Genomic DNA, 431849 nt, shown 5'->3' with positions numbered 1-431849 from the left:
TAACGCATGATCCTTCATAGACTTCGCCGACCCTACCCGCTGCCCCCCGGTTATGGGCAGGAAAAAACACGCACGACACCCGATCGGAAAAGCCCCCGCTTTGCCGAGTATGATGCGTCAACCAGTCACAAGACGACCGCCAAAAGGTGATTCGATGGCGGCCGGATTTCAAAAATAGACAGGGGTGCAGGGTGGGATCAAGGGCGCGGCCATTCAAAAAAATGAAATAAAGCCGTTGACTCAGCAAACCCGCGGAAAATGAAGGACAATGAAATTATTGTTCTTTTTCAATAATTTATATCGCTACCACTATGCTGCAATGCGTCGAATCGCCGGAAATGCGCGTGTCTGCATTATGACTGGTCCGTGACGGACGTGGCGAAACGACAAAAAGCCCGCCCCAATGATGGGGGCGGGCCTTTTTTGTACCGTTACTGACCCGGACGGGTTCAGCCGAGCGCGCTGACAGCCTTGGTCAGGCGGCCAAACTTGCGCGCGGCGGTGTTCTTGTGCAGCACGCCACGGGCAACACCACGCGCCAGTTCAGGCTGCACGGTCTGAAGCGCGGTCGCGGCCGCTTCCTTGTCACCGGTGGCAAGCGCGGCTTCCACCTTCTTCACCAGGGTGCGGATCCGGCTGATGCGGGCGCCGTTGATGGCAGCGCGACGTTCGTTGCGGCGGATGCGCTTCTTGGCTTGCGGCGTATTGGCCATTTAGAGTCCTCGGTTCTCGTCAATATATGAAAAGAGACCAGTCGGACTCGCCAACCCGCCTCATGAAGGTGCGCGCCTTACAGCGGTTCATTCCAGCCGTCAACCAGTGGGCGGCATCCTACTTCTGGCATTTCGGGCAGAAAAAGGTCGATCGCCCGCCATCCACCCGGCGCTGCACCGTGCCGCCACATGGGCATGCCTCCCCTTCGCGGCCATAGACGCGCCATTGCTTGGAAAAATAGCCCAATTCCCCGTCGGGCCGGGCATAATCGCGCAGCGTCGATCCGCCAGCGACGATGGCGGCCCCAAGCACCGCCCGAATCGCATCGACCAGCAGCGCCAGGCGCGCCCGACTGATCCTGCCCGCCGCGCGGGTCGGCGCGATGCCCGCCATGTTGAGCGCTTCGCACACATAGATATTGCCAAGCCCCGCCACGATTCGCTGGTCGAGCAGCGCGGCCTTGATCGACGTCGCCTTGCCATCGAGCGCGCGCGCCAGCGCCGCTGCGTCGAAATCCGGCCCCAGCGGCTCCGGTCCCATCCGGGTGAAGGGGCGATAGGTTTCCCAAGCATCGCTGCGCACCAGATCGACCGAACCGAAGCGGCGCGGATCGTTGAGCGCCAGCAGCCGCCCCGCCCCGGTTTCCAGAATCAGATGGTCATGGGTGCCGATTTCGCTGGGGTCCACCCGCCAGCGCCCGGACATGCCAAGGTGAAATATCATCATGTCGCCCCGGTCGGTGGCGATCAGCCCATATTTGGCGCGGCGGGTGAGCGCCGTCACCGTCGCGCCGGTCAGCCGCTGGCGCAGGTCGACGGGAATGGGAAAGCGCAGGTCCGCCCGGCGCGGCTCGACACGGGCAAGAACCGCGCCCTCCAGCACGGATCGCAGGCCTGCTAAGGTGGTTTCGACTTCGGGAAGCTCTGGCATGAAGGACATCTAGGCAAAGCCGTTGCCAATTCCCAGCTTCTTGGCTGGAACGACGCGCAATCTCTGTCTAGAGGATCATCCCATGAGCGAAACAGCATCCTTTGGCTATCGGGACGTCGATGCCGCCGAAAAACAGGGCATGGTCCGTGCGGTCTTTTCCAATGTCGCGGGCAAATATGACCTGATGAACGACGCCATGTCGATGGGCGCGCACCGGCTGTGGAAGGACCAGTTCGTCAGCCGGGTGAAGCCCCGGCCGCATGAGGCGATACTGGACATGGCCGGCGGCACTGGCGACATCGCCTTTCGCATGCATAAACATGGCGCCAACGTCACCGTGTCGGACATCAACCCCGAAATGCTGGGCGTGGGCATGGAGCGCGCGCAGAAAAAGGGGCTGGATGGCCTGATCTGGTCGGAACAGAATGCGGAGGAACTGACCTTCGCCGACCGCAGTTTCGACGCCTATACGATCGCCTTTGGCATCCGCAACGTCACCCATATCGACAAGGCGCTGGCCGAAGCCCATCGGGTACTCAAATTCGGCGGGCGGTTTTTCTGCCTGGAATTTTCCACGACGACCTGGCCGGGCTTTTCGGACGTCTATGACGTCTATTCGCACAAGCTGGTTCCGCAACTGGGCAAGCTGTTCGCCAATGACGCCGACAGCTATCGCTATCTGATCGAATCGATCCGCCGCTTCCCCCCCATGCCCAAGTTCGAGGGCATGATTCGCGATGCCGGGTTCGTGAACACGAAGGTCGAGCCGATCCTGGGCGGGCTGGTGGCGATCCATTCGGGCTGGAAGATTTGATCCCGGCATGACCGCCCACATCACCCATATCTGGCGGCTCCTGAAATGGGGCCGCACTTTGGCGCGTCATGGCGCGTTGCGCGGGATCGAGCACGATCCACTGACGCCCGCGCCCGTGAGGCGGCTGGTGCGGCTGGCGCGTTTCGGCGCGCGCGTGCCCAAACAGCCGCGCTATGCCGATGCGTTCCAGTCGATCGGCCCGGCTGCGATCAAGCTGGGCCAGACGCTGGCGACCCGCCCCGATCTGGTGGGGGAAGCCGCCGCGCTGGATCTGCTGCGCCTGCAGGACGCGCTGCCGCCGGTTCCCTTCGCCACGATCCGGGCCGAGATAGAGGCGAGTTTCGGCAAGCCGCTGGAGCAGATCTACGCTCGCTTCGATGAAGAGCCGGTCGGCGCGGCCTCCATCGCGCAGGTCCATCGCGCGCTGACCACCGACGGGCGCGACGTCGCGGTCAAGGTGATCCGGCCCGGCGTCATCGACCAGTTCAACCGCGACATACAGACCTATGAATGGGCGGCGGCTCATGTCGAACAACTGGGCGGCGAGATCGCCCGGCTGCGCCCGCGCCTGGTCATCGCCAATATGAAGCGCTGGACCGCGCGCGAACTGGACTTGCGGCGGGAAGCGGCCTCCGCCTCCGAACTGGCCGAAGCGATGGTTGCCGAACCGGGCTATCGCGTGCCCGCGATCGATTGGGACCGCACCACCGGCAAGGTCATGACGATGGCCTGGATCGACGGCATCAAGATTGCCGATCGCGAAGCGCTGATTGCGGCGGGGCATGACCTGCCCGCGCTGGCCGCGCGGCTGGTCAACGCCTTCCTGCGGCAGGCGATCGCGGAAGGATTCTTCCACGCCGACATGCATCAGGGCAATTTGTTCGTCTGTCCCGATGGCGACATCGTCGCGATCGATTTCGGCATCATGGGGCGGATCGACCGGCGCGCGCGCATGTGGCTGGCGGAGATTCTCTACGGGCTGATCACCGGCAATTACAAGCGCGTCGCGGAAATCCATTTCGAGGCGCAATATGTGCCCGCCCATCATAATATCGCCGAGTTCGCAACCGCCCTGCGCGCGGTGGGCGAACCGATGCGCGGCAAGCCGGTACGCGAATTGTCGGTCGGCGGGATGCTGGACGGCCTGTTCGCCATCACCCGCGATTTCGACATGCAGACCCAGCCGCACCTGCTGCTGCTGCAAAAGACGATGGTGATGGTCGAAGGCGTGGCAACCTCGCTCGATCCCGACATCAATCTGTGGGAAACCAGCGGCCCCTATGTGAAGAACTGGCTGCGCGACGAACTGGGGCCGGAGGCGAAGGTCGCCGACACGCTGATCGAAAATTGGCGCACGCTGCAACGCCTGCCCGGCCTCATCCGCAGGATCGAGGATGCTTTCCCGGAAAAAGGCGGCGCCCCACCCCCGCCGCCACTGACCGAAGTGAAGCTGATCCGCGTGGGCGGCGGCTGGCGCTACGCCCTGGTGGCGGTGCTGGCTGCGGCGGCTGGCGTCGGCGCGACATTGCTATTATCTTCATCGCTATGACCCGCGAGGAAGCCATTGCCCGGATCAAGCCGCATGAGGCCGAACTGCGCGCTGCGGGGATTACTTCGCTCGCCTTGTTCGGCTCCGTGGCGCGGGGCGATGCGCGCGCGGATTCAGACATTGATCTGATGTGCGAGATCGACAAGACGCGCGTTCATGACCTCCTTGATTTTATCGGCATACAGTTGCGGCTGAAAGATATTGTCGGTCAGCGGGTGGATCTGGTCCAGCAAGCGTTCATGCGCCCCCGGATAGCGCAAGATGCCGCCAAAGATCAAATTCGCGTGTTCTGATGCGGATAGCTGATCGTGATGCCAACCGGCTGGAACTCATCCTGCAATTGATCGCCGATATTGAGCGGCGGCTGGCGACGATGACGATCGAAATGTTCCTGGCCGATCGTGATGAACGCGATCTGACAGCTTATCGCCTCGCGACAATCGGTGAGGAAACAAGACAACTCTCTGACGCACTGAAGAATCGTCACGATCTGCCTTGGATTCAAATCTATGGAATGCGTAACGTCGTTTTCCATGATTATGTGAGCGTTGACCCTGATCTCATTTGGGGTGTTGCTAAAAGCCGCCTTGCAGCTCTTGAAGCCATGTGCCGCGCTGAACTGGATCAACACCCCTCATGACCCCTCGCATCCTCCTCATCATCTCCGGCGGCATCGCGGCCTATAAGTCGCTCGAACTCGTCCGCCTGCTGCGCAAGCGCGGGGTGAGCGTGCGGGCGGTGCTGACGGAGTCGGCGCAGCAATTCGTGACGCCCCTGTCGCTGGGGGTGCTGACCGAAAATCCGGTCTTTACCGACCTGTTCAACCTGAAGGACGAACAGGAAATCGGCCATATTCAATTGAGCCGACAGGCCGATCTGGTCGTGGTCGCGCCAGCAACCGCCAATATATTGGCCAAGATGGCGAACGGCATTGCCGATGACCTCGCCACCACCCTGTTGCTGGCGACTGACAAGCCGGTCCTGGCGGTGCCTGCCATGAATGTGCGGATGTGGCACCACCGCGCGACCCAGCGCAATCTGGAGCGGCTCCGGGCCGATGGCGTCCATATCATGACGCCAGACGATGGCGAGATGGCGTGCGGCGAATATGGCACCGGGCGACTGCCCGACCCTGAGCGGATCGTCGCGGAGATGGAGCGGCTGCTGGCCTTGCCCAAGCGGGACGATCCCCTGGCGGGGCAGCCGGATTTTGCGGCGGGCGCGCAGCGTGTCTCGACTGCGCTCGAAACGAATGGCGTTCATTTGGCCGGTCGCCATATCCTGATCACAGCCGGTCCCACGCACGAACCGATCGACCCGGTGCGCTACATCGCCAATCGATCGTCGGGAAAGCAGGGCTTTGCCATCGCCACAGCCGCCGCGCGGGCCGGTGCGCGCGTGACGCTGATCGCTGGCCCGGTCCATCTGCCCACGCCCGAAGGCGTCACCCGCATCGACGTGCAGACCGCGCGCGAGATGCTGAGCGCCGTCGAACAGGCGCTGCCCGCTGACGCCGCGATCATGGTCGCCGCCGTCGCCGACTGGCGCACTGCGGACGCCGCCGACCAGAAGCTGAAAAAGGATGGCTCCGGCCAGCCCACCCCGCTGGCGCTGGTCGAAAACCCGGACATTCTTGCGACGCTTGGCCGTCACGCACAGCGCCCCGTGCTGCTCATCGGCTTTGCCGCCGAAACCCAGAATATCGCGGGCCATGCGCAGGCCAAGCTGGCACGCAAGGGCGCGGACTGGATCGTCGCCAACGACGTGTCGGGCGATGTGATGGGCGGTGACGCCAACACGGTGCAGATCGTCACCACGTCCGGCATCGAAACCTGGCCTGCCCTGCCCAAGGGCGAGGTCGCAGGCAAATTAATCGCAAAGGTCGCCGATGTCCTCTCCCTTCGCTCCGATTGATATTCAGCTCAAGCGCCTGCCTCATGGCGCGGGCCTGCCGGTTCCTGCCTATGCCACCGCGCATGCGGCGGGCATGGACGTGGTGTCGGCGGAGGAACTGCTGCTGCCGCCGGGTGGGCGCCATGCCGTGGCCACGGGCTTTGCGATGGCAATTCCCGAAGGCTATGAGGTGCAGGTCCGCCCCCGCTCCGGCCTGGCGCTCAAGCATGGCATCAGCCTGCCCAACACGCCCGGCACCATCGACGCCGACTATCGCGGCGAATTGAAGATCATCCTCATCAATCTGGGCGATACCCCCTTCCCCATCCAGCGCGGCGACCGCATTGCCCAATTAGTCGTCGCCCCGGTCCAGCTTGCCAGCTTCACCGAGGTCGATATGCTGGATGACACCGCGCGGGGACAGGGCGGCTTTGGTTCGACAGGAGTGTGATACGCGATGACGATGCTGCTTTCGCTGATGCTGGCGACCACCCCGGTGGCCGATGCCCTGCCGCCAATGCCGCAGGATTTGACGAGCGTGCCCGTTATCGAGGGCTGGCTGGGGCGCAAGATTTCGCCGCGCTGGTCGGAAGATGTCGCCAAATTGTATCGGCGCGGCAAATGTCGTGGCGCGGTGCCCTATGAAGGGTCGAACCTGCTGGAGATCGACGTCCTGTTCCTGCTGTCGGAAGAGGGGAAGCCGCTGAAGATCGCGCCGGTCAACGCCAATTGCCCGGACGTCGAGAATTTCGTGAGCCGCCGCATCCTCAACACTTTGGGCAATTCCTTCCGCACAAAGGGGCAGGTCGTGACAAAGCCTGTGACGGTGGACGGTCGCACCATCGGCACGGCCCGCGAAACCGCCGATGACAATCGCCCGGCAGGCCCGGTCTGGATGCGGTCGCAGGTGCGCTTCCTCTGGTCCGACGCGCCATGACGCTCAGCGACGACCAGCTCGACCGCTATGCCCGCCATATCGTGCTTAAGGAGATTGGCGGCGCGGGACAGGCTCGGCTGCTGTCGGCGGACGTCGCGGTGATCGGCGCGGGCGGCATTGGCAGCCCGGCGATCCTCTATCTCGCCGCCGCCGGTGTCGGCACCATCCGCGTGATCGACGATGACATGGTGGCGCTGTCCAACCTGCAACGGCAGGTGATGTTCGGTACACAGGATGTCGGCGCGCCCAAGGCGGAAGTCGCGATGGCGGCGGTTGCGCGACTGAACCCGGACGTCAAGCTGATCCCGATCAACGGGCGGATCGATGCGGACAATGCGGCGCTGATGCTGCGCGATGCGGACGTTGTGCTGGATGGCAGCGACAGTTTCACGACCCGACTGGCGGTCGCCGACGCCGCGCAACGGTTGCGCATACCGCTCGTCTCCGCCGCGGTCGGCCCGTTCGAGGGGCAGATCGCCACCTATCGCGGCTGGGAAGCGGACAAACCCTGCTATCGCTGCCTGGTCGGCGAAGCGCAGGATGTGCCGGAGCGCAATTGCGCCGAAACCGGCGTCATCGGCGCGCTGACCGGGGCGATGGGCAGCCTTGCCGCGCTGGAGGTGATCCGCGCCCTCGTGCCGTTCGGCGCCGACATGGCCGGGCGGCTGCTGATCGCTGACCTGCTTTCCATGCGTTTCCGCACGCTGGACGTTCCCAAAGATCCCGCCTGCCCGGCCTGCGCCGTGCAACTATGCGTCCCTTAAGGATTATCGTCACCACCGCTGACGCTGAACGGCTGCGCGGCGCGCTGATGCTGGCCAGTGCGCAGGCGGCGCTGGGCGGAGCGGCGGCGCTGTTCCTGCAACTCGACGCCGTCGCCCTGCTCCGCACCCCGATCATCGCGCCACAGGATGCCGCGCATCTGGCGGCGGGCCTGCCCGACCTCGCCACCGTCCTGACCGAGGCGCAGGCGCTGGGCGTCACGATCAGCGCCTGCCAGAGCGGACTGGCGCTGTGCGGCATAGCGGCGGACGCGCTGCCGCCCGGCGTCGATGTCGGCGGGCCTGTCGGCTTCATGCAGGCGACGGGTGATGAGGCACGGCTGCTTATCGCCTGACGCCTCCCCTTCCCTTGACAGGCCGGACCGCCCATTTATGGGGAAGTCGCGGCATTTGTGGCCGCGCCATGCTTTGCCTTTCAAGGAAATCCTGTGTCCGCCATGCTCAAAATCACTCTGCCCGACGGTAACGTGCGCGAAGTAGCGCCCGGTACTACCCCGGCGGATATTGCAGCGGCGATCGGACCGGGGCTGGCCAAGGCGGCGATTGCGGCGCGGGTGGATGGCGAATTGCGCGACATCAACCGCCCGCTGGAGCAGGACGCGACGCTGGCGCTGGTGACGGCCAAGGATGAGGCCGACGCGCTGGAACTGGCGCGGCATGATTTTGCCCATGTCCTGGCCGAAGCGGTGCAGGCGCTGTTCCCCGGCACGCAGATCACCTTTGGCCCGTCGACCGACGATGGCTTTTATTATGATTTCGCGCCCAACCCCGACCGTGGCCCTTTCACGGACGAGGATCTGCCCGCGATCGAGGCGAAAATGCGCGAGATTATCGCCGCCAACAAGCCGTTGCGCCGCGAAGTCATCGCCCGCGACACGCTGATCGCGCAATGGCAGGCGGCGGGCGAGACGTTCAAGGCGCAATGGGCCGCCGAACTGCCGCAGGGCGAGGAACTGACCGTCTATCATAGCGGCGACTCCTGGTATGACATGTGCCGTGGCCCGCATCTTGCCTCGACCGGACGGCTCGATCCGTCCGCCTTCAAGCTGACGCGCGTGTCGGGCGCTTATTGGCGCGGCGACCAGAACAATGCGATGCTCAGCCGCATCTACGGCACTGGCTGGCTCAACAAGAAGCAGCTGGCCGAACATCTGACGCGCCTCGAAGAAGCAGCCAAGCGCGACCATCGCAAGCTTGGCGCGGAGATGGACCTGTTCCACCTGCAACAGGAAGCGCATGGCAGCGTGTTCTGGCACCCCAAGGGCTATCTGATCTGGCGTCAGCTGGAAGCCTATATGCGCCGCGCGATCGACGATGCGGGCTATCGCGAGGTCAAGACGCCGCAGGTGATGGACGCGCGCCAGTGGGAAACGTCGGGCCATTGGGGCAAATATCGCGAAAATATGTTCGTCATCCCCGACGAAGTGCCCAACGTCGACGATGAAGGCCCGCTGGTGTCGGACGATGCCGACTGGATGGCGCTCAAACCCATGAACTGCCCGGCGCATGTGCTGATCTTCCGCCAGGGGATCAAAAGCTATCGCGACCTGCCGATGCGCCTGTACGAAAATGGCTGCTGCCACCGCAACGAGCCGCATGGCGCGCTGCACGGGCTGATGCGGGTGCGGCAATTCACCCAGGATGACGCGCATATCTTCTGCCGCGAGGACCAGATTGTCGAGGAAGTCCGCGCCTTCTGCGCGCTGGCCGACCGCATCTACAAGGATTTCGGCTTCACCTACTCGATCAAGCTGGCGCTGCGCCCCGAAAAGCGGTTCGGCAGCGAAGAGATGTGGGACAAGGCGGAGAATGAACTGCGCGCAGCCGTCGCCGCCGCGGGCCTCAACACGCCGGAGTTCGGCTGGGAGGAATTGCCGGGCGAAGGCGCTTTCTATGCGCCAAAGCTGGAATGGCACCTCACTGATGCGATCGGCCGGACCTGGCAGGTCGGCACGATCCAGTCGGACCGGGTGCTGCCCGAACGGCTCGACGCCTCTTATGTCGGCGAAGATGGCGAGCGCCATCGCCCCGTCATGCTCCACCGCGCCATTTTCGGCAGCTATGAACGCTTCATCGGCATTCTGATCGAACATTATGCCGGGCGCTTCCCGGCTTGGCTCGCGCCGGTGCAGGCCGTCGTCGCGACCATCGTGTCGGACGCGGACGATTATGCGGGCGAGGTGCTGGCGAAGCTGCGCGCGGCGGGCATCAGGGCCGAAGCGGACCTGCGCAACGAGAAGATCAATTACAAGGTGCGCGAACATAGCCTGGCCAAGGTGCCCAACCTGCTGGTCGTTGGCCGGCGCGAAGCGGAGGAAGGCAAGGTCGCGCTGCGCGTGCTGGGCAGCGAGGGGCAGAGCTTCCTTTCGCTCGATGAGGCGATTTCGCGCCTTGCAAATGAGGCCCGCGCACCCGATATGCTATAGAGGCTGCAAGGCCACAGGGTTCGTGATTCCTTGATTGAGGGTCGCGGACCCCTTTGCGCTTTGCCAAAAAGCCGCTAAGAGCCACTCGTTTTTGCAACGACCATAGGAGATACTGCTATACGTCCCCCGATGATGCGCCGCCCGCTGGCGCCGCCGCCGAAGTCCGGCCCTCGCTATAATGAATTCATCACCGTGCCCAAGGTGCGCGTGATCGATGATGAAGGCGAAAATCTGGGTGTGATGTTTACGCAGGAAGCGATCGAACAGGCGGCCGATGTTGGGCTGGACCTGGTCGAAGTATCGCCCAATGCCGACCCGCCGGTCTGCAAGTTTCTGGACATCGGCAAGTTCAAATACGAAGCCCAGAAAAAGGCGAATATCGCCCGCAAGACGCAAAAGACGCAGGAACTCAAAGAGATCAAGATGCGTCCGAACATCGACGATCATGATTATGATACGAAGATGAAGAAGGTGCATGACTTCATCGGCGACGGCGACAAGGTGAAGATCACCCTGCGCTTCCGTGGCCGCGAACTCAGCCACCAGCAACTCGGCATGGCCCTGCTCCAGCGCGTCGCGGAAAATGTCGCCGAAGTCGCCAAGGTCGAAGCCTATCCCCGCATGGAAGGCCGCCAGATGCTGATGGTGCTGGCCCCGAAATAAACGCGGGCTTCCGGGTTAAGAGATAGAGGGCGGTGCCGCGAGGCGCCGCCCTTTTTCGTTGCGGCTGGCGCTGATCCGGGTGGCCGGAAATAGGAAATGCAGGGCTTAACTTCGCATATTTCCCGGTAAATCGGACATAGGATTTCCTACATTTGTAATTTTATTATGGGCAAGGTTGACGTGTGGGCTGGCGGTGGAAAGAGCCGGGGTGACTTTATCAGAGGGGTGGGTTGTAGGACAGGCGTTGGGTGGAGGGTGGTTCGATGGGAGGGGCATTACCGCCTTGCGCCAATCTCAGCCGTTCAACTGCGATTTTGCCGTGCCTAGAAGCGGACATTCAAATGTTAAGCGGTTCTGGGACGAAACTGCCGACGGTCACCGCAATTGGCAGCGACCGGTTAGCTGGGAGCCGGCCATTTCTAGATCGGCGTGCGCGGTGAAATGGAGGGTCAAATTCGAGATTCTCATCATCGATATCGACTGATTTCGACAGGCTTGATAACTCGGCTTCCATGGGGAGTTTCAAGCATTGCTGACCATTTATCTTGACGATAGCGACGCCGACACTGGCGCTGTCATGACCATCGCAGGCTATCTTGCAGAGCAGGACGATTGGGCCAGATTCGAGGCCCACGCTGAAAAAGTGTGCCACGATTTTGATGTGGACGTGATCCATTGTCGCGAATTTGAAAAGAACAAGGGCTGCTTCAAGGGATGGTCCATTCCTCGGAAGACTGCCTTCATGCTGGCGATCCGCGATGCCATGTTGGGCACCGTACTTTGCGGCATCAGCCGCTCGATGCCCAAGGACGGGACTGTCAGGAATTTCGTGTGCGGCGAGGCATAATGGGCAACAAGGAGACCCAATATGTCACGACGGAAAGAACCCTCAATACCGAACGCCATTCTCGATCAGTTGCTGGCCGGCACTGACGCGGCAGCGGCACTCAGCCAAGGCGGCCTGCTCGATTCTTTGAAGAAGGCCTTTGCCGAACGCGCCCTCAACGCGGAGATGGATCACCATCTTGGCCAGGAGGAGCAAGGGAACAACAGCCGGAACGGCTATGGCCGCAAGACGGTGACGACCGACGGTGGACGGATCGAGATCGAGGTTCCGCGTGATCGAGCGGGCAGCTTCGATCCTCAACTGATCGCCAAGTATCAGCGTCGCTTTCCCGGCTTCGATGACAAGATCATCTCGATGTATGCGCGCGGCATGAGCACCCGTGAGATCACCGGGCATCTGCGCGAACTATACGGCATAGAGGCCTCGCCCGACCTGATCAGCACGATCACCGACGCTGTGCTGGAGGAGGTTGCGGCCTGGCAGCAGCGGCCTCTGGACCCAGCCTATCCGTTGGTTTTCTTCGATGCGATCCGGGTCAAGATCCGCGACGAGGGGATGGTCCGCAATAAGGCGATCCATATTGCCCTGGGCGTCATGGCCGACGGCACCAAGGTGGTCCTTGGGCTATGGCTGGAGCAGAATGAAGGCGCCAAATTCTGGCTGCGCGTCATGAACGAACTGCGCAATCGCGGCGTCGAGGATATCATGCTGGCCGTCGTCGATGGCCTCAAGGGCTTTCCCGATGCCATCACCGCCGTCTTCCCCGAAGCGATGGTCCAGACCTGCATCGTCCATCTCCTGAGGAACTCGATGGATTTCGTGGCATGGAAGGATCGCAAGGCGCTCGGAACAGCCCTGAAGGCCATCTATCGTGCCGTCGATGCCGCAGCCGCCGAGGAGGCGCTGACCGCCTTCGAAGCCAGCTTCTGGGGCCAGCGCTATCCCGCTATCGGCCAGAGCTGGCGCCGGGCATGGCCTGAGGTCATCCCATTTTTCGCCTTCCCCGACGAGGTCAGGCGGATCGTCTATACGACCAATTCAATCGAGGCCCTCAATTCCAAGCTCCGCCGCGCTGTCCGGGCGCGGGGCCATTTCCCCAACGATGAGGCGGCGACAAAGCTGCTCTATCTGATCTTGAACCGATCGGAGAAAGAGTGGAAAATGCCACCGCGTGAGTGGAACATGGCGAAGGCGCAATTTGCCGTGCTCTTCGGCGAACGTTGTCAAACGGCGTTCAAAAGGGACCCCCGATCGGCGTCGAAGAGGGACCCCCTTTTCAGATAATATGATGCTGGTTTGTTGAAGATGGCCTTGCGCTGCGTGCGGCGGAGGGCGGGCGTAGCCCGACCGGAGGCGCGCGCAGCGCAAGATAGATTTTTGAAGGCGCCGAAGGTGGCTGTCAGCTGCGGTTTTTGAAGCGCCAGCTGTCGTTGCCCGTCTCGACGATATCGCAGTGGTGGGTGACGCGGTCGAGCAGCGCCGTGGTCATCTTGGGATCGCCGAACACGGTCGGCCATTCGCCGAAGGCGAGGTTCGTGGTGATGATGACGCTGGTCCGCTCATAAAGCTTGCTGATGAGGTGGAACAGCAACTGCCCTCCCGAGCGGGCGAACGGCAGATAACCGAGCTCGTCGAGAACGATCAGGTCGAGCCGCGACAGCTGCGCCGCCAGGGTCCCGCCTTTGCCGATCCGGGTCTCCTCTTCGAGGCGTGTCACCAGATCGACGGTGTTGAAGTAGCGGGCGCGAGCGCCCCTTCGCACGACATTGGCGGTGATCGCGATGGCGAGGTGGGTCTTGCCTGTCCCCGTGCCGCCGACCAGCACGATATTGCGGCGAGGCGGGAGGAAGGAGCCATCGTGAAGGGAGCGGATCATCTCCTCATTGATCGGTGTGCCCTCGAAGCTGAACCGCTCCAGGTCCTTCACCACGGGCAGCCTCGCAGCCGTCATCCGATAGCGGATGGAGGCTGCATCCCGGTGGGTCGCCTCAGCACGGAGCAGGTCGGTCAGTATCTCCATGGTGGTGCGCTTGCGCTGGAGGCCGGTGGTGACCGCCTCGTCGAACGCCGCCGCCATGCCCTTGAGTCCGAGGCCGCGCATCGTGTCGATCATATCATGCCGCTGCATCATAGCCTCGCAGCAGATCATAGCGGGCACAGTCGGCGAGCGGAGGATGCTGCAGCATCCGGTCTTCCGAAGTGACGATGCTGTGGGGTGTCGCCGGCTCGCGGCGCCGGGAGAGGATGTTGAGGATCAGCTCGTCGCTGGCCGTTCCGTTCGCCAACGCTTCGCGCACGGCAGCCTCTACCGGCTCCAGGCCATCGGTGAGCACCGCCGAGAGGACCCGCACGAACCTGCGATCGGCCTCGTCCCCGGTGCCGAGCCTTCGCCGTAATCGGTGCAGGGCGGGCGGCAGATCCCAGTCCTGGAACGGTGCGCCGTTACGCAGCGCGCCGGGCTTGTGCGCGAGGACCGGCAGATAATGCCAGGGATCGTATATCGTGCGGTTCCGACCGAAGTGGCGCTCATGCTCCCCGACGATCGCATCGCCGCAGCGTATGACGATGCGATCGGCATAGGAGCGCACCTGAACGGTCCGGCGTGCGGCCGTCGACATGACCGAGTAGCGGTTGCGATCGAAGCTGATGAGGCAGGTGCCGGTGACGGCATGCTCGCTCTCATGGAAGCCGTCGAACGGTGCCAGGATCGGCTGCAGGGCCGGTCGCTCCATATCCAGCGCCTCGGCGACGGTAATATCCCCGCGTTCGGGATGGGCATGATGCTCGGCCCAGCGCCGGCACTCGGCCTCCAGCCACCCGTTGAGCTCGGCCAGGCTGGCGAACCGGAGCCGCGGCTGGAAGAAGCGGCCTCGGATTGTCTGGACCTGCTGCTCGACCTGGCCCTTCTCCCATCCCGCCGCCGGCGAGCAGGCGGTCGGCTCGACCATGTAATGATCGGTCATGATCAGGAAGCGGCGGTTGAACACACGCTCCTTGCCGGTGAACACGGCCGTCACCGCCGTCTTCATATTATCGTAGATACCGCGTCGCGGCACACCGCCGAAGAACGCGAACGCCCGGGCATGGGCATCGAACAGCATCTCCTGGCCCTCGCGCGGATAGGCCCGGACATAGGGTGCGCGCGAGTCGCAGAGACGCATATGCGCCACCTTCACCCGCATCGGCTTGCCGGCGATCTCCACATCCTCGTGGCTCCAGTCGAACTGGTAGGCCTCACCCGGCTGGAAGGTCATCGGGATGAACGCCGGTGCGCCTTCGCCAGCATCCTTCCGCCGCGCAGCACGCCAGCGCGCCGCATAGCGGCGCACCGCATCATAGGATCCATCGAACCCCTCGCGCACCAGCAGGTCATGGATACGCGTCATCCGTAGCCGATCGCGGCGGCCGCGACCTTCGTTCTCCTCAAGCAGCGCATCGAGACGATCCTGATAAGGACCGATCCGCGGCAGCGGCTGGACTTTGCGCTGATAGTTGAACGCCGCCTCCGGCGACCGGATCGCTTTGCGGACGACCTTCCGCGACAAACGAAGGTCACGAGCGATCGCCTTGATCGCCTTACCCGCTGCATGCTCACGCCGAATCCGAACCACTGTCTCCACGATCAACATCCCGTTCTCGCCAACTGATCAAAACCAGTCGGCCGACTAAATCCCCGGGATGAAGGGGTCCTTTTTGCACGCCGATCACCCCACGAAGGGGGTGCCTATTGCACGCTGATCCTCAGGCGAACGTTTCATCAGGGCCATGACGGCCTGATGGTCAACCGCCTCGCCGCACACGAAATTCCTGACAGTCCCCCCAAGGACTACTACAAGGCGCGCAAAGCCCAACTGCGCCTCAACCCCCAGATCGGCGCATATGGCTTCTGCTTCGGCACCATCGTGCATACGCTCTGCCACGGTAATGAGGTTGGGCTGATGGATCAGGTTAAAGCTGAAGGCGTGGCTTACAAGGTCGAGACGGGCCACAAAAATAACCCTGAGCTAGAAGCCTATATCCAAAGCGAGGTTGAGCACGGCAATTTAACCGCCGCGACGAGCATCGAATTTGTAGAAAAGACCAGTTGCCGCGCGATCCAAATTGCTGACCTTTACGCATTTTTCTCTCGTAAGAAGGCGAACAGATGGTTCAAATCCAAGGGCAAGCTCGCCTATTTCCCAGACGTGATTGACCTGCACATCCAACCGCTCATCCCGCACTTCAACGGACTGGTGGAAGAACCATACACTAGCGCAACGAACCTCCGAACCGGTGCTGAATTTCAGATCAAAGGCTTGGTGACAAATCTTTAGGCAGGACGCGTCCGTGTCGAACCCGACCGTCAAATCAGCATCACGTCTGACAATATCATCTTAAGGCACGCGAATGTCAGCCATCCCGTTTGCCTCGCTCCAAACCGGACATTCGCCTGCCGGCCACACCGAGCCATCGCTCAAGCCGACGGCTTGTCCCGATACAGCGCCGGGAACATCGCCTTGAACGCCGCCAGCTTGGGGGCGTCCCAGCGCAATATGTAGGGATGGCGCGGGTTTTTGCGCATGAAGTCCTGATGATAGGCGTCGGCGTCCTGAAAGCCGGTGAAGCGCTCCACCTTGGTCACTACCGGGTCGCGCCACAGGCCGGCCTTGTCCAGTTGCGCCAGATAGGCGGTCGCGGCCTTGGCCTGTTCGGCGTTCAGCGGAAAGAGCGCGCTGCGATATTGGGTGCCATGGTCCGGCCCCTGATAGTTGAGCGTCGTGGGATCGGCGATGACCGAGAAGAAGATGCGCAGCAGCGTGGCGTAGCTGACCTGCTTGGGGTCGTAGGTGACGCGGACGGCTTCGGCAAAGCCGGTGTCGCCGCCGCTGACCATGGCATAATCGACGCGGCGGTTGCGCGGGCCTCCGGCAAAGCCCGACTTGACGAGCTGGACGCCCTTCACATGGGAAAAGACGCCTTCGACGCCCCAATAGCAGCCGCCTGCGAATATCGCGGTTTCCAGGCTGCGGGTGGGCGCGGCGTCGATGGTGGCGACAGGGGCAAGGACCGGGCGCTCGGCGCGCACCGGGGACGCGACGGCGATCGCCGCGAAAATGGCAAGGGCGATGCCGTCAGCGCGCCGCATGATGGGCGCTGGTCGCGGCGATCGCCGGGGAACTGAGGATCGGTTGTTCATCGGGCTGGAGCATGACCATGCCGACCGCACCGATCGCAAACCCGCCCAGAAAGCGCAGGAATAAATCGGATTTCAAAAACGTCATCATGGCCTGTGCCTTTCTTATTCTTTGGTTTCGGCTGATCAGGCCGATCGGTTACATCCCCGTGCCTTGCCCCTTGCTGAATATCGCGCCGCGCGGGTGCGGCTTTCGACAGAGGCAAGAAACAGAACGACGAACGGAGAGTCGCCTTAAATCAGTTTCGTTATGCAACGCGGATATAGAGCGTTCCGCGCTGCCTGCAAGACGGCGCGGGTGGAAAAGGACCGTTTCCCTTTTCGTCACCCTGAACTTGTTTCAGGGTCCATCGCGCCAGATCAAGCGGCGGCTGGTGGGCACAATGGATGCTGAAACACGTTCAGCATGACGGTAGAAAGAAAGCGGAAAGTCCCGTGCCGGGGAGGTTTATTTCAGCGCGGCGCAGGCTTCCTGGATGCGGGTGCAGGCCTTTTTCAGCACCTCTTCCGACGTCGCATAGCTGATGCGGAAGGCGGGCGAGAGGCCGAAGGCCGCGCCATGGACGGCGGCGACCTTGGCCTCGTCCAGGAAATAGCCGATCAGCGTTTCGTCGCTGTCGATCGTCACCCCCTTGGGCGTCACCTTGCCGATCACGCCGCTGGCGTCGGGATAGACATAGAAAGCGCCTTCGGGCGTCGGGCAATCGAGGCCCGGCGCGTCATTGAGCATCGCGACGACCATGTCGCGGCGCTTCTTGAACGCGGCGTTGCGCTCTTCCAGAAAATCCTGCGGCCCGGTGAGCGCGGCGACGGCGGCGGCCTGGCTGATCGAGCAGGGATTGCTGGTCGACTGCGATTGCAGCTTGCCCATCGCCTTGATGATCCATTCGGGGCCACCGGCAAAACCGATGCGCCAGCCGGTCATCGAGAAAGCCTTGGAACAGCCATTGACCGTCAGCGTGCGGTCATACAGTTCCGGGCAGACCTGCGCGATGGTGGCGAAGGGGGTCGTCGCGTACCAGACATGCTCATACATATCGTCGGTCATGATGAGGACATGGGGATGGCGCAGCAGCACGTCCGCCAGTTCCTTCAGCTCCGCCGCCGAATAGGCCGCGCCGGAGGGGTTGGACGGCGAATTGAGCATCACCCATTTGGTGCGCGGGGTGATCGCCGCTTCCAGCTGGGCGGCGGTGATCTTGTAGCCCTGGCTCGCCGGCCCCTCGATGAATACCGGCGTGCCGCCAGCGAAATTGACGATGTCGGGATAGCTCACCCAATAAGGCGCCGGGATGATGACTTCATCGCCCGCGTCCACGGTGGCGACCAGCGCGTTGAACAAGGTGTGCTTGCCGCCGGAATTGACCGTGATCTGGCTGCGCTTGTAGGTCAGGCCATTGTCGCGCTGAAACTTGAACATCACCGCTTCCTTGACGTCGGCGGTGCCGTCCACGTCGGTATAGCGGGTCAGGTTGTTGCGAATGGCGGCAATGCCCGCTTCCTTGACGAAATCGGGCGTGTCGAAATCCGGCTCCCCGGCCGACAGGCCAATCACGTCCACGCCCTGCGCCTTGAGCGCATTCACACGCGCGCTCATGGCGAGCGTGGCGGACGGCTGGATACGACCAAGGGCGGCGGAAGTCTGGCTCATGACAACAATCTTTCGAAAGAATCCCCAACGCCCGCAACATTAGCGGACGCGGCGGTCCTTAGTGCGCAACGGACGCAGGGGCAACCGGCCAGTTACCGCTTCCTGGCTTTACGGCAGAATGATGTGGCTAATGCGCCAGTGTCGCGGCGACCATGCCGCGCGCGGCATTGCCGATGAAGAAGCCATCGTCGAGATCTTGCGGGCGAAGATCGGCCTCCACCGCCTCGCCCATGTCGATCAGGCTCTGGCGCAGGATGCCGGGCAGCAACCCGCGCGATCGCGGCGGGGTGAGCAATTTGTCGCCCCGCTCGACAAAGATCGAGGAGAAGCAGCATTCGGTGAGATAGCCCTGCGCATCGATCAGCGCGACTTCATAGGTGCCGCCGCGTTGCAGCGCATCGCGGTAGAGCGAACGGTCGGTGGTCTTGTGCAGCAGGCGCAGGTCGTCGGCGGGCGCATGGCGCGGTACGACCTTGACCGGCACGATCGCGCCCGGCCAGGCGATCCGGTCGCGCACCTCGATCGCCACTGCCCCGCCGCGCGACACCATCAGCCGCACCCGGCTATGGTCGCGCAGGCGGAAGGTCGCGGCCTGCAATTCGTTGCGCACGCCATGGCGATCGAAGGCGAAGCCAAGCGCATCGGCGCTCGCCTTCAACCGGGCAAGGTGCAGCTCCAGCAACCTGATGCCTTCGAGCGGGTCGAAGGCCATGGTTTCGAGCAGATCATAGCGTCCATCAGCCAGTGACATTCGAGCTATTCCAAACCTTTGGCGGCCAATATGTCAAGCGCCCGCAAGAAACCGCCCCTTGGCCAGACATTCCGCCCACTCAGAGCCAGCCTCTGAATCGACCACCAGACCGGAGCCAAGCCCCAGCCGCCCGACGCCCGCGCCCTCATCGATCGTCAGCGTGCGGATCGCGACGTTGAAGGCGGCGTCGCCATCCGGGTCGATCCAGCCCATCGATCCGGTATAGACGCCGCGTGCATGGGGTTCGAGCGCGTCGAGTATCTCCATCGCCCGCACCTTGGGCGCGCCGGTGATCGATCCGCAGGGGAACAGCACCCGCAGCACATCGACCGGCGACAGGCCGGGCAGGATGCGCGCACGCACGGTCGACACGAGCTGATGGACGGTCGGATAGCTTTCCACCTTGAACAGGTCCGGCACGGTCACGCTGCCCGCGCGCGACACCCGCGACAGATCGTTGCGCAGCAGGTCGACGATCATCAGATTTTCCGCGCGCTGCTTGGCGTCGCTTTGCAGCCATTGTGCCAGCGCCGTATCCTGTTGCGGATCGGCATGGCGCGTGGCGGTGCCCTTCATTGGGCGCGCGGTCAGTTGGCCGCGCACCAGCGTGAAAAAGAGTTCGGGCGAGAAGGACAGCAACGCCTGCCCCCCGGTGCGGATCACCCCGCCATAGCCCGCCGCCGCGCGGGGCCGGACCGCGGCATAGAGCGCCATCGGATCGCCGCTCACCCTGGTTTCGCAGGGGAAGGTCAGGTTCGCCTGATAAATGTCGCCCGCGCGAATATAGTCCTGCACCGCGTCGAACGCCGCACGATATTCGGCTTCGTCGATCAGCGGGCGGGGCGGCGTCACGCTGGCCCCGGCGGGATCGGGCAGCAGGTCGGGCAGCGTTCCCGGCGCGATCAGCCGGACGCCTTCGAACAGGCCGAACCACAGCAACGGCGCGGCACCGCCCTTCACCTCTGCGCGAGCGGCGACCGGCGCGAGCCTGTCTTCCAGCGCCAGCCCCGCTTCATAGGTCATATAGCCCGCGACATGCAGGCCATTTTCCCGCGCGTCGGCCAGCCGGTCGAGCGCGGGCTGGACCTCCTCCATGCGATGGGCTGCAATGATGCCGACCGGATCGCGATAGAGCCGCGCCGGGGCTGCGCCGCGCACGCGCGCATCGTCGAACAGGGCAAAGATTTCGGACGGACCGGGGAGACGCATGGCGGCTTATTAACAGGCTTTTGCGCAGGCGAAAGGGTCAGTAAGGGAATATGCCATGTTGCGCAGCATCGCCGCAGCTACTACCTCAGCGCCCATGCCCGACCAGACACCCGAAGCCGCACCCGATCGCCCGCTCGCCGCCGCCATCGGCCTGGCGCTGCGCGGGCGCTGCCCGGCCTGTGGCGAGGGACGGATGTTTGCCCGCTTCCTCAAGCCCACATCCGCCTGCGCCCATTGCGGCCAGCGCTGGGACAGGCATCAGGCCGACGATTTCCCATCCTATATCGTCATCCTGCTGCTGGGCCATATATTGGTCCCGCTGATGATAGAGGTAAACCGCGCGCTCGACATTCCGCTGGGATGGCAGGCCGCGATCTGGCCTGGCCTGGCGCTGCTGCTGGCCGTGGCGATGATCCAGCCGGTCAAGGGCGCGGTGATCGCCTTTCAATGGTCCCGGCGGATGCACGGATTTGGGTGAATAAACCCCGCGTCACGCCGGTCGGCGGATGAAATTCAGTTCCATCGCTTCGCGCAGCGTCTCGTCAATCTCGCGTCGTCCTTCGGCCCCATGGGTGACGACGGTGGTGTCGCAGGTGGCGACGCACACGCCCTTCTGAAACCCGGCCGAACTGATCGTCCAGCTGGTGCGGCCGATATGGCCGATCGCGCAATGGACGTCGAACGGATAGGGGAAATGCGATTCCTCGATGAAATTGAGATTCACGTTCGCCACCATCCAGCGCACGCCCTGTTCCTGCGGATGGCGACCCATATGATGGTGGAAACGGATACGCGCGGTCTCGAATATGCCGGAGATCGCCACATTGTTGATGTGGCCCATCGTATCGAGATCCTGAAAGCGGGAATCGATGCTGGTCACGAAGCGATAGGCTTCGGGACTGAAACGCCAGGATTCGGGTTTGGCCATGTCCTGCTTTCCAATAAAATAGGGATGGTCATGCCATAGCCGTCATGGCCAGTGATGCAATCACGCCAGCGAAAATGGCGCGACTGCGACCTTTATGACACAATCCATATCAAGATACGCATCACAGGAATGTCATGCAGGCGACGCCAATTCGTCAAGCTCCTCTCATTGCAGTGCAACATCACGCGCCTACGGCCCCGAACCAAGCCGATTACGGTTCTTGAAGGGGAAAATTCATGCGTCCTGCCACTGCCCTGCTGCTCGCCTCCACCATGCTGGCGGCTACGCCCGCCTTTGCCCAGACGGCTGCGCCCGCCGCCGATGCTGCACCCGACGAAGCGACGATCGTCGTCTTTGGTCGCGGCGAAACCCGTCAGGTGCAGGAAATCAAGGCGCAGGAGATTGTCGTGCTGACGCCGGGCACCAATCCGCTCAAGGCGATTGAAAAGCTGCCCAGCGTCAATTTCCAGTCCGCCGACCCGTTCGGCAATTATGAATGGTCGCAGCGCGTCACCATCCGCAGCTTCAACCAGAACCAGCTTGGCTTTACCTTCGACGGCATTCCGCTGGGCGACATGAGCTATGGCAATCATAACGGCCTGCACATCACCCGCGCGATCAGCAGCGAAAATATCGGCAGCGTCCGCGTGTCGCAGGGTGCCGGTTCGCTCGGCACGCAGGCGACCGGCAATCTGGGCGGCACGGTCGAGACATTCTCGGCCGATCCGACCGGCGAGATGGGCGCACAGGGCAATCTGACCTATGGCAGCAACGACACGGTCCGCGCTTTTGCCCGCCTCAATCTGGGGACCAGGGACGGCGTACGCGGCTATGTGTCCTACGGCTATGGATCGACCGACAAATATAAGGGCCAGGGCAAGCAGGACCAGCATATGGGCAATGCCAAGGTGATCGTGCCCATAGGCGAGGCCAAGATTGACGGCTGGCTGAGCTATTCCGACCGGCGCGAGCAGGATTATCAGGACATGTCGATGGGCATGATCAATCGGCTGGGCTGGGACTGGGACAACACCTTTCCCGACTATGCCCGCGCGATCGACTATGCCAGCCGCCTGAACGACGTGGATCTGGTCAGCAACAGCGGCGGATCGCCCTTCCCCGATGGCCGTTTCGACTATAGCGGCGCGTCCGTCGCCACTGGCCAGACCTATCCGGGCAATGTGACCAGCGCCGACGACGCCTATTATGACGCGGCGGGCCTGCGCAAGGACTGGCTGGGCGCGATCGGCCTCAACACGCCGCTGGGCGAGAAGGCGACGCTGAACCTCAAGGGCTATTATCACAATAATAGCGGCATGGGCCTGTGGGCGACCCCCTATGTGCCCAGCCCCAACGGCGTCCCCATGTCGGTGCGGACCACCGAATATAAGATGGACCGCATCGGCGCGTTCGGCAGCGTCGATTTCACCATCGGCAGCCAGAATCTGAACGTCGGCGCATGGTATGAAAATAACAAGTTCAACCAGGCCCGCCGCTTCTACGCCTTCTCCAGCCGCACCGAACCGGGCCTGTCCTTCCGCGACTATCCGAAGAATCCCTTCTTCACCCAGTGGGAGTTCGATTTCACCACCGATACGTTCCAATATCATGTGCAGGACAAGATCGACCTTGGCATGGTGACGATCAATCTGGGGTGGAAGGGCTTTTCGGTCACCAACAAGGCGGAGGCGGTCGTTCAGGCCAGCTTCCCGCAGGGCAAGATCAAGGCGCAGGACTGGTTCCAGCCCACCGCCGGTTTCGTCGTGAAGGTCAGCCCCGACGCGGAAGTCTTTGGCGGCTTCAGCCAGTCGACCCGCGCCTTTGCCAGCGCCACGACCACCGGCCCCTTTTCGACCAATCAGGCCGGGTTCGACGCGATCAGGAATAATCTGAAACCCGAAGAGTCGGACACCTACGAACTCGGCCTGCGCTACAACACGCCGGTCTTCAACGGCACGCTGGGTGCCTATCTGGTCAACTTCCGCAACCGCCTGCTGGCAGTGCAGGTCGGATCGGCGATCCAGGGCAACCCCTCGGCGCTCCAGAATGTCGGCGGCGTCCGCGCCGTCGGCGTCGAAGCGGCGGGCAATCTGACGCTGGGCAGCGGCTTCAGCCTCTACGCCAGCTACAGCTACACCGACGCGACCTATCGCGACGATGTCGTGAACGGCAATGGCGATCTTGTCGCGGCGATCAAGGACAAGACCGTGGTGGACAGCCCCAAGCATATGGCGCGCGGCGAATTCAACTTCGACGATGGCCAGCGCTTCTTCCGTGTCGGCCTCAACTATATGTCGCGCCGCTACTATAGCTACACCAATGACGCTTCGGTCCCCGGCCGCCTGATCGTCGACGCCTCGCTTGGCTATCGCTTCACCGACAAGGTGGAAGTGCAGCTGAACGCCACCAATCTGTTCGACAAGCGCTATGTCGGCACGATCGGATCGGGCGGCTTTGGCAATAGCGGCGATGCCCAGACCCTGCTGGTCGGTGCGCCCCAGCAATTCTTCGCCACGCTGAAGGCCGACTTCTGATCTGAAAAAGGCCGCGCCTATCCGCGGTCATGGGCAACGCAGCGTTTCCCGGCAGGGCAATGGACTTCATGACGCGCGGGGCATAGCTTCGCCGTCAGGTCCATCCTGCCGGGGGTTTCATGCCACGCTACAGCCTTGTCGCCATCATCCTGCACTGGGCGATCGCGGCCCTGCTCGCTTTCCAGATCAGCGTCGGCTGGGCGCTGGAGGATCTGGGCGCGCGGGGCTTTGCCCTGTACCAATGGCACAAGTCGGTCGGCATCACGATATTGGGGCTGACCCTGCTGCGGATCGTGGTGCGCTACTGGAAGCCGCGCCCGGCAAAGCTGGAGGGCGGCTGGCAGGGCGCGCTGGCGTCGGGCGTGCATTTTGGTCTCTACGCCTTCATGCTGGGGGCGCCGCTGAGCGGCTGGGCGCTGGTATCGACCGCCAAGGTGAAGGTGCCGACCCTGCTGTTCGGCGTCCTGCCCCTGCCCCATCTGCCATTGCCCGCAAGCGCGCATGAACTGGCGGAGGGCGGCCATGGCCTGATCGCCTGGCTGGGCATCGCGCTGTTCCTGCTCCATGTCGCGGGGGCGCTGCGCCATCATTTCCTGATCCGCGACGGGCTGATCTGGCGGATGATACCGGGCCGGTCGACCGCGCTGCTGATCATCCTGCCCGCGCTGATGCTGCTGGGTCTGGTCGTCGGCAAGGCGATCCTGCCCGCGCCAGCGGCCAAGGTCGCCGCCCCGGTCGCAGCATCCGAGGCGTCGCAAGCCCCCGCCGCATCGGAAAACATCGCCGAACCAGCCAACATCGCCGCGCCCGCACCCGACATCGCCGCCGCCAACGTCACCGAGGCCGCCCCGGAAGCGCCCCCCGCCCCGCCGCCTGCCTGGACCGTGCAGCCGGGCGGCACGATCGGCTTTTCCGTCGGCAATGATGGCCAGACGATCAGCGGCAGCTTTGCCAAATGGACCGCCGCGATCGTCATGGACCCGGACCATCCCGAAACCGCCGACATCAAGGTGACGATCGACATGGCCAGCGCCAGCGTGGGCGATGCCTATCAGGACGGGATGCTGCCGGGGGACGAATTTTTCGCGGTGGCCGCCCACCCCATCGCAACCTTCACCGCGAAGGGCGCGGAGAAGAGCGGCGCGAACGCCTATCGCGCCACCGGCACGCTCAGCCTCAAAGGCGTCGCCAAGCCCCAGACCATCCGCTTCACCCTGTCGGGCGACGGCGCGACCCGCAAGGTCAGCGGCACCGCGACCATCGCCCGCGCCGCCTTTGGCGTGGGCAATGGCGAGAGCAGCGGCGGACTGGCCCCCCAGGTGGCGCTGACCTTCGCCTTCACGGCGAAGCGAAAGGATTGAGGCACAAATAAGCGTGCTCCCGCGCAGGCGGGAGCCCAGTCGAGGCGCTGGAACTGGGCTCCCGCCTGCGCGGGAGCACTATTATACTATTCACGACCTGTTGTTTGGAAACCCTATGCGCGCACTCCCCATCCTCATCGCGACCGCCTCGCTGGCCGCCACCTCCCCCACACCCGCCTCGGCCCAAGCCTTCATGTTCGAAAGCGGCACGTCGCTGCTCGCCAAATGCCGCAACAAGGCGCCCGAATATGCGCTGGCCTGCACCGCCTATATCGTCGGCGTGGTCGATGGCATCCGCAAGGACAGCTTCATCGGCCGTGGTCGCCCGATCTGCTGGCCTGACAAGATGAGCGCGGACGATGCCCGCCGCACCGTCGTCGCCTATCTCGAACGCTGGCCAGACCAGCGGCGCGGCCCCGCTTCCGTGCTGGTCAGCGTGGCGCTCAACGAACGCCATCCATGCCAGAAATAGCGAATCGATCAGTCTGATCGAAAGGATCATTGCGCCCGCGCGCCGGAATACTGCTATAAACTTGCCTTGGACGGCGCGGCGGCGTAGGTGCGGCCCCTGTTTTTTTTGGTTCATTTAGGAGACTCGTCGTGGCGGCGAAATGGACGCCGGATAGCTGGCGCGCGCATAAGGGCATTCAGATGCCCGCTTACCGGGACACACAGGCGCTCGCCGCCGTGGAGGCCCAGCTTGGCCAGTTTCCGCCGCTCGTCTTTGCAGGCGAGGCCCGCAACCTGAAAACGGACCTGGCCAAGGTTGCGGCCGGTGACGCCTTCCTGTTGCAGGGCGGCGATTGCGCCGAAAGCTTTGCCGAGTTCCACCCGAACAATATCCGCGACACGTTCCGCGTGCTGCTCCAGATGGCGGTCGTGCTGACCTTCGCCTCGAAGCTGCCGGTGGTGAAGGTCGGCCGCATGGCGGGCCAGTTCGCCAAGCCGCGCTCGGCCGATACCGAAGTGGTCGGCGGGGTCGAGCTGCCCAGCTATCGCGGCGACAATGTCAATGACATCGCCTTCACCGCACAGGGCCGCGAGCCGGACCCGCAGCGCATGGTGCAGGCCTATAACCAGTCGGCGGCGACGCTCAACCTGCTGCGCGCCTTCTCGACCGGCGGCTATGCCAGCCTGGATCGCGTCCATGGCTGGATGCTCGATTTCATGGGTCGCAGCCCCTGGGCCGCGAAGTTCGAGGCGATGGCCGACCAGATCGGCCAGGCGCTCGATTTCATGCGCGCCTGTGGCCTGGACGCCGAAACCGTGCCGCAGCTTGGCGGGACCAGCTTCTACACCAGCCATGAAGCGCTGCTGCTGCCGTTCGAACAGGCGCTGACCCGGCAGGACAGCCTGACCGGCGACTGGTATGACACGTCCGCCCACATGCTGTGGATCGGCGACCGCACCCGTTTCGAAGGGTCGGCCCATGTCGAATATCTGCGCGGCATCGGCAATCCGATCGGCATGAAGTGCGGTCCCAGCCTGGAGCCGGACGCGCTCATCCGCCTGCTCGACCTGCTCAACCCGTCGCGCGAAGCCGGGCGCATCACGCTCATCACCCGCTATGGCCATGACAAGATCGAGGCGGGCCTGCCCAAGCTGGTCCGCGCCGTCCTGCGCGAAGGCCATCCGGTGGTCTGGTCCTGCGACCCGATGCACGGCAATGTCATCAAGGCCGCCAATGGCTACAAGACGCGACCGTTCGAGCGCATCCTGGCCGAAGTGCGCGGCTTCTTCGCCGTCCACCGCGCCGAAGGCAGCTTTGGCGGCGGCATCCACGCGGAAATGACCGGCCAGAACGTCACCGAATGCACCGGCGGCGCCATCGCCATCACCGACGAAGGGCTGGCGGATCGCTACCACACCCATTGCGACCCGCGTTTGAACGCGGCGCAGAGCCTGGAACTGGCCTTCCTGCTGGCCGAAATGCTGAACGAAGAACTGAAAGAACGCCGCGCCGCGGCTTGAGGATTGCTTGATGCTCCCTCCCGTCCACGGGAGGGCAGCGAGACTTGGGCGCGCAGCGCCTTAGTCGCAGCGGGGTGGGCCAACCCAACCTCGCGCAAGCCCACCCCCTAACCCCCTCCCGCCTGCGGGAGGGGGGAACACGCGCTACAGAAATCCCCTATTTTTCACGGACGATCGTTTCTGGCTAAGTTGGGTGGATTTCAATCAGTCGGATTATGAAGAGATGGCCGACGATAGCTGACTTTCTGCCGTAAAAAATGAACCGGCACCAAACGCCCAAATGGCGACATTCGCCACGAAGTTGCCCGCACTCGTGGGCTGCCGTAGAGGGTTCGTTCGGGGGTAGACAACTCCTTCGCAAGAGGCATCAAAGGGGGCGGATGCCGACCGCACCCGATGCCTCGTTTGCGCTCGCTAACGTCTACATAACAGGAGCTTCGGCAATGGAAGAACCAGAATATCGAAGCGATACGAAGGAGCTTTGGAAGCGTGCCATTCCTTTAATCACCGGAGTGGTGGCGCTTCTTGCCATACCACAAGCCACCATGACGGCGCTCATGACCCCGATGTTGTTCAACGCATCTGGGTCAACCTCGAAGATCAGCCTCTATATTATGCTTGCAGTGCTACTGGCGAAGCCCGTGATGCTGTTTAGCACCGTGGTGTTATCCTTCCTCGTCTTCAAAGATTTTTCTCACCGTCGCTTTGTGGGGGTGCTCGTCGTGCCAGCACTTTGGTGGGCAATTTACTGGGTGTCTCTCGTCGCGACGGCGTAACGCAAGTTCCATGTTTACGGCGGTGCCCCCCCGGGGAACGTCTGCTCCCCATCAGGTTAGGTCTTTCAGTCTTCCACCGGACGCTGGAAGGTGTGCGTCCGGTTTCAGGAATGTGGATGATCTCGCGGAGTAACCGTGAATGGTCATTTACCGCCCCCTCACCCAACCTCGCACCATTCCCCCGGCTGCACACCTTCCAGCGTCCATTCGCCAATCGCCCAGCGCACCAACCTGAGCGTCGGATGCCCGACCGCCGCCGTCATGCGCCGCACCTGCCGGTTCTTGCCCTCCCTTATCGTCAGGCTGATCCAGCAATCGGCCACGGTCTTGCGAAAGCGCACCGGGGGGTCGCGGGGCCATAGCGCCGGGTCGTCGATCCGTTCGGCCTCGGCGGGCAAGGTCCGCCCGTCCTTCAGCGTCACCCCGCGCCGCAGCGCGTCGAGCGCCGCCTCGTCCGGCTCGCCCTCCACCTGCGCCAGATAGGTTTTGGGCATTTTGAAGCGGGGGTCGGCGATCCGCGCCTGCAGGCGGCCATCGTCGGTCAGCAGCAACAGCCCTTCGCTGTCCGTGTCCAGCCGCCCGGCGGGATAGACGCCCGGCACATCGATATAATCCTTGAGCGTCTGCCGCTCCGGCCCATTGGGTTCGGGGGTGAACTGGCACAGGACATTGAACGGTTTATTGAATAATATCAGCGCCATGGCCTAAACCTCTTCCTCAAATGCCAGGCTGCCCTGATTGACCAGCATGGTCAGCAACGCCAGCCCGGCATCGGACGGATCGACGCTCACATGATCCTGCGCGCAGAGCGTTTCGGCCAGCGCCGCCACGTCGCCGGCACAATCGAAACATTCGCCATCGACGAACAGCAGCAGCCCGTCGCCCTGCCGCACAAAGGAAAAGCGGCTGGCGGGATTGCGGCACAGCGCCGCCCCTTCCGCCAGCATCGCGGCGACATCGCCCGCTTCCATCGGCTCTTCAGGGCGCCAGTCGGTGTCGGGATATTTGGGGCTGCTGCTATATTGGCCGAACCAGCGGGCAAAGGCGGTGCGGTCGGCCAGCGCCTCCGTCACCAGCGCGTGCAGCCGGTCGATCGCGGCGGGCGCGATCTCGCCCGGATTGGCCTGCCGCGCCAGATCGGGATCGGCATAGCGATCCTCGTCCGGCATCGCGTCCACCAGCGTTTCGGACCAATGTTCGACCAGTTCGGCGCGCGAGGGCGCGCGAAAGCCGATCGAATAGGTCATGCAGTCATCCCCCACAGCGACGCCATGATGGGCGATGCGCGGCGGCACATAGAGAATGTCGCCCGGTTCCAATATCCATTCCTGTTCCGGAACGAAATCGGTCAGCAGGCGCAGATCGTCATGCGGCAACAGCGGCGTGGTGGAATCGCACAAGGCCCCCACCTGCCAGCGGCGACGCCCCAGCCCCTGCACCAGGAACACGTCATATTGGTCGAAATGCGCGCCCACCCCGCCGCCATCGGTCGCGTAGCTGACCATGACATCGTCGATCCGCCAGTTGGGGACGAAGCGGAACGGATCGATCAGCGCCGCGACCTGCGGGACATGATGGTCCACCGCCTGCACCAGCAATGTCCAGGGGAGCGCGCCCAGTTGGCCAAAGCGGGTTTCGGGCAGCGGCCCGCTCTCCATCGCCAGCCGATCATCGCCCAGCGTGATCAGCCGCGATTCCACGCCCTCCTCGCACGCCAGCCCCGCCAGCTCGTCCGGCTCCAGCGGATTGCGCCACTCCCCCCACGGGTTGCGGATGAGCAGCGGCTTTTTCTGCCAATAGTCGCGCAGGAACAGGGCGGGATCGAAATGGGAAAGCTGCATGACAATGCCCTGCCCGCTGGGCACCCGACTGTCAAAGCGCGTTTGGTTTATCCTGTTCCTCCCCTGCGAGGGGAGGATCTCCGCCCCGCTACATTTCCAGCCCGATCAGCGTGCCGCTGCCGATGCGGTCGACATGGCGCTTGCCGTCGATTTCCAGCCAGTCTGGCGTCACTTCCAGCCGCCGTCCCCGGATGGTGGTGCGCAGATGTTCCACTGCGATCCGGTTGCGCGACACGATGCGCAGCACCGCAAGGCCGTCGCCGCGCGACGCCATCATCGAATAGCGGTCGCCGCGCAGCAGGAAGTGCCAGCTGCCATCGGTCGGTAACCATTCATTGCCGTCGATCACCTGCACCGGCTCGCCATCGGGCGCGCCCAGCCGTACGCTGATCCGCGTCGCGCCATTGGTGCGGCGGGGCGGGGCAAAGATCAGGATCGGCTCGCCATCCAGCGTGATGGGGATCGGCGTGTCGCGCAACAGGCGCGATCCGCCGACGATCAGTTGCGGCAATTCGGCGGAAAAGGGCAGCCGGTCCCGCGCGAAATGGCGCTGGCGCACGACCGGATTGGCGTGAAAGCTATGCACCTGCGTCGCGGTCAGCCGCCCTTCCTCCACCAGTCCGTGGCATGTCGGGCACAGCAACGTCGCGCCATTGCTGTCGGGCAAGCTCAGATAGCGATAGATGGTCACCCCGCACCGCACACAGGCAAAGCCGCAGGCCTGCCTTATGTCCGCGCGCTGCTCGGCCGTCAGTTCCGTCAGTGACGGCATCACTCGCAAGCCCATGCAGACGACCCCTTGTCCGCGCCGCGCCACATCATGCGGCCCGGCGTTGCTCCTTCTGGCGTCCTCTGCGGCTGGGAACTCTTCCGGTCCCTCTATCTGCTATCGTTGAAATATATGCGTCAAAGTCAAGGGGTAGCGTATAAATCCCCTATCGCTGTGGCAACAGGTCCAGATTGCGCGCGGCGGCGATGGCGCGGATTCGGCCGGGCCGGGGCATATTCTTGATCGCGATTTCGGCCATATCGCCCGCGCTGAACAGCTCGACATGGCCGACGTCGAAGATGCGCTGGCCCAGCGATTGCGTGATCCGCACGCTGCGAATGCTCGACAGGGCGATCTCGGTGCGCTGCTTGGCCAGCAGCCCCCGCTCCATCAGCACCTCCCGCTCGCTCAGCGCCAGCCGCTCGCCCTTGTGCATCACCCACCACACCGCGATGGCCAGGATGCCGACGACCGACACCAGCAACAGCATGAACAGCACGGGATGCGCCCGGAACATCGCGGGATGCTCATCATATAACCAGCTCTCGCTCATGCCGCCTCCTGCGCCTGGAACGCGCCGTTTTGATCATGCCCCCGCGCCATCGTCAAGCGGCCGATCCGCTGATCCGCGCGGCGGGTTGGTTAACGAAATCTTCGGGAAAATCGGCTATCCTTATATAGGAGAGTGGAAACCGATCATGGCACATAATCTCTACGAACCGGGCGATCGCACCTTCGACCCATCGGGCGCCTGGCTGCATGACAGGCAGGACGGCCCGGCCACCATCGTCGCAGGCGGGATCATCCTCGTCGCGCTGGTGATCGCGGCGGCCGCCATCCTGCTGTTCAAGGATCTGATGCCCGCTGCCGATCATGGCGCGGTCGCTGCCCGGCCGACCATTTCCGAACAGTTCGCGCTGTGCGACGATCTGACCGGCGACGCCTGCGTCCTGTCGGCGGACAGCTATGCCTATAAGGGCCATTATTATCGCCTGGCCGACATCAGCGTCCCCAGCCAGATCGGCGCCAAATGCCCGGACGAAGCCGAACGGGCGCAGCAGGGGCGTATCGCGCTGGCAGCGATGATGAACGGCGGCGCGTTCGAGGCCCGGCGCGATCCCATAGACCCGGACCCGGCGGCCAGGGTGCTGGTGCGCGACGGCGTGTCGATCGGCCAGTTGATGATCCTCAAGGGCCATGCCCGGCCCTGGTCGCCAAAGCCGATCCACTGGTGCGCAGGCCATGCGCGCTGAGCCTCTGTCCCGACAGGCGCGCAAGAGCGCATGCCGGTTGCCGCACCGGCCCTCACCCCCACCCGACCGCCCACAGAGTGTATCCTGAATGGGAGGTCGGGTGGGGTTCAAACGAGGCACGTGACTCGTTTGAAGGCCGGTGCGGATACGCCAAATAATACTGTCCTACATGTAACCATATAGGTTATATGGCCCGCCATGACCAGCCAGTCCCTTCCGCGCGCGACGGTGCAGCCCGTCCATCTGGATTTCACCCCCATCCCCCGCCGCTATCGCCATGATGGCTGGACGCCGGAGCGTCAGCGCGCCTTCATCGCCGCGCTGGCGGAAACCGGATCGGTCAAGCACGCAGCCCAGCGCGTCGGCATGTCGACCGATGGCGCCTATCAGTTGCGACGGCAAAAGGGCGCCGACAGCTTCGCCGCCGCCTGGCTCGCCGCGCTGGATCAGGGGGTGCAGCGACTGGAGGACATCGCGCTGGAACGCGCCATCAACAGCATCGAAGTCCCGGTGTACAGCTATGGCAAGCTGGTCGGCACCCGCCGCGTCTTTAACGACCGGCTGCTCATGTTCCTGCTGCGCAACCGCGCGCATGATCGCTATCCCGAAGGCGCGATCCGCGGCGCATCCCGCCCCGTCGATATCGAAGCGCTCAAGCTGGAATGGAAGCGCGAGGAAATGCGCCCCGGCGGCGAGGCCGATCTGGCCGTCAAGGCGGTGATCAAAGAGGTCGAACAGTTGCGCGCCGAAGAGGAAGCCAACCGCCGCAACCCGCGCGGCCGCATCACCATAGAGGGCGACGAACGCGAAGCCTTCGACCGCTGGCGCGCCGCAACCCAAGGCCTCGCCCTGCCAGCCCCGGACACGGACGCGCACGCCCGACGCGACGGGCCGCAGGCGCGGACGTTTTGAGGGTGGGCGCTGGGCTGGAATTGGCCGATTTCGGAATGTCGCCTTACCGGCGGGTAAGAAGGGATAGCCGCCGGTCCTCCTTAGGGCAGGCGACACGATCATGGGCGGAAATGGCTGCCTGTCGCCCATCGGCCAAGGTGCGACTTCTGTCCCTATCGATTCGAGTATGCCAACGTCAGCCCAACGATCCAAGCGTGACCGCGCGTTCGATCCTGCTATGGCCGAGCGCGGGCAGTGTTCAATCATGGCGTGGCCCAAGTAGGAGAAGATGCATGCTTTTTCACACGATGGTGGGGTCGAACGACATCGACCGGGCGAAGCGCTTTTACGACACGGTGCTTGGCACCCTCGGAGTTGGGGAGGCGACGATCAACGTGGCCGACAGTGGCCACACACGCCTGATCTACAACAGTGGGAATGGGGCCAATTTCATTGTCACCCAGCCGATCAATGACGAACCGGCAACTGTGGCGAACGGCAGCACCATTGCTTTTTCATGCAATTCGCCAGAGCAGGTGAAGCAGTTTCATGATGTTGCAGTTGTCAATGGTGGCATGTCGATCGAGGTAGCGCCCGGTCCTCGCGAAACAGCGTCTATGGGTACGATCGTACTCGCGTACTTCCGCGATCCAGATGGAAACAAGCTATGCGGCATCCACTTCCCCAAATGACGCTGCTTGGCATCGTTTAGCCTGATTCAGCTGCCCGCCAATGATTTGGTGGGGCAGCTGGTCGCTCTCTTCCCGTTCCATTTTGGCCGGTAGCGGAATGGCCGCTTCTGCGGTGGGCATCCAAAAAACACGTCTTTCGAGACTGACCAGCGCAACACTAGTCAAGGTGAAAATTGGACACCTCGAAGAACCGCTGGATTTGCGTGTAGGGTCGACGGTGCGGATTGAGGCGGCGTGGAAGGAGTGATGTTGCAGCGTATTTGTCGGTGATTTCGATATTGCCGGTGCCGCAGTGGCCGGATTTACCGTCGGTGGCGCTTGGTTCATATCAAGCAGGCGCAGTTCGCCCTTCGAGCCAGGCCAAGCGCTGGAAGTTATAGGCCAAGTTGGCCATGCCGATCTTGATGGTAGCGCGGGCGATGCCGATGGTGCGCACGACCAGCCCCATGCGGTTCTTTTGCCCGGCGAACACATGCTCGACCTGGGCGCGGATCTTGGAACGCCGGGTATTGGCCTTGGCGATCCGCTCAGGCAACGCTCGCCGCGGTTTACGCCGCTGGTGAATGTGGCTGGTGAACATGCCACTGGCCAGGAACGCCTCGTTCTTCTTGGATCGATAGGCGGTATCAGCCCAGACGCCGGAGGCAGTGTTGTCCTTACTGATCAGAACCGGCAGCCGTGCGCCGTCATGGGCATTGGCGGCGCTGGCATCCCAGGTGCGGATCAGCCCATGGGTTTTGTCGATGCCGATATGATTCTTGTACCCGAACATCGGGATGGCCAGATCGACCGGCCTAGCCGCCTTGGGATCGGCGCCCTCTTTGATCTTGGCCTTGCTGTACTTGATCGACCAGCGCGCATCACGGTCCTTTTGCCGGGTCTTGGCCGGCTTCCAGCCCTCGGGCACGCCGCCTTCCTTGATCGCTGCTTTCTCCGCTTCGGTATTGCGCTGTTTGGGTGCCTGCACGACCGTAGCGTCGATGATTTGCCCGCCCATGGCGAGATAGCCCCGATCCTTGAGGGCAGCGTCGAAGCGAGCGAAAAGTTTGTCTATGGCCTTGGCATTTACCAGGCGTTCCCGAAACAGCCACACCGTGGTCGCATCCGGCACGGTGCCATCGAGCCCAAGGCCCAGGAACCGTTGGAATGACAACCGGTCTTTGATCTGAAACTCGGCGGCCTCGTCCGACAGCGAATAGAGCGCCTGTAGAACCAGAATCTTGAACATCAGCACCGGATCAAAGGGCGGTCGCCCACCCTTGCCGCGAACGCAGCGACGAAGCGCTGCCACCAGCGGACCACGGAAAACCTCGAAATCCACAACTGCCGCTAATCGCTCCAGCGGATCGCCCGCTGCGCTCAGCGCATCGTACCGGTCCGAAAGATCGAAGAAACCAGGCTGACTTGCCATCATCGCCTCCTACGCATCGCCGACGAAGTGAATCAAATCCGCCGATCAAACGCCAGAGTTTTTCGAGGTGTCCAATTACCAGTTCGCACTTTCGATAAGTAGGGATCGTGCTTCAGTGACTTTGCTGTATAAATGGTCTATAGCTGATACCAGCCCGATGTGATTATCGTCTTCTTTTTCATAGCAGAGCGTCTTTAGATTTCTATTTTTGCGCAAAGACCTTTTCATATCTTCTGATATTTCATCAGAAGTCAGAAAGTAATGTGGATTTATCGATCCAGGTTGTGCGCTAAAAGATTGATTTTCAAGAAGCAAATTAACGTCGGGATCTCCATAGCCGCAGCCAATGAAAAGAAACGTATGTGTCATTAGGGCGGCATCAAAAGCTGTGTAGAATAAGCTATGCTTTATACGTGCGCGTGCGTAATCTTCCTGTGTAAAAATCAGTGTGGCAGGTGATGCTAAATTGCCATGTACCTTAACGACATATCTAGCATCGTTTCGCAGGAACTCACAGACGTCGGCGTCGCTATAATTTTTGGTGAATTGCGACGCCTCATTGATCTCACGACTTTTATTTTCGTATATATCATCAAAATTTAGGGAGAAGACAACGCGTGTATCTAGAAGGGCTATCAACTCGTGTAATCGGCCCGGTGTGTATCTAGGGTCTGTGAATCGCGACCGAAGATATGCTGTCCAATCTTCGTCATAGCGGTTCTTAAGCCACTCACAGGCATGTAAGAGGTCACCATCATCGATCGCTTTATAGATATGCTCGGTCTCCGCCGCTCTAGGGAAACGCTGAACCGCATCACTGAGAAAACCTCTCCACACTGGCGGGCGCGTAACTTTGTCGGCGCCGATAGCGTGACGCGATACGCCTGATCCAATAACAAAAATTGCTCGCCGCCGAGCAATGTCTCGGACCAGTGGTTCTGGCCATTCCTCTTTAAGCATCCGTTATATCAGCCGCTTGCGAATTTCGTCTGAAACTTCGCCGAATATTTCTTTTGCCTCTTTAACTTTCGCGAAGTGAGCACCGACAATTCCATCAGCAGCTAGCAAAGAAAAAATCGGCTTCCGTCGAGATTGCGACATAGGAGCGAGGCTATGCAAGTTTGGAATTTTTCCGATTTCATAAGGCTTCGGCGGCAATAAATTACCACTAAAATGCTCGTCAATTTGACCATCGATCTGCTTTATGATTTCATCATATGATTTAACGGGCCTTCTTTCCCCGCTAGAATCGCGCTTTGCGATGTATTGCTGTGATACATAGCCTATGAAGCTTGCTCCATTTATCAATTTTGCATCAACTACTGATTGATTATGAGCATCCAACTGTGGGCTATTTACGGAGTATGTCCAATGAGCTTGCCATTTTGACATCCAGCGACTTATATTTTCGAAGGCCTTTAATGAAAATATATCTATTGACATCGGACTAATAAAATAATCCGAAGATAATAAAACAGTTCTGTTTATAGCTCCGAGTGATGGGCTCACGTCAAAGAAAACGAAATCATAATCAGTCAACGACTTCAGCATTCGGTGGAATACCATCGTGCTGGATAATCCGCGCTGCGTATTGAGGCTTGCCCATTCTTCGGCCAAGAAATCCTCCGCCATTGATAAGCCGGGACTCCCGCACACCACATCTACCCCAAAAGCTGCCGAGCGCTTCATAGGCACTCGCAAGGCGTGCCCCTCACCGGCCATAAGCCCTGTGAACAAACTTTCGATATTTTGTAGCGGGTCTTCAAATGTGCTTTCTAGAAAGTCATCGTGAAAAAGGTACTGGGAAGCGTTGCACTGCGGATCGCAGTCAACCACACAAACTCGAAAACCCGCCTGCGCGAAGTAGGCTGCCACGTTGCAAAGAAGGGTCGTTTTCCCAACACCGCCTTTGTTATTGAAAAAGGCTATAGCCTTCATTGTATTCTCCGCACTTCTTCACGCAGCGAGGGATCTCCTCGATGACTGAGACAGTCTATGAATGCCTCGTTGTCGCTTAGCAAGGTCGCCATGACGGCCCAGAGGAACCCCAAATTGAATGTCCGCTTCGTGCATACCGGCCAAGCCATCTTAATGGCAAGAAGTGGCGCATCCTCTCCCCTACCCCATCCTCCCCCGCACCGCCGCCAGCACATCCCGCGCCAGTCGCGCATAGTCGGCGCAGGCGGCCTGCATCGCCGTGCCGCTATCTCCGTCGCGCCAGCCGCCATAGCAGTGCCGGTTCTGCGCCGCGCGCATCGTGCGCAGCCGCCCGCGTTCGGCGCCTGCCAGCCCCAATTGGCCGCCAGCCCGCCGCCAGGCTTCCGCCGCGCTGAAAATGCGCCGCCCCGGATGGATGCCGGGGTCGCGCCCTGCCGCCTTGCCCAGCCGGTCGATCCGCTGCGCCTCGACAATCATGTCGGTCAGGAACAGGTCCAGTTCGCGCAGGCCATTGCCGATCAGCCGGGCGGGCATCGCGCCGCGCCGCCGTGTCGCCGCGTCGGGGCACAGGCCGCGCGACATGCCATTGGCCAGAAACGCCGCCGCCCGCTCGATCCGGTCCAGTTGGCCGGTCAGGGCGGCGTGCGCGTCGGTCAGTTCTCGTCGCCCATCCGCAGCGCGGCGATGAAGGCTTCCTGCGGAATCTGGACCGATCCATATTCGCGCATCCGCTTCTTGCCTTCCTTCTGCTTGTCGAGCAGCTTCTTCTTGCGGCTGATGTCGCCGCCATAGCATTTGGCGGTCACGTCCTTGCGCATCGCGGCGATGGTTTCGCGCGCGATCACCTTGCCACCGATCGCGGCCTGGATCGGGATTTTGAACAAATGGCGGGGGATCAGGTCTTTCAGGCGCTCGCACATGCCGCGCCCGCGCGATTCCGCCGATCCGCGATGGACGATCATGCTGAGCGCGTCGACCGGCTCTGAATTGACCATGATGCTCATCTTGACCAGATCACCCTCGCGATAGCCGATCTGGTGATAGTCGAAGCTCGCATAGCCGCGGCTGATGCTCTTCAGCCGATCGTAAAAGTCGAACACCACTTCGTTGAGCGGCAATTCATAGGTCACCTGCGCGCGGCCGCCGACATAGGTGAGGTTCTTCTGGATGCCGCGCCGGTCCTGGCACAGTTTCAGGATGGACCCCAGATATTCGTCGGGGCAATAGATGATCGCCTCGATCCACGGCTCCTCAATCTCGTCGATCTTGGTCGGGTCGGGCATGTCGGCGGGATTGTGCAACTCGATCTCGCCCGCGCCATAGGTCAGCTTGATCTTGTACACCACCGACGGCGCCGTGGTGATCAGGTCCAGATCATATTCGCGGGTCAGCCGTTCCTGGATGATTTCCAGATGGAGGAGGCCGAGGAAGCCGCAGCGGAAGCCGAAGCCCAGCGCCGCGCTGCTTTCCATTTCGAAGCTGAAGCTGGCATCGTTCAGGCGCAGCTTGCTGATGCTGTCGCGCAATTTGTCGAAATCATTGGCGTCGACCGGGAACAGGCCGCAAAACACCACCGGCTGCACTTCCTTGAAGCCCGGCAGCGGCGCGGTTGCGCCATTTTTGACCGTGGTGATGGTGTCGCCCACGCGGGTCTGGGCAATTTCCTTGATCTGCGCGGTGATGAAGCCGATTTCGCCTGCCGCCAGTTCGGGCAGCTGTTCGATCTTGGGCCGCATGCAACCGACGCGGTCAATCAGATGTTCGGTGCCGCCGATCATGAACTTGATCGCCTGCCCCTTCCTGATCACGCCATTGACGACGCGGACCAGGATGACGACGCCCAGATAGGGGTCGTACCAGCTGTCGACCAGCATCGCCTCCAGCGGCGCGTTGCGGTCGCCCTTTGGCGGCGGGATTTTCTGGACGATGGCTTCCAGAATTTCGTCGATGCCGATGCCCGATTTGGCGCTGGCCAGCACCGCTTCGGACGCATCCAGGCCGATGACATCCTCGATTTCCTTGCGCACCTTTTCCGGTTCCGCGGCGGGCAGGTCGATCTTGTTGAGCACCGGCACGATCTCATGATCATGCTCGATCGACTGGTAAACATTGGCCAAAGTCTGCGCTTCCACGCCCTGCGCCGCGTCCACGACCAGCAGCGCGCCCTCGCACGCGGCAAGGGAACGGCTGACCTCATAGGCGAAGTCGACATGGCCCGGCGTGTCCATCAGGTTCAGCTCATAGGTCTGGCCGTCTTTCGCGACATAGTCCAGGCGCACCGTCTGCGCCTTGATCGTGATCCCGCGCTCCTTCTCAATGTCCATGTTATCAAGGACTTGGGCGCTCATCTCGCGGTCAGACAGGCCGCCGGTCCGCTGGATCAGCCGGTCCGCCAGCGTGGACTTGCCATGGTCGATATGGGCGATGATCGAAAAGTTACGGATGTGGCTAAGCTCAGTCATTGCGCGCCGATAGCAGGTGTCATCGGCCCTGTCAGCAGGATCGCGAAAGCCCCGTCCGATAAGATGACAATGGCCGTCACCCCCACCCCGCTCCGCTTGGAAGCATGACGGCGCTATGATATGATGCGCGAAAATATCGGGGCGCGCACAAATTCAGATCAAGCAACAAACGGGGTTCTTGAAAATGCGTGTATTAAAGACGTTGACAGCCGCTACGGTCTGTCTGGCACTGGTCGCGCCGCAAGCCATTGCCGCTGACAAGGGGTCGTCGGGTCGTCAGGCCCAGACGAAAAAACAGATGGAAATCCCCCGCTGCACCAAGCGCCTTGGCACCGTCGCAATCGTCGAGCCGGACAATCAGTGGTGGCGCGAACTGAGCCTGGGCAGCCCGGAAGCGATCATCAAACTGTTCGTCCAGCAGTCCGGCTGCTTTGGCCTGGTCAATCGCGGCCGGTCGATGGCCAGCCGCAATCTGGAACGCGCCATGGCGGATTCGGGCGAATTGCAGGCGGGCAGCAATCTGGGCAAGGGTCAGGTCAAGGCGGCCGACTATTTCATCCAGCCCGACATCGTGACCACCAACAAGAATAGCGGCGGCAATGCCTTTGGCGGGATGCTCGGCGGGATGCTGGGCGGCCGGGTCGGCGGCGCGCTGCTGGGCGGCATATCGATCAAGAAGAGCGAAGCCAACGTCATGCTGTCGGTCGTCAATGCACGCACGACCGAAGAGGAAGTGATGGCGGAAGGCTATTTCCGCAAATCGGACCTCAGCTTTGGCGGCGGTGGCGGACTTGGCTGGATGGGCGGCCTGGCTGCGGTCGGCGGCGGCGGCTACCAGAATACCGATATCGGTCAGGTCATCGTGCTCGCCTATCTGGACGCCTATACCAAGATGGTGACGCAGATGGGCGGACTGCCCGAAAATGCGGCCGCGGCAGCACCTGTCGCACGATAGGATCAGAAAGGGCGCGGCCGGTCTGTCCGGCTGCGCCCCTTATCAGGCCGGAACGATCGCGACAGCCGGCCCCGCGCGCCGACGCTTCCACCAGCGCAATATCGTCTCCCCCGCTGGCCGTTCGACCGCGCGATTGATCGCCGTTCCCAGCAGCAGCGCTACGGCGAAGGCGGCGAAGAAGCCGACCCACGGGCTATAGCCGGCCTTGGCAACCTCCAGCATGACGATGAAGCCAACATGCTGGTGGATGAGGTAAAAGGAATAGCTGATCCCGCCCAGCCAGACGAGCGGGCGCAGGCTGAGGAAATGCAACCGTCCCGCGATCAACGCTGCGAAGGTTAGGATCAGGACACAGGCAACGATAGTCACGTCCCAGGTCTCGATCGTCGCCACGGAGGCCAGCGACAGAAGCATATAAGGCGTCTGCTGCCGCCAACTGCGCTGCCCGGACCAAACACGATAGGACAACATGCCGATGACGAAGAAAGGCAGATAGCGCAGCACCAGCAACATGATGATGCGTTCGGGCATGTCGGGCCAGGCGAAATAGAGCCAGCGTATGGCCAGCCAAGCCGCCAGCATGGGTTCAAGCCGCTTGAGGCCCGCAAAGCGCCACAGCGCGATCATGCAGACATAGAAGCCGATCTCCACGGTCAGCGTCCAATAGGCCCCGTCGACTTCGGGCATGAACGCAAAGCCCTGCAACATGGTAAAGTTGGCAAGGATCGCCACTGGACCGACCAGCAACTGGGTCGCATGCGCCAGATATTCGATGCCCAGCGTCAGCAGCATGGCGACGATATAGGCAGGGTAAAGGCGCGCAAAGCGGTTGACGACAAAATCGGCGACCGACCCGATCCGGTCGAGCGTGAAGAAGATCGCGAAGCCCGAAATGGTGAAGAACAGCAACACCCGGTAATTGCCGCCGGGGAAGCTGAAAGGGACATGGCTGGCCTGCGGAAACAGCTCGTGGAAGCGAGTGGAATAATGGAAAATCAGCACGCACAACGCCCCGATGCCGCGCAAAGCGTCCAACTCGGTCAGGCGAGTACGGGAGGAAGGCGATCCGGCCATGCCGCGCTATAGCAACATGACAGCAATAAATCCGTTAACATCGTGGTTAACTAGAGCGTCTTAACCCTCTTTTGTTGCTGATTTTTTGCCAGATCGCACCAGTCGATCGGTCAATGTGCCTCCGCCGCACGTTTCAGGCCCTGTAATTGCTCGTTCAGGACCTGATCAACCAATGGAGCAAGCGTGGCTGCACCGGCGCGCAGATAGCCGCCGACGACATAGGTGATCGTGACGCGAACACCCTTGCCCGACGGCTTGATCGTGACATCGAGCGTGCCAGCGACGCCTTCGCTCTGAAGCGGTCCCAGCGCGGCGGACAGGCGCAACTGCTTGTCGGGCACGGCATAGATGACCCGTCCATGTTCGACGCTGCCGGGCTTGCCGGACGGATTGGGCAGAGCTTCGCAAAAACAGCCACCCGCGTGCGGGTCCAGCACCATATTGGCCGAATCGCCGCTATAGGTGTGACTGTCACTCCACCAGCGACCGGGCATTGCCAGCAACGCATAGACAGCGCCCGGTTCCGCCGCGATCTCCACGCTGCTTTGCGTTGCAAAGCCTATGTCGCTGGTCGCTGTAACAGCGCTATGGGCCGGCGCGGCCATCGCCGCACCAGCCCATAGCAAAAGTCCGATGATGCGCATGATGCCCTCCCCCCGTCGCGTGCGGAGGGCAATCTAGCTCAGGCTGCGCCGCCGTCCAAGATGGCAGCGATCGCAACGCTCACATCGTTCATATCCGCCATGCCATCGACACGCGACACGATGCCGCGCGCTTCATAGATTGGCAGGATCGGCGCCGTCTTGGCACGATATTCGGCCATGCGGGTGCGGACGGTTTCTTCATTGTCGTCGGGACGACGCTTGAATTCCGTGCCGCCGCATTTGTCGCAGACGCCTTCGACCTTGGGCTTCTTGAATGTGTCGTGATAGCCTTCCCCGCAGCTGGCGCAGGTGAAGCGCCCGGTAATGCGTTCGACCAGCGCGTCTTCGTCGACTTCCAGTTCGACAACATGATCGAGCGAACGGCCGCGCTGTTCCAGGATGGTATCGAGCGAATGCGCCTGCGCCTCTGTCCGCGGATAGCCATCGAAGATGACGCCGGTGTCGGAGGAAAGCGCGTCCAGCGCCTCGCCGATAATACCTGACACGACTTCGTCAGGCACGAGTGCGCCCGATTCCATCAGCGCCTTGGCCTGCAGGCCTACGGGCGTTCCCGCCTTGACCGCAGCGCGCAGCATGTCGCCGGTCGACAGCTGGACCATACCACGGCTATCGACCAGACGGCTGGCCTGCGTCCCCTTGCCAGCACCCGGAGGGCCAAGCAGAATGATATTCATTGCGCGCATTCTCCCCTGTTGTGCGCCCTGAGCCGGTCTGCGCCAATTAGCGCATACGGCCTTTCAGCTTCGCCTTCTTGATCAGATCCCCATATTGATGGGCGAGCAGATGGCTTTGAATCTGGGTCACCGTATCGACCGTAACATTGACAACGATCAACAGGCTAGTCCCACCAAGGTAGAATGGAATTCCCGCCCGGGCGATGGCGAATTCAGGCACGAGGCAGATGAACGCCAGATAGGCCGCGCCGATCACCGTGATGCGCGTCAGCACATAGTCGAGATAGTTTTCGGTATTCTTGCCCGGACGGATGCCGGGAATGAAGCCGCCATTGCGCTTGAGATTGTCCGCCGTCTCTTCCGGATTGAACACCACGGCGGTGTAGAAGAAGCAGAAGAACACGATGCCAAGCCCGTACAGCGCCATGTAGACCGGGCTGCCATGCGACAGATACTGGTTCAGCGTTAGCACGAAGTCGCCCAGCCTGCTCTCACCCGCGACGGTTTGACCCGCAAACTGCGAGATGGTCAGCGGCATCAGCAGCAGCGAGCTGGCGAAGATCGGCGGGATCACACCGGCGGTGTTGACCTTCAAGGGCAGATGGCTGCGATCCGCCTGCATCAGCCCCTGGCGGGTCTGGCGCTTGGGATACTGGATCAGCACGCGGCGCTGGGCCCGCTCCATGAAGCAGATCAAAAGGACAAGGCCGACGGCCATCACCATGATCAGGAAGATCAGCAGGCCGGAAATCGTGCCTTCGCTGCCCGATTTGAACAGGTTGCTCAACGTCACCGGCAACTGGGCGACGATGCCCGCCATGATGATGAGCGACACGCCATTGCCGATGCCGCGCGAGGTGATCTGTTCACCCAGCCACATCAGGAACATGGTGCCGCCGATCAGCGAAACAACGGCGGTCAGGCGGAACAGCATGCCCGGTTCGATCACCGCGGCGACGCCCGATTGCGCACCGAAGCCTTCAAGCCCGACCGCAATGAAATAGCCCTGGACCGCGGTCAGGCCGACCGTGCCATAGCGGGTATATTGGTTGAGCTTCTTGCGCCCGCTCTCACCTTCCTTCTTGATCGCCGCCAGCTTGGGCGAGAGCGACGCGCCCAGCTGCACCACGATCGATGCGGTGATGTAGGGCATGACGCCGAGCGCGATCAGGCTCATGCGCGACAGGCTGCCACCGGAGAAAGTGTTGAAAATGTCGAGGATGCCGCCCTGCGTCTGGCTGTAGAGCTGCGACAAGGCGGTCGGATCGACGCCGGGCAGCGGCACGAAGCTGAGAAAACGGAACACGATCAGCGCGCCAAGCGTAAACCACAGGCGCTTCTTGAGGTCGGTCGCCTGGCTGAATTTCGCGAGGCTGAGATTGGATGCGAGCTGGTCGGCTCTCGATGCCATGGTGGCTGCCCTTCAAATCATGCGTGCCGGAGCATCAAGGCCCCGGAGCGGAATCGCTCATCCCTTAGCGGGACGGGTTAGCCGTGTCGAACAGGGAGTTGCCGCGCAAGCGACAAAATACCCCCCCAGATACGCACAGCCCCGCCAACCCATATCGGGCAGCGGGGCCATACATGCAAGTCTGGGACGGCGAATTACGCCTTCCGCGCAGCCTTGGCAGCGGCGAGCGCAGTGCCCTTCTTGGCCTTCGCCTTGTCGGCTGCGGCGACCACTTCGATCACCTCGACCTTGCCACCGGCCTTTTCGACGGCTTCCACCGCGCCCTTGGACGCGCCGGCGACCAGGAAGCTGACCTTGGCGGTCAATTCACCCTTGGCGAGCAGGCGGACGCCATCCTTGCCACCACGGGCAAGCGCGGCGCCCTTAAGCGCGGCATGGTCGATGGTTGCGTTGGCGTCCAGCTTGCCGGCATCGATCGCCTTCTGCACGGCACCCAGGTTCACGATCGCATAATCGTTCGCGAAGATGTTGTTGAAGCCGCGCTTCGGGATGCGCATGTGGAGCGGCATCTGGCCGCCTTCGAAACCGTTGATGGCAACGCCCGAACGCGCCTTGGCGCCCTTCTGGCCGCGACCGGCGGTCTTGCCCTTGCCCGAACCGATGCCGCGTCCGACGCGCATACGGCCCTTGCGGGCGCCATCATTGTCTCGGATGTCATTGAGTTTCATATCGTGCACTCGCTTTCGCTATGTTCGCGCTGTCCCCCGGTGGGGAACCAAAGAGGCCGGGCCGATAGCCGAGCCTTGGAAAAAACGAAAGAGGGGTTTCCCCCTCTTCCGCATCATATCGTCGGATCGAAGGGCTGTTAGCCCTCGACCACCTGCACCATGTGAGGCAGCTTGCGGATGGCACCGCGGACTTCCGCTGTGTCTTCCAGTTCCACCACGCGGTGCATCTTGCCCAGGCCCAGGCCGATCAGAATCTTCTTCTGGTCGGCGGGACGGCGGATCGGCGAGCCGATCTGCTTGATCTTGATCTTGGCCATATCGCTTACTCCGCAATCGCTTCGGCGTCGGCGGCAGCCAACTCGACCGAGGCGCCACCACGACGAAGCAGGTCGGCGACCTTCTTGCCGCGACGCTGCGCCACCGACTTGGGGCTGGTCTGTTCGCCCAGCGCCGCAAAGGTCGCCCGGATCATGTTATAGGGGTTCGACGTGCCGTTGGACTTGGTCACGACGTCCGCAACGCCCAGGCTTTCGAACACGGCGCGCATCGGACCACCGGCGATGATACCCGTACCGGCCGGAGCCGAACGGACGGTCACCTTGCCCGCACCGAAATGGCCAAGGCCATCATGATGCAGCGTGCGGCCTTCCTTGAGCGGAACGCGAACCATTGCCTTCTTGGCAGCGGCGGTCGCCTTGCTGATCGCTTCAGGCACTTCGCGCGCCTTGCCATGGCCGAAGCCCGCACGACCCTTGCCATCGCCAACGACGACCAGAGCCGCGAAACCGAAGCGCTTGCCGCCCTTGACGGTCTTGCTGACGCGGTTGATGTGAACCAGCTTCTCGATCAGTTCTTCGCCCTGATCTTCGTCGCGGTTGCCGCCACGACGATCGTCACGACGGCCACGGCCGCCGCGATCGCCACGGTTGCGATCACCGCCACCGCCACGGTTGCCACGACCGCCACGGCCGGGGCCGCGACCTTCGGTCGGTGCAGCGTCCGCGCCGTCGACGGGCGCAGCGACTTTAATGGTGTTTTCGTCTGCCATGCTCAGAACTCCAGCCCGGCTTCACGGGCCGCATCGGCCAGCGCCTTGACGCGGCCATGGAAAAGGAAACCGCCGCGATCGAACACGACGCGGGTGACGCCAGCCTTGGTCGCGGCTTCCGCCACGCGCTTGCCGACATCGGCAGCCGCATCAGCGGTTGCGCCGGTCTTGCCGCGCACGTCCTTGTCCAGGGTCGAAGCGGCGGCGACGGTGGTACCGGCGGCGTCGTCAATGACCTGGGCGTAGATGTGACGGCCCGAACGATGGACGCTCAGACGCGGGCGATTGCCCGACACGGCCTTAAGGGCGGTGCGAACGCGGCGACGACGCCGCGCGAAGAGGGAAAGCTTTGCCATCTTACTTCTTCTTCCCTTCCTTGCGGAAGATGAATTCGCCGTCGTACTTGATACCCTTGCCCTTATAAGGCTCAGGCTTACGCCAGCGACGGATTTCGGCCGCAACCTGTCCGACCTTCTGCTTGTCGATACCGATGATCTCGACCGTGGTGTTATCCGGGGTCTTGATCTCGATCCCTTCGGGGATCGCGTAATCGACGTCGTGGCTGTAGCCCAGCTGCAACTTCAGGTTCTTGCCCTGCGAGTTGGCGCGGTAGCCAACGCCGGTGATCAGCAGCTTCTTGGAGAAGCCTTCGGTCACACCGGTAACCAGGTTCTGGACCAGCGTACGCTGCATACCCCAGAAGGCGCGCGCCGCTTTGGTCTTGTTGGCAGGCTGCACCGAAATGCCGTCATTTTCCAACGTATAGCTGATCTCGTCGCGCAGCGGCATGGCGAGGGTGCCCTTGGGGCCCTTCACCGAGAGCTGCCCGCCCTCGATCGTCGCGGTGACCCCTGCGGGGATCGCGACCGGTTTTTTACCGATGCGGCTCATTAGAACACCTCCGCCAGCACTTCGCCGCCGACATTCTGCTCGCGCGCTTCCGCGTCGGACAGAACGCCGCGGGGCGTCGAGACAATGGTGATGCCCAGGCCGTTGCGCACTACCGGCAGTTCCTTGGAACCCGAATAGACGCGGCGGCCAGGCTTGGACACGCGAGCGACATGCTTGATGGCCGGCTGGCCTTCAAAATATTTCAGCTCGATGCGCAGGCCGGGATGGGCGCCAAGCGCTTCCTCGGAATAACCGCGGATATAGCCTTCGCGCTGAAGCACGTCGAGAACGCGGGCGCGCAGCTTGGAGGCGGGGGACATAACGCTGTCCTTCTTCGCCTGCTGCCCGTTGCGGATGCGGGTGAGCATATCACCCAGGGGATCGGTCAATGCCATGAGATGATATCCTTACCAGCTCGACTTGGTGACGCCGGGGATCAGGCCCTTATTGGCCAGATCGCGCAGCTGAATACGGCAGAGCCGGAATTTGCGGTAATAGGCGCGCGGGCGACCCGTCAGTTCGCAGCGGTTACGCACGCGAGTGGGGTTACCGTTGCGGGGAATTTCCGCCATCTTCAGACGCGCGATCAAACGATCACCGTCGTCAGCATTGGTATCATTTGCGATCGCCTTGAGCTTTGCATAACGGCCGGCATATTTCTTCACCAGCTTCTTGCGACGCTCATTCTTGTTGATCGAACTCAGTTTCGCCATGACTTAAGTTCTCTTCCTTAGCTAATGCGTTGGGAGAGAAGCCGGGCCAAAATCCCTAAGGACTTTAAGCCGCCTGCTTCTCTTCTTCCTGCGGGAAGGGGAAACCGAACAGGCGCAGCAGCTCGCGCGCCTCGTCGTCCGTCTTCGCGGTGGTGGTCACGATGATGTCCATGCCGCGCACCTTGTCGACGCGGTCATAGCTGATCTCCGGGAAAATGATCTGTTCCTTGATGCCGAAGGCATAGTTGCCACGGCCGTCAAAGCTCTTGGGGTTCAGACCACGGAAGTCGCGCACGCGGGGGAGCGCGATGTTGATCAGGCGATCCAGGAATTCATACATGCGCTCGCGGCGCAGCGTGACCTTGGCACCGATCGGCATGCCTTCACGCAGCTTGAACTGCGCGATCGACTTCCTCGCCTTGGTGATGACCGGCTTCTGGCCGGCGATCAGTTCCATTTCCTCGGCGGCCTGGGTGACCTTCTTCTTGTCCTGGGTCGCTTCGCCCACGCCCATGTTGAGCGTGATCTTTTCGATCCTGGGGACTTCCATGACGTTCTTGTAACCGAACTTGGCGGTCATCGCCTTGGCGATTTCAGCGTCATAGAGCGCCTTGGAGCGCGGAATATATTTGTCGGCCATTACAGCACCTCACCGGACTTGACGGCGACGCGAACCTTCTTGCCGTCGCGCTCCTCGAAACGAACGCGGGTCGGCTTGCCGTCCTTGTCGGCGACCGCCACGTTCGAGATGTGGAGCGGCGCAGGCTTGCGCTCGATGCCGCCCTGCGGGTTCGACTGGTCGGGCTTGCGATGCTTCGCATGCACATTGATGCCTTCGACCAGGACCTTGTCGTCCTTAGGCATCACCTGAAGGACAGCGCCAGTACGGCCCTTGTCCTTGCCAGCCAGGACGACGATCTTGTCGCCCTTCTTGATCTTAGCAGCGCTCATTACAGCACCTCAGGGGCTAGGCTGATGATCTTCATGTGCTTCTTGGCACGCAGTTCACGAACCACGGGGCCAAAGATACGGGTGCCGATCGGCTCCTCGTTCTTGTTGATCAGCACAGCGGCGTTACCGTCGAAACGGATGACCGAACCATCGGCGCGCCGAATGTCCTTGGCCGTACGCACGATGACGGCGCGATGAACGTCGCCCTTCTTGACCTTGCCGCGCGGAGCCGCTTCCTTGACGGAGACGACGATGATGTCGCCAACGCCGGCGAAGCGCCGCTTCGACCCGCCCAGCACCTTGATGCACTGGACGCGCTTGGCGCCGCTATTGTCCGCGACGTCAAGATTGGATTGCATCTGGATCATGGATCCGGTTCCTTCTTATTTGGCCTACCGGAAAAATTCCGGCGGTTCCGAATTTCGTGCCTGGACCCTGTGAGTCATACGCGAAGCGCGGGCCTGTAACCTCTTCTGAACGAAAAGGCCAGCCCCGCGTCGCAATTAGACTCAAAGAGTCGGTGACCTATCCCTCAGGCCGCCGTTTCCGGCGACTTGTGGGTGTCCACGCGCTCGATGACCTTCCAGGTCTTGAGCTTGGAAATCGGGGCGGTTTCCTCGATGCGGACCGTCTCGCCTTCCTTGTAGACATTGCCCTCGTCATGGGCATGATATTTTTTCGAACGGCGGATGATCTTGCCGTAGAGCGCATGCTTAACCTTGCGCTCCACGCGAACGACCACCGTCTTGTCGGTCTTGTCGGAAACCACAGTTCCCGTCAGCACGCGCTTGGGCATCGTGTGGTTCCTTTACTTGGCAGCGGAGCTGTTACGCTCCGTCTGTAGGGTCTTGATCTGCGCGATCGACCGGCGGACTTCCTTGACCCGGCTGGGCTTTTCCAGCTGGTTGGTGGCCGCCTGGAAACGCAGGTTGAACTGCTCGCGCTTCAGGTTGTTCAGCTCGGTCGACAGCTCGTCGTCCGTCTTGGTCTTGAGATCAGCAACTTTCGCCATGACCTTAGCCCTCCAGATGCGAGGTGTCGCCGAGGCGGGCAACAACCTTCGTCTTGATCGGCAGCTTCATCGCGGCACGCGAGAAAGCCTCAGCTGCGAGCGGACCGGGCACGCCGTCCAGTTCGAACAGGATGCGGCCGGGGGCGACGCGAGCCGCCCAATATTCGACCGAACCCTTGCCCTTGCCCTGACGGACTTCAGCCGGCTTCTTCGTCACCGGAACGTCGGGGAACACGCGGATCCACAGACGGCCCTGGCGGCGGATGTGACGGGTGATCGCACGGCGAGCCGCTTCGATCTGGCGCGCGGTGATCCGTTCCGGCTCCATGGCCTTCAGGCCGTAGGCGCCGAAGTTCAGCGCAGTGCCGCCCTTCGCATCGCCCTTGATCCGGCCCTTGAAGGTCTTGCGGAACTTCATTTTCTTCGGTTGCAGCATGACGCTATACCCTATTCAAAATCAGCGCGCCGGGCGCACGCCGGAGGTCTGAGCCTCCAGCATGAGCCGGTCGGTCGCGAACGGATCATGGCCGAGAATTTCGCCCTTGAAGATCCACACCTTGATCCCGCACACGCCATAGGCGGTGTGCGCGGTGGCTTCGGCATAGTCGACGTTCGCGCGCAGCGTGTGCAGCGGAACGCGGCCTTCGCGATACCATTCGACGCGCGCGATTTCCGCGCCGCCCAAACGGCCGCCACAGGTGATCTTGATGCCTTCAGCGCCCAGACGCAGCGCCGACTGCACCGCGCGCTTCATCGCGCGACGGAATGCAACGCGGCGTTCCAGCTGGTCGGCAATGCCCTGCGCGACGAGACGGCTGTCGACTTCCGGCTTGCGGATTTCGACGATGTTCAGCGACACGTCGGACGAGGTCAGCGCGCCCAGCTTCTTGCGAAGCTTCTCGATGTCCGCACCCTTCTTGCCGATGATGACACCCGGACGGGCGGCATAGATCGACACGCGGCACAGCTTGGCGGGACGCTCGATCACGACCTTGGAGATCGCGGCCTGCGGCAACGTCTTGAAGATGAACTGGCGGATCTTGAGATCTTCCAGCAGGAGACGACCATAGTCGGCACCTTCGGCGAACCAGCGGCTGTCCCAGGTACGGTTGATCTGGAGACGCAGACCGATCGGATTGCTCTTGTGACCCATGTGCTTAGGCCTCCGCTTCTTCGCCAGCTTCACGCACGACGATGCGCACGCGGCTGTAAGGCTTGAGGATCCGGGTCGACTTGCCGCGGCCACGGGCATGGAAGCGCTTGAGCGTGAACGCCTTGCCTACCGATGCTTCCGCGACGACCAGCGCGTCGACGTCCAGATTGTGGTTGTTTTCTGCGTTGGCGATGGCCGAAGCCAGCACCTTGCGCACGTCGACCGCCATCGCCTTCTTGGAGAAGGCGAGGATGTTCAGCGCATCTTCGACCTTGCGGCCGCGGATGAGCGTGGCGACCAGGTTCAGCTTCTGGGCCGAACCACGGATCTGCGTGCCAACGGCCAGCGCTTCATTGTCGGCGACGCGACGCGGAGCTTTTTCCTTGCTCATTAGCGCTTGCCCTTCTTGTCGGCGGCGTGGCCGGGGAAGAAGCGGGTCGGAGCGAATTCGCCCAGCTTGTGACCCACCATTTCCTCGTTCACGGAGACCGGAACATGCTTGCGGCCGTTATAGACGTTGAACGTCAGACCAACGAACTGCGGCAGGATGGTGGAACGACGCGACCAGGTCTTGATCGGCGCACGGCCACCCGCGTCCTGCGCGGCTTCCGCCTTCTTCAGAAGGCTGAGGTCCACGAACGGACCTTTCCAGACGGAACGAGCCATCTCGCTTACCTCTTCTTCTTCGCGTGGCGGCTACGGATGATCATCTTATCCGTCGCCTTGTTGTGGCGGGTGCGAGCACCCTTGGTCGGCTTGCCCCAGGGCGTGACCGGATGACGGCCGCCAGAGGTCCGGCCTTCACCACCACCATGCGGGTGATCGACCGGGTTCTTGGCAACACCGCGGGTCAGAGGACGAATGCCCTTCCAACGGTTGCGGCCTGCCTTGGCGAGGTTGGTGTTGCCATTGTCCGGGTTGCTGACGGCGCCAATGGTGCCCATGCAATCGGAACGAATGTAGCGCTGTTCACCCGACGACAGGCGAACCATGACCATGCCGCGATCGCGACCGACCAGCTGGGCGTAGGTGCCCGCCGAACGGCAGAGCTGACCGCCCTTGCCCGGCTTCATTTCGATGTTGTGGATGATCGTGCCGACCGGCATCTGACCCAGTTCCATCGCGTTGCCCGGCTTCACGTCGGTCTTTTTGCCCGCGATGACCTTGTCACCGGGCGCAAGACGCTGCGGCGCCAGGATATAGGCCTGGGTGCCATCGGGATAGTTGACCAGCGCGATGAAAGCGGTGCGGTTCGGGTCATATTCCAGACGCTCGACCGTACCTTCGACATCCCACAAGCGACGCTTGAAATCGATGATACGATAGCGCTGCTTGTGACCGCCGCCGATACCGCGCGAGGTCACATGACCCTTGTTGTTGCGGCCACCGGTCTTGCGCTTGCCTTCGGTCAGCGCCTTGACGGGCTTTCCTTTGTGCAGGCTCGACTTGTCGACCAGGATCAGGCCGCGCTGGGCGGGGCTGGTCGGGTTATAGTGCTTGAGTGCCATGGTCCGCGCCTCAGATACCGGTGGTGACGTCGATGGACTGGCCTTCGGCCAGCGTCACGATCGCCTTCTTGACGTCCGAACGCGTGTAGGGCTTGCCCTTCCAGCGCTTGGTCTTGCCCTTCTGCACCAGCGTATTGACCGCCTTGACGGTCACGCCGAACAGCGCTTCGACAGCCGCCTTGATTTCCGGCTTGGTCGCGTTGTTGGCGACCTTGAAAACCACGGCGTTGTTTTCGCTCAGGAGCGTCGACTTTTCGGTGATGTGCGGCGCGACGACGACGTCATAATGACGGTTGTCGACGGTTCCGGCTTGCTTTTTAGCCATTGAAACGGGCCTCCAGCTTTTCGACCGCAGCGCGCGTGAGCACCAGCGAGTCGGCTTTCAAAATGTCGTAGACATTGGCGCCGACGGCCGGCAGCAGGTCCACGCCGACAATGTTGGCCGATGCCTTGGCAAAGCTGATGTTCACAGCGTCGCCGTCGATGAACAGCACCTTGTTGAGGTTCAGCTTGGCGAGGCTGGCGACCAGCGCTTTGGTCTTGCCTTCGGCAACATCTAGGCTGTCGATGATCGTGAGCGTACCAGCCTTGACCTTCGACGACAGCGCCATCTTCAGACCCAGCGCGCGAACCTTCTTGTTCAGCGAGGGATTGAAGTCACGGACGCGGGCACCGTGGGCCTTACCACCGCCGATGAACACCGGCGCACGGCGATCGCCGTGACGAGCGGTGCCGCCGCCCTTCTGGCGACCGAACTTCTTGCCGGTGCGGGCGACATCGCTGCGCTCGCGCGTGGCACGGGCGGTGCCGCGGCGCTTTTCAAGCTGCCAGGTGACGACGCGATGCAGAATGTCGGCGCGGGGCTCGAGGCCGAAAACGGCATCGTTCAGCTCCAGATCGCCAGCTTCTGCTGCGTCGAGGGTCTGTACCTTGACCTTCATGGTTTAGCCCTCCTGGCCTTCGGTGACGTCGGTCGCCACGGCGTCTTCGGCCGGGGTGTTCGCAGCGTCGTTGCTATTGTCAGCCTTTTTCAGGCTGGCGGGATAGGGTGCGTCCGCCGGACGAGCGACCTTGACCGCGTCCTTGACGGTGAGCCAGGTGCCCTTGGCGCCCGGAACGCTGCCCTTGACGAACAGCAGGCCGCGCTCGACATCGGTCCGCACGATTTCCAGATTCTGCTGGGTGCGTTCACGATCGCCCATATGACCGGCCATCTTCTTGTTCTTGAAGACGCGACCCGGATCCTGGCGGTTACCCGTCGAACCATGGGCACGATGGCTGATCGACACACCGTGGGTGGCGCGCATACCGCCGAAGCCCCAACGCTTCATGGCGCCGGCAAAGCCCTTACCCTGGGTGTGACCGGCCACGTCGACCAGCTGGCCGGCGATGAAATGGTCAGCGGCGATTTCTGCGCCGACATCGAGGAGCGCGTCCTCGGCGACACGGAATTCGACCAGACGAGCCTTGGGCTCCACTTCCGCCTTCGCGAAGTGACCGCGCTGCGGCTTGGCGACATTCTTAACTTTCGCGGTGCCGGCACCCAGCTGCACGGCCACATAGCCGTCGCTGTCCACGTCCTTCCGAGCTACGACCTGGTTGCCTTCAAGGGCCAGAACCGTAACCGGAACGTGACGCCCGTCCTCCTGGAACAGGCGGGTCATCCCGACTTTCTTCGCGATCACGCCAGTGCGCATGATCCATACTCCCAATAGAGGCCCGCCTTATCAGCGGGCGTATCCAACGAAAAAACCGCTCAGGATCTCTCCTTCGCGGCCAACCCTTAGCTTTCAGATCACCCCGTCTGGGTTGGATGCCACCCCCTATTCGGGAACAGCGACGGGGGACCAGGGCCACGGCCGAAGCCGCGCGGTATCCCTTGTGTCGTTTGAGCTTCCACCCTTCCTTGCAGAAGGCGGGGTGGAATACCCGATACCCTGGCGACTTTTCCGTCAGCAGGAACTTGCTGGCTTGCCTGCCCGGCCATCGCCGGGGCTAAGGCAAACCCGCTTAAGCGAGCTTGATCTCGACATTTACGCCGGCAGCCAGGTCCAGCTTCATCAGCGCGTCGACCGTCTGCGGCGTCGGCTGCACAATGTCAAGCATACGCTTGTAGGTGCGGACCTCGAACTGTTCGCGCGACTTCTTGTCGACGTGCGGGCCACGGTTGACCGTGAACTTTTCAATGCGCGTCGGCAGAGGAATGGGGCCGCGAATGAGGGCGCCGGTGCGGCGGGCGGTGTCGGCGATGTCGCCGGTCGCCTGATCGAGCACGCGATGATCGAACGCCTTAAGGCGAATGCGGATGTTGCTGTCCATGTCCTACTACCGATGCGAAAGAGCCAAAAAACAAACCGCCCCGTTTAATCCTCTAGCGCGAAGCCGGCGAGGATCGGTCCGAGGCGGTTAAAATCCGAGCCGCGCGAATCAGATGACCCGCGCGGCTCGCTGCCTATATTACTTGGTGACTGCCGAAACAACCCCCGAACCGACGGTCCGGCCGCCTTCGCGGATCGAGAAGCGCAGACCCTGCTCCATCGCGATCGGGGCGATGAGCTTGACGCCGAGCTTCACGTTGTCGCCGGGCATGACCATTTCGGTGCCTTCCGGCAGAACGACTTCGCCGGTCACGTCGGTGGTGCGGAAGTAGAACTGCGGACGATAGTTGGCGAAGAACGGCGTGTGACGGCCACCCTCTTCCTTCGACAGCACATAGACTTCCGATTCAAACTCGGTGTGCGGCTTGATCGAGCCGGGCTTGCAGAGAACCTGACCACGCTCAACGTCTTCACGGCCAACGCCACGAACCAGCGCACCGATATTGTCGCCAGCTTCACCCTGGTCGAGCAGCTTGCGGAACATTTCGACGCCAGTGACGACGGTCTTGCGGGTGTCCTTGAGGCCGACGATCTCGACTTCTTCACCAACCTTGACGATGCCGGTTTCAACGCGGCCGGTCACAACCGTACCACGACCCGAGATCGAGAACACGTCTTCGATCGGCATCAGGAAGGGCTTGTCGACCGGACGGTCGGGCTGCGGGATCCAGCTGTCAACCGACTGCATCAGCTTCAGCACGGCGTCGTGACCGATTTCAGGGTTCGTGCCGTTCAGCGCGCAAACAGCCGAGCCAGGGATGATGGGGATGTTGTCGCCATCAAAGTCGTAGGACGACAGCAGCTCGCGGATTTCCAGTTCGACCAGTTCCAGAATTTCCGGATCGTCGACCAGGTCAACCTTGTTCATGAACACGACCATCTGCGGCACGCCGACCTGACGAGCCAGCAGGATGTGCTCGCGAGTCTGGGGCATCGGGCCGTCGGTGGCGGACACGACCAGGATCGCGCCGTCCATCTGGGCAGCACCGGTGATCATGTTCTTCACATAGTCAGCGTGACCGGGGCAGTCGACGTGCGCATAGTGGCGCAGCTCGGTTTCATATTCGACGTGGGCGGTCGAAATGGTGATGCCGCGCTCGCGCTCTTCGGGCGCCTTGTCGATGTTGTCATACGAGGTGAAGGTCGCACCGCCGGTTTCGGCCAGCACCTTCGTGATCGCTGCGGTCAGCGAGGTCTTGCCATGGTCGACGTGACCGATGGTGCCGATGTTGCAATGCGGCTTCGTCCGCTCAAACTTAGCTTTCGCCATTTTATCCTACCTTCTAATCAAATCCGATGGGTTTGACCGCTCGGCCGCGCCTTGCGAAGGCGCGTCCATAGCAGCAAATTTGCATAATGAAAGCCCTAACCGCCCCGTTCGCACAGGGCGGATCAGGATTTTCAGGCCATCTTGGCCTTCACCTCGTCAGCGACATTCTGCGGCACTTCGTCATAGTGCGAGAACGACATGGAATAGCTGGCCCGACCCTGGGTGAAAGAGCGCAGCGTATTCACATAACCGAACATGTTGGCCAGCGGGACCATGGCATCGACGGTCTGTGCGTTGCCACGGCTGTCGGTGCCCTGAATCTGGCCACGACGGCTGTTCATGTCGCCGATGACGTCGCCCAGATAATCTTCCGGGGTGACGACTTCGACCTTCATGATCGGTTCCAGCAGCTTGATGCCCGCCTTCTGAGCCGCTTCGCGCATGGCGCCGCGGGCGCAGATTTCGAACGCCAGAGCCGACGAGTCGACGTCGTGATAGGCGCCGTCATAGAGATGGACTTCAAAGTCGATGATCGGGAAGCCAATCAGCTGACCGGTCAGCGCGGTTTCACGGAAGCCCTTTTCGACCGAGGGGATATATTCCTTGGGAATATTGCCGCCCTTGATCTCGTCGAAGAACTGGTAGCCCGAACCACGCTCGCCAGGAATGACGGTCGCCTTGATGCGGCCGAACTGACCCGAACCACCCGACTGCTTCTTGTGGGTATAGTCGATGTCGACCTTCTTCGCGAGATATTCGCGATAGGCCACCTGCGGCGCGCCGACATTGGCTTCGACCTTGAACTCGCGACGCATGCGGTCGACGAGGATTTCCAGGTGAAGTTCGCCCATGCCCTTGATGATGGTCTGGCCCGATTCATGATCGGTCGACACGCGGAAGCTGGGATCTTCGGCCGACAGGCGATTGAGCGCGATGCCCATCTTTTCCTGGTCCGCCTTGGTCTTGGGCTCCACCGACAGTTCGATAACCGGTTCAGGGAATTCCATCCGCTCCAGCACGATCGGCTGACGCTCGGCGCACAGCGTGTCGCCAGTGGTGGTTTCCTTCATGCCGGCCAGCGCGATGATGTCGCCTGCAAATGCCTCTTCAACGTCCTTACGTTCGTTGGCGTGCATTTCGAGCATGCGCCCGACCTTTTCCTTCTTGTCCTTCACCGAGTTCAGGTAAGTGCCCTTGACGAGCGTACCCGAATAGATGCGGATGAAGGTGAGCGAACCCACGAACGGGTCGTTCATCACCTTGAACGCCAGCGCGCTGAAGGGCGCATCGTCGGTCGCGGGACGGCTGTCCGGCTCGTTGCTGTCCATCTTGACGCCCTGCACGTCTTCAATGTCGAGCGGGCTCGGCATATAGTCGACGACTGCGTCGAGCAGGGGCTGAACGCCCTTGTTCTTGAACGCCGAACCGCAAACGACGGGCACGAACGACTGGTTGAGCGCGCCCTTGCGGATCAGCGACTTCAGCGTCGCCGTGTCGGGCTCGGTGCCTTCGAGATAGGCTTCCATCGCCGCATCGTCCTGCTCGACGGCCAGCTCGATCAGGTCGCTGCGATATTTCGCCGCCTTGTCGGCCATGTCGGCGGGGATTTCTTCAAAGAAGAATTCGGCACCCAGCGACTCATCCTTCCAGATGATCGCGCGGTTCTCGACCAGGTCGACCAGACCCTTGAAATCGCTTTCCGAGCCGATCGGCAGATACAGAACGGCGGGACGCGCACCCAGACGATCAATGATCGACTGCACGCAATAATAGAAGTCGGCCCCGGTGCGGTCGAGCTTGTTGATGAAGCACATGCGCGGAACTTTATACTTGTCCGCCTGGCGCCACACGGTTTCAGACTGCGGCTCAACGCCGGCAACGCCGTCGAAGCAGGCAACCGCGCCGTCGAGCACGCGCAGCGAACGTTCAACTTCGATCGTGAAGTCGACGTGGCCGGGGGTATCGATGATGTTGATGCGGTGGCCGTTCCAGAAACAGGTCGTCGCAGCCGAGGTGATCGTGATCCCGCGCTCCTGCTCCTGCTCCATCCAGTCCATCGTCGCGGCGCCGTCATGGACTTCGCCGATCTTGTAGGACTTGCCGGTATAATAAAGAATACGCTCGGTCGTAGTCGTCTTGCCGGCGTCGATATGGGCCATAATGCCGATATTGCGATACAGTTTGAGCGGATGGCTGCGGGCCATGATGCTTCTCCGTTGCCGGCGCACCGGCGGTTGGGGATTCGTGTTCTTGCGTGGCCCCTAAACCAATCCGTCCGCCATGGGTAGGCCCACGACGAACGGATGGATTTTTAAGAGCGATAGGCGGGGCAGCGGCCGATTGAACGCCGCCCCGCCAATCTTTTTACCAGCGATAGTGCGAGAAGGCGCGGTTCGCTTCCGCCATGCGGTGCGTGTCTTCGCGCTTCTTGACCGCGTTGCCGCGGTTGTTGGCTGCATCCATCAGTTCACCCGACAGGCGGGCGGCCATGGTGGTTTCGCTGCGGTTACGCGCTGCGGCGATCAGCCAGCGAATGGCCAGGGCCTGCGAACGCTCAGGACGCACTTCGACGGGAACCTGATAGGTCGCACCGCCAACGCGGCGGCTGCGAACTTCGATGCCCGGCTTGATGTTGTTCAGCGCGTCATGGAACATGCCGATCGGATCCTTCTTGGCGCGGGCCTCGACGGTTTCCAGGGCGCCATAAACGATCGATTCAGCAACAGCCTTCTTGCCGTCCTGCATGATGGAGTTCATGAATTTCGACAGAACCTGATCGCCATATTTGGGATCGGGCAGGATGATGCGCTTTTCGGGGCGACGACGACGTGACATAGGTTGTTCTCCCCTTACTTAGGACGCTTGGCGCCGTACTTGGAACGGCTCTGCTTGCGATCCTTGACGCCCTGGGTATCCAGAACGCCGCGAAGAACGTGGTAACGCACGCCCGGAAGATCTCGCACACGACCGCCACGGATCAGCACGACGCTATGTTCCTGAAGGTTGTGACCTTCACCCGGAATATAGGTGATGACTTCGCGCTGGTTGACCAGGCGAACCTTGGCAACCTTGCGGAGCGCCGAGTTCGGCTTTTTCGGGGTCGTGGTATAGACGCGGGTGCAAACGCCACGCTTTTGCGGGTTCGCATCCATGGCAGGGACCTTCGATTTGGCCTTCTGCGGTTCGCGGCCCTTGCGGACCAGCTGGTTGATTGTTGGCATGAAGCCCTTCACCTTTTTCAGTTACTTTACCGCAACATCCCTGCGTTTCAGTGCGGCCGGGAAACATGTCGCTTCCAAACAGCAAAGGCCCCGGCGGGTGCAATACCCCCCTGGAGCCGCAAGAGCATCCGGTAATGTTCAGCTCTGTATTGCCCGCGTGGGATGATGCGAGGAGACGAGTCTCGACGCGGCAGACCGCTGGGCAGGCGGGCCTATAGCGATGCCGGGGCAAAGGGTCAAGCCGATCGCCGACCGCCTGGCCATCCCGTTGATCTGGCAGGGTCAAAGGACGCTGGTTAGGGAATTGCTAACCGTGCCTGCCCTATTTTAGCCCCCGGCACCAACGGGGCGCCTTAACTGGACTGGACGTGAACGGGCTTTCGACAATCAGCGGCGAATTTCGCCTGGCCGAGCGGGAGTCGGCGTTCCAGTCCGAGCGCCTGCCCGAATCGCGGCGTCATGCCCGCAATCTTTTCATTCTTTCCACGATTCTCAACACGCTGTTCCTGTTGAGCGACTGGCGCTTTGCCGGGACCGCGCATTTCTGGGTCGCCGTGCCGGCGCGATTGGCCGTGATTATCTGGTCGATCGTCAGCCTGTGGCTAACCCGTCGGATGACAAGCTTTCGGGCGGTTGAACGCATCTGCTTCGCCTGGCAGGTCGTAACCGCCATCGGCGTCGCCTTTCTGGTGAGTTCGCGCAGCGACATCGCCATCTTCGTCCTCGTCATGCTGCCGCTGGTTTTCTATCTGGTCGTCCCAACCAGTTATCGCGGCAATGTCGGCGGCGGGCTGGCCTGTGGCATCGTGCTGCTGATCGGCTATCTCGCCCCTGCCCCGCTGTCCTCCACCATGCCGGGCATGGTTCTGGCCATGCTGATACTCCATTGCGGCATGTGCATCGCGATCGCGCGCAACAACCGGCTTCAGCGGCAGGAATGGACCGCCGGGCAGGTCGCGCAGGCCGTACAGCTGGAACTGGCCAACAGCCGCGATACGTTGCAGCGCATGTTCATGGCTGTGCCGTTACCCTTGCTGGTCACACGCTATGACGGTCAAATCCTGCATCTAAACCGCGCGGCCATCGATGCCTATGGAGCGGGACATGACGTCCGGCTCGATAATGCCGAGCAAACCTATGTGGATTTGCCGGTGCGCGACGAGCTGTTCGCTACGCTACAGCGCGGCGGAGCGGTGGACAATTTCGAGTGTCGGCTGCGCCGCGCCGACGGGGCCATCCGCCATGCAATGCTGTCCGCCCGCCCGATCGTGATCGACGGCGAACCCTGCTTCATGACCAGCGTGGTCGACATTACCGAACGCAAGCAGGCCGAACGGCATCTCGAACGCCTCGCCATGACGGACGCGCTGACCGGCCTTGCCAACCGCGCGCATTTCATGGCCGCCGTGACGCAGGCGACCGCGGCATCGAACGACCGGACGCAACTCGCGGTCCTGCTGATCGATCTGGATGAATTCAAGCGTGTCAATGACACGGCGGGACATGATGCGGGCGACGCGCTGCTATGCGCCGTGGCCGGACGGTTGCGCCAAGCGCTGCGGCCGGGTGATCTGGTCGCGCGGATGGGCGGCGACGAATTTGCCGTGCTGCTGACCCGCCTGCCCGATGCCGACGCGCTTCAGTCGATCCTGACGCGCATCGCCGATCATCTGCACGCGCCGCTCGACTATCGCGGCCGACCGATCGAATCTCGCGTCAGCATCGGCGTGGCGCTGTTCCCCGACCATGGCGAGGATGTGACCGCGCTGGTCAAACATGCCGACATCGCCCTTTATCATGCCAAAAATAACGGCCGGGGCCGCGCAACCATATTCGGGCCGGACCTGCTGGAAAGCTGGGACCGGGAAACGGCGATGCTCGACCGTGCCCGGCATGTTCTGGCGCAGGAACACCCCTGCCCCTGGTATCAGCCCAAGATCGCGCTCGACACCGGCGCGATCATCGGGTTCGAAGCGCTGTTCCGCTGCCCGACCGGCAATGGAACGGTCATCATGCCGGCCGACATCGCTGCGGCGTTCGAGCATCCCGAACTGGGACCGGCGATCACCAATCAGATGATCGCCGGCATCATTGCCGACTGCGCCCGCTGGCGCGATGCCGGGCTGGACGTTGGTCATGTCGCCCTCAATGTGTCGGGCGCGGACCTTAACGATGACAATTTCACGGGTCATTTGCTGGAGCGGCTGGCGCAGGCGGGCCTGTCGCCGACGATGATCGAACTGGAGGTCACCGAGTCGGTCTTTCTGGGTCGCAATGCCGACCGTGTCGGTCAGGTGCTGCACCGCCTGAGCAAAGCGGGCGTGTCCATTGCCCTTGATGACTTCGGGACGGGCTACGCATCCCTCTCCCACCTCAAGCAATTTCCGATCGACATCATCAAGATCGACCAGCGCTTCGTCCGCGATCTGGAGACGGACCCGGACGACGCCGCCATCGTCCGCACGGTGCTGAACCTGGCCTATAGCCTGGGTATCCGTACCGTGGCCGAAGGGGTGGAGAATAGCAGTCAGGTCGATTATCTGCGCGCGGGCGGATGCCATTATGGCCAAGGTTATCATTTTGGCGCAGCCATGCCTGCGGCGACCATAACAGAGCTGCTGGCAAAACAGAAACTCGCCAGCCCAGCCCTCAAATAGATTGAAACAGCGCTGAAAATTGTTTTCGACGGCAAGGAACAAATAAAGGCCCCAATCATTTCGCCGCGCTGAGGCTTCGACTCGTCACGACTCCGCAACGACGGATTCGCCTAGTTCGCAATGCTTTGCTATCGGCCCGACTCGAATAAGAGTGCGGGGTCGCAATTGTCGCAGAACAGCAAAACGGGAGCCGCCGCTCTCCGCGCGCGGTTGAACGCGCTTTGCCCTGAGCGGGAGATTTTTCTCCGCTCCGGGGGGCAGGTGAAGTTCCTGCGAATCTCGCGCCGGGCGCAGCTTGCCGCTATTGCCATCGCCTCCACCGCGTTGATCGGCTGGGGCGGCGCAACCATCTCTATGCTCGCTGGCAAAGCCGCTGTGGCGCAGGAGCGCGCACGGCTCGCCGAACAGGGCAAGGCCGTCGCCAGCACAGCGGACAAGGTCGCGGACTATCGCAAATCGGTCGAGGATCTGGCGCAGGACTTGGAAGCGCGCCAGGATTTCATGGATGAACTCTACAAGACGCATTTCGGTGCGGAGGACGGCAATGCCGCGGGCGCCGATCTGGTCGGCCCGGCCAAGAGCGGCGAGAAGGGCAAGCTGACGGCCAAGATCAGCATGGCCCCCGAAGCCGCGCCTCTCGTCCGACTGGCCCAGCGGCAGCGTCAGTTCGCGATGATGCTGACCAGCGCGGTCGAGCGGCGCGCAGACAAGGCCGCCGCCGCGATCCGCAGCTTTGGCCTGAACCCCGACAGCCTGACCCGCAACGCCGCCCGCGCGCAGGGCGGCCCCTTCGTCCCGTGGAAGGGCGACAAGGGTGCGATGACCGGCGAGCTGGAAGAGCTGGCCAGCGCGCTCAACCGCATGGAATTGCTGGAGCGCAGCCTGCTCACCATCCCGTCGGGCAAGCCCACCACGGCACCGATGCAGACCAGTTCCTATGGCTATCGCCGCGATCCGTTTAACGGCCATGCCGCTTTCCATGCCGGAATCGACTTTCCCGGCCGCTATGGTCAACCCATTCACGCGGCCGCTGGTGGCAAGGTCAGCTTCGTGGGCCAGCGTCAGGGCTATGGCAATGTCGTCGAGGTCGAACATGGCAATGGCCTGATGACCCGTTATGCCCATCTTTCCGGCTTTGTGGGTCGCGTGGGCGAGTCGGTTTCACGCGGCGACACGATCGGCCGCATGGGATCGACTGGCCGTTCGACCGGCACCCACCTGCATTTCGAGGTCCGGCTGAATGGCCAGGCCATCAACCCGCGTCGTTTTCTGGAGGCCCGCCAAGATGTTCTCCAAGTCCAGCAAATCGCAAAAGCGCGTTTCGCCGATGTCGGCAACCGGGGCTAAAAACACCCCCTTTTCGCTGATCGGCAGTGATGTGACCATCAGCGGCAATCTGACTGCATCGGTCGACCTGCATGTCGACGGCACGGTTGAAGGCGACATCAGCTGTGCCGCGCTGGTGCAGGGTCCAGACAGCCGCATCGTCGGCCATGTCACCGCGCAGAGCGCGCGCCTGGCGGGCCTTGTCGACGGATCGATTGCCGCGCAGGAACTGGTGGTCGAGAGCACGGCCCGGATTACAGGCGACGTGCGCTATGAACGGATAACGATCGAACCGGGCAGCCGGATCGAAGGACATTTCGCGCATGAGGACCATAGCCCGGTCACGGAACTCAAACTGATCGCTGGCGACGGCGCGGCCTGATCATCCCCTCCCCCTAACCATATTTGTCACTGGTAGCAGCCGCATCGCAGCGATACCCCTCCCCCGTCATCGACATGGGGAGACGACACCATGGACACGCCCGATTATTGGCCGGATATTCGCCGCTTTCTGATCGGCTTTGCGATTGGCGGCGTCGCCATCGGCCTTTTCACGCTGATGAGCGTCCAGCCAATCCCCTGATCCGTCAGCCGGCCAGCCAAAGCACACAGGCGCCCAGCCCCACGCCCCACAGAAACAGCACAATGAACATGCCCGTGCGGCTCGATGGCCGGTCGGCACGCGCCGCCGCCTCGATCCGATAGCGCGCCATCAGCGCGGCCGGGATGCAACGGACCGCCAGCGCAATACCGAGCGGCACGATCAGCAGATCGTCCAGCAACCCCAGTACTGGAATGAAGTCCGGGATCAGGTCGATCGGGCTGAGCGCATAGGCGGCGACCAGCAGGGCGATCAGCCGTGCGGGCAATGGCGTATCGGGGCTGCGCGCGGCAATCCACAATGCCAAGACTTCCCGCTTCAGCCGCCCGGCCCAGGCTTTGAGCGCGGCGAGCATCGCTGTGTCAGTTCACCGGCGCGCGCCGGCGATAGCTGAGCGCTTCGGCGATATGCACGCGCCCGACCTTTTCCGCCCCGGCCAGATCGGCAATCGTCCGCGCGACCCGCAATACGCGGGTATAGCCGCGGGCCGACAACTTCATCGCGGCGGCGGCCTGCGCCAGCAACTGCCGGCCTGCCTCGTCCGGCCCCGCGACCTGTTCCAGCGCCTCGCCATCGACTTCGGCGTTGGTACGCACCTTGCCGTCGCCATAGCGCGCGGTCTGGACCGCGCGGGCAGCGGCGACGCGCGCGGCGACCTCAACGGAACCTTCCGCCGGCGGCGGTAGCACCAGATCGGCAGCGGTCACCGCCTGCACCTCGACATGCAGGTCGATCCGGTCGAGCAGCGGCCCGGAAACCTTGGCTTGATAATCCGCCGCACAACGCGGCGCGCGCGAACAGGCGAGCGCCGGATCGCCCAGATGCCCGCAGCGGCAGGGATTCATGGCGGCAATCAATTGCACTCTTGCCGGGAAGGTCACATGAGCATTGGCGCGTGCCACCGTCACCTCGCCCGTCTCCAGCGGCTGGCGCAGCGAATCCAGCACAGCGCGCTGAAACTCTGGCAGTTCGTCCAGAAACAACACACCCAGATGCGCCATGCTGACCTCCCCCGGTCGCACGCGCAGCCCGCCGCCGACCAATGCCGCCATCGACGCGCTGTGATGGGGGGTACGAAACGGCCTGGCGCGGCTGATCCGCCCGCCCTCCAGCGTCCCCGCGACGCTCGCCACCATCGACGTTTCGAGCGCTTCGCCCGGTGTCAGTTCGGGCAATATGCCCGGCAGGCAGCTTGCCATCAGCGATTTGCCCGCGCCCGGCGGCCCGACCATCAACAGATTATGACCGCCTGCCGCAGCAATCTCTATGGCACGCTTGGCCGTTTCCTGCCCCTTGACCTGTTTCAGGTCAGCGGTGCGAACCGGCGCTTCGACAGCGCCCGGTTGCGGCGGCGACAATGCCGAAGTGCCCTTGAAATGATTGAGCAGGCTCAGCAGATCGGGGGCAGCGACTACCTCTATCTGCCCTGCCCAGGCGGCTTCGGCCCCCTGCGCTACCGGGCAGACCAGCCCCATATCCTGTTCGCCCGCATGCAGCGCGGCCAGCAACACGCCAGGCGATGGCGCGGTGCGGCCGTCCAGACCCAGTTCGCCGACGACAACATAGCCCGACAGCGTTTCGGCATCGATCACCCCCATCGCCCCCAGCAGCGCCAGTGCGATCGGCAGGTCATAGTGCGACCCTTCCTTGGGCAGGTCGGCGGGGGAAAGGTTGACCGTGATCCGCTTGGGCGGCAGCGACAGGCCGATGGCGGCGATGGCATTGCGCACTCGCTCGCGGCTTTCGGCCACCGCCTTGTCCGGCAGGCCGACGACGATGTAATTGGGCAGGCCGGGAACCAACTGGCACTGTACCTCGACGCCCCGCGCCTCCAGACCCAGATAAGCGACCGTCGATACCGTTGCGACCAAGTGACCCCCGCTTCCTTCCGCTATGCGTCAGCCATCCGGCCCTATTCGGCGATCGGCGCGCCTGTCCGGTCCCGCGCCGGTTCATCGGGTCGCCCCTTGAACCCTTGCGCCACGACATACCATTCCACGCTGCCCTTGCGGCTGGCGGGGGGCTTGGCATGTTTGATCGTCGTGAAATTCTTCTTGAGCAGCACCAGCAGTTCGCCGTCGGTCCCGCCCGCAAAGACCTTGGCTACGAACGTGCCACCCTTGCGCAGATTTTCAACCGCGAACCAGGCCGCCGCCTCGACCAGCGCCATGGTGCGCAGATGGTCGGTCTGGGGATGGCCCACGGTGTTGGCCGCCATGTCGGAAATCACCAGATCCGGCGCGTCCCCCAGCGCATCGCGCAGAAGCTGCGGCGCCTTGTCATCCATGAAGTCCATCTCGAACAGGGTGACACCCCCGATCGGATCGACCGGCAGCAGGTCGATACCCACGACAGCCGCCTTGGGCACCAGCTTGCGCACCACCTGCGACCAGCCGCCCGGCGCGACACCAAGATCGACAACCGCGCGCGACCCTTTCAGGAAATGGAATTTCTCGTCCAGTTCGATCAGCTTGAACGCGGCGCGGCTGCGCCAGCCTTCCGCCTTGGCCTTATGGACATAGGGGTCGTTCAGATGGCGTTCCAGCCAGCGCACCGACTGCGCGGTGCGGCCCTTCGCGCTCTTGACCCGCACCTTGCCTGCGCCAGATCCTCTCATATGGCGCCCTTCACATCATTCTCCCGTCGCGGTCCATCAGCCCGCGCAAAATGCCTTCCCTGATACCCCGGTCGGCAACGCCCAGCCGCTGCGCAGGCCAGATGTCGAGGATCGATTCCAGTATCGCGCAACCCGCCACCACCAGATCGGCCCGTTCGGTGCCGATGCAGGGCAGCTTCTGCCGTTCGCCCAGCGTCATGGTCGACAGCCGCTCCGAAATGGACCGCATGGAGGTGCAGGGCACGATCAGCCCGTCAATCGCCTGCCGATCGTAGCGCGGCAGGTTGAGATGCAGGCTTGCCAGCGTCGTCACCGTGCCGGACGTGCCGAGCAGGCGGATGTCCTCCGCCGCCTGCGGCAGGCGGCGCGCGAGCGGCGCGAATGCATCGCTGACCCGCGCGCGCATCCTACCATAAGCGGCCAGCCGCGCATCGGCATCGTCATGCTCGAACGCCTCGCTCTCGGTCAACGATACGACGCCCCATGGCGCGCTTACCCAATCGACAATGCGCGGCGCGCCCGACGAGCCCTGAGCATCGACCAGCACCAATTCGGTCGATCCACCGCCAATGTCGAAGATCAGGGCCGGGCCGTTGCCCGGTTCCAGCAAGGCATGGCACCCCAGCACAGCAAGCCGCGCCTCTTCCTCCGCGCTGATGATGTCGAGCGCTATGCCGGTTTCGCGATAGACGCGCTGGATGAATTCAGCGCCGTTGCTGGCACGGCGACAGGCTTCGGTCGCTACCGATCGCGCCAGCGTGACATGGCGGCGGCGCAGCTTGTCCGCGCAGACAGACAGGGCAGCGATCGCCCGGTCTATCGCCGCGTCGCTGATCCGGCCAGTGGACGCCAGCCCCTCGCCCAGACGCACGATCCGCGAAAAAGCATCGACGACGATGAAACCGTCAGCCGACGGCTTGGCGATCAAAAGGCGGCAATTGTTGGTGCCAAGGTCGATCGCGGCATAGGATCGCCGTTCGCGCGCGCCATAAGGCGCAAAGCCCCGCTGCGTTGACGGGGGAGGAATGGCCGCAGCCCTGCTCCCATCGCCCGGACCGGAAGCGGCGCGCTTGCCCGCATAACGGCCGGTCGGGCCGGAACTCTGCGGCGATGGGCGGCTTTGCTGCACCATGCCGTAACTCGCTTCACATATCGCCAGCCCCAATGCGGAGCCAGAACTTGGGAACCATGCTTAAGCAGATACGCGACAATGCGCAAGGCGCGCGCCCTGCCCTCCATGAAATGCGGAACGGATCAAGGATGAGGCCCGCCTATCTGGCGAAAAGAGCAACGCCCCCCATACTGTCCGGCCTGTCGGGGATTTTTGGATTTCCGTGATTTGAGTGCCATCAGATGATTCCATCTGACTGAAAATCCTTCTATGGCCACAATCCTATTGCCAAGAGGAAGCCGAATTGATCCTGGACATTGCCGCTGCCGCTTCGGGCGCGATCCGCTTTGACGATCTGGGCGTCGGCCCGGTTGCGCTCGACCTCGGCTTCTTCACGCTCAAATGGTACAGTCTCGCCTATCTGGCGGGGATCTTGATCGGCTACTGGTATTTGCTCAAGCTGATCGCCCAGCCCGGATCGCCCATGGGTCGCCGCCATGCCGACGACATGATCTTCTATGCAACATTGGGGATCATCATCGGCGGACGACTAGCCTATGTGATCTTCTACCAGCCGGAAATCCTTGCGCATCCGCTCGACATCTTCAAGCTGTGGAATGGCGGCATGTCCTTCCATGGCGGCGCGGCGGGCGTGTCGCTCGGTATTCTCTACATGGCGCGCAAGGAGAAGCTCAGCTGGCTGCGCATCCATGATTATGTCGCCTGCTGCGTCCCCTTCGGCCTGTTCTTCGGGCGCCTCGCCAATTTCGTGAATGGTGAATTGTGGGGCAAGGAAACCGATGTTCCCTGGGGCATCATCTTCCCGACCGGCGGCCCCTATCCCCGCCATCCCAGCCAGTTGTACGAAGCCGCGCTGGAAGGGCTTGTCCTGTTCGCCATCCTGGCCTTCGCCTTCTGGCGCACGCGCGCGCGCTATCAGCCGGGGAAACTGGTGGGCATTTTCCTGCTGGGCTATGGCATTTTCCGGTTCGGCGTCGAATATGTGCGGGAAGCGGACGCGCAGTTGATGGAATTTGCCGCGCGTACCGGCCTGCATATGGGTCAGTGGCTCTGCCTGCCCATGATCTTGGGCGGGCTCTACCTGATCGTCACGTCGAAGGGGCGTCGCGCGCGGGTGGAGCCCATCGCCGGAAACGCGAGTGTCAGCTGAGCCGCTGACCCTGGCTGAACGGCTTTCACGCCAGATTGCCGCGGGCGGGCCGATCTCCGTCGCGCATTTCATGGCGGAGGCGAACCAGCATTATTACGCCACCCGCGACCCGTTGGGCGCGGATGGCGACTTCACCACCGCGCCGGAAATCAGCCAGATGTTCGGCGAACTGGTGGGGCTGTGCCTGGCGGACGTGTGGATGCGGTCGGGGCGCAAGCCTGGGCCGCTTTATGCCGAGCTGGGGCCGGGACGCGGCACATTGGCCGCCGACGCACTGCGCGCGATGGAGAGCGCCGCCCTCGCGCCGCGCGTTCATTTCGTCGAGACCAGCCCCACCTTGCGCGAACGGCAGCGCGCACTGCTGCCCCATGTCACCCATCATGACAGTATCGAAAGCCTGCCTGACGACGGGCCACTGCTGGTCATCGCCAACGAATTTTTCGATGCGCTGCCGGTGCGCCAGTGCATTCGCGTGGGCGAGGAATGGCGCGAGCGGGTCGTCATCCGGCGCGAAGAAGAAGGGCGCTTTGTCGCCGTTCCTGGCTATCGCCGCATCGAATCCGGCCTGCCACCAATCGCGGCGCAGGCGCAGGACGGGGCGATCATCGAAACGCCGATCGTGGGCGCGGGGATCGCCTATGCACTGGCGCAGCGGATCGCCAAGCAGGGCGGTGCGGCGATCATCATCGACTATGGCTATGCCGGGCCGTTGCTGGGCGATACGCTGCAAGCGGTGAAGGCGCATGAATTTGCCGATCCCTTCGCCGATCCTGGCGAGGTCGACCTGACCACCCATGTCGACTTCACCATCATCGGCAATATGGCGCGGCAGGCGGGATTGCGGGTGTCAGGCCCGGTCGATCAGGGGCCGTATCTGCGCGATCTAGGGATTGACGCCCGCGCCGAGCAACTGGCCCGCACACATCCTGCGCGCGCCGCTGAAATAGAGGTCGCGCGCGCCCGGCTGACCAGTGCCGATGCGATGGGCAGCCTGTTCAAGGCGATGGCCTGGGTCCATCCCGACTGGGCCGACCCGGCAGGCTTTTGACGGCGGATCGTCCTCAATCGTCCTGGTGATAGCGGCCCAGCTTGCGGATAAAGCCAATCAGGCCGGTCTGGCGGCTGCGCTTCATCCGTTCGGCATGGAGGATGGTCTGCACGCGGCTGAAGCAATCATCTGCATCGACATTGCACAGCACATAATCATAGCCGTCCCAATGCGCGATTTCGCCCGCCGCGCGGGCCATGCGACCGTCAATGACTTCGTTGCTATCCGTCGCGCGGCCGCGCAGGCGACGCTCCAGTTCCTCCATCGAGGGTGGCAGGATGAATACCCGCACCACGTCGCCCCCGGCGATCTGATGCAATTGCTGCGCGCCCTGCCAGTCAATGTCGAACAGCACGTCCTGCCCGCTTTTGAGCATGGCCTCCACCGGCGCGCGGGGGGTGCCGTAACGCTGGCCAAATACATGGGCCCATTCCAGAAATTCCTGATCCGCGGTCATCCGGCGGAATTCCGGCAGGTCGACGAAATGATAATCCTTGCCGTCGACTTCGCCCGGCCGCATCGGTCGAGTGGTTGCCGACACCGACATGGACATATCCGGTTCGGCGGCGAGCAGCTTGCGCGCAATGGTGGACTTTCCCGCGCCAGAAGGCGAGGAGAGGACAAAGAGGACGCCGCGCCGCTTGAAGTCGGGCGTTTCGATCAGGATGCTGTCGGCCATGGCCGCTAGTGCCGCTTGATGCGGGCTTTTGCAAGAGGGGGAAATGGCAGGATGCGCAACAGGCGGATGGTCCATCGCAGGGGGTTGATCGCAGCGGGGTTGATCGCCCTGCTAAGCTGCGCCCTGCTGCTGATGATGGACAGGCCGCCGATCTGCACCTGTGGCCGGATCGAATTGTGGCACGGGGCGCTGGATAGTGGCAACAGCCAGCATATCGCCGACTGGTATAGCCTGAGCCATGTCATTCACGGTCTGCTATTCTATCCCGCCACCCTCTGGCTGTTGCGCAAGCGCCCGATGGGGGTGCGGTTGGCGCTGGCCGTGGCGGTGGAGTCGGCCTGGGAGATATTGGAGAATTCGCCGGTCATCATCGACCGCTACCGCACGGCGACCATTGCGCTTGGCTATAGTGGCGATTCGGTCCTCAATTCGATGAGCGACATTGGCATGATGACGCTGGGCTTCCTGTTCGCTTCGCGCGCGCCGGTCTGGCTGTCGGTCGCGGTGGCGGTCGGGTTCGAATTGCTGGCGCTCGCGGTGATCCGCGACAATCTGACGCTCAACATATTGATGCTGACCTTTCCGCTGGACGCCGTCCGGACGTGGCAGGCCGCGCTTTAGGGCTTGGCCACCTTGCGCGCGGCATTGATCGGCACCGGTTCCTTGCTGAGGTCCGGCAGGGCCTTGATCGCGCGCTTGCGATCAACCTCTCGCTTGGCCTCATAAAGCTTGCCCGCCATATAAGCGCCGGTGACGACCAGCGCGCCGACCGGATAGCGCGTGATGATCCGCTTGGCCCCCATCCCGGCGAGCAGGCCGAACACGCCCTTCTTGCCGGTATCGGCCGCGACGCGCGTGGCCACGACGGTCGCGCCGACGCGCGCTGCCTTGCGCAGCAGGCCGGTCTTTTTGGGAGCGGTGACGGAGACGCGCGGGGCTTTGGGGGCGAGAGGCTTTTTCATACTGGGTCAATGTATCGGACGGCGCGCGGTTCCGCCATGCCGATGTCGATCATGTCATATTTTCCGGCCGCACCAGCGCGTCGAAGGTCGCCGCGTCCACCAGCCCCAGTTCAAGCCCCGCGGCTTTGAGCGTCTGGCCGGTCCTGTGCGCGTGCTTGGCGATGGCGGCGGCATTGTCATAGCCGATCGCGGGGGCGAGCGCGGTGACCAGCATCAGCGAGCGATCGACCAGTTCGGCGATGCGCGTCTCGTTCGCCTCCAGCCCCTCGACACAGCGTTCCGCAAAACTTTCCATCCCGACGGCCAGCAAATGGATCGAGCGCAGCACTGCCGCGCCGATCATCGGTTTGAACACGTTGAGTTCCAGATGGCCCTGCATCCCGCCCACGGTCACGGCCTGATGATTGCCGATGACCTGCGCCGCCACCATGGTCAGCATCTCGGACTGGGTCGGATTGACCTTGCCCGGCATGATCGAACTGCCCGGTTCGTTGGCGGGCAGATCCAGTTCGCCCAGGCCAGAGCGCGGACCGGAGCCGAGCAGGCGGATGTCGTTGGCGATCTTGGTCAGCGCGACGGCCAGCGTGGCGAGTGTCGAGGACAGGTGAACCAGCGGATCGTTGGACGCCAGCGCCTCGAACTTGTTGTCGGCGGTGCGGAACGGCAGGCCGGTGATGGTGGCGATTTCCGCCGCGACCGCGACATCGAACCCTTCGGGCGCATTGAGGCCGGTGCCGACCGCCGTGCCGCCCTGCGCCAGCGCCATCATGCCGTGCATGGCGGCGGGTTCGATCCGCTTGCGACTGCGATAGACCTGATGCGCGTAACCGGAAAATTCCTGCCCCAGCGTCAGCGGGGTCGCGTCCTGCAAATGGGTGCGACCGATCTTGACGATATGATCCCATGCCTTCGCTTTCGCGTCGAGCGCGGCATGGAGCCGGTCTAGCGCGGGAAACAAGGCTTTGGTGACGGCCAGAGCCGCCGCGATATGAAGCGCTGTAGGGAAGCTGTCGTTGGAGGATTGGCCGAGATTGACATGGTCATTCGGGTGGACCGGATGCTTGCCGCCGCGCGTGCCGGTGAGCGCTTCATTGGCGATGCCGGCAATCACTTCATTGACGTTCATGTTGGACTGGGTGCCGCTGCCGGTCTGCCAGATGACGAGGGGGAACTGATCGTCATGCTGGCCAGCCGCCACGGCGGCGGCGGCGGCTTCGATGGCGTCTGCCTGGGTGGCGACCAGCCCATGATGGCGGTTCACCCGCGCCGCAGCCTGCTTCACGATGGCCAGCGCATGGACGATGCCAATCGGCATCTGCTCCATCGAGCCGAACGGGAAATTTTCGATGCTCCGCTGCGTCTGCGCACCCCAATAGGCGTCCGCTGGCACCTCTATGGCGCCGATACTATCACTTTCGGTGCGGGTCGCGGGCATTTGGGGGCGCCTTTCAGTTAAGAGTCATTCGCAAATCTGATGCTGATTTAAGGTGAGGGGAAGGAAATCCAAGGGGTTGTCAGTAGAGCGGTGACCGGGGCGGGTTGGTTGGAGGGGATGGCGTGTGAAACTTCGCTAAGTTCGCCCATGTCGCATATGGAGAGTTAGCGCCGGGGGGCGATGTAGGACAGCGGGAATTGCACAGTGGCGACGGGGGGTGCGCCTGTGTTCATACGTCGCGTGACTAGCGGGATGATGGTTGGCTGAGTTGGGTGGTCGGCGGACTATTTGCTCTTGTCGATAGAAGCCCGATATCTTGCCATGTCGTTCGCTGCTTCAATCGCGAGCCTATTCGGCGTTTTGTTCACGAAAAGCCAACCAATCGGCACAAGCTCATTGTTCTCCTCACGCAAGTAAATCATCAATCGTGAACTGCTTTTCGGGGGCTGTTCAGGTGGACACATCATCGGCGCCGTGGGCCACGAGAGCCTAACTGATTTAAGCTGTGTGCTCCCCAGCCAAACCTTATCGACCCTGATCGTGGTGGCGTTGAAAGACCTGTTGCCTTCGCTTTCGATCCGCCCCGCTCTTCCTTCGATTATCAGATCGGAAGGCGTCTTGCTGGGGTCATGTGGAGGGCGACGGACGGCACAGGCAAATGCAGATACCGGAGCCATCAGGCTGAGCATGATTGGTAGCACGATAATGCGCATCTTTGTCATTGCGTGAAGCTACATCGTAGGTGGTAACGTCTGCAATGGTCGTTCGGCGACAGTCCGCCTTGCAAAGTCGTTAACCATTCTCATCAACCACTTTCTCACAAGTGGTTCCGGTTGTAACACTGAAAATACTCGCAAATCTGCGATTCTAGGGAGGGCCGTCATGGGTGGATTTACGACGGTCAGCTTCTGGGTAGATGACCACCGATAGCCAACATTGCCCGGATAAAAATTATTCGGCAGCAATCGCTCCAGTAGCGGACATTCCTCCTCATCCATATACTCGGGGCAGTGCCATTGATCGCGGTTGTTCGGGGGGGCGGAATGAGTGATGAGTGCAGCGCGGTTCCGAGGCGATTTCGCATCGCGCGACGTTGGCAATGGGCCGCAGCAGCCGCCTTTGTCCTCTTCGTTCTCGCCTCCTTTGTCGGTTGGCCCCTAGGTTATCTGTGGCCGTCCGCAATCGGATTTGTCGCGTTTCTTCCGAGCGTTTGGTTGTTCAGCATCAAATGCTACACCTGCCGCTGGCCAGCGTTCACGAACTATGAAGCGGAAGAGGCGCTCAGGCAGGACCAGCGGTTTTGGACGCGTTTTTGGGGCAAGGAACATGGCGGCGTGAGACTGCCGCTTCCGAACAAATGCACTAAGTGCGGTGCCTCCTTCGTTTGATGCGCGACCCGCTACAGATCGACCGCTTTCCACCATTTATTTTGCCGTTCCGGTGCTGATGGCGGCTCACGCCCCACTTGTTGCCGTGCCCGCAACTAGAGAAGCAGCCACTTAACTACGCCTGCGCCAGCAAGAAGGACCAGAGCGCACCCCCACCACGGAACGGGGATGCCGTCGTCGTATTCTCCAAGATCAACATATCGACGCACTTCGCGTCGCTGCCTCGCTCCGTAGGCGTCGTCGCGGAAGCGAATGTCGGCATCATCAAGGTAGCGATGCACCGCCTCTGGCGTGGCGTCGATTGGCAGTTCCCGTTGTAGCTGGCTCGCTAGCCGTTCCACTTCGAGCCAATCGGTAGGCTGTCGTTCCTCAACGGCCAAGATCGCCGCTAAGCGGCCGCGTAGTTCGTCGAATTCCACGGCCACAAACTACTACAGAGGGCTGTCGGTGCAATGACCGCTTTCCACTAGATTTGGTTATTCAGCGTTCGACTTGCCATCTCAATGAGCGGCGGGTTTCGGTGATACGAATGGCAATGATCGAGTGACCATTTTTGGTCGAAAGCATCACATCACTTATCGGCGTGATATCTTTGTCGGAAGCTCTCAAGCCAGTGTATGCGGCTTTCAAATTGTTTTTTCTGCTGAGTGCTGGGGGCAATGCCCAAGCGCGTTTTGCACCTTGCGATTTCGTTGTCGAGTTCGACCAAACTCAATTTGGCCAACCCCTCTTCATGATCGATGACACCGCTGCGCTTGCCCATATCGGCAGGATAACCGACCCGTTGAATGTCAGCAACCGGGCCAGCGCCATTGTGATCTCAATGGCAATAAGTGGTCGATGGGCGACAGGCAGCTATTCCCGCCCACGATCGTGTCGCGTGCCCTAAAGATGACCGGCGGCTATCCCCTCCTGCTCGTCGGTAAGGCGACATTCCGAAATCGGCCAATATCAGCCAAACCACTCAAAAAGCGGGACCCCGGATCAAGTCCGGGGTGACGAGGTTGGGAGTGCGACTTGGTCGCGCACGATCGCTCGGTCAGGCGCGGTCTAGCCGCCGCTTGCGCCTATTTCTTCTTGCCGAAGTCCACGGTCACGACGTTGGAGCCATCTTCCGCCACGACCTGCGGGCCGTCATTTTCGGCTTCGTCATGGGGTTCGGGCAGGGCGTCGCCTGCGACCTGGAACTGAAGGGCGAAGTTGACGGCGGGGTCGACGAACGCCGTGATTGCCGCGAAGGGGATGACGAGGTGGGCGGCGACCTGGTTGAAGGTCAGGCTGACTTCGAAATGATGGTCGCTGACCTTCAGGTCCCAATATTTATTCTGGAGAACGATGGTCATTTCGTCCGGGAAGCGCTCGATCAGTCGCTTGGGGATGTCGACGCCGGGGGCCTGGGTCTTGAAGGTGATGTAGAAATGGTGGCTGCCGGGCAGGCCGCCGCTGGCCTGCACCTCTCCCAGCACGCGGCCGACGACGGCGCGCAGGGCTTCCTGCACGATTTCGTCATAGGGAATCAGGCTATCGGGCAGGTCATCGCTCATGGGCCAATGTCCTAACGACGCGAAACAGGGGGTCAACCCCCCTGCCGGTTTGGATGGCCCGCATCGCACGACCAGATTGCAAGATGGGCGGCACGCGCTATAGGGCCAGCATGCGCACGGCCGAGATTCACCGCAACACGGCGGAAACCCAGATCGACGTAACCGTCAACCTCGACGGCACGGGTCTTTATACGGTGTCCACGGGCATCGGCTTTCTCGACCATATGATCGAGCAATTGTCGCGCCATTCGCTGATCGACATGAGCGTCAAGACCGTGGGCGACCTGCATGTCGACCAGCATCACACGACCGAGGACAGCGCAATCGCCATTGGCGAGGCGGTGGCCAAGGCGCTGGGCGACAAGCGCGGGATTTCGCGCTATGGCTCCGTCTATTCGCCGATGGACGAGACGCTGACGCGGGTGGCGCTCGACATTTCGGGGCGGCCATGGCTGGTGTGCAAGCTGCCCTTCACCGTGCAGAAGATCGGCGAGTGGGACGCGGAGATGGTGGAGCATTTCTTCCACAGCTTCGCGCAGGCCGCCGGCATCACGCTGCACATCGAATGTCTGTATGGCAGCAACAATCACCATATCGTCGAGAGCGCCTTCAAGGGGCTGGCCCGCGCGCTGCGGCAGGCGGTGGAGATCGACCCGCGCAAGGCGGACGCGATCCCGTCGACCAAGGGGATGTTGTGAGCGGGGTCGCCCTGATCGACTATGGCGCGGGCAATCTGCATTCGGTCTATAATGCCCTGCGCAAGGCGGGGGCGGGCGATGTCGTCATTACCGCCGATGCCGATGTGGTGGCGCGGGCCGACCGGATCGTGTTGCCGGGCGTAGGCGCGTTCCGGGCGTGCCGCGATGCGCTGGTGGCGATCCCCGGCATGGTCGAGGCGATGGGCGAGGCCGTGCATCGGCGCGGCGTGCCGTTTCTGGGCGTGTGCGTGGGCATGCAGTTGCTGGCCGACGCGGGCGAGGAATTCGGGCGGCATGAGGGGCTGGGCTGGATCGGCGGCACGGTGCGGCTGATGCAGCCGGGCGATGCCAGCATCAAGGTGCCGCATATGGGGTGGAACGATGTCGTGCTGAACGGCGCGCCGCCCCTGATCGAAGCGGGCGAGGCCTATTTCCTGCACAGCTATCATTTCGAGGCGACCGATCCGGCGCATGTCGCGGCCGTGACCGACCATGGCGGCCCGCTGGTCGCGGCGGTCGCGCGCGACACGATTATCGGTTGCCAGTTTCACCCGGAAAAGAGCCAGACCTATGGCCTTTCCTTCCTGTCGCGCTTTCTGGAGTGGAAGCCGTGATGATGCCGATCCGTGTTCCCGCGAAGGCGGGAACCCAGTTGAAACGTCGGAGCTGGGTTCCCGCCTTCGCGGGAACACGCTGCCCCAATATTGTCTGGTGAGCCCATGTCTCTGATCGTCTTTCCCGCCATTGATCTGAAAAACGGGCAGGTCGTGCGCCTGGCCGAGGGCGATATGGATCGTGCGACCGTTTATGGCGACGATCCGGCGGCGCAGGCGGCGCTGTTTGCGCAGGCGGGGGCGCAGCATCTGCATGTTGTCGATCTGGACGGGAGCTTTGCGGGCCATGCGGTGAACGCCGCGGCGGTCGAGCGGATTGTCGAGACCTTTCCGGGGCATGTCCAGCTGGGCGGCGGCATCCGCAACCGGGAGGCGGTGGAGCGCTGGTTCGACCTTGGCGTATCGCGCATCGTCATCGGCACGGCGGCGCTGAAAGATCCGGCTTTCGTCAAGCTGGCGGCGCGCGATTTTCCCGGCGGGATCGTCGTGGCGGTCGATGCGCGCGACGGGTTCGTCGCGACCGATGGCTGGGCGGAAAAATCGGACATGCCGGTGATCGACCTGGCCCGGCGGTTCGAGGATGCGGGCGTTGCCAGCCTGCTCTTTACCGATGTGGGCCGCGACGGGATGCTGAAAGGCTGCAATGTCGAGGCGACGGTCGATCTGGCGCGGGCGACCGACATTCCGGTGATCGCGAGCGGCGGCGTGGCGGGGATCGCCGACATCAGGATATTGAGCCTGCACGCCGACGACGGCATCGAGGGCGTGATTACCGGGCGGGCGCTGTATGACGGGCGGCTGGACCTGAAAACGGCGCTGGCCGTGGCGCAGGCGGCAGCGTGATCCGATGACCGTCCGCACCCGCGTCATCCCCTGCCTGGACGTCGCCAACGGGCGCGTGGTCAAGGGCGTGAACTTCGTCGATCTGCGCGACGCGGGCGATCCGGTGGAGCAGGCGAAGCTGTATGATGCGGCGGGCGCGGACGAACTGTGCTTTCTGGACATTACCGCCACGCATGAGGCGCGCGGCACTATCCTCGACGTGGTGCGGCGCACGGCCGAAGTCTGTTTCATGCCCGTCACCGTGGGCGGCGGGGTACGCACGCCCGACGATGCGCGTGCGCTGCTGCTGGCAGGCGCGGACAAGGTGGCGGTGAACAGCGCGGCGGTGGCGCGGCCCGAACTGGTGGCGGATATTGCCGATCGCTTCGGCAGCCAGTGTATCGTGGGATCTGTGGACGCGCGCAAAGTCGGTGAAGGGCGTTGGGAAATCTTCACCCATGGCGGGCGCAAGCCGACCGGGATCGACGCGCTGGAGCATGCGCTGCGACTGGCGCAGCTGGGCGCTGGCGAATTGCTGGTGACGTCGATGGACGGCGACGGGACGAAGGCGGGCTATGACCTGGCGCTGACGCGGACCATTGCCGACGCGGTATCGATCCCCGTCATCGCCAGCGGCGGCGTGGGGACGCTGGAGCATCTGGTCGAGGGCGTGACCATGGGTCATGCCAGCGCGGTGCTGGCAGCATCGATATTCCATTTCGGGCAGCACAGCATCGCCGAAGCCCATCGCGCGCTGGCGGCGGCGGGCGTGCCGGTGCGGGCGGCCTGACCCCGCAAAAGCGTCGATTTACTTTACAGTAACCATATTTCCGGAAGCGTCGTTAACCCTGAAAAATGGCGGAAATCTGCCAGATGGCACCATCCGGCATGAAGGCTGCATTAACCCTGACGGGTCGCGTTCGACCATATCGGTTCAACGGAAACAGGGTGACATTCATGAAACTCAACAAGATGCTTTTGGCGGCCGGGGCCGCTGGCCTGATCGGTGCGGCGACGCCGGCGCAGGCGACATGGTGCTGGTTCGGCAAGTGCGGCGGCGGCACCAGCAGCGGTGGCACGACCAGCAGCGGCGGCACGACGTCCAGCTCAGGCGGCAGCACCCCGACTCCGGTGCCTGAACCGGAACAGATGGGCCTGTTTGCGATGGGTGTGGCCATTGTCGGCTTCCGCCTGCTGCGCAGCGGCCGCAAGCGGAAATAATTTTCCCATTGACGGGTGGCGCGCGCGGCGCTTGATGCGCAGCCATGCGCGCCACCCTCTTTACGCTTGAACAGACGATCCGCCAGCGGCGGTCGGCTGACCCGTCCACATCCTATGTCGCCAAGCTGACGGCGCGGGGACGCGGCAAGATTGCGCAGAAGGTCGGCGAGGAAGCGGTCGAGGCGGTGATCGCCGCGATGGCGGGAAACCGTGACGAACTGGTCGGCGAAAGCGCGGACCTGTTGTTCCACCTGCTGCTGCTGCTGGCCGATTGCGACATTTCGCTGGATGCCGTGTGCGACGAGCTGGAGCGGCGCGAGGGCGTGTCGGGCATCGCCGAAAAGGCATCGCGCCCTACCGATTGACAATTACCGGATAGATTTTGCCTCCGCTGCGTTCTGGCCTAGCCTTATGGGCGGGACAGGGAGTGGAGAGCATGATGATACGGACGGTAATCGGCGGCCTGCTGGGCGGCTTTGCAATGTTTATCACAGGCTTCCTGTTCTGGGGCACGCCATTGAGCGCGCTGGCGATGAGCCGCGCGGAGGGACAGGCGAGCGCCAATTTGCAGGCGGCGCTGGCGCAGGCGCTCAACACGACTGGCACCGGCGTCTATACGGTCCCCGATCCGGCGACGGCGGAGGGCACGATCCTGTACGGCAAGGGGCCGATAGCGCAGATTTTCTACAACAGCAGCGGCTTTCCGGTGACGGACAGCGCCAGCCTGATCGGCGGGTTGATCCTGTCGCTGGTGGTGGGCGTGCTGATTGCGCTGGCGCTGCGGTTCGTGACGACCGGCTTTGCCGAGCGGGTCCGGGTAGCCCTGATCTTCGCGCTGGCCGGGGTCTTGTGGATGCATGTCGGGCAATCCGTGTTCAACCATGCGCCCTGGGGCTATATTCTCTATCTGGCGTTCAGTGACTTTGTGGCGCTGGCCGTGGCCGGGCTGATCGCAGCGAAGATCATGGACCGGGCGCAACCCACGGTCGGGACGGTGCATTAAGCCGCGATGCCGTCACTCTGACCCGTTGGAGCTTCAAACCATAGCTTCCTGCGCCATGCGGATCATGCAGGCGGCGTGGCGATGGGCGACGGCCATGCGGTCCTCTCCATAGCCGCCGCCCATGGTGCTGGCGACCGGGATGGCGCGGGCGCGGGCCTGGCGCATGACATAGCGGTCGCGCGCATCCAGCCCCGCGTCGGTCAGGGCCAGCCGCCCCAGCCGGTCGTCGCCATGGGGATCAACCCCGGCCTGATAGAGAATGAGGTCGGGCGCGAAATCATCCAGCACGCGCGGCAGCGTGTCATGGAGGATGGCAAGATAGGCGGCATCCTCCACCCCGTCGGGCAGGCCGATGTCCAGCGTAGAGCGCGCCTTGCGCACCGGGAAATTTTTTTCAGCATGGATCGACAGGGTGAAAATATCCGCCCGCCCCGCCAGCAGCGAAGCCGTGCCGTCGCCCTGATGCACGTCGAGGTCGAGGATGAGGATACGATCCGCCTCCCCTTCCGCGATCAGGCGGTTGGCGGCGATGGCAAGATCATTGAACACGCAATAACCCGCCCCGCTATCGGCCAGCGCGTGGTGGCTGCCCCCTGCGGCATTAGCGGCAAAGCCGTGGATGCGCGCCAGCCGCGCCGCCGCCCAGGTGCCGCCGGGCGACAGGGTGGAGCGGAGCATGACCCGCTGGGTCACAGGAAAGCCGATCCGCCGTTCCTTGGCCTGCGGGACGGTGAGGGTCAGCACTTCTTCCACATAGGCGGGATCATGCACCGCCTCTATCCAGGCGCGCGGCATCGCATCGGGCGTGTGGAGCGTCATGGCGGGCGCAACTTCGCGCAACGCCTCCATCACCAGCCCATATTTGTCGAAACGAAAGCGGCTGCCGGGTGTTGCGGGAGAGACATAGGCAGGATGGTGAACGACGTGCAGCATGATCTTTTCCGCTATCGTGATTTGAACGGTGGCCGCTTTGCGCTATCTGGTCCAGCATGAACCGTCCCGATATGATCCGTTTTTCGACGCTGGCCCTGCTTGGTGCCAGTGTCCTTAGTGCCAGCACCCTGCCCGCTTACGCCCAGACGCCGGTAACACAACCCCCGGCCATGGCGCCGACACTGCCCCCCGCGATGGTGCAGCCATTGCCGCCCGCGCCATTGCCTGCCCCCATTCCCCCTCTTTCGGCCACGCAGGAAGCATGGGCGAATGACTGGTTGCGCAGCGGAGCCGAACAAGGGCTGACCGCGCGGCGCAAGGCGACCGCCACGCTGACCGGCGACGCGCTGGTCAGCGCGCTGCTGGACCGGGCGAAGGCGCTGTCCACCGGACGGGTCGATGCCGCCGATTTTCTGGAGATTTGGGCGCTGCGCCCAGAACCCTATGACCCGCGCCCCGGATTGGCGAAGGCCGTGGCCGAGGACCGGCTGGCACAATGGGCGAATGCGCTGACGCCGCCCTATGCGGGCTATGAAGGGTTGCGCAAGGGGCTGGCGACCTATGAGGCGATCCGCGACAAGGGCGGCTGGCCGGTGCTGACCGCGACATCCGCGCCCATGGTGGTGCGCGCGCGCATCGCGCTGGAGGACAGGAGCGTCACGCCGACCGAAAATCTGACCGACGTGCTGCAACGCGCGCAGCGGCGCTATGGCCTCAACCCCACAGGGTTGCTCGACACGCGGACGCTGGCGGCGCTCAATGTCAGCGTGGACGACCGGATCGCCGCGATCATGGCCAATATGGAGCGGTGGCGCTGGATGCCGCGCCGCCTGCCGGTCAACCGGGTGCAGGTGAACATCGCCGCCGCCGTGCTGACCGTGTTCGAGGGCGACCAGCCGGTCACGTCGATGCGCGCCGTCACCGGCAGCCCGCAAAATGCAACGCCGATGCTGTCGTCGAACATCCATTCGATCGTGGTCAATCCGCCCTGGAACGTGCCGATGTCGATCGCCAGGCGGGAATTGTTCCCCAAGGGACGCGCGACGCTGGCCAAGCAGGGCTACAAGATCGTCAAGACACCCGAAGGCGGCGAACGGATCGTCCAGCCCGCAGGCCCGAACAGCGCGCTGGGGCGGTTGAAGTTCGATTTCGCCAACCCGTTTGCCGTCTATCTGCACGACACGCCGGCGCGCGGGAAATTTTCAAGCTATGACCGGCTGGCCAGCCATGGCTGCGTCCGGCTGGAAAAGCCGGTGTCGCTGGCCGAACTGATGGTGGCGAGCGACCCGGACCTGAACGGCCAGATCCAGACGCTGATCGATAGCGGCAAGACGCAGCGCGTATCCCTGCCGCAGGAGGTGGCGGTCTATCTGCTCTACTGGACCGCCTTTGCCAGCAGCAACGGCACGATGAGCTTCCGCGCCGACCCCTATGGCTGGGACAAGTTGCTGGCCGAAAAGATCGAGGCGTCGAGCAGCCGGGCCGACCCGACCGCCGCGCCCGCACCCACCCCAACCATCGCATCGAAGGACTGATCACCCATGCGCAAAATTGCCCTGTTCGCCCTTGCCGGTGCCCTGGCCCTGTCCGCCTGCGGCAAGAAAGAAGAAGAACCGGCAGCGACCAATAATCTAGTCGAGCCGCCGGTCGAAAATGTCATCATCGAGGAACCCGATGCGGTTCTGCCGCCGCCGTCGAACAATGCGGTCGCGACTCCCGCGCCGCCGCCGTCGGTTTCCGAACAGCAGCAGATTCAGGATGATGCCGACGCCAGCGGCATGACCGCGCGCCTGCCACAGGAAGGCGAAGAGAGCCAGCCTGCGGACGAAGCGAGCCATTCCGCGCCATAAGGCGCATCGCCCCGCTCTTGGAGCGGGGCGGCGACTTTGCTATATTCGCGCCATGGATCGCCGCAATTTCACGAAGTTCGCCATGAGCGGACTCGCTTTTTCGTTTCTATCCGACAGCATCGGCCGGGCCGCCGTGCCGGTAACAGCGCCCCTGCCCGCCGCCGCGCCATCGCCTGCCAAGCCCATCGTGCAGCCGATCGCCCCCAAACCCTATGCGTCGCTGCTGGAAAAGGCCAAGGCCGCGCTAGACCGGCATGGCGACGCCTTCACCCTGCGCGACCGCGTGGCGATCGCCGATTTTGCGGCCCCGTCGAAGGAATTGCGCTTCCATGTCGTCGACCTGATCGGCGGGCAGAGCAGCAGCTATCTGGTAGCGCATGGCCGCGGATCGGACCCGGCGCATAGCGGCTGGCTGCACAGTTTTTCCAACGAACCCAATTCGCTGGCCAGCAGTTCGGGCGCTTATGTGACCGGCGAGCAATATGTCGGCCAGCATGGCCGGGCGATGCGGCTGATCGGGCTGGACCCGCAGAACAACAATGCCGAACCGCGCGCCATCGTCGTCCATGGCGCGGATTATGTGGGCGAGGATCATATCGCCGCCTGGGGCAAATGCGGGCGGAGCGAAGGCTGTTTCGCGGTCGCGCCGCATATGCTGCCGCAACTGCTGGGGCTGCTGGGCAGCGGGCGGCTGCTCTACGCGGACAAGATCGGGGTCGAGGCGTAAGGGCACGCCCGTTCCCGCTCCGCATGCCTGCGGATCAACTTGTAAGGGTCGTGCGCCCTGAGCCTTCCCAAGGGCAGGCTCAGGGCAAACGTTGTGGCTTGTCAGCCCGCCTTGGCAGCGCCGGTCAGCGCTTCGGCCGCAGGCTTGTTGGTCGCATCAACCGTGCCATTGGCCAGCATCGTCTTGCTGAGCGTCACCGCTTCGGTCTTGAGCGCGGGGTCGCTGCTGGTCTGGCTGGAGCCGATAAGGGCCGAAAGAAGAATATTCTTTGTCACCTTGTCGTTCGCATTTTCGGACGCGGACTTGCGGGCGAGGGTCAGTGCTTCGGCGTAGAGCGGCGCGGACCCGACCTTGTCCTGGGCAGCGAGCTTCTGGTTGCCCATCTGGATCAAGATGCCCGCCAGGATATTGCGGCTGGCCGCGTCAGCAGGCTTGGCCTCCACGACCTTGCGCCAATAGGGCAATGATTCGCCGTAAAGGGCGATCACCTTGTCCATCTGGCCCAGCGCGCCATAGGCAGCGGCATCAGCATAGAGGGCGTTGGCGAGGAAATTGACATTCTCGATCTTGGACGGGTCAACCTCTACCGCGGTCCGGATGGCGGGCAGCGCCGCATCATATTTTGCAACGGCTCCGGCATTGTCGCCAGCCTGCTGGGCGGCCTGCCCGGCCGTGAAGGCCGTAACCGCGCTGTTGAAGGCGGTGATCTGTTCCGGCGTCATTTCCGCAGCAGCCGGGGTCGCGGATTGCGTGGCAGCTTCCGTGTCAGGGGTAGCAGCGGCGGGGGCGGCGGGGGCGTCCTGCGCCATTGCGGGGGTAGCCAGCGCCAGCGGCGCGGACAGGCTCATCAAAGCGATCAGGGCGGACTTTGCCAATGTTAGGGTCTCCTTGGTCGTTATTCCATAATGTCGAACGGGCGATTGCTACGCCTTTCAACATGAATAATGAACGAAGGAGCAGGCTGGTTCCCAGCCTTTCAGGGACGGCTCATCCCGCAAAAGGCTCCGGCCACGGCAAAATCGGCCGCGCGCCGTGCATTACGCGCGGCGGCCTGCGCATCTTCGCCCCATTGTTCGACCTGCCAGGCTTCGTCGATTTCCGCCGCCTGCCAGATGGCGTCAAGATCATGGCCGCCATCGACAATGGCGAGGCCGCAGATCAGCGAGCCGCTGAGATTGACGAGCGTGGACAGGCCCGCGAGCAGGAATGGATCGAAGGCTTCGACCACTGCGCCAAGACGGGTGAGGGTCAGTGCCGGCTGCGCGACTGGCAAGACACCCTGCGTGACGACGAAGGCCACGTCATAGCGGGCGCGCGCCCAGTCGAGCAGCGGATCCCACGCCGCCGCCTGCCGCTGCACCAGCGTTTGCGGCGCTTCGGCACGATAGCAAAGCAGGTCGCTTTCGCCATAGCGGGCGATCCCGGCGGCAAAGCTCTTATGGTTGGCGACGACATGGTCGATCGCAGCATTGGCGAGGCCGGTAAAGGGCATCGTCGCGGGATCGACACTCTCCCCCTGCGCGCGCCATTCGGCAGCCACCGCCTCAGCCAGGGCAGGCGTAGGCAGCGCCAGCAGCGCACGGGCGGGGGTGCGGACCGGGCGGGCGTCGAGCTGGACGGCAAAACCCTGATCGGACGCGATCACGGCGACGTCCTTGTAAAAGCGCTTCATGGCTTTGTACGCTTGAACAGGGCCAGCATCAGGCGGGGCACGATGACGAACTGGAACAGGCCGACGATGACCATGATCGCGCCGAACGCCTTGGCCTTGTCCCCCTGCACCCAGGTGAAGCGCTGCATGATGGCGAGGAAGCCGAACATGACGATCAACGCACCCGACAGGCGGAACAGGCCGATGGCGAAATGCCGCTGGCGGGCGATCTTTTCGGGATCAACGGGGGGTGGAGGCGGAAAGTCGGTCATGGCGCGCCGATATGGCGGCGCAATTCGCCGCTGTCCATGGCCACTGCCTGCGCGCCTGCCGCGATCAGTTCGTCAGGGGCATGATAGCCCCAGGCGACGCCGATGCTGCGCACGCCTGCCGCCAGCCCCATGTCGATGTCGAAACTGGTGTCGCCGATCATGACGGTCGTGTCCGGGGACGCGCCGGCTTCGGCCATGGCGGTCAGCAGCATGGAGGGGTGCGGCTTGGACGGGTGGCGATCGGCGGTCTGGAGCGTCACGAAGCGGTCGATCAGGCCATGATGGGTCAGGCAGAGCGCCAGGCCCCGATCCGACTTGCCCGTGGCGACGCCCAGCAGCCAGCCTGCGCGATCCAGATCATGCACCAGATCGGCCATGCCGGGATAGAGCGGTTCGGACACCGCATTTTCGCGCCGCAGCGCCTGAAAGGCCAGTTTGTAGCGTTCCGCGAGATGAGCGTGAAAATCCGCCTCCGCATCCGGCAGCAGCCGGGCCATGGCATGGGGCAGCGAAAGGCCGACCGCGGAGAGGATGGCCAGCCGGTCGGGCGCGACCAGACCGGCTTCCTCGAACGCGCGGGCCATGGCGGCGCAGATGCTGTGCTGGCCATCGACCAGCGTGCCGTCGCAATCGAACACGACTAACGGGTTGGCCATAGACGCTGCCCCTATCCGCCCCCGCCCCGCGAGCGCCGTTCGCCCTTGCGATCCTTGCGTATCTGCTTGGCATGCTGGCGCGCGAATTTCTTTTCATCCTCGCGCGTGGGGCTGCGGTCGATCTCGTCATCCAGCGGCATGTCGCCCAGGCTGATGTCGAAGCCGAGATCGGCAAGGCTGGAGGCGAAATGGGCAGGCAGGTCCGCCATCACGTCGACGCGGCCACCATCGGGATGATCGACACGGATGCGGCGGGCATGAAGGTGCATCTTGCGGCTGATCGTGCCGGTCAGGAAACTGTCCTTGCCGCCATATTTGCCGTCGCCGACGATGGGATGGCCGATCGCGGCGAGATGGACGCGCAACTGGTGGGTGCGGCCGGTATAGGGTTGCAGTTCGACCCAGGCGGCGCGATTGCCCGCGCGTTCGATGACGCGATAGCGGGTGCGGGCGGGCAAGCCTTCCGCTTCGTCGACATGCATTTTTTCGCCGCCGGTGCCCGGTTGCTTGGCCAGCGGCAGTTCGATCATGCCGTCCGCGATGGACGGCACGCCGATGACCAGCGCCCAATAGACCTTGCGCGCGGTGCGGCTGGAAAACGCCTTGGCGAAATGGGCGGCGGCGCGGCTGGAGCGGGCGAGCAGCAGCGCGCCCGACGTGTCCTTGTCCAGCCGGTGGACCAGCTTTGGCCGCGATTCGGCGTTGAAGATCAGGCCGTCGAGCAAGCGGTCGACATGCTCGTCCGTCTTGGTCCCGCCCTGCGTGGCGAGTCCGGGCGGCTTGTTGATGACGATAGCCTGCGCATCGCGATGGATGACCATTTCCTGCGCATAGGCGATTTCGTCAGGGGTCAGGTCTATGACCGGGACACGCCGGGCGGGGCGTTCGGACGGGGCGGCCTTCGCTTCGGCGGGCGGGACGCGGATCATCTGCCCTTCGGCGATGCGATCCCCCGGTGCGGCGCGCGCGCCGTCGACCCGCAACTGGCCGGTGCGCGACCAGCGCGACACGATGTTGAAGCCGACATCGGGCAAGTGGCGCTGGAACCAGCGGTCGAGGCGGATGCCGTCATCGTCCGCATGAACCCGATATTGGCGCACGTCGAGCGAGACGCCCTTCGCGGCCGAAGGCTTGGGCGCAGCGGCCTGAACCACTGGCGCAGCCTTGGCAGCGGCGGGTTTGGCGGCGGGCTTTTTCGGGCCGGACTTGAAGGGTGGTTTCGACGCGGGCTTGCCACCCTCCCCCTTGCGCGCGGTGGCCGCCTTTGCGCCGCCACGGGCGCGACCGGGTGCGCCGGACGGCTTGCCGAAGGATTTGCCGGGGGTTGCGGGTTTGCGACCGCGCGGCGCGTCGCCCTTGCCGGGAGGACGGCCCTTCATGCGACGATGCTCCGCATCAGCGACAGGCCCAGCGCCAGCGCGACGATCGCCCCGATCACCGATGCCAACGCATAGGTCAGCGCGACAAGAAGCTGGCCACGCTCGATCATCAACAAGGTTTCCAGGCTGAAGGCGGAGAAGGTAGTAAAACCGCCCAGCAGGCCGACGCCCAGCAACAGCCGGATCGGTTCACCCGGCATCGTGCTGCCACGCGCCAGCCAGCCTGCAAGCAGGCCCATGGCGAAACCGCCGAGCAGATTGGCGGCGAACGTGCCCCATGGCCAGGCGGCGCCGGGCACCATGGCGCCCAGGACGCGGCCCAGCTGGTAGCGCAGCGCAGCGCCCACCGCGCCCCCGCCCATAACAAGGAAAATATTGGTCATGCCGCTGCCCCTACAGGCAAATGGCGATCAGGGGAATGGGGCGGCCCGATTCGCCGCCTTTGCCCTTATTTTCCGTTGTCGGCGATGATGTCGATGTTGGTCTTGCCGCCCGGCGCATCGGTGAAGAGAATGAAATAGGCGCTGCCATCCGCCTTGCGCGTGCCGCCCAGCACATGATCGCCGCCCAATATCTTATGTTCGCCATCATAGCCCGCGCGGCGGGCGAGCGTATAATAATAGTCCATCACCCCCTGACGCGGGACAGGCGTGACGAAGCTGACGGCGCGCAGGGTGCAGCCATCACGTTCCGCGCCGGCCGCTTCGACCAGTTGCGCACCGGGATACACAGTGAAGGGATCGGGCAGGCGTTGCGCCCATTCCATCCCATAGACGAGCTGCTTGCTGCAATTGGCGTTGCCGCCGTTGCGGGACGCCTGTTCGCGCGCGACCGCGCCCAGGGTGACGGTCGATGGCATAGCATCACCCGCGCTGGGTGCTGGCGCGCTGAGCAGCTTGCCGCCCGCCTGTTGCAGCGCGGCCGCCTGCGCCTTGCCCGCATCGCCGCCAAGCAGCGGCACCGCGCCATTGGCCGGACGATCGGCCGTGCGCACGGCATTGCGGTTGGACTGGCCGACCAGTTGGGGATCAACCACGATCGGGTCGGCAAGCGCGCCTTTCAGCGCGGGGTCGACCGCATTGTTGGTGAGTTGCGCATCGAGCGCCGCGAGGCTGGCATCCTTGTCCCCCTTGCCACAGGCGGCGAGCGCCAATGTCAGCGCGATAATGGAAACGGGCCGGAAAAACGCCATGCTGCACTCCTTCGTAAACAAGGCATGAAGAGTGCGGGTTAATTTTTCGTTAGGACATTTGGTGAATCGCGCGAAATTTCCGCATCATCGGGCCAGTTTCTGGCCACTGGCCTGCACGCCCGTCTTGTGGCCATGCGGCGAAACCGCCATCTAGGCTGAATGCTGAACATATTATCCGGCTTTATCGGCCTGGTCACCCTGGTCCTGATGATTCCCGCCTTCATGCCGCTGTTGGGGGCGCTGAACTGGTTGCTGGTGCCCATGGCGCTGTTCGGCGCGGTGATCGGCGCCATTTCTTCGCGCAATGGCGGGCGCAATTTCTGCCTGATCGTCGCGGCCTTTGGCGCGCTGCGGCTGTTTCTGGGCGGGGGGATATTCTGAGCCCGGCGCAAAATTATACGCGCAATGGGCTGATCGCCGCGATCTTCGCCTATGGCTTTTGGGGGCTGCTGCCGATCTTCTTTCGGCTGCTCCATCATGTCGATCCGATCGAGATCGTCACCCAGCAGATATTATGGTCGCTATTGCTGATCGTCACACTGCTGGCGGCGCGCCGGACTTTGGGGCCATTATTGGCGACGTTGCGCGACCGTCGGCTGGTCCTGCCGCTGGCGGGGTCTGCGCTGATGATCGCGATCAACTGGCTGACCTATGTATGGGCGGTCAATGATGGCCATGTCGTCGCGGCAAGCCTTGGCTATTTCCTGAACCCGCTGGTCAATGTCGCGCTGGGCGTGATGGTTTTGAAGGAAAAGTTGCGACGACCGCAATTGATGGCGATCGGCGTGGCGGCGGTGGGCGTGGCCATATTGGCGGCGGCGGCGCTGACGACATTGTGGATCAGCCTGACGCTGGCGTTCAGCTTCGCCTTTTACGGCCTGCTGCGCAAAGTGACGCCGGTGGCGCCGATGACCGGCCTTGGCGTCGAGACGCTGCTGCTGACGCCGCCTGCAATTGCCTATCTGATCTGGGAAGCGAGCCATGGCGGGGTGAGTTTCGGACAGGACGCCGCGACCACCGCTCTGCTGGTGACATCAGGCGCGGTGACGACAGTGCCGTTGGTGCTGTTCGCCATGGCGGCGCAACGGCTGCCGATGGCGACACTGGGCATATTGCAATATCTGGCCCCGATGCTGCAATTTTTCTGTGGCATCATGCTGTTCGGCGAAAAGCTGAGCCATGGCCAGATGCTCAGCTTTGGCCTGATCTGGATCGCGCTGATCCTGTTCGCGACCGACGGGGTGCGGATGGCCCGGCGGAACCGGGCGGCGACGGTCTAGTGGATTGATTTTGACATTTGCATCCCCTGGCGGCTGGGATGGATCTGCAAATGTCAGAATCGGACCACTAGTATCAGCGTTGCGTCGTAACTGATCCTCCCCTTGCAGGGGAGGTGTCGGGCCGAAGGCCAGACGGAGGGGTGTCGCGCTATCGAGAGGGTGACACCCCTCCGTCAACGCTTTGCGTTGCCACCTCCCCTTGCAGGGGAGGATGCATGGTGGCGTGCAGCCTTGATCGAATGTGAATCAGGAAAATTCGGTCGCCTCGAAACGCACCGGCTCTCCAATCGCTTCATTGGCCAGCGCATCTTCCCACATCACGCGGTGGCCGCGGATGATGGTGCCGACCGCCTTGCCGGTCAGGTCCATCCCCTCGAACGGCGACCAGTTGCAGCGGGATGCAAGCCAGTCGCTGCCGACGGTCCAGCGCTTTTTCAGGTCTACCACGGTGAAGTCGGCGTCATAGCCGAGCGCGATCCGCCCCTTGCCGACCAGCCCGAACACGCGCTGAGGACCGGAGGAGGTCAGTTCGATGAAGCGGCGCAGCGTCAGCCGCCCTTCCGCGACATGATTGAGCAGCAGCGGCACGAGCGTCTGAACGCCGGGCATACCGCTGGGGCTGGTCGGATAGGGCTTGGCCTTTTCCTCGATCGTGTGGGGGGCGTGATCGCTACCCAGAACGTCGGGCACGCCCTGGTTGAGCCAATGCCACAGCCCGTCGCGGTGCGCGCCCGACCGGATCGGCGGGTTCATCTGGGCATAGGTGCCAAGGCGCGGATAGGCATCCTCCCCTGCCAGCGTCAGATGCTGGGGCGTCACCTCGCAGGTCGCGATATCCTTGTTCTGGCCGATATAGGCGAGTTCGGCGGGGGTCGTGATGTGCAATATATGGATGCGGCGGCGCGCGGCGCGGGCCAGGCCGATGATGCGTTTGGTGGCGATCATCGCGCTTTCATCGTCGCGCCATACCGGATGGGTGGACGGGTCACCCGCCAGCGCCAGGCTCTTGCGCGCATTCATCCGCGTTTCATCCTCGGCATGGATGGCGACGCGGCGCGTGCCGCTGGCCAGCACGCGGGCCAGCGCATTGTCATCGTCCACCAGCAGGCTGCCGGTCGACGCGCCCATGAATATCTTGACCCCGGCCGTGCCGGGGATGCGTTCAAGCTCTTTGAGCTGTTCGGCATTGTCGGCAGTCGCGCCGACATAGAAGGCATGGTCGCACCACATGCGGTGATGGGCGCGGGCAAGCTTGTCCTGGACGCGATCGGCCGTGTCGGTGTTGGGATTGGTGTTGGGCATTTCGAACACGGCGGTGACGCCGCCCAGCACCGCCGCCCGGCTGCCCGATTCGAGATCTTCCTTATGCTCCAGCCCCGGCTCACGGAAATGGACCTGGCTGTCGATGCAGCCGGGCAGCACGTCCAGCCCGGTACAGTCGATCACTTCCCCCGCGTCACCAAGCCCCGTGCCGATCGCGACGATCCTGCCGCCGCGCACGCCGATGTCGGCCCGCTCCGCGCCGCCCGGCGTATGAATGGTGCCGTTCGTAAGGATCAGGTCGAAAGTTTCGGACATGGTGGCTCACCGCTTGGATATGGAAGTCGCCTGTCCTACCTAAAGCCGATGACCGGCACCACCCTCACCGACCGCGCTATCCTCAGAATTTCAGGCGAGGAGGCGCGGCCCTTCCTGCAAGGCCTGCTGACACGCGATGTCTTGACGCTGGCACAGGGCGTGCCGCGCTGGACCGCGTTGCTGAGCGCGCAGGGCAAAGCGCTGTTCGACATGATGCTGTGGGCAGATGGCGACGATGTGCTGATCGATTGCGAGGCGGCGCAGGCCGATGCGCTGGCCAGGCGGCTGACGCTGTACCGGCTGCGGCGCAAGGTCGTGATCGCGCGGGACGAGTCGCTGGCGGTGCATTGGGCGCCGGATGCAGCGGACAGACCGCTTGATCCGCGCTTGCCTGCCCTTGGGCATCGCTGGATCGCCGCGCCAGGGGATGGCGACGCTGCGGCGGCGTTCCGCGCGCACCGGCTAAGCCAGGGCGTGTTCGAGGGCGCAGGTGAACTGGGGCAGGACCAGACGCTGTGGCTGGAAACCAATGCCGGGGAGCTGAACGGCGTCGATTATGACAAGGGCTGCTATGTGGGGCAGGAGAATACCGCCCGGATGCATTATCGCGCCAAGGTGAACCGGCGGCTGGTCGCGGTGCCGCTGGCCCAGGCGGAGGAGAAGCGCCAGCGCGCGGCGCTGCCGGACATGGACCTGTCGATCGAGTTGCGGCGGGTCGAGGATCTGGACCCGGCGCTGCTGCCCGACTGGCTGGCGGCGGCGGTTGCGGCGCAGGCAGCGGCGGAATGAAGCGGCTTCTGTTCGCGCTATTGGGCGCGCTGGCGTTCGCGACCCCCGCCCTGGCCGACACGCCCTGGACGCTGGTCAAATCCTATCCGCACGATTCCGCTGCCTTTACCGAGGGGCTCTTTTTTCATGACGGTGCGCTTTATGAAAGCACCGGGCTGGAGGGGCGGTCGGACATTCGCAAGGTGCGGCTGAAGGACGGCAAGGTCATCCAGCGGCGCGTGCTGGAGCCGCGCTATTTTGGCGAGGGGATCGTCAATTGGAACGACCGGCTGATCAGCCTGACCTGGCGCCATGGCCAGGGATTTGTCTGGAAGCTGGACGATTTCGCGCCGGTCGGCGATTTTCGCTATGTTGGCGAAGGCTGGGGCCTGACGCAGGACGGGCGGCATATCATCCAGAGCGACGGCAGCGCCCAATTGCGCTTCCTTGATCCCGACACGCTGGCCGAGCAGCGCCGCATCACCGTGACGTGGAACGGGCGCGCGGTCCAGCGGCTGAACGAGCTGGAATATGTGCGCGGCGAGATTTGGGCGAATATCTGGTATGAGACGAAGATCGCCCGGATCGATCCCGCGACCGGCGCAGTGATCGACTGGATCGACGTTACGCCGCTGGTCAAGGCAGCTGGCGTGCGGGACAGCGAAGCGGTGGCCAATGGCATCGCCTATGATGCCGCACGGGACCGGGTGTTCATCACCGGCAAATATTGGCCAAAGCTGTTCGAGATTCGGGTGGGGAAGTAAACGGGGTTGAGCGCTTACCCCCTTTCCGTTCGCCCTGAGCCTGTCGAAGGGTCGTCCTTTCTTTCAAGAAGGACAAGGCTTCGACAAGCTCAGCCCGAACGGATGTTGGGGTTCGGCGCTATCGCTTCCAGCGCGCCCAGATGGCGGTGGGGAGCAGCAGCCCGCGCGATTCTTCGCGGACGGCGAGTTCGCCCGCTTCCACCTCGCCGGGAAGGTCGGCAAAGGCCTGACGCAACAACTCACCGATCGCCAGCGCCGACATGCGAACGGCATAGACGGTCAGGAACAGGAAGCGACTGTCGGCATCGAGCAACTGGCGGCAATTGGCGATGAGCGCCGGGAGGTCTTCCTCCAGACGCCAGACTTCGCCGTCGGGGCCACGGCCATATTTGGGCGGATCGAGCAATATGCCGTCATAGCGGCGGTTGCGCCGGACTTCGCGGGCGACGAATTTGGCGGCATCCTCCACGATCCAGCGGACGGGCCTGTCCGCCATGCCCGACAGATCGGCATTGGCGCGGGCCTGGGTGACGGATTTTTTCGAGGCGTCGACATGGACCATGCGCGCGCCGCTGGCCGACATGGCCAGCGTTCCGACGCCAGTATAGCCAAACAGGTTCATCACCTCCGCGTCGGCTTTGTCGGCGGTCCGTTCGCGCATCCAGTCCCATACCGGCGCCATGTCCGGAAAGAAGCCCAGATGGCGGAAGGGAGTGCAACTGGACTGGAAGGTGACTTCCTTCCAGCCAAGCGGCCAGCCTTCGGCAGGGACGGGCTTGTCATAGAACCAGCGGCCCCCGCCCTCCTCGTCCGAACCGGGCACGAATTCGCCATCCGCCGTCCAGTTTTCGGTCGCGGGCGCCCACATCGCCTGCGGTTCGGGGCGAATGAAGCGGAAGCGGCCATAGCGCTCCAGCTTGCGGCCATGGCCCGAATCGATCAGGCCATAATCGGCCCAGGGTTCGCCGATGAGGGTTTGAAGGATCATAGCAACTCTCCGTTCGGGCTGAGCGAAGTCGAAGCCCCCGCCTGAGCGACAGCGAAGGCCTCACTATGTTCGGCCGAGCCCTTCGACAGGCTCAGGGCGAACGGACAATATCTAGGCGCGCGGCGTCGCGCGTTCGGCGACATAGGCCGTCACCGCTTCGTACGTGCCGGGCAGCTTCACATAATGTTCCTCACGCGCGAACAGATCGCCGACGCGCGCAGGGAGCGGTGGGCGGGTGCCGGTGGCGCGCTCTACCGCGTCGCGGAACTTGGCGGCGTGGGCGGTGGCCAGCGTGACGACGGGGATCGACGGGTCGAGATCGGTTGCCTGCGCTGCGGCCAGCCCGATGGCGCTGTGCGGGTCGATGATCTGGGCCGCCGCATCATAGGCCCAGCGCATCGCCATGGTCATGCCGTCGGCGTCGATCCGGGCCGAGGTGAACAGGCCTGCCGCCCCTTCCCGCTGCGCATTGGTGAGGCGCATCGCGCGGGTCGCTTCAAAGCCGCCCATCTGGGCGGCGAGCGCCAGCCCGTCCCGTCCGCCCGCGTCGAACAGCAGCCGCTCGAAATTGGAGCTGACCTGAATGTCCATGCTGGGCGTCGCGGTCGATACGACCTGACCCTGGCTGTAATCGCCCTGCGACAGCGCGCGGTGCAGAATGTCGTTGACGTTGGTGGCGACGATTAGCTTGGCGACCGGCAGGCCCATTTTCGCCGCGACATAGCCAGCGAACACATCGCCGAAATTGCCGGTGGGGACGGAAAAAGCGACCGGACGTTCGGGCGCGCCCAGGCGCACGGCGGCGTAGAAATAATAGACGACCTGCGCCATCAGCCGCGCCCAGTTGATCGAGTTGACGGCGGACAGGTTGAAGCGACGCTTGAAATCCGCGTCGTTGAACATCCGCTTCACCATCGCCTGCGCGTCGTCGAAACTGCCGTCGATCGCGATATTATGGACGTTGGGCGCGCGCACCGTGGTCATCTGACGCCGCTGAACGTCGGACACGCGGCCTTCCGGGTGGAGCATGAAGATGTCGACCTTCTCGCGCCCCGCCACCGCGTCGATCGCGGCGGACCCGGTATCGCCCGACGTCGCGCCGACAATGGTCAGATGATCGTCGCGGCGCGACAGGAAGCGTTCGAACAACTGGCCGAGCAATTGGAGCGCGACATCCTTGAACGCCAGCGTCGGGCCGTGGAAGAGTTCGAGCAGCCAGTTGCGATGGTCCAGCTGAACCAGCGGCACCACCGCCTGATGGCTGAAGCGGCCATAGGCGGCCTGGCACAATTCGCGCAGCTCAGCCTCGTCGAGCGATCCGGCGACGAAGGGCGTCATCACCCGGACGGCGGTTTCGACATAGGAGAGGCCCGACAAAGCGCGAATATCATCGGGCGAAAAGGACGGCCAGCTTTCCGGCACGTACAGCCCGCCATCGGACGCGAGGCCCGCCAGCGTGACATCCTCAAAACCGAGCGCCGGTGCGCTACCCCTGGTGCTGACATATTGCATGATGGGGAAGCGCGGTAGCGATGCGCGCGCCCATGGGCAAGCGTTTAGGGCGATTTGGGCGCGCCGCGACGGCGCAGGGCGAGAATATAGATGATCGTCGCTATGCCAGCGAAGAAGAACCACTGCACCGCATAGGCGAGATGATTGTTGGGGACATCGGCGGCGCTGGGCGGCGCGGAGGGTTTGAGGCCATCCGGCGCAGCGCGGGCGATCAGCATCGGGCGCAGCGGCATCGCCTTGCCCCCGATGCGGGTCAGCAGGGCGCGATGGTCCGGCTCCTCGCTGATCCAGCCCGCCACCTGCCCGCCGGTCCAGGCCGGTTTCGCGTCGGGCCGCTCCGTCACGCCCAGCGCGACGAGGGCGCCCGGCCCCTCCGCGCCGGTCGCGCATTGCGCGATATGGCGATAGCCGGTGGACCCATCGGCCGCGCGCCCCGCCTCCACCTGCCAGCCGATGACGCGCAGGCAGTGGACCGACGAGGGGCGGAACAGCTGTTCGGGCGACACGGGGGGTAGCTGCGGAAAGGCGACCGGGGGGCGGGTCGGATTGCTGGCGGCGAGTTGCAGCGCCTGTGCCTTTTCCCCGCGACGCTGCAATTGCCAGATGCCAAGGCCGATCATCACCAGCACCGCCACAGCGACGAGGATGGTCGGGATGAGCGGAATGCGCGCCTTGTTCATGCGTCCGGGCCTTTGTTCGCGATACGGCCTTCGCGCGCGCGGTTGCGATATTCCAGCGTCAACAACGCGCCCTTGGCAACGCGCAGGCTGGCGACCACGGCGATCGTCGTCAGCGGCGTCCAGAGCAGGATATGGACCCAGAGCGGCGGGTGGAGGTTGAGTTCCAGCACGAGCGCCAGCACGACCATCACCGTGCCGACAATGAGCGTCAGGAAGGCCGCAGGGCCATCGCCGACATTGAACTGGACATAGTCGAGCCCGCAGGCGCGGCAATGAGAGGCGAATCGGACCGGGCCGTCGAACAGGGTCGCCGCGCCGCATCGGGGGCAGGCACCCCGCGCCGCATCGACCAGAAGTGGCGCGGCGGGACGGGCGGGTTCGGTGGGCGGGTTCATGGCCATGGCATAGCGGGCGGCGGCCCAAAAGAAAACGGCCGGGGACAAGCCCGGCCGTTATTCATGATGTCAGGGGTCGACCGTCGATCAGCCGCCGTGGACCGGCGCGCCCCATCCGCCCCATACATAGATGGCGACGAAGAGGAACAGCCACACCACGTCGACGAAATGCCAGTACCAGGCAGCAGCTTCAAAGCCGAAATGCTGGCGCGGGGTGAAGTCGCCCTTATAGGCGCGGATCAGATTGACGGCCAGGAAGATCGTGCCGACCAGAACGTGGAAACCGTGGAAGCCGGTCGCCATGTAGAAAGACGAGCTGTAGGGGTTGCCGCCGAAATCGAACGGGGCATGGGCATATTCATAAGCCTGCACGCAGGAGAAGATCGCGCCCAGGATGATGGTGCACCACAGACCCTTGATCAGGCCGTCGCGGTCGCCATGGATCAGGGCATGATGCGCCCAGGTCACGGTGGTGCCGGAGCAGAGCAGGATCAGCGTGTTGAGCAGGGGCAGCTCAAAGGCGTTCATGACTTCCACGCCCTTGGACGGGAACAGGCCGTCGATCGGCGGCAGCGCGCTGGGGAACAGCGAGAAGTCGAAAAAGGCCCAGAACCAGCCGACGAAGAACATCACTTCCGACGCGATGAACAGGATCATGCCGTAGCGCAGGTGCAGCTGAACCACCGGGGTATGATCGCCCGCATGGGCTTCCGCGATGACATTGGCCCACCAGCTGTAGAAGGTGAACAGCACGCCGCCCAGACCGAGCAGGAACACCCAGCCGCCGCCGGCCGGCAGCGCATCGGGATGCATCCACATGACCCCGCCAAAGGCCATGACCAGCGCCGACATGGCGCCAAACAAGGGCCAGATGCTGGGCGGGAGAATATGATAATCGTGATTCTTGGCGCCTGCCATGACTGCTCTTCCCTGTTCGCTTGTCCGTGTTTTCAACTCGTGCCTTAGCTTGGCTTCGTTTCCTGCTCAACAGGGTAGAAGGTGTAGCTGAGGGTAATTTGCTGCGTATCCTTGTTATCCGGGTCATCGAGGATCTTGGGATCGACGAAATAGAGGACGGGCATCCGCACCTCCTGCCCCGGTTGCAAGGTCTGCTGCGTGAAGCAGAAACATTGGATCTTGGTGAAATAGGCACCCGCCTGGCTGGGGGTGACATTGAAACTGGCCGTGCCGGTGACCGGCCTGTCCGACATGTTCTTTGCGATGAAGATCGCCATGTCCTTGCGCCCCACAGTCACCGTGTCGGTGCGATGTTCGGGGTAGAATTGCCAGGGCATGCCCGGCTGGACGTTGGAATCGAAGCGGATCGACATGGTGTGGCCCACCGCTTCGCGCACCTGGACATCGGCCGATGCGCGCTTCGTCGTGCCGCCAAAGCCGGTCTGTTCGCAAAAGATGCGGTAGAGCGGCACCGATGCGAAGCCGAGCGCCAGCATCGACAGGCCCACGCCCGCCATGGCCATCATCGTCCGGCGGTTGCGCCGGTCGCGGTCGAACGGAGAAGGCGGGAGCGTCGCCATCAAATCGCGCTGCTCGCGCCGATCTTGGCCATGGTGATGGCGTAGAACAGGATCACCAGCGCCGCGAGGATCAGGCCGGTGACAAGAGCGCGCGACTTTTGCCGGGCGCGGATCAGCTTTTCTTCATCCGGGGTCATGCAAGCAACCAGCGGTCGACGACCACTGCTCCAAAGAGAAGGAAAAGATAGAGGATCGAATATTTGAACAGGCGCCGCTCCGGGCCCATCTTCGACGGATCATTTTCGCGGCGGCGATAGACCTGGAAGGCGAAGACGGCGAACAGCAATGTGCCAAGCAGCGCGACGGTACCGTAGAGCAGGCCGGTAAGGTGCAGCAGCACCGGGGCCATCGCCGCGACCGCCATGATCGCGGTGTAGAACCAGATCTGGCGACGGGTTGCGACCTCGCCCGACACGACCGGCAGCATCGGGATGCCAGCAGCGGCGTAATCGGTTTTGACGAACAGGGCGAGCGCCCAGAAATGGGGCGGCGTCCAGAAGAAGATCAGCATGAACAGCGCGATCGGCAATGCCGTGACATCGCCTGTCACCGCCGCCCAGCCGATGACCGGAGGGAAGGCCCCCGCCGCACCGCCGATAACGATATTCTGCGCCGTCCGGGGCTTGAGCCAGATGGTATAGACGAACACGTAGAAGAGGATGGAGACCGCCAGCACGGCCGCCGCCAGCCAGTTGGTCGCCATGCCCATCAGAATGACCGAGAAGAAGGACAGGCCGACACCGAAATGCAGCGCCGCTTCGCGGTCCATCCGCCCGGCGGGCAAGGGGCGGTTCGCGGTGCGCTTCATCTTCGCATCGACGTCCACCTCATACCATTGGTTGAGCGTGGCGGCTGCGCCTGCGCCCAGCGCAATGCAGAGGATGGCGGTGAAAGCGAGGACGGGATGGATATGGCCGGGTGCCGCAAGCAGGCCGCAAAGGCCGGTGAACACCACCAGCGTCATGACGCGCGGCTTGGTCAGCGCCAGAAAGTCGCGCCAGTCGGCCGTGATCGGTGCGGTGGTCAGCATAGCGGTCGTCATATCGGTTCCAGCCCCGTCAGGTCGAGGCATATAGCATAAGGGGGCGGGCTTTATCACCCGCCCCCTCGATCATGTCACTGTGTCTGGCGATCAATGATGCGCGGCATCGTCGATCACAGGCAGGGTTTCGAACTGGTGGAAGGGCGGCGGGCTGGACAGGGTCCATTCCAGCGTGGTGGCGCCTTCGCCCCAGGGATTGCCGACCGCCTTCTTGCCAGCAGCCAGCGACCAGAACACGTTGATGAAGAAGATCACCATGCCGACGGCCATGATTTCATAACCATGGGTCGCGACCGAGTTCCACTTTTCAAAGGCGGCAGGATAGTCGGGGTAACGACGCGGCATGCCCGACAGGCCCAGGAAGTGCATCGGGAAGAACAGCATGTTCACGCCGACGAAGAACACCCAGAAGTGCAGCTGGCCGAGGAATTCATTATACATGCGCCCCGACATTTTCGGGAACCAGTAATAGAAGCCCGCGAACAGCGAGAACACCGCGCCCAGCGAGAGCACATAGTGGAAGTGCGCGACGACATAGTAGGTGTCGTGCAGCACATCGTCGACGCCGCCATTGGCCAGCACGACGCCGGTGACGCCACCCACGGTGAACAGGAAGATGAAGCCCAGCGCCCAGACCATCGGCGTCTTGTAGCTGATCGAGCCACCCCAGATGGTCGCGATCCACGAGAAGATCTTGATGCCGGTCGGCACCGCGATGACCATGGTGGCGGCAGTGAAATACATCTTCACATTCACCGACATGCCGGTGGTGAACATGTGGTGCGCCCACACGACGAAGCCGACGACGCCGATCGCGACCATGGCATAGGCCATGCCGAGATAGCCGAACACGGGCTTTTTCGAGAAGGTCGAGATGATCTGGCTGACGATGCCGAAGCCGGGCAGGATCATGATGTACACTTCGGGGTGACCGAAGAACCAGAAAAGGTGCTGGTACAGTTCAGGATCGCCGCCACCCGATGCGTCATAGAAGGTGGTGCCGAAATTGCGGTCGGTCAGCAGCATGGTGATGGCAGCGGCCAGGACCGGGAGGGCCAGCAGCAGCAGGAAGGCAGTGACCAGCACCGACCAGACGAACAGCGGCATTTTGTGCAGGGTCATGCCCGGCGCACGCATGTTGAGGATGGTGGTGATGAAGTTGACCGCGCCCAGAATCGAGCCTGCGCCGGCAATGTGCAGCGACAGGATCGCCATGTCGACCGCCGGGCCAGCCGAGCCGCTGGTCGACAGCGGGGCATAGACCGTCCAGCCGGTGCCTGCACCATAGCCGGTGCCGCCGGGAACGAAGGCCGAGCCGAGCAGCAGCGCGAAGGCGGGGATGAGCAGCCAGAAGCTGATATTGTTCATGCGCGGAAAGGCCATGTCCGGCGCGCCGATCATGATCGGCACGAACCAGTTGCCAAAGCCGCCGATGATGGCGGGCATGACCATGAAGAACACCATGATCAGGCCGTGCGCGGTGATCAGCGCATTCCACAGATGATAGGCCTGATCCAGCGAGGCCGGTTCAGCGCCCAGCATCGCATGCTGGATATTGGCCCAGCCCTGAAGATACTGGATGCCCGGCTGCGCCAGTTCAGCACGCATCAGGCCGGAAATCGCCCCGCCTACGACGCCCGCGAAAATCGCGAAGATGAGGTAGAGGGTGCCGATGTCCTTATGGTTGGTGGACATGAACCAGCGCTGGAAGAAGGCTGGCTTGTGATCGGCGTCATGATGATCATGCGTATGATCGCTATGATGATCGGCGGTAATGGTGGTCATGGCGGTTCTGCCCTTACATCAAAGCTTGGCGTCAGCGACGGGCGCGGCGGCAGGCGCAGCGGCCTGGGCCGTTTCGGCGGCGGCTGGCGCTGCACCGGGCAGCTTGCCACCCTGCGAAAGCACCCACTGGTCGAATTGCGCAGGCGGCAGCGCTTCGATCGCGATCGGCATGAAGCCGTGGCGCGCGCCGCACAGTTCCGAACACTGGCCGTAATAGACGCCCGGCTTTTCGATGGTGAAGCTCTTTTCGTTCAGGCGGCCGGGAACGGCATCCATCTTCACCCAGAGCGACGGCACGGCAAAGCTGTGAATCACGTCCGCGCCGGTGATGATCAGCTTGATCGGGCGGCCCACGGGCAGGACCAGCCGGTTGTCGGCGGCCAGCTGATGCGGTTCGCCGCTGGCCTTGGCCTGTTCTTCGGTCAGCATGTTCGACACGAATTCGGGGATGCCCGCATCGGGATATTCATAGCCCCAATACCATTGATAGCCGGTGACCTTGACGGTCAGCGCATCCTTGGGCGCGGGCTTGTACTGGTCGGCCAGCAGGCCGATGGAGGGCACGGCGACGACCAGCAGGATCAGCACCGGTAGCACCGTCCACACGACTTCGATCAGCGTGTTGTGCGACGTCTTGGACGGGATCGGGTTTGCGCTCGCCCGGAACTTCCACATGGCGTAGAGCATCAGGGCAAGGACGAGGATGGAGATCGCGAAGATCAGCGGCAGCAGCATCTTGTCATGCAGCCAGCGCGCGGTGTGCCCCGTCGAGGTGAACTGTTCCTGCAACGTGACTTCGCCAGGCTTGGGCATGCCAATGCCTTCGGTCGGCTTCATGCGCGGCGGCGCGGCGACCTTGGCCACAGGCGCAGCCTCGGTGGCGTTGGCAGCCGAATCAGCCGGAGCGGCTGCATTGTCGGCAGCCGGCGCAGCAGCGGCGGCGACATTGTCCTGCGCCAGCGCCTGACCGTTCATCGCGATTGATGGCGCGAAGGCCAGCAATCCGGCGAGAACGAGCGATTTCACCTTGTTCATAGCGTGTTCTTACCCCGTAACCCCTTGGCGCCGCTGCAACGAAGACGCGCGTCTGCGCATCGCCCCCGCCCGGTCGGTTCTGCCGCGGCTTATAGGCATGGTTTTTTCATGCCTCAAGCTTCCATGACCAGATTTTCTTCGCTGTTGCAACGCCCCCTTTGGCCGCCTATTTCGCAGCAGCGCGCACAGGGGCGCGATCATGGCGCGTCTTGTGCGTCATGTTGACAGGGATTTGATGGGGGTCAGAGCGCCCGGATGGCCCGCGACAGGATTGATGAACGGCATGAACGACGAAGAGGTATTGGCGGAATTCCGGGCAGCAGGGGCATTGCTGGAAGGACATTTCATTTTGTCGTCGGGCCGCCGCAGCGCCAATTATCTGCAATGCGCCCGCGTGCTGATGAATGCAGAGCGCGCCGGCAAGCTGGCCCGCGCCATGGTGCAGAAGCTGCCGCGCGAATTGCGGCAGGAAATCGACCTGGTGGTTTCGCCAGCCATGGGCGGGCTGATCGTGGGCCATGAAGTCGGCCGTGCGCTGGGCAAGGATGCGGTCTTTCTGGAACGGCCCGAAGGGACATTCGAACTGCGCCGCGGCTTTGCCATAGCGCCGGGCCAGAAAGTGCTGATGGTCGAGGATGTCGTGACCACCGGCCTGTCGTCGCGCCAGGCGATCGAGGCGGTCGAAAAGGAAGGCGGCGTGGTCATCGCCGAAGCCGCGCTGGTCGACCGGTCGGCGGGCGAGGTGGAACTGGGCGTCCCCTTCTATCCGCTCGTGTCGATCAATTTCCCGGTCTATGAAGCCGATGCAGTGCCGCCCGAACTGGCGGCGATCCCGGCGATCAAGCCCGGCAGCCGGAAGATATAGGATATGCCGCACTCCCCCGCCCCACTGCGACTGGGCGTCAATATCGACCATGTCGCCACCATCCGCAACGCGCGCGGCGGGGATCATCCCGATCCGGTCAAGGCGGCTTTGCTGGCGGTGAAGGCGGGGGCGGACGGCATCACCGCGCATCTGCGCGAGGACCGGCGGCATATTCGCGACGAAGATGTCGCGACGCTGATGGCTGCGCTCAGCGTGCCGCTCAACCTGGAGATGGCGGCGACGGCGGAGATGCTGGACATCGCGCTGCGCTACAAGCCCCACGCCGCCTGCATCGTGCCGGAGAAGCGCGAGGAGCGCACGACCGAGGGCGGGCTGGACGCGGCGGGCCAGTTCGAGGCTCTCAAGCCGATCGTGGAGGCGCTGGGGAACGCAGGTATCCGGGTGAGCCTGTTCATCGAGGCGGACACGGCCCAGATTGACGCGGCGATCCGGCTGGGCGCGCCGGTGGTGGAATTTCATACCGGCGCCTATGCCCATCTGGGCGGCGAGGCGCGGGCGGCGGAATTGCGCAAGATTGCCGATGCGGCTGCGCTGGCGGCCAGGAACGGGATAGAGCCCCATGCCGGGCATGGCCTGACCTTCGACAATGTCGCCCCCATCGCCGCCATCCCGCAGGTCGCCGAACTCAATATCGGCCATTTCCTGATCGGCGAGGCGATCTTTGGCGGGCTGGAAGGCAGTATCAGAGAGATGCGGCGGCAGATGGATCTGGCGCGGTGATCATCGGCCTCGGCTCTGACCTCTGTAACATCGAGCGTATCCAGAATTCTCTCGACCGCTTCGGGGTGCGATTCGAACAGCGCGTATTTACAGATGTCGAGCAGGCCAAGGCCAATCGCCGCCCCTTCACCAAGGCAGGGACGCTGGCCAAGCGGTTCGCCGCCAAGGAAGCCTTTTCCAAGGCGGTCGGGACCGGGTTCAAACGCGGCGTGTTCATGAAGGACATCGGCGTCGTCAACGCGCCATCGGGCGCGCCGACGCTGGCGCTGACCGGCGGGGCGCTGGCGCGGCTGGAGAGCATGGTGCCAGCAGGTCACAAGCCGGTCATTCATCTGACGCTAACCGACGATCATCCATGGGCACAGGCCTTCGTCATCATAGAGGCGGTGCCGCTGTGAGCGCCCTGCCCCCCGATCCCAGCGAGCAGACCCCCATGACGGCAACCGACCTGCACGACGACATGCCTGCACCGGAAGCAAAAGCGCCCGCGCCCTGGGTCAATTGGTGGCAGGAGGTCAAAAGCCTGTCGCTGCTGATTCTGGCGGTGCTGGCCTTTCACAGCTTCGTCGCCAAGCCATTCTATATCCCGTCCGAATCGATGATGCCGGTGCTGCTGACCGGCGACCGGCTGGTGGTGAGCAAATTCCCCTATGGCTGGTCCTATGTCTCGCCCAGCTTCCACCCCCTCCCCTTTCTGAAAGGGCGTTTGTTCGGGCGCATGCCCCAACGCGGCGACATCGTCATCGTGTCGCCGCAGAACCGGCGGGAAGATTATATCAAGCGGGTGATCGGCCTGCCCGGCGACATTGTCGAGGTGCGCGGCGGACAGGTGGTGCTGAACGGCGTGCCGGTGAAGCAGAAGGCGCTGAAAACGCTGCGCCTGCCCGTCGATGCCAACGCGCCCTGTTCGCCGATGCAATTCCCCGGCGCGCGGGTCAGCGGCGCGGACGGCAAGGACTATTGCGAATTGCCGGTACGGCAGGAAATCCTGCCCAATGGCAAGACCTACCTCACCATCGACATGGGGCCGAGCGCGCTCGACTGGTATGGGCCGGTCAGGGTGCCCGCCAACCATGTGTTCCTGATGGGCGACAATCGCGACAATAGCGCCGACAGCCGCGCGCCGCTGGAAGAAAATGGGTTGGGTGGACCTGTGCCATGGGAAGCGATTGGCGGGCGGGCGGAATTCATCACCTTCAGCCTGGACGGCGACACGACATGGAACCCGCTGAGCTGGGTCCGGTCACTGCGTAGCGGCCGGGCCGGGAACAGCCTGCGACCAGTGAGCGTTACCGACCCGAAATAGTCAAAGACCAAAGGGGTATCGGGTTTGAGCGACACGCAACATCATGTCGAGGCGCCCGGTCCCAGCGAAGTGCGTAGCCCGCTGGTCGCGCATGAATTGCAGCGTGCGGGCGTATGGTTTGCCTTCGCCATCGTCATAGGGCTGATCGCCCTGCTGGCCCAGCCGATCCTGCTGGTGCTGGGCGCGCTGGTGCTGGCGACGATGATGGATGGCGGGGCGCGGCTGTTGAACCGCATATTGCCGATCGCGCGCGGCTGGCGCTTGACGATCGTGCTGCTGGGTGCCGTCGCCTTCATGGTCTGGACCTTCTACCTTACCGGATCGAGCCTGATGAATCAGGCGCAGGCGATGCGGACCATTGTCGAAGCGCAGGTCGCGCGCGTGGGCGGCTGGATGCAGCAGATGGGCGTGTCGACGACGCCGGAGGATCTGAAGAGCCTGGCCAGCCAGGCGATGAGTTCCATGGGCCGGGTGACGGCAGCGGTCGGCACCGCGGTCGGCGCGATCACCAGCGGGGTGATGATGCTGGTGCTGGCGATTTTCATCGCGGTCGATCCCAAACTGTACGAACGCGGGGTCGCCTGGATGCTGCCGATGGACAAGCGCAGCCATTTCTACGCCATCGCCGACAAGATGGGCTGGACGTTGCGACGGCTGATGGCCGGGCGGCTGATCGGCATGACGGTGGAAGGGGTCGGCACCTGGCTGCTGCTATGGGCAGGCGGCGTGCCGATGGCGGGGCTGCTGGGCATATTGACCGGCCTCTTCGCCTTTTTGCCCAATATCGGATCGATCATATCCGGCGTGCTGATCATCCTGGTCGGCTTTTCGGGCGGGACCAATACGGGCCTTTATGCCTTTGGCGTCTATCTGGCGGTGCAACTGGTCGATGGCTATCTGATCGTGCCGATGGTGGCGAAGAAGGCCACCGATCTGGCCCCGGCGCTGGTGCTGGCGGCGCAGATTTTGTTTGGCGCGCTGTTCGGGATCATGGGGCTGTTTCTGGCCGATCCGATCGTGGCGATGATCAAGGTCTATCTGGAGGAACGATCCAAAAGACTAGAAGAGGTGCGGGCCAGGCAGGTGAAGGACAGGCTGGCGGTTTGATGGACAGCCCGCCCTATCGAGCCTCAACCCGGCAATAGGAGACTGGCTTCCAGTCCGCCGCCCGGTCGGTTCGCCAGCCGCAATTGGCCCTGATGCTCCGCCATGATCGCGCGCACCAGCGCCAGCCCCAGCCCGGCCCCGCCGGTTTCCCGGTTGCGTGACCCTTCCAGCCGGGTGAAGGGTTCGAGCATTTCGTCCATGCGGTCCGCGGCAATGCCCGGCCCTTCGTCGGCCACGGCGATGCGGATCATCGCCCCTTCGCGGCTGACCGACACATGCGCGCGATCGCCATAGACGATGGCGTTTTCGATGAGGTTGCGGAGCGCGCGGCGAATCTGCTGCGGGCGGACGAAGGCGACGGCGCGATCGCTGTCGGTCATGGCGACCGGCGACCCCAGTTCGATGAAATCCTCCACCACCGCGTCGGCGAGGCTGGCGAGATCGACCTTCTGCGCGGCTTCGGTACTGCGCCCGGCGCGGGCGAGCGAGAGGATGTCCTCCAGCATCCGGTTCATTTCCTCGATGGTTTCGGACATGCGCGCCCGTTCGCCATCATCCTCGACCGATTCGGCGCGGACCCGCAGCGAAGCGAGCGGCGTGCGCAGGTCATGGCCGATCGCGCCCAGCATCCGGTCCTTTTCGTCCAGCATGGCGATGATGCGCGATCGCATGGCGTTGAACGCCATGGTGAGGTCGCGCACGTCACCGGGGCCGCGTTCATCGACCGGATCGGCCGCGCCGGTGCGGGCAAATTGCAGGGCGGAGCCGGTAAGTTGCTTCAACGGACGCGCCAGCCGGCTGCCAACCCACAGCAGGGGCAGCAGGACGATGACGTAGAGGATGAGCGTCTGACCGACCAGCCAGCCGCCAAAGCGTTGCGGCCGGTCACCGGTGCGCGCCTGCGTCACCACCCATTTGCCCGCTTCATATTCCGCCGCCAGCGTCAGCCGCGCGACGCGATGGTCGTGCGGACGATCGCCATTGGCGCGAATGCGGATGCGTTCCCAGCGGCGCAGGGGCATGATGGCGTCATCCTGCACCACGCGAACATTCAGGATATTGAGGCCAATATCATCGAACATCGCCATTGCGCGCCGTTCGATGTCCGGGCGCGGCTGTCCTTCGAGTGTCGGCGTGCCTTGGACGAAGCGCGCGCGCATGCGCGGCGGGGCGGGACGGTCGGGCCGGTTGTCGAGCGCATCGACGACGCGATAGACGGCAGGGGCCGTCTGGCCGGTCAGTTCCAGCCGGGTCCGTTCACGAAACAGCAGCGTGAAATTGATCGCCTGCGCGACAAACAGCGCCAGCGCGACGATCAGGATGATCTGGCCCACCAGACTTTGCGACCATAGGCGCAGCCGCCGCCACCCCTGCGCCATCACAATTTGCGGACTTCCGCCGACAGGGTGTAGCCGCCGCCCCACACGGTCTTGATCAGCGTGGGGTTTTTGGGGTCCGGCTCGATCTTCTTGCGCAGGCGGCTGATCTGATTGTCGATCGCCCGGTCGAAGGCATTGGCCTCACGCCCCTGGGTGATGTCGAGCAACTGGTCGCGGCTGAGCACGCTGTTGGGGCGCGTGGCAAAGGCCAGCATCAGATTATATTCGGCGGTCGAAAGCGGCAGCGACACGCCCTCGCTATCCACCAGCGTGCGTTCCTGCGTCTTGAGCAGCCATCCGGCGAAACTGTAATTGGCGCCATCGGGCGCGGTGACGCGCTGGCCGCCGGTGGCGACGCGGCGAAAGATCACCTTGATCCGCGCGACCAGTTCACGCGGCGAAAAGGGTTTGAGCACATAATCGTCCGCGCCCATTTCCAGCCCGACGATGCGGTCGGTCTCCTCTGCGCGGGCGGTCAGCAGGATCACCGGGATCTCGCTGGTTTCGCGGATATGGCGGCACAGCGACAGGCCATCCTCGCCTGGCATCATGATGTCGAGGATCACCAGGTCGATCGCGTTCGCATTCAGCCGGATGCGCGCTTCGGCCGCGCTGTCGACGGCGGTGACGCGGAAGCCGTTGCGCGAGAGATATTGCGCCAGCGGTTCGCGGATCGAACGCTCGTCATCGACGAGGAGGAGATGGGGTTTTTCGCTCATGCTGCCTGTCTGTCACGGCTGAACAAAGGTTGGAAGGGCGAAGGCGCAAGGGGGGACGCCTTCGCCCTTCCAGGTGTCGCGACCGGGTTCAGGGACATCAGGGGAAATGCCGGGCCGGACGCGAATGGGGAGAGGTCAGCCTGCGGGTGGCGGCGGAGCCTTGCGGTCCTTCCACGCGCCACGCATCGCCTGACGGGCTGCCTTCATTTCATCGGCGGTCACCTTGCCATCCTTGTTGGCGTCCGCCTTGTCGAACATCGCGGTCGGCGCGGCCATGAATTCCGCCTTGGTGATTGTGCCGTCCTTGTTCGCGTCGGCGCGCATGCCCATCATGCCGTGACCGCGATGATGGCCGCGACCCTGCCATTTGCGGCCTTCGCCACGCTCGGCGCGCTTGTCGGCGCGGGCTTCGTGGGCGGCGGCAAATTCCGCCTTGCTGACCTGGCCGTTCTTGTCGGCGTCCAGCATGGCAAAGCGCTTGTCGAGTCGCTGGGCGCGCATGGCGTCGCGATCGGCCTGGGTCAGCTTGCCGTCCTTGTCGACGTCCATCTTCACAAAGCGTCCTTCGAGCGCGGCGGTCATTTCCGCCTTGCTGATCGCGCCATCCTTGTTGGTGTCGGCCATTGCCATCATGCCGCCGCGACCGCCCCGATGGCCGGGGCCATCAGCGCCCGGCTGGGCAAAAGCGAGATGCGAGGCGGCGAGACCGCCGACGAAGAGCGAACCCAGCGCGACGGTGCCAAAAAATTTGCGGATCATATCCTGTTACCTTCCCAATGATTGTCATGAACGACAAGTCGCCGTCCTTGAAATCCGTTATGGGCAGGATTTGTCCCGCAACTATGTCAGTGCAACCGGCAAACTGTCGCAATTTGTAACCGCGTATTTGCGTGGCCGCGCCGAAAATCAGCCGGAAATGAAGGCGCGGGCGTCGCGCGTGGCGGCCTGCGTATCGAGCGCTAGCTTCTTAACCTCCGCCGCGACGACGGAAAAGCCGCGCCCCGCCTCCCCCGCGCGCGCCGCTTCGATCGATGCGTTGAGCGCCAGCAAATTGGTCTGGCGGGCAATGCCGTCAATCGTATCGACAATGCCGCCGACTTCGCAGAGCACCTGCTCTATGCTGGCGCGGCGGTCGCGTTCCTGGCGATTGAGGCGCCTCTCGGCGTCCTCGCGCGCGGCGATCGCTTCCTGTTCGGCGCTGATGTCGGTAGCGAATTTGATGATGCCGATCTGCACGCCCTGATCGTCGAAGATCGGGTTATAGCTGCCCCTGATCCAGATCAGCCGACCGTGCCGATCCTGCCGCCGATAGACGCCAGTGTCGAACTGTCCCGCGCGCAACCTGTCCCAGAACGCCGCATAACCGGGCGTATCGGCAAAGCCCGGTTCGCAGAACAGGCTGTGCGGGCGCAATTCTATGTCCGCGAAAGCATAGCCGAACAGGGTCAGGAAATTGTCGTTGGCGCCAATGACGCGACAATGCATGTCGAAGCTGACGATCGCCGTCGAGCGTTCGATTGCCCGACAGATTGACGATGTCTCCAACTCTATACCGTACATGCCCATGCCTCCGAAATGGAGGCATGGGCCACAATCGGTTAACGCTTGCCTAACCATGCGGCAGGCCGCGCGTGATAGCTGTCAGCGGTCCCGCCGACCCAGCAAGCGCAGCCGCAGCGCGTTCAGCTTGATGAAGCCCGCCGCGTCGCGCTGGTCGTAGGCGCCCGCATCATCCTCAAACGTCACGACCTTTTCGCTGTAGAGCGAATTAGGCGACTTGCGGCCAACGACATAGACGCCGCCCTTGTACAGCTTGAGCCGCACCGTGCCGGTGACCTTTTCCTGGCTATGGTCGATCGCTGCCTGCAACATCTCACGCTCCGGGCTGAACCAGAAGCCGTTATAGATGAGTTCGGCGTAGCGCGGGGCCAGTTCGTCCTTCAGATGCGCCGCGCCGCGATCCAGCGTCACCTGCTCGATACCGCGATGGGCGAGGTGATAGATGGTGCCGCCCGGCGTTTCATACATGCCGCGCGACTTCATGCCCACGAAGCGGTTTTCGACCAGGTCGAGACGGCCAATGCCATGTTTGCGGCCATAATCGTTGAGCGTTTCCAGCAGCGTTGCCGGGGACATGGCGACGCCGTTGATGGCCACGCCATCGCCGCGCTCAAAATCGATGGTGATATATTCGGGCGCGTCGGGCGCGTCCTCCGGGTTGACCGTCCGTGAATAGACATAGTCGGGGACTTCATCCCACGGATCTTCCAGCACCTTGCCCTCGGACGAGGTATGCAACATGTTTGCGTCGGTCGAAAAGGGGCTTTCGCCGCGCTTGTCCTTGGCGATTGGAATCTGGTTCTTTTCGGCAAATTCGATCAGGCGGGTGCGGCTGGTCAGATCCCATTCGCGCCACGGCGCGATCACCTTGATGTCCGGCGACAGGGCATAATAGCCCAGTTCGAAACGGACCTGGTCATTGCCCTTGCCCGTCGCGCCATGCGACACGGCGTCCGCGCCCACCATCTTGGCGATTTCGATCTGGCGCTTGGCGATCAGCGGCCGGGCGATCGAGGTGCCGAGCAGATAGAGACCTTCATAAAGCGCATTGCTGCGCATCATCGGGAACACATAGTCGCGCACAAATTCTTCGCGCAGATCGTCGATGAAGATATGCTCTTCCTTGACGCCCATCAGCCGGGCCTTGGCGCGCGCGGGCTCCAGTTCCTCGCCCTGCCCCAGATCGGCGGTAAAGGTCACCACCTCGCACTGGTAGGTCTGTTGTAGCCATTTCAGGATCACGCTGGTGTCGAGGCCACCGGAAAAGGCAAGGACGATGCGGTTGATCTTGTCTGACATGGCTAGCGACTCTTCTGTGCAAGGGTGGCGCGGATGATGCGCGCGGCGCGTATCAGCCAGTGTGCAAAAGTGCAACCGGACAGGCAAAAAGGGACCGAAAGCGTAGCGCCTTCGGTCCCTTTCACTCTGTCTTCAGTCCAATCAGGACGTGCGCGGCTTCAGAAGGCCCGTACGCACACCATCATTGCCGAAGCGATAGACGGTCTGGCTGCGATCGACCGCCGGAGCAGGGGCTGCAACCGGGTCAGCCGCGCGGGGCGCTGGCGGGGTTTCGATCGCCTGGCGCTCGGCCAGCAGGAACCTTGCCCGACGCAGCCGCTTGGCATGGGTGAGGAAGGGGTTTTCCGCGCTGGGCGGCGCGGCCACCATCGCCGCGATCGTGCGCTCCTCGTCCGTTGCCGAGGCAGCGGGCGTGTAAGCCGTACGCGGCGCGACAGGCGCTGGCCTGACGGGTTCCGGCGCGGCCTCAACCGGCATCGTCGCGGCAACCGGCATCGGCTGGGCCATCGGCGCAGGCGCCACCGCCTGATCGTCCACAACCGCGTCAGCGGGACGACGACGGCGCATCATTGCAGCGCCACCCAGTCCGGCAAGCAGCAGGGCGACGCCGCCCATGGCGAACAGAAGCGCATTATCGGTCCGGGCTGGCTGCTCGGCCACGACGGGCTCGGCGGGAGCCTGAGCCATCGGCTCAGGCGCAACGATTGGTGCAGCGGGGGCTGGCGTCACGGTCGGCGACGCAACAGCCGGGGTCGACTGGGCAGCAGATTGGGCCATGGCGGCAGGTGCTACCGGCGCAGCGGCCCGTTCCACACTGCGCGGCGCGGCGCGGCGCGGGGCAGGCGTGGCGGCGGCTTCCGCTTCAGCAGCGGCAATGGCTGCGGCGCGACGCTCCTCGACCGACGGGGTTGCCTGCACGACCGGCGCGCTCGGCGCGAATGTCGGCGTGGCTGGCGCAGCGGCAACGGGCGCGACCGCAGGTGCCGAAGGCGTGGCGGGAACCGTCACGGTGGGAGCAACCGGCGGCGGGGCGATTTCCTGCGCCAGCAAAGGGGTTGCACTGAGAGCCAAAACAGCGGCGATCGCGGCCCTGGCGGGGCGAATGGGGCTTGTGTGTTCAGTCATAGCGAGAGAAGAACCCGCGACATCTTCAATCGACTGCAAGGTGACTCTCGATTCCGGGACGGAAGGAGGCGGATAAGCGGCAGATTGATTGAGATGAACAATGGTTCATCTTCAAATGAACCGCAGATTTACAGAACTATACTATGTTTCGTCTGAACGGCGACTTTCCCTATATGCGCCATCCAGCAAAGCGTCCTGCCGCGCCTGATCCCTGCCCTGCGCGATCCGCTCCGCCTTCGTCCGGCCGAATTTGGCGCGATTGCTGTCTGCCACGCGCGCCTTGTCGGCCCGCGCCTTCACCTTGCGCGCCTGACGCAGATTGACGACATTGCTCATGTGCCGATGACCCTTCATGTGCGGCTCGTTCAGCATCTATCATAGGAGTCGCGATCATGACTTGCCAAGCGTGGCGTCTCCCTTCCATGACAGGCTTATGACCAGCATCCACGACGTCGCCGCTTTGGCCAAGGCATCCATCAAGACTGTGTCGCGTGTCGTGAACAACGCCCCCAATGTCAGCCCGGACCTGCGCAGGCGGGTGCAGGCGGCCATCGATCAGCTCGGCTATCGCCCCAACCAGTCGGCGCGGCGGCTCGCGGGCGGGCGCTCCTTCATGATCGCCTATCTCTACAGCAACCCCGCCCCCGGTTATATCAGCGGCATCCAGTCCGGCGCGGCGGCGCGCTGCCGCGAACTGGGCTATCATCTGGTGGTGGAGCCGATTTCGGCAGCGGGCGAGGAATGGTTCGACGTGCTGGACCGGCTGGTCGCGGCGTTGCGGCCCGACGGCGTGCTGCTGGTGCCGCCCTTGTCAGACAATGAAGCGCTGCTCGCGCGCCTGGCGGAATTGCGCCTGCCCTGCGCGCGGATCGCGGGATCGGTTGTCGCGGCCAGCTTCAACATCCACACGCCCGAACGTGCCGCCGGGCGGATGGTCGCCGACCATCTGATCGGGCATGGGCACCGGCGAATCGGCATCATCACCCCCCCGCCCTCGCACCGCGCGGCGCTGCGCCGGGTCGAGGGGTTTCGCGACGGGTTGAGCGCGGCGAGCCTGCCTGTCGACGACGCGCTGTTCGTGCAGGGCGGTTTCGATTTCACGTCGGGCATAGCGGCAGGCGAAGCGCTGCTGGCCCTGCCGCAGCCGCCCACGGCAATCTTTGCGACCAATGACGACATGGCGCTGGGCGTACTGACCCTGGCCCACCGCATGGGCCTGAACGTGGCGGACGATCTGTCGGTGGTCGGTTTCGACGATACCCCCGCGAGTCTCACAAGCTGGCCGCCGCTGACCACGGTGCGTCAGCCGCTGGAGGAAATGGGCCGATCGGTCATCGACGCGCTCGCCAACGGGCCGCTCGACGAACCGGAATTTCTGTTCACGCTGGTGGAGCGGGGCAGTTGCGGGCCAAGGCCGGGCTGATCTGCTGAGGAAGGGCTGGAGCGGGTAGCGGGGATCGAACCCGCATCACAAGCTTGGAAGGCTAGTGCTCTACCATTGAGCTATACCCGCCCGGCCGGGAAGCGCCCTGCCATCATCCTGGGGGCTTCGTCAATATCGCAATGTATGATTGCGCCAAGATCGCCCTTAACCCGGCCCGGCATTTCCTCTATCAGACGGGGATGCAAAGCCCTTCCCTGCGCCAGCTGGATATTTTCGCGCAGATGGTCGCGGCGGGCAGCGTCGCGCGCTGCGCCGATATGCTGGGCGTCACCGCCGACGAAATCGCCCGTGACATCGCGTCGCTGGAAATGCGGCTGGGCTATCGCCTGTTCGAGGATATGAGCGGCAGCGGCCGCCTGACGCCGGCCGGACGCAAGACGGCGCAGGCCATGACATTATTGTCGCAGGATGCGCCGGAGGATTGGGACGATACGGCTGCGCCCGCCGAAGCGCCGGCCCCGCCGCTCCAACCGCCCCCGCCGCAGTGCCAGACGATCATGCTGGCGGCCCCTGCCCCGATCTTCGGTCATTTTCAGGACGCGCTATCGGCGTTCGAGGCGGCGAACGAGGATATTGCCATCACGCTGGACTTGCATGTCCAGTCGGTGACGGACGCAGCGGCAGCGTTGCGGGAGGGGCGCGCGGACATCGCCTATTTCTATGCGCTGGAGGAACCGGCCGGTTTCGCGTCCCGCTATGGCTGGTCGGAACCGCTCAGCCTCTATGCCGGCGCGGCCCATCCGCTGGCGCAGGCGGACAGCGTGTCGCGCGAAGATCTGGCGGTCACGCCGATGCTGGCGCTGGAGCGGCGCAACCCCATGCGCCACATTATCGAGGATGCGCTGGCGCGCGGGCGGGTGCAGCTTGGCGCACCAGCGCTCGAATCCGATGATATGTTCGCGGTGATGACGGCGTTGCGCGCGGGCAAAGGCATTTTCGCCGCCTTCGGCGCGCTGGCGCGCGATCTGGGGCGGATGGACGGGATCGAGCGGCTTCGGCTCGACAGCCAATTGCCCGCGATCGAGGTGCGACAGGCGCTTGGAGCCCGCGCGGCTGAGACACCGGCGGTCGAGGCGCTGGCGGAATTTCTGTTTCTTTAAGGGCCGATGCCGTCGGCGCGGAAAGCCCGGCATGATGAGGTCCGATTGCGCATTGTGACAATTTCGTTACAAGGCGCACTCCATGCGCCAGATCGCCGCCCTTCCCTATACGACCCATGCCGACGGATCGATGCAGATCCTGCTGATCACGTCGCGCGACACGCGGCGGTGGGTCATTCCCAAAGGCAACCGAATCAAGGGGCTGGCCGGCCATCGCGCCGCCGAACTGGAAGCGTTCGAGGAAGCGGGCATTCACGGCATCGCCTGCCCCGCCTCGCTTGGCCGCTACAGCTATGACAAGCGCAAACGCAGCGGCGCGGCGCGCGAAGCGACCGTCGAGGTGTTTCCGCTTGCCGTGACGGGCCAGTTGTCGCAATGGCCCGAACAGGGGCAACGCGAACTGCGCTGGTTCCCTGTGGCGGAGGCCGCCTGCGCCGTCGACGAACCCGATCTTCAGGCAATCATCGCCGCCTTTCGCAAGCCGCCCCGCGATCCGGGCCGGTTCGTGCGGATGCTGCTGTGGTTCAAGGACAAGCAAAGCGAAAGGACTGGAATGCTCGCCTGGTTTCATGCGTTGATGCCAAAGCAGGGCCGCTTTTTCGAGCAATTCGAAAATCATGCGGCAACCCTGGTCGCCGGCGCGGACGCGCTGGCCCGGCTGCTCAAGGGCGGACCGGACATGGACGTCCATATCAAGGAGATTTCCGATCGCGAACATGAAGCGGACGACATCATCCGCGACGTGTTGCTGGACGTGCGGCGCATCTTCGTAACCCCGTTCGACCGCAGCGCCATCACCGGCCTGATCGGCGTGATGGACGACGCGATCGACCAGATGAACCAGACCGCCAAGGCCATCGCCCTCTACGAGGTCAAGGCATTCCCGTCCCAGATGCAGGATATGAGCGCGCTGATCGTCGAATGCGCGCGACTGGCGGCCGAAGCGATGCCGCTGCTGCGTTCGCTCAACCTCAACGCCACGCGCCTGCACGACCTGACCGAACGGCTGGTCAAGCTGGAGGGCCATGCCGACATATTGCATGAAGCGGGCCTCAAGACTCTCTATGCCGCCGCGCGCGAGGGCAATCCCATGGATTTCGTCGTCGGGCGGGAAATCTATTCCCACCTGGAAAAGGTCACCGACCGGTTCGAGGATGTCGCCAACCAGATTTCCGGCCTGGTCATCGACCACGCCTGACGATCCCGCCGGATACGCTTCATGGACCCCATTGCCCTCCCGCTGCTGATCGCGCTGATCGGCGTCGCGCTTGCCTTTGACTTTCTCAACGGCCTGCACGACGCCGCCAACTCGATCGCGACCATCGTGTCGACCCGCGTGCTAAAGCCCCAATATGCGGTCGTTTGGGCAGCCTTCTTCAACTTCATCGCCTTCCTCTTCTTTGGCCTGCATGTCGCGACCACAGTGGGCAAGGGGATCGTCGACGCCGCGATCATCGATCCGCAGGTGATTTTCGGCGCGCTGATGGGGGCGATTTCGTGGAACCTCATCACCTGGGCGCTGGGCATCCCCTCTTCCTCCAGCCATGCGCTGATCGGCGGGTTGCTGGGCGCGGGGACGGCCAAGGCCGGGCTGGGCGCGGTGATATGGTCGGGCGTGTTCAAGACGAGCGCAGCGATCGTCATGTCGCCCGCGATTGGCCTGCTGCTGGCGTTGCTGCTGGTGCTGATCATCAGCTGGATCTTCCGCCGCTTCACGCCCCATGGCGCAGACGGCGTGTTCCGCAAGCTGCAACTCGTTTCCGCATCCCTCTACTCGCTGGGGCATGGCGGCAACGACGCGCAAAAGACGATGGGGATCATCGCCGTGCTGCTCTATTCGCAGGGCATGTTGCAGGGCGAATTCCACGTACCCTTCTGGGTCGTGATCAGCTGTCAGGCGGCGATGGGGTTCGGCACGCTGTTTGGTGGGTGGAAGATCGTCCACACCATGGGGTCGAAGATCACGCGGCTTAGCCCGGCGCAGGGTTTCTGTGCGGAAACCGGCGGAGCGATCACCCTGTTCATGGCGACGCATCTGGGCATTCCGGTGTCGACGACCCATACCATCACTGGTGCGATCGTGGGTGTCGGCGCATCGCGGCGGCTGTCGGCGGTACGATGGAACATCGCATCGCGCATCATCGTCGCGTGGGTCGTGACCCTGCCCGCCGCCGCCCTGATCGGCGCGGGCTTCTACTGGATCACGCGCTTCTTTTGATAGCCATACGGCACCGGCCATGGCTGGCCGGTGCCGTGCTGCTTCAGTCAGGCTGGACGCCGATCAGGCGACGCGGCCAAGCCGGTGATAGAGATTGGCATATTTGACCGATTCCGGCTGGTCCTGAATCTCGCGCAGATAATGGACGATGGCAGTGCGGATCAGGCCGAAGTCCTCCTGCGAGAAAACCGCGCGCGACCGGGCGGGCTGGGGGTGGCCGCTGGTGTCCGTCATATCTTGCGTCATCGTGCCCGTCGTCATGATCCTGTCCTTGTCTCAGCGAGCCGTCTTGCGGCGATGAACAATGAGTTAGACATATTGACGCGCAGCGGAAGGGCGATGAGTGGCCGCGTGTCACAATAGGATTTGGTCAATCTGTCAATCTATGACATTATGACTTTATGGCAGATGCGACAGACCGCAAACTCTATCTCGGCCCCAAGCTGCGCGTCCTGCGCCGCGAACTGGGCCTCAACCAGACCCGGATGGCCGAGGAACTGGGGGTTTCTCCCAGCTATCTCAACCATCTGGAGCGCAACCAGCGACCGTTGAGCGCGCAGATGCTGCTGCGGCTGGCCAATGTCTATGACATCGACATTCGCGATTTCACCGCGCGCGCCAATGATGGCGGATCGGGCGAACTGAGCGAGATATTGTCCGACGCGCTGGTGCGCGACATCGGCATTGCGCGCGACGAAGTGCTGGAAGTGTCGGAAAATTATCCCGGCGTCAGCGAAGCCATCGCCCGATTCTATCGTGCGCTAAGCGATCTGCGCCGCCTGCCGGGCGAAGCAGCGGCGGGGGAGCGCGGCCCCGCGCCACTGGTCGCGCCGATCGACTGGCTGCGCGAGACGATCGCGCGGGCGGGCAATCATTTTGCCGAGATCGATGCGGGCGCCGAAGCCATCGCCGCGCAGCTGAGCCAGGACCCCGCGCTGTTGCAGGCCGAGTTGCGCGCGCGCCTGAAAGACCGGCACGGCATGGCCGTCCAGGTGCTGCGCGCCGATGTGCTGGCGGGGACGCTGCGCCATTATGACATGCACCGGCGGCGGTTGATGCTGAGCGAGCGGCTGGCCGCGTCCGGGCGGCTGTTCGCCATCGCCTATCATCTGTGCGCGCAGGAACTGGCCGACGCGATTGCCGCGCAGGTCGCCCGCACGGCCCCGCCGGACGAGGATAGCCGCCGCCTCGCCACCATCGCGCTCACCAACTATGCCGCGGCCGCGCTGATCATGCCCTATGACCGCATCCGCCAGGCGGCGGAGCAATGCCGCCATGACCTGCCCATGCTGCGCGACAGGTTCGGCGTGTCGAGCGAACAGCTTGCCCACCGTCTGACCAGCCTCAATCGCACCGGCGCGCGCGGCATCCCCTTCTTCATGGTCAGGATGGACCGGGCGGGCATCATATCCAAGCGCTTCGACGGCGAAGCCTGGCCCTTTGCCCGCTATGGCAGCACTTGCCCCCGCTGGGACGCGCATGGCGCTGGCGCAGTCGATCAGGTGAGCGTGCAACTGATCGAGACGCTGGACGAGCGCCGCTTCGTCACGCTCGCCATGGCGCTGCCCCTTCCGCCGGGCGCGCGTGGCCGCGCGGTCATCGCGCTGGGGTGCGAGGCGAAACATGCGTCGCGGATCGTCCACGCCGACGGGATCGACGCGGACAAGGACGATGCGGTCGAGGTCGGCCCGACCTGCCACCTGTGCGAACGCCGCGCCTGCCCCGACAGGGCGCTGCCCCCGGTAACACGGGCGCTCGATTTGCATGGCTATGAACGGACAAGCGCGCCGTTTCCGTTCAGGCGTGTGTGATCGGGAGTTGTGGCTGGCAGGCAAATGGCCGCGCTGCATTTGGGACGGGGTGTCAACGGCCATCGTCGATCATCCTCGATCGCCCAATTTGCCTGAAGCCGCGAAATCGGGTGGCCCCATCAAAAAGAGGCGACGGAGGAAAAAGCATCAGTTTTCAATGTCATTCGTCGCATAGTCCAGGAAGGTTGACGTCTTTTTAACCAGCGTGCGGGCAAGACAGGGCGTGATGCACAGCCGCCGCCCTTTCAACGGAATATTGCTGAGAAAGCCGATCGCCTTCGCGCTGGTGGGGGCGTTAGGGTATCTGATGCTTGCCAGTGGCACTATCGCGCTGACAAGCGACGGCCGTGATCACGCAACGGTGTGGCCCGCAGATGCCATCATCCTGGCGCTGCTCCTCAATTCGGGCAGACGGCATTGGCCATTGCTTCTGACGGCAGGGTGGCTGGGCAACCTTGCCGCCAACGGGCTCACCCGTGAATGGACCATCGGGATCATTCTCTATGGTGCGATCAACATGGGCCAGGTGCTGCTGGCGGCATGGTCGCTCAGACGGTCCGGCGACACCAGGAATCTGCTCTCCGATGTAAGGGCGGTCGGGCGCTTCGTCATCTGGGCAGGTCTTTTCGCCCCCTTGATGGGAGCCGCTGTCGGATCTCTGGTCGCTTCGGTGAATTACAATGTGCCGATCGGCCCGTCATTCATCCGCTGGTTTGCCAGCAATTCGCTTGGATTGCTCGTTTGTACGCCGTTCCTGAACGCCGTTTTCGATGGAAGCTACCGTCGTTGCTTTGCGGCCAAAAGTCTGTGGGAAAGAGGCGAAACATTCGCCCTGATGGCGATCCACGCCGCCGTGACAATTTTTGTGTTCGGGCAGAATCACCTGCCGATACTGTTCCTTTCCTTCACTTCGCTTCTTCTACTCTCATTCCGCATCGGGCGGCTCGGCACCTATGCTGGAGTCATGCTCGTTGCCATTATCGGCGCGGTGTCAGCCCTTCAGCATTTTGGCCCCATGGCCTTGATCAATGAGGGCGCTACTTTTCAGGCCATCTTCTTTCAGGCCTATCTGGCGACGCTATTGGTGACGACACTGCCTGTCGCAGCGATCGTTGCATCGCGCGCCGAAGCGTTGGGCAATCTGGCCGCCCGCGAGGAGACGCTGCGCCTCATCATGGCGCATTCACCCGACGTCATCCTGAGCTTCGACAATGATGGCGTGTGCCGATGGGCGGACGGTCCTGTGCGCGAATATCTGGGGCTTGGGCCGGAGGAGCTTTTTGGCAATCCCGCCGCTGCAATCGCCCTTCGCACAGGCGAAGAGCTGCTGGTGGCGTCTGGCCGCCCCACCGATGAACGGCGCACGGAGAAGGCCATCGAGTTTTCGCCGATTTTGCAACCGTCCCTCACACTGGAAGCATCGTTCCGGGATCTTACCCGTGATGGCATGATTGTTGGGCGCGTCGTGACCTTGCGCGACGCGACAGCGCGAAAGGCCCGCGAGCAGGCGATAACCATTCAGGTCGAAACCGATGATCTGACCGGGGTCAAGAACCGGGCTGGCTTTCGGCGACATGTGCGCGCCGCGCTGGCCGACACCAGCCGTCCCTGTTCGGTAGCGATTGTCGATGTCGATCATTTCAAGGTCATCAACGACCGCTACGGTCATCAGGTCGGGGATGCGGTTCTCATGGAGATCGCGCAGCGATTGACCGCCGGCATAAGACAAAGCGACATCGTAGGCCGTATCGGCGGCGACGAGTTCGCGATCCTCTTTCAATGCGACCTGGAAACAGCGAAACTGGCCTGCGAGCGTATCGCCTATTCCATTTCCCAACGCCCCATATTTTCCGATGATACCCTGTTAGTCCTCACCTCGATCAGTTGCGGAGTCGCAGGCTACATGCCGGGCATGTCGCGCGATCAACTGTTCGAGGCCGCCGACACTGCCCTGTATCAGGTCAAGCGGGATGGACGAAACGGCGTCCGTGCAGCCGGGTGACGCGGACAATATCGCGTTCACGCGCTTGCCTGCGCGAATAAGCCTTCGCGCCTGATTGCGGCAATGCCATCGTCACGCGGCATAGCCGCCCCACACCCCAACACCAAAAAAGGGGCCGCCGGGCAGGCGACCCCTTCTTTATCCTCTCCCGCGAAAGCGGAAGTGTGGCCGCTTAGTCGGCCTTGGGCTGGAGGTTGACGGCGGCATATTTGCCGCGACGGTCGACTTCCAGTTCAAAGTCCAGACGATCGCCTTCATTCAGGGCGGCCATGCCAGCGCGTTCGACGGCGCTGATGTGGACGAAGGCGTCGGGCTGGCCATCATCGCGCTGAATGAAGCCAAAGCCCTTCATCGCGTTGAAGAATTTGACCGTGCCGCTGGCGCGTTCGCCGGTCAGCTGGCGCTGCGGGCCGCCACGATCACCACCGGGGGCGCCGAAACCACCGGCGCGCGGTTCGCGCGGCGGGCCACGGTCCGTCACGGGGAGCGGTTCGCCTTCGATCTTGAGATCGGTTGCCGAAACCTTGCCGCCACGATCCACCAGGGTGAAGCCAAGCTGCTGACCTTCGGCCAGGCCAGTCAGGCCGGCCTGTTCGACAGCACTGATATGCACGAACACGTCCTCGCCGCCGTCATCGCGAACGACGAAGCCGAAGCCCTTTTGCCCATTGAAGAATTTAACGACGCCAGTGCCTTCGCCAACGACCTGCGCAGGCATGCCGCGACCACCGCCGCCGCCGCCGCCACCGAAGCCGCCGCGGTTGCCACCGCCAAAGCCGCCGCCGCCGGCGCGATCACCGCCGAAACCACCGCCGCCGCCGCCGAAGCGGTCACCGCCGAAACCACCGCCGCCGCCGCCGAAGCGGTCACCGCCACCGAAGCCGCCACCAAAACCACCGCGACCACCGCCGCCGCCAGCGCCCTGATCGTAGAAATTGTCGTCGCCGAAACCGTCGCGCTTGTCCTTGCCGCGCCCGCCGCGGCGACCTCTGTCAAAACTCATGCCCTGTTAGTCACTTTCGCTTCGCCCCAAGACCAATCGGACAAACATGTCGGGCGAATGACATGCACAATCCACCGCAAAGGCGCGGTTTGGGAATCACTATATCAACTTTTCAGGGGAGCGCGAATGTTTTTACAGGCAAGGCTTCAGGTAGGACTTCGGTTGATCCTATGGCCATGTCGCACCATCGGCAAAGCCTTTGATTGCGATATCCCCGCTTTGCCCATAGAGGGGAAGCCATGACCGTCCATTTTCATGAAGAAGACCTGCCCGCAGGCGTGCTCGCCCCCGGCCCGGTTGCCGTCGACACCGAAACCATGGGGCTGATCACCCCGCGCGACCGCCTGTGCGTGGTGCAGATCAGCGATGGCAAGGGCGATGAACATCTGGTCCGCTTTGCCGCCGGATCGGACTATGCTGCGCCCAACCTGCGCGCCGTGCTGGCGGACCCGGAACGGCTGAAACTCTACCATTTCGGGCGTTTCGACATTGCCGCGATCAAATATTATCTGGGCGTCGTGGCAGCCCCTGTCTATTGCACCAAGATCGCTTCGCGTCTGATCCGCACCTATACCGATCGCCATGGCCTGAAGGAACTGGTCCGCGAACTGCTGGGCCAGGACATCAGCAAGCAGCAGCAGTCGAGCGACTGGGGCAACCCCGTCCTGTCCGACGCACAGAAGGATTATGCCGCGTCCGACGTGCGCTTCCTCCACGCGCTGCGCACCGAATTGAACAAGCGGCTGGAGCGCGAAGGGCGGATGGAACTGGCGCAGGCCTGTTTCGATTTCCTGCCGCACCGTGCCGAACTCGACCTGGCGGGATGGCCGGAGATCGACATATTTTCCCACATGTAAGCGAATCGGATCGTCGTCACCATGTCCGTCCAGGCCGATCAGCAACGCGATGTGCGCCGCCACTGGGCGCGACCGGGGGGCAGCCATGACCGGCTGGTCGGCCTGCTCAAAAACTGGCTGCCGGTCGCGGTCGGGGTGCTGAGCGCGCTTTTGGCGACCGCGCCCTTTACCAGCGGCGACAAGGTCAGCTTCGTTCTGGACAAGAACAAGGTCGAAGTCGCCAAGGAACGCATGCGCGTGACCGAGGCGCTGTATCGCGGGCAGGACAGCAAGGGGCAGCCCTTTTCCCTGCGCGCGGGATCAGCGGTGCAGAAAAGCTCGCGCGAGCCGATCGTGGACCTGAACAGCATGTCCGCGCGCATCCTGCTGTCGGACGGCCCCGCCGTGCTGAGCGCACAAAAGGGTCGTTACGACATGGAGACCGAGCGGGTCGGGATCGAAGGACCAGTGCAGTTCGAGGCGGCGGGCGGCTATCGCCTGACCACGCGCGACGTCGGCATCGACCTAAAGACCCGGCGGATGCGCAGCGCGGGTCGGGTCGACGGACGCATCCCGATCGGCACATTCAGCGCGGACCATCTGGAAGCCGACATGAGCGCGCGCACGGTGACATTGAATGGCCGGGCCAGCTTGCGCATCGAACAAAATGGCCTCAAAGGGCGAAACTGATGAAAGCCTCTTATCTTCTGCTGTCGGTCGGCTGCGCGGGCGCCGCGGGCCTGATGTTCGTCGGCGCCATGCCATCGCTCGCGCAAGTCGTCAGCAAGCATGACAGCAACGCCCCGGTCAACTTCACCGCAGACCGGATCGAGGTGCAGGACCGCGCCGACCGCGTCGTCGTGTCCGGCAATGTCGAAGTGACGCAGGCGGGCATGACGCTCAACGCCGCGCGCATGACGGTGGCCTATCGCAACGAGCCAGGCGGCGGCGCGAGCGGGGTGGAGATCGACCGGATCGACGCATCGGGCAATGTCGTGGTGACCAAGGCGGATCAGACCGCGCGTGGCAATGTCGCCATTTACGACCTCAACAGCAAGCTCATCACCATGTTGGGCAATGTCGCGCTGACGCAGGGGTCCAACCGGCTGACCGGCGGGCGGCTGGTGATGGACCTGAACACCGGGCGATCGACCGTCGATGGTCGCGCATCGGGCGGCGGCGCTGGCGTGACAGGCAGCGCCGGGGGCCGGGTGACGGGGACATTCTCGGTCCCGCAGCGAAAAAATTAAGCGCGGACGTTGTGGAGTTTTCCTGACGCGACGAACCGTTTGAAAGCGGGTTGATCCGGGGCGTCAACCCTGTAGCAATCATGGATTGCACATTTTCATTTGTGCTGCGATAAGCTGCCTCATGACATTGGCGGCAATCGTTTTGGTGGTATTCGCCCTCGCGCTTGGTGGCGCTATTCTCAGTGCGCGCCGCTGGAACATGACCATCGGCGTCATCAGTGGCCTGGCGGTCGGGCTGGCCGGCTGGGCGATAGCCTCGATGGGCATCATGATCTGGTTTTCCAAAAGCTACTAGCAGCCTCGATCGGCGGTCCGCCACACCCCGGCAGGCAAGAGGAAGCGAGCGCGTCGCTATCGCTTCAAGGCCGCACGTCCCATCGCACCAGCGTCACCCCGCCATCCGCATCCAGCGCCAGCTCCCCGAACGCCCCCGTCCGCAATTTGAGCGATCCTAGCGGCAAACCGGCAGCCAGCAGCGCGAAGCGGGCCGCGCCATTGCTGGTGACGAACAGGTCCACCCCCTCCCCGCCCTCGGCAAAGCAGGCGCGCCATGCCGCGATCCGCGCTTCGGCGTCGACGATCCAGTCGGCCGGGGCGATGCCGCGCTCATCCCAGTCGGCGATCGCCTGCGCGCCGATGCGCGCCAGAACCTGCGCCTCGGGCCGGCCTTCGTCGGGACCATGATCGATTTCGCCCAGCCAGTCGCCCGTACCGTCTGGCATATGGCCGGTGGCTTCAGCGATCGCCTGCGCGGTTTGTCGGGCGCGCAGGAGCGGGCTGGTCAGCAGGCGGGTGATGGCGAAGTCCTGCGCGGCGAACCACGCGCCCAGCCGTTGCGCCTGGGCATGGCCACTCTCGACCAGCGGCAGGTCCGTGCGTGATCCGATGCGACAGGCCTGCGCGCTGCTGGCGAACGTGTTGCCATGACGGATGATGAAAAGACGGCGCATGGCGTCAGGGCGGCGTCGGATCGCCATGCCGGGCGATCAGCGCCTCGACGCGGCTGATGTCCGCTTCGGTATCAATGCCGCTACTGTCGAACAGCGGCGGATTGACCGGCACGGTCATGACCGGGATGCCCAGTTCCAGCAAACGCAGCTGCTCCAGCCCTTCCAGATTTTCGAGCGCCGTGGGGGGGCTGGCTTCAAAGGCGCGCAGGGCGTCCAGTGCATAGCCATAAAGGCCGACATGCCGCCAGACCGGCGAGACGGGCTGGCTGGCGCGCAGGGCATCCTCCCCCCTGATGGCGGGAATGATATTTTTGGAGAACCACAAGGCCCGGCCATCTGGCGCGCGAGCGCAGGTCGTGCCGCTGAAAGGAGAGCGGGTCTTGTGATCACGCAGGGCATCGAGCGCAGCCCAATCGAGCGCGATCACCGGAGTGGCGACCTGCGCGCCCGCCTCCAGCGCGGCTATGACCGCGCCCAGCGCACCCTGCGGCTGAAAAGGGGAATCGCCCTGGAGGTTGACGACGAAGCGCGGCGGCATGGGCTCCGCCAGCGCGGCGGCCAGCGCGCGCCCCGATCCGGTGGCAATGGCGCTGTCGGTCATCACCGCATCACACCCGACCGCGCGGGCATGATCGGCGATTTCGTCATCATCGGTAGCGACCGTCAGCGCAACGCCCGCGCGCGCGCCGATCGCGGCGCGGGCCATGGCGATGGTGCGATGGAGCAAGGTGCGCCCGGCGATCAGACGCAGCGGCTTGCGCGGCAGGCGGGATGACCCCGCCCGCGCGGGAATGACGACAAGCTGGTTCAGGCGACGCCCGCGTTCAGCAGATCGTGCATATGGACGGCGCCGATCAAACGACCATTGTCGCAAACGAACAGCAGCATGACGTTGCGTTCATGCATCAGGTGCAGTGCTTCCTGCGCCAGTTCGTCCGGCCCCACGGCCAGCGGCGTGTGCGTCATGAAGCGGCCGACCGCCTCGGTCAGATTCTGCTTGCCGGTCACGGTGCGGCGCAGGTCGCCGTCAGTGAAGGCACCGATCAGCCGCCCTTCGCGATCGACAACCGCTGTGCCGCCAAGGCGCGCGCGCGTCATTTCGATGGTCGCATCGAGCAGCGAGGCGCCTTCCCGCACGGAGGGGATGTCCGCTCCCTTGGCCATCAGTTCGCGCACCTTGATCAGTTGCGCGCCAAGACGGCCATTGGGATGGAATTTGTGGAAATCATCCGCCGAAAATCCGCGCATTTCCATCAGCGCAATCGCCATGGCGTCACCAAAGGCCATCTGCACCGTGGTCGACGTGGTGGGAGCGAGCGAATTGGGGCAGGCTTCCGGCACATCGGGCATCAGCATGCAAATGTCTGCGGCGGTGGCGACCGTGCTGTGGGCCCGCGCGGTCATGCCCAGCAAGGGAATGGCGAAGCGCTTGCAATATTGGATGATCGGGCCAAGCTCGGTCGACTCGCCCGAATGGGACAGCATCAGCACGACATCATCCGGCGTCACCATGCCCAGATCGCCATGGCCAGCATCGGCTGGATGCAGGAAGATGGCCGGCGTGCCCGTGGAGGTCAAAGTCGCCGTCATCTTGCGGGCGACAATGCCGCTCTTGCCAATGCCGGTCACGATCACGCGACCCCGGACATTCATGATGACGCCGATCAGCCGCACGAATGTAGCGGCAAAGTCACGTTCAGAAAATTGCGCTTCCAGCGCGTTGAGGCCCAATGCAGCGACCGACAGGCTGTGGCAGGCCGCCTTCACTATTCGTCCGCCCGAACCGAACGGCACAATTTTCGAAGCAAGTGTCGACACGCGTTTGCCCTTTTTCCCGCATGTCACCGCCGGATATCCGGCTGGCACACGCGGCGACGAACCACCTTATTTGGTGCGCCGTCTATCCCTCGTTCCGCGACCCCTGGCCGGTTTGACCCCCGGCACAGGGCGACTGTCTACGCCGTTTCAGGGACTTATGGCAAATCATTTTGCAACTGCGAAAAGGGATTTCGGCGTGGTTTTGCTTCACACCGTCGCGACGCCGCGCGACAGGCGGAGTTAAGTTAGCGACGAGCCGCGGAACTTTTCTCGCCTCAGTGGGTGCGTTGCAACAGGATTGTCATTTTGGCTGATGATAGTCCCGATACCATGCCACGAATCGCGGCACGCCCGATTCAATTTGCGTGGTCGGGGCAAAGCCGATGTCATGGGCGATGGCGCTGATGTCGGCAAATGTGGCGTGAACATCGCCCGGTTGCATCGGCTGGAAATCGATCTGCGCCTTCTGGCCCAGCGCATCCTCCAGCACCGCGATCAGATGCATCAGTTCTTCCGGCTTGTTATTGCCGATATTGTAGAGCCGGTGCGGCGACCGGCTGCCACCAGGCTTGGGCGCGCCGTCATCGGCGGGCGGATGGTCGAGGCAGCCGATGACCCCGGTGACGATGTCATCGATATAGGTGAAATCACGCTGCATCCGGCCATGGTTGAATACCGGAATGGGATCCCCGGCGAGAATCTTCTTGGTGAAGATCCACATCGCCATGTCTGGCCGCCCCCAAGGCCCGTAAACGGTGAAGAAGCGCAGCCCCGTCATCGGTATGCGGAACAGATGGGCGTAGGTCTCGCTCATCAGTTCGTCAGCACGCTTGGTCGCGGCATAGAGGGAAACGGGATGGTCGGCCCGGTCCTCTACGCGGAACGGCAGGCTGTCATTGCCGCCATAGACGGAGGAGGAAGAGGCATAGACAAAATGCCGCACCCGCCGCTCACGCGCGAGTTCCAGCATGTTGACATGCCCCGCCAAGTTGGAGCGCACATAGGCGTGCGGATTGATCAGCGAATAGCGCACGCCGGCCTGCGCGCCGAGATGGACGATCGATTCGATCACCTGATCGGCAAGCGCTGCTTGCAACGCATCATTGTCGGCGAAATCCAGCTCGTGAAAGGTGAACAGCTTGCCATGCGCCTGTTCCAGCGCGGCAATCCTGTCCCGCTTCAGCGACACGGGATAATAATCGTTCATATTATCGATGCCGACCACGGCATGGCCCTGCGCCATGAGCCGATCGGCGACGGTCATGCCGATAAAGCCGGCCGCGCCGGTGACCAATATCGTCATGCTCTTCATTCTCCCACGCGAAGTCGCGCCAGCGGGCGGCGCACCCTGTCAGTCACACCAAAGTGGCGGGCAAAGTAAAGGCCTTTTCGCGCCCCATTTGCCCGATAAACCATCCTGTGGCTTCGCGCCTAGCGGGCAAAGTTTAGGCTTTCCCTAATCTTTGCCATTTAAGGCGAAACCGATGGACATGGCATTGCACCCATCGCGCCCCGTCCCCCTGCCAACGGGGGCGAAGCCGCGTGCGCGCTGGGCGGCGCTAGCGAAGGAGGCGGCGGAAGCCAATGCCTTTTATGCGCCCGACATGCTGGGCGCGGCGATCGACCATCTCGCCACCGACGCGCATGTCCGGTTGATCGAAGCGCGGGTGGGCGACCATCTGATCGGGCTGTTGCCGGTCGTGGTGCAGCCGCGCCATGGCCGCATGCCGATCGGCTGCGTGTCCAACTGGATGCACGATCATTGCTTCTTTGGCGCGCCGATGATTCGCGAAGGGCAGGAAGTCGCGGCGTGGCGCAGTTTCCTGGCGCAGCTGGATGACGCCCCCTGGGCGCGTGGCTTTTTGCATATGGAGGGGCTGGACGCGGCCGGGGCGAATGCCGCCGCGCTGGAAGCGCTGTGCGTCGAACAGCGGCGCGGACGGCGCGAGATTCACCGCTACGATCGGGCGATGCTGCGGTCGGACCTGTCGGCCGACGCCTATTGGGACACCAATGTTCGCGCCAAAAAGCGCAAGGAAATCCGACGCCTGCAAAAGCGGCTTGCCGAACTTGGCACGGTCGAGACCCGGCTGCTCACCGAACGCGCCGACCTGCCGCACTGGTGCGCCGATTTTCTGGCGCTCGAAGCGTCGGGCTGGAAGGGGCAGGAGGGTACGGCGCTCGCCTGCAAGCCCGCCGACGCCACCTTTTTCCGTGCGGCCTGCGCGGCGGCATTCGAGGCCGGGCGGCTGCATATGCTGCGCATCGACCTGGATGGCCGGGCGATCGCCATGCTGGCCAATTTCCGCCATGGTGCAGGCGCCTTTTCATTCAAGATCGCCTTTGACGAAGCGCTGGGCCGCTTTTCGCCGGGCGTGCTGATCGAGATCGCCAATCTGCACGCGGTGCAGGATGATCCCGCTATCGGCTGGATGGACAGTTGCGCCGCGCCTGACCATCCGATGATCGACAGCCTGTGGGCGGAACGGCGGACGATCGTGCAATATCGCATCGCGCTGCGCGGCACCGGCCTGGCGCGGGTCCAGCGCGCCGCCGCCTTCGCCCTTGTCAACGGCCTTGAAACCCTGGCCAGCCTATTGAAAGGACAGCGATGACCGCCCATCGCCCGATCGCCGCGACTCACGAAGCGACCTTCCCCGACAGCGCGCGCACGACCTTTGCCGCCGCCTATCCCGACCAGCCGGTCGCGCTAAGCCATAATCTGGTCGGCCACTCGCTGCTCAGCCTTGATGCGCTCGCCACGCTGGCAGAGCGGATGCCTGCGTCCAGCGTCGAATATAATCTGGGCAAGCTGCCCCTGGGCGTGCGACCGGAGGATACGCCGTCGAACGGCCTGACACTGGGCGAAACGATCCGCACCATCGAAACCAACGGCAGCTGGGCCGTGCTCAAAAATGTCGAGCGCGACCCGGCCTATGCCGCCCTGCTCGATGCGGCGCTGGCCGATCTGGAGCCGATCGTGGCGGCCAGGACCGGGCCGATGCTCCACCGCGAAGCCTTCATCTTCCTGACATCGCCGGGCAGCGTCACCCCGTTTCACATGGACCCGGAACATAATATCCTGCTCCAGATCATGGGGTCCAAGGTGATGACCATCTTCCCCGCGCGCGACGAGGCGCTGGTTCCGGCGCAGAAGAGCGAGGAATTTCATGGCGGTGGCCATCGCAATCTGGTCTGGCAGGACGGGTTCAAGGCGCTGGGCGCGCCCTACCCGCTCCACCCCGGCGACGCGGTGCATGTGCCGGTCAAGGCCCCGCATTTCGTCGAAAATGGCCCTGCCGTATCGGTCAGCCTGTCGGTGACATGGCGGTCCGAACGCAGTGTGGCGGAAGGGGAGTTGCACAGTTTCAACGCGCTGCTGCGACGGCGCAAACTGCCGGTGGGCACCGTCAGTGACCGGCCTGAAAAGCAGAGCGTCCGACGGCTGGTCTATCGGGTCATGCGGAAGCTGGGCGCTTGAGGATATAGCGCAGCGCCGCTTCCGCCGCCAGCCGCGGCGAAAAACGTTCGATCACCCACCAGTCCAGACTCTCCTGACAGGTCGAGAGGCTCTGCTTGTAGCGATCCTTGCCCGCGAGCAGGGAATAAAGCGCCAGGCCGCGCGCGGCATAATGGTCGACAGCGGCGGCGTGGCAGAGCAGGCCCGGCTTGTCCTTGCCCGTGCGCGGATCGGCAAAGGCGGACTGATAGTTGAGCGCCTGCCCCCGATGGACGAAATTGACGAGCAGGCCGACGACCCCGCCCGCGTCGGTAAAGCGCAGCAGATCGACCGCGCCGCTGGCCCGTCCCTGTTCGACGATGGTGGTAACAAAGCCGCGAAAGGCGGGATCGTCCCAGGCATTGTCGGCATGACGCCCGCTGTTAAGCGCGGCCATTTCCGCCAGCCAGGGCGCAACTTCGTTAGCGCCTGCCCGCGCGACATGGGGCAGGCCGCCGCCATGATCCTTGATCGCGCGGCGGATCTGGCCGCGCGTATTGGCGCTGAGCAGCGAGAGATAGTCGCCCGCCACGCCGCGCACCCCGTCCAGATCGACCTGATAGACCGGCGAGGCGTCGACCCGGCGCTTCGTCCAGCAGGGCATGTCCAGCAGCGGCGAATCCGGCGCGATCCCGCTCAGCCGCAGCGCGCGCCAGTCACGACGGCGGCCCAGCGCGGCGATGGCGGCGGTCGCGGCCTCCGCCTCCCGCCCGCGCGCGGCAAGCAAGCCATTATATTCGACATAGGGCCGGTCGGCCTGCCCATCGCCCGACTGGTTGAGGCTCAGCGTCGCCGTGCGTCCCAGCAGGCGCGGCATCATTGCGTGACCGACCAGCGCCAGCGCGACATCTGCGCCTGACTCGTCCGTCACCGCCAGCAGTTCGGGGCGCACGTCATAGCTGGCCAGCCACGCGCCCACCCAGGTCCAGCTAAGGAAAAACGCCGCGTCCGCCTGCGCTTCGAGCGCCTTCCAGCGCGCGCCAAGCGCCGTCCGGTTCGGCAGGGGAAGAAATTGCGCGACAAGAGCCATTGCGCCCTCTTGTGGCAGAGCGCCGGGTGCGGTCAAGCAGTGGTGCTAGGCTGACACGCGCCGGTCGGGGTCCACCGTGCCATCGGGCCGCACCCCGGCACGCGCCAGATCGCGGCGGATATGCCCGGTCAAATAACGGTACCACATCACGAAATCGGCACGCAGCGACCAGAATGGATAGCGGAAGGTGGCAGGCCGGTTGCGTTCGATCAGGCCATGGCCGATCCATGCAAAACCATAGCCGACGACCGGCAGGGCCAGCGCCATCCACCAGCGCCCGGCAACGGGCGCCGCCGTCAGCAGCGCCACGACCATGCTGGTCCCGGTATAATGCAGGGCGCACGTGCCAGGACGCGCATGTTCTTGCAGATAATAGGGCCAGAAGTCGCGAAATCGGGTGATGGCGGGCACGGCAATCCTCTCTACCGCCACCCTATCCGCAGAGTTGATCGATGTTAAGGGCTGTGCGTCAGACCGTGCCTCTATCAGGCGCGAACAGAAAATAGTCATAACTTGCCCGCGCGGCTTCCGCCATGATGCGGTCGCGCGTCGCATGCCCCTTATGATCCTGCATCACGAATACGGTGATCGCGAACAGCCGTCCATCGGGCAGGCTGATGACGCCGGTATCATTGCCGGTGCCGTTGAGCGACCCGGTCTTGTGCGCGACCAGCGTACCGGGCGGCAACATGCCGGGCAGCCGCGCCTTGCCGGTGCGGCACCGTTCCATGATCGACAGCAAAGCCACCGTGCTGCGCCCCGACAGGGCTTTGCCGGTGCGAATCGCGGCGACCAGATCGGTCATCGCGGTCGGCGTGGCGGTATCGCGCGGGTCGCGGGCGAAGGCGATGTTGGGAATGTCATGTGCATCGCGTTCGCGCAACGCCGGGTCGGCCGCCATCGCAGCGGCGACATTGCGGTGGAAATTGCCCGGCTGGGGGGCAAGGCCCATGGCGCGATACAGAAGGTCGGCGGTGTTGCTGTCCACCCGCAGACCCCGGATGCCCAGCCCCGCGACCCATTGATGCACCGCCGTCGGGCCGCCTGCCCGCGCGACGAGCAGGTCGGTCGCGTCATTGTCGCTGCGGGTCAGCATCAGGTCCAGCAGCGTGGCAACCGAAACCGGACCCGCCGGGCTGGCCAGTTGCTCTTCCAGCGTCAGCGCGCCCGCGTCGATCATCGCAAAGATCCGCCCCGCCACCGCGACCTTGTAGGCGCTGGCCATCGGGAAGAGCGTATCGCCATTGAGCGAGAGCGTTTCCCCGGTGCCAAGGTCGCGCACGACGATGCCGACCGTGCCGTCGGTCAGGCTGGCAAAGCGCTGGAACTGGGCGATCAGGCGCGTTTCGGCGGTTTGCTGCACCGCTGTCTTGGTAGGGCCAAAGGCGTCGGCGTCGGGCAGTGGCGCGAGGAACAGGCCAAGGGCGGCGAGCATGGCGATGGGACGAAACGGAACCATGCGTCCCATGTCGCCAAAGCGCAGGCCAAGCGCAAGAGAGTTTGCCGCGATTCGCGCGTTGACAGGCCTTTGCCGGGCGGGCCATCACCCGCGCCATGAGTAGCGCGATCAAGTTGCACGAAAGCTGGCTGACCCCGCTGGCCGACCAGTTCACCACCCCGCATATGCAGGGACTGAAAGCCTTTCTGGCGGCGGAAAAGGCGGCGGGCAAACGCATCTTCCCCAAGGGGCGCGACTATTTCCGCGCGCTCGACCTCACCCCGCTGGACCAGGTCAAGGTCGTGATATTGGGGCAAGATCCCTATCATGGCGAAGGGCAGGCGCATGGCCTGTGCTTTTCGGTCCAGCCGGGCGTGCGCACCCCGCCATCCCTGGTCAACATCTACAAGGAGATGGAGGCGGACCTGGGCATCCCGCGTGTATCCCATGGATTTCTGGAACATTGGGCCAGGCAGGGCGTGCTGCTGCTCAACAGCGTGCTGACCGTCGAAATGGCGCGCGCCGCATCGCATCAGGGCAAGGGGTGGGAATTGTTCACCGATGCCGTCGTGCGACTGGTGGCGGAGCAGGAAAAGCCCACCGTATTCCTGTTGTGGGGCGCTTATGCCCAGCGCAAGGCGGCGTTTGTCGATCAAAGCCGGCATCTGGTGCTGAAGTCCGCCCACCCTTCCCCGCTATCTGCCCATAACGGCTTTCACGGATCGCGACCCTTTTCGCAGGCCAACGCCTTTCTGGAAGCGCATGGGCGCGGGCCGATCGACTGGGCCTTGCCGCCGCTGTGACTGATCTGTGAAAAGCACCCGCCTGCGCATCTGTGCCGCCAAGCGCCGCTATCCGACGCAGGAGCAGGCGCAGGCAGCGGTTGAGCAGGCGACCATCATCCTCCGCCCCTATCGCTGCGACCGCTGCGGGCAATTTCACCTCACCAGCCGGACCAAAGGCAAGCGCATCGCGCGGCCTGCGGGGTGAGCGCGCGCTTCTCCCTGAAGGGAGAGGGAATAGCCGCCGCCAATAAGTGAGGCCCGGTCCTGCTTGCGCAGGCCGGGCCTCTTCCCTCTCCAAACTCAATCCCGTGGATCAGCCGTCGTAATCGCCGCCGATATTCTGGTTGCGCGGCGGCGCAGCGGCGGTCAGGCGCAGGGCTTCGGCCGACTGCGCGATCGAGCCGATTTCGTCCGGCGTATCGTCATCGTCAATCTGCACCTTCTGAAGCGAGGCGACAACCGAATCATGCAGTTCGGCGGGCAGCACCGTTTCTTCAGCGATTTCGCGCAGGGCGACGACGGGATTCTTGTCCCGGTCGCGGTCCACGGTCAGCTCTGCGCCGCCCGAAATTTCCCGCGCGCGCTGGGCGGCGAGCAGAACGAGGTCAAAACGGTTGGTAACCTTGTCGACGCAATCTTCGACGGTAACGCGGGCCAAACGGGCCTCCTGCAACAAATGGAATAATCAGTTGGCCGGTTAGCAGCGCCCCTGTTACAAGTCAATGAAAAGGCCATAAAGCCATGGCGCGCGCTGCCAAAAGGCGGCATGAGGGCGCGATGGCGACCCACAGGCCAGCAGGCGCGCAAGCCGACGTGCCCGACATCGCCGTCACGCTGGACGGCAATCACCTGCGCCTGATCGTCGACGGCGCAGCCCTGCTGGATGCGCTGATCGCACTGATTGCAGGGGCGCGGACGTCGCTCAAACTCTATTATTATATCTTTTCCGGTGATGACTGCGGTATGGCGGTGCGTGATGCCCTGGTCGCGGCGCGGGCGCGCGGCGTGGTGGTGACGCTGATGGTCGACGGCTTTGGATCGGCGCGCACGCCCGACAGCTTCTTTGCCCCTCTGGTGGAGGCAGGCGCCCATTTCGGCCGTTTCGGCACGCGCCGGTCCACCCGCTACCTGATCCGCAACCATCAGAAGATGGCGATTGCCGATGACACGCAGGTGCTGATCGGCGGCTTCAATGTCGAAAACGGCTATTTCGGCATCCCGCCGCGCGATAGCTGGGCGGACATGGGCCTATGGATAGAGGGTCCGCAGGTCGAGGCGATGACCCGCTGGTATGGGCAGCTATGGCGCTGGGTCTCGACCAAAAAGCAGCGGTTCCGCACGCTGCGGCGCATGGTGCGCCACTGGCACCCTTCGCTCCATCATGACCCGGCCGATCCGTTCCGCTGGCTGATCGGCGGGCCGACCCGGCGGCTCAGCCCCTGGGCGCAGGTGGTCAAGCATGATCTGGAGCATGCGCAGCGCGTCGACATGGTCGCGGCCTATTTTTCGCCGGGACGCGGGATGCTCAAGCGAATCGCCCGCGCCGCAGGTCGCAAGGGCGCGCGGATCATCCTGCCCGCCAAATCGGACAATCGCACGACGATAGAGGCGGCGCGGCTGCTCTATGGCCCACTGCTCAAGCGTGGCGTAAAGATCGCCGAATATAGCCCGCGCAAATTGCATATGAAGCTGATCGTCATCGACGATGCCGTGTTTATCGGATCGGCCAATTTCGACATGCGCAGCCTGTTCATCAATCTGGAGGTCATGCTGCGGATCGACGATGCCGGGTTCGCGACGTCGGTGCGCGGGCTGATCGATCGGTTGGCGCGGGACAGCCAGTTGGTAACGATGGAAAGCCACCGCGCCACCCGCACGATGGTGACGCTGGTCAAGCAATGGATCAGCTATCTGCTGGTCGGCGTGCTCGACTATACCGTCACGCGGCGGCTGAATTTCCGCGATCCCGACGCCGACTGAGGGACGGGGAAAGGGCAGTCCCCTCCCCCGTCGCCTCTTCACCGGCCATTATCGCTCAACACGCGCACCTGCCCGACCGGATAGCCTTTTTCGGCCATTTCCTTGGCATAGTCGCCGCGGGCGTCGGCCAGTTCGGCGCGATATTCTTCCCAGGCGTCCCGATTATCCTCCGCATCGGACGAGCGGCGCAGATCCTTGGTCAATTCCTTGCGCGCTTCGGCCAGGTCGGTCTGATAATTGAACCAATAATCATTCTCGACCCCGGCGATCGGCGACTGATAGGTCAACTGGTTTTCCACCTGCGCCAATTGCTCTTCATAGCTGATCGGGCCTTCACCCTGCGCGAAAGCCGTGGTGGAGGTCAGGGTGAACAGGGCAGCAGCGGCCAGAAAGGACGAACGCTTCATCGGGTTTCTCCTCATTCCTCATGAAACATGGAGGACACAACGCCCCGACCCCGGCCTTTTTCGCCTGAATGAACTGACAGAATGGATGAAGCGCGCCCGCGCAGCGACGAACCGAGCGGCGGTCAGCGCATGATCAGATAGAATCCCGCAGGCGTCGATCCGCCATTTTCTATCACAATATCATAGCGTTCGGTAAAGACCGGCAGCCAGGCGCAGTCCGCCTGCGGCCCGCCGACCGCTTTCGCGCACAGGGTCGCGCCGTCGCTCCCCTGTACCCGGATCGACAGGCCAGCGCCGCCAGCCCCACTCGCCGGGGCAATGGAAATCTGCGCGCGCTGCCCGGCCAGGAATAATTGCCGCATGGTGAAGCTGCCGCCCGCCTCCAGCAAGCCGCGCCGGTAGGCCGGACCCAGAGCCCGCCCGCGAAAGGCCAGGGTGGATCGGGTCACGCCGCGCGTCTGCGCCTCCTGCGTCCAGAGCGCGGCGAGGTCATCCTGTCCCTCGGCGGGCGTCGCGCCCAAGGCCTTGAGAATCTGCGCCACGTCCATAAGCTGCGCCGCATTGCCGCCAGCCAGTGCGGCGTCCCCCTCCATCAACGTGCGCAGCACCGGGTCGGCGGGCAGCATGTCCGCGGCGGGCGCAGCGGGCGGCGCGACAAGCAGCAATGCGGGCAGCAACAGCCTAATCATCCCGACCCTCCAGCCGCCAGATCCTCCAACTGGACGACGAACCGCGCACCGGGCGCGGCATCCTCCACATGCAGCGACAGTTCATGCCGCTGCGCAATCGCTCTGGCAAGCGCCAGTCCCAGCCCATGCCCGCCGCCTGACCCGACATCAAGCCGAACATAGCGTTCGAAAATGCGCGTGCGGTCGGCGGCGGGGATGCCGGGGCCGTCATCCTGCACGATGATGCGCGGGCCGGGCGACAGGATCAGCGCCACCGACCCGCCGCTCGGCACATATTTGAACGCATTGTCGAGCAGGTTGGACATCAGCCGCATCATCTGCATCGGGTCCGCGCGCAGCATGACGCCGGGCGTGATCCGGGCATGAAAGCCGATGCCCAATTCTTCGGCGCTTGCGCCATAAAGGTCCGCCAGCGTCTCGGCTATGTCGCTCAAATCGACTTCCGCCAGCCCGCGCAGGTCACCGCGCAGCGCCTGCGTGCCCGCTATGTCGAGCAGCGAATCGAGCAATCGCACGACCCCGCGAATCTCGCCGCGCGACTGGTCGAGCGTGCGCAGCAGCGTGCTGTCCTGCGTCCCTTCCATCGCCTTCAATATGCGGGTGTCGAGGTGCATCAGCGGCGTGCGGATCTCATGCGCGGTCTGGTCCGACACGGCGCGCTGCGCCTCTATCAGCCGTTCGACCTGATCCAGCATCGCATTGGTGTTGGCGGCCAGTTCGGCCAGTTCGTCACTGGTCCCGGCGCCCGGCGCCCGTGCCGCAATCCGCCCGGCCCGAACCGCCGCGAAGGTGGCGTTGACCGCCTCCACCCGAACGCGCAGGCGGCGCGCGGCAAAATGACCCGCCAGCAGGCTGAACAACGCGATCAGCGCGCCCGCGACGGCAAAGGCCATCGCCAGCCGGGCAAGCAGCGCCTGCCCGCGCACATCGCTGCGCCCGACCAGCAATTGCGCCGACGGGCCAAGCCGGGTCGCCCGCGCGAACATGCGCTGCCCATCGGGCAGGGTGACGAATCGCGCTTCGGAAACATGGGCGGACAATTTGGGCCAGCGGTCGAGATTGCCTGCGATGCGCCGTCCCTGCGCGTCGGCCAGCAGATACCAGCCCTGTTCGCCATCCTGCTGTTCGACCGACAGCCGGTCGGCGATGCGCGCGCGCAATTCCGCGTCGCCGCCGCTGACATAAATATCCGCCAGCCCGGCCAGATCGGTATCGACCTCCCGCGCCAGCCTCGCCCGGCCATCATCGACGACAATCTTTTCCACCACCAGGAACAGCGCCAGCGTCGACAACAGGCTGACCAGCAGCGCCGACAGGGTGACCCGGCCAAAGACCGAGTGGAACAGATTGATCCTAGCCACCGGCCGGTCCGCTGGTCGATCCGCCGGCAGGCCCGGCCCCGACCGCGATCAGCCGGTACCCGGTGCCCCACACCGTTTCCAGCACGGGGCTGTCAAACCCCTCCTCCAGCTTGCGGCGCAGGCGGCCGACATTGACGTCGACGACATTGGTCTGCGGATCGAAATTCAGCTTCCACACATGGCGAAGCAGCATTTCGCGCGTCACCACCTCACCCGCATGGTCCATCAGGTAGCGGAACAGTTCAAATTCCTTGGGCGACAGCGCCAGATGCCGACCCTGTCGATAGGCGGTGCGCGCCTTGGCATGACATTCCAGATCGCCAAACAGCAAAACCGGATCATGGCTGCGGCGACTGGCGCGCCGCCACAAGGCCCGGACGCGGGCGACCAGTTCGTCCGGCTCGAACGGCTTGGCGAGATAGTCGTCGACCCCGCTTTCCAGTCCTTCGACCCGATGTTCGCTGCGCCCCAGCGCGGACAGCATCAGGACCGGCGCCCCTACCCCTGCGCCGCGCAGCCGGGTGACGATGTCGATGCCCGAATAGCCAGGCAGCATCCGGTCCAGGATCAGCACGTCATGGCTGCCGCTGCCCGCGCGCGTCAGGCCGGTCGCGCCATCTTCGGCCTGTTCCACGCTGATGCCCGCGCTGCTGAGGATCGCGGCGATATTGGCGCGCGCTGCCGCGTCATCCTCCACCAACAGCACGGAAATCTGGTCACTATGCCCCATAACGCCCCCCGCTACACGAATGAAGGGAAAGGCCGCCAGTGACAATGGCTGTTAGTGACGCCCCACGCCGTCAGATTTTCAGGGCGTTGCGGAACATGACGAAGGCGATGACGACCAGATAGACGCCAAAAATCTTCTTGAGCGGCTTGGCGGGCAGCGCATGGGCGACTGCGACGCCGAGCGGCGCGGTCAGCACCGACATGGAGGCAATCGCCAGCGTCGCGGGCACATTGACATAGCCCAGCGACCCCCAGGGCAGGCCGGTTTCCTTAAGGCCGATCAGCGCAAAGCCGATCGCGCTGGGAATGGCGATCAGCGTGCCGACGCCGGACGCAGTGGCAATCGCGCGGTGGATCGAGCGACCGCACAAGGTCATCACCATGATCGCGATCGTCCCGCCGCCGATCCCCAGCAGCGCGGAAAATGTGCCCAGCCCCCCGGCAATGCCGACCCGCGCGATCCCCGACGGCATGTCCTGGCTGATCACCTTGTCGCCGACCTTGGGCAGCAGGAAGTTGAGCGACATCAGGAATACGCCCCCGGCGAAGATCATGGTCAGGATGCGCCCGTCGACATGGCCTGCCAACAACACGCCCATGCCATCGCCCAGGATGATCCACGGCGCCCAGGTCTTGAGTATCTCAAACTCCACCGCCCCGCGCTTGGCATGGGACAGGAGCGAGCGAATGGAGGTGACGATGATCGTCGCCGCCGACGTGCCGATCGCGACATGGGCGATGGCATCGTGCGTGCCGCCCAGCAGGGGCAGCACGACGAACAAGGCAGGCACGACGACGAAGCCGCCGCCAATACCGAAAATGCCCGCGGCAAAGCCGGCGAACAGCCCCGCCGCCAGCATGGAAACCAGCGGCACCAGCCAGGTCATGACATCACCGTGCATCACCGCGCCCCCTGTTCCCGTGCCTGACCCTTGATCAAGCTGTTGCTAACGCCCTTGCAGGTCAAGGGGGCGAATGTCGGGGAATCGATCATCACGGGAAACCATGCCTCTCTTCGGCGAAACCGGATAAGGGACACGGAACAGCGCCCCTTGTCTGGCTAGACGAACAGGCGAGGCTAACCCGCAACAGGAACAGGCAAAAGTTGGACGGTGGCTTATCTAGGCGACCGCCTGTGCCGCCGAAACATGATCCAGACCCAGCGCGTCCGCGACCGCGCCATAGGTGATCTTGCCGTCCCACACATTGAGGCCCGCCAGCAAATGCGGGTCGCTGCGCAACGCATCCTTCCATCCCAGATCGGCGATCCGCAACGCATGGGGCAGCGTCACATTGTTGAGCGCATAGGTGCTGGTGCGGGCCACAGCGCCCGGCATGTTGGCGACGCAATAATGGACGATGCCATCGACGATATAGGTCGGGTCGGCATGGGTGGTGGCATGGCTGGTTTCGAAACAGCCGCCCTGGTCGATCGCGACATCGACCAGCACCGCGCCCTTCTTCATGCTTTTGAGCATGTCCGCGCTGACCAGCTTGGGCGCGGCCGCGCCGGGGATCAGCACCGCGCCGATCACCAGATCAGCGTCCGCCACGCAATCGGCCAGATTGGCGCGGTTGGAAAAGCGCGTCTTGGCCCGCGCTTCGAAATACATGCCCAGCCGCTCCAGCACTTGCGGGCTGCGGTCCAGAATCGTCACGTCCGCGCCCAGCCCCGCCGCCATCTGCGCCGCGTTGAAGCCGACCACGCCGCCGCCGATCACCGCCACCTTGGCAGGCAGCACGCCCGGCACCCCGCCCAGCAGCACGCCACGCCCGCCATGCGCCTTTTCCAGCGCCGTCGCGCCCGCCTGGATCGACATGCGACCAGCCACCTGGCTCATGGGTTTGAGCAGCGGCAGGCCACCCTGATCGTCCGTCACCGTTTCATAGGCGATGCAGACGGCCCCGCTGGCGATCAGATCGCGGGTCTGGTCGGGATCGGGGGCCAGATGCAGATAGGTGTAGAGGATCTGCCCGGCGCGCAGCATGGCGCGTTCGCCCGGTTGCGGCTCCTTGACCTTCACGATCATTTCGGCGCTGGCGAATATCTCCGCAGCGGTGGCTACGATCCTGGCGCTCGCCTTCTCATACAGCGCATCATGCGCGCCGATCCCGTCGCCCGCGCCCGTTTCCACCAGCACCTCATGACCATGCGCGGTCAGTTCATGGACGCTTTCGGGAGTCAGCCCGACGCGATATTCGTGATTCTTGATTTCCTTGACGGTGCCTACGATCATCCGCTCTCTCCCGCTATCATGCTGCGGCTATAGCGCGAATGGGGCGGCGAATGTTCCTTTATGGCGCGGCGCGCACCGGCACCGGCGCATTGCACAGATCGACGCCGCCAGCAGGGCGATCGTAAAAATCATCCTTCCGGTTGGCGCGCAGCCGCAAATAGGCGGCAAAGCTGGGCGAAGCGACGTCCATCACCTGAAAATGCGGCCGTTCGGCTTCAGGCAATTCGCTCGCCAGTCGCACCGACAGGATCGGCACTGTCTTTTCGTCGGCCGTGTAGAAACCCAGTTCGCCCGATCCGCGCGGCAGACTGGACAGATGCGCCATGCCCTCGACCACCCGGCCGACCACGGCGATATTGCGATCAAGCTGGCGCGGGGCCTGCCCGTTCACGGCGTAAAGCTCCGCCCCCGTTCCCGCATCGGGCGAGACATTGCGGCCGACGCCGATAAAGCCATAGCAATGCGGCAGCCACGCGCTATCGCCGTCCATCGCCATCGGCCAGCCATCGACATAGCCCGTCTTGGGCGCATAGGCGTCCGCCGAGGGCGAGGGGGTGATCGCCAGCCGCACATTGGCGATCGATCGGACATAATCGGCCGGACTGGTGGGCGACAGGCCAGGCGGCAACGGCTTCTTCTCGGTCGCATCGCCCCATTGCACGACATAATTGTCCTGCACCCGGTTGATGCTGGTCCCGTCCCACCAGTGCGCCTTTGCCAGCGCGCGGATATTGGCGACATGGCGCGGCGCAAAGGCCGGCGCGACCTCTATCACCACGCGCTTGCCCCCCTCGATCGTCATCACCAGCAGATTTTCCGCCGCAATCGCGCGCCAGGCGCTGGCCGGGGCGGCGGCCACCACGGCAGCGGGCGTTGCGGGCGGATCAGCGGCGATGGCGGCAGAAGCGGGTATAAAAGCGAGCAGCGCGGGCGCGAAAAATCGGATCATGTCCCGATCAGAGCGTCACCGCGCAGGAAAGTAAAGCATCCCCTTGCCTAGCCGCCTTCGCCGCGATAGGGAGCGCCACTTCCAGAGCAATGCGGAGCGGTGGCCGAGTGGTCGAAGGCGCTCGCCTGGAAAGTGAGTATACGCCAAAAGCGTATCCAGGGTTCGAATCCCTGCCGCTCCGCCACCACATCTCTGCTTTCAAATAATTCTCTAAAATCCGGCTGGTGCGGATCTATGGTTGCCGCCCTGTTGTGATCGCGGTTTGGCATGCCGCCTGCTCGCCTCTGTGCCGCAACTACGCGCCGCAACAAGGCATGCTGAGGGCCGCTGTCACGATCATGGCGACAGGTCCAGACGGGCCGTTTCGGCGCCATTAGGAACCGGTATTGTATGACAATATAATATCGTAACTTTCACGACATTGTCATGTCCCGGCAGTCGACGAGTCACATCCTTCCGGCAACGGCGTCCTCATCCATAAAGGGGGTTCGCACCATGACACGCCGTATGAAAATTTTTGCCGTCCTGCTCGCCAGCAGCACAGCCTTCCCCGCCATCGCCCAGACCGCTGCGCCTGACGCGGAAGTGGCCGGTGGCGAACAGATCATCGTTACCGCCCAGAAGATCGAACAGCGCGCGATGGATGTGCCAATCACCATCTCGGCCGTCAGCGGCAAGCGGATGGAGCAAATCGGCGTTTCGGACCTCGACGAACTGTCCAACTATATCCCCGGCCTCAACATCCAGGAACAGAGCGCCAATAATCCCGGCATCGTCATTCGCGGCATCACGTCCGACAGCGGGTCGGCGCAACAGGCGCCGCGCGTCACCCTCTATTATAATGGCATCGATATTTCGCGCTCGCGCGGCTCCTATCAGGATATTTACGATATGGAGCGGATCGAGGTCATCAAGGGACCGCAGGCGACATTGTTCGGCACAGCGTCGGCGGTGGGCGCGATCAGCATGATCTCCGCCCGGCCCAAGCCCGGCTTTTCCGCCGAACTGACTGCGGGCTACGGCAATTATGATTCCAAGCTGCTGAGCGGCTTCGTCAATGGCGGGTCGGACAAGGTCGCCGGACGCATCGCCTTTGCCTGGAAAAAGCGCGACGGCTATGTGAAGAATCTGTCCGCGACGCAGGATGATCTCTATGCCCGCGACCAGCTGGGCGTGCGCGGCTCGCTGCGCCTCAAGCCAACCGACAGCTTCACCGCCGACCTTATCCTGACCTATGACCGCCAGCGCAATTCCGGCACGCCCTTCATATCCCGCGCGCTGCCGACATCGGAAGGGCCGGGCAACCCGTTCGGCGCGGCCAATCTGAGCGGTTCGCCGCTGTCGTCGACCGTGCTGGGCGGCGACAAGCTTGGCCTGCACCGCGACGTCTATGACGCGAACCTGACCTTCAGCTGGGATTTCGCCGACGACTGGACGCTGACGATGGTCAATGGCTATCGCAAGTTCGACAGCAACGAAGTCTTTGACGCCGACGGGTCGGCCGCCTGGTATCTGGAATTTGCCGAGGAGGCGAAGGGCTGGCAAGCCAGCCACGAAACCCGCTTCGCCTATGCCGGCGATCATTTCCGCGGCGCGTTCGGCTGGAACCTGTTTCGCGAGGATAACCACCAGCGCGTGCCCTTTTCGACCGAAGAAGGCACCTATCTCCAGTGCGCCGCGCGCCTGATCCCCGGCCTCCCCTGCGTCGCGGCCAACGGCACCGTCGCCGCGTCGCAGGCGACCGCGATCCTCACCAACGGCGCGGCCACCGTCATTCCCTACAGCTCGGTCTTTGAAAATCAGGGCAAGAATGACAGCTATTCGATGTTCGCCGACGGCACCTGGCTCGCCAGCCCGTCGCTGGAACTGACGGCTGGCATCCGCGCGCTGATCGAAGAACGCCGGTCGGGCTATGTGACCAATGTGCCCAATTCCGTGCTGACCCACGCGCCCCTCATTCCGGGTCAGGTCAACACCAATGGTCGCGTCCTGCGGACCCAGAGCAGCTTCGCGGCCTTCCTGCCGCGTTTCAACATCCTCTATCGCTTCTCGCCCGCCCTGAACGGTTTTGCCACCGTGTCGAAGGGCCGCCGCTCGCCGACCGTCAATCTGGACGCTGCCGCCGGGGGCGTCGCCCGCATCAACCGGATCGCGGAAGAAAATGTCTGGAACTATGAAGTCGGGCTGAAGGGCAATAGCGGCATCTTCTCCGGCTCGCTGGGCGTCTACTATCAGACCTATGATAATTTCCAGGTGAGCGTGACCGGCAGCGACGGCGTGACCCGCACGGTCAGCGCTGGCACGGCCAGCAACCTTGGCGTTGAAGCGGAAGTCGCGATCCAGCCTACCAGCTGGCTCAACATATTCGCCAATGGCGGCTATATCGATGGCGGCATCGACGACAAGCCGGCCAATGGTCGCTTCGCCGGGGACCAGTTCCGCCTCCAGCCCAGATTTCAGGCGGCGGCTGGCTTCACGATCGATGCGCCGATGGGCAACGGCATGCGCGTCTTTGCGACGCCCAGCCTTACCTATCGCAGCAAAATCTATTTCGAAGTGCCCAACAGCGAAGCAATCAGCCAGAAGGGCGTGATGCTGGTCAACCTGCGCGCAGGCGTCAGCTTTGCCGAGGATCGCTACGAAATTTCCGCTTTCGTGCGCAACGCGACAGACAGGAATTACCTGCTCGACGCAGGCAATACCGGGGGCGCCTTTGGCATCCCGACCTTCATCCCCGCCGAACCGCGCTTCTACGGCGCGCAGCTGACCGGCCGTTTCTGAACGGCAGCAGGAAAGGAACCGCCATGAGCTTCACCATCGACCGCCGCCTGCTTATCAAAGCCAGCATCGTCGGGCTGGCCGCCCTGCCCGTCCCCGGCGTTGCGCAGATATTGAGCCTGCGCGGCTTCACCCATGGCGTCGCCAGTGGCGAGCCGGGCGCGAATAGCGTGCTGCTGTGGACCCGTTATGTCGGGTCAGGCGACAGCAAGCTGCGCGTCGAGGTCGCGACCGACCCGGCCTTTGCGAAGGTCATGTCGGGCGGCGAAGTCACGGCCCGCGCCGATGCCGATCACACCGCGAAAATAACCGTTACCGGCCTTCAGCCGGGCCAATGGTATTTCTACCGCTTCATCGCCCCCGATGGCCGGATCAGCCGGATCGGCCGCACCCGCACCCTGCCGCAGGGGGACGTATCCCGCTTCGGCATCGGTCTCTTTTCCTGCTCCAACCTGCCCTTTGGCTATTTCAACGCCTATGGCCATGCCGCCGCGCGGGACGATATCGACCTGGTCATCCATTGCGGCGACTATCTCTACGAATATGATCGCGGCCATTATCCCAGCCTGGAGGAGGCGGTGCCCGGCCGCATCATCGAACCGGCGAACGAGATGGTGACGCTGGCCGATTATCGCCTGCGCTACGCCTCTTACCGGCTCGATCCCGATCTTCAGGCGCTGCACGCCGCCTTCCCGATGATTGCCCAGTGGGACGATCATGAACTGGCGAACGACGCCTATAGGGACGGCGCGGAAAATCATCAGCCCGACAAGGAAGGCGAATGGGCCGTGCGCAAGGCGGCGGCGGAGAAGGTCTATCGCGAATGGATGCCCGTTTCCGACGCGATGTATGACAGTTTCCAGATCGGTACGCTGGCCACCATCTTCCGTCCCGAAACCCGGATCACCGGGCGCGACAAGCAGCTGGACGTGCGCGAAGCGATCGCCGGGCGCGGGGACGTCGCCAAGGCGCTCGCCGACTTCCGCGATGGCGCCTGGAGCGCGCAGGACCGTACGCTGATGGGCACGGCGCAGGAAAAATGGCTCTATGACGGGTTCGGCAAATCCAAAAAGGCAGGCACCGCCTGGCAGATCCTGGCCCAGCAAGTGATCATGGGCTATGGCCGTTTTCCGACCAACGCGGCCGATTGGGTGCCCGCCAACGCGCCGGAGATCGTGCGCAAGTCGCTGGCCGGCGCGGTCGCTGCCTCGCAGGCGGGCCTGCCCTATAATATGGACAGCTGGGACGGCTATCCGGCGGCGCGCAACCGCCTGTACGACGCGGCGCTTGGGGCCGACGCCGACCTTGTCGTCCTGTCGGGCGACAGCCACAATGCCTGGGGCTATAATCTGGGCGATCGCGGCCCCGGTCAGGGCGGCGGCAAGGACCGGGTCGGCGTGGAATTTGCCGGTCATAGCGTCACGTCGCCGGGCTTTGAAGCCTATGCCAAGGGCGTGCCGCCAGCCGACATTGCCCGCGCCCTGCGCGCGGTCAATCCGGGCATGGCCTTCTGCGACACCAGCCAGCGCGGCTATGTCTCGCTGGAGGTGACGCCGCAACAGGTCGCAGGTTCATGGCACTTCATGAAGGACATCCGCACCCGCACGACCGAACTGGCCGGTACGCACCGCATGACGGTGCAGCGCGGCGCGAAACAACTGGTGGACGCCTGATCGGAAAGACTCCCGCCTCCACGGGCTATGTCCCATGGAGGCGGGGCCGTATCGGACGGCTCATATTGTGAAAGCCTGCCCCATTCGCGCAGGATTATAGCGCGCCGACTTCAATCCTTGTCCCATCGGACCATCGCGACAGCCGATAGGGGTGGGGATCGACGCTGGGCTTGTCATTGGCGATCAGTTCCGCCGCCAGAAATCCAATGCCCGGCCCGACGCCAAAGCCATGTCCCGAACAGCCAGCGGCCAGATAATAGCCGCCAATCCCTTCGATCGGCGAAATGACCGGCACCGCGTCGGGGGTCGAATCGACATAGGCGCCCCACGCCTCATCGACTTCGATGTCCGCAAGCGCCGGGAAGCTCGCGCGGACATTGGCCAGGATCGCAGCGATGAATTTCGGATCGGGATCGGGGTCCAGCACCCGGATGTCGGAAAAGCGGTGCTCCTTGGCAGACCACCAGCTCGAAACGGATTCCGGCCCGACGAAAAAGGATTTGCCGACACCCACCTGTACGGCCCGCAGACGCTTGAGAAACATGGGCATGAACGGCTTGGCGTAACGCAGGCTCTGGGGCGTCACTTCCAACGTGGCCTTGCCGCTGATCGTCATCGTATAGCTGCCGTCCAGCCTGCGGGTGAGCGCGCAGTCGGGGGTATAGAGCACTTCGCCGACATTGGGCGCGGGGCGGGAACGAAGCGCGGTCTGGCGCACGCTGGCCTGGGGAAACCGCACGCCCAGTGTATGGCAAAATGCTGATGCCCAGGCACCGGCAGCGCACAGGACGGCATCGGCCGCGATAAACCCCTTCTCCGTGTGGACGCCGCTCACGGCCCCATTGGTTATATCGAGCGCATAGGCGGCGCATTGTTGATGGATCGTCGCGCCGTGCGCGCGCGCACCTTCGGCAAGGACAGGCGCGGCCAGCGCGGGTTCCGCCTTGCCATCGCGGGCAGCGTGGATGCCACCGCGCCATTTGCGTTTGGTTTCGGGGAAGGTTTCCGCCGCTTCGCGCGCCGACAACATGCGCGTTTCGACATCAAACAGCCGCGCGACCTCCTGCCACTTTTCCCATTCGGCCAACTGCTTGTCATCATCGCTGGCATAGAGAAGGCCGGTTCGGCGAAAGCCCAGATCCTGACCGATTTCATCGGCCAACCCGTCCCAGAGCCGCATCGACAGGACCGACAGCGGCATTTCGCGCATGTCCCGATTCTGTTGCCTGCACCATCCCCAGTTCCGGCTGGATTGTTCACAGCCGATATAGCCCTTTTCCAGCAGGGCCACCGACAGGCCGCGCCTGGCGAGATAATAAGCGGTCGCCGCGCCGACGATACCGCCCCCGATGATGACGACGTCGGCGGACCGGGGCAGACTTTCGTCGCTGGCGATCTTTTTGGTTCTGGGGGACATGATGAAGTTCCAGCCTGCGTTCAGTCAATAAGGTGGGAAAGGTTCTGGCGACAGCCCCTTCAAACGTTGGTCATGACGGGCCGTATCCCAATATCGCCTTGGTTTCGAGGCATTCTTCCAGACCGAAAACGCCATATTCGCGGCCATTGCCCGACTGTTTGTAACCGCCAAAGGCGGCATGGGCGTCCCAGGCGGGGTGATTGATATGCACCTGGCCGGATCGGATGCGGCGCGCGACCCGGCGCGCGCTTTCCAGGTCCGCCGACTGGACATGCCCGCCAAGGCCGTAGACGGTGTCGTTGGCGATGGCGATCGCGTCATCTTCCGTCGCATAGGGGATGATGCACAGTACCGGCCCGAAAATCTCCTCCTGCGCGATGCGCATGTCGGTCGTGACGTCGGAAAATATGGTGGGCCGCGTGAAATAGCCCTCGCTCAATCCTTCGGGACGACCGGGACCGCCGCAGATCAGCTTCGCCCCTTCGTCGATGCCGACGCGGATCATATGCTGAACGCGGTCGAACTGCGCCTTGTTGGCAACCGGGCCCAGAACGCTGTCCTGCGCCATCGGATCGCCAACGATCATGGTTTCCGCATGACGGCGGGCCAGTCTCTCCACCTCTTCCAGCCGGTCGACGGGGACGATCATCCGCGTCGGCGCGCTGCACGACTGGCCGACATTGCGCAGGGCTGACGCGACGCCCAACGGCACCACGCGCGCGAAATCGGCGTCGGGCAACAGGATGTTGGGCGACTTGCCGCCCAGTTCCTGCACCACGCGCTTGACCGTTACCGCCGCCGCCTGCGCCACCAATATGCCCGCACGCACCGGTCCGGTAATGGATATCATGTCGATGTCGGGATGCGACGCCATCGCAGCCCCAACCTCTTCCCCGGTGCCGTTGACCAGATTGAAGACGCCGGGGGGCGTGCCCGCATCATGCATGATCTGCGCGAACAGCAGCGCGCTCAGCGGCGACAATTCGCTGGGTTTCAGGACGGTCGTGCAGCCCGCCGCGATCGCCGGCGCAACTTTGGCGGTGATCTGGTAGAGCGGCCAGTTCCAGGGCGTAATCAGGCCGCATACGCCAATCGGCTCCCGCACGATCGCGGTCGATCCCTGATGGGTGATGAACGCATAGTCGCTCAACGCCTCCATCGCCGCCCGCACATGGGCGATGCCGAAGGGCACCTGCGCGCTGCGCGCAAAACTGATCGCCGTGCCCATTTCCGTGGTCATCGCGATCGCCAACGCTTCGGCCCGCTCCTCCATCAGCGCCAATATCCGCCCCAGCAGCGCGCGCCGTTCCTCGACCGGCGTGACGGAAAAAGTCGCGAACGCACTTCTGGCGGCGGCAACGGCATCATCGACATCGGCGTGGGTGCCCATGGCCAGCGAGCCGATGACCTTTTCGGTCACCGGACATACGAGGGCGCTCATCTTGTCGGACGATGATGTACGCCACGCGCCATCAATATAGAATTGGCGATATTCTGGGACGCTCACGCTGATCTGTCCTTATGAAGCTGTTGCCGACAGGCCCGGTATTCGGGACCGTTTCAGTGCAATATGTCCTGCAATTTATAATAGGCGCCGACGAACGGCAGGAACCATGTCGGTCCGAAATGCCCCGGAATGGCCGGCCAGGCGAAATCGCCCCACGGATTGGCAGCGGGGTTGCCGTCCATCACCTCGGCCATGATCTGGCCCATATGGGTCGACATCTGCGTGCCGTGCCCACTATAGCCCATGGAATAGAACAGACCGTCATGCTCGCCCGCGCGCGGCAGGCGATCAGCCGTCATATCGACCATGCCACCCCAGCAATAATCGATCCGGGCGTCGGACAGGCCGGGAAAAATATCGACCATCGATTTCTGGAGGATGGTCCCGCTCTTCACGTCCGACCGGGGATTGGATCTGGCAAAGCGCGCCCGCCCGCCAAAGAGCAGGCGATTGTCCGGCGTCACGCGGAAATAGCTGACGAAATTGCGCGTGTCGGTCGCGTTGCGACGATGCGGCAACAGGCTGTCCAGCCGCGCCTGCGACAGGGGTTCGGTCACGATCAGAAACGCACCGACCGGAACGATGCGGCGGCGAAAATAGGATAATGGCCCGACAGCGGAGGTGCCCGTCGCCAGCAGCACCTGCCGGGCCGTGACATCACCCGATGGCGTGGACAGGCGATGGGCGTGGCCGTTCAGCCGCTTCATGCCCGTGACCGGGCTGTCCTCATGCAGCCGAACGCCATGGCGCGCCGCTGCGCTTGCCAGACCATGAACGAATTTGCCCATATGCATCGCCGCGCTTCTGGGAAAGATCAGCCCGCCGAAATAGCGGTCGGTGCCGACTTCCGAGGGCATATCCTGACGCGACACCATATAGGCGTCCGGGTCCGCGCCCTGCGCCATCAGTTCCTGCGACCGCGCCAGCTTGTCATAATGTGCGGGCTTCGCCGCCATCTTGAGCTTGCCGACGCGCTTGAAATCGCAGTCGATCGCTTCGTCCCGGACGATCTGCTCGACCGTGTCGACCGCGCTGTTGAAGCTTTGGTAGAGGCGTTTGGCGACATCCGGGCCAAGGCGGCCGACCATGCCGGCATAATCCTGCGCAAAGCCGTTGTTGCACATCCCGCCATTGCGCCCGGATGCACATCCGCCCAGCCGCCCGGCTTCCAGCAGGATGACGCGCGCGCCCTTCTTCGCCAGCGCCAATGATGCGGAAAGGCCGGTAAAGCCACCGCCCACCACTGCCACGTCATAGTCGCCTTCGACCGGCCCTTTTTCGGTGCCAGAAAAGACGGGGGCCGTGTCGTGCCAATAGGGGATAAGTTTCATGAACTGCGCCTTCAACCGAAAGACTGGCTTGCAAGACTATAGGTCCGGCCTTCTCCCGCGACGGCAGGACGCTGTCCCCGGATCATGGTCGTGACGTGGCCGACTTCGGGCAGGCCATTTGTCGTCAGCCAGTCGCCCAGACCGCTATCGCCGCTAATGTCGATCCGCAGAAATGTGCCCGCATGTTCCGCCATGAAATGGTGGATCAGTTGCCGCGCATCGCCTGCCGTTGCCGCGACGACCGGCCCGACCGCCTGACCAAAGCCAAAGCGCCGGCACATGGCAAAGCCCGTGATCACCCCGTCCCGTTCGATGACTGCGGCGGTGCCGATGCGGCTGAACGCCTCGATCAATCGGGTCCGCGCCGCGCCGAAGGCCTGTTCGTCCAGCCTGACGATGGCGGGCAGGTCGCTTGCCTGCGCCGTTCGCACCGCGCTGTCCGGCAAGGGAGGGATGCTATCCGGCAGTCGGGCCTGATGCTGGTGAACCGTGCCGACATCGTGGAACCCGAAGCTTTCATACAGACGATGGCCCTCCACCGTCGAATTGAGCAGAAGCGCCCGGTCGCCGGTCGCGTCGAGCATCTGTTCCATCAACGTCCGGCCCAGTCCGCGTCCCTGCATGGCGGGCGACACGATGATGATGCCGCAGGTGGCAAAGGCGTCGCCATAGGGCCACCAGAGGATGGAGGCGACGATGGCGCCATCGGCTTCCGCCAGCAGGCCGTGGCCCAGTTCCAGCGCGATGCGCCAGTCATCCTTGCGATATGGCCAGCTGACCGCCTGCGATAGCGCCAGCGCACCATCGAGATCCCGGTCCGCGCCGGTCATGGGCCGCACGATGATGGAAGGATGGGTGGAAATCGCTCTATCCTCTTTCATGTCACATATCAGTTCAGCGCCATCAGTCCGCGCAGGCGGCGATGGCGTCAATTTCGACAAGATAGCCATAGTGGAGATGCGGGACGGGAACGACCGACCGGGCCGGGCGAACGTCGCCCAGCAGATCGGCGTAGATAGCATTGAAACGGGGCCAGTTTTCGATGCCGACGATATAGACCGTCACTTTCAGGAGACTTTCGGCCGAACTGCCGGCTGCCTGCGCCACCGCCAGCAGGTTGCGGATGGCCAGCCGCGCCTGATCGTCAAAATCCGCTTCGGGACGGTGCGTGCCATCAGGGTCGATCGGCAACTGGCCGGAAATATAGGCAAGACCGCCATGCTTGATGGCCTGCGCATAATGACCGCCTGCCGCGGGCGCATTGGCCGTCGTCACGGGAAGCGGGCCGTCGCCCGTCGCGTCGATGCGCGTCATCACCATCCTCCGAACCGGGGCCACACGGCCTCGATCCTGTCGCCCTGCCCGCTGACGACATGATAGCTGTCATGCTGCGCGCCCGTCGCGCAGGCATGGTTGGGCAGGATGCGCAGCCGCGTGCCGATCGGCAAGTCGGGGAGCGACGCCGTCGAACCGGGCCGAAGCGTGATGATGCCATGCTCCTGATTCGCTTCGGACAGGATCAGATCGTCCATAGGCTGGCCGTGCACATCGCAGACCAGGCCATATCCCTGATCGACCGCCTGCTTGGCGGTACCGCGATCGCGCGACATCGCCATCCATCCGGCATCGACCAATATCCAGCCCTTTTCAGGCTGGTGCCCGATCACCGTCGCCAGCACCGACACCGCAATATCGTCGATCGCGCAGACGCCGATCCCGGCCATGACCAGATCGAAAAAGACGAACACGCCCGCGCGCATTTCCGTCACGCCGTCCAGCGTTTCGGCGAAATGCGCGGTCGGCGTGGACCCAGCGCTTACGACCGGGCAATCGAAACCCGCTTCGCGCAGCAGCGTGGCGGCCTGAACCACCGCCGCGCGCTCGCCTTCGGCCGCTGCGCGGATCGCATCGTCGCCGATCGCGCCATAGCTTGCCCCGGCATGGGTGAGCACCCCGCGCAAGCTGCCGCCATCTTCCAGCGCCTGGGCGATGTCGATCAGCAGCGCGCGATCGCCGGGCAGGACGCCCGACCGATGACCGTCGCAATCAATCTCGATCAGGGCGGGTATCCTGTCGCCCGCCCGGCGCGATGCTTCCGCCACCGCGCGCGCCTGCTCGACCGTGTCCAGCGTGACCGACACGTCGACCCCCGATGCACGCAGGGCCAGCACCCGGTCGATCTTGTCGGGGGAAATGCCCACGGCATAGGTCAGGTCGGTCACGCCAGCGCGTGCGAACTGCTCCGCCTCCTTCAGTGTCGAAACCGTCGCCGGACCCGCTGGCGCGGTCATGACCCGCCGCGCGGCATCGACCGACTTCGCCGTTTTCAGATGGGGCCGCAATTGCACGCCCAGCCGCTCCATTCGCCCGCGCAGCCGCGCGACGTTGCGGTCCATCCGATCCTGATCGAGGATCAGGCAGGGGGTGCCAACGGTCCTGAGCGTTTGAACGCCCGCATCGGCGGCATATCGTGTCTTTTCATCCAACAAGGCTGGTTCCGCTTCACTCTTTAGGGGGCGTGACAGGACAACCAGTCTATGGAATTTCCCCTCGTCTTCAATTAATAGATTCGTCATTTCCAATTAAGGTCAGACTTAATGCTATCGAGTGAGGATTTCCTGTTCTTCGGGGTCATTGCCGGGTCAGCCTCGCTGGCGGACGCATCGCGTCGGCTCAACGTGTCGGCGCCAGCGGTGACCCAGCGGCTCAAGGCGCTTGAACAGCGCGTGGGCGTACGGCTGATCGACCGTTCGTCGCGCGGGCTCATGCTGACCGATGAAGGTGAGCTTCTGGCCGCCCAGGGCTCGGCGATCGTCGATGCGATCGAGCAACTGGACGAACGGCTGGGCCAACGATCGACGAGCGTCAGGGGAAAATTGAGGATCGCCGCGCCCTATGGCTTTGGCCGGGAATTCGTCGCCCCGGCGGTCAGCGAGTTCGTCCGGTTGCATCCGGAAGCCACGGTCGCGCTGGAACTGTCCGATCATCCCGCGTCGCTGTCATCGGACAGTTGGGATGTCGTCATTCATATCGGGGCGCTGCACGGGACGACCCGGCTGGTCACCACGCTCGCCCCCAATCGCCGCATCGTCTGCGCGTCGCCGGCCTATCTTCGGGATCATCCCGTCATCAAGGCACCCGTCGATCTGCAACAGTGCCGATGCCTGGCGTTGCGGGAAAATGACGAGGACGTCACGCTGTGGCGATTTTCCCGGCCCGACAGCAGCCCCGAAACGATCCGGATCAAACCTTTCATGTCGACGAATGACGGCGCGATCATGCGCGGCTGGGCGCTTGCGGGACTGGGCGTGATCATGCGGTCGGAATGGGATCTTGCCGACGACCTTGCGACCGGCAACCTGGTGCAGATCCTGCCCGACTGGCGCGCGCCCGACGTGGACGTGGTGGCCCTGCTGGGCGCGCGCCATGGCCGCAGCCGCCGCATCACGGCCTTCCTCGACATCATGCGCAGGCATCTGCATCCCGTGCCGTGGCGGGTCAGGCCATCAGGCGGCTATTCAGCCCCGCCAATGCCGTAACGCGGCCCCGGAGAGGCTTCGGGCAACATCGCCTTCAACCGCTGGACGATGTGGGCATAGCGTGGATCAGCCGCCAGATTGCGCGTCTCGCCCGGATCGCGATCCTCATCATAGAGTTCCGCGCCCAGCTTGCCCTTCTCCCACTCCGTGTAGCGCCAGCGGGCGACGCGAACGCTGCGACCGCCCTGCACCTGGCTATAGGCGGGCTGCGTCCACGCCTTCGACGCCGGATTGTCCAGCAGCGGCTTCAAACTGTCGCCTTCAAGGCCATCGGGCTTGGGCAGTCCGGCGATCTCCGCGATGGTCGGATAGAGATCGACCAGTTCGACCATCTTCCTCGACACGCGCCGATTGCCTTTCGCGCCGGGCATGTTGATGATCAGCGGCACCTTCACAGACCCTTCGAACAGCATCTGCTTTTCCCACTGGCCATGTTCGCCCAGCAGGAAGCCGTGGTCGCTGGTGAATATGATGATCGTGTTGCGATCAAGCCCCAGCGGCTTGAGCGCATCCAGCACGCGGCCGACCTGCGCGTCCATGAAAGATGTGGCGGCGTAATAGGCGCGCACGAAGCTGCGCTGCTGATCGACGGTCAGGTCCAGATTCTGGAAGCCGACCAGTCCGTAGGATGCGGGCAGCACCTTGGCCAGCGCCGCCGGGTCCTCCGGCTCGAACTTGACCTTGTCCAGCGGATACATGTCGAAATATTTTTTGGGCGCAACTTCTGGGACGTGCGGGCGATAGAAACCGGCGGCAATGAAGAAAGGGCCGTCCCGATGCTCTTTCAACATGGCGATGGTTTCGGACGCGACCTTGCCGTCGGTCTGCTCCTCATCCGTCCCTTCATCCGCCAGGAAAGCGAGCGCGCTGCCCAGCCGCCCGGACGGATGCGGGTTGAGGATGGTCATCCGGCCATCCCGCTCATTGATCTTGTCCCGCCCGGCAGGATTGACGACACGGTCCCATGATGGCGTGTCGTCAGGCCCGCTGGTCCCGATGTCGCCGGGCACGCCCTGATGATAGATTTTGCCCACGCGCCCGGTGAAATAGCCATTCTGACGGAAATATTGCGGCAGGGTCACGACGCCGGGCAAATTGTCCCGAAACTTGGTTTTCAAATCCCAGACGCCGGTGGTGTCGGGCCGTCGCCCGGTCAGGAAGGAGGCGCGGCTCGGCCCGCACCAGGGATATTGCGAATAGGCGTTGGCAAAGTTCACGGATCGTTTCGCCAGCCTGTCCAGATTGGGGGTCTGGACCGGCTTGAAGCCGGTCGCGCTGGTCCGGGTGTTCAGATCGTCGGCGATCAGGAAAAGGACGTTCATGCGCTGCTGCTGCGGGGCGGCCTGTTCCGGCGCGCTGGTCCTGGCAACAACGGGCTGCGACATGGCGCAGGGGGCCAGCGCCAGCATTGCCGCCTGCACCCACAAACTCGCCCTCTGCCTGCGCTGCCTGCTCATCATGCTTCCCTGATCCCTTCTGCCGCAGGACGAACGCACGCCCTGCAATAAAACTACAAACGAATGTCGGCGGAGAACGCCCATGTGAAACTCTGTCCCGGCGGCAGCAGCACGACGCCGCCATCGGACAGCGCATTCTGCCGCCCATACCATGGCTCTGGACTGAAAAAGCCCTTGTCGACATTGCCCCAGAGATTGAAGGCGACGACATCGCGCTCCGCCGGACGCCGCGACTGTTGCATGATCATGATCGATCCCACGCCAGGCTGCGTCAGCGTGACGGCGGGGCGACGCCGAAAACCCGACCAGAGCAGAGGAACCGCAGTTTCAGTGCCAAGCGAGGAGAGCGGCGCGACTTTAAGGGGGCCGACCGCGCCTGTGCCTGCGGGCCGTCCATAGGCGTCCAGCAAAAGCCGCGCTCGCCCGTCGGTACTGATCCTTGCGTCGGCAGCGTCGCCCTGCCCGCCAAGCGGCAAGGCGAAGGTGATGTGATTGCCGATCGAAAAGGGCATCGCCACGTCGCCCAGGTTCGTGACCTGATGGGTGACGCTGATCCGCTCGCCACGCAGCGCGTAGGTGATCGACAGGCGAAACGGGAATGGGAACAGCGCGCGGCTTTCGGGCGTGTCGCGCAACGCGATCGTGACGCTCTCTCCGCTCGCCCCCTTTGGCGGGGTAACGACCGACCATGCGCCATTTTTGGCAAAGCCATGGATCGGCATCGGCCACAGCTTCCCCTGCCATTGCCAGCCGGCGGCCTTGTCAGCCTTGCCCTGCGAAGGATCGGCAGCGAAGGTGCGTCCCGTTGCAGGCCACATCACCATCGCCTTGCCCGCAAAGCCGGGCTGCGGGCAGAAATCCATGCCGCGATAGAGAAGCTCATGGCTCTTGCCCGCCCGGCGCAGCTGCAACCCGACCAGCTGTCCACCCAGCGTCGGGGCGATCACGGCCGTCAGGCGCGACCTTTTGGGCTGGAGGCGGATCAGCGTCGCCGACAGGCGCTGGTCCAGGCATCCCGGTCCGTCCTGGGCCGCCATGGCAGGCGCGGCTGCAAGCAGCGCCGCCGCCGCCATGGCCAGCCCCGCCCGGCGCGGCGGGCACGTCACCGGCGGCACATCAGGCGTCCGTGCCGTCAATCCTTGATTCCCGCATTTGCATTCGCTTCCGGCGAACCAAGCACCGGGAAGCGCACGAACGCCTTGCCTTCATCATTCGCGCGCTGCTTGGCGACGCTGTCGGGCAGGACATTGTCCTTCCTGTCCACGCGATTGGGTTCCACCAGCCAGCTGTCCGGGAAAGGCGCAGCGCCGGTTCCCGCGCGGTTGCGCCGTACGCTGCCGATGGCGTTGCGTTCGCCATAGGGAATGGCGTGGCGACCGTCGCGATTGGCCAGTTGCTGGTACAACGCCTTGCGCAGATCGACCTTGGCCTGAAGATAGGCCGGATCGTCGATCAGATTGTGCATTTCGTCAGGATCGCGCGCCAGATCATAGAGTTCGTCGGTGTCGTAGACGCCGTAATATTGGATATATTTCAGGTTATCGCGCTGAATGGCGAATGTACCCGGCGTCATGGGATAGGCCCATTCCCAATAATATTCATAGGTGAAGTCGGGCGCCTTCCAGTCCTTGTCCGCGACCTTGCCGGTAATGAGCGGCCATGCGCTGACCCCTTCGAACTGCGCTGGCTTCTCCACCCCGGCCAGGTCCAGGAAGGTCGGCGCATAGTCGAGATTGCGTATCCGCCCAGTGTTGACCACACCGGCCGGCACCGTCCCCGGCTCATACATGACCATCGGCACGCGCACCGACGCCTGATAGGCGGTCCGCTTGTCGATCAGGCCATGATCACCGATCTGAAACCCGTTGTCGGCGGTAAAGACGACCAGCGTATCCTTTTCCAGCCCGTTCGCCTTCAGATAGTCGGCAATACGGCCAACACTGTCATCGACCGCGGCAAGCGCGCCATAATAATAGCGCAGATATTCGGTCATCTTCATATCGGTGTTGAAGAAGAAATCGATGCCGTGCCATGTGTTTCGCTGGTTATAGACCCACATCGGCTTGCCCTTGTAATTTTCGGGCGTGTTGGCGGCGCTGGCCGGAATCTTGAAATCGGTCCGATCGTACAGATGGCGGTAGCGCGGCGGCGGCAGAGGGTCCGAATGGACTGCCTTGTGGCTCAGATACAGGAAGAACGGCTTGCTCTTGTCGCGTTCCTTTTCCAGCCAGTTCATGGCGTAGTCGGTCAGTTCATCGGTAATATAGCCTTGCTGCGCGACCTTCTTGCCATCGACGTTCCACATCGTCGTTTCGCCGCCCTGCACGGCTGCATCGGGATCGCCGCTCGCAGGATAATAGCTCCCCTGCCCCCGGAAACTGACCCATTTGTTAAAGCCCGGACGCGGCGTGTCGACATCATTGCCCATATGCCATTTGCCGATGAAGGCGGTCTGGTAACCGGCCTTCTGCAGATAGGACGGGAAGAAGGTCAGCCCGGCTTCCGACGAATTCGCATTGTCGACAATGCCATGGTTGCGCGCGGTTTCGCCCGTCAAGATGGTGGCGCGGCTGGGGCTGCACAGCGACGACGTGACCACCGTATTGGGGAAATAGGTGCCGCCCCGCGCCAGCCGGTCGATATTGGGGGTTCTGAGTTCCGGCTGCAAAAAGCCCATGCCGTCATAGCGCAGGTCATCCAGCAGGATGAAGACGACGTTCCGCGGCTTGCGCGCCGGTTCGGCCTTGGCGGGACTGGCCGCCTTTTGCGCGGGGCGCGCGGACAGCAGGGTCGCGGGGCATGTCGCCAACACCATACCCGCCGCCAGCAACCCGTATAGACGCAGCCTCTTCATGACCCCTCCAATCTGTTTAGAGCGGTAATATCGCAATTGGCAGCGCTGTCAATGTCGCGCCTTACATGTCCTCGCCATGCACCTCGGCAGCCGCTCCCGGTTGCGTGGACCCACGGATGACGAGTTCGGGCACCAGTTCCTCCAGCGCGTCGGCATGGCCCAGAAGGACGGAAATGGCATTGCGCGCCATGCCCGGAATCGGCTGCCTCACTGTCGTGAGCGGCGGGTACATGGTGCGACTGCCCGGCGAATCGTCGAAGCCCGCAATCGCTATGTCGCGGGGTATGTCCAGGCCGATCTGCCGCGCCGCCGCCATCGCGCCCAGCGCCATCGCGTCGTTGGTGGCGAAAATGGCGTCGGGGGGTTCGGGCAAGGCCAAAAGCTGCTCGGCGGCGGCCTTGCCGGACGCGAAAGTGAAATCCCCCTTCACGACATAGTCGGCACGATAGGGCAGGCGCGCATCGGCAAGGGCGGACCGATAGCCCGTTACCCGTTCGCTGGCGGCGGCCTTGTCGAACGGCGGCGCGATGAGGGCGATGCGCGACTTTCCCGTCGCAGCGATATGCGCCACCATTTTGTGGCTGACGTCCGTGTCCCTGACAGGAACGATGTCGCCATAGCCCGACAGGGTGGACGCGACCCTGACCAGCCGGGTTCCCTTGCTCTCGATCGCCCTGACAATCGCGGCGTCGTTGCTGAGCGGCGGGACCAGCATGATGCCGTCCGGGCGCAGATTGGCCGTCACCCGCTCGACCAGCCTCTCCGCAGTCTCGTCCTGATCCCTCACCTCGACCACGAGATGATAATTGCGCAGACGACATTCGGTCGATGCGGCCACCAGCATGCTCGTCTGATAGCTGCTGAAAACGTCGCTCAATATGAAGGTGATCAGGAAGGATCGGCTGGCCGCCAATTGCCGCGCCGCCAGATTGGGGCGATAGCCAAGTTCATCGATAGCCTTCATGACCCGGTCCTTCATGGCCGGGCGGACATGGGCTTCGTTGTTGAGAACTCTGGAGACGGTTTTCATGCCGACGCCGGCCTTGGCCGCCACATCATAGATCGTGACCAAAAATCTCACCTCATTACGGACTGTCGCTGGGCGAACGGCCTATGGCAGCAGTTGGGCAGATGCAAATGTCATGATGTAGCGCAACCACGCAGTGCGACTCCATCAAGGCGGCACGGGTTTCATGGCCGCTATAGTTAGCGTTAAAGCGGGGCAGGCACGCCACGCTTGCGCATCGGGATGACGATTACCCCGTACCCGCCATCCGGGGCCATGCCCGGCAGGCTCAAAAGAAAAGGCCGCCCCGATCGAAATCGCGGCGGCCCATTATCCGGCACTGGTCCGATCAGTAGGCCATCCGCACGCCGACGCGGAAGGTGCGACCCAGCACGTCGTAAAGATTGGCGTTGGTGCCGATATTGTTGGCCGGCGCCACCGGCGGGTTGGTGTTGAACGCATTCTTGATCGCGCCAAACACTTCCACCATGCGCGGGCCATTGTCGATGATGCGATAGCTCGCATTCACGTCGACATAGGTGACCGCCTTGACGCGATTGTCGTTGATGCTGTTCGGCAGGGTCGGGCTATAGCCGTCATCCTGCGGCCCGACATAGGTGGTGCCGAACTTGCCCTTGGGAATATAGCGCGACTGCATGCCCAAAGTCAGCGGCCCGCTGGTGAAGGTGGCCCGCGTGTTGATCTGATAGCAGGACATGCTGGGATAGGCCTGCTGCGTGACGGTGCCGTTCTGGCATTTGCCGTCCAGTGGCGATCCCGCGTTGACATAGGTCAGCTTCGTATAGGCCGTGCCCAGGATGCGCAGGTCCAGCGTACCGATATTCTCGATCTGCTTGCGATAGCCCAGTTCGACGTCGAAGCCCTTGACCTGCAACTCGTTCGCGTTGGCGGAGATGTTGCGGATGAAGGTCAGAACGCCATTGGCGTCGCGGGTGACGAAGGCGCATGCATCCTGCGCGCCCTGGAAGCACTGGGTGACCAGGGTGGGGCCGCCCACGGCCGCGATATAGCCGGTGACCTTGATGTCATAATAGTCAACCGACAGCTGGAGATTGGGTATCGCCGCAGGCTGGATCGTGACGCCGAAAGTCTTGGTATGCGAAATTTCCGGGCGCAGATTCGGGTTGCCGCCGGACTGGGTGGCGACCTGCGTGCTGGTATTGGTCGCCGGGTCCAGGATCGCGCTGTTCTGGACGTTGGGCAGGATATATTGCTCGTTCATGTTCGGCGCACGGAAGTCGCGCGAAATGGTGCCGCGCATCCGCAGCCAGTCTACCGGCTTGTAGACCAGGCCGAGCTTCCAGGTGACCGCGTTGAAGCTGGAATCCGCAGGGCCAACGGCGCCGCCCGCCAGGGGCGCTTCGGGGCTGGAGAATTTATAATGGGCGTGCCGCACCGCGCCATTGACTTCCAGCGTCTCGGCAAGGGGAACGTTGGACAGCAGCGGCACATTGGCCTCGGCATAGACTTCGAACACCTTGCTGCGTCCGTGCAGGGCGCTGTAATTCTGAACGAAGCCACCAGCGGCCGATACCGGGTCGACGTCCGCCGCGATGCTTTCGGTGCGATATTCCGCGCCCGCCGCGACTGAAACCGGCCCGCCCCAGGCGTCGAAAGGCTGCCCCTGGACGTTCGCGCTGACATCGTCCAGCGTGATCCTGGACCGCTGAACGGCCGTGCCCAAGGCATATTGCAGCGCGGCGTCGCTGGCTGTGCCGACGCCGAACAGGTTGAGCGGCTGGCAAGCGGCGTCCGTCGTCACCGACTGGTTGACCGCGCAGACGATCCTGCCGGCATTGGCGCCCGTGCCGCTGACGGCCTGAACCGCGCGCGAGAAATTATTCTGATTGATGATGTTGCGCGCGACATTGTCCAGCTTGCTGACGCCCCGGACATAGCTGGCGTCCCAGGTCCAGCCGCCCAGATCGCCCTTCAGGCCGGTGGCGACCCGATAGCTTTCGACATGATAGTCGACGATCGGAACCAGCAGACCATCGCCCGCCTTGCCGATGTTGACGTTCGCCAGGCCGATCTGCTGCATCTGGCTGCGCAGCTGGGCGGGAAGGAAGGGATTGTTGACCGACAGCGTGATCGCGCCGGTGTTGAGCGGCCCCGCCCGCAATGTGCCTGCGGCGTTCTGGTTACCCGAACGCAGCTGCGCGAACGTGCCCTGATTGTCCGTCTGACCGTAGGAGCTGTCCACCCACGCCTTCAGATTGTCGCTCAGTTCCGCTTCCGCCCGGAAGAGGGCGGCCAAGCGCTTTTGCGGCCCCTGAAGATCGAAGGCGCTGCTGGCAGGATTGATGCCGCGGCGCGACCCGCCGATCATCTGGTTGTTATTGGGCGCGTAGAGCTGGCCGAAGGTGAAGGGCAGCAGCGTCGTGCCATCGTCCGACACCTGTTGCCCGCCAAATGCATTGGTCAGCCTGGAACTGACGATCAGACCAGCGGGCGTATTCTGGGACCAACGCACGTCGGGCGAGATGATCAGGGCCGGCAGGCCGTTCTGCGCGGAATTGGCGTTCGACATGACGCCATATTCCTGGGCGCACCAGCTGCGCGAATAGCAGTTGCCCGTCCTTTTCCGGTCCTGATAATCAAGCCCGGCGATGATGTGCAGACGGCCATCCAGGAATTTCTGGCCCACGCCGAACGAGTATTTCTGCTCATCCCCATCGCCAGCGTCCGTCACGCCATATTGCGCCGAAGCGCGAACGCCCTCCAGCTTGTTGTTGAGGATGATGTTGACGACACCGGCCACAGCGTCCGAACCATAGGCCGCCGACGCGCCGCCGGTGACGATGTCCAGCCGCGACACCAGCGAGCTTGGAATGAGATCGGTGTTGAACAGGCCCGTGAAGGTCGTCGCGGGAAAGCGCAGCCCGTCCACCAGCACGAGGGTGCGAACCGCGCCCAGACCGCGCAGGTTGATCAGGTTGTTGCCGGGGCCGTTGCCGCCACCGCCGACGAACGCCGTCGTCGAACTGGTATCGGTGCGCACGACGGGCAGGTCGTTGATGACCTGCGACAGCTGCGTCGCGCCGGTCTGCGCAATCAGGTCCGCGCCTACCACCGTGACAGGCGTGGGCATGTCCGCGCCGTTACGAACCACGCGCGAACCGGTAACGATGATGGCTTCGCTTGCGCCATCCGCTTCCCCCGCCTGCTCCTGCGCCATTGCAGCGCCGCAGCATGCCATCGCGGCCCCCGCGAGCAAGAATCCCAGATAATGACGATGACGCTGTGAAGCCACGATACCCTCCCCTGTTGCGGCGGCCTGTCAGAATTGGCCTGCCTGATTATGTGCCCCGACATCGATTCAGACGTTTGAGGGCTCACCCGTTGATGTAGCGGTAATTTTATATGGCAGCGCTGTCAATCGCATCGTTGCACGCTTGCCCACGATTGCCTGGCGAGCGATACAGTTTTGCAACAGTGCCTTGCGCGCCAGACACTGGCCTATACCGACCCGGATACTGCCAAATCATTTCAGACACAGGCCCGCACCCCTGGGGAACAGCGCCTCCTCGTCGTCCGACAGGTCCGCGCGCTGGCGTTCGACCGCGGCCATGGATGCCGGAAGCGCGAAAGGCAGGTGACCGCAGGCCGGACTGCGCCCCGACACTATGTCGAACAGGGCCACGTCGCTGGTGCCGAAATTGACGAGCACGGCCTTGGCATGCGGCATGAGGGCGGTAAGCACCGCGGGGCGATCCATTTCCACCGCGGCAATGACGGGCACATGTGCCGCCGCCCGCTTGAGCGCCACCAGCGCCGGATCATCGGCCCTGAAGTCGAGCCGCCCTTCATGCTGCCGCGACCCGAAAAAATGAAAAGGGTGCAGCTTTTCGAACGGCGTGGCGGCGCGCACCAGCGCTATGTCGGCCTCGGACGGGTCTTTGACGACGACATAGCCCGCCGAAGCCGCAACAGCCTCATCCACGCCATAAAGCCAGATTTTCTTGCGCCCCTTCAGCGGCAATAATCCGCCCTCGTTGCGCAGCAGGATCTGGCTTTGCCGCTGCGCCTTGTCCGCCTCGCTCTGCCAGGCGGCATTGCCGACCAGCCTGGCAGCGGCCTGTTCGTCGACATAGGGATTGTCGAACAGACCCTGCCGGAACTTGAGCGCCAATATGCGCCGCGCCGAATCGTCGATTCGCTCGACCGAAATTGCGCCGCTGCGCACGCCTTCCAATATCGGGGCGGCATCATCCACGCCGCCGAACTGGTCGATGCCTGCGTCCACGCCCTTGGCGAATCGATCGGCGACGCTCAGCGATTCCACGCCCCATGGCATGCCGATCGCCTGCGGCGCCTGGGGATGATTCGCATCCGGCGATACGCAGGTCTCCGGGCAGTCGCGCGTGATCGACCAGTCCGAAATGATCAGGCCCCGATATGCCTTTTCGCCACGCAGCAGGTCGGTCAGCACCTGTTTGCTGAACCCTGCGCCGACCGGCTCGACCGGCTTGCCGCCAATCGAGGGGCCATGCAGCGCGACATAGGTGGGCATCACGCCCTCGCTCGCTGCCGCCAACGGGCCATCGAACGCACGGACATGATCGGCAAATGACGCATCGGTCAGATGGACGTTGCGGCCATAATGATTGTGCCCGTCAAACCCTTCCGGCTCTGCGCCATAGCCGACCCAATGCTTGACCACGGTCGCGACGCCCATTGGCGTCACGCCGGTCGCGCCGCCCTGGAACCCTTCCACATAGGCGCCCGCCAGGCGGGAGATGGTTGCGGGATCGGAACCGAATGTCGCGGAAAAGCGGGACCAGCGCGGCTCGCTGCCCACATCGGCCTGGGGCGACAACGCCATATGGATGCCGACGGCGCGATATTCCTGCGGCGCAATATCCCCAAACCGGCGGACGAGATCGGCGTCGTCCAGCGCCGCAAATCCCAGCGTATCGGGCCACAGGGTAAAGCCACCGCCCGTCGTGCTCGCGCCGATCGTGGCCTGAAAATGGTGGCGCGGATCAGTGCTGATCGTTGCCGGAATGCCCAGCCTTGTGCCTTCCGCGATTTTCTGCACCATATTGTTCTGGCGCGCGAATTCCGCCGGCTTCACCACGATCCGGGTGATGAAGCTGTTGATCTTCCCGTCCTCGATCATGGCGCGCACCCGCGCCATGTCATAGCCGGTCGATGACACGCCGATCGCCGATCCATGCCCCGGCAGACTCGCATGCACCATCAGGCCGACTTTTTCCTCGATGGTCATGCGCGCCATCAGGTCATCGACCCGCTCCTGCACCGACAGGTGCGAATCCTCGTAGCGGTCTAGCTGGTTGTTGCGGTTCAGATCCCGCCACTGCGGCACATCAGGCGCGGCGGCGACCAGCGGCGTGGCCAGGGCAAAAAGCCCGGCGACGCAGGCCGGAGCCAGCAATACGCCCCGATACCGCTCTTTCAAGGCCATGCCCCCTCCTGTCCCGCAATGTCAGTTTAATTTAGCGCTATATTGATTATATCGCAGAAGTGGGCAAGACTGCATTTGCACAAGGCAGCATATCAAGTGACGGACCGGCCGGCCCCGCAGGGTGACGCGACGGTGGCCGCAAGGGAGGATGGGATGATCAACCAACGCAAGCGCAGGTTTTTGCAGGCCAGCGCAGCCGCCGCCATCATGGCCGCGTTTCCCCGCTATGCCCAGGCGGTCGACTATGTGAAGCGTGATCCGCGCAAGCGCCACAATCTGCTGCTCATCACATCGGATGATGTGGACTGGTCGGCGCTCGGCTTCATGAACGGACGGCGCGGCCTCACCCCCAATCTCGACAGCCTCGCCGCGCAAAGCCATGTCTTTGAGCAAGTGCGTACCGTAGCGCCGATCTGCATGCCCTCGCGCCAGGCGTTCATGAGCGGCCTGTTGCCGCACAAAAATGGCGGCAACGGCTTCTTCCCGATGCGGGAGGGTACGCCGACGCTATGCACCACCCTGGCTGCCGAAGGCTATTATTGCGCCGCCAGCCACAAGATCGGCCATATGCAGCCCGCCTCCTCCTTCCCCTGGGACTTAAAGCAGGAAGGCAAGGACCGTCATCCCATGGTGCATGCCGACATGCTCCGCCTCGCCGTCACGGAAGCGCAGGCCCAGTACAAACCCTTCTTCATCAACTGCAACATCAACGATCCGCACCGGCCATTTTATGGCGCGGAGGATGCGCAGGAAATCGATCACGAGCAGACCGGCCCCTACCGCATCCCCCGGCCGCTCAAGGCGGGCCAGGTTCCGATCCCCGCCAATCTCGAAGACTTGCCCGATATTCGGGAGGAGATGGCGCAATATTGGAATTCGGTGCAACGCCTCGACATCGCCGTGGGCAATATTCTGAAGGCTCTCAAGGATAGCGGCACTTGGGACGACACGATTGTCCTGTTCGTGGCGGATCATGGCATGCCGATGCCCTTTGCCAAGGCCAGCGTCTATGACCATGGCATCCGCACGCCCGTGCTGCTGCGCTACCCCGGCATGGGAAAGCCGCGCCGCTTCGATACGCTCACGACCAACCTCGACATATTGCCGACGCTGATCGAGCTGTTGCAGGCCAAGCCGATCGCGGAGCTGGACGGGCAATCCTGGGTTCCGATGCTGAAGGGCGGCGCGGCGCAGGACAAGCCGTTCGTCATGTCCTATGTCGACTATGTGTCGAGCGGGATGCTCTACCCTTCCCGCACCTTGCAGGACAAACGCCACGCCTTCCATTACACCGCCTGGGCGAACGGCAAGACCGAACTCAAGATCGAAAGCATGTGGGGCCTCACCTTCCCCGCCATGGCGAAGGCTGCGGAAACCGATGCGCGCATCGCCGCGCGCGTGAAGCAATATGTGATGGGCTATCCCATGGCGCTCTATGATCTGGAGGCTGATCCGGGCCAGCGGAACAATCTGATCGCCGATCCCGCCTACAAGGCCAAGGTCGATGAGATGAAGCGGCTGATGCTGGCCGAGATGGAGCGGACGGGCGATCCCCAGCTGGAAAATTTCCGCGTCTCGCTGGCCGGTGGCACCCCGGTCCTGAAGCAGGAGCCGGCCAAGTTCCGCATCCGTGGCGGTGACTGATTGGCCGAACCAGCCCGGCCAATGGGCCTGGTCGTCAGAGTGTGGATTGTTTGCCAATCCCCGCTTATGACGATGTCCTTCGCCAACCGACCAGGGATGACATGACGAGCCCGGACACTACCCGTAAACGCCGGAGAGGCGCGAAAGGCCCCACGATCACGGCAGTCGCGCGGGAGGCTGGCGTATCGGCCATGACGGTCTCCAACGTCATCAACAACAAGAGCTTCGTCAACCCGGTCGCGCGCGAAGCCGTTTTGAAGGCGGTGAAGGCGCTCAACTACACGCCCAATTCCGCCGCCCGCAGCCTGGCGGCGGCCAAGACGCTGCGGATCGGCCTGCTCCACCGCGACATTGACAGCGCGCTGTTGAGCGCCATGCTGGTCGGCAGCCTGCGCGCCACGTCCCGCCTTGGCGTGCAGCTGGTGCTGGAAATATACGACTTCTCCGATCCTGTCGGCAGCATCGAAAGGATGATCCGAAGCGGCATTGACGGCCTGTTGCTGCCGCCGCCGATCTGCGAGATCGCCAGCGCTGCTGGTCTGCCCGAAAGGCATGACGTGCCGATGATCGGCCTGGCGCCCGGCGGCGACCTGCGCAACATGGATTGCGTGCGCATCGACGATGAACAGGCGTCCTATGAAATGACGCGCATGCTGCTTGGCAAGGGGCACCGCCGGATCGCCATCGTCACGCTGCCGACCTCGCTGGTGGCGGCCTCCCGTCTGAAGGGCTACCTGCGCGCGCTGGGCGACGAAGGGGTCGTCGCCGATATGAAGCTGGTCTGGGAAGCGCCCCCGACGTTCGAGGCGGGCCTGGCGCTGGCGGAGCGCGTACTGACCACGCAGCGGGATTTCACCGCCGTCATCGCGGGCAATGACGACATGGCGGCGGCGTTCGTGAATGTGGCGCTGCGCAACAAGATTTCGGTGCCGGACGACCTGTCGATCACGGGTTTCGACGATACGCCGATCGCCGTCAAAATCTGGCCGGAACTGACCACCATCCGGCAGCCGCTGGCCCTGATCGCCGAACGGGCGGCGGAACGGCTCGTCGCAACGCTGCGCGGCGAGCCGCCGGAAACCCAGCCGCTGGCGATCTACGTCGATTACAAGATGATCGAACGGCAATCGACCGGACCGGCACGGGCCTGATCGTCTCCCGCTAACGACATTGCTACTCGGCGTCTGGCTGGCGATCGGGCCGCGCGGCGGCAAAGGCGGGCAAGGCGTTGCAGGCCGCTTCCACAGCCTCGATCCGGGGAAAATCCGTGCGCGCGCCAAAGCGACGGGCATTGCCCAGTTGCGGGATCAGGACGATGTCGGCCAGCGTCACCTGATCGCCGAAACAATATGGCCCTTCCCGATCGGCAATCAGCCGCGAACAGGCTTCAAGCCCGGTCTCGATCACCTCGCGCGCCCAGCCCTGCACGGCGTCCTCATCCAGTCCGCGCGCTGCCAGCATGCGCAGAATCTTGAGGTTCTGGACCGGGTGAATATCGCATGCAACGGCCTGTGCGAACCCCCGCACGGTCGCCCGCATCAGCGGGTCGGCGGGCAATAGCGGCGGATCGGGATAGCATTCGTCCAGATATTCGCAGATGGCCATGCTTTGCGTCAGCACCGTGCCGTCCACTTCCAGCGCTGGCACCAGCCCCTGCGGGTTGATCGCCATATAGGCGTCGGACCGCTGCTCGCCCGCACGCAAGCGATAGGTGCGATCCGACCATGTCAGGCCCTTCAGTCCCATGGCGATCCGCACGCGCCAGGACGCGGAGGATCGCCAGAAGCCGTGCAGGATCATGTCAGTCATGGGCGACCGGCGTGATCATGACCCTGGTATCGGTAAGGCCGTCGATCGACACGATGATTTCATCGCCCGGCACGACCGCGCCGACGCCAGCGGGCGTCCCTGTGTAGATGAGGTCGCCCGGCTCCAGCCGATAGGCGCGCGAGAGGAAGGCGATGAGTTCGGACACCGGATGGATCAGGTCGGCAAGGTCGGCCTGCTGCTTCACCTCGCCATTGACGGTCAGGCGAATGGCGCCGGTTGACAATTCCCCGGTCTCGCTGATCGGGTGGAGCGTGCCGAGCGGGGAGGATTGCTCGACATTCTTGCCCGCGTCCCACGGACGCCCCTTGGCGCGCGCGTCGAGCTGAAGGTCGCGGCGGGTCATGTCGAGGCCGGTGGCATAGCCGTAGATATGGTCGACCGCCTTGTCGGCGGGAATGTCGCGACCGCCCTTGCCGATGGCGACGACCAGTTCGGCTTCATAATGATAGTTGCCGGTCATCGTCGGGTAGGCGATCGGCCCGCTGGGCACGACCGTTTCGGCCCATTTGGTGAAGTAGAAGGGCGCTTCGCGATCCACCTCGACGCCCATTTCCTTGGCATGATCGGCATAGTTGCGGCCGATGCAGAAAATGCGGCGGACGGGGAAATCATGGCCGTCGCTCGTCGGGGCCAGAACGGGCGACTGAGGGTCGAACAAGAGGGTCAATGGTTGCACTCCCGGTAGAGGTCGAGCTTCATCTGTGAAGCCTTGTCGGAATAGCCGAACAATATCGTCTGCGAATGCGCCTGGAAGCGGTAGGGAATCCAGGACGGTATGACAACCATGTCGCGCGCGCCCAGCCGGATTTCCTGATCGCCCAGTTCCAGCGTCGCTTCGCCTTCGACCAGCACGAACACCGTGCCGTCGGTCGCCTGCCGCGTCCTGGTTTCAAACCCTGCGGGCAACAGGCGGACATGCGCGGAAATGGTCGAAAGGATGGGGCCGCCATCGGCGGGGTTCAGAAATTCCAGCGCATGGCCGAAATGCGGATCGATCTCGGCGCTCGACGCCATCGCGTCCAGCGCGGGCCGCCAGTCGGCATAGCGATAATGGAACAACGGGCGCGCGCTGGGCCTACGGTCCGCCAGGCTCCCGCGCAACGGACGCATATTGTGGCCATATCGGGTCAGCGTGTCGCCGGCGGGCACCGTTTCGGGATGGGCAGCGACATCCAGCCGCTCGGCGAAGCTGGCGTCGAACAGGCGGACGGTGGGAATGTCCAGCCCGTCGAGCCAGATCATCGGCTGGTCGGTCTGGTTACCATGGTCGTGCCACTGGCCCGCAGGCGTCAGCACCAGGTCGAAAGGCTGCATGACCGCCTTTTCCCCGTCCAGCGCGGTGAAGGCCCCGCTGCCTTCCATGACGAAGCGCAGCGCATTCTGGGAATGCCGGTGGCACGGTGCGACCTCGCCCGGCAGGATCAGCTGCAATCCGGCGTACAGGCTGGGGGTTATGGCGGACAGGCCGCCAAGCCCCGGATTTTCCAGAATGAGTACGCGGCGCTCCGCCTGTTCGGCGCTGATGATGTCGCCTGCGCGCATCAGATGGTCGCGCACCTCGTCATAGCTCCACCGCCAGGGCTTGGCCGGGGACTGCGGCTCGGCCAGGACCAGCGCATGCAGGCTTTCCCACAGCGGCAGCAGCCCTTTGGGGGCCATGGCGGCATATAGCGCCTCCAACTGGGCGCGCTGATCGTTGGCGCCGTGACCCTGGGACATGACCGTCATATCGCTCTCCTTACCAACGCAACTGTTCCTGCCCGCAAAATGGATCAACGGGACTGACGCCGGTGAAGGGCGCTTCGCCGGTCAGCCGACGCACTGTTTCGCGCAGCACCGGCTCGATCGCGCTGTAGGCGTTGACGCATGTTTTCATATGCGGGGCATCATATAGATAATAGGGCTGCCCGAACGACAGCAGTGCGGTCGGGATTTCCTGCGCGAACTGGCTCATCGCCTTGCGATTGGACCCGTGCAGCTTCACCAGATCCAGAAAGATGTGCGCCGCGCTGGGCGTTGCTTCCTGCCCGACCAGATAGAGGACAAGGTCGGTGTCCTCGCGCGTCGGCCACTGGTCCACGTCCAGCATCCGCGGCTCGAAGCCGCGGGCGCGCAATTCGTCGAGAACCGGGCCATAGCCGCGCGACAAGGCGCCGTCCCAGAAGCTGAACCCTTCTTCCGCGACGATGACGACGCGGCGGTGGGTCGCGGGCGCCAGCGGCAACAGCGATTGCGTATCCTTGACCAGCGTGATGCTCTGCCCGGCGGCCTGCAACGCGGCGACACGATGGTCGGGCGTCTGCAAGGCGTCCCGCATCGCCTCGATCGGCATCATCCGCTCGGCCGGATCGATCCGGTGCAGCCCCAGCCGCGCCTTCAGCGTCAGAATGCGGGTCACCGCCTCATACAGGCGGCCTTCGGACAACCGGCCATTGCGCAGGCCATCGAGCATGAAGCCATAATCTCTCTGCGGCGCGCGGCTGAACAGGAACATGTCGCAGCCATTCTCGATCACCGCCGGCACCGTTTCGGATCGCTCCATCCAGCCGGTCAGCCCGCCCATGCCGGTCGCGTCCGACACGATCAGGCCTTTAAAGCCCAGTTCCTCGCGCAGCAGGCGCTGGTTCAGCAGGTGCGACACGGTCGCGGGCTGGAACGCCTCGCGCCCCGCGTCCGGCAAATGCGCGCGGATATAGGCGGGAAAGGCGATATGGGCGGACATGACCGTCATCACCCCTTGCCCGATCAGCTGGCCGTAGATGCGGCCGAACAAGCCGTGCCATTCCTCAACCGACAGCGGATTGACGCTGGTGACCAGATGCTGGTCCCGGTCGTCGAAACCATCGCCCGGCCAGTGTTTGAGGCAGGCGGCAACGCCTTCTTCCTGCAAGGCGCGGATATAGACGCTGGCCTGCGCCAGCACATTTTCCGGGCGCGAGCCGAACGATCGCGTGCCCACGATCGCGCTGCGGAACGCATGGTTGATGTCGACCACCGGGCCAAAGGACCAGTCATAGCCCAGCACCCGGCTTTCCCGCGCGACCAGCCGGGCGATGGCTTCTGTCGTCGCCAGATCGTCGCACGCCGCAATGCCCATGATGTTGGGAACGGTCGTGGCGAAGGGATAGCTGATCGTGCCCCCTTCTATATCGCCGGTAAAGACCGGCGGCACCACCGCCTGCTCGATCGCGTGGACGGACGCGGAGCGGAACGCGGAGAGGTCGTTCCGGGGAAAACGGTTGATGCCGCCGGGCTTGAGCGCCAGGAGCGGGCCTAGCTCCTCGGCGCTGTCTTGTGACGTTGAAAAGATGAAGAGTTGCCCGATCATCTCCTCGATGCTCATGGCGTCACGCGTGCGCTCCACCCATGCGCGTGCTTCCTCGTCGATGGAGAGCGGTTCTGTCGGGGGCGGCGTGAGACTGTCCAGGAGCATGCTGTACCCTAACAAAGGAGTGGAGGAGCCGGACGCGCATCGCCCGGCTCCCGGCCCGATCAGAAGCGCGCGCTAAAGGTTGCCCCGAAGTAGCGGCTGCTGTCCTTGTTATAGGTGCCCACCAGATCCAGCGGATTTGCCACGGTCGACATGATGGAGTTGTGACCGATGTTCGTCAGGTAATTTTCGTCGAACAGGTTTTTCACGAACAGCGTCACGCCATAGCGGTGGTCGGACGTGGTGACGCCCACCGTCGCGTCGACCAGCGTGTAGGCCGGCTGGATCGTGAGCGGATCGAGTTCCGACGAGAAGAACTGCGCGCTGGTGAAGTTGGCGCTGACCTGCGCGAAGGCGTTGAAATTGTCGCCTTCATAGTCATAGCGCGGCGTCACGCCGATGCGCCAGTCGGGGCTTGCCTGCAACGGACGGTTGCGCAGATTCTGCTGCGGCGTGGCGCCGGGCGCGGTGCGATAGCAGATGTTGGTCGGCGTGCCGCTCAGCACCGGCGCTGCCGCCTGAAGCTGCAATGCGCAGTTGAGGCCGTCAATGTTGATGCGCGACTGCGCGTAGGTCACGGCGGCATTGACCGAGAAGGAGTCGGACGGACGCAGCGTGGCTTCGACTTCGAAACCGCGGCTGCGCGACGAACCGGCGTTGGTGGTCACGAACTGGATGATACCGGTGGTCGGATCGGACCGGTTGGCCTGCACCTGAAGGTTGGAATAGTCGGCCTGGAACAGGGCGGCCGAGATGCTCAGCGTACGGTCGGCCGTGCTGCCCTTGAAGCCGATTTCATAGGCGTTCACATGCTCAGGCTGAATGGCCTTCTGGTTGGCCAGATCGCCGCCAATCTCCATTTCATAGCCCAGCCCCTTATAGCCGCGCGTGTAGCTGGCATAGACCTGTGCATTGCGGTTGAATTCATATTGCAGGCCCGCCTTGCCGGTGACGGCGGTGTCGTTGGCGGAGAAGGTGCCGCTGCGGGGCGGATTGCCGGGGAAGATCGCGTCACCCGCGACGATCGGCGCAATGCGATAGCCGCTGTTGGTGCCCTTTTCATACTGCACGCGGATGCCGCCGATGGCGCGCAGCCCGCCGACGATGCGATAGTCCGCCTGGCCGAACGCGGCGATGCTGTCCTGCTTCAGCCGGATGCGGCTGGCCGACGACTGCCAGACGATGTTGGCGGGCGCGCAGGGCTGGCCCACGACACCGGCGGTGCAACGCGCGCGGCGACGGTCGAAGGGACGCAGGATGTCGCTGTGCATGTAGAAGATGCCCGCGACATAGTTAAGGTCGGAATTGCCGTTGTTGGCGATGCGCAGTTCCTGCGACCAGCCCTTCAGGTCGACCGTGCCGTGGTTCTGGTTCCAGAAGGTGTAGGGCGCGAAGGCAGCCGTCCCCAGAAAGATGGGCGAGGTCGCGGGAATGCGGTCGATCGGCTGGTTCACATCCAGATCATATTTCTGGAACGCGCTGATCGACGTGATCGTGGCGCTGCCAAGATCCCAGTCAGCCTGCAACGAATAGGTCTGCGCCTTGCTGTTCGCATAGGTTTCGGCGTCGTCGTTGATCTCGCGATTCTCGCGCGATGCGTTGATCGGCCCGACGATCGACTGGAGCACAGGGTTGCGGATCTGGATCAGCGTGGAGGCGCAGCAATCGGCGTCCGTCTTGCGATATTCGCCGGCCAGCAGCAGGGTCAGGCTGTCGGTTGCGTCCCATTCCAGCTTGCCGCGCACGCCCCAGCTCTTCGACCCGTTCGTCCACTTGTTGGTGGCCAGGTTGCGGGTGATGCCCTGGACGTCGCTGTAGAAGCCGGAAACGCGGGCGCGCAGCGTGTCGGTGATCGGACCCGAAACGGTGCCGCGGGCGCGATATTCATTATGCTCGGCAATGGTGATGTCGCCCTTGCCCTCAAAGTCGCGCGACGGGCGCGCCGTCGTCACGCTGATGACGCCGGCCGACGCATTCTTGCCGAACAAGGTGCCCTGCGGGCCGCGCAGCACTTCGACCCGCTCCACATCGGCGAGTTCGGAAAAGCCCTGCGCCGAACGCACGGCGACCACGCCATCGACGACGACCGAAACCGAAGGCTCAACGCCCTGGCCAAACAGCGCGGTGCCAACGCCGCGAATACGGAAGCTGGTGTTGGTGGGGTTGGCGCCCTGCTGGAACGAGAGCGAAGGCACGGCCTGGACCAGCGAGTTGGTGTCGTTGATCTGACGCGATGCCAGCGTGTCCGCGCCCACGGCGGTGACGGCCAACGGCACGTCCTGCAGACGCTCGGCGCGCTTTTGCGCAGTGACCACGATTTCGCCCGGCTCATTCTCAGGCATTGCCTGGTCCTGCGCCACGGCAGGCATGGCCAGCATCGCCATGCCCATGGCCAGGGCGGAGGCCGCCGGAATTAACGTGCACTTATAGGTGGCCACTTCAGATCCCCTCATGTCGAGATTTTTGACGTCAACGGTTTGGCGACTTGGGAACCAGATCCGTGAGTCGCTTCGATGTACCGCTAAATGACTTTTTGAGCGGATTGTCAATCGGCTTTCGCATGTCCATCCATAGGTATGTGCCGCCTACCTAGCTTCTATATGCCCGATAACAGGGGTTAGAATGTCCGTCCGGTCACGCCGATATTGACAGCAGGGCCGATACAAGCTTTGTAGCGTTACATATTCGTGGAGAGGTTGAAATGGCGGAGTCGACGACAACAGACACGTGGCCACCAGCGCGTCAGGCGTGGTTCGCGGCGTTCATGCTTGCCGCTGCCAATACATTCGCCTTTGTCGACCGGCAGGCTCTGGCGCTTCTGGTGCAGCCCATAAAGGAAGATTTGCAGGTCAGCGACACCGCGATGAGCCTGCTTTACGGCCTCAGCTTCACCATGTTCTACGTGCTGGTCGGCATTCCGGTCGCGCGGCTGGCGGATCGGGCCAACCGCCGCAATATTGTTGCCGCCGCCATCTTCATCTGGAGCCTCGCGACCGCCCTGTGCGGCCTCGCCCGCAGCTTCGGCATGCTGTTCGTCGCCCGTATCGGCGTGGGCGCGGGCGAAGGCGGGCTCAGCCCCGCCGCCTACTCCATCCTGTCCGATTATTTCCCCAAACACCGGCTGCCCGCGGCCATGGGCGTCTATCAGATGGGCATCTATGTCGGCGGGGCGGCGGCGTTGCTGCTTGGGGGGCTGCTCGCAACGGTCGTGCCGCCATCCAGCATCGTGAACGTGCCGCTGATCGGCGAGACCAAGGGCTGGCATATCGCGTTTCTGGTGCTCGGCCTGCCAGGCCTGCTGCTCTCCGCGCTCATGCTGCTTGTCCCTGAACCCCCGCGCCGGGGCGAAGGCGTCCATGCGCCCAGCCCGCCCTTTCCGGTGCTGTTCGCGCACATCGCCCGGCACTGGCAGGCCTATGTCGGCATCAGCCTGGGCTTTGCGCTGATGATCCTGGTCGGCAATGCGACGGGCGCGTGGATTCCCGCTTTCCTTGAGCGCAAATTCGGGCTGACGACCGCGCAGATTGGCGGCCTCTATGGCACTATCACGGCGGTCTGCGGCGTGAGCGGCACGCTGATCGGCGGCTTTGCGGCCTCGGCATTGCGGCGTCGCGGGATCGCGCGCGGCAATCTCTATGCCGCCCTGTTCGGCTTCATCAGCCTGATCCCGGTGACCATATTGTTCCCCCAGATGCCGACCGCGGCCCTGTCGCTCGCGCTGATCGGCGCGATGAACTTCCTTGCAGGGTTCAATTTCGGCGGTGGTCTTGCCGCCTTGCAGGAAATCACCCCCAACCGGATGCGGGCGTCGGTATCGGCGGGCTATATGCTGATCGTCAATCTGATCGGCGCGGCTGGCGGGCCGTTCGCCATCGCACTCGTGACCGATTATTGGTACGGCGATCCGCAGGCTTTGCCCGCCGCCATCACGCTGGTCTGCGCCATCGCCTCGCCGCTGTCGGTCGCCGCCCTGCTGCTGGGCATGCGGGGCTATGGCCGCGCCATCGCCGCATCCGCCGACGCCGTCCTGCCCGCCTGACATCGCTTCGCAAGAAAGGGTCCACCCGATGGTCCAGCGCCCCCGCCGCCCTCTCGCCTCGTTGCTGCTGGCCGCCAGCGCCCTGACCTTCGGGCTGGGCGCGCCGACGACGACCGGGATCACCGCGACGCCCCAGCCGACACCTGCCACGCCGACGCCTGCCAAGGACGTGGCGGCGGCGGCACCCCCCAATGTCGTGATCATCCTGGTGGACGATCTCGACTGGGCGGACGTGTCGACCTATGGCCGTCGCGATGCGCCGACCCCCAACATAGACCGGATCGCGCAATCGGGCGTCGCCTTTTCGGACGCCTATGTCGCGGCGTCGGTATGCGCGGTCAGCCGGGCGGCCCTGTTGACCGGCCGCATGCCCCAGCGTTTTGGTTTCACCTATAATATCAATGATGAAGGCGATAAGGGCGCTGGCCTGCCTGTCGACCAGAAGACGCTGGCCGACCGCCTGCGCCCGCTTGGCTATCGCGCCGCTGCCTTTGGCAAATGGCATCTGGGATCGGACCCGCAATTCTATCCCACGCGGCGCGGCTTCGACGAATTTTTCGGTTTCCTGGCCGGGGAAACCAATTATGTCGATCCGGCCACGCCCGGCATCGTCACCACCCCGACCAAAGAGGATAAATATGAAATCGGCCCCCGCACCGGCAATCATGCCATGGTGGAAGGCCCGGACGCGCGCCCGGCGGACGATTTCTCGCGCTATCTGACCAACCAGATCACCGATCGCGCGGTCGATTTCATCACCCGCGCCACGGCGGACAAGAACAGCCCGTTTTTCGCCTATGTCGCCTACAACGCCCCGCATTGGCCGTTGCAGGTGCCGCAAAGCTATTATGACCGGTTCGCGCATATCAAGGATCCGGTACGCCGCACCTATGTCGCGATGATCGCGGCGATGGACGATGGCGTGGGCCAGATACTCGATACGCTGGAAAAACGCGGCGTGCGGGACAATACGATGGTCCTGTTCCTGTCCGATAATGGCTGCCCGCATCGCTTCGGCTTTTGCAATCCCGACCATCCCTTCGGCGCTGGCAAGTTCACCTATCTGGAAGGCGGGGTGCGGGTGCCCTTCGTATTTTCGTGGCCCGCAGGCCTCAGGACGCGCGGCATCAGCGCCAGCCCGGTGTCCTCACTCGACATTGCGGCAACGGTGCTGCGCGCCGCGGACCCGGCCCATGCCCTGCCCAGGGAACTGGAAGGGCATGATCTGGTGACGACCGCGCGCAAGCCACAGCCCGACCGCCTGCTGGTCTGGGGGCAGGAGCCGGTCTATGCCGCGCGGCAGGGCGACAAGAAAGTCTGGCTCTCGCGCGACTGGAACCAGTCGCATCTTTACGATCTGAAGGCCGATCCCGCCGAAGAGCAGGATCTGTCGGCCAGGGATCCAAAGAATGACAAGCGACTGAAAAGCGCGATCGAGCGTTACCGCACATCGCTCCCCGCCCCGTTGTGGAAGCTCCATTCCACCCGCAAAGTGACGGTGAACGGGCGGGAGACGGAGATGGTCTATTGATGGACGGGCCGTTTCAGGGCCATTCCCGGCGTCATCGGAACGCCAGCCTATTATATCCAGTTAAAGCAGATTGAGAGGACCGCGCTGTGTCGAACAACAAGAAATGGGCACCCACGCTGCGCCGCGCGCTGACAGGCGCGGCCTGCATCATCGCCTGCTCCTTCACGGCGCCCGCCTCGATCGCTGCCGCGCCCAAAAAGGCCGCGACCGCCCCTGCCCAGCAGCAGCAGCGCCCCCGCAACATCATTTTCGTGCTCGTGGATGACCTGCGCTATGACGGCATGGGCTTCCTTCAGCCGGGCCTCCTCAAGACGCCGAACATCGACCGCATGGCAAAGGAAGGCAGCTATTTTCCCAACGCCGTCGTCACCTCCTCGCTATGCAGCCCCAGCCGCGCGACCATCCTGACCGGGCAAACCGCGCGCAACCACGGCATCGTCGACAATAATGACAGTAGCGAAGCGGGCCTCACTTACTTCCCCAGCTATTTGCAGCAGACCGGCTACAACACCGCCTTCTTCGGCAAATGGCATATGGGCAGCGAAACCGACGGCCCGCGCCCCGGCTTCGACAAATGGGTCAGCTTCAAGGGGCAGGGCAATTACTGGCCCGCAAAGGCGGAAAGCGCCCATAGCTCCCCCAACCTCAATGTCGATGGCAAGGCGGTGCCGCAGCAGGGCTATATCACCGACGAACTGACCGACTATGCGATGAACTGGCTGCAGAAGGAGCGCGATCCCAAAAAGCCTTTCTTCCTCTATCTCAGCCACAAGGGCGTCCATTCCGACCCCCTGCCCCCGCCGCGTTACGCGCATCAATATGACAAGGCGCGCTTCACCCTGCCCGCCAGCGCGGCGAACACGCCCCAGAATAATGAAGGCAAGCCGGTATGGGTGCGCAACCAGCGCAACAGCTGGCACGGCATCGACTTTTTCTACAATGCCGACGTGCCGATGACCGAATATCTCAAATATTATTACGGCACGCTGTCGGCGATCGACGACAGCCTTGGCCGGATCATGGACTATCTGCGCAAGAATGGACTGGACAAGGATACGCTGGTCGTTTTCACGTCCGACAATGGCTATATGGTCGGCGAACATGGGCTGATCGACAAGCGCAACGCCTATCAGGCGTCGGTGCGCGTGCCGCTGCTGGTGTGGGAACCGGGCACGATCCCGGCGGCCACGGTCAATGAAGGCCGCATCCGCAATCTCGATTTCGCCCCGACCTTCCTCGACGTCGCGGGCGCTGCCCGCCCCGAACAGTTTGAAGGCAAGAGCGCATGGGCGCTGTGGGAAGGCAAGCAGGCCGCCAAGGACTGGAAGCCGGGCGACTTCGTCTATGAATATTATTGGGAATATAATTTCCCGATGACGCCGGGCACCTTCGCCATCGAACGCGACAATGTGAAATATATCCAATATTACGGCGTCTGGGACACGGACGAACTGTATGATCTCAACACGGACCCGGACGAGATGCACAATCTCGTCAACGATCCGGCCTGGGCCGCGAAGAAACAGGAATTGCGCGTCGCGCTCTACCAGCAGCTTGCCGACCGCAATGGCCGCCACAACATTCCCTACAGCGCGCGCCTGTCGATCGGCGCGGTGCGACGCGATATTGACGGCCCGCGCGCGGCCGATTTCCCCGCTGACTGGTATGTGAAGCCCAACCCCGTCGACCGGCTCGATCCGATCCTGCCCGACAGCCCCGCCAAGCTCAAGGCGCAGGCCGCTGGCAAGCCGCTCATCTACACCCCGCCGCTCAGCGAAGAATTGACGCGCCAGGTCCAGGGAACCGCCAAGCCATGACCCATGACATCTCCCGTCGCGCCATATTGGGGTCAGCCGCTGGCCTCGCCGCCGCTGCAGGATCGGGCGCGCTGGCAAAGCCCGCCAGGGGTGAGCGCCCCAATATCCTGTGGATCGTGAGCGAGGATAATAATCCCTATATCGGCGCCTATGGCGACCGGCTGGCCCATACGCCCACGATCGACGGGCTGGCGAAAAAGGGTCTGTTGTACCGCAACGTCTATTCCAACGCACCGGTCTGCGCGCCCTCACGCTTTGGCATCCTGACCGGCGTCTATCCCGAAAGCTGCGCGCCTGCGAACCAGATGCGCGCCGTGGCAAAGCTTCCCAAGGACTTCCGCACCTATCCCGAACTGATGCGCGCGGCTGGCTATTTCTGCACCAACAACGCCAAGACCGACTATAATTGCGATGTCGATCCCAAGGCGATCTGGGACGGAGAAGGCAATGCGGCGCACTGGCGCTCGCGCACAGACAGGACGCAGCCCTTCATGGCCGTGTTCAACTATGAAACCACCCATGAATCCCGCCTGTTCAGTCCCACCCCTGGGCGGGTGACGCCGGACATGGTGACGCTGCCGCCCTTCCTGCCCGATACGCCGGGCATCAGGCAGGATTTCGCCAGCTATTATAACCTCATCGAAAAAATGGACGGCCAGCTGGCCGAACGGCTCGCCGAACTGGCGGCCGACGGGCTGGCCGACGATACGATCGTCTTTCATTATTCCGACAATGGCGGCGTCCTCGGCCGGTCCAAACGCTATTGCTATGATGAAGGTCTGCGGTGCGAAATGGTCGTCTATGTGCCGCCCAAATGGCGGCACCTGATGCCCGCCAAGCCGGGTAGCGAAGTCGCCACCCCGGTCAGCTTCATCGACCTTGCCCCCACCGTCCTGTCGCTCGCCGGCGTGGCCCAGCCCAAGCAGATGCGCGGCAAACCGTTCCTTGGCCCCAAGGCGCGGCCACAGGCCGTCGCGTTCGGCATGCGCAACCGCATGGACGAGCGGATCGATTTCCAGCGCACCGTCACCGATGGCCGCTGGCGCTATATCCGCAACTATATGCCGCATCGTCCCTGGGGCCAGCATCAGGCGTTTGAATGGCTCGCCAAGGGCTATCAGGACTGGGAACAGGCGCATATCGAAGGCACGCTGAACGCGGTGCAGGACCGCTTCTTCCAGACCAAGCCGTTCGAGGAACTGTACGACCTGTCGTCCGACCCGCACGAGATCAAGGATCTGGCGCGTGAACCGGCGCATGCCGCCACGCTCGCCAAATTCTCGCGGCTGCTCGACGATCATATGATTGCCATCAACGACAACGGCTTCCTGCCGGAAGATATGAAGGGCGAAGGCTGGGAAGACTCGCGCAATCCCGCGCTCTACCCGCTCAAGGACGTCATGGCGCTGGCCCATTCCGCCGCTGCCGCCCGGCCCGACAATCTGCCGCAACTGCGCGCGGCGCTCGCCAGCCCGGTAGAGGTCATTCGCTATTGGGGCGCCATGGGCCTGCTGATCCATGGCGATGCGGCGCGCCCGGCCCAGGCCGACATGCTGGCCCGGCTGAAGGCCGAATCATCCCCCCATGTCCGCATCCAGCTGGCCGAAGCCTTGGCCCGGCTGGGCGAAACGGCGGACTCGGTCCCGGCGCTCATCGCCTTGTGCGCGCCCTCGCAATCCTGGCAGGTCCGGCTCCATGCGATCAACGCGCTCACATTCATCGGCGAAGCGGCCCGCCCTGCCCTCCCCATCGCAAAGGTGGCGGAAAGCGATCCCAAGCTCTATCTTGCCAATGCGGCCCGCTATTTGCGGCTGACGATGAACGGCGAATATACGCCATCGACGATCATTTTCGACCGGGAGGCGATGCGGGCGGCGGGTGGCCCTGGCTAGCCGACCATGGCCAGGCCGAACTGAGTGCAAGGACGATCGGATTGACTGACAAGAACGGAATGCGGTGGATCGAAGGCGGTGCCTTCCAGATGGGATCGGTCAATTTCTATCCAGAAGAAGCGCCGGTACGCACCGTGCGGGTGGACGGCTTCTGGATCGACGAAACCCCCGTCACCAACCGGGAATTTGCCGCTTTCGTCGATGCGACCGGCTATCGCAGCTTTGCCGAAATTCCGCCCGACCCCCGCGACTATCCGGGCATGGACCCGGCGCTGGCGGTGGCCGGATCGCTGCTGTTCCAGCGGACGGCCGGGCCAGTCGATCTGGGCGATTACAGCCAGTGGTGGACATTCAGCACCGGAACGGACTGGCGGCACCCGCATGGGCCCGACAGCAGCATCGCGGGGCTGGAGGATCATCCCGTGGTCCATGTCGCCTATCAGGATGTCGAAGCCTATGCCAAATGGGCGGGCAAGACCCTGCCCACGGAGGCGGAATGGGAATTTGCCGCGCGCGGCGGCATGGACGGGGCGGACTATGCCTGGGGCGACGAACTCGCGCCGGGCGGCGCCATGCTCGCCAATTACTGGCAGGGCGCCTTTCCCTACGGCAACACGCTGGAGGATGGCTATGAACGCACCTCGCCCGTGGGCAGCTATCCCGCCAATGGCTATGGCCTGTTCGACATGATCGGCAATGTCTGGGAATGGACGTCCGACTGGTACGGCCAGCCCAGGCTCGAACGCAAAAGCCGGGGCAGTTGCTGCGTTCCGGCCAATCCGCGCGGCGCGACGAAGCGCGAAAGCCTTGATCCCGCCGCGCCCGACATCGCGATCCCGCGCAAGGTGCTCAAGGGCGGATCGCATCTGTGCGCCGCCAATTACTGCCAGCGCTACCGCCCGGCCGCCCGCCACGCACAGGCGATCGACAGTTCGACGAGCCATATCGGCTTCCGCTGCATTTCCCGTTCGCGCTGAACGGGGCGTCCGTCGCGGTGTCAGAATCGCCAAGCAGATGACGGCCATCCCGTCGCGTCTGTCCGAAAGTTCATCTTCCGGTCACGCTCGCGACGGGACGCTGCTGCCATAAGGATCAGGCAGTCCAGAATGGACCGCTTGATAGGAGTTGAACCCATGAACACTCGCCTGATCCTGACCAGCCTGGCTTCCCTCGCCGTGGTCGCGACCCCGCTCGCCGCATCGGCTGCCACTGCCTCGGCCAAGCCTGCCCATCATGCCATGAAGCACAAGGCCGCCAAGAAGGTCTCGACGACGACCACCACCACCACGACCGCGACGAAGCCCGCCTCCAAATAAGCCGGTAACAGCCAGCCCTGCGACGGGAAGTCGGCATCGGGTGTCCCCCCTGTCGACCCGACCCGGCTCCCGTCGCCTGAACAGTGCCGTCGCGCCACCGCGCCCCTAAGCGGGGCGCCTGAGCAGCATTTCCACGGCAAATTGTTCGTCGCGACGGTCGAATCGCACGTCTCCTCCGTGCATCCTCGCAACCGCCGCGATGAGAGAGAGACCGAGGCCGGCCCCTGCTATCCCCCTGGCAGGGTCCAGACGCCCGAAGCGGCGCAACGCCTCGGCCTCTCGTTCGGGCGCAATGCCCGCCCCCTGGTCCGCCAGCCCGACGATGACATCGTCCCCCTCGACCGCCAGGTACAGCGTCATCCGTCCCGCCCCATATTTCAGCGCATTGTCGATCAGGTTGGCGATCGCCTGACCCAGCAGTTCGCGATGGACCGGCAATGTGACGGGATGCTCGATCGATATGGCCAGCGTCCGCCCCTGATCCTCGCTGACCGGCTCGTACAATTCGCCCATGTCGATCAGCATGGCCGCCAGGTCGGTCGCGACGAAACGGTCGCGCCCGATGCCCGCCTCCATCCGGCTGACCTCCAGCGCGGTCGCCAGCATCGCCAGCAACTGGTCGGCCTCCCGGCTGATCCCGTCGATCGCCTCGCGCAGGTCTGCCGGATTGTCCGACAGCATCGCCCGGTCGATCCGCGTCCGCAACCGGGTCAATGGCGATCGCAGGTCATGGGCGATGCTGTCCGTAACCGTCCGCAATTCCGCCAGCAGCGCGCCGATCTGGTCCAGCATATTGTTGATCGTGCGGCCCAGCGTGTCGAAACTGTCGCCCGATCCGTCCAGCGGCACCCGCCGGTCGATCTCGCCCGCGCCGACCCGCGCGGCGGTCGCTGCGATATGCCCGATCCGCCGGTCGATGATATGGACCACCAGCCATGCCGCGACGATGGCGAGCGGCAAAGCCATCAGCAGGGCGGTCAGCAACGTGCGTTCCACCGTCTCGCGGATCTGGTCGCTGTCGTCGGTGCTTTCGCCCACCATCAGGCGGCGGCCATCCCGCAATCGGGTGGCGACGATCGTGTAGGACAGGGCATCGGTGTCGCCGATGCGATACAGCTTCGCCTTGACCCCTTTGGTATCGGCGGGAATGACCGGCGGCCAGCCTGACAGATTGCCCGCGATCCTGCCGCCATCGGCTCGCGCGAGCAGCAGGACGGCGTCGCTTTCCTCCTGCGCCCGCGCGGTGACGGCGCTGGCCAGCGCGCGGTCCCCGTCCTGCCGCCCGATTTCCAGCAACGTGTCGCGCGTGTCGCGCGCAATGGCATTGTCCGCCGCGTCCAGGCTGGCATGGACCAGTTGCGTCACCGACAGCAGCAGCGCGCCGCCAAAGACCAGCTCCAGCAGCAGGATCAGCCCGATGAAGCGCGCATGGGACGATCGCAGCCAGCGCAGGGCGCGGGTGGCGGTCATTGGTCCAGCCTCATGCACCCGGCCTCATTCGCCCAGCCGATAGCCCGCGCCGCGCACGGTATGGATCAGGGGCTGGTCGCCATCCCCGTCGACCTTGCGGCGCAGGCGGCTGATATGCACGTCGATGACGTTGGTGCCGGGGTCGAAATGATAATCCCACACCCCTTCCAGCAACATCGTCCGGGTGACGACCTGCCCGGCATGACGCATCAGATATTCCAGCAGGCGAAACTCGCGCGGTTGCAGGTCGATGACGCGCGCATCGCGCCTGACCTCGCGCTTCAGCAGGTCCATGCGCAACGTGGCGCACATCAGGACGGTCTCGACATGCGTACCGCTCCCGCGCCGCCGCATCAGCAGTTCCAGCCGTGCCAGCAACTCGGCAAAGGCGAAGGGCTTGACCAGATAATCGTCCGATCCCGCGGTCAGCCCCGTCACCCGGTCATCGACCGATCCCAGCGCGGACAGCAGGATGACCGGCGTTTCGATTCCGGCAGCCCGCAGCGCGCCCAGCACCGCCAGCCCGTCCATGCCCGGCAGCATCCGGTCCAGAATGATCGCGTCATAGCCGCCGTCGGTCGCCATGAACAGGCCGTCGCGGCCATTGGCGGCATGGTCGCCGACATGGCCATGTTCGGCCAGCCCCTTCATAATGAAGTCGGCGGTCGTCCGGTCATCCTCTACCAGCAAAATCTTGCGACCCATGGGATTGATCCTTCTAACCGATGCTGGCTTTGCCGCACTGCCAGATTATCGCCCGATAGGGAATGCCATGCCGCGCCAGCATCAGCGGCATGGCGCAATGCCCCGGCGCGCGCACCAGTCTGCGCACCGCCTCCAGCGTCGTTGCCGGTCGCCCCGCCATGCCGGTCAGCTGGTCGCCTACCGCGATGCCATCGCGATCGGCGACGCCGCCGCTGCGCAGGCTGGTCACGACGATATGATGGCGCTCGTCCTCGCCCAGCGTCAGCCCCATGCGATCACTCACCGCCGTGGGTGCCGATGGCGCGCGCTCTAACCGGGTCGCCAGCAGCGGCGCGAAGGACGCCAGCAATATCGCGACGGCATAGAAAGGGCGGGCGGACCAGATCATGATCGTCCTTCTAGCCCATGGCTCTTGTCCCCGCGCTGTCCGGTACATGACATAGAGTTCATGCAAAGGTCACCGATGCGATGGATAAGCGGGCGCAAAAGGGCGACGATAACAGACCAGAGGCCCGACAGATGATGCGCAAGTCTAAAAAGCGATGGATAGTAGGGATCGGCGCGCTGCTGGTGGTGATCGCGCTCAAACTCGCCTGGCTCGGCTATCTGGGCGGCGACCTTTTCACGCCGATGCGCCCGGCCCATTATCAGCCGCAACCCTTAGCCCCGGTCGCGATCCTGTGGTCGGGCGACATGGGATTTCGCGTCGGCATGGGGCCAAAGGTCGCGGCCCGGCTGGTCGCGGATGGCGTGCCGGTCGTCGGCGTCAATTCGCTCAGCTATTTCAGGACGACCCGCACCGCCGCCGATGCCTACGCGCTGCTGGAATCGGCCATCGCCCAGGCCCGCAAGATCAACCCGAAGGGACGGCTGTTGCTCGTTGGCCAATCCTATGGCGCGGACATGCTGCATGTCGCGCTCAGCAAATTGCCGCGCGCCGACCGGTCGTCGATCGGACTGGTCGCGCTGGTGGTGCCGGGGGCGACGGTCCAATACAGGGCGTCCCCATCGGAAATCTTCACCTTCGCCATGGCGGAATCGGACGCATGGCCGACCGCGCGTCAAATCACCTGGACGCCGCTGCTGTGCATTCAGGGGCGCGAGGAAGCGTCCAGCCTGTGCCCGCTGCTGCATCAGCCCAACGCCCGGTCCGTCGCCTTGCCCGGCGGCCATCGGCTGAACGGCGATGTCGACGCCGTCTATGGCACGTTGCGCGCGGCGATGGTCCGCGCCCATCTTGTGGGACGGTCCTAAACCATGCCGCGCCTTGGCCATTGGCTGATCGTCGCCAGTCCCCTGATCCTGAGTGCCCTGTTCCTGCCGCGGCCCGGCCTTGCGGCGGAACCGATCGAGGGCAACTGGGTCAACCCCCATGGCAGCGTGGTCGTGACGACGGGCGCCTGCCGCGACGCGCTGTGCGGCTGGGTGCGCTGGGCCGACGGCCACGCGACCGCCGATGCGGCCGATGCCGGGGTCGCGCATCTGGTCGGCACCGCCTTGCTGCAGGATTATCATTATCGCGGGCCGGGGCGCTGGTCCGGCTATGTATTCGTGCCTGACAAGGGCCGCAGCTTTTCCTCCACGATCGAGCAACTCGATGCCGATCGATTGAAGATATCGGGTTGCCTGTTTCGCGGCTGGCTGTGCAAAAGCCAGATATGGACGCGGCAACGGGGGTGAAGAACAGCATGACCGATCGCACGATGGCGGGCCACCCGTTCCAACGGTATCGCATGGCCCTGTCGGTGGGCATCGTCATATTGCTGGCGGCGCTGGGCTTCGTGGCGCTCGACCATCTGTTGCAGGAGGTCCATCTGCATCAGGTCAGGGCGGCCTGGCACGCGCTGCCGACCACCGGCCTGCTGGCGGCGGCGGCGCTGACGGCGATCAGCTATCTGACGCTGACCCTCTATGACGTATCGGCGCTGCGGGCCATCGGCCGCCCCCTGCCCTATCGCACCGCGGCGCTGGCATCCTTCACCAGCTATACGCTCAGCCATAATCTTGGCCTGTCGCTGCTGACGGGCGGATCGGCCCGCTACCGCATCTATACCGCGGCGGGCCTGTCGCTCAGCGACATTGCGCGCGTGGTGACGATCGCCAGCGCGACTTTCTGGAGCGGGGTGTTCGTGCTGGCAGGCGCGATGCTGGTCTGGCGTCCGCAAATGATGGCGATCGGCGCGCTGGCCGGGTCGACGGACCTGCTGCGGGGGCTGGGCATCGCGCTGCTGCTCGCGATCGCCGGCCTTGCCGTCTGGGCGGGACGGCGCGGACGCACGATCCGGCTGCGCGGCTGGAGCGTTCCGGTCCCGCCAGCCACCGGCATATTGGCGCAGATCGGCATCGGCACGATGGATATTGCCGCGGCCAGCGCCGCGCTGTTCGTCCTGGTCCCCGGCATCGGCCTTGACCAATGGCCCGCCTTCTTCATCGGCTATACGCTGGCGATCATCGCCGTCCTCATCACCCATGTCCCGGGCGGCATCGGCGTGTTCGAAGCCGTGATGCTGGCCGCGCTGCCCGGCACGGGGCGGCCGGAACTGGTCGCCGCGCTGCTCGCCTATCGCCTGATCTATTATATCGCGCCCCTGCTGCTGGCCGTTGCGATCGTCCTGTTTCAGGCAGGCAGTCGCTGGCACCGGCCGATCGCGCGCACGCTGGGCGGCATGCGGGTCGTCGCCTCCGGCCTTGCGCCCATGATGATGGCCGCGCTCGTCTTTTTGGGCGGCGCAGTGCTGCTGGTGTCGGGATCGCTGCCGACCGTACCGGGCCGGGCCGCAACGCTCTCCACCCTGCTGCCCCTGCCCTTTACCGAAATATCGCATCTCGCGGGCAGCCTCGTGGGCGCGGCGCTGCTGATCCTGTCCTCTGGCCTTTATCGGCGGCTGGACGGGGCCTTCTGGCTGACGCGCCTGCTGTTGATCGCAGGCGCAGCCTTTTCGCTGCTCAAGGGGCTGGATTATGAGGAAGCGGTCGTCATGCTCCTCATCGCGGGCGCACTGCAATGGACCCGCCCGGCCTTCTATCGCCAGACGCACCTGCTGGCCGAAGCCTTTTCGCCGGGCTGGCTGGCGACCGTCGCGGTGATGGTCGGCCTGTCGATATGGATCGGCTTCTTCGCCTACAAGCATGTGGATTATCAGAACGACCTGTGGTGGCAATTTGCCCGGCGCGGGGATGCGTCGCGCTTCCTGCGGGCCAGCTTTGCCGTGGCCATCCTGCTGGCAGGCGTTGCCTTCCTGCGCCTTTTCCGCCCGGCCGCGCCTGTCCGGCAGGACATCAATGCCGCCATCGGCCCAAGCGAAGCGGCAATGGCGCTGGCCCAGCGGACCGACGCCAATCTCGCGCTGACCGGCGACAAGCGCTTCCTGCTGTCCGCCACGGGTCAGTCCTTCCTGATGTACCAGATACGCGGCCATAGCTGGATCGTGATGGGCGATCCCGTCGGCGCCGAATCGGAATGGAGCGACCTGCTCTGGACCTTTCGCGAACAGGTCGATGCCGCGCAGGGTCGCCTGCTGCTGTACCAGATCAGCGCCGCCGCCCTGCCGCTGGCGATCGAACTGGGGTTGCAGATCACCAAATATGGCGAAGAGGCGCATGTCCCGCTCGACCGTTTCACGCTGGACGGGCCTGATGCCAAGCCGCTGCGCTATGCCGAACGGCGCGCCACGCGGGAAGGCGCGACCTTCGACATCGTCCCGGCCGAAAAGCTGGCTGGCGTCATGGACGAACTGGCGGACATTTCGGCGCATTGGCTGGCGGCCAAGCGGCACCGGGAAAAGGGGTTCAGCGTTGGCCGCTTCGATCCCGCCTATATGGCCCATTTCGATTGCGCGGTCGTGCGCGTGCAGGGCAGGATCGTCGCCTTCGCCAACATCTGGAAAACGCAGGACCGATCGGAACTGTCGGTCGACCTGATGCGCCATCGCGACGACATGCCCTATGGCACGATGGATTTTCTGTTCGTCCATCTGATGCAATGGGGACAGGCGCAGGGCTATGGCTGGTTCAACCTCGGCATGGCACCCCTTTCGGGGCTGGAGGCGCGGCGGCTGGCGCCCTTATGGTCGCGGCTGGGGGCGATGCTCTACCAGCATGGCAACGCCCTGTACGGCTTTGAAGGGCTGCGCGCCTATAAGGAGAAATTCTCGCCCGAATGGGATGCGCGCTTCGTCGCCGGGCCGCAGGGGCTGACCTTCGCCCGTACCCTGATCGATCTTCAGGCGCTGGTCGGCAGCGGCGGCGGATAGGGCCATCCCCTCTATATGACGAACTTGTCATCCGCCCGTAAATGGCGGGACAGTTGCGTTGGCGCATGGTGCATCCTGGTCATTAGGGGTTACCGCTCATGCGCAAGATCATTCGCACCATGTCCAGCCTCGTCGCCGGATGCCTGCTGGTCGTCACCGGGGTCGGCGCGCCGGTCCGCGCTTCGGCCGACAGGGGCGTCAGGGAAACAGCCTACAGCCTGGCGCCCTTTGGCGGAATCCGCCTCTACCGCCCCGACGGCCAACCCCGCGCGACCGCGCTGTTCCTGTCGGGCGACGGCGGATGGAATGCGGGCACCGCCGCCATGGCGCGCGATCTGGCGAACCGCGGCTTGCTGGTGGCGGGCGTATCCACCCCCACATTGATGCGTACGCTGGAGCGGCAGCGGGATCGCTGCATCGACCCCAACTATGCCCTTGTCGCCCTGTCGCGCGATGTCCAGCATCGCGCGGGCGTCCATGCCTATATGAAGCCCATCATCATCGGCTATTCCGCTGGCGCGACGGTCGCCTATGCCAGTCTGGCGCAATGGCCCAACGGGGCGTATCGCGCTGTCCTGTCGCTGGGGTTCAGCGCCGACATCCCCGGCAAAAAGCCCTGGTGTTCAGCGCCCGGCTTTCGCGCCCATGCCATCGCAAAGCCAGCGCGCGGGTGGCTGTTTGCGCCCAACCGCCAGATCAATCTGCCCTGGATCGTGGTGCAGGGGCAGCGCGACACGGTGGTCGATTTCGCCGCCGCCCGGCGCTTCGTCGCCCAAGTCCCCCATGCCCGCCTGATCGACCTGCCCCAAGGCGACCATGATTTTGCCGATCGCGCCCGCTGGATGCCGCGCGTGATGGCGGCGCTGGCGCCGATGCTCAATCGCGTCGACGCGGCCAATGTCGACGACCTGCCGCTCAACATCGTGACGCCCGCCCCGCGCGCGACCCATGACGACAGGATGGCGGTCATCTATTCGGGCGATGGCGGCTGGGTCGGGCTGGACCGCGACATTGCCGGCCAGCTGGCGGCGAAGGGTATTCCGGTCGTCGGCATCGACAGCCTGTCCTATTTCTGGAGCCAGCGGACGCCGGCGGGCGCGGGGCAGGATCTGCGCCGAATCATCGCCGCCTACAGCGCACGCTGGGACCGGCCGCGCGTCATGCTGATTGGCTATAGTTTCGGCGCGGACGCGCTGCCCGCGATCATGGGCACGCTCGATCCGCAGACGCGCGACCAGATCGCCAGCTTGTCGCTGCTGGGGCTTGGACCAACCGCCGATTTTCAGTTCCATCTCGCCTCATGGCTGAACCTTGATTCAGCGCAGGCCCAGCCGACCGTGCCCGCGATCATACGCCTGCGCGACGTGCCCATTCGCTGCATCCGCGGCACGCTGGAGCAGGACAGCGCCTGTCCCGCCATTCCGCGCGGCCTGGCGACGCAGATCGTCGTGCCGGGCGGCCACCATTTCGACCGCAACGCCGCGCTGCTGGCCAACATCGTCCTCAACCCGGCATCACGGCAGAGGGTGTGACGCGAAAGCCTTAAGCCCCCACCGCATCCCCCCGCGCCACAAGAGCGCGCGCTTCCTCGACATGCATCGTTTCGATCATCCGCCCCTCGAACCGCTCCGCCCCGCCGGTCGCCGCCTCGATCAGCCGCCTTGCGTCGGCCAGCGCCTGCGCGTCCGGCCCGAACACTTCGTTCGCCACCGCCACCTGTGCGGGATGGATCAGCGTCTTGCCGTCAAAGCCCAGATGGTGACCGGCGATGCATTCCGCCGCCAGCCCGTCCAGATCGTCCAGCCGGTTATAGACCCCGTCGAACACCGCGATGCCCGCCGCCCGCGCCGCCAGCACCACCGTCTGCATCGCCAGGGTCAGCCCTTCGCGCCCCGCACCGGCGGGTATGCCAAGGTCGCGGCGCAAATCATTGACGCCGATGAACAGCGCCGCGCACCCTTCGCCCGCCGCGATGGACGGCGCGGCCAGCACGCCCTTTGCGCTTTCGATCATCGCGATCACCGGCTTTTGCGCCACGCTGAACACGTCGCGCACCTGCTTGGCATTCTCGACCTTGGGCAGCACCACATAGTCGGCGCTCGCCCCCTTCATCGCGACCATCTCCATGCCGTGCCAGGGCGTCCCTTCCACATTGATCCGCACGCCGGTGATGCGCCCGCCAAAGCCTTCGGCCAGCGCGGCCACCGCCCCGGCGCGCGCATCCGCCTTCGCCTCGTCCGGCACGGCATCCTCCAGGTCCAGTATCACCATGTCGCACGGCAGGCTGCGCGCCTTGGTGATGGCGCGCGCATTGGATGCGGGCAGGAACAGCAGCGAACGGGCATGACGCAGCAACATCGAAACTCTCCTTGGTTTGACTTTCCCCGTTAACGAATAAAGCGCATAGTCCAAGCCTGTTTCGGGGAGACCATGATGCTGACGACCTTCGCCCTCACACTTACAGCACTCGTGCTCTTCTACCTCGCCGTCAGCGTAAAGGTGGTGCGGCAGGGCTATCAATATACGATCGAACGCTTCGGCCGTTTCACCGAAGTCGCCAGGCCCGGCCTCAATTTCTACCCCGCCTTCTTCTACGCGGTCGGTCGCAAGATCAACATGATGGAACAGGTGGTCGACATTCCGGGCCAGGAAATCATCACCAAGGATAACGCCATGGTGTCGGTCGATGGCGTCGTGTTCTTTCAGGTGCTGGACGCGGCGAAGGCGGCCTATGAAGTGTCCGAACTCTATGTCGCGATCATGCAGCTCGCCACCACCAACCTGCGCACTGTCATGGGCTCCATGGACCTCGACGAAACCCTGTCGAAACGCGACGAGATCAACGCCCGGCTGCTGTCGGTGGTCGATCATGCGACCAACGCCTGGGGCATCAAGATCACCCGCGTGGAGCTCAAGGACATCCGCCCGCCCGCCGACATCGTCAACGCCATGGGCCGCCAGATGAAGGCCGAACGCGAAAAGCGCGCCCTGATCTTGGAATCAGAAGGGCTACGCGCATCGGAAATCCTGAAAGCCGAAGGCGCCAAACAATCGCAGATATTGGAAGCCGAAGGTCGCCGCGAAGCCGCCTTCCGCGACGCCGAAGCCCGCGAGCGCGAGGCGGAGGCCGAAGCCAAGGCGACGCAGATGGTGTCCGACGCCATTTCGGCGGGCAACCCGCAGGCGCTCAATTACTTCATCGCGCAAAAATATACCGAAGCCGTCAGCCAGTTCGCCACCAGCCCCAATGCAAAGACCATCCTCTTCCCCGTGGAGGCGACCCAGCTGATCGGCACGCTGGGCGGCATCGGCGCGCTGGCGAAGGAAGCGCTGGGCAGCGACGGCACCCCCACGCCAACCCCGCCCGCCCCCCGGCGCGGCCCCTTCGGCCAGAGCCAGGGGTAAGCGCGATGGGTGCGGCCCGACACCATCTCCGGTTCGCGACCAGTTCCCCACCTCCGTTCGTTTCGAGCGTAGTCGAGAAACGTCGCACACCGGTTTCTCGACTACGCTCGAAACGAACGGACCTTATGTCCAGCCACCAACCACCCCGTCATCCCCGCGAAGGCGGGGACCCATCTCCCAACCTCTCCACCCAACGCCACGCTTGCGAGACGGATTGGCTGACGCCGAACATCGTTCACCGCCCGCATGGGCGTGACGGAAGCAAAGAGACCCCCGCCCCATGACCATCGCTACCCTGCTCGAAGATCATTGGGCCTGGCTGGTATTCGCCGCCCTGCTGGGCATCGCCGAAGTGATGATCCCCGGCGTGTTCCTGATCTGGATCGCCATCGCCGCCGCCATCACCGGCCTGGCCGCGCTCGCCCTGCCCATCGGCCTGCCGCTGCAACTGCTGATCTTCGCGGCCCTCAGCATCGCCGCCGTCTGGGCCGGTCGCCGCTGGTACGCCGACCACCCCGTCGCCTCCACCGACCCCCTCCTCAACGACCGCACCGCCCGCCTGATCGGCCAGACTGTCACCGTCGTCGAAGCCATCGCCGGCGGCGAAGGCCGCGTCAAAGTCGGCGACAGCGTCTGGACCGCGCTAGGCCCGGACGCCGATGTCGGCGCACGAGTGCGCGTGATCGCAGCGGAGGGGACGGCGTTGCGGGTGGAGGGGGGTTAGGGGCGGACGCACCACGTCCCGCAGTGCCAGGGCGACATCGCCACAATTGCGGCTTCGGCTTTAAGCGGCGCGCAATTCGGACAGGAGTTGCTGCGTAGTATGCCCCAATGCGGTCACGCGCGTGACGATCAGGTTGGTGGCATCGGCAACTTCGGCGGTCAGTAAGCGCGTCCGCTCCGCCCGCCGCGCGGTATCGGCCACATCGTTATACAGGCTCTCGGTTCCATCGGCGGTTTCGTCGGCCGACAGCCCGATCAAGGCGGCGACGCGCTGTTGTTCGATCACCGCGGCGGTCACTGTATCGGCTATGCCCGCGACCTCATCGACATGGCCGATCACCGCAGACACGCTATCGACCGCGCTGGCGACGCGCTCCTGAATGGCTGCCACTCGTCGTGCAATATCGCCCGTTGCGCGCTGGGTTTGCCCGGCCAGGGACTTTACCTCCGACGCAACGACCGCAAATCCGCTTCCGGTCGCGCCGGCACGCGCAGCCTCGATCGCGGCATTCAGCGCCAGCAAATTGGTTTGCCGTGCAATCTCCTCGATCAACGCGACGATGTCGCCGATCCCCTGCGCATCTGCGACAAGCGCACGGAATGCCGCCTGGGTGCCCGTTGATCGGTCTGCAGCGGCCATGGCCAGCGCGACCTGCGCTTCGACCTGCGTTCCGACCTTGCCGACAGAATCGCCAAGCTGTGCTGCGGTCTCGCGCATCATCTGTCCCGCCTGTTCGATCCGGTGGGCGACCTCGGCCGTGCGACCCGCCGCATCGGCATCCGCGACGCTGATCGACGCGAGCGACATCGTTGAATGCTGCGCCGTTTCAGCGGCTGCCCCCAGCGCCGTGACCGCGTCCGCCACTGTCCGTTCAAATTGGGTGGCCAGGGCCGTCATCTCCTGCCGACGATGCTCGACGGCAAGGCTGGTCGCGCGCGCCTGAGCATCACTTTCGCTGACCATCAGCTGCAACCGCGCTGTCTCCGCCTGCAATGCCAGGCGCTCATGCTCGCGGGTCACCGCGACAAGATCGTCATGCGACCGGATTGCGTCGGACGATGCGCGCGACATCGCCAGGATGCTCCGCGCAAACAGCGCAATGAAAACCGTCAGCGCCAGCAGCACTTCTAATGGTGCTTCCGCGATCAGGAACATGTCGACCACGGACATCACCAACCATCCGGCCATAAAGCCCAGGCTCGCCTTGGGCACGGTCGCCACATTAAGGGGGCCGATACATCCAACGCCGACCAGCGTGCAGGATATCAGCAATTCCCAATCGGTTGGCGCCTCGTAGATCGCCGCACCCAGCAATATTCCCCACAGCACCCCAGTAACGAAACTGACCCAAGTCAGCCGTTTCACGCTCTGCGTGGGGTTGGGATAGTGCCAGCCTGCGCGTCGCTCACGACGCCACGCCAGAAAATTGCAGATAGAAAATGCAATCAACAATGTGGCCGCAACCACCACCTGCCATCGATGCCCGGTGTCGGGGACCGCAATGGCCAGCAGGAGCGCAACGGTGATGGTTCCGACAAATGTCGCGGCATACCCCTCACGCGCGGCCCGCAATTGCCCCTCGATCACATGATCAGGCATGGGCGCCGCCTTACGAACCCGTGAAAGGAATCGTGGCGTCCCAATAGCAAATAAGCGAAAGTTAGTTGCTGCCATGCGATATAATACTACAAATAGGCTCAAAATCTGGTTAATTTTGTAGCGGGGGCCGGAAATGGCTCATCTCTACTTATAGGAATTTTTTGCGGCGCTTCTGCGCCGAACCAGACATTTCCATTCTCGACCGCCCACGGTCTGACAATCACGCGCCCGGCATTCTGGCGTCGGGCAATGGCCAGTCCGCGACCAGCCAGTCGTGCCCCCTGTCCTACACCCCGCCTCCCATGCCATGCTCCCCGTCATGGCTGACGCTCCCAATCTTCTCCGCTTCACCCCGGTCCCGCTTCAGCGCCGTGCGCGCGGATGGACGCCTGATGCGCAGGCGGCGTTTATCGCCGCGCTGGCCCAGTGCGGCATCGTCGCGCATGCGGCGCGCAGCGTGGGCTGTTCGCCGCGCTCGGCCTATCATCTGCGTGCGCGGCCCGGCGCGGACAGTTTCGCCGCGGCGTGGGACTGGGCGATCGAAATGGGGCTGGATGCCGCGCGGGATCGCGCGATGGCGCTGATCCATGACGATGCGCCGCGACCGCTTTTCCGGGGCAGGCGGGAGGTCGGCTATCGCACCGGGCCGGACCATCGCATCATGTTCGCGGCGCTGCGGTCGCTGGCGGGCGACGTCGAAGGGCTGCGCGCGCATATGCCCCATCGTGTGCGGATCGACCAGCGCGAGCAGACGGAACAGGCACGCAGCGATTTGTTATGATCTGTCGCCAGTAGGAAATATCATGTCGCATTTGCCGGGAAATATGCGAAGTTAAGCGGCAACTATCCTATCCCGGAGCGCTTGCATGACTGCCACTCGCCGCGATTTCCTTGTCGCTGGTTCCTCCGCCTTCGCCCTGACTGCGCTGCCCGCCTGCGCTGCCGACGCCCTAGCATCCGGCCCGGACGCCCGCGCCGAAGCGACCCTTTCCGCCATGGCCGAAGCGATGCTGGTCGATGCGCCCGAAAGCGCCAGCGGCCTTGGCATCGACACTGGCCCGCGCGCCGCGCTCAAGCATCGGCTCGGCAATAAAAGCCCGGCGGGCCAGGCGCAGATCGCCGCCCATGTGACCGACCGCCTGAGCAAGCTCCGCGCCATCGACCTTGCCCCGCTCTCCCCCATCACCCGCACCAATGTGGAGGTCGCCCGCGCCGCGCACGAACTGGCGGCGGAAGGGTTCGCTTTCCCCTTTGGCGACATGGCGATCATGAACAGCAACTGGTCCTACCGCAACGCGCCCTATGCCGTTGCGCAGAATACCGGCAGCTTTGTCGAGACCCCCGATTTCCTCGACAGCAACCACGCCATCGCCAACCCCGCCGACGCCGACGCCTATCTCGACCGACTCACCGCCTATGCCGCCAATCTGGCCGGCGAAACGGAGCGTCTGCGCCATGACGCGGGCATCGGCGTCAGCGCCCCCGCCTTCCTGCTCGACAAGAGCATTGCCCAGATGGAGGCGGTGCGCGCCCTGCCGCTCGACCAGTGGGTGCCGGTCGCCTCCATCGCCCGCCGCACCGCGTCGATGCCCCGCGACTATGGGGCAAGAGCGCTTCAGATCGTGCGGGACAAGGTCGCCCCGGCGCTCGCCGCCCAGGTCGCGGAACTCAAGCGCCAGCGCGCCACCGCGACCATGGACGCGGGCGTGTGGAAGCTGCCCGAAGGGGAGGCCTATTATGCCTGGGCGCTCAAAGCCGGAACCACGACCACCATGTCGCCCGAAGAGGTGCACCAACTGGGGCTGGAACAACTGGCCACGCTGCAATCCGAAATGGACGGGCTGCTGAAAGGGCTGGGCATGACCCAAGGGACCGTCGGCGAACGCATGACCGCGATGGGCAAGGACCCGCGCTACCTCTTCCCCAATGACGATACGGGACGCGCGCAGATATTGGCCTATATCGACGGTCGCCTGACCGACATCCGCACCCGCCTGCCCCGCGCCTTCGCCACGCTGGTCCCCGCCAAACTGGTCGTCAAGCGCGTGCCGGTGGAGATCGAAGCGGGCGCGCCCGGCGCCTATGCCGGGGCCGGGTCCATCGACGGGACGACGCCGGGCAATTATTATATCAACCTGCGCGACACCAGCATCTGGCCGCGTTACGGCCTGCCGACGCTCACCTATCATGAAGGCATACCGGGCCATATCTGGCAGGGCGAATATACCTACAAACTGCCGCTGATCCGGTCGCTGCTGGCCTTTAACGCCTATAGCGAAGGCTGGGCGCTCTACGCCGAGCAACTGGGCGACGAACTGGGCGCCTATGACGGCGATGTCGCCGGGCGGCTGGGCTATCTCCAGTCGATCGCCTATCGCTGCTGCCGTCTGGTGGTGGACACTGGCCTCCACGCCAAACGCTGGACCCGCGACAGGGCGATCCACTGGTTCGCCACCACCAACGGATCGACGGTCGAGGATGTCCAGGCCGAAGTCGACCGCTACTGCGCCTGGCCGGGGCAGGCCTGCGGCTACAAGGTCGGCCATGGCGAAATCAACCGCCTGCGCAGCATGGCCAAGGCCGCGCTGGGCGACCGCTTCGACTTCCGCCTGTTCAACGACGCCGTGGTCAAGGGCGGCGGCGTGCCCATGACCGTGCTGGCCGGCCATGTCGACGCATGGGTGGCGGAGCGGAAGCGCGGTTAGGTTCAAAAAGCAACGTGCTCCCGCGCAGGCGGGAGCCCAGTCCCGCCCTTTCTACTGGGCTCCCGCCTGCGCGGGAGCACGCTGCTTCAACCCCTGACGAAAAAAAGGCCGGAGGATCGCTCCCCCGGCCCCGTGCTGTTCCGCTGCGCTCAGGCGTTACCCCACAAACGCCCGCTCGATGACGAACTGCCCCGGCGCGGCGTTGGAGCCTTCGGTAAAGCCATTCGCCTCGAACCAGGCGGCGAACTGCTTGATCATCTCCATGCTGCCGCACATCATGATCCGGTCGGTTTCGGGATCGAACGTCCCTGCGCCCGGAATCCCCTCGAACAGCGCGCCACTCTCGACCAGCTTGTCGATCCGCGCGCTGTGGCCGTCAAACGGTTCGCGGGTCACGGTCGGCACATAATGGAACTGCGCCGGCGCCTGTTCGGACACCAGCGGATCTTCCGCCCATTTGGATTCCAGCTCCTCGCGGAACGCCAGATCGCTGACCCGGCGTACCGAATGGATCACAACGACCTGCTCGTAAAATTCATACACGTCCGGGTCGCGCGACAGGCTCAGGAACGGGGCCAGGCCCGTGCCGGTCGACAGCATGAACAGCCGCTTGCCCGGCAGCAGCGCATCGGTCACCAGCGTGCCGGTCGGCTTGCGGCCCAGATAGATCTGGTCGCCCGGCTCGATCAACTGGAGCTTGCTGGTCAGCGGGCCATCCTCGACCTTGATCGACAGGAATTCCAGTTCCTCGTCCCATGACGGGCTGGCGACCGAATAGGCGCGCAGCAGCGGCTTGCCATTTTCGCCCTTCAGACCGATCATCACAAACTCGCCGGAACGGAAGCGGAAGCTTGCCGGGCGGGTGATGCGGAAGCTGAACAGATGCTCGTTCCAATGCCGCACCGACAGCACCGTTTCCACGCTCAGCGCGCCGGTGGGTTCCAATTGCGGCTTTTCGATCGTCACGTCGGTCAAGACCTTCTTCCTTGCCATCTATGCGCGCGGGCCGGGCGGGCCGCGCCAGTTGCGTATCGTTCGCAACAACTGATATCTGACGCGAATGGAGCCATCGCCCCATGAAGGCAAGGCGAAAAAAACTTGGGGGGCCGATAGCTGCCCCCCGCAGCGGTCGGGCTATTCAGCCAAACAGACCCTTGGCCAGGCCACCCAGTTCATTGAGCGGATTGCCGTCGCCATCGCGATCGAACATCCCGCCCAGCTTGCCCAATATCGCTTCGGGGCCGCCGAACTGGGCGAGCAATTCCTGCAACTTGTCCGCCGACACGCCATGTTCCGCCGCGGTTTCGGCGAGCGCCGCCACGCTGGTTTCACCGGACCCGATCTTGCCGCTGATCTCGCTCATCAGCCCCTGCATCTGTTCGGGCGTCAGGCCGATCTGCGCCGCGATCGCTTCCAGACCGCCCACCTTGCCGATTAGATCGTCGAACATGCCCATCATCGTCACTCCTGCTTCGCACCGGCAGCTACCATAGCATCGTTACGCAGGTGCAAAAAGAAAAAGGGCCGGAAGGATCGCTCCCCCGGCCCCGATTTGCGCGATTGCGTCCGATCAGGCGGCAGCGACCAGCGCCGCGCTGCGTACGCCCTCGTCCACATGATCCTCGAACTGCGCGAAATTGTCGACGAACTGCTTGACCAGCACGGCGGCGGTTTCGTCATAGGCGTTGGCGTCCGCCCACATCGCGCGCGGGTCCAGGATGGTCGAATCGACACCAGCGACCGCCACCGGCACGTCGAAGCCGAAATTGGGATCGGTGCGGAACTCGGCCTGGTTCAGGCTGCCGTCGAGCGCGGCGTTGAGCAGCGCGCGGGTCACCTTGATCGGCATCCGCTTGATACCCGGCATCGTCGCCTTGCCACCGGCCCAGCCGGTATTGACCAGCCAGCAGGTGACCCCGCCCTTGTTGATCCGTTCCTTCAGCAGATTGCCATAGACGCTGGGATGACGCGGCATGAACGGCGCGCCAAAGCAGGTGGAGAAGGTCGCGGTCGGCTCGGTCACGCCGATCTCGGTCCCCGCAACGCGCGCGGTATAGCCCGACAGGAAATGATACATCGCCTGTTCCGGGGTCAGCCGCGCGATCGGCGGCAACACGCCATAGGCGTCGGCGGTCAGGAAGATGATATTCTTGGGCACCGGACCCAGATTCTTTTCCGACGTGTTGGGGATGAAGTCGATCGGGTAGGAACCGCGGCTGTTTTCCGCCAGGCTATTGTCGTCCAGGTCGATTTCGCGAGTCTCCTCGTCAATCACGACATTTTCCAGCACCGTGCCGAAACGCTTGGTGGTGGCGAAAATCTCCGGCTCGGCCTCGGCCGACAGGTTGATCATCTTGGCATAGCAGCCGCCTTCGAAATTGAACACGGCAGTGTCCGACCAGCCATGCTCGTCATCGCCGATCAGCGTGCGGCTGGCGTCCGCCGACAGGGTGGTCTTGCCCGTGCCGGACAGGCCGAAGAACACAGCCGTGTCGCCGTTCGGGCCGATATTGGCCGAACAGTGCATCGGCATCACGCCCTTGACCGGCAGCAGATAGTTGAGGATGCCGAACACCGACTTCTTCATTTCACCGGCATAGGCGGTGCCGCCGATCAGGATCAGCTTTTCGGTGAAGTTGACGGCGACGACGGTTTCGCTGCGGCAGCCATGACGCGCCGGATCGGCCTTGAACGTGGGCAGGTCGATGATCGTATATTCGGGCGCAAAGCCCGCCAGTTCATCGGCCGTGGGACGCACCAGCAGGGTGCGGATGAACAGGTTGTGCCAGGCGCGCTCGTTGATGACGCGCACATTGACGCGATGTTCGGGCTGCGAACCGCCGAACAGGTCGGCGACATAGAGCGTGTCCTTTTCGCCCAGCGCCTTGAAGAAATCCGCCTTGAGCGCGGCGAAATGTTCCGGAGTCATGCCGCGATTGGTCTCGCCCCACCACACCGTCGATTCGGTTTCGGCATCGCGGACGATGAACTTGTCCTTGGCGCTGCGGCCGGTATGCTTGCCGGTCTTGACGACCAGCGGGCCGTCCTTCGACAATATGCCTTCGCCGTTGCGGATCGCCGCCTCGACCAGAGGCGCGGTGCCGAGATTCCAGAACTGGACGGCATTGGTCGTAATGCCCTGGTTGGCCAGGGTGATTGAGGATTTGGCCTGCACGCCTTTGCTCCTGATGTAATAATTCCGTGTCACAAACATTCTGTATATTCGCGACCGGTCCGCCCCTCAGCGCCGCTATCTTGCGGGCGGCGTCATTCCTGCAGACATTGGCGGCATACGGCTTTGCGTAGGGTGCGTCAAATCCCTGTGTTCAGGCGTTTGTCCCGAATAGCGACTGTCCTGCCGCATGATCGGCCGACCCCGCCTTCCTTGCAGCGCGCGCTGGCATCGTCTAACGCTCGTTCCGCCCCCGCCACGCATGTTTCTGACCACACATATTTCTGGGATGCCGCATGACAGCAACCATCGCCCTGGTGGATGACGACAAGAATATCCTGACGTCCGTGTCGATCGCGCTCCAGACCGAAGGCTTCATGACGCGGGTCTATTCCGACCCGGAAGGCGCGCTGAAGGCGTTGCTCGAAAATCCTGCCGATCTGGCGGTGTTCGACATCAAGATGCCGCGCATGGATGGCCTTGAACTGCTGCGCCGCCTGCGCGAAAAAAGCCCGATGCCGGTCATTTTCCTGACGTCCAAGGCGGATGAGCTGGATGAGGCGCTGGGGCTGGCGATGGGGGCGGACGACTATATCTCCAAACCCTTTTCCCAACGGCTGCTGATCGCGCGCATCCGCGCGATCCTGCGCCGCGCCGAAGTCAGCCGGACGCCCGAAACCCCCGACCAGCCGGTCGCCGACCCGATCATTCGCGGGCGGCTGGAAATGGACCCCGCCCGCCACCGGGTGAAATGGAACGGTCAGGACGTGACGCTGACCGTCACCGAATTCCTCATCCTCGAAACGCTGGCCACCCGCCCCGGCGTGGTCAAGAACCGCAACCAGTTGATGGACGCCGCCTATCAGGACGACGTCTATGTCGACGATCGCACCATCGACAGCCATATCAAGCGGCTGCGGCGCAAATTCCGCGAGGTAGATTCCGATTTCAACGCAATCGACACACTCTATGGCGCCGGATATCGCTTCTCCGAAGAGTGACGGCCTGGGTGCTGATGGCTTGCGCTGGTCCGGGCGGATCAGCCTCACGCCGCGCATCCTGGCCGTCAACGTCTTTGCGCTGGCACTGCTGGCGGGGGGATTTTTCTATCTCGACAGCTATCGCACGCGCATCGTCGACGCGCGGCTGGAACAGTCGGCGCGGGAACTGCAATTGCTGGCGATCGGGCTGGAAAGCGTGCCGCCCGAACGCCAGCGTCAGCTGATCGCCGCCTATGCCCGCCAGACCGGCGATCGGGTGCGCCGCTACGCGCCCGACGGCCATCGCCTGTCCGACAGTTTCGCCATGGACGCGCCGCGCTATCGCCTGCGCCAGCCGTCGGAAGAGGACTGGCAGCGCCATGTCGCCCGCTTCCTTGACAAGGCGATGGACCGGGTCGTGTCGGCGGACCGGCCGCCCGACTTCATCGAACCCGCCGTCGATCGCGCGGACGCCTGGCCCGAAGTGCAGATGGCGCGCAAGACGGGGCGGCCGCAGGCGGTCAACCGCTATGCCCCCGACCGGACCTTCGTGATCTCCGCCGCCGTGGCGATGCGCGATGGCACCAGCCTGTTCGCGACCGAAAATGCCCGCGACATCACCCGCACCGTCCGCGCGGAGCGGCTGCGCCTCGGCATGGTGCTGGCGGTCGCGGTGCTGGCGTCGGTCCTGCTCTCGCTGTTCCTGGCGCGCACCATCGTGCTCCCGCTCCAGCGCCTTGCCCGCGCCGCCGTGCGCGTGCGGCTGGGCCGCGCGCGGCAGGTGACCGTGCCGCGCCTGCCCGAACGGCGCGACGAAATCGGCATGCTCGCCCGCGCCCTGTCGGACATGAGCCAGGCGCTGCGCCAGCGGATCGACGCGACCGACGCCTTTGCCGCCGATGTCAGCCATGAACTGAAAAACCCCATCGCCTCGCTGCGCTCCGCCCTCGACGCGCTGGAACGGGTCGACCGGCCGGACCTGCGCGCGCAGTTGATGGCGATCGCGCAGGACGATGTCCGCCGTCTCGACCGGCTGGTCACCGACATTGCCGAAGCCTCCCGCGTCGATGCCGAACTGTCCCGCACCCGGTTCGAGCCGGTGGACCTTGGCCAGCTCATCGAAAGGATCGTCGGCGCGCATGAGGCGCGCGGCGTACCCCGCGGCGTGCGGCTTGCCTTCGCCCGCCCGCGCAAGAATGTCGCGGTGGTGCTGGGCGAGGAACAGCGGCTGGTGCGCGTGCTGGAAAATCTGATCGACAACGCCATTTCCTTCTCGCCGGACGGCGGACTGGTTCAGGTGGTCGCGACCGTCGCCGACGATCAGGTGCTGGTCAGCGTCGAGGATGAAGGACCGGGCGTCCCCGAATCGGAGCGCGAGCATGTCTTCCGCCGCTTCCACAGCGTCCGCCCCGAAGGCGAAAGTTTCGGCAAGCATTCCGGCCTCGGCCTCGCCATCGCCCGCTCGATCATCGACGGTCATCAGGGCCGCATCAGCATCGCCGACCGTCAGGACGCCCAGAGCGGCGCCTGCTTCATCCTGCACCTGCCGATGGCGGTGGCGCGCGATCCGGGGATGGTATCGGAATGATCGCGATCGCCCCGCCATGGCGGTTGGCGACAGGCCGTTAGCGGGCTAGGGTGGCGGCCCATCATGTCGACCGTCCCCATCCCCCGTCGGCGCGTCCACCGCCTCGCCCTTGCTGCGCTGCCCGGCCTGCTTGCGATGATGGGCGGCTGTTCGGCCGACAGCAACGATCCCGTCGTCGTCAGCGTCGTGGGCGATCGCGAAGATTTCGCCAAACCCTTGCAGCGTCTGCCCGATCCGGGCGCCAAGCTGTTTCTGGAAGCGACCGCGCAGGGGCTGGTCGCTTTCGACGCCAGCGGCGACATATTGCCCGCACTCGCCCAGCGCTGGATCGTGGAGGATGACGGGCGCAGCTATATTTTCCGCCTGCGCCGCGCCTTCTGGGCCAATGGCGCGCGGGTCGCCGCACCCGACGTGGCGCGGATGCTGATGGCCCGGATCGAATCGCTGCGCCGGCTCGACCCGGACGGCCCGCTCGACGCGGTGCAGGCCGTGATCCCGATGACCGGCGAAGTGATTGAAATCCGCCTTGCGACGGCCCGCCCCTATATCCTCCAGATGCTGGCCCAGCCGCAAATGGCCATCGTCTCGCGCGACGGGGGCACTGGCCCCTATCGCCGCAAGACATGGGGCAAGGCGATAATCCTGACCCCGATCGACCGGCTGAGCGACGATGACGATGCCGAAGACACGCCGGTCCCCGCCTGGCAGACGCGCGTGCTGCGCGCCGAACGCGCTGCCCTTGCCATCGTGCGCTTCCGCGAAGGGCAGGCCGCGCTGGTGCTGGGGGGGCGACTGGCCGATTTGCCGCTGCTCGTCCCCGCCGGGGTCGATCGCGATGCCGTGCGGGCCGATCCGGTGCAGGGGCTGCTGGGGCTGGCCGTGACGGGCCGGGGCAGCCTGCTCGACGATGACGGCATACGCGCGGCGATCAACATGGCGATCGACCGCAGCCAGATCCCTGCCCTGCTGCCGATCGGCGGCTGGGCCACCAGCAACCGCATCGTCCCCGACCAGCTCGATCTTGGCCGCGCGCCGACCGATCCGGACTGGGCCGCCCTGTCGCTGGAGGACCGGCGCGGCCGGGCGAGCGCTGCCGTTGCCGTCTGGCGCGACGATCATGGCGACCCGCCGCCGTTGCGCATCGCCCTGCCGCAGGGGCCGGGCGCGACTTTGCTGTTCGGGCTGCTGCGACGCGATCTGGACGCCATCGGCCTGCCGCTGCGGCGCGTCTCCATGACCAGCGACGCGGACCTGCGGCTGATCGACGAAGTCGCCGCCTATGACAGCGCGCTCTGGTATCTGGGCCGGGTTGGCTGCGCCCGCAAAATCCATTGCAGCGACGCCGCCGATGCCCAGCTTCAGGCCGCCAGCCTTGCCAGCACGCCGGAGGACCGCGCCGCCCGCATCGCGGAGGCCGAAGCGCTGATGGTCGCGCATAATGGCTATATCCCGCTTGGCACGCCGATCCGCTGGTCGCTCGTGTCCAGGCGGCTCAACGGTTTCCAGCCATCGCCCCGCGCACGCCACCCATTGAACCATCTGTTCCGACGCACCAACTAGGGCAGGCAACAGGAGACGCCTTGCCCATGCCGATTTCGCCCGACTCCGCAAATGGCGCCGCCAGCGCCATTCCGGGCCTTGGCCGCGACCCCGCCTCGGTGCGCCGCCGTATCGAAGCGATGGAGGCGGTGCTGGAGCGCCTGTTCGTCGTCCCCGGCATCAATCGCCCCGTCGGTATCGACAGCATCGTCGGGCTGGTGCCGGTCATCGGCGACCTGGCGACCGCTTCCATGGGCATGTGGATGGTCTGGGAAGCGCGCAATCTGGGCATGTCGAAATGGCAGATCACCCGCATGTCGGCCAATGTCGGGGTCGATACGCTGCTGGGCGCCATTCCCTTGGTCGGCGATCTGTTCGACTTCGCGTTCCGCTCAAACACCCGCAACCTGCGCATCATCCGCAAGCATCTGGACAAGCACCACCCCTCGACCGCGACGATCGAGGGCTAGGGACTGACGATCGAGGGCTAGCGACTATAGCGGCGCGATCCGCAGCCGGCTTGCCACCGGCGCGCCGCCCTGATGCGCCGGGCAGCGGGTAAACGCCATCGCCCGGTCCATGCACAGCCACACCTCGCTCAGCCAGTTGCCCCGCGTCGTCGTGACCCGCAGCATATCGGGCTTCAGCCCCCGGTTGGCGCGGGCAAAGGCCTGCGCAAACTGGCCGACGGTCAGGGACTTGGTCCGCGCCAGCGCCCCCATGTCGGGGTAGCGGATCGACTGGTACAACGCCCGCGACCTGTTGAAATAGCGCTCCGGCCTTGTCGTCATGCAGGTGCCATGCTTGGCCCATTCATGCTGGATCAGCTGGACCGACGGCGTCGCGCACAGATTCTGCCGGATCACTTGCCGGGGCACCAGATTGGCGGCGCGACAATATTGCGGCCATTCCTTGCCAAAGCCGTCCGGCCACAACCCATGCAGGGTGAAGCCAAAACGGCCATTCCGCCCCCCGCACTGAATCGCACTGCGCCCGCCCTTTGCGGTCGAACAATATTGCGGCGACCAGCTGAGCGCGAGCGTATAGCTGCCGATCGGCAGGATGCGCCTGGGCTCTTTGGCGGTCGGCCCCTCCAGGTCGGGCCGGGCGATCTGCGCGGGCGGGCTGCACTGGGCCGATTGCGCCAGCGCCGTCCCCGGCATCGCGATCAGCGCCACCAGGGCCAGCCCTTTAAGCATAAGCGAAATCCAGCCCGATGTCCGCCGCCGGGGCCGACTGGGTCAGCCGCCCGACGCTGATATAGGTGACGCCCGTGTCCGCCCTTGCCCGGATCGTCTCCAGCGTCACCCCGCCCGACGCCTCGGTCGGCACGCGCCTGCCGACCAGTGCCGTCGCCTGCCGCAGCGTCGCCGCATCCATATTGTCGAGCAGCAAATGCGTGGCCCCGGCGGCCAGCGCCGGTTCGATCTGGTCGATCCGGTCGACCTCGACGATGATGCTGGCGACCCCGGCATCGACCGCGCGGCGCACCGCTTCCTCGACCGATCCGGCGACCGCGACATGATTATCCTTGATCATCGCCGCGTCCCACAATCCCATGCGGTGATTGGTCGCCCCGCCCATCCGCGTCGCATATTTCTCAAGGACACGCAGCCCCGGAATGGTCTTGCGCGTATCCAGCAGCGTCGCGCCGGTTCCATCGATCGCATCGACATAGGCGCGCGTCATCGTCGCGATACCGCTCAGATGCTGGACCGTATTGAGCGCCGATCGCTCCGCCGTCAGCATCGCCCGCGCCTTCCCGCGAATCCGCATGATGTCGGTCCCCGCCGCAACCCGGTCACCATCCTGATGCAGCAGTTCTATCACCACATCAGGATCGAGCGCCCGGAAGAAAGCGGCTGCGACCGGCAGGCCCGCCAGCGTCACCGCGTCCCGCGTGTCCATCACCCCGTCGAACATCGCATCGGCGGGGATCACAGCCTCGCTGGTGACGTCCCGGCCATCCGGCCCCAGATCCTCGGCCAGCGTGGAAGCGACGAAAGCGTCAAGGTCGAAACGGGGGAGGGAGAAGGTCATGGCTTATCGCGCCCCCAAATCCCCCTGCCCCACCGTGCCGCTGGCCATTTCCAGCATCCGATCGAGGCTCTTCTTCGCGCCCAGCCGCAGCGTTTCGTCCATCTCGATGCGCGGCTGGAGGTCGCGCAGCGCGAGGTACAGCTTCTCCATCGTGTTGAGCGCCATATAGGGGCAGATATTGCAGTTGCAGTTGCCGTCCGCGCCCGGTGCGCCGATGAATGTCTTTTCCGGCACCGCCTTTTCCATCTGGTGGATGATGTGCGGTTCGGTCGCAACGATCAGCGTGTCGCCCGGCATCGTCTTGGCAAAGTCCAATATGCCGCTGGTCGACCCGACATAATCGGCATGATCGACGATATAGGGCGGACATTCGGGGTGCGCGGCGATCGGCGCGTCGGGGTGCTGGGCTTTGAGCTTCAGCAATTCGGTCTCGCTGAATGCCTCATGCACGATGCACACGCCCGGCCACAGCAGCATGTCGCGGCCCAGCTTGCGCTTCAGATAACCGCCCAGATGCTTGTCGGGGCCGAAGATGATCTTCTGATCCTTGGGGATCTGCGCCAGTATCTTTTCGGCGGACGAAGATGTCACGATGATGTCGGACAGCGCCTTCACCTCGGTCGAACAGTTGATATAGCTCAGCGCAATATGGTCGGGATGCGCTTCGCGGAACGCCTTGAACTGGGCGGGCGGGCAGCTGTCCTCCAGGCTGCAACCGGCATCCATGTCGGGCAGCACGACGATCTTGTCGGGCGACAGGATCTTGGCCGTCTCCGCCATGAAGCGCACGCCGCAGAAGGCGATGACGTCCGCGTCCGTCTCCGCCGCCTTGCGCGACAGTTCCAGCGAGTCGCCGACAAAGTCCGACAGGTCCTGAATTTCCGGGCTTTGATAATAGTGACCCAGGATCACCGCGTTGCGCTCCTTGCGCAGCCGCTCAATCTCTGCGCGCAGGTCGGTACCCTGCGGAATGCCGGTAAAAGCGTTCATGTCCCTAAAACTCCTCGGTCCTTGACGAGCGCCCTAGCGCTGCTGGCGACCATTCGCCAGTGCTTCGTTGATCGAAGCAGTCCGATCCCATTGCTCACTGTTGCGAAGCGTCCGCTCTGGGGGGAATGTCACAATGACCGTGACGTCATCATATCCAGCCGCAGCCAAGGGGAGCGAAAAGAGTTTACTCAACGCAAGAACACCCCTTTCGCGCGCGCCATCCATATTTTTTTGCGTTCTCGCACCATTTGCTGCCTGACTGGTAGCATCTACCGACACTCTCTTCACCAGTTCCTCTGCTGCTTCGCGAGAAACGAAAATTCCCGTTGTCTCAACGGCAAAGCGCCGACTCTCATCAATGTTTGGCGCTGCTGGTACAACATCTGGGGCGTCGATATATAATCTGCGCTTTTCCGGGTCCCAATACAGGTCGCTTTTACGCATCGACTTAAAGTTTACGAAATAATCTACACTGAAAGGAAATCTGGCTTTTTGCCGAGTTGTAAAGACTGTTCCTTCATACTCAGCTGTTCCCTGAACGTCGCCGGACAAATCAGCAACTTTAATGCTGGTCGTTGATTGCATCTTCGACCAAATTATTTTCGATATCGCTTCGCCATTTGGTTCACGTTCTATTTGCCGATTATCGGGCAACGCCTGATAGCCGAACCATGCAAGCGCGGCGGCGATCGCCAAAAAAGCTGCGATACGAATCGATCTCAAAGTGCCCCCCAACGATTGTCTTGTCTGTTCGCGACCAGCCCCCGCTGATGCAGGTCGATCAGATGCGCCAGCACCGATCGCCCGGCGGCCGGGTGCAGGCGCGGATCGACGCCCTTGTACATTTCGGCCACCATGTCGGGGATCAAGCTGTCGCCATTGCGCTCCAGAAAGCGCAAAATCTGGCCCTCGCGCTGCTTGCGATGGCCAATCATGCCGCGCACCAGACGCTGCGGATTGTCGATCGGTTCGCCATGGGCGGGATAATAGATAGTGTCCTGACGCTCCAGCAACCGCTGCATCGACCGCATATAATCGGCCATGTCGCCATCAGGCGGCGAAATGACGCTGGTGGACCAGCCCATCACATGATCGCCGGTAAACAGCGCCTGTTCCTCGACCAGGGCGAAACACAGATGGTTGGACGTATGCCCCGGCGTTGCCACCGCCTCCAATGTCCACCCCTCGCCGGCCAGCCGTTCGCCGTCCGCCAGTATCCGGTCGGGGCGATAGGCCGCGTCGAACGCCGCATCGGCGCGCGGCCCGTCATCGTCCAGCGTCAGCGGCGCGCAGCCGATCACCGGCGCGCCGGTCATGGCGCGCAGCGGCTGGGCAGCCGGGCTATGGTCGCGATGGGTATGGGTGCAGACGATCGCCACCAACGGCCGCCCGGCAATGGCAGCGGTGAGCGCCGTCAGATGATCCGCCTCGTCCGGGCCGGGATCGATCACCGCCACGTCGCTCGATCCGACCACATAGGTCTGGGTGCCGGTGAAGGTGAAGGGCGACGGATTGGGCGCCAGCACGCGGGCCACCATCGGCGACAGGGGCATCGCCACGCCCGTCGGCAGGTCGGCCAGATCAAAAGGGGGTGCCATGCTTCCCATGTGCCCATTTCCCGCCGGATTTCAAGGCCACGCCTGTCCTATCGCCCCGCTTGGCCCTATGCTGCCGCCACTACTCTCCCATTTCATCGAACCCGGCCCATGCCGGACCGGGCAATCCCAACCCTTCTTCCTTGCTCAAAAATTAGGCGAACATGCGCTGTACAAAGCCGACACCAGCAAATCCTCCCCTGCAAGGGGAGGGGGACCGCCGCGAAGCGATGGTGGAGAGGCGTCGCCCTATCGGAAGCGCGATCCCCCTTCCTCTGGCCTCCGGTCAACCACCACACCACTATCGGATTTGCAGCCCGCTCAGCCGTCACAAAATGTCCCAGTCTTGTTCTTTTATGTCGCATTTGCCGGGAAATATGCGAAGTTAAGCCCGCCATTTCCTATTTCCCACGCCTGCCCTAGACTGCCCTCATGCCCTCCCCCGACCTTATCGAACGCTGGCGTCATCATCTCAGCCTCGACCGGCGGCGATCAACCCATACGGTGCGCGCCTATGTCGCGACCGCCGAGCGGCTGGTCGCCTTTCTGGAGGCGCATCATGGCGAGCAAGTCACCGCTGCGCTGCTGGCGCAGATCAGCCAGGCGGACCTGCGCGCCTTCCTCACCGCGCGGCGGATGGAGGGTATCGGCAATCTGTCAGCGGCGCGGGAACTGTCCGCCGTGCGTGGTTTCCTGCGCTTCATCGGGGGTGAGGACGCCCGCGTGCCCCTATTGAAAGGCCCCCGCACCAAGCGCGGCCTGCCCCGCCCCGTCTCCCCCGATGAAGCCGTCGCGCTCGCGCAGGACATTGCCGAAGGGGCGCGTGAAGCCTGGATCGGCGCGCGTGACTGGGCAGTGCTGATGCTGCTCTATGGCGCGGGACTGCGGATCGGAGAGGCCATGGGCCTGACCGGCGCGGCGCTGCCGCTCGGCGAAACCCTGCGCGTCACGGGCAAGCGCAACAAGATGCGCGTCGTCCCGCTGCTGCCACAGGTCCGCGCGGCGATCGACGCCTATGTGGCGCTCTGCCCCTATCCCATGACCCGCGACGAGATGCTGTTTCGCGGCGCTCGTGGCGGCCCGCTCTCCCCCGCGCTCATCCGCCGCGCGGTACAGGGCGCGCGCGGACGGCTCGGCCTCTCGGACCGCACCACCCCCCATGCGCTGCGCCACAGCTTCGCCACCCATCTGCTGGGGCGCGGCGCGGACCTGCGCAGTTTGCAGGAACTGCTCGGCCATGCCAGCCTGTCCTCCACCCAGGTCTATACCCAGGTCGATGCCGCGCACCTGATGGACGTCTACCGCAACGCCCACCCGCGCGCCTAACCCTTTGGCCGCCAGGTCGCCAGCCGCCACAGATAGAGGATCACCGCGCCCACCACGCACAGGGTAGCGGCGGGGCCGATATATTTGTCGATCTGGCTGAAATTCCTGCCCAGCACGAATCCGGCATAGGCCAGGATGATGTTCCAGATCAGCGCCCCGCCCGCTGTCCACGCCAGGAATTTCACATGCCCCATGCGGAACAGTCCGGCGGGCAGCGATATCATCGTCCGCAGCGCTGGCATGAAGCGGAACACGAAGACGACGATCTGGCCATATTTGCCGAACAGTCGGTCCAGCGCCTCGACATCGCGCCATTCCAGCGTCGCCCAGCGGCCATAACGATCGACCAGCGGCTTCAACCGGCCAAAGCCCAGCACATGGCCGACCAGATACCAGAAATAATTGCCGACCGTGGTGCCGATGGTGCCGGCCAGCAGCAGCCATTCCATCGCCATCCGCCCCTGACCCACGCGAATGCCGCCAATGCCCATGATCAGTTCCGACGGGATCGGCGGAAAGACATTTTCCAGCACCATCAGGACGAAAATGCCCCAATAGCCGCCCGCGTCGATCAGGCGGAGCACCCAGTCGGTCATCGCCTCACTCTGGGTTCCCCGTGCTCCCGCGCAGGCGGGAGCCCAGTTGAAACGGCGGGACTGGACTCCCGCCTACGCGGGAGCACGGCGGGCAAAGACATCAACTACGCCGCCGCTCGTGCCGCCAGCCGCGCGTCGATCGCGTCCCAGATCATCCCGCCCGTATCGGTGCCGTCAAAGGCATCGATCGACACGATCCCGGTGGGCGATGTCACGTTGATTTCGGTCAGCCACTCGCCGCCAATCACGTCGATGCCCACGAACAGCAGGCCGCGCGCCTTGAGTTCCGGTCCCATCGCGTCGCAGATTTCCCGCTCCCTGTCGGTCAGCACGGTCTTGGCCGCCGATCCGCCAACCGCCAGGTTGGAACGGATTTCGCCCGCACCCGGAATCCGGTTGACCGCGCCAGCGACCTCGCCGTCGATCAGGACGATACGCTTGTCGCCTTGCGCGACGCCGGGGATGAAGGCCTGAACCATGAACGGCTCAACCCATGACGCCTTGAATATTTCCACCAGCGAAGACAGGTTCGCGCCATTCTTGCCGACATGGAAAACGGCGACGCCGCCATTGCCATAGAGCGGCTTGACGACGATCTCGCCATGCTGGGCCAGGAAGCTGCGCACTTCGGCCAGGTCACGGGTGATCATGGTCGGCGGCATGAAGCGGGCATAGTCCAGCACGAACAGCTTTTCGGGCGCATTGCGGACACTGGCCGGATCGTTGACCACCAATGTTTCTTCCTGCACCCGCTCCAGCAAATGGGTGGCGGTGATGTAGCTCAGGTCAAAGGGCGGGTCCTGCCGCATCAGCACGACATCGACATCGCGCCCCAGGTCCAGCATTTCCGGCTCGCCAAAAGCGAAATGGTCGCCTTCCACCTTCTGCACATTCACCGGCCGCGCCTTCGCCAGCACCCGGCCATCGCGATAGGTCAGGTCGGTCGCCAGATAATGGTAGAGCCTGTGTCCCCGCGCCTGCCCGGCCAGCATGATGTGAAAGGTCGAATCGCCCGCGATCTTGATGCCCTCCATCGGGTCCATCTGGACGGCGACGGTCAGGGGGTTCAGTTGCGTCATTCGATCATTCCTTTTCCGTTCGCCCTGAGCGAAGTCGAAGGGCTCCGCCGAGCGTTAGCGAGGTGCTTTGCCTTCGCTGGCGCTCAGGCGAGGGCTTCGACTTCGCTCAGCCCGAACGGTTTTGGGGGGAGAGGCACATCACCCCCCATGCCAGACATTGGCCAGATGGCGTGGCGCACGGCCCGGCGCAAGGAGGATGACGTCGATTCGCATGTCGTCGCCCGCTTTGGCCAGATCATGCCACAGAATTTCCGCCGCCGCCGCGACCCGGCGCAACCGCCGCTCGTCGATCGCCAGGTCCAGTTCCGCCGCCGTAGCGCGGGCCTTGACCTCCACAAAGGCGAGCATCGCGCCCTTGCGCGCGACCAGATCGACCTCCCCCGCTGGCGTCCGCATCCGCCGTCCGACAATCTGCCAGCCCTTCAGCCGCAGCCACCAGGCCGCGATCCGCTCTGCCTGACGTCCGCGTCGCTCGGCCGCTTCCCGCTTCACCCCTTTAATTCCGTCGCCCGGTCATACAAGGTGCGCCGGTCCAGCCCCAGTTTCTTCGCGACCTCGCCCGCCGCCTTCGACACCGACAGCCGGGTCAGCGCCTCCAGCAGGGCCGCGTCGGCATCCTCGGCGCTGGCCGGCGCAGCTTCGCCGGGCGGGCCGACCGTCACCACAATCTCGCCCCTGGGCGGCGCGTCGGCGTAGCGGGCGGACAGTTCGCTCAACGTGCCGCAGGCCGTTTCCTCGAAGGCCTTGCTGATTTCCCGGCTGACCGCCGCGTCCCGGTCGCCCAGATGCGCGGCCATGGCGGACAGGCTTTCCGACAGGCGCGGGCCGCTTTCATAGAATACCAGGGTCGCCCGCAGCCCCGCCACCTCGTCCAGCGCATCGCCGCGCGCCTTGGCCTTGCTGGGTAGGAAGCCCATGAACAGGAAACGGTCGGTCGGCAGGCCCGACAGCGTCAGCGCCGCGATCGCCGCGCTGGGACCGGGCAGGGTGGTGATCCGCCGTCCCGCCGCCCGCGCATCGCGCACCAGCTTGTAACCCGGATCGGAAATGAGCGGCGTTCCCGCGTCCGACAGCAGGGCGACCGATTCGCCCGCCATCCGGTCAACCAGCCTTTGCCGCACATTTTCGCCGCTATGGTCATGATAGGGGATCATCGGTCGGTCCGAACCGGCATGGCGCAACAGCCGCGCGCTCACTCGCGTATCCTCCACGGCGACGACATCGGCCAACCGCAGCACCTCCGCCGCGCGCGGGGTAAGGTCACCAAGGTTGCCGATCGGCCCAGCAACGATATAAAGCCCAGGTTCAAGACCCGATGATTGTGTTTCCATAAGGACGCCAGATGACAGAGACGGATGCCTCCCGGCAAGCGGACTTGTTCGCTTCTTTGAAACGCGGCACGCGCATTGTGCTTGCCGCGGGCACGCTGCTGCTCGCCGCCTGTCAGTCGATCGTGCCCAAGGGACCGGCCCCCGTCACCCCGACCGGCCCGACAGGACCGACCGGCCCTGATGTGACCCAGGGGCTGCCGACCGATACGCTGCGCCACCGCGTCGCGCTGCTGGTGCCGATGAGCGGCCCCAATGCCGCCGTGGGCCAGTCGATCGCCAACGCGACCACATTGGCGCTGATGGACACCCGGACCGACAAGATCCGCATCACCACCTATGACACCGCGCCCGGCGCCGCAGCCGCGGCGAACCGCGCCCTGGCCGAGGGCAACCGCCTGATCCTTGGCCCCCTGCTGGCGGAGGACGCCCGCATCGTGGGGCCGATCGCCGCGCGCACCAATGTGCCGGTGATCAGCTTTTCCAACGACGCCAGCGTCGCGGGCAATGGCGTCTACATCATGGGTTACAACCCCAACCAGTCGATCGAGCGGGTCGTGGGTTTCGCCCATGACAAGGGGCTGTCGCAGTTCGCCGCGCTCATTCCGCGCGGTACCTATGGCGAACGCGCCGGCAATGCACTGCTGCGCGCCGTCGAACAGGCGGGCGGCACCGTCGTGTCGATGCAGACGTTCGATCGTAGCCCCGGCTCGATCACCGCAGCGGTGAAGAAATTGCAGGCCTCGTCCAGCTATGACGCCTTGCTGATCGCCGACAGTGGCAAGGTCGCGATCCAGATCGCCCCGATCGTGCGCAAGAATGGCGGCGCGACCGCTCGCCTGCTCGGCACGGAATTGTGGAATACGGACGGCACGCTGGCGGCAAGCCCGGTGCTGCGCGGCGCGTGGTTCGCCAGCGTGTCGGACACGCTCTATCGCCAGCTCGCGGGCAAATATCGCGCCCGCTACGGCACGGCGCCCTTCCGCCTGTCCTCGCTCGGCTATGATTCGGTCCTGCTGACGGTGCGGATCGCGCAGGACTGGAAGCCCGGCAGCCCCTTCCCCACCACGCGCCTGCGCGATTCCGGCGGCTTTTCGGGCATTGACGGCGCATTCCGCTTTGGCCGCAACGGCGTCGCCGAACGTGCGCTGGAAGTGTCCGAAGTAGGGGCTGGGGCAGTCACGGTCATCGCGCCTGCTCCCCGCAGCTTCGCGGAATAATCAGTCCGCCGCCGGCCGGGGCACCCGCCCGGTCGGCAGGATCAAGGGCCAGCCATTGCCCGGATCGATGCAGGCGGTGATGCCATAGACATCGGCCAGCGCCTGCGTCGTCAGCACCTCCATCGGCGCGCCGTCGGCGACCAGCGCGCCGCCATCCATCAGCAGCAGCCGGTCACACCAGCGCGCGGCCATGCTCAGGTCATGCAGCACCGTCACCACCAGCGCGCCGCTGCGCGCCTCGTCGCGCAGCAGGTTCATGACGTCGATCTGATGTCCAGGGTCCAGCGCCGCCAGCGGTTCGTCGGCGATCAGCCCGCGCGCCCCGACCGCCAGCGCCCGCGCCAGCAGCACCCGCGCCCGCTCCCCACCGGACAATTCGGTCGCGATCCGTCCTTTCAGGTGCAGCACATCGGCCCGCGCCATCGCTGCCTCGACCGCTGCCTCATCTGCGTCGGACAGGCGTGACAGCGGCCCCAGATGCGGTAGCCGCCCCAGCGCCACCAGCCGATCGACGCTGAGCGGCCAGTGCAATGTCTGACCCTGCGGCAGATAGGCGATGGCGCGCGCTATCGCCCCCCGGTCGATCCGCGCCACATCCTGCCCGTCAATCAGCACCCGGCCCGCCCGCGGCTTCGCAAGGCCCAGCATCGCCCGGATCAGCGTGGACTTGCCCGCGCCATTGGGACCGATGATGCCGACCAGCTGGCCCGGCTCCAGCGTCACCGCGACATCGCGCACCGCCACATGACGGCCAAGCCGGACGGACAGCCCTTCTACCGCCAGGCTCACCATAGCCGTCGCTCCCGCATCAGGTGGATCAGGAACACCGGCACGCCCAGCATCGCGGTGACGACCCCCAGCTTCAGTTCATTGACCGACGGGATCAGCCGCACGCCAATATCCGCCAGCGTCAGCAGCACCGCGCCGCCCAGCAGCGAGGGCCATAGCACCGCCGATGGCGACCGATCGGTCAGCGGGCGGACGATATGCGGGACGATCAGGCCGACAAAGCCGATCGCGCCGGACACCGCCACCGCGCCGCCCACGCCGATCGCGACGCCCAGCATCATGCGCAACCGCGCGGCATTAAGGTTCACGCCCAGCGCCTGCGCGCCTTCCTCCCCCAATGTCAGCGCGTCCAGCGTCCGCCCGTCCGCCATCAGCAGCGCCGCGCCGATCGCGATGCAGGGCAAGGCGACCAGGACATGCACATAGCTGCGGTTTTCCAGACTGCCCATCAGCCAGGTCATGATCTCCATCGCGGCAAAGGGATTGGGCGACAGGTTAAGCGACAGGCTGATGCCCGCCCCCGCCAGCGTCGCGACCGCGATCCCCGCCAGGATCAGGGTCAGCGGGCTTTCCGATGGACCGGCCAGCAAGAACAGCCCGGCAATGGCGACAAGCGCGGTGGTGATGGCGAGCAGCGGCAGGACCAGCGGATGCAGCGCACTGAGGCCGAAATAGAGCGCGCAGACCGCGCCCAGCGCCGCTGAATTGGACGCGCCCAGCACGGACGGTTCGGCCAGCGGGTTGCGCAGATAGCCCTGCAACGCCGCGCCCGACAGGCCCAGCATCGCGCCCACCAGCAGGCCCAGCAACATGCGCGGCAGGCGCAGGTCGATGATGATCGCACGGGCGACCGCATCGCCGCCGCCGGTCAGCACCGCCCATATCCGCGCCGGGCTGATCGCGACGGCCCCCAGCATCACCGATCCCATCGCCGCGCCGACCAGCAGGATCAGCAGCGCGGGGACGAGCAAGGGGTGGCGGCGGGCCGTCATGGACGCTCCCCTTGGCGGTTGGCAAAGCGCCATGTTCCTGCGAAGGCAGGAACAGGTCCTACTACAAGACAGGCTCCATGATCCGTCCGTTGATCCTCGCCCTTGCCGCCCTGACACTCACCGGCACGGCACACGCTGCGCCGCGGCGGATCGTGTCGCTCAACGTGTGCGCCGATCAATATCTGATCGCGCTGGCCGACAAGGGCCAGATCGCGGCGCTCAGCAGCAATGCGCTCGATCCCGAATTGTCGGCGGCGGCGGACAAGGCGCGCGGCTATCGTACGCTGCGCCGCGCTTCGGAAGAGGTGCTGGCGATCCGGCCCGATTTGATCCTGGGCTATCCGATCGGGCCGAACATGGTCGCCGGAGCGCCGCCGGGCCAATGGACCACATTGGGCCTGGCCAGTGCGGACAATTATGACGCGATCGAGGATCAGATACGGCAGGTCGCGCGCGCGGTCGGCCATGTCGACCGGGGCGAAAAGCTGATTGCGCAGATGAACCGCGATCTGGCGGCACTGCCGAAAGCGAAGCGCGGCGGCGTTGCCGCCTATTATCAGCGGCGCGGCTATATGACCGGCACAGGCACGCTGGTTGATGACCTGATGCATCGGGTCGGGCTGACCAATCTGGCCGCAAAACTCGGCAAGCCCGCGCTGGCGCAAGTGCCGCTGGAGGCGATGGTCGCGGCGCGGCCCGATTGGCTGATCGTGGAAAGCGGCAGCGAAGCGGTGGTCGATCAGGGGACCGAAATGCTCCAGCACCCTGCGATCAAATCCATCCCGCGCATCAGCCTGCCGCAAAGCTGGACCGTGTGCGGCGGCCCGGCCTATGTGCAGGCGGCGCGGGCCATCGTGGCGCAACTTGGGGCGCCACGCAGCAAAAGCACGGCGCAACTTGGGGCGCCACGCAGCAAAGGCACGGCGCGTCAGAACGCGCCAAGGTGAAGGGACGAGCAGCGCGCCCGTCCCCCCTTGTGCCATATCAGAAACGGACACGCACGCCGCCAAAGGCGGAGCGGCCATAGACGCCATAGCCATAGGCCGTGGCGTAGGCTTCATCGAACAGATTGTCGATCCGGCCATAGACTTCCAGATGCTCGCCCAGCGGCAGCGAAGCCCGCAGGCCGACAAGCGCATAGCCGTCCAGACGGCGGGTGTTGGCGGCATTGTCGAAACTGTCGCCCACCATCGTCACGGTCGCCCCGGTCGACAGGCCGAACGACCAGACATAGTCGCTCGAAACGCTGATCGCGTTGGCCGCGCGGCGCGGCAGACGGTTGCCGTCCGTGATCCCGCCCGACCGGTCGCGCGCATCGACATAGCTGTAGCTGCCCGTCACGGTCAGTGCGTCCACCGGCTTCAAGGCAATGCTCGCCTCCACGCCCTTGGCGCGGGTGCGGTCCAGATTGCTGTAGCTGAAGGTCGCATTGTCATAATTGATCTGGTCGGTCGTGTCGCGACGAAACGCCGTTACCGACAGGATCGCCCGGCCACCATCCAGGCTCTGGTCAAAGCCGACATCATAGCTTTTCGACCGTTCGGGGCGCAGCGCGCTATTGCCGCTGAACATGTCGTACAGCTGATAGAGCGAGGGCGCCTTGAACCCTTCGCCATAGCTCAGGCGAAAATTGGTCGCGCCTGCATTGGGCGAATAGTTGGCATTCGCGCCGAACGTGGTCGCGCCGCCAAACTGGCTATGATCGTCATGCCGCACACCGCCCGTGACCGACAGGCCCGTAAAGGGCTTGACGATCGCCAGCGCATAGACGCTGTCGATATTGATCCTTGCCGACGACGTGCTGCCGAACCCGAAGAATTCATAGTCGGGCCGTTCATGCTCGTAGCCGAATACCAGCTTGGCCTGATCGACCGGGGCATAGACGCCTTCATATTCAAAGCGCAGGTTAGTGCCGGAATAGCCATAATCCGGGTCGGTGCCGCGCACGAAATAATAGTCGCGGTCGTTGCGCAGATAGGTGACGGCTGCGCGGTTCGTCAGCTTGCCATCCAGCAAAGCCAGGTTGAGGCCCGCATAGCCCACATATTGGTCCAGCTTGCTCACATCGCTGCTGTCGGCCGGTGCGCCAAAGAAGCTGTCATAGTCGAGATCCGCATGGATATAATAGCCACGCAGGTCGAGGCTCAACGCATCGCTGAACGCCAGTTTGAGCCGCGCGTTGGTGGCGATATTTTCATAGCCGTCCTTTTCCGTGCCGCCCGCGGCAGAGGAAATGCCATCCGTGCGGAAATAGGCCGCGCCCACGCCGCCCGACGCGATGCCGCTGGTGCCGGACACGTCCGCCTTGGCATTGACCGTATCGCTATAACCATAATCGACCGAGGCGTTCGCGCCGAAGCCGTCCACCGGCACGCCGGTCATGATGTTCACCACGCCGCCGATCGCCTGACTGCCATAGACGACCGAGTTGGAGCCGCGTAGCACTTCGATCCGCTTGATATTGCCGGTCAGCAAATGGCCGAAGTCATAACCGTCACCAATGCCGCTGGGGTCATTGACCTTCACCCCGTCGATCAGCACCAGAGTCTGCGTCGTTTCCGCGCCGCGCAGCGATACGCCGGTCACGCCGCCGGTGGACCCGTTACGGTTGAAACGAACGCCCGGCGTCGTCGCCAGCAGATCGACCACATCGATAACCTGCCGCGTCTGGATGGTCTGCGCGTCGATGACGGTGATCGCCTGCCCCACTTCGTCGCGCGACTGTTCGATGCCCGATGCGGTGACGATGATGTCATCGTCCTGCGCCAGAGCGGGCGTTGCCGCCAGCAGCGCAATGAGAGAAATCCCTGTTCTTACCATGATATATGCCCTGAGCGTCCCATGCGACTTCAAGGCCAGGGCGTCCGCGCACGCGGTCGCGCCATGATGCGGGATGACGCCAGCCCCCGCCGCACGGCACGATGCGGCCCCGGCCGCACAGCGTCGCTCGACGGAAAACCACCGTGCCATGACCAATCCCCTGGATCAGGGCAAGAGCGACCAGACGCCGGCAGGTCTCCTGGCTCACGGGTCAGGGCAATGATGCACGAACCTTCCCAGACATTGGCGTCCAGTGGCCGGGTCTTGCGACCCTTATGCATCATGCTCACCGCTTACAGTTGCAGGGACAGCTGCGGAATAGGGCGCTTTCACGCCCGCACCGCATTCCCATTTTCAGCCCCTTGCGGGACACCGGCGCGATCTAGCTGTAAGGAAAGCGAGCCCCCCTCACGCGACGCGCTCTAGGGCAAAGGCGCGGCATTGCCAAGCGGCTGTTTCGCTACGTCAGCGGTGCGTTGCCCCGGTGCAACATCGCATCGCGTCGCGCCAGCACGACCAGCGGCAGTCCCGCCGCCGCCGCGCGCTCGGCCGCCAGCCTTGTGGGGGCGGAAATCGTCACCAAAAGCGGGCATTGGCTCAGCACCGCTTTCTCCACCAGTTCATAGGAACAGCGTGACGACAGCAGCGCAAAGCCGTCGTCCCAGCCCGCGCCCGCGCGCTTCATCGCGCCGATCAGCTTGTCGAACGCATTGTGCCGCCCGACATCCTCCCGCGCCAGACGGATCGCCCCGTCCGCGTCGGCACAGGCGGCGGCATGGGCCGCGCCGGTCGCGGCATTGAGCGGTTGATGCGCCGCCAGCCCATCAAGCGCGCGAAAGATCGCGGCGCGGTCGGCGCGCGATCGCGCCGTCACTGGCGGCAGGGGCCGAATCGCCTGTTCCAGATTTTCGATCCCGCACAGGCCGCACGATGAATCGGACGCGCGGTGCCGTACCCGGTCCAGCAGCAAATCGGTCCGCGATGGCGGCAGAGTCGCGCGCGCCACGATGCCCTGATCGGTATCATGGGTATCGACGTCGAAGGGCGCATCGTCCGGCCCGATCAGCCGTTCCGCCAGCGCAAAACCCAGCACCAGATCGGTCAGATCAGTGGGCGTCGCCATCAGCACCGCATAGCCGATGCCGTTGAATTCGATCGCGACCGGCACTTCATCGGCCAGCACCCGTTCGACCGCTTCGCCCTGCCCATCGCGGGCCAGGCGGGTGAAGGTCAGCGCGTCGCCGCCCTGCTTCAAGCGCTGATCCGGCGCACGGCCTGCGCCGCGATCGGCGACAGGGCGTCGGGCTGCTCCGCCGCCAGCGCCACGATCCGCGCGCGCATAAGCGGGTCCCAGAAGCTGGCGATATGGCTGGCGGTGGACGCAACCGCCTCCGCATCGCCCTGCGCCGCCAGATTGCGCGCGATCTGGTTGGCCATGTAGATCAGCCGGTCGGCGGTGGACATGACGTCATTTTCGTCGCTCATCGGGCCGATCCTATTCCGCCGCTTCCAGTGGCGCAATGCGGCGGCTCATCCTGGCCTGATCGGCATAGTCGAGTTGCCAGTCGCTGGGGCCGTTGGATGGCATCACCTGCACCGCCGTCACCTTATATTCCGGGCAGTTGGTCGCCCAGTCGCTATAGTCGGTGGTGATGACATTGGCCTGGGTTTCGGGGTGGTGGAAGGTCGTATAGACCACGCCCGGCGCTACCCGCTCGGTCACTTGCGCACGCAGCGTGGTTTCCCCCGCCCGGCTTTTCAGGGCAACCCAGTCGCCTTCCTTGATCCCGCGATTTTCCGCATCGGACGGATGGATTTCCAGCCGGTCCTCCGGGTGCCAGGCGGTGTTCGCCGTCCGTCGCGTCTGCGCGCCGACATTATAGTGGGACAGGATGCGCCCCGTCGTCAGCAGCAGCGGGAAGCGCGGGCCGGTCTTTTCGTCCGTCGGCACATAGTCGGTGACGACGAACTTGCCCTTCCCCCGCACGAAACCGTCGATATGCATGGTCGGCGTACCGTCGGGCGCAGCGTCATTGGCGGGCCATTGCAGCGATCCTTCCGCCTCCAGCCGGTCATAATGGACGCCCGCAAAGGTCGGGGTGAGCGCGGCGATCTCATCCATGATCTGCGCGGGGTGATCATAGGTCCACTGCAGGCCCATGGCGTTGGCCACCAGTTGCACGATTTCCCAGTCGGCATAGCCATTGAGCGGGGCCATCACCTTGCGCACCCGCTGGATGCGCCGTTCGGCGTTGGTGAAGGTGCCGTCCTTTTCCAGGAAGGTCGATCCCGGCAGAAAGACATGGGCGTAATTGGCGGTTTCGTTGAGGAACAGGTCCTGCACCACGACGCACTCCATCGCTGCAAGCCCCGCCGCGACATGATGGGTGTTGGGATCGGACTGAAGAATATCCTCGCCCTGCACGAACAGCCCCTTGAACGTCCCGTCGGTCGCGGCGTCCAGCATGTTGGGGATGCGCAGCCCCGGCTCGGCGTCCAGGCTGACGCCCCATGTGCGTTCGAACAATTGCCGCGTCGCCGTGTCGGACACATGGCGATAGCCGGAAAATTCATGCGGGAAGCTGCCCATGTCGCAGGCGCCCTGCACATTATTCTGCCCCCGCAGCGGGTTCACGCCCACGCCTTCGCGCCCGACATTGCCGGTCGCCATAGCCAGGTTGGCGATGGCCATCACGGTCGATGACCCCTGGCTATGTTCGGTAACGCCCAGGCCATAATAGATCGCGCCATTGCCGCCTGTGGCATAGAGCCGGGCGGCGGCCCGCACCTCGTCCGCCTTCACGCCGGTCAGCGGTTCGATCGCTTCGGGCGAACGGGCGGGTTGGGAGACGAAATCGGCCCAGTCGGCAAACTCATCCCAGTCGCACCGTTCGCGGATGAAGGCTTCGTCATAGAGCTTCTCCGTGACGATGACATGCGCCATCGCGGTCAGCATCGCGACATTGGTGCCGGGGCGCAGGGGCAGATGATGGTCCGCCTCGATATGGGGGGATTTGACCAGATCGGTGCGGCGCGGGTCCATGACGATCAGCTTGGCCCCCTGCCGCAAGCGGCGTTTCATCCGGCTGGCGAATACGGGATGGCCGTCGGTCGGGTTCGCGCCGATGACCAGGATGACGTCCGACTGCATCACGCTGTCGAAATCCTGCGTACCCGCCGACGTCCCGAAGGTCTGGCTCAGCCCATAGCCGGTCGGCGAGTGGCAGACGCGGGCGCAGGTATCGACATTATTATTGCCAAAACCCTGGCGGATCAGCTTCTGGACAAGGAAGGTTTCCTCATTGGTGCAGCGGCTCGACGTGATGCCGCCGATGGAGCGGGTGCCATATTTCGCCTGGATGCGACGGAATTCACTGGCCGTATGGGCGATCGCCTCGTCCCACGACACTTCGCGCCATGGCTCGTCGATGCTGGCGCGGATCATCGGGTTCAGGATGCGATCCTGATGCTGGGCATAGCCCCAGGCGAAGCGACCCTTGACGCAGCTATGGCCGCGATTGGCCTTGCCGTCCTTCCACGGCACCATGCGCACCAGTTCCTCGCCCCGCATTTCCGCACGGAAGGTGCAGCCCACACCGCAATAGGCGCAGGTGGTGACGACGGCGCGGTCGGGGGTGCCGACTTCGACGACCTTCTTTTCGATCAGCGATGCGGTGGGACAGGCCTGCACGCAGGCGCCACAGGACACGCATTCGGACCCCAGAAATCCCTCGCCCTGCGACGCGGAAACCTTGGAATCGAACCCCATCCCCTCGATCGTCAACGCGAACGTCCCCTGCACTTCGTCACAGGCGCGCACGCAGCGCGAACAGACGATGCACTTGCTGGGATCGAAATCGAAATAGGGGTTAGACTGGTCCTTCGCCTGCCCCATATTGGTCGCGCCATCATAGCCATAGCGCACGTCGCGCAGGCCAACCGCGCCAGCCTGATCCTGCAATTCGCAGTCCCCGTTCGCGCCGCAGGTCAGGCAATCGAGCGGATGGTCGGAGATATACAGTTCCATCACCCCGCGCCGCAACTGCTTGAGGCGGTCGGTCTGGGTGCGCACCACCATGCCTTCGGCCACTGGCGTCGTGCAGGACGCGGGATAGCCGTTGCGGCCCTCCACCTCCACCAGGCACAGGCGGCACGAACCGAAGCTTTCGACGCTGTCAGTGGCGCAGAGTTTGGGAATGGAGCCACCCAGCAGCGACGCCGCGCGCATGATGCTGGTGCCTTCGGGCAGGGTTATCGCCTGCCCGTCGATGGTCAGCGTGACGGACTTGCCGGTCGCAATCGCAGCGGGCGTGCCATGGTCGGTTTCGCGGGTAAAGGTCATTCCGCAGCCTCCTTCAACGGCGCAGGCGCGCCGAAATCTTCTGGGAAGTAATCGAGCGCGCTCAGCACCGGATAGGGGGTGAAGCCCCCCAACGCGCAGAGCGAGCCATATTTCATCGTATCGCACAGATCGCGCAGCAGCGTGGTTTGCGCGTCGAGCGACGTATCGATACGGCTGGGGGAACGGGAGTAGAGGGCTTTGCCAAGATAGCCCCCCTTCCCGTCATGCTGACGAAAGTCATCATCCAGGGCGGCATCATCCAACCTTGCATTGCGGGACTCTGGATCCTGACTTTCGTCAGGATGACGACTGGAAATAGGCGGTCTCGCCGCCATGATCCGGTCGACAATCTCCACCCCGCGCGTCGATCCGATCCGGCAGGGCGTGCATTTGCCGCAGCTTTCCGCCGCGCAGAATTCCATCGCGAAACGGGCCATATGCGCCATGTCCACGCTGTCGTCGAACACCGTGATCCCGGCATGGCCGATCAGGCCGCCAGCCGCGGCAAAGGCTTCATAATCGAAGGGCAGATGGAACATGGATGGCGGGAAATAGGCGCCCAGCGGCCCGCCCACCTGCACCGCGCGTACGGGCCGCCCGCTGGCCGTGCCGCCGCCGACATCGTTCACCAGTTCGCCCAGCGTGATGCCAAAGCCGATCTCATACAGGCCACCATGGCGCACATTGCCCGCCAGTTGCACCGGCATCGTGCCACGCGACCTGCCAAAGCCGACGGCGGCATAGGCCTCCGCCCCTTCCGCCAGAATGAACGGCACGGCCGCCAGGCTCAGCACATTGTTGATGACCGTCGGCTGGCCGAACAGACCTTTGAGCGCAGGCAGAGGCGGCTTGGCCCGCACCTGTCCGCGCTTGCCCTCGATGCTGTCGAGCAGCGCGGTTTCCTCGCCGCAGACATAGGCGCCCGCCCCTTCGCGCACTTCCAGCGTGAAAGGCGCGATCAGATGGGCGGCATGCTCGATCGCCAGTCGCATCGTGGCAATGGCGAAGGGATATTCGGAACGGATATAGATATAGCCATGGCGCGCGCCCACGGCATGGGCCGCAATCGCCATGCCCTCGATCAGGCAATAGGGGTCGCCCTCCATCAGCATACGATCGGCAAAGGTGCCACTGTCGCCTTCGTCGGCGTTGCAGACGATATATTTGTCGCCCGCAGGCGCATCCAGCACCGTCTGCCACTTGATGCCGGTCGGGAACCCCGCCCCGCCGCGCCCGCGCAGGCCCGACGCCTTGACCGCATCGACCACGGCCTGGGGCGTCATTGCGCGCGCTGCCTCCAGCCCCTTCCATCCGTCCTGCGCCGCATATTCGGTCAGGCTGACCGGATCGATCACGCCACACCGGGCGAAGGTGAAGCGCTGCTGTCCCGCAAAGAATGGATGCTGGTCGACCGGCCCCAGCCGGTTGGCGTGGCTGCCATCCAGCACCGCCGCGACATCCCCCGGCCCGACCGGACCATAGCCGATCCGGCCTTGCGCCGTTTCCACCTCGACCAGCGGTTCGATGCTGAACAGCCCGCGCGATCCGGTGCGGATCACCTCGCACCCCGCATCGGCAAAGGCCTGCGCGACAGCGTCCGCGCCCAGCGCCACCGACGCCATGTCGCGGCTCACATAGATTTTCATGCCGCCACCTCCGCCGCGATCCGGTCCAGCGCCGCACCGTCGATCCGCGCGACCGGGCGACCATCGACCAGCGCGTTCGGCCCGACCGCGCACAGCCCCAGGCAATAAACCGGCTCCAGACTGATCGCGCCATCGCCGCGCGTCTCCCCCATCGCCACGCCCAGCCGCTGCGCCGCCGCCGCCTCGATCGCCGCGCCGCCCCGCGCCTGGCAGCTTTCGGCCCGGCACAGTTTCACGACATGGCGGCCCGCAGGCGTCCGGCGGAAATCATGGTAGAAGGTGACGACGCCATGCACGTCAGCGCGCGACAGGTTCAGCGCGCGGGCGATGACCGGCACGACAGTGTCCGCGACATAGCCAGCCTCTTCCTGCACCGCATGCAGCAGCGGCAGCAACTGGTCGCGGGTTGCGCCATGACGCGCAGTCCAGCCTTCGATAAACTCTTCCATCCCGATACCCTGACTTATGGCCCAGCCTTTGCCGCGATTGTGCGGCGGGAAGGTGCGCCGGTCAAATCGAAGGCAGCGATGCTTGATAGAGTTTATCTATCAAATGGAGCCAAAGCCGGGCGGCAGGCGCAACCCGCGCGCCACCGCCAGCACCGCCTGCGCCAATGGCCCCATCGGCGCGCTGTCCGACACGATCACGCCCACCCGGCTGCCCTCCCCCATGTCCGGCAGCGGCGCGGTGCGCGCCCAGCGCAGCCCGTCCAGCAAGGCGGCATGGCTGTCGGGGATGATCGAACAGAGCCGTCCCTGCTGCACCAGCCCCAGCAGCGCGACATAGGAATCGGCCGTGACCAGGGGCCGCAGCGCCAGCCCGCGCTCGGCCAGCCGCGCGTCCAGTATCCGCCGGTTCTGCATCCCCTGATGCAACAGGCAGAGCGGCAGGCTTGCCAGGTCCGCCCAGTCGAGGACTGCCGGGATCGGCACGCCATGCGCCGCGCTCACCAGCATAGCCCGTTCGGCATACAGCGGCACCGACAGGGCATGGGCGGGCGGCTCGAAATCCAGATAGGTGATGCCCGCATCCAGCTCGAACGCGGCCAGTTCGCGCTCGATCTGGCGCGACGTCAGCGCGCGGACGGAAATGTTCAGCCCCGGATGCCGGTCCAGCATCGCGGTTGCCAGACAACCGATCGCCGGCATGGCGGCGGGAATCGCGCCCAGCCGCAGCTCGCCCTTCAACGGCCCACGCGCAGTTTCCGCCGCCTGCCCCAGCGCTTCGGCGGCCGCCACCAACTGCCGCGCCCATGGCAATATCGCCTCGCCCTCCGGCGTCAGCCCGGCATATTTGCGGTCGCGCCGGATCAGCCGCTTGCCCAATTGCGTCTCCAGCGTGGCGATCCCCGCGGACAGCGTGGGTTGCGACACATGGCATAGCACCGCCGCCCGCCCGAAATGGCCTTCGCGCTCCAGCGCCAGGAAATATTCGACAAGGCGGGTCTGCATCTCTTTGCTATAGGGCTGATAGAGCGGCGCTATCAAGGAAGCATCATGGCGGAACGGCGGATATTGGGGGCGGTGCTGGCAGGGGGGCGCTCCAGCCGCTTTGGCAGCGACAAGGCGCTGGCGATACTGCCGGATGGGCGAACCTTGCTGGACCATGCTATCGCGGGGCTGGCCCCCCATGTCGAACAAGTGGTGATTTGCGGTCGCGCAGCCGGTCTGGCGGATCGGCCCGCGCCCGGCATGGGACCGCTCGGCGGCCTCAACGCAGCGCTGCATCACGCGCAGGCCCATGGGTTTGCCGGAATATTGACGACAGGGTGCGACATGCCGGTCTATCCTGCGGACCTGCCCGCCCTGCTGATCGGTGAACAGGCCGCGATATTGGAGGGTCAGCAACTGCTTGGCTGGTGGCCGGCATCGCTCGCCAACGCATTGGACGCGCATCTGGCGGAGGCGAATAATCGCTCCATCTACGGTTGGCTCGACCGCATCGGCGCCCGTGTGGTGACGGTGCCGGGGCTGGCACTACCCAATATCAACCGGCCGGAGGATCTGGCGGCGCTGTAAACGGGGTCAGTGCGCGGCGGACGTGTCCACATTGGGGCGGGGACGGGGCGCCAGCCAGACCATCGCCGACGCGAAGAACAGGATCAGGGCCGATATGAAGAATATATGATCCACCGAAATGGCCGTCGCTTCCTGATCGACGATGTTCGAAATCACCTGCCGCGCCTGGTCGGTCGACATGCCGATATTCGCCAGGGCCGCCTGCGTATCGGCGGGCTGGAGGGTGCCCGCCAGTTCACTGCGCGACACGCGCTGACCATTGCCCCAGCCTGTCAGCACCAGCGACGTCGCGATCGCCAGCGCCATGGTGCGCAGGAAATTCTGAAGCCCGGCAGCGGACGCCGTCTCTTCGGGCCGCACCGACCCCAATGTCAGCGTGGTCAGCGGAATCATGAAGAAGGGCATGGCAAACCCCTGAATGAACTGCGGCGCAGCCATCATCCAGAAATCGACGCTGCTGGTCCAGTGCGCGCGCCACAGCGTCATCAGGCCCAGCCACAACACGGCCCCCGAAATCATGAAGCGCGGATCGACCCCCCGGCCCATGATCCTGGCGGCGACCGGCGCACTCATCAATGCGGCCATGGCCGTGAAGGCGGTGACGATGCCCGCCCATGTCGCGGTATAGCCCCTGGCGGACTGAAGCCATTGCGGGATGATGACGATGCCGGAAAAATAGGCACCATAACACAGCGCCAGCGACAATACCCCGGTGGTGAAGCCGACATGGCGGAACACGCGCAGATCGACGATCGGATGCTCTTCCGTCAATTCCCAGATGATAAAGACCAGAAAGCCGATCAGCGAGAGAATCGCCAGGCTCAAGATCAGCGGATCAGCAAACCAGTCATGGTCCCGGCCAAGGTCCAGCATGACCTGAAGGCAGCCGATCCAGAAAACCAGCAACGCCAGCCCGATCTTGTCGATCGGCACGCGCGCCGTTTCCGTTTCGACCGGACGCAGCAGCGCCATCGCCGCAAATACGCACAGGATGGCGATCGGCAGGTTGATGAAGAAGATCCAGTGCCAGCTCCAATTATCGCTGATATAGCCGCCGATAATCGGCCCCATCGCCGGACCCAGCAGCGTCGTCATCGCCCATAGCCCCATCGCCCGCGCACGCCGTTCGGGCGGAAAGACGCGCAGCATCAGCGTTTGCGACATGGGCATGATCGGGCCACCGCACAGCCCCTGGCCAATGCGGCAGACCACGATCATGCTGAGCGACATCGACAGGCCGCACAGCACCGAAAACAGGCCAAAGCCGACCATCGCGCTGATGAACATCTTGACGACGCCAAAGCGCTGCGCCAGCCAGCCTGTCAGCGGTACGCAAATCGCTTCGGCGACCGCGTAGGATGTGATGATCCACGTCCCCTGATCGGGCGTGATGCCCAGATTGCCCGAAATATGCGGCACGGAAACATTAGCGATGGTCAGGTCCAGCACGACCATAAAATTGCTGAGCGCCAGCACCATCCCCGCCAATGTGCGCTGTCGCGCCGTCAGCCGGGAAAAAATATTTGCCTCGCCGCTCACGACCCGGCCTTTCAGTGACCGGAAAGGTCGATATCGACCTCCGTGGAAAGGCCGACACGCAACGGGTGGGCCGCCAGCTCCTTGGGGTCGAGCGAAATACGGACCGGCAGGCGCTGGACCACCTTGATCCAGTTGCCGGTCGCATTTTGCGCCGGGATCAGCGACAGCGACGATCCGGTGCCACCGGAAAAGCCCACAACCTTGCCATGATAGACGACGTCGCCGCCGTAAATGTCGGCAACGACCGTGGCGGGCATGCCGACCTTCACCTGGCGCAACTGCCGTTCCTTGAAGTTCGCGTCGACATAGACCTGCGCCAGCGGCACGATCGTCATGATCGGGCTGCCCTGCGCGACGCGCTGTCCTACCTGCACCTGCCGCTTGGTGATGACGCCGTCGATCGGCGCGCGAATGACCGTGCGGTCCAGGTCCAGCTTCGCCGCATCCAGCTTGGCCTGCGCGACCATGACGCCCGGATCGGTATCGACGCTCGACCCGCTGACCAGCGCGTCATTGGCGGCCAGCTGCCCGCTAGCCGCGCTGCGCGTCGCCTGCGCGGTGTTGACGCCGGCCTGCGCCAGTTCCAGCGCAGCGCGCGCGGCGGCATAGGCGGTGCGCGCGCTGGTCACTTCGTCGCCCGACACCGCACCGTCGCCCACCAGCGCCTCGCGCCGCTGCAGGTCGATCCGCGCCTTTTCGACATTGGCCTGCGCTGTCGCCAGCTGCGCGCGCGCCTGCACGATGTCCGCGACGCGCGCGTCGACCTGCGCCGCCAGCGCGCTGCTGGTCGCGCTGCTCTGGCGGAAGCGGCGCCGCGCTTCGGCCAGATCGGCCTGCGCCTGCGCAAGGGCGATGCGCGCATTGGTCGGGTCCAGCCGCACCAGCACGTCGCCGCGCTTCACCGCCTGGGTGTCGCTGACCAGCACCTGCGTCACCTGCGCGGAAATCAACGGCGTCACCTGCGCCATTTCGGCATTCACATAGGCATTGTCGGTGCTGACATGATTACGCCCGATCAGCAGATACCAGGCCGCCCACAACAGGCCCAGCACCACGACTGCCAGCGCAAGACGGGTCAGCCACAGCTTGCGCACAGCGGCACGATCCGCCTTTTTCGTGTCATCCGGCGCAGTGGCATCCGAAGCCTCTGAGGCAGAAAATTCAGGGGTGGCATCAGCCATGCGCAGCATCCTTGGGCAGTGTAGCGCTGTCGGCGAAACCGCCGCCCAGCGCACGGATCAGGGCAATATCGAGCGAAAAGGCGCTGGCTTCCAACGCAGAAACGGACCGGCGCGCGGCGATCAGCTGATCCTCGACATTCAGCACGTCGAGATAGGTGGACAGGCCACCATCATAGCGTTTGCGCGCCACGCCATAGGCGTCCTGCAACGCCGCCAGCGCCGCGCGCGCATCCACCAGCCGATCGTCGAGCGTGCGGCGGCTGGTCAGCGCATCGGCAACGTCGCGATAGGCGGCCAGCACCGTCTTGTCATAATTGGCCACCGCTTCATCATAACCGGCGCGCGCGCCGCGATACTGGCCCTGCAACGCGCCGCCGTGGAAAATCGGCAGGCTGATCGCCGGACCGGCATTGCCGAACAGCGAATCCTTCTCGAACAGCCTGTTGTAGAAGGGCTTGGCCGATCCATTGACGCCGGTGCCGGTAAACATCGTGTCATAGCCCAGCGCCTGAACCCCGATCAGCGCGCTCAGGCGCACCGCCGGGTAGAAATCGGCGCGTGCGACCTTGACCTGCTTGGCTGCCGCTTCCGTGCGGGCGAGCGCGGCTGCGATGTCCGGGCGACGGGCGACCAGATTGGTGGTGACGTCCGCGGGTAGCCCGACCGGCATCAACCGGCCCTTGGGCGGACGGGTGATCGCCAGCCCGCGATCCGGCCCCGCCCCGACCAGCGCCGCAATCTGATGCTGGCGCAGCGCGATCGCCACGCGCGCCCCAGCCAGTTGCGCGCGCGCCGTCGCAACCGTCGCGTCCGACTGGCGCACATTGCCGCGCGTTTCCAGCCCGTTCTGGCGGCGATCGGCAACCAGCTTCTGGCTGGCGGTCCGGATGTCCAGCGTGCGCTGTTGCAGTTCGGCTTCGTCATACAGCCGCGCCAGATCGGCATAGGCGTCGGCGATGCCCGTCGTCAGAGCCAGCCGCGCCTGTTGCGCGTCCAGTTGCGCCGCGCGGGCCTGTGACGTCGCCGCTGCCAGCGCGGCCTTGTTCCGACCCCAAAGGTCCAGGTCAAAGCCCAGATTGAGCGCCACCTGACCCGTACCGAGCCAGCCCTGCGGAATGAACTCCTTGGGTTGTCCCATATTATAGCTTTGCTTGGTCGTCCCGGCCCTGGCGTCCAGATCCGCCGACGGCAGCAATGTGGCGCCTGCCTGTTGCGCCATGCCCTGCGCCTGTGCGAATCGGGCGGCGGCGATCGCCATGTCGGGCGCGTTGGCCAGCCCTTCCTCGATCAGCGCGGTCAGTTGCGGGTCGCCATAGGCGGTCCACCAGCCTTCGCCCGGCCAGGCGGCGTCAGGCGCGTGCAGGCTGTCCTGCGCCGCCACGCTCTGCGCCGTGCGAATCGCGGGGGCGGGGCCAAGATCGGGCACGGCCGCACATGCTGACAGCAGCGACAGGGCCGCCGTCGAAATCATGATGCGTTCGGGGGAAAACAGGCGACTCACCGACATGACAAACCGTACCATCCAGTATGAAAACCGCCATTGCCGCTGTTGCCAGGCCTTGTCAACAAAATTGCCATACTCTATGGTACGGTTTAATGACAGCTGTGGTCAAATCTCCTCCTCCCACGCGAAGGGAAGCGCGCAGGCTGGACCGGCGGGACTGTATCCTGACGGTTGCGGAGCGCTATTTCCTGGAACATGGCTATGCCGGAACGACCATGTCGGGCATCGCGGCGGATTTGGGCGGGTCGAAGGGGACGCTCTGGAATCATTTTCCGTCGAAGGAAGAGTTATTTTCCGCCGTCGTCGATCGGGTCGTGACGGCCTATCGGATGCAACTCTCGCAAATCCTTGATCCCTGCGGCCTGCTGGAACCGACGCTGCTGCGCGCCTGCCGCAGTCTGCTCGACAAGGTCTGCTCCCCCCAAGCCATCGCCCTGCACCGCCTCATTTATTCCGAAGGTGGGCGATTTCCCGAACTCAGCCGGATTTTCTTCGAGCTTGCCCCCCGCCATACCCGCGCGCTCCTCGCCGACTTTCTGGAAGGCGCCATGAATCGCGGCCAGATAAGACGGGCCGATCCAACCGACGCCGCACGCATGCTGATGGCCATGACCATGGGGGGCAGTCATCAGCAATTGCTGATGGGGCAGATGCGCGAGCCACGACCGGAAGCCTTGCAGGCGGATGTCGCCCTGGCGGTCAACCTGTTCATGCGCGCCTATGCCCCTGAAAGCACGGTCGCCACCACCGGGCAGAGCGCATAGCCTTTCCCCTTGATCGTCCGCAGCAACGGCCAGTCAAAGTCCCGGTCGATCTTGGCGCGCAGACGCGACATATGCACTTCCACGCTGTTGGTGCCGGGGTCGAACTCCAGCCCCCATATCGCCCGCAACAGCGCCTCCCGACTGATCGCCTCCCCCGGCCGTCGTGCCAGGTGGAGCAGCAGCGCATATTCGCGGGCCAGCAACGGGATGGCCCGGCCCGCCCGCTCCACCTGCCGGTCGACCAGATGGATCAGCAGGTCGCCCACGCGCAGCCGGGGCTGCTCATCACGGGCAAGCCGGATGATCCGCGCCACCGCTTCGTCTTCATGCATCCAGGGGCCAACCACATCCTGTACGCCGCTCTCCAGCGCACGGGCGCGCGCGGCGGGATCGTCCACGCCCTGCCACAATATCGTCGTGTCGCTGATGCTGACGCGCGGCGGCTCACTGCCCGAACCCAACATCGCCAGGTCGAAGCCGCGCGCGCTCAGCGCCCGTGCCAGCGGGGCGAAATCACTGCCCAATCCGTGACAATCGACCCGCCTGCCCACCTGTCATCCACCCATTGCTGACCAGCCGCATCCGACCGCCGACGCAGTCCGAAAACAAGCCAATCCCTATCCATTTTGGACCATTCGGAGCGCAGCCTCGCTCGCATGCCGGATCAGCGGGCTGCTCCCCCGCGCGCCCGATTCCCAATGGTCGATCCGGGCCGCGCCGTTCATCCCGGCGCCGATCGCGTCCCAGGCGGTCCGCCGCATCGCGTCGACCGGGTGGCGGGCCGCAAAATCCCGCGCCAGGTCGATCGCATTGTCCGTGCCGCATCCGACCGCCAGTTCCAGCAGCAATTGCGCGCTGGCCACGGTCATGCATTCGGCGATCGTGCTGCGGGCGGTATCGAACCGATATTGCCGTCGCCAGCCCTGGTCGGGCGCGCTCGCCAATATATTGAGCGAGACAGAGAGGGAGTCCGGCGGCAATTGCGCATGAATGTCGCGATTGGCGCGATAGAGCAGCATCCGCCCCTGCGACAAATGGCTGCGCTCGACAAAGCGCAGCGCCACAGCCTCCCCTGCCGCGCCCGCGACATCGCCGTCATAGACATAATAGTCCGATCCATAGCCCGGCCCCAGATAGCCGATGGTCAGGAAATCAAAGCCATGATCGTGCGGCACATGGTACAGGAAGGGGGCCGGGCCACTCATCCGCATCACATGGTCGCGCTGGGCGGGCCAGAAGGCGGCGCGCAGTACATATTTGCCCCTGGGCGGGCGCAGCAGCATGACCTGCGCCGAATAGGGATTGGCCTGCCGCTGCCCCGCGCAGCGCGTCTTGAGTTCGGCGATCGCAAAATCGGCCAGGAAATGCCGGTTCCGCCCCAGCGCCCGCAGCATGGGCGCGGCAGCCGCCAGCCCGTCCTCGTCGGCGGGATCGAAGGCCGGACTTTCGCACCAGTCGATCAGGGCATCCAGGTCGATCATCCGCTCGTCTGGCGCTGGATCGATCAGGCGGGGCACGCCATGTCCCCGATCTGCGTCAGCGTCCGCGCGGCCAGCGCCCGCACTGCAACGTCGCTTTCCCGCTGCGCCATGGCGCGCAAGGCAGGCAGGGCGCTTGCCGTATCCAGCGCCAGATATTCGCGCATCACCGCCCAGCGTTGCGCGGCAAGCGGCGTATCCAGCGCCTCGCCAAATTGCGCCGCCGCGTCGGCCCGCCCCTGCGCCCGCAACAGCGACAGCAGCATCAGCGCGCGGGCATGGCCCTCATCCGCCTCCGCCCGCGCCACCAGCACCCCGGTCGCAAAATCGCATATGCGCGAACGGACCGGCCCTTGCGGCGCGACCTGTGCCCGCAACAGCATCAGCGGCGCTCCGTCCGGCAGAATGCGCAGCGTTTCGCGCCGCTCGTCCACTTCCAATATCTCGCCCATGGCGCAATGCCGCTGCCCGGTCGGCACGGCCCGGTCCGCCTCCAGCCGAAACCCCTCGGCCCGCAGCGCGCGGTTGAGCGGGCGGCACAGCATGTGACGACCGGAAAAATGCACCCGCGATCCTGTTTGCGGCACCGGGTCGATCACCGTCGCCGACAGCCATATCCGCTCCGTCCGCGCCAGCACCATATGCCGGGCCGCACCGTTGCGGCTCGCGCGAAAGCCGGGCAAATGCAGCGGATCGTCGGCCAACGCCGCGCAGCCCTGCGCCAACAGGTCGGTGAACCAGCCTATGTCATGCAGGAACGGCCGGATCAGCGCCAGCGCACGGCCAGGCGGCGCATCCTGCGCCTCGGCCACTGCCCGCCCCAGCGCCGCCCCCAACGCTGCTGGCGTCACGGCTGGTCGATGATCGCAATCACAATATCCATCAGGCTGATGTCCAGCACATCGCCATCCTGCAATCCGAACAGGCTGACCTCGCCAGGCAGGTCGGCAATATCGTCAATCGCCAGTTGAGGCACGGTCTGTGGCATCGGCATCCTCCTTCTGCGGGTCGCAGGGGCGACGCTATGGCGCGCGGGAAGGGGGGACCAATTAAATGTAATTAATCGTGGCTACCGCTCATTAACCAATTCTTTGCGCGGCCATCCTATCATGGGGATTGTAGCAAAAGGGTGGAGCCATGCCGATCTTCAAACGCGTTCGCAGCCGTCGGCCCGACGATCAGGACATGAGCGAGACTGCCCGACCGCAACGCCGCCTTCGCATATTGCTGATCGACGAAAATCCTACCGCGCGCGCCGTCGTCGCCCGCCGTCTGTCGCACCTGAACTATGACGTGGCGCTGGCGGAAAATGGCTTTGTCGCGGTCAACCTGCTCGTCACACGCCCGGCCGACATCATCCTGATAGACATGGGGCTGACCATGTTGCCCGCCATCGCGACGATGAAGAAAATCCGCGCGGCGAACCTTTCCGCCTCCGCTTGCTTCGTCATGCTGACCGGGCGGCTCGACAGCCAGTCGACGGTGGAGGCGCTGGAGGCCGGGGCCGACGATCATGTCGTCAAACCCTTTGATTTCGACGTGCTCGATGCGCGGCTGCGTCATCTGTGCCTGCGCGCCGAAACGCTCGGCACGCTCACCCGTCACAATGCCGAACTGGACGCCCGCATCGCGCGGCGCGCCGTCGAACTGGGCGAAACGCGCGAAACCTTGCGCGAACTTCAGGCCGACCGCGCCCGCCTCGTATCATCCATCCAGGCGCTGCATGACGAAGTCGAACGGTTGAGCGCGCAACAGGGCTGAGCCACGCATCGCGGTTCGTTTCGAGCGGACGAGATTTAGGCTATCCCCTCGCCCAACGTCACCCACAGCGACAAGCCTTCACCCGGATGATCAGGCGGCCCGTCCGCCACGATCCGCGCCGCATCCGCCCGCGCCCGGTCGAGGATCAAGGCAGGCACTGACGGGGGATGGTAGATCCTGTCCGCTTCCCCCAGCAACCGCGCGGCGCGCAGCGTCAGTTCATCCGGATCGTCCGACGATAGACGGATGGATACCAGCCGCGCTGCTACCGCCTGCCCCTCCGCCGCCAGCCACGCGCCAAGTGCATCCGCCGCGTCGGCCCGTAGCGGGTCGATCATCCCACCCGGCGCAAGGCCCGCGTCTATGGCCCGCCGCCGCGCGCCGGCATCTGCCCAGCGCGCCTTGATCGCCCCGCGCGCGGCCAGCAAGCCATCCGCCAATTTGCCCAACCGCGCGGGCAGCATCGCCTCCAGCCTCTGCCGCAGCGCCTTGGCCAGCCCCGCCGACGCCCCGCCCGTGCCGATCGCGATCAGCACCGGATCGCGGTCGACGATCGCGGGCAGGGTGAAATCGCACAGGTCTGGATTGTCGGTCGCATTGACCAGCACGCCGCGCGCCCGCAGCCGCTCCGCCGTCGCCGCGTCGCCATCCGACACGATGGCGATCCGCGCAGCGCTGTCCTCCTCACCCACGATTTGCGCGCCCGCCCGCTCCAGCAGGCGGCGCTTGGCGTCGGCCGCCTCGCCCGCTCCGGTCAGGATCACCGGCCTGCCCGTCAGGCGCAGAAAGACGGGCAGGCTGTGCATCAGTCGGCCAGCCAGTCCGGAATGCTATCGCCAGCGATCAGCGCCTCGATCGGCGGGCGCGCACGCACCACCGCCCATTTGTCGCCCGATACCAGCACTTCAGGGGTCAGCGGGCGGCTGTTATAGGTGCCCGCCATCGTCGCGCCATAAGCGCCCGCCGTCATGAACGCGACCAGATCGCCCGCGGCCACCACGTCCATGTCGCGGCCCATGGCGAAAGTATCGCCCGTCTCGCACACCGGCCCCACCACATTGGCGGCGGCGCGCTGCCCCGCCGGGGTCACCGCGCGAATATCATGCCAGGCGTCATACAGGCTGGGCCGCAACAGGTCGTTCATCGCCGCGTCGACGATGACGAAAGGCGCCTTCGCGCCCTGCTTCACCCGCACAACCCGCGATAGCAAGGCTCCTGCATTGCCCACGATCACCCGGCCCGGTTCGAACATCAGCCGCACCGGCCAGTCCTGCGTTACCCGGCACACCATGTCGCCATAGGCCGCCGGGCTGGGCGGCTCCGGCTGGGCGGGGTCATAGGGAACGCCCAGGCCGCCACCCAGATCGGCGGTGCGAATGTCATGGCCCGCATCGCGCAGCGCCGCGATCAGCGCGCCAACCTTGGTAAAGGCCGCCTCCAGCGGGGCGAGGTCGGTCAGCTGGCTGCCGATATGGACGGCAACGCCCTGCACATCCAGCCCCGGCAGATCGCGCGCGGCGGCATAGCTTTCCAGCGCCCTGGCATAGGGGATGCCGAACTTGTTTTCCGACTTGCCGGTCGAAATCTTGGCGTGGGTACCCGCATCCACATCCGGGTTGATCCGATAGGCCACCGGCGCGCGCTTGCCCATCGACAGCGCGACTTGCGACAGCATTTCCGCTTCCGGTTCGCTTTCCAGATTGAACTGGAAAATGCCATGGTCCAGCGCCAGCCGCATTTCCTCAGCCGTCTTGCCCACGCCCGAAAAGACGATGCGGTCTGCCGGAATGCCCGCCGCGATCGCGCGCAGCAATTCCCCGCCCGACACCACGTCCGCGCCCAGGCCCAGTTTCGCCAGCGTCGCCAGCACCGCCGCATTGGGGTTCGCCTTGACCGCAAAGGCGATCAGCGGATTGTGAAGGCTGCCCAGTGCGTCGCGGAACACGCCGACATGGCGCGTCAGGGTCGCGGTCGAATAGACATAGACCGGCGTGCCGACCGCATCGGCGATCGCCGCCATCGGCACCTGCTCCACCTGCATGGCGCCGTCCACATAGTCGAAATGGTCCAAATTCCGGTCCTCAGTCTCTTATTGGGGCTGCTTTTCGGGCGGCAGGTCAAATTCGTCCGCCTGTCGCTTTTGCGACTGGGTCAGCAATTCCACATTGCGTTGCGGCCGCGCCTGGGTCGATGGCGTCATCAACTGCGCGGCGGTCGGCGAAGTCGCCGCGCCCACCGGCACCGCTGGCAGCTCCTGGCCCGCAACGGGCTTCAACGGTTGCCGCCCGCCGCAGGAAACCAGCGCCAGCGCGGTAAAGGCCAGTCCCACGATCGTCCGAATCGTCATGATCCCAATTCCTCCTGCGCCTGCGCGATCCGCGCCCGCACCTGCATGGGCGCCGTGCCGCCATGGCTCATCCGGCTGGCGACCGACGCATCGACCGTCAGCACCGCATAGACGCGATCGTCGATCCGCGCGTCGATGCCCTGCAATGTGGCGATCGGCAGCTGGTCGAGCGGCACGCCCGCCGCTTCCGCCGCCGCCACGGCACGTCCGGTGATATGGTGCGCCTCGCGGAAAGGAATACCCCCTTCGCGCACCAGCCAGTCGGCCAGGTCCGTCGCTGTGGCAAAGCCGCTTTCGGCCAGGCCGCGCATCCGGTCGGTGCGGAACGTCACCGTTTCGATCATCCCGGTCATCGCCGCGATCGACAGGGCCAGCAGGTCGTGCGCCTCGAAAACGGGCGGCTTGTCGTCCTGCATATCCTTGGAATAGGCGAGCGGCAGCCCCTTCATCGTCACGCACAGCGCGTTCATGCAGCCCATGATCCGCCCGGCATGGCCGCGCACCAGTTCGGCGGCGTCGGGATTGCGCTTTTGCGGCATGATCGAACTGCCGGTCGAATAGGCGTCGGGCAGCTTGACGAAGCCGAAGGGCTGGCTGGCCCAGATGATGAACTCCTCCGCCAGCCGCGACAGGTGCAGCGATGCCTGCGTTGCCGCCATCAGATAATCGAGCGCGAAGTCGCGGTCGCTCACGCTGTCCAGGCTGTTGTCGGTCGGCTTGGCAAAGCCCAGGGCGGCCGCCGTCGCGTGCCGGTCGATCGGAAAGCCCGTGCCGGCCAGCGCCGCCGCGCCCAGCGGGCATTCGTCCGCCCGCGCCCGCGCATCGGCAAAGCGGCTGCGGTCGCGGCGCACCATTTCATAATAGGCCATCAAATGATGGCCCAGCGTCACCGGCTGCGCCGACTGCAAATGGGTAAAGCCCGGCATCACCGCATCGGCATTCTCGTCTGCCCGCGCCAGCAGCGCGCGTTGCAGGCCGGTCAGCCCCGCCTGCACCTCGTCGATCGCATCGCGCACCCACAGGCGGAAATCGGTCGCCACCTGATCGTTGCGGCTGCGCGCGGTGTGCAGCCGCCCGGCGGTCGGGCCGATCAGCTGCGCCAGCCGCGATTCGGTGACCATGTGGATGTCCTCAAGGTCCAGGTCCACGGGCACGCCATCGGCTTCATATTCCGCCGCGATCCGGTTCAGCCCCTCAGTAATCGCCTGCGCATCCTCGCCATCGACGATGCCCTGCTTGGCCAGCATTGCGACATGCGCCTTCGATCCTGCGATGTCCTGCTTCCACAATCGCTTGTCGAATGGGATGGAGGCATTTATCTCGCGCATGATCGAAGCGGGGCCGGCCGCGAACCGGCCACCCCACATGCTGTTGGAGCCTTCTCCCTTGGAACCCCCATTGTCCCGATCTGCTTCACGCGCGCTGATGATACTGCTCCTGACTGCCGGATTGGCGGCCTGCGATAGGCAATCGCCGCCCGCTGGGCAAGCCAATGCAAGCATGAGCGGTGAGGTTCCCGCGTCAGGCAATGCCTCGCAGGGAGACGGCGAGTTCAGCTATCGGCTGGACCGCAGCAAGGCGGGCACCCCCGCTCCCACCTTCGCCTTCCAGAATCCCGACGGGGGCGAGGCTACCTTGCAGGATTTCGCCGGACGCCCGATGCTGGTCAATCTGTGGGCGACATGGTGCACCCCCTGCGTCGCGGAAATGCCTACGCTCGACCGGATCGCGCAAAGCTATGGCCCCAAGGGGCTGGCCGTCCTCACCATTTCGCAGGACACGCAGGGAGCAAAGGCCGTCAAGCCCTTCTTCGCCAAGCATCCCCTGCCCCATCTCAAGGGCTGGGCTGACCCGGACAATCATTTCGGCTTCGACTATGCCACCGGCCTGCTCCCCACGACCGTCCTTTATGACGCAAAGGGCAAGGAAATGGTCCGCGTGATCGGCGCGATGGATTGGGAAGGGGCGGAAGCCAAGGCGCTGATAGAGGCCGCCATGGCGTCCTGACCACACGGCTCTTTGGCGCAGCCGCAAAATCGGCTTACGCGGCTGCGCCTGCCCAATAACGCCTCGTTTCCGACATAGAAACGAAGCAGAAACAATCCATAAATCTGTAATTTTTGTGCAGCGCAATAGAGGATCGGCGCTGCCCCTTCGTCATTCCCCCTGTCATCGATAAAGCTGAACAGGGGGCATGAATGACACGGTTATCGGCGCTTAAACTCTCACTGATCCTCGCATCGTCCTGGTCCGCCTGCGCCATCGCGCAAGACGCGCCGCAGGAACCACAGGTTGACGAAGGTACAGCGATCATCGTCACCGGCACGCGCGCCGTCGGCATGCAGGCCGCAGACAGCGCCGCACCGATCCAGGTGCTCAGCCAGGACGCCATCGCCCATGTCGGCCAGCCGAACCTCAACCAGGTGCTGACCCAGATCGTACCAAGCTTCACGGCTCAGACGCAGGGTACCGACCTTTCCAGCTTCTCGCTGTCGGCCCGTCTGCGCGGTCTCAGCCCCAACCACACGCTGGTATTGGTCAACGGCAAGCGCCGCCACGGCAATGGCATCCTTCAGGTGCTCGGTGCCTTCTCCGGCTCGGCCGCGCCCAGCATTGATCTTATTCCGCCAGACTCGGTCGAACGCGTCGAAGTGCTGCAGGAAGGCGCCGCCGCCGTATATGGCACGGACGCCATTGCAGGCGTCATCAACTTCATTCTGAAGGATGATCCAGAGGGCGGCTCGATCAAGCTGACCGGCGGTCAGCATTATGACAGCGAAGGCGAACTTTTCTCCGTTTCCGGCAATTATGGCGTCCGGCTTGGCGAGGACGGCTATATCAACCTGTCCCTGTTCCATCGCCGTCAGGACTATACCACGCTCGGCGAAGGCCAGGTGCAGGTGACGAAGCTGGATGGCACGCTCCAGCCCAATGCCCCTGCCCAATGGTCCAACCTTACCGGCGACGCGCTGGCCGGGATCAATGGCGGCCAGCCCAAGACCGAACTCAACCTGCTCTTCTACAATGCCGGTTATGATTTCGGCGGCGTGGAAGTCTATAGCTTCGGCAGCCTCGCCCGCCGCGAAGGCTGGGCCAAGCAGGGCTACCGCCATCCCAAGCGCATCTGCTACGAATCCGGCAATCTGGGTGGCGGCGTCACGCCCGCGGCCTACAATCCCAATATCTGCTACAGCAATACCGGCACTGTGGGCATGGTCCCGCTCCAGCATGTGATCGAGGATGAATATAGCTTCACCGTCGGCGCGCGGGGCGAAACCGCAGGCTGGAACTATGACCTGAGCACCACCTACGGCAATCAGAAGAACGACATCTGGACCGAGAGGTCCGCCCATCGCGAAGTGTGGCAGGAAAGCTATGCCGCGTCGCTATTGGGCGTCGGCGTTCCCAACACGCCTGACAAGGCCTATGACGGCGGCTTCCGCCTCAGCCAGACCACAGTGACCGCCGACATCCGCAAGGAATTCGACATAGGCATGGCCACTCCGCTGACCTTCGCGTTCGGCGGCGAATATCGCAAGGACACCTATGAAATCGTCCAGGGCGATTTCTATTCGACCTACAAGACGGGGGTTCAGTCCTTCCCCGGCTACAAGTCGACCGACGCCGGGCGTTTCAAGCGCAGTTCGCGCGCGGGCTACCTGAACTTCATCGCCAACCCGGTCGAAGGCTGGAGCGTCGATCTGGCGGGCCGTTACGAAGATTATACCGATTTCGGCGATACGCTGATCGGCAAGATCACGACCCGCTATGATCTGTCCGATGCCTTTGCGGTCCGCGCCACGGCCAGCACCGGCTTCCGCGCACCGACACTGGCCGAACAGAAATATTCGACCATCAACGTGGGGCCGACCAGCGCCGTCGCCCAGCTTCCCGCTGGCACGCCCGCTGCCGCCCTGCTCGGCTTCGATTCGCTTGGCCCGGAAAAATCGAAGAACTTCTCGGCGGGCATCGTTCTGCGCCCCGTGCCCCGGCTGGCGATCACCGTCGATGCCTATCTTATCAAGATCAAGGACCGCATCGCCGCTACCGCATCGCGCAACGCCGTCCAGGGCGGCGTGATCCAGCCCGGCGCAGCAGCGATCTTCGACGCGCTGGCGGCCGCCGGCATCGTTCTCGATACCGCGCTCCAGACCGTTGGCGTGCAAAGCTTCACCAACGGCATCAACACGGAGACCAAGGGCATCGACTTCTCCGCCAGCTATCCGGTCGCGCTTGGTTTCGGCACGCTCAACCTGTCGCTGAACGGCAATTACAACAAGACCAAGATCACCAAGAACAAGGTCGGCTATCCGCTGTTCAACGCCGCGTCGGAAAGCAATATCGAAGATACGACGCCCAAATATAAGGTCGGCTTCGGTGCCCTGCTGAAGGCTGACAAGCTGACCGTCAACCTGCGCGAAACCCTCTATGCCAAGCAGAGCGTGCTGGTCCGTCCGGGCGTTGGCAGCGGCGTGATCCCCGATGGCGGCTTCCTGATCGCCGACGGCGCGCTGATCAACGGCGTCAATGCGAACCAGCTCTATTTCAACGGCGTGGTGAAACGGGCAATCATCACCGACCTGGAAGTCGGCTATGATTTCACCGACAATGTCACCTTCTCGATCGGTGCGAACAATCTGTTCGACAAGATTCCAGAAGTGCCCAAGCTGGTGACCGGCACCGGGGTGGTCGTCAATCCCGGCGTGTCGCCCTACATCAACGGCTCCGGCTCCTATAACAGCCCCTATAACCACGGCGCCTATGGCACGTCGGGCGGCTATTATTACGCCCGCATCGACTTCAAATTCTGATAGACCGTTAAATCATGTCATAAAGGAAGGGCCGGTTCGGAAACGCACCGGCCCTTTTCCGTCCGACAGGGGTCCGTCCATGCAGCCATTCGCCCTCCTCGCCGCGCTCAGCCTGACCATCGCAGCACCCGCCATGGCGCAGCAGGCGATGCCCGCGGCTCTGCCCTTCTCCCCCGCCGTCCGCGTCGGCGACACGCTCTATCTGTCCGGCCAGATCGGGCAGGTGCCGCCGGGCATGGACCCGCACGGGCAAGGGTTTGATGCTGCGGTCAGGGCGGCGATGGATTCGGTCGCCAGGATATTGGCCGACAACGGCCTCGACTTTGGCCATGTCGTCAAATGCACGGTGATGCTGGATGACATGGCCGACTGGCCCCGCTTCAACGCGGCCTATCTCCCCTATTTCAAGGGCAAGCGCCTGCCCGCGCGCAGCGCCTTTGGCGCCGATGGCCTGGCGCTGGGCGCGCCGCTGGAAGTGGAATGTATCGCCGCTTACCCGTAACCACCTCCGTATTCGGCTCAGATCGCCACCGCCTCCCGCAGCAGCAGCACCGGCACGCCATCGCGCACCGGATAGGCCAGCCCCGTCGCGTCGGAGACCAGCGCCCCGCGCGCATCGTCCCAGCGCAGCGGCGTGCGCGTCACCGGGCAGACCAGCTTGGCCATCAGCCACGGGTCGACCGGCGCGCCAGCACCTGAACCGCTCATTGCCCCGGTCATTGCCCCATTCATTGCATCGTCGCGCCGCCATCGCGCTCGATCCGGCCGAAAATCTGCATCAGCTGGATGATCCGTTCCGACCGTTCGCCCAGCGTGTCCGCCTCCAGCAGCGTCTGCTTGGCCGCCGCGTCGAATGGCGCGATCTGGGCGATGCCATTGACCAGCGCCATATCATCGAGCCGCGACACCGCCGTCCAGTCGACGACATAGCCCAGCGCATCGGCAAAGCGGCGAGATTCCTGCTCCAGCGCCGCCCGCTCTACCGCATGCAGCACCTCATCCTCCTGCGGCGCCTGCATCACATCGGCCTCGATCTGGCGGAACTGCGTCGTTACCGGCAATTCGCGCACCACCTTGAACCGCGCCAGCCCGGTCAGGATGATGTTGAACCGCCCATCGTCCAGCGCCTCGATATGGCTGACATGGCCCAGGCACCCCATGTCGAACAGGGGCGGCACCGGCCCGTCGCCACGCGGCTGGATCATGCCGATCCGCCGGTCCCGCGCCATCGTGTCCTGAATCAGCGCGCGGTATCGCGGCTCGAAAATATGCAGCGGCAAATCCATACCGGGCAGCAGCAGCGCGCCGGACAGCGGGAATATCGAGACGCGGGCGAGAGGCACCGGCCGGGCCGTCAGGCGAACAATATCTGCGACAGCTTGCGACGCTGCGCCGATACCCAGGGATCTTCCAGCCCGACCGCCTCGAACAGGGTCAGCAATTGCGTCCGCGCCGCGCTGTCATTCCACGCCCGGTCGCGCCGCACGATCTCCAGCAGCGCCTCCGCCGCGCCGTCCCGGTCGCCATTGGCCATCAGCCCGCCCGCCAGTTCGAACCGCGCGGCATGATCGTCCGGGTCGGCTGCGACCTTCGCCTCCAGCCCCGACAGGTCGGCCACCGGCTTGGCGTCACGCGCCAGGGCAATCGCCGCGCGCGCGCGATCTACCGCCTGATCCTTCGCCGCATCGGCGGGCAGCGCGTCCAGCACCGCGTCCGCCTCGTCCAGCTGCCCCATCGCCACCAGCGCCCGCGCCTGGCCCGACGCCACATCGGCATGGCCGGGCACCATGTCGGCAATCTGGGCAAAGATCGACAGAGCACGCTCGGCATCGCCCGCCGCCAGCGTTTCCTCGGCCATGGCGATCAATGGGGCGATTTCCAGTTCCTGCGCCTTTTCCTCCGATTCGATCGGCAACTGGCCCAGCAACTGGTCGAGATATTGTTTGAGCTGCCCTTCAGTCCGCGCCTGGGACAGGTCGGCGACCGGCTGCCCCTGGAACACGGCATAGACGGTCGGGATCGACTGGACCCGGAACTGGCTGGCGATAAAGCCATTTTCGTCGACATTCACCTTGACCAGCTTGACGCCCTTGGCCGCATAGTCGGCGCACACCTTCTCGATGATCGGCGTCAGCTGCTTGCACGGACCGCACCATTCGGCCCAGAAATCCACGATCACCAACTGCGTGCGCGAAGGCTCCACCACGTCGCGGCGAAACGCCTCCACGGCCAGCTTGTCGGCCTCGCTCATTCCCAGGGTCGCCACGCTTTCATCTCCTGCCACTGCGGTACGTCGCCGCCTCCATAGCCCGCAATATGGGTAGCGTCACCCTCCCCGCAAGGCAGGAGATACGCGCGCTGCAACAAACTCGCCCGCTCCCCTGCCCGGATGCCCTACGCCAGTATTCTATGGGTGGCCGGGTGGGGGAGCGGGCCGGTGCGGCAGCACAAATGCGCTCTTTCGCGCATTTTTAAAAAAACTTCTCAGAAAGTATAGCCAACCCCGAGCGCGGCGAGAAACTGGTTCTTCGACCCGGCAATCGCCACCACGGGCGAATCGGCATAGCGGCCCAGCATCCGCGAATAGCCAATCGCGCCGACGATCACCCAGCCCTTGCGGATGTCGCCGGACAGGGAATAGCCCCCCGTCAGATTGGCGTTGACGCGCCGGAACCCGGAACTGCTGCCGCCGCGCGTATAGACCGGCAGGCCGCTTGCCAGCGCGCCCGCTGCATCGACATCGAAATAATAGCGGCCAAACTTCTTGCCGACATAATCGGCCGACAGGCCGATGCCCGCAAAGCTGCGGATCGACAGCGGCGTAAAATATTCGATCGCGGGGGTGACGATATAGCTTTCATGCGCGCCCGCGACATCCTTGGTCACCGCGACCCGCGCGCTCAGATTGTCATAGGCGCTGGTGATGATCCCGGTCTTGCCGATGCCGACATAGCCGCCGACCTCGACTGCGGTATCGCGCTTGCCCAGCGCTTCGACCGCGCTGTCCTTGATCTGCTTGCGGCTGGTCCGGTCCAGCCGGACGCCCACGGCCGGCCCCGCCTGAAAGTCGATGCCGCTATCATCCCGGTTGGGAATGGCATCGAAAAACAGCTTGGGGCCACGGGTGAAGAAGGCATGATCCTTCACCTTGCCGCGCAATTGCGGGCCAACGATCAATCGGGAATCGTCGGACCCTTCATAGCTGGGGACGGAAGCGACGCCCACGCCAATGGTCAGGCTGCTGTGATCCTCCGCCTCCTGCGCCAGCGCGGGCGCGGCGGCCATGAAAGGAAGGGTAAGGAGGAGGATGCGGGTAAGCTGGTTCATAAGGCCCCTGTTCAGCCAATGGCGGTCGGCCAGAGAATGTTTCACGCCGGTTACAGGTTCCGCCGGATATGCCTACAGGAAATATTTGACCCGGATATCCTGTTCCACCGGCGCGCCTGCGACCGCAAAACTGGCCGATCGGAAACTGGGCGCGCCAAAGCGCAGCACCGGATTGCGGGAAAAGCCGACCCCCTCGCGCGGGATGCCCGCGAACGTATCCAGCTTGCCATTGCCATTTTCGTCATGGACGATCGCGATGGCGTAATCGCCCGGCGTCACATTGCCGATCGTCACCGCGCCACCCCTGGCCGCTACAGCAAAATGCCGCTTGTCGGGATCGTCGCTGCAATCCGGGAAATAGCGCGGCACCCGCGTCACGCACACCAATATCTGTCCCTTGGTCGATCGCAGCCCCTCCAGCGCCATGATGAGCGGCTGCGGCTGCCCCAGCGGCGCCGCGCCCAGCAACAGCGGAACCAGCAACGTCAACCCACCGGCCCGCCCCTTCACGCGCGCGCCTTTGCCGTAAAATCGCCCAGCCCCCGGTCCGTGCCGCACAATCGGTCCCAGACCCGGAAATAGAGGCCGTAATTGCAGGCATAGAGGTCATGATGCCGCTGATGATGGGTGGCGGTGATCAGCCAGCCGCCCAGCGGCCCGCGCACCATCCAGCGCGGAAACATCTCCCACCCCATATGATTGCTGACCCCCATGATCGTCATGATCGTCAGCACCGCCGCCAGCGCGCCGACATGGATCGGGATGATGAACACCAGCGCCGGTATCACCACCGCCCCGGTCAGCGCTTCCCAGGGGTGAAAACTCATCGCCGCCCAGGCCGTCGGCGGGCGGCTGGCATGATGCACCGCATGGGCGATGCGAAAGGGCTTGGGCCGGTGCATCCAGCGATGCGTCCAGTAAAACCATGTGTCATGTGCGGCCAGGTAAAGCAGTACCGACACGGGGAGGTACCAGATCGGGAAGGCTGCGACATCGGTATAGATGCGCGTCCATCCGCGCGCCTGCCATCCCCATGCGACGATCCCGGCGGGGATGCCGTAAATCAGCGCGGACAGCAGCGACCAGCCGATCTCCCGACGCATCTGCCGCTCCAGCCCGCGATACAGGCCCGGCTGCCGCACTCGCGTCGCCAGCGCAAAACCGCCGCTCGCCAGCAGATAGCGAACGCCGACAATGGCGCTCATCGCCAAAGCGGACCAGAAAATAGCTGCGACCATCCAGCGCCTATAGCCCAAACAAATCCCGGCATCCCAACGAAAGCTGCAATCCCGTCTTTTTCTTCGCACAACTGTGACATCCTCCCCTTGCAGGGGAGGTGGCAGCACGACGTGCTGACGGAGGGGTGTTACCCTATCGAGACGGCGACACCCCTCCGTCTGGCCTGCGGCCCGACACCTGCCCTTGAAGGGAGGATGATCGGTTGCGCGCGCCTAAGTCCGTGGCCGCGCCTGCCGATAACTGCCCAGCATCCGCACCCATTTGGTGTGGAATTCCAGTTCCGCCAGCGCCCGGTCGACCGCCGGGTCGCCCGGCATGCCTTCAATATCGCAGAAAAACTCCGTCGCGGCGAAACTCGCGCCGCGTTGATAGCTTTCCAGCTTGGTCATGTTGACGCCGTTGGTCGCAAAGCCGCCCATCGCCTTGTAGAGCGCGGCGGGGACATTCTTCACCTCGAACAGGAAAGTCGTCATGACCGGCCCGACATTGGCGACCGGCATCCGCGGCGCGCGCGCCAGCACCAGGAAGCGCGTCACATTATCGTCGCTATCCTCGATATTCTCCGCAATCAGCCGCAGGCCGTAAATCTCCGCCGCCAGATAGGGCGCGATCGCCCCTTCGCCGGGCAGGCGCGTTTCCGCCACCAGCGCCGCTGCGCCCGCCGTATCGGCATAGGCGACCGGCTGGATGCCCCGTTCGCGCAGATAATGGCGGCATTGGCCCAGCGCCTGGGGATGGCTGATCGCGCTTTTGACCGGGCTGTTGTCCGGCGCCATCAGGCAATGGCGCACGCGCAGGAAATATTCGTCCACGATGGACAGGCCCGATTCGGGCAGCAGGAAATGCATGTCCGCCACCCGCCCGTGCAGGCTGTTTTCGATCGGGATGATCGCCCGTTCCGCCTGTCCGTTGCGCACGGCATCGATCGCATCCTCGAATGCGAAACAGGGCAAAGGCACGCAATCGGGCGCATAGCCAAGCGCCGCCAGATGCGAATTGGCCCCCGGCGCGCCCTGATAGGCAACGGCGCGGGCCGGGTCGGCGGCGGCTTTTTCAGCCAGTTGCGCGACAATCGCGCGCGCGGGGGCGGGATAGTTTTCCATGGATGGCTGCGCGCTTAGGCAGTTGCGCGGGGCCGCGCAAGCGTCGGCGGCGCAAGCGCGACGCTCCCCTGCGCATTTGTGGTGTCAAGCCGGGTTGCACGTTCGCGTGTCCGCCATTATGGCAACGGCCAAGAGGGGGCGCCAAGACAGCCGCCCGAACAGAAATGCAAGGGAAATCGAGCGAAATGGGCGATCGTTTCAATACCGTAGCGGGCTGGGCGCTGTTCGCTGGCATTATCGCGCTCGGCGGCGCGATCGTCAGTTCCAAATATTTCCATGACGAACGGCCCGAACCGATGGGCTATGCGATCGAAGGCGTCGAGGCTGAAGGCGAAGGCGCGGCTTCCGGCCCCGGCCTCAACACCCTGCTGGCCAGCGCGGACGTCGCAGCGGGCGAGAAGGTGTTTGCCAAGTGCGCCGCCTGCCACACCATCACGTCGGGCGGCGCCAACGGCATCGGTCCCAACCTGTATGCGACGGTCGGCGAGGAAATCGGCAAGGGCAAGGGCGGTTTCGCCTTCTCGGCGGCGCTGTCCGGCAAGGGCGGCAGCTGGACCTTCGAAAATCTCGATCACTGGCTTAAGAGCCCGCGTGAATTTGCGCCTGGCACCAAGATGACCTTTGCGGGCCTTGGCAATCCGGTCGATCGCGCCAACCTGATCGCCTGGATGAACACGCAGGGTTCCAACCTGCCGCTGCCAGCTGCCGACGCTGCGCCGGCCGCCGAAGGCGCGAACGCCGCCGAAGCCGAAGCGGGCAACGCTGCCAATGCGAGCGAAGCTCCGGCAGCGAACGCTGCCGAGTAAAGCCCGATCGGTACGCCGGTCGACATATGCGAATTGACGGGCGCGGCACTGGTTGCCGCGCTCGATTCGTTGGCGGACCTGCGCATCGCGGTGTTCAGGGACTTCCCCTATCTCTATGACGGGGACCGCGCCTATGAGCGCGATTATCTGGCCGCTTATGCCGACAGCCCCGGCGCGCTGGTCGTCGGCGCCTTTGCCAGGACCGATCAGGGCGACAGGCTGGTCGGCGCCGCCACCGCCGCGCCGATGGCCGATCATGCCGCCGCCTTCGCCGCCCCCTTCCGCGCGCGCGGCATGGATATTGGCCATGTCTATTATTTCGGCGAATCGGTCCTGCTGCCCGAATGGCGCGGCCATGGCATCGGCCACGCCTTTTTCGACCGGCGCGAAGCCAGGGCGCGCGACCTTGGCTTTTCCATCGCCGCCTTCTGCGCCGTCATCCGCCCGGCCGATCACCCTGCCCGCCCCGCCGGCTACAGCCCGCTCGACCCCTTCTGGCACAAGCGCGGCTTTGCGCCGGTCGATGGGCTGATCGGCCAGTTTGGCTGGAAGGACAGGGGCGACGCCGTCGAAAGCGACCACCCGATGCAATTCTGGGTGAAAAGGCTGGACTGATCGTCGCTCAGCGCTCCGGCACCCAGACCGCGCCCTTGATATGGCGGATCAGTCCGTCCGCATCGAGCAGGTAGAGGATCAGAAACTCCACATCTGCGCTGCCACCACGATTGACCGGCGTCATGCCCGGATAACCCTTTTCCGCCAGCACGGCCGGGGTCAGATCCTTCAGCCCTTCAAAGCGGATGACGACATGGGCGACGAAGCCGTCCTGGCCCGGATAAAAGCCGCGGAACAACACGGTTTCACGGATATAGTCATGGAAAAACGCATAGAATTCGCGGAACGCCGCCTTTCCCTGGACCTTGAACCCCGCATTTTCCAACGCGAAATCGTCGGCAAAAAACGTCTCCAGCGTCTTGTAGTCGCGCGCGTTGAACGCAGCGACATAGGCCAGATAATCCTGTTCGGTAAATCGCATGATCCTCTCCTTTGGGGAAGATCATAACGAATGTTAGTATTTCGGCAACCGATTGTCCCGCGCGCCTCAGCGCTCTGCGACCAGCACTTTGTCGATCTTGCGCCCGTCCATATCGACAATCTCGAAACGGAAACCCTGATCGTCGACGAAATCGCCGACTTCCGGCAGGCGCTTGAGCAGCCACAGCGCATGGCCCGCCACGGTCGCATAATCGCGGTCCTCCGACAGGCCGATGCCGATCCGCTCGGCCAGCTGGTCGATCGGCATCTGCCCGGATACCAGCAGGCTGCCATCCTCCCGTTCCACCACGTCAGGCTCGTCATAGGCGTCGCGATCGGACGCGAAATGGCCCGCAATCGCCGACAACAGGTCGGCCGGGGTCACGATCCCCTCGAAATGGCCATATTCGTCATGGACCATCACCATCGGCACGTCCGACCGGCGCAGCACTTCCAGCGCGTCCATCGCATCGACCTGGTCAGGCACCACCTCCGCCTTGCGCATCAGCGCGCCGACATTCAGCGTCTCGCCCCGGAACAGCGCGCTCATAATGTCGCGCGCCTGGACGATGCCGACAATATCCTCCACCGATCCGCGGCCCACCGGCAACCGGGTATGGGGCGTTTCCAGCAATCGCGCGCGAATCGTCGCGTCATCCGCCGCAATGTCGATCCAGTCGACGTCCATGCGCTGCGTCATCACCTCGCGCACCGGTCGGTCGGCCAGCCGCACCACGCCTGAAATGATCGCCCGTTCGCTTTCCTCGATCACGCCCGACCGGCTGGCTTCGGCAACGATCAGATGCAGCTCCTCGGCGGTCACATGCTGTTCCGATTCGCGGTTCATCCGCAACAGCTTGAAGATCAGCGCGCTCGACCCGTCGAGCACCCACACGACCGGCGCGGTCGCCTTGGACAGCCACAGCATTGGCCCGGCCATGATCACCGCAATCGGTTCGGGCGCGCGCAGCGCAAATTGCTTGGGCACCAGTTCGCCAATGATCAGCGATGCATAGGTGGTAAAACCGATGACCAGCGCAAAGCCCAGATTTTCCGCGGCATTGAACGACAGGCCTATGCCCAGATTCTGGCCCAGCGCATAGAGCCGTTCGCCGACCGGGCCGCCCAGGCTCGCGCCCGAATAGGCGCCAGCGACAATGCCGATCAGGGTGATGCCGATCTGCACGGTGGACAGGAATTTGCCCGGATCGCTCGCCAGCCGCAACGCCGTCGCCGCGCCCTTGCGCCCGGCCTTCTCCAGCCCCTGCAAGCGCGGCTTGCGCGCCGATACGATGGCAAGCTCCGACATCGCGAAAATACCGTTCAACGCCACCAGGGCGAGAATGATGAAAAGATCGGCCCAGGGAAAGGGCGTCGGATTGGGAAGGGGGATCGTGGCCATGGCGGTCAGCGACCTCCTATAACCGTTATTCTTTCAATTGCACAACATCCCCATCATCGCCCGTTCAGTTCGCTTGTGGAACAAACACATAGCTCGGTGATTTTGGGGTTATTCGGCTCATACGGGCGCCAAAACGAGATTCAGGAAAGACAAGGGATCAGGATCATGAAGATTTCTCACCGCATCATCGGCGCGGCAGGCCTGGCCGCGATGCTGGCCACCACCGCCTGCACGACCGATCCCAACACCGGTCAGCGCACCATTTCCAAGGCCGCGATCGGCGGCATCGGCGGCGCGCTGGGCGGCTATCTGCTGGGCGATCTGGTCGGCGGGCGCAATGACCGGACCGAAAAGATTCTGGGCGCTGGCATTGGCGCCATCGCGGGCGCGGGCGTCGGCGCTTATATGGACGCCCAGGAACGCAAGCTGCGCGAAGAAACCGCCGGCACGGGCGTCGACGTGATTCGCGACGGCGACAATCTGCTGCTGCGCATGCCCTCCGGCATCACCTTCGGCTATGACCGCGCCGATGTGCAGCCCCAGTTCCAGCCAACGCTCAACGACGTCGCGAGCGTGCTGGCGCAATATCCCAAAACCTATATCGACGTGCTCGGCCATACCGACAGCGACGGGTCGGACGCCTATAACCAGACCCTGTCGGAACGGCGCGCCCGCTCCGTCGCCGACTATCTGATCGGTCGCGGCGTCCAGTCCGCCCGCATCGGCACGCGCGGCTATGGCGAAACCCAGCCGATCGCGTCCAACGCGACCGAAGAGGGCAAGGCCGCCAACCGCCGCGTGGAAATCAAGATCGCCCCCGTCACCGAAGCCGACGTGCGGGGTTAAGTCCCAATAAACCCCTCCCTTTCAGGGGAGGATAGGGGGTGGGGGCGTGCCCCACCCCCTATCCTCAAAAACTCGCCTTCAACCCGTCGATCACGAACTGCGCCGCCAGCGCGGCCAGCAGCACGCCCAGCAGCCGGGTGATCACCGCCTCTATCCTGTGACCCAGCAGCGCCATCAGCGGCCCCGCCGCCAGCAACGCGCCCAGCATCAGCATCAGCGTCACGACGACAGCGCCCAGCACCACCATCCGTTCGCCCATGCCATCGGCGCGCGACATCAGCAGCATGACGGTAGCGATCGATCCCGGCCCGGCGATCATCGGCATTGCCATCGGGAATACCGACACATCCTCGACATGCCGCTCTTCGGCGCTGATCTTCTGCGCCCGGTCCTCGCGCCGCTGGGTGCGCTTTTCGAACACCATGTCCATCGCGATCATGAACAGCATGATGCCGCCAGCGATACGGAAACTGTCGAGCGCAATCCCCAGCACGCCCAGCAACTGCTTGCCCCATAGCGCGAACACCAGCAGGATCGCGGCGGCAATGCCGACCGCGCGGATCGCCATCGCCTTGCGCTGCGCCACCGTCGCGCCGCCGGTCAGGCTGGCATAGATGGGCGCGCAGCCGGGCGGGTCGATCACCACGAACAGGGTGACGAAGGCGGAAATGAACAATTCGGTCATGATGCCGCCCCTACCCTGTCGTCGATCACAATATCATAGTCGCTGCCATTCCACATCCGCACCGTGACGCGGCGGCCGCCATCGGGCGCAACCTGCGCCGACCAGAGCAGGCTCTCGTCGGGCGGGGGCAGCGGCGCGTCCTTTCCTGCGGCTGGCGGGCCATCCTGCGGCGGGCCTTCGCCGCGCGCGGGCCGCTTGCATGTCGCCACCTTGCCGCTCAGAAATTCCGGCGCCTCGCGCGCCTTGGCCAGCGTGTCGCCATGATCGGCGATCCACTTCCAGGCGCCCTTCTTGTCGCGCCGCCAGATGGTCGTGAAATAACCGACCGCGCCATCGGGCCGGGTCCAGTTGCCGGTGCTGGCGGCCAGATTGCCGTTGCAGGAGACATAGACGACGGATGGCGACCATTTGACCGACGCGGGCGGATCGGCCCGTCCCTTCAGCCACGCCTTCGCCGACACCTGCTGCGGCACGAACATCACTGCATCATCGTCGGCCGTGGCGCGAAAGGCGGTCCACTGCCCCTTCTCCTGCGCCAGCCGGCTAAAGGCGATTTCGGCGGCGATCACGGAACTGGGATCGGGCTGAAAGCGCATCGGCGGTTTCGCCGCGACCAGCACCGCCGCGCCCAAAACCAGCAGCGGTGCCAGCAGCGTCGGGCGCACCCTCACAGGCCGTCGGGCTTCGCCAGCCCGGCGCGGGCATGGGCCGCGACCAGCGTATTGCGCAGCAGCACCGCGATCGTCATCGGCCCGACGCCGCCCGGCACCGGCGTAATCGCGCGGACATGGGCCAGCGCCTCGGCCGTCGCGACATCGCCCACGATCCGGCTCTTGCCATCCTCGGTATCGGCCACCCGGTTGATGCCCACGTCGATCACCGTCGCGCCGGGCTTGATCCATTCGCCCTTGACCATTTCGGCCCGCCCCACGGCAGCGACGACAATGTCGGCGCGATGGACGATGCTCGCAATGTCGCGGGTGCGGCTATGGGCGATTGTCACGGTGCAGCTTTCCGCCAGCAGCAATTGCGCCATCGGCTTGCCGACAATGTTCGACCGGCCCACCACGACGGCTTCAAGGCCGCTCAGGTCGCCCAGTTCGTCCTTCAGCAGCATGATGCAGCCCAGCGGCGTGCAGGGGACCAGCGCCTCCTGCCCCGTCGCCAGCTTGCCGGCATTGACGACATGGAACCCGTCGACATCCTTGGCCGGGTCGATCGCGGCCAGAACGGCGCTCTCGTCGATATGATCGGGCAGCGGCAACTGGACCAATATGCCATCGACCCGCTCGTCATGGTTCAGCTCCTCGATCAGGTCGAGCAGATCGTCCGCGCCGATGCTCGCCGGGCGCTTGAACTCATAGCTTTCCATGCCGGTGGCGACCGTCATCTTGCCCTTGTTGCGCACATAGACTGCGCTGGCCGGGTCTTCGCCCACCAGCACCACGGCCAGGCCCGGCTTGCGCCCCGCCTGCGCGGCGAAAGCGCTCACGCCCTCCGCCACCTTGTCGCGCAGCCCCGCCGCAAAAGCCTTGCCGTCGATGATCTTGCCGATGGTCATGTCACGTCAACCTGTTCTTCTATGATGGCGATCAGGCGCGGCTGTGCGCCGCCCCGGATACGCAGCCGCTTTAGCCGGTTGCTGTCCCCCGATTCCAGCGAAATCGCCCCCTTGGTCCAGTCGAGATATTTGCTGAGCAGGGCGACAAGCGCGTCGTTGGCCCGCCCTTTTTCCGGCACGGCGGTCACGCGGGCGGACAGCCATTGCGCGCCCTTTTCATCCGTCCATATGCCGCCGATCGCGGCCTTCGATGCGCCGGGGGTCAGCCGGACGGCCAGGATCAGGTCGTCGCCCGTCTGGCTCCAGACCGTCACACCAGCCCGAACAGCGGCGGCAACACCGCCTGGCGGATGATCAGGATCGCCAGCAGCACGACCATCGGCGAAAGGTCCAGAGCGCCCAGATCGGGCATGACCTTGCGAATGGGATTGTAGATGGGCGCGGTCATCCGGTCGAGCGCGGTCATGACGGTCCGGACGAAATCACTGCCCATATTCACGATGTTGAACGCGATCAGCCAGCTCATGACGGCCTGAATGATGATGATCCACCACAGCACGTCGAGCAGGATGACGATGATCTGATAAAGCGCGTAGGCCATGAGGTCTCCGAAAAATATTGCCTCTCTCTACCCCGTCCGATGGCCGGGGGACAAGCATCGCCGCACGCTTTCCGAAAGCTTTTTCCTGGCTGGCATGGGCATCACAGGCACATAGGGTATCGGGCCGAACCGGCGCATGATCGCATCGGCGCAATGCTGACCGGGCGTGCGCCGCGCCGGGACATGCCGCGATCAGGCGGTCGGCATCGTTCCCGGCCGCAAATGGGGCAGCATGTGCGCGACATAGTCCGCCTTGCCCAGTTCCACCCCATTGGCCCGCAGGATCGCATAGGCCGTCATCAGGTGAAAATAAAATTGGGGCAGCGCCCAGTCGCGCGCATATTGCTCGGCGGACAGATCGAAAATCATGCCGTTGGGCAGCGCATGGGCAATCATCGTCCCGACTGCGGCATCCAGCGCGTCGGGCGCGAGCCCCTCCAGCAAGGTCAGGGTCTGCGCGATCCGGCCCTTGGCATCCGCGATCGAACCGGGATGCTCCGCCCCATTGCGCCCCTCATCGCGCAACGCGCCCAGCGAATCCGGAAAATCCTCTCCCTTCAGTCGACACATCGCTTCCTGCGCCTGCACGCAGGCGAAGCGGATCTGCGTCGACAGGGGGAACATGTCGGGCGCCAGACGCGCGGACAGCAGTGCATCGCCGGTGGAACCATCCGCCTTCTCCAGCCAGGTGGACAGACGATTGAGCATCTGCACGAAGGTCGGGACTAAAAGATTGGTCAGCGACATGGATCGGCTCTCCGGACAGGGTGCAGGCGACGGCTTATTTGCGGATCAGCGTGCCCGCGCCGCGCTTGGTGAAGATTTCCAGCAGCATGGCATGCGGCACCCGCCCGTCCAGAATGACCGCGGCGTCCACCCCGCCCTCGACCGCCTTGACGCAGGTTTCCAGCTTCGGGATCATGCCGCCGCTGATCGTGCCATCCTGTTGCAGCACCTCGATCGCGGCGGGATCAAGATCGGTCAGCAGATTCTTGTTCTTGTCCAGCACGCCCGCCACGTCGGTCAGCAGGAAGAAGCGCGACGCGCCCAGTTCCGCCGCGATCGCGCCCGCCATCGTGTCGGCGTTGACATTATAGGTATGGCCATCCGCGCCGATGCCAACCGGCGCGACGACGGGAATGATGCCGTCCTGCGTCAGCGTATCCAGGATACGCCGGTCGACCTTCACAGGATCGCCGACAAAGCCAAGGTCCACATTGCGCTCGATCCCCGAATTGGGGTCCGCCTCGCGCTTGCCCAGCACCTTTTCGCAGACGACCAGCCCGCCATCCTTGCCGGAAATGCCGACCGCCCGGCCACCAGCGCCCGCGATCCAGCCGACGATTTCCTTGTTGATGGAACCGGCCAGCACCATTTCGGCGATCTTGGCGGTTTCCGCGTCCGTTACGCGCAGCCCGCCGATAAATTCCGATTCGACGCCCAGCTTCTTGAGCATCGCGCCGATCTGCGGCCCACCGCCATGGACGACGACGACATTGATGCCGACCGCCTTCATCAGCACGACATCCTCGGCGAAATCGCGCGCCGCTTCCGGGTCGCCCATCGCATGGCCGCCATATTTCACGACGAAGGTCTTGCCCGCATAGCGCTGCATATAGGGCAGCGCCTCGACGAGGGTTTCAGCCTTGGCGAGCAGCGCCGGGACGGGATCATGCGAACTGGTCATGCGCGGGCGCATAGGGGCAAAGCGGGCGAGGAGCAAGAAGCGACGCGCGCCCGCTCGCTTCGCGCGCCAACCGGCATCATCCGACGCCGTCGAAGCTATCGAAGCCAAGCCTCCCAACACCGCGCAACGCCGCATTACAATTCGATTAGTTAGCTAACTAATTCATTTCCGCCATTATCGTGCATATGTTCGGCTTACTGTCGCACATTGTCGGGGCCGACTGCCGCCGCCCTCAGCGGTCCAGCCGCCGCCCCAGCGCCACCAGCAGATAAATGACCGGCGGCACCAGTAATGCGGACAGCACGACCTTGGCCAGCATCTGGCCCAGCAGCAGTTCGCCGATCGGAAAGACGCCATAAAAGGCGATGGTCACGAACAGCAGCGTGTCGGCGATCTGCGACAGGATGCTCGCCACCGCCGCGCGCAGCCACAGCAGGCGACCGCCCTCCCGCCCCTTGAGCATCGCGAACAGGGTCACGTTCAATGTCTGCGACACGCCATAGGCGATGATGCCGCCCGCCCAGATGCGCGGCGTGCCGCCCATCATCATGGCAAAGGCTTGGGCGCGGGCCGGGTCCATATCTCCCGCAGCGGGAGCCGCCAGGACCAGGACCGACAGCAGGATAGAGGCAATCAGCGGCAGGAAGCCGATCTGCACCAGCCGGTTGGCCACCGCGCGGCCATGAAGCTCGGCCACCGCGCTGGAAATCGTCACCAGCAGCAGGAAGGCGAAAATCCCCGCCTCCACCGCCAGCGGACCCAGCCCCAATGCTGGCCCGATCGCCGATACCGGCCCCAGCGTCACCTGCTTGTTGCCCAGCACGCCCGCAATGCAGACCATGCCGCCATAAAAGATCGAAAAGCCAAAGAGCGATCGGCTGAGCGGCGCGGGAGAAGATGTCATCGCCGGGGCTTAGCCAAGATTACGCGGCAGGGGAAGGTGGGCAGTGCGGGCATGTTGCTCGGTCCGTCATCCCCGCGTCCACTGGCATGACGAACCTGTTGAAGTCCCTACCCGTCACCCCGCACCAGCCGATATTTCACGCCCAGCGTCTGTGCCAGATGCCGCAACCGCCGTTCCACCACTTCGCCACCCAGCGCCACATCGTCGCTGTCCAGTTCCAGCAGCAACAGCCCGTCCCGCAACGTCAGCCGCGTATGGGTCAGCGGCCGCTCAACCCCGCCGGACAGGCGCTGCGCGAGTCGGATCGCCAGCCCCCACAGCATTGCGCGGCGCAGCGCCTCGGCACTGGCGAGCCGTTCCAGCCCCGGCGCGATCGCCGTGCCACCGCCAAAATGGCTGAACAGCGCCTGCCCCAGCATCGCCCGCTCCGCCGCGGTGATACCCACCCAATTGCTGTGCAGCGCAATCTCCATGCCCCGTTCGGCGCGGAAATCGGGATTGGCGCGCCAGCCGACATCGGCCAGCAGGCAGGCAGCGCGGCGGATACGGCGGGCGGCGGGCGCATCATCGGCGAACAGGGGCGCGATCCAGCGCTCGATCCGGTCGCCATGGCCGCGAAACCGCGATTGCGCCTCCCCCTCCGCTTCGGCTGCGACCAGCAGCGGATCATGCGCCCGAATTTCGGGCGGCAACCCTTCGAACAGCAATCCCTCGCGCAGGCCATAGGCGGACACGACCAGACGGCTCGACCGCAACTGGCGCACGACCACCGACAGCAAGGCCGCCGCATCGCCCAGCGTCGGCACGCGCGACCCGCTCATGCCCGGAATTTCCTTCAACCGCGCGCGATCGACATGGGACACGATACGGATCAGCTGCTCGGCGCGGGTCGCGGGCATTTCATATTGATGCACCACCGGCAGCGGAAACTGGGTCAGTTGCATGTCGAACCGCGCCAGCGCCCGCCACGACCCGCCGACCAGGTAGAATGGCAGGTCAGGCGCCTGATGCCACCCGGCATCGGCCAGCATCTTGGCCACCTGCCGTTCCAGCAACCTTGGCCCCTTGGCGCGGATTTGCGGCAGGCGCAGCACACCCAGCGGCAGGGATATGGTGTCATGCACCTGCCCATCCCTGATCCGCGCCAGTTCCAGACTGCCACCGCCCAGATCGCCGACGATGCCGTCCGCGTGCGGAATGCCCGACAGCACGCCCATCGCCGCGCCGACCGCTTCCTGCCGGCCCGACAGCAATTCCACCGTCAGCCCCATGGCGGCAGCGCGGGCGATGAATTCCGGCCCGTTGGTCGCGTCCCGCACCGCCGCGGTCGCCACGCAGCGAATATCGGCAACCTTCATCTGTCGGCACAGATGGGCAAAGCGTTCGGCCGCGCGCAGCCCGCGCTCCATCGGTTCCGGCTCGATCTGTCCGGTCCGCGCCAGCGCCGCGCCCAGCCCTGCCATCACCTTTTCGTTGAACAGGATGAACGGGATGCGGCGCGGCCCGTCATACACCACCAGACGCACACTGTTGGAACCAATGTCGATGATCGCGGTGCGACCCGTCGTCGGTTGCGCCGACATCGTCATCGTATGCGCCGCTTCGCGGACCCGGCTGAGCATGGAATTCATCAGGCTCAGGTCCGCCCGCGCAGGCGCAATGTCGGCACCGCTTCATTGTCCAGCGCCGCGCCGCGCCCCGACAGGGACGGGTTCGTCATGAAATAGCGGTGCAGGTTGAACGGCTTGTCGCCCGGATCGAGCCTGGTGTAATGCCCCGTGCTGTCGAGCGTCCAGCTTTGTTCGCTGTCGATCAGATTGGCGACCATCACCTGGTCCAAAATCTGGTCATGCACGGTCGGATTTTCGATCGGGGCCAGGAATTCGACGCGCCGGTCGAAGTTGCGCGGCATCCAGTCGGCCGAACTGATATAGACTTTGGCGCCGTTATTGGGCAGCGCCTTGCCATTGCCGAACACCGCAATGCGGCTATGCTCCAGAAAACGGCCGACCACCGACTTGACCCGGATATGCTCCGACATGCCCGGCACGCCGGGGCGCAGGCAACAGATGCCCCGCACGATCAGGTCGATCTGCACCCCGGCATTGCTGGCGGCATAGAGTTTTTCGATCAGCGCCGGGTCGACCAGGCTGTTCATCTTGGCCCAGATGGTGCCGGGGCGACCGGCGCGGACATGGTCGATCTCGGCATCCACCATCGCGCACAGATGATCGCGCAGGCTGCGCGGCGACATGACCAGCTTTTCCAGCCCCTGCGGCTCAACATAGCCGGTGATATAGTTGAACAACGCGGCGGCATCCCGGCTGAAGGCCGGATCGGCGGTGAAGAAGCTCAGATCGGTATAGATGCGGGCCGTGACCGGATGATAATTGCCGGTGCCAAAATGGCAGTAGCTGCGAAACTGGTCCCCCTCGCGCCGGATCACCATCGACACTTTGGCGTGGGTTTTCCAGTCGATGAAGCCGTAGACGACCTGCACGCCGGCCCGCTCCAGCGCGTCGGCCCACATCAGGTTCTGCTCTTCGTCGAACCGCGCCTTCAATTCGACCACGGCGGTCACGGACTTGCCCGCCTCCGCCGCGTCGATCAGCGCGCGGATGATCGCGGACTGTTTGCCCGCGCGATAGAGCGTCTGCTTGATCGCCACCACATCGGGATCGACCGCCGCCTGCTTCAGAAACGCGACGACGACGTCGAACGCCTCATAGGGATGGTGGACGACAATATCCTTCGCCCGGATCGCGGCGAAACAATCGCCGCCATATTCGCGGATGCGTTCGGGAAAGCGCGGCGCATAGGGTTCGAATTTCAGGTCGGGCCGATCCTCCTCGACGACGCCGGACAGGTCGCCGATGCCGATGAACCCCTCCACCTCGACCACTACGGCCTCATGGCCCTGAAGCATGTCCTGCAACATCTCCTCGACCGGTTCGGGGATGCGCTCTTCTATCTCCATGCGGATGACGCGGCCCCGGCGGCGGCGCTTGATCGCGCTGCGATAGTGGCGGACCAGATCCTCGGCCTCTTCCTCGATCTCGATGTCGCTGTCGCGGATGATGCGGAACACGCCGCTGTTGCGCACCATATATCCGGGGAACAGATCCACCGAAAAACGCCGCACCACCGCCTCCAGCGCCATGTAACGCGCCGGTTCGCCGGGAATGCGGACAAAGCGTGCAAGCGAGGCGGGGATCATCACCAGCTCGCGGATCGGCTGCTTGTCCGACAGGCGTTGCAGGTCGAAGACGATCGACAAGCCCTGATTGGGGATGAAGGGAAAGGGATGGGCCGGGTCCAGCGCCTGCGGCGTCAGGATCGGGAAAATCTGGTTCAGGAAATGGTCCCGCAGCCAGGCTTCGCTCAGCGGATCGATCGGACTGGTCGGGCCGACCACTTCGATCCCCACCTGCGCCAGCTCACTATGGACGACGCCCCACACCTTCTGCTGCGCCTGCATCAGGCGGTCGGTTTCCGCCGCAATGGCCGTCAATTGCTGCCCCGCGGTCAGCCCGTCGGCCGAACACATGTCCACGTCCTGCAACTGCTGGCCCTTGAGGCCCGCGACCCGGACGGAGAAGAATTCGTCCAGATTGGCGCCGGAAATCGACAGGAAGCGCAACCGCTCCAGCAGCGGATGGGCGCGGTTCATCGCCTCCTCCAGCACGCGCTGGTTGAACGCCAGCCAGGACAGCTCGCGGTTGAAATAGCGACCCATCGGCTGGGTCAGGCTGGTCGCGGGATCGGCTTCGGCCACTGGGATCACTCGCATGGATCGAGGGAAGGGTCAGGCGCTACTATAGGCAGATAGCCAGCGCCTTGCAGGCAGTCTTTTGCCATTGAGATGGAAATCTTACGGCCAGATGACAAAGCCGCCTGGTCGAGCAGCCGCGTAACCGCCGCGATTGCGCCATAGCTGCGCTCGATCCGGCGCAACAGCCAGTCGGGCAGGTCGGCGGCGAAGCGTGCCCCCGCCGCGCCCAACTGGCGCTCGATCAGCGCGCGCGCCAGCGCCTCGTCCGGTTCGGCGATCGCGACATGGGGCGCAGCGGCCAGCCGCGATCGCAGGTCGGGCAGCGCCACGGTCCAGCTGGCGGGGGGCGCATGGCCGATCATCAGCAATGGCTGGCGGCTCGTCTGCGCCTCGTTCCAGGCATGGAACAGCGCATGTTCGTCCTTTCCCTGCGCGTCGTCGATCACGCTGCCACCGCTCATCTGCGCGAAATGGCGCGCCAGCGTCGATCGGCCCGACAGGGGCGGCCCGGTCAGCACGCTCACCGACAGCGGCCAGTCGCGCCAGCGTTCCAGATGGGCGACCGCCTGGGCATTGGCGTCGCTGACCAGAAAATCTCCGCCGCTGGCCGCGCCTTGCCAGTCGAAAGGCAGGCTGATCTGGCTCATTGCTGTGATGGAGGCGTCGGCTGCGGCGCCTGCCTGCGCACGATGCGCAGGGTGGTGCCTGATACGCTGACGGTGTAGCCGCGCGCCTGCAACCCGTTGCGCAGCATATCCACCGTGCCGTCAAAGCTGACCTGCATGACCGACGTGCCGCCCAGCGCCAGGCTGCTGGTCGATGCCGACCGCACGCCGGGGATCGCCCGCACCGCCGATTCGCCCGCGCTGATCGACCCGACATCGGGCGTGTCGAACTGGATCGCGAAACTGCTGGTGCCGCTCGTGCTGGCCGCCGTCGGCAGATCGTCCGTCTCGATCACCGTATCCGTCGCATTCTCGATCGCCAGCGCGTCAGGATCGACCGGCTCCTCGATGATCAGCGACGGGTCGGGCCGCAGGCGGCCATCATTAAGCGCGCGGATATACATTTCGTCGATCCGCCGCGCGCCCTCGTCCAGCATCTGCGCGACGCCGCTGGCATTGGACGCGCGCAGCGTCACGCTGCCGATCAGGCTGTTGTCCGGGCCATAGCGCGCGGTGAAGGTGCCGGTCACCGGGCCGCCGGGATAGGCGCGGTCCAGCCGCGCGATCGGGATCACCACGTCGGCCGCGCCATATTGGTCGAGCAGCACCCGCCACCACAGGCGTCCGCGCCGCCCGGTCTGTCCGGCCGTCAGCAATATCGGGTCCGCGACCGACCCGGCCACGCGCACATAGTCGATCGCGCTGTCGCCGGTGCGATACCGCGCCCAGGCCTTCTGCCATTCGTTGGTCCGTTCATAGGACACCGCAGATCCGCCATCCCACAGAACCGGTATCACCAGCAGCGGCGGCGACCGCATGACATTGCCCGACACGCCCAGCAATTGCCCGGTACGCGCCCGGTCGAACAATATGCCCAATGTCGCGACATAACGGGTCGGTCCGGCCTGCTCGAAATCAATCTCTATGCCCGAAACCATCGCCTCGATCTGCGAATCGGACAGGGCCGGCGCGCCGCCGCCGCCATGGGTGCGCGTCCACAGCATCCGCCACGCCTGCCGCTGCGCCATCCGCCACCCGGCATAGCGGGCGCTGTCGGCATCCTTGGCCACGACATCGACCTTGACCCCGCGCACCTCGAAATCGCCGCCACTGGCGATCGGCGGGACGCCCCGCTCCCCCTCCATCTGCGCAAACAGCGCTGCGGCAATCAGGCCGATGGCGATGGCGAGGAGGATCTGGACCGGGCGCGACACGGCGCGCAGCAGCGCGCCGGGCTGGAACGGCAGGCGGTTAAGGGTCTGGCTCAGGCTCACGAGCGCCTTTTGGCGGGATTTGCCCAGGATGCCAAGCGCCAACCTTCAAGACCCCTCACCCCTACCGTTCGGGCTGAGCGAAGTCGAAGCCCTCTGCTGAACGCAGTGAAGCACCTCACTACGCTCGGTGGAACGCTTCGACGTCGCTCAGGGCGAACGGATGTGCAATGATGCCGCCAAGATCGAAGGTTCCGTTTTGCCCGCCTTTGCTCTAGGGCGCTCCCCATGAGTGAGAACGAATCCTACAGCTACGCCAAGGCTGGCGTCGACATCGCCGCGGGCAACGCCCTCGTCCGCGCCATCGCGCCGCTGGCCAAGGCGACCCGCCGCCCTGGCGCAGACGCCGAACTTGGCGGATTTGGCGGCTTTTTCGACCTGAAGGCCGCAGGTTATGACGATCCGCTGCTGGTCGCGGCCAATGACGGCGTCGGCACCAAATTGAAGCTTGCGATCGACCATAATCGCCATGATGGCGTGGGCATCGACCTGGTCGCCATGTGCGCCAACGACCTGATCGTCCAGGGGGCCGAGCCGCTTTTCTTCCTCGACTATTATGCCACCGGCAAGCTGGAGAGCGGCGTCGCCGAACGTGTCATCGCCGGGATAGCCGAGGGGTGCCGGATCGCCGGTTGCGCGCTGATTGGCGGCGAAACCGCCGAAATGCCCGGCATGTACGGGCCGGGCGACTATGATCTGGCGGGCTTCTGCGTCGGCGCGGTCGAACGGCAGAAGGCGCTGACCGGCAATCGGGTCAAGGTCGGCGACGTGCTGTTGGGCCTGGCATCCTCCGGCGTCCATTCCAACGGTTTCTCGCTGGTCCGCCGCCTTGCCGCCGACAAGGGCTGGAAGCTCGACCGCCCCGCCATTTTCGATCAGGATATTTTGCTGATCGACGCGCTGATGGCGCCCACCAAAATCTATGTGAAAAGCCTGCTGCCCCTGGTCCGCGCCGGGATGATCAATGCGCTGGCCCACATCACCGGCGGCGGACTGCTGGAAAATATCCCGCGCGTCCTGCCCGACGGCTGCCATGCGATGGTCGATGCCGACGCATGGGACCAGCCGCGCCTGATGGCCTTCCTCCAGGCGCAGGGTCATATCGAACCGGGCGAAATGGCGCGGACCTTCAACTGCGGCATCGGCATGGTGCTGAGCGTCGAAGAAGGCCATGTCGCAGGCGTCACCACCGCGCTCGAAGCCGCGGGCGAGACCGTCCATCGCATCGGCGAAGTGCAGGCGGGCGAGAAGGGCTGCACCGTCCGCGGCTCGGTCGAGACATGGAGCGGCAAGGCCGACTGGCGCGCCACGCATCTAGGCTAAAATCACCCCCTCCGTTCGTTTCGAGCGAAGTCGAGAAACGGTCGCGCCAGGGTTCTCGACTTCGCTCGAACCGAACGGATGTTGTTATGCAAAAGGCAAAAGTCGGCGTCCTGATCTCCGGTCGCGGGTCCAACATGGCGGCGCTGCTCTATGCGGCCAAGGCGGAAAGCTGCCCCTATGAGATCGTACTGGTCGCCGCCAACGATCCCGATGCCGCTGGCCTGACGCTGGCCGCTGCGGAGGGCATCCCCACCTTCGGCCAGAGCCATAAAGGCCATAAGCGCGCCGAATTCGACCGGATCATCGACGCAAAGCTGCGCGCGGCGGGCGCGCAATATGTTGCGCTGGCAGGCTATATGCGCCTGTTGTCGCCCGAATTCGTGTCGGGTTGGGAAGGCCGGATGCTCAACATCCACCCCAGCCTGCTGCCCAAATATAAGGGGCTGGACACCCACCAGCGCGCCATCGACGCGGGCGACAGCCATGCCGGTTGCTCGGTCCATATCGTCACCGCCGAACTGGACGATGGCCCGGTGCTGGGCCAGACCGCCGTGGCGATCCTGCCCGGCGACACCGCCGACAGCCTGGCCGCCCGCATCCTCATCGCCGAACATCAGCTCTATTCCCGCACGCTGGCCGATTTCGTCACCCGCGAGCGCCAGCCCGACTGGCTGCTCAACAAGGTCCGTGAAAGCGCGCTGGCCCTGCCGCAGGCGGACGAGATTGTTTCGCACGGCATGCCCTGCTTCGGCATCGTCAAGGGCAAGAAATTCGCCTATTTCACCCGCGACCATCATGGCGACGGCATCATTGCCCTGCTGGTCAAAACCACCGCGCCCGAAGAACAGGCCAGCCTGATCGAAGCCGATCCGGCCCGCTATTACCGCCCCGCCTATTTCGGCAATGAATGGGTCGGCATCCGGCTGGACCTGGGCGACACGGACTGGGACCATGTGGCGCAACGGCTGCGCGAAAGCTGGCGTCAGGTCGCCCCGCGCAAGTTGCTTGGCCTCATGGACATTGCGGACGAATTCTGACCCCTTCCCTTTGCCCGGCCGGATCACCATAGAGTGGAGCCATGACCGACACGCCCGCATCCGCCCCAGAGGCCGCCATCGAGATCCGCAATCTCACCAAAATCTACAAGGGCGGCAAGCGCGCGCTCGACGGCATGAACCTGTCGATCCCGCGCGGCCAGATTTACGGTCTGCTCGGCCCCAATGGCGCGGGCAAATCGACGACGATCAATATCCTGGCGGGCATGGTCAACAAGACGTCGGGCACCGCGCGCATCTGGGGCTTCGACACGGACGTCAATCCGCGCAACGCGAAAAACTCCATCGGCATCGTGCCGCAGGAAATCGTGTTCGACCCCTTCTTCACGCCCTTCGAGACGCTGGAAAATCAGGCCGGCTATTATGGCGTGCCCAAGGGTCAGCGCCGATCGATGGAATTGCTGCGTGCCGTTCATCTGGAGGACAAGGCGCACGCCTATGCCCGCACATTGTCGGGCGGCATGAAGCGTCGCCTGCTGGTGGCCAAGGCGATGGTCCATTCCCCCCCGATCCTGGTGCTCGATGAGCCGACCGCGGGCGTCGACGTGCAATTGCGCCAGCAACTCTGGGCCTATGTGCGCGAACTCAATGCGCTGGGCGTCACCATCGTCTTGACGACCCATTATCTGGAAGAGGCCGAGGAGCTGTGCGACCGCATCGGCATCATCAACCATGGCCGCCTGATCGCCGACAAGCCGACCCGTGAACTGGTCGACATGGCGCAGGAAAAGGTGGTGCAGGTGACCGTGGACCGCGACATTACAACCCCGCCCGACGCTCCCTGTTTCGAGAAGGTCGAACGATCGGGCGACCGCACGCTGACCATCACCTACCTCAAGGACCGCGCCAATGCGGGCCAGGTGCTCAGCGCCGTGCAGGCCAGCGGCCTGGCGATTGTCGACGTCGTGACGCGCGACCCGGATCTGGAGGATGTGTTCCTCAATCTGACGGCGGCGGCGTGAACGACGAAGCCCATCTTGTCCCCCCTCCCGCAAGCGGGAGGGGGCTAGGGGGTGGGCAAACACGACCTTTCAAGCACCGCGCCACCCTTCGCGCCAAGGCATTGCGCCATAGCGCCACCACCCCGGAGCAATTGCTTTGGCAATGCTTGAAAGGACGAAAACTTGGCCACAAATTCAGTCGCCAAATGCCGATCGGGCCTTATTTCGCTGATTTTCTCTGTCGAGAATTGAAATTCGTCATCGAACTTGACGGCACCAGTCACGATCAAAGCGTCAATCATGACATTCGGCGTGATGCTTATTGCCATTCCCTCGGTTTCCAAATCTTGCGCATTTCTAATCGCGATGTGATGACAAACCTCGAAGGCGTGGTGTCGCATATCAAAACGACCCTTGCGCAGGCCCACCCCCACCCCCTCCCGCCTGCGGGAGGGGAGTAAATAAGAAGCAGCAAGACCATATAATGCCCACAACCACCCACGACGTCATCATCATCGGCTCCGGCGCTGCGGGGCTGACGGCCGCCATCAACCTCGCGCAGGATCGCAAGGTGCTGGTGCTGGCCAAGGGCGCGCTGGACGGCGGGTCGACCAACTGGGCGCAGGGCGGCATTGCCGCCGTACTCGACGCCGGTGACAGTTTCGAGGCGCATGTCGAAGATACGATGGTCGCGGGCGCTGGCCTCAATGATCGCGCCACGGTCGAGTTCGTCGTGTCCGAAGCGCCTGCCGCGATCGAGCGCCTTGCCAAACTCGGCGTTCCGTTCAACGCAGGTGAGGATTTCGGCGATCGCTGGCACCTGACACGCGAGGGCGGGCACAGCCATCGCCGCATCGTCCATGTCGATGATGCCACCGGCCATGCGGTGCAGGTCGCCCTGCTGAAGGCCGCCCGCGCCAATCCCAACATCACCCTGATCGACGATCTGATCGCGATCGACCTCATCACCTCCCGGCATGGCGAGCGCTATTCGGGCGATGGCCATGTCTGGGGCGTCTATGCCTTCAACAAGAAGACCAAGCATGTCGATGCGCTGCTGGGCAAGGCGACGATCCTGTGCACCGGGGGCGCGGGCCGCACTTATCTTTTCTCCACTGCCCCGCGCGGCGCAACCGGCGACGGCATCGCCATGGCCTGGCGTGCGGGTTGCCGCGTGTCGAACATGGAAATGAACCAGTTCCACCCGACCTGCCTCTATAATCTGGAGGTCAAGAATTTCCTGATCACCGAAGCGGTGCGCGGCGAAGGCGGGCATCTGAAACTGCCGCCCGGCGTACCCGGCGGCGGCGAGCGCTTCATGCCGCGATTCGACCCGCGCGAGGAACTGGCCCCGCGTGACGTGGTGGCCCGCGCCATTGACCATGAAATCAAGCGGCTGGGCCTCGATTATGTCCATCTCGACATCAGCCACAAGCCGCCGGAGTTTGTGCGGCAGCATTTCCCGACCATCTATGCCCGGCTGCTGGACCTGGACATCGACATTACCAAGGAGCCGATTCCGGTCGTCCCCGCGCAACATTATACCTGCGGCGGCGTGGTGATCGACCTGGATGGCCGCACCGACCTGCCGGGTCTCTATGCCGCCGGCGAAGTGACCGAAAGCGGCCTCCATGGCGCCAATCGCCTCGCGTCCAACTCGCTGCTCGAATGTTTCGTGTTCGGCGAAGCCGCCGCCAAACATATCCGCCATCACTGGGACGAATTGCCCGCCCCCCCGCCCATCCGGCCATGGGACGAAAGCCGCGTGACCAACAGTGACGAAGAAGTCATCGTCCAGCATAACTGGAAAGAGATACGTCGTTTCATGTGGGATTATGTCGGCATCGTCCGCACCACCAAGCGGCTGGAACGCGCCCAGCACCGCGTCGCCCTGCTGGCGCAGGAGGTCGATGATTATTACGGCAATTTCCGCGTCACCCCGGACCTGATCGAATTACGCAATCTGCTGGAAGTCGCCCGGCTGGTCGTGCGCTCCGCACTTCATCGCAAGGAAAGCCGGGGATTGCATTATACCCTCGATTATCCCGACATGCTGGAAAAGGCGGTCGACACGGTGCTGACGCCGTAAAAAAAATGGCGCGGTCGCCGGGTCGGCGCCGCGCCTCAAGGTGGAGGAGGGAGACGCTGGAAGCGCATCCGATTTCCGCCCTAGCCCTGTCGCTCGCACCACGCTTTGACGCCTATCAAATATCCTTGAGGAAAGCACCGAGTGCCGCCTGAAAGCGTGCAGGCTGATCCGCCATCACCATATGACCGCTGGGGCCAATGGCGCGCAGCACGGCATCTTTCTTGGGGGCATAGGCGCTGCGGAACCGGCTGGTGATGACCGCTGCCTGCTCCCGGTCCGCGCCGACCGCATAGACTATCTCAAGCGGGATAGAGAGGCGCGCGAGTTGCGGGCCAAGATCGATATTCGCCAGATCGCGCAAGGCGTTGGCGATGACTTCGGGATCGCTGCCTCTGGCGCCGGGCGCGTGGCCCACAATCTGCGCCAGATAGCGTCGCCCCGCGACTGTCCCGGTCAGGTAGCCGCCAAGCTGGTCCGCCAGAAAGCCAAGGCCGCTGGCAGTGCCGCCGACCATCGCCGCCCCGGCTGGCAGCATGTCGACCACCATTGCCCGGCCAGCCACGCCCTTCAGCCCCACCATCATCGCCAGCGTGCCGCCCATCGAATGACCCACGATCGCCGGGCGCTTCAGGCCAGAGACCGTGATGTAGCGGGCAATTTCGTCGGCCAGCGGCTGAACCAGCGGGCCGCTGGCATTGGCATCCGCCGCCAACCCTGCAAAGCCGCGCACCTGAACCAGATGGAAGCGATAGCCCGGCATCGCGCCCAGCACCCCGTTCCAGATGCCCGGACCACTGGCAAGGCCGGGGATCAGCAGCACGTCCCGCCCCGCCCCCCGTACCGTCACCGCGATCCGGCGCGAGGTAAAGGGCGCAGCTTGCGCCGTACCGCCCCACATCAGGCCGCTCGCCGCGAGCATCCCGCCGAGCAGCGCCCGCCTGTCCATGCCATTGTCCATCATGCCGCCCTATTGCCGCTGCGCCGCTTAACCGCAACTGAGCGGAAGCGGTTTCGTACCGGTTCCCCGTTAAGCCTCCTTACATCGCATTTGTGGAATCATTCGTCGCATCGGCCTTGCCCGCCAACCTGGCGGCTGACCCTAAATGGCACTTGCAGAGTGCGGGGAATGGAATGAGATCGAATGATAGCCGGGGCGGTTCTGCGCGCCTGGTCCTGTTGATGGCGGCGCTGTTCGCTTGCGTAAGCGCCCCCGAACCGCGCCCGGCGCAGGCTGCCGCCGCCGCGCCCAAGGGCGTGCAGCCCACGACCAACACCTGGCCGATCCGCAAGGTCGCCAACCCGCCGCTGCCCTACAGGGACATCGACCAGACCGAAACGCCCTCCCCCGCGCTGGTCAGCGTCGTGCGCAATCTGGGGCAAAGTTTCCGGGGCAAGGTGGGCATCGCCGTTCGCAGGATCGGCGCGGACTGGACCGTGGCATGGAATGGCAATGCGCTGTTTCCGCAACAGAGCGTGTCCAAACTTTGGGTCGCGATGACGTTCCTGGACGCTGTCGACCGGGGCAAGCTGCGCCTGGCGGACACAACGACCATCACCCGCAACGACCTGACCCTGTTTCACCAGCCGACCGCCGCGATGGTCGGGACCAAAGGCTGGACCACCAGCTATTCCGACCTGATGCGCCGGGCCATGACGCAAAGCGACAACACCGCCAACGACACGCTGCTGCGCGCGGTCGGCGGGCCGGATGCGGTGCGCGGCTTTCTGGCGCGGCGGATGATCAAGGACATCCGCTTTGGTCCGGGCGAAAGGCTGCTGCAATCGGCGACGGCGGGGCTCGACTGGCGGCAGGATTATGCGATCGGCCGCAACTTCTACACTGCCCGCGCGCGGGTACCGATGGCGGCGCGGGTGAAGGCGCTGGACAATTACCTCGCCAGCCCGCCCGATGGGGCGGCGCCCGCCGCGATCGTCCAGGCGCTGGCAAGGCTGAAACAGGGCGATATGCTATCGTCCGCATCCTCCCGCCTGCTGCTGTCGATCATGTCGGAAGCCAAGACCGGGCCGCAGCGGATCAAGGGCGGGGTGCCGCCGGGCTGGTCCTATCTGCACAAGACCGGAACCGGCCAGGATCTGCCGCCACGCTCCACCGGATATAATGATGTCGGCATCATGACTGCGCCTGATGGCACCAGCTACGCGGTCGCCGTGATGATCGGCAGCACCACCGTCTCCATCCCGGAACGCTGGGCGCTGATGCAGGCTGTGGCAAAGGCCGTCGCGGCGAACCACGAGCCGAAATGAGATAAGGGCGCGCGCCGGTGACGCGCGGTTCGATCGATCGGGTCCGGTCGCCGAGCTTTCTGTCGACCTGACGACTGGAGGGAGGATGCGTAACCCGCTATCCCCCTTCCCCATGACCCAGAATCACCTCTATCTCGTCGATGGCAGCGGCTATATTTTTCGCGCCTATCACCAGCTCCCGCCGCTCACCAACCAGCATGGCCAGCCGGTCGGCGCTGTCTATGGCTATACGACGATGCTGTGGAAACTGGCGGAGGAACTGGGCAAGGCGGAAGGACCAACGCATATGGCGGTGATCTTGGACAAGGGGTCGCACACCTTCCGCAACGATATGTACGACCAGTATAAGGCGAACCGCCCGCCCGCGCCCGAAGATCTGGTCCCGCAATTCCCGATGATTCGGGACGCGACCCGCGCCTTCTCCCTCCCCTGTATCGAGGAGGCGGGATATGAAGCGGACGACCTGATCGCCAGCTATACCAGGGCGGCGATTGCGGCGGGATGGCATGTCACCATCGTGAGTTCGGACAAGGATCTGATGCAGCTGATCCAGCCGGGCGTCGACATGTATGATACGATGAAGAATGAACGGCGCGGGGCCGATTATGTCGTCGGCAAATTCGGCGTACAGCCAGAGCAACTTGGCGACGTGCTCGCGCTGATGGGCGACAGCGTGGACAATGTGCCGGGTGTGCCGGGCATCGGCCCCAAGACGGCGGCCAAGCTGATCGTCGAATATGGCGGGCTGGAAGCGGCGCTGGAGGCAGCGCCGGCGATGAAGAAGTCCAAAATGCAGGAAAATCTGATCGCCCATGCCGACATGGCGCGCCTGTCGCGGCGGCTGGTGGCGCTGCACGACAGTATGGATCTGCCCGAACCGTTGGAGGATCTGGCGCTCAAGGGTATTCCCAAGGAGCCGTTGCAGGATTTCCTGACGCATCACGGCTTCAAGACGCTGCTCAACCGGCTGGGCGCCGCAGCCGCCGCCGTCGCGGTGGCCGCGGTTGCCTCCGGCGTGCCGGAACCCGTCGCCACCCCGGTCGCGCCGCAGGAAACGGCGATCGACCGCAGCCTGTATGAAACCGTCGTCAGCGAAGAAGCGCTCGACCGCTGGATCGCACAGGCGACGGCGGAAGGGATCGTCGCGGTCGATACCGAAACCGACATGCTCGATTGCGTGTCCTGCCAGTTGGTTGGCGTGAGCCTGGCGACCGGCCCCAACAAGGCCTGCTATATCCCGATCGGCCATGGGGGGCGCGACATGTTTGCCGAAAAGCCGGAGCAATTGCCGCTGGCGACCGTGCTGGCGAAGCTCAAACCGCTGCTGGAGGATGATGCAGTCCTGAAAGTGGGGCAAAATCTGAAATATGACATGACCGTGCTGCGGCGGCACGACATCGCCGTCACGCCGTTCGACGACACGATCGTCATGAGCTTCGACCTGGATGCCGGTCAAAGCCTGTCGGGCCACGGCATGGATGAGGCAGCACGCACGCACCTCAATCATGAGTGTATCAGCTTCAAGGAGGTGGTCGGCACCGGCAAGAGCCAGATCAGCTTTGCAGAAGTGCCGCTGGACAAGGCGACCGCCTATGCCGCCGAGGATGCGGACGTGACGCTGCGCCTGTGGAAGCTGTTCAAGACGCGGGTAGCCAATGAAGGCGCAAACCGCGTCTATGAACTGGTCGACCGTCCGCTGGTGCCGGTGATCGCGCGGATGGAGCATCGCGGGATCAAGGTGGACCGCGAGCATCTGGCGCGGCTGTCGGGCGAATTTACCGCTGGCATCGCCGCGCTGGAGACGGAGATTCACGAACTGGCCGGGCAACCCTTCGCGATCGGATCGACCCAGCAACTGGGCGCGATCCTGTTCGACAAGATGGGCTATAAGGGCGGCAAGAAGGGCAAGTCGGGTGCCTATTCCACCGACGTCACCATCCTTGAGCAACTGGCCGCGCAAGGCGCGCCGATCGCCAGCAAAATATTGGAATGGCGTCAGCTTTCCAAACTGAAATCCACCTATACCGACGCGCTGCAAGCCCAGATCAACAAGGATACAGGCCGGGTCCACACCAGTTACTCGCTGACCGGGGCGCAGACCGGACGGCTTTCCTCGACCGATCCCAACCTGCAAAATATCCCGATCCGCACCGAAGTCGGGCGGCAGATCCGCCACGCCTTTGTCGCGGAACCAAGCAATGTCATATTGGCGGCGGACTATAGCCAGATCGAATTGCGGCTGGCCGCGCATATGGCCGACGTGCCTGCGCTGAAAGAGGCGTTCGCGGCGGGCGAGGATATTCACGCGGCGACCGCCAAGGAGCTGTTTGGCGAGGTCAACCGCGACACGCGCGGGCGGGCTAAGACGATCAACTTCGCGATCCTCTACGGCATTTCCCGCTGGGGACTGGCCGGACGGCTGGAGATCAGCGCGGACGAGGCGCAGGAGATGATCGCCAAATATTATGAGCGCTTCCCCGGCATCAGCATCTATATCAACGAAACGATCGAGAAGGCGCGGGAGCGCGGCTATACCGAGACTTTATTCGGGCGAAAAACCTGGTTCCCGCGCATCCGCGCATCGATCCAGCACGAACGGCAGGGCGCCGAACGCGCCGCGATCAACGCACCGATCCAGGGGACCAGCGCCGACATCATCAAACGGGCGATGGCGCGCATGGAACCGGCGCTGGAGGCAGCGGGGCTGCCGGGCGTCAGGATGCTGCTGCAAGTGCATGACGAACTGGTGTTCGAACTGCCGGAGGACGATGTGGACGCCGCCAGCGCGGTGATCCGCCGCGTCATGGAAAGCGCCGCCGAGCCGATCGTAAAACTGAGCGTGCCGTTGGGCGTGGAAATCGGCACGGGGCCAAGTTGGGGCGCCGCGCATTGAGGTCGGGTTTCAAAGAGTAAGTGACATTCCAGCCTTCATTGGCATGACGATCATGATTTTGTCCGTCATGCCAGCGCAGGCTGGCATCTCCCTGCCTTTTGAAGCAACTTGACTTCCATGAGGGGCGGCTGGGTATACGTCATGACAAACCGTGCATACGGCGTGCTGTATGTCGGCGTTACCTCCAGCCTGCCGCACCGTGCTATGCAGCACCGCGAAGGCATCGGGTCGGATTTCTGCAGACGCTATCGGCTCGACCGGCTGGTCTATGCTGAGCGGCACGAGACAATCATGGACGCAATCGCACGGGAAAAAGCGATGAAGGCTTGGAAGAGAGAGTGGAAAGTCGAATTGATCGAGAGCATCAATCCCAAATGGGTCGATTTGTTCGATACGTTGCATCTGGACTGACGGGCAGCGAAAAGAAGTGGGATGCCAGCGTTCGCTGGCATGACGGTGGAAGAACTAGAAAAAGGCCGGCCCAGCAGGACCGGCCTTTCCATCAATCGAACAGCTCTTCCAGAAAGCTCTTCTTGCGCTTTTTCGGGTAGCCCCGCCCGTCGTCGCGATAATCGCGGTCCGGGCGGTAGCTGGGTTGCGCGAAGGGCGCTGGCCGGGCCGACGCAGCCGTGTCGGACATGGCCCGGTCGATAATCTTGTCCAGTTCACCCCGGTCCAGCCACACGCCCCGGCATTGCGGGCAATAGTCGATTTCGACCCCCTGCCGATCCGTCATCGCCAATCCGACGTGACAGACCGGGCAGAGCATGGCCGATACGGCCGCTTGGTCCCGCATCCGCTTACTCCCGCTCGCCGGTGAGGCTGAGGAGCATCTGGAACAGGTTGACGAAGTTCAGGTACAGCGACAGCGCGCCCATGACCTGCATCTTCGCCGCGATTTCATGGCCGGCATAGGCGAAATATTCCGACTTGATCCGCTGCGTATCCCAGGCGGTCAGGCCCGTGAAGATCACCACGCCCAGGATCGAGATAACCATCGCCATCGCCGACGATCCGATGAAAAGATTGATCAGGCTGGCGACGATGATGCCAATGAGGCCCATGATCAAAAAGCTGCCCATCTTCGTCAGGTCACGCTGCGTGGTATATCCCCACAGCGACATGGCCAGGAACATGACGGCGGCCGAGAAAAAGGCCTGCGCGATGCTGCCGCCGGTAAACACCAGAAAAACGCTGGCCAGCGACACGCCCATCACGGCGGAAAAGGCCCAGAAGGCCATGCGTGCGCCTGCGGTCGTCATCTTTTCGATGCGGAAGCTGAAGAAAAACACAAAGGCCAGCGGCGCGAAGATCGCCACCCATTTGAGCGGCGTACCGAAGATGGCAGCGGCCAGCACCGGCGTATTGCCGATGAACGCCGCGACCAGCCCGGTGATCACCAGACCCAGGCCCATATTGCGGAAAACGCCCAGCATATGCGCGCGCAGCCCGGCGTCGGTCTGCGCCGTGCGGCTCGCACCATAGCCCGGCATACGAACGGGATTATTCACGTAAGGTCACTCCATCCATCAAGATATGGTTCGAGTGGCCCGGTGCGGTCTCCTGCGGCATATGAGGGGGGAATTGCCGCAAAACCTGCACCGGGCGCACCCGATGCGGTCCGACATCACGGCTGGACCAGGGGGGAGAAGTCCAGCGCGTCAGAGGGGCCCGGCCCGCACCAACCATATTGGCGGAGGAACGCGCCGGTACAAGAGCCAGAGGCCGGCGCAACATTTTATTACAAATTCTCGGTTCTTCCCCCGCGCGGCGAGGATTTCTTCTTATTGACCCATGCGCCGCTTCGCGTCATCGCTCTGCGCCATGTCCGACGACCAGCATATCGCAGCGCCCTTGCGCCTGTTCAACAGCCTGACCCGCACGATCGAGCCGTTCGCGCCGATCGAGGACAATCATGCGCGCGTCTATAGCTGCGGACCGACCGTCTATAATTATGCGCATCTGGGCAATTTGCGCGCCTATGTCTTTACCGACACTTTGCGGCGGACGCTGCTGTGGAAGGGGCTGTCGGTCACCCACATCATCAACATCACCGATGTCGGCCATCTGACCAGCGACGCGGATGCGGGCGATGACAAGATGGAGGCGGCGGCCCGCGCCAGCGCCAAGAGCATCTGGGACATTGCCGCCCACTATACGCAGGCTTTCAAGCAGAATATCGCCGACCTCAACATCATCGCGCCCAGCGAATGGACGGTCGCGACCGACTATGTGCCGCAGATGATCGCATTTGCCGAGCGGATCGCGCCAGCACATTGCTATGAACTGGACAGCGGCCTCTATTTCGACAGCGCGACCGTGCCTGATTATGGCGCGCTGGCTGGCGGGCGGGACGATGCCGCCCATGCCCGGATCGATCCGGTCGCGGGCAAGCGCAACCCGTCCGACTTTGCGATCTGGCGCAAGTCGCCGTCCGGCGAACAGCGGCAGATGGAATGGGACAGTCCGTGGGGCAAGGGCGCGCCGGGTTGGCATCTGGAATGTTCGGTGATGAGCCAGGCGCGCCTTGGCCATCCGTTCGACATCCATACCGGCGGCATCGACCATCGCGAAATCCATCATCCCAATGAAATTGCCCAGAATCAGGCCTTCCACGCCTGCTGCGGCCCGGATGTCGGCGCGGCGGAAGCGGGCTTCACCGGCGCGCGCTGGTGGATGCACAATAATTTCCTGGTCGATCGCAGCGGCAAGATGAGCAAGTCGAAGGGCGGTTTCACCACGCTCTTTTCGCTGATCGACGCAGGCGTGCATCCGCTGGCCTATCGGTTGCTGTGCCTGGGCGCGCATTATCGCAGCGAACTGGAATTCAGCGCAGAGGGTGTCGGCGCGGCACTCACCCGTCTGAAGAGGCTGGTCATGGGCGTCGAGGGTCTGAAAGCCCGCGCCGAAGGGGTGACGTGGCAATCGCCCCGGCTCGACTATCTGCGCGCCAACATGCACCCCAAACTCGCGCCCCTGCTGGAGCAGTTTGACGCGGCGATCAGCGATGACCTGATGACGCCGCGCGCGCTGCCTTTGCTGGAAGAGGCTATTGCGCTCAAGAAAGTGCCGGTGGATGAGAAACTCTGCCTGATCGCGGCCTTCGACGCGGCGCTGGGTCTTAACCTCATGACCCTGACCCGCGCGGACCTGCGCCTCCAGCCCAAGGATGCGCAGATCGCGCCGGAAGAGATTGAGGCGGAACTGGAACGCCGTGCCGCCGCGCGCGCCGACAAGGATTTCGCCCTGTCGGACGAGATACGCGACGCCCTGATCGCGCGCGGGGTCGATGTCATGGATGGCGATCCGCTGCGCTGGGACTGGCGCCTGACCCTGGCATGATCGTCCGGCCCGAACGCTTGTAACTTGACGCCAAAGCCCCCGCGCCCGCAAAGGATGCCGTAGGGGCAGAGTCAGGGGACAGGCGATGGGGCTTTTGGCAGGCAGGATAGCCGTGATGCTGGCGCTGGCGACGATGCCGGTGCTGCCGGGCGTTGCCCAGACCGTGCCGGGCTTTCGCGTCGACGATCCGCGCCACGCCCAATTGCGCGCGCTCGATGAAAAAGCGACGACCCTGTTCGAAAATGACGATTTCGCCCAGTCGATGTCGCAAAAGACGCGCGACGCCTGGGCCGCGTTGCACGACAAGGCGATGAAGGTGCGCGTGGGCAACCACCCTCATCCGCTGGCGGGCGTCGGCCTGATCAAGCTGGGGTCCATGGACCAGATCGAGGGCAAGAATCCCTCCGCCCTCGCCCATGTGGACAAGGGGCTGGCGCTGATCGCGCCGTTCCGCGACGCCTATCCCATCCCCTGGCTGGAAGGCATGTCGGTCAAGGGCTATGTCCAGTCGATCATCGGCGACGTCACCGCCGGGGCAGAGACGCTGGCGCAGGCCAGCGCCTATGCCGACGGCTATTTCGCGCGCGTCGGGCCAAAGGCGCTTTCCGAAGCGGACTATATGCTCAAGTCCAACATCGCCTTTTCCCACGCGCAGGCGCTATCGCGACTGGGGCGTTATGGCGAAGCCGTCGACGCCCAGCGCGCCAGCCTGGACGCGCGCACGACCAGCCTTGGCCCCAATCATCCCGATACGGTGGCCGCGACCTACACCTATGCGCAGATGCTCTATCGCGCGGCGCGGCTGGTTGAGGCGGAACAATATGCGCGGCTGGCGGTCAATATCGCGACCGACCATGTCGATCGCAAACATCCCAGCTATCATCGGTCGCTGGAAATGCTGGGACTGCTGCTGGCGCGCACGGGGCGACGCGCGGAGAGCCTGGATTATATGGAGCGCTCCATCGCCATCAAGCGCGAGACGGTGGGGACGAAGAGCCTCTTCTATCATTTCGGCCTCTATAACATGGCTGGCGTGCTGTTGCCGATGGAACGCTATAGTGATGCCGAGCCACTGTTTCTGGAGGCGGAGCGCGGCTTTCGGGCGATCGAGGGCGACAATAGCCCGCAAGGCGCGCGCGCGCTGGCCTTTGCCGCCGTTGCCAGTGCCGCGTCGGGACGGCCGAAGGAGGTGATCGAGCGTACGCGCACGGCGATGGACCGCGTCCGCACCCCAACCGCCAGCGATCGGGACATGGGGCAGCGTGTCTATCCGCTGCTCGTCCCCGCGCTGATCGCCACCAGCCAGCAGGACGCCGCGCGGGCCGCCGCCGCCGATTATCTGCGTGAAACCCGGCAGATCGATGATGCGCCTGCCTTCGCGCTGGCCAATGCCGCCATGATGGCCGCCTGGGCACAGGGCGACGGCGCTGTCGCGGCGGCGCGGCAAATGGCCGGGCTGCTGCGCGAAAGCCAGTCGCTCGACGATGATGGTGATCTGAATGAGGAACAGCGCGCCGCGCTCGACACTATCCTCAAGATCGCGGTGCAGGCGAACGACCCGGCGCTGGCGCTGGACGCCATGGCGATTCTGGCCGGATCGCGCATTGCCCAGGCCAACAGGCTGGTGGCAGAGCGGCTGGTGGCCGATCCAGCGCTCGCCGCGCGGGTCCGCACCTTGCAGGACAAGCTGAAGGCGCTGGCCAAGGCGGACAGCGCGTTGCTCAAGGCGCTGGCAACCGACAAGGATGTCGACGCCGCGCGCGCCGCCCGTTCCGCCGTGGAGGCCATTGCCGAGGCCGAACGGGCCGCCATCGCCCGCGACTATCCCCGCTGGATCGAAGCGCGCGGCGGCATCCGGCCCGACCTTGCGACATTGCGCGCGGGATTGGCGCAGGACGAAGCCTTGCTGGCGGTGATGCCCGCCTTTGACGGGGTGTATCTGCTGGCGGTCGATGCCGACGGCGCGACCGTGGAGCGCACGGGGTTGGGCCGCGCCGCCATGGTCGCGCTGGTCGACCGGCTGCGCGGCACGATGACACCCGGCGGGTTCGACCGGACCGCTGCGCATGATCTCTATGCCCAGATCTTCACGCCCACCATCCTCGCCCGGCTGGGCAAGGCAAAGGCGTTGCGGATCGTGCCCACCGGCGCTTTCGCCTCGCTGCCCTTCGCGATGCTGCCGCAACGGCCTGTCGTTACGATCGATCGGGATACGCCTTGGCTGATCCGCCGCTTCGCGATAGAGGTACAGCCCGGCTTTGCCACCGGCCCGGCGGCGCCACAGCGGATCGCCATGCGTAACCAGAGCTTTCTGGGCGTCGGCGCGCCTGCCCCCTTTGCCGCCGGGGCGAGGCCAGCGGCACCTGCGCTGCTCGCGGCGAACCATTATTTTCGCGGCGGCACGGCCGATGCGGCTGCCTTGTCCGAACTGCCGTCCCTGCCCGGATCGCTCGCCGAATTGCGCGCCGTGGCGGATCGCTTCGGCACGGATCGCGCCACCCTGCTGGTCGGGGCGCAGGCAAGCGAAGCGGCGCTGCGCGCGCAGGATCTCGCGCCCTATTCCGTCATCCTGTTTGCGACCCACGGACTGGTCAGCGGCCAGATGGAGGGCGTGACCGAACCGGCGCTGGTCCTGTCTCCGCCCTCCCCCGGCACCGGCGATGACGGACTGCTGACCGCTTCGGAGGTCGCGGCAATGCGGATCGGCGCGGACTGGGTGATCCTGTCGGCCTGCAACACGGCGGCGGGCGACAGCGCGCAGGCACCGGCCTATTCGGGACTGGTGCAGGCGTTCCGCTATGCAGGGGCGGGATCGCTGCTGGTATCGCACTGGCCGGTGCGCGACGATGCCAGCGCTTTCGTGACGCTCGAAACAGTGAAAGCCGCCAACCGGGGGACGCCCCGTGCCGTGGCGCTCCAGAAGGCGATGCGCAAGCTGATGCGGTCAGGGCGGGCCGATGCGGCACAGCCCTATATCTGGGCGCCGTTCATCCTGATCGGGCGCTGAAGGGGTTTCAGCCCGCTTCCAGCGCCGCGCCTGCTTCCATCCAGACTTCCTCCGCTGCTTCCAGCTTCTTTTCCACCGCGGCGCGCTTCACCATCAGTTCGCTGGTCGTCATCTTCGCTTCCGCCCCGGTGGCGGCCTTGGGATCGAACAGCACGGCGTCGATCCGCTTGCGCTCGGCGATCAGCGCCGCCATTTCCTTTTCGGCGCGGGAGACGGCGTTTTTGAGCGCCTTCTGCTTTTCGCGCCATTCGGCAGCCGCCTTCTTGTCGGCCTTGCGATCGACCTTGGGCGCGTCGCCGCTGCTGTTGCCATCGGCCTTGCGCAGGACGATGTCGGTATAATCCTCCAGACTGCCATCGAACGGCTGGGCCGTCCCGCCATCGACCAGCACCAGCCGGTCGGCCACCAGTTCGATCATGTGCCGGTCATGGCTGACGATCACCACCGCGCCATTATAATCGTTGAGCGCCTGCACCAGCGCCTCGCGGCTGTCGACGTCCAGATGGTTGGTCGGTTCGTCGAGGATCAGCAAATGCGGCGCATCACGGGTGATGAGCGCCAGCGCCAGCCGCGCCCGCTCGCCACCGGACATGCTCCCGACCTTCTGGATTGCGCGTTCGCCCGAAAAGCCGAACCGCCCCAGTTGCGCGCGCACCGCGCCGGGGGTCGCACCCTTCATCACGCGGGTCATATGTTCCAGCGGCGTGTCGGTGACGTCCAGTTCCTCCACCTGATATTGGGTGAAATAGCCAACCTGCATCTTGGACGAGCTTTGCATCTGCCCTTCCATCGGCGCGAGTTGCGCCGCGATCAGGCGGGCCAGCGTCGTCTTGCCGTTGCCGTTGCGGCCCAGCAGCGCCAGCCGGTCGTCCGGGTCGATGCGCAGATTGACCCGGCGCAGGATCGGCGTGTCGCCATAGCCGACCGCCGCCATGTCCATGGTGATCAGCGGCGGGCGCAGTTCGGGCGGGCTGGGGAAGCTGAACGCCAGCGTGGGGTCTTCGATCGCCGCCGCAATCGGCTGCATCCGCGCCAGTGCCTTGGCGCGCGACTGGGCCTGCTTCGCGGTCGATGCGCGCGCGGAGTTGCGGGCGACATAATCCTGCAATTTCTCCCGCTCGGCCTGCTGCTTGACCCGCGCCGATTCAAGCTGGGCCAGGCGTTCGGCCCGTTGTCGCTCGAATGCGTCATAGCCACCGGGATAGAGGGTGACCTTGCCGCCCTCCAGATGGAGGATATAATCGACGACATTGTTGAGCAGGTCACGCTCATGACTGATGACGACCACCGTGCCCCGATAGGCTTTCAGGAAATTTTCCAGCCACATCGTTGCTTCAAGGTCGAGATGGTTCGACGGCTCGTCGAGCAGCAGCAGGTCGGGATTGGAGAAGAGCAGCGAGGCGAGCGCCACCCGCATTTTCCAGCCGCCCGAATAGCTGTCGAGCGGACGCCCCTGCATTTCCTCGTCAAAGCCAAGGCCCACCAATATGCGCGCGGCGCGGGCGGGCGCGGTATAGGCGTCGATGCTGGTCAGCCGCTCATAGATATGGCCCAGGCGATCGGGGTCTTCGGTATGCTCGGCCTCCGCCATCAATGCGGCGCGCTCCTTGTCCGCCTCCAGCACCGTCTCGAACGGGGTCGCCGTGCCGCTGGGGGCTTCCTGCGCAATATAGCCAAGGCGTGTGTCGCGCGGCATGTCGCAACTGCCATCGTCGGGATCGAGTTGGCCGATCATGACCTTCATCAGCGTCGACTTGCCCGCGCCATTGCGACCGATCAGGCCGACCCGGCTGCGTGGGGGAAGCGCCGCGCTGGCGCGGTCGAGGATGGTGCGGCCACCAAGGCGCACGGTGATACCGTTAAGATTGAGCATGGGGGCGCTTTAGCAGGAAGCCACGCACAGGGAAGGGGCTTGCGCCCCTGTCTCCATTCTCCGCCCGCAAGCGACGCTGCTTTTGTCGGGGCCAGGTCTGCGAAAGCCGGTGCGGGTCGCCGCGCGTCAGCCATAGCCGGGATAAGCCGACAGCGAACCGAACATAGGTGGCGGAAAAATGTCCCGAACAGCCTTTGGCGCGTGCAGTTCGCCTATGGCTGTTCGGGATCGCAACGTTGTACGTCTTGGAGAAGGAATGACAACGCTGTCCAGGTGCTTTAAGCAGATTTCGGCACCCAGTTCAATCGCCTTTTATCGACCCATATGTCGATCGAACGTCAGCCAGCAAATAGATGGGTCGGCAAGCCACGCCCGCCGCAATCGACTTCGAACAAGCCGCCGTCATAGGGCGTCGCGTCCAGGCCGATCGCGGCTGAACTGACGAACATGCGATCCAGGTCGGGTCCGGCGAAGCAGATGTTGGTCACCTGCCGCGCGGGCAAGGCGATGGCGCGGTCTAGCCTGCCATCGGGCGTGAACCGGCTGATCCGCCCGCCGCCCCAATGGGCGACCCAGATATGGCCGTCGGCATCCACGGTCATGCCGTCGGGATAACCGTCCGCATCCGTGAAGGAAATGAAGGGTTGCCGATCGGCAATTCCCTCTGCCGTCCGGGCGAAGCGATACATGATCCGGCGGGCCGTATCGCTATGATAGAGCCATTTGCCGCAGGGCGAAAAGGCCGGGCCGTTGGGGACGCGATAGCCGGCATCCATCTGTTGCCAGACAAGATCGGGGGTCAGGCGATAGAGCGATCCGCTGTCGCTTTCCTCCGCCATGTCCATCGTGCCGCACCAGATCTGGCCCTGCGCATCGGCCTTGCCATCATTCATGCGATTGCCCGGCAGATCAGGTTCCGGGTCACCGATCGGCGTGATGGTCAGCGGGTCGAGGCTGATCTCCGCAAAACCGCTCTTGAACCCGCCGATAAAGCCGCCGCCCGCCCGCTCGGCCACCCAGCCCAGCGGTTCGGGCACTGCCCAGCGTTCGACGGCGCCGTCCTTCAGGGACAGTCGGTTGAGCGCGGGAGCAAGGATGTCGACCCAATAGACCGCATCATCCCGCGCCGACCATATAGTCCCTTCGCCCAGCATGTCGGCGCCATCGCGCGCGATCATCCGCCACTGCGCCATGGTTCACCGCTTGACCGAGAGGCGATAGACCATCGCGTGATGATAGGGTTTGCCGGGATCGACCCGCGCCGACACGAAATTGGGCTTGTTGGGCGCATCGGGGAATTTCTGCGGCTCCAGCGCGATGCCGTCACCCATGCGATAGAGGTGACCGCCCTTGCCCACCAGCGTACCGTCGAGAAAATTGCCCGCGTAAAATTGTACGCCCGGCTCGGTCGTCAGCACCTCAACCACCCGGCCCGATACCGGATCTTCCAGCCGGGCGGCCAGTTCGGGGGTCTTGGTCAGCCCCTTGTCCAGCGCCCAATTATGGTCATAGCCACGCCCGAACACGATCTGCGGATCGCGGCCGTCGCGAATGCCGTCGGCCACGCGGCGGGGCTGGCGGAAATCGAACACGCTGCCATCCACCGGCTTGCGTTCACCAGTCGGGATCAGCGCTTCATCGACCGGGGTATAGGCTTTGGCCGGAATGGTCAGCAGATGGCCCAGCGCCCCGTCCGGCGATCCTTCGCCGCCCAGGTTGAAAATGGCATGGTTGGTCATGTTGACGATGGTGGGCTTGTCCGTCTTGGCATCGAATAGGATACCCAGATTGCCCGCCTCATCCAGCGTGTAGGTGACGCTGCTGTCCAGCTTGCCCGGATAACCCGAATCGCCATCCGCACTGGTCAATGTCAGTACCAGCGTTGCGACCGGCCCGCTCTTGACGGAGGCGACTTTCCAGACCTGCTTGTCGAAACCCTTGCCGCCGCCATGCAGGCTGTTGGTCTTGTCGTTGAGCGGCAACTGATAGGCCTTGCCGTCGATCGAGAAGGCGCCGCCCGCGATGCGATTGGCATAGCGGCCCACGGTCACGCCGAAATAATTGGGATGGTCGACATAGTCTTTGAGGTCATCATAGCCGAGCAGCACGTCCGCAGCCTTGCCATGCTTGTCCGGCATCGACAGCGACTGGAGCGTCGCGCCATAGGTCAGTATCCGGGCCGATATGCCCTGCTTGTTGGTCAGGCTGATCACCTCGACCGCGGTTCCGTCCGCCAGGGTTCCGGCGGGCGCGCGGCTGGCTTCGGCGGCGAGCGCCGCCCCGCTTGTCAGCGCCAGCGCGACTGCGTATGACAGCGTTGTTTTGATAATAGCGACGTTGCGCATGAGGCTTCCTCTTATGACCATGACCCATTGACGGGCGGTTTCGGGGAATATACTCAGACAAAATAAGCGGATGCAACCCCTCATAGCGGCTGTGCCGCATTGGAATTTACGGAGACGGATGAATGGCAGGACCAGTTTCCTCGACCGCCGCGCCATCGATGGCGCATAATCCCGGCGTTCGCTACGGCCCGGCGCTAGGGCTGCTGGCCAGCCTGTTTTTCATGTGGGGCTTCATCACGGTCATCAACAACACGCTGCTGCCGCATCTGCGCAGCGTGTTCGACCTGAGCTACACCCAGACGACGCTGATCGAATCGGTCTGGTTCATCGCCTATTTCTTCGCCTCCATTCCATCGGCCAAGCTGATCGAACGGGTCGGCTATCAGAAGTCGATGGTCATCGGGCTGCTGATCATGGCGGCGGGCGCAGCGGGCATGACGCTGGCGGCGTCCATCCCCTCCTATGGCGTGACGCTGGTCATGCTGTTCGTCATCGCCAGCGGCATCACGCTGTTGCAGGTCGCGGCCAACCCCTATGTCGCGGTCGTCGGCAAGCCGGAAACCGCCTCCTCGCGCCTCAATCTGGTGCAGGCGATGAACTCGGCGGGCACGATGCTTGCCCCCCTGTTTGGCGCCTATCTGATCCTAGGCCGGTCAAAGGGCGGCACGTCGCAGGGCGATGTCGTCCTGACCCAGGCCGAACGGCTGGCCGACGCGCAGTCGGTGATCCTGCCCTATATCATCGTCGCGGTCATATTGGTGGTTCTGGCGGTCATCATCGCCCGCTTCCCCCTGCCCGCCATGGGCAATGCGACATCGCGTCACAGCAAGGAAGAGCGCAAGAAGCACTCGCTCTGGGTGCATCGCAATCTGGTGTTCGGCATCCCGGCCATCTTCATCTATCTGATCGCGGAAATCGGCGTCGCCAACCTGTTCGTCAATTTCGTCAGCCAGCCCGATATCGCCAACCTGACCCATGAGCAGGCGGGCAATTATCTCAGCCTGCTGTGGGGCGGGATGATGGTCGGTCGCTTCGCCGGCTCCGCGATCATGCAGAAATTCGATGCAGGCCATGTGCTGGCCGCCTTCTCGATCGGGGCGTTCATCGTCATGCTGGTGACGGTATTTACCACCGGCCCGATCGCGATGTGGTCGCTGATCCTGGTCGGCCTGTTTCACTCGATCATGTTCCCCACCATCTTCACGTTGGGGATCAAGGGGCTTGGGCCATTGACCGAGGAAGGCTCCGGCCTGCTGATCATGGCGATCGCCGGTGGTGCGCTGGTCGTGGTGCAGGGCTGGCTGGCGGACGAATATGGCCTGCAATGGTCGTTCCTGCTGACCGCGGCGTGCGAACTCTACATCCTGTTCTACGCGCTATGGGGATCGAAAGTGACCCATGCGCTGCCCGACCAGCCAGTCGCGGAATAAGCCAAAAACAGCCGAGGGTCGCACTTCGGGGCAAAAAAGAGGCCGGAGCAGGACCACCCTGCTCCGGCCTATTTCATTCCCCGTACCGGGCAGGATCATCCCCCCATCGCGCTTGCAGTATCCTCCAGCGCCAGATCGACCAGCACGCCCATCGCCTCGGCCGCCGCCGCCGCGTCTCCCGCCGCGATCGCGTCGAACACGCGGACATGGTCGGGGATCGGGTTGCGCGGCAGGGCACGGGCGCGCTGCTTATATTGGGTGGTCCAGTTGACCGCCGATCCGATGCTGGCGGACAATACCTGAAGCGCATCGTTGCGGGTCGCGTTGAGGATCGCATTGTGAAAATCGCGGTCGGCCGCGCGCCCCAGCTCGGTCGCCAGCGTATGGCGGCGCATCGCGGCCAGCGCGTCCTTCATGATCTTGATGTCATTCTTGTCGCGCCGCTGCGCCGCCAGCCGGGCGGCGGCCGGTTCGACGATGGCGCGCAGCTCGAACAGGTCGCGCACGAACTGGATGTCGGGTTCCCCAGCAAAGGCCCAGCCCAGCACTTCGGGATCAAGCAGGTTCCAGCGGGTGCGCGGCAACACCCGCGTTCCGGCCTTGGGGCGGCTTTCCACCAATCCCTTGGCGGTCAGCACCTGAATCGCTTCGCGATAGGCGCTGCGCGACACGTCCAGTTCCTCGGCAAAGGCGACCTCACCCGACAGGACATCGCCCGGCGCATATTGGCCAGACAAGATCGCCGTGCCCAGCTTGTGCGCGATCGCCCCGTGCAATCGCCTGCCAGGCCCCCGCGCCACTTTTGCCGAATCCCCGTTTTCCGCGGCATGCGCAGTTGTTGACGGCCTGTCCTTTCCCATCCCGGCTCCTCCCACCTTGCACCTATCAGGCACGGATCGATGTAGAATACAAGCATTGCCATTACCATCTTCCTGTAATATGTCGGAGTAATTGAGAGAGTCATCACGCAAGCGCTGCTGCATATTGCAGCCGCCCAGGCACATGATCGGCCATCATTCAGGATCAGCCAGCGCCGCGAATGGCGTGCGGGAGGAGAGTTTTTTCATGACATTGCGCCTGTTGCAGCATCGTGCCCCCAGCGGCGTCCGCTCCGTCATCGCGGCGCAGGGCGATGCCGCCCATATCGTGCCGGGCTATGCCAGCATCCGCGCCCTGGCGCTCGACGCGATCGCCCGTAACATCAGCCTGAGCGCCGCGGTCGATGCGGCAGGCGCGGGCGATGCGATCGACATTGCCGCGGCCTTTGCAGCGGGCGAATTGCTCGCCCCCATCGACCATGACGATGACGCGCATATCCAGTTGACCGGCACGGGCCTGACCCATCTTGGCTCCGCCGAAGGCCGCGACAAGATGCACCGCGAGGCAGCGGCGGCGGAACGCCAGACCGATTCCATGCGCATGTTCCTGGAAGGGCTGGCGGGCGGCAAGCCCGCGCCGGGCGCCGTCGGCCAGCAGCCCGAATGGTTTTACAAGGGCGACGGGTCGCAACTGGTGGGGCCGGGCGAACCGCTGACCATGCCGGCCTTTGCCAGGGATGGCGGCGAGGAGCCGGAACTGGCGGGCATCTACATCATGGGCGATGACGGCCAGCCCTATCGGCTCGGCCTGGCGCTGGCCAACGAGTTCAGCGACCATGTGACCGAGCGGCACAATTATCTGTGGCTCGCCCATTCCAAGCTGCGGCAGGCCGCGCTTGGCCCGGAATTGCTGGTCGGCACCCCGCCTGCGCATATCGAGGGTGCCAGCCGCATCCTGCGCGATGGCGTCCCGATCTGGGAAAAACCGTTCCTGTCGGGCGAAGGCAATATGTCGCACAGCTTCGCCAATCTGGAACATCATCATTTCAAATATGACCTGTTCCGCCGTCCCGGCGACGTCCATGTCCATTTCTTCGGCACGGCGACGCTGTCGTTCAGCGATGGCATCGCGACGCAGGAAGGCGATGTGTTCGAAATCGCCGCCGCGCCCTTCACCCTGCCGGTGCGCAATGCGTTGCAACGCGCCGGGCCCGTCGAAGTGGTCGTTCAGGCGCTCTGACCGCCATGGACCCGATCCGCATCGCAATCGTGGGCATGGGCAAGATCGCGCGCGACCAGCATGTCCCCGCCATCCGTGGCAATAGCGCCTTCAGCCTGGCCGCGACGGTCAGCCCGCATGATGCCGGGCTGGACGGGGTGCCGCATCTGGCCAGCCTGGACGCGCTGCTGCATGACGGCCCGGCGGTGGACGCGATAGCGCTCTGCACCCCGCCGCAGGTCCGCTATGATCTGGCGGCGCAGGCGCTGGGGCGCGGCATCCATATGTTTCTGGAAAAGCCGCCCGGCGCGACGCTGGCCGAAGTCGGCGCGTTGCAGGCGCAGGCGGACAAGGTGGGCGTTTCGCTGTTCGCGGCCTGGCACAGCCGCTTTGCCGCGGGCGTCGCTCCGGCGCGCGCCTGGCTGGCGGAGCGGAAGATCCAAAGCGTGTCGATCGTCTGGCGAGAGGATGTGCGCGTCTGGCATCCGGGGCAGGCATGGATCTGGCAACCCGGCGGCCTTGGCGTGTTTGATCCGGGGATCAACGCGCTCTCAATAGCGACCCACATCCTGCCGCGCCCCTTCTTCCTGAAGGATGCAACGCTGATCCTGCCGGACAATCGCGCCGCCCCGATCGCGGCTGATCTGCATTTTCGCGACACGGGCGGCGCGCCGATCCACATGGACCTCGACTGGCGGCAGACCGGCCCGCAAAGCTGGGACATTGCCGTCGAAACCGACGCAGGCACGCTCAAATTGTCGCAAGGGGGCGCGGTGCTGCACCTGCCCGGTTCCACCGACCATGGCGAGGATGTCGAATATCCAGGGCTCTACAGCCGCTTTGCCGCACTGATCCGGGGCGGGCTATCGGACGTCGATACCGATCCGCTGCGGCTGGTCGCCGACGCCTTCCTGCGCGGGCGGCGCGAGACCACCGACGCATTTCACGATTAAGATTACAGGAGTGGACGACATGATCAAAGCCCTGCGCCGCACGACGGCCACGCTGCTACTATGCGCTACGGCGCTTGCCACCAGCGCCCATGCCGACACGGATGGCAAGCCGACGATCGCGACGATCAACGCCGCCAGCCCCGGCCCCGTCTATGACAAGCGCATCTTCACCCAGTTTGCCGAACATCTGGGCAACGGCATTTATGGCGGCCTGTGGGTCGGCAATGACAAGACGATCCCCAATACGAACGGCTTCCGCAACGATGTGATTGCGGCGCTCAGGAACCTGTCCGTGCCTGTCGTACGCTGGCCCGGCGGCTGCTTTGCCGACGAATATCATTGGCGCGAAGGCATTGGCGGCAAATCCAAGCGCCCGGTCAAGATCAACACCCATTGGGGCGGCGTGACCGAGCCGAACACGGTCGGCACCCATGAATTTTTCGAGCTGATCCGCCAGATCGGCGCGGAGGCCTATGTCGCGGGCAATGTCGGCAATGGCACGCCGCAGGAAATGGCCGAATGGGTCGAATATATGACGTCGCCAGCGGGCACGCTGGCCGAAGAACGCGCGAAGAACGGGCACAAGGAACCATGGGCCGTCCCCTATTTCGGCGTCGGCAACGAATTGTGGGGCTGTGGCGGCAATATGCGCGCCGAATATGCCGCCGACGTCACGCGCCGCTACGCCACCTTCATCAAGGCGCCGCGCGGCACGAGGATCATGAAGATCGCGGCAGGCGCCAATTCCGACGATTATAACTGGACCGAGACGATGATGAAGATGGCGAGCGGCCAGCTCGACGCGCTGTCGCTCCATTATTACACCATCCCAGGCGCCTGGCCGCCGCGCGCTTCCTCCACTCAGTTTGACGAGACGGGCTGGGCCAACACATTGGCCGAAGCGCTGCGCATCGACGAATTGATCACCAAGCATAGCGCCATCATGGACAAATATGATCCGGCCAAGAGAATATGGCTGGCGGTCGATGAATGGGGCACCTGGTATGCCGATGACCCAGGCACCCATCCCGGTTTCCTGCGCCAGCAAAATACGCTGCGCGATGCGCTGGTCGCGTCGATCCATCTCGACATTTTTGCGCGCCATGCCGACCGGGTGAAGATGACCGCCATCGCCCAGATGGTGAATGTGTTGCAGGCCATGATTCTGACCGATGGCAGCAAGATGGCGCTGACGCCGACCTATCATGTGTTTGAAATGTACAAGCCCTGGCAGGATGCGACCGTGCTGCCGATCAGCATCGACACACCCTGGTACCATAAGGACAAATGGTCGATGCCCGCCGTCAGCGGATCGGCGGTCCGGGGCAAGGATGGCAAGGTGCATGTCGGCCTGTCCAACCTGGACCCCAACCAGCCCAATAGCGTCACGGTCAAACTGGACGGGCTGAATGCCGCGAACGTCACCGGCCGCATCCTGACCGCATCAGCGATCAACGCCCACAACACGTTCGATGCGCCCGACACCGTCAAGCCGGTCGCCTTTACCGGGGCGCAGGTCAGCGGCGGCACGCTGAGCGTGACCTTGCCGCCCAAGTCGGTCGTGGTGCTGGAGTTGCAGTAAGGCCTGAAGTGTCATGTGCCCCCGCGCAGGCGGGAGCACATGGCTTTAATTGGAGAGGTCCGCATGAGGCGACCGACGTTCATCGCTTGGCTGGCCCTCGCCCTTTTGGCGATCCCCGCCAGCGCGCAGCAGCCGTCCCCGCCGCCGCGCGACACGCTCAACAGCCGCCTGACCGGCGACCTGACGCCCACCCATGATCCGGTCATCATCCGGCAGGGCGACACCTATCACATATTCAGCACCGGCCATGGCCAGCGGCTGATCGAAACCCGCACGTCCCCTGACCTCATCCACTGGACCGCCGGCGCGCCGGTCTTTACCGCCCTGCCCGACTGGGCGAAGGAAGCGATCCCCGGCAGCGATGGCATGTGGGCGCCCGACATCAGCTATGTGAATGGCCGCTACCGCCTCTATTATTCGGTCTCCACCTTCGGGTCGAACCGATCCGCGATCGGCCTGGCGACCAGCCCGACGCTGGACCCTGACGCGCCCGATTATCATTGGCGGGACGAAGGCATGGTCGTCATGTCGGACAAGAGCGACGACTTCAACGCGATCGACCCCAATTTCATCATCGACCGCGAAGGCCGTCACTGGCTGTCGCTTGGAAGCTTCTGGACGGGCCTTAAACTGTTCGAACTGGACCCCAAAAGCGGCAAGCCCAAAAATCCCAAGGCCAGACCCGTCGCCATCGCCCGGCGTCCGGCCCCGGCGGGTGGTCCGGCCCCGGTCGAAGCGCCCTTCATCATCGACCATGGCGGCTATTATTGGCTGATGGCGTCCTACGACTATTGCTGCAAGGGCGCGGCCAGCACCTACTACACCGTCATCGGCCGGTCGAAGGCGATAACCGGCCCCTATCTGGGCAAGGATGGCAGTTCGATGCTGGAAGGGGGCGGCACCATCTTCCTGCGCGCCGACCTGCAGGAACAACAGCGCTTCCGTGGTCCTGGTCATGCGGGCTGGCTGCATGACAGGGATGGCCAGGATTATGTCGTCTACCACGCCTATGACAAGCAATCGAACGGCGCCCCGACCCTGCGGATCGCGCCGGTCCGCTGGGGCGCGGACGGCTGGCCCCAGGCCGATTATTGAATACCGACCGGAGAGAAAGACATGCATTTCACCCTGTCCCGCCGTGGCTTCATCGCCAGCAGCGCCGCCCTGTCCGCCGCGCCGATGATGGCGCGCGCCAAGGTCGCCGAAGCGCCCGTGGCCGCACCGCAAAACCCGCTCGTCCGCCAGCGCGCCGATGCGCAGATATTTCGCCATGACGATGGCCATTATTACATGACCGGGTCAGTCCCCGAATATGACCGGCTGGTGCTGCGCCGGTCAAAGACGATCGCGGGCCTGACCAGCGCAACCGAAGCCGTGCTGTGGCGGCATGAAAAGACCGGCCCCTTGTCCGGCTTCATCTGGGCCCCCGAACTGCACCGGATCGATGGACAGTGGATCATCTATTTCGCCGCCGGGCCCAGCGGCGGGGGCGAGGATGTGTTCCGCATCCGCACGTATGCCCTCGTTTGCGACGGGCCTGACCCGATGACCGGCAAATGGAGCCTGCTGGGGCAGTTTCAGGCGCCGTGGGACAGTTTCAACCTCGATTCGACCAGCTTCGTCCATAAGGGCCAGCGCCATTTCGCCTGGGCGCAGCGTGAGCCGGGGATCGAGACGAACAGTAACCTGTACATAGCCAAGCTGGAATCTCCGCTGAAGCTGGCGGGCAAGGCGACCCGCCTGACCGTGCCGACGCTCGACTGGGAAATTCGCGGCTACAAGGTCGCCGAAGCGCCTGCTGTCCTGCACCGCAATGGCCGTCTGTTCATGACCTATTCGGCCAGCGCGACCGACGCGCGCTACTGCCTGGGGATGCTGACCGCGGATGAAGATGCCGACCTGCTCGACGCGGCCAGCTGGATCAAATCGCCACAGCCGGTTTTCACGACATGCCGGGAAACCAGCGTGTTCGGCCCTGGCCATAACAGTTTCACCGTAGACGAACAGGGACGCGACATATTGGTCTATCATGGCCGGGACTATGAGGCGATCCAGGGCGATCCGCTGTTCAACCCGGACCGCCATACCCGCGTCCAGCGGCTCTATTATACCGCCGATGGCACCCCCGATTTCGGTGTGCCGGTAGGCAACGGACCACTGCCGGAGCGCTTTGCGTCAGCCACCAATGCCAAACTCCTGCTGGCGCATGACGGCCCCCGCCTGATCGCGGCCAACCCCTTGCTGGCCCAGACGCAGTTCCGCCAGACGCCCGGCCGCGCCGGTCAGCAAAGCGTCATGCTGTCGCCCATATTGATGCCCGGCCATTATCTGGTCGCGCGCAAGGACGGGTCGGTCGCGCTGGAGCCTGACAGCAACAGCGCCGATTTCGACCTGCGCAGCCAGTTCGTCCGCCTGGCCGATGCGCGGCGGGGCACCATCCGCTTTGCCGCGATCGCCGCGCCGGGCAAGGCGATCGGCGTGGCAGACGGCCAGATTCGCCTCGTGCGCAGCCGTGACGCTGCGGCACGCTGGCGTGCGGACTGACGCCAACCGATATGCTCCGACAAATAGGCAATGTCGGATCTTGCACATCGGCGGGCCGCCAACCCGTCGCCAGACCCGTTTCCGGCCGGACTATCCTTGAATATCCGGCACTTTTTGATGCAGCAATAATGTCACGCCCCGCCATCATGCGGACCCACCAGAAAATTTCGCTTGCGCTCCATTTGTCTGAGCAATAATTAGTCCGAGTAATTCAGGGCATGGCGAATGGGCCAGCCATAGGGGAGGACTTGAAATGGCACGTCTGCCGATCGCATTATGCTCCGTATCCATGTTCGCGCTGATGCTGGGCGCCACCGCCCACGCGCAAACCAGCCCCGCCCCCCAGATGGCCGCGGAGGATGACACCGCCGACATCGTGGTGACCGGCGTGCGCGCATCGATTGTCGGCGCGCTCAATGTCCGCAAGAATTCGACCCAGATCGTCGATTCGATCGTGTCGGAAGATGTCGGCAAGCTGCCCGACAATAATGTCGTCGAAGCGCTCCAGCGCGTCACCGGCATTCAGGTCACCGACCGCGCCGGGGGTGAAACCGCGGGTATCACCATCCGCGGCCTGACCGATCCGCTGACGACGCTCAACGGCCGCAACATCTTCACCGCCGCTGGCACATCCTTCGCGCTGCAGGATATTTCCGCGAACCTGGTCAGCCGGATCGACGTCTACAAGACCCGCTCGGCCGATCAGCTTGAAACCGGCCTGGCGGGCCAGATCGACGTCCAGACCCGTCGCCCGCTCGACTTTGACGGCTTCACCATTTCCGGCCTGGCGCGTGGCGTCTATTCGGAACTGGCGGACAAATATAATCCCAACGTCGCCCTGCTCGTCAGCGATCGGTGGGAAACCGGCATCGGCGACATCGGCTTGCTGGTCAATGCCAGCTATACCAGGGCGCAATATCGCAACCAGAATCTGCAGGCCGGCGCGATGGTGCCCTTTGCCACCGAAACCCCGCCCGCCGGTTCGGGCCTGACGCCGCTGCAACGCATCTTCCCCGGCGGCAGTAACGAAAATTGGACGCCCGGCCTGGACGCGGGCCTGCCGACCGCCCCCGGATCGACGCTCAACATCAATGGCGTCGCCACCCCCTATTATCTGTCGCGCGACGCCGTCATCGCGTCCGACCTGTACGGCAAGCGTGAACGACCCTCGATCAACGCGGCGCTCCAGTGGGCGCCCAATGACAGTTCGGTCTACACCGCCGAAGTCTTTTACACCGGCTTCCGGGGCGAAACCTTCAACAGCCTGCATTTCAGCTTCGCCGACTGGTGGGGCAATCTGCCCGCGGACGTCGCCAACAGCTTTGAACTCTATGAAGGCACGAACATCATCAAGTCGCGCCGGGTGGGCGCGGTCGCAGGCTTCAACAGCGGCGACATGGCAACCAACCGCACCGACAGCTATGTCTATGCGCTGAACGCCAAATGGGATGTCGGCGCCAACGGCAAGATCGTCGCCGACCTCGCCTATCAGGACAGCAAGAACGAAACCTCCTTCTCGCCATCCGCACCGATCGCGGCCCGCTCGATCTCGACATCGATTTCAACGCAGGTGGCGGCCTGCCCGCCTACAGCTTCGGCAATCAGGACGTGCTGACCGACGCCAGCAAATGGACCGTGGGCAATCTGTTCGACAGCGGCATGAAAAATACCGGCAGTGCGCTGACCATGATGCTGGACGGCGAATATAAGTGGGACGACGGCTTTCTGCGCCGGATCAAGGCGGGCTGGCGCTATGACAGCCGCAAGGCCGACAGCTATGTGCGCGATCAGGGCGCCGGTGGCCTTGGCGTCACGCTCGACGCCTTTGGCGAGGGCAGCCCCTTCACCAATAGCGGCTTCTTCGACGGGCGCGCCGACATTCCGACCAGCTGGGTGCTGGCAGATCCGCGCAGCATGAACAAGGATGCCGTGCGCCAGTTGTACCGCGCCGTCGCGCCCGGCCTGCTGCTGTCGGACCAGATGACGTTCGGCCATGTCTTTGGCATCAACGAAACGAACCTCGCCGCCTATATATTGGCCGATGGGGAGATCGAAATTTTCGGTCGTCCGCTTCAGTTGCAGGGTGGCGTGCGCTTCGTCGCGATCGACACCGAATATGACTATTTTGATCGCGGCAATGGGTTCGCCCGGACCACCGTATCGACGGGTTCGGAAAAATTCCTGCCGTCCTTCACCGCGCGCTACAATATCACCGACAATCTGCGCATCCGCTTCAACTATGGCGAAACGCTGCGTCGTCCGGCCTTTGGCGATCTCAATCCCAATCTGGCGCTGACGGGCGACCTGTCGCGTGTTGGTTTTGGCACCGGATCGTCGGGCAACCCCAATTTGCGGGCGACCCAGTCAAAGAATATGGACCTGGCGATCGAATGGTATTTCGGACGCAACAGCGCCATCTACGCCACCGCCTTCCAGCGCAAGATCGATGGCCTGGTCGTGCCGCTGACCGTGCGGGAGTTCATTCCGAACAATTATCTGCCCCGCAACGAAACCTATACCGAATTTTTCAACATCACCCGCCCGGCCAACGCATCCAACGGCACGCTCAAGGGGCTGGAACTGGGGCTGACCTATTTCCCCTCCTACCTGCCTTCGGTCCTCGACGGCCTGGGCTTTACCGGCAGCGCGACGATCCTGGATTCGGAACAGACGATCCCGGTCGTCGACAATGCCGGGCAAATCACCGGCACCGCCAAGTCGGCCTTCTTCGGCGTGTCGAAACTGTCCTACAACGCCACGCTGGCCTATGACAAAGGCCCGGTCGGCGCGCGCCTGTCCTATATCTGGCGCAAGGGGTTCCTGAACAACAATGAAGCCCGCGCCTTCGCCAACCCGATCGGCATGTGGCGCGCGCCGGAAAAGAGCCTGGACTTCCAGCTGACGCTGAACCTGAACGAAGACATCGGCATCACCTTCGACGCTGTGAACATCACCAAGGCGAAGCAGCAAAATTATTACAAGTTCGGCGATGTCGGCAACCCGACGGAGTTTAATTCCAGCACCTTGCTGATCGACCGCACCTTCGCCTTGGGCGTCCGCTTCAAATTCGACTAAGCGCCCCGTGCAACGCGGCAGTCATCGCCGCCTTGCATGTTTGGCGGTCGTTCCGGGTTTCCCCTCCAGCCCCGGAACGACCGCCATTTTTGCGATGTGCCTGTGGCGCATCCGATTGTCGGCCGTTTACGCCCGTGCGGGCAAGACCTGCGCGCGGCATTCGCCAAAGCCGATGGGCACGAACCCATCCGCCTGCGCGACCGCTTGCAATATGATTTCGTCGCCATCGGCCAGAAAGGCGCGGGTTTCGCCGGTCGGCAGGCTCACCGGCTCCTTGCCCCCGACGGACAATTCCAGCAGACTGCCAAAACCGTCCCGCGTCGGCGCGGAAATGGTGCCTGTGCCAAGCAGATCGCCGGGCATCATGTTGCAGCCATTGGACGCTTGATGGGTCACGATCTGCTGCACCGTCCAGTAGAGATTGCTGGCCGGACCCTGGCTCAGGCGCATCGGCGCCATGCCCGCATCGCGCATCGCTGCGCTGAGGAGATGGACAGACAGCATCACGCCAAGCGCGCCATGCGCCTGATCATCGGCATCGGCAAGATAGGGCAAGGGCGCCGGATCGCCATCGGGCCGCGCGGGCTGGGCAATGCGGAACGGCGCCATCGCTTCCGCGGTCACGACCCAGGGCGAAATGGTGGAATGAAAGCTTTTGGAGAGGAAGGGGCCGAGCGGCTGATACTCCCACGCCTGCAAATCGCGCGCCGACCAGTCGTTGAGCAGGCAGAAGCCGGCGATGTGATCCGCTGCGTCATGAATGGCAATGGGCGCGCCCTGCTCATTGCCCTGGCCGATCCACACCCCCATTTCCAGCTCATAATCAAGCCGCACGCTGGGACCATAGACGGGCGCGTCGGCATCGGGCGCCTTGCGCTGGCCGCAGGGACGCAGCAGCGGCTGCCCCGACGGGCGGATCGACGAAGCCCGGCCATGATAGCCGATCGGCACATATTTATAATTGGGCAGCAACGGATTGTCGGGCCGGAACTGGCGACCGACATTGGTGGCGTGGTGGATGCCGACATAGAAGTCGCTATAGTCGCCGATCTGCGCAGGCAGATGCAGCGTGCAATCGCATGCGGGGTAAAGATGCAGTTCGACCGCTCCCTGCATCGCCGGGTCGGACAGCAACATGCTGATCGCGCGGCGCAGGCTGCGACGTGCGTCGACCGGTATCGCCATCAGCGCGTTAAGCGTCGGGAGCAGCAGCCTGTCGCCCCCCTCCCCGATCAGTCCCGCGTCCGCGCAGGCCGCCAGGTCCAATATCATGTCGCCGATCGCCGTGCCGATCCGCGCCTTCCCCCCGGCTGGCGAAAAGACGCCATAGGGCAGGTTCTGGATCGGGAAATCGGCATGACCCTGTGCGCTCGCAACCCAGCTGGTCCGGGCCGGATCATGCGTTTCGTCGGTGGTCCACCAGCCGGTCATGGCAGCCGCGCCTTTGGAAAGCCCTGCCAGCAGGCGTCATAATCAGCCTGCAACAAAGGGGTTTCCATTGCCCAGCGGGTGGGGCGAAACGCCATTCTGCTCTCGATCATGAACGCCATGCTTTCCTCTATCTTGTGGGGCGAAAGGACGGCATCCACCGCCTTGCGCCAACTGTCGACGTCCGGGCCATGGCCCGACATATTATTGTGCAGGCTGCCCCCGCCGGGTGCGAAGCCACCTGCCTTGGCATCATATTGGCCGTGGATCAGCCCCATATATTCGCTCATCACATTGCGATGGAACCAGGGCGGGCGAAACGTATCCTCCGCCACCATCCAGCGCGGCGGGAAGATCACGAAATCGACATTGGCCGTGCCTAGCGTATCGCTGGGGCTGGTCAGCACCGTGAAGATCGACGGATCGGGATGGTCGTAGCTGACCGTGCCGATCGTGTTGAAGCGCGTGAGATCATAGCGACAGGGCGTCAGATTGCCGTGCCAGGCGACCACGTCGAACGGGCTATGGTCAAGCTCGCTCTCCCACAGCGTGCCGCCATATTTCTGCACGATCCGGGTTGACCGTTCGACATCCTCGAACGCTGCGACCGGCGCCTCGAAATCGCGGGCATTGGCAAGGCCGTTGGAACCGATCGGTCCCAGGTCCGGCAGCCGGAACAGCGCGCCGTGATTTTCGCAGACATAGCCGCGCGCCGCGCCATCGGGCAGTTCGACCCGAAAGCGCACCCCGCGCGGGATCAGCGCGACCTGCAACGGCGCAACCTCCAGCACGCCCATTTCGGTCACGATGCGCAGCCGCCCCTGCTGCGGCAGGATCAGCATTTCGCCATCGGCGCTGAAAAAGGCGCGATCCACCATGGACGCGCTGGCCGCATAGAGATGCACCGCGCAGCCGGTCCCCGCGCCAATATCGCCATTGGACGCGATCGTGACGAGGCCATCGACGAAATCCACCCCCGCCCCGGCGGCGGGCAGCGGATTCCAGCGCAGCCGGTTGGGCGTATCGACCTGCCCCGCTACGATCAGCGTATCGCGCCCATAGGGCCGGAACGGCGGATGCCCCGCGCTTGGCCGCATCCGATAGAGCCAACTGCGCCGGTTGTCATGGCGCGGCGCGGTGAAGGCGGTGCCGGACAATTGTTCCGCATAGAGTCCGAACGGCACAAGCTGGGGCGAATTGCGCCCCACCGGCAACGCTCCGGCCACCGCCTCGCTCGCATGATGATTGCCCCAGCCGGGGAGATAATGCATGTCGATCCTCTCCTCCCAAGCCTTGCGTCAGGCGTCGACGCTCACCACCCCGCGCCGTATCTGGTCCAATTCGATGCTTTCGAACAAGGCCTGGAAATTGCCGTTGCCAAAGCCTTCATTGCCCTTGCGCTGAATGATCTCGAAAAAGATCGGCCCGAACATCGGCTCGGTAAAGATCTGAAGCAACAGCCCCTCGGTTTCAACATCGCCATCGATCAGAATGCGGTTGCGGCGCAACCGTTCCAGATCCTCCCCATGGCCGGGGACGCGCTTGTCGACCAGTTCGTAATAGGTCTCGATCGTGTCCTGCAACCGCACGCCGCGCGCACGCAGCTTTTCGACCGTGCCGTAAATATCGTCGGTGGTCAGCGCCAGATGCTGGATACCCTCGCCATGATATTCGCGGATGAACTCCTCGATCTGGCTCTTGTCGTCCTGGCTTTCGTTCAGGGGAATGCGGATCGCCTTGTCCGGGGCGATCATCGCCTGGCTGGTGAGGCCGGTCGCCTTGCCCTTGATGTCGAAGAATTTCTGTTCCTCGAACCCGAACAGGGTGCGGTAGAATTCGCTCCACACCCGCATCTGCCCGCGCCGGACATTGTGGGTCAGATGGTCGAGCAGGTCGAGCCCGACATTGTTGCGCGCCTCCGCTTCGCGCCAGCCGGGAAATTCGGCCCAGTTGGCATAGGGATCGCCATGGTCGGGCATGAAATAGAGATAGGCGCCGCCAATCCCCATGATGACCGTGTCATCCTCCTCGGTCGGCTGCGCGCCATTGGCCAGCGCCCATTGCAGCGCGCCCTGCGGGTCGGCGACGCGAAAAGCCATGGCGCTGGCAGAGGGGCCGTGCATCCCGCGAAACGCCGCCACCCGGCCCGCATCGTCGCGGTTGAGCATCAGGTTGATCCGCCCCTGCTTGAAGCGGGTGATATTCTTGGTCGGGTGCCGGTGGGTCGCGGTAAAGCCCAGCGCCTCGAACTGCGCGGCCATCGCTTCGGGGTCGGGCGACGTGAATTCGACAAATTCAAAACCGTTAAGGCCCAGGGGGTTATCGGCGCTGGTGGTCATTTCGGCTCCTCTTGCATTTTCTTATGGGCATAGGCCTGCGTCCCGCGGGTAAAGACCCGGTCGTCTGGCAGGATGGTGTCGGTATCGAGATCGCTTTGCTGCGCCAGCGCGGCATAGAGCGGCGCGAAATCGGTCTCGACGGTCTGGCGCAACAGCTGATCGAAACTGTCGATGACGAAATAGCTCTGCTGGAAATCGTCGATTTTATAACGGGTCCGCATCAGCCGCTGAAGATCGAAGCCCAGCCGGTTGGGGGAGGCATCCTCCAGCGCGAAATGCGATTCGGCATTGGACGACACGATCCCCGCGCCATAGAGGCGCAGACCCTCGTCCGTGTCGATCAGCCCGAATTCGACGGTGTACCAGTAAAGCCGCGCCAGCTTCTCGATCGCGCCCAACCCGTCGGCGCGCAACCCGCCCTGGCCATAGGCCTGCATATAATCGGCGAACACCGGATTGGCGAGCAGGGGAACATGGCCGAACACGTCGTGAAACACGTCCGGCTCCTCCAGATAATCCTCCTGGCTTGGCGTGCGGATGAAGCGCCCGGCGGGAAAGCGGCGATTGGCCAGATGATCGAAAAACAGCCGGTCGGGCACCAGCCCCGGCACTGCCACCACCTGCCACCCGGTCGCCTGCATCAATCGGTCGGACAGCGCGTCGAAACGCGGGATGCCCGGCTGGTCCATCCGCAATATGTCCAGCCCCGCCATGAATTCCGGCACCACCCGCCCCGGCAACATGCGCGCCTGCCGCTCGAACAGCCGGTCCCACATCGCATGGTCGGCCGCGCTGTAGCGATCCCAGTCCTGCGGAACGGTCCAGTCCTCCGCGGCGTGCGCGGGACGGTCGAGCGGGGTTTCGGCGTGCGGGGTTTCAGCCATGGCCCCAGCATCGCAAATCGGGCGCGAAATTGCTTTTCAAAATGGCCGATAATCAGGGTATAACTGCAATTTCAATTCACATATCGGTGATTTCATGACGAAATTTGTTGAACTCGATGCTTTGGATCGCCGCATCGTTGCAGAGTTGCAGCGTGACGCCGCGCTCAGCAATGCCGATCTGGCCGAACGGGTCGGCAGCACCGGCCCATCCTGCTGGCGCAGGGTCAAGGCGCTGGAGGAAGCAGGCGTGCTGCGCGGCGCGGTCCGCCTGGCCGATCCACACCTGTTGGGGCAGGATGTGACCATATTCTGCCATGTGCGGATGAAGGAATTTTCGGGCGATTCGATCGCCGCGTTCGAAGCGTTCGTGCGCGACCATGATCAGGTGATGGAATGCTATTCGATGTCGGGCGAATGGGATTATCTGATGCGCGTCGTCGCCTCCAATGTCGCTGATTATGAGCATTTCCTGATGCGTACCCTGCTCAAGCACCCCTCGGTCGCGGGCGCATCATCGCAATTTGCGCTGTCGGTCACCAAATATCAGACCGCTTTGCCGGTGCGCGGCTAGGCGCGCCCGCGCCTCATCACGCCATTTTCCCCCTTGCCCCGGCGGCAATCCCATGCACAAAGAATGCCAACTGCCCCGCGGGCGGACCAATTTTTACTGGCGGTCAATCCATTGGCTGCAAGAATGGACGAACCATGCACGACGTCACCACCCAGGATCGGCCAGCCCAGGCCCACCACCCCCTTGCCCCGCAGGAACTGGGTGATGGCCTGTCGGTCATCTCGATCGCCAAAAGCTATGACAAGCGCGTCGTCCTGTCCGACGTGTCGCTGACCGTGGGCAAGGGCGAAGTGGTCGGCCTGCTTGGCCCCAATGGCGCGGGCAAGACGACCTGTTTCTATTCGGTGATGGGGCTGGTCCGCCCCGACCGCGGCCGCATCGTGCTGGATGGGCAGGATATTACCGGCCTGCCCATGTATCGCCGCGCCATATTGGGGCTGGGCTATCTGCCGCAGGAAACGTCGATCTTTCGTGGCCTGACCGTCGCGCAGAATATCAGCGCCGTACTGGAACTGGCCGAGCCGGACCGTGATGCGCGCGACGCCCGGCTGGAACAGCTGCTCGACGAATTCGGCCTGACCCGTTTGCGCGATTCGGCGGCAATGGCGCTGTCGGGGGGCGAACGCCGCCGCTGCGAAATCGCCCGCGCGCTGGCCGCCAATCCCTCGATCGTGCTGCTGGACGAACCTTTTGCGGGCATCGACCCGCTCTCCATCGCCGACATCCGCGACCTGGTCAAAGATCTGAAGAACCGGGGCATCGGCGTCCTCATCACCGACCATAATGTGCGCGAAACGCTGGAAATCGTCGATCGCGCCTGCATCATCTATGGCGGCCAGATGCTCTTTGCCGGCAGCCCGACCGAACTGGTCGCCAATGCCGACGTACGCCGCCTCTATCTGGGCGAGAATTTCTCGCTTTGACATGATGGCGGCGCGCACTCCCATTCATGACGCAGTTATGGTCTGATGGCGCTCGGTCCACGCCTCGACATCCGGCAAAGCCAGTCGCTGGTGATGACGCCGCAGCTCCAGCAGGCGATCAAGCTGCTGGCGCTTTCCAATCTGGAGATTGATGCGTTCGTCGCGGTTGAGCTGGAGAAAAATCCGCTGCTCGACAGCGGCAGCGCGCCCGACGACCTGCCCGCGCCCGATGGCATAGACCGGGATGTGGAACGCCCTGCGCTTGCCGCCGAAACCGGGTCGAGCGACGATCTGATCGGCCAGGGACTGGGCGCCAGCGATTCCCCGCTCGACGTCGATTATGGCGCCGAAACCTTTATCGACGATGGCCCCGGCGATCGCATGGCCAGCGCCCATGGCACGAGTAGCGGTTCTGGCAGCGGCATGGACGCGCTGACGGGCGGCAGCGGCGAAGCGGTAGATTTCGACAGTTTCGCCAATCCCGAACCCAGCCTTCAGGAACATCTGATGGATCAGGCCCGCGCCGCTTTGTCGGGCATGGACCTGATCGTCGCTGGCCAACTGATCGGCCAGATCGACCCGGCGGGCTATCTGGAGGCCAATCTTCTGGAAACCGCCCATGCGCTCGGCCTGCCGCTGTGCGACGTGGAACGGGTGCTGGGCGTCATCCATGGCTTCGACCCCACCGGGGTTGGCGCGCGGTCATTGTCCGAATGTCTGGCGCTGCAAGCCAAGGAGGCCGACCGTCACGATCCCTGCATGGCGCGACTGCTCGCCAATCTGGATCTGCTGGCGCGCGGCGCGCTGCCCCAGTTGCGCCGTATCTGCGGCGTGGATGAAGAGGATATGGCGGACATGATCCGCGAACTGCGCAGCTATGACCCAAAGCCCGGCCTGCGCTTTTCCAGCGATCGCGCCGCGCCCGTCACGCCGGACCTGTTCGTGCGGCCCACCGCGGACGGCTGGGCGATCGAGATTAACAGCGCGACGCTGCCCCGCGTCCTCATCAACCGTAATTATTATGTCGAACTGGCGTCGGGCAAACAGGACAAGAGCGCCAAGGCATGGCTCGCCGATTGCCTGGCCAGCGCCAACTGGCTGGTGAAGGCGCTGGACCAGCGCCAGAAAACGATCATCAAGGTCGCCAGCGAAATCGTCCGTTGTCAGGAGGATTTTTTCCGCAAGGGCGTCGCGCACCTCAAACCGCTGACGCTGCGCACCGTCGCGGATGCCATCGCGATGCACGAATCCACCGTCAGCCGGGTGACGTCGAACAAATATCTGTCCTGTCCGCGCGGCCAGTTCGAGCTCAAATATTTCTTCACCAGCGGCGTCGCCAATGCCGAAGGCGACGGTGCCGTCTCGGCTGAGGCAGTCAAAAGCCATATCAAGGCGCTGATCGCCGCCGAAGAACCCCATGCCATCCTGTCCGACGACACGCTGGTCGACCTGCTGCGCGCCAAGGGCATGGACATAGCGCGGCGCACCGTGGCGAAATATCGTGAGGCGATGGGCATAGGCTCATCGGTGCAACGGCGGCGGCAGAAGGCGTTGCAGGGCAAGGCGGCTTAATTCACCCCAACAACTCCTCCACCAGCGAAGGCCGCTTGGCGATCATCGCCAGCAGCACTTGCGCCGGGCCGGTGGGGCGGCGACGGCCCTGTTCCCAGTTGAGCAATGTGCCACGCGCGACGCCGATGCTGCGCGCGAACGCCCCTTGCGACAGGCCGGTGCTGGCCCGGATCGCCGCAACATCGACATCGCGCACCGCCACCTGATGCACCCGCGCGTCCACATCCTGTCCCTGCGCAAAGGCCAGTGCTTCGTCCAATCCCTGACGGATCGTTTCATAGGCGCTCATTGCCTGTCTCCATAAAAAGCCAGCAGAGCCTTGCCCAGCGCGACCAGTTCCGCCTGCTCGGCACGGCTCAAATTATCCTTTTCATTCTTGGCGAACAGCGTGATCAGAAAGATCGGCACATGCCCGCCGCCGAATAGATGGATAGTCCGGTATCCACCACTTTTGCCGCCGCCTGCACGGGCGACGCGAACCTTGCGCAACCCGCCGCCTAGAGAGACGCCTGCTTCCGGGTTGGCCGCGATATAGTTCACCAGCGCGGCGCGCTCCTCATCGGACAGGATCGCTTTGGCCCGTCGCAGAAATTCAGGCAATTCTACGACGGTTTGCAAACGGCTCATGGTAGCAATATATGCGCCATTGGCGCATGCGTCAATGACGCATAAAATCGGTCCGCTGTCCTACACAACCCGCCCCTGATATATTTAGACCCGGCTCCTTTACATCGTCCACCCCACCCCCTTGCCCGCACCGGCGGACGACCGACTTTGCGTCAATTTCCCATGCGCGATATGGGCGAATTTAGCGAAGTTCCGCGCCCGCCCTTCCCGCCGCAACAGCGTGATATGCGACGCCAAGCCGCTTGACCCTGCCCGCCCGACCGGCAAAAGCAGGGGCTTCATCGCCTAAGGAAATGCCCCGCTTCATGTCGATCGCCTATCTCAACGGTGCCCTTCTACCGCTTGCAGACGCGCGGATCTCACCGCTGGACCGCGGCTTCCTGTTTGCCGATGGCATTTATGAGGTCGCGGCGGTCATCGATGGCAAGCTGATCGACAGCGCCAACCATCTCGCCCGACTGCAACGTTCCGCCGCCGCGCTTGGCATCGCCCTGCCCATGAGCCTTGCCGAAATTGAGGCGGTGCAAAAGCAACTCGTCGCCTGCAACGCGCTGAATGAAGGTCTCGTCTATCTTCAGCTGACCCGTGGCGCGGACGCGACGCGCGACTTCCTGCCGTCGCCCGATACTGCGCCGACCCTGTTCCTGTTCGTGCAGGACAAACCCATTCTCCATGTCCCTGCCGTCACGACCGGCATCGCGGTTGCCACGATGCCCGACCTGCGCTGGAAACGGCGCGACATCAAAAGCACCGGCTTGCTGGCGCAGGCGATGGCCAAACAGGCCGCGCGCGACGCGAGCGCACAGGAAGCCTGGCTGGTCGAGGACGGCTTCGTGACCGAAGGCGCGTCCTCCACCGCCTTCATCGTCACCGACGAAGGCATCGTCACCCGCCCCTACAGCCAGGCGGTGCTGGCAGGCTGCACCGGCGACGCGCTGACCACGCTGGCCGTCGAAAGCGGCCTGGCCGTCATCCGCCGCCCTTTCAGCGTCGCAGAAGCGCTGGCCGCGAAAGAAGCGTTCATCACCAGCGCCTCGACCCTGTGCCAGTCGGTCGTCACCATCGATGGCCAGACCATCGGCACCGGCACCCCCGGCCCGGTCGCGATGCGACTGCGGGCACTCTACATCGCCTTCGCCCGCGCCACGGCGGTGTAATAACTGATTCCATTTTGGAGCAATCCTAACCCTTTCCTGAGGCGATAGGATATTTCCTTCATCCTCCCGCCAGATTGGCTGCAAACTGGACGGGACGAACCACCTGTCGTTCTTTTCCGATGGCCAAATGACGGCATTGCTCCAGACCCTCTCCAAAATGGCGAATATGTGGGGCTGAATTGATCTGTTCTTGCTTTAGTCTCAGGAACGAAGGTAGAACAGGATTCGGACCATGATGGAAGATTTTTCCTACGCCTCGCCTTTGACGAGCCATAGCGCACCGCTAGCGCCGCATGATGAGCGCGCGAGCCTGTTGGTCATCGCGGATCAGACGGATGCGTTAACGCTGGAGCCAGTGGTGGCGGCTGCCGGCTTCCGCCTGCTTGGGCTGACCACGCTGGACAACGCTCCGATGCGGCTCGATCTTCAGGTTCAGTGTGACGCGGTACTGGTCTTTTGCCAGTCCATGACCCCGCTTCTGGAGCGGCTGCTGGTGCAACTGGAAACCCAGGCGATCCAGACTGGCATGGCCGTGATCCTCGTTGCTGGATGGGAAACAGTGGAACTTGCTTTCGCCTGCCTGCGCAGCCCGTATACGCAATTGCTGTGTGATCCGGACCGGGTCGAACTGGCGTCTGCGCTGATCGCCGCAGGAGAGCGTCGGCCCGCGGCGGGTCAGGTCCATGAAATGGACCGCGAAAGCACCCGCCTGCAGCAATTGAGCGAAGAGGTCGGACGCCTCGCCCGCACGATCGAGGCTATGACCCAGCGCCCGCGCGGCGTCGCCGCGCCCAGTTTCGATCTTGGTCCGCGCATCGCGGACCGGGCGAGCGATTATATCGGTATGCCTGCGATCGCGCCGATCGGCAGCGAAGTCGCCAGCCCGGACGCTCCGCCGATCAGCGCCACCCAGGTCCGCGACCTGCTGCGCGCACGCCGCATTCGCGCCGATTTCCTGCCCGGCGACCTGTTTGCCGATCCGGCCTGGGACATGCTGCTCGACCTGCTGGCCGCCAGGCTGGAACATGAGCGCGTCTCCGTTTCCAGCCTGTGCATCGCCGCCGCCGTGCCGCCGACAACCGCATTACGCTGGATTCGCACGCTGACCGACAAGGGGCTGGTCGAACGGCAGGCCGATCCCCATGATGGTCGGCGCATCTTCATCGCACTGGCCAATGAGGCCGCCGAAGCGCTGACCCGCTGGTTCGGCGCCAGCCGCCGTCTGCTCACCGCCTGACTCCCGGCTTGACGCCCCGGCATTTTTCCCTAGATAGACGCTTCTCCGCAGGAGCGGGCGATTAGCTCAGTTGGTAGAGCGTCTCGTTTACACCGAGAATGTCGGCGGTTCGAGCCCGTCATCGCCCACCAGTTTTGCCCTACTGGTTTCGCGCAAGCGAGGGCACAATCAATCAAACCGCCTGCGTATCGTTCATCCTGTAGCAAGTATCGCTGCGGCACCATCGCGCCATGCCTTTCGCAGCCCTTATTGGCGGCACCATCGCGCCTGCCCTGCTGATGCTGTCCCCCTTTGCGGTGATGGTGGCGAGCGATTGCGCCGACTGGAGGCCCGCTGCCAAGGCCGTGCAGGATAGCCAAGGTCAGCCCTGCAAAAGACCCCGCCTGCCGCTGATGTAAGCGCTCACCACATATTGCAGCGCAGCGCCGCCGCTGCTAGGTCCGGGATCATGATCCAGCCGCCTGAAATCATCCGAGTCTCCAAATCCCGCGTCTCCTGCGACGGTTCAGGCGACATTCCCGCAGCGCTCGGCCATCCGCGCGTCTTTCTCGAAATCGACGAACATGGCTATGTCGATTGCGGCTATTGCGATCGGCGCTTCGTACTAATCGGCAGCATCGCTGACACTGGCGACATCGGCAGCAAGCCCGATATCGCTTCGGGCGCCAGCCTCTAACTTTTCCTTTGGGCCTGGATGCTGTCGCCCCTATATCGGGGACATGACCGATCCGACCGCCCAATTTACCGACGCCCGTGGCCTTCTCTATCGCCCCGGCCTGCTTGATCCCGATGGCGCGCGCCGCCTGACCGCCGATGCGCTCAAAAGCTGCGACGATGGCGAACTTTACCTGCAATATCGCGCGAGCGAGAGTTTCGGCTTTGACGATGGGCGGCTGAAAACCGCCGATTATTCGACCGATGCCGGGTTCGGCCTGCGCGGCGTATCGGGCGAAATGACGGGCTTTGCCCATGCCAATGACATCAGCGAAGCCGCTATCCGCAAAGCGGCCCAGACGCTGACCCTGCTCGATCCCGCAACCGCTCCTCCCGCGCCGCCGCCCCAGCGCACCAACCGCCATCTCTATACCGACGCCAATCCGCTGGAGATCGTCCCCTTTGCCGAGAAGGTGACGCTATGCGCCGCGATCGACGCGGCTGCCCGCGCGCGCGACCCGCGCGTCGCGCAGGTGTCGGTCAGTCTGGCCGGAAGCTGGTCGGTGATCGAGATCGTCCGCGCTGACGGTTTCACCGCCACCGACATCCGCCCGCTGGTGCGGCTTAACGTCTCGCTGATTCTGGAAGAGGATGGTCGCCGCGAAACCGGCAGCTTCGGCATTGGCGGGCGCTATCTCTATGATCAGGTGATGGAACCTGCCGTCTGGAATCGCGCCATCGACGAAGCTCTGGCGCAGGCGCAGGTCAATCTCCGCTCCGTCGCTGCGCCCGCTGGCGAGATGACCGTGCTGCTCGGTCCCGGCTGGCCGGGTGTCCTGGTGCATGAAGCGATCGGCCACGGGCTGGAAGGCGACTTCAACCGCAAGGGGACCAGCGCCTTTTCCGGTCGCATTGGCCAGCGCGTCGCCGCGCCCGGCGTCACCGTCGTCGATGACGGCGCGATTGCCAGCCGCCGCGGTTCGCTATCCATCGATGACGAAGGCACCCCGACGCGCGAGAATATCCTGATCGAGGATGGCATATTGCGCGGTTACATGCAGGACCGGCTCAACGCCCGATTGATGGGGGTTGAACCCACCGGCAACGGTCGCCGCGAAAGCTATGCCCATGGCCCTATGCCGCGCATGACCAACACCTTCATCAAGGGCGGCAATGACGACCCGGAAGAATTGCTGTCGCGCATGAAGTCCGGCATCTTCGCCAAAAGCTTTGGCGGCGGTCAGGTCGACATCGTGTCGGGCAAGTTCGTTTTTTCCTGCACCGAGGCGTACCGGGTCGAGAATGGCAAGCTGGGCGATCCGATCAAGGGCGCAACGCTGATCGGCGATGGCCCGACCGCGCTGACCAAGGTGGTCGGCATCGGCAACGACTGGGCGCTGGACGAAGGCATCGGCATGTGCGGCAAGGGCGGGCAGAGCGTGCCTGCCGGGGTTGGTCAGCCAACCTTGCTGTTGGAGGGGCTGACGGTCGGCGGCACGGCGACCTGACGCTTTGCCGCTACGGAAGGCGGAACCGGTCGGGAGGTTCGTGAGTATAGGCCCTATGAACATGCTGACCGACAGCCACGAAGCGGTTACTGCCGATTGGGCGGCGGCCTTGCTCGACTTCTGGTTCAACCAGGTCGGGGAAACAGGCTGGTACAGCCATGATCCTGCGCTTGATCATCAGTGCCAGGCGCGATTTCAGCCTTTATGGGCCGAAAAAAAGGCGCTGCCTGCCGACGCCTTCCTCGACCGCGCCGACGATGCGCTGGCCGCCGTGATCCTGTTCGATCAGTTGCCGCGCAACATGTTCCGCGGATCGGCGGAGGCATTTGCCACCGACGCGCTGGCGCGGGACGTGGCGCGGGGGGCGATTGCCCATGGCTATGACATCCAGATCGGCGGGGCCGGACGGCTCTTCTTCTACATGCCGTTTCAGCACAGCGAGGCGCTGGAAGATCAGGAACTGTCGTTGAGCCTGTTCGAAGGTACAGGTGACGAGCGATCGATGGATTTTGCCCGCCAGCATCATGCAATCATCGCCCGCTTCCGCCGTTTCCCCCATCGCAATGCCGCACTAGGCCGGGAAACGCGGCCGGAAGAAGCCGATGCCGCTACGGAAGGCGCGCAATGGTAGGCTGATGCTGCCTATTTTTTAAGCATCAATAGATGGCTGCCCATTTTTTTGGCGCTGCCCTTCGCATCATCGCGCCATAAGCCCGCATTAACGCGTGTTTAACAAATTGGCACGCCTCTTGCTGAGTAGTCCCCTGCACACCAGTAACAGGGGGCGACATGAAACTTGTCATGGCTATCATCAAGCCGTTCAAGCTTGACGATGTCCGCGAGGCACTCTCCTCGCTCGGCATCGCAGGTATGACGGTCAGCGAAGTAAAGGGCTTCGGCCGCCAGAAGGGGCAGACCGAAATCTATCGCGGCGCCGAATATTCCACCAACATGGTCCCGAAGATCAAGATCGAGGTCGTCTGCGACGACGACCTTGCGCCGCGCGTCGTGGAAGCGACCCAGGCGGCCGCCAATTCGGGCGCCATCGGCGATGGCAAGATCTTCGTCCTCGATGTCGGTCAGGCCGTGCGCATCCGCACCGGCGAGACCGGCGAAACCGCGCTGTAAGAAGGGGGAAATAATGACCTTTTCCAAGAAACTTTGCGGGGTTGCGGGGGCAGCCGGGCTGTTGCTCTTCACCGCTCTGCCCGCTTGGGCACAGGATGCGGCGGTACCCGCCGCGACCGTCGACAAGGGCGATACGGCCTGGATGATGATGTCGACCGTATTGGTTCTGGCGATGATCCTGCCGGGCCTGGCGCTGTTCTACGGCGGCCTCGTTCGCACGAAGAACATGCTGTCGGTCATGACGCAGATCGGCGCGGCGGCCTGCCTCGCGATGCTGATCTGGGTAATGTACGGCTATTCCATGGCATTCGGGCCGGACTATACCAGCGGCCTGTCCAACTTCATTTCGACCTTTGACAAGGCGTTCCTGAAGGGAATCACCCCGGCGTCGCAGGCCGCGACGTTCACGGCGGGTGTCGAAATCCCCGAATATGTGTTCGTCTGTTTCCAGATGACCTTTGCCGCGATCACCGTGGCGCTGGTGTTGGGTTCGGTGGTCGAGCGCATCAAATTCTCGGCCGTGATGGTCTTTGCCGCTGTCTGGCTGACGATCGTATATTTCCCGATCGCGCACATGGTCTGGGCAGCGAGCGGCTATTTTTTCAAGCTCGGCGCGCTCGACTTTGCGGGCGGCACCGTCGTCCACATCAATGCGGGCGTTTCGGCTCTGGTAGCCTGCATTATCCTCGGCAAGCGTATCGGCTTTCCCAAGGAGCCGATGGCTCCCCACTCGCTGACGCTGACTGGCGTTGGCACTGGCTTGCTGTGGGTTGGCTGGTTCGGCTTCAACGCCGGTTCGGCTCTCGAAGCCAATGGTTCGGCGGCTCTGGCCATGATCAACACCTTCGTCGCCACGGCGTCGGCTGGCCTCTTCTGGATGCTTGCTGAAAAGCTGAACGGCCACAAGGGTTCGGCTCTGGGCTTCTGTTCGGGCATCATCGCCGGCCTGGTCGCCGTTACGCCAGCCGCTGGCAACTCCGGCCCGTTCGGTGCCATCATCTTGGGCGCTGTCGCTTCGATCATCTGCTTCTATGCCGTGACCGTCATCAAGCCCAAGCTTGGCTATGACGACTCGCTGGATGCATTCGGCATCCACGGCGTTGGCGGCATGATCGGCGCCATCGGCACCGCGATCGTCTACTCGCCTGCCTTTGGTGGCCCCGGCGCGGAAGATTATGTGATCTTCGACAAGCTGCTGGTCCAGCTTTATGCGGTCGGTGTGACGATTGTCTGGGCCGCCATCGGCACCGTGGTCGCCATCTTCATCGCCAAGGCAGTCACCGGCCTGCGTGTCAGCCAGGAAGTCGAACTGGAAGGTCTCGACCTCGGCGAGCACGGCGAGCGCGCCTACAATATGTAAGACTTGGCAGGGCGGGCCGCCCGAACGCGACAAGGCCCGCCCGCCCCACACTGTTCCTCCTGCGAACATGCCTCGGGCCGATGCGAAAGCATCGGTCCTTTTTTTGGCTCGTGAGGGGCAGCGTCAGGCGGTGGGGCGGGTCCACAGGCCGGCCGGGCGCGGCGTTGTTGCGGGCCAGCGGCGCGCGCGGCCAATCACCTGCCAGCCGGACCGGGCTACCCACAGCAGCTTGTCGGATTTGGGCGTGACGACGCGATGGTCCCATGCCTGCTCGCCCCGTCTGGCGACCTCCCGCGCAATGTCGCCATAAATGCCCGCTGCTGCCAGCACAGCCCATGCCGCGCGCGGCGGCAATGCGCCGGTGCCGTGGCGCGCGCTTTGTTCATAGGCGGCGGCCATGTCGGCCATGCGCTTGCCCAACAGGGCAAGGCGCGGGCGGACCCATGGCTTCATATGCTCGCCGGGCGGAATATCCATTTCCGCGAGCCACTCCTGCGGCAGGTAGCAGCGGTCGGCGGCTTCATCCTCGCTAATGTCGCGGGCGATGTTCGCCAGTTGAAACGCCAGTCCCAGATCGCAGGCGCGGTCCAGCGTCGCCTGATCGGCCGGATCGACCCCCATCAACACCGCCATCATGCAACCGACAGCGCCCGCGACATGATAGCAGTAGCGCAGCATATCGTCCTGACTGCGCGGCCTCCAGTCACGCGCGTCGAGCGCGAACCCCTCTATCAGGTCATGGGCATAGCGGGCCGGAATGGCGCATTCGCGCATCACCACGCCAAAGCCGTCAAAGGCCGGATCGCCGGTCGCCTCACCGCGCAGCGCCATGTCGGTCATGACGCGGATGGTCGACAATCGCGCCTGCCCGTCGCTTACGCCGGTGAGCGTGCCGCCATGGTCCTGTCCGTCGGCAATGTCGTCGCACTTGCGGCACCAGGCGTAGAGCAGCCAGGCCCGTTCACGGGTTACCCGGTCGAACAGGGTAGAGGCCATGGCGAAGGATTTCGAGCCACGCGCGATGCTCGCCTGCGCATGGGCGACGAGGGCGGGACGGTCGAGATGTGGCGAACCCGTCAGAGCCGCGCCGCCTTCATCGCGAAGATCGTTTCGTGGGGCTGATAGGCGGCCATGGTATCGAGCAGGGCGTCTATGCTGTCGGCATGCAGCAGGATGCCCGCATGCTGGGCACGGATGAAGCCTGCCGCCACCATCTGCCGGTTGAAGCCGATCAGCTGGTCGTAAAAGCCGCCGACATTGAGCAGGCCGACCGGCTTTTGATGATAGCCCAGCTGCGACCAGCTGATCGCCTCCCACAATTCATCCATCGTCCCCACCCCGCCGGGCAGGGTGACGAAGCCGTCAGACAGGTCGGTGAAGAGCTGTTTGCGCTGGTGCATCGTCTGGACGACGTGCAGCTGCGTGCAGCCGCGATGGGCGACTTCCGCGCCGACAAGGGCGTCGGGAATCACGCCGATCACCTCGCCACCAGCCTCCAGCGCCGCGTCAGCCACGGCGCCCATCAGGCCGAGACGCCCACCGCCATAGACGACGCCGATTCCACGGGCGGCGAGGGTGCGTCCGACATGGCGGGCGGCTTCGATGAAGATCGGATCGGCAGGGGTGGCTGATCCGCAATATACGGCCAATCTATTCATACTCTTCCCATATTCACCATATGGCATCGTGGTAATATCGATATAATTCAGATGCTTAGCCTAAAGCAGCCAGATCCTCTATCATCAGTGCCGCTGTCGCCTTCGCGCTGCCGACGACGCCGGGGATGCCAGCGCCCGGATGCGTGCCTGCCCCTACCAGATACAGGTTGGGAATCACATCGTCGCGATTATGCGCGCGGAACCAGGCGCTCTGGGTCAGCAAGGGTTCCAGGCTGAAGGCGCTGCCCAGATGGGCGTTCAGATCGCGGCCGAAATCGGACGGCGCATAATGGAACTGGGTGACGATGCGCGACCGGATGTCGGGGATCAGGCGATGCTGGATTTCGTCCAATATCCGGTCGGCATAGGCGGGGGCGAACTGATCCCAGTCGATCGGCAGCTTGCCCATGTGCGGCACCGGGGCGAGCGCATAGAAGGTCGAATGACCGTCGGGCGCCATCGACGGATCGGTCACGGTCGGATGGTGCAGATAGAGCGAGAAATCTTCCGGCAGCACGCCATGATCGTAGATGTCCGTCAGCAATCCCTTATAGCGCGGCCCGAACAGGATCATATGATGCGGGATACCGGGCCAGCTGCCCTTGATCCCGAAATGCAGCACGAACAGGCTGGGCGACCAGCGCTTTTGCGCCAGCTTTTCCCCCTGCTTTGCACCGCGCGGATGGTGGGCCAGCAGATCGCGATAGCTGTGCATCAGGTCGGCGTTGCTGGCGACAGCGTCCGCCTCCCCGCGCCAGCCCGATGCTGTATGCACAGCGGTGATCCTGTCGCCCTGGGTTTCGATCCGGGTCACCTTGTCACCCAGCCGCAACGTGCCGCCCAGCCGCTCGAAATGGGTCGCCATGGCCTGCACCAGACGATTGGTCCCGCCCTTTGCGAACCAGACGCCGCCATCCTTTTCCAGCTTGTGGATCAGCGCATAGATGGCGCTGGTGTTCATCGGATTGCCGCCGACCAGCAGCGTATGGAAGGACAGCGCCTCGCGCAGCTTTTCATTCTTCACATAGGAAGAAACGATCGAATAGACCGACCGCCAGGCCTGATATTTGGCGAGCGCGGGTGCGGCCTTGATCATCGAGGCGAAGTCGAGAAAGGCGACCGAGCCGAGCTTGCGATACCCCTCCTCATACACCCCGGCGGCATAATCGAGGAAGCGTTCATAACCCGCGACGTCGGCGGGATCGAGCTTGGCGATCTCCGTGCGCAGCGACGCTTCGTCATTGCTGTAATCGAAATTCGTGCCGTCGCGCCAGTTGAGGCGGTAGAAGGGGCTGACCGGCATCAGCGTCACGTCCTGCGCCATGTCATGCCCCGACAGGCGCCACAGTTCCGACAGGCAATCGGGATCGGTGATGACGGTCGGCCCGGCGTCGAAGGTGAAGCCGTCCTTTTCCCACATATAGGCGCGGCCACCGGGACGGTCGCGCGCCTCCACCAAAATGGTGTCCATGCCGGCGGATTGCAGGCGGATGGCGAGCGCCAGGCCGCCAAAGCCTGCGCCGATGACGATCGCTTTTCTGGCCATCAGGCGGGCGGATTCAACAATGTTCGCATGGCATCCCTTATGGGCACGGGGGGGCGTCCGCACAAGATGCGGATGCGGTCGGTCAGGGTGGAGCGCCCGGCGTAGAAACGCTGGATCAGCGGCGCGGACAGGCGGTAGAAGCGGGCGAAGATGCGCCAGCGCTGGTCGGGCCGGGCCGCGCCGAACAGCATCTTGCCGAGCAGGCGATAATAGCCGCCAGCGCGCCAATGGGCGGCGGCGCGGGCGCGGGTGACCATGGCCAGACGATCGAGCGGCTGATCCACGAGCCAGGTCGCGAAACGGACGGCATCAGGCAGCGAATAGCCGGTCATGGGCTGAAACAGCCCCGCCCGCACACCGGCGCGGGCGACCGGATCATGCGCTGGCCAATAGCTGTAGAAATCGCCGCCATGGACAACCGGCAACACACCCTGTTCGCGATGGACGACCGTGCCGTGCCAGCCCTTTGCCTGCGCATAGGCCGCGATCCGCGTGCCGATGCTGGCGACATCCAGCGCCGGGCTGTTGCTGTAATAGGTGTCTTCGATGAAGATGGTGCGGGCGTCCCAGGGCAGCAGATAGACGAAGCGATACCCGTCAATCTGCTCCACACTCGCATCCATGATGACGGGCCGGTCGATCCCGTGCGGCGCATCGAGCCGCAGCGTATGGCCCACAAACTTCTGCCAGCCGCAGCGCAGCGCCGACAGGTCGCCCGCCCCGCGCGCATCGATCACCGCCCCTGCGGTAATTTCCAACCCGTCGGCCAGCATGACCGCATCGGGCGTCACCGACACCACATCTGCCCCGGTCAGCACGGCGTCACCCAGCACGGCGCGGATATGCGCGTCGAGCCGGGGCGAGGCGATGCTGTTATAGGGGGTGTCGAGTTGCCGATGGTGGCCGGGAAAGCGGACATCATGCCCCTGCGGCCAGCGATGGCTGATCAAGGGATCGACCAGCCAGCGGTCGCCGGGCATCACATCGCCATCGAAAAAGGACCAGATATGGTTGCCGCCAATCCCGGCGTCGCGCTCCACCAGCGCCAGCCGCACATCGGGCCGCCGGGCGGCGAAGGCAAGCGCGATCAGGCTGCCCGCCAGGCCGCCGCCAAGGATCGCCAGATCGCATTCCACCCGGTTGGTCATGCGATCCTGTTAGGGGAGGCTGTGCGGCAAGGCCATGACCCAAATGGCGCGGCGGTATGGTTTTTGGGGAAGCGGCGGGAGACGGCGGACCTGTTCAGCACAGCATGACCATAGCTTGATCCGTTGGTTTCGAGCGCAGTCGAGAAACCTGCGCGGCGTTTCTCGACTTCGCTCGAAACGAACGGGGGTTTGTGCAGGAGGCTCTGGTAAACACCCGCAAAATAGTATAGGGGGGTACCCTATGCATATCATCGCCGATCGGGACAAGTTGCTGGCGCGGGTGCGCCGTATCGCGGGACAGATTGCTGCCGTGGACCGCCAGTTGACGGGGGACGCCGACTGTTCCGAAACGCTGCAACTGGTGGCTTCGGTGCGTGGCGCGGTCGGCAGCCTGATGGAGGAACTGATCGAGCAGCATATGCGCGAGCATGTCGCCCGACCGGGCCTGACCGATGCCGAGCGCAGCGCCGCCAGCGAGGAAATGCTGGCGCTGATCCGCCGCTACGGGAAATGACGATGCACGACGGCCATGATCACCGGCATGACGATCACAGTCATGATCCCGCCCCTGCCCCAACGCTCGACGCGGCGTCCATGGAGGGCGAGGACAGCCATTATTTCGACCATATCTATCTGTCCGCCGGGCATGACGAGAATGCGAAGCGCACCCTGTGGGTCGTATGGCTGACCGCCGCGACCATGGTGGTGGAGATTGTCGCGGGATGGACCACCGGATCGATGGCGCTGCTGGCCGACGGCTTTCATATGGCGACGCATGCGGGCGCTCTGGCCGTGGCGGCGGCGGCCTATGCTTATGCCCGGCGACACGCGCGCAACCCGCGCTACACGTTCGGGACGGGCAAGGTGGGCGATCTGTCCGGCTTTGCCTCTGCCCTGCTGCTGGGCGTCATGGCGCTGTTCATCGCGATCGAATCGGGGATGCGGTTCTTCCAGCCGGTCGAGGTCGCCTTTGGCGAGGCGACGCTGGTGGCCGTCGTCGGGCTGGTCATCAACATCATCAGCGCGTTTCTGCTGGGGCATGACCATAGCCATGATCATGGCCATGGCGATCATGGGCATGATCATGCCCATGGCGCCAAACACAGCCATGCCGACAATAATCTGCGCGCCGCCTATGTGCATGTGCTGACCGATGCGCTGACGTCGGTACTGGCGATCGCGGCGCTGCTGGCCGGGCGCTATCTGGGCTGGCGGTGGATGGACCCCGCGGTCGGCCTGCTGGGCGCAGTGGTGATAGCGCGCTGGGCCTGGGGGCTGATGAAGGATACCGCCGCGATCCTGCTGGATACGGCGGAACCGGCGCTGATGGCGAGAGTGCGGACGCTGGTGGAGGCCGAGGGCGCGACTATCTGTGACCTGCATGTCTGGCGCATCGGCCCGCACGCCCATGCGTCGATCATCAGCCTGGCGCCGGGCGCGGACGTTGCGCGAGTCCGGGCGCGGGTGAAGTCGCTACCGCGGATGGAGCATGTGACGGTGGAAGGCTAATATTTCCATGCTGTAGGGGGATTGCCCTGCGCACCGGCTTTGTCCGATGATGCGCCATGGATTTCATGAAATGGATCAACTCGCTCGACGAGCTTCTCTACGAAGTCATGAGCTGGCTGCTCTTCTTTCCGCTGACGCTATGGCGTTCGATCATCCATCCCTTTGCGATGATGGACTATGCCGACGATCAGCTGGCTCTGCCCGACGACCAGCAATATGGTGCAGCGCTCAGCCCGCCGCTATTCCTGGCGATTGCGCTGCTGATGGCCCATGTGGTTTCGCTGACGCTGGGGCAGGTTGATGCGATCGTTGCCGACCAGCACGGGCTGGGCGCGCTGGTCAATGACGATGCCAGCGCGCTGGTGCTGCGGCTGGTCGTCTTTGCGTCCTTTTCCCTGTTCACCGCCACAAGGATGGTGCGCCGGCGTGGCCTGCCGATTGACCGCAATACGCTAAGGGCGCCCTTTTACGCGCAATGCTATCCCACCGGCGTATTCGCGCTGGGGCTGGGCACCGGCGTCGCCCTGGTCCGCACGGCATGGCCCGCCACCCATATAGGCGGCATCGGGCTGGTCGTCGCGAGCATCCTCTATTATGTCATCATCGAGACACGCTGGTTCGCCATGAAGCTGGGCACCGGCTATATCTCCGCGATCGGTGCGGTCGCCATCACCCTGTTTGAAGCATTTACCCTGTTCCTTATCGTCGGATTTCTGTTCACGCGCTAATGTTTGCATCTGCGCCCCTTCAGGAGGATTGGTCCATGCGTTTCCTGCCTGTGATAGCCGTCCTGCTGGCGGCATCCGCGACCCCCGCCATCGCCCAGACGCCGCCCGATGTCGCCGACCTGGTCGGTGCCAGGGCCGCCGGGGGCGAAACCCAGCTGGAGGCGCGGGGCTATCGCTTCGTCACCACCAATGTGGTGCGGGACACGAAATGGTCCTTCTGGTGGAGCGAGCGGCAGCGGCAGTGCATTTCGGTGGCGACGGCCGAGGGCCGCTACAACGCGATCGGCACGGTTCCGGCGGCCAATTGCAATGCCGGCGGCGGCGGCGCGACGTCCCGGCCGACACAGCCCTTTGAGAGGATTTCGCTGGTCTGTATCGGCACGGGCAGCGGACCTGCGGCGCAAAGCTCGTCCGGCTATCGCTACAATCGCAAGTCGCGCAAATTCGAGCCGGAATTTGGCACGACCATGGGGCGGGAAGCCTTTTCGTCCGATCTGGAGATCGAGATTGCCGATGGTGTCGGCCGGGTGCATCCGTCCGGCAAGCTGGTGTCGCCGATCCATTCGGGCGGGAATGATGGCTGGTGGCCGATCGCCGACCTGCTGGTGACGCCGGACCGGATTACGGGCAGCTATCGCATGAACGGGCTGAACAAGCCGCGCATCGACTATGATCGCCGCACGCGCATCGTCCGTGTGCGCGCAGCGACCGAATTTACCGGGCGGTGCGAGGAGCAGTGATCACTCCGCCTTCAGCGCATCCATGATCTGGCGCACCGGGGCGATGTCATAGCCTGCCGCCGCCGCCTGCGCCGCCAGCACGTCGCCATTGTCGCCTGCCCGCGCGCGGGTGAGCGCCCAGAGCAAGGTGCTGCGCGTGCCTGAGCGGCAATAGGCCAGCGTCTTGCCGGTGCCGGCCTGCTCCAGCGCTGCGGCCATGCCATCGAGTTGCCAGGGGGCAAAGCCGCCATGGGCGACCGGCACGGCGACATAGGCGATGCCCGCCGCCTTGGCCGCCGCTTCGATCTCCGCGCCGTTGACCTGACCCGGCTCCTCATTGTCGGGGCGGTTGTTGACGATCATCGTCACGCCCTGCGCTTTCGCCTCTGCCACCTGATCGATCGTGATCTGGGGGGAAACGAGGATATGGTCGGTCAGCTTGCGGAACATCTGTGGGTCTCCTTTCCCCAACCCATGCGCCGGGACAGCGCCGGTTTCAAGGATGTCGCGTTACAGAAAAGGCCGGATCGCGGCCAGGAACGCGTCGCCCCAGGCATCGAGCTTCTTTTGACCCACGCCGCTGATCATGCCCAGATCGCGCAGGCTGGTGGGGCGCTGTTCGGCCATTTCGCGCAGGGTCGAATCGTGGAAGATGACATAGGGCGGCACGCCCGCCTCCTGCGCCAGTTCGCGGCGGCAGGTGCGCAGCGCGTCGAACAGCGGATCGCCGACCGGATTGGCATCCGCGCCGTTGCGGGCGTTGCGCTTGCGCCGTTCGCGCCTGGGGGGCACGAGGATGCGCACCTCCTCCTCCCCGCGCAGGATGGGCCGGGCGTTGGGGCCGAGCATCAAGCCGCCATGTTCGGTCGTTTCCAGCGCATCGCGCACCAGCAGCGCGCGCGACACCGGGCGCAATAACGCGGTCTCATCGCCCGACACGATGCCATAGACCGAAATCCTGTCATGGCCGCGTTCGCGCAATTTGTCGGTGACGCCGCCGGTCAGCACCGCCTCTATGTGGCCGGAGCCGAAGCTTTGCCCGGTGCGATAGACGGCGGAGAGATATTTGCGCGCGGTTTCGGTAGCGTCGACGCTGGCCGGAGGGGACAGGCAATTGTCGCAATTGCCGCAGGTCGCCGGCGGGTTTTCGCCGAAATGGCGCAACAGGATGGCGCGACGGCAGGTGGCGGTCTCCACCAGCGCGCCGAGCGCGGCGATGCGGGTGCGCTCGCCCTGCTGGCGGGATGGGTCGAGTTCCATAATGCGCTGACGGGCGCGGGCGAAATCTTCCGCACCCCAGAAAAGATGCGCGACCGCCGGTTCGCCATCGCGCCCTGCACGGCCCGATTCCTGATAATAGCCCTCGATCGATTTGGGCAGTCCTGCGTGCGCCACAAAGCGGACGTCGGGCTTGTCGATGCCCATGCCGAAGGCGACGGTGGCAACCATCACCATATCTTCGCTGGCGATGAAGGCGGCCTGGTTGCGGGCGCGGACGGCGGGGTCGAGCCCGGCATGATAGGCGCGCACGGGGCGGCCACCACGGCCCAGCGTCTCGGCCATTTTCTCGGTCGCGGCGCGGGTCTGGGCATAGACGATGCCGGGGCCGGGATGGGTGGCGACCAGATCTGCGAGTTGGCTCGAAACACCGTCGCGCGGATGGACGGCGTAGCGGATATTGGGCCGGTCGAAGCCGGAGATGATGAGGCCATCGCGCGGGATGCCGAGCTGGACGAGAATATCATCGCGGGTATGCGCGTCCGCCGTGGCAGTGAGCGCCAGGCGCGGGACGTCGGGAAATTCGTCGAGCAGCGGGCGCAACAGGCGATAGTCGGGGCGGAAATCATGGCCCCATTCGGACACGCAATGGGCTTCGTCGATCGCGAACAGCGCAACCCTGGCAGAGCGGAGCAGCGAACGAAACCCCTCCTGACTGGCGCGTTCGGGGGCGACATAGAGCAGGTCGAGATCGCCATTGCGCAGGCGATCCTGCGTCTCCCGCCAGTCGGCGTCCACGCTGGTCAGGCTGGCGGCGCGCAGGCCGACCGCATTGGCCGCGCGCAACTGGTCGTGCATCAGCGCGATCAGTGGCGATACGACGACGCAGCAGCCATCAAGCGCGGCCGACGGCAACTGGTAACAGAGCGACTTGCCCGCCCCGGTCGGCATGATCGCCAGCGTCGGCAACCCCGCCATGACCCGCCCGACCACCTGTTCCTGTACCCCGCGAAAGGCGGAAAAGCCGAATATATCGTGGAGAAGGGTGGGAATGTCGCGCCGCATCGCATGGCCTGTAGCGGCTGAGGCGCAGGGGGGCCAGTGGGTGTTGCGTTATGAGGGGGGTGTTGGGCGAGGATGGGTGGGGAGCGGAATGAATTTCACCGTCACCCCAGCGAAGGCTGGGGTCTCAGGCGCAGATGCGCTACAGTTGGATATGGCGCGAGGCGGCTACACCTATGTGATGACCAATAAGCCAAGGGGCGTCCTCTATATTGGCGTCACAGCCGACATCGCTACGCGCGCCCAACACCATCGAAACGGCACCGGCTCCGCCTTTTGCAAGAAATATGGGTTGACCCGCCTTGTTCTGGTCGAGCCACATGATGATATTAGGATCGCCATCGCCCGCGAAAAGGCGCTCAAAGCCTGGAAACGCGAATGGAAAATCCGCCTTGTGGAAGAAGCCAATCCAGATTGGCGCGATATGTCAGACGTTATCTTCTGACGCCTGAGACCCCAGCCTTCGCTGGGGTGACGATGAAGGAAATGGCCGATTCCAAGTCTTGGCGCAGTGTATTCCAGAGGCAATTTCTTGGTCGCTTCCAGTCATTCCCGCCCTCCCCTTCAGGGGAGGGGTCGGGGGTGGGGCTTCGCCGCAAGACCTGACCTGAGAGGCACCGCCCCACCCCAACCCCTCCCCTGAAGGGGAGGGGCTTAAAGTCGCTTCTGATCACTGCCGGACTGTCAAAAAACGTCCGCTTCAGTCCACCGGGTCGAGCAGGCAGCCCCAGCCGGGGCGGAAGCGGGCGGTGCGGGTGGCCATGAGGGGGACGCTGGCGTCCACGGCCTTGTCGTCCGGGCGGTCGGTCAGCCGGACCAGCGCCATGCCCGGTTCCTTGTCATCGGTGCAGCTGTCCATGGCGCGCCCTTCGACATAGCGGCAGGAACAGGTCAGCCGCGCGCCGTAGGCGGCGCCCAGCCGGGCCTGATCGCGCAAGGCATTCCAGTGCCAGCCCAGCGTAACGAGCAGCGCCAGGCAGAGCGCAAGGGCAAGATAAATGATCGTCCGACGACCCGGCATATTCCCGACTCGGTTGGGGATGGCTAAGGCCGCGGCTTATGAAGAGGGAATGGAACAGCGTAAAGCGGCTTGGTCTGGGTGTCGCCGTGGCTGCGCTGGTCGGCGCGGGCGGGATGTTGAGCGTGCGCGCAGCCGATCCGCAACCGCTCTATCGCGTATCATCTGACGCCGTCGTGAGCGAAACCGCGCTGCGCGCCGCGATCGACCCGCTGTTCGATGAAGCCGATATGGGCGACACGCGCGCCTTGCTGGTGATGCGCGACGGGCAGGTCATCGCGGAACGTTATGCGCCCGGCTTTGGCCCGGACACGAAATTATTGTCCTGGTCGATCGCCAAGAGCGTCACGGCGGTACTGGTCGGGCTGATGGTGTCGGACGGGCGGCTGGCGCTGGACTCGCCGGTGCCGGTCGATGCGTGGCGCCAGCCGGGCGACCCGCGCGGGCGGATTACGCTGCGCCAGTTGCTGACGATGACGTCGGGGCTGGACCATGTGGAGGATGGCGTCCCGCTGCCCGCTGGCGACACGGTGCGGATGCTGTTTACCGATGGCGCGCAGGATATGAGCGGCTTTGCCGAGGCCAAGCCGCTGGCCCATGCGCCCGGATCGACCTTTTCCTACTCGACCGGCAGCACCATGATCCTGACCGACCTGATGACGCGGATGCTGACCAATAGCGACGATCCCGATGCGCGGCGGCGGGCGATGCAGATGTTCATCGACGGCAGGCTGAAAGCGCCGGGACGCCTGCCCAGCCTGACCCCGGAATATGACGCGGCGGGCACGATGATCGGCGGCAGCATCGTGCATATGACCGCGCGCGATTATGGCCGCTTTGGCGAATTGCTGCGTCGCCATGGCCGCAGCCCGACCGGCCACCAGATCTTGCCGGAAAAATGGATCGACATCATGACCACGCCATCGGCCCGCAACCCGGCCTATGGCGCGCATCTGTGGCTGAACCGGGAAAGCAGCGAAAGCGCGCTGATGCCGGGGCAGGCCCCCGCCAGCCTGTTCGGCTGCGTCGGCCATAATGGGCAATATATCCTCGTTTCCCCGTCACAGCGGTTGACCATCGTGCGGATCGGCATGTCGCCGCACAAGGAACAGCGGGTGGCGGTCAAGACGGCGCTGGCGCGGCTGATCGGGCTGTTTCCGGGCTAGAGCAGGAAGCGCCCCTCTATCACGGTGCGGCACCCGCCGGTCAGGACGACCCGGTCGCCCGCCAGCGTGCAGCCCAGGCGCCCGCCCCGCGCCGATGCCTGAAAGGCGCTGATGTCGGTCTTGCCCAGCCGCGCCGCCCAATAGGGGGTGAGCAGGCCATGGGCCGATCCGGTGACGGGATCTTCATCCACGCCGCCGCCGGGCACGAACACCCGGCTGATAATGTCGCTGTCATCGCCCGGCGCAGTCGCCATCAGCAGCAGGTCGCCCGCCGGGCGCAGCGCCGCGAAATCGGGCGTCAGCGCGCGGATCGCGGCGGCATCGCGATAGACGAAGAGCGCATAGCCGCCGTCCCGCCAGCGCGTTTCCAGCACATCGCCGCCCATGCCCGCCGCCAGATCAGGCAATGGCCTGACCTCCGTATCCCATGCGGGAAGCGACAGCGCATAGCCCGCCCCGGCCCGCGCGACCGTCAGCACGCCGGCATGGCGGGTGCGGAAACGGATGGCGTCCCGATCGCCGATCAGCACATGGCCGCTGGCCAGCGTCGCATGGCCGCACAGCTTGACCTCCACCGTCGGGGTGAACCAGCGCAGCGCATAATCCGCATCCGGATCGTCGGGGGCCGGAATCGTGAACGCGGTTTCGGACAGGTTGTTTTCCGCAGCGATCGCCTGAAGCGTCACATCGTCGAGCCACTGGTCGAGCGGCATGACGGCGGCCGGATTGCCGCTGAAGGGCGCGTCGGCAAAGGCGTCGACCTGGGTGAAGGGCAGGCTGGGCATGGCGGCTCCTCGTTGGACAGGGCGTTCTGATGCCGGGCGGGCCGGGGCGTGAACAGGGCCGCCCGCATGGCATTGGCCGCCTATCCCAGCACCACCAGCGCGCCGCACACCGCCAGCCCGACGACGATGTTGATCGGCACGCCGATCCGCACGAAATCGGCAAAGCGATAGTCGCCCGCGGCATAGACCAGCGCGTTGGTCTGATAACCGATCGGCGTTGCGAAACAGGCCGATGCGCCGATCATCAGGGCGATGATCAGCGGGCGCGGATCGACCCCCAATTGCTGCGCCAGCGCGATGGTGATCGGCGTCAGCAGCGCCGCCACCGCATTGTTGCTGAGCAGTTCGGACAATACGAGCGCGAAGAAATAGATGACGAACACCAGGGACCAGACCGGCACGATTTTCAACAGCGGCGTGATCCAGCCGACCATCAGCGCCACGCTGCCCGCCTGTTCGAGCGCCAGGCCGACGGCCAGCATCGCGAAGATCAGGATGAGGACGTCGCCGTCAATCGCCGCCCAGGCTTCTTCGGGGTCGATGCAGCGGGTGACGAGGATGATGCCGACCGCAATGAAGGCGGCCATGCCGATGCCGATTATGTTGAGCGCCGACAGCAGCACGACCGCCGACATGGCGACGATGGCGATCCACGCCTTGTTACGGCGAAAGGCGCGGGTGCGGCTGATGTCGACGCCGATCAGATGGGGATTGTCCTTGAGCGATCGGATCGCGTCGTCGCTGCCCGCGATCAGCAGCCGGTCCGCGCCGCGCACCCGCGCTTCCGCCAGCGCTGGACCGGGCAGATGGCGCGAACGGTGAATGCCGATGATGCGGACGCGCAGGGCGTGGAGGAAGGGAATGTCCAGCAGCCGTTCACCGATGGAGGGATGGCTGGGCGCGACCATCGCCTCTATCACCTTGCCTTCGCGCGCTGACGTAGCGGAATCGGCGGCAACGCCCAGATCAAATCCGCCCGATTCACGCAGCGTCATGATGGCGGTGCCGTCCGCCCGCACGATCAGCCGATCGCCCGACCGCAACTCCTCGTCCAGAATCTCGCGCCGCCTGATCTCGCTTCCGCGCTTGAGGCCGAGCAGCACGACGGAGGGGCCGAACAGGCCCAGCGAGCCAATCTCACGCCCGATCAACTCGCTATCGTGCGGCACCACCAGTTCGGTCAGATAGTCCTGCACCGTCCCGCCTGTTTCCCCGCTGATGGAGGGCGGATCGCTGGGCAACAGGAAGGACAGGCACAAAAGGGCGACGATCCCCGCCGCCGCGCCTGCCAGCGCGTAGGGCGTGATCTCGAAAATGCCAAATGACGCCATGCCCTGATCAGCGGCGATGCCCGCGACGATCAGGTTGGTCGATGTGCCGATCAGCGTCAGGCAACCGCCCAGCACCGCGATCGTGTTCATCGGGATCAGCAGCTTCTTGACCGGATAGCCGGTCGCCTGCGCCAGTTTGAACATGATCGGGATCAGCAACACGACCACGGGCGTATTGTTGAGGAAGGCCGACAGCACAGCCGCGCCAAGCGCCACTTCGGCAAGGGCCAGCCGGGGATGTATTTTCGCGCGCGCCATGATGAGGTCGGCCACGCGATTGATCACGCCGGTGCGAATCAGCGACCCGGACAGCACGAACATCGCCCCGACGGTCAGCGGTGCGCTGTTGGAAAAAACCGAAAAGAGCGATTTTTCGTTGAGCAGGCCCAACAGTGCGAATGCGCAGGCCCCCACGACCGCGATCACCGTGGGCGAATAGCGTTCGCGCACGAAGGACACGAACATCAGCGCCAGGATGAGCAGGCCGATTTCCGCGCGATACACGCCCATCAGCGCGATAATGAAATGCATTTGGCCCTACCCCCCGACGGCACAAGCGCCCCCGCTCGCACAACGAGGGAAACCGGACATCGTTGCACGCAAAGCTGGCGGACGGGTCCGCCGGGGGCAAGCGCGCATCCTATAATGATTGAACGAATTCACAACATCATAACCAATATGCGTCAATGTTAGCGCAATCATTAGGGACCACCAGCCTTTCCGGGATGCATATGCCGTCATCTTCTTTCATGGAATCCAAGCGATTCCGGCTGCTGCAGGATCAGCGCGGTACCGCAATCATTGAATTTGCAATCGTTGCCGCGCCCTTTATCGCCCTGCTGCTGGCGGTCATGCAGACCACGCTCACCATGTTCACGCAGCAGGTTCTCGAAACCGCGGTCGAAAAAAATGGCCGGACCATTCGCGTGGGGCAGGTTCAGGCGGACGGGATCAGCCAGTCCGCGTTCAAGACCCAATTGTGCAAGACATTGCCCAAATATGTCGACTGCGCCGACGTGATGATCGACATACGCACGGCAAACAGCATGGCGGATGTCGACAGCAGCACGCTGGCATTGACATATGACGGTTCGAACAATGTCACCAACAGCTGGAAATATCTGACCGGCGGGCCTGGTGACATCGTCATCATGCGCCTGATGTATCAGATGCCCGCGATCGGCGGACCGCTGGGCTTCACGCTCGCCAACATGAAAAATGGCCGGCGCCTGCTTGTCGCGACATCAGTATTCAAGAATGAGTCCTACTGAAATGCGCCGCCTCTTCTCATGGTGGCGCCGGTACGCCAGCGACTGCCGGGCGATCGCGGTGACGGAGTTCGCCCTGCTCGCCCCGTTCATGATCCTGCTCTATCTTGGCTGCTTCCAGCTTGCCGACGCCATTTCCGCGTCGCGCAAGGTGACCGTGACGACACGCACCCTTGCCGATCTGACATCCCAATATCGTTCGGTCACGCAAGTCACCACCGACAGCATATTGCACGCCGCCAGCCAGGTCATGGCCCCCTACAACGCAAAGGCCGGCGTCTACACGATCACGCATTTGTCGACCAATCCGTCCGACAAGCCGCGCGTGGACTGGAGCCGCCGCTTTGACGGATCGACCGTGAGCGAGGGGTACAGGCGGAACGAGAAAATCGATCTGCCGGACAGCGTTTCCGAGGAAGGGTCCAGCGTGCTGATGGCCGAGATCACCTACGAATATCAGCCGGTCGTGGCGTCCGCCATGCTGGGAAAGATCACCATGACCGACACCATCTACATGCTGCCGCGCCGGTCCGACTCCATTCCGATGAATTGAGATGATGATGCGCCAATCCCCTGTGCTTTCGATGATCCGCATCGTCCGGCGCCTGCTAAGGCAGGAGCGCGGCAATGTGATCATGATCTTCGCCTTTTCGCTCATCCCGCTGGTGTTTGGCGCTGGCATGGTCATCGACTATGCGCGGGCGGCGCGTTTGCAGACCAAGATGAACGCGATCACCGACGCGACGGCCCTCTACGCCGTCAGCGCGCCGATGCTCAAGAATGACCTGGATGAAACAAAAAAGCGCGCCAATGCCTTTTTCGACGATCAGGTCGTGGGATTGAACGGGCTGATCTATGGCAAGGACGTCAAGATCAACATCACTGAAACGCTGTCCCCCACCCTGCAACGCAATGTGACGGTGAGCTATGCCGCAGCGTCAGACAATATTTTCGGGGCCATCCTGTCCAGCGCCAGCATAGCGATTGGCGGTTCCGCCAGCGCCAAGAGCGTTACCGCGCCCAATATCGATTTTTACATGGTGCTCGACACGTCGCCGTCCATGGCCCTGCCGGCGACAAAGGCCGGGCTGACGGCGCTGACCGCTGCTACCGGCGGCTGTGCCTTTGCCTGCCATCAAACCAACACTTCATCGACCAATCCGGGCAGAACCCGCATGGTGAACGGTCAATATGTCGATTATTATTATATCGCCAAGACCGATCTCAAACTGGCGTTGCGAAGCGACCTGGTGACGTCGGCGGTCGAAAATCTGGTGGATGTGGCCAAGGAAACGGCCCAGGCCAACGGCGCGACCTACCGCATGGCGCTGGGGCATTTCGACTGGACCTATCATTCCATCGCGGACAAGCCGGTCGATCTGGATACGGCCAAGGGGCTGGTATCCCAGGCGCAGTTGCTGACCGTTTGCCAGAATAACCAGCGTGTGTGCGGCATCAACGACAGCGACATGCTGACCAACTTCACCACGAGCCTGACCAGCATCAATGCGATCATGCCCGTGCCGGGAGCGGGGACCAAGAAGGGCAGCGATTCGCCCCAGGGCGTCATGTTCCTGATCACCGACGGCATGCGGGACGAAAATGCAGGCGGTCGCAAGCTGGGCCCGATGCCGACCGCCATGTGCGATACGATCAAGGCCAAGGGAATCCGGATTGCGGTGCTCTACACGGAATATCTGTGGGAATCGGCGTCCGACGGCTGGTCGATCAGCAATGTACGCACGCCATTTCTCAATCCGCCGGAAAAGATCAGTCCGCCACTGGAAAGCTGCGCATCGCCGGGGCTCTATTACAAGGTGACGACCGACAGCGATATGTCGGCTGCGTTGGCCAGCCTGTTCCAGAAAGCCGTGCAGGCCGCACATCTGACCAAATAGCGAGCACATGAAAAGGGCCAGCCATGGTTGCATGGCTGGCCCGTATCGCGGCGGTATGGGGACATTTTGTCGTCATGTCCGCGCCATGCGTGGTGACGTTCCCCAGGCTTACGCTCTGCCGCTGGCCCTGTGGCGGGCTTGGGTCAGAGCCTATCCTAAATTTGCCGAGTCGTCTCGCCTTTTCGGCGCAGGATCGCTTCGCTTTGGCGCGTCAGTCGGTTTCAGGACGTTCGCCGCATTGGGCGCGGTGGAGCAATTTCTGGTCGGCCAGCACCAGCGCCATCATCGCTTCGACCACGGGCACGCCACGAATGCCGACGCAGGGGTCATGCCGCCCCTTGGTGATGATGTCCGATGCAGCACCATCGCGCGTGACCGTTTCGACCGGGATCAGGATGGAACTGGTGGGCTTGAACGCCACGCGCAGCTTGATCGGCTGACCGGTCGAGATACCGCCCGCAATGCCGCCTGCATGATTGGCGAGGAATATGGGTCCATCTTCGCCCGGCCGCATCGGATCGGCATTTTGTTCGCCGCGCAGGCTGGCGGCGGCAAAACCATCGCCAATCTCGACGCCCTTGACCGCATTGATGCTCATCATCGCACTCGCCAGTTCGCTGTCGAGCTTGGCATAAAGCGGCGCGCCCCAGCCGGCCGGCACGCCAGAGGCGACGCATTCGACCACGGCACCCAGCGAGGAGCCATCGAGGCGCGCCGCATCGACCAGCTTTTCCCACCGCACAGCGGCCTGCGCGTCCGGGCAGAAGAAGGGGTTTTGCCCGATCAGCGCCGGATCGAAATGCGCATAGTCTATCGCGTCGCCGCCAATGGCGCTGACATAGGCGAAAATATCCACTTCGGGGATGACCGCGCGCGCCACCGCGCCCGCCGCCACCCGGCTTGCGGTTTCCCGCGCCGACGAACGCCCGCCGCCGCGATAGTCGCGAAATCCATATTTGGCGTCATAGGCATAGTCGGCATGGCCGGGACGATAGGCCTTGGCGACGTCCGAATAATCTTTCGATCGCTGGTCGGTATTTTCGATCATCAGGCTGATCGGCGTGCCGGTCGTCCGCCCTTCAAACACGCCCGACAGGATGCGGACCTCGTCCGCCTCGCGCCGCTGGGTGGTGAATTTGGACGTGCCGGGCTTGCGCAGGTCGAGCCAGGGCTGGATGTCGGCCTCGCTCAGGTCCAGCCCCGGAGGACAGCCATCGACGACCGCGCCGATGGCAGGACCATGGCTCTCGCCCCAGGTGGTGAAGCGGAATACGCGACCGAAACTGTTGAAACTCATTCTGCGGCTTCACTATCCCAATCGGAGCCGAAACGCTGCGCCATATAGCGCGCGCTGCCGAAACGACCGGCGAGCAATCCTTCGACGGTCAGGTCGGCATCCAGTTCTTCCCAATGCAGGCCGAAACCTGCCCCGGCAATCTCAATCTTTCCGAGTTGTTCGGCGCTCGCCTGTTCCAGCCCCTGCGCCAAGGTGGCGGGGAAGGAAAAAGTGGCGCCGCTGACCAGATCGATCACGACATGGCCGCTATCCCGATCGTAGCGCGCGGCGCGGGCGCGTGGCTTGATCGCCAGATCATGCTCACCGCGCCTGACGGCTTCCTGAAACTGCGCCTGGGTCAATTCACCCATGAATATCGTTCCACTTTTCGATCAGATAATCGCGCTTTTCTCGCACGATTTGCAGGGCGCGTCGACTCTCGCGCAAATCAGCGCCGACAATCCGCACGACCTGCGCTTGTTCGCCCTGCCCCATCAACGCAATCTTTGTTTCGCCAGCGCCGAACACATGAACATGGGGCGGCGCGTGATCGTCTGTATAGATCATGATACGCAGATTGGCTTCGCGCCAGACCGTTGGCACCGCTCACCTGTCCAGCGCGATGTCCGGGGCGTCCTCCGCCTTCATGCCGATGACGTTATAGCCGGCATCGACATGGTGGATTTCGCCCGTCACGCCACTGGCCAGATCCGACAACAGATAGAGGCCCGCGCCGCCGACATCCTCGATCGTCACGTTGCGGCGCAGGGGCGAATTCAGTTCGTTCCACTTCAGAATGTAGCGGAAGTCGCCGATGCCGCTGGCGGCCAGCGTCTTGATGGGACCAGCCGAGATGGCGTTGACGCGGATATTTTCCGGCCCCAGGTCCATCGCCAGATATTTGACCGACGTTTCCAGCGCGGCCTTCGCCACGCCCATCACGTTATAATGGGGGATGACCTTTTCCGCGCCATAATAGCTCAAGGTCAGGATGCTGCCGCCATTGGGCATCAGCGCGCGGGCACGGCGGGTGACTGCCACAAAACTGTAAGCAGACACGTTCATGGTCAGCAGGAAATTGTCCAGGCTGGTGTCGACATAGAGGCCGCGCAGCTCATTCTTGTCGGAAAAGCCGATCGCATGCACCACGAAGTCCAGCCCGCCCCAGCGTGTCTCTATCTCCGCAAAGGCGGCGTCCAGCTTGTCCATGTCCGTGACGTCGCAGTCGATCAGAAAATCTGATCCGACCTGCTCCGCCAGGGGCCGCACCCGCTTGGCCAGCGCGTCGCCCTGATAGGAGAAAGCCAGTTCCGCACCCTGTTCATGCAACGCTTTTGCGATGCCCCAGGCCAGCGACTTGTCATTGGCCAGGCCCATGATGAGGCCACGCTTTCCTGCCATCAAGCCGTTCATATCGTTGTTCCATTCCCTCAGATGTCCGCCGCCGGGGCATCTTCCTCTTCGGGAAATTCCGCCAGCGCCGCATTCAGTTCCGCGCCAATTACCACGCCAAGCCCGACGAGAAAGAAAAAAATGAGCGTGATCATGACACCCGCCAGACTGCCATAGGTACGGTCATAACCGCCCAGCAGCGACAGGGTCGGCGGCAGCAGCAGGGTCGTGGCGTACCACCATAGGGCGGTGGCGACCGCACCGGGCCATTTGGGAAAGCGGCGATCCTTGTAAGCGGTCGGCGTCAGCGTGACGAACAATGACCAGAGCGCGACGCCCACAATCCCCATCGGCACCAGTTTGGCCGACGCGACCAGCGCGATCGCATCATCGGCCCAGGGCAATATCTGTTGCAGAAACTGGTCGATGCCGGTGATCACGACCTGAAGCGAGAAGGCGAACATCACCGCGACGACGCTGACCAGCGTGATGCCGACCGCGCCCAGACGGTAGCGCCAGAAGGGCTTGGTGCTTTTCGTGCCATAGGCGCGGCGCAGAATGTCGCGAATCGTTTCGATAAGGCTGCCGACGGTCCACAGGCCGACCAGCGCGCCCAGCCACAGCAAGGGGCCGGACCGGGCGGCCAGCACATCGTTGATCGGCTGGCGCACGACATCCGCCACCCCGCTGGGCACGGTGGTCAGGAAGGCGTTGACCGCCTGTACCCCGTCCTGCGTCCGGCCAAAGATGCTGGCCACTGCTGCCGCGACGATGAAGAAGGGGAACAGCGTCATCAGCGAGAGATAGGCGAGATTCCCGGCATGGATGAACCCGTCGCTATAGGTACCGACCGCGACCCGCTTGACAATTTCGAACGGGTGCGATCCGGGGCGGACGCGATTGATCTGGCGGTGGATATGCCCCGCCATACGGTGGCGACGGGATTCGGGCGACAGGGGCGAAGGCATCGGCATTCCCCCGATAACGCCCTAGACGCCCAGATGGGCGCGCACCGCCCGCCGGTCCTGCCATTTTTCCACCAGCGCCTGGATCGCGGGATCATCGGCGGGGACGTCCACCATCAGGGTGACCAGTTGGTCGCCGCGCGTGCCATCCTTGCCGGTAAAGCCCTTGCCCCGCAGCCGCAGCGTCTTGCCCGACGTGGTGCCGGCAGGCACGCCCAGCATCACCGGGCCATCGACGGTCGGCACCTTGACCTTGCCGCCCTTGACCGCTTCGTCCAGCGTGACGGGCAGGTCGAGCCGCACATTGTCGCCATCGCGGGTGAAGAAGGGGTGCGGCCGCACTTCGATCGTGACGATCGCGTCGCCCGCGCCGCCCGGCCCCTGCTGTCCCTTGCCCGACAGGCGCATCTGCGTGCCGCTTTCAACGCCAGCGGGCAGTTTCAGGTCGATCGTCTTGCCGTCCTGCAATGTGATGCGCTGCGGCGCCAATATGGCCGCGTCGGCAAATTGCACCGCCAGCCGATAGGCGACGTTGGCGCCCCTGGGTTGCGGTGCCTGACGGCCAAAGCCGCCGCCCGCGCGACGCCCCGCGCCGCCGAACAGCCCTTCGAAAATATCGCCGAAATCGGCGCCGCCGGTTTCAAAACCGCCCGGTTGGCCGCGAAAGCCGCCGCCGCCCCCGCCGCCAAAGCCGAAGGGCGCGGTCGGATTGCCATCCGCGTCAATTTCGCCCCGGTCGAAGCGGGCGCGCTTATCCTTGTCGGACAGCAGGTCATAGGCGTTGGTCGCAGCGGAAAATTTCTCGGCCGCCTTGGGATTGTCCCGATTCTTGTCGGGGTGCAGTTCCTTGGCCAGCTTGCGATAGGCGGATTTGATCTCCGCGTCGGTCGCGCCGCGCGCGACGCCCAATGTGGAATAGGGATCGGCCATCATCTTACCTGTTGCGAAAAAGCATCACTTGGCGACTATGTGGCGGAGGATGGCGCGACATTCAAGCAATGGATGCGCAACACCCCCGTCATACCCCGCTTGGGGTATGCGCCGCGCAACGCCAATTGCTAGCCGCCGCCTGTCTCGCGTGGGGAATGCGAGTGTTTTGGGGGTTACACCATGATCAAGAAATTTGCCTGGGGCGCCGTGGCGACCCTTTCGATGCTCGGCCCGATCACGACCAGCGCGCAGGCGCAGGTTGGCCCGCCACCGCCAACACCTCAGCAACTCGACCAGTTGCAGAGCCTGTTCCGCATTGGCGTGACGCTGGGCCTGCCGGGTGGCATCACCCGGACCGACAGCTATGGCCTGGACATTGCCAATGACGGTCAGGATTTCATGAATCCGCAGCGTTTGCGCGAACGCTATGGCGCGCAATATAATGACCTGTTCCCGGTCAGCGGCGTCATCGATTTTCGCGGCCTGCCCATCTATGGCTTTTATGACGCCAACAGCCCGGTTTTCCGCATCTCCATCCCCGCGCTCGATGCAGAAGGCGAAACCTACCAGAACCGCTTTAACGGGGTGACGCGCCAGGCGTCCTACGACCTGTTCAACGAATATCTGGACGAAGTCGACAGCGCGGAAGCCGAACGGCTGGTCCGCCTGTTGCTGAAGTCGCTGGCGCGCTATTCGCCGGTCGATCCGCTCGCGGGCAATCCCAATTCGGTGCAGAGCGGGCTGGTCCGCTCGAGCCTGGACCTGTCGTCGGGCGATTCGGCGATCGAACAGGCGGCCAATGGCGGCACCAACACGGCGGGCGATCCGTGGATCGTTGGCGCCAATTACAGCGGCGGTTCGTCAAATGGCGGGCGCTATGACTTCATGCGCGTCGATGGCCGGATCGCACGCAGCTTCCGCCTGACCGAAGGTGGCCGCGCCCTGCTGAAATTCGACCTGCCGATCAGCTATTCCGAAGTGAACGGCGCGCGTGCCGCGACCGCGCAATTCGGCGTCGGCGTCGAATTTCCGCTGATCGCGCAGCGCTGGTCGCTCGAACCGCGCATCGGCTATGGCATCACCGGGTCGGATCAGCTCGGCTCGCTCGGCCATATGATTTCGACGACGATCGCCAGCCGCTATGTGCTGAACGGTCTGGGCCGGGGTCGGCTGATCATCGGTAACATGGTCGGCTATACATCGACGATGAGCACCGGCTTCACCGGCTACAACGTCAATCCGGGCCTGAAGAACTGGGCGTTCCGTAACGGGGTGGCCTATGACCTGCCGCTCAAGTTCCGCGGGTTCGGGCGCAATACATCGGTGCGGGCCAGCTATGCGCTGACCAACTATACCGGCGACAAGCTCTATTATGACACGTTCCATGAAATGACCCTGTCACTGGGCATCCGGGGCCGCGAAGAATCGGCGCGCAACGCCCGCGACCTCATCCGCCTGAACTTCAACCTGATCAAGGCCAGCGATTATACCAGCTGGTCGGCGGGTCTGGGCTTCCGCTTCTGACGATAGGGGGGGGGCCTGATCGGCACCCCCTCACCTTTCGGCTCCGTTCCTTCGGCAAGCCCGTATCGACAGCGTCGCGTCCCGCCCGTAAAGACCGGGCATGACTGATCCCTTTGCCCTGTTCGACGACTGGTACGCCCAGGCGCGCGAGACCGAAATCAACGACAGCAATGCCATGGCGCTCGCCACAGCCGATGCGCGCGGTCATCCGTCGGTACGGATGGTGCTGCTGAAAGGGCATGGCCCGGACGGCTTTGTCTTTTACACCAATTTTGAGGGGCGCAAGGCGGGCGAACTGCTGGCCAATCCCCATGCCGCATTGCTGTTCCACTGGAAATCGGCGCGACGGCAGATCAGGGTGGAAGGCCCGGTCGGCCCGGTCGATGACGCCACCGCCGACGCCTATTTCGCAACCCGCAGCCGCGACAGCCAGTTGGGCGCATGGGCATCCGACCAGTCCCGCCCCCTGCCCGACCGTCAGACCTTCATGGACAGGTATGAGGCGGAACGGGCGCGGTTCGAGGGTGGCCCGGTGCCGCGCCCGCCGCACTGGTCGGGCTTTTGCGTCAGGCCGGAACGGATCGAATTCTGGCAGGATCGCGAGCATCGCCTGCATGAGCGGCGAGTCTTCACCCGCGCGGGCGCGGGCTGGAGCGAAGGGCTGCTTTACCCCTAAAGGCTTCTGATGCCGCCATTCCGGACGAAGCGAGGCGCGGAAACCGCCCGCTGGTTCGTCTATGAAGATGCGCCCCGACGCGCGCCGATTGCCGCTGGCCCATGGGCCTGTTAGGTGTCGGCCTGACACATGTAAAAGAAGTGCGGAGCCGGTGGCTCCAGCGGCCTAGAGGGACACGGATGCGTAACAGACTGACCGCCTTCATTCTCACCGGCATGGTTTTGGGGGTGATTGTCGGCTTCGCGGCCAATCTGTGGGTTGGCAGCGACAAGACGCTGGCCAAGGATGTGGCCGGCTATTTCCACCTGCTGGCCGACATATTTCTGCATTTGATCAAGATGATCATTGCGCCGCTGGTATTTTCCACGCTGGTCGCGGGCATCGCCCATATGGGCGACAGCGCGGCGCTGGGGCGGATCGGCGGGCGGGCGCTCGCCTGGTTCGTGATCGCCAGCCTGATTTCGCTGACCCTGGGGCTGATGTTCGTCAACTTCTTCGCACCGGGCGAAGGGCTGAACCTTGTCCGGTCGGGCGTGGATTCGGGCGTGAATACCGAAGCGCTCAATTTTCGCGATTTCATCCTGCACGTCTTTCCGACCTCCATGGTCGGCGCGATGGCGGAAAATTCGATCCTTCAGATCGTCGTATTCTCGCTGTTCGTCGGCGTCGCGCTGACCGCGATCGGGGAGAAGGGCAAGCCGGTCGTCACCGTCATCGAATCGATGGTCGAACTGATGTTGCAGGTGACAGGCTATGTCATGCGCGTCGCGCCCTTCGCGGTGTTCGGGGCGCTCGCGTCGGTCGTGACGACCGAGGGGCTGGGCGTGCTCGTCACCTTTGGCGAGCTGATCGGCGAATTCTATATCGCCCTGGGCGCGCTGTGGCTTCTGCTGTTCGCGGCGGGATCGATCTTCCTGGGCAAGCGGATGTTCAAGCTGATCCGCTATGTCCGCGAACCGATATTGATCGCTTTCTCCACCGCATCGTCCGAAGCCGCCTATCCCAAGATGCTGGAGCAACTGGATCGCTTCGGCGTGCCGCGCCGCATCTACAGCTTCGTGCTGCCGCTGGGCTATAGCTTCAACCTTGACGGGTCGATGATGTATTCGACCTTCGCGACCATCTTCATCGCGCAGGCCTATGGCATCGATTTGCCGATCGCGACCCAGATCACGATCCTGCTGGTGTTGATGGTGACCAGCAAGGGCATCGCCGCCGTGCCGCGCGCCAGCCTTGTGGTGGTCGCGGCCACGCTGGGCCAGTTCGACCTGCCGGTCGAGGGCGTCGCCTTCATCCTGGCGGTCGATCATTTCATGGACATGGGCCGTACCGCGACCAACGTGCTGGGCAATGCCATCGCGACGTCGGTGATCACCAAATGGGAAGGGATGCTGGAGGTCGAGGAACCGATCGACGTGCCTCACCCCAAGGCGCCGGCGCATACCGCCGCGCATGGCCGCGCCGGGCTGGAACTGGCCCCGGACATGCTGGAGGAAGAGCGTAAGGGGTAACCGACGCTATAGTGTTCCCGCGCAGGCGGGAACCCAGTCCAAACGTCGGAACTGGGTTCCCGCCTGCGCGGGAACACGGGCGCCTCTACCACAACACCCCGCGCACAGGCTTTAGCGGTTCGGGCGCGGGATCGCCGATCGACTGGAGCAGGTCGATCTCGATCGTGCGGCACATGGCGTTGAGCGGCACGTCATGGACCGTGTTGGCGAAGGGATCGACCAGATCGTCGCCGATCCGCAGCACCGCCAGGAACATGAGACCCGCGACCGTGGAGCCGAGCGGCGTCGCCAGCCCCAGCGTTTCGACCAGCCCCAGCGGCAGGAAGAGACAGAAGAGATGGGTGAAGATGGTCGGCAGATAGCGATATTGCACCGGCAGCGGGGTATTTTTGAGCCGCTCCATCCCGCCCTGCGCGTTGGCGATGTCCACCAGCACCGCCTCCATCTGCGTCTGCTGGATTGTGTCGATCCAGCCCGTGCGCCGGGCGATGTCGATGCGCCGCCCGGTGCTGTCGAGCAGTCCGTTGGCGACATTCACGCGGGCGAGCGCCAGCCCCTGATCCTTTTCCTCCAGAAAGCGGGTGACATCGTCATCAATCGGCAGTCGCCGCAACTGGCAGCGCAGCGCATTTACATAGGCGATCTGGCGCTTGACGATCTCCCGCTTCAATTCGCGCCCGTCCGGATCAGGCAGGAAGTTGCGGGTCGCGCGCGCCAGACTGCGCGATGCGTTGATCATCGCGCCCCACAGCGTGCGCCCTTCCCACCAGCGCTGATAGGCGGAATTGGACCGGAACCCCAGGAACAGCGCCAGTCCGGTGCCGAAGATGGTCAGCGGCAGTCCGGGCGCCTTGAACGGCAGCACATAGTAGGTGATCGTGACGACGCAGTCCCACACGAACAACAGGGTCAGCGGCTTCCACACCTCGGCGGCCATCCGATGCAGGCTGGGGACGGGGTCGACGATCATGCAATTCTCCAAAGGACAGGACCGCGCCAACGCAAGAGGCGCATGAAAGCTCCCTTGATGCTATAGCGAAATGACCTGTGCGTTAGAGTGCAACTCGCAGCCGGGCCGGACCGTTGGGCAGGTGCGGCAACAGGAGGACAGGCCATTGACCGGCACGAGCCAGGAACCAAGCGCTGAAACCGGCACAAGGACGGCGGCCCTGTCGCTCCAATGGCAGATGCTGGCGGGATTCGTCATAGGACTGGTGGTCGGCCTGGCCGTCTATATGGCCGCGCCCGACGCGCGCTGGGTCGATCATGTCACGACCTATGTGACCGGGCCGATCGGCCAGATCTTCCTGCGCCTGCTATTCATGCTGGTCATTCCGTTGCTGGTGTCGGCGCTGATCGTGGGGATCGCCGAAATGGGCGAGATTCGCGCGCTGCGCCGCGTGGGGCTGCGCACATTGGTCTACACGCTGATCGTGTCGGCCATTGCGGTGGCGGTCAGCCTGCTGGTGGTCGACCTGCTCCGGCCCGGTGCGGGCATCGACCCGGCCATGGCGCGGGCGATGCTGAACGACGCGGCACCGGGCGCGAAGGCGATATTGAGCCGGGGCGATGACGCGCCGCAGGGCATGGCCGCCTTCATCGCGATGATCCCCGACAATATCGTCGCAGCCATGGCGGGCAACGACATATTGGCGGTGATGGTCTTTGCCCTGTTCTTCGGCATCGGACTGATGCTGGTGCGGACGCCGCAGACGCAATTGCTGCTGAGCGCGATGGAGGGCCTGCTGGCGGTGACGATGCGGCTGATGGGGCTGGTCATCCGCCTGGCGCCGATTGCCATCGCCTGTTTCATGTTCAACCTGGCCGCCCATTTCGGCTGGGACTTGCTGATCCGCCTGTCCGCCTATGTCGGCGTGGTGCTGCTGGCGCTGGCGATCCAGATGTTCGGCATCTATTCGCTGCTGATCACCTTCATAGCCAAACGATCACCGCTTCGCTTCTTCGCCGCCGTGCAGGAGGCGACGGTGATGGCCTTTGCCACCGCCTCTTCCAACGCGACCCTGCCGACCGCCCTGCGCGTGGCCGAAGAGGAATTGCGCCTGCCCCGCCGCATCAGCCGTTTCGTCCTGACCATCGGCGCGACCGCCAACCAGAATGGCACGGCAATGTTCGAGGGGATTACGGTCATCTTCCTCGCCCAGTTTTTCAGCATCGAACTCAGCATCGCCCAGCAGATCATGGTGATGATGATGTGCATATTGGGCGGCATCGGGACAGCGGGCGTACCGGCCGGATCGCTGCCGGTGGTGGCGATGATATTGGGCATGGTCGGCATTCCGCCCGAAGGGATCGGGCTGGTGCTGGGGGTCGACCGGCTGCTCGACATGTGCCGCACCGCGCTGAACGTAACCGGCGATCTGGTCGCGGCGACGGTGATCGCGGCGGGTGAGGAGGACCAGCCATGACGGCAAGGATCGCGGCGGCGATCGTGGCGCTTGTCGCACTGGCCGGGCTGGTCGTGCAATTCGCGGCGACGCTGGACCAGACCGGGTCGGTAGCAGGCACGCTCTGGACATTGCTGCGCTACTTCACGGTGCTGACCAATCTGCTTGTCGCGCTGGCCTTTGGCTGGGTTGCGATCGGTGGCCAGCCGCATCCGCGCAGACTGGCAGGCGTCATGCTGGCGATCCTGCTGGTCGGGATTATCTATGGCCTGCTGCTGCGCGGACTGTTGACGTTGAGCGGCGGCGCGCTGCTCGCCGATACGCTTCTGCACAAGGTGACGCCGGTACTGGTCCCCTTGTGGTGGATCGCCTTTGCGGTGCGAGGCCAGTTGCGATGGCGCGATCCATGGGGATGGACGCTGTTTCCCGCGCTCTATTTGCCCTATGCCTTGCTGCGCGGCATGGCGGAGGGGCGCTATGCCTATCCGTTCATCGACGTCGCGAAGATCGGCATCGGCACGGTGCTGGTCAATGCAGTGCTGATCGCCATGGGCTTCGTCGCGGCTGGCCATGCGCTGGTCTGGATCGACCGGCGCATGGCCCGGAGCGGCTAACGCAGCTTGGCGATATTCAGCCCGTCTTCCTTGGCGCGGGCCTTGGTCGATTCCTCGGTCCGGGTCAGCGCCTTGGCAATGGCCTTGAGGCCCATGCCCTTTTTCGCCAGCAGGTGCAGCTTCTGGATCTCGTCCTGGGTCCAGGGCTGCCGGTGCCGTTCGAATTTCTCGGCCATGTGTCGTCCTTCGGAAAGATCGCAGGCTGTGCCCGCCCCCCTATACCCTTAATCCGCGAACGGATCGCGCACCAGGATGGTATCCTCGCGTTCCGGGCTGGTGGATACGAGCGTGACCGGGCAGCCGATCAGTTCCTCGATCCGGCGGATATATTTGATCGCCTGCGCCGGAAGGTCCGCCCAGCTGCGCGCGCCGGCGGTCGTGTTGTGCCAGCCTTCGATCGCTTCGTAGATCGGCTGGGCCTTGGCCTGATCCTGCGCATGGGCGGGCAGATAATCGTATGTCTGATCGCCAATCTTGTAGCCGACGCAGATGTTGAGCGTGTCGAACCCGTCCAGCACGTCAAGCTTGGTCAGCGCGATGCCGGTGACGCCCGACACGGCGATCGACTGGCGCACCAGCACCGCGTCGAACCAGCCGCAGCGGCGCTTGCGGCCGGTGACAGTGCCAAATTCATGGCCACGCTCGCCCAGCCGCTGGCCAGTGGCGTCCTCCAGCTCGGTCGGGAACGGGCCGGAGCCGACGCGGGTGGTATAGGCCTTGACGATGCCCAGCACGAAGCCCGCCGCATTGGGACCAAGGCCGGTGCCGCTGGCCGCCGTGCCCGCGACCGTGTTGGACGAGGTGACGAAGGGATAGGTGCCATGGTCGATGTCGAGCAGCGTGCCCTGCGCGCCCTCGAACAGGATGCGCTTGCCCGCCGCCTTGGCGCGGTTGAGCGTCAGCCAGACGGGCTTGACGAAGGGCAGGATGAAATCGGCAATCTCGGTCAGTTCCGCCATCAGCGCGGCACGATCGATCGGCGGTTCGCCAAAACCGGCGCGCAGCGCGTCATGATGGGCGGTCAGCCGGTCCAGCTGCGGGCCAAGATCGTCGAGATGAGCAAGGTCGCACACGCGGATGGCGCGGCGGCCGACCTTGTCCTCATAGGCCGGGCCGATGCCGCGCCGGGTGGTGCCGATCTTGCCCGCGCCGCTCGCATCCTCGCGCAGGCCATCAAGGTCGCGGTGGAAGGGCAGGATCAGCGGGCAGGTTTCGGCGATCTGAAGATTGTCGGGCGTGATCGACACGCCCTGCGCGGTCAGCTTGGCGACTTCATCGCGGAAGTGCCAGGGATCGAGCACCACGCCATTGCCGATCACCGACAGCGTGCCGCGCACGATGCCCGACGGCAGCAGCGAGAGTTTATAGACTTTCTCGCCCACCACCAGCGTGTGGCCGGCATTATGGCCACCCTGGAAACGGGCGACGACATCGGCGCGCTCCGACAGCCAGTCGACGATCTTGCCCTTGCCCTCGTCACCCCATTGGGCGCCGATCACGGTTACATTTGCCATGGATACAGATCTCCGCCCGCCGCGCGGACCGGCCATGCCCTTCGACGGGACTCGACATGCCGGTAGGATCGATTGGGCGCCCGACAGAATATGGGGCACCCGGTGCGGGCGCGGGTTAGCGGCGCGGGGCTGGCGCGTCAAGGCGGAGGGACGATTACACTTTGATACAGCGCAACGGCTTTACGTGGTGAAGCAGGCGCGCGATCCTGATTATCCGTCGTTCGTGGAGATACGCCGTGCGGATAGCCTTGATCCTTGTCCTGTGCCTGTCGCTTCTGTCCCCCGCGCATGGAGCGCCGCGGCGCGCCCCGCCCGGCGAACAAGTGGTGGCCTATGGCGGCGATCCGGCGCAGACGCTGGATTTCTGGCCGGGCCAAACCGACAGCAAGCCGAACATAGCGCGGCCATTGGTGATCTTCGTCCATGGCGGGGGATGGAAGCGCGGTAGCAAGGACAATGCCACCGGACGCCATAAATCCGTTCATTATCAACAGCTTGGATATGCTTTCGCGTCCATCGACTATCGTCTGGTGCCCGGCGCCACGGTCGAGCAGCAGGCGCAGGACGTGGCCGATGCCGTTGCCTTCCTGCGCCGCCGCGCGGCGACATTGGGGGTCGATCCGGGCCGGATCGTGCTGATGGGCCATAGCGCGGGCGCGCATCTGGTCGCGCTGGTGGGGACGGACATGCGCTATTTCGCCAAAGCAGGGCTGTCGCCCGACGCCGTGCGCGGCATCATCCCGCTGGATGGGGCGGCCTATGACGTGGCGGCGCAGATGGCGCAATCGGGCCGGTTGATGAAGGGCACCTATGAACAGGCGTTCGGCACCGATCCCGCGCGGCAACAGGCGCTGTCGCCGACTCGCCATGCCGCCCGGCCCAACGCCCCGGCCTTCCTGATCCTGCATGTCGACCGGGACGATGGCACGGCGCAGTCGCAGGCGCTGGCCGCAGCCTTGAAGCGCGCGGGTACGCCCGTGGAGATACGGGCGCTGGAAGGGCGCGGGCTGCGCGGCCATATGCAGATCAACCGGCAGATGGGCGATCCGGCCTATCCGGGCACGGCAGTGGTCGACGACTGGCTGGCGCGAGTCGTCCGTTAGAAGGCGCGCAGTTCCGCGCCATCGAGCCAATGCGAGCAGCGCAATGTCGCGCCATCCTCATCGCCGACCAGCGCGGCGACGGTGTGCCAGCCCTCGGCCCGCAATTCGGCGGCGCGGGCCGCGTCTGCGCCCAGCGGCAGGAACAGGCGTTTGGGCGCCTTGTCGCCAAAGCCAGCGTCGATCAGCGGATCGGGATAAAGGGAAAAGCCAATGGCTGGCTCCTCCTCTCCATCGGCGCGCAGGATGGCATAGCTGCCGCCCCGGCCGATTTCGCCGATAAAGCCTTCGGCAAAGATCGAGAAGCCAAACCAGTTCTGATATTCAAAACCGTGCCGTTCGGTCGGATCGAGCGTCAGCGTGATGTCCCAGCCGATCGGCTTGGCGATGGCGCGCAGGCCCGCGATGCGGCTGTCGATCGCGCCGCCAAGGCTCGCATTGAAGGCTTCGAGCCGCTCCATCGCGGCGTGGAACGGACCCGTCGCCTCGATCAACGGCAGATAGGCCGCGGCCTGCGGCCCCAGCGCAACGAGAGCACCTGCATCCTTGGCGTCCAGTTCGGTGCGGACCGCTTCCAGTTCACCCGCCGCCAGCGGCAACGGACCGGCGGCCAGCATGTCGATCAGGTCGGGCAGGGTGAAATCGATGGTAAGGCCGCCGACGCCCGCCGCCTGCAACGCCTCGATCGCGACATTGACGATCTCGACGACGGCTGTGACGCTGTCCGACCCGATCAGTTCGGCCCCGACCTGCAACTTCTCCCGCTCCGGGCGCAGCTGATTGGCTTTGAGACGGATCACCGGCCCGGCATAGGAAAGGCGCAGCGGGCGCGGCGCGGTGGCCAGGCGAGTCGCGGCGATGCGGCCGACCTGCGCCGTCATGTCCGGGCGCAGCGCCAGGCTGCGCTGCGACACGGGATCGACGGCGCGAACCAGATCCTGCGCGCGCATGGATTTGAGGCGCTGGGTCAGCGTATCCTCAAACTCCGCGAGCGGCGGCATGACCCGTTCATAGCCGTGAGTCGCAACCGTATCCAGAACGCGGCGGGCAAGCCGGGCGGAGGCTTCGGCCTGCGGCGGCAGGCGGTCGGACAGACCCTCTGGAAGGAGGCTGGGCGGGATCATGGTCATGGCTTGCGCCTTTAGCGGAAAATTGGCGCTAGGCCATCCCCATCCACCGTTCGGGCTGAGCCTGTCGAAGCCCTGTCCTTTTAAGAAGAACAGTCCTTCGACAGGCTCAGGACGAACGGGTGAGGGGGCAGCTTAGGCGAAGCGCAGCACCTTCACCTGCTTCACGCCGGTCAGGTTGCAGATTTCCCAGCGCAGCGGTTCGGTGACGGTGCCGTCGACCGACAGCAGCAGCACCGCTTCGCCGCCCTGGTTGCGACGGCCCAGGTGGAAGGTGCCGATATTGACGTCGGCTGCGCCCAGCGTCGACCCCAGGCGGCCGATGAAACCGGGCGCGTCCTGGTTGACGATGTAGAGCATGGTGCCGTCGAGATCGGCCTCCACCTTGATGCCGAACAGTTCGACCAGGCGCGGGCTGGCATGGCCGAACAAGGTGCCCGCGACCGAACGCTCGCCGCTTTCGGTGGTGACGGTGACGCGCACCAGCGTCTGATAATCGCCTTCGCGGTCATGGCGCACTTCGCGCACGTCAAGGCCGCGTTCCTTGGCCAGGAAGGGCGCGTTGACCATGTTCACCGTGTCCGAATAGACGCGCATCAGGCCCGCCAGCACGGCGGCGGTGATGGGCTTCTGGTTCAGTTCAGCGGCATGGCCTTCCACCTCTACCGCAACGCCGGTGATCTGGTCGCCTTCGAGCTGGCCGACCAGGCTGCCCAGCTTCTCGGCGATCGCCATATAGGGCTTGAGCTTGGGCGCTTCCTCCGCCGACAGGCTGGGCACGTTAAGCGCATTGGTGATGCCGCCGTCGAGCAGATAGTCGGACAGCTGTTCGGCGACCTGCAACGCCACATTGACCTGCGCTTCATCGGTCGACGCACCCAGATGCGGGGTGCAGATGAAGTTGGGCGTGCCGAACAGGGGCGATTCCTTGGCCGGTTCGGTCTGGAACACGTCCAGCGCGGCGCCCGCGACATGGCCCGAATCGAGCGCGTCCTTGAGCGCGGCTTCGTCGATCAGCCCGCCGCGCGCGCAGTTGACGATACGCACGCCCTGCTTGGTCTTGGCCAGATTTTCGCGGCTCAATATGTTGCGGGTCTGGTCGGTCAGCGGCGTGTGCAGCGTAATAAAATCGGCCTTCGCCAGCAGCGTGTCGAGATCGGCCTTTTCCACGCCCATTTCGATGGCGCGTTCCGGCGTCAGGAACGGATCGAAGGCGACGACCTTCATTTTCAGGCCCAGCGCGCGGCTGGCGACGATCGAGCCGATATTGCCCGCGCCGATCAGGCCCAGCGTCTTGCCGGTGACTTCCACGCCCATGAAGCCGTTTTTCGGCCACAGGCCCTGCTGGGTCTGGGTGTTGGCTTCGGGAATCTGGCGCGCCAGCGCGAAGATCAGCGCTATGGCATGTTCAGCGGTGGTGATCGAGTTGCCGAACGGCGTGTTCATGACGATCACGCCCTTGGCCGAGGCATAGGGGATGTCGACATTGTCGACGCCGATGCCCGCGCGGCCAATGACCTTGAGGTTGGTGGCGGCGTCGAGAATGTCCTTGGTCACCTTGGTCGAGGACCGGATGGCGAGGCCGTCATACTGGCCGATCATGGCCTTCAACTCTTCGGGGGTCTTGCCGGTGATGACGTCGACCTCGACGCCGCGCTCACGGAAAATGGCGGCGGCGCGGGGGTCCATCTGGTCGCTGATAAGTACCTTGGGCATCTGTATTTCCTTTGGAAAATAGTCCCGTCATCCCCGCGAAGGCGGGGATCCATCTCCGACCGTTGCACCTGTCGATAGGGTGGGAGATGGGTTCCCGCCTTCGCGGGAATGACGGCTTTGTTTTAGATTAAGCAGCCTTTACGGTCGCATAGGCCCAGTCGAGCCAGGGACCGAGCGCCTCGATGTCGGCAGTATCGACGGTCGCGCCACACCAGATGCGGAGCCCGGCGGGGGCATCGCGATAGCCCGCTACGTCGAACGCGGCGCCTTCCTTTTCGAGCAATGCGGCGAAGGCCTTGATAAAGGCTTCGTCGGCACCCGCGACGGTCAGGCAGACGCTGGTTTTCGAGCGCGAGGCTTCATCGACCGCGAGATGGCCGAGCCAGTCGCGCTCCGCCACGATTTTGTCCAGAGCCGCCGCATTGGCGTCGCTGCGGGCGATCAGGCCAGCGGCGCCGCCGATCGACTTGCCCCATTCCAGCGCGAAGATCGCATCCTCGACCGCCAGCATGGACGGGGTGTTGATCGTTTCGCCCTTGAACACGCCTTCGGCCAGCTTGCCCTTCGACACCAGCCGGAACACCTTGGGCAGCGGCCAGGCGGGGGTGTAGGTTTCGAGGCGCTCAACGGCGCGGGGACCAAGGATCAGCACGCCATGGCCGCCCTCGCCGCCCAGTACCTTCTGCCAGGAGAAGGTGGCGACGTCGATCTTCGCCCAGTCGATGTCATAGGCGAACACCGCGCTGGTCGCGTCGGCGAAGGTCAGCCCTTCGCGATCCGCCGGGATGAAATCGGCATTGGGGACGCGGACGCCCGACGTGGTGCCGTTCCAGGTGAACAGCACGTCGGTGCTGAAATCGACCGCCGACAGATCAGGCAGCTGGCCATAGTCGGCGCGAATGACGGTGGGGTCGAGCTTCAACTGCTTGGCGGCATCGGTCACCCAGCCTTCGCCGAAGCTTTCCCAGGCGATGGTCGTGACCGGGCGCGCGCCCAGCATCGTCCACATCGCCATTTCAAAGGCGCCGGTGTCGGAGCCGGGGACGATGCCGATGCGGTGGGTGTCGGGCAGGTTCAGCAATTCGCGCATCAGGTCGATGCAGTAAGCGAGGCGGTTCTTGCCGATCTTGCTACGGTGCGAGCGGCCCAGCGAGTCGGTGGCGAGCGCAGCGGCGCTCCAGCCCGGAGGCTTGGCACAGGGACCGGAAGAGAAAAAGGGGCGAGCCGGCAGAGTCGTCGGCTTGGCGGCAGGCGCAATACGGGCGCCGGCTTCGGTAACTTCAGTCATGTAGCTTCTCCTTACAGAGAGCAGCGCGGCGTTGGGACCGCGTGGCCCGTCGGCCGCCCTAGAGATTTCGGCGGACCTGTCAAGCCGGTTGCGAAAATGACCCAGTGCTAAAAACGGGACGAGCCGTGCCCGCCGTTAACCATCAGCAAGATTTGTCCTGCTACCATGGGTGGCTCCTGATAGAGCGGGCGATGACGATGACGATGTTTCGCGGCGCGGCGCTGGCCGTGACGATGGCGATGATGCTGAGCGCGTGCGGCGGCGATCTGGTGCCGCGCGGCCGTGTGGCGCGCGTCTCCAAGCCCGCGCGTCCGGCAGCGCCGCAGCCGATGGCGTTTCGCCAGTGTCTGGCGAAACTCAATGCGCAGGCGATCGCCTATACCCCCCTGCCCGATCGGACGTTCGGCGGCGGGTGCAGCGCGCTGAGCAGCGTCAAGCTGATCGACTTTGGCGTGCCCGCGACCAATTTGGGCGCGATGACTTGCCAGCTGGCCGCCAATTTCGCCGCCTGGGCGCGCTATGGCGTGCAGCCCGCCGCGCGCGCCATATTGGGGACGGAGATCGTGCGGATCGAAACGTTCGGCACCTATAATTGTCGGCCCATCGCAGGCCTTGGTAAATTGTCCGAACATGCCCATAGCAACGCGATCGACGTCGCCGCCTTCGTGATGGCCGACGGGCGCAAGATCAGTGTCGAACAGGGATGGAACGGCGATCGGGAGACGCGCCAGTTCCTCAAGGTCATCCACGCCAGCGCCTGTAAGCGGTTCAATACCGTCCTCAGCCCCGATTATAACGCGGCCCATCGCGACCATTTTCATTTCGACATGGGCGGCAAGGGCGGGTTTTGCCGGTAATCCGCCTTGGCAATGTCATCTGCGCCCCTTAAGTCGTGGGGATGACAAAAAAAGACATTGAAGAACGCAAATTCCGCCCCGCCAGTCAGGAGGCGGCCGACGCCCGCAAGGCGATCGATACGCCCCAGACCAGCAGCAGCGCCTACAGGCTGGCCTTTCAGGACACCGAATTTCTGCTGCGCGAGGATCTGCGCCCGGTCCGGTTCCAGCTGGAATTGCTGAAGCCGCAATTGTTGATGGACGAAGCGCGAATCGAATCGACCTTCGTTTTCTATGGTTCCGCCCGCATTCCCGAACCCGACCAGGTGCAGGCCCGGATCGACGCTGCGACCACGCCGGAACAGAAGCGCATTGCCGAAAATCTGGGCAAGAAGGCGCATTATTATGATGAAGCCCGCAAGCTGGCGAGCATCGCAGCGCAATATCCGGTGAACGCGGCGGGATGTCGCCACTTCGTCGTCTGTTCAGGCGGCGGCCCTTCCATCATGGAAGCGGCCAATCGCGGCGCGGCCGATGTCGGCCAGACCACGATCGGCATGAACATCGTCCTGCCCCACGAACAGGCGCCCAATCGCTTCGTCACGCCGGAACTGAGTTTCCAGTTCCACTATTTCGCGCTGCGCAAGATGCATTTCCTGTTGCGGGCGCGGGCGCTGGCGGTGTTCCCCGGCGGCTTTGGCACGTTCGACGAGATGTTCGAACTGCTGACCCTCATTCAGACCGGCAAGATGAAGCCCATTCCCATCCTGCTGTTCGGCAAGGAATTCTGGAACCGGGTGGTCGATTTCGAGGCGCTGGCCGACGAAGGCGTGATTGCGCCGGCTGACCTTAACCTCATCACCTGGGTCGAAAGCGCCGACGAAGCGTGGCAGGCGGTGCAGGCCTTTTATGAGGATAGCGAACCGCTGGGATGTTGAACACTCCTCTCCCCATGGGGGAGAGGGCAGCGAGAGTTGGCGGCTTTGCCGCCTGGTCGCAGCCGGAGAGGGGGTGCGTCGCACGCCATGCCCATCCCCCTCTTCCAACTTCTCCCCCACGGGGAGAAGGGTTAGTGGCTTGCCCTTCCCGGCGCACGGGACTAGGGCGCGGCCATGCTTGGCGATCTGGCCCATGTCGACACCTGGATCTTCGATCTGGACAACACGCTCTATCCGGCGAAGGCGGACCTGTTTGCGCTGATCGACGTGAAGATGGGCGAATTCATCCAGGGGTTGCTTGGCTGCGACCCGGTCATCGCGCGGCAGACGCAGAAGCGCTATTTCATGGAGCATGGCACGACCCTGTCGGGGCTGATGCACCATCATGGCATCGAGCCGCGCGACTTTCTCGACTATGTCCATGACATATCGATGGACCGGCTGGAGGTCGATGCGGAGCTGAATGCCCATATCGCCGCGCTGCCGGGCCGCCGCCTGATCTTCACCAATGGCGATGCGGACTATGCCGGCCGCGTGCTCGACAAGCTGGGCCTGTCCGGCCTGTTCGAGCAGATCCACGACATTCATGCCTGCCAATATGTGCCCAAGCCCGATCCGTCGGGCTATGCCGAATTGTGCCGCGTCCATGATGTCGACCCGACCCGCGCCGCCTTTTTCGAGGATATGGCGCGCAATTTGCGGCCCGCCAAGGCGATCGGCATGGTGACCATCTGGGTCAATAATGGCTCCGAAGCGGGCAATCATGACCATCATCCCGATTTTATCGATTTCGAGACTGATCATCTGAGGCCGTTTCTGGCCGGCATTTTTGGGGAAAGCGCATGACCGACCTGCAAAGCATAATCGACGCCGCCTGGGAGGACCGGGCCAATGTGAGCCTGACCACCACAGGGGCGGTGCGCGATGCCGTGAACGCGGCGCTTGCCCTGCTGGACAGCGGCAAGGCGCGCGTCGCCGAGCCGACCGCCGATGGCTGGCAGGTCAACCAGTGGCTCAAGAAAGCCGTGCTGCTTTCCTTCCGCCTGAATGACAATGTGTTGATCGAAAACGGTCCCGGTGGCGGTTTCTGGTGGGACAAGGTGCCGAGCAAATTTGCAGGCTGGGGCGAGGCGGAGTTCCGCGCCGCCGGTTTCCGCGCAGTGCCGGGCGCACTTGCCCGCGCGGGCGCACATATCGCCAAGAACGCGATCCTGATGCCCAGCTTCGTCAATATCGGCGCGTTCGTGGATGAAGGCACGATGGTCGACGCCTGGGTGACGGTGGGCAGCTGCGCGCAGATCGGCAAGAATGTCCATCTGTCCGGCGGCGTCGGCATTGGCGGCGTGCTGGAACCGTTGCAGGCCGACCCGGTCATCATCGAGGATGACTGCTTCATCGGCGCGCGGTCCGAAGTGGTCGAAGGCGTGCGCATCGGCAAGGGATCGGTCCTGTCGATGGGCGTGTTCATCGGCCAGTCGACCAAGATCATCGACCGCGCGACCGGCGAAGTGTTCATGGGCGAAGTGCCGCCCTATTCGGTGATCGTGCCAGGATCGCTGCCCGGCAAGCCGCTGCCCGACGGCACGCCCGGCCCCAGCCTCTATTGCGCCGTGATCGTCAAGCGGGTGGATGCGCAGACCCGGTCCAAAACCGGGATCAACGACCTGCTGCGGGATTGATCCAAATTCACCCGCCCCGTGCCGGGGAGGGTCGTTCCAGCGCCAGCAGCGCGAACGTCGCCAGCCAATGTTCCCCCATATAGTCGCCAGCGACATGGGGCAGGCTGGCGGCGATATGCCGTTCCGCCGCATCCAGCGCCGATACCGCGACCGGGTCGCCCGGTCCCAGCGCAGCGGCAATCGCGCGCCAGCACCAGCCTCGGCTGAGGTTCAGGCCATCGAGATGGGCGATCTTGCCATCGCTGCGGTCCGACACGGTCGCGGGGGTGAATAAGGTCGCTGGTTCACCCTGCGCCAGTTGCGGCAGGAAGGCGTGGAACCAGTCGGCGAAATCGGCCCGCGCCAGCAGGCGGCTCATCAACAGCGCCTCACACAGAGCGGGCGAGAGAAATTCGTCGCCGCCCGGCTCCCATGCCTGGCAGGCGCGATCATCGCCGAACCAGTGCAGCGCCCGATCGCGGATCAGCGCCACCAGCGCGGGATCGCGCCCTTCGGCCCATTCCAGCGCCAGCGTCAGGGCAAAGGCGATGTTGAAATGGGTGCCGACGCGCAGCGGATAGGTAAGCTTTGGCAGGAAGTCGTGGAAGCGCGCGGCAAAGGCGAGCGCCAATGGTTCCAACGCCGCCGCCCAGGGCGCTTCATGCCGCGCCAGTTCGCCATGCAGGGCCAGCGCCCAGGCCCAGCCATAGGGCCGTTCAAAACCCGTGGCGGTGGGCCGCGCGAGGAAGGCGAGTTCACCCGCGACCTTTTGGGGGATCAGCATTGCGTCTGCCTGCGCCCGGATCGCGCTGGCCTGCGGCATGTCCGGGTAGAGGCGCAGCAGCCGCATCACCTGCCACCAGCCATGGACGCAGCTATGCCAGTCGAAACTGCCGTGGAAGATCGGATGATGGTCAGCCGGTTCGCGCGCATCCTGCGGCCCGGCCAGCACCAGATCCATCTTGTAAGGGTAGCGCCGTCCCAGATGGGACAGGGTCAGCGTGGCAAAGCCATTGGCCATGTCGGGGGTCAGGTGCGTCATGGGAAAGCCAGACAATAAATGAGCGCGATGTTGACGGCCAGCAGCGGCAAAGCCGTGCCGACCTGTTGCCTGATGACGCCATGCTTGTCTTTAAGTTCCAGCAGGGCGGCAGGGACGAGGTTGAAATTGGCCGCCATCGGCGTCAGCAGCGTTCCGCAGAAACCCGCCAGCATCCCGATGGCGCAGACGATCGCAGGATCGCCGTGATAGGTGCGGATCAGCAGGGGTATGCCGATGGCGGCGGTCATCACCGGGAAAGCGGCAAAGGCGTTGCCCATGACGATGGTGAAGAGCGCCATGCCAAGGCCATAGGCGATCACCGCGCCGAGCAAACTGCCCTGCGGAATCGCCTGGCTCACAAGCCCGCCGACCGCGTCACCGACCCCGGCCAGCGCAAATACCGCGCCCAGGCTGGCAAGCATCTGCGGCAGGATCGCGGCCCAGCCGACCTGATCCATCAGCCGCCGCCCCTGCTGCATCGGGACGATCGGCCCGGCGCGCAGCCACAGGCAGCCAGCGATCAGGGCGATCACCACGCCCAGCGCCAGCGCAATAAGCGTCGCCTGCTTGCCATCGACCCAGGTTGGCACGCCCTTGAAGAGCAAGGTGCCGACCAAAGCGGTGGCCGGTATGACCAGCGCAATGGCGAACAGCCCGTTGCCAAAACGCCCTGCCCGTTCCTGCCGCACCCTGTCCGGCACCATGCCGCCGCCCCGGCCCAGCCCGGACGCCGCCAGCGCCACCAGCCCCAGCACCAGCACGCCATTGCCCAGATCGCCCAGCGAATCCCCGGCCCACATCGACAGCGCCAGCAGCGCCCAGAAAGCGGCCGTCCGGCGGGCGCGCGGATTGCTGGTGTCGTTGACGCCCAGCAGCGCAAAGGCGGCAAAGATCGCGCCTGCCAGCGCATAGACCCAGTGCAGCGTGATCATGGCCGTTCCGCCCGGTTCAGGCGACGGTCGAGCCGCCACAGCCTGAACCCGTGGATTAGGAAGGCGGCGATCGCGGTCGGGATGGCCCAGACCGACAGCTGGAGCGGCTCAAGGCTGATGCCATATTGTTCCAGCAGCCCCTTGATCAGCAGGATCGACCCGATCGCCAGAAATATATCCTCGCCAAAGAACAGCCCGACATTGTCGGTCGCCGCCGCCATCGCCTTGACCTGCTCCCGCTCCGCATCGTCCAGATCGCCCGACTGGCGTTCTGCGGCGGCCTCCGCGATCGGCGCGACCAGCGGGCGCACGGTCTGCGCATGGCCCGCCACCGATGTCAGCCCCACCGCCGCCAACCCCTGCCGCGCCAGCAGATAGAAGGTCAGGAAACGCCCGACCGTCGCCCCGCGCATCCGCCCGATCAATCCGCGCGCGCGTTCCTGCAACCCATGCGCCTCCAGCAGCCCGACCACCGGCAGCACGATCCAGATGATGCTGACATAGCGCGCTTCGTTGAACGCCTTGCCAAAGGCGGCGAGGATGGCGAGCGGATCGAGCCCGGCCGCGATCCCCGTCACGACCGCCGACGCCAGGATGACGAGCAGCGGGTTGAAGCGCAGCACGAAACCCGCAACGATCACCGCGATGCCGAGCAGCACCCACATCACGGGCGCCCTAATAGCCAGCCTCTATCGCCAGCCTGATCCCTTCCGCTCCGGTCCTGACGCCCAGCGCCTTGAGCATCGCGGCGCGGTGCATCTTCACCGTGCGTTCGGTCAGGCCCAGATCCCAGGCGATCTGCTTGTTGAGCTTGCCCGCCGCCATCGCGATCAGCACGTCACGCTGGCGCGACGTCAATGCAGCGATCCGCTCACGCGCGCCCGACGATCGTTCCGCGCCCGTCGCGTCCGGGCTTTCCACCGCCATTTGCGAGCCCAGAAAATAGTCCAGTTCGCCATCGACGCCAAAAATGGGCGCGACCATCACCGCGTTGCGGAACGGCGTGCCGTCCTTGCGGTAATTCAATATCTCCACCAGCACCGGCCGCCGTTCGCGCACGCCAGCGCGGATCGTCTCGCTGAGCCAGGGTTCGGTATCCGGCCCGGACAGGAAGCGGCAATTGCGCCCGACAATTTCATCCCGCGTATAGCCGGTCAGCGCAATGAAGGCTTCATTGCATTCGACAATCGGATTGTCGGGCAGGCGGGGGTTGCTGATCACGGCGGCGATCGCGCTGTTGGCGATCATTTCAGACAGAGACATGGGCACTCACAGACTGGCGGGCGATCGGCGGATGCGGTGCCCCTTTGGGCATGTTGCCCCAAATGCCCCGCCTGCCGCAAGCAGGCTGCACCAGGCCCCTGATGAACGAAAGGGAAAGGCCATGAATTTTATCCCCACTGGCCTTGGCGGCTATGCTTTCGACGATGATGGCCGCCCGATCGTGCCTGAAGCCGTGCAGGACGCGGTGCGAACGCTGATTCGCTGGGCCGGGGACGATCCGGACCGCGAAGGTTTGCGCGATACGCCGGCACGGGTCGGGCGGGCATGGCGCGATTATTGCACCGGCTATGAGGAAGATCCCGGCCGCCATTTGGCCCGCACGTTCGAGGAAGTCGGCGGCTATGACGAGATCGTCCTGCTGAAGGACATTCCGTTCCAGTCGCATTGCGAACATCATATGGCGCCGATCACCGGCAAGGCTTCGATCGCCTATCTGCCGCGCAACCGGGTGGTGGGCATATCGAAGCTTGCCCGCGTGCTGCACGGCTTTGCCCGGCGGTTACAGGTGCAGGAACGGCTGACCGCCGAAGTGGCGCAAAGCATTCAGGATCATCTCCAGCCCCATGGCGTCGCGGTGGTGATAGAGGCGCAGCATGGCTGCATGACGGGCCGGGGCGTGCGTACGCCCGGCGTCGCGATGGTCACCAGCCGCCTGCTCGGCTGCTTCCTCGACGATCGCGCCAGCCGCCGCGAACTGCTTGCGCTGATGGGCTATTGACGGTGGGCTATTGAAACAGGACATCACAGGGTGACGCTGGCAATCATAGGCGCAGGCATGGCCGGGCTGGCCTGCGCCGACCGGCTGGCGGAGGATGGCATCGCCGTGCGCCTGTTCGACAAGGGGCGCGGGCCGGGCGGCCGCATGTCGACCCGCCGGGTGGAAACCGCGATCGGCACCGCCAGTTTCGATCATGGCGCCCAATATTTTACCGTGCGCGACCCGCTGTTCCGCCTTCAGGTCGATGGCTGGGCCGCAGCCGGGGTCGCTGTTCCCTGGCCTGAAGCCGGGGCCGACGCCTGGATCGGCAACCCGGCGATGAACGCGCCGATCCGCCATATGGCGGCCGCCCATCGGGTGGATTTCCTGCATCATGTCCATGGCCTGCAACGCGACGCGGCCGGTTGGTGGGTGCGGCTGGACGCGGGCATGGAGGGACCGTTTGACGCGGCCATCGTCGCGCTGCCTTCCGAACAGGCCGCCACCATATTGGGTCTGCACGATCTGGCGATGGCGCGGGTGGCGATGACGGCGCGATCGCAACCCTGCTGGACCGCGATGATCGCCTTTACCGGACCCGTCGACCTGCCGGTCGATCATCTGACCGGCGGCGGCATCCTGTCATGGGCGGCGCGCAACAGCGCCAAGCCGGGACGCGACGGGCCGGAAGCCTGGGTCGTGCAGGCCAATGGCGCCTGGTCGGCCACCCATCTGGAGGAAAGCCCCGACACCATCGCCCCCCTGTTGCTCGATGCGCTGGGGCAGATGACCGGCGGGGCCGCGTTGCCGCCTGTGGCGTACCTTACCGCGCACCGCTGGCGCTTCGCCATGACGCGCGGCACCGACAATGGCGCGCTGTGGAACGACCATATCCGGCTGGGCGCGTGCGGCGACTGGCTACTGGGGCCGCGCGTCGAACTGGCCTGGCTGTCTGGCCGGATGCTCGGCGCGCGGGTTGCGCAGGATTTGACGCTGCCGGTTGCCCGGTCGGGCTGACGCCTTAATCCACGAAATTTCCCGGTCGGGCGAACGTCGCGATATCCTTGCGGTCGCTTGGCACCTCGCGCGCTTGCAAGGCTTCGGGCAGGGCCGACTTGTCGCCCATCCGCCCGATCGCCACCGCAGCCTCGATACGGAAACGGTCCGGCACCGCCAGTTCGGCGCGGGCGGCATCGAAATCCACGCCGCTCATCGCATGGGTGTGATAACCCAGCCGCGTCGCCTGCAGCGCCAGCAAGGCCCAGGCTGCGCCCGCATCGAAACTGTGGCTGTGCGACGGCTTTAAATCGTCCGATCCCGGCGCGGCAGTCAGCGTGTCGGACAGGATATAGACCAGCGCGCCGGCATGCTGCACCCAGCTTTGGTTGAAGGGCAACAAAAGGCCAAGGAACCGGCTCCAGTCGGCGCTGTCGCGATGGGCATAGAGAAAACGCCATGGCTGGTAATTGAACGCCGACGGCGCCCAGCGGGCCGCATCGAACAGCGTATCAAGATCCCCCTGCGGGACGGGCGACCTGTCAAAGGCGCGGGGCGACCAGCGTTCCACAAATAACGGATCGACCGCGCGGGTCACGGTACGGGGACTGGTGGCCATGGAGGTTCCTTGCGTGCAGGTGAAAGACCGCCTCCATATAGGGTGGATATTGCAGTTGCGAAGGGGTCAGCGGATCGCTTCGCAGGGCTGGCCAGGCCGATTGCCCTGATCATGCGCCCGCATGAAGGTATCGGCATCCCGCTCCAGCAAAATCACCGTGGGTTCGCGCAAGAGCGCCCGCGCCAAACGCGCCCGCAATCGGGCAAAGCGCCCGTCCTGCCCATATCGTTCGATCATGCATCCCCCTGCCGACTCACGCAGCTTATCTATCGATCCTATAGACAAAAATCGCGCAAGCAATGCTGGGCAGCGAGACAGAAATGCTTTGGGGTGGGCGGCGGCGTGGCGCGCCGGGTTCGGCACGGCAGCCGGAATCGGGTCAGGCCGGTCTGGCAGGACCGGCCACCCTGAAGATTGGGGGGCACCCTGACGCGGGTGCCTGCAACAGTGTCAGCGCTGGGCCAGCTGGACGCTCGACTTGCGGCTGATGGTCAGGCCGTTGCGGGCCCATTCGCCCTTCGACTGGCACTGGGTGACGGGGATCAGCGAACCGGTCACGGTTTCGCGGAAGCAATAGCGGTCGGTCTTGGCGTCATAGGTCACCTTGGCTTTTCCAAAGCTGCCCCGTGCCTCGGCAAAAGCGGGGGTGCTGGCGGCCGAAACGGCGAGCGTGGCGGCAACAACGGCGGCGGCGAAAGCGATGGTCTTCATGATGAATGTCTCCCTGAATGATGGTTGGCGATCCGTATTGGATCATGCCGACAACGTTGCAGGAGGCGTGCCAGTTTGAAAAAATCGCGGAAAACCGTGAATTTTTAACTCAGCTTCTGAACATGGCGTGAATTTTTTGCCATTGGTTGGCAATATTTCCGAACTGTCCGCCATTTTTTCGCGATCGATTCAGATAATAGTTTCCTTGGCCGCTACAGGCGGAAAAATCACCGGCGCGTCACCCTCGCGCCAGGGCGGGACGCGCAGCATCGCGGCGGCAAACAGGGGACTATGCAAATGGATGTCGAGCCAGCGACGCAGATGGGGCAGCGGCTGCGCTTCGAACCAGGCCGGGTCGATTGCCGCGAACTGGCGGACGAAGGGGAAGATCGCCATGTCGGCCAATCCGCGCGCCGCGCCGCATAGCTGCGCGCTTTTGTGCAATCGACGGTCGAGCACATGCAGCCAGTCCAGCGCCGCGCCGCGGTGGACCGCCGGATCGCTGCCATGGCGATCGGGATATTTGGTCCGGTCCAGATGCATCTTGAACGGGCCGTCATTGGCGGCGATCAGGCCAGCATCGTCCCGCATCAGCCATCCTTCCGGATCGGCCCGCCCCAGCGCCCAACGCATGATGTCGATACTCTGGTCGATCACCTGCCCATCGGGCAGCACCAGCACCGGCACGGTCGCCTTGGCCGATGCCTGCCGCAACGCATCCGGCTTGTCGCGCAACACCACTTCGCGCAGCGCAACCGCCTGCCCGCTCACCAGCAAAGCCAGCCGGGCGCGCATCGCATAAGGGCAGCGGCGGAAGCTGTAGAGAATGGGAAGCGACGACATGGGAAACACCGCCCTTATCGCGCAAAAGCACCACGACAGCAATGGATCGACAGAAAACTGGCGGAGAGGCAGGGATTCGAACCCTGGGTACCGTCACCGGCACGCCGCATTTCGAGTGCGGTGCATTCGACCACTCTGCCACCTCTCCGCAGAAGGCCGGGACATGCGGCTTTTCGCACAGGAAAAGCCCGTCCCAACCGGGTCGAGCGCGGCCATTAGCGAATGAATCCCGCCTTGCCAAGCAGGCTTGTCGGTATTTTTCTTGTGTGGCGGGCGAAGGCTCCTAAATTGGACATATGAGAAACACGATTCAGATTTTCGGCACGGGCGTCAGCGCGCCGCCGATTGTCCATGCCAGCTTCAGCATTGGCGACGTCGTCAAGCATCGCATGTTTGGCTTTCGCGGCGTCGTGTTCGACATTGACCCGGTGTTCGCCAATAGCGAGGAATGGTATGACGCCATCCCTGAACATGCGCGGCCAGACAAGCAGCAGCCATTCTACCATCTGCTCGCCGAAAATGGCGAATCCAGCTATGTGGCCTATGTCAGCCAGCAGAATCTGATCGCCGACGACAGTGACGAGCCGGTCGATCACCCTGCCATTACAGGTATGTTCGGTGCCTATGCGGACGGCAAATATCGCCTGCGCCACCTCCATCGCCACTAGGGCGACCGCCGCGCTGCTGCTGGCGCTCGCCGTGCCCGGCGCGGCTGGCGCGCAGGCGCAGGATCGGCCGCCCAATCCCGACCCCGCCTTTCCGTTCGCGCGGGAGATCGAGGCTTTTGCCAAGGCCAATGCCAAAAGCCCTCCGGTCGATGGCGCGACCCTGTTCCTGGGCAGTTCCAGCATCCGACTGTGGGACATAGCGGCAAGCTTTACCGACATTCCGACCGTCAATCGCGGCTTTGGCGGGGCCAGCACCCCCGACGTGTTGCGCTATTATCGTCGCCTTCTCCCGCCGATCGAACCGCGCACGATCGTCGTCTATGTCGGCGAGAATGACCTGGCTGCGGGCGCCAGCCCCGACCGGGTCACCACCGACATATTGACCCTGCTCAAGCGGCTGCGCAGCGACTATCCGCGCGCGGCGATCGCCTTCCTTTCCCTGAAACCCAGCCCGATCCGCTGGACCTTATGGTCCAAAATGGCGGCGGTGAATCAGGCGATCGCCCATCGCGCCGCGAAGGAGCGCTTCACCTTCCTAGACGTCGGCAGCCTGTTATTGGCGCGTGACGGTCTGCCCGACGCCTCGCTCTTTCGCCCGGACGGACTGCATATGAATCCGCGCGGCTACCAGCGCTGGACGCGACTGGTCGACAATTGGCTCGATCACGCCACCCAGACGCCAAATGCGACAAGAAAGGCCTCCTGAGCCACCCGATTGCACTTTCCGATTGATCCATAGCCAAGCAACATTATTACAAGTCCGGGCGACAAGCGCCGAGCCAAGGGGATAAAGGGTGACAATGGAGAAGGCACAGGCCAGCGCGATGGCCGAACTGACGCTGCGCGGGGTGATCCTCGGCGCGCTCATCACGCTCATCTTCACTGCCGCCAACGTCTATCTTGGGCTCAAGATCGGGCTGACCTTCGCCACATCGATCCCCGCCGCCGTCATCTCGATGGCGGTGCTGCGCCTGTTCGCAACCGGCACGATCCTGGAAAATAATATCGTCCAGACCATCGCGTCGGCCGCAGGCACCTTGTCCGCGATCATCTTCGTGCTGCCGGGGCTGGTCATCATCGGCTGGTGGCAGGGCTTTCCCTACTGGCTTTCAGCCTGCACCATCGCCCTGGGCGGCATATTGGGCGTCATGTATTCCGTGCCGCTGCGCCGCGCGCTCGTCACCGGATCGCCCCTCCCCTATCCCGAAGGCGTCGCCGCCGCCGAAGTGCTGAAGGTCGGCGCCGGATCGCGGCTGGGCGAGGAAGAAAACAAGCGCGGCCTGTCCGCGATCCTGCTGAGCGCGCTGGCCGCCGCTGCCTTTTCCATCGTCGCCAAGACCCGGCTGCTGGCTGAGGAAGCCGCAACCTTCTTCAAATTCGGTGCAGGTGCGACATCCATGTCGACCAGCTTTTCCATGGCGCTGATCGGCGTTGGGCATCTGGTCGGCCTGTCGGTCGGCGTTGCCATGTTCGTGGGCCTGCTGATCAGCTGGGTCGGCATCGTCCCCTACCTGACAGCGCCCTTGCCCGCCGGCGCGGACCTGGCTGATCTGGTCGGCACCACCTTCCGCATGAAGGCGCGCTTCATCGGCGCAGGGACGATCGGCGTCGCCGCGATCTGGACCCTGCTCAAAATCCTTGGCCCCATCGTCAGCGGCATCCGGTCCGCCATGGTCGCCAACGCCACGCGCAAGGCGGGCAATGCCGGCCTGCTGGAACTGACCGAGCGCGACCTGCCGATCGGCATTGTCGGCGGCACCATCATTGCGTCAATGCTGCCCATCGGCGTGCTGCTGTGGATTTTTGCCCAGGGCGGGCCGATCGCGGCCAATCCCATTCCGGTGATCGCGCTGACTTTGGCCTATGTGCTGGTCGCGGGCATCGTCATCGCATCGGTCTGCGGCTATATGGCCGGCCTGATCGGCGCGTCCAACAGCCCGATTTCGGGCGTCGGCATCCTGGCCGTGCTGGGCGCGTCGCTGATGCTGGCAGCGATCTACGGCTCCGGCGGCGATCCCGATCGCGCGCAGGCGCTGGTCGCCTATGCGCTGTTCACCACCGCGATCGTGTTCGGCATCGCTACCATTTCCAACGACAATCTGCAGGATTTGAAAACCGGCCAGCTGGTCGGCGCGACCCCGTGGAAGCAGCAGATCGCGCTGATCCTGGGCGTGCTGTTCGGCGCGCTCGTCATCCCGCCGGTGCTCGACCTGCTCAACAGCGCCTTCGGTTTCGCCGGGGCGCCGGGGGCCGGACCCAATGCCCTGCCCGCCCCGCAGGCCGCGCTCATTTCGGCCCTGGCCAAGGGCGTGCTCGGCGGCGATCTCGACTGGGGATTGATCGGCATCGGCGCGGGGATCGGTGCGGTCGTCGTGCTGGTGGATGAATTGCTGGGCAAGGCAGGCAAGCTGCGCCTGCCTCCGCTGGCGGTGGGCATGGGCATCTATCTGCCGATGGCGCTCACCCTGCTGATCCCGGTCGGCGCGGTGATCGGCCATCTCTACAATCGCTGGGCGCTGCGCCAGTCGCACCCGGAATTTGCCGAGCGGATGGGCGTGCTGATGGCCACGGGTTTCATCGTGGGCGAAAGCCTGTTCGGCGTCGCCTTCGCCGGGATCGTCGCGGCGACGGACAGCGATACGCCCCTCGCGCTGGTCGGCGAAAGCCACTTGGCCATTCCCCTGTCGATCCTGATCTTCGCATCGGTGATCGGCGGCCTGTACGCCAAGTTGAGGCGCTGGGCTTCCGCGCCCCTGGCCTGACGACATCCGTCAAGCCCTGTCCTAAAGGGAAGCGGAAACGGATCGCTATTTGTGCATTGCTGATACTTTGGGAAGACTCACTAGACGGGCGCAGCGATGATCAACGACCATAACCAGGCAGGGCCGCCGGACGTAAACCAGGTCAGTCTGGATGATGCCGAGGCGGTCGACTATTGGACCCGCCGTTTCGGCGTATCGCGCGAGGAACTGGAGGAAGCGGTCGATACAGTGGGCGAAAGCGTCGACGCCGTCGCAGCCTATCTGAACGTCGCGCCCTGACGTGGGCCGGGATTAACCGCCTCTCGCACGAAATGGGCTGCCCCAGTCGGCTTGCGCGCGCCGTAACGTCATAAATGCAGCCTTCACGAATTTGTCACGGTTCTGGAATGACCCTGTAACATCAATCTCCCAATGCGCGCCCCAACGACAGGCGGGCGGACCAATACCGCATTGCCGCGCACAACAGGGAGTCCTAACGATGAACCACCGCCTTCGCGGCGTGAGCCGCTTTGCCATCATGCTTGCGCTCGCCAGCCCCGCTGCAGCAATTGCCGGCACAATCACGGGCACCGTGTCCGACGGCACCGGCACCCGCGCCCTGCAATCGACCCAATTGCGCATTGTCGAAACCGGCCACATTGCTGAAGCCGGACGCGACGGCAGCTACCGCTTCCCCGACATGGCGCCCGGCACCTATACCATCGAAGCGCGCTATACCGGTGCCGATCCGGTCCGCACCACGGTAGTCGTGCCTGCCAGCGGCGATGTCGATGCCGACATTCGCATCGGGTCGGACATCGATTCATCCATCATCGTTGTGGGTCAGCTGGCCAACCAGGCGTCCGCCCTATCGCGCCAACGTGCAGCCGACGGCGTCGAAAGCGTCCTGACCCGCGACGCCATCGGCCAGTTTCCTGACCAGAATGTCGCTGAATCGCTGCGCCGCCTGCCTGGCGTCAACATCCTGAACGACCAGGGCGAAGGCCGCTTCGTATCGGTCCGTGGCCTTGACCCCGAACTCAACGCCGCATCGGTCAATGGCGCCCGCCTGCCCGCGCCCGAAAGCGACGTTCGATCGGTCGCGCTGGATGTCGTCCCATCCGAACTGATCGAATCGATCGAGGTCAAGAAGTCGCTGACGCCCGATATGGACGCCGACACGATAGGCGCGTCGATCGAAATCAACACCACCAGCGCCTTCGACCGGAAGAAGGATCTCTATTCTGCAAAGGTGGAGGGCAGTTACAACGATTATGCCAACACCGTCACGCCAAAGGGCAGCGTCGACTTTTCGACCCGACTGACCGATCGGTTCGGCATTTCAGGTGGCCTGAGCTATTATAAGCGCCGGTTTGAAACCGATAATATCGAGGCGGCCGACTGGACCAGCAGCGACGATGGCATCGACTATGCCGAAACGCTGGAATATCGCGACTATGACGTGGCCCGCAAGCGGATCGGCGCCACGCTCAACATGGACTGGATGCCCAGCGACACCACGAAATTGTACGCGCGCGGTATCTACAATCAGTTTGACGACCATGAATATCGCCGCCGCCTGACCTTCGTTCTGGACGAGCAGCCTGCATCAGGTGGTGCCGACAGCGCAAACTTCACCGATGAGGACGGTCGCATCGAAGTGCGCCGGGATCTTAAAGACCGGTTCGAACGGCAACGCATCAAGTCGCTGGTTTTGGGCGGCACCACGGAAACCGGGCCATGGAAGCTGATCTATTCGGGCAGCTGGTCGGAATCGAGCGAAAAGGAAGCCGGATCGATCGATCCGATCCGCTGGCGCGCCCGTTTCGACGGAGATGGCGTGGACGTGAATTTCAACTATGCCGACCCGCGCATCCCGACATTCGACGTAACCAGCGGCGCTGATCTGTTCAACGACCCGTCGGAATATGCATTCAACCGCGTCGAGCAGACAATCCTGTCCGATTCTCGCGACCGCGAATATGCGATCAAGGGCGATATTGCCCGCGCCTTCGCAACGGATAGCGGCACCTTCACCGTCCAGGCAGGCATGAAGGCGCGCTGGCGCAAGAAAAGCTATGACTTCAACATGAACTATTATGACAAATCCGATCTCGATCTGGCGGATGTATTGGGTGACCAGACCTATCGTCTGGCCAATATCGGTCCGGTCCCGGCCAAGGGCGCAGCCACCGATTATTTCTATGCTAATCAGAGCGCGTTCCGGCTGGACCCCGTCGCCAGCGAATATGAGTCCGCCGCTGCCGACTATGACGCGAAGGAAGATGTGCTGGCCACATATCTGATGGGGCGTTGGGACAGTGAGACGCTGCGTCTGATCGGCGGCGTACGCATGGAACAGACCCGCAATGTCCTGCGTGGGAATCTGGTCGATACCGATGGCGATGAAAACAGCATAACGCCCAACATCTTCACCAAACATTATACCGACTGGCTGCCCAGCCTGACTGCGCGCCTGGAACCGTCGCAGGGGCTGGTTTTCCGTGCCGCGGGCTATAAGAGCCTGGTCCGTCCGAAGCTGTCGCAACTCGCGCCGCGTTTCCTGCGGGACGAGGATGGCGCGGCCGAATTCGGCAACCCGGATCTCAAGCCATTCCGCGCTTGGAACCTGGATGCGTCGGCTGAATGGTATTTCAGCCGCAATGGTGCGCTGACCGCTGGCCTGTTCTGGAAATCGATCAAAAACTATACCGCGCAGATCCGCGACTTTGACAATGGCAGCTATAACGGCGTTGCCTATAGCGAAGCGTCCTACTTCGTGAATGGCGACACCGCCAAGGTGAAGGGCGTCGAACTGTCCTTCAGCCAGGTGTTGAACTTTCTGCCTTCGCCGCTTGACGGACTGCTGGTGAACCTCAATTACAGCTATACCGACGCCAAGGCGAAGATCACCAGCTATGATGGTGACGATAATGCCTATCTGCGCACCATCGGCCTGCCCAACGCATCGAAGCACACCGCCAACGCCGTGCTGGGCTATGAAAAGGGTCCCCTCTCGCTGCGCGCAGCCGGCACCTATCGCAGCAAATATCTGGACGAGGTCGGCGACGCGCCCGACACGGACCGGATCGTCGACAATCATTTCCAGCTCGACCTGTCAGCCAAATATAAGGTTCTGCCGGGCGTGCGCCTGCTCGCAGACTGGGTGAACGTCAACAACGCCAAATATTTCGCCTATCAAAACTTCAACGGCAACAAGCGTCTGCTGCAATTTGAAGAATATAACTGGACCGTGAAGTTCGGCATGGCGGTGAATTTCTGATGAAAGCGATCGTCTCCGCCCTGCCCTTGCTCGCCCTCGCCGCCTGCGCGACGACGGGCGAACGGGAAGTCCCGGTGTCGGTTCGCATCGCCAATGCCACGCCCGCCGTCTCCGTGACTGCGCGCGGCGAGACTGCGCCGGTCGGCACGACCAATGCGGACGCGGCGGACGATCCCGCGATCTGGCGCAATGCTGCTGATCCTGCCGCCAGCCTGATCGTGGGCACGGACAAGAAGGCGGGCCTTTATGTCTATGGTCTGGACGGCAAGGTGCGCGACTTTCTGGACGCGGGCCGGGTCAATAATGTCGATCTGAAGGATGGGGTGACGATCAACGGCGAGCGCGGCATTCTGGTCGCCGCCAGCGACCGCAGCGCTGTTGCTGATGCCAAGATCGCGCTCTTCCGACTCGATCCCGCCACCGCCAAGCTGACCGCGTTGGGCAAGGTCGATGGCGGCGCTGGCGAAGCCTATGGCATCTGTATGGGGTCCGACGCTGACGGGCTTTACGCCTTCATCGTGCTGAAGGACGGGACGATCAATCAGGTCGCGCTCGACATGTCCGGCGCAGCGCCCATGGGTCGCATCGTCCGCACGCTCAAACTGGGTACGCAATCGGAAGGCTGCGCCGTCGATGACCGCACGGCACGCCTTTATGTCGCGGAGGAAGATGTCGGCCTGTGGCGTTTCGATGCGCGCGCGACCGGCCCGGCCACGCCAGTGCTGATCGCGGCGGCGGACGGCAAGAATCTGGTCATGGATGCCGAAGGCGTCGCCATCGCGCCCATGGGTGAGAAGGACGGCTATGTCCTCGTTTCCAGCCAGGGCGACAATGCCTATGTCGCCTATCGCCTGTCCGACGACGCCTATGTCGGCCGTTTCCGCGTGGTCGATGGCGCGATTGGCGGATCGGAAGAAACCGACGGCATCGAGCTGATGCTGGGCGATTTCGGCCCGCAATTCCCCGGCGGGCTGTTCGTGGCGCAGGACGGCCACAACGCGGCGGCGGCGCAGAATTTCAAGCTCGTGGCGTGGGACGATATCGTGAAGGCGCTGGGGCTGTAATGCCCCTCCCTTCAGGGAGGGGTTAGGGGAGGGGCTGTACACGCCCTCCCCCGACCCCTCCCGCAAGCGGGAGGGGAGCGATCAACTTTTACTTTTGTCCGGCGAACCAGGCCGCCAGCGGCGCCTTCAGCCGATTGCGCGTTTCGATCCGCGTCTTGATCGCGGCGATGGACCGATCCACCACCTTGCGCGATTCGGGCGTCAGATATTGGGTCGCATAGGCGTCCAGCTTGGTCGCCATCGCCGGGTCCGCCGATCCGCCGCCGAGCCGTGCGAGGGCCTGGCTGCGCGCCGACACGTCGATCAGCGCCTCATATTGCGCCCGGTGCGCCAGCACATAATCGACCGCCAGCATCGGATGTTCAGCGCCGACCTGCGCGATGATCGCCGCGCTGGTCGTCTTGCCCGGCTCGTCGGTCAGCGCCAGATCGAGCGCCTGCTGACCCAGCTTCTCATCCTTCGCCGCACCCAGCAGCGCGAACAGGCTGCTCTTTTCCAGATCGGTCTTGGCACCCTTGGCCATTGCGCGCAGCTTGTCCCAGGTTGCCTGGTCCGCATTCTTCGCGATGATCGCCAGCCACACATTGCGCAGCGGCCCGTCGAGCGCGGCGGGATCGCTCGCCAGCGCGGCAAAGCGACGGTTGGCTTCGGCGACCACCGCCTTGTCACCCATATCGCCCAGCGTGGATACTAGTGCCGATCGCAGCACCGGCACCTGCGCGCCTTCGCCCGCCTTCGCATCATAGCCGATGGCCGTGAGCGCCGGGGTCAGCTTGGCCGACGTATAGGCCGCGACCCGACCCTGCGCCGCCTTGTCGCTTTCCAGCATGGCATAGGCACTGTCGAGATAGCCCGGCACCTCCGCCAGCACGGCGGGGCTGGCGGCCATCGGCACTGCGTCGATCAGGTCCAGCGCCAGCCCGATCGGCTGATAACCGGCCAGCCCCAGCTGGAAATTATCCGCCAGCAATCCGGTCTGGTCGATCGAGGCCAGCTTGGTGAAATCCTTGGCCAGCGCCTGCACATTGGCGGCGGGATAGAGCGAGCGATAATAGCCCGTCTGCCCCGCATTGACGACATAGGCGCCGCAACCGGGCAGCGTCATCTGTCCCTTGCCCTGCAAAATCAACCGCTGCGGCGCGCCGCCGATCGTCTGCGCCATCACCGGCACATTCCATTTCAGCGGCGCCTTGCCCTTGGCATCGCGGCTATATTCGCCCTGGCTCAGGCTCAGCACCGTCTGCCCGCCCTGGCATTGCGCGCTTTCGACCGTCACCAGCGGGATGCCCGGCTGGCTGGTGAAATCATGGGCGATCGCGACCAGACCCTTGGCGCCCGCACCTTCGACTGCCTTCCACAGGTCATCGGTCACGGTGTTGCCATAGGCGTGTGCCTTCATATAGCTGCGGATGCCATTCTTCCACACATCCTCGCCGGCAAAGCCCTCCAGCATGGTGATGACCGCCTCACCCTTCTGGTAGGTGATGGCGTCGAACGCCTGATTGACCTGATCGACCGTGGTGATTTTCTGCACAACCGGATGGGTGGTCGCGAGCGAATCGAGGCTCATCGCCGCCTCGCGCCCGTCCACGCGGGTCAGCAGCATTTCCCAGTCGGGTTGCAGCTTGTCGGTCACCTTGGTCGCCATCCAGCTGGCGAAACCCTCGTTCAGCCAGAGATCGTCCCACCAGGCCATGGTGACCAGATCGCCGAACCATTGATGCGCCATTTCATGCGCGACGGTTTCGTAGATGCGCCGCTTGGTCGCTTCGGATGTGAAGCGCGGATCGACCAGCAGCGCGCGTTCAAAGGTGAAGATGGCGCCCCAATTTTCCATCGCGCTGAAAAACTGGCTCTGGCCCGGCCCGGCAACATTGTCGAGCTTGGGCAGCGGATAGGGCACGCCGAAATAATCGTTGAAATAGGGCAGGATATTGACTGACGCGTCCAGTGCCAGCGTCGCCTTGCCACTGTTGCCCTTGCCCGTGATCACGCCCACTTCGGTCGCGCCCGACATCTTGGTCGCGCGCTCCAGTTCGCCAAGGCCGAAGAAGAGCAGGTAGGAGGACATTTTGGGGCTGGTGCCGAACGTCACCTGGGTCTTGCCGCCGCCCAGATCCTTGGTGGTTTTCACCGGCATGTTGCCGACCGCCAGTTCGCCGGTCGGAATGATCGCGCTCAGATCGAACGTCGCTTTATAGCTTGGCTCGTCCCAGCTCGGCACGAAGCGGCGGGCATCGGGCGCCTCGAACTGGGTGAACAGCGCGCGCTTCGCCTGGCCTTCATTATTGGTATAGTCGAGCGCGAACAGCCCGTTCGCCTGCGTGTTGATGACACCGGCATAGGCGATCGCCAGCTTATACTGGCCCGGCGTCAGCGGCTTGCCGAAATCCAGCGTCACGGTCTGCGCCTCGGCATCCACCTTGGCGCTGCCCTTCATCGCCTTGCCCTTTGCCGGGGTCAGCATGACGTCGCCAATGCTGAGGTCAGCGGCGTTCAGCACCAGGGTGGGCATCGCCTTGCTGACTGTGACGTCGATCATCACCTTGCCGGTGAAGGAGAGGTTCGCCTCATCGGGCGTCACTTCAATGGCATAATGGGTCGGCGCAGCGCCACGCGGCAATTGGGTGGTGATTCCGGCAGCGGGACCGGCGGCGGTACCGGCCGAAGAACCAGATTGCGCCAGCGCGGGCGTGGCAAGGGCGATGGGTGCGGCCGCGATCAGCAGCGGCAGGATTTTGGCAAGCGACATAGGATTTCAGACTCCGACACGTCAGACAGGCTTGGGTCCGATCGGACCGGCACCGTGATGAAACGCGGGATAGCCCGTTTCGCTGCATCGGTCACGCGATGACATGGCGTCGCGATGTCGCTGGTCGAACATTGTTGTGCGTTCGTCAAACAGTGGGAGGCGCATAGCGCCGCCCTCCGTTCGCCCTGAGCCTGTCGAAGGGCCGCAGAGCGACGAGGCTTCGACAGGTTCAGCCCGAACGGATTTGGTTCTTCATCCCCGCCCGCGATAGCCGGGCACATCCTGCGCGGGCAGCCATAAATCCTGCGGCGGCGCGCCCGATTGCCAGAACACATCGATGGGGATGCCCCCGCGCGGATACCAATATCCGCCGATACGCAGCCAGACCGGCTTCATCTCCGTAAACAGCCGTTCGCCGATGCCCACCGTGCAATCCTCGTGAAAGGCGGCATGATTGCGGAATGAGCCCAGAAACAGCTTGAGCGATTTGGATTCGACGATCGTGTCGCCGGGCGCATAATCGATCACCAGATGCGCGAAATCGGGCTGGCCCGTCACCGGGCAGAGCGATGTGAATTCCGGCGCGGCAAAGCGGACCAGATAATTGCGGCCGGGGCGCGGATTGGGGACATAATCCAGCACCGCCTCTTCCGGGCGGGCGGGAAGGGCGCTGGTCTGGCCCAGATGGAGCGGGGTCAAGGCAGGGTCGGTCATGGCGCTGCCCTACGCGATTGCACGGCTGGTGTCATCGGCTTCTCATTGTTCACTTGCGGTTCAGCCGCGCTTGTGCCTTGGCTCGGCCCATGGGGTATCATCGTTCGTTCCTGTTCGCCGCGCCGTTGCTGCTTGCGCTGCCTGTTCATGCCCAGCAGGCGGAGGACGCCGCGCCGGTCTTTACCCTGCCCCCCACCAGCGCGCCGCAACCGGCCAATCCCAACCGGCAGGGGCCGGAACTCGACGTGTTCCGCGCGCCCGCGACAACAGCGGCCCCGCCGCCGGTCATAGCGCCGACGATCACGCCGACGCCCGCGCCCGCCCAGCCCGCGCCACAAGTCCCCGCTCAACGGGCCGCGCCACCGCCTGCCCGCCCGTCGCGCGCTACCCCGGAACAGACGGCGCCCCGTGCGGCAGCGGAACGCGCAACGCCCGAAGCTGAAAGCAGCCCAGCCCCTACTCCAGCGCCGGAGCGAACCAAAGACCCAGCGCCGGCATCAACGCCCGCGCCACAGCCTGCCCCGACGCCCGCCGCCAGTGCGCCAGAAGAAGCACCGCCGCCACCCGCGAACGCGAACACCACGCCCTGGCCGTGGATCATCGGCGGTGCGCTCTTGCTGCTGGCGCTCGCCGCCATCCTCCTGCTGCGCCGCCGTCGCCCGATCGCACCGGATGCGGCAGAGGTGGAGATCGCGCCGCCCGCGCCTGTTCCGGCTCCCGCCCCGCCCAAAGCCGCGGCTGCGCCAAAGCCCGCGCCGACGCCCGAACCCGCACCCGAACCTACATCCGTCGCCGCGACACCCGACGCGCCCGATCGCCCATGGCTGGACATGGCGCTGGACCTCAGCCTCGCGCGCTATTCGCTGGTCGGCATGACCGTGGGCTATACGCTATTGCTTCACAATCGGGGCGATACGCCCGCGCAGGACGTGCTGGTGCGCGGCATCATCGGCAACGCAGGGGCGCAGCAACAGGCGCTGCTCCAGTCCTTCTTCGCCCAGCAAAGCGGCCTGCCGCTCCATTCCGCCATGGCGATCATGCCGGGCGAAACCCGGCGGCTGACCGGCGAGTTGCGGCTGATGCCCGACGAGATCGTGCCGGTGACGATGGGCCAGCGCAGCCTGCTGATCCCGCTCGCCGCCTTCGACGCCAGCTATCACTGGGGACCGGATGGGGGCGAGCCGCAAGGGCATGGCCGCACCGCCCGCGCCTTCATATTGGGCCAGGAGCAGGAGCCGCCCGCCGACCGGCTTGCCCCGTTCCGCCTTGATCAGGGACCACGGCAATATCGCCGCCCCGCCACCCGCGCCGCAGGGGAACTGGTCCCGTCCTGATCCCTCTTTCCAGCCCTGCCTGCGCGCCCTACTAATAGGGTGTAGCGCCACGAAATCAGGCCAAAGGGCATTGCATGGACATTCTCGTTTCGACCGACTGGCTTGCCGCAGAACTGGGCAAGCCGGACCTTTGCATCCTCGACGCCAGCCTGTTCCTGCCCGGCACGCCGCGCGACCCGCGCGCCGAGTTCGAGGCCGCCCATATCCCCGGCGCGGCCTTCATGGACCTGCCGACCCTCAACGACCCCGACGATCCGACCCCCGGCATGCTGCCGCCAGACACGCTGATGACGCAGCGCGCGCAGGCGCTGGGCATCAACACCGACAGCCGCGTCATCGTCTATGACAATAGCCCCACCCACAGCGCGGCGCGCGGCTGGTGGATGGTGCGGCTCTATGGCCTGGGCGCATCGGCCGCGATTCTGGACGGCGGCCTGCCCAAATGGGTGGCGGAGGGCCGCGCGACACAGAGCGGCCCCGTCACCCCCGCAACCGGCAACGCCATCGCCCGCCGCGCCCCCGGTCAGGTCCGCACCAAGGCCGACCTGATCGCCAATCTGGCAAGCCATGACGCGCAAGTGCTGGACGCGCGCGGCGCGGGTCGCTTCACGGGGGAAGAGGCCGAACCGCGCCCCGGCATGGCGTCTGGCCATATCCCCGGATCGCGCAACCTGCCCTCCGCCGCCTTGTTCAATCCCGACAACAGCATGAAGACGGGGGACGATCTGCGCCAGTTGTTGCACGACGCGGGAATCGACCTTGACCGCCCGGTCATCACCACCTGCGGCAGCGGCGTGACCGCGGCGATCCTGCTGGCGGGCCTTGAAATGCTGGGGAATCGCGACGTTACCCTTTATGACGGCAGCTGGTCCGAATGGGGCTATGATCCCGCCACGCCCAAGGCGACCGGCCCGGCATGAGCAAGGGGGGATCGGACAAGGACGCGCGCAAGCCGCTGACCAAGCTGGCGCAGGCGGGGCGCAAGCCCGAATGGACCGGCATGCCCGGCCAGCCCGGCGCGATCGTCAGCCCGCCGGTCTGGCGCGCATCGACCGTCCTTTATGATGATGTCGCCCATCTGCGCCGCGCGGCAGGCAGCAGCACGCATGAGCGGCTGTTCTACGGGCGAAAGGGGACGCCGACGGCCTGGAGCCTCGCCGACGCGCTCACCGAAATGGAACCGGGCGCGGCCGGCACGATGCTGTTTCCGTCGGGCGTCGCGGCGATTGCCTGCGCGCTGATGGCGGTGCTCAAGCCCGGCGACCGGCTGTTGATGGTTGACAGCGCCTATGACCCGACCCGCAACTTCTGCACGCAAATGCTTGATGGTTACGGTATCGAAACGATATTTTACGATCCGCTCGATCATGTTCAGCTTAGTGTCGCCTTAGCCGATGAGAGGGTCCGCGCCCTCTTCCTGGAAAGCCCCGGCAGCCTGACCTTCGAGGTGCAGGACGTGCCCGCCATCACCGCGCTCGCGCGCCAGCATGGCGTCACGACCCTGGCCGACAATACTTGGGCGACGCCGCTCTATTTCCCCGCCCTGTCCCATGGCGTCGACATCTCGATCCTGGCCTGCACCAAATATATTGTCGGCCACAGCGATGTCATGATGGGCAGCATCACCGCTAACGACCAATGGTTCGCCAAAGTCCGGCAGACCGCCTATCTGCTGGGACAGATGGTCAGCCCCGACGACGCCTGGCTCGCGTCGCGCGGGCTGCGGACGCTCGGCGTGCGCCTCAAACAGCATCAGGACAGCGCGCTTGCCGTTGCCCGCTGGCTGAAGGATCAGCCGGAGGTCGCCCGCGTCCTTCACCCCGCCCTGCCCGACTGCCCCGGTCACGCCCTGTGGCAGCGCGATTTCAGCGGATCGACCGGCCTGTTCAGCTTCATCCTGAACGGCGGCGACGATGCGGCCCGCGCCGCCCTGATCGACGGCCTGGCCCATTTCGGGATCGGCTATAGCTGGGGCGGCTTTGAAAGCCTGGCCCTGCCGATCGATCCCGCCCGCTACCGCAGCGCGACCGTCTGGCAGGCACAGGGACCGGCCATCCGCCTTCATATCGGCCTGGAAGATTCAGCCGACCTGATCGCCGACCTCGCCGCCGGCCTTGCCCGTTTCCGCGCCGTCCGCGACGGGGCGTAGGGCGATGCTATCGGGCATAGACTGGCTGTTGGCCCATGTCCCCGACGACAGCGGCATCATCCATCCGCTGATCGCATTGGCGTTCGCGCTGCTGCTCCACCTGGCCGCCGCCGGGTGCGCCCGCTTCATCGGCCCTCGCCTCCAGCCGCGCGCCCAGGTCATGGGACCAGCCTTCGCCCTGCGGCTCCGGGCGATGCTGCGCTACGCCATTTCCGCTTTGATGATCGGCATCGCCGCCGCCTTCTGGCCCCATGATTCGGTCGGCCACCTGGTCCTGGGCATCGGCCTTGGCCTCTCGGTCGGGCTGCTCGCCGTCTATGCGCTGCGGACCCTGGCCATTCCCCGCTGGGCGGTATTGCCGCTGGCGCTCCTGCTGTTCCTCAGCATCGTGTCGGGCACCAGTGGCGGCCTTGCCCCGGTTGGCGCGATGCTCGACACGGTCGGCATCAGCCTTGGCAAGCGGCGCATCACCCTGCTGGGGCTGCTTTCCATCGCCGCCACCTGCGTCGCGCTCTTCGCGCTCGTCCGCCTCGCCAACCGGCTGATCGGGCGATCGATCGACCATACGCAGGGCTTCGACCCGACCCAGAAGCTGCTGGCGCAAAAACTCGCGGCGATCGCGGTCATCGTCGCCGCCTTCTTCATCGGCGTCGACCTGCTGGGCATAGACCTCACGGCCTTTGCCGTCTTTTCCGGCGCGCTGGGCCTGGCCGTGGGCTTTGGCCTGCAAAAGACGTTCGGCAACCTGATCGCGGGGATCATCCTGTTGATGGATCGCTCGATCAAGCCGGGCGACGTCATCGTTGTCGGCGACAGTTTCGGCTGGGTGAACAAGATCGGCGTCCGCGCCGTCAGCGTCATCACCCGCGACGGCAAGGAACATCTGATCCCCAACGAAAATCTGATGACGCAGGAGGTAGAGAACTGGTCCTATTCCAACCGGAATGTGCGCGTCCGCATTCCCGTGGGGATCAGCTATGATTGCGATCTTGCGCTGGCGCAAAGCCTGATGCGGCAGGCCGCGCTCGATTGCCGGCGCGTGCTGCGCGAACCCGAACCCAATGTCTGGCTGATCGGCTTTGGCGACAGTCGCGTCGATCATGAGATTCTGGTGTGGATCAGCGACCCGGAAGGTGGCGTCAGCAATGTGAAGTCGGACGTCCTCAACCGGCTGTGGCACCTGTTCAAGGATAATGGCATCATCATCCCCTACCCCCAGCGCGTGATCCACGCCGCCCCGGTGCGCCCGGCCTCGCCCGGCCCCGACCTTTCGTCCACCTCGTAGCTTTACGGGTCGCGCCAGCGCGCCCGCCCGCCTATATGGATGCCATGTCGATCCTGCTGCCAGCCCTCGTCTTTCTAGCGACCGTTATTGCGATGGAGGGCTTTGCCTATGTCATGCACCGCTGGGTGATGCACGGGCCGGGCTGGTTCCTGCATGCCAGCCACCATCGCCCGCGTTTGGGAATGTGGGAGGCCAATGATCTCTATTTCGTGATCTTCGCCCTGCCCTCCATCATCCTGCTGCTGGGCGGGGTGCAATGGGGCTGGGGCAATCTGGCCACCGCCTGCGGTGCCGGGATCGCGGCCTATGGCGCGATTTACCTGGGCTTCCACGACATCATCGTCCACCAGCGGGTGAAGAACCGTTATGTCGCCCGTTCTCCCTATATGAAGCGCATCGTGCAGGCGCACCGGCTGCATCATGTGGTCGAGACCAAGGAAGGCACGGTCAGCTTCGGGTTTCTCGTAGCCCCGCGCCCGGAGGATCTGAAACGCGAACTTGCCAGCCGCAATCGGGCGGGCGTGCGGACAGCGAGTGGCGCGGCGAAAGGCGGCTAACACAACATCCGTTCGTTTCGAGCGTAGTAGAGAAACTTGCGCTGAACGTTTCTCGACTACGCTCGAAACGAACGGAACAATGTCTATTTACTCCGCCGCGTCCGGCAACGCCCGCAGCGCCTCGGCCGAAGCTGGATCACGCACCAGCGCATCGACCGGCGCCAGTTCCTCCAATTCCTTGCCGCCCGTCTCGATATTGAGGTCGCGCAGCTTGCGCCCGGTCACCAGCACCCGGCTTTCGAAGCTGCCGACAAAGGCGTTATAGTCGCCCACCGCGCCGTGCAGCCGGTTGCCGAGCTTCTTGAGCGATGCCGCCGCCGCCGCCAGCCGCTCATATAATTCCTTGCCCAACTGGCCGACCTGTCGCGCCTGATCCTGCAACTTGGCCTGCCGCCAATGCCCCGCCAGCGTCCGCGCGAGCGGCAGGAAGGTCGCAGGGCCGCAGATGATGACCCGGTTTTTCGCCGCCCGTTCCCACAGGTCCATGTCCGCCTCCAGCGCGGCGGTGACGAAATTATCGCCCGGCACATACATGATGACGAAATCGGGCGCCTTGTCGAACTGCTCCCAATAGGCCTTGCGTCCCAGCGCGTCGGCATGGGTCCGCATAGCACGGGCATGGTCGGCCATATGCGCGTCGCGAAGCGCGGGATCGACCTGATCGACGGCATTGAGATAGGCGACGAGCGAACATTTGACATCGACCACCATCTGCTGGTCGCCGGGCAGGCGGATGATGAAGTCGGGGCGCAAACGGCCATCCTCGACCGTCACCGAAACTTCCTCGCTGAAATCGACGAAGGGAGACAGGCCCGCCGTTTCGATCAGATTCTTGAACTGCTGTTCGCCCCAGCGACCCCGCGTCTTGGGCGCGGCGCGCAGCGCATTGACGAGCTTGGCGGTTTCTTCGCGGACCTGCCCCTGTCCCAGCTGCACCTGGTTTACCGCCTCGCGCAGTTCGGCATAGCTGCCGACGCGATCCTTCTCGACCCGCTGGAGGCCTTCCTCGTAGCGTTTGAGCGTCGTTTCGACCGGGGACAATAGCGTCTTGAGCTGCGCCTCGCTCTTCTCGTTCGCCTGGGCAAACCGCTGGTCGGCCCGATCGAGGAAGGTCTTTTGCGCTTCCCCCAGCAGCTTGCCGCCAATTTCGCTGAACTGGGCCGACAATTGCTCTTTGGCGTCGCGAAGCGCCACGATCTGCGCTTCGAAGGCTTCCGCCCGCGCCTGCGTATCCGACTGGAGCGCCGCCAGGTCGCGCAAGGCCGCCTCGCGCTCGGCCTGCGCGGTGTCGAGCCGCTGGGCAAGCGCGGTCTGCGCCGCTTCCAGCCGCTGCGCCGATGCCGCCGCCTGCGCCACCCGCTCCTTCTCCACCGCCAGTTCGCTGATCGCCGCGTTGCGCTGACTGACCGCCATCTCCAGTCGGCCTGCAAGGTCGGTTTTCTCCGCCATCAGCGGGCCAAGCGCCTTCCCGCGCAGCAGCCAGCCAACCGCCAACCCGATGAGCAATGCAACGACAATCAACAGGATCGGCAGGATTTCCATGAGCAGCCCTTTTGGAACGAAAAGGGAACTTAGCGCCCTTCGCCAGACCCTGCAACCACCCGTCGGCGAAAGTCGGCCAGTCGCGCAACCGCCTCATCCAGCACAGCGTCCGCCTTGGAAAAGCACAGACGGACCAGATGGGTGACGGGTTCATCGGGATAGAAGGCGGAGATCGGGATCGCCGCGACCCCGGCGTCGCGCACGATGCGCTCGCAAAATTCGCGATCGTCCATGGCGATGCCGCTGGCGGGCAGATCGACGCAGACGAACCATGTCGCCTGGCTGGGCAACAGGACGAACCCCGCCGCCCGCAGTCCCGTTACCAGCCGGTCACGCGACGCCTGATAGTCTGCGCGAATCGCGCCGAACCATTCGACCGGCTTGGCCAGCCCCTTGGCAACCGCCCATTGCAGGTTCGGCGGCGTGGTGAAGGTGAGGAATTGGTGCGCCCGCGCCAGCAGCGTGACAATCGGCGGCGCGGCGCACATCCATCCGACTTTCCAGCCGGTCAGGGAGAAAATCTTGCCCGCCGATCCGATCTTCACCGTCCGCTCGCCCATGCCCGGCTGCGCCATCAGCGGGCGGTGGCGCAAGCCGTCAAAGGTCAGATGCTCCCACACCTCGTCGCATATGGCGATCAGGTCGCGATCGACGCAGAAGCGCGCCAGCAGCGCCAACTCGCCGTCGCGCAGGACGATGCCGGTCGGATTGACCGGATTGTTCATCAACAGGAAGCGGGTGCGGGGTGACGCCGCCGCCAGCGCCGCTTGCGTGATCCGCCACTCCGGCGGGGTAAGCCGCACGACCTTCGCCACACCCCCAGCCCGCTCGATCAGGGGCAGATAGGCGTCATAAAGCGGGGCCAGCACCAGCACCTCGTCGCCCGGCTGCACCAGCGCCAGCAAGGTCGCGGCAATCGCCTCGGTCGCACCGGACGTCACGATGACGTCCTGCGGGGTCAGCGCCAGACCTTGATGCGCCGCATAATGGCTCGCCACCGCAGCGCGCAGTTCCGGCAGACCAGCCATGGGCGGATATTGGTTGGACCGGCTGAGCAGCGCGTCGGCCGCGACGTTCAGAATATCCGCCGGTCCCGGCGTGTCGGGAAAACCCTGTCCCAGATTGATCGCCCCGGTTTCACGCGCGAGCGCCGACATCTGTTCGAAAATGGTGGTCGGCATGTCCCGATAGACGGGATGGCCAAGAGCGGCGCCGGTCATGTCAGTCTCCACCGCTGCGGCAGCTTGCGCCAACGGGGTAATCGGTGCCGTCCGATTATTCCCACTCGATTGTTCGGGAGCATATCAAGATATTGAATTCATTGTGGAGAATATTTTTCCCCAAATGGTGCCGGCCTGGAGTCCTTGGCAATACTATGCTGTTGATATCGCTGAGTTACTTTCAAAGACATCCGCAAACCATCTATCGGCTACTATCGTCCGGTCCTGATCCATTCCAGCCCTGACGGTTGACCCCCGATTGCGGCGAAAAATATCGCGAGCGTTAGCGGGCGGGTGAAGCGACCCTGATATTTGTTCGCGCTTGATAGCACCATTTTGAGAGCATCTGACTAGCGGTCAGGACCCATTGATATGACTGGCTCGATCTGATTCAGGCTCTGCGAGGAGATTGAAGATGAGCGGCCTGTATTGGCTGACGGACGAGCAGATGGCTCGAATTGAGCCCCACTTTCCCGAAAGCCATGGCAAACTGCGTGTTGACGATCGCCGGGTGTTGAGCGGGATCAATTTCGTCAACCGGAATGGGTTGCGCTGGAGGGATGCACCGAAGGACGACCGGCCGCACAAGACGCTTTGCAATCGCTGGAAGCGGTGGGTTTCCTTCGGATGATGGAAGGTCTGAAAGCGCCTCGGTCTTCCGAACGCAGGACGGTGATGATCAACGCGACCTATCTCAAGCCTGTCCTGAGCATGTCGGGTTCGACATAAATACGAATCAGATACCCGACGAATGGTGGAACGGTCCCGTCATCCGGATTGGGTGGAAAGTTGAGTTGCTTAGGCCTCAAGACAAGTGCGCAGACCTGTCGAACCGGATACAATGCTCATCGAATTATGACATGCTTTGCCCATCAACACGCGACTATACAAAATGGGGTGATCGCTTCGCCAGGAAGGCGGCGACGCCTTCCTGGCCTTCGACTGCGCCGGCGGACTTAGCGATCGAGGCGGCCTCGCGATCCAGTTGGTCGCGCAAACCAGCGTTCGCCGATTCCATCAGCAGGGCGCGGCATCGGGCCAGAGCGCGGACTGGCCCCTTTGCCAGCACCGTTGCGACCGCGGACGCTTCGACATGCAGTGCATCGTCAGGGACCACGCGCGTAACAAGGCCGATGGATGCCGCTTCCTGCGCCCCGATCCTTCGATTGGTGAACAGCATCTCCTGCGCCCGCCGCATGCCGATAAGCTGTGGCAGCCACCATGATGCGCCGCCGTCCGGCGTCAGTCCAACAGCGCTGTAGGCCGAAGTGAAATGGGCAGAATCGGCAGCAAGTGCGATATCCCCCATGATGGCAAGACTTAGCCCCGCGCCGGCTGCAGGCCCATTGATCGCCGTGACCAGAGGCTTTTCCATCGTGGCAAGCCGATAGATGCCGGCGTGGAAACTCCGCGCGAGAGCGCCAACCGCCGCTTCGGCATCGTCGCCAGCTGCAGAGAAGGCGTCAATGTCGCCACCGACGCAAAAAAATTTGCCGCTTCCGGTAAGGACGACACATCGTATCGCAGGGTCTGCCGCGCATCGCTCCGCCAGTTCATGGAGTCGCAATGCGAATGCGGGATCGACCGAATTGCGCTTGTCCGGCCGCGCCAGCGTCAGCCATGCGACGCTGTCCTGGATGTCGAGCGTGATGGCCGGACTGCTCATCGGGCACCTGCTTTTTCCGCCTGCTGCCACGCAAGGCGCATAAGTTCCGGCAGCACCGCAACGCGCTCACGGGCCTGCGCGGAGGAGGCATTGCCGCGGATCACCCTGCCCTTGATGCCATGGAAAATCGCCGCGAGCCGAAAGAAATTGAACGCAATGTAAAAGTCGTACCCCGGCATGTCCGCTAGTCCCCTGCGCCGACAATAGGCGGCGAGATAGGCCTCTTCATCGGCGATGCCGAGCGAGGCCGGGTCGCGCCCGCCAAGCCCGGCGACGATATGGGGCGGCATGCGATACATCATCGCATGATAGGCAAAGTCGGCGCCCGGATGCCCCAGCGTCGAAAGCTCCCAGTCGAGCACCGCCAGCACGCGCGGCTGCGTTGGGTGGAAGATCAGATTATCGATGCGAAAGTCGCCATGGACGATGCTCGTTTCTTCACCCGACGGGATATGGAGGGGGAGCCATTCCACAAGCCGGTCCATATAGGGATCACGGCCTGCCTCTGCATCTTCGGCATATTGGCGGGACCAGCGCGCGATCTGCCGTTCGAAATAGTTGCCGGGCCGGCCATAGTCCGCCAGCCCGGCTGCGACATGGTCGACACTATGAAGATCTGCGATCGTCGCGTTCATCGCATCGAACAGGGCGGATCGTTCAGCGGTTGATACGCCCGGAACTGCTGCGTCCCAGAAGATGCGCCCTTCCACCATGTCCATGACATAGAATATGGTGCCGATAATGGCTGGATCGCTGCACAGGCCATGGACGGCGGCGACCGGGAAACCGGCGTGCGCAAGGCCGGTCAGCACGCGTGCTTCCCGATCGAGCGCATGGGCGCCCTTGAGCAAGGGGCCGGGCGGCTGCTTGCGCAAGACATAGGTCTTGCCGGGCGTGATCAGCTTGTAGGTCGGATTGGACTGGCCACCCTTGAACTGCTCTATGCCGAGCGGTCCCGCATAATCGGCAACATTGGCGCGCATCCACAGGTCCAGCGCGCCCAGGTCCAGTTCATAACCAGGGCGAACGGCGGCGGTGCCGCTATTGGCATCGACCAAAGCGCTCATCGCCCGCCCTGCTCCTGCGCAATGGCCGGCGGCAACCAATGGCCGTTGAGCATTTCCGGTTTTGGTCCATAGGCGCGAATGACGACGAAAAACGGCCCGGCCGGAGCGGGAAGCCAGTTCCCGCCGGCCGGGGCTTTGTGCTGAATCCGGATGTCGATCGATCCATCCTTCTGCACCTTCAACCCCTTGGTCCGATCGCTTACCAAATAGCGGTTCAAAGGATTGGGATAGAGAGCGAATGTCTTTGCGTCGTATAGCGTGACGGACCAGAAGCTGTTGACGGGTGGCGGTGTTTGCAGCCGGAGCGTGTAGCGGGACGACGCGCCATCCAGCACTGCGCCCTTACCATCGACAAAGGTCGTGTAGGAGGCATTTTCTTCGCGCACATTCGCGCCCAGCCCCGCGATATTGATGACCGACCGGCGGACATAGTTGAAACCATAGACGCCCTTGTTGACCTTCATCCAACCAGTACCGGTGGGTTCGCCCAATTGCGACTTGGCACGGGTAAGCATGGCCAGCGCCTCTGTATAACCGCTTTCAATCGCCGCCCGCGCCGAAGGGCTCAGCGCGTCGGGATCAAACCCCTTGTCACCCAATATGCCGATCGGCCGGAAGCGCGATACCAGCGCGTCCTCACCCGGCTGCCAGCCATCGGCCCGAAGAACATAGTCGAGGACGCGAAGATAGCCGATGGCCCCCGGCGCAGGCGGCGGCGGGGTTGGAATGCCGGATTCGTTCGCCATTCCAACGCCCTGCGGAACAATAATCCTGACCGCGTCCTGAAAGGCCCGCGCCTTCTGCACATCGCCGTCGGAGTGGGCGAAGGCGCGCATGAGTATCCAGAGCTGGGGCGTGGCCGCCCGATATATGCGCACGCCTTCGGGCGGGGTTCCACTCCAGTCACGCGGGACCAGCAGAAAACGACCGCCTTCAAATCCGATCGTCCGGTTGCTCAAATTGCTGGGATTACCGAAGATGTCGAAGATGTTGAGCGTGAAATATTTGAGCTGCGTCGCCGGAATATCGATTTCGACCGGCCCCTTGCTGAGGTCGATCCATGCGGTCGAATAGAGCGTATCGGTGTTGGGAACCTTGAACGTGGCATAGTCAGGCCCGGCAAGGTTGCGATCATGGGCGAAGCGGTTGAAGCCGGTATAGTTGTCCGAACCGCGATCGAACACCTGCCGATAAAGCTGCTCATAATGCAGATAAGCCGACATGCCATAGACGGTCGCATCGAACGCGATGGTATGAAGCAGGGCGGCGCGGTCCTTCTCGTCCCTTGGCAGCAGATCCTCGCCATAGCCGGATTGCGTGTCGGGGGCTTCGGGTGCGGCAAAATTCCCAGCCTGACCATGTAGCGACGTCGATGCCAGGAGTGGCAGGAGCAACAGCAGCGATTTCGCGGCGCGCGCATATCGTCCGGCAATCATGCCTGCCCCCCCTTCCAGTCCCGCTTTATCTTTTTGGCGAGGCTCCATTTGTGGACCTCGGTTGGACCATCATAGATACGAAAGGCACGGATTTCCCGGAACGCCTGCTCGACAATAGTGTCGCCAGACACGCCTGTTCCGCCCATCACCTGAACGCATCGGTCAGCGACACGGAACAGCGCATCCGACACGGCGACTTTGGCCATCGAGCTTTCGGCGGTGCCGAGCGATCCGGTGTCGAGCACGCCGGCGCACCAGTCGATCATCAGTTCCGCCTGCTTCAGATCAATGAGATTGTCCGCCAACATGAAGCCGACGCCTTCATGATCGACGAGCGGCTTGCCAAAGGCATGGCGACGGCAGGCATAGTCCGTCGCGATTTCGTGCGCGCGCATCGCAAGCCCAAGCCAGCGCATGCAATGAGAAAGCCTGGCGGGGCTGAGGCGGATTTGCGCATAGGCAAAGCCTTCACCGCTCGCGCCCAGCATCTGGTCCGCCGACACGCGAAGGTCGACGATGTCGACTTCCGCATGCCCGCCGGGCATTGAACTGTCGATCGTATCGATCACGCGCACTGTTCGGATGGCAGGGTCGGGCAAGTCGACCAGGAACATGCATGCGCCATCGTCGGATCGGGCCATGACGATGCCCACGCGCGCACCATCCGCGCCGGTGATGAATTTCTTGCGGCCGTTGATCACCCAGTGATTGCCATCCAGACGGCAGGTCGTCTGCATCATCGACGGGTCGGACCCCGCCCCCCCGGATTCGGCAGGCTCCGTCATGAAGAAGGCCGATCGCGCTTCGCCGCTCACCAATGGTTCGAGAAAGCGCGACTTCTGCTCCGCGCTCCCGACCTTACCCAGCAAATACATGTTGCCCTCGTCAGGCGCGGCCGTGTTGCACGCGAGCGGGCCGAGAGGCGACAGCCCCGTCTTTATGACGACGATGGCTGTCTCCCGCTGCGTCAGGTGCGACCCGTCTTCCAGGATGTGCGGCGTGAGGACGCCCGCCATGTGCGCCTTTGCGCGCAACTCCCTGACCAGTGCGTCCTCCGGGCCATGGAAGCCCAGCCGACTGTCCTTTTCATAGGGGATTACTTCATTGCGGACGAAGGCTTCCACCTTCGTCGCGATGGCCATAGCTCGATCGGTCATTGCGCGGTGCTCCCCCCATCGATCACCAGTTCGGCGCCCGTCATGTAACGGGATTCATCGCTTGCCAGGAAAAGGATCCCGTCCGCGATCTCCTCCGCCTGCCCGATCCGGCCAATCGGGACGTCCGCCAGCAGGGTCTTGGCGATCTCCGCATCGGCATAGGCCGGCGCGGTCAGGGGCGTGGCGATGTGGCCGGGATGAATGGAATTGGCGCGTACCCCATTGCCTGCCTCCGCGCATTCAATCGCAGTCGCCTTGGTGAACATACGAACGCCACCCTTCGCGGCGCTGTAGGAACCGGTGCCGGCGCCGGCCACGATACCGCGAATCGAGGACATGTTTACGATCGCGCCATGGCCGGAGGCAGCGAGCAAAGGCAGCATATATTTTGTCCCCAGGAACACGCTGTCCAGATTGACGGCCAGGATCGACCGCCACTGCGCCAAAGTCGTGTCGGCAATGGACGCGAATTTGCCGAACCCGGCGTTGTTCACCAGAATGTCTAGTTTCCCGAACCGTGCGCCGATCCTATCGGCAAGCGCCGCCCATGCCTGCTCGTCGGTTACATCCATCGTCGCCATATCATGCCCGTCACCGCACAGTGATGCGCAAGCAGTCGACAAGGCGTCACCGTTGCGGTCCGCCAACACGACTTTCGCGCCCTCCTCCGCAAAACGCCGGGCCGTAGCGAGCCCGATGCCAGAGGCGGCGCCGGTAATCAGCGCGATCCGCGAGTCCAGCCTGCTCATAATTTTTCCTTATCCAGATCAGCCTTGCCTTCGCTGAGTGAGATCAAACTGTCGAACTGGGGATTTTCCCGGTTCAAAATGGCTTGCGTCCTTTGTGCGATCGCCCCGTCGTACCGCGCTGAGGTGAAGACGTAGAACTGATCCTTGCGGATGCCGTCAAATGCCTCCGCAGCGACCTGTTCCGGAGACGGCGCGTTTTGGAACAGCTTGTCGGAAATGGACTGAAATTCGGGCGCTTCCACAGGGCGCCCAAGGGCTGATCGCAAATGGGCGGGCCGCGATCGCTCGGCCTCGTAAATGCGTGTCGCGACCAGACCAGGACATAGCATAGTGACACCAATGGGAGCATTGCGCGCACGCAGGCCAGCATAAAGGGCTTCGGTAACGCGCACGGCAGCATGTTTTGACGCGCCATAGACAGCCGAGCCTTCGCCACTCACAAACCCGGCGACGGATGCGGTATTCAAGATATGCCCCGACCGTTCCTCTGCCAGCATCCTGGGCACGAAACTGCGGATGCCGTTGATTACGCCATCCACGTTCACGCCAAAGGCCCAGCGCCAATCCTCCAGCGCATATTCCCAGACGGGCCGGTGACGCCCCCCAGGCACGACGCCGGCATTGTTGCACAGCAAGGATACCTCACCAAAACGGGACCATGCGCTGTCGGCAAGATCCTGAACCGCTTCCGGGTCGGCCACATCGGTCCTTTGGAGCATGATTGCCGAACAGTCGATGGTCGCGGCTACCGCTTCAAGGTCGGCAAGATTGATGTCGGCAAGGACCAGGTTCATGCCCTCTTGCGCGGCGACATGCGCGAGCGCCGCGCCGATGCCGCTGCCCGCGCCGGTAATGACTGCCGTCCGGCCCTTGAAGTCTTTCATCGGGAGCGTACTCCTCTCATGTCGGCCGAATTGGATCGGCCCGTTATAGGGTGCGATGTAGTCGACCGTCCGGTCGGACGTCAACCACCTATGGGACAGTTGACCCCACGCACGAAGCGGCATAGCCATGTTCAACCGACCGGACGGTCTGTATTTTATCGGAGAGACGATGTCTGATCATCTACCCACCCTCGCCAGTCTGGGCCGCCTGCGCCGCGACGCGCCGAAAACGATCGCGGGCTTCCGTCGCTGGCGCTCCATCATTGATAGCGATGGCGCCGTTCCAGCAAAGGTGAAACGATTGTTCGTGGCCTGCGCAGCCACGGTGAAGGGCTATGGGGAGCTTGCAGCGCGGGAGTTGGCGGCAGCCCAGGCGGCCGGGCTGACCGAGGCGGAAGCCGGTGCGGCGATCGCGATCCTGGCAAGCGTGCGGGGTGAGGGCGCGTCGCTGCGCTTCCATACTCTTTTTCGCGAGATATATTCCGGGGCCGCAGACCCCGACTGGCCCGACGACGACATGATCGTGGAAGAGGGCGCAGCAGAGGCCAACTTCCTTCAATATTTCGGCACGATGCCGCCATCCTTGGCCAAGCTGTTGGAGGTCAAGCCGCTGGGTGCCGACGCATATTATCTGATGCGCGAGGGCACGTTATCAGGCACCGCGCTGGGGCCGATTTACGCCGAGTTGCTGCTCGTCACCGTGCTTGTCGCCGACTATAGTTCGTGGGCGTCCGTGCACATGAAAGGCGCGCGCACCGCAGGCGCCAGCGAGGAGGCAGTAGCGGAAGCCGTGATCTGCGCTGTACCGACAGCCGGCCTCTCCGCCTGGGTGATCGGCGCGACTGCCATGGACGCCTGAAAGACGCCCCCGTTCAAAGACCGCTTACAAGATGCCCGCCATCCACGGCGATGACGGAACCTGTCATGTAATGCGACTGATCGGAACATAGCAGCAGCAGCGGCCCATCCAGATCCTGCATCTGACCCAGTCGCTTTTGCGGAATGCGCGAGATGAGTCGCTGGCCCGCTTCGGACGCGAAGAAATCCCGGTTGAGGTCAGTCTCGATATAGCCGGGCGCTAGCGCATTGACCCGGATGTCGAGCGTGGCCCATTCCAGTGCGAGCGCCTTCGTCAGCTGGATAAGGCCGGCCTTGCTGGCGGCATAGGCTGCCAGTCCCTTGGACACGCGCTCCCCAAGGATAGAGGCCACATTGACGATCGTGCCACCCCTGCTCCGCATTGCTCTCGCGGCCTGTTGGGCCACAAGGAAAGCGCCGGTCAGATTGGGCTGAAGCACCTGCGCCCATTCGGTCGCGTCAAGATCGAGCGCCGCACGGGTATGCGCGACGCCCGCATTGTTGACGACGATCGAAAGCGCGCTTGGGATGTCCCGTTCAATCTGCCCAAAGGCTGCCATGACCGCTTCCGGATCAGTCACGTCCATGGCGACAGGGATGCAATCTCCGCCCTCCTGCTCAATTTCATTGGAGAGCGCGCGAAGCGCGTCGATGCGGCGCGCCGCAGCCAAGACGGTTGCCCCCTCCCGCGCCAGCAGGCGAGCGAAATGCCGGCCCAAACCCGAACTAGCGCCGGTGACCAGCGCTGTCTTGCCTTCAAGTTGCATTGTTCGCGTCCTTATGCTTGCAATCCTGTGATCCAGCCGTCATCCCTAGAACGAACCGACCAGACGGTCGACTTACCTTTTGGAGAGGTGGGATGCATCCGCTCGGTCAACTGGGTCATCATCGATTGTGATCCGGCGACCGTTCGGGCTATCCAATGGCCAGAACGAAAGGCGTCGGCCAGGCTGACCGGCGCAGACATAGGGAACAAAGCCGACAATGGCGCGACAAGCAGCAAAGAAACGGCAGACGACTGAAGCGCATGACGAAAAACGCAATGAGATATTGAGGCATTGCGCGGCGCTGTTCGACCGGGTCGGATATCACAAGGCGTCAATGCAGATGCTCGCCGACGAGGTGGGCCTCGGCAAGCCGACCCTTTATCACTATTTCCCAAGCAAGAATGCCATTCTCTTTGCGATGCACGATGCGCACATGAGCGCGCTGCTGGCCGGACTGGATGGCGAGGGAGAATCGGACGATCCGCTCGATCGCCTGCGCGCCGCCTGTATCGACATATTGCGCCAGATAGCCGAGCATCCGGGTTATGTCCGGGCCTTCATGGATCATTATGAAGATCTCGAAGGCAAGATGCGCGACCATATCCGGACGCAACGCAACGCCTATCTTCAGCGGATGCGCGGGATTATCGAACAGGGGATCGCAAATGGCCATTTCCGGCAATGCGATCCCGGCCTTACCACGCTTGGCTTCCTGGGCATGTGCAACTGGGCCTATAAATGGTACCCTCCACTGGCGAAGCGCAGGCCGCCCGAAGATGTCGCCGACGCCATCTGCCAGCCTTTCTTCGAGGGGCTGAGCCTCAAGAACCACTGACCATGTCCGCAACCAACCATTCCTGCACGATGCCGTCCCGCGATTTGATCGACGCGGTCCGCTTTTCGGAACCTGGCGGCATAGCACCGGCGGCAGAGCGGCTGCGCGACGCCGTGACGGAGATTTGTGGGCTAAGCACGGCGGTCACGCACAATGTGGCCTCACGCGAACCGATGCGCGACGGCAATGGGGCTATCCTTGCAAGCGAGATATTCGGCTTTCGTGGCGCCGAATCGCGCTGGTGGGAGGTGCCCCAACTCGCCCTTTCCTCCCCGATCGTTCACGCATGTCGGGTGGAAGCCGAACCCTTCTGGTGTAACGCGCACGGCTTTCGAACCCGCCTGCCCAACCCGCTGCTCGACATCATCGATCTGCACGATTTCCGAATCCGGGCAATGACGGCGGCGGCGATCGTGGTTCCGATCCACCTGCCATTCGGACAGATCGGCGCGGCGAGTTTCCTGTCGCCCGATCCGGAAACCAATGACCTGTCCGATGCCTATGTCCGCGCCGCCGATGCACTTGCTGTGCTGGCCCGCGCGTTCGTGCAAAGCTATGTCAAGGTGACGGCGCGCGCGAGACCGGGTCTGGGGAGCATATCGTTGACCAAGCGCGAAGTTGAATGTCTGCGCTGGGCGGCTGCCGGAAAGACGAACGAGGAAATCGGAATCATCCTGGGCCTGCAACGCACGACGGTGCGGTTCCACATCCGTTCGGCGTCAGTAAAGCTGGACGCCGTTAACCGCGACCAGACGATGTTCAAGGCGGCGCAGCTCGGCTTTCTGGGGATGATCAACTAGCCGCTGTCGCATTGGTCAGAAGCCGACCGAACGGTCGGGCGCTATATCTTCGGAAGGAGATAAGCCGTGCCCGAAACCATGTCCATTCCGATCGCCGATGACCTGATCTGCCCCTATGGCGAGGGCATTGCCCTGCTTGCATCCCGCGATCGTGCGACCGGTCGGCTCAGCTTCCCGGCGCGGCCAGCGAATGACACGCGCTACGCCCAAGTGGTGCTGCCGCGAACCGGCCGGCTTTGGTCGTGGACGGTGCAGCGGTTTCGCCCCAAATCGCCGCCTTATGCTGGCCCGGAAGCGTTTGAGCCTTACGCTGTGGGCTATATCGAACTGGACGATGCCTTGATCGTCGAGGCCCGCCTGGTCGACGTGGCATTTGACGCTCTGGAAATCGGCATGGCAATGCGGGTCGTCCCGCTGCCGTTCATGCTGGCGGACGGTACGCCACGCACCAGCTTTGGCTTCGCTCCCGATAAGGGCGCCCAGGCATGAGCGAGGATGTCTTCATCGTGGGCGTAGGAATCCATCCCTTTGGCCGTACGCCGGGCCTCTCGGGCCTTCAGCAGGGCGTGTTCGCCGTCCGGCAGGCGCTCGACCGTGCGGGGCTCTCATGGCCCGATGTCCAGTTCGCCTTCGGTGGATCGGATGCTGCGGGGAATGCGGACACGATGGTGTCGGAACTGGGGCTGACGGGCATCCCCTTCATCAATGTTGCCAACGGATGCGCGACCGGCGGTTCGGCCATGTTCGGTGCCTACAGCACGATAAAGTCCGGCGAGTTCGACCTTGGGCTGGCCGTGGGTTTCGACAAGCATCCGCGCGGCTCCTTTTCCCCGCTGCCGGCGGATTGGGGATTGCCGGACTGGTATGGTGAGACGGGGCTTATGCTCACCACCCAGTTCTTCGCCATGAAGATCCAGCGCTATATGAGCCTGTATGGCATAACGCCGCCTATGCTGGGCGCGGTCGCCGAAAAGGCGTTTGCCAACGGGGTTCTGGCCGACCATGCCTGGCGGCGCGAAGCTGTCGACATCGACACGATCCTGAATGCGCAAATGGTCAGCGATCCGCTCACCAAATTCATGTTCTGCTCGCCGGGAGAAGGCGCTGTGGCGCTGTTGCTGGCCAGCGGCAGAAAAGCCCGCGAACTTGGCCTTCCGGCCGTGCGGCTACGCGCCGCAGCCGTTCGCACCCGGCCTCCTGGCTCGTTCGAGGTATTCTCGCCGGCGCTTGATCTGGAGCGGGGCGGATCGCCTACCAGCGTGGCGTCCCAGGCGGCCTTTGCCATGGCGGGGGTCGGGCCGGAGGATATCGATATTGCGCAGCTTCAGGACACCGAAGCGGGCGCCGAAATCATGCACATGGCCGAAAACGGCTTTTGCGCGGATGGCGATCAGGCTGCATGGATCGCAGAGGGACGCACGCGGATCGATGGCCGCTTGCCAGTCAATACTGACGGCGGGTGCCTCGCCTGCGGAGAGCCGATCGGCGCATCGGGCCTGCGCCAGGTCTATGAAAATTATGTGCAACTGACCGGACAGGCCGGCGCGCGGCAGGTGCCCGGCAAGATTCGCCTTGGCTACAGCCATGTCTATGGCGCGCCCGGTGTTTCCGCCGTTGCGATCGTGGAACGCTAAAGCGATGGATCTGGCTCTTACCGATCAGCAGTGTGCATTCCGGGACGATGTTCGCGCATTTCTGGCATCTTCCCTCTCGCCGGAGCTGCGACGCGGGGCGGCGCTGACATCGGGCGTGTTCGCTGAACCCGATATAGCGCGTGAATGGCAGGCGATCCTGGAAGCCGAGGGATGGCTCGTCTATCACTGGCCGACGGAGGCGGGCGGGCCGGGATGGACGCCAATCCAGCGCTGGATATTCGAGAAGGAATGCGCAGACGCAGGCGCGCCGGTCTTGCCCGGAATGGGCCTGAAGCTGGTGGGGCCGGTACTCTACACATTCGGCACACAGGCGCAGAAAGACCATTATCTTCCGCGCCTGCGCACAGGTGAACATATATGGGCGCAGGGTTTTTCGGAACCGGGCTCAGGCTCCGACCTTGCCAGTCTGCGGACCCGCGCTGTGCGCGACGGCGACCACTATGTCGTGTCGGGCCACAAAATCTGGACGACGCAGGCCCAATATGCAAACCGGCTGTTCGCTCTGGTCCGCACCGATACCGAGGTAAAGCCGCAGCAAGGCATCAGCTTCCTGCTGATCGACATGGCCCTGCCGGGCGTGACGGTAAAGCCGATCCTCAGCGCATCGGGCGATCATGAACTGAACGAGGTGTTCCTCGACGAAGTCCGGGTGCCGGTTTCGGAGCGCGTTGGCGAGGAAGGGCAAGGCTGGTCGATCGCCAAATTTTTGCTGGAGAACGAACGGGGCGGCTCCAGCTTCGCCCCGCTGCTTCTGGCTGATCTAGAGCGATTGCGCGCATCGGCAGGGCCGCTGACCGGCGAACTGGCCCATCGCGCCATCCGCCTTCAACTGGAGGCGGAAGCGCTCGAGATGACCGAGTTGCGGACGGCGATGGAAATCGAGCAGGGCGCAGCGCCTGACCCGCGCAGCCTGATCACCAAGCTGTTGGCGTCCGAAATCCGGCAAGGTATCGAGGCGTTGGCGGTCGACGCCTTTGGCCTGGCCGGCCTTCAACTACCCGTCCAACGCCCATTTTATGGCGAGGACGTGCCGACCCCTGTCGAGTCGGCCCAGGCTCAGATCGCGGCGGCGCGCTACCTCAACGCCCGCGCCTGGTCGATCTTTGGCGGCACCAGCGAAATTCAGCTCACACTCATCGCGAAGGCCGCGCTCGGCCTTTAGACAAAGAAGGATGCATCATGCCTGAAGCCTATATCGTTTCCGCACGCCGGACCGCCGGTGGCCGCCGCAATGGCCGCCTTGCCGGTTGTCATCCAGCCGATCTGGGCGCACTGATACTGGATGCGCTGGTGGCGGACGCGGGTGTCGATCCTGCGGCGATCGACGATGTCATCATCGGCTGCGTCAGCCAGGTGGGCGAACAGACATTCGCCTTCGGTCGCAATGTCGTGCTTGCTTCAAGCCTGCCCGACAGCGTGCCGGCCGTGACGATCGACCGGCAGTGCGGATCATCCCAGCAGGCGGTGCATTTCGCAGCGCAGGCGGTCATGTCCGGCCTTCAGGACATCGTCATTGCAGGCGGCGTCGAAAGCATGACGCGCGTGCCGATGGGATCAGCCATCACATTGGCCAAGTCTGGCGGTATCGGCGCCAATCCTTTCTCCGAAGCCATCCAGCGGCGCTATGGGGTTGCGATGTTCAGCCAGTTTGACGGTGCGCAGATGATCGCCGACAAATATGGCTTCACCCGCGACGATCATGACCGTTTCGCGCTCGAAAGCCATCAGAAGGCGACGGCGGCGATGAAGGCGGGCGCATTCGACCGGGAGATCGTGCCGGTGCCCATCGTAACTGCGGACGGCGAGCAGGCAGTGCATGATCGCGACGAAGGGGTGCGGGCCGATGCATCACTGGAGTCGATTGGCTCGGTCAAGCTGATCAGCGAGGGAGGCACGCTGTCCGCCGCCGCTGCGAGCCAGATTTGCGACGGCGCTAGCGGCGTGCTCGTCGCATCCGAAGCGGCGGTTCGGGCGCATGGCCTCAAGCCCATCGCCCGCATCGTCAATCTGGCGGTGACGGCTGGCGACCCGGTGATCATGCTGGAGGAACCGATCCCTGCAACCCGCCGCGTTCTGGATCGCGCGGGCATGACGATGAAGGACATCGACCTGTTTGAAGTGAACGAAGCCTTCGCATCCATCCCGCTGGCCTGGATGAAGGCGCTTGACGCGGACCCGTCCAAACTGAACGTCAACGGCGGCGCAATCGCGCTGGGTCATCCGCTCGGCGCGACCGGCACGAAGCTGATGGCGACGCTCATCCATGCGCTCAAGGCGCGCGGCCAACGTTACGGTCTCCAGACCATGTGCGAAGGCGGTGGTATCGCCAACGCCTCGATCATCGAGGTGCTCTGAACCATGAACCTCGCGCTCAGCGATGAGCAGGCCATGGTGCGCGACATGGTCCGCCGCTTTCTGGCGGACCGATATGACGCCACGACCATGGCGAAGGGGCCGATGCCGCTTGATGAGTGGCGCGCACTCGGCGAGCTTGGCCTGTTCGCCTTGCTGATGCCGGAACAGGCAGGTGGCCTGGGGGGCGGCGCAGCGGAAGTGATGATCGTGTCGGAGGAGATGGGACGCGCCCTCGCCATCTCCCCGCTCGCTGAATCGATCCTGCTGTGTGGCCGAGCGATCGTCGGCAGTCCGGCTGCTGAACGCTGGGGCGAACGACTCTTGCAGGGAGATGCCCTGCTGGCGTTCGCACGGGGCGGAGAATGTGCGGACGGAAAGCTCAGCGGATCGGCGGCCATCGTCCGTGACGGGATGGATGCTGACGCTTTTGTGGTGGAAGCAGCGACGGGCGGGCTATTTCTGGTCGACGCCATGGATAGCGCAGTCCGCAGAACGCCGGTTCGCCTGGTCGACGGGAGCATGGCGGCCCAAGTGCATTTCGATGCGGCGGAGGCCGTGGCGCTCACACTGCCCGCTACCCAATGGGATGAAGCGCAGGCCCTTGCCGGGCTCTCGATAGTTGCCGAACTGGTGGGTGCGATGGCGACTTTGCTGGACCTGACGGTCGATTATGTCGGGCAGCGGCGGCAGTTTGGCAAGCCGATCGCCAGCTTCCAGGTCGTCCAGCATCGCTGCGCCCGGATGTACACCTGGCTGGAGCAATCCCGCTCAATGCTTTTGAAAGCGGCGTTGGTCGAGGAGGATATGCGGGTCCGGACCGTCACGGCGGCGAAGGCCTATGTAGGGGATGCCGCCTTGAAGCTTGCGGAAGAGGCCGTGCAATTGCACGGCGGCATGGGCGTGACCGATGAACTTGCGGTCGGACGCGGACTGCGCCGTGTGCTTCTGCTATCGCGCCTGCATGGTGGCGGCGCTGCCGCGCGTGAAGCTCTGGCAGCCTGAAAGACTGGTCATGGCAGCGAAAGGCAGGGTTGAAGGCAAGGTCGTCCTTGTGACCGGAGCTGGGCACGGCCTGGGTCAGGCCGATGCCGAAGCCTTGGCGCGCGAGGGCGCGCGCGTCGTCGTCGCAGACGTCGACGAGCAGGCGGCGCGGCGGGTCGCCGATGCGCTTCCGGCGGCCATGGCCCTGCATCTGGACGTGACCTGCGAAACGCAATGGCAGGCTTCGTTGGCGAAGATCATGCAGGTCCATGGCCGTCTCGACGCCCTGGTCAATAATGCCGGCATCGCCCGCTTCGAAACCGTCGAGCAATCCTCGCTTGAGTCGTTCCGCCGCGTGACTGCGGTTTCGGCGGAAGGGACGTTCCTGGGGTGCAAGACATGCCTGCCAGCGCTCGCGGCAAGCGGGGCCGGGTCGATCGTCAACATCGCATCGGTTGCGGCCATTCGCGGCAATCCGGCAGTATTCGCCTACAGCGCGGCCAAGGGAGCCGTCCTCTCCATGACGCGCAGCCTGATCGTCCATTGCCAGCAGCAAGGCTATCCCGTTCGCGCCAACATGGTTCTGCCTGGCTCTCACGACACGGAGATGGTCCGTCAGGCTTATCATTTTGCTGCACCCGAATTGCGTGAAGCCGCCCGTCGTCATGAGGGCAAGCCGCAGCATGTCGCGGATCTGGTCCTGTTCCTGGTATCCGATGAATCGATCCGGTTGAACGGCGCGGAGATCGTCATCGACAATGGCCGGATCGTGGCCTGATGTCAGGGCGTTCCGCAGCCTTCTGAACCGGGCGTGCTGGCCATGTCGATCGGCTGGATGGCTGGTGGATGCCATTGCGCGTCCACCGCCCGATGTTGGGGTCGATAAAGGCGCATCATCAGCATGAATGGTTCGCGCGGCGCCGGAAGCCAGTTGCTCCGCTTGTCCGCGCCGGGATCTTCATTCTGGATAAGAAGGCCAAGCGAACCATCCCTTCCGTAGACAATGCCCGGCGTCCGGTCGCCTATCGAATAGCGGTTGATGGAGTTGGCCGCCAGAAATCCCTTTTCATAATAGAGCGTGATGGACCAGAAACCGTCCACTGGCGGCAGATCCTGCTTGCGAAAGCAGAGGATATATGTGTTCCGACCGTCAAGCTGTCGTCCCTGCGCATCGAGATGGGCGACCGGATACAGCGCCTCGTCCTTGTCCAGCACATAGATTTGGTCCATCGCCACGGCCGCTCGCAACAGGAAGTCATCGCCAAAGCGGGAGCCCGCATAGCTGGTCGACCATCCGCCAGACATCGTGCCCAGATGGCGTGTCTTCTCCCGAATGATCGCCAGCCCGTCGGCGACGCCATGCTCCATGGCGGCACGCACGGACGGCGACAGCTGCGCGTAGCGAAAGCCATTGTCTATCGTGAGGCCGATCGGACGTAGCGATGCAATCAGGCCAGCATCCTCTTTTGAAACGCGCCAGTCTTCAAGCACCGTGCCGAGGTCGGCGAGAAGCGCCAGTCCCTTGGGCACATCATCCGCCTCACTGGCCAGAATGCGTTGGGATGCAATGGGTGCCTGAACGAGCCGGTTCGGACCCAACCATTGCCGCAGCCTTATCTGGTCCTGCAACCGGTGGACTTTTTGCAGATCCTGCGGTCCATCAACGAGGACGCGGCCCGCCACCATCAGATAGCGCTGCGTGCTGCGAACAATCTGTGCGCCCTTTGGAACATGACCCCGATAATCCGGTCCGACGATGAAAATGGGGGGCAGCTTGCTGCCATGACTGCTCTGGCCAAAGGATGTCAGGGTCGAACTATCAGCCTCGCCGAACTGAAAGACGTAGTAACGATGCTTGAAGTTCGGCGTGTCGAGTTGGAACGGCCCATCTTTCGTGTCCAGAAAGGCGAGGCTGTACAGCGTGTCGTTATTGGGTGCGACGCCAATTCGCGTATCAGGTCCGGCAAGGTCGCGCGCCTGCCCGATCCGGTTGATCGGGGCCGTGGCGACAGTCTTGGGACGCGGCGCTAGGGGGTGGCTGGGCTGGGTTGCCTTCTCCCGCAACTGCGCCGCGCGCACCAGGGGATAGCCCCATATCGTGGCCCGAACGGCCAGCATATAGGGGGCCGTGCTCTCTCCCGCAAATAGCTGCTGCGTATTGGCCGGGCTGGACGGCTGCCCTGCGCAGACCGGCGTGACGATGATATTCATCGCGAGCGCAAGCCACACCGCGAAGGCGCGCAGGGATGGTACGGATATGCTCAAGGCTTCCGAAGATCCGCCGCGTAAAAGCGGCAGGCCCAACCAATACAACCAGCGCCCGCAAGCGAAAACAGGATGACTGTCGCCAGCGCATAACGCAGCGACGTGACCTGCATCCCGTCCGTCGCTGCCAGGTAATCGCTGAGGAATCCCGTCACCGCTGGCCCCAGGCCCAACCCGAACAGGTTGAACACGAGCAATGTCACGGCAGAGGTCAATGCCCGGATACGGGGCGGGACGATGGACTGCGGCACGCCGATGATCGGGCCATAATAGAAGAACATGAGCATCGTCGCGACGAAACCGAACGCCAAGGAAGCTGTAAGCGAGGGAATGAGAAACTGGGCCAGCGCTGCTGGCACCATCAGCAGCATCGCGACAGCGCTGACCCAGATGCGGCCAGAGGGATTGCGCGATCCCGCAGCGTCCGACAGGCGACCACCCAGATAGATGCCAACGCCGCCGCCCAGTCCGTTCATCAGGGCCAGCCAGGACGCAACATCGGCAAGCGGCATGTGATGGACACGCATGTAGAAGGGCGCGGACCAGCTCATCATCGCATATTGGGCAAAGGCGTGGAGCGTGGTGCCAATCAGCATGAAGCGATAGGTCCGCAGTCGCCACAGGAAAAGCATCGCTTCGCCCACGGGAGGCGCGCCATCCGCCTTCGCAGACGCCGCCGATCCGGTGCGCACAGGTTCCTTGACCAGCAGCAACATAAGCGGGGCCAGAGCCACACCCGCAACGCCAATCACACCGAAGGCAAGCCTCCACCCCAATGCCGAGGCGATCCAGCCGCCCGACGCATAGCCGAACATAATCCCCGCCGGAAGCGCCAGCCCCCACAGGGCTAGCGCCGTGACCCGCTTTTCGGGCGGATAATAGTCAGCGATGATGGAATGGGACGCGGGCACTGAACCCGCCTCCCCCAGCGCGACCCCGATGCGGAAGGCGACCAGAGACCCAAAGCCGGTGGCCAGGCCCGAAAGTGCTGTCATCCCGCTCCATGTTGCGAGCGAGGCGGCGATGATGTTGCGGCGATTGAATCGATCCGCCAGGCGCGCGATCGGAAGGGACAGCGTGGCGTAGAACAGCGCGAAGGCAAGGCCGGTGAGCAGTCCAAGCTGGCCGTCGCTCAGCCCAAGTTCACGCTTGATCGGTTCCTGAAGCACCGACAGCACCGTGCGGTCGATATAGTTGAACATGGACACGAGGCCCAGCATGACCAGCATCGTGCGGCGCAGCCTCGCATCGGACGTCGGCGGCGGCACGGTGAGGCCGATGGGAGGGCTGTTCATGCGACTACCTCTTGAAAGGCTTTGTGATTGAAGGGAGGCCCGCACCTGGCGCGCCTCACCGAATTATCGAACATCCCTGTCCAGTGGGCCATCAGAACTTGAAACGAACCCCCGCCGTCAGTGTGCGTCCGGCGACATTGTAGAGCGTGAACAATGTCGGGTAGAGAAGTCCCGGCGCGGCGGCGGCGGCTACCAGCGGGGGCTTGCGATCAAGCAGGTTCGTCGCCGTCACGAACAGCTCCGGCTCCCCGCGGACGTCGAATTTATAGGAAGCCGTCGCGTCGGTATAAAAGACAGGCTTGATCGCCGGCACCGCGTAGAAGGAGGTCGGATCATTCTTCAGGTTGCCGATGGTCACCTTGCCGATCATCTGCTCCTGCACGAAAAGCGTCAGACCACCATTGGTGTAATTGGCGCTGAGCGTCCCCCGGAACTTGGGATAGGCATAACCGGTCTGGCTGTTGACGCCATGGCCCGCATAATCGATCACAGGCGCAATCGAGTTGGTCTGCGTCTTGTAGCGATCCAGATAGTTGGCAAAGGCGCGCAGCGTCAGATCACCTTCGCCCAGCTTGGTGCGATACGACATGGTGATGTCGAGACCGCTGGTGCGCAGGAAACTGATATTCTGTGTAATCAGGCTCACGGAAATCGGATAGTTGGCGGCCGTCCGGTCGCTGAATGGCAGCGGCCGTTCGATCAGGGCGCAAGTGGGCGAGGTGCCGTTAGACGTTTCGCATTCATTGACCACGTCGTTCAGCCCCTGCGTGGCGATGGCGCCCTTGATCTTGAGGTCATAATAATCGACCGAAATGTCAAAGCCAGGCAGGAAACTGGGGCTGAGGACCACGCCCGCGGCGAATGTATCGCCGGTTTCCGGATCAAGGTTGGGATTGCCGCCGCTGAACTGGCGGATCGAACCCGGCGTCCCGGTGTGCGGATCGTTGAAGTTCACCGGCTGGGTCTGAACACCCGCAAACAGCTCGAACAGCGAAGGCGCGCGAATATCGCGTGAGCGCGTGACACGGAACATGATGTCGTTGATCGGCTTGTAGACAGCGCCCACCTTCCAGGTCTTGACGCTTCCGCTGGTGCTATAGTCGGTGATACGGAAGGCACCGTTGAGGCTCAGTTCCTCGGCAAAAGGCTGGCCTTTGAATACCGGAACCTGCGCTTCGGCAAATGCTTCCTTCACGTTGAGTTTGCCAAAGGCCGATCCGACATTGGTGTTGTTGAAACGGGTCTGGCGATTGGCCGGCACGCCACGCAGGCCGGTGAAATCGACAGGCACGGCGGGATCGGAATTGGACGTGAGATCAAGCTTCTGTCGGCGATATTGCGCTCCGATGGCGACCGTGACCGGCCCTGCCGGAAGCTCGAAAATATCGCCACGCGCCGAAACCACGAAATCGTCCGTGCTGTTCATGGCCCGATAGCGCGAAACGCCAAGGACCGTTTGCAGATCGGCGGCAGATGGCGTCCCCGCCCCGAACACATTGAGCGGTGTGCAATTTGGATACAGGCCGGGGTTGGTGAGCGTCACGCGGCATACGATCGAGCCGTTTGGCGCACGCACTGCGTCAAGCGCGGCTGCAAGCTTGGGAACCTCAACCTGCGTCTGTGCAAATTTGGTGACGGATTTGCCATGGGTGTAATCGGCGGTGACGTTCCATCCGCCAAGGTTCCACTCAAGCCCGCTGTTGATCAGATAGGCGTCGGTCGCTTCGCGCGTCGGGATCGGTCCCTGTTCAGCGATGAAGCGGAACATGGCGAACGAATCATTGGGGCCCATCTGGGCTTGCACCGCGGGATTGAGGAAGGCGTTGCCACTGAAGAAGCGGAAGCCGAGCACCGATTGCGCCTGCGTGTCATAGCTGGTGACGCTGCGCGAATAGCTGCCCTGGACATGGGCGGTCAGCGTATCCGTCATGTCATAGGCGATGCGGCCAAAGCCCTGCGTCGTCGTCAGGGGGGCGATCAGCTGGTTGAAGCCGGGGATATAGAGGCCATCGCCGCCGACATTGGTGCCAGGCGTGCCGGTGGGCGTGCCGCGCTGGATCGGTCGCACGGCCCCGCCAGGCAGGAAGATCGAATTCGTGAGCGAGGGGGCCGTGCTCGACGTGATGATGCCATTATTATAGTCATTTGTCGTGAAGCGCAGGTTGGGCAGGAAGGTGAACGGGTTGCCCGCCCGACCCGGCGCCACTGTCGATCCGGGAACCGACCCCACGGCTGCATAGGCGTCATCGCCATAGACGCGCGCGCTGCGATTGATGCCGTCGCTGTCAAAACGCTCGATGGAGGCAAGCACATGACCCCGGTCGCCTGCAAAACTCATGCCCCCAGCGATGCCGATGCGATAGTTGCCCAGATCTCCGCGCGTCGAAACGCCGCGCTGCGCCACGCCCTTCACGCCCGTGAATTTCTTGTCGAGAACGAAGTTGACGGCGCCGCTGACCGCGTCGGACCCATAAACGGCTGAAGCACCGCCGGTCACCACATCGACGCGCTGGATCAGCAGCTGGGGAATAGTGTTGACGTCCACCGCGCCCCGGAAGGTCGTGGGCGGCACGCGAATGCCGTCGAGCAGGATCAGCGCACGGGTCGGGCCAACGCCGCGCAGATTGAGCAGGTTGCCATGCTCGCCGCTATTGCCCTGCAACTGACTGTTGGATTGCGGGCTGACCGAATTGGCGAACTGCGGCAGCTTGTTGATGGCATCTGCCAGATTGGTGGGCGTCGCCTTCTCCAGTTCCGTGGTAGGCGCGACAGTGACGGGCGTAGGCTGGTTATAGCCGTCGCGCACCACGCGCGTTCCGGTGACGATGATGTCTTGCGCGGATGGCGCAGCGGCATCCGCCGCTGGCGTGGCGTTGGCTGCGGTCGCGGCAGATTGCGCATGCGCCGGCGCGACTATCCCGGCAAACGCGCATCCGGAAAGGAGCGCTACTCGGCCTATTTGAAACCTTTTCATCATCATCTCTCCCTCAGATTTGAGCTATTTTGTCTTGCGCCCAGATATTTCTTGTTGCCCCATCACACGGTCAGCCTGCGCCAGCCTCCTGCGCTGCCAGCCAGGCGGCCTTGGCGAGCGGCTCGATCCGCGTGACGATGTCGCTGGCATTGTTTGCGGTCTGCACGCCGTCGCGGGCACGCCCCGCAATCCCTTGCAGGATCGCCGCAACCCGGAACAGGTTGAACGCGCGGTAGAAGGGATGGGTCGGATCGCCCCGAAGACCCGTTCGCTCGCAATAGCGACGGGCATATTCGTCTGCGCTGGGGATGCCGAGCGCGGCGAGATCAGCCCCCTGCAACGTCCCGCGCACATCCACCCCCTCCGGCCTGAACCATTCCATCATATGATAGGTGAGGTCGCCGAGCGGATCGCCGAGCGTGGACAATTCCCAGTCGATGACCGCCAACACCCTGGGCTCGGTCGGATGCACCAGCAGATTATGGAAGGAATAATCTCCATGGATGATCGTGGTGCGTTCGTCGGTGTCCGGGATGGCGTCGGGCAACCATGCGAGCAGCCGGTCCATCTCTGGAATGTCGCGGGTGCGCGATGCCTCATATTGCCGCGACCAGCGGGAAATCTGCCGCGCAAAATAGTTGCCCGGCCTGCCATAGTCGGCAAGCCCAAGCGCCGCGAAATCGACGAGGTGCAGGCGGGCGAGCGTTTCATTGGCCGAATCATAAATGGCGGCGCGCTGGGCACGGTCGAGGCCGGGCATGCGCGGATCCCAGAAACTGCGCCCCGGGACATAGCGCATCACATAGAAGATGCTGCCGATGACATCCTCATCCTCACACAGCAACAGCGGCTCCGCCACCGGCAGCCCGGCTTCATGCAGGACTTTGGTTATCCGATATTCGCGATCCACGGCATGAGCCGACTTCAGCAGGATGCCGGCCGGTTTGCGGCGCAGGACATAGCTGTGATCCGGTGTCGACAGGAGGAAGGTCGGATTGGATTGCCCGCCTTCAAACTGCTGAACCCGCATCGGCCCCGAAAATCCGGCAATCCGGCCAGAAAGATAGGCGGCCAGGCGGGCCTCGTCGAAGGCGCTGTTGACGGCGACATCGACCGTCGAGCCGATCGTCGCGGCAGGCTGCGCGCCGCTCACGCCCCCTTCCCTTCGGCATATTTGGCCAGCTCCATTCGGGCAAGCTGCCGCTCGTGCACCTCGTCCGGCCCATCGGTCAGGCGCACGATGCGGGTATTGGCCCACAATTCCGCCAGACCGAAATCATCACTGACACCGCCGCCTCCATGCGCCTGAATTGCGTCGTCGACGATCTGCTGCGCCATTTTGGGCGCGGCAATCTTGATCATGGCGATCTCCGCGCGCGCGGCCTTGCTGCCGACAACATCCATCTTGTGGGCTGCCTTGAGGCAGAGAAGGCGCGCCATCTCGATCTCGCAGCGCGCTCTGGCGATCCGCTCCTCCCAGACCGAGTGTTCGGCGATCACCTTGCCAAAAGCCCTACGCGACAGGAGGCGGCGGCACATTTTTTCCAGCGCCACTTCCATCGTTGCGATGTTGCGCATCGTGTGGTGAATACGACCGGGACCAAGACGGCCCTGCGCGATTTCAAACCCGCGCCCCTCGCCCAGCAGCATATTTTCCGCCGGGACGCGAACATTGTCCAGCGCCACTTCGAAATGCCCGTGGGGCGCGTGATCATAGCCAAAAACGGGCAAATGGCGCACCAACGTCACACCGGGCGTGTGACGAGGCACGAGGATCATCGACTGCTGCCGATAAGGCGCAGCGTCAGCATCTGTCTTGCCCATGACGATGAAGAAGTCGCAACGCGGATGTCCAGCACCCGACGACCACCATTTCCGGCCATTGATGACGTAATCACTGCCATCCCGGCGAATATCGGTCTGGATATTGCGCGCGTCGGAGGAGGCGACGGCCGGCTCCGTCATCAGGAAGGCGGAGCGGGTTTCCCCATCGCGCAACGGCACCATGAAGCGCTGCTTCTGATCTGCCGTGCCGTAGCGGTGCAGCACCTCGAAATTGCCGGTATCGGGCGCCATGCAGTTGAACACTTCGCTGGCGAAGGAAATCCGCCCCATCAATTCGGCGATCGGGGCATATTCGACATTGGTGAGGCCAACACTGGTGAAAAATTCATCGTCATGCTCAGATGGCGGCATGAAGATATTCCACAGCCCCGCTTGTCGTGCCTTGCCCTTGAGTTCGTCGAAAATCGGCGGAATTTCGGTCCAGCGATCAATCGCGGCGGACTGCTGGTGATAGAGGGGAACGGCAGGAACGATGTGCTCCTCCATGAACGCTCTTACGCGCTCCATCCACTCCCTGGATTTAGGCGATTGTTCGAAATCCACGCATCCACTCCAGATATACCGCCGGATTCGAGCCGGCTCACCCCCTTCTTTAGGACTCACCCGACCGATCGGTCGAGACATAAATAGTCGACCGACTGGTCGGCTGTCAAACTGGTCAGGAGAGAAATTTTCGGTTGACGCCCGACCAGTCGGTCGATCATTTGGATGGCAGGAGAGCATGCGATGACGAATAGCCCATTGATGGATGTCGCCCTGCTGCGGGGCTATGCGCCCTACACGCTGGCTGGCTATGCCAGTTTCCGGTCGGTCATCGAGTCGGATGGCGCGGTTCCCGCGAAACTGAAAGCGCTGTTCGCGACCGTGGCTGCGGTTGATCGCCGCCACCTCACCCTTGCCCGGCAGGAAATGGAACGGGGCGTCGCACTCGGCCTGACGCCGAAGGACGCGACCGCCGGGCTGATCGTGCTCTCCAGCCTTCGCGGCGAAGCGGCGGCACTCGATTTCGCACAGATCATCAGCGACAGCTTTGACAATGTGCAGGCTCCGCAGCCGCAACCATTGCCAAAGGCAGGCCATGGAGAGGCAGAGGCGAATTTCCGCGCCTATTGGGCAGGCGCTATTCCAGCGCCATTGGGCGCCCTGATGCGGCTCGTGCCCGAAGCGGCGGACGCCTATTACCTCATGCGGCGGGGCAGCATCGACGCCAACCCATTGTCCGCCAAATATGGCGAGCTGCTTTTGCTCACCATTCTTGCGGCCGGATACAGTCCGATGGCGGCAACCCATGTGCGCGGCGCGCGCAATGCGGGCGCCAGCGACGAGGAAATTGCCGAGGCGGTGCTTTGTGCCGTCCCATCTGCGGGAATTGCTGCGTGGATGGCGGTGGGGGGGATGCTCGCCCCGCCGGAAGAGGGCGGCATAGCGCGCTGAAACAACCAGTCTTTTTTACATCTTTGCCAAGGAGAAGTTACATGGAACCGGAAAAGGACGTCATCCAATATGAAGTGGCCGATAACGGCATCTGCACGATCTGGCTCAATCGCCCCCATGTGAAGAATTGCGTGAGCCCGCAGCTTCTGCGCGACCTTGAAACGGCGGTGGACAAGGCCGCAGAGGATAATTCGGTCCTGGCCGTCGTATTCCGCGGTCGCGGCAACACCTTCTGCGCGGGTGCCGACCTCGGCCAGCTGGTCGGTCCGGTGCTGCACGAAACCAGCACGTCGCTTCAGCTCGCGATCGATTCGGCGCGCACCTACGACAAGATCTACAACATGAAGAAGCCGACCATCGCCTGCGTCGAAGGCTATGCGGTCGCCGGGGGCTTCGAGCTGTTCATCTCGTGCGATTTCGGCATCGCCGCCGACGACGCCAAGATCGGCGACTTCCACATCCGCCGCGCACTGTTCGGCGGCGCCGGCCCGATCTATCGCCTGCCGCGCTACATCGGCATGCGCAAGTCGAAGGAACTGATGCTGACGGGCAAGCTGCTTTCGGGCAAGGAATGCGTCGAATGGGGCCTGTGCAATGCGTCCGCGCCCAGCGATCAGCTTGAGCAGTTGATCCAGGATTTCTGCGCTCCGCTGATCGACAAGAGCCCCTTCTGCATGTGGATGACCAAGATGGCGGTGAACCGCGGTATGGACGCCGACACCAACTCCCTCATCACGCTGGAAACCATGACCTGCAACGTGGTGCACCATTCGGCCGATGCGAAGGAAGGCGTCGCGGCGTTCCTCGAAAAGCGCCAGCCGGTCTGGACGGGCAAATAAGCCATGGTGGTCAGCATGGTCGTCCTGGCCAGCCGGCCGCAGGACTGGACTCACGAACAGTTCACCACCTGGTGGCGTGGGCCGCACGCCGACGCCGCCAGGGTTCTGCCCGGCCTTATCGCCTATCGGCATGGAGCGGTGACAAAGGATTATGACAGTCCGGAAGCGCCGGGCTGGGACGGCCATGCCGTGCTGACCTTCGCTGACCAGGCGGCGCTGGACATCGCCTTTGCCTCGCCGGAATGGAAAGCGGCGACAGCGCAGACCAGGGGCATGGGCGGTCGGCGGATCATCCTGATCACCGACGAAATCGATCTGCTTGCCGGAGGTGATCATGACTGACTGGAAACCCGGCTTCGCCGCCGCTCAGTTCCGTCTCGACGGCAAACGTGCGCTCATAACCGGCGGACGCGGGGCGCTCGCCGAAGCGATGGCCGCGACACTGGCCGATCTGGGCTGCGCCGTCGCGCTGGCATCACGGACGGAGGCGGATTGCGCCGATCTGGCGGCAGGGATAGCGGATCGCTTCGGAGTGCCAGCCGCAGGCCTGGCTTGCAATATCGCCGACGAAGCGTCCGTCGAGGCCACAATCGCCGGAACGGTAGAGCGGTTGGGGGGGCTCGACATCCTCATCAACAATGCCGGCGCATCCTGGTGGGGTCTGCCGCAGGACATTCCGCTCAAGGGCTGGCAAAAGGTGATGGACGTCAACGTGACCGGCACCTTCCTGGCCTGCCGTCATGCTGCGCGCCACATGATCGCCCAGGGCGGCGGGGCGATCGTCAATATCGCATCGGTTGGCGCCTTCCTGTCTTATCAGCCGGACGCGGGACAGGTCGTCCCCTACACCACCAGCAAGGCGGCGATCGTTCACCTGACCAGCGACCTGGCCGCTCAATGGGCCGGGCACAATATTCGGGTGAATGCCATCGCCCCCGGATCGATCGAAACGGGCATGACGGAAACGCTGGACCCCGCCATTCAGGAAAAAACGCGGGCTGGCATATTGATGCGCCGCTTTGGCCGCCCCGACGAGGTGGCTGGCACGCTGGCGCTGCTGGCGTCCGATGCGGGCAGCTTCATCACTGGTCAAACCTTCCTCGTTGATGGAGGGCAATCCCTTGCCTGAAGAACAACGCCATCCAACGTTTCAATGGAACGCCGAGCGGCTCTGGCCGCAGTTCGCGCGCCTTGCCGACGCTGAACCGGACGCGCTCGCGCTGGCCGATTGCAACGACCGTTTATGGAGCCGGGCCGAATTGCGCGCGCAAGCGGTGGACATTGCAGCGCGGCTCAGGTCTGTGGGGGTAGAGCCGGGCGACCGCGTCCTCGTGACCGGGCACAAGAGCCCGGCGACGATTGCCACGGCGCTTGCCGTATCATCGCTGTGCGCCACATTCTGCCCGGTATCGCCAAAGCTAGGCGCGGGCGATCTTGCCGTGCTCGAACCCTTGCTCGGTCATGCTGCCAAGGTCAGCGGCGCCGACGACGCCTTGCCCGAAGTTACTGCCGGGACAGGCACACGGTCGCGTGATCCGCGCGACGCCGATGCCGCACTCATCGGCTTCACCTCCGGCAGCACCGGCGTTCCCAAGGGCGTGATGCACGGCCCGGAAGCGCTCAACTATGCGACTCGCGCCTGCGCGGCCATAGCCGGCCTTGATCCTCGCGACGCGATATTGGGCATTGTCCCGCTCGACAGCGCCCCCGGCTTCACTTTCACGGCGCATTTCGCGCTGTCATTGGGACATCCGCTCGTGCTGGTGGACCCATGGGTGCCAGCCGAAGCACTTCGGCGAGCCGAACGCTACGGATGTGGCTGGGCCATTGCCGTCCCGACCCACCTATTCACGATGGTGGAAGCAGCCCGCCTCGGCGAATGGAGCGGTCGCCTTCCCCTCCGCGCCATGGCTGTGGGGGGCAGCGCGATGACTCCGGAACTGATCGCTGACGCCGATCGGCTGCTGGGGCTCAAGGCGCTGCGCATGTTCGGCATGTCGGAATGCATGGGCCATGCCTCGACCAGCCCCACGGACCCGCTGGAGCGCCGCCAGCTTTTTGACGGCATCCCCTTTCCCGACACGCAGGAAGAGGCATTCGATCCCGACATGAAGGTGCTGCCTAGGGGCAGTCGGGGGCAGGCAGGCGTCCGCGGGCCATCCCTTTTCCTGGGCTATGCGCAGGGCTTGGGCGCCGGGCAGGAGCGTATGACGCCGGATGGCTTCTACCTGACCGGGGACGAAATCATCCGCGATGAAGAAGGCTTCGTCCGGGTGGTCGGCCGGATCAAGGACCAGATCATCCGGGGCGGCTTCAATATCGACCCTGCCGAGGTGGAGGCTGCGCTGTTGCGACACCCCGCCATTGCCGAGGTCGCGGTGGTCGCGGTGCCCGAGCGCAAGCTGGGCGAGCAGGCCTGCGCGGTCTGCCGCCTCAGGGTACAAGGCAGCGGCATGGACCTGCCTGCACTGCTGGACCATCTTTCGCAGCAAGGCCTTTCCCGCAAGAAATGGCCTGAACATCTGGTGCTGGTCGAGGAAATGGCGGTGACCGCCACCGGCAAGCTCGACAAGAAGGCAATGGCCGCCATTGCCGTGGAAGAGGTCGCCCGCCGGCGCGCCGCACCACCCGCCACACAGGACGCATGACATGAACCAGACCGCCAGCAGCGTCGTCACGGACGGCATTGCGCTCATCACGCCGGACAATCCGCCGGTGAACGCCTTGTCAGCCCCCCTGCGGCAAGCATTGCAGTCTGAACTCGATCGGGCGTTCCGCGATGATCAGGTGCATGCGATCATGCTGATATGCGCGGGGCGCACCTTCATCGCCGGCGCGGACATCACCGAATTCGGCCAACCCTGGCAGTCGCCATCCTTACCGGACCTGTGCGCCATGCTCGACGCTGCGCCCAAGCCTGTTGTTACCGCCATTCACGGCACTGCGCTGGGCGGGGGTTTTGAACTGGCGCTCGCCTGCCACTATCGCGTCGTCGCAGCAAGTGCGCGCGTAGGCCTGCCCGAAGTCAATCTTGGCCTGCTTCCCGGCGCAGGCGGAACCCAGCGCGTACCAAGGGTCGTCGGCGCTAAGGCCGCGTTGGACATCGTCACATCGGGTCGCCAGATCAAGGCGAAAGAGGCGCTGTCGCTCGGTCTGGTGGACGCGATCGCCGATGATCCATCGCTTCAATCCGAAGCGCTGGCCTTTGCCCGGCGCGTGGTGGCGGATGGCGCGGCGAAACCGCGGATCAGAGATCGGACCGATGCCATCGAAGGCGACCGGAACGCCCCGGAACTCTTCACGACTTTCGCAACGACGAACGCGCGCCGGTTCAAGGGTTTTCCCGCGCCTGGCGCGATCATAGAGGCCGTGCAGGCGGCGGTGATGCTTGATTTCGATGATGGCCTGGCAAAGGAAGCAGCCTTGTTCGAGCAGCTGGTCGCCAGCCCCGAATCCGCCGCCCAGCGCCATGTCTTCTTCGCCGAGCGTGAGGCGGCACGGGTGCCGGACATAGGGCCGGAGACGACAGCGATCGATATAGCGGCGGTTGGCGTTATCGGCGCAGGCACCATGGGCGGCGGCATCACGATGAATTTCCTGAATGCCGGCATCCCGGTGACGCTGGTCGAAACCAGCCAGGAGGCGCTGGATCGCGGGATCGCCACGATCCGCCGCAACTATGAGGCAACCGCCAGCAAGGGGCGAATGACCGGCCAGCAGGTCGAGCAGCGCATGGCGCTGATTTCGCCCAGCCTGGAGCTTGGCGCGCTTGCCCATGCCGACCTTGTCATCGAAGCCGTCTATGAGAGCATGGACGTCAAGACCGATATTTTCGCGCGGCTCGACCGGATTGCCAAACCGGGTGCGATCCTAGCGTCCAACACATCCTTCCTCAATCTTGATCGCATCGCGGCAGCGACCAGTAGGCCCGAATGGGTCGTGGGGCTCCATTTCTTCTCACCCGCCAATGTCATGCGCCTGCTGGAAGTCGTGCGCGGCGCCGCCACCGCAAAGCCCGTGGTCGCGACAGCGATGCGGCTCGCCAAGCGGATCGGCAAGGTCGCCGTTCTCAGCGGCGTGTGTGACGGCTTCATCGCAAACCGGTTGCTCGCGCCCCGCGGGACACAAGCCGAAGCGATGATGCTGGAAGGCACGCCCATTGAAGCGATCGACCGCGTGTTGGTCGATTATGGCTTCGCCATGGGGCATTTCCAGATGATGGATCTGGTGGGGCTCGATGTTATCGGCCGGAACGCGACCGAACGCACCGTCATGGGCGATCTGGTCGCCGCCGGTCGGCTGGGCCAGAAGCGCGGCGCGGGCTATTATGATTATGATGAGAAGCGGCGCCCCCATGCGTCGGACCTGACTGCAACCTTGATCAGGGACGTTGCGGCGGCAAGATCCGTTGCGCACAGTCCAACGGTGGGGGATGAGGCCATTCTGGCGCGCCTGCTCTATCCGGTCGTCAACGAGGGTGCGAGAATATTGGAAGAAGGCATCGCGCTGCGGGCATCCGACATCGATATAGCAGCGGTGCTCGGCTATAATTGGCCGGTCTATCGCGGCGGGCCGCTCTTCTGGGCCGATCAGGTCGGGCTGGGCAAGATCGTGGCGGACATGCGTCGGCTTGAGGTGCTGCATGGCGAAACCTTCCGCCCGGCTCCGCTGCTGGTGCGACTGGCGGAGGGGGACAAACGGTTCGGCGACCGGTGATGAGCCTCAATCGCTCCTGGCTATTGGCGCGCAGGCCTGAAGGTGCGGTGCAGACGGACGATTTTGCCTATCACGAGGAGGCATTTGAAGCGCCCAGGCTGGACAAGGGAGAGATTCTTGTCCGTACGCGGATCATTTCCTGCGCCCCCACGATCCGCAACTGGTTGAATCCGCCCGAACGCAGCTATCGCGGTGCGATCGGCATCGGTGAACCGATCAAGGGCATGGCAGCGGTTGAAGTGCTGGCGTCGCGTCATGCGCGGTTTGAAGCCGGACAATGGGCCACGGCCGTGGCGCCCTGGCAGGATTATGCAGTCCTGCGCCCCGATGCGGCAGTCGTCCCGGTCACGCCTATCGAGGCGTGGATGGACCCGGTCGACGCCATGACACTATATTCGCCGAACAGCCTGACCGCCTATTTCGGTCTTTTTTCGGTGGGAGAGCCAAAGCCCGGCATGACCGTCCTTGTGTCCGGTGCAGCCGGGTCGGTCGGGGCGATGGTGTGCCAGATGGCTCGCATCGCAGGCTGCCGGGTCATTGCAGTTGCCGGAGGTCCGGAGAAATGTCGCTGGCTGGAAGAGGAAGTCGGCGCAGACATCGCGATCGACTATCGCTCGACGGACTTTTCAGCGGCTTTGAAGGACGCCACGCCTGCCGGCGTAAACATCTTTTTCGATAATGTAGGCGGGGACGTGATGCATGCCGCCATCGGCAGAATGGCGCCACATGGCCGCGTCGTGCTGTGCGGACAATTGTCCGCTTATGATTCGAACAGCCCGGCTGCTGGCCCCAGGGATATGATGAAGCTGGTCTATGGACGGATCAGGATACAGGGCTTTGTCGTTGGCGACTATGCTGACGAATATGCGTCCGCGATAGCCGCCATACGCCAGTGGGAGGCAGAAGGGCGCCTACGCAATCGTTATGATATGCGGGACGGGTTCCATCATATACCCGACGCCTTCGTCGATATCTTCCAGGGACGAAATTCCGGAACACTGATCGTCCGAATCTAGGTGTTTAGACCCCTCTACAGAGCCTACAATCATTCCCACTCGATCGTGCCCGGCGGCTTCGACGTATAGTCATAGACCACGCGGTTGATGCCCTTGACCTCATTGATGATCCGGGTCGCCACGCGGCTGAGGAAAGCTGCATCGAACGGATAGATGTCCGCCGTCATGCCATCGGTCGAGGTGACGGCGCGCAGGGCGCAGACGCTGTCATAGGTGCGCAGGTCGCCCATCACGCCAACGGTGCGGACGGGCAGCAGCACGGCGAAGGCCTGCCAGATCGCGTCATAGAGCCCCGCATTGCGGATTTCCTCCAGATAGACCGCGTCCGCCTTGCGCAATATGTCGCAGCGTTCCTTGGTCACTTCGCCGGGGATGCGGATGGCAAGGCCAGGGCCGGGGAACGGATGGCGACCCACGAAAATCTCGGGCAGGCCCAGTTCCCGGCCCAGCACGCGCACTTCATCCTTGAACAGTTCGCGCAACGGCTCGACCAGCTTCATGTTCATGCGTTCGGGCAGGCCGCCGACATTATGGTGCGACTTGATCGTGACGCTGGGGCCACCGGTGAAGCTGACGCTTTCGATCACGTCGGGATAGAGCGTGCCCTGCGCCAGGAAATCCGCCCCGCCGATCTTTGCGGCCTCTTCCTCAAACACGGCGATGAATTCGCCGCCAATGAACTTGCGCTTCTTTTCAGGGTCGGTGAGGCCAGCCAGGCCGCCCAGAAAGCGATCCTCCGCATTCACATGGACCAGTTTGATGCCATAATGTTCGCGGAACAGGGTAACGACCTGCTCGGCCTCGCCCAGCCGCATCAGGCCATGGTCGACGAACACGCATGTCAGTTGGTCGCCGATCGCTTCGTGGATCAACACCGCCGCGACGGCGCTGTCGACACCGCCGGACAGGCCGCAAATCACCCGGCCAGAGCCAACCTGCGCGCGAATATCGGCGATCTTGGTCGCGCGAAACTCCGCCATGGTCCAGTCGCCCGCCAAGCCGCAGACATGACGGACGAAATTGGCGAGCAGCTTGCCGCCATCGGGGGTATGGACGACTTCGGGATGGAATTGGGTCGCATAAAAGCGCCGGGCTTCGTTGGCGGTGACGGCGAAGGGCGCACCCTCGCTGGTGGCGACGACCTCAAAGCCGTCGGCCAATTGCGTCACCTTGTCGCCATGGCTCATCCACACCTGATGCTTTTCGCCCGGCGCCCAAAGACCGTCGAACAAAGCGCAGGGCTTTTTCACCTCGATGAAGGCGCGGCCAAACTCGCCGCTCTCCCCGCCTTCGACATTGCCGCCCAGCTGCTGCATCATCGTCTGCTGACCATAGCAGATGCCCAGCACCGGAACGCCCGCGTCGAATATCGCCTGCGGTGCGCGGGGACTGTCATCCCACATGACTGAAGAAGGGCCGCCCGACAGGATGACGCCCTTGGGCTGCATCCGGGCGAAGGCTTGTTCGGCGCTGTTGAAGGGGGCGATTTCGGAATAGACCCCGGCTTCGCGCACGCGCCGAGCGATGAGCTGGGTCACCTGGCTGCCGAAGTCCACGATAAGGATGGAATCCTGAAGGGGCAGCGTCATCGAATCGCCTTTATATCGAGCGGTGGAAGGGATTCGCGCCCGGTTAGTCGCCCCGCCCCGATATGTCCAGTTTTCGCGACCTATACGGCATCGGCATCCAGCCCACGGCCCGCCGCCCAGCCCAGCAACGCCGCACTGCCCAGCACCGCCGCCGCAATCAGGAAGGCGCTGCCGATGAAGGGCAGGGTCGGATTGCCGCCAACCGACAGCGCGTAAATGCCGCCGAAGAAGAGGGGCGATACGATACCTGCAATACTGCCCACACTGTTGTTCGCGCCCTGCAACTGGCCCTGTTCGGATTCGGATACGCGCTGCGTCATCAGCGACTGGATCGTCGGCATTGCCAGCCCCCACAGCGCATTGGGCAGCATCGCGGCGACAAACAGCCAGCCGGTCGGCGCGAGCCCCATGCAGGCGATGCCGACCGCACCGAAGGCCAGGCCCGTCACCATCGTCGTCCGGTCACCCAGCCGCTTGACCACGGGACCGACCAGAAAGCCCTGCACGCCCATGTCGAGCAAACCGACCAAGGCGAGCAGGCTGCCGACCTGCCACGCGCCCCAGCCATAACGATCCCCGGCATAGAGGACGAACACGGCGGAGAAGAGATGGTGGGCGAAATAGAGCAGGAAATTGACGATCGCCAGGCTCGACAGTTCCGGGTGAGACCGCAAAAGGGTGAGCGCGCCGAATGGGTTGGCGCGGGCCCATGAAAAGGCCATCCGCTTTTCCTGCGGGAGCGATTCGGGCAGGACGACCAGACCATAAAGGAATGCCAGTCCCGACAGGCCAGCCGCCGCCCAAAAGGGCGCGCGCAGCGAAATCTCGCCCAATATGCCGCCCAGCAGTGGCCCGGCAACAAAGCCGCCGCTGAATGCCGCCCCGATCAGCCCATAGCCGCGCGCGCGATCTTCAGGTCGGGTGATGTCGGCCATATAGGCAAACACGGAGGTGAAGCTGGACGAGGTGACCCCCGCCAATATCCGCCCCAGAGCCAGCCACCATAGATTGGGCGCGACGGCCATCAGCACATAATCGAGCGCCAGACCGCACACTGATAGCAGAATCACGGGCCGCCGCCCGAAACGGTCGGACAAGGACCCGATAATCGGCGAGCAGATGAACTGCATCCCCGCCCATAGCGCTACAAACAGGCCATTCCACAGGCCGGCCGCGCTGCTGGAGCCGGACAGGGATTCGATCAGTTGCGGCAGCACCGGGATGACGATTCCCATCGACATGACATCGAGCAGCGCCGTCACCAGGATGAAGGCGATGGCCGCATTGCGGCGGGGAAGGAAAGGAGCGGGCATGGGCAACCGCCTAGAGCGGATGGACAGTCATGCCAAGCGGTCGGTGCGCGGCAACGGCCCCAGCCAGAGGCTCCACGCCAGCAACAGCAGGCACCAGCCGCAAGCCACCCACAAAGCGCCAAGGTCCATCCGCCCAAACAGCAAAGCCCCGGCCACTGCGCCTGCGACAAGACCCAGCCAGAGCAACAGATGGGGCAGCCAGCCAAACGCCGGGCCACCGGTCACGGCACTGGCCAACGCCTGTCCGAGCTTCACCAGTGCGCCGGTCATATAGGTGACGCCAATGCTCACCTCGCCATCGCGCTGGAACATATTGTTCACAGCGCCCATAGCCGCCGCCATCAGCAAGGTCAGACCATCCCCGACCGATCCGGCCAGCGATGCCGCGATGGTCAACAACGCCAGCACCAGTGCCAGTACGGCTTGCTTGCGCCACCGTCCGGCCATCCGCGCCAGGAGCGCGCCGACAAATACCCCGCCGACAAAAGCGCCGATCAGCCCGGCGGCCGTCCATGCCAGCGTCGGCTTTGTCGCGATGCCGACTGCCATTCGGGTCGAATTGCCGCTCATGAACGACACGAAGAGCCCGCCCAGTTTGAGCAGACCCAACGCATCGACCATCCCTGCAAGCGCCGCCAGGCCAAAAGCCAGGACATGGCGCGACGGAGGGTGACGACGCACGGCGGCGCCTTATCGCATCACGACATCGCGGCTCAGATAGACCTCCGCGACGCGGCCATCCTTGATCGTGCAGGTGAAGCGGCGGGTCGTGCCGGTCGGGGCGCGATAATTGGCGCGCGATTCGACTTCTCCGTCGATATTATACCCGCCTTGGGCGGCGCGCGGCTCGTCGATGCGCCGCACCTCGGCATAGCCGCCATTCTGGTCCTGCGCTTCATCGCGCGCGGCGACGGCGCAGGCGTCCGTCATCTGATCCTGATCGCCATAGGCGGCGGCGACATCGGAGAAATCATCGTCGCGCCGGACATCCGCGCCATAATCCGTACCATCGACCGGCGGGGGAGCCGCGGCGTCACTATTGCGCGCTGCCTTCTTGTCCTTCGACATGGAAGAGGCAACGATCGCCACCGCACCGATCAGCGCTGCAACCCCGACGGCATCGCCGAAGCCGAAGCCATTGCCGCGATCGCGATGGTGATGATGGCCCCAATTGCGGTCATAGCGCGGACGCGCCTGCGCCGGACCTATGCTGCCAACCAGCAGCGCCAGTCCAACCAGCGATCCTGTCATCCAGCGCGTCTTGCCCATGCCTGTGTCTCCTGCGATCAAACGGTATCTATCCGCGTCCGGCTGTCGCGCGGCTGAACGATTATTGCGGATCATCCCTGATCTGCAAACCCGTGAATGAGGCCAGAAAGGCATAGCTGTCGGCATATTCGTCGATCAGCTTGTCGATCGGCTTGCCAGCGCCATGGCCGGCGCGGCTTTCGACCCGCAGCAGTCGGGGCTTGCTGCCCACATTGGCGGCCTGCAAGGCGGCGGCATATTTGAAACTGTGGGCGGGCACGACCCGGTCGTCAGTATCGGCGGTGGTAACGAGGATCGCGGGATAATCCTTACCCGACAGGATATTGTGATAGGGCGAATAGCCGTAGAGCAGCGGAAAATCCTCCGCCCGTGCGGGCGATCCATAATCGTCCACCCAGTAACGCCCGGCGGTGAAGCGGTCAAAGCGCAGCATGTCCATCACGCCCACGGCTGGCAGGGCGGCAGCGAACAGGTCGGGACGCTGGTTGACTACCGCACCAACCAGCAGGCCGCCATTGGATCGCCCCTCGATCGCCAGTCCATCCGGCGTGGTATAGCCATTGGCCTTCAGATATTCGGCCGCAGCGATGAAATCGTCGAACACATTCTGCTTGTTGGGGCCACGGCCAGCCTCATGCCATGCCTTGCCGAATTCACCGCCGCCGCGCAGATTGGCGATGGCATAAGCCCCGCCCTGTTCCAGCCAGGCCAGCCGCGTCGCCGAATAGCCCGGCGTCAGGCTGATGTTGAAGCCGCCATAGCCATAAAGGATCGTCGGCGCCGCGATCGCCCGGTCCGCCAGCACCTTTTTGCGGATCACGGTCATGGGCACGCGGGTGCCGTCCTTTGACAGATAGCTGATCTGTTCCATCCCGAATTCATCCGGATTGAAGGGCAGGTCGGGCTGGGCGAACAACTGGCTTTGCAGGGTGGATGTGTCGAAGCGATAGATGCTGGACGGGGTGGTGAAGCCAGAAAAGCTGAAAAACGTCTCCGGGTCGCCATCGCGCCCACCAAAACCCGCCGCAGTCCCCATGCCGGGCAAGGGCACGTCGCCCACCTTGCGCCCATCCAGTTCGACCAGTTCCGCAATCGTTTCGGCCTGCGTCATATAGGCCAGGATCAGTCGGCTGCCGACCAGCGAGCCGCCCGCCAGCGTATCGGCGCGTTCGGCCACGACCTGTTGCGGCCTGCGCCGGGGCTGCGCCGCATCGAGCGTCACGACTTTCAGATGGGGCGCATGATCATCGGTGATGAAATAGAGGGTCGACCCCCGACTCCCAATCAGCCGCCAATCCTGTAGCGGCCCCTTCACCAGCCGCCGAGGCTTAACCGGCCCGCCGTCCAGCGCCGCGACATGGATTTCACGGCGCGGGTCGATCCCCTGAAACGAACTGATCACCAGCCAGCGCCCGTCGTTGGTGACCTGCGCGGTATGGCTCAGTTTCGGCCGGTCTGGCGTGGCGTAGATCAGTTGATCCTGCGCCTGCGCGGTGCCGACGCGATGATAGAAAAGCTGCTGATCTTCATTGGCGGCCCTGAAAGCCGTATCTCCCTGCGGCGCAGGGTAGCGGGAATAGAAGAAGCCCTGGCCACGTCCGTCCCAGGCCAGGGTCGAAAATTTGACCCAGTCGATCCGGTCGTCGAGCACCTTCCCCGTATCGACATCCAGCAAACGCAGGGTCCGCCAATCGCTGCCCGCTTCCTGCACCGCAAAGGCCAGAGTCCGGCCGTCCGGCGAGGGAGCCCATTCGGCCAATGCGCTCGCACCATCCTTGGCCCAATCATTGGGATCGATCAGCAACCGCTGCGGGCCGTCCAGCCCTTCACGCACGTAGAGCGGGGTCTGGTTTTGCAGCCCCTTGTTATAACCGTAGAAATAGCGCCCGCCTGCCTTGCGCGGGACGGTGTAGCGCCCGTGCGACAGCAACGCCTGCATCCGCGCTTTCAGCGCCGCCCGGCCCGGCAGGCCGTCGATATAGCGGCGGGTCAGTGCATTTTCCTGCGCCACCCAGTCGCGCACGGCCGGGTCCGCACGCAAATCATTTTCCAGCCAGCGATAGGGATCGGCGACCTTTACCCCGAAATGATCCTCGACCAGATCAAGACGCCTGGCGATGGGGTAGCGCAAGCCCTGCCCGGCCGCGTCGATGGCGACCGTCTCCGGCCCCGCAACGACCGGGCTGGCCGCCAGCAGCAGCGGCAGCAGGAACAGGCGGGCCGTTGCGCGCATCCTCTTTTTCGTCTCTTTTTAACCAGAACAGGCCGTGGCTCCTAAAGAGCCACGGCCTGTCGGTAAAGCATCCAGTCCTCCCTGGGAGGACCGCACTCAATCAGGCAGCTTCATATTCATCTTCGTCGGCGGTCTGCACCGGGCCGCTATCCTGCCCCTTGGCGCTGACGTCGCGGTCGACCAGTTCGATGATCGCAATCGGCGCGGCGTCCGACGCGCGGATGCCAGCCTTGATCACGCGGGTGTAACCGCCGTTACGATCCTTGTAGCGTTCGGCCAGAACCTCGAACAGCTTGGCCAGCTGGGCATCGTCCTTCAGGCGAGCATCGGCCAGGCGACGGTTGGACAGGCCACCCTTTTTCGCCAGCGTGATCAGCTTTTCCACATAGGGGCGCAGTTCCTTCGCCTTGGGCGTGGTGGTCAGAATCTGCTCATGCTTGATCAGCGAAGCGGCAAGGTTGCGGAGCAGCGCGACGCGGTGACCGGTAGCGCGCTGAAGACGACGTTGACCCATTCTGTGACGCATAGTTCATTCCTTCGTTCGTTAAGGGCCCGTTTCAGGTAGCCCAGACCAGGCGGTGACGTGGCCGCCATTTGTTCGTCATTCCCGCGAAGGCGGGAACCCATCTCCGACCCCATCCCCAGGCACAAGACCGGGAGATGGGTACCCGCCTTCGCGGGAATGACGGAGCTTTTTAGCCCAGCAGCTCTTGTTCGAGCTTCTTGGCCATTTCCTCGATATTTTCAGGCGGCCATCCGGGGATGTCCATGCCGAGGCGCAGACCCATGGACGACAGCACTTCCTTGATTTCGTTCAGCGACTTGCGACCGAAATTGGGCGTACGCAGCATCTCGGCTTCGGTCTTCTGGACCAGATCGCCGATATAGATGATGTTGTCGTTCTTGAGGCAGTTGGCGCTGCGGACCGACAGTTCCAGCTCGTCCACCTTCTTGAGAAGGTAGCGGTTGATCTGGTTGGTGTCGCTTTCGCCTTCCGACGCCGATGCGACCGCATGGCCACCCTGCGAAGGCGCGGCGGTGGGCAGCGCGTCCTCGAAATGGACGAACAGCTGGAGCTGGTCCTGCAGGATGCGCGCGGCAAAGGCGACCGCATCCTCCGGCGTGACGGTGCCGTCGGTTTCGACGGTCAGCGACAGCTTGTCATAGTCCAGTTCCTGGCCGACGCGGGTATTGTCCACCTTGTAGGCGACCTGACGGACCGGCGAGTAGAGCGCGTCGATTGGAATGAGGCCGATCGGCGCGTCTGCGGGACGGTTGGCGACGGCGGGGACATAGCCCTTGCCGACATCAGCGGTCAGTTCCATGTTCAGCGTCGCGCCCTGGTCGAGGTGACAGATCACCAGGTCCGGGTTCATCACTTCGATGTCGCCGACGACGCTGATGTCGCCAGCCTTGACCACGGCAGGACCGGTAGCCGACAGCTGAAGCCGCTTGGGACCATCGCCTTCCATCCGCAGGGCGACCTGCTTGATGTTGAGGACGATGTCGGTGACATCTTCACGCACGCCAGCGAGCGACGAGAATTCATGCAGGACGTTCTCGATCTTGATCGAGGTGACCGCCGCGCCCTGAAGCGAGGAAAGAAGAACCCGGCGTAGCGCGTTGCCAAGCGTCAAGCCGAAACCGCGCTCCAGCGGCTCGGCAACGAAGGTCGCCTTGCGCTTACCGTCGCTGGTTGGCTTGATTTCCAGCGCGTTGGGCTTCTTCAATTCCTGCCAGTTCTTCATGTTGACAGTCATGTACTTCCCCTGGGGATGTGGCCGAAACGCTTATGATCCTGGACCCGACAGGACGTTGCGGCCGATGCAGACGGGTAACGGGCGGCGCGTCCGCCGCCCGCCATATCGCTCAGCCGAATTTAGACGCGGCGGCGCTTGGACGGACGCACACCGTTGTGCGGGATCGGCGTTACGTCGCGGATCGAGGTGATGTGGAAACCGACGGCCTGAAGGGCGCGCAGGGCCGACTCACGACCTGAACCGGGACCCTTGACTTCGACTTCCAGCGTGCGGACGCCATGTTCGGCGGCCTTGCGACCGGCATCTTCCGCGCACACCTGAGCGGCGTAGGGGGTCGATTTGCGGCTGCCCTTGAAGCCCATCATGCCAGCCGAGGACCACGAAATCGCGTTGCCCTGGGCATCGGTGATGGTCACCATGGTGTTGTTGAAGCTGGCGTTGACATGTGCCACGCCGGCCGAGATGTTCTTGCGCTCACGGCGCTTAATGCGCTGGGGTTCGCGTGCCATTTTGCTCTATCCTACTCGAAATACTGACAAAAGAAGTCGGGAGGGCAAGGCCGCAAGGCCCGCCCTCTGGCGCTTACTTCTTCTTACCGGCGATCGCCTTGGCCTTGCCCTTGCGGGTGCGGGCATTGGTGTGCGTGCGCTGGCCGCGAACCGGCAGCCCCTTACGATGACGCAGGCCGCGATAGCAGGCCAGGTCCATCAGGCGCTTGATGTTCATCGCGGTGTTGCGGCGAAGATCGCCCTCGACGGTCAGGTCAGCGTCGATCGTTTCACGGATCTGGAGCACTTCGGCGTCCGACAGGTCCTGCACGCGACGGCTGTGGTCGATGCCCAGCTTGTCGGCGATGTCTACGGCGGTCTTACGACCGATGCCGTGAATGTAGGTGAGCGCGATGATTACGCGCTTGTTGGTCGGGATGTTAACACCCGCAATACGTGCCATGGTCAATTAATCTCCTGCTCCACGGGGCGATTGGCGTCACCCCATCTCAAAGCGTCAGGGCCGCGACCCCATGGCGTGGGACCGCAACCAATGTATAGCCCCGGACGCAAAAAAGACGGCCAGTGCGCGAAGCACTGCCGCTCACCAGCGTGTCGGGATGTGCGCGCCCTAGCGATTCGGCCGGACGGTGTCAATATCGGCGCGGCAAGCAAACGCGTCGGCCCGGCCTGCCCCCGCGGCTCTTCCGCTCATCCTTTTCCAGTTGAGCCGCCTGCGCCGGGCGGGCATGGGAGGGCGATGCGCTTTACCACCCACCTTGCCCTCGCCGCACCCTTCCTCATCCTGCTCGGCTCGTGCGTCGGCCCTGCAACGCGCCCGGCCAGTCCTGCCCCCGCGCCCGCCCCGCGACCGGCCCAGGCGTCCGCGCCGGTCCGACCCGTCGCCCCCGCCGCGCCATTGGCCAGCGACCGGCAATATCGCCCCACCGCGCCGGGGGATTGGCGCTGGCAATCCGACGCAGCCATGTCGATCGCCCGTTTCGGTCCGACCGCGGCCGACCCCCGCCTTACCATCCGCTGCGATCGGGCGGCGCGCCGAATCAGCATTATTCGCGCAGGCGCGGGGCAAGGGACGATGACGCTGCGAACCAGCTATGGTGCGACCAGCTGGCCCGCGACAGCCACCACAGCCCCCGTGCCGCAGACGATAGCGGTGCGGGCCGCTGCCGATACCGCGCTGGATCAGATGGCCTACAGCCGGGGCAAATTCGCGATCGAGGTGATGGGACTGGAACCGCTTATCGTACCGGCATGGCCGGAAGTGTCACGTGTGATCGAGGATTGCAGGGGATAGCGACGCGACGCCGGGATTGAGGACGCGAAAGTATGATTCGAAAAAAGAATAATACAAGTCTTGATCATGCCTTCCGTCTGATTCACATTCCATCCCGTGGCCGCACGAAGCGCAGTCGAAGTCGGCCATAACGGGCTTCAACATAGCGAAAGGAGGTGATCCGATGTCTCATGGTTCAGCAATGGGGTCGGTCAAGTCCATTCGGGGAACGCGCCGCTGAGCGACGCCATGCCGTCGATCTCCCTCCACATCGCGAGATAAAGCGCGCCGACATACAGGCCGTCTCCCGGTGGAGAAGATAGCGCGACCTTCGTTTCCCCTGGGCGGCACTTCCGGCCGCTGACCATGCACATGATGGGCCGTCGGGCTTTGACCCGGCGGCCCCTCTCATTTGCGTTTCTCGCCGCCGCGATTCCTTTCTTTCCTCACAATCGACTTGCCATGCTCCATATATCCATTAATCCGGATATATGGAAAACGAATCCGCCATCGCGGCTTTAGCCGCCCTCGCACAGTCCACGCGGCTCGACAGTTTCAGGTTGCTCGTCCGCCACGAGCCCGATGGCCTGCCCGCCGGGGAAATCGCCCGGCTGGTCGGGGTCCCGCAAAATACCATGTCGTCCCATCTGGCGATCCTCTCCCGCGCTGGACTGGTCCGGGCGGAGCGGCAGAGCCGGTCCATTCATTATCGCGCCGACCTGGAAGCGTTGGGCGCACTGACATTGTTCCTGCTCAAGGATTGTTGCGGCGGGAACGCGGCTTTGTGCGCCCCGATCATTGCTGAACTGACCCCTTGCTGCTGATCCAGAGGACATCCCCTTGGCCACCGACATCATCATCTATCACAACCCCGCTTGCGGCACGTCGCGCAACACGCTGGCGATGATCCGCCATGCCGGAATCGAACCGCATGTCATCGAATATCTCAAGACGCCGCCATCGCGAGCTTTGCTGGAGCAATTGATCGCCCGTTCCGGCATCGCGCCGCGCGCCCTGTTGCGGCAGAAGGGGACGCCTTTTGCCGATCTGGGGCTGGACGATCAGACGCTGCCCGACGCGGCGCTGATCGACGCGATGATGGCGCACCCCATATTGATCAACCGCCCGCTGGTCGTGTCGCCCAAAGGGGTGCGACTATGCCGCCCGTCCGAGGCGGTGCTGGAGTTGTTGCCCCATCCGCTGCCCACACCCTTCGTCAAGGAAGATGGCGACGTGGTGGGAGCCGCCTGATGTCATTGTTCGAACGCTATCTCAGCCTCTGGGTCTCGCTGTGCATCGTCCTGGGGATTGGACTGGGGCATCTGTTCCCGTCGGCCTTCGCGCTGATCGCTGGAGCCGAGATCGCCAACATCAACCTGCCGGTAGCGGCGCTGATCTGGCTGATGATCATACCCATGCTGCTGCGGATCGACTTTGCTGCGCTGGGCAGCGTAAGGCGGCACTGGCGCGGTGTCGGGGTGACGCTGTTCATCAATTGGGCGGTCAAGCCTTTCTCCATGGCGCTGCTGGGCACATTGTTCATCGGCCATCTGTTCGCGTCCTACCTGCCTGACGGACAGGGGCCGTCCTATATTGCGGGCCTGATCCTGCTGGCGGCCGCCCCCTGCACCGCAATGGTGTTCGTCTGGTCCAACCTGCTGGATGGCGATCCTGGCTATACGCTCAGTCAGGTGGCGCTCAACGACCTGATCATGCTGTTCGCCTTTGCGCCGATCGTCGGACTGCTGCTGGGCGTCGCCTCGATCAGCGTGCCATGGGATACGCTGCTGCTGTCGGTCGGCCTCTATATCGTCGTGCCCGTGGTCGTCGCCCAATGGCTGCGCCGGGCGCAGTTGCGGGCAGGCGGACAGGCGGCTCTGGAACGGCTGCTGACAAGGCTCGGGCCATTTAGCCTGCTAAGCCTGCTCGCTACGCTCGTGCTGCTCTTCGCCTTTCAGGGGGAGCAGATCGTCGCCCAGCCGCTGGTCATCGCGCTGATCGCAGTGCCGATCCTGCTTCAGGTCTATCTGAACGCAGGCCTTGCCTATTGGCTCAGCCGCAGCATGCGCGGCGACTGGTGCGTTGCGGGACCGGCTGCATTGATCGGTGCATCCAATTTCTTCGAACTGGCGGTCGCCGCAGCGATCAGCCTGTTCGGCCTCCACTCTGGCGCGGCTCTGGCCACTGTCGTCGGCGTATTGGTGGAAGTGCCGGTGATGCTCTCTATCGTCGCTCTCGTGAAGCGTTCGCGCGGCTGGTATGAAGGGCGCGCGGCCGCCTAGGCGCTACCGCTCTGCCCCCTTCGCCTTGCCCCATGCGCGCGCGGCAGTGTAGCCCAGATAACCGGTGCCAAACAAAGCGTAGAGCGGTTCAGGCAGGGCGTTGAGATAGTCGCGCATCCCCGCCGTGATCGCCGCCGCCATAGCGGGTCGCCACCCCGCGATGACGCCCATCGGCAGCGACCAGAGCAGCAGCGCATACATGACATAGAGGAAAGTGGGCCGCGCGCGCATAGCCCAGGGATCGGGATCGATAGACTCGGAAACCATGGCTTCATATCCTGATTGAAAAGACAGTTCCGGGCGTCGTTCGCGCGATAGCTTGGCGCAAAACGCACGAGTGTTCATAAGAGCTAACCGATTCGGTTGGCCAGCCAGCCGTAGAGAAACGCCTCATTGGCGGGGCGGTTTTCCGCGAGCGCGATATAGCGTTCACCCTGCATCGCTTCGATCGCCTTCAGCAGTACCGCCTCACCCGCCTTGCCCCGCAACGCACGAAAGGCGCGCAATGCCCCCAGCGTCCTTGCGCCGATCGCCCGGTCCAGCGTCAGATCCGGATAATCGCGCTGGTTGCGATTGAGCGCGTTAAGGGCGCGCTGGAGAAAGCCGGTCGCGGTTCCCACGCCCATATTGACCGCAGTATCGAACAATTCGGCCGCGACGGAGGGCGCGGTTTCCGCGACGAAGGCGTAACCGGGCTGATCCCAGTAAATCCGCCGGTAAATCGCCACCGCCGTCGCGCGCGGCAAAGCTCGCATGTCGCCGACAAACCCATTGTCCCGCGCCACCGCCTGGGTAATCCCCCAATTGGTCGGCCCGCCCCGGTCAGCCGGATGGTTGGAATAACCGCCTTCGCGGGCGATAACATCGTCAATGAGCGTAAGGATGTCCATGCTGCGCCTCTCTGTCTTGAACGAGGCGGATCATTTATCCCATATGGTTTGTTGTAGGACAGGGGAAATTCCGGCCGAAGATCGGAAACCGAACCTGTCAGCTTCCTGCGCGCAGTTTTTCCGCCAGTTGGGCGATTTCATCCGGCTCCAGCAGCCAGGTGCGCGTCCGGCGACCTTCCCGATGAACCGGCTGGGTCAGCAACACACGCGCCTGCGCCTTGGCCTCTGCCTTGAAGATCGCGAAATGCTGCGCGCATTGGCGGATCGTGCCGATCAAGGGCGCCTTGCCATCCAGATCAATCATGGTGGCTGGCTGATCCCAGTCTATGGCGGACATGGCAGCTTCCTTTCATCTCGTCATCCGGGTCCGTCCCGCGCGCCCGCGTCAGATAGGCGGTCGAACCACACCCCTGCAAGGTCCGTGCGATCAAGCGCAATTGCCCCTGCCCTTGCGGGGCGGGGACTGTCAATTCCGGCTGATCCTGAGCATCAGGCAAGTGAATGGTGCGGCCAAGAAGACTCGAACTTCCACGGGCTTTCGCCCACAACGACCTCAACGTTGCGCGTCTACCAATTCCGCCATGGCCGCACATTCAAAGGGAAACCGGCAGGACCGGCATCTGGTAGGCGCTGGCCATTAGCAAAGGCTTTTGCGCCATGCAACAACCGATCTGCATCTGCGTTATGATTGATTGTCGTGCACGATGCGGCACGCCGAAAGGCCAGTGCCCGCCAGCAAAAGGATGGAAAGCAGGACCATGCAGCATTGGATACTGTCAGGCGTGACAGTGGCCGCCGCGACGGTCATGGGACTGGGTTTGGGCGCCTATGTCACCAGTCCGCAATCCTCTGCTCCAAGAACACAGAAAGATGTCGCCTATGCCGAGCCCAGCGATAGCAGCCTGTCCGATCAGGTCGCCGATCCGGCCGGTCGCGGTCCCGACATAATCCGCTGTACCGGTTGCGGACCAACGCTGGTGGAACGGCAAATGGCTTCGGACATGGCGGGACTGGACGCAGACGGCATGATTGACGGCACCAGCGATCCGGTCGTGCGTGACTATCTGGCACAAGGAGAGGCGGCGGAAGCGGTCGATCCCGTCCCACCGCCATCACCGATTCATCAGCTGCCACCGCCAATTGCGCGCTTCGCCGCCGGAGAGACGGCCACGCCTCCACCGACTCTGCAACCTGCCCAAGGGAAAGCCCCTCCTGCCGTCATGGCGACGGCAGCAGGCAGTTCCTTCCCTTAGAACGCCTATTCGGCAGCAACGACCTCCGCCGGCGCATCGCTCAGCGGATGGGTAAGGCGGCTGATCATCTCCTTGGGGCACACTTGCCAGATATAGCGCCGCCAACGGTCCCAATCCTCCAATATGGTGCTGGACCATTTGCTGTCGGTCGCCTTGGCGTGCTGGGCGATCAGATCCTTGACCTGCGCCTCCCAATGCGCGCTTTCCAGCCGCTGCCAGACGATCCCTTCCGGGTTGGCCCGCGACGTGAAGCTGCCATCCTCGTCCAGGATGAAGGCCATCCCGCCGGTCATGCCCGCGCCGAAATTGGCGCCGGTCTTGCCCAGGATCACGGCAATGCCGCCGGTCATATATTCGCACCCATTGGCGCCGCAGCCCTCGACCACGACCTGCGCGCCCGAATTGCGGACCGCGAAGCGTTCGCCCGCCTGCCCTGCCGCGAACAGCTTGCCACTGGTCGCGCCATAAAGGACGGTGTTGCCGATGATCGTATTATCCTTCGACGACAGGGGGCTGGAGACGGTCGTGCGCACCGTGATGATGCCGCCTGACAGGCCCTTGCCGACATAGTCATTGGCGTCGCCGAAGATTTCCAGCGTGATCCCCTTGCACAGGAACGCGCCCAGCGACTGGCCCGCGGACCCGCGCAGGCGCACGGTCAGATGTCCATCGGCCAGCGCCGACATGCCGAACTTGTCAGTCACCGCCGACGACAGGCGCGTGCCGACCGCGCGGTGCGTGTTGCGCACCGTATAGGTCAGTTGCATCTTCTCGCCCCGCTCGAACACTGCCTTGGCGTCGCGCATCATCTGCGCGTCCAGGCTGTCGGGCACGTCGTTGCGCCATTGCTTCAGGCTGAAACGGCGCTGGTCGTCGGGGGCGTCCACCTTGGCCAGGATCGGGTTGAGATCCAGATCGTCCAGATGTTCAGCGCCACGATTGACCTGCTTCAACAGTTCGGTCCGCCCGATCACCTCGTCCAGGCTGCGGAAGCCCAGCCGGGCCAGCACTTCGCGAACTTCCTCGGCGATGAAGGTCATCAGGTTGATGACCTTTTCCGGGGTGCCGGTGAATTTGGCGCGCAGCTTTTCATCCTGCACGCACACGCCCACGGGGCAGGTGTTGCTGTGGCACTGACGCACCATGATGCAGCCCATGGCGACCAGCGACAATGTGCCGATGCCATATTCCTCCGCGCCCAATATCGCGGCGATCACGATGTCGCGCCCGGTTTTGAGGCCGCCATCGGTGCGCAGCTTCACCCGATGCCGCAACCCGTTGAGGGTCAGCACCTGATTGGCTTCGGACAGACCCATTTCCCATGGCGTCCCGGCATATTTGATCGAGGTTTGCGGGGATGCCCCGGTTCCGCCGACATGGCCCGCGATCAGGATGACGTCGGCATGCGCCTTCGCCACGCCCGCTGCGACCGTGCCGATGCCCGCCTGGCTCACCAGCTTGACGCAGACGCGTGCGCGCGGATTGATCTGCTTGCAGTCGTAGATGAGCTGCGCCAGATCCTCGATCGAATAGATGTCATGATGGGGCGGCGGCGAAATCAACGTCACGCCGGGCGTCGAATGGCGCAGCCTGGCGATGAATTCGGTGACCTTGAAGCCGGGCAGCTGCCCCCCCTCGCCCGGCTTGGCCCCCTGTGCGACCTTGATCTCTATCTCTTCGGCCGACGCCAGATATTCGGCATGAACGCCAAAGCGGCCCGACGCGATCTGCTTGATCACGCTATTGGCATTGTCGCCATTTTCATAGGGTTTGAAGCGCGCCGCATCCTCGCCGCCCTCGCCCGACACCGCCTTCGCGCCGATCCGGTTCATCGCGATCGCCAGCGTCTCATGCGCCTCAGGCGAGAGCGCCCCGAGCGACATGCCCGGCGTCACGAAACGCTTGCGGATTTCCGTGGTGGCCTCCACCTCGTCGATCGGCACGGCTTCGCGCGCGAAATTAAACTCCATCAGGTCGCGCAGATAGACCGGTGGCAGATCGCGCACCCCGCGCGAGAATTGCAGATAGGTCGAATAGCTGTCGGTCGCGACCGCCGTCTGCAACAGGTGCATCAGTTGCGCGGAATAGGCATGCGCCTCCCCACCGTTGCGCTGGCGATAGAAGCCGCCGATGGGCAACCGCACGACCGATGCGTCATATGCCTGCTGATGGCGCAGGATCGCGCTATAGTGGAGCGAGGCATAGCCTTCGCCCGAAATCTTCGCCGGCATGCCGGGGAACAGATCGTTGACCAGAGCGCGCGACAGGCCGACCGCTTCGAAATTATAGCCGCCGCGATAGCTGCTGATGACCGCAATGCCCATTTTGGACATGATCTTGAGCAGGCCTTCGTTGACCGCGACGCGATAGCGCTCGAAACAGGCGTCAAGGTCGAGAGACCCGAACAGCCCGCGCGCATGGCGGTCGGCGATGCTGGCTTCGGCCAGATAGGCGTTCACCGTGGTCGCGCCCACGCCGATCAGCACCGCAAAATAGTGGGTATCGAGCGCCTCGGCGCAGCGCACGTTGATGGACGCATAGGAACGAAGCCCCTTGCGCACCAGATGCGTATGCACCGCGGCCGCCGCCAGCACGCCAGCAATGGCGATGCGCGTCTCGCTGACGCCCTCGTCGGTCAGGAAGATTTCTGTCCGCCCTTCACGTACCGCCTGCTCGGCTTCCTCCCGGATGCGTGCGATTGCCGCGCGGAGCTGCTCCTGCCCGCCATTTGCCGGGAAGGTGCAGTCGATTTCCGCGACCGCCGGACCAAAATGCGCCTTCAGCCGCGCCCATTCCGCGCTGGTCAAAACCGGCGATTCCAGCACGAGTACGTGGCTGTTCTGCGCATCCTGCTCCAGGATGTTGTGCAGGTTGGAAAAGCGCGTTTTCAGGCTCATTACATGCCGTTCGCGCAACGGGTCGATCGGCGGGTTGGTGACCTGGCTGAAATTCTGGCGGAAGAAATGGCTGATCGTCCGTGGCTTGTCGGAAATGACGGCCAGCGGCGTGTCGTCGCCCATTGATCCGATGGCTTCCTTGGCATCCTCCACCATCGGCGCCAGGATCAGTTCCAGATCCTCCAGCGTCAGGTTGGCCGCCACCTGCCGCCGCGTCAGTTCCGCCTTGTCCCAGTCGGGCAGAGCGGTCGGCGCATCGGTCAGGTCGCCGATCGCCATGAAGTCCTTGATCAGGTCGCCATAGGGGCGCTCACCCGCGATCCGATTCTTGATCGCAGCATCGTCGTAGATTTCGCCCTCGGCCAGATCGATGGCGATCATCTGGCCCGGACCCATGCGCCCCTTGCGCACGATGGTGGTTTCGGGAACCACGACCATGCCGGTTTCCGACCCGACGATCAGCAGATTGTCGCCCGTCAGCGTGTAGCGCAGCGGACGCAGCGCGTTGCGATCCACCCCGGCCACGACCCAGCGCCCGTCCGTCATCGCCAGCGCGGCAGGGCCATCCCACGGCTCCATGACGGAGGCGAGATAATCATACATGTCGCGATGCGCCTTGGGCAGTTCGCCATTGTCGGCCTGCCAGGCTTCGGGCACGAGCATCAGCTTGGCGGTGGGCGCATCGCGGCCCGACCGGCAGATCGCCTCGAACACGGCGTCCAGCGCAGCGGTATCGGACGCACCCGCCGGAATGACTGGCTTGATATCCTCCGACTGCTCGCCGAATGCGAGGCTGGCCATCTTGATCTCGTGGCTTTTCATCCAGTTCTTGTTGCCGCGGATGGTGTTGATCTCACCATTATGGGCAAGCGTGCGGAACGGCTGGGCCAGCCACCATTGCGGGAAAGTGTTGGTCGAATAGCGCTGGTGGAAGATCGCCACCCGGCTCTCGAACCGCTCATCCTGCAAATCGGGATAGAATACAGACAGCGATTCGGCGAGGAACAGCCCCTTGTAGATGATGGACCGGCACGACAGGCTACAGATATAGAAATCATTGATCTGCGCCGCGATCACCTGCTTTTCGATCCGGCGACGGATCAGATAGAGGTCCTTCTCGAACTCGGCCTGATCACGCACTTCGGGCATCGGCCCGGCGATCATGATCTGCTCGATTTCGGGACGCGTGCGCTGCGCCTTTTCGCCGATGACGGACACGTCCACCGGCACCTGGCGCCAGCCATAGATGGTATAGCCTGCGTCGATGATCTCGCTCTCAACGATGGTGCGGCAGGTTTCCTGCGCACTGAGGTCCGTGCGCGGCAGGAAGATCATGCCGACAGCCAGGCGGTTGGGCAGCGGCTTGTGACCGGAGTCCGCGATCGCATCGTCAAAGAAGCGCACCGGCAGGTCGACATGGATACCCGCGCCATCGCCAGTCTTGCCATCGGCGTCGACCGCGCCCCGATGCCACACGGCCTTCAGCGCATCGATCGCGGAGGCGACGACGCGACGCGACGGGCGGCCGTCGGTCGCGGCAACGAGGCCCACGCCACAGGCGTCGCCTTCCAGGTCAGGATGATACATGCCCTCGGCGGCGATCCGCGCGCGTTCTTCGGGGCTTGCGGTGAAGGGAGTGTCTGTCATGATGATGTTCCCTTACGTTCTTGCGTCGCGAGCCATTGATCGACGACTTCCTTGATTTTCTGCTGCATGATCGGTTTCCGATCTTCTGCAACTTTTAGTCCAATCTGCGCGAGCTTCGGCAGCATCTGTGGCATCAATTGTTGCGATTTGCGCATAACCGGGTCGGCGCTGATCACGGCCAGCCTACGGAGTTCTTCCGCCGTGAAATGATCCGCGTAGATTTGTGCGGCGCCATCTAGCGCTGTTCGCTTGAGTTCGGTCATCATTGCGCCGATCTCTTCGTTCATAGCGATACGCACTTTTTGCTTAAGATCCGCCGGCATGGCCTCGCCGCGTTGCTTTTCCGCAGCAGCCACATTTTGTTCGAAAACGCTATTGGCCATGGCGATGCCGGACAATTCCATTTGTCGCTCAAACCCAACCGATAGGAGGAGATCGCGCGCCGCCGTAAGTGCGGCCAGCCGGTCTCCGCCTTGCCCGAAAGAAGGGGTGCTTGCGAGCGTTAGAAGTAGAGCAAAGACAACCGCCTTCACGCCGCAACCCTCTCGCCCGCTGCCTTGGCTTTCGCCTTCAAATAGCGGTGCATATGCTCGGTCACGTCGCGGCCGTCGCGGATCGCCCAGACGACCAGGCTTGCGCCGCGCACGATGTCGCCGGCGGCGAACACGCCGTCCATGCTGGTCATCATCGTCTTGTGATCGACGCGCAGCGTGCCCCAGCGGGTGACGGACAGGTCGTCCGCGCCGAACATTTTCGGCAATTCTTCAGGATCATAGCCAAGCGCCTTGATGACCAGATCGGCCTCCAGCGTATGTTCGCTGCCCGGATCGGGCTCGGGCGCGCGGCGACCCGATGCATCGGGCGCACCCAACCGCATCCTGGTGACTTTGACGCCGGTGACATGCTCGGTGCCTTCAAAGGCGATCGGCGCGGTCAGCCAGACGAATTCGACGCCTTCTTCCTCGGCATTGGCGACTTCGCGCTGCGATCCCGGCATATTTTCCCGGTCGCGGCGGTAGAGGCATTTGACCGATTTCGCGCCCTGGCGGATCGCGGTGCGGACGCAGTCCATGGCGGTGTCCCCGCCGCCGATGACGACGACATTCTTGCCGGTCGCGAGCAGGCTGCCGTCCGCATGTTCGGGGACGTTATCGCCAAAACCGGCCTTGTTGGAAGCGGTGAGATAATCGAGCGCCTTGACCACGCCCGGTGCGCCAACGCCCGGCGCGCGGATGTCGCGGGGCTTGTAGACGCCGGTGGCGATCAGGATCGCGTCATGCTTCTCGCGCAGCGCTTCCAATGTCGCGTCGCGGCCAACCTCGAAATTTTCGTGAAACACGATGCCGCCATCGCGCAACCGCTGGACCCGGCGCATGACCACGTCCTTTTCCAGCTTGAAGCCGGGAATGCCATAGGTCAGCAGTCCGCCAGCGCGATCATGCCGGTCATAGACATGCACATCATGCCCCGCTGCACGCAGATATTCCGCCGTGGTAAGGCCAGCCGGCCCCGCGCCGATCACGCCGATCGACTGGCCGGTGGGCTTGCCAGGGACCAGCGGTTCGACCCAGCCTTCCTTCCAGGCGGTGTCGGTGATGAATTTTTCGACACTGCCGATCGTCACGGCGCCATGGCCGGAAAATTCGATGACGCAATTGCCCTCGCACAGCCGGTCCTGCGGGCAGATGCGGCCGCAGATTTCGGGCATGGTGCTGGTCAGGTTGGACAATTCATAGGCTTCACGCAGGCGGCCTTCGGCGGTCAGGCGCAGCCAGTCGGGGATGTGATTGTGCAACGGACAGTGAGTTGAACAATATGGCACGCCACATTGCGAGCAGCGCGACGCCTGTTCTTCCGCCTTGTCGAGAATGAAGCTGCGGCTGATTTCCAGAAAGTCGTCGGCGCGGGCATCGGCATCGCGCTTGTCGGGGTAGGCTTGTCCCTTGCCTACGAATTTCAGCATTGGATTGTCGGCCATGATACGCCCCTGACTCAAGTTACAAGGGCGCGCATAGCAGAAAAACCCGCGGAGTCACGCGGATTCTGCATTTTAGGCCAATAATGCTGTCTAAATTACACCCTGTATCCACTCTAGTTGCGAAATGATCGCAGGAACTTATCGCATAAATAGACCGTTTCGGCCCTATCTCATCCCCAGCCATATCAGAGCGGCCACGCCAGCGACGATTCGGTACCAGGCAAAGGGCGCGAAGCCATGTTTGGACACAAGCCCGACGAACCAGCGAATGACCAGCAACGCGACAATGAAGGATACGACAAAGCCCAAGGCTATACTGCCCCAGCCTACCGCTGCGCTGGTGATCTGATCGCCCTTCTTGATCAATTCCAGCGCGGTCGCGCCAAGCATGGTCGGAATGGCGAGAAAGAAGCTGAACTCCGCCGCCGTGCGCCGTTCGACCCCGAGCATCAGCGCGCCCATGATCGTCGCGCCGGACCGGCTGACCCCCGGCACCATGGCCAGACACTGGATGAAACCGATCGCCAAAACGCGCACCGTCGGAATATCGGCGATGCCATGAAATCGCTGATCCTTGACCGCCCGTTCGATCAGCAGGATCGCGATGCCACCGGCAATCAAGGCCCAGGCAACCACCTGCGGCGCGCCAAGCAGAATTTCGATATAATCGTGCAGGGCAAGGCCGATAACGGCCGAGGGCATGAAGGCGATCAACAGATTGCGCAGGAACCGCCAGCTTACCGGCTCACGCCGCAAAAGCCCCATGCCGACCGCCCAGAAAGTGCGCCAGTAGAGCACAACGACCGCCAGAATGGCGCCAAGCTGGATGACGACGTTGAACATCGCCCAGGTCGATGCATCATAGCCCAGCAATTCGCTGGCCAATATGAGGTGCCCGGTCGAGGATACCGGCAGAAATTCGGTCAGCCCTTCGACAATACCCAGCAGGATGACGGTCAGATAATGCAGGTCCATGATTGGGATCGTCCTCCGATAATCATCCCGTCACCCCGAACGTCATGCTGAACATGCTTCAGCATGACGATGAGGGAGAAGATTGTCTTACAGCTGATAGCCCCGCGTCACGGCGGAGCAATGCCCTTAGGCGCTCACCCGACCGGCGAAGCGACCATGCTTGCGGTAACGGACCATCCATTTGTCCGCGACCCCCGCCATCGGCGTGGCGACGACGCCCAGGGCATCCAGCCCCTTGGCCCCCGGCGCCACGACATTGTCGCGCCCCAGCATCGTCAGTTGATCGCTGGTGATCGGCCCACCCGGCAGCATCGCTAGCAGCTTCGCGGCCGCATGTGGCACATCGACCAGCGCCTTGTCCCGGCCAGTCGCCCTGGCGATCCACTGGTTGACGTCCTTCATGCTCAGCACCTGCGGCCCGCCCAGCTCGTAGGTCTGGCCGCCATGGATACCGGGCAGCTCCGCCGCATTGGCGATAGCCTGCGCGACATCGGCGACATAGACGGGCTGGAACCTGGTCGCGCCGCCGATCACGGGGACCACTGGCAGCATGGCGACGATCTGCGCGAAGCGGTTGAGGAACTGGTCCTCCGCGCCGAAGATGATCGACGGACGGATGATGGTGGCGTGGGGGAAAGCAGCCTTTACCGCCGCTTCGCCTGCCGCCTTCGACCGGCCATAGGCAGACGGGCTATCGGCGTCGGCACCGATCGCCGACATATGGACAAGCGCGCTGACACCGGCGTCCGCCGCCGCCGTGGCGACATTGGCAGCGCCGCGATGGTGAAAGGCGTCGAAATCGCCCTTCAATATGCCCACCAGGTTGATGACGATGTCGCTGCCTGCCACGGCCCGCGCCACGCTGGCCGGGTTGCGGATGTCGGCGGCGATGAACTGTACCTGGCCCAGCCCACCCAGGGGCTTGACCCGCAGCGCAGTGGCGGGATCACGCTGGGCAATCCGCACCCGCGCGCCCCGCGCCAGCAGCACCTGCGCCACCTGACGACCGACAAAGCCGCCGCCGCCGAATATCGTAACCAGATAGTCTTTCATCACCTGACCCACGTTCGTCCGAGAGGGAATATGCTGCCCATTCCCTTGCCCCAGCCGCGCCGCGCTGACAACCGCTTTACCCGACCCAGCCGACCAAATCGGCGATCATCCACAGGCCCAGCAGCAGGAACAGCAACGCGGCGCCAACCTGCAACGCGCGCATCGGCACTTTCCTGGCCAGCGCCTCGCCAAACAGCACGGCGGGGACATTGGCGATCATCATACCGAGCGTCGTCCCCGTCGTCACCGCGATCAGATTATCGAATCGCGCGCCCAGCGCGATGGTCGCCACCTGCGTCTTGTCGCCCATTTCCACCAGGAAGAAGGCGACCAATGTGGTCAGGAACACGCCCGCCTTCGACGGCGCCTTGAGCGGCGCATCTTCGTCAATCTTGTCGGGCACCAGCGTCCATGCGGCCATGGCGATGAAGCTCAATGCCACGGCATAGCGGAACCAGTCCTGCGTCAGCACGCCCGCGATGGAGTGGCCCAGAAGGGCGGCAAGGAAATGATTGGCGATCGTCGCGATCAAAATGCCCAAGATGATCGGCACGGGCTTGCGAAAGCGCGTCGCCAGCAACATCGCCAGCAATTGCGTCTTGTCGCCCATTTCGGCAAGGGCGACGAGTGCGGTGGAGGTAAACAGAGCTTCCATCAGACAATATCCGGGGCCGGGCGGAAGTGATAGACGCAATGCCACCGTCGCCTCCCGCCCGGCCGGACAGAAAAGCGCCGATGCCATTGGTCTCGCCTTACGCAGATTGTTCCGCGTCCCCCATGCCATGACCTCTCGGCCAAATATGTTGACATAAGGCCCGCTCCATTTGCGCTGGAACGGCTGGCTACTCCCCAGATGACAGGCTAGCCTCTACGCGTCGAAGCCGGGGATGACAAGTCATGGGTAGGGACAGCAACAAGACGATCGAGACCGATAGCGACGCGGCAGCGTTTCTCGCCGCGGTCGAACCGCCCGAACGGCGGGAAGATGGGGAAAGGCTCGCCACGCTGATGCAGGCCGTGTCCGGCGAGCCGCCGCGCCTGTGGGGATCGTCGATCATCGGTTTTGGCCGTTATCATTATCGCTATGACAGCGGGCGCGAGGGGGATGCGTCGCGTATCGCCTTTTCCCCGCGCAAGG

Annotated in this window: 433 protein-coding genes, 5 tRNA genes, 2 pseudogenes and 2 riboswitches (1 of these 442 only partly in view); of the genes and pseudogenes, 184 read left to right on the top strand and 256 right to left on the bottom strand. The window is 63.9% G+C overall.

The window, feature by feature from the left end; genetic code table 11:
* Nucleotides 1-449 precede the first annotated feature (449 nt).
* Complete coding sequence (gene rpsT, locus AC07X9_RS17125) at nt 450-713, bottom strand: 30S ribosomal protein S20 (protein WP_017180993.1); 264 nt, start codon at nt 711-713, stop codon at nt 450-452.
* A 118-nt stretch (nt 714-831) separates the two neighbouring features.
* Nucleotides 832-1644 carry a bifunctional DNA-formamidopyrimidine glycosylase/DNA-(apurinic or apyrimidinic site) lyase gene (gene mutM / locus AC07X9_RS17120; protein WP_026002041.1) on the bottom strand — a complete coding sequence of 271 codons (813 nt, stop codon included), beginning with the start codon at nt 1642-1644 and terminating at the stop codon, nt 832-834.
* Nucleotides 1645-1726: 82 nt separating this feature from the next.
* Between mutM and AC07X9_RS17115 the strand changes: the two genes are divergently transcribed.
* The 13 genes from AC07X9_RS17115 (at nt 1727) to AC07X9_RS17055 (ending at nt 12839) form a co-directional block, all read left to right on the top strand.
* Nucleotides 1727-2458: a class I SAM-dependent methyltransferase gene (locus AC07X9_RS17115; RefSeq protein WP_017180991.1), complete on the top strand. Its 732-nt coding sequence runs from the start codon at nt 1727-1729 to the stop codon at nt 2456-2458.
* Between the two features lie 7 nt (nt 2459-2465).
* Complete coding sequence (gene ubiB / locus AC07X9_RS17110) at nt 2466-4007, top strand: 2-polyprenylphenol 6-hydroxylase (RefSeq protein ID WP_017180990.1); 1542 nt, start codon at nt 2466-2468, stop codon at nt 4005-4007.
* Nucleotides 4004-4300, top strand: a complete 297-nt coding sequence (locus AC07X9_RS17105; RefSeq protein WP_017180989.1) for a nucleotidyltransferase family protein — start codon at nt 4004-4006, stop codon at nt 4298-4300. The genes ubiB and AC07X9_RS17105 overlap by 4 nt, the downstream gene beginning before the upstream one ends.
* The gene (locus tag AC07X9_RS17100) at nt 4300-4647 is read left to right on the top strand and encodes a HepT-like ribonuclease domain-containing protein (protein WP_017180988.1); all 348 of its coding nucleotides are present in this window, start codon (nt 4300-4302) and stop codon (nt 4645-4647) included. Before AC07X9_RS17105 ends, AC07X9_RS17100 begins: the two co-directional genes overlap by 1 nt.
* Nucleotides 4644-5921: a bifunctional phosphopantothenoylcysteine decarboxylase/phosphopantothenate synthase gene (locus AC07X9_RS17095; protein ID WP_017180987.1), complete on the top strand. Its 1278-nt coding sequence runs from the start codon at nt 4644-4646 to the stop codon at nt 5919-5921. The genes AC07X9_RS17100 and AC07X9_RS17095 overlap by 4 nt, the downstream gene beginning before the upstream one ends.
* Nucleotides 5896-6351 (top strand): dUTP diphosphatase, encoded by a 456-nt coding sequence (gene dut, locus AC07X9_RS17090; RefSeq protein WP_017180986.1) that lies wholly within the window; start codon nt 5896-5898, stop codon nt 6349-6351. The genes AC07X9_RS17095 and dut overlap by 26 nt, the downstream gene beginning before the upstream one ends.
* 6 nt (nt 6352-6357) lie before the next feature.
* Nucleotides 6358-6837, top strand: coding sequence for a hypothetical protein (locus AC07X9_RS17085; RefSeq protein WP_019054530.1), 480 nt, complete (start codon nt 6358-6360; stop codon nt 6835-6837).
* Complete coding sequence (locus tag AC07X9_RS17080; protein ID WP_086485924.1) at nt 6834-7601, top strand: HesA/MoeB/ThiF family protein; 768 nt, start codon at nt 6834-6836, stop codon at nt 7599-7601. The genes AC07X9_RS17085 and AC07X9_RS17080 overlap by 4 nt, the downstream gene beginning before the upstream one ends.
* Complete coding sequence (locus AC07X9_RS17075) at nt 7589-7954, top strand: DsrE family protein (RefSeq protein ID WP_017184054.1); 366 nt, start codon at nt 7589-7591, stop codon at nt 7952-7954. The genes AC07X9_RS17080 and AC07X9_RS17075 overlap by 13 nt, the downstream gene beginning before the upstream one ends.
* 102 nt (nt 7955-8056) lie before the next feature.
* Nucleotides 8057-10045, top strand: a complete 1989-nt coding sequence (gene thrS, locus AC07X9_RS17070; RefSeq protein WP_017184053.1) for a threonine--tRNA ligase — start codon at nt 8057-8059, stop codon at nt 10043-10045.
* Between the two features lie 129 nt (nt 10046-10174).
* On the top strand, nt 10175-10708 hold the full coding sequence (gene infC / locus AC07X9_RS17065; RefSeq protein ID WP_019054534.1) for a translation initiation factor IF-3: 534 nt from the start codon (nt 10175-10177) through the stop codon (nt 10706-10708).
* Between the two features lie 529 nt (nt 10709-11237).
* Nucleotides 11238-11555 carry a hypothetical protein gene (locus tag AC07X9_RS17060; RefSeq protein ID WP_017184051.1) on the top strand — a complete coding sequence of 106 codons (318 nt, stop codon included), beginning with the start codon at nt 11238-11240 and terminating at the stop codon, nt 11553-11555.
* 21 nt (nt 11556-11576) lie between these two features.
* On the top strand, nt 11577-12839 hold the full coding sequence (locus AC07X9_RS17055) for an IS256 family transposase (RefSeq protein WP_254908088.1): 1263 nt from the start codon (nt 11577-11579) through the stop codon (nt 12837-12839).
* Nucleotides 12840-12954: 115 nt separating this feature from the next.
* On the opposite strand, the gene istB is transcribed toward AC07X9_RS17055, so the two are convergent.
* Together istB and istA are read right to left on the bottom strand one after the other, a co-directional pair.
* The gene (istB, locus tag AC07X9_RS17050) at nt 12955-13683 is read right to left on the bottom strand and encodes an IS21-like element helper ATPase IstB (RefSeq protein WP_031304487.1); all 729 of its coding nucleotides are present in this window, start codon (nt 13681-13683) and stop codon (nt 12955-12957) included.
* Nucleotides 13670-15184 (bottom strand): IS21 family transposase, encoded by a 1515-nt coding sequence (gene istA / locus AC07X9_RS17045; RefSeq protein WP_021238707.1) that lies wholly within the window; start codon nt 15182-15184, stop codon nt 13670-13672. Before istA ends, istB begins: the two co-directional genes overlap by 14 nt.
* A 147-nt stretch (nt 15185-15331) precedes the next feature.
* Here istA and AC07X9_RS17040 point away from each other — a divergent pair, with 147 nt between their 5' ends.
* Nucleotides 15332-15868 carry a hypothetical protein gene (locus tag AC07X9_RS17040; protein WP_037514385.1) on the top strand — a complete coding sequence of 179 codons (537 nt, stop codon included), beginning with the start codon at nt 15332-15334 and terminating at the stop codon, nt 15866-15868.
* 140 nt (nt 15869-16008) lie between these two features.
* On the opposite strand, the gene msrA is transcribed toward AC07X9_RS17040, so the two are convergent.
* From msrA to pabB, 5 genes are all read right to left on the bottom strand, one after another.
* Entirely contained in the window at nt 16009-16680 is a 672-nt protein-coding gene (gene msrA / locus AC07X9_RS17035; protein WP_017182608.1) for a peptide-methionine (S)-S-oxide reductase MsrA, read from the bottom strand.
* Nucleotides 16667-16819 (bottom strand): hypothetical protein, encoded by a 153-nt coding sequence (locus tag AC07X9_RS17030; RefSeq protein ID WP_017182607.1) that lies wholly within the window; start codon nt 16817-16819, stop codon nt 16667-16669. The genes msrA and AC07X9_RS17030 overlap by 14 nt, the downstream gene beginning before the upstream one ends.
* A gap of 357 nt (nt 16820-17176) precedes the next feature.
* A complete protein-coding gene (locus AC07X9_RS17025) occupies nt 17177-18379 on the bottom strand; it encodes a pyridoxal phosphate-dependent aminotransferase (protein WP_017182606.1) in 1203 nt (400 codons plus the stop codon).
* A gap of 127 nt (nt 18380-18506) precedes the next feature.
* Nucleotides 18507-19130, bottom strand: coding sequence for an aminotransferase class IV (locus tag AC07X9_RS17020; protein WP_017182605.1), 624 nt, complete (start codon nt 19128-19130; stop codon nt 18507-18509).
* A gap of 33 nt (nt 19131-19163) precedes the next feature.
* Entirely contained in the window at nt 19164-20339 is a 1176-nt protein-coding gene (gene pabB / locus AC07X9_RS17015; protein WP_017182604.1) for an aminodeoxychorismate synthase component I, read from the bottom strand.
* Between the two features lie 94 nt (nt 20340-20433).
* Here pabB and AC07X9_RS17010 point away from each other — a divergent pair, with 94 nt between their 5' ends.
* Nucleotides 20434-20817: a DUF983 domain-containing protein gene (locus AC07X9_RS17010; RefSeq protein WP_026002295.1), complete on the top strand. Its 384-nt coding sequence runs from the start codon at nt 20434-20436 to the stop codon at nt 20815-20817.
* Nucleotides 20818-20829: 12 nt separating this feature from the next.
* Here AC07X9_RS17010 and AC07X9_RS17005 read toward each other — a convergent pair whose 3' ends face one another.
* Complete coding sequence (locus AC07X9_RS17005) at nt 20830-21267, bottom strand: acyl-CoA thioesterase (protein WP_017182602.1); 438 nt, start codon at nt 21265-21267, stop codon at nt 20830-20832.
* A 236-nt stretch (nt 21268-21503) separates the two neighbouring features.
* On the opposite strand from AC07X9_RS17005, the gene AC07X9_RS17000 reads away from it, so the two are divergent.
* The 5 genes from AC07X9_RS17000 (at nt 21504) to AC07X9_RS16980 (ending at nt 27909) form a co-directional block, all read left to right on the top strand.
* On the top strand, nt 21504-23801 hold the full coding sequence (locus AC07X9_RS17000) for a TonB-dependent receptor (protein WP_017182601.1): 2298 nt from the start codon (nt 21504-21506) through the stop codon (nt 23799-23801).
* A 119-nt stretch (nt 23802-23920) separates the two neighbouring features.
* The gene (locus tag AC07X9_RS16995; RefSeq protein ID WP_017182600.1) at nt 23921-25162 is read left to right on the top strand and encodes a YceI family protein; all 1242 of its coding nucleotides are present in this window, start codon (nt 23921-23923) and stop codon (nt 25160-25162) included.
* 115 nt (nt 25163-25277) lie between these two features.
* The gene (locus tag AC07X9_RS16990; protein WP_017182599.1) at nt 25278-25634 is read left to right on the top strand and encodes a Rap1a/Tai family immunity protein; all 357 of its coding nucleotides are present in this window, start codon (nt 25278-25280) and stop codon (nt 25632-25634) included.
* 128 nt (nt 25635-25762) lie between these two features.
* Nucleotides 25763-27133, top strand: a complete 1371-nt coding sequence (locus tag AC07X9_RS16985) for a class II 3-deoxy-7-phosphoheptulonate synthase (protein ID WP_017182598.1) — start codon at nt 25763-25765, stop codon at nt 27131-27133.
* A 380-nt stretch (nt 27134-27513) separates the two neighbouring features.
* Nucleotides 27514-27909 carry a hypothetical protein gene (locus AC07X9_RS16980; protein ID WP_017182597.1) on the top strand — a complete coding sequence of 132 codons (396 nt, stop codon included), beginning with the start codon at nt 27514-27516 and terminating at the stop codon, nt 27907-27909.
* A 158-nt stretch (nt 27910-28067) separates the two neighbouring features.
* Here AC07X9_RS16980 and AC07X9_RS16975 read toward each other — a convergent pair whose 3' ends face one another.
* The 4 genes from AC07X9_RS16975 to AC07X9_RS16960 all read right to left on the bottom strand — a co-directional run bounded on the left by AC07X9_RS16975 (nt 28068) and on the right by AC07X9_RS16960 (nt 31072).
* Nucleotides 28068-28610 carry an rRNA large subunit pseudouridine synthase E gene (locus AC07X9_RS16975; protein WP_017182596.1) on the bottom strand — a complete coding sequence of 181 codons (543 nt, stop codon included), beginning with the start codon at nt 28608-28610 and terminating at the stop codon, nt 28068-28070.
* 3 nt (nt 28611-28613) lie between these two features.
* Nucleotides 28614-29750, bottom strand: a complete 1137-nt coding sequence (locus tag AC07X9_RS16970; RefSeq protein WP_026002294.1) for a cupin domain-containing protein — start codon at nt 29748-29750, stop codon at nt 28614-28616.
* Nucleotides 29751-29838: 88 nt separating this feature from the next.
* Complete coding sequence (locus AC07X9_RS16965; protein WP_017182594.1) at nt 29839-30522, bottom strand: hypothetical protein; 684 nt, start codon at nt 30520-30522, stop codon at nt 29839-29841.
* A gap of 163 nt (nt 30523-30685) precedes the next feature.
* Nucleotides 30686-31072 carry a PH domain-containing protein gene (locus tag AC07X9_RS16960; RefSeq protein WP_017182593.1) on the bottom strand — a complete coding sequence of 129 codons (387 nt, stop codon included), beginning with the start codon at nt 31070-31072 and terminating at the stop codon, nt 30686-30688.
* A 145-nt stretch (nt 31073-31217) separates the two neighbouring features.
* Between AC07X9_RS16960 and AC07X9_RS16955 the strand changes: the two genes are divergently transcribed.
* From AC07X9_RS16955 to AC07X9_RS16945, 3 genes are all read left to right on the top strand, one after another.
* Nucleotides 31218-31772: a hypothetical protein gene (locus AC07X9_RS16955; RefSeq protein WP_017182592.1), complete on the top strand. Its 555-nt coding sequence runs from the start codon at nt 31218-31220 to the stop codon at nt 31770-31772.
* Between the two features lie 198 nt (nt 31773-31970).
* Nucleotides 31971-32684 (top strand): hypothetical protein, encoded by a 714-nt coding sequence (locus tag AC07X9_RS16950; protein WP_017182591.1) that lies wholly within the window; start codon nt 31971-31973, stop codon nt 32682-32684.
* 272 nt (nt 32685-32956) lie between these two features.
* Nucleotides 32957-33355 (top strand): VOC family protein, encoded by a 399-nt coding sequence (locus AC07X9_RS16945; RefSeq protein ID WP_017182590.1) that lies wholly within the window; start codon nt 32957-32959, stop codon nt 33353-33355.
* Nucleotides 33356-33683: 328 nt separating this feature from the next.
* Here the strand turns inward: AC07X9_RS16945 and AC07X9_RS16940 are convergent, their stop codons facing one another.
* From AC07X9_RS16940 to lepA, 5 genes are all read right to left on the bottom strand, one after another.
* Nucleotides 33684-34766: an IS5 family transposase gene (locus tag AC07X9_RS16940; protein ID WP_031309815.1), complete on the bottom strand. Its 1083-nt coding sequence runs from the start codon at nt 34764-34766 to the stop codon at nt 33684-33686.
* Between the two features lie 75 nt (nt 34767-34841).
* Nucleotides 34842-35726 (bottom strand): SIR2 family NAD-dependent protein deacylase, encoded by an 885-nt coding sequence (locus tag AC07X9_RS16935; protein ID WP_081490956.1) that lies wholly within the window; start codon nt 35724-35726, stop codon nt 34842-34844.
* Nucleotides 35727-35729: 3 nt separating this feature from the next.
* The gene (locus AC07X9_RS16930) at nt 35730-36704 is read right to left on the bottom strand and encodes a ParA family protein (RefSeq protein WP_081490955.1); all 975 of its coding nucleotides are present in this window, start codon (nt 36702-36704) and stop codon (nt 35730-35732) included.
* A gap of 180 nt (nt 36705-36884) precedes the next feature.
* Nucleotides 36885-37286 (bottom strand): hypothetical protein, encoded by a 402-nt coding sequence (locus tag AC07X9_RS16925; RefSeq protein ID WP_017184049.1) that lies wholly within the window; start codon nt 37284-37286, stop codon nt 36885-36887.
* 71 nt (nt 37287-37357) lie between these two features.
* A complete protein-coding gene (lepA, locus tag AC07X9_RS16920) occupies nt 37358-39166 on the bottom strand; it encodes a translation elongation factor 4 (protein ID WP_017184048.1) in 1809 nt (602 codons plus the stop codon).
* Nucleotides 39167-39350: 184 nt separating this feature from the next.
* Here lepA and AC07X9_RS16915 point away from each other — a divergent pair, with 184 nt between their 5' ends.
* The gene (locus AC07X9_RS16915; RefSeq protein WP_026002559.1) at nt 39351-40121 is read left to right on the top strand and encodes a CsgG/HfaB family protein; all 771 of its coding nucleotides are present in this window, start codon (nt 39351-39353) and stop codon (nt 40119-40121) included.
* Nucleotides 40122-40163: 42 nt separating this feature from the next.
* Here the strand turns inward: AC07X9_RS16915 and AC07X9_RS16910 are convergent, their stop codons facing one another.
* The 29 genes from AC07X9_RS16910 to rpsL form a co-directional block, all read right to left on the bottom strand.
* A complete protein-coding gene (locus AC07X9_RS16910; protein ID WP_026002558.1) occupies nt 40164-41195 on the bottom strand; it encodes an acyltransferase family protein in 1032 nt (343 codons plus the stop codon).
* Between the two features lie 110 nt (nt 41196-41305).
* Complete coding sequence (locus tag AC07X9_RS16905; RefSeq protein WP_026002557.1) at nt 41306-41839, bottom strand: SRPBCC family protein; 534 nt, start codon at nt 41837-41839, stop codon at nt 41306-41308.
* 38 nt (nt 41840-41877) lie between these two features.
* The gene (locus AC07X9_RS16900; RefSeq protein WP_017184044.1) at nt 41878-42534 is read right to left on the bottom strand and encodes an adenylate kinase; all 657 of its coding nucleotides are present in this window, start codon (nt 42532-42534) and stop codon (nt 41878-41880) included.
* Between the two features lie 46 nt (nt 42535-42580).
* Nucleotides 42581-43945: a preprotein translocase subunit SecY gene (gene secY / locus AC07X9_RS16895; protein ID WP_017184043.1), complete on the bottom strand. Its 1365-nt coding sequence runs from the start codon at nt 43943-43945 to the stop codon at nt 42581-42583.
* A 194-nt stretch (nt 43946-44139) separates the two neighbouring features.
* Nucleotides 44140-44673 carry a 50S ribosomal protein L15 gene (gene rplO / locus AC07X9_RS16890; RefSeq protein ID WP_017184042.1) on the bottom strand — a complete coding sequence of 178 codons (534 nt, stop codon included), beginning with the start codon at nt 44671-44673 and terminating at the stop codon, nt 44140-44142.
* 137 nt (nt 44674-44810) lie between these two features.
* Nucleotides 44811-44990: a 50S ribosomal protein L30 gene (gene rpmD / locus AC07X9_RS16885; protein WP_006960339.1), complete on the bottom strand. Its 180-nt coding sequence runs from the start codon at nt 44988-44990 to the stop codon at nt 44811-44813.
* 5 nt (nt 44991-44995) lie between these two features.
* The gene (gene rpsE, locus AC07X9_RS16880; protein WP_086485922.1) at nt 44996-45721 is read right to left on the bottom strand and encodes a 30S ribosomal protein S5; all 726 of its coding nucleotides are present in this window, start codon (nt 45719-45721) and stop codon (nt 44996-44998) included.
* Between the two features lie 2 nt (nt 45722-45723).
* A complete protein-coding gene (gene rplR, locus AC07X9_RS16875) occupies nt 45724-46077 on the bottom strand; it encodes a 50S ribosomal protein L18 (RefSeq protein WP_017184040.1) in 354 nt (117 codons plus the stop codon).
* A 1-nt stretch (nt 46078) separates the two neighbouring features.
* Complete coding sequence (gene rplF / locus AC07X9_RS16870; RefSeq protein ID WP_017184039.1) at nt 46079-46612, bottom strand: 50S ribosomal protein L6; 534 nt, start codon at nt 46610-46612, stop codon at nt 46079-46081.
* On the bottom strand, nt 46612-47007 hold the full coding sequence (gene rpsH / locus AC07X9_RS16865; RefSeq protein WP_017184038.1) for a 30S ribosomal protein S8: 396 nt from the start codon (nt 47005-47007) through the stop codon (nt 46612-46614). The genes rplF and rpsH overlap by 1 nt, the downstream gene beginning before the upstream one ends.
* Nucleotides 47008-47019: 12 nt before the next feature.
* A complete protein-coding gene (rpsN, locus tag AC07X9_RS16860; protein WP_017184037.1) occupies nt 47020-47325 on the bottom strand; it encodes a 30S ribosomal protein S14 in 306 nt (101 codons plus the stop codon).
* Nucleotides 47326-47389: 64 nt separating this feature from the next.
* On the bottom strand, nt 47390-47965 hold the full coding sequence (rplE, locus tag AC07X9_RS16855) for a 50S ribosomal protein L5 (RefSeq protein WP_017184036.1): 576 nt from the start codon (nt 47963-47965) through the stop codon (nt 47390-47392).
* A complete protein-coding gene (gene rplX / locus AC07X9_RS16850) occupies nt 47965-48276 on the bottom strand; it encodes a 50S ribosomal protein L24 (protein WP_017184035.1) in 312 nt (103 codons plus the stop codon). The genes rplE and rplX overlap by 1 nt, the downstream gene beginning before the upstream one ends.
* The gene (gene rplN / locus AC07X9_RS16845) at nt 48276-48644 is read right to left on the bottom strand and encodes a 50S ribosomal protein L14 (protein ID WP_006960322.1); all 369 of its coding nucleotides are present in this window, start codon (nt 48642-48644) and stop codon (nt 48276-48278) included. Before rplN ends, rplX begins: the two co-directional genes overlap by 1 nt.
* 164 nt (nt 48645-48808) lie before the next feature.
* Nucleotides 48809-49072 carry a 30S ribosomal protein S17 gene (gene rpsQ / locus AC07X9_RS16840; RefSeq protein WP_006960320.1) on the bottom strand — a complete coding sequence of 88 codons (264 nt, stop codon included), beginning with the start codon at nt 49070-49072 and terminating at the stop codon, nt 48809-48811.
* A gap of 12 nt (nt 49073-49084) precedes the next feature.
* On the bottom strand, nt 49085-49288 hold the full coding sequence (gene rpmC / locus AC07X9_RS16835; protein WP_006960315.1) for a 50S ribosomal protein L29: 204 nt from the start codon (nt 49286-49288) through the stop codon (nt 49085-49087).
* Nucleotides 49289-49292: 4 nt separating this feature from the next.
* Nucleotides 49293-49724, bottom strand: coding sequence for a 50S ribosomal protein L16 (gene rplP, locus AC07X9_RS16830; protein WP_006960313.1), 432 nt, complete (start codon nt 49722-49724; stop codon nt 49293-49295).
* A gap of 21 nt (nt 49725-49745) precedes the next feature.
* Nucleotides 49746-50441 carry a 30S ribosomal protein S3 gene (gene rpsC, locus AC07X9_RS16825; protein ID WP_017184034.1) on the bottom strand — a complete coding sequence of 232 codons (696 nt, stop codon included), beginning with the start codon at nt 50439-50441 and terminating at the stop codon, nt 49746-49748.
* A gap of 4 nt (nt 50442-50445) precedes the next feature.
* Nucleotides 50446-50832, bottom strand: coding sequence for a 50S ribosomal protein L22 (gene rplV / locus AC07X9_RS16820; protein ID WP_006960310.1), 387 nt, complete (start codon nt 50830-50832; stop codon nt 50446-50448).
* Nucleotides 50832-51107, bottom strand: coding sequence for a 30S ribosomal protein S19 (gene rpsS / locus AC07X9_RS16815; protein ID WP_017184033.1), 276 nt, complete (start codon nt 51105-51107; stop codon nt 50832-50834). The genes rplV and rpsS overlap by 1 nt, the downstream gene beginning before the upstream one ends.
* A 5-nt stretch (nt 51108-51112) precedes the next feature.
* Nucleotides 51113-51949: a 50S ribosomal protein L2 gene (rplB, locus tag AC07X9_RS16810; RefSeq protein WP_017184032.1), complete on the bottom strand. Its 837-nt coding sequence runs from the start codon at nt 51947-51949 to the stop codon at nt 51113-51115.
* Nucleotides 51950-51959: 10 nt separating this feature from the next.
* Complete coding sequence (locus tag AC07X9_RS16805) at nt 51960-52274, bottom strand: 50S ribosomal protein L23 (RefSeq protein ID WP_017184031.1); 315 nt, start codon at nt 52272-52274, stop codon at nt 51960-51962.
* Complete coding sequence (gene rplD / locus AC07X9_RS16800) at nt 52267-52890, bottom strand: 50S ribosomal protein L4 (RefSeq protein WP_017184030.1); 624 nt, start codon at nt 52888-52890, stop codon at nt 52267-52269. The genes AC07X9_RS16805 and rplD overlap by 8 nt, the downstream gene beginning before the upstream one ends.
* A gap of 3 nt (nt 52891-52893) precedes the next feature.
* Nucleotides 52894-53646, bottom strand: a complete 753-nt coding sequence (gene rplC / locus AC07X9_RS16795; protein WP_017184029.1) for a 50S ribosomal protein L3 — start codon at nt 53644-53646, stop codon at nt 52894-52896.
* A 313-nt stretch (nt 53647-53959) separates the two neighbouring features.
* Nucleotides 53960-54268: a 30S ribosomal protein S10 gene (gene rpsJ / locus AC07X9_RS16790; protein ID WP_006960299.1), complete on the bottom strand. Its 309-nt coding sequence runs from the start codon at nt 54266-54268 to the stop codon at nt 53960-53962.
* Between the two features lie 138 nt (nt 54269-54406).
* Nucleotides 54407-55597 (bottom strand): elongation factor Tu, encoded by a 1191-nt coding sequence (tuf, locus tag AC07X9_RS16785; RefSeq protein WP_017184028.1) that lies wholly within the window; start codon nt 55595-55597, stop codon nt 54407-54409.
* 131 nt (nt 55598-55728) lie between these two features.
* Entirely contained in the window at nt 55729-57801 is a 2073-nt protein-coding gene (gene fusA / locus AC07X9_RS16780) for an elongation factor G (RefSeq protein WP_017184027.1), read from the bottom strand.
* A 160-nt stretch (nt 57802-57961) separates the two neighbouring features.
* Nucleotides 57962-58432, bottom strand: coding sequence for a 30S ribosomal protein S7 (gene rpsG / locus AC07X9_RS16775; RefSeq protein WP_017184026.1), 471 nt, complete (start codon nt 58430-58432; stop codon nt 57962-57964).
* Nucleotides 58433-58446: 14 nt separating this feature from the next.
* Nucleotides 58447-58818 carry a 30S ribosomal protein S12 gene (rpsL, locus tag AC07X9_RS16770; RefSeq protein ID WP_026002556.1) on the bottom strand — a complete coding sequence of 124 codons (372 nt, stop codon included), beginning with the start codon at nt 58816-58818 and terminating at the stop codon, nt 58447-58449.
* A 368-nt stretch (nt 58819-59186) separates the two neighbouring features.
* Between rpsL and AC07X9_RS16765 the strand changes: the two genes are divergently transcribed.
* The 3 genes from AC07X9_RS16765 to AC07X9_RS16755 all read left to right on the top strand — a co-directional run bounded on the left by AC07X9_RS16765 (nt 59187) and on the right by AC07X9_RS16755 (nt 63183).
* Entirely contained in the window at nt 59187-61475 is a 2289-nt protein-coding gene (locus AC07X9_RS16765) for a putative bifunctional diguanylate cyclase/phosphodiesterase (protein ID WP_026002555.1), read from the top strand.
* Between the two features lie 261 nt (nt 61476-61736).
* A complete protein-coding gene (locus AC07X9_RS16760) occupies nt 61737-62822 on the top strand; it encodes a M23 family metallopeptidase (RefSeq protein WP_017184025.1) in 1086 nt (361 codons plus the stop codon).
* Nucleotides 62803-63183, top strand: coding sequence for a bactofilin family protein (locus tag AC07X9_RS16755; protein WP_017184024.1), 381 nt, complete (start codon nt 62803-62805; stop codon nt 63181-63183). The genes AC07X9_RS16760 and AC07X9_RS16755 overlap by 20 nt, the downstream gene beginning before the upstream one ends.
* A gap of 205 nt (nt 63184-63388) precedes the next feature.
* Here the strand turns inward: AC07X9_RS16755 and AC07X9_RS16750 are convergent, their stop codons facing one another.
* From AC07X9_RS16750 to AC07X9_RS16735, 4 genes are read right to left on the bottom strand one after another with little or no spacing between them, the layout of a single operon-like run.
* Complete coding sequence (locus AC07X9_RS16750; RefSeq protein ID WP_017184022.1) at nt 63389-63757, bottom strand: YkvA family protein; 369 nt, start codon at nt 63755-63757, stop codon at nt 63389-63391.
* Between the two features lie 7 nt (nt 63758-63764).
* Nucleotides 63765-65273 carry a YifB family Mg chelatase-like AAA ATPase gene (locus AC07X9_RS16745; protein WP_086485921.1) on the bottom strand — a complete coding sequence of 503 codons (1509 nt, stop codon included), beginning with the start codon at nt 65271-65273 and terminating at the stop codon, nt 63765-63767.
* Nucleotides 65274-65314: 41 nt separating this feature from the next.
* Entirely contained in the window at nt 65315-66019 is a 705-nt protein-coding gene (locus AC07X9_RS16740; RefSeq protein WP_019052925.1) for an RlmE family RNA methyltransferase, read from the bottom strand.
* Nucleotides 66020-66029: 10 nt separating this feature from the next.
* Complete coding sequence (locus AC07X9_RS16735) at nt 66030-67151, bottom strand: Ppx/GppA phosphatase family protein (RefSeq protein ID WP_017184019.1); 1122 nt, start codon at nt 67149-67151, stop codon at nt 66030-66032.
* 283 nt (nt 67152-67434) lie between these two features.
* Here AC07X9_RS16735 and lgt point away from each other — a divergent pair, with 283 nt between their 5' ends.
* Nucleotides 67435-68301: a prolipoprotein diacylglyceryl transferase gene (gene lgt / locus AC07X9_RS16730; protein ID WP_017184018.1), complete on the top strand. Its 867-nt coding sequence runs from the start codon at nt 67435-67437 to the stop codon at nt 68299-68301.
* The gene (locus AC07X9_RS16725) at nt 68291-69349 is read left to right on the top strand and encodes a class I SAM-dependent methyltransferase (RefSeq protein ID WP_017184017.1); all 1059 of its coding nucleotides are present in this window, start codon (nt 68291-68293) and stop codon (nt 69347-69349) included. Before lgt ends, AC07X9_RS16725 begins: the two co-directional genes overlap by 11 nt.
* Nucleotides 69350-69362: 13 nt before the next feature.
* On the opposite strand, the gene gmk is transcribed toward AC07X9_RS16725, so the two are convergent.
* Entirely contained in the window at nt 69363-70028 is a 666-nt protein-coding gene (gmk, locus tag AC07X9_RS16720) for a guanylate kinase (protein ID WP_017184016.1), read from the bottom strand.
* Between the two features lie 51 nt (nt 70029-70079).
* Here gmk and AC07X9_RS16715 point away from each other — a divergent pair, with 51 nt between their 5' ends.
* The gene (locus tag AC07X9_RS16715) at nt 70080-70649 is read left to right on the top strand and encodes a DUF2585 domain-containing protein (RefSeq protein ID WP_017184015.1); all 570 of its coding nucleotides are present in this window, start codon (nt 70080-70082) and stop codon (nt 70647-70649) included.
* Here AC07X9_RS16715 and AC07X9_RS16710 read toward each other — a convergent pair.
* From AC07X9_RS16710 to AC07X9_RS16685, 6 genes are all read right to left on the bottom strand, one after another.
* A complete protein-coding gene (locus tag AC07X9_RS16710; protein ID WP_017184014.1) occupies nt 70646-70990 on the bottom strand; it encodes a hypothetical protein in 345 nt (114 codons plus the stop codon). The two genes, AC07X9_RS16715 and AC07X9_RS16710, sit on opposite strands and share 4 nt — an antisense overlap.
* A 49-nt stretch (nt 70991-71039) precedes the next feature.
* Complete coding sequence (gene fumC, locus AC07X9_RS16705; RefSeq protein WP_017184013.1) at nt 71040-72425, bottom strand: class II fumarate hydratase; 1386 nt, start codon at nt 72423-72425, stop codon at nt 71040-71042.
* Nucleotides 72426-72709: 284 nt separating this feature from the next.
* Nucleotides 72710-73138, bottom strand: a complete 429-nt coding sequence (locus AC07X9_RS16700; protein ID WP_017184012.1) for a hypothetical protein — start codon at nt 73136-73138, stop codon at nt 72710-72712.
* Nucleotides 73139-73908: 770 nt separating this feature from the next.
* The gene (locus AC07X9_RS16695) at nt 73909-74232 is read right to left on the bottom strand and encodes a hypothetical protein (RefSeq protein WP_037514946.1); all 324 of its coding nucleotides are present in this window, start codon (nt 74230-74232) and stop codon (nt 73909-73911) included.
* Between the two features lie 152 nt (nt 74233-74384).
* Nucleotides 74385-74576 carry a hypothetical protein gene (locus AC07X9_RS16690; protein ID WP_017184010.1) on the bottom strand — a complete coding sequence of 64 codons (192 nt, stop codon included), beginning with the start codon at nt 74574-74576 and terminating at the stop codon, nt 74385-74387.
* Nucleotides 74577-74880: 304 nt separating this feature from the next.
* Nucleotides 74881-75357 carry an SspB family protein gene (locus AC07X9_RS16685; protein WP_017184007.1) on the bottom strand — a complete coding sequence of 159 codons (477 nt, stop codon included), beginning with the start codon at nt 75355-75357 and terminating at the stop codon, nt 74881-74883.
* A 110-nt stretch (nt 75358-75467) separates the two neighbouring features.
* Between AC07X9_RS16685 and hisB the strand changes: the two genes are divergently transcribed.
* The 7 genes from hisB (at nt 75468) to AC07X9_RS16650 (ending at nt 79715) form a co-directional block, all read left to right on the top strand.
* Nucleotides 75468-76055, top strand: a complete 588-nt coding sequence (hisB, locus tag AC07X9_RS16680; RefSeq protein ID WP_026002551.1) for an imidazoleglycerol-phosphate dehydratase HisB — start codon at nt 75468-75470, stop codon at nt 76053-76055.
* Nucleotides 76052-76669, top strand: coding sequence for an imidazole glycerol phosphate synthase subunit HisH (gene hisH / locus AC07X9_RS16675; protein WP_017184005.1), 618 nt, complete (start codon nt 76052-76054; stop codon nt 76667-76669). Before hisB ends, hisH begins: the two co-directional genes overlap by 4 nt.
* Nucleotides 76670-76774: 105 nt before the next feature.
* Entirely contained in the window at nt 76775-77512 is a 738-nt protein-coding gene (gene hisA / locus AC07X9_RS16670; protein WP_017184004.1) for a 1-(5-phosphoribosyl)-5-[(5-phosphoribosylamino)methylideneamino]imidazole-4-carboxamide isomerase, read from the top strand.
* Nucleotides 77513-77516: 4 nt separating this feature from the next.
* Complete coding sequence (hisF, locus tag AC07X9_RS16665; protein ID WP_017184003.1) at nt 77517-78281, top strand: imidazole glycerol phosphate synthase subunit HisF; 765 nt, start codon at nt 77517-77519, stop codon at nt 78279-78281.
* Between the two features lie 167 nt (nt 78282-78448).
* Nucleotides 78449-78712, top strand: coding sequence for a PEP-CTERM sorting domain-containing protein (locus AC07X9_RS16660; RefSeq protein ID WP_017184002.1), 264 nt, complete (start codon nt 78449-78451; stop codon nt 78710-78712).
* A gap of 44 nt (nt 78713-78756) precedes the next feature.
* Complete coding sequence (locus AC07X9_RS16655) at nt 78757-79077, top strand: phosphoribosyl-ATP diphosphatase (RefSeq protein ID WP_017184001.1); 321 nt, start codon at nt 78757-78759, stop codon at nt 79075-79077.
* Nucleotides 79078-79148: 71 nt separating this feature from the next.
* On the top strand, nt 79149-79715 hold the full coding sequence (locus AC07X9_RS16650) for a hypothetical protein (RefSeq protein ID WP_017184000.1): 567 nt from the start codon (nt 79149-79151) through the stop codon (nt 79713-79715).
* A 33-nt stretch (nt 79716-79748) separates the two neighbouring features.
* Here AC07X9_RS16650 and AC07X9_RS16645 read toward each other — a convergent pair whose 3' ends face one another.
* On the bottom strand, nt 79749-80648 hold the full coding sequence (locus tag AC07X9_RS16645) for a histone deacetylase family protein (RefSeq protein ID WP_017183999.1): 900 nt from the start codon (nt 80646-80648) through the stop codon (nt 79749-79751).
* A gap of 71 nt (nt 80649-80719) precedes the next feature.
* Here AC07X9_RS16645 and AC07X9_RS16640 point away from each other — a divergent pair, with 71 nt between their 5' ends.
* Genes AC07X9_RS16640 through AC07X9_RS16630 form a run of 3 tightly spaced genes read left to right on the top strand, consistent with a single transcriptional unit; the run spans nt 80720 to nt 83225 of the window.
* The gene (locus tag AC07X9_RS16640) at nt 80720-82183 is read left to right on the top strand and encodes a L,D-transpeptidase family protein (RefSeq protein WP_026002550.1); all 1464 of its coding nucleotides are present in this window, start codon (nt 80720-80722) and stop codon (nt 82181-82183) included.
* 6 nt (nt 82184-82189) lie between these two features.
* Nucleotides 82190-82498, top strand: coding sequence for a hypothetical protein (locus AC07X9_RS16635; protein ID WP_017183997.1), 309 nt, complete (start codon nt 82190-82192; stop codon nt 82496-82498).
* 52 nt (nt 82499-82550) lie between these two features.
* A complete protein-coding gene (locus AC07X9_RS16630; protein ID WP_017183996.1) occupies nt 82551-83225 on the top strand; it encodes a murein L,D-transpeptidase catalytic domain family protein in 675 nt (224 codons plus the stop codon).
* A gap of 101 nt (nt 83226-83326) precedes the next feature.
* Here AC07X9_RS16630 and AC07X9_RS16625 read toward each other — a convergent pair whose 3' ends face one another.
* The 7 genes from AC07X9_RS16625 to AC07X9_RS16595 form a co-directional block, all read right to left on the bottom strand.
* The gene (locus tag AC07X9_RS16625) at nt 83327-84100 is read right to left on the bottom strand and encodes a hypothetical protein (RefSeq protein ID WP_017183995.1); all 774 of its coding nucleotides are present in this window, start codon (nt 84098-84100) and stop codon (nt 83327-83329) included.
* Nucleotides 84101-84201: 101 nt separating this feature from the next.
* On the bottom strand, nt 84202-84897 hold the full coding sequence (locus AC07X9_RS16620) for an ATP12 family chaperone protein (protein ID WP_017183994.1): 696 nt from the start codon (nt 84895-84897) through the stop codon (nt 84202-84204).
* Entirely contained in the window at nt 84894-85148 is a 255-nt protein-coding gene (locus AC07X9_RS16615; RefSeq protein ID WP_017183993.1) for a hypothetical protein, read from the bottom strand. The genes AC07X9_RS16620 and AC07X9_RS16615 overlap by 4 nt, the downstream gene beginning before the upstream one ends.
* The gene (locus tag AC07X9_RS16610) at nt 85145-85804 is read right to left on the bottom strand and encodes an HAD-IA family hydrolase (RefSeq protein ID WP_017183992.1); all 660 of its coding nucleotides are present in this window, start codon (nt 85802-85804) and stop codon (nt 85145-85147) included. Before AC07X9_RS16610 ends, AC07X9_RS16615 begins: the two co-directional genes overlap by 4 nt.
* 11 nt (nt 85805-85815) lie before the next feature.
* Nucleotides 85816-87183: an RluA family pseudouridine synthase gene (locus AC07X9_RS16605; protein ID WP_017183991.1), complete on the bottom strand. Its 1368-nt coding sequence runs from the start codon at nt 87181-87183 to the stop codon at nt 85816-85818.
* Nucleotides 87180-87566, bottom strand: coding sequence for a fluoride efflux transporter CrcB (gene crcB / locus AC07X9_RS16600; protein WP_017183990.1), 387 nt, complete (start codon nt 87564-87566; stop codon nt 87180-87182). The genes AC07X9_RS16605 and crcB overlap by 4 nt, the downstream gene beginning before the upstream one ends.
* Before the next feature lie 65 nt (nt 87567-87631).
* Nucleotides 87632-88375 carry a hypothetical protein gene (locus AC07X9_RS16595; RefSeq protein ID WP_017183989.1) on the bottom strand — a complete coding sequence of 248 codons (744 nt, stop codon included), beginning with the start codon at nt 88373-88375 and terminating at the stop codon, nt 87632-87634.
* A gap of 159 nt (nt 88376-88534) precedes the next feature.
* Between AC07X9_RS16595 and AC07X9_RS16590 the strand changes: the two genes are divergently transcribed.
* Nucleotides 88535-88756, top strand: a complete 222-nt coding sequence (locus AC07X9_RS16590) for a hypothetical protein (RefSeq protein ID WP_017183988.1) — start codon at nt 88535-88537, stop codon at nt 88754-88756.
* A 32-nt stretch (nt 88757-88788) separates the two neighbouring features.
* Nucleotides 88789-89655, top strand: a complete 867-nt coding sequence (rarD, locus tag AC07X9_RS16585) for an EamA family transporter RarD (RefSeq protein ID WP_411778931.1) — start codon at nt 88789-88791, stop codon at nt 89653-89655.
* 246 nt (nt 89656-89901) lie between these two features.
* Here the strand turns inward: rarD and AC07X9_RS16580 are convergent, their stop codons facing one another.
* A complete protein-coding gene (locus tag AC07X9_RS16580; protein WP_017183986.1) occupies nt 89902-91233 on the bottom strand; it encodes a dihydroorotase in 1332 nt (443 codons plus the stop codon).
* 48 nt (nt 91234-91281) lie between these two features.
* Here AC07X9_RS16580 and ygfZ point away from each other — a divergent pair, with 48 nt between their 5' ends.
* Together ygfZ and AC07X9_RS16570 are read left to right on the top strand one after the other, a co-directional pair.
* Nucleotides 91282-92022 carry a CAF17-like 4Fe-4S cluster assembly/insertion protein YgfZ gene (gene ygfZ, locus AC07X9_RS16575; protein ID WP_017183985.1) on the top strand — a complete coding sequence of 247 codons (741 nt, stop codon included), beginning with the start codon at nt 91282-91284 and terminating at the stop codon, nt 92020-92022.
* On the top strand, nt 92019-92765 hold the full coding sequence (locus AC07X9_RS16570; protein ID WP_017183984.1) for a glutaminyl-peptide cyclotransferase: 747 nt from the start codon (nt 92019-92021) through the stop codon (nt 92763-92765). The genes ygfZ and AC07X9_RS16570 overlap by 4 nt, the downstream gene beginning before the upstream one ends.
* Before the next feature lie 118 nt (nt 92766-92883).
* Here AC07X9_RS16570 and AC07X9_RS16565 read toward each other — a convergent pair whose 3' ends face one another.
* The 10 genes from AC07X9_RS16565 to coxB form a co-directional block, all read right to left on the bottom strand.
* Nucleotides 92884-93753, bottom strand: coding sequence for a class I SAM-dependent methyltransferase (locus AC07X9_RS16565; protein ID WP_017183983.1), 870 nt, complete (start codon nt 93751-93753; stop codon nt 92884-92886).
* A gap of 111 nt (nt 93754-93864) precedes the next feature.
* Nucleotides 93865-95265, bottom strand: a complete 1401-nt coding sequence (thrC, locus tag AC07X9_RS16560) for a threonine synthase (RefSeq protein WP_017183982.1) — start codon at nt 95263-95265, stop codon at nt 93865-93867.
* A gap of 44 nt (nt 95266-95309) precedes the next feature.
* Nucleotides 95310-95945, bottom strand: coding sequence for an SURF1 family protein (locus tag AC07X9_RS16555; protein ID WP_017183981.1), 636 nt, complete (start codon nt 95943-95945; stop codon nt 95310-95312).
* Nucleotides 95942-96340, bottom strand: a complete 399-nt coding sequence (locus AC07X9_RS16550) for a DUF983 domain-containing protein (protein WP_051034322.1) — start codon at nt 96338-96340, stop codon at nt 95942-95944. The genes AC07X9_RS16555 and AC07X9_RS16550 overlap by 4 nt, the downstream gene beginning before the upstream one ends.
* A gap of 87 nt (nt 96341-96427) precedes the next feature.
* Nucleotides 96428-97258, bottom strand: a complete 831-nt coding sequence (locus tag AC07X9_RS16545; protein ID WP_017183979.1) for a cytochrome c oxidase subunit 3 — start codon at nt 97256-97258, stop codon at nt 96428-96430.
* A 44-nt stretch (nt 97259-97302) separates the two neighbouring features.
* Nucleotides 97303-97878 carry a cytochrome c oxidase assembly protein gene (locus AC07X9_RS16540; RefSeq protein ID WP_017183978.1) on the bottom strand — a complete coding sequence of 192 codons (576 nt, stop codon included), beginning with the start codon at nt 97876-97878 and terminating at the stop codon, nt 97303-97305.
* The gene (locus AC07X9_RS16535; RefSeq protein ID WP_017183977.1) at nt 97878-98015 is read right to left on the bottom strand and encodes a cytochrome c oxidase system small membrane protein; all 138 of its coding nucleotides are present in this window, start codon (nt 98013-98015) and stop codon (nt 97878-97880) included. Before AC07X9_RS16535 ends, AC07X9_RS16540 begins: the two co-directional genes overlap by 1 nt.
* Nucleotides 98012-98920, bottom strand: coding sequence for a heme o synthase (locus AC07X9_RS16530; protein ID WP_019052892.1), 909 nt, complete (start codon nt 98918-98920; stop codon nt 98012-98014). The genes AC07X9_RS16535 and AC07X9_RS16530 overlap by 4 nt, the downstream gene beginning before the upstream one ends.
* A 90-nt stretch (nt 98921-99010) precedes the next feature.
* Nucleotides 99011-100705, bottom strand: coding sequence for a cytochrome c oxidase subunit I (ctaD, locus tag AC07X9_RS16525; RefSeq protein ID WP_017183975.1), 1695 nt, complete (start codon nt 100703-100705; stop codon nt 99011-99013).
* 18 nt (nt 100706-100723) lie between these two features.
* Nucleotides 100724-101740: a cytochrome c oxidase subunit II gene (gene coxB / locus AC07X9_RS16520; RefSeq protein WP_017183974.1), complete on the bottom strand. Its 1017-nt coding sequence runs from the start codon at nt 101738-101740 to the stop codon at nt 100724-100726.
* A gap of 283 nt (nt 101741-102023) precedes the next feature.
* On the opposite strand from coxB, the gene pyrE reads away from it, so the two are divergent.
* From pyrE to AC07X9_RS16495, 5 genes are read left to right on the top strand one after another with little or no spacing between them, the layout of a single operon-like run.
* Nucleotides 102024-102605: an orotate phosphoribosyltransferase gene (pyrE, locus tag AC07X9_RS16515; protein ID WP_026002547.1), complete on the top strand. Its 582-nt coding sequence runs from the start codon at nt 102024-102026 to the stop codon at nt 102603-102605.
* Between the two features lie 3 nt (nt 102606-102608).
* On the top strand, nt 102609-103346 hold the full coding sequence (locus AC07X9_RS16510; protein ID WP_017183972.1) for a pyridoxine 5'-phosphate synthase: 738 nt from the start codon (nt 102609-102611) through the stop codon (nt 103344-103346).
* Nucleotides 103343-103744, top strand: a complete 402-nt coding sequence (gene acpS, locus AC07X9_RS16505) for a holo-ACP synthase (protein ID WP_017183971.1) — start codon at nt 103343-103345, stop codon at nt 103742-103744. The genes AC07X9_RS16510 and acpS overlap by 4 nt, the downstream gene beginning before the upstream one ends.
* Nucleotides 103745-103779: 35 nt before the next feature.
* Nucleotides 103780-104652: a signal peptidase I gene (gene lepB, locus AC07X9_RS16500; RefSeq protein WP_026002546.1), complete on the top strand. Its 873-nt coding sequence runs from the start codon at nt 103780-103782 to the stop codon at nt 104650-104652.
* A gap of 24 nt (nt 104653-104676) precedes the next feature.
* On the top strand, nt 104677-105759 hold the full coding sequence (locus tag AC07X9_RS16495; RefSeq protein WP_017183969.1) for an AI-2E family transporter: 1083 nt from the start codon (nt 104677-104679) through the stop codon (nt 105757-105759).
* A gap of 23 nt (nt 105760-105782) precedes the next feature.
* On the opposite strand, the gene AC07X9_RS16490 is transcribed toward AC07X9_RS16495, so the two are convergent.
* The 7 genes from AC07X9_RS16490 to AC07X9_RS16460 all read right to left on the bottom strand — a co-directional run bounded on the left by AC07X9_RS16490 (nt 105783) and on the right by AC07X9_RS16460 (nt 112177).
* Nucleotides 105783-107138 carry a sensor histidine kinase gene (locus AC07X9_RS16490; RefSeq protein ID WP_017183968.1) on the bottom strand — a complete coding sequence of 452 codons (1356 nt, stop codon included), beginning with the start codon at nt 107136-107138 and terminating at the stop codon, nt 105783-105785.
* Nucleotides 107138-107857 carry a response regulator gene (locus tag AC07X9_RS16485; RefSeq protein ID WP_017183967.1) on the bottom strand — a complete coding sequence of 240 codons (720 nt, stop codon included), beginning with the start codon at nt 107855-107857 and terminating at the stop codon, nt 107138-107140. Before AC07X9_RS16485 ends, AC07X9_RS16490 begins: the two co-directional genes overlap by 1 nt.
* Nucleotides 107858-107992: 135 nt before the next feature.
* Complete coding sequence (locus AC07X9_RS16480) at nt 107993-108616, bottom strand: EF-hand domain-containing protein (protein ID WP_017183966.1); 624 nt, start codon at nt 108614-108616, stop codon at nt 107993-107995.
* 147 nt (nt 108617-108763) lie between these two features.
* Nucleotides 108764-109417 (bottom strand): methyl-accepting chemotaxis protein, encoded by a 654-nt coding sequence (locus tag AC07X9_RS16475; protein ID WP_276324375.1) that lies wholly within the window; start codon nt 109415-109417, stop codon nt 108764-108766.
* An 81-nt stretch (nt 109418-109498) separates the two neighbouring features.
* On the bottom strand, nt 109499-110716 hold the full coding sequence (locus AC07X9_RS16470; RefSeq protein ID WP_017183964.1) for an argininosuccinate synthase: 1218 nt from the start codon (nt 110714-110716) through the stop codon (nt 109499-109501).
* 141 nt (nt 110717-110857) lie between these two features.
* Nucleotides 110858-111841: a hypothetical protein gene (locus AC07X9_RS16465; protein ID WP_241763679.1), complete on the bottom strand. Its 984-nt coding sequence runs from the start codon at nt 111839-111841 to the stop codon at nt 110858-110860.
* A gap of 141 nt (nt 111842-111982) precedes the next feature.
* On the bottom strand, nt 111983-112177 hold the full coding sequence (locus tag AC07X9_RS16460) for a DUF4169 family protein (protein ID WP_017183962.1): 195 nt from the start codon (nt 112175-112177) through the stop codon (nt 111983-111985).
* A 97-nt stretch (nt 112178-112274) separates the two neighbouring features.
* On the opposite strand from AC07X9_RS16460, the gene AC07X9_RS16455 reads away from it, so the two are divergent.
* Nucleotides 112275-113264: a LacI family DNA-binding transcriptional regulator gene (locus AC07X9_RS16455; RefSeq protein WP_017183961.1), complete on the top strand. Its 990-nt coding sequence runs from the start codon at nt 112275-112277 to the stop codon at nt 113262-113264.
* A gap of 16 nt (nt 113265-113280) precedes the next feature.
* On the opposite strand, the gene AC07X9_RS16450 is transcribed toward AC07X9_RS16455, so the two are convergent.
* Nucleotides 113281-113354, bottom strand: a tRNA-Gly gene (locus AC07X9_RS16450).
* A gap of 110 nt (nt 113355-113464) precedes the next feature.
* Between AC07X9_RS16450 and AC07X9_RS16445 the strand changes: the two genes are divergently transcribed.
* The 3 genes from AC07X9_RS16445 to AC07X9_RS16435 all read left to right on the top strand — a co-directional run bounded on the left by AC07X9_RS16445 (nt 113465) and on the right by AC07X9_RS16435 (nt 116603).
* Complete coding sequence (locus AC07X9_RS16445; protein WP_026002545.1) at nt 113465-114385, top strand: LysR family transcriptional regulator; 921 nt, start codon at nt 113465-113467, stop codon at nt 114383-114385.
* An 82-nt stretch (nt 114386-114467) separates the two neighbouring features.
* A complete protein-coding gene (locus tag AC07X9_RS16440) occupies nt 114468-115583 on the top strand; it encodes a DUF47 family protein (protein ID WP_017183960.1) in 1116 nt (371 codons plus the stop codon).
* A 21-nt stretch (nt 115584-115604) separates the two neighbouring features.
* Nucleotides 115605-116603, top strand: coding sequence for an inorganic phosphate transporter (locus tag AC07X9_RS16435; RefSeq protein ID WP_017183959.1), 999 nt, complete (start codon nt 115605-115607; stop codon nt 116601-116603).
* 63 nt (nt 116604-116666) lie between these two features.
* On the opposite strand, the gene AC07X9_RS16430 is transcribed toward AC07X9_RS16435, so the two are convergent.
* Nucleotides 116667-116864 (bottom strand): hypothetical protein, encoded by a 198-nt coding sequence (locus tag AC07X9_RS16430; protein WP_017183958.1) that lies wholly within the window; start codon nt 116862-116864, stop codon nt 116667-116669.
* Nucleotides 116865-117004: 140 nt separating this feature from the next.
* Between AC07X9_RS16430 and AC07X9_RS16425 the strand changes: the two genes are divergently transcribed.
* Together AC07X9_RS16425 and AC07X9_RS16420 are read left to right on the top strand one after the other, a co-directional pair.
* Nucleotides 117005-118414, top strand: coding sequence for a helix-turn-helix domain-containing protein (locus AC07X9_RS16425; protein ID WP_017183957.1), 1410 nt, complete (start codon nt 117005-117007; stop codon nt 118412-118414).
* A 226-nt stretch (nt 118415-118640) separates the two neighbouring features.
* Nucleotides 118641-120416: a sensor domain-containing diguanylate cyclase gene (locus tag AC07X9_RS16420; protein WP_017183956.1), complete on the top strand. Its 1776-nt coding sequence runs from the start codon at nt 118641-118643 to the stop codon at nt 120414-120416.
* Nucleotides 120417-120588: 172 nt separating this feature from the next.
* On the opposite strand, the gene AC07X9_RS16415 is transcribed toward AC07X9_RS16420, so the two are convergent.
* Nucleotides 120589-121419 (bottom strand): cold-shock protein, encoded by an 831-nt coding sequence (locus AC07X9_RS16415; protein WP_026002543.1) that lies wholly within the window; start codon nt 121417-121419, stop codon nt 120589-120591.
* A gap of 239 nt (nt 121420-121658) precedes the next feature.
* On the opposite strand from AC07X9_RS16415, the gene AC07X9_RS16410 reads away from it, so the two are divergent.
* The 4 genes from AC07X9_RS16410 (at nt 121659) to AC07X9_RS16395 (ending at nt 123800) form a co-directional block, all read left to right on the top strand.
* Nucleotides 121659-122276 carry a ribonuclease D gene (locus tag AC07X9_RS16410; protein WP_017183955.1) on the top strand — a complete coding sequence of 206 codons (618 nt, stop codon included), beginning with the start codon at nt 121659-121661 and terminating at the stop codon, nt 122274-122276.
* 21 nt (nt 122277-122297) lie between these two features.
* Nucleotides 122298-122945, top strand: coding sequence for a hypothetical protein (locus AC07X9_RS16405; RefSeq protein ID WP_017183954.1), 648 nt, complete (start codon nt 122298-122300; stop codon nt 122943-122945).
* Nucleotides 122945-123505, top strand: coding sequence for an LptA/OstA family protein (locus tag AC07X9_RS16400; protein WP_017183953.1), 561 nt, complete (start codon nt 122945-122947; stop codon nt 123503-123505). Before AC07X9_RS16405 ends, AC07X9_RS16400 begins: the two co-directional genes overlap by 1 nt.
* A 121-nt stretch (nt 123506-123626) precedes the next feature.
* Nucleotides 123627-123800: a hypothetical protein gene (locus AC07X9_RS16395; RefSeq protein ID WP_017183952.1), complete on the top strand. Its 174-nt coding sequence runs from the start codon at nt 123627-123629 to the stop codon at nt 123798-123800.
* A 64-nt stretch (nt 123801-123864) separates the two neighbouring features.
* Here the strand turns inward: AC07X9_RS16395 and AC07X9_RS16390 are convergent, their stop codons facing one another.
* From AC07X9_RS16390 to AC07X9_RS16375, 4 genes are all read right to left on the bottom strand, one after another.
* Entirely contained in the window at nt 123865-124455 is a 591-nt protein-coding gene (locus AC07X9_RS16390; RefSeq protein WP_026002542.1) for a histidine phosphatase family protein, read from the bottom strand.
* A gap of 4 nt (nt 124456-124459) precedes the next feature.
* On the bottom strand, nt 124460-125266 hold the full coding sequence (gene kdsB / locus AC07X9_RS16385) for a 3-deoxy-manno-octulosonate cytidylyltransferase (protein ID WP_026002541.1): 807 nt from the start codon (nt 125264-125266) through the stop codon (nt 124460-124462).
* The gene (locus tag AC07X9_RS16380) at nt 125263-126222 is read right to left on the bottom strand and encodes a KpsF/GutQ family sugar-phosphate isomerase (RefSeq protein WP_017183949.1); all 960 of its coding nucleotides are present in this window, start codon (nt 126220-126222) and stop codon (nt 125263-125265) included. Before AC07X9_RS16380 ends, kdsB begins: the two co-directional genes overlap by 4 nt.
* Before the next feature lie 352 nt (nt 126223-126574).
* On the bottom strand, nt 126575-127576 hold the full coding sequence (locus AC07X9_RS16375) for an NAD-dependent epimerase/dehydratase family protein (protein WP_017183948.1): 1002 nt from the start codon (nt 127574-127576) through the stop codon (nt 126575-126577).
* 181 nt (nt 127577-127757) lie between these two features.
* On the opposite strand from AC07X9_RS16375, the gene AC07X9_RS16370 reads away from it, so the two are divergent.
* Both AC07X9_RS16370 and AC07X9_RS16365 read left to right on the top strand, forming a co-directional pair.
* Nucleotides 127758-128888, top strand: coding sequence for a GNAT family N-acetyltransferase (locus tag AC07X9_RS16370; protein WP_017183947.1), 1131 nt, complete (start codon nt 127758-127760; stop codon nt 128886-128888).
* Nucleotides 128885-129754, top strand: coding sequence for a cupin domain-containing protein (locus tag AC07X9_RS16365; RefSeq protein ID WP_017183946.1), 870 nt, complete (start codon nt 128885-128887; stop codon nt 129752-129754). The genes AC07X9_RS16370 and AC07X9_RS16365 overlap by 4 nt, the downstream gene beginning before the upstream one ends.
* Here the strand turns inward: AC07X9_RS16365 and AC07X9_RS16360 are convergent.
* The 3 genes from AC07X9_RS16360 to AC07X9_RS16350 are packed head-to-tail and all read right to left on the bottom strand — an operon-like array spanning nt 129732 to nt 132261.
* Nucleotides 129732-130802, bottom strand: a complete 1071-nt coding sequence (locus AC07X9_RS16360; protein ID WP_017183945.1) for a GNAT family N-acetyltransferase — start codon at nt 130800-130802, stop codon at nt 129732-129734. The two genes, AC07X9_RS16365 and AC07X9_RS16360, sit on opposite strands and share 23 nt — an antisense overlap.
* A 45-nt stretch (nt 130803-130847) precedes the next feature.
* The gene (locus AC07X9_RS16355; protein WP_017183944.1) at nt 130848-131213 is read right to left on the bottom strand and encodes an Mpo1-like protein; all 366 of its coding nucleotides are present in this window, start codon (nt 131211-131213) and stop codon (nt 130848-130850) included.
* A 58-nt stretch (nt 131214-131271) separates the two neighbouring features.
* Nucleotides 131272-132261: a serine hydrolase gene (locus AC07X9_RS16350; RefSeq protein WP_017183943.1), complete on the bottom strand. Its 990-nt coding sequence runs from the start codon at nt 132259-132261 to the stop codon at nt 131272-131274.
* 95 nt (nt 132262-132356) lie between these two features.
* Here AC07X9_RS16350 and ung point away from each other — a divergent pair, with 95 nt between their 5' ends.
* Together ung and AC07X9_RS16340 are read left to right on the top strand one after the other, a co-directional pair.
* Nucleotides 132357-133043 carry a uracil-DNA glycosylase gene (gene ung, locus AC07X9_RS16345; protein ID WP_017183942.1) on the top strand — a complete coding sequence of 229 codons (687 nt, stop codon included), beginning with the start codon at nt 132357-132359 and terminating at the stop codon, nt 133041-133043.
* Between the two features lie 7 nt (nt 133044-133050).
* Nucleotides 133051-133230: a hypothetical protein gene (locus tag AC07X9_RS16340; RefSeq protein ID WP_017183941.1), complete on the top strand. Its 180-nt coding sequence runs from the start codon at nt 133051-133053 to the stop codon at nt 133228-133230.
* Between the two features lie 108 nt (nt 133231-133338).
* On the opposite strand, the gene rpoZ is transcribed toward AC07X9_RS16340, so the two are convergent.
* Nucleotides 133339-133683 carry a DNA-directed RNA polymerase subunit omega gene (gene rpoZ, locus AC07X9_RS16335; protein WP_026002539.1) on the bottom strand — a complete coding sequence of 115 codons (345 nt, stop codon included), beginning with the start codon at nt 133681-133683 and terminating at the stop codon, nt 133339-133341.
* Nucleotides 133684-133766: 83 nt separating this feature from the next.
* Here rpoZ and AC07X9_RS16330 point away from each other — a divergent pair, with 83 nt between their 5' ends.
* Nucleotides 133767-135005 carry a phospholipase D-like domain-containing protein gene (locus tag AC07X9_RS16330; RefSeq protein ID WP_017183939.1) on the top strand — a complete coding sequence of 413 codons (1239 nt, stop codon included), beginning with the start codon at nt 133767-133769 and terminating at the stop codon, nt 135003-135005.
* A gap of 38 nt (nt 135006-135043) precedes the next feature.
* Here AC07X9_RS16330 and AC07X9_RS16325 read toward each other — a convergent pair whose 3' ends face one another.
* The 7 genes from AC07X9_RS16325 to AC07X9_RS16295 all read right to left on the bottom strand — a co-directional run bounded on the left by AC07X9_RS16325 (nt 135044) and on the right by AC07X9_RS16295 (nt 141377).
* Nucleotides 135044-135412 (bottom strand): hypothetical protein, encoded by a 369-nt coding sequence (locus AC07X9_RS16325; protein WP_017183938.1) that lies wholly within the window; start codon nt 135410-135412, stop codon nt 135044-135046.
* Nucleotides 135413-135534: 122 nt separating this feature from the next.
* Entirely contained in the window at nt 135535-136101 is a 567-nt protein-coding gene (locus tag AC07X9_RS16320) for a hypothetical protein (protein ID WP_017183937.1), read from the bottom strand.
* Nucleotides 136098-137462 carry a sensor histidine kinase gene (locus AC07X9_RS16315; RefSeq protein ID WP_017183936.1) on the bottom strand — a complete coding sequence of 455 codons (1365 nt, stop codon included), beginning with the start codon at nt 137460-137462 and terminating at the stop codon, nt 136098-136100. The genes AC07X9_RS16320 and AC07X9_RS16315 overlap by 4 nt, the downstream gene beginning before the upstream one ends.
* Nucleotides 137455-138192 carry a response regulator transcription factor gene (locus AC07X9_RS16310; protein ID WP_017183935.1) on the bottom strand — a complete coding sequence of 246 codons (738 nt, stop codon included), beginning with the start codon at nt 138190-138192 and terminating at the stop codon, nt 137455-137457. Before AC07X9_RS16310 ends, AC07X9_RS16315 begins: the two co-directional genes overlap by 8 nt.
* Nucleotides 138193-138262: 70 nt before the next feature.
* Nucleotides 138263-139093: a sulfite exporter TauE/SafE family protein gene (locus AC07X9_RS16305; protein ID WP_017183934.1), complete on the bottom strand. Its 831-nt coding sequence runs from the start codon at nt 139091-139093 to the stop codon at nt 138263-138265.
* A 219-nt stretch (nt 139094-139312) separates the two neighbouring features.
* Complete coding sequence (gene ald, locus AC07X9_RS16300) at nt 139313-140428, bottom strand: alanine dehydrogenase (protein ID WP_017183932.1); 1116 nt, start codon at nt 140426-140428, stop codon at nt 139313-139315.
* Between the two features lie 58 nt (nt 140429-140486).
* Entirely contained in the window at nt 140487-141377 is an 891-nt protein-coding gene (locus AC07X9_RS16295; RefSeq protein ID WP_017183931.1) for a peptidylprolyl isomerase, read from the bottom strand.
* A gap of 93 nt (nt 141378-141470) precedes the next feature.
* Here AC07X9_RS16295 and AC07X9_RS16290 point away from each other — a divergent pair.
* From AC07X9_RS16290 to AC07X9_RS16280, 3 genes are all read left to right on the top strand, one after another.
* A tRNA-Ser gene (locus AC07X9_RS16290) sits at nt 141471-141561 on the top strand.
* A 323-nt stretch (nt 141562-141884) separates the two neighbouring features.
* Nucleotides 141885-144158, top strand: coding sequence for a TonB-dependent receptor (locus AC07X9_RS16285; protein WP_086485920.1), 2274 nt, complete (start codon nt 141885-141887; stop codon nt 144156-144158).
* Nucleotides 144159-144181: 23 nt separating this feature from the next.
* The gene (locus AC07X9_RS16280) at nt 144182-145828 is read left to right on the top strand and encodes an alkaline phosphatase D family protein (protein WP_017183929.1); all 1647 of its coding nucleotides are present in this window, start codon (nt 144182-144184) and stop codon (nt 145826-145828) included.
* 94 nt (nt 145829-145922) lie between these two features.
* Here AC07X9_RS16280 and AC07X9_RS16275 read toward each other — a convergent pair whose 3' ends face one another.
* From AC07X9_RS16275 to AC07X9_RS16250, 6 genes are all read right to left on the bottom strand, one after another.
* Nucleotides 145923-147245 (bottom strand): NAD(P)/FAD-dependent oxidoreductase, encoded by a 1323-nt coding sequence (locus tag AC07X9_RS16275; RefSeq protein ID WP_017183928.1) that lies wholly within the window; start codon nt 147243-147245, stop codon nt 145923-145925.
* 70 nt (nt 147246-147315) lie between these two features.
* Entirely contained in the window at nt 147316-148722 is a 1407-nt protein-coding gene (locus tag AC07X9_RS16270; protein WP_086012015.1) for an aldehyde dehydrogenase family protein, read from the bottom strand.
* A gap of 83 nt (nt 148723-148805) precedes the next feature.
* Nucleotides 148806-150083 (bottom strand): NAD(P)/FAD-dependent oxidoreductase, encoded by a 1278-nt coding sequence (locus AC07X9_RS16265; protein WP_026002537.1) that lies wholly within the window; start codon nt 150081-150083, stop codon nt 148806-148808.
* An 11-nt stretch (nt 150084-150094) separates the two neighbouring features.
* Entirely contained in the window at nt 150095-150964 is an 870-nt protein-coding gene (locus AC07X9_RS16260; RefSeq protein WP_017183925.1) for a GNAT family N-acetyltransferase, read from the bottom strand.
* A gap of 22 nt (nt 150965-150986) precedes the next feature.
* A complete protein-coding gene (locus AC07X9_RS16255; RefSeq protein ID WP_017183924.1) occupies nt 150987-151403 on the bottom strand; it encodes a RidA family protein in 417 nt (138 codons plus the stop codon).
* Complete coding sequence (locus AC07X9_RS16250; protein ID WP_017183923.1) at nt 151397-152572, bottom strand: DSD1 family PLP-dependent enzyme; 1176 nt, start codon at nt 152570-152572, stop codon at nt 151397-151399. The genes AC07X9_RS16255 and AC07X9_RS16250 overlap by 7 nt, the downstream gene beginning before the upstream one ends.
* A gap of 108 nt (nt 152573-152680) precedes the next feature.
* Here AC07X9_RS16250 and AC07X9_RS16245 point away from each other — a divergent pair, with 108 nt between their 5' ends.
* Nucleotides 152681-153622 (top strand): LysR family transcriptional regulator, encoded by a 942-nt coding sequence (locus tag AC07X9_RS16245; protein WP_017183922.1) that lies wholly within the window; start codon nt 152681-152683, stop codon nt 153620-153622.
* On the opposite strand, the gene AC07X9_RS16240 is transcribed toward AC07X9_RS16245, so the two are convergent.
* The 6 genes from AC07X9_RS16240 to AC07X9_RS16215 form a co-directional block, all read right to left on the bottom strand.
* A complete protein-coding gene (locus AC07X9_RS16240) occupies nt 153598-155082 on the bottom strand; it encodes a sulfatase (RefSeq protein WP_244917174.1) in 1485 nt (494 codons plus the stop codon). The two genes, AC07X9_RS16245 and AC07X9_RS16240, sit on opposite strands and share 25 nt — an antisense overlap.
* Before the next feature lie 50 nt (nt 155083-155132).
* On the bottom strand, nt 155133-156215 hold the full coding sequence (locus tag AC07X9_RS16235) for an aldose 1-epimerase (RefSeq protein WP_017183920.1): 1083 nt from the start codon (nt 156213-156215) through the stop codon (nt 155133-155135).
* Complete coding sequence (locus AC07X9_RS16230; RefSeq protein WP_037514934.1) at nt 156212-157933, bottom strand: sulfatase family protein; 1722 nt, start codon at nt 157931-157933, stop codon at nt 156212-156214. The genes AC07X9_RS16235 and AC07X9_RS16230 overlap by 4 nt, the downstream gene beginning before the upstream one ends.
* 61 nt (nt 157934-157994) lie before the next feature.
* Nucleotides 157995-159014 (bottom strand): LacI family DNA-binding transcriptional regulator, encoded by a 1020-nt coding sequence (locus AC07X9_RS16225; RefSeq protein ID WP_241763677.1) that lies wholly within the window; start codon nt 159012-159014, stop codon nt 157995-157997.
* Nucleotides 159015-159288: 274 nt separating this feature from the next.
* Entirely contained in the window at nt 159289-162213 is a 2925-nt protein-coding gene (locus tag AC07X9_RS16220) for a TonB-dependent receptor domain-containing protein (RefSeq protein ID WP_495197984.1), read from the bottom strand.
* 231 nt (nt 162214-162444) lie between these two features.
* Entirely contained in the window at nt 162445-164388 is a 1944-nt protein-coding gene (locus tag AC07X9_RS16215) for a glycoside hydrolase family 3 protein (protein ID WP_254908087.1), read from the bottom strand.
* Between the two features lie 153 nt (nt 164389-164541).
* Between AC07X9_RS16215 and AC07X9_RS16210 the strand changes: the two genes are divergently transcribed.
* Both AC07X9_RS16210 and AC07X9_RS16205 read left to right on the top strand, forming a co-directional pair.
* On the top strand, nt 164542-166032 hold the full coding sequence (locus tag AC07X9_RS16210; protein ID WP_017183915.1) for a sulfatase family protein: 1491 nt from the start codon (nt 164542-164544) through the stop codon (nt 166030-166032).
* A 101-nt stretch (nt 166033-166133) separates the two neighbouring features.
* On the top strand, nt 166134-167183 hold the full coding sequence (locus AC07X9_RS16205) for a LacI family DNA-binding transcriptional regulator (protein WP_026002534.1): 1050 nt from the start codon (nt 166134-166136) through the stop codon (nt 167181-167183).
* 22 nt (nt 167184-167205) lie between these two features.
* Here the strand turns inward: AC07X9_RS16205 and maiA are convergent, their stop codons facing one another.
* Genes maiA through AC07X9_RS16180 form a run of 5 tightly spaced genes read right to left on the bottom strand, consistent with a single transcriptional unit; the run spans nt 167206 to nt 173730 of the window.
* Complete coding sequence (maiA, locus tag AC07X9_RS16200) at nt 167206-167841, bottom strand: maleylacetoacetate isomerase (RefSeq protein ID WP_017183913.1); 636 nt, start codon at nt 167839-167841, stop codon at nt 167206-167208.
* Nucleotides 167834-168529, bottom strand: a complete 696-nt coding sequence (locus tag AC07X9_RS16195; RefSeq protein ID WP_017183912.1) for a fumarylacetoacetate hydrolase family protein — start codon at nt 168527-168529, stop codon at nt 167834-167836. Before AC07X9_RS16195 ends, maiA begins: the two co-directional genes overlap by 8 nt.
* Complete coding sequence (gene gtdA, locus AC07X9_RS16190) at nt 168526-169590, bottom strand: gentisate 1,2-dioxygenase (protein ID WP_017183911.1); 1065 nt, start codon at nt 169588-169590, stop codon at nt 168526-168528. The genes AC07X9_RS16195 and gtdA overlap by 4 nt, the downstream gene beginning before the upstream one ends.
* A gap of 10 nt (nt 169591-169600) precedes the next feature.
* Nucleotides 169601-171295 carry a glycoside hydrolase family 3 protein gene (locus AC07X9_RS16185; protein WP_017183910.1) on the bottom strand — a complete coding sequence of 565 codons (1695 nt, stop codon included), beginning with the start codon at nt 171293-171295 and terminating at the stop codon, nt 169601-169603.
* Nucleotides 171296-171354: 59 nt separating this feature from the next.
* Complete coding sequence (locus AC07X9_RS16180) at nt 171355-173730, bottom strand: TonB-dependent receptor (protein ID WP_241763674.1); 2376 nt, start codon at nt 173728-173730, stop codon at nt 171355-171357.
* A gap of 263 nt (nt 173731-173993) precedes the next feature.
* On the opposite strand from AC07X9_RS16180, the gene AC07X9_RS16175 reads away from it, so the two are divergent.
* The 6 genes from AC07X9_RS16175 (at nt 173994) to AC07X9_RS16150 (ending at nt 181887) form a co-directional block, all read left to right on the top strand.
* Entirely contained in the window at nt 173994-175331 is a 1338-nt protein-coding gene (locus tag AC07X9_RS16175; protein WP_037514928.1) for a spinster family MFS transporter, read from the top strand.
* Nucleotides 175332-175359: 28 nt separating this feature from the next.
* A complete protein-coding gene (locus AC07X9_RS16170; protein WP_100215236.1) occupies nt 175360-176862 on the top strand; it encodes a sulfatase family protein in 1503 nt (500 codons plus the stop codon).
* Nucleotides 176863-176948: 86 nt separating this feature from the next.
* Nucleotides 176949-178679, top strand: coding sequence for a sulfatase family protein (locus AC07X9_RS16165; RefSeq protein ID WP_017183906.1), 1731 nt, complete (start codon nt 176949-176951; stop codon nt 178677-178679).
* Nucleotides 178676-180571 (top strand): sulfatase-like hydrolase/transferase, encoded by a 1896-nt coding sequence (locus AC07X9_RS16160; RefSeq protein WP_017183905.1) that lies wholly within the window; start codon nt 178676-178678, stop codon nt 180569-180571. Before AC07X9_RS16165 ends, AC07X9_RS16160 begins: the two co-directional genes overlap by 4 nt.
* 59 nt (nt 180572-180630) lie before the next feature.
* Complete coding sequence (locus AC07X9_RS16155) at nt 180631-181548, top strand: formylglycine-generating enzyme family protein (protein ID WP_017183904.1); 918 nt, start codon at nt 180631-180633, stop codon at nt 181546-181548.
* 156 nt (nt 181549-181704) lie between these two features.
* A complete protein-coding gene (locus tag AC07X9_RS16150; protein ID WP_017183903.1) occupies nt 181705-181887 on the top strand; it encodes a hypothetical protein in 183 nt (60 codons plus the stop codon).
* Nucleotides 181888-181992: 105 nt separating this feature from the next.
* On the opposite strand, the gene AC07X9_RS16145 is transcribed toward AC07X9_RS16150, so the two are convergent.
* From AC07X9_RS16145 to AC07X9_RS16135, 3 genes are read right to left on the bottom strand one after another with little or no spacing between them, the layout of a single operon-like run.
* Complete coding sequence (locus AC07X9_RS16145; protein ID WP_017183902.1) at nt 181993-183357, bottom strand: sensor histidine kinase; 1365 nt, start codon at nt 183355-183357, stop codon at nt 181993-181995.
* 24 nt (nt 183358-183381) lie between these two features.
* Entirely contained in the window at nt 183382-184062 is a 681-nt protein-coding gene (locus AC07X9_RS16140) for a winged helix-turn-helix domain-containing protein (protein WP_017183901.1), read from the bottom strand.
* A 13-nt stretch (nt 184063-184075) separates the two neighbouring features.
* Nucleotides 184076-184450: a PDZ domain-containing protein gene (locus AC07X9_RS16135; RefSeq protein ID WP_017183900.1), complete on the bottom strand. Its 375-nt coding sequence runs from the start codon at nt 184448-184450 to the stop codon at nt 184076-184078.
* Nucleotides 184451-184530: 80 nt separating this feature from the next.
* On the opposite strand from AC07X9_RS16135, the gene AC07X9_RS16130 reads away from it, so the two are divergent.
* The 4 genes from AC07X9_RS16130 to AC07X9_RS16115 all read left to right on the top strand — a co-directional run bounded on the left by AC07X9_RS16130 (nt 184531) and on the right by AC07X9_RS16115 (nt 189847).
* A complete protein-coding gene (locus AC07X9_RS16130) occupies nt 184531-185316 on the top strand; it encodes an AcvB/VirJ family lysyl-phosphatidylglycerol hydrolase (protein ID WP_017183899.1) in 786 nt (261 codons plus the stop codon).
* A gap of 3 nt (nt 185317-185319) precedes the next feature.
* On the top strand, nt 185320-185742 hold the full coding sequence (locus AC07X9_RS16125; RefSeq protein WP_017183898.1) for a DUF2147 domain-containing protein: 423 nt from the start codon (nt 185320-185322) through the stop codon (nt 185740-185742).
* A gap of 8 nt (nt 185743-185750) precedes the next feature.
* A complete protein-coding gene (gene mprF / locus AC07X9_RS16120; RefSeq protein ID WP_380823392.1) occupies nt 185751-188315 on the top strand; it encodes a bifunctional lysylphosphatidylglycerol flippase/synthetase MprF in 2565 nt (854 codons plus the stop codon).
* Between the two features lie 98 nt (nt 188316-188413).
* Entirely contained in the window at nt 188414-189847 is a 1434-nt protein-coding gene (locus tag AC07X9_RS16115) for an AcvB/VirJ family lysyl-phosphatidylglycerol hydrolase (protein WP_017183896.1), read from the top strand.
* Between the two features lie 10 nt (nt 189848-189857).
* Here AC07X9_RS16115 and AC07X9_RS16110 read toward each other — a convergent pair whose 3' ends face one another.
* The gene (locus AC07X9_RS16110) at nt 189858-190673 is read right to left on the bottom strand and encodes an HpcH/HpaI aldolase/citrate lyase family protein (protein ID WP_017183895.1); all 816 of its coding nucleotides are present in this window, start codon (nt 190671-190673) and stop codon (nt 189858-189860) included.
* Between the two features lie 75 nt (nt 190674-190748).
* Here AC07X9_RS16110 and AC07X9_RS16105 point away from each other — a divergent pair, with 75 nt between their 5' ends.
* Together AC07X9_RS16105 and AC07X9_RS16100 are read left to right on the top strand one after the other, a co-directional pair.
* Complete coding sequence (locus tag AC07X9_RS16105; RefSeq protein WP_026002528.1) at nt 190749-191720, top strand: SPFH domain-containing protein; 972 nt, start codon at nt 190749-190751, stop codon at nt 191718-191720.
* A gap of 280 nt (nt 191721-192000) precedes the next feature.
* Entirely contained in the window at nt 192001-192444 is a 444-nt protein-coding gene (locus AC07X9_RS16100; RefSeq protein ID WP_017183893.1) for an NfeD family protein, read from the top strand.
* A 60-nt stretch (nt 192445-192504) separates the two neighbouring features.
* On the opposite strand, the gene AC07X9_RS16095 is transcribed toward AC07X9_RS16100, so the two are convergent.
* Nucleotides 192505-194043 (bottom strand): methyl-accepting chemotaxis protein, encoded by a 1539-nt coding sequence (locus AC07X9_RS16095; RefSeq protein WP_017183892.1) that lies wholly within the window; start codon nt 194041-194043, stop codon nt 192505-192507.
* 319 nt (nt 194044-194362) lie between these two features.
* On the opposite strand from AC07X9_RS16095, the gene AC07X9_RS16090 reads away from it, so the two are divergent.
* Both AC07X9_RS16090 and AC07X9_RS16085 read left to right on the top strand, forming a co-directional pair.
* On the top strand, nt 194363-194824 hold the full coding sequence (locus tag AC07X9_RS16090; protein WP_017183891.1) for a hypothetical protein: 462 nt from the start codon (nt 194363-194365) through the stop codon (nt 194822-194824).
* A gap of 85 nt (nt 194825-194909) precedes the next feature.
* Nucleotides 194910-196748 carry a DUF885 domain-containing protein gene (locus AC07X9_RS16085; protein WP_017183890.1) on the top strand — a complete coding sequence of 613 codons (1839 nt, stop codon included), beginning with the start codon at nt 194910-194912 and terminating at the stop codon, nt 196746-196748.
* A gap of 156 nt (nt 196749-196904) precedes the next feature.
* Here AC07X9_RS16085 and AC07X9_RS16080 read toward each other — a convergent pair whose 3' ends face one another.
* The 3 genes from AC07X9_RS16080 to AC07X9_RS16070 form a co-directional block, all read right to left on the bottom strand.
* On the bottom strand, nt 196905-197723 hold the full coding sequence (locus AC07X9_RS16080; RefSeq protein ID WP_017183889.1) for a ferredoxin--NADP reductase: 819 nt from the start codon (nt 197721-197723) through the stop codon (nt 196905-196907).
* Between the two features lie 163 nt (nt 197724-197886).
* The gene (locus tag AC07X9_RS16075; RefSeq protein ID WP_026002527.1) at nt 197887-198204 is read right to left on the bottom strand and encodes a hypothetical protein; all 318 of its coding nucleotides are present in this window, start codon (nt 198202-198204) and stop codon (nt 197887-197889) included.
* A 114-nt stretch (nt 198205-198318) separates the two neighbouring features.
* A complete protein-coding gene (locus AC07X9_RS16070; protein ID WP_019053049.1) occupies nt 198319-199923 on the bottom strand; it encodes a phosphoenolpyruvate carboxykinase in 1605 nt (534 codons plus the stop codon).
* 293 nt (nt 199924-200216) lie between these two features.
* On the opposite strand from AC07X9_RS16070, the gene AC07X9_RS16065 reads away from it, so the two are divergent.
* The 4 genes from AC07X9_RS16065 to AC07X9_RS16050 all read left to right on the top strand — a co-directional run bounded on the left by AC07X9_RS16065 (nt 200217) and on the right by AC07X9_RS16050 (nt 204497).
* A complete protein-coding gene (locus tag AC07X9_RS16065; RefSeq protein WP_017183886.1) occupies nt 200217-200921 on the top strand; it encodes a response regulator transcription factor in 705 nt (234 codons plus the stop codon).
* A complete protein-coding gene (locus tag AC07X9_RS16060; RefSeq protein WP_017183885.1) occupies nt 200890-202488 on the top strand; it encodes a sensor histidine kinase in 1599 nt (532 codons plus the stop codon). The genes AC07X9_RS16065 and AC07X9_RS16060 overlap by 32 nt, the downstream gene beginning before the upstream one ends.
* Nucleotides 202489-202551: 63 nt before the next feature.
* A complete protein-coding gene (locus tag AC07X9_RS16055; protein ID WP_017183884.1) occupies nt 202552-204048 on the top strand; it encodes an ABC transporter substrate-binding protein in 1497 nt (498 codons plus the stop codon).
* Between the two features lie 26 nt (nt 204049-204074).
* Nucleotides 204075-204497, top strand: coding sequence for a DUF4112 domain-containing protein (locus AC07X9_RS16050; RefSeq protein WP_017183883.1), 423 nt, complete (start codon nt 204075-204077; stop codon nt 204495-204497).
* A gap of 24 nt (nt 204498-204521) precedes the next feature.
* Here AC07X9_RS16050 and AC07X9_RS16045 read toward each other — a convergent pair whose 3' ends face one another.
* The 5 genes from AC07X9_RS16045 to AC07X9_RS16025 are packed head-to-tail and all read right to left on the bottom strand — an operon-like array spanning nt 204522 to nt 208655.
* Entirely contained in the window at nt 204522-205226 is a 705-nt protein-coding gene (locus AC07X9_RS16045; RefSeq protein WP_017183882.1) for a ribonuclease T2 family protein, read from the bottom strand.
* Nucleotides 205219-206067 (bottom strand): carboxylating nicotinate-nucleotide diphosphorylase, encoded by an 849-nt coding sequence (gene nadC, locus AC07X9_RS16040; protein WP_017183881.1) that lies wholly within the window; start codon nt 206065-206067, stop codon nt 205219-205221. Before nadC ends, AC07X9_RS16045 begins: the two co-directional genes overlap by 8 nt.
* Before the next feature lie 3 nt (nt 206068-206070).
* Nucleotides 206071-207057, bottom strand: a complete 987-nt coding sequence (gene nadA, locus AC07X9_RS16035) for a quinolinate synthase NadA (protein ID WP_017183880.1) — start codon at nt 207055-207057, stop codon at nt 206071-206073.
* Nucleotides 207058-207090: 33 nt separating this feature from the next.
* Nucleotides 207091-207780: a DUF4230 domain-containing protein gene (locus tag AC07X9_RS16030; RefSeq protein ID WP_140159601.1), complete on the bottom strand. Its 690-nt coding sequence runs from the start codon at nt 207778-207780 to the stop codon at nt 207091-207093.
* Nucleotides 207777-208655 (bottom strand): MBL fold metallo-hydrolase, encoded by an 879-nt coding sequence (locus AC07X9_RS16025; RefSeq protein ID WP_017183879.1) that lies wholly within the window; start codon nt 208653-208655, stop codon nt 207777-207779. The genes AC07X9_RS16030 and AC07X9_RS16025 overlap by 4 nt, the downstream gene beginning before the upstream one ends.
* 429 nt (nt 208656-209084) lie before the next feature.
* On the opposite strand from AC07X9_RS16025, the gene AC07X9_RS16020 reads away from it, so the two are divergent.
* Nucleotides 209085-209978, top strand: a complete 894-nt coding sequence (locus AC07X9_RS16020; RefSeq protein WP_017183878.1) for a tyrosine recombinase XerC — start codon at nt 209085-209087, stop codon at nt 209976-209978.
* Here the strand turns inward: AC07X9_RS16020 and AC07X9_RS16015 are convergent.
* The 4 genes from AC07X9_RS16015 to rsmI form a co-directional block, all read right to left on the bottom strand.
* On the bottom strand, nt 209975-210574 hold the full coding sequence (locus AC07X9_RS16015) for a DedA family protein (protein ID WP_017183877.1): 600 nt from the start codon (nt 210572-210574) through the stop codon (nt 209975-209977). The two genes, AC07X9_RS16020 and AC07X9_RS16015, sit on opposite strands and share 4 nt — an antisense overlap.
* A gap of 104 nt (nt 210575-210678) precedes the next feature.
* Nucleotides 210679-211653: a glutathione synthase gene (gene gshB, locus AC07X9_RS16010; RefSeq protein ID WP_017183876.1), complete on the bottom strand. Its 975-nt coding sequence runs from the start codon at nt 211651-211653 to the stop codon at nt 210679-210681.
* A 138-nt stretch (nt 211654-211791) separates the two neighbouring features.
* Nucleotides 211792-212145 (bottom strand): YraN family protein, encoded by a 354-nt coding sequence (locus AC07X9_RS16005; protein WP_017183875.1) that lies wholly within the window; start codon nt 212143-212145, stop codon nt 211792-211794.
* Nucleotides 212142-212984: a 16S rRNA (cytidine(1402)-2'-O)-methyltransferase gene (gene rsmI / locus AC07X9_RS16000; protein ID WP_017183874.1), complete on the bottom strand. Its 843-nt coding sequence runs from the start codon at nt 212982-212984 to the stop codon at nt 212142-212144. The genes AC07X9_RS16005 and rsmI overlap by 4 nt, the downstream gene beginning before the upstream one ends.
* 11 nt (nt 212985-212995) lie before the next feature.
* Here rsmI and AC07X9_RS15995 point away from each other — a divergent pair, with 11 nt between their 5' ends.
* Nucleotides 212996-214201, top strand: coding sequence for a penicillin-binding protein activator (locus tag AC07X9_RS15995; RefSeq protein ID WP_017183873.1), 1206 nt, complete (start codon nt 212996-212998; stop codon nt 214199-214201).
* On the opposite strand, the gene AC07X9_RS15990 is transcribed toward AC07X9_RS15995, so the two are convergent.
* Nucleotides 214202-214993, bottom strand: coding sequence for an ABC transporter ATP-binding protein (locus tag AC07X9_RS15990; protein WP_017183872.1), 792 nt, complete (start codon nt 214991-214993; stop codon nt 214202-214204).
* Nucleotides 214987-215982 carry a FecCD family ABC transporter permease gene (locus AC07X9_RS15985; protein ID WP_017183871.1) on the bottom strand — a complete coding sequence of 332 codons (996 nt, stop codon included), beginning with the start codon at nt 215980-215982 and terminating at the stop codon, nt 214987-214989. The genes AC07X9_RS15990 and AC07X9_RS15985 overlap by 7 nt, the downstream gene beginning before the upstream one ends.
* A gap of 77 nt (nt 215983-216059) precedes the next feature.
* On the opposite strand from AC07X9_RS15985, the gene AC07X9_RS15980 reads away from it, so the two are divergent.
* The gene (locus tag AC07X9_RS15980; RefSeq protein ID WP_017183870.1) at nt 216060-216929 is read left to right on the top strand and encodes an ABC transporter substrate-binding protein; all 870 of its coding nucleotides are present in this window, start codon (nt 216060-216062) and stop codon (nt 216927-216929) included.
* Nucleotides 216930-216966: 37 nt separating this feature from the next.
* Here AC07X9_RS15980 and AC07X9_RS15975 read toward each other — a convergent pair whose 3' ends face one another.
* The 7 genes from AC07X9_RS15975 to AC07X9_RS15945 form a co-directional block, all read right to left on the bottom strand.
* A complete protein-coding gene (locus AC07X9_RS15975; protein WP_026002526.1) occupies nt 216967-218802 on the bottom strand; it encodes a TonB-dependent receptor plug domain-containing protein in 1836 nt (611 codons plus the stop codon).
* Between the two features lie 172 nt (nt 218803-218974).
* A riboswitch (cobalamin riboswitch) is annotated at nt 218975-219194 on the bottom strand.
* A gap of 68 nt (nt 219195-219262) precedes the next feature.
* A complete protein-coding gene (gene fdhD / locus AC07X9_RS15970) occupies nt 219263-220057 on the bottom strand; it encodes a formate dehydrogenase accessory sulfurtransferase FdhD (RefSeq protein WP_017183868.1) in 795 nt (264 codons plus the stop codon).
* Nucleotides 220054-220287 carry a formate dehydrogenase subunit delta gene (locus tag AC07X9_RS15965; RefSeq protein ID WP_017183867.1) on the bottom strand — a complete coding sequence of 78 codons (234 nt, stop codon included), beginning with the start codon at nt 220285-220287 and terminating at the stop codon, nt 220054-220056. The genes fdhD and AC07X9_RS15965 overlap by 4 nt, the downstream gene beginning before the upstream one ends.
* Before the next feature lie 10 nt (nt 220288-220297).
* Nucleotides 220298-223144, bottom strand: coding sequence for a formate dehydrogenase subunit alpha (gene fdhF, locus AC07X9_RS15960; protein ID WP_017183866.1), 2847 nt, complete (start codon nt 223142-223144; stop codon nt 220298-220300).
* Nucleotides 223141-224790: a formate dehydrogenase beta subunit gene (locus AC07X9_RS15955; RefSeq protein ID WP_017183865.1), complete on the bottom strand. Its 1650-nt coding sequence runs from the start codon at nt 224788-224790 to the stop codon at nt 223141-223143. The genes fdhF and AC07X9_RS15955 overlap by 4 nt, the downstream gene beginning before the upstream one ends.
* Nucleotides 224787-225239 carry a formate dehydrogenase subunit gamma gene (locus tag AC07X9_RS15950; protein ID WP_017183864.1) on the bottom strand — a complete coding sequence of 151 codons (453 nt, stop codon included), beginning with the start codon at nt 225237-225239 and terminating at the stop codon, nt 224787-224789. The genes AC07X9_RS15955 and AC07X9_RS15950 overlap by 4 nt, the downstream gene beginning before the upstream one ends.
* Nucleotides 225240-225338: 99 nt before the next feature.
* Nucleotides 225339-226241, bottom strand: a complete 903-nt coding sequence (locus tag AC07X9_RS15945) for a LysR family transcriptional regulator (RefSeq protein WP_017183863.1) — start codon at nt 226239-226241, stop codon at nt 225339-225341.
* 45 nt (nt 226242-226286) lie between these two features.
* Between AC07X9_RS15945 and mobA the strand changes: the two genes are divergently transcribed.
* Entirely contained in the window at nt 226287-226808 is a 522-nt protein-coding gene (gene mobA / locus AC07X9_RS15940; RefSeq protein ID WP_026002525.1) for a molybdenum cofactor guanylyltransferase, read from the top strand.
* 6 nt (nt 226809-226814) lie between these two features.
* Here the strand turns inward: mobA and AC07X9_RS15935 are convergent, their stop codons facing one another.
* The 3 genes from AC07X9_RS15935 to AC07X9_RS15925 are packed head-to-tail and all read right to left on the bottom strand — an operon-like array spanning nt 226815 to nt 231035.
* Nucleotides 226815-228347 (bottom strand): DHA2 family efflux MFS transporter permease subunit, encoded by a 1533-nt coding sequence (locus AC07X9_RS15935; RefSeq protein ID WP_017183861.1) that lies wholly within the window; start codon nt 228345-228347, stop codon nt 226815-226817.
* Between the two features lie 11 nt (nt 228348-228358).
* Nucleotides 228359-229528 carry an EmrA/EmrK family multidrug efflux transporter periplasmic adaptor subunit gene (locus AC07X9_RS15930; protein ID WP_026002524.1) on the bottom strand — a complete coding sequence of 390 codons (1170 nt, stop codon included), beginning with the start codon at nt 229526-229528 and terminating at the stop codon, nt 228359-228361.
* The gene (locus tag AC07X9_RS15925; protein ID WP_017183859.1) at nt 229521-231035 is read right to left on the bottom strand and encodes an efflux transporter outer membrane subunit; all 1515 of its coding nucleotides are present in this window, start codon (nt 231033-231035) and stop codon (nt 229521-229523) included. Before AC07X9_RS15925 ends, AC07X9_RS15930 begins: the two co-directional genes overlap by 8 nt.
* 89 nt (nt 231036-231124) lie before the next feature.
* Between AC07X9_RS15925 and AC07X9_RS15920 the strand changes: the two genes are divergently transcribed.
* Nucleotides 231125-231796 carry a TetR/AcrR family transcriptional regulator gene (locus AC07X9_RS15920; protein ID WP_017183858.1) on the top strand — a complete coding sequence of 224 codons (672 nt, stop codon included), beginning with the start codon at nt 231125-231127 and terminating at the stop codon, nt 231794-231796.
* Here the strand turns inward: AC07X9_RS15920 and AC07X9_RS15915 are convergent.
* The 4 genes from AC07X9_RS15915 to AC07X9_RS15900 form a co-directional block, all read right to left on the bottom strand.
* Nucleotides 231751-232347, bottom strand: a complete 597-nt coding sequence (locus AC07X9_RS15915) for a winged helix-turn-helix domain-containing protein (protein WP_241763673.1) — start codon at nt 232345-232347, stop codon at nt 231751-231753. The genes AC07X9_RS15920 and AC07X9_RS15915 overlap by 46 nt on opposite strands.
* Nucleotides 232348-232413: 66 nt before the next feature.
* The gene (locus AC07X9_RS15910; RefSeq protein ID WP_017183856.1) at nt 232414-233313 is read right to left on the bottom strand and encodes a hypothetical protein; all 900 of its coding nucleotides are present in this window, start codon (nt 233311-233313) and stop codon (nt 232414-232416) included.
* A complete protein-coding gene (locus tag AC07X9_RS15905) occupies nt 233301-234125 on the bottom strand; it encodes a hypothetical protein (protein WP_241763672.1) in 825 nt (274 codons plus the stop codon). Before AC07X9_RS15905 ends, AC07X9_RS15910 begins: the two co-directional genes overlap by 13 nt.
* Complete coding sequence (locus AC07X9_RS15900) at nt 234122-234262, bottom strand: hypothetical protein (RefSeq protein ID WP_017183854.1); 141 nt, start codon at nt 234260-234262, stop codon at nt 234122-234124. Before AC07X9_RS15900 ends, AC07X9_RS15905 begins: the two co-directional genes overlap by 4 nt.
* Nucleotides 234263-234411: 149 nt before the next feature.
* Between AC07X9_RS15900 and AC07X9_RS15895 the strand changes: the two genes are divergently transcribed.
* Nucleotides 234412-235035: a response regulator transcription factor gene (locus tag AC07X9_RS15895; protein ID WP_017183853.1), complete on the top strand. Its 624-nt coding sequence runs from the start codon at nt 234412-234414 to the stop codon at nt 235033-235035.
* 35 nt (nt 235036-235070) lie between these two features.
* Here AC07X9_RS15895 and AC07X9_RS15890 read toward each other — a convergent pair whose 3' ends face one another.
* Genes AC07X9_RS15890 through argH form a run of 4 tightly spaced genes read right to left on the bottom strand, consistent with a single transcriptional unit; the run spans nt 235071 to nt 238749 of the window.
* Complete coding sequence (locus AC07X9_RS15890) at nt 235071-235841, bottom strand: precorrin-2 dehydrogenase/sirohydrochlorin ferrochelatase family protein (protein ID WP_017183852.1); 771 nt, start codon at nt 235839-235841, stop codon at nt 235071-235073.
* The gene (gene lysA / locus AC07X9_RS15885) at nt 235841-237106 is read right to left on the bottom strand and encodes a diaminopimelate decarboxylase (protein ID WP_017183851.1); all 1266 of its coding nucleotides are present in this window, start codon (nt 237104-237106) and stop codon (nt 235841-235843) included. Before lysA ends, AC07X9_RS15890 begins: the two co-directional genes overlap by 1 nt.
* 18 nt (nt 237107-237124) lie before the next feature.
* On the bottom strand, nt 237125-237382 hold the full coding sequence (locus AC07X9_RS15880) for a hypothetical protein (protein ID WP_017183850.1): 258 nt from the start codon (nt 237380-237382) through the stop codon (nt 237125-237127).
* Nucleotides 237379-238749, bottom strand: coding sequence for an argininosuccinate lyase (gene argH / locus AC07X9_RS15875; RefSeq protein ID WP_017183849.1), 1371 nt, complete (start codon nt 238747-238749; stop codon nt 237379-237381). The genes AC07X9_RS15880 and argH overlap by 4 nt, the downstream gene beginning before the upstream one ends.
* Before the next feature lie 58 nt (nt 238750-238807).
* Here argH and AC07X9_RS15870 point away from each other — a divergent pair, with 58 nt between their 5' ends.
* The 3 genes from AC07X9_RS15870 to AC07X9_RS15860 all read left to right on the top strand — a co-directional run bounded on the left by AC07X9_RS15870 (nt 238808) and on the right by AC07X9_RS15860 (nt 242695).
* Entirely contained in the window at nt 238808-239389 is a 582-nt protein-coding gene (locus AC07X9_RS15870; protein ID WP_017183848.1) for a TlpA family protein disulfide reductase, read from the top strand.
* A gap of 191 nt (nt 239390-239580) precedes the next feature.
* Nucleotides 239581-242193 carry a TonB-dependent receptor plug domain-containing protein gene (locus AC07X9_RS15865; RefSeq protein WP_017183847.1) on the top strand — a complete coding sequence of 871 codons (2613 nt, stop codon included), beginning with the start codon at nt 239581-239583 and terminating at the stop codon, nt 242191-242193.
* A 79-nt stretch (nt 242194-242272) separates the two neighbouring features.
* A complete protein-coding gene (locus tag AC07X9_RS15860; RefSeq protein WP_017183846.1) occupies nt 242273-242695 on the top strand; it encodes a RidA family protein in 423 nt (140 codons plus the stop codon).
* Nucleotides 242696-242712: 17 nt separating this feature from the next.
* On the opposite strand, the gene AC07X9_RS15855 is transcribed toward AC07X9_RS15860, so the two are convergent.
* From AC07X9_RS15855 to AC07X9_RS15825, 7 genes are all read right to left on the bottom strand, one after another.
* A complete protein-coding gene (locus AC07X9_RS15855) occupies nt 242713-242901 on the bottom strand; it encodes a Trm112 family protein (RefSeq protein WP_017183845.1) in 189 nt (62 codons plus the stop codon).
* A gap of 20 nt (nt 242902-242921) precedes the next feature.
* Entirely contained in the window at nt 242922-243536 is a 615-nt protein-coding gene (locus AC07X9_RS15850) for an LON peptidase substrate-binding domain-containing protein (RefSeq protein WP_017183844.1), read from the bottom strand.
* Between the two features lie 11 nt (nt 243537-243547).
* Nucleotides 243548-244459 (bottom strand): tetratricopeptide repeat protein, encoded by a 912-nt coding sequence (locus tag AC07X9_RS15845; RefSeq protein WP_026002523.1) that lies wholly within the window; start codon nt 244457-244459, stop codon nt 243548-243550.
* A gap of 218 nt (nt 244460-244677) precedes the next feature.
* Nucleotides 244678-245520 carry a MipA/OmpV family protein gene (locus AC07X9_RS15840; RefSeq protein ID WP_017183842.1) on the bottom strand — a complete coding sequence of 281 codons (843 nt, stop codon included), beginning with the start codon at nt 245518-245520 and terminating at the stop codon, nt 244678-244680.
* A gap of 72 nt (nt 245521-245592) precedes the next feature.
* Nucleotides 245593-246030, bottom strand: coding sequence for a DUF2141 domain-containing protein (locus AC07X9_RS15835; protein ID WP_017183841.1), 438 nt, complete (start codon nt 246028-246030; stop codon nt 245593-245595).
* Entirely contained in the window at nt 246027-246758 is a 732-nt protein-coding gene (locus tag AC07X9_RS15830) for a sterol desaturase family protein (protein WP_017183840.1), read from the bottom strand. The genes AC07X9_RS15835 and AC07X9_RS15830 overlap by 4 nt, the downstream gene beginning before the upstream one ends.
* Nucleotides 246759-246971: 213 nt before the next feature.
* Nucleotides 246972-247862 carry a prephenate dehydratase gene (locus tag AC07X9_RS15825; RefSeq protein WP_017183839.1) on the bottom strand — a complete coding sequence of 297 codons (891 nt, stop codon included), beginning with the start codon at nt 247860-247862 and terminating at the stop codon, nt 246972-246974.
* A gap of 185 nt (nt 247863-248047) precedes the next feature.
* Between AC07X9_RS15825 and AC07X9_RS15820 the strand changes: the two genes are divergently transcribed.
* Both AC07X9_RS15820 and AC07X9_RS15815 read left to right on the top strand, forming a co-directional pair.
* On the top strand, nt 248048-248668 hold the full coding sequence (locus AC07X9_RS15820; RefSeq protein ID WP_017183838.1) for a c-type cytochrome: 621 nt from the start codon (nt 248048-248050) through the stop codon (nt 248666-248668).
* Between the two features lie 33 nt (nt 248669-248701).
* Nucleotides 248702-249283: a GNAT family N-acetyltransferase gene (locus AC07X9_RS15815; protein ID WP_017183837.1), complete on the top strand. Its 582-nt coding sequence runs from the start codon at nt 248702-248704 to the stop codon at nt 249281-249283.
* A gap of 7 nt (nt 249284-249290) precedes the next feature.
* Here AC07X9_RS15815 and AC07X9_RS15810 read toward each other — a convergent pair whose 3' ends face one another.
* Together AC07X9_RS15810 and AC07X9_RS15805 are read right to left on the bottom strand one after the other, a co-directional pair.
* A complete protein-coding gene (locus tag AC07X9_RS15810) occupies nt 249291-249704 on the bottom strand; it encodes a nuclear transport factor 2 family protein (RefSeq protein ID WP_017183836.1) in 414 nt (137 codons plus the stop codon).
* Between the two features lie 66 nt (nt 249705-249770).
* Nucleotides 249771-251105 (bottom strand): hemolysin family protein, encoded by a 1335-nt coding sequence (locus AC07X9_RS15805; RefSeq protein ID WP_017183835.1) that lies wholly within the window; start codon nt 251103-251105, stop codon nt 249771-249773.
* A 165-nt stretch (nt 251106-251270) separates the two neighbouring features.
* Between AC07X9_RS15805 and AC07X9_RS15800 the strand changes: the two genes are divergently transcribed.
* Nucleotides 251271-251951, top strand: coding sequence for a YiaD family glycine zipper/OmpA-like lipoprotein (locus AC07X9_RS15800; protein ID WP_017183834.1), 681 nt, complete (start codon nt 251271-251273; stop codon nt 251949-251951).
* A gap of 64 nt (nt 251952-252015) precedes the next feature.
* Here the strand turns inward: AC07X9_RS15800 and AC07X9_RS15795 are convergent, their stop codons facing one another.
* The 12 genes from AC07X9_RS15795 to AC07X9_RS15740 all read right to left on the bottom strand — a co-directional run bounded on the left by AC07X9_RS15795 (nt 252016) and on the right by AC07X9_RS15740 (nt 263100).
* Complete coding sequence (locus AC07X9_RS15795; protein WP_017183833.1) at nt 252016-252636, bottom strand: MarC family protein; 621 nt, start codon at nt 252634-252636, stop codon at nt 252016-252018.
* Complete coding sequence (locus AC07X9_RS15790) at nt 252633-253307, bottom strand: hypothetical protein (protein WP_017183832.1); 675 nt, start codon at nt 253305-253307, stop codon at nt 252633-252635. The genes AC07X9_RS15795 and AC07X9_RS15790 overlap by 4 nt, the downstream gene beginning before the upstream one ends.
* Entirely contained in the window at nt 253304-254197 is an 894-nt protein-coding gene (gene folD, locus AC07X9_RS15785) for a bifunctional methylenetetrahydrofolate dehydrogenase/methenyltetrahydrofolate cyclohydrolase FolD (RefSeq protein ID WP_017183831.1), read from the bottom strand. Before folD ends, AC07X9_RS15790 begins: the two co-directional genes overlap by 4 nt.
* The gene (locus tag AC07X9_RS15780) at nt 254194-254511 is read right to left on the bottom strand and encodes a DUF167 domain-containing protein (protein ID WP_017183830.1); all 318 of its coding nucleotides are present in this window, start codon (nt 254509-254511) and stop codon (nt 254194-254196) included. The genes folD and AC07X9_RS15780 overlap by 4 nt, the downstream gene beginning before the upstream one ends.
* On the bottom strand, nt 254508-254798 hold the full coding sequence (locus tag AC07X9_RS15775; protein ID WP_017183829.1) for a YggT family protein: 291 nt from the start codon (nt 254796-254798) through the stop codon (nt 254508-254510). Before AC07X9_RS15775 ends, AC07X9_RS15780 begins: the two co-directional genes overlap by 4 nt.
* Before the next feature lie 192 nt (nt 254799-254990).
* Entirely contained in the window at nt 254991-255545 is a 555-nt protein-coding gene (locus tag AC07X9_RS15770; RefSeq protein WP_017183828.1) for a DUF1993 domain-containing protein, read from the bottom strand.
* 34 nt (nt 255546-255579) lie between these two features.
* A complete protein-coding gene (argB, locus tag AC07X9_RS15765; RefSeq protein WP_019053099.1) occupies nt 255580-256497 on the bottom strand; it encodes an acetylglutamate kinase in 918 nt (305 codons plus the stop codon).
* 220 nt (nt 256498-256717) lie between these two features.
* Nucleotides 256718-257389, bottom strand: a complete 672-nt coding sequence (locus tag AC07X9_RS15760) for a queuosine precursor transporter (protein ID WP_017183826.1) — start codon at nt 257387-257389, stop codon at nt 256718-256720.
* A 107-nt stretch (nt 257390-257496) separates the two neighbouring features.
* The gene (locus AC07X9_RS15755) at nt 257497-259020 is read right to left on the bottom strand and encodes a Ppx/GppA family phosphatase (protein ID WP_017183825.1); all 1524 of its coding nucleotides are present in this window, start codon (nt 259018-259020) and stop codon (nt 257497-257499) included.
* A gap of 5 nt (nt 259021-259025) precedes the next feature.
* Nucleotides 259026-261164: an RNA degradosome polyphosphate kinase gene (locus tag AC07X9_RS15750; protein WP_017183824.1), complete on the bottom strand. Its 2139-nt coding sequence runs from the start codon at nt 261162-261164 to the stop codon at nt 259026-259028.
* A gap of 5 nt (nt 261165-261169) precedes the next feature.
* Nucleotides 261170-261808: a P-loop NTPase family protein gene (locus tag AC07X9_RS15745; RefSeq protein ID WP_017183823.1), complete on the bottom strand. Its 639-nt coding sequence runs from the start codon at nt 261806-261808 to the stop codon at nt 261170-261172.
* A complete protein-coding gene (locus AC07X9_RS15740; RefSeq protein WP_026002522.1) occupies nt 261805-263100 on the bottom strand; it encodes a hypothetical protein in 1296 nt (431 codons plus the stop codon). The genes AC07X9_RS15745 and AC07X9_RS15740 overlap by 4 nt, the downstream gene beginning before the upstream one ends.
* Nucleotides 263101-263325: 225 nt before the next feature.
* Between AC07X9_RS15740 and purM the strand changes: the two genes are divergently transcribed.
* The 5 genes from purM (at nt 263326) to nadB (ending at nt 268505) form a co-directional block, all read left to right on the top strand.
* Nucleotides 263326-264420: a phosphoribosylformylglycinamidine cyclo-ligase gene (gene purM, locus AC07X9_RS15735; protein WP_017183821.1), complete on the top strand. Its 1095-nt coding sequence runs from the start codon at nt 263326-263328 to the stop codon at nt 264418-264420.
* Nucleotides 264421-264506: 86 nt separating this feature from the next.
* On the top strand, nt 264507-265457 hold the full coding sequence (gene purN / locus AC07X9_RS15730; protein ID WP_017183820.1) for a phosphoribosylglycinamide formyltransferase: 951 nt from the start codon (nt 264507-264509) through the stop codon (nt 265455-265457).
* Nucleotides 265458-265498: 41 nt separating this feature from the next.
* Complete coding sequence (locus tag AC07X9_RS15725; RefSeq protein ID WP_017183819.1) at nt 265499-266437, top strand: ABC transporter ATP-binding protein; 939 nt, start codon at nt 265499-265501, stop codon at nt 266435-266437.
* Nucleotides 266434-266877 (top strand): endonuclease domain-containing protein, encoded by a 444-nt coding sequence (locus AC07X9_RS15720; protein WP_081490952.1) that lies wholly within the window; start codon nt 266434-266436, stop codon nt 266875-266877. The genes AC07X9_RS15725 and AC07X9_RS15720 overlap by 4 nt, the downstream gene beginning before the upstream one ends.
* Before the next feature lie 23 nt (nt 266878-266900).
* Entirely contained in the window at nt 266901-268505 is a 1605-nt protein-coding gene (gene nadB, locus AC07X9_RS15715; RefSeq protein WP_017183817.1) for an L-aspartate oxidase, read from the top strand.
* 115 nt (nt 268506-268620) lie between these two features.
* On the opposite strand, the gene AC07X9_RS15710 is transcribed toward nadB, so the two are convergent.
* Nucleotides 268621-269466 carry an alpha/beta fold hydrolase gene (locus AC07X9_RS15710; protein ID WP_017183816.1) on the bottom strand — a complete coding sequence of 282 codons (846 nt, stop codon included), beginning with the start codon at nt 269464-269466 and terminating at the stop codon, nt 268621-268623.
* Nucleotides 269467-269636: 170 nt separating this feature from the next.
* On the opposite strand from AC07X9_RS15710, the gene AC07X9_RS15705 reads away from it, so the two are divergent.
* The 3 genes from AC07X9_RS15705 to AC07X9_RS15695 all read left to right on the top strand — a co-directional run bounded on the left by AC07X9_RS15705 (nt 269637) and on the right by AC07X9_RS15695 (nt 274074).
* Entirely contained in the window at nt 269637-270770 is a 1134-nt protein-coding gene (locus tag AC07X9_RS15705) for a serine hydrolase (protein WP_017183815.1), read from the top strand.
* Nucleotides 270771-270882: 112 nt separating this feature from the next.
* Nucleotides 270883-273663, top strand: coding sequence for a DNA polymerase I (gene polA / locus AC07X9_RS15700; protein ID WP_017183814.1), 2781 nt, complete (start codon nt 270883-270885; stop codon nt 273661-273663).
* Between the two features lie 117 nt (nt 273664-273780).
* Nucleotides 273781-274074 carry a GIY-YIG nuclease family protein gene (locus AC07X9_RS15695; protein ID WP_017183813.1) on the top strand — a complete coding sequence of 98 codons (294 nt, stop codon included), beginning with the start codon at nt 273781-273783 and terminating at the stop codon, nt 274072-274074.
* 91 nt (nt 274075-274165) lie between these two features.
* On the opposite strand, the gene AC07X9_RS15690 is transcribed toward AC07X9_RS15695, so the two are convergent.
* Nucleotides 274166-274459, bottom strand: coding sequence for a TFIIB-type zinc ribbon-containing protein (locus AC07X9_RS15690; protein WP_026002520.1), 294 nt, complete (start codon nt 274457-274459; stop codon nt 274166-274168).
* A gap of 4 nt (nt 274460-274463) precedes the next feature.
* A complete protein-coding gene (locus AC07X9_RS15685; RefSeq protein ID WP_017183811.1) occupies nt 274464-275156 on the bottom strand; it encodes a Bax inhibitor-1/YccA family protein in 693 nt (230 codons plus the stop codon).
* Nucleotides 275157-275487: 331 nt separating this feature from the next.
* On the opposite strand from AC07X9_RS15685, the gene AC07X9_RS15680 reads away from it, so the two are divergent.
* On the top strand, nt 275488-277005 hold the full coding sequence (locus AC07X9_RS15680; protein WP_026002518.1) for a cysteine--tRNA ligase: 1518 nt from the start codon (nt 275488-275490) through the stop codon (nt 277003-277005).
* 115 nt (nt 277006-277120) lie between these two features.
* A complete protein-coding gene (locus AC07X9_RS15675) occupies nt 277121-280012 on the top strand; it encodes a CHAT domain-containing protein (protein ID WP_017183809.1) in 2892 nt (963 codons plus the stop codon).
* A gap of 7 nt (nt 280013-280019) precedes the next feature.
* On the opposite strand, the gene AC07X9_RS15670 is transcribed toward AC07X9_RS15675, so the two are convergent.
* The 3 genes from AC07X9_RS15670 to AC07X9_RS15660 form a co-directional block, all read right to left on the bottom strand.
* Nucleotides 280020-281885 carry an ABC-F family ATP-binding cassette domain-containing protein gene (locus AC07X9_RS15670; RefSeq protein WP_017183808.1) on the bottom strand — a complete coding sequence of 622 codons (1866 nt, stop codon included), beginning with the start codon at nt 281883-281885 and terminating at the stop codon, nt 280020-280022.
* 338 nt (nt 281886-282223) lie between these two features.
* Nucleotides 282224-283078: an SMP-30/gluconolactonase/LRE family protein gene (locus tag AC07X9_RS15665; RefSeq protein ID WP_026002517.1), complete on the bottom strand. Its 855-nt coding sequence runs from the start codon at nt 283076-283078 to the stop codon at nt 282224-282226.
* A 3-nt stretch (nt 283079-283081) separates the two neighbouring features.
* The gene (locus AC07X9_RS15660) at nt 283082-284230 is read right to left on the bottom strand and encodes an aldose epimerase family protein (RefSeq protein ID WP_017183806.1); all 1149 of its coding nucleotides are present in this window, start codon (nt 284228-284230) and stop codon (nt 283082-283084) included.
* Between the two features lie 122 nt (nt 284231-284352).
* On the opposite strand from AC07X9_RS15660, the gene AC07X9_RS15655 reads away from it, so the two are divergent.
* On the top strand, nt 284353-285660 hold the full coding sequence (locus AC07X9_RS15655) for a sugar MFS transporter (RefSeq protein WP_026002516.1): 1308 nt from the start codon (nt 284353-284355) through the stop codon (nt 285658-285660).
* 95 nt (nt 285661-285755) lie between these two features.
* Here AC07X9_RS15655 and AC07X9_RS15650 read toward each other — a convergent pair whose 3' ends face one another.
* A complete protein-coding gene (locus AC07X9_RS15650; protein ID WP_026002515.1) occupies nt 285756-286520 on the bottom strand; it encodes a FadR/GntR family transcriptional regulator in 765 nt (254 codons plus the stop codon).
* Nucleotides 286521-286725: 205 nt separating this feature from the next.
* On the opposite strand from AC07X9_RS15650, the gene araD1 reads away from it, so the two are divergent.
* The 6 genes and pseudogenes from araD1 (at nt 286726) to AC07X9_RS15620 (ending at nt 295851) form a co-directional block, all read left to right on the top strand.
* Entirely contained in the window at nt 286726-287718 is a 993-nt protein-coding gene (araD1, locus tag AC07X9_RS15645; RefSeq protein WP_026002514.1) for an AraD1 family protein, read from the top strand.
* 5 nt (nt 287719-287723) lie between these two features.
* Entirely contained in the window at nt 287724-288650 is a 927-nt protein-coding gene (locus AC07X9_RS15640; protein ID WP_017183802.1) for a Gfo/Idh/MocA family protein, read from the top strand.
* A 19-nt stretch (nt 288651-288669) separates the two neighbouring features.
* Nucleotides 288670-290232 (top strand): alpha-N-arabinofuranosidase, encoded by a 1563-nt coding sequence (locus tag AC07X9_RS15635; RefSeq protein WP_026002513.1) that lies wholly within the window; start codon nt 288670-288672, stop codon nt 290230-290232.
* Nucleotides 290233-290295: 63 nt separating this feature from the next.
* Nucleotides 290296-291327 carry an arabinan endo-1,5-alpha-L-arabinosidase gene (locus tag AC07X9_RS15630; protein ID WP_017183800.1) on the top strand — a complete coding sequence of 344 codons (1032 nt, stop codon included), beginning with the start codon at nt 290296-290298 and terminating at the stop codon, nt 291325-291327.
* Nucleotides 291328-291348: 21 nt separating this feature from the next.
* Nucleotides 291349-292776, top strand: coding sequence for a glycoside hydrolase family 43 protein (locus AC07X9_RS15625; protein WP_017183799.1), 1428 nt, complete (start codon nt 291349-291351; stop codon nt 292774-292776).
* A 253-nt stretch (nt 292777-293029) separates the two neighbouring features.
* Nucleotides 293030-295851, top strand: a pseudogene (locus AC07X9_RS15620) (TonB-dependent receptor).
* Nucleotides 295852-295977: 126 nt separating this feature from the next.
* Here AC07X9_RS15620 and fahA read toward each other — a convergent pair.
* From fahA to phhA, 4 genes are read right to left on the bottom strand one after another with little or no spacing between them, the layout of a single operon-like run.
* Nucleotides 295978-297282 (bottom strand): fumarylacetoacetase, encoded by a 1305-nt coding sequence (gene fahA / locus AC07X9_RS15615; protein ID WP_017183797.1) that lies wholly within the window; start codon nt 297280-297282, stop codon nt 295978-295980.
* Entirely contained in the window at nt 297279-298550 is a 1272-nt protein-coding gene (gene hmgA / locus AC07X9_RS15610; protein WP_017183796.1) for a homogentisate 1,2-dioxygenase, read from the bottom strand. The genes fahA and hmgA overlap by 4 nt, the downstream gene beginning before the upstream one ends.
* Before the next feature lie 27 nt (nt 298551-298577).
* Complete coding sequence (gene hppD, locus AC07X9_RS15605; RefSeq protein WP_017183795.1) at nt 298578-299618, bottom strand: 4-hydroxyphenylpyruvate dioxygenase; 1041 nt, start codon at nt 299616-299618, stop codon at nt 298578-298580.
* Complete coding sequence (gene phhA / locus AC07X9_RS15600) at nt 299615-300502, bottom strand: phenylalanine 4-monooxygenase (protein WP_017183794.1); 888 nt, start codon at nt 300500-300502, stop codon at nt 299615-299617. The genes hppD and phhA overlap by 4 nt, the downstream gene beginning before the upstream one ends.
* 94 nt (nt 300503-300596) lie before the next feature.
* Between phhA and AC07X9_RS15595 the strand changes: the two genes are divergently transcribed.
* From AC07X9_RS15595 to rpoN, 3 genes are all read left to right on the top strand, one after another.
* A complete protein-coding gene (locus tag AC07X9_RS15595; protein WP_017183793.1) occupies nt 300597-301073 on the top strand; it encodes an Lrp/AsnC family transcriptional regulator in 477 nt (158 codons plus the stop codon).
* Nucleotides 301074-301207: 134 nt separating this feature from the next.
* A complete protein-coding gene (gene lptB / locus AC07X9_RS15590; RefSeq protein ID WP_017183792.1) occupies nt 301208-301996 on the top strand; it encodes an LPS export ABC transporter ATP-binding protein in 789 nt (262 codons plus the stop codon).
* Between the two features lie 45 nt (nt 301997-302041).
* Nucleotides 302042-303568, top strand: a complete 1527-nt coding sequence (gene rpoN / locus AC07X9_RS15585) for an RNA polymerase factor sigma-54 (RefSeq protein WP_017183791.1) — start codon at nt 302042-302044, stop codon at nt 303566-303568.
* A gap of 1 nt (nt 303569) precedes the next feature.
* Here rpoN and AC07X9_RS15580 read toward each other — a convergent pair whose 3' ends face one another.
* Together AC07X9_RS15580 and AC07X9_RS15575 are read right to left on the bottom strand one after the other, a co-directional pair.
* Complete coding sequence (locus AC07X9_RS15580) at nt 303570-303857, bottom strand: helix-turn-helix domain-containing protein (protein WP_017183790.1); 288 nt, start codon at nt 303855-303857, stop codon at nt 303570-303572.
* A complete protein-coding gene (locus AC07X9_RS15575; protein WP_017183789.1) occupies nt 303854-304195 on the bottom strand; it encodes a type II toxin-antitoxin system RelE/ParE family toxin in 342 nt (113 codons plus the stop codon). The genes AC07X9_RS15580 and AC07X9_RS15575 overlap by 4 nt, the downstream gene beginning before the upstream one ends.
* Nucleotides 304196-304500: 305 nt before the next feature.
* Here AC07X9_RS15575 and AC07X9_RS15570 point away from each other — a divergent pair, with 305 nt between their 5' ends.
* The 9 genes from AC07X9_RS15570 (at nt 304501) to AC07X9_RS15530 (ending at nt 311239) form a co-directional block, all read left to right on the top strand.
* Entirely contained in the window at nt 304501-305352 is an 852-nt protein-coding gene (locus AC07X9_RS15570; protein ID WP_026002511.1) for a D-amino-acid transaminase, read from the top strand.
* A 232-nt stretch (nt 305353-305584) separates the two neighbouring features.
* A complete protein-coding gene (locus AC07X9_RS15565) occupies nt 305585-306589 on the top strand; it encodes a MarR family transcriptional regulator (protein ID WP_086485917.1) in 1005 nt (334 codons plus the stop codon).
* A gap of 55 nt (nt 306590-306644) precedes the next feature.
* Nucleotides 306645-306720 (top strand) — tRNA-Val (locus tag AC07X9_RS15560).
* 99 nt (nt 306721-306819) lie between these two features.
* Nucleotides 306820-306987 (top strand): hypothetical protein, encoded by a 168-nt coding sequence (locus AC07X9_RS15555; RefSeq protein ID WP_017183785.1) that lies wholly within the window; start codon nt 306820-306822, stop codon nt 306985-306987.
* Between the two features lie 50 nt (nt 306988-307037).
* Nucleotides 307038-307265 (top strand): zinc-finger domain-containing protein, encoded by a 228-nt coding sequence (locus AC07X9_RS15550; protein WP_017183784.1) that lies wholly within the window; start codon nt 307038-307040, stop codon nt 307263-307265.
* 43 nt (nt 307266-307308) lie between these two features.
* Nucleotides 307309-308751: a metalloprotease TldD gene (tldD, locus tag AC07X9_RS15545; protein WP_017183783.1), complete on the top strand. Its 1443-nt coding sequence runs from the start codon at nt 307309-307311 to the stop codon at nt 308749-308751.
* Between the two features lie 55 nt (nt 308752-308806).
* Entirely contained in the window at nt 308807-309382 is a 576-nt protein-coding gene (locus AC07X9_RS15540; protein ID WP_017183782.1) for a DUF924 family protein, read from the top strand.
* A 158-nt stretch (nt 309383-309540) separates the two neighbouring features.
* Complete coding sequence (locus tag AC07X9_RS15535; RefSeq protein WP_004209785.1) at nt 309541-309879, top strand: P-II family nitrogen regulator; 339 nt, start codon at nt 309541-309543, stop codon at nt 309877-309879.
* A gap of 13 nt (nt 309880-309892) precedes the next feature.
* The gene (locus AC07X9_RS15530; RefSeq protein WP_017183781.1) at nt 309893-311239 is read left to right on the top strand and encodes an ammonium transporter; all 1347 of its coding nucleotides are present in this window, start codon (nt 309893-309895) and stop codon (nt 311237-311239) included.
* Between the two features lie 123 nt (nt 311240-311362).
* Here the strand turns inward: AC07X9_RS15530 and AC07X9_RS15525 are convergent, their stop codons facing one another.
* The 4 genes from AC07X9_RS15525 to crtY are packed head-to-tail and all read right to left on the bottom strand — an operon-like array spanning nt 311363 to nt 315591.
* Complete coding sequence (locus AC07X9_RS15525) at nt 311363-312262, bottom strand: phytoene/squalene synthase family protein (protein WP_254908107.1); 900 nt, start codon at nt 312260-312262, stop codon at nt 311363-311365.
* A gap of 53 nt (nt 312263-312315) precedes the next feature.
* Nucleotides 312316-312897 (bottom strand): LOG family protein, encoded by a 582-nt coding sequence (locus AC07X9_RS15520; protein WP_017183779.1) that lies wholly within the window; start codon nt 312895-312897, stop codon nt 312316-312318.
* 55 nt (nt 312898-312952) lie between these two features.
* Entirely contained in the window at nt 312953-314443 is a 1491-nt protein-coding gene (locus tag AC07X9_RS15515) for a phytoene desaturase (RefSeq protein WP_017183778.1), read from the bottom strand.
* Entirely contained in the window at nt 314443-315591 is a 1149-nt protein-coding gene (gene crtY / locus AC07X9_RS15510; protein ID WP_086485916.1) for a lycopene beta-cyclase CrtY, read from the bottom strand. The genes AC07X9_RS15515 and crtY overlap by 1 nt, the downstream gene beginning before the upstream one ends.
* A 241-nt stretch (nt 315592-315832) precedes the next feature.
* Here crtY and AC07X9_RS15505 point away from each other — a divergent pair, with 241 nt between their 5' ends.
* Genes AC07X9_RS15505 through AC07X9_RS15490 form a run of 4 tightly spaced genes read left to right on the top strand, consistent with a single transcriptional unit; the run spans nt 315833 to nt 318568 of the window.
* Nucleotides 315833-316105 (top strand): metal/formaldehyde-sensitive transcriptional repressor, encoded by a 273-nt coding sequence (locus tag AC07X9_RS15505; protein ID WP_017183776.1) that lies wholly within the window; start codon nt 315833-315835, stop codon nt 316103-316105.
* Entirely contained in the window at nt 316102-317100 is a 999-nt protein-coding gene (gene dmeF, locus AC07X9_RS15500; RefSeq protein ID WP_017183775.1) for a CDF family Co(II)/Ni(II) efflux transporter DmeF, read from the top strand. Before AC07X9_RS15505 ends, dmeF begins: the two co-directional genes overlap by 4 nt.
* A gap of 56 nt (nt 317101-317156) precedes the next feature.
* Nucleotides 317157-317828 carry a hypothetical protein gene (locus tag AC07X9_RS15495; protein ID WP_017183774.1) on the top strand — a complete coding sequence of 224 codons (672 nt, stop codon included), beginning with the start codon at nt 317157-317159 and terminating at the stop codon, nt 317826-317828.
* Between the two features lie 35 nt (nt 317829-317863).
* Nucleotides 317864-318568, top strand: coding sequence for a hypothetical protein (locus tag AC07X9_RS15490; RefSeq protein ID WP_241763670.1), 705 nt, complete (start codon nt 317864-317866; stop codon nt 318566-318568).
* Here the strand turns inward: AC07X9_RS15490 and AC07X9_RS15485 are convergent, their stop codons facing one another.
* Both AC07X9_RS15485 and recQ read right to left on the bottom strand, forming a co-directional pair.
* The gene (locus tag AC07X9_RS15485) at nt 318569-318997 is read right to left on the bottom strand and encodes a protein tyrosine phosphatase family protein (protein ID WP_017183772.1); all 429 of its coding nucleotides are present in this window, start codon (nt 318995-318997) and stop codon (nt 318569-318571) included. It lies immediately after the preceding gene.
* A gap of 60 nt (nt 318998-319057) precedes the next feature.
* The gene (recQ, locus tag AC07X9_RS15480) at nt 319058-320830 is read right to left on the bottom strand and encodes a DNA helicase RecQ (protein ID WP_017183771.1); all 1773 of its coding nucleotides are present in this window, start codon (nt 320828-320830) and stop codon (nt 319058-319060) included.
* Nucleotides 320831-320918: 88 nt separating this feature from the next.
* On the opposite strand from recQ, the gene AC07X9_RS15475 reads away from it, so the two are divergent.
* The gene (locus AC07X9_RS15475) at nt 320919-321272 is read left to right on the top strand and encodes a GIY-YIG nuclease family protein (protein ID WP_017183770.1); all 354 of its coding nucleotides are present in this window, start codon (nt 320919-320921) and stop codon (nt 321270-321272) included.
* Nucleotides 321273-321527: 255 nt separating this feature from the next.
* Here the strand turns inward: AC07X9_RS15475 and AC07X9_RS15470 are convergent, their stop codons facing one another.
* The gene (locus tag AC07X9_RS15470; RefSeq protein WP_017183535.1) at nt 321528-321848 is read right to left on the bottom strand and encodes a hypothetical protein; all 321 of its coding nucleotides are present in this window, start codon (nt 321846-321848) and stop codon (nt 321528-321530) included.
* Between the two features lie 38 nt (nt 321849-321886).
* On the opposite strand from AC07X9_RS15470, the gene AC07X9_RS15465 reads away from it, so the two are divergent.
* A complete protein-coding gene (locus tag AC07X9_RS15465; RefSeq protein WP_086485914.1) occupies nt 321887-323011 on the top strand; it encodes a serine hydrolase domain-containing protein in 1125 nt (374 codons plus the stop codon).
* Here AC07X9_RS15465 and AC07X9_RS15460 read toward each other — a convergent pair.
* Entirely contained in the window at nt 323008-323796 is a 789-nt protein-coding gene (locus tag AC07X9_RS15460) for a PhzF family phenazine biosynthesis protein (protein ID WP_017183537.1), read from the bottom strand. The two genes, AC07X9_RS15465 and AC07X9_RS15460, sit on opposite strands and share 4 nt — an antisense overlap.
* 80 nt (nt 323797-323876) lie before the next feature.
* Entirely contained in the window at nt 323877-325658 is a 1782-nt protein-coding gene (locus tag AC07X9_RS15455) for an SLC13 family permease (protein WP_017183538.1), read from the bottom strand.
* Nucleotides 325659-325876: 218 nt separating this feature from the next.
* Here AC07X9_RS15455 and AC07X9_RS15450 point away from each other — a divergent pair, with 218 nt between their 5' ends.
* From AC07X9_RS15450 to AC07X9_RS15440, 3 genes are read left to right on the top strand one after another with little or no spacing between them, the layout of a single operon-like run.
* On the top strand, nt 325877-326398 hold the full coding sequence (locus tag AC07X9_RS15450) for a TadE/TadG family type IV pilus assembly protein (RefSeq protein WP_017183539.1): 522 nt from the start codon (nt 325877-325879) through the stop codon (nt 326396-326398).
* A 1-nt stretch (nt 326399) separates the two neighbouring features.
* Nucleotides 326400-326948, top strand: coding sequence for a TadE/TadG family type IV pilus assembly protein (locus AC07X9_RS15445; protein ID WP_017183540.1), 549 nt, complete (start codon nt 326400-326402; stop codon nt 326946-326948).
* Between the two features lies 1 nt (nt 326949).
* Nucleotides 326950-328293 carry a TadE/TadG family type IV pilus assembly protein gene (locus tag AC07X9_RS15440; protein ID WP_253204271.1) on the top strand — a complete coding sequence of 448 codons (1344 nt, stop codon included), beginning with the start codon at nt 326950-326952 and terminating at the stop codon, nt 328291-328293.
* Nucleotides 328294-328504: 211 nt separating this feature from the next.
* On the opposite strand, the gene aroC is transcribed toward AC07X9_RS15440, so the two are convergent.
* From aroC to AC07X9_RS15410, 6 genes are read right to left on the bottom strand one after another with little or no spacing between them, the layout of a single operon-like run.
* Nucleotides 328505-329590, bottom strand: coding sequence for a chorismate synthase (gene aroC, locus AC07X9_RS15435; protein ID WP_017183542.1), 1086 nt, complete (start codon nt 329588-329590; stop codon nt 328505-328507).
* Nucleotides 329587-329940, bottom strand: a complete 354-nt coding sequence (locus AC07X9_RS15430; protein ID WP_017183543.1) for a DUF2442 domain-containing protein — start codon at nt 329938-329940, stop codon at nt 329587-329589. Before AC07X9_RS15430 ends, aroC begins: the two co-directional genes overlap by 4 nt.
* The gene (locus tag AC07X9_RS15425) at nt 329933-330172 is read right to left on the bottom strand and encodes a DUF4160 domain-containing protein (protein WP_017183544.1); all 240 of its coding nucleotides are present in this window, start codon (nt 330170-330172) and stop codon (nt 329933-329935) included. Before AC07X9_RS15425 ends, AC07X9_RS15430 begins: the two co-directional genes overlap by 8 nt.
* Nucleotides 330173-330175: 3 nt before the next feature.
* Nucleotides 330176-330982 (bottom strand): enoyl-ACP reductase FabI, encoded by an 807-nt coding sequence (gene fabI / locus AC07X9_RS15420; protein WP_017183545.1) that lies wholly within the window; start codon nt 330980-330982, stop codon nt 330176-330178.
* A 17-nt stretch (nt 330983-330999) separates the two neighbouring features.
* Nucleotides 331000-331935 (bottom strand): YihY/virulence factor BrkB family protein, encoded by a 936-nt coding sequence (locus AC07X9_RS15415; protein ID WP_017183546.1) that lies wholly within the window; start codon nt 331933-331935, stop codon nt 331000-331002.
* A 15-nt stretch (nt 331936-331950) separates the two neighbouring features.
* Nucleotides 331951-332856, bottom strand: coding sequence for a DnaJ C-terminal domain-containing protein (locus AC07X9_RS15410; RefSeq protein ID WP_026002470.1), 906 nt, complete (start codon nt 332854-332856; stop codon nt 331951-331953).
* Between the two features lie 180 nt (nt 332857-333036).
* Between AC07X9_RS15410 and AC07X9_RS15405 the strand changes: the two genes are divergently transcribed.
* From AC07X9_RS15405 to AC07X9_RS15395, 3 genes are all read left to right on the top strand, one after another.
* Entirely contained in the window at nt 333037-334380 is a 1344-nt protein-coding gene (locus AC07X9_RS15405; RefSeq protein ID WP_017183548.1) for a hypothetical protein, read from the top strand.
* A 100-nt stretch (nt 334381-334480) separates the two neighbouring features.
* Nucleotides 334481-335056: a pyridoxamine 5'-phosphate oxidase gene (gene pdxH / locus AC07X9_RS15400; protein WP_017183549.1), complete on the top strand. Its 576-nt coding sequence runs from the start codon at nt 334481-334483 to the stop codon at nt 335054-335056.
* A 179-nt stretch (nt 335057-335235) separates the two neighbouring features.
* A complete protein-coding gene (locus AC07X9_RS15395; protein ID WP_017183550.1) occupies nt 335236-336567 on the top strand; it encodes a dicarboxylate/amino acid:cation symporter in 1332 nt (443 codons plus the stop codon).
* An 85-nt stretch (nt 336568-336652) separates the two neighbouring features.
* Here the strand turns inward: AC07X9_RS15395 and AC07X9_RS15390 are convergent, their stop codons facing one another.
* The gene (locus tag AC07X9_RS15390; RefSeq protein WP_086485913.1) at nt 336653-337537 is read right to left on the bottom strand and encodes a bestrophin family protein; all 885 of its coding nucleotides are present in this window, start codon (nt 337535-337537) and stop codon (nt 336653-336655) included.
* A 145-nt stretch (nt 337538-337682) separates the two neighbouring features.
* Here AC07X9_RS15390 and AC07X9_RS15385 point away from each other — a divergent pair, with 145 nt between their 5' ends.
* Entirely contained in the window at nt 337683-338993 is a 1311-nt protein-coding gene (locus tag AC07X9_RS15385) for a dicarboxylate/amino acid:cation symporter (RefSeq protein WP_026002137.1), read from the top strand.
* Complete coding sequence (locus AC07X9_RS15380) at nt 338990-339586, top strand: Pr6Pr family membrane protein (protein ID WP_017181656.1); 597 nt, start codon at nt 338990-338992, stop codon at nt 339584-339586. The genes AC07X9_RS15385 and AC07X9_RS15380 overlap by 4 nt, the downstream gene beginning before the upstream one ends.
* Here the strand turns inward: AC07X9_RS15380 and AC07X9_RS15375 are convergent.
* Nucleotides 339583-339762, bottom strand: a complete 180-nt coding sequence (locus AC07X9_RS15375; protein ID WP_017181657.1) for a hypothetical protein — start codon at nt 339760-339762, stop codon at nt 339583-339585. The two genes, AC07X9_RS15380 and AC07X9_RS15375, sit on opposite strands and share 4 nt — an antisense overlap.
* Before the next feature lie 48 nt (nt 339763-339810).
* On the bottom strand, nt 339811-341100 hold the full coding sequence (locus tag AC07X9_RS15370) for an adenylosuccinate synthase (RefSeq protein ID WP_017181658.1): 1290 nt from the start codon (nt 341098-341100) through the stop codon (nt 339811-339813).
* 236 nt (nt 341101-341336) lie between these two features.
* On the opposite strand from AC07X9_RS15370, the gene AC07X9_RS15365 reads away from it, so the two are divergent.
* Nucleotides 341337-342203, top strand: a complete 867-nt coding sequence (locus AC07X9_RS15365) for an alpha/beta hydrolase (protein WP_026002138.1) — start codon at nt 341337-341339, stop codon at nt 342201-342203.
* Here the strand turns inward: AC07X9_RS15365 and AC07X9_RS15360 are convergent.
* The 3 genes from AC07X9_RS15360 to AC07X9_RS15350 form a co-directional block, all read right to left on the bottom strand.
* The gene (locus AC07X9_RS15360; RefSeq protein ID WP_017181660.1) at nt 342200-343330 is read right to left on the bottom strand and encodes an ATP phosphoribosyltransferase regulatory subunit; all 1131 of its coding nucleotides are present in this window, start codon (nt 343328-343330) and stop codon (nt 342200-342202) included. The two genes, AC07X9_RS15365 and AC07X9_RS15360, sit on opposite strands and share 4 nt — an antisense overlap.
* Before the next feature lie 132 nt (nt 343331-343462).
* Entirely contained in the window at nt 343463-345043 is a 1581-nt protein-coding gene (gene serA / locus AC07X9_RS15355) for a phosphoglycerate dehydrogenase (protein ID WP_017181661.1), read from the bottom strand.
* A 127-nt stretch (nt 345044-345170) separates the two neighbouring features.
* Nucleotides 345171-346331, bottom strand: a complete 1161-nt coding sequence (locus tag AC07X9_RS15350) for a phosphoserine transaminase (RefSeq protein WP_017181662.1) — start codon at nt 346329-346331, stop codon at nt 345171-345173.
* A 191-nt stretch (nt 346332-346522) separates the two neighbouring features.
* Here AC07X9_RS15350 and AC07X9_RS15345 point away from each other — a divergent pair, with 191 nt between their 5' ends.
* From AC07X9_RS15345 to dapD, 4 genes are all read left to right on the top strand, one after another.
* Nucleotides 346523-347188: an extensin family protein gene (locus AC07X9_RS15345; protein WP_017181663.1), complete on the top strand. Its 666-nt coding sequence runs from the start codon at nt 346523-346525 to the stop codon at nt 347186-347188.
* A gap of 41 nt (nt 347189-347229) precedes the next feature.
* Entirely contained in the window at nt 347230-348105 is an 876-nt protein-coding gene (locus AC07X9_RS15340) for an LOG family protein (protein ID WP_017181664.1), read from the top strand.
* A gap of 174 nt (nt 348106-348279) precedes the next feature.
* A complete protein-coding gene (locus AC07X9_RS15335) occupies nt 348280-348951 on the top strand; it encodes a pyrimidine 5'-nucleotidase (RefSeq protein WP_017181665.1) in 672 nt (223 codons plus the stop codon).
* On the top strand, nt 348948-349784 hold the full coding sequence (dapD, locus tag AC07X9_RS15330; protein WP_017181666.1) for a 2,3,4,5-tetrahydropyridine-2,6-dicarboxylate N-succinyltransferase: 837 nt from the start codon (nt 348948-348950) through the stop codon (nt 349782-349784). Before AC07X9_RS15335 ends, dapD begins: the two co-directional genes overlap by 4 nt.
* 7 nt (nt 349785-349791) lie before the next feature.
* Here the strand turns inward: dapD and AC07X9_RS15325 are convergent, their stop codons facing one another.
* From AC07X9_RS15325 to AC07X9_RS15310, 4 genes are read right to left on the bottom strand one after another with little or no spacing between them, the layout of a single operon-like run.
* Nucleotides 349792-350805, bottom strand: a complete 1014-nt coding sequence (locus AC07X9_RS15325; RefSeq protein WP_017181667.1) for a DUF2891 domain-containing protein — start codon at nt 350803-350805, stop codon at nt 349792-349794.
* On the bottom strand, nt 350802-351737 hold the full coding sequence (locus AC07X9_RS15320; RefSeq protein ID WP_017181668.1) for a DUF979 domain-containing protein: 936 nt from the start codon (nt 351735-351737) through the stop codon (nt 350802-350804). Before AC07X9_RS15320 ends, AC07X9_RS15325 begins: the two co-directional genes overlap by 4 nt.
* On the bottom strand, nt 351734-352402 hold the full coding sequence (locus AC07X9_RS15315) for a DUF969 domain-containing protein (RefSeq protein ID WP_017181669.1): 669 nt from the start codon (nt 352400-352402) through the stop codon (nt 351734-351736). The genes AC07X9_RS15320 and AC07X9_RS15315 overlap by 4 nt, the downstream gene beginning before the upstream one ends.
* Nucleotides 352403-352412: 10 nt before the next feature.
* Nucleotides 352413-353000 (bottom strand): PAS domain-containing protein, encoded by a 588-nt coding sequence (locus tag AC07X9_RS15310; RefSeq protein ID WP_026002140.1) that lies wholly within the window; start codon nt 352998-353000, stop codon nt 352413-352415.
* Between the two features lie 121 nt (nt 353001-353121).
* Between AC07X9_RS15310 and folE the strand changes: the two genes are divergently transcribed.
* Both folE and AC07X9_RS15300 read left to right on the top strand, forming a co-directional pair.
* Nucleotides 353122-353739 carry a GTP cyclohydrolase I FolE gene (folE, locus tag AC07X9_RS15305; protein WP_019051956.1) on the top strand — a complete coding sequence of 206 codons (618 nt, stop codon included), beginning with the start codon at nt 353122-353124 and terminating at the stop codon, nt 353737-353739.
* 30 nt (nt 353740-353769) lie between these two features.
* Nucleotides 353770-354735 carry an NAD(P)/FAD-dependent oxidoreductase gene (locus AC07X9_RS15300; RefSeq protein WP_037514068.1) on the top strand — a complete coding sequence of 322 codons (966 nt, stop codon included), beginning with the start codon at nt 353770-353772 and terminating at the stop codon, nt 354733-354735.
* A gap of 4 nt (nt 354736-354739) precedes the next feature.
* Here the strand turns inward: AC07X9_RS15300 and AC07X9_RS15295 are convergent, their stop codons facing one another.
* The 5 genes from AC07X9_RS15295 to AC07X9_RS15275 all read right to left on the bottom strand — a co-directional run bounded on the left by AC07X9_RS15295 (nt 354740) and on the right by AC07X9_RS15275 (nt 357035).
* Nucleotides 354740-355333, bottom strand: coding sequence for a nitroreductase family protein (locus tag AC07X9_RS15295; protein ID WP_017181673.1), 594 nt, complete (start codon nt 355331-355333; stop codon nt 354740-354742).
* A gap of 66 nt (nt 355334-355399) precedes the next feature.
* Nucleotides 355400-355570: a hypothetical protein gene (locus AC07X9_RS15290; protein WP_017181674.1), complete on the bottom strand. Its 171-nt coding sequence runs from the start codon at nt 355568-355570 to the stop codon at nt 355400-355402.
* 213 nt (nt 355571-355783) lie between these two features.
* Complete coding sequence (locus AC07X9_RS15285; RefSeq protein ID WP_017181675.1) at nt 355784-356044, bottom strand: hypothetical protein; 261 nt, start codon at nt 356042-356044, stop codon at nt 355784-355786.
* A gap of 189 nt (nt 356045-356233) precedes the next feature.
* Complete coding sequence (locus tag AC07X9_RS15280) at nt 356234-356887, bottom strand: glutathione S-transferase (protein WP_017181677.1); 654 nt, start codon at nt 356885-356887, stop codon at nt 356234-356236.
* A gap of 58 nt (nt 356888-356945) precedes the next feature.
* Nucleotides 356946-357035, bottom strand: a tRNA-Ser gene (locus AC07X9_RS15275).
* Nucleotides 357036-357183: 148 nt separating this feature from the next.
* Between AC07X9_RS15275 and hspQ the strand changes: the two genes are divergently transcribed.
* From hspQ to AC07X9_RS15245, 6 genes are all read left to right on the top strand, one after another.
* Nucleotides 357184-357555: a heat shock protein HspQ gene (gene hspQ / locus AC07X9_RS15270; protein ID WP_017181678.1), complete on the top strand. Its 372-nt coding sequence runs from the start codon at nt 357184-357186 to the stop codon at nt 357553-357555.
* Complete coding sequence (locus AC07X9_RS15265) at nt 357512-358261, top strand: GDSL-type esterase/lipase family protein (protein WP_017181679.1); 750 nt, start codon at nt 357512-357514, stop codon at nt 358259-358261. The genes hspQ and AC07X9_RS15265 overlap by 44 nt, the downstream gene beginning before the upstream one ends.
* 94 nt (nt 358262-358355) lie before the next feature.
* A complete protein-coding gene (locus AC07X9_RS15260) occupies nt 358356-360317 on the top strand; it encodes an OPT family oligopeptide transporter (RefSeq protein WP_017181680.1) in 1962 nt (653 codons plus the stop codon).
* A gap of 96 nt (nt 360318-360413) precedes the next feature.
* The gene (locus AC07X9_RS15255) at nt 360414-360596 is read left to right on the top strand and encodes a DUF3606 domain-containing protein (protein WP_017181681.1); all 183 of its coding nucleotides are present in this window, start codon (nt 360414-360416) and stop codon (nt 360594-360596) included.
* Between the two features lie 199 nt (nt 360597-360795).
* Nucleotides 360796-363579 carry a TonB-dependent receptor gene (locus tag AC07X9_RS15250; protein ID WP_017181682.1) on the top strand — a complete coding sequence of 928 codons (2784 nt, stop codon included), beginning with the start codon at nt 360796-360798 and terminating at the stop codon, nt 363577-363579.
* A complete protein-coding gene (locus AC07X9_RS15245) occupies nt 363579-364643 on the top strand; it encodes a phytase (protein WP_017181683.1) in 1065 nt (354 codons plus the stop codon). Before AC07X9_RS15250 ends, AC07X9_RS15245 begins: the two co-directional genes overlap by 1 nt.
* A gap of 88 nt (nt 364644-364731) precedes the next feature.
* Here the strand turns inward: AC07X9_RS15245 and AC07X9_RS15240 are convergent, their stop codons facing one another.
* Complete coding sequence (locus AC07X9_RS15240) at nt 364732-367395, bottom strand: M1 family metallopeptidase (protein WP_017181684.1); 2664 nt, start codon at nt 367393-367395, stop codon at nt 364732-364734.
* A gap of 252 nt (nt 367396-367647) precedes the next feature.
* Nucleotides 367648-368109: a preQ(1) synthase gene (gene queF / locus AC07X9_RS15235; RefSeq protein WP_017181686.1), complete on the bottom strand. Its 462-nt coding sequence runs from the start codon at nt 368107-368109 to the stop codon at nt 367648-367650.
* 89 nt (nt 368110-368198) lie between these two features.
* On the opposite strand from queF, the gene AC07X9_RS15230 reads away from it, so the two are divergent.
* The 5 genes from AC07X9_RS15230 (at nt 368199) to AC07X9_RS15210 (ending at nt 373434) form a co-directional block, all read left to right on the top strand.
* Entirely contained in the window at nt 368199-369443 is a 1245-nt protein-coding gene (locus AC07X9_RS15230; RefSeq protein ID WP_017181687.1) for a hypothetical protein, read from the top strand.
* A 74-nt stretch (nt 369444-369517) separates the two neighbouring features.
* Nucleotides 369518-370363: a sulfurtransferase gene (locus AC07X9_RS15225; RefSeq protein ID WP_017181688.1), complete on the top strand. Its 846-nt coding sequence runs from the start codon at nt 369518-369520 to the stop codon at nt 370361-370363.
* Nucleotides 370360-371592 carry a cystathionine beta-lyase gene (metC, locus tag AC07X9_RS15220; protein WP_017181689.1) on the top strand — a complete coding sequence of 411 codons (1233 nt, stop codon included), beginning with the start codon at nt 370360-370362 and terminating at the stop codon, nt 371590-371592. Before AC07X9_RS15225 ends, metC begins: the two co-directional genes overlap by 4 nt.
* A 4-nt stretch (nt 371593-371596) precedes the next feature.
* A complete protein-coding gene (locus AC07X9_RS15215) occupies nt 371597-372877 on the top strand; it encodes a mechanosensitive ion channel family protein (RefSeq protein WP_017181690.1) in 1281 nt (426 codons plus the stop codon).
* Between the two features lie 44 nt (nt 372878-372921).
* Nucleotides 372922-373434, top strand: coding sequence for a sterol desaturase family protein (locus AC07X9_RS15210; protein ID WP_026002142.1), 513 nt, complete (start codon nt 372922-372924; stop codon nt 373432-373434).
* 87 nt (nt 373435-373521) lie between these two features.
* Here AC07X9_RS15210 and AC07X9_RS15205 read toward each other — a convergent pair whose 3' ends face one another.
* Nucleotides 373522-374976: a DNA recombination protein RmuC gene (locus AC07X9_RS15205; protein WP_017181692.1), complete on the bottom strand. Its 1455-nt coding sequence runs from the start codon at nt 374974-374976 to the stop codon at nt 373522-373524.
* Nucleotides 374977-375005: 29 nt separating this feature from the next.
* The gene (locus AC07X9_RS15200; RefSeq protein WP_026002143.1) at nt 375006-376196 is read right to left on the bottom strand and encodes an aminotransferase; all 1191 of its coding nucleotides are present in this window, start codon (nt 376194-376196) and stop codon (nt 375006-375008) included.
* A gap of 415 nt (nt 376197-376611) precedes the next feature.
* Between AC07X9_RS15200 and AC07X9_RS15195 the strand changes: the two are divergent.
* Nucleotides 376612-376895, top strand: a pseudogene (locus AC07X9_RS15195) (transposase); the annotation flags it as partial.
* 184 nt (nt 376896-377079) lie between these two features.
* Here AC07X9_RS15195 and AC07X9_RS15190 read toward each other — a convergent pair.
* From AC07X9_RS15190 to AC07X9_RS15165, 6 genes are read right to left on the bottom strand one after another with little or no spacing between them, the layout of a single operon-like run.
* Nucleotides 377080-377862, bottom strand: coding sequence for an enoyl-CoA hydratase/isomerase family protein (locus AC07X9_RS15190; RefSeq protein WP_017181695.1), 783 nt, complete (start codon nt 377860-377862; stop codon nt 377080-377082).
* Entirely contained in the window at nt 377859-378929 is a 1071-nt protein-coding gene (locus AC07X9_RS15185; RefSeq protein WP_017181696.1) for a phosphotransferase, read from the bottom strand. The genes AC07X9_RS15190 and AC07X9_RS15185 overlap by 4 nt, the downstream gene beginning before the upstream one ends.
* The gene (locus tag AC07X9_RS15180) at nt 378926-380365 is read right to left on the bottom strand and encodes a DUF1254 domain-containing protein (protein WP_017181697.1); all 1440 of its coding nucleotides are present in this window, start codon (nt 380363-380365) and stop codon (nt 378926-378928) included. The genes AC07X9_RS15185 and AC07X9_RS15180 overlap by 4 nt, the downstream gene beginning before the upstream one ends.
* A complete protein-coding gene (locus AC07X9_RS15175) occupies nt 380362-381522 on the bottom strand; it encodes an acyl-CoA dehydrogenase family protein (RefSeq protein WP_026002144.1) in 1161 nt (386 codons plus the stop codon). The genes AC07X9_RS15180 and AC07X9_RS15175 overlap by 4 nt, the downstream gene beginning before the upstream one ends.
* Nucleotides 381519-382271 (bottom strand): SDR family NAD(P)-dependent oxidoreductase, encoded by a 753-nt coding sequence (locus AC07X9_RS15170; protein WP_017181699.1) that lies wholly within the window; start codon nt 382269-382271, stop codon nt 381519-381521. Before AC07X9_RS15170 ends, AC07X9_RS15175 begins: the two co-directional genes overlap by 4 nt.
* Nucleotides 382268-383155, bottom strand: coding sequence for an SDR family NAD(P)-dependent oxidoreductase (locus AC07X9_RS15165; RefSeq protein ID WP_017181700.1), 888 nt, complete (start codon nt 383153-383155; stop codon nt 382268-382270). The genes AC07X9_RS15170 and AC07X9_RS15165 overlap by 4 nt, the downstream gene beginning before the upstream one ends.
* Before the next feature lie 169 nt (nt 383156-383324).
* Between AC07X9_RS15165 and AC07X9_RS15160 the strand changes: the two genes are divergently transcribed.
* Nucleotides 383325-384014 (top strand): carboxymuconolactone decarboxylase family protein, encoded by a 690-nt coding sequence (locus AC07X9_RS15160; protein WP_026002145.1) that lies wholly within the window; start codon nt 383325-383327, stop codon nt 384012-384014.
* A 13-nt stretch (nt 384015-384027) separates the two neighbouring features.
* Here AC07X9_RS15160 and AC07X9_RS15155 read toward each other — a convergent pair whose 3' ends face one another.
* A complete protein-coding gene (locus AC07X9_RS15155; protein ID WP_017181702.1) occupies nt 384028-384780 on the bottom strand; it encodes an SDR family NAD(P)-dependent oxidoreductase in 753 nt (250 codons plus the stop codon).
* A 217-nt stretch (nt 384781-384997) separates the two neighbouring features.
* Here AC07X9_RS15155 and AC07X9_RS15150 point away from each other — a divergent pair, with 217 nt between their 5' ends.
* The 8 genes from AC07X9_RS15150 to AC07X9_RS15115 all read left to right on the top strand — a co-directional run bounded on the left by AC07X9_RS15150 (nt 384998) and on the right by AC07X9_RS15115 (nt 392184).
* Nucleotides 384998-385615 (top strand): TetR/AcrR family transcriptional regulator, encoded by a 618-nt coding sequence (locus AC07X9_RS15150; protein ID WP_017181703.1) that lies wholly within the window; start codon nt 384998-385000, stop codon nt 385613-385615.
* Between the two features lie 2 nt (nt 385616-385617).
* Entirely contained in the window at nt 385618-386415 is a 798-nt protein-coding gene (locus AC07X9_RS15145; RefSeq protein WP_017181704.1) for a helix-turn-helix transcriptional regulator, read from the top strand.
* Between the two features lie 66 nt (nt 386416-386481).
* On the top strand, nt 386482-386904 hold the full coding sequence (locus tag AC07X9_RS15140) for a Zn-ribbon domain-containing OB-fold protein (RefSeq protein ID WP_017181705.1): 423 nt from the start codon (nt 386482-386484) through the stop codon (nt 386902-386904).
* Complete coding sequence (locus tag AC07X9_RS15135) at nt 386901-388049, top strand: thiolase family protein (protein ID WP_017181706.1); 1149 nt, start codon at nt 386901-386903, stop codon at nt 388047-388049. The genes AC07X9_RS15140 and AC07X9_RS15135 overlap by 4 nt, the downstream gene beginning before the upstream one ends.
* Before the next feature lie 4 nt (nt 388050-388053).
* A complete protein-coding gene (locus AC07X9_RS15130) occupies nt 388054-389232 on the top strand; it encodes an acyl-CoA dehydrogenase family protein (protein WP_017181707.1) in 1179 nt (392 codons plus the stop codon).
* 17 nt (nt 389233-389249) lie between these two features.
* Entirely contained in the window at nt 389250-390425 is a 1176-nt protein-coding gene (locus tag AC07X9_RS15125) for an acetyl-CoA C-acetyltransferase (protein WP_026002146.1), read from the top strand.
* Nucleotides 390426-390428: 3 nt separating this feature from the next.
* Nucleotides 390429-391427: an acyl-CoA dehydrogenase family protein gene (locus AC07X9_RS15120; RefSeq protein ID WP_017181710.1), complete on the top strand. Its 999-nt coding sequence runs from the start codon at nt 390429-390431 to the stop codon at nt 391425-391427.
* A gap of 10 nt (nt 391428-391437) precedes the next feature.
* Nucleotides 391438-392184: an SDR family oxidoreductase gene (locus AC07X9_RS15115; RefSeq protein ID WP_026002147.1), complete on the top strand. Its 747-nt coding sequence runs from the start codon at nt 391438-391440 to the stop codon at nt 392182-392184.
* A gap of 2 nt (nt 392185-392186) precedes the next feature.
* On the opposite strand, the gene AC07X9_RS15110 is transcribed toward AC07X9_RS15115, so the two are convergent.
* From AC07X9_RS15110 to AC07X9_RS15090, 5 genes are all read right to left on the bottom strand, one after another.
* Nucleotides 392187-393671 carry a DUF1254 domain-containing protein gene (locus tag AC07X9_RS15110; protein WP_017181712.1) on the bottom strand — a complete coding sequence of 495 codons (1485 nt, stop codon included), beginning with the start codon at nt 393669-393671 and terminating at the stop codon, nt 392187-392189.
* Nucleotides 393668-394966: a spinster family MFS transporter gene (locus AC07X9_RS15105; RefSeq protein ID WP_017181713.1), complete on the bottom strand. Its 1299-nt coding sequence runs from the start codon at nt 394964-394966 to the stop codon at nt 393668-393670. The genes AC07X9_RS15110 and AC07X9_RS15105 overlap by 4 nt, the downstream gene beginning before the upstream one ends.
* A gap of 91 nt (nt 394967-395057) precedes the next feature.
* Nucleotides 395058-397943, bottom strand: coding sequence for a TonB-dependent receptor plug domain-containing protein (locus tag AC07X9_RS15100; RefSeq protein ID WP_026002148.1), 2886 nt, complete (start codon nt 397941-397943; stop codon nt 395058-395060).
* Between the two features lie 67 nt (nt 397944-398010).
* A complete protein-coding gene (locus tag AC07X9_RS15095) occupies nt 398011-399093 on the bottom strand; it encodes a phosphotransferase family protein (RefSeq protein WP_017181715.1) in 1083 nt (360 codons plus the stop codon).
* Complete coding sequence (locus AC07X9_RS15090; RefSeq protein WP_026002149.1) at nt 399090-400328, bottom strand: acyl-CoA dehydrogenase family protein; 1239 nt, start codon at nt 400326-400328, stop codon at nt 399090-399092. Before AC07X9_RS15090 ends, AC07X9_RS15095 begins: the two co-directional genes overlap by 4 nt.
* A 183-nt stretch (nt 400329-400511) precedes the next feature.
* On the opposite strand from AC07X9_RS15090, the gene AC07X9_RS15085 reads away from it, so the two are divergent.
* The 7 genes from AC07X9_RS15085 to AC07X9_RS15055 are packed head-to-tail and all read left to right on the top strand — an operon-like array spanning nt 400512 to nt 407790.
* Complete coding sequence (locus AC07X9_RS15085) at nt 400512-401219, top strand: carboxymuconolactone decarboxylase family protein (protein WP_026002150.1); 708 nt, start codon at nt 400512-400514, stop codon at nt 401217-401219.
* Between the two features lie 41 nt (nt 401220-401260).
* Nucleotides 401261-402058: an enoyl-CoA hydratase/isomerase family protein gene (locus AC07X9_RS15080; RefSeq protein WP_017181718.1), complete on the top strand. Its 798-nt coding sequence runs from the start codon at nt 401261-401263 to the stop codon at nt 402056-402058.
* 3 nt (nt 402059-402061) lie between these two features.
* Nucleotides 402062-402400, top strand: a complete 339-nt coding sequence (locus tag AC07X9_RS15075; RefSeq protein WP_017181719.1) for an EthD family reductase — start codon at nt 402062-402064, stop codon at nt 402398-402400.
* Entirely contained in the window at nt 402393-403187 is a 795-nt protein-coding gene (locus AC07X9_RS15070) for an SDR family NAD(P)-dependent oxidoreductase (RefSeq protein WP_017181720.1), read from the top strand. The genes AC07X9_RS15075 and AC07X9_RS15070 overlap by 8 nt, the downstream gene beginning before the upstream one ends.
* Entirely contained in the window at nt 403165-404706 is a 1542-nt protein-coding gene (locus AC07X9_RS15065; RefSeq protein WP_017181721.1) for a class I adenylate-forming enzyme family protein, read from the top strand. The genes AC07X9_RS15070 and AC07X9_RS15065 overlap by 23 nt, the downstream gene beginning before the upstream one ends.
* A 1-nt stretch (nt 404707) precedes the next feature.
* The gene (locus AC07X9_RS15060) at nt 404708-406774 is read left to right on the top strand and encodes a 3-hydroxyacyl-CoA dehydrogenase NAD-binding domain-containing protein (RefSeq protein WP_017181722.1); all 2067 of its coding nucleotides are present in this window, start codon (nt 404708-404710) and stop codon (nt 406772-406774) included.
* Nucleotides 406774-407790, top strand: coding sequence for an NADP-dependent oxidoreductase (locus AC07X9_RS15055; RefSeq protein WP_017181723.1), 1017 nt, complete (start codon nt 406774-406776; stop codon nt 407788-407790). The genes AC07X9_RS15060 and AC07X9_RS15055 overlap by 1 nt, the downstream gene beginning before the upstream one ends.
* Before the next feature lie 29 nt (nt 407791-407819).
* Here the strand turns inward: AC07X9_RS15055 and guaA are convergent, their stop codons facing one another.
* The 9 genes from guaA to rpsM all read right to left on the bottom strand — a co-directional run bounded on the left by guaA (nt 407820) and on the right by rpsM (nt 416905).
* Nucleotides 407820-409379 carry a glutamine-hydrolyzing GMP synthase gene (gene guaA / locus AC07X9_RS15050; RefSeq protein ID WP_017181724.1) on the bottom strand — a complete coding sequence of 520 codons (1560 nt, stop codon included), beginning with the start codon at nt 409377-409379 and terminating at the stop codon, nt 407820-407822.
* 80 nt (nt 409380-409459) lie between these two features.
* Nucleotides 409460-410692, bottom strand: coding sequence for a TCR/Tet family MFS transporter (locus AC07X9_RS15045; RefSeq protein WP_017181725.1), 1233 nt, complete (start codon nt 410690-410692; stop codon nt 409460-409462).
* A gap of 27 nt (nt 410693-410719) precedes the next feature.
* Nucleotides 410720-411373, bottom strand: coding sequence for a YoaK family protein (locus AC07X9_RS15040; RefSeq protein WP_026002151.1), 654 nt, complete (start codon nt 411371-411373; stop codon nt 410720-410722).
* Between the two features lie 9 nt (nt 411374-411382).
* Nucleotides 411383-411961 (bottom strand): hypothetical protein, encoded by a 579-nt coding sequence (locus tag AC07X9_RS15035; RefSeq protein WP_017181727.1) that lies wholly within the window; start codon nt 411959-411961, stop codon nt 411383-411385.
* A 61-nt stretch (nt 411962-412022) separates the two neighbouring features.
* The gene (locus tag AC07X9_RS15030) at nt 412023-414194 is read right to left on the bottom strand and encodes a prolyl oligopeptidase family serine peptidase (RefSeq protein ID WP_017181728.1); all 2172 of its coding nucleotides are present in this window, start codon (nt 414192-414194) and stop codon (nt 412023-412025) included.
* A 100-nt stretch (nt 414195-414294) separates the two neighbouring features.
* Nucleotides 414295-414720: a 50S ribosomal protein L17 gene (gene rplQ / locus AC07X9_RS15025; RefSeq protein WP_026002152.1), complete on the bottom strand. Its 426-nt coding sequence runs from the start codon at nt 414718-414720 to the stop codon at nt 414295-414297.
* Nucleotides 414721-414889: 169 nt separating this feature from the next.
* The gene (locus AC07X9_RS15020) at nt 414890-415954 is read right to left on the bottom strand and encodes a DNA-directed RNA polymerase subunit alpha (protein ID WP_006967377.1); all 1065 of its coding nucleotides are present in this window, start codon (nt 415952-415954) and stop codon (nt 414890-414892) included.
* Nucleotides 415955-416073: 119 nt separating this feature from the next.
* Nucleotides 416074-416463 carry a 30S ribosomal protein S11 gene (gene rpsK / locus AC07X9_RS15015; RefSeq protein ID WP_004208752.1) on the bottom strand — a complete coding sequence of 130 codons (390 nt, stop codon included), beginning with the start codon at nt 416461-416463 and terminating at the stop codon, nt 416074-416076.
* 73 nt (nt 416464-416536) lie between these two features.
* Entirely contained in the window at nt 416537-416905 is a 369-nt protein-coding gene (gene rpsM, locus AC07X9_RS15010) for a 30S ribosomal protein S13 (RefSeq protein WP_019051841.1), read from the bottom strand.
* Nucleotides 416906-417202: 297 nt separating this feature from the next.
* Between rpsM and AC07X9_RS15005 the strand changes: the two genes are divergently transcribed.
* From AC07X9_RS15005 to arsB, 4 genes are all read left to right on the top strand, one after another.
* Entirely contained in the window at nt 417203-417757 is a 555-nt protein-coding gene (locus AC07X9_RS15005) for a hypothetical protein (RefSeq protein WP_017181731.1), read from the top strand.
* 470 nt (nt 417758-418227) lie between these two features.
* The gene (locus AC07X9_RS15000) at nt 418228-418560 is read left to right on the top strand and encodes an ArsR/SmtB family transcription factor (RefSeq protein ID WP_017181733.1); all 333 of its coding nucleotides are present in this window, start codon (nt 418228-418230) and stop codon (nt 418558-418560) included.
* Nucleotides 418561-418576: 16 nt separating this feature from the next.
* Nucleotides 418577-418987 carry an arsenate reductase (glutaredoxin) gene (gene arsC / locus AC07X9_RS14995; protein WP_017181734.1) on the top strand — a complete coding sequence of 137 codons (411 nt, stop codon included), beginning with the start codon at nt 418577-418579 and terminating at the stop codon, nt 418985-418987.
* Nucleotides 418987-420018 (top strand): ACR3 family arsenite efflux transporter, encoded by a 1032-nt coding sequence (gene arsB / locus AC07X9_RS14990; protein ID WP_017181735.1) that lies wholly within the window; start codon nt 418987-418989, stop codon nt 420016-420018. The genes arsC and arsB overlap by 1 nt, the downstream gene beginning before the upstream one ends.
* 3 nt (nt 420019-420021) lie before the next feature.
* On the opposite strand, the gene AC07X9_RS14985 is transcribed toward arsB, so the two are convergent.
* The 4 genes from AC07X9_RS14985 to AC07X9_RS14970 form a co-directional block, all read right to left on the bottom strand.
* Nucleotides 420022-420363, bottom strand: coding sequence for a 3TM-type holin (locus AC07X9_RS14985; protein ID WP_254908086.1), 342 nt, complete (start codon nt 420361-420363; stop codon nt 420022-420024).
* A gap of 5 nt (nt 420364-420368) precedes the next feature.
* Nucleotides 420369-420908 carry a glycoside hydrolase family 108 protein gene (locus tag AC07X9_RS14980; protein ID WP_017181737.1) on the bottom strand — a complete coding sequence of 180 codons (540 nt, stop codon included), beginning with the start codon at nt 420906-420908 and terminating at the stop codon, nt 420369-420371.
* Between the two features lie 97 nt (nt 420909-421005).
* Entirely contained in the window at nt 421006-421245 is a 240-nt protein-coding gene (locus tag AC07X9_RS14975) for a hypothetical protein (protein ID WP_017181738.1), read from the bottom strand.
* A gap of 165 nt (nt 421246-421410) precedes the next feature.
* Nucleotides 421411-421497 (bottom strand) — tRNA-Leu (locus AC07X9_RS14970).
* Nucleotides 421498-421666: 169 nt separating this feature from the next.
* Here AC07X9_RS14970 and AC07X9_RS14965 point away from each other — a divergent pair.
* The gene (locus tag AC07X9_RS14965) at nt 421667-422161 is read left to right on the top strand and encodes a hypothetical protein (protein ID WP_017181739.1); all 495 of its coding nucleotides are present in this window, start codon (nt 421667-421669) and stop codon (nt 422159-422161) included.
* Between the two features lie 5 nt (nt 422162-422166).
* Here AC07X9_RS14965 and gltB read toward each other — a convergent pair whose 3' ends face one another.
* The 6 genes from gltB to AC07X9_RS14935 all read right to left on the bottom strand — a co-directional run bounded on the left by gltB (nt 422167) and on the right by AC07X9_RS14935 (nt 431366).
* The gene (gene gltB, locus AC07X9_RS14960) at nt 422167-426705 is read right to left on the bottom strand and encodes a glutamate synthase large subunit (RefSeq protein WP_017181740.1); all 4539 of its coding nucleotides are present in this window, start codon (nt 426703-426705) and stop codon (nt 422167-422169) included.
* Nucleotides 426702-427238: a DUF2059 domain-containing protein gene (locus AC07X9_RS14955; protein WP_140159600.1), complete on the bottom strand. Its 537-nt coding sequence runs from the start codon at nt 427236-427238 to the stop codon at nt 426702-426704. Before AC07X9_RS14955 ends, gltB begins: the two co-directional genes overlap by 4 nt.
* Nucleotides 427235-428683, bottom strand: a complete 1449-nt coding sequence (locus AC07X9_RS14950) for an NAD(P)-dependent oxidoreductase (RefSeq protein WP_017181742.1) — start codon at nt 428681-428683, stop codon at nt 427235-427237. The genes AC07X9_RS14955 and AC07X9_RS14950 overlap by 4 nt, the downstream gene beginning before the upstream one ends.
* A 165-nt stretch (nt 428684-428848) precedes the next feature.
* Entirely contained in the window at nt 428849-429658 is an 810-nt protein-coding gene (locus tag AC07X9_RS14945) for an undecaprenyl-diphosphate phosphatase (RefSeq protein ID WP_017181743.1), read from the bottom strand.
* A gap of 126 nt (nt 429659-429784) precedes the next feature.
* Nucleotides 429785-430711: a complex I NDUFA9 subunit family protein gene (locus AC07X9_RS14940; protein ID WP_026002154.1), complete on the bottom strand. Its 927-nt coding sequence runs from the start codon at nt 430709-430711 to the stop codon at nt 429785-429787.
* Nucleotides 430712-430787: 76 nt separating this feature from the next.
* Nucleotides 430788-431366, bottom strand: coding sequence for a TMEM165/GDT1 family protein (locus tag AC07X9_RS14935; RefSeq protein WP_026002155.1), 579 nt, complete (start codon nt 431364-431366; stop codon nt 430788-430790).
* Between the two features lie 18 nt (nt 431367-431384).
* Nucleotides 431385-431575, bottom strand: a riboswitch (yybP-ykoY riboswitch).
* Nucleotides 431576-431608: 33 nt separating this feature from the next.
* Here AC07X9_RS14935 and AC07X9_RS14930 point away from each other — a divergent pair.
* Nucleotides 431609-431849 carry the 5' portion of a DUF1801 domain-containing protein gene (locus AC07X9_RS14930; RefSeq protein WP_017181746.1) on the top strand. 176 nt of this gene lie beyond the right edge of the window, so the window shows 241 of its 417 coding nt (coding positions 1-241); its start codon is at nt 431609-431611; its stop codon lies beyond the right edge, outside the window.

The organism is Sphingobium sp. GW456-12-10-14-TSB1, assembly GCF_059424385.1.
The sequence above is the reverse complement of the archived record's forward strand: the minus strand, read 5'-3'. Positions and strand labels throughout refer to the sequence as shown.

Excerpts from the sequence above, each read along its gene's own strand:
- AC07X9_RS16655 (WP_017184001.1), top strand. The coding sequence starts at position 78,757 with ATGCGCGCCACCCTCTTTACGCTTGAACAGACGATCCGCCAGCGGCGG.
- AC07X9_RS16755 (WP_017184024.1), top strand. The coding sequence starts at position 62,803 with ATGTCGGCAACCGGGGCTAAAAACACCCCCTTTTCGCTGATCGGCAGT.
- AC07X9_RS16305 (WP_017183934.1), bottom strand. The coding sequence starts at position 139,093 with ATGCACGGTGATGTCATGACCTGGCTGGTGCCGCTGGTTTCCATGCTG.
- ung (WP_017183942.1), top strand. The coding sequence starts at position 132,357 with ATGAGTAGCGCGATCAAGTTGCACGAAAGCTGGCTGACCCCGCTGGCC.
- AC07X9_RS15930 (WP_026002524.1), bottom strand. The coding sequence starts at position 229,528 with ATGGCTGATGCCACCCCTGAATTTTCTGCCTCAGAGGCTTCGGATGCC.
- AC07X9_RS16350 (WP_017183943.1), bottom strand. The coding sequence starts at position 132,261 with ATGGTTCCGTTTCGTCCCATCGCCATGCTCGCCGCCCTTGGCCTGTTC.
- AC07X9_RS15990 (WP_017183872.1), bottom strand. The coding sequence starts at position 214,993 with ATGGTGAGCCTGGCGGTAGAAGGGCTGTCCGTCCGGCTTGGCCGTCAT.
- AC07X9_RS16650 (WP_017184000.1), top strand. The coding sequence starts at position 79,149 with ATGATGATACGGACGGTAATCGGCGGCCTGCTGGGCGGCTTTGCAATG.
- AC07X9_RS15260 (WP_017181680.1), top strand. The coding sequence starts at position 358,356 with ATGGAGAAGGCACAGGCCAGCGCGATGGCCGAACTGACGCTGCGCGGG.
- AC07X9_RS15795 (WP_017183833.1), bottom strand. The coding sequence starts at position 252,636 with ATGACCGAATTGTTCATTTCCGCCTTCGTCACCCTGTTCGTGGTGATC.
- AC07X9_RS15920 (WP_017183858.1), top strand. The coding sequence starts at position 231,125 with ATGACAGCTGTGGTCAAATCTCCTCCTCCCACGCGAAGGGAAGCGCGC.
- AC07X9_RS16635 (WP_017183997.1), top strand. The coding sequence starts at position 82,190 with ATGCGCAAAATTGCCCTGTTCGCCCTTGCCGGTGCCCTGGCCCTGTCC.
- AC07X9_RS16310 (WP_017183935.1), bottom strand. The coding sequence starts at position 138,192 with ATGGGGCATAGTGACCAGATTTCCGTGCTGTTGGTGGAGGATGACGCG.
- AC07X9_RS15540 (WP_017183782.1), top strand. The coding sequence starts at position 308,807 with ATGAACATGCTGACCGACAGCCACGAAGCGGTTACTGCCGATTGGGCG.
- AC07X9_RS16930 (WP_081490955.1), bottom strand. The coding sequence starts at position 36,704 with ATGAAGGCTATAGCCTTTTTCAATAACAAAGGCGGTGTTGGGAAAACG.
- AC07X9_RS14980 (WP_017181737.1), bottom strand. The coding sequence starts at position 420,908 with ATGGACATCCTTACGCTCATTGACGATGTTATCGCCCGCGAAGGCGGT.
- rplQ (WP_026002152.1), bottom strand. The coding sequence starts at position 414,720 with ATGCGTCACAGAATGGGTCAACGTCGTCTTCAGCGCGCTACCGGTCAC.
- gmk (WP_017184016.1), bottom strand. The coding sequence starts at position 70,028 with ATGGCCGACAGCATCCTGATCGAAACGCCCGACTTCAAGCGGCGCGGC.
- AC07X9_RS16715 (WP_017184015.1), top strand. The coding sequence starts at position 70,080 with ATGCGCAACAGGCGGATGGTCCATCGCAGGGGGTTGATCGCAGCGGGG.
- AC07X9_RS14985 (WP_254908086.1), bottom strand. The coding sequence starts at position 420,363 with ATGAACACTCGTGCGTTTTGCGCCAAGCTATCGCGCGAACGACGCCCG.
- AC07X9_RS16565 (WP_017183983.1), bottom strand. The coding sequence starts at position 93,753 with ATGATCCTTCAAACCCTCATCGGCGAACCCTGGGCCGATTATGGCCTG.
- AC07X9_RS16990 (WP_017182599.1), top strand. The coding sequence starts at position 25,278 with ATGCGCGCACTCCCCATCCTCATCGCGACCGCCTCGCTGGCCGCCACC.
- hisF (WP_017184003.1), top strand. The coding sequence starts at position 77,517 with ATGACCGTCCGCACCCGCGTCATCCCCTGCCTGGACGTCGCCAACGGG.
- AC07X9_RS15250 (WP_017181682.1), top strand. The coding sequence starts at position 360,796 with ATGAACCACCGCCTTCGCGGCGTGAGCCGCTTTGCCATCATGCTTGCG.
- AC07X9_RS16690 (WP_017184010.1), bottom strand. The coding sequence starts at position 74,576 with ATGGGCAAGCGCAGCGGTGTCATCGATCATGAAGAGGGGTTGGCCAAA.
- AC07X9_RS16480 (WP_017183966.1), bottom strand. The coding sequence starts at position 108,616 with ATGATCCGCAAATTTTTTGGCACCGTCGCGCTGGGTTCGCTCTTCGTC.
- AC07X9_RS15210 (WP_026002142.1), top strand. The coding sequence starts at position 372,922 with ATGTCGATCCTGCTGCCAGCCCTCGTCTTTCTAGCGACCGTTATTGCG.
- AC07X9_RS15170 (WP_017181699.1), bottom strand. The coding sequence starts at position 382,271 with ATGAGCAGGCTGGACTCGCGGATCGCGCTGATTACCGGCGCCGCCTCT.
- AC07X9_RS16595 (WP_017183989.1), bottom strand. The coding sequence starts at position 88,375 with ATGGCGTTTTTCCGGCCCGTTTCCATTATCGCGCTGACATTGGCGCTC.
- AC07X9_RS16295 (WP_017183931.1), bottom strand. The coding sequence starts at position 141,377 with ATGATCCGATTTTTCGCGCCCGCGCTGCTCGCTTTTATACCCGCTTCT.
- thrS (WP_017184053.1), top strand. The coding sequence starts at position 8,057 with ATGCTCAAAATCACTCTGCCCGACGGTAACGTGCGCGAAGTAGCGCCC.
- rplD (WP_017184030.1), bottom strand. The coding sequence starts at position 52,890 with ATGAAGGTCAAGGTACAGACCCTCGACGCAGCAGAAGCTGGCGATCTG.
- rpmD (WP_006960339.1), bottom strand. The coding sequence starts at position 44,990 with ATGGCCAAGATCAAGATCAAGCAGATCGGCTCGCCGATCCGCCGTCCC.
- pyrE (WP_026002547.1), top strand. The coding sequence starts at position 102,024 with ATGAACGACGAAGAGGTATTGGCGGAATTCCGGGCAGCAGGGGCATTG.
- AC07X9_RS16445 (WP_026002545.1), top strand. The coding sequence starts at position 113,465 with ATGCAAAGCCCTTCCCTGCGCCAGCTGGATATTTTCGCGCAGATGGTC.
- AC07X9_RS16620 (WP_017183994.1), bottom strand. The coding sequence starts at position 84,897 with ATGAAGCGCTTTTACAAGGACGTCGCCGTGATCGCGTCCGATCAGGGT.
- AC07X9_RS15980 (WP_017183870.1), top strand. The coding sequence starts at position 216,060 with ATGATCCGTCCGTTGATCCTCGCCCTTGCCGCCCTGACACTCACCGGC.
- AC07X9_RS17030 (WP_017182607.1), bottom strand. The coding sequence starts at position 16,819 with ATGATGACGTTTTTGAAATCCGATTTATTCCTGCGCTTTCTGGGCGGG.
- AC07X9_RS15535 (WP_004209785.1), top strand. The coding sequence starts at position 309,541 with ATGAAACTTGTCATGGCTATCATCAAGCCGTTCAAGCTTGACGATGTC.
- AC07X9_RS16975 (WP_017182596.1), bottom strand. The coding sequence starts at position 28,610 with ATGGCGCTGATATTATTCAATAAACCGTTCAATGTCCTGTGCCAGTTC.
- mutM (WP_026002041.1), bottom strand. The coding sequence starts at position 1,644 with ATGCCAGAGCTTCCCGAAGTCGAAACCACCTTAGCAGGCCTGCGATCC.
- AC07X9_RS15445 (WP_017183540.1), top strand. The coding sequence starts at position 326,400 with ATGCGCCGCCTCTTCTCATGGTGGCGCCGGTACGCCAGCGACTGCCGG.
- AC07X9_RS15390 (WP_086485913.1), bottom strand. The coding sequence starts at position 337,537 with ATGATCGTCGACCCCGTCCCCAGCCTGCATCGGATGGCCGCCGAGGTG.
- AC07X9_RS15575 (WP_017183789.1), bottom strand. The coding sequence starts at position 304,195 with ATGAGCCGTTTGCAAACCGTCGTAGAATTGCCTGAATTTCTGCGACGG.
- arsB (WP_017181735.1), top strand. The coding sequence starts at position 418,987 with ATGTCATTGTTCGAACGCTATCTCAGCCTCTGGGTCTCGCTGTGCATC.
- AC07X9_RS15430 (WP_017183543.1), bottom strand. The coding sequence starts at position 329,940 with ATGGGTGAATTGACCCAGGCGCAGTTTCAGGAAGCCGTCAGGCGCGGT.
- AC07X9_RS15350 (WP_017181662.1), bottom strand. The coding sequence starts at position 346,331 with ATGACTGAAGTTACCGAAGCCGGCGCCCGTATTGCGCCTGCCGCCAAG.
- AC07X9_RS15245 (WP_017181683.1), top strand. The coding sequence starts at position 363,579 with ATGAAAGCGATCGTCTCCGCCCTGCCCTTGCTCGCCCTCGCCGCCTGC.
- AC07X9_RS16025 (WP_017183879.1), bottom strand. The coding sequence starts at position 208,655 with ATGGCACCCCCTTTTGATCTGGCCGACCTGCCGACGGGCGTGGCGATG.
- AC07X9_RS16365 (WP_017183946.1), top strand. The coding sequence starts at position 128,885 with ATGACCGCCCATCGCCCGATCGCCGCGACTCACGAAGCGACCTTCCCC.
- AC07X9_RS16015 (WP_017183877.1), bottom strand. The coding sequence starts at position 210,574 with ATGACCGACTGGGTGCTCCGCCTGATCGACGCGGGCGGCTATTGGGGC.
- AC07X9_RS15555 (WP_017183785.1), top strand. The coding sequence starts at position 306,820 with ATGCCTTTCGCAGCCCTTATTGGCGGCACCATCGCGCCTGCCCTGCTG.
- phhA (WP_017183794.1), bottom strand. The coding sequence starts at position 300,502 with ATGGCTGAAACCCCGCACGCCGAAACCCCGCTCGACCGTCCCGCGCAC.
- AC07X9_RS15475 (WP_017183770.1), top strand. The coding sequence starts at position 320,919 with ATGAATTTCACCGTCACCCCAGCGAAGGCTGGGGTCTCAGGCGCAGAT.
- AC07X9_RS16055 (WP_017183884.1), top strand. The coding sequence starts at position 202,552 with ATGTCGACCGTCCCCATCCCCCGTCGGCGCGTCCACCGCCTCGCCCTT.
- AC07X9_RS15675 (WP_017183809.1), top strand. The coding sequence starts at position 277,121 with ATGCTGGCGCTGGCGACGATGCCGGTGCTGCCGGGCGTTGCCCAGACC.
- AC07X9_RS16375 (WP_017183948.1), bottom strand. The coding sequence starts at position 127,576 with ATGACGATATTGGTCACCGGCGCGGCCGGCTTTATCGGCATGACCGTC.
- AC07X9_RS16260 (WP_017183925.1), bottom strand. The coding sequence starts at position 150,964 with ATGAAAGAGGATAGAGCGATTTCCACCCATCCTTCCATCATCGTGCGG.
- AC07X9_RS16805 (WP_017184031.1), bottom strand. The coding sequence starts at position 52,274 with ATGGCTAAAAAGCAAGCCGGAACCGTCGACAACCGTCATTATGACGTC.
- AC07X9_RS16045 (WP_017183882.1), bottom strand. The coding sequence starts at position 205,226 with ATGCTTAAAGGGCTGGCCCTGGTGGCGCTGATCGCGATGCCGGGGACG.
- AC07X9_RS16485 (WP_017183967.1), bottom strand. The coding sequence starts at position 107,857 with ATGAGCGAAAAACCCCATCTCCTCCTCGTCGATGACGAGCGTTCGATC.
- AC07X9_RS16410 (WP_017183955.1), top strand. The coding sequence starts at position 121,659 with ATGACCGTCCATTTTCATGAAGAAGACCTGCCCGCAGGCGTGCTCGCC.
- mobA (WP_026002525.1), top strand. The coding sequence starts at position 226,287 with ATGGCGGAACGGCGGATATTGGGGGCGGTGCTGGCAGGGGGGCGCTCC.
- AC07X9_RS17020 (WP_017182605.1), bottom strand. The coding sequence starts at position 19,130 with ATGTCACTGGCTGATGGACGCTATGATCTGCTCGAAACCATGGCCTTC.
- AC07X9_RS15670 (WP_017183808.1), bottom strand. The coding sequence starts at position 281,885 with ATGCTCAATCTTAACGGTATCACCGTGCGCCTTGGTGGCCGCACCATC.
- AC07X9_RS16735 (WP_017184019.1), bottom strand. The coding sequence starts at position 67,151 with ATGGTGCAGCAAAGCCGCCCATCGCCGCAGAGTTCCGGCCCGACCGGC.
- pdxH (WP_017183549.1), top strand. The coding sequence starts at position 334,481 with ATGACTGATCCCTTTGCCCTGTTCGACGACTGGTACGCCCAGGCGCGC.
- AC07X9_RS15695 (WP_017183813.1), top strand. The coding sequence starts at position 273,781 with ATGAGGGGCGGCTGGGTATACGTCATGACAAACCGTGCATACGGCGTG.
- lptB (WP_017183792.1), top strand. The coding sequence starts at position 301,208 with ATGCACGACGTCACCACCCAGGATCGGCCAGCCCAGGCCCACCACCCC.
- crcB (WP_017183990.1), bottom strand. The coding sequence starts at position 87,566 with ATGACCAATATTTTCCTTGTTATGGGCGGGGGCGCGGTGGGCGCTGCG.
- AC07X9_RS16415 (WP_026002543.1), bottom strand. The coding sequence starts at position 121,419 with ATGAGTTTTGACAGAGGTCGCCGCGGCGGGCGCGGCAAGGACAAGCGC.
- AC07X9_RS15855 (WP_017183845.1), bottom strand. The coding sequence starts at position 242,901 with ATGAGCGGTTCAGGTGCTGGCGCGCCGGTCGACCCGTGGCTGATGGCC.
- AC07X9_RS16360 (WP_017183945.1), bottom strand. The coding sequence starts at position 130,802 with ATGGCTCTTGTCGCGCAATTTCTTCCCCTGCCGAACCGGACGGCGCTT.
- AC07X9_RS16535 (WP_017183977.1), bottom strand. The coding sequence starts at position 98,015 with ATGACCCCGGATGAAGAAAAGCTGATCCGCGCCCGGCAAAAGTCGCGC.
- AC07X9_RS16700 (WP_017184012.1), bottom strand. The coding sequence starts at position 73,138 with ATGCGCATTATCGTGCTACCAATCATGCTCAGCCTGATGGCTCCGGTA.
- AC07X9_RS15135 (WP_017181706.1), top strand. The coding sequence starts at position 386,901 with ATGAGCGAGGATGTCTTCATCGTGGGCGTAGGAATCCATCCCTTTGGC.
- AC07X9_RS15315 (WP_017181669.1), bottom strand. The coding sequence starts at position 352,402 with ATGTGGGTGCTGCTCGGCATCGCGGTGATCGTTGCGGGTTTCGTGCTG.
- AC07X9_RS16115 (WP_017183896.1), top strand. The coding sequence starts at position 188,414 with ATGCGCAAGATCATTCGCACCATGTCCAGCCTCGTCGCCGGATGCCTG.
- nadB (WP_017183817.1), top strand. The coding sequence starts at position 266,901 with ATGCCCACAACCACCCACGACGTCATCATCATCGGCTCCGGCGCTGCG.
- AC07X9_RS15005 (WP_017181731.1), top strand. The coding sequence starts at position 417,203 with ATGCGCTTTACCACCCACCTTGCCCTCGCCGCACCCTTCCTCATCCTG.
- AC07X9_RS16425 (WP_017183957.1), top strand. The coding sequence starts at position 117,005 with ATGGCAGATGCGACAGACCGCAAACTCTATCTCGGCCCCAAGCTGCGC.
- AC07X9_RS16265 (WP_026002537.1), bottom strand. The coding sequence starts at position 150,083 with ATGAAACTTATCCCCTATTGGCACGACACGGCCCCCGTCTTTTCTGGC.
- AC07X9_RS16185 (WP_017183910.1), bottom strand. The coding sequence starts at position 171,295 with ATGCTCCTGGACAGTCTCACGCCGCCCCCGACAGAACCGCTCTCCATC.
- AC07X9_RS17095 (WP_017180987.1), top strand. The coding sequence starts at position 4,644 with ATGACCCCTCGCATCCTCCTCATCATCTCCGGCGGCATCGCGGCCTAT.
- AC07X9_RS16455 (WP_017183961.1), top strand. The coding sequence starts at position 112,275 with ATGACCAGCATCCACGACGTCGCCGCTTTGGCCAAGGCATCCATCAAG.
- AC07X9_RS15455 (WP_017183538.1), bottom strand. The coding sequence starts at position 325,658 with ATGCATTTCATTATCGCGCTGATGGGCGTGTATCGCGCGGAAATCGGC.
- AC07X9_RS15965 (WP_017183867.1), bottom strand. The coding sequence starts at position 220,287 with ATGAGCGACGAAAATGACGTCATGTCCACCGCCGACCGGCTGATCTAC.
- rpsN (WP_017184037.1), bottom strand. The coding sequence starts at position 47,325 with ATGGCGAAACTGAGTTCGATCAACAAGAATGAGCGTCGCAAGAAGCTG.
- AC07X9_RS16910 (WP_026002558.1), bottom strand. The coding sequence starts at position 41,195 with ATGGCCGGATCGCCTTCCTCCCGTACTCGCCTGACCGAGTTGGACGCT.
- hmgA (WP_017183796.1), bottom strand. The coding sequence starts at position 298,550 with ATGCATTATCTCCCCGGCTGGGGCAATCATCATGCGAGCGAGGCGGTG.
- AC07X9_RS16395 (WP_017183952.1), top strand. The coding sequence starts at position 123,627 with ATGACATTGGCGGCAATCGTTTTGGTGGTATTCGCCCTCGCGCTTGGT.
- AC07X9_RS16710 (WP_017184014.1), bottom strand. The coding sequence starts at position 70,990 with ATGAAAAAGCCTCTCGCCCCCAAAGCCCCGCGCGTCTCCGTCACCGCT.
- thrC (WP_017183982.1), bottom strand. The coding sequence starts at position 95,265 with ATGCAATATGTCAGCACCAGGGGTAGCGCACCGGCGCTCGGTTTTGAG.
- AC07X9_RS17005 (WP_017182602.1), bottom strand. The coding sequence starts at position 21,267 with ATGGCCAAACCCGAATCCTGGCGTTTCAGTCCCGAAGCCTATCGCTTC.
- rplE (WP_017184036.1), bottom strand. The coding sequence starts at position 47,965 with ATGGCCGACAAATATATTCCGCGCTCCAAGGCGCTCTATGACGCTGAA.
- dapD (WP_017181666.1), top strand. The coding sequence starts at position 348,948 with ATGACCGACCTGCAAAGCATAATCGACGCCGCCTGGGAGGACCGGGCC.
- AC07X9_RS16900 (WP_017184044.1), bottom strand. The coding sequence starts at position 42,534 with ATGAATATCATTCTGCTTGGCCCTCCGGGTGCTGGCAAGGGGACGCAG.
- ctaD (WP_017183975.1), bottom strand. The coding sequence starts at position 100,705 with ATGACCACCATTACCGCCGATCATCATAGCGATCATACGCATGATCAT.
- AC07X9_RS15985 (WP_017183871.1), bottom strand. The coding sequence starts at position 215,982 with ATGACGGCCCGCCGCCACCCCTTGCTCGTCCCCGCGCTGCTGATCCTG.
- AC07X9_RS15490 (WP_241763670.1), top strand. The coding sequence starts at position 317,864 with ATGCGTTTCCTGCCTGTGATAGCCGTCCTGCTGGCGGCATCCGCGACC.
- AC07X9_RS15945 (WP_017183863.1), bottom strand. The coding sequence starts at position 226,241 with ATGCAGACCCGCCTTGTCGAATATTTCCTGGCGCTGGAGCGCGAAGGC.
- ubiB (WP_017180990.1), top strand. The coding sequence starts at position 2,466 with ATGACCGCCCACATCACCCATATCTGGCGGCTCCTGAAATGGGGCCGC.
- AC07X9_RS15175 (WP_026002144.1), bottom strand. The coding sequence starts at position 381,522 with ATGACCGATCGAGCTATGGCCATCGCGACGAAGGTGGAAGCCTTCGTC.
- AC07X9_RS17105 (WP_017180989.1), top strand. The coding sequence starts at position 4,004 with ATGACCCGCGAGGAAGCCATTGCCCGGATCAAGCCGCATGAGGCCGAA.
- AC07X9_RS16955 (WP_017182592.1), top strand. The coding sequence starts at position 31,218 with ATGGCACATAATCTCTACGAACCGGGCGATCGCACCTTCGACCCATCG.
- gtdA (WP_017183911.1), bottom strand. The coding sequence starts at position 169,590 with ATGACGGTCATGTCCCAGGGTCACGGCGCCAACGATCAGCGCGCCCAG.
- AC07X9_RS15530 (WP_017183781.1), top strand. The coding sequence starts at position 309,893 with ATGACCTTTTCCAAGAAACTTTGCGGGGTTGCGGGGGCAGCCGGGCTG.
- AC07X9_RS15370 (WP_017181658.1), bottom strand. The coding sequence starts at position 341,100 with ATGGCAAATGTAACCGTGATCGGCGCCCAATGGGGTGACGAGGGCAAG.
- fabI (WP_017183545.1), bottom strand. The coding sequence starts at position 330,982 with ATGAACGGCTTGATGGCAGGAAAGCGTGGCCTCATCATGGGCCTGGCC.
- AC07X9_RS15085 (WP_026002150.1), top strand. The coding sequence starts at position 400,512 with ATGACGAATAGCCCATTGATGGATGTCGCCCTGCTGCGGGGCTATGCG.
- rplC (WP_017184029.1), bottom strand. The coding sequence starts at position 53,646 with ATGCGCACTGGCGTGATCGCGAAGAAAGTCGGGATGACCCGCCTGTTC.
- tldD (WP_017183783.1), top strand. The coding sequence starts at position 307,309 with ATGACCGATCCGACCGCCCAATTTACCGACGCCCGTGGCCTTCTCTAT.
- AC07X9_RS16150 (WP_017183903.1), top strand. The coding sequence starts at position 181,705 with ATGAACACTCGCCTGATCCTGACCAGCCTGGCTTCCCTCGCCGTGGTC.
- AC07X9_RS15900 (WP_017183854.1), bottom strand. The coding sequence starts at position 234,262 with ATGCCACAGACCGTGCCTCAACTGGCGATTGACGATATTGCCGACCTG.
- istB (WP_031304487.1), bottom strand. The coding sequence starts at position 13,683 with ATGCAGCGGCATGATATGATCGACACGATGCGCGGCCTCGGACTCAAG.
- AC07X9_RS15925 (WP_017183859.1), bottom strand. The coding sequence starts at position 231,035 with ATGTCGGTGAGTCGCCTGTTTTCCCCCGAACGCATCATGATTTCGACG.
- AC07X9_RS16110 (WP_017183895.1), bottom strand. The coding sequence starts at position 190,673 with ATGTTGCTGCGTCATGCCCGTTCGCTGCTGTTCCTGCCCGCATCCAAT.
- guaA (WP_017181724.1), bottom strand. The coding sequence starts at position 409,379 with ATGACGCTGCCCCTTCAGGATTCCATCCTTATCGTGGACTTCGGCAGC.
- AC07X9_RS16240 (WP_244917174.1), bottom strand. The coding sequence starts at position 155,082 with ATGATGAGCAGGCAGCGCAGGCAGAGGGCGAGTTTGTGGGTGCAGGCG.
- AC07X9_RS15580 (WP_017183790.1), bottom strand. The coding sequence starts at position 303,857 with ATGAGCGCCTATGAAACGATCCGTCAGGGATTGGACGAAGCACTGGCC.
- AC07X9_RS16545 (WP_017183979.1), bottom strand. The coding sequence starts at position 97,258 with ATGGCAGGCGCCAAGAATCACGATTATCATATTCTCCCGCCCAGCATC.
- AC07X9_RS15185 (WP_017181696.1), bottom strand. The coding sequence starts at position 378,929 with ATGAGCGCTTTGGTCGATGCCAATAGCGGCACCGCCGCCGTTCGCCCT.
- rpsK (WP_004208752.1), bottom strand. The coding sequence starts at position 416,463 with ATGGCACGCGAACCCCAGCGCATTAAGCGCCGTGAGCGCAAGAACATC.
- AC07X9_RS15080 (WP_017181718.1), top strand. The coding sequence starts at position 401,261 with ATGGAACCGGAAAAGGACGTCATCCAATATGAAGTGGCCGATAACGGC.
- AC07X9_RS15160 (WP_026002145.1), top strand. The coding sequence starts at position 383,325 with ATGTCTGATCATCTACCCACCCTCGCCAGTCTGGGCCGCCTGCGCCGC.
- AC07X9_RS16590 (WP_017183988.1), top strand. The coding sequence starts at position 88,535 with ATGCTGAACATATTATCCGGCTTTATCGGCCTGGTCACCCTGGTCCTG.
- rplF (WP_017184039.1), bottom strand. The coding sequence starts at position 46,612 with ATGAGCCGCATCGGTAAAAAACCGGTCGCGATCCCCGCAGGGGTCACC.
- AC07X9_RS15345 (WP_017181663.1), top strand. The coding sequence starts at position 346,523 with ATGACGATGACGATGTTTCGCGGCGCGGCGCTGGCCGTGACGATGGCG.
- aroC (WP_017183542.1), bottom strand. The coding sequence starts at position 329,590 with ATGAGTTTCAACAGTTTCGGTCGCGTATTCCGCTTCACCACCTGGGGC.
- AC07X9_RS16370 (WP_017183947.1), top strand. The coding sequence starts at position 127,758 with ATGGACATGGCATTGCACCCATCGCGCCCCGTCCCCCTGCCAACGGGG.
- AC07X9_RS15105 (WP_017181713.1), bottom strand. The coding sequence starts at position 394,966 with ATGAACAGCCCTCCCATCGGCCTCACCGTGCCGCCGCCGACGTCCGAT.
- AC07X9_RS15690 (WP_026002520.1), bottom strand. The coding sequence starts at position 274,459 with ATGCGGGACCAAGCGGCCGTATCGGCCATGCTCTGCCCGGTCTGTCAC.
- rpsQ (WP_006960320.1), bottom strand. The coding sequence starts at position 49,072 with ATGCCCAAGCGCGTGCTGACGGGAACTGTGGTTTCCGACAAGACCGAC.
- AC07X9_RS15075 (WP_017181719.1), top strand. The coding sequence starts at position 402,062 with ATGGTGGTCAGCATGGTCGTCCTGGCCAGCCGGCCGCAGGACTGGACT.
- recQ (WP_017183771.1), bottom strand. The coding sequence starts at position 320,830 with ATGCGGCGCGACATTCCCACCCTTCTCCACGATATATTCGGCTTTTCC.
- fdhF (WP_017183866.1), bottom strand. The coding sequence starts at position 223,144 with ATGACCTTTACCCGCGAAACCGACCATGGCACGCCCGCTGCGATTGCG.
- nadA (WP_017183880.1), bottom strand. The coding sequence starts at position 207,057 with ATGAACGCTTTTACCGGCATTCCGCAGGGTACCGACCTGCGCGCAGAG.
- purN (WP_017183820.1), top strand. The coding sequence starts at position 264,507 with ATGCAAAAGGCAAAAGTCGGCGTCCTGATCTCCGGTCGCGGGTCCAAC.
- lepA (WP_017184048.1), bottom strand. The coding sequence starts at position 39,166 with ATGACTGAGCTTAGCCACATCCGTAACTTTTCGATCATCGCCCATATC.
- AC07X9_RS16960 (WP_017182593.1), bottom strand. The coding sequence starts at position 31,072 with ATGAGCGAGAGCTGGTTATATGATGAGCATCCCGCGATGTTCCGGGCG.
- AC07X9_RS16175 (WP_037514928.1), top strand. The coding sequence starts at position 173,994 with ATGGCGGAGTCGACGACAACAGACACGTGGCCACCAGCGCGTCAGGCG.
- AC07X9_RS16210 (WP_017183915.1), top strand. The coding sequence starts at position 164,542 with ATGATCAACCAACGCAAGCGCAGGTTTTTGCAGGCCAGCGCAGCCGCC.
- AC07X9_RS16440 (WP_017183960.1), top strand. The coding sequence starts at position 114,468 with ATGCGCCAGATCGCCGCCCTTCCCTATACGACCCATGCCGACGGATCG.
- AC07X9_RS15100 (WP_026002148.1), bottom strand. The coding sequence starts at position 397,943 with ATGATGAAAAGGTTTCAAATAGGCCGAGTAGCGCTCCTTTCCGGATGC.
- argB (WP_019053099.1), bottom strand. The coding sequence starts at position 256,497 with ATGCGCCCGCGCATGACCAGTTCGCATGATCCCGTCCCGGCGCTGCTC.
- AC07X9_RS16530 (WP_019052892.1), bottom strand. The coding sequence starts at position 98,920 with ATGACGACCGCTATGCTGACCACCGCACCGATCACGGCCGACTGGCGC.
- AC07X9_RS15290 (WP_017181674.1), bottom strand. The coding sequence starts at position 355,570 with ATGATCGAACGATATGGGCAGGACGGGCGCTTTGCCCGATTGCGGGCG.
- AC07X9_RS15395 (WP_017183550.1), top strand. The coding sequence starts at position 335,236 with ATGCGTAACAGACTGACCGCCTTCATTCTCACCGGCATGGTTTTGGGG.
- AC07X9_RS15520 (WP_017183779.1), bottom strand. The coding sequence starts at position 312,897 with ATGAATAGATTGGCCGTATATTGCGGATCAGCCACCCCTGCCGATCCG.
- AC07X9_RS15775 (WP_017183829.1), bottom strand. The coding sequence starts at position 254,798 with ATGGCCTACGCGCTTTATCAGATCATCGTCATCCTGCTCGACGTGCTG.
- AC07X9_RS15440 (WP_253204271.1), top strand. The coding sequence starts at position 326,950 with ATGATGATGCGCCAATCCCCTGTGCTTTCGATGATCCGCATCGTCCGG.
- crtY (WP_086485916.1), bottom strand. The coding sequence starts at position 315,591 with ATGACCAACCGGGTGGAATGCGATCTGGCGATCCTTGGCGGCGGCCTG.
- AC07X9_RS16050 (WP_017183883.1), top strand. The coding sequence starts at position 204,075 with ATGCCGATTTCGCCCGACTCCGCAAATGGCGCCGCCAGCGCCATTCCG.
- AC07X9_RS15565 (WP_086485917.1), top strand. The coding sequence starts at position 305,585 with ATGATGGAAGATTTTTCCTACGCCTCGCCTTTGACGAGCCATAGCGCA.
- AC07X9_RS16540 (WP_017183978.1), bottom strand. The coding sequence starts at position 97,878 with ATGGCGACGCTCCCGCCTTCTCCGTTCGACCGCGACCGGCGCAACCGC.
- rpsT (WP_017180993.1), bottom strand. The coding sequence starts at position 713 with ATGGCCAATACGCCGCAAGCCAAGAAGCGCATCCGCCGCAACGAACGT.
- AC07X9_RS15825 (WP_017183839.1), bottom strand. The coding sequence starts at position 247,862 with ATGGAAAACTATCCCGCCCCCGCGCGCGCGATTGTCGCGCAACTGGCT.
- AC07X9_RS15800 (WP_017183834.1), top strand. The coding sequence starts at position 251,271 with ATGAAGATTTCTCACCGCATCATCGGCGCGGCAGGCCTGGCCGCGATG.
- AC07X9_RS15705 (WP_017183815.1), top strand. The coding sequence starts at position 269,637 with ATGAGATCGAATGATAGCCGGGGCGGTTCTGCGCGCCTGGTCCTGTTG.
- AC07X9_RS17080 (WP_086485924.1), top strand. The coding sequence starts at position 6,834 with ATGACGCTCAGCGACGACCAGCTCGACCGCTATGCCCGCCATATCGTG.
- AC07X9_RS15860 (WP_017183846.1), top strand. The coding sequence starts at position 242,273 with ATGCAGCCATTCGCCCTCCTCGCCGCGCTCAGCCTGACCATCGCAGCA.
- fusA (WP_017184027.1), bottom strand. The coding sequence starts at position 57,801 with ATGGCCCGCAGCCATCCGCTCAAACTGTATCGCAATATCGGCATTATG.
- AC07X9_RS15115 (WP_026002147.1), top strand. The coding sequence starts at position 391,438 with ATGGCAGCGAAAGGCAGGGTTGAAGGCAAGGTCGTCCTTGTGACCGGA.
- AC07X9_RS15375 (WP_017181657.1), bottom strand. The coding sequence starts at position 339,762 with ATGGCCGAGAAATTCGAACGGCACCGGCAGCCCTGGACCCAGGACGAG.
- AC07X9_RS17000 (WP_017182601.1), top strand. The coding sequence starts at position 21,504 with ATGCGTCCTGCCACTGCCCTGCTGCTCGCCTCCACCATGCTGGCGGCT.
- AC07X9_RS16645 (WP_017183999.1), bottom strand. The coding sequence starts at position 80,648 with ATGCTGCACGTCGTTCACCATCCTGCCTATGTCTCTCCCGCAACACCC.
- AC07X9_RS15595 (WP_017183793.1), top strand. The coding sequence starts at position 300,597 with ATGACGAAATTTGTTGAACTCGATGCTTTGGATCGCCGCATCGTTGCA.
- rplO (WP_017184042.1), bottom strand. The coding sequence starts at position 44,673 with ATGAAACTCAATGACATCCGAGACAATGATGGCGCCCGCAAGGGCCGT.
- AC07X9_RS16685 (WP_017184007.1), bottom strand. The coding sequence starts at position 75,357 with ATGAGCGATGACCTGCCCGATAGCCTGATTCCCTATGACGAAATCGTG.
- AC07X9_RS15550 (WP_017183784.1), top strand. The coding sequence starts at position 307,038 with ATGATCCAGCCGCCTGAAATCATCCGAGTCTCCAAATCCCGCGTCTCC.
- AC07X9_RS14975 (WP_017181738.1), bottom strand. The coding sequence starts at position 421,245 with ATGTCCGCCATAGACTGGGATCAGCCAGCCACCATGATTGATCTGGAT.
- AC07X9_RS15880 (WP_017183850.1), bottom strand. The coding sequence starts at position 237,382 with ATGACGATTCGGACGATCGTGGGACTGGCCTTTACCGCGCTGGCGCTG.
- lepB (WP_026002546.1), top strand. The coding sequence starts at position 103,780 with ATGACGGCAACCGACCTGCACGACGACATGCCTGCACCGGAAGCAAAA.
- AC07X9_RS15065 (WP_017181721.1), top strand. The coding sequence starts at position 403,165 with ATGGAGGGCAATCCCTTGCCTGAAGAACAACGCCATCCAACGTTTCAA.
- AC07X9_RS16285 (WP_086485920.1), top strand. The coding sequence starts at position 141,885 with ATGAAAATTTTTGCCGTCCTGCTCGCCAGCAGCACAGCCTTCCCCGCC.
- AC07X9_RS16925 (WP_017184049.1), bottom strand. The coding sequence starts at position 37,286 with ATGTCGCGCGGCCTGTGCCCCGACGCGGCGACACGGCGGCGCGGCGCG.
- AC07X9_RS15310 (WP_026002140.1), bottom strand. The coding sequence starts at position 353,000 with ATGTCTCTGTCTGAAATGATCGCCAACAGCGCGATCGCCGCCGTGATC.
- AC07X9_RS15760 (WP_017183826.1), bottom strand. The coding sequence starts at position 257,389 with ATGACATCTTCTCCCGCGCCGCTCAGCCGATCGCTCTTTGGCTTTTCG.
- AC07X9_RS16230 (WP_037514934.1), bottom strand. The coding sequence starts at position 157,933 with ATGAAGAGGCTGCGTCTATACGGGTTGCTGGCGGCGGGTATGGTGTTG.
- rplP (WP_006960313.1), bottom strand. The coding sequence starts at position 49,724 with ATGCTGCAACCGAAGAAAATGAAGTTCCGCAAGACCTTCAAGGGCCGG.
- AC07X9_RS15950 (WP_017183864.1), bottom strand. The coding sequence starts at position 225,239 with ATGGAAGAGTTTATCGAAGGCTGGACTGCGCGTCATGGCGCAACCCGC.
- serA (WP_017181661.1), bottom strand. The coding sequence starts at position 345,043 with ATGCCCAAGGTACTTATCAGCGACCAGATGGACCCCCGCGCCGCCGCC.
- AC07X9_RS15640 (WP_017183802.1), top strand. The coding sequence starts at position 287,724 with ATGGACCCGATCCGCATCGCAATCGTGGGCATGGGCAAGATCGCGCGC.
- AC07X9_RS15830 (WP_017183840.1), bottom strand. The coding sequence starts at position 246,758 with ATGGTCGCAGCTATTTTCTGGTCCGCTTTGGCGATGAGCGCCATTGTC.
- AC07X9_RS16905 (WP_026002557.1), bottom strand. The coding sequence starts at position 41,839 with ATGCGCATCATCGGACTTTTGCTATGGGCTGGTGCGGCGATGGCCGCG.
- coxB (WP_017183974.1), bottom strand. The coding sequence starts at position 101,740 with ATGAACAAGGTGAAATCGCTCGTTCTCGCCGGATTGCTGGCCTTCGCG.
- AC07X9_RS15205 (WP_017181692.1), bottom strand. The coding sequence starts at position 374,976 with ATGGAAATCCTGCCGATCCTGTTGATTGTCGTTGCATTGCTCATCGGG.
- msrA (WP_017182608.1), bottom strand. The coding sequence starts at position 16,680 with ATGCGGCGCGCTGACGGCATCGCCCTTGCCATTTTCGCGGCGATCGCC.
- AC07X9_RS15745 (WP_017183823.1), bottom strand. The coding sequence starts at position 261,808 with ATGAGCCAGATCAGCCTGCCTTTCGACTGGCAAGGCGCGGCCAGCGGC.
- AC07X9_RS15035 (WP_017181727.1), bottom strand. The coding sequence starts at position 411,961 with ATGGGCAAGACGCGCTGGATGACAGGATCGCTGGTTGGACTGGCGCTG.
- AC07X9_RS15145 (WP_017181704.1), top strand. The coding sequence starts at position 385,618 with ATGTCCGCAACCAACCATTCCTGCACGATGCCGTCCCGCGATTTGATC.
- fahA (WP_017183797.1), bottom strand. The coding sequence starts at position 297,282 with ATGACCGGCTGGTGGACCACCGACGAAACGCATGATCCGGCCCGGACC.
- AC07X9_RS16970 (WP_026002294.1), bottom strand. The coding sequence starts at position 29,750 with ATGCAGCTTTCCCATTTCGATCCCGCCCTGTTCCTGCGCGACTATTGG.
- AC07X9_RS16660 (WP_017184002.1), top strand. The coding sequence starts at position 78,449 with ATGAAACTCAACAAGATGCTTTTGGCGGCCGGGGCCGCTGGCCTGATC.
- AC07X9_RS15215 (WP_017181690.1), top strand. The coding sequence starts at position 371,597 with ATGCTATCGGGCATAGACTGGCTGTTGGCCCATGTCCCCGACGACAGC.
- AC07X9_RS16205 (WP_026002534.1), top strand. The coding sequence starts at position 166,134 with ATGACGAGCCCGGACACTACCCGTAAACGCCGGAGAGGCGCGAAAGGC.
- araD1 (WP_026002514.1), top strand. The coding sequence starts at position 286,726 with ATGACATTGCGCCTGTTGCAGCATCGTGCCCCCAGCGGCGTCCGCTCC.
- hppD (WP_017183795.1), bottom strand. The coding sequence starts at position 299,618 with ATGACCACCAGCGCCGATAACCCCCTGGGCCTTAACGGTTTTGAATTT.
- rpsL (WP_026002556.1), bottom strand. The coding sequence starts at position 58,818 with ATGCCAACAATCAACCAGCTGGTCCGCAAGGGCCGCGAACCGCAGAAG.
- AC07X9_RS14940 (WP_026002154.1), bottom strand. The coding sequence starts at position 430,711 with ATGAAAGACTATCTGGTTACGATATTCGGCGGCGGCGGCTTTGTCGGT.
- AC07X9_RS15505 (WP_017183776.1), top strand. The coding sequence starts at position 315,833 with ATGCATATCATCGCCGATCGGGACAAGTTGCTGGCGCGGGTGCGCCGT.
- AC07X9_RS15635 (WP_026002513.1), top strand. The coding sequence starts at position 288,670 with ATGATCAAAGCCCTGCGCCGCACGACGGCCACGCTGCTACTATGCGCT.
- AC07X9_RS16570 (WP_017183984.1), top strand. The coding sequence starts at position 92,019 with ATGAAGCGGCTTCTGTTCGCGCTATTGGGCGCGCTGGCGTTCGCGACC.
- AC07X9_RS15895 (WP_017183853.1), top strand. The coding sequence starts at position 234,412 with ATGCCGATCTTCAAACGCGTTCGCAGCCGTCGGCCCGACGATCAGGAC.
- AC07X9_RS16020 (WP_017183878.1), top strand. The coding sequence starts at position 209,085 with ATGCCCTCCCCCGACCTTATCGAACGCTGGCGTCATCATCTCAGCCTC.
- AC07X9_RS15810 (WP_017183836.1), bottom strand. The coding sequence starts at position 249,704 with ATGCGATTTACCGAACAGGATTATCTGGCCTATGTCGCTGCGTTCAAC.
- AC07X9_RS16145 (WP_017183902.1), bottom strand. The coding sequence starts at position 183,357 with ATGACCGCCACCCGCGCCCTGCGCTGGCTGCGATCGTCCCATGCGCGC.
- AC07X9_RS15130 (WP_017181707.1), top strand. The coding sequence starts at position 388,054 with ATGGATCTGGCTCTTACCGATCAGCAGTGTGCATTCCGGGACGATGTT.
- AC07X9_RS16275 (WP_017183928.1), bottom strand. The coding sequence starts at position 147,245 with ATGTCCCCCAGAACCAAAAAGATCGCCAGCGACGAAAGTCTGCCCCGG.
- AC07X9_RS15450 (WP_017183539.1), top strand. The coding sequence starts at position 325,877 with ATGGAATCCAAGCGATTCCGGCTGCTGCAGGATCAGCGCGGTACCGCA.
- AC07X9_RS16550 (WP_051034322.1), bottom strand. The coding sequence starts at position 96,340 with ATGAACCCGCCCACCGAACCCGCCCGTCCCGCCGCGCCACTTCTGGTC.
- AC07X9_RS16130 (WP_017183899.1), top strand. The coding sequence starts at position 184,531 with ATGGATAAGCGGGCGCAAAAGGGCGACGATAACAGACCAGAGGCCCGA.
- argH (WP_017183849.1), bottom strand. The coding sequence starts at position 238,749 with ATGTGGGGTGGCCGGTTCGCGGCCGGCCCCGCTTCGATCATGCGCGAG.
- AC07X9_RS17100 (WP_017180988.1), top strand. The coding sequence starts at position 4,300 with ATGCGGATAGCTGATCGTGATGCCAACCGGCTGGAACTCATCCTGCAA.
- AC07X9_RS15485 (WP_017183772.1), bottom strand. The coding sequence starts at position 318,997 with ATGTTCCGCAAGCTGACCGACCATATCCTCGTTTCCCCCCAGATCACG.
- AC07X9_RS17115 (WP_017180991.1), top strand. The coding sequence starts at position 1,727 with ATGAGCGAAACAGCATCCTTTGGCTATCGGGACGTCGATGCCGCCGAA.
- AC07X9_RS16400 (WP_017183953.1), top strand. The coding sequence starts at position 122,945 with ATGAAAGCCTCTTATCTTCTGCTGTCGGTCGGCTGCGCGGGCGCCGCG.
- rplN (WP_006960322.1), bottom strand. The coding sequence starts at position 48,644 with ATGATCCAGATGCAATCCAATCTTGACGTCGCGGACAATAGCGGCGCC.
- ygfZ (WP_017183985.1), top strand. The coding sequence starts at position 91,282 with ATGACCGGCACCACCCTCACCGACCGCGCTATCCTCAGAATTTCAGGC.
- AC07X9_RS16140 (WP_017183901.1), bottom strand. The coding sequence starts at position 184,062 with ATGGGTCGCAAGATTTTGCTGGTAGAGGATGACCGGACGACCGCCGAC.
- AC07X9_RS15665 (WP_026002517.1), bottom strand. The coding sequence starts at position 283,078 with ATGGCGCAGTGGCGGATGATCGCGCGCGATGGCGCCGACATGCTGGGC.
- rplV (WP_006960310.1), bottom strand. The coding sequence starts at position 50,832 with ATGAGCAAGGAAAAAGCTCCGCGTCGCGTCGCCGACAATGAAGCGCTG.
- AC07X9_RS16580 (WP_017183986.1), bottom strand. The coding sequence starts at position 91,233 with ATGTCCGAAACTTTCGACCTGATCCTTACGAACGGCACCATTCATACG.
- AC07X9_RS15470 (WP_017183535.1), bottom strand. The coding sequence starts at position 321,848 with ATGCCGGGTCGTCGGACGATCATTTATCTTGCCCTTGCGCTCTGCCTG.
- AC07X9_RS16915 (WP_026002559.1), top strand. The coding sequence starts at position 39,351 with ATGCGTGTATTAAAGACGTTGACAGCCGCTACGGTCTGTCTGGCACTG.
- AC07X9_RS15295 (WP_017181673.1), bottom strand. The coding sequence starts at position 355,333 with ATGGCCACCAGTCCCCGTACCGTGACCCGCGCGGTCGATCCGTTATTT.
- AC07X9_RS16465 (WP_241763679.1), bottom strand. The coding sequence starts at position 111,841 with ATGACTGAACACACAAGCCCCATTCGCCCCGCCAGGGCCGCGATCGCC.
- AC07X9_RS16945 (WP_017182590.1), top strand. The coding sequence starts at position 32,957 with ATGCTTTTTCACACGATGGTGGGGTCGAACGACATCGACCGGGCGAAG.
- AC07X9_RS16605 (WP_017183991.1), bottom strand. The coding sequence starts at position 87,183 with ATGAAGGGCCGTCCTCCCGGCAAGGGCGACGCGCCGCGCGGTCGCAAA.
- AC07X9_RS15460 (WP_017183537.1), bottom strand. The coding sequence starts at position 323,796 with ATGCCCAGCCTGCCCTTCACCCAGGTCGACGCCTTTGCCGACGCGCCC.
- AC07X9_RS16155 (WP_017183904.1), top strand. The coding sequence starts at position 180,631 with ATGCGGTGGATCGAAGGCGGTGCCTTCCAGATGGGATCGGTCAATTTC.
- dmeF (WP_017183775.1), top strand. The coding sequence starts at position 316,102 with ATGACGATGCACGACGGCCATGATCACCGGCATGACGATCACAGTCAT.
- AC07X9_RS16095 (WP_017183892.1), bottom strand. The coding sequence starts at position 194,043 with ATGCCTGATCATGTGATCGAGGGGCAATTGCGGGCCGCGCGTGAGGGG.
- folD (WP_017183831.1), bottom strand. The coding sequence starts at position 254,197 with ATGACCATCGGCAAGATCATCGACGGCAAGGCTTTTGCGGCGGGGCTG.
- AC07X9_RS14945 (WP_017181743.1), bottom strand. The coding sequence starts at position 429,658 with ATGGACCTGCATTATCTGACCGTCATCCTGCTGGGTATTGTCGAAGGG.
- hisB (WP_026002551.1), top strand. The coding sequence starts at position 75,468 with ATGCGCACGGCCGAGATTCACCGCAACACGGCGGAAACCCAGATCGAC.
- AC07X9_RS16065 (WP_017183886.1), top strand. The coding sequence starts at position 200,217 with ATGACAGCAACCATCGCCCTGGTGGATGACGACAAGAATATCCTGACG.
- rpsC (WP_017184034.1), bottom strand. The coding sequence starts at position 50,441 with ATGGGTCACAAGAGCAATCCGATCGGTCTGCGTCTCCAGATCAACCGT.
- AC07X9_RS15840 (WP_017183842.1), bottom strand. The coding sequence starts at position 245,520 with ATGAACCAGCTTACCCGCATCCTCCTCCTTACCCTTCCTTTCATGGCC.
- AC07X9_RS16245 (WP_017183922.1), top strand. The coding sequence starts at position 152,681 with ATGCTATCGAGTGAGGATTTCCTGTTCTTCGGGGTCATTGCCGGGTCA.
- rpoN (WP_017183791.1), top strand. The coding sequence starts at position 302,042 with ATGGCGCTCGGTCCACGCCTCGACATCCGGCAAAGCCAGTCGCTGGTG.
- AC07X9_RS16740 (WP_019052925.1), bottom strand. The coding sequence starts at position 66,019 with ATGAGAGGATCTGGCGCAGGCAAGGTGCGGGTCAAGAGCGCGAAGGGC.
- AC07X9_RS16255 (WP_017183924.1), bottom strand. The coding sequence starts at position 151,403 with ATGGTGATGACGCGCATCGACGCGACGGGCGACGGCCCGCTTCCCGTG.
- AC07X9_RS15655 (WP_026002516.1), top strand. The coding sequence starts at position 284,353 with ATGGCAGGACCAGTTTCCTCGACCGCCGCGCCATCGATGGCGCATAAT.
- rsmI (WP_017183874.1), bottom strand. The coding sequence starts at position 212,984 with ATGGAAACACAATCATCGGGTCTTGAACCTGGGCTTTATATCGTTGCT.
- rpsE (WP_086485922.1), bottom strand. The coding sequence starts at position 45,721 with ATGGCAGACGAAAACACCATTAAAGTCGCTGCGCCCGTCGACGGCGCG.
- rpsM (WP_019051841.1), bottom strand. The coding sequence starts at position 416,905 with ATGGCACGTATTGCGGGTGTTAACATCCCGACCAACAAGCGCGTAATC.
- AC07X9_RS15020 (WP_006967377.1), bottom strand. The coding sequence starts at position 415,954 with ATGACTGTCAACATGAAGAACTGGCAGGAATTGAAGAAGCCCAACGCG.
- AC07X9_RS15325 (WP_017181667.1), bottom strand. The coding sequence starts at position 350,805 with ATGACGCACCTGACCCCCGACATGGCCAATGGCTTTGCCACGCTGACC.
- rpsJ (WP_006960299.1), bottom strand. The coding sequence starts at position 54,268 with ATGGACAGCAACATCCGCATTCGCCTTAAGGCGTTCGATCATCGCGTG.
- tuf (WP_017184028.1), bottom strand. The coding sequence starts at position 55,597 with ATGGCGAAAGCTAAGTTTGAGCGGACGAAGCCGCATTGCAACATCGGC.
- AC07X9_RS16160 (WP_017183905.1), top strand. The coding sequence starts at position 178,676 with ATGACCCATGACATCTCCCGTCGCGCCATATTGGGGTCAGCCGCTGGC.
- AC07X9_RS15360 (WP_017181660.1), bottom strand. The coding sequence starts at position 343,330 with ATGACCATGATCCCGCCCAGCCTCCTTCCAGAGGGTCTGTCCGACCGC.
- AC07X9_RS15255 (WP_017181681.1), top strand. The coding sequence starts at position 360,414 with ATGATCAACGACCATAACCAGGCAGGGCCGCCGGACGTAAACCAGGTC.
- AC07X9_RS15055 (WP_017181723.1), top strand. The coding sequence starts at position 406,774 with ATGAGCCTCAATCGCTCCTGGCTATTGGCGCGCAGGCCTGAAGGTGCG.
- rplB (WP_017184032.1), bottom strand. The coding sequence starts at position 51,949 with ATGGCACTCAAGCACTATAACCCGACCAGCCCCGCCCAGCGCGGCCTG.
- AC07X9_RS15120 (WP_017181710.1), top strand. The coding sequence starts at position 390,429 with ATGAACCTCGCGCTCAGCGATGAGCAGGCCATGGTGCGCGACATGGTC.
- AC07X9_RS16750 (WP_017184022.1), bottom strand. The coding sequence starts at position 63,757 with ATGCTCGCCGCGCTCAAAGCCTGGGCCGGGCGGCTGAAGCGGGAAGTC.
- AC07X9_RS16090 (WP_017183891.1), top strand. The coding sequence starts at position 194,363 with ATGGCTGACGCTCCCAATCTTCTCCGCTTCACCCCGGTCCCGCTTCAG.
- AC07X9_RS15060 (WP_017181722.1), top strand. The coding sequence starts at position 404,708 with ATGAACCAGACCGCCAGCAGCGTCGTCACGGACGGCATTGCGCTCATC.
- AC07X9_RS15865 (WP_017183847.1), top strand. The coding sequence starts at position 239,581 with ATGACACGGTTATCGGCGCTTAAACTCTCACTGATCCTCGCATCGTCC.
- AC07X9_RS16420 (WP_017183956.1), top strand. The coding sequence starts at position 118,641 with ATGCACAGCCGCCGCCCTTTCAACGGAATATTGCTGAGAAAGCCGATC.
- AC07X9_RS15200 (WP_026002143.1), bottom strand. The coding sequence starts at position 376,196 with ATGACCGGCGCCGCTCTTGGCCATCCCGTCTATCGGGACATGCCGACC.
- AC07X9_RS16125 (WP_017183898.1), top strand. The coding sequence starts at position 185,320 with ATGCCGCGCCTTGGCCATTGGCTGATCGTCGCCAGTCCCCTGATCCTG.
- purM (WP_017183821.1), top strand. The coding sequence starts at position 263,326 with ATGAGTGAGAACGAATCCTACAGCTACGCCAAGGCTGGCGTCGACATC.
- polA (WP_017183814.1), top strand. The coding sequence starts at position 270,883 with ATGACCCAGAATCACCTCTATCTCGTCGATGGCAGCGGCTATATTTTT.
- AC07X9_RS16390 (WP_026002542.1), bottom strand. The coding sequence starts at position 124,455 with ATGCGCCGTCTTTTCATCATCCGTCATGGCAACACGTTCGCCAGCAGC.
- AC07X9_RS15380 (WP_017181656.1), top strand. The coding sequence starts at position 338,990 with ATGACGGCAAGGATCGCGGCGGCGATCGTGGCGCTTGTCGCACTGGCC.
- AC07X9_RS15805 (WP_017183835.1), bottom strand. The coding sequence starts at position 251,105 with ATGGCCACGATCCCCCTTCCCAATCCGACGCCCTTTCCCTGGGCCGAT.
- gshB (WP_017183876.1), bottom strand. The coding sequence starts at position 211,653 with ATGACGCAACTGAACCCCCTGACCGTCGCCGTCCAGATGGACCCGATG.
- ald (WP_017183932.1), bottom strand. The coding sequence starts at position 140,428 with ATGATCGTAGGCACCGTCAAGGAAATCAAGAATCACGAATATCGCGTC.
- AC07X9_RS16555 (WP_017183981.1), bottom strand. The coding sequence starts at position 95,945 with ATGAACAAGGCGCGCATTCCGCTCATCCCGACCATCCTCGTCGCTGTG.
- AC07X9_RS16510 (WP_017183972.1), top strand. The coding sequence starts at position 102,609 with ATGCCGCACTCCCCCGCCCCACTGCGACTGGGCGTCAATATCGACCAT.
- AC07X9_RS16085 (WP_017183890.1), top strand. The coding sequence starts at position 194,910 with ATGACTGCCACTCGCCGCGATTTCCTTGTCGCTGGTTCCTCCGCCTTC.
- AC07X9_RS15570 (WP_026002511.1), top strand. The coding sequence starts at position 304,501 with ATGTCGATCGCCTATCTCAACGGTGCCCTTCTACCGCTTGCAGACGCG.
- AC07X9_RS16075 (WP_026002527.1), bottom strand. The coding sequence starts at position 198,204 with ATGGGCATGTTCGACGATCTAATCGGCAAGGTGGGCGGTCTGGAAGCG.
- AC07X9_RS16105 (WP_026002528.1), top strand. The coding sequence starts at position 190,749 with ATGCTGACGACCTTCGCCCTCACACTTACAGCACTCGTGCTCTTCTAC.
- AC07X9_RS15045 (WP_017181725.1), bottom strand. The coding sequence starts at position 410,692 with ATGCCCGCTCCTTTCCTTCCCCGCCGCAATGCGGCCATCGCCTTCATC.
- AC07X9_RS15625 (WP_017183799.1), top strand. The coding sequence starts at position 291,349 with ATGCATTTCACCCTGTCCCGCCGTGGCTTCATCGCCAGCAGCGCCGCC.
- AC07X9_RS15710 (WP_017183816.1), bottom strand. The coding sequence starts at position 269,466 with ATGATGGACAATGGCATGGACAGGCGGGCGCTGCTCGGCGGGATGCTC.
- AC07X9_RS15180 (WP_017181697.1), bottom strand. The coding sequence starts at position 380,365 with ATGATTGCCGGACGATATGCGCGCGCCGCGAAATCGCTGCTGTTGCTC.
- AC07X9_RS16475 (WP_276324375.1), bottom strand. The coding sequence starts at position 109,417 with ATGTACGGTATAGAGTTGGAGACATCGTCAATCTGTCGGGCAATCGAA.
- AC07X9_RS15870 (WP_017183848.1), top strand. The coding sequence starts at position 238,808 with ATGATACTGCTCCTGACTGCCGGATTGGCGGCCTGCGATAGGCAATCG.
- AC07X9_RS17075 (WP_017184054.1), top strand. The coding sequence starts at position 7,589 with ATGCGTCCCTTAAGGATTATCGTCACCACCGCTGACGCTGAACGGCTG.
- AC07X9_RS15995 (WP_017183873.1), top strand. The coding sequence starts at position 212,996 with ATGACAGAGACGGATGCCTCCCGGCAAGCGGACTTGTTCGCTTCTTTG.
- AC07X9_RS15975 (WP_026002526.1), bottom strand. The coding sequence starts at position 218,802 with ATGGTAAGAACAGGGATTTCTCTCATTGCGCTGCTGGCGGCAACGCCC.
- AC07X9_RS17055 (WP_254908088.1), top strand. The coding sequence starts at position 11,577 with ATGTCACGACGGAAAGAACCCTCAATACCGAACGCCATTCTCGATCAG.
- AC07X9_RS15285 (WP_017181675.1), bottom strand. The coding sequence starts at position 356,044 with ATGAAGACCATCGCTTTCGCCGCCGCCGTTGTTGCCGCCACGCTCGCC.
- AC07X9_RS15890 (WP_017183852.1), bottom strand. The coding sequence starts at position 235,841 with ATGCACAGCCTGCCCGTCTTTCTGCGCCTGACGGGCAGGCCGGTGATC.
- gltB (WP_017181740.1), bottom strand. The coding sequence starts at position 426,705 with ATGACAGACACTCCCTTCACCGCAAGCCCCGAAGAACGCGCGCGGATC.
- metC (WP_017181689.1), top strand. The coding sequence starts at position 370,360 with ATGAGCAAGGGGGGATCGGACAAGGACGCGCGCAAGCCGCTGACCAAG.
- nadC (WP_017183881.1), bottom strand. The coding sequence starts at position 206,067 with ATGACCTTCTCCCTCCCCCGTTTCGACCTTGACGCTTTCGTCGCTTCC.
- AC07X9_RS15190 (WP_017181695.1), bottom strand. The coding sequence starts at position 377,862 with ATGAGCAGTCCGGCCATCACGCTCGACATCCAGGACAGCGTCGCATGG.
- AC07X9_RS15820 (WP_017183838.1), top strand. The coding sequence starts at position 248,048 with ATGGGCGATCGTTTCAATACCGTAGCGGGCTGGGCGCTGTTCGCTGGC.
- rplR (WP_017184040.1), bottom strand. The coding sequence starts at position 46,077 with ATGGCAAAGCTTTCCCTCTTCGCGCGGCGTCGTCGCCGCGTTCGCACC.
- rplX (WP_017184035.1), bottom strand. The coding sequence starts at position 48,276 with ATGAGCGCTGCTAAGATCAAGAAGGGCGACAAGATCGTCGTCCTGGCT.
- AC07X9_RS15165 (WP_017181700.1), bottom strand. The coding sequence starts at position 383,155 with ATGAAAGACTTCAAGGGCCGGACGGCAGTCATTACCGGCGCGGGCAGC.
- AC07X9_RS16135 (WP_017183900.1), bottom strand. The coding sequence starts at position 184,450 with ATGATCTGGTCCGCCCGCCCTTTCTATGCCGTCGCGATATTGCTGGCG.
- AC07X9_RS16215 (WP_254908087.1), bottom strand. The coding sequence starts at position 164,388 with ATGGCCTTGAAAGAGCGGTATCGGGGCGTATTGCTGGCTCCGGCCTGC.
- AC07X9_RS16935 (WP_081490956.1), bottom strand. The coding sequence starts at position 35,726 with ATGCTTAAAGAGGAATGGCCAGAACCACTGGTCCGAGACATTGCTCGG.
- AC07X9_RS17085 (WP_019054530.1), top strand. The coding sequence starts at position 6,358 with ATGACGATGCTGCTTTCGCTGATGCTGGCGACCACCCCGGTGGCCGAT.
- AC07X9_RS16405 (WP_017183954.1), top strand. The coding sequence starts at position 122,298 with ATGTCCGTCCAGGCCGATCAGCAACGCGATGTGCGCCGCCACTGGGCG.
- AC07X9_RS15415 (WP_017183546.1), bottom strand. The coding sequence starts at position 331,935 with ATGCCGATGCCTTCGCCCCTGTCGCCCGAATCCCGTCGCCACCGTATG.
- AC07X9_RS15955 (WP_017183865.1), bottom strand. The coding sequence starts at position 224,790 with ATGAAAATCTATGTGAGCCGCGACATGGCGTCGGTGGCGCTGGGCGCG.
- AC07X9_RS16640 (WP_026002550.1), top strand. The coding sequence starts at position 80,720 with ATGATCCGTTTTTCGACGCTGGCCCTGCTTGGTGCCAGTGTCCTTAGT.
- AC07X9_RS15680 (WP_026002518.1), top strand. The coding sequence starts at position 275,488 with ATGTCCGACGACCAGCATATCGCAGCGCCCTTGCGCCTGTTCAACAGC.
- AC07X9_RS15770 (WP_017183828.1), bottom strand. The coding sequence starts at position 255,545 with ATGTCGCTGACCAATCTTTTAGTCCCGACCTTCGTGCAGATGCTCAAT.
- AC07X9_RS16630 (WP_017183996.1), top strand. The coding sequence starts at position 82,551 with ATGGATCGCCGCAATTTCACGAAGTTCGCCATGAGCGGACTCGCTTTT.
- AC07X9_RS15685 (WP_017183811.1), bottom strand. The coding sequence starts at position 275,156 with ATGCCGGGCTATGGTGCGAGCCGCACGGCGCAGACCGACGCCGGGCTG.
- AC07X9_RS16490 (WP_017183968.1), bottom strand. The coding sequence starts at position 107,138 with ATGGCGCAGGGGTGGCGGCGGCTGCGCCTATGGTCGCAAAGTCTGGTG.
- pabB (WP_017182604.1), bottom strand. The coding sequence starts at position 20,339 with ATGCGTCTCCCCGGTCCGTCCGAAATCTTTGCCCTGTTCGACGATGCG.
- AC07X9_RS14965 (WP_017181739.1), top strand. The coding sequence starts at position 421,667 with ATGCAGCATTGGATACTGTCAGGCGTGACAGTGGCCGCCGCGACGGTC.
- AC07X9_RS16615 (WP_017183993.1), bottom strand. The coding sequence starts at position 85,148 with ATGACCGACTTTCCGCCTCCACCCCCCGTTGATCCCGAAAAGATCGCC.
- AC07X9_RS15150 (WP_017181703.1), top strand. The coding sequence starts at position 384,998 with ATGGCGCGACAAGCAGCAAAGAAACGGCAGACGACTGAAGCGCATGAC.
- queF (WP_017181686.1), bottom strand. The coding sequence starts at position 368,109 with ATGACCGACCCTGCCTTGACCCCGCTCCATCTGGGCCAGACCAGCGCC.
- AC07X9_RS15630 (WP_017183800.1), top strand. The coding sequence starts at position 290,296 with ATGAGGCGACCGACGTTCATCGCTTGGCTGGCCCTCGCCCTTTTGGCG.
- hspQ (WP_017181678.1), top strand. The coding sequence starts at position 357,184 with ATGAGAAACACGATTCAGATTTTCGGCACGGGCGTCAGCGCGCCGCCG.
- AC07X9_RS16950 (WP_017182591.1), top strand. The coding sequence starts at position 31,971 with ATGACCAGCCAGTCCCTTCCGCGCGCGACGGTGCAGCCCGTCCATCTG.
- secY (WP_017184043.1), bottom strand. The coding sequence starts at position 43,945 with ATGGCATCGAGAGCCGACCAGCTCGCATCCAATCTCAGCCTCGCGAAA.
- istA (WP_021238707.1), bottom strand. The coding sequence starts at position 15,184 with ATGTTGATCGTGGAGACAGTGGTTCGGATTCGGCGTGAGCATGCAGCG.
- AC07X9_RS15495 (WP_017183774.1), top strand. The coding sequence starts at position 317,157 with ATGGATTTCATGAAATGGATCAACTCGCTCGACGAGCTTCTCTACGAA.
- AC07X9_RS15515 (WP_017183778.1), bottom strand. The coding sequence starts at position 314,443 with ATGGCCAGAAAAGCGATCGTCATCGGCGCAGGCTTTGGCGGCCTGGCG.
- AC07X9_RS15000 (WP_017181733.1), top strand. The coding sequence starts at position 418,228 with ATGGAAAACGAATCCGCCATCGCGGCTTTAGCCGCCCTCGCACAGTCC.
- AC07X9_RS14950 (WP_017181742.1), bottom strand. The coding sequence starts at position 428,683 with ATGGCCGACAATCCAATGCTGAAATTCGTAGGCAAGGGACAAGCCTAC.
- AC07X9_RS17025 (WP_017182606.1), bottom strand. The coding sequence starts at position 18,379 with ATGAGCCAGACTTCCGCCGCCCTTGGTCGTATCCAGCCGTCCGCCACG.
- AC07X9_RS15155 (WP_017181702.1), bottom strand. The coding sequence starts at position 384,780 with ATGCAACTTGAAGGCAAGACAGCGCTGGTCACCGGCGCTAGTTCGGGT.
- AC07X9_RS15030 (WP_017181728.1), bottom strand. The coding sequence starts at position 414,194 with ATGCGCGCAACGGCCCGCCTGTTCCTGCTGCCGCTGCTGCTGGCGGCC.
- AC07X9_RS15280 (WP_017181677.1), bottom strand. The coding sequence starts at position 356,887 with ATGTCGTCGCTTCCCATTCTCTACAGCTTCCGCCGCTGCCCTTATGCG.
- AC07X9_RS15405 (WP_017183548.1), top strand. The coding sequence starts at position 333,037 with ATGATCAAGAAATTTGCCTGGGGCGCCGTGGCGACCCTTTCGATGCTC.
- AC07X9_RS16100 (WP_017183893.1), top strand. The coding sequence starts at position 192,001 with ATGACCATCGCTACCCTGCTCGAAGATCATTGGGCCTGGCTGGTATTC.
- AC07X9_RS15230 (WP_017181687.1), top strand. The coding sequence starts at position 368,199 with ATGGGGTATCATCGTTCGTTCCTGTTCGCCGCGCCGTTGCTGCTTGCG.
- AC07X9_RS15660 (WP_017183806.1), bottom strand. The coding sequence starts at position 284,230 with ATGCGCAACGTCGCTATTATCAAAACAACGCTGTCATACGCAGTCGCG.
- AC07X9_RS15265 (WP_017181679.1), top strand. The coding sequence starts at position 357,512 with ATGCGGACGGCAAATATCGCCTGCGCCACCTCCATCGCCACTAGGGCG.
- rpsS (WP_017184033.1), bottom strand. The coding sequence starts at position 51,107 with ATGGCTCGTTCCGTCTGGAAAGGTCCGTTCGTGGACCTCAGCCTTCTG.
- AC07X9_RS15125 (WP_026002146.1), top strand. The coding sequence starts at position 389,250 with ATGCCTGAAGCCTATATCGTTTCCGCACGCCGGACCGCCGGTGGCCGC.
- AC07X9_RS16320 (WP_017183937.1), bottom strand. The coding sequence starts at position 136,101 with ATGATTAGGCTGTTGCTGCCCGCATTGCTGCTTGTCGCGCCGCCCGCT.
- AC07X9_RS15465 (WP_086485914.1), top strand. The coding sequence starts at position 321,887 with ATGAAGAGGGAATGGAACAGCGTAAAGCGGCTTGGTCTGGGTGTCGCC.
- AC07X9_RS15340 (WP_017181664.1), top strand. The coding sequence starts at position 347,230 with ATGACAAAAAAAGACATTGAAGAACGCAAATTCCGCCCCGCCAGTCAG.
- AC07X9_RS16995 (WP_017182600.1), top strand. The coding sequence starts at position 23,921 with ATGCCACGCTACAGCCTTGTCGCCATCATCCTGCACTGGGCGATCGCG.
- AC07X9_RS16460 (WP_017183962.1), bottom strand. The coding sequence starts at position 112,177 with ATGAGCAATGTCGTCAATCTGCGTCAGGCGCGCAAGGTGAAGGCGCGG.
- AC07X9_RS15335 (WP_017181665.1), top strand. The coding sequence starts at position 348,280 with ATGCTTGGCGATCTGGCCCATGTCGACACCTGGATCTTCGATCTGGAC.
- AC07X9_RS15650 (WP_026002515.1), bottom strand. The coding sequence starts at position 286,520 with ATGGGAAAGGACAGGCCGTCAACAACTGCGCATGCCGCGGAAAACGGG.
- maiA (WP_017183913.1), bottom strand. The coding sequence starts at position 167,841 with ATGACTGACATGATCCTGCACGGCTTCTGGCGATCCTCCGCGTCCTGG.
- AC07X9_RS16435 (WP_017183959.1), top strand. The coding sequence starts at position 115,605 with ATGGACCCCATTGCCCTCCCGCTGCTGATCGCGCTGATCGGCGTCGCG.
- AC07X9_RS17040 (WP_037514385.1), top strand. The coding sequence starts at position 15,332 with ATGGTCAACCGCCTCGCCGCACACGAAATTCCTGACAGTCCCCCCAAG.
- AC07X9_RS16325 (WP_017183938.1), bottom strand. The coding sequence starts at position 135,412 with ATGAAGCGTTCGTCCTTTCTGGCCGCTGCTGCCCTGTTCACCCTGACC.
- AC07X9_RS16940 (WP_031309815.1), bottom strand. The coding sequence starts at position 34,766 with ATGGCAAGTCAGCCTGGTTTCTTCGATCTTTCGGACCGGTACGATGCG.
- AC07X9_RS15240 (WP_017181684.1), bottom strand. The coding sequence starts at position 367,395 with ATGTCGCTTGCCAAAATCCTGCCGCTGCTGATCGCGGCCGCACCCATC.
- AC07X9_RS14935 (WP_026002155.1), bottom strand. The coding sequence starts at position 431,366 with ATGGAAGCTCTGTTTACCTCCACCGCACTCGTCGCCCTTGCCGAAATG.
- folE (WP_019051956.1), top strand. The coding sequence starts at position 353,122 with ATGAATTTTATCCCCACTGGCCTTGGCGGCTATGCTTTCGACGATGAT.
- rpsG (WP_017184026.1), bottom strand. The coding sequence starts at position 58,432 with ATGTCACGTCGTCGTCGCCCCGAAAAGCGCATCATCCTGCCCGATCCC.
- AC07X9_RS15755 (WP_017183825.1), bottom strand. The coding sequence starts at position 259,020 with ATGAATTCCATGCTCAGCCGGGTCCGCGAAGCGGCGCATACGATGACG.
- AC07X9_RS15725 (WP_017183819.1), top strand. The coding sequence starts at position 265,499 with ATGACCGACACGCCCGCATCCGCCCCAGAGGCCGCCATCGAGATCCGC.
- AC07X9_RS16280 (WP_017183929.1), top strand. The coding sequence starts at position 144,182 with ATGAGCTTCACCATCGACCGCCGCCTGCTTATCAAAGCCAGCATCGTC.
- AC07X9_RS15410 (WP_026002470.1), bottom strand. The coding sequence starts at position 332,856 with ATGGCCGATCCCTATTCCACATTGGGCGTCGCGCGCGGCGCGACCGAC.
- AC07X9_RS16060 (WP_017183885.1), top strand. The coding sequence starts at position 200,890 with ATGGCGCCGGATATCGCTTCTCCGAAGAGTGACGGCCTGGGTGCTGAT.
- mprF (WP_380823392.1), top strand. The coding sequence starts at position 185,751 with ATGACCGATCGCACGATGGCGGGCCACCCGTTCCAACGGTATCGCATG.
- AC07X9_RS16430 (WP_017183958.1), bottom strand. The coding sequence starts at position 116,864 with ATGACGACGGGCACGATGACGCAAGATATGACGGACACCAGCGGCCAC.
- AC07X9_RS16965 (WP_017182594.1), bottom strand. The coding sequence starts at position 30,522 with ATGCCGTCACTGACGGAACTGACGGCCGAGCAGCGCGCGGACATAAGG.
- AC07X9_RS17010 (WP_026002295.1), top strand. The coding sequence starts at position 20,434 with ATGCCCGACCAGACACCCGAAGCCGCACCCGATCGCCCGCTCGCCGCC.
- AC07X9_RS15070 (WP_017181720.1), top strand. The coding sequence starts at position 402,393 with ATGACTGACTGGAAACCCGGCTTCGCCGCCGCTCAGTTCCGTCTCGAC.
- AC07X9_RS16170 (WP_100215236.1), top strand. The coding sequence starts at position 175,360 with ATGGTCCAGCGCCCCCGCCGCCCTCTCGCCTCGTTGCTGCTGGCCGCC.
- AC07X9_RS16470 (WP_017183964.1), bottom strand. The coding sequence starts at position 110,716 with ATGTCAGACAAGATCAACCGCATCGTCCTTGCCTTTTCCGGTGGCCTC.
- infC (WP_019054534.1), top strand. The coding sequence starts at position 10,175 with ATGATGCGCCGCCCGCTGGCGCCGCCGCCGAAGTCCGGCCCTCGCTAT.
- fumC (WP_017184013.1), bottom strand. The coding sequence starts at position 72,425 with ATGCCCGCGACCCGCACCGAAAGTGATAGTATCGGCGCCATAGAGGTG.
- AC07X9_RS15320 (WP_017181668.1), bottom strand. The coding sequence starts at position 351,737 with ATGATCACGCTGCACTGGGTCTATGCGCTGGCAGGCGCGATCTTTGCC.
- AC07X9_RS16610 (WP_017183992.1), bottom strand. The coding sequence starts at position 85,804 with ATGGCCAACCCGTTAGTCGTGTTCGATTGCGACGGCACGCTGGTCGAT.
- AC07X9_RS16980 (WP_017182597.1), top strand. The coding sequence starts at position 27,514 with ATGCCGACCGCACCCGATGCCTCGTTTGCGCTCGCTAACGTCTACATA.
- AC07X9_RS15225 (WP_017181688.1), top strand. The coding sequence starts at position 369,518 with ATGGACATTCTCGTTTCGACCGACTGGCTTGCCGCAGAACTGGGCAAG.
- AC07X9_RS16330 (WP_017183939.1), top strand. The coding sequence starts at position 133,767 with ATGGCGCGCGCTGCCAAAAGGCGGCATGAGGGCGCGATGGCGACCCAC.
- rpmC (WP_006960315.1), bottom strand. The coding sequence starts at position 49,288 with ATGGCGAAAGTTGCTGATCTCAAGACCAAGACGGACGACGAGCTGTCG.
- rpsH (WP_017184038.1), bottom strand. The coding sequence starts at position 47,007 with ATGGCATTGACCGATCCCCTGGGTGATATGCTCACCCGCATCCGCAAC.
- hisA (WP_017184004.1), top strand. The coding sequence starts at position 76,775 with ATGTCTCTGATCGTCTTTCCCGCCATTGATCTGAAAAACGGGCAGGTC.
- dut (WP_017180986.1), top strand. The coding sequence starts at position 5,896 with ATGTCCTCTCCCTTCGCTCCGATTGATATTCAGCTCAAGCGCCTGCCT.